This is a genomic window from Microbulbifer regidiadema (SeqCode), assembly GCF_052466995.1.
This window is the reverse complement of record NZ_CP174297.1, coordinates 2,306,252-2,767,624: the sequence shown is the minus strand read 5'-3', so window position 1 is coordinate 2,767,624 and position 461,373 is coordinate 2,306,252. Positions and strand designations below refer to the sequence as shown.

General features: G+C 51.2%; 398 protein-coding genes, 3 tRNA genes and 3 pseudogenes (1 of these 404 running past the window's edge). 232 read left to right on the top strand and 172 right to left on the bottom strand.

Features of this window, described 5'->3' with window-relative positions:
* Window positions 1–3 precede the first annotated feature (3 nt).
* On the bottom strand, window positions 4–3,324 hold the full coding sequence (gene pulA / locus ACJJIK_RS12010) for a pullulanase-type alpha-1,6-glucosidase (RefSeq protein ID WP_444942871.1): 3,321 nt from the start codon (window positions 3,322–3,324) through the stop codon (window positions 4–6).
* A 497-nt stretch (window positions 3,325–3,821) separates the two neighbouring features.
* Here pulA and rsgA point away from each other — a divergent pair, with 497 nt between their 5' ends.
* Window positions 3,822–4,940 carry a ribosome small subunit-dependent GTPase A gene (rsgA, locus tag ACJJIK_RS12005; protein ID WP_444928537.1) on the top strand — a complete coding sequence of 373 codons (1,119 nt, stop codon included), beginning with the start codon at window positions 3,822–3,824 and terminating at the stop codon, window positions 4,938–4,940.
* Window positions 4,941–5,079: 139 nt separating this feature from the next.
* Here the strand turns inward: rsgA and ACJJIK_RS12000 are convergent, their stop codons facing one another.
* The 6 genes from ACJJIK_RS12000 to ACJJIK_RS11975 all read right to left on the bottom strand — a co-directional run bounded on the left by ACJJIK_RS12000 (window position 5,080) and on the right by ACJJIK_RS11975 (window position 13,899).
* Window positions 5,080–5,928 (bottom strand): sugar phosphate isomerase/epimerase family protein, encoded by an 849-nt coding sequence (locus tag ACJJIK_RS12000; protein WP_444942870.1) that lies wholly within the window; start codon window positions 5,926–5,928, stop codon window positions 5,080–5,082.
* Window positions 5,925–7,301: a DUF6005 family protein gene (locus ACJJIK_RS11995; protein ID WP_444942869.1), complete on the bottom strand. Its 1,377-nt coding sequence runs from the start codon at window positions 7,299–7,301 to the stop codon at window positions 5,925–5,927. Before ACJJIK_RS11995 ends, ACJJIK_RS12000 begins: the two co-directional genes overlap by 4 nt.
* A gap of 39 nt (window positions 7,302–7,340) precedes the next feature.
* Window positions 7,341–8,651, bottom strand: coding sequence for an AMP-binding protein (locus ACJJIK_RS11990; protein ID WP_444942868.1), 1,311 nt, complete (start codon window positions 8,649–8,651; stop codon window positions 7,341–7,343).
* Window positions 8,635–10,554, bottom strand: a complete 1,920-nt coding sequence (locus ACJJIK_RS11985; protein ID WP_444942867.1) for an IucA/IucC family protein — start codon at window positions 10,552–10,554, stop codon at window positions 8,635–8,637. Before ACJJIK_RS11985 ends, ACJJIK_RS11990 begins: the two co-directional genes overlap by 17 nt.
* Entirely contained in the window at window positions 10,541–12,391 is a 1,851-nt protein-coding gene (locus tag ACJJIK_RS11980) for an IucA/IucC family protein (protein ID WP_444942866.1), read from the bottom strand. Before ACJJIK_RS11980 ends, ACJJIK_RS11985 begins: the two co-directional genes overlap by 14 nt.
* A 125-nt stretch (window positions 12,392–12,516) precedes the next feature.
* Window positions 12,517–13,899, bottom strand: a complete 1,383-nt coding sequence (locus ACJJIK_RS11975; protein ID WP_444942865.1) for an MATE family efflux transporter — start codon at window positions 13,897–13,899, stop codon at window positions 12,517–12,519.
* Between the two features lie 756 nt (window positions 13,900–14,655).
* Here ACJJIK_RS11975 and ACJJIK_RS11970 point away from each other — a divergent pair.
* Window positions 14,656–16,710 carry a TonB-dependent receptor gene (locus ACJJIK_RS11970; protein ID WP_444942864.1) on the top strand — a complete coding sequence of 685 codons (2,055 nt, stop codon included), beginning with the start codon at window positions 14,656–14,658 and terminating at the stop codon, window positions 16,708–16,710.
* A gap of 85 nt (window positions 16,711–16,795) precedes the next feature.
* On the opposite strand, the gene ACJJIK_RS11965 is transcribed toward ACJJIK_RS11970, so the two are convergent.
* The 5 genes from ACJJIK_RS11965 to ACJJIK_RS11945 all read right to left on the bottom strand — a co-directional run bounded on the left by ACJJIK_RS11965 (window position 16,796) and on the right by ACJJIK_RS11945 (window position 23,510).
* Window positions 16,796–18,646, bottom strand: coding sequence for a DUF885 domain-containing protein (locus ACJJIK_RS11965; protein ID WP_444942863.1), 1,851 nt, complete (start codon window positions 18,644–18,646; stop codon window positions 16,796–16,798).
* A 126-nt stretch (window positions 18,647–18,772) separates the two neighbouring features.
* A complete protein-coding gene (gene dxs, locus ACJJIK_RS11960; RefSeq protein ID WP_444928528.1) occupies window positions 18,773–20,689 on the bottom strand; it encodes a 1-deoxy-D-xylulose-5-phosphate synthase in 1,917 nt (638 codons plus the stop codon).
* Between the two features lie 95 nt (window positions 20,690–20,784).
* The gene (locus ACJJIK_RS11955) at window positions 20,785–21,678 is read right to left on the bottom strand and encodes a polyprenyl synthetase family protein (protein ID WP_444945062.1); all 894 of its coding nucleotides are present in this window, start codon (window positions 21,676–21,678) and stop codon (window positions 20,785–20,787) included.
* Between the two features lie 15 nt (window positions 21,679–21,693).
* Entirely contained in the window at window positions 21,694–21,948 is a 255-nt protein-coding gene (locus ACJJIK_RS11950) for an exodeoxyribonuclease VII small subunit (protein ID WP_444928527.1), read from the bottom strand.
* Between the two features lie 86 nt (window positions 21,949–22,034).
* Window positions 22,035–23,510 carry a PQQ-dependent sugar dehydrogenase gene (locus ACJJIK_RS11945; RefSeq protein ID WP_444942862.1) on the bottom strand — a complete coding sequence of 492 codons (1,476 nt, stop codon included), beginning with the start codon at window positions 23,508–23,510 and terminating at the stop codon, window positions 22,035–22,037.
* A gap of 802 nt (window positions 23,511–24,312) precedes the next feature.
* Here ACJJIK_RS11945 and ACJJIK_RS11940 point away from each other — a divergent pair.
* A complete protein-coding gene (locus ACJJIK_RS11940; RefSeq protein WP_444928525.1) occupies window positions 24,313–24,882 on the top strand; it encodes an HNH endonuclease in 570 nt (189 codons plus the stop codon).
* Window positions 24,883–24,930: 48 nt separating this feature from the next.
* Here the strand turns inward: ACJJIK_RS11940 and ACJJIK_RS11935 are convergent, their stop codons facing one another.
* The 6 genes from ACJJIK_RS11935 to ACJJIK_RS11910 all read right to left on the bottom strand — a co-directional run bounded on the left by ACJJIK_RS11935 (window position 24,931) and on the right by ACJJIK_RS11910 (window position 32,259).
* Window positions 24,931–25,944 carry a D-alanine--D-alanine ligase gene (locus ACJJIK_RS11935; protein WP_444942861.1) on the bottom strand — a complete coding sequence of 338 codons (1,014 nt, stop codon included), beginning with the start codon at window positions 25,942–25,944 and terminating at the stop codon, window positions 24,931–24,933.
* A 4-nt stretch (window positions 25,945–25,948) separates the two neighbouring features.
* On the bottom strand, window positions 25,949–26,890 hold the full coding sequence (mepA, locus tag ACJJIK_RS11930) for a penicillin-insensitive murein endopeptidase (RefSeq protein ID WP_444942860.1): 942 nt from the start codon (window positions 26,888–26,890) through the stop codon (window positions 25,949–25,951).
* Window positions 26,891–26,966: 76 nt separating this feature from the next.
* Window positions 26,967–28,040 (bottom strand): histidinol-phosphate transaminase, encoded by a 1,074-nt coding sequence (hisC, locus tag ACJJIK_RS11925; RefSeq protein ID WP_444942859.1) that lies wholly within the window; start codon window positions 28,038–28,040, stop codon window positions 26,967–26,969.
* The gene (locus ACJJIK_RS11920; protein ID WP_444942858.1) at window positions 28,037–29,077 is read right to left on the bottom strand and encodes an FHA domain-containing protein; all 1,041 of its coding nucleotides are present in this window, start codon (window positions 29,075–29,077) and stop codon (window positions 28,037–28,039) included. The genes hisC and ACJJIK_RS11920 overlap by 4 nt, the downstream gene beginning before the upstream one ends.
* Window positions 29,068–30,366, bottom strand: a complete 1,299-nt coding sequence (locus tag ACJJIK_RS11915) for a S1C family serine protease (protein WP_444942857.1) — start codon at window positions 30,364–30,366, stop codon at window positions 29,068–29,070. Before ACJJIK_RS11915 ends, ACJJIK_RS11920 begins: the two co-directional genes overlap by 10 nt.
* Window positions 30,367–30,477: 111 nt before the next feature.
* Window positions 30,478–32,259, bottom strand: coding sequence for a trans-sulfuration enzyme family protein (locus tag ACJJIK_RS11910; protein WP_444942856.1), 1,782 nt, complete (start codon window positions 32,257–32,259; stop codon window positions 30,478–30,480).
* 538 nt (window positions 32,260–32,797) lie between these two features.
* Here ACJJIK_RS11910 and ACJJIK_RS11905 point away from each other — a divergent pair.
* Window positions 32,798–33,298, top strand: a complete 501-nt coding sequence (locus ACJJIK_RS11905) for a hypothetical protein (protein ID WP_444928518.1) — start codon at window positions 32,798–32,800, stop codon at window positions 33,296–33,298.
* 4 nt (window positions 33,299–33,302) lie between these two features.
* Here ACJJIK_RS11905 and ACJJIK_RS11900 read toward each other — a convergent pair whose 3' ends face one another.
* From ACJJIK_RS11900 to ACJJIK_RS11875, 6 genes are all read right to left on the bottom strand, one after another.
* Entirely contained in the window at window positions 33,303–35,855 is a 2,553-nt protein-coding gene (locus tag ACJJIK_RS11900; RefSeq protein WP_444928517.1) for a protein kinase domain-containing protein, read from the bottom strand.
* Window positions 35,856–35,981: 126 nt separating this feature from the next.
* The gene (locus tag ACJJIK_RS11895; protein WP_444942855.1) at window positions 35,982–38,567 is read right to left on the bottom strand and encodes a protein kinase domain-containing protein; all 2,586 of its coding nucleotides are present in this window, start codon (window positions 38,565–38,567) and stop codon (window positions 35,982–35,984) included.
* 102 nt (window positions 38,568–38,669) lie between these two features.
* Entirely contained in the window at window positions 38,670–39,644 is a 975-nt protein-coding gene (locus tag ACJJIK_RS11890; RefSeq protein ID WP_444928515.1) for an FHA domain-containing protein, read from the bottom strand.
* Window positions 39,645–40,936: 1,292 nt separating this feature from the next.
* Entirely contained in the window at window positions 40,937–41,500 is a 564-nt protein-coding gene (locus ACJJIK_RS11885) for a YceI family protein (RefSeq protein ID WP_444928514.1), read from the bottom strand.
* Between the two features lie 12 nt (window positions 41,501–41,512).
* Window positions 41,513–42,118 (bottom strand): cytochrome b, encoded by a 606-nt coding sequence (locus tag ACJJIK_RS11880; RefSeq protein ID WP_444928513.1) that lies wholly within the window; start codon window positions 42,116–42,118, stop codon window positions 41,513–41,515.
* A 133-nt stretch (window positions 42,119–42,251) separates the two neighbouring features.
* On the bottom strand, window positions 42,252–42,920 hold the full coding sequence (locus ACJJIK_RS11875) for a hypothetical protein (protein ID WP_444928512.1): 669 nt from the start codon (window positions 42,918–42,920) through the stop codon (window positions 42,252–42,254).
* Window positions 42,921–43,082: 162 nt separating this feature from the next.
* Here ACJJIK_RS11875 and ACJJIK_RS11870 point away from each other — a divergent pair, with 162 nt between their 5' ends.
* Both ACJJIK_RS11870 and ACJJIK_RS11865 read left to right on the top strand, forming a co-directional pair.
* Window positions 43,083–44,579 (top strand): dipeptidase, encoded by a 1,497-nt coding sequence (locus ACJJIK_RS11870; RefSeq protein WP_444942854.1) that lies wholly within the window; start codon window positions 43,083–43,085, stop codon window positions 44,577–44,579.
* Between the two features lie 142 nt (window positions 44,580–44,721).
* Window positions 44,722–45,624, top strand: a complete 903-nt coding sequence (locus ACJJIK_RS11865; RefSeq protein ID WP_444942853.1) for an acyltransferase — start codon at window positions 44,722–44,724, stop codon at window positions 45,622–45,624.
* A gap of 57 nt (window positions 45,625–45,681) precedes the next feature.
* Here ACJJIK_RS11865 and ACJJIK_RS11860 read toward each other — a convergent pair whose 3' ends face one another.
* Window positions 45,682–46,119 carry a host attachment protein gene (locus tag ACJJIK_RS11860; RefSeq protein WP_444942852.1) on the bottom strand — a complete coding sequence of 146 codons (438 nt, stop codon included), beginning with the start codon at window positions 46,117–46,119 and terminating at the stop codon, window positions 45,682–45,684.
* A 291-nt stretch (window positions 46,120–46,410) separates the two neighbouring features.
* On the opposite strand from ACJJIK_RS11860, the gene ACJJIK_RS11855 reads away from it, so the two are divergent.
* The 3 genes from ACJJIK_RS11855 (at window position 46,411) to ACJJIK_RS11845 (ending at window position 48,103) form a co-directional block, all read left to right on the top strand.
* Entirely contained in the window at window positions 46,411–46,839 is a 429-nt protein-coding gene (locus ACJJIK_RS11855; protein ID WP_444928508.1) for an Hsp20/alpha crystallin family protein, read from the top strand.
* A gap of 72 nt (window positions 46,840–46,911) precedes the next feature.
* Window positions 46,912–47,328 carry a CBS domain-containing protein gene (locus ACJJIK_RS11850; protein WP_444942851.1) on the top strand — a complete coding sequence of 139 codons (417 nt, stop codon included), beginning with the start codon at window positions 46,912–46,914 and terminating at the stop codon, window positions 47,326–47,328.
* A gap of 199 nt (window positions 47,329–47,527) precedes the next feature.
* Window positions 47,528–48,103: a PhnA domain-containing protein gene (locus tag ACJJIK_RS11845; protein ID WP_444942850.1), complete on the top strand. Its 576-nt coding sequence runs from the start codon at window positions 47,528–47,530 to the stop codon at window positions 48,101–48,103.
* 93 nt (window positions 48,104–48,196) lie between these two features.
* Here the strand turns inward: ACJJIK_RS11845 and ACJJIK_RS11840 are convergent, their stop codons facing one another.
* Window positions 48,197–48,439: a DUF6868 family protein gene (locus tag ACJJIK_RS11840; RefSeq protein ID WP_444942849.1), complete on the bottom strand. Its 243-nt coding sequence runs from the start codon at window positions 48,437–48,439 to the stop codon at window positions 48,197–48,199.
* A 385-nt stretch (window positions 48,440–48,824) separates the two neighbouring features.
* On the opposite strand from ACJJIK_RS11840, the gene ACJJIK_RS11835 reads away from it, so the two are divergent.
* Window positions 48,825–49,958: an S-(hydroxymethyl)glutathione dehydrogenase/class III alcohol dehydrogenase gene (locus ACJJIK_RS11835; protein WP_444928504.1), complete on the top strand. Its 1,134-nt coding sequence runs from the start codon at window positions 48,825–48,827 to the stop codon at window positions 49,956–49,958.
* 14 nt (window positions 49,959–49,972) lie between these two features.
* The gene (gene fghA, locus ACJJIK_RS11830) at window positions 49,973–50,827 is read left to right on the top strand and encodes an S-formylglutathione hydrolase (protein WP_444928503.1); all 855 of its coding nucleotides are present in this window, start codon (window positions 49,973–49,975) and stop codon (window positions 50,825–50,827) included.
* Between the two features lie 124 nt (window positions 50,828–50,951).
* Here fghA and ACJJIK_RS11825 read toward each other — a convergent pair whose 3' ends face one another.
* Window positions 50,952–51,431: a hypothetical protein gene (locus ACJJIK_RS11825; protein WP_444942848.1), complete on the bottom strand. Its 480-nt coding sequence runs from the start codon at window positions 51,429–51,431 to the stop codon at window positions 50,952–50,954.
* Window positions 51,432–51,874: 443 nt separating this feature from the next.
* Here ACJJIK_RS11825 and ACJJIK_RS11820 point away from each other — a divergent pair, with 443 nt between their 5' ends.
* Entirely contained in the window at window positions 51,875–54,082 is a 2,208-nt protein-coding gene (locus tag ACJJIK_RS11820; RefSeq protein WP_444942847.1) for a DPP IV N-terminal domain-containing protein, read from the top strand.
* Window positions 54,083–54,159: 77 nt separating this feature from the next.
* Here the strand turns inward: ACJJIK_RS11820 and katG are convergent, their stop codons facing one another.
* From katG to ACJJIK_RS11765, 11 genes are all read right to left on the bottom strand, one after another.
* Complete coding sequence (katG, locus tag ACJJIK_RS11815) at window positions 54,160–56,433, bottom strand: catalase/peroxidase HPI (protein ID WP_444942846.1); 2,274 nt, start codon at window positions 56,431–56,433, stop codon at window positions 54,160–54,162.
* A 382-nt stretch (window positions 56,434–56,815) separates the two neighbouring features.
* Complete coding sequence (locus ACJJIK_RS11810; RefSeq protein WP_444942845.1) at window positions 56,816–59,164, bottom strand: DNRLRE domain-containing protein; 2,349 nt, start codon at window positions 59,162–59,164, stop codon at window positions 56,816–56,818.
* 86 nt (window positions 59,165–59,250) lie between these two features.
* On the bottom strand, window positions 59,251–59,892 hold the full coding sequence (locus tag ACJJIK_RS11805; protein WP_444942844.1) for an Lcl C-terminal domain-containing protein: 642 nt from the start codon (window positions 59,890–59,892) through the stop codon (window positions 59,251–59,253).
* Window positions 59,892–61,475: an ethylbenzene dehydrogenase-related protein gene (locus ACJJIK_RS11800; RefSeq protein ID WP_444942843.1), complete on the bottom strand. Its 1,584-nt coding sequence runs from the start codon at window positions 61,473–61,475 to the stop codon at window positions 59,892–59,894. Before ACJJIK_RS11800 ends, ACJJIK_RS11805 begins: the two co-directional genes overlap by 1 nt.
* Before the next feature lie 169 nt (window positions 61,476–61,644).
* Window positions 61,645–62,247 (bottom strand): glutathione S-transferase family protein, encoded by a 603-nt coding sequence (locus ACJJIK_RS11795; protein ID WP_444942842.1) that lies wholly within the window; start codon window positions 62,245–62,247, stop codon window positions 61,645–61,647.
* 126 nt (window positions 62,248–62,373) lie between these two features.
* The gene (locus ACJJIK_RS11790) at window positions 62,374–62,625 is read right to left on the bottom strand and encodes a YdcH family protein (protein ID WP_444928495.1); all 252 of its coding nucleotides are present in this window, start codon (window positions 62,623–62,625) and stop codon (window positions 62,374–62,376) included.
* Between the two features lie 313 nt (window positions 62,626–62,938).
* Window positions 62,939–63,631: a TetR/AcrR family transcriptional regulator gene (locus ACJJIK_RS11785; protein ID WP_444928494.1), complete on the bottom strand. Its 693-nt coding sequence runs from the start codon at window positions 63,629–63,631 to the stop codon at window positions 62,939–62,941.
* A 206-nt stretch (window positions 63,632–63,837) separates the two neighbouring features.
* Entirely contained in the window at window positions 63,838–64,857 is a 1,020-nt protein-coding gene (gene cydB / locus ACJJIK_RS11780) for a cytochrome d ubiquinol oxidase subunit II (protein WP_444928493.1), read from the bottom strand.
* Window positions 64,854–66,242: a cytochrome ubiquinol oxidase subunit I gene (locus ACJJIK_RS11775; RefSeq protein ID WP_444928492.1), complete on the bottom strand. Its 1,389-nt coding sequence runs from the start codon at window positions 66,240–66,242 to the stop codon at window positions 64,854–64,856. The genes cydB and ACJJIK_RS11775 overlap by 4 nt, the downstream gene beginning before the upstream one ends.
* A gap of 292 nt (window positions 66,243–66,534) precedes the next feature.
* Window positions 66,535–67,092: a GbsR/MarR family transcriptional regulator gene (locus ACJJIK_RS11770; protein WP_444928491.1), complete on the bottom strand. Its 558-nt coding sequence runs from the start codon at window positions 67,090–67,092 to the stop codon at window positions 66,535–66,537.
* A gap of 135 nt (window positions 67,093–67,227) precedes the next feature.
* Window positions 67,228–68,181, bottom strand: coding sequence for a DUF1853 family protein (locus tag ACJJIK_RS11765; protein ID WP_444942841.1), 954 nt, complete (start codon window positions 68,179–68,181; stop codon window positions 67,228–67,230).
* A gap of 307 nt (window positions 68,182–68,488) precedes the next feature.
* On the opposite strand from ACJJIK_RS11765, the gene ACJJIK_RS11760 reads away from it, so the two are divergent.
* Entirely contained in the window at window positions 68,489–69,391 is a 903-nt protein-coding gene (locus tag ACJJIK_RS11760; protein ID WP_444942840.1) for a bile acid:sodium symporter family protein, read from the top strand.
* A gap of 182 nt (window positions 69,392–69,573) precedes the next feature.
* The gene (locus tag ACJJIK_RS11755; RefSeq protein ID WP_444942839.1) at window positions 69,574–70,491 is read left to right on the top strand and encodes a glycosyltransferase family A protein; all 918 of its coding nucleotides are present in this window, start codon (window positions 69,574–69,576) and stop codon (window positions 70,489–70,491) included.
* A gap of 59 nt (window positions 70,492–70,550) precedes the next feature.
* Here the strand turns inward: ACJJIK_RS11755 and ACJJIK_RS11750 are convergent, their stop codons facing one another.
* From ACJJIK_RS11750 to ACJJIK_RS11740, 3 genes are all read right to left on the bottom strand, one after another.
* Complete coding sequence (locus ACJJIK_RS11750) at window positions 70,551–72,911, bottom strand: autotransporter family protein (RefSeq protein WP_444942838.1); 2,361 nt, start codon at window positions 72,909–72,911, stop codon at window positions 70,551–70,553.
* Between the two features lie 143 nt (window positions 72,912–73,054).
* Complete coding sequence (locus tag ACJJIK_RS11745) at window positions 73,055–73,819, bottom strand: OmpW/AlkL family protein (RefSeq protein WP_444942837.1); 765 nt, start codon at window positions 73,817–73,819, stop codon at window positions 73,055–73,057.
* A 338-nt stretch (window positions 73,820–74,157) separates the two neighbouring features.
* The gene (locus ACJJIK_RS11740) at window positions 74,158–75,087 is read right to left on the bottom strand and encodes a LysR family transcriptional regulator (RefSeq protein WP_444928485.1); all 930 of its coding nucleotides are present in this window, start codon (window positions 75,085–75,087) and stop codon (window positions 74,158–74,160) included.
* Between the two features lie 113 nt (window positions 75,088–75,200).
* On the opposite strand from ACJJIK_RS11740, the gene ACJJIK_RS11735 reads away from it, so the two are divergent.
* Genes ACJJIK_RS11735 through ACJJIK_RS11720 form a run of 4 tightly spaced genes read left to right on the top strand, consistent with a single transcriptional unit; the run spans window position 75,201 to window position 77,959 of the window.
* Window positions 75,201–75,416 (top strand): hypothetical protein, encoded by a 216-nt coding sequence (locus tag ACJJIK_RS11735; RefSeq protein WP_444942836.1) that lies wholly within the window; start codon window positions 75,201–75,203, stop codon window positions 75,414–75,416.
* A gap of 2 nt (window positions 75,417–75,418) precedes the next feature.
* A complete protein-coding gene (locus tag ACJJIK_RS11730; protein ID WP_444928483.1) occupies window positions 75,419–76,348 on the top strand; it encodes a sodium-dependent bicarbonate transport family permease in 930 nt (309 codons plus the stop codon).
* A gap of 6 nt (window positions 76,349–76,354) precedes the next feature.
* The gene (gene purE / locus ACJJIK_RS11725; protein ID WP_444928482.1) at window positions 76,355–76,846 is read left to right on the top strand and encodes a 5-(carboxyamino)imidazole ribonucleotide mutase; all 492 of its coding nucleotides are present in this window, start codon (window positions 76,355–76,357) and stop codon (window positions 76,844–76,846) included.
* 12 nt (window positions 76,847–76,858) lie between these two features.
* A complete protein-coding gene (locus ACJJIK_RS11720) occupies window positions 76,859–77,959 on the top strand; it encodes a 5-(carboxyamino)imidazole ribonucleotide synthase (protein ID WP_444942835.1) in 1,101 nt (366 codons plus the stop codon).
* 3 nt (window positions 77,960–77,962) lie between these two features.
* On the opposite strand, the gene mnhG is transcribed toward ACJJIK_RS11720, so the two are convergent.
* From mnhG to ACJJIK_RS11675, 9 genes are all read right to left on the bottom strand, one after another.
* Complete coding sequence (gene mnhG / locus ACJJIK_RS11715; protein ID WP_444928480.1) at window positions 77,963–78,304, bottom strand: monovalent cation/H(+) antiporter subunit G; 342 nt, start codon at window positions 78,302–78,304, stop codon at window positions 77,963–77,965.
* Window positions 78,288–78,626, bottom strand: coding sequence for a cation:proton antiporter (locus ACJJIK_RS11710; RefSeq protein WP_444928479.1), 339 nt, complete (start codon window positions 78,624–78,626; stop codon window positions 78,288–78,290). Before ACJJIK_RS11710 ends, mnhG begins: the two co-directional genes overlap by 17 nt.
* Window positions 78,626–79,099, bottom strand: a complete 474-nt coding sequence (locus ACJJIK_RS11705; protein ID WP_444928478.1) for a Na+/H+ antiporter subunit E — start codon at window positions 79,097–79,099, stop codon at window positions 78,626–78,628. Before ACJJIK_RS11705 ends, ACJJIK_RS11710 begins: the two co-directional genes overlap by 1 nt.
* A gap of 21 nt (window positions 79,100–79,120) precedes the next feature.
* A complete protein-coding gene (locus ACJJIK_RS11700; protein ID WP_444942834.1) occupies window positions 79,121–80,626 on the bottom strand; it encodes a Na+/H+ antiporter subunit D in 1,506 nt (501 codons plus the stop codon).
* A complete protein-coding gene (locus tag ACJJIK_RS11695; protein WP_444928476.1) occupies window positions 80,623–80,997 on the bottom strand; it encodes a Na+/H+ antiporter subunit C in 375 nt (124 codons plus the stop codon). The genes ACJJIK_RS11700 and ACJJIK_RS11695 overlap by 4 nt, the downstream gene beginning before the upstream one ends.
* A gap of 1 nt (window position 80,998) precedes the next feature.
* Window positions 80,999–81,418, bottom strand: a complete 420-nt coding sequence (locus ACJJIK_RS11690) for a Na+/H+ antiporter subunit B (protein ID WP_444928475.1) — start codon at window positions 81,416–81,418, stop codon at window positions 80,999–81,001.
* Complete coding sequence (mbhE, locus tag ACJJIK_RS11685; RefSeq protein WP_444942833.1) at window positions 81,415–83,700, bottom strand: hydrogen gas-evolving membrane-bound hydrogenase subunit E; 2,286 nt, start codon at window positions 83,698–83,700, stop codon at window positions 81,415–81,417. The genes ACJJIK_RS11690 and mbhE overlap by 4 nt, the downstream gene beginning before the upstream one ends.
* A gap of 219 nt (window positions 83,701–83,919) precedes the next feature.
* Window positions 83,920–84,891, bottom strand: coding sequence for a glutathione S-transferase family protein (locus tag ACJJIK_RS11680; RefSeq protein ID WP_444942832.1), 972 nt, complete (start codon window positions 84,889–84,891; stop codon window positions 83,920–83,922).
* Window positions 84,892–85,239: 348 nt separating this feature from the next.
* Window positions 85,240–85,977 (bottom strand): OmpW/AlkL family protein, encoded by a 738-nt coding sequence (locus ACJJIK_RS11675; RefSeq protein WP_444942831.1) that lies wholly within the window; start codon window positions 85,975–85,977, stop codon window positions 85,240–85,242.
* 1,137 nt (window positions 85,978–87,114) lie between these two features.
* Here ACJJIK_RS11675 and ACJJIK_RS11670 point away from each other — a divergent pair.
* On the top strand, window positions 87,115–89,343 hold the full coding sequence (locus tag ACJJIK_RS11670) for a hypothetical protein (protein ID WP_444942830.1): 2,229 nt from the start codon (window positions 87,115–87,117) through the stop codon (window positions 89,341–89,343).
* A 45-nt stretch (window positions 89,344–89,388) separates the two neighbouring features.
* The gene (locus ACJJIK_RS11665) at window positions 89,389–89,775 is read left to right on the top strand and encodes a hypothetical protein (RefSeq protein ID WP_444942829.1); all 387 of its coding nucleotides are present in this window, start codon (window positions 89,389–89,391) and stop codon (window positions 89,773–89,775) included.
* 594 nt (window positions 89,776–90,369) lie between these two features.
* Here the strand turns inward: ACJJIK_RS11665 and ACJJIK_RS11660 are convergent.
* The 4 genes from ACJJIK_RS11660 to ACJJIK_RS11645 all read right to left on the bottom strand — a co-directional run bounded on the left by ACJJIK_RS11660 (window position 90,370) and on the right by ACJJIK_RS11645 (window position 99,690).
* On the bottom strand, window positions 90,370–91,632 hold the full coding sequence (locus tag ACJJIK_RS11660) for a hypothetical protein (RefSeq protein ID WP_444928467.1): 1,263 nt from the start codon (window positions 91,630–91,632) through the stop codon (window positions 90,370–90,372).
* 37 nt (window positions 91,633–91,669) lie between these two features.
* A complete protein-coding gene (locus ACJJIK_RS11655) occupies window positions 91,670–92,557 on the bottom strand; it encodes a hypothetical protein (protein WP_444928466.1) in 888 nt (295 codons plus the stop codon).
* Between the two features lie 818 nt (window positions 92,558–93,375).
* Window positions 93,376–96,564: a DEAD/DEAH box helicase gene (locus ACJJIK_RS11650; RefSeq protein ID WP_444928465.1), complete on the bottom strand. Its 3,189-nt coding sequence runs from the start codon at window positions 96,562–96,564 to the stop codon at window positions 93,376–93,378.
* Window positions 96,565–96,714: 150 nt separating this feature from the next.
* Window positions 96,715–99,690, bottom strand: coding sequence for a DUF2339 domain-containing protein (locus tag ACJJIK_RS11645; protein WP_444942828.1), 2,976 nt, complete (start codon window positions 99,688–99,690; stop codon window positions 96,715–96,717).
* Window positions 99,691–100,929: 1,239 nt separating this feature from the next.
* Here ACJJIK_RS11645 and ACJJIK_RS11640 point away from each other — a divergent pair.
* The 3 genes from ACJJIK_RS11640 (at window position 100,930) to ACJJIK_RS11630 (ending at window position 103,665) form a co-directional block, all read left to right on the top strand.
* A complete protein-coding gene (locus ACJJIK_RS11640; RefSeq protein WP_444942827.1) occupies window positions 100,930–102,129 on the top strand; it encodes a pyridoxal phosphate-dependent aminotransferase in 1,200 nt (399 codons plus the stop codon).
* A 139-nt stretch (window positions 102,130–102,268) separates the two neighbouring features.
* The gene (locus ACJJIK_RS11635) at window positions 102,269–102,745 is read left to right on the top strand and encodes an Lrp/AsnC family transcriptional regulator (RefSeq protein WP_444928462.1); all 477 of its coding nucleotides are present in this window, start codon (window positions 102,269–102,271) and stop codon (window positions 102,743–102,745) included.
* Window positions 102,746–103,260: 515 nt separating this feature from the next.
* Complete coding sequence (locus ACJJIK_RS11630; protein ID WP_444928461.1) at window positions 103,261–103,665, top strand: DUF4345 family protein; 405 nt, start codon at window positions 103,261–103,263, stop codon at window positions 103,663–103,665.
* Window positions 103,666–103,724: 59 nt separating this feature from the next.
* On the opposite strand, the gene ACJJIK_RS11625 is transcribed toward ACJJIK_RS11630, so the two are convergent.
* The 5 genes from ACJJIK_RS11625 to ACJJIK_RS11605 all read right to left on the bottom strand — a co-directional run bounded on the left by ACJJIK_RS11625 (window position 103,725) and on the right by ACJJIK_RS11605 (window position 108,829).
* Window positions 103,725–104,555 (bottom strand): sterol desaturase family protein, encoded by an 831-nt coding sequence (locus ACJJIK_RS11625; RefSeq protein WP_444942826.1) that lies wholly within the window; start codon window positions 104,553–104,555, stop codon window positions 103,725–103,727.
* 165 nt (window positions 104,556–104,720) lie between these two features.
* Complete coding sequence (locus ACJJIK_RS11620; RefSeq protein ID WP_444928459.1) at window positions 104,721–105,788, bottom strand: helix-turn-helix transcriptional regulator; 1,068 nt, start codon at window positions 105,786–105,788, stop codon at window positions 104,721–104,723.
* A gap of 3 nt (window positions 105,789–105,791) precedes the next feature.
* A complete protein-coding gene (locus tag ACJJIK_RS11615; protein WP_444928458.1) occupies window positions 105,792–106,358 on the bottom strand; it encodes a lytic transglycosylase domain-containing protein in 567 nt (188 codons plus the stop codon).
* 122 nt (window positions 106,359–106,480) lie between these two features.
* Entirely contained in the window at window positions 106,481–108,208 is a 1,728-nt protein-coding gene (locus tag ACJJIK_RS11610) for a proline--tRNA ligase (RefSeq protein ID WP_444942825.1), read from the bottom strand.
* Window positions 108,209–108,430: 222 nt separating this feature from the next.
* A complete protein-coding gene (locus ACJJIK_RS11605; RefSeq protein WP_444928456.1) occupies window positions 108,431–108,829 on the bottom strand; it encodes an HU family DNA-binding protein in 399 nt (132 codons plus the stop codon).
* Window positions 108,830–109,117: 288 nt separating this feature from the next.
* On the opposite strand from ACJJIK_RS11605, the gene ACJJIK_RS11600 reads away from it, so the two are divergent.
* The 17 genes from ACJJIK_RS11600 (at window position 109,118) to ACJJIK_RS11520 (ending at window position 121,473) form a co-directional block, all read left to right on the top strand.
* Window positions 109,118–109,390 (top strand): FmdB family zinc ribbon protein, encoded by a 273-nt coding sequence (locus tag ACJJIK_RS11600; RefSeq protein ID WP_444928455.1) that lies wholly within the window; start codon window positions 109,118–109,120, stop codon window positions 109,388–109,390.
* 77 nt (window positions 109,391–109,467) lie between these two features.
* Window positions 109,468–111,246 (top strand): aspartate--tRNA ligase, encoded by a 1,779-nt coding sequence (gene aspS / locus ACJJIK_RS11595; protein ID WP_444942824.1) that lies wholly within the window; start codon window positions 109,468–109,470, stop codon window positions 111,244–111,246.
* 105 nt (window positions 111,247–111,351) lie between these two features.
* Window positions 111,352–112,095, top strand: coding sequence for a YebC/PmpR family DNA-binding transcriptional regulator (locus ACJJIK_RS11590; protein ID WP_444928453.1), 744 nt, complete (start codon window positions 111,352–111,354; stop codon window positions 112,093–112,095).
* A 152-nt stretch (window positions 112,096–112,247) separates the two neighbouring features.
* Window positions 112,248–112,781 (top strand): crossover junction endodeoxyribonuclease RuvC, encoded by a 534-nt coding sequence (ruvC, locus tag ACJJIK_RS11585; protein WP_444928452.1) that lies wholly within the window; start codon window positions 112,248–112,250, stop codon window positions 112,779–112,781.
* Between the two features lie 50 nt (window positions 112,782–112,831).
* Entirely contained in the window at window positions 112,832–113,443 is a 612-nt protein-coding gene (gene ruvA / locus ACJJIK_RS11580; RefSeq protein WP_444928451.1) for a Holliday junction branch migration protein RuvA, read from the top strand.
* 24 nt (window positions 113,444–113,467) lie between these two features.
* Complete coding sequence (gene ruvB, locus ACJJIK_RS11575; protein ID WP_444928450.1) at window positions 113,468–114,490, top strand: Holliday junction branch migration DNA helicase RuvB; 1,023 nt, start codon at window positions 113,468–113,470, stop codon at window positions 114,488–114,490.
* Window positions 114,491–114,501: 11 nt separating this feature from the next.
* Window positions 114,502–114,906: a tol-pal system-associated acyl-CoA thioesterase gene (gene ybgC / locus ACJJIK_RS11570; RefSeq protein ID WP_444928449.1), complete on the top strand. Its 405-nt coding sequence runs from the start codon at window positions 114,502–114,504 to the stop codon at window positions 114,904–114,906.
* Window positions 114,907–114,910: 4 nt separating this feature from the next.
* On the top strand, window positions 114,911–115,600 hold the full coding sequence (gene tolQ, locus ACJJIK_RS11565) for a protein TolQ (protein ID WP_444928448.1): 690 nt from the start codon (window positions 114,911–114,913) through the stop codon (window positions 115,598–115,600).
* 20 nt (window positions 115,601–115,620) lie between these two features.
* The gene (gene tolR / locus ACJJIK_RS11560) at window positions 115,621–116,052 is read left to right on the top strand and encodes a protein TolR (RefSeq protein WP_444928447.1); all 432 of its coding nucleotides are present in this window, start codon (window positions 115,621–115,623) and stop codon (window positions 116,050–116,052) included.
* A 7-nt stretch (window positions 116,053–116,059) separates the two neighbouring features.
* Window positions 116,060–116,854 (top strand): cell envelope integrity protein TolA, encoded by a 795-nt coding sequence (gene tolA, locus ACJJIK_RS11555; RefSeq protein ID WP_444942823.1) that lies wholly within the window; start codon window positions 116,060–116,062, stop codon window positions 116,852–116,854.
* Window positions 116,851–118,146, top strand: a complete 1,296-nt coding sequence (gene tolB / locus ACJJIK_RS11550) for a Tol-Pal system beta propeller repeat protein TolB (RefSeq protein ID WP_444942822.1) — start codon at window positions 116,851–116,853, stop codon at window positions 118,144–118,146. The genes tolA and tolB overlap by 4 nt, the downstream gene beginning before the upstream one ends.
* A 98-nt stretch (window positions 118,147–118,244) precedes the next feature.
* Window positions 118,245–118,730, top strand: coding sequence for an OmpA family protein (locus tag ACJJIK_RS11545; RefSeq protein ID WP_444942821.1), 486 nt, complete (start codon window positions 118,245–118,247; stop codon window positions 118,728–118,730).
* 18 nt (window positions 118,731–118,748) lie between these two features.
* A complete protein-coding gene (locus tag ACJJIK_RS11540) occupies window positions 118,749–119,600 on the top strand; it encodes a YbgF trimerization domain-containing protein (protein WP_444928443.1) in 852 nt (283 codons plus the stop codon).
* 106 nt (window positions 119,601–119,706) lie between these two features.
* Window positions 119,707–120,366, top strand: coding sequence for a 7-carboxy-7-deazaguanine synthase QueE (gene queE, locus ACJJIK_RS11535; protein WP_444928442.1), 660 nt, complete (start codon window positions 119,707–119,709; stop codon window positions 120,364–120,366).
* Window positions 120,367–120,401: 35 nt separating this feature from the next.
* Window positions 120,402–121,079: a 7-cyano-7-deazaguanine synthase QueC gene (gene queC / locus ACJJIK_RS11530; protein WP_444928441.1), complete on the top strand. Its 678-nt coding sequence runs from the start codon at window positions 120,402–120,404 to the stop codon at window positions 121,077–121,079.
* Window positions 121,080–121,214: 135 nt separating this feature from the next.
* A tRNA-Lys gene (locus tag ACJJIK_RS11525) sits at window positions 121,215–121,290 on the top strand.
* A gap of 107 nt (window positions 121,291–121,397) precedes the next feature.
* Window positions 121,398–121,473, top strand: a tRNA-Lys gene (locus tag ACJJIK_RS11520).
* 256 nt (window positions 121,474–121,729) lie between these two features.
* On the opposite strand, the gene ACJJIK_RS11515 is transcribed toward ACJJIK_RS11520, so the two are convergent.
* The 9 genes from ACJJIK_RS11515 to ACJJIK_RS11475 form a co-directional block, all read right to left on the bottom strand.
* A complete protein-coding gene (locus ACJJIK_RS11515; protein ID WP_444942820.1) occupies window positions 121,730–122,002 on the bottom strand; it encodes a hypothetical protein in 273 nt (90 codons plus the stop codon).
* A 150-nt stretch (window positions 122,003–122,152) separates the two neighbouring features.
* The gene (locus ACJJIK_RS11510) at window positions 122,153–123,355 is read right to left on the bottom strand and encodes an acetyl-CoA C-acyltransferase (RefSeq protein WP_444928439.1); all 1,203 of its coding nucleotides are present in this window, start codon (window positions 123,353–123,355) and stop codon (window positions 122,153–122,155) included.
* Between the two features lie 68 nt (window positions 123,356–123,423).
* Window positions 123,424–124,659, bottom strand: coding sequence for an acetyl-CoA acetyltransferase (locus tag ACJJIK_RS11505; RefSeq protein ID WP_444928438.1), 1,236 nt, complete (start codon window positions 124,657–124,659; stop codon window positions 123,424–123,426).
* Between the two features lie 441 nt (window positions 124,660–125,100).
* Window positions 125,101–127,386 (bottom strand): TonB-dependent receptor, encoded by a 2,286-nt coding sequence (locus tag ACJJIK_RS11500; RefSeq protein ID WP_444928437.1) that lies wholly within the window; start codon window positions 127,384–127,386, stop codon window positions 125,101–125,103.
* Window positions 127,387–127,455: 69 nt separating this feature from the next.
* Window positions 127,456–127,686: a hypothetical protein gene (locus tag ACJJIK_RS11495; RefSeq protein ID WP_444942819.1), complete on the bottom strand. Its 231-nt coding sequence runs from the start codon at window positions 127,684–127,686 to the stop codon at window positions 127,456–127,458.
* A gap of 289 nt (window positions 127,687–127,975) precedes the next feature.
* A complete protein-coding gene (locus tag ACJJIK_RS11490; protein WP_444928435.1) occupies window positions 127,976–129,637 on the bottom strand; it encodes a class I adenylate-forming enzyme family protein in 1,662 nt (553 codons plus the stop codon).
* Between the two features lie 11 nt (window positions 129,638–129,648).
* Window positions 129,649–131,166, bottom strand: a complete 1,518-nt coding sequence (locus ACJJIK_RS11485; RefSeq protein ID WP_444942818.1) for a carotenoid oxygenase family protein — start codon at window positions 131,164–131,166, stop codon at window positions 129,649–129,651.
* A gap of 66 nt (window positions 131,167–131,232) precedes the next feature.
* Entirely contained in the window at window positions 131,233–132,180 is a 948-nt protein-coding gene (locus tag ACJJIK_RS11480; protein ID WP_444942817.1) for an NAD(P)H-dependent flavin oxidoreductase, read from the bottom strand.
* Window positions 132,181–132,414: 234 nt separating this feature from the next.
* Window positions 132,415–132,729 (bottom strand): AMP-binding protein, encoded by a 315-nt coding sequence (locus ACJJIK_RS11475; RefSeq protein ID WP_444942816.1) that lies wholly within the window; start codon window positions 132,727–132,729, stop codon window positions 132,415–132,417.
* 195 nt (window positions 132,730–132,924) lie between these two features.
* On the opposite strand from ACJJIK_RS11475, the gene ACJJIK_RS11470 reads away from it, so the two are divergent.
* Complete coding sequence (locus ACJJIK_RS11470) at window positions 132,925–133,902, top strand: winged helix-turn-helix transcriptional regulator (RefSeq protein WP_444942815.1); 978 nt, start codon at window positions 132,925–132,927, stop codon at window positions 133,900–133,902.
* A 25-nt stretch (window positions 133,903–133,927) separates the two neighbouring features.
* Here ACJJIK_RS11470 and ACJJIK_RS11465 read toward each other — a convergent pair whose 3' ends face one another.
* Window positions 133,928–134,230 carry an amidohydrolase family protein gene (locus tag ACJJIK_RS11465; protein WP_444945061.1) on the bottom strand — a complete coding sequence of 101 codons (303 nt, stop codon included), beginning with the start codon at window positions 134,228–134,230 and terminating at the stop codon, window positions 133,928–133,930.
* A 307-nt stretch (window positions 134,231–134,537) separates the two neighbouring features.
* On the opposite strand from ACJJIK_RS11465, the gene ACJJIK_RS11460 reads away from it, so the two are divergent.
* Window positions 134,538–136,004, top strand: coding sequence for a hypothetical protein (locus tag ACJJIK_RS11460; RefSeq protein ID WP_444942814.1), 1,467 nt, complete (start codon window positions 134,538–134,540; stop codon window positions 136,002–136,004).
* A 178-nt stretch (window positions 136,005–136,182) separates the two neighbouring features.
* Here ACJJIK_RS11460 and ACJJIK_RS11455 read toward each other — a convergent pair whose 3' ends face one another.
* Complete coding sequence (locus ACJJIK_RS11455; RefSeq protein WP_444942813.1) at window positions 136,183–137,280, bottom strand: NAD(P)/FAD-dependent oxidoreductase; 1,098 nt, start codon at window positions 137,278–137,280, stop codon at window positions 136,183–136,185.
* A gap of 120 nt (window positions 137,281–137,400) precedes the next feature.
* Here ACJJIK_RS11455 and nadA point away from each other — a divergent pair, with 120 nt between their 5' ends.
* A complete protein-coding gene (gene nadA / locus ACJJIK_RS11450; RefSeq protein WP_444932293.1) occupies window positions 137,401–138,453 on the top strand; it encodes a quinolinate synthase NadA in 1,053 nt (350 codons plus the stop codon).
* 72 nt (window positions 138,454–138,525) lie between these two features.
* Here the strand turns inward: nadA and ACJJIK_RS11445 are convergent, their stop codons facing one another.
* Window positions 138,526–140,034, bottom strand: coding sequence for a M48 family metalloprotease (locus tag ACJJIK_RS11445; protein ID WP_444942812.1), 1,509 nt, complete (start codon window positions 140,032–140,034; stop codon window positions 138,526–138,528).
* A 150-nt stretch (window positions 140,035–140,184) separates the two neighbouring features.
* Between ACJJIK_RS11445 and ACJJIK_RS11440 the strand changes: the two genes are divergently transcribed.
* The 3 genes from ACJJIK_RS11440 (at window position 140,185) to ACJJIK_RS11430 (ending at window position 142,824) form a co-directional block, all read left to right on the top strand.
* On the top strand, window positions 140,185–140,514 hold the full coding sequence (locus ACJJIK_RS11440; RefSeq protein ID WP_444932291.1) for a sulfurtransferase TusA family protein: 330 nt from the start codon (window positions 140,185–140,187) through the stop codon (window positions 140,512–140,514).
* 23 nt (window positions 140,515–140,537) lie between these two features.
* Complete coding sequence (locus ACJJIK_RS11435) at window positions 140,538–141,623, top strand: AI-2E family transporter (protein WP_444932290.1); 1,086 nt, start codon at window positions 140,538–140,540, stop codon at window positions 141,621–141,623.
* 97 nt (window positions 141,624–141,720) lie between these two features.
* Window positions 141,721–142,824: a phosphoribosylaminoimidazolesuccinocarboxamide synthase gene (locus ACJJIK_RS11430; RefSeq protein WP_444942811.1), complete on the top strand. Its 1,104-nt coding sequence runs from the start codon at window positions 141,721–141,723 to the stop codon at window positions 142,822–142,824.
* A 481-nt stretch (window positions 142,825–143,305) separates the two neighbouring features.
* Here the strand turns inward: ACJJIK_RS11430 and ACJJIK_RS11425 are convergent, their stop codons facing one another.
* Window positions 143,306–144,358 (bottom strand): hypothetical protein, encoded by a 1,053-nt coding sequence (locus ACJJIK_RS11425; RefSeq protein WP_444942810.1) that lies wholly within the window; start codon window positions 144,356–144,358, stop codon window positions 143,306–143,308.
* A 522-nt stretch (window positions 144,359–144,880) separates the two neighbouring features.
* On the opposite strand from ACJJIK_RS11425, the gene ACJJIK_RS11420 reads away from it, so the two are divergent.
* The 7 genes from ACJJIK_RS11420 to ACJJIK_RS11390 all read left to right on the top strand — a co-directional run bounded on the left by ACJJIK_RS11420 (window position 144,881) and on the right by ACJJIK_RS11390 (window position 154,281).
* Window positions 144,881–147,241: a marine proteobacterial sortase target protein gene (locus ACJJIK_RS11420; protein WP_444942809.1), complete on the top strand. Its 2,361-nt coding sequence runs from the start codon at window positions 144,881–144,883 to the stop codon at window positions 147,239–147,241.
* Window positions 147,242–147,243: 2 nt separating this feature from the next.
* Window positions 147,244–147,822: a class GN sortase gene (locus ACJJIK_RS11415; protein WP_444942808.1), complete on the top strand. Its 579-nt coding sequence runs from the start codon at window positions 147,244–147,246 to the stop codon at window positions 147,820–147,822.
* Between the two features lie 448 nt (window positions 147,823–148,270).
* Window positions 148,271–150,940, top strand: coding sequence for a pyruvate dehydrogenase (acetyl-transferring), homodimeric type (gene aceE, locus ACJJIK_RS11410; RefSeq protein WP_444932285.1), 2,670 nt, complete (start codon window positions 148,271–148,273; stop codon window positions 150,938–150,940).
* A 17-nt stretch (window positions 150,941–150,957) separates the two neighbouring features.
* Window positions 150,958–152,577 carry a dihydrolipoyllysine-residue acetyltransferase gene (aceF, locus tag ACJJIK_RS11405; RefSeq protein ID WP_444942807.1) on the top strand — a complete coding sequence of 540 codons (1,620 nt, stop codon included), beginning with the start codon at window positions 150,958–150,960 and terminating at the stop codon, window positions 152,575–152,577.
* A 253-nt stretch (window positions 152,578–152,830) separates the two neighbouring features.
* Entirely contained in the window at window positions 152,831–153,103 is a 273-nt protein-coding gene (locus ACJJIK_RS11400) for a hypothetical protein (protein ID WP_444932283.1), read from the top strand.
* A gap of 360 nt (window positions 153,104–153,463) precedes the next feature.
* Window positions 153,464–153,757, top strand: a complete 294-nt coding sequence (locus ACJJIK_RS11395) for a hypothetical protein (RefSeq protein ID WP_444932281.1) — start codon at window positions 153,464–153,466, stop codon at window positions 153,755–153,757.
* Window positions 153,758–153,885: 128 nt separating this feature from the next.
* Window positions 153,886–154,281, top strand: coding sequence for a hypothetical protein (locus tag ACJJIK_RS11390; RefSeq protein ID WP_444932280.1), 396 nt, complete (start codon window positions 153,886–153,888; stop codon window positions 154,279–154,281).
* Between the two features lie 38 nt (window positions 154,282–154,319).
* Here ACJJIK_RS11390 and ACJJIK_RS11385 read toward each other — a convergent pair whose 3' ends face one another.
* Entirely contained in the window at window positions 154,320–157,511 is a 3,192-nt protein-coding gene (locus tag ACJJIK_RS11385) for an efflux RND transporter permease subunit (protein ID WP_444942806.1), read from the bottom strand.
* Between the two features lie 94 nt (window positions 157,512–157,605).
* A complete protein-coding gene (locus tag ACJJIK_RS11380; protein ID WP_444942805.1) occupies window positions 157,606–158,748 on the bottom strand; it encodes an efflux RND transporter periplasmic adaptor subunit in 1,143 nt (380 codons plus the stop codon).
* A gap of 379 nt (window positions 158,749–159,127) precedes the next feature.
* Here ACJJIK_RS11380 and ACJJIK_RS11375 point away from each other — a divergent pair, with 379 nt between their 5' ends.
* The gene (locus ACJJIK_RS11375; RefSeq protein WP_444932277.1) at window positions 159,128–160,090 is read left to right on the top strand and encodes an AraC family transcriptional regulator; all 963 of its coding nucleotides are present in this window, start codon (window positions 159,128–159,130) and stop codon (window positions 160,088–160,090) included.
* An 89-nt stretch (window positions 160,091–160,179) separates the two neighbouring features.
* Here ACJJIK_RS11375 and ACJJIK_RS11370 read toward each other — a convergent pair whose 3' ends face one another.
* From ACJJIK_RS11370 to ACJJIK_RS11330, 9 genes are all read right to left on the bottom strand, one after another.
* Entirely contained in the window at window positions 160,180–160,374 is a 195-nt protein-coding gene (locus tag ACJJIK_RS11370; RefSeq protein WP_444932276.1) for a hypothetical protein, read from the bottom strand.
* A gap of 52 nt (window positions 160,375–160,426) precedes the next feature.
* Window positions 160,427–162,742: an immune inhibitor A domain-containing protein gene (locus tag ACJJIK_RS11365; protein WP_444942804.1), complete on the bottom strand. Its 2,316-nt coding sequence runs from the start codon at window positions 162,740–162,742 to the stop codon at window positions 160,427–160,429.
* Window positions 162,743–163,021: 279 nt separating this feature from the next.
* Window positions 163,022–164,341 carry a sensor histidine kinase gene (locus ACJJIK_RS11360; protein WP_444942803.1) on the bottom strand — a complete coding sequence of 440 codons (1,320 nt, stop codon included), beginning with the start codon at window positions 164,339–164,341 and terminating at the stop codon, window positions 163,022–163,024.
* Complete coding sequence (locus ACJJIK_RS11355; RefSeq protein WP_444932273.1) at window positions 164,341–165,693, bottom strand: sigma-54-dependent transcriptional regulator; 1,353 nt, start codon at window positions 165,691–165,693, stop codon at window positions 164,341–164,343. The genes ACJJIK_RS11360 and ACJJIK_RS11355 overlap by 1 nt, the downstream gene beginning before the upstream one ends.
* A gap of 91 nt (window positions 165,694–165,784) precedes the next feature.
* Window positions 165,785–166,324 carry a nuclear transport factor 2 family protein gene (locus ACJJIK_RS11350; RefSeq protein ID WP_444942802.1) on the bottom strand — a complete coding sequence of 180 codons (540 nt, stop codon included), beginning with the start codon at window positions 166,322–166,324 and terminating at the stop codon, window positions 165,785–165,787.
* Window positions 166,325–166,446: 122 nt separating this feature from the next.
* Complete coding sequence (locus ACJJIK_RS11345) at window positions 166,447–167,652, bottom strand: ABC transporter permease (RefSeq protein WP_444932271.1); 1,206 nt, start codon at window positions 167,650–167,652, stop codon at window positions 166,447–166,449.
* Window positions 167,653–167,661: 9 nt separating this feature from the next.
* Window positions 167,662–168,975, bottom strand: a complete 1,314-nt coding sequence (locus tag ACJJIK_RS11340) for an ABC transporter permease (protein WP_444932270.1) — start codon at window positions 168,973–168,975, stop codon at window positions 167,662–167,664.
* Between the two features lie 12 nt (window positions 168,976–168,987).
* The gene (locus ACJJIK_RS11335) at window positions 168,988–169,689 is read right to left on the bottom strand and encodes an ABC transporter ATP-binding protein (protein ID WP_444942801.1); all 702 of its coding nucleotides are present in this window, start codon (window positions 169,687–169,689) and stop codon (window positions 168,988–168,990) included.
* 82 nt (window positions 169,690–169,771) lie between these two features.
* Window positions 169,772–171,052: an efflux RND transporter periplasmic adaptor subunit gene (locus ACJJIK_RS11330; protein ID WP_444942800.1), complete on the bottom strand. Its 1,281-nt coding sequence runs from the start codon at window positions 171,050–171,052 to the stop codon at window positions 169,772–169,774.
* A 369-nt stretch (window positions 171,053–171,421) separates the two neighbouring features.
* On the opposite strand from ACJJIK_RS11330, the gene ACJJIK_RS11325 reads away from it, so the two are divergent.
* Together ACJJIK_RS11325 and ACJJIK_RS11320 are read left to right on the top strand one after the other, a co-directional pair.
* On the top strand, window positions 171,422–172,924 hold the full coding sequence (locus tag ACJJIK_RS11325) for a SulP family inorganic anion transporter (RefSeq protein ID WP_444942799.1): 1,503 nt from the start codon (window positions 171,422–171,424) through the stop codon (window positions 172,922–172,924).
* The gene (locus tag ACJJIK_RS11320) at window positions 172,924–173,826 is read left to right on the top strand and encodes a universal stress protein (protein ID WP_444942798.1); all 903 of its coding nucleotides are present in this window, start codon (window positions 172,924–172,926) and stop codon (window positions 173,824–173,826) included. The genes ACJJIK_RS11325 and ACJJIK_RS11320 overlap by 1 nt, the downstream gene beginning before the upstream one ends.
* 26 nt (window positions 173,827–173,852) lie before the next feature.
* Here the strand turns inward: ACJJIK_RS11320 and ACJJIK_RS11315 are convergent, their stop codons facing one another.
* Window positions 173,853–175,526 carry an aminotransferase class V-fold PLP-dependent enzyme gene (locus tag ACJJIK_RS11315; RefSeq protein ID WP_444942797.1) on the bottom strand — a complete coding sequence of 558 codons (1,674 nt, stop codon included), beginning with the start codon at window positions 175,524–175,526 and terminating at the stop codon, window positions 173,853–173,855.
* A gap of 176 nt (window positions 175,527–175,702) precedes the next feature.
* On the opposite strand from ACJJIK_RS11315, the gene ACJJIK_RS11310 reads away from it, so the two are divergent.
* On the top strand, window positions 175,703–176,179 hold the full coding sequence (locus ACJJIK_RS11310) for an Lrp/AsnC family transcriptional regulator (RefSeq protein WP_444942796.1): 477 nt from the start codon (window positions 175,703–175,705) through the stop codon (window positions 176,177–176,179).
* Between the two features lie 4 nt (window positions 176,180–176,183).
* On the opposite strand, the gene ACJJIK_RS11305 is transcribed toward ACJJIK_RS11310, so the two are convergent.
* Window positions 176,184–176,894, bottom strand: coding sequence for a DUF2238 domain-containing protein (locus tag ACJJIK_RS11305; protein ID WP_444942795.1), 711 nt, complete (start codon window positions 176,892–176,894; stop codon window positions 176,184–176,186).
* Between the two features lie 255 nt (window positions 176,895–177,149).
* Window positions 177,150–177,563, bottom strand: coding sequence for an acyl-CoA thioesterase (locus ACJJIK_RS11300; protein ID WP_444932262.1), 414 nt, complete (start codon window positions 177,561–177,563; stop codon window positions 177,150–177,152).
* 476 nt (window positions 177,564–178,039) lie between these two features.
* On the opposite strand from ACJJIK_RS11300, the gene fabV reads away from it, so the two are divergent.
* From fabV to ACJJIK_RS11260, 8 genes are all read left to right on the top strand, one after another.
* Window positions 178,040–179,218 (top strand): enoyl-ACP reductase FabV, encoded by a 1,179-nt coding sequence (fabV, locus tag ACJJIK_RS11295; RefSeq protein WP_444932261.1) that lies wholly within the window; start codon window positions 178,040–178,042, stop codon window positions 179,216–179,218.
* Window positions 179,219–179,402: 184 nt separating this feature from the next.
* The gene (locus ACJJIK_RS11290) at window positions 179,403–180,446 is read left to right on the top strand and encodes an NADP(H)-dependent aldo-keto reductase (protein WP_444942794.1); all 1,044 of its coding nucleotides are present in this window, start codon (window positions 179,403–179,405) and stop codon (window positions 180,444–180,446) included.
* Window positions 180,447–180,521: 75 nt separating this feature from the next.
* On the top strand, window positions 180,522–180,755 hold the full coding sequence (locus ACJJIK_RS11285) for a DUF2789 family protein (RefSeq protein WP_444932259.1): 234 nt from the start codon (window positions 180,522–180,524) through the stop codon (window positions 180,753–180,755).
* A 105-nt stretch (window positions 180,756–180,860) separates the two neighbouring features.
* Window positions 180,861–181,826: an LpxL/LpxP family Kdo(2)-lipid IV(A) lauroyl/palmitoleoyl acyltransferase gene (gene lpxL, locus ACJJIK_RS11280; protein ID WP_444942793.1), complete on the top strand. Its 966-nt coding sequence runs from the start codon at window positions 180,861–180,863 to the stop codon at window positions 181,824–181,826.
* Between the two features lie 90 nt (window positions 181,827–181,916).
* Window positions 181,917–182,792, top strand: a complete 876-nt coding sequence (gene dapA, locus ACJJIK_RS11275; RefSeq protein ID WP_444942792.1) for a 4-hydroxy-tetrahydrodipicolinate synthase — start codon at window positions 181,917–181,919, stop codon at window positions 182,790–182,792.
* 34 nt (window positions 182,793–182,826) lie between these two features.
* On the top strand, window positions 182,827–184,020 hold the full coding sequence (bamC, locus tag ACJJIK_RS11270) for an outer membrane protein assembly factor BamC (RefSeq protein ID WP_444932256.1): 1,194 nt from the start codon (window positions 182,827–182,829) through the stop codon (window positions 184,018–184,020).
* Window positions 184,020–184,793, top strand: a complete 774-nt coding sequence (locus ACJJIK_RS11265; protein WP_444932255.1) for an MBL fold metallo-hydrolase — start codon at window positions 184,020–184,022, stop codon at window positions 184,791–184,793. Before bamC ends, ACJJIK_RS11265 begins: the two co-directional genes overlap by 1 nt.
* A 211-nt stretch (window positions 184,794–185,004) precedes the next feature.
* Window positions 185,005–185,835, top strand: a complete 831-nt coding sequence (locus ACJJIK_RS11260; protein WP_444942791.1) for a sulfite exporter TauE/SafE family protein — start codon at window positions 185,005–185,007, stop codon at window positions 185,833–185,835.
* An 85-nt stretch (window positions 185,836–185,920) separates the two neighbouring features.
* Here ACJJIK_RS11260 and ACJJIK_RS11255 read toward each other — a convergent pair whose 3' ends face one another.
* Window positions 185,921–187,702 carry a peptide MFS transporter gene (locus ACJJIK_RS11255; protein WP_444932253.1) on the bottom strand — a complete coding sequence of 594 codons (1,782 nt, stop codon included), beginning with the start codon at window positions 187,700–187,702 and terminating at the stop codon, window positions 185,921–185,923.
* Between the two features lie 405 nt (window positions 187,703–188,107).
* Between ACJJIK_RS11255 and ACJJIK_RS11250 the strand changes: the two genes are divergently transcribed.
* The 3 genes from ACJJIK_RS11250 (at window position 188,108) to ACJJIK_RS11240 (ending at window position 193,947) form a co-directional block, all read left to right on the top strand.
* Window positions 188,108–188,236 carry a hypothetical protein gene (locus tag ACJJIK_RS11250; RefSeq protein WP_444932252.1) on the top strand — a complete coding sequence of 43 codons (129 nt, stop codon included), beginning with the start codon at window positions 188,108–188,110 and terminating at the stop codon, window positions 188,234–188,236.
* A gap of 989 nt (window positions 188,237–189,225) precedes the next feature.
* Window positions 189,226–192,060, top strand: a complete 2,835-nt coding sequence (locus tag ACJJIK_RS11245) for a TonB-dependent receptor plug domain-containing protein (protein WP_444932251.1) — start codon at window positions 189,226–189,228, stop codon at window positions 192,058–192,060.
* A gap of 750 nt (window positions 192,061–192,810) precedes the next feature.
* On the top strand, window positions 192,811–193,947 hold the full coding sequence (locus tag ACJJIK_RS11240; RefSeq protein WP_444942790.1) for a tetratricopeptide repeat protein: 1,137 nt from the start codon (window positions 192,811–192,813) through the stop codon (window positions 193,945–193,947).
* 89 nt (window positions 193,948–194,036) lie between these two features.
* On the opposite strand, the gene ACJJIK_RS11235 is transcribed toward ACJJIK_RS11240, so the two are convergent.
* Complete coding sequence (locus tag ACJJIK_RS11235; RefSeq protein WP_444942789.1) at window positions 194,037–196,745, bottom strand: TonB-dependent receptor plug domain-containing protein; 2,709 nt, start codon at window positions 196,743–196,745, stop codon at window positions 194,037–194,039.
* Between the two features lie 962 nt (window positions 196,746–197,707).
* Here ACJJIK_RS11235 and ACJJIK_RS11230 point away from each other — a divergent pair.
* Window positions 197,708–198,004, top strand: coding sequence for a hypothetical protein (locus tag ACJJIK_RS11230; protein ID WP_444942788.1), 297 nt, complete (start codon window positions 197,708–197,710; stop codon window positions 198,002–198,004).
* A 119-nt stretch (window positions 198,005–198,123) separates the two neighbouring features.
* Window positions 198,124–199,761: a tetratricopeptide repeat-containing sulfotransferase family protein gene (locus ACJJIK_RS11225; RefSeq protein WP_444932247.1), complete on the top strand. Its 1,638-nt coding sequence runs from the start codon at window positions 198,124–198,126 to the stop codon at window positions 199,759–199,761.
* 307 nt (window positions 199,762–200,068) lie between these two features.
* Here ACJJIK_RS11225 and ACJJIK_RS11220 read toward each other — a convergent pair whose 3' ends face one another.
* The 4 genes from ACJJIK_RS11220 to ACJJIK_RS11205 all read right to left on the bottom strand — a co-directional run bounded on the left by ACJJIK_RS11220 (window position 200,069) and on the right by ACJJIK_RS11205 (window position 208,653).
* Complete coding sequence (locus ACJJIK_RS11220) at window positions 200,069–203,044, bottom strand: TonB-dependent receptor plug domain-containing protein (protein ID WP_444932246.1); 2,976 nt, start codon at window positions 203,042–203,044, stop codon at window positions 200,069–200,071.
* 258 nt (window positions 203,045–203,302) lie between these two features.
* The gene (locus ACJJIK_RS11215; protein ID WP_444942787.1) at window positions 203,303–206,047 is read right to left on the bottom strand and encodes a TonB-dependent receptor; all 2,745 of its coding nucleotides are present in this window, start codon (window positions 206,045–206,047) and stop codon (window positions 203,303–203,305) included.
* A 280-nt stretch (window positions 206,048–206,327) separates the two neighbouring features.
* Entirely contained in the window at window positions 206,328–207,350 is a 1,023-nt protein-coding gene (locus ACJJIK_RS11210) for a FecR family protein (RefSeq protein ID WP_444942786.1), read from the bottom strand.
* A gap of 775 nt (window positions 207,351–208,125) precedes the next feature.
* The gene (locus ACJJIK_RS11205) at window positions 208,126–208,653 is read right to left on the bottom strand and encodes an RNA polymerase sigma factor (protein WP_444932243.1); all 528 of its coding nucleotides are present in this window, start codon (window positions 208,651–208,653) and stop codon (window positions 208,126–208,128) included.
* A gap of 235 nt (window positions 208,654–208,888) precedes the next feature.
* On the opposite strand from ACJJIK_RS11205, the gene dnaX reads away from it, so the two are divergent.
* The 11 genes from dnaX to ACJJIK_RS11150 all read left to right on the top strand — a co-directional run bounded on the left by dnaX (window position 208,889) and on the right by ACJJIK_RS11150 (window position 218,190).
* A complete protein-coding gene (dnaX, locus tag ACJJIK_RS11200; protein WP_444942785.1) occupies window positions 208,889–210,829 on the top strand; it encodes a DNA polymerase III subunit gamma/tau in 1,941 nt (646 codons plus the stop codon).
* Between the two features lie 57 nt (window positions 210,830–210,886).
* Window positions 210,887–211,231 (top strand): YbaB/EbfC family nucleoid-associated protein, encoded by a 345-nt coding sequence (locus ACJJIK_RS11195; protein WP_444932241.1) that lies wholly within the window; start codon window positions 210,887–210,889, stop codon window positions 211,229–211,231.
* 30 nt (window positions 211,232–211,261) lie between these two features.
* The gene (recR, locus tag ACJJIK_RS11190) at window positions 211,262–211,867 is read left to right on the top strand and encodes a recombination mediator RecR (RefSeq protein ID WP_444942784.1); all 606 of its coding nucleotides are present in this window, start codon (window positions 211,262–211,264) and stop codon (window positions 211,865–211,867) included.
* A gap of 9 nt (window positions 211,868–211,876) precedes the next feature.
* Window positions 211,877–213,007: a ribonuclease D gene (rnd, locus tag ACJJIK_RS11185; RefSeq protein WP_444932239.1), complete on the top strand. Its 1,131-nt coding sequence runs from the start codon at window positions 211,877–211,879 to the stop codon at window positions 213,005–213,007.
* Window positions 213,004–213,291 (top strand): YcgL domain-containing protein, encoded by a 288-nt coding sequence (locus tag ACJJIK_RS11180; protein ID WP_444932238.1) that lies wholly within the window; start codon window positions 213,004–213,006, stop codon window positions 213,289–213,291. The genes rnd and ACJJIK_RS11180 overlap by 4 nt, the downstream gene beginning before the upstream one ends.
* 10 nt (window positions 213,292–213,301) lie before the next feature.
* The gene (locus ACJJIK_RS11175) at window positions 213,302–213,751 is read left to right on the top strand and encodes a YcgN family cysteine cluster protein (RefSeq protein WP_444942783.1); all 450 of its coding nucleotides are present in this window, start codon (window positions 213,302–213,304) and stop codon (window positions 213,749–213,751) included.
* 199 nt (window positions 213,752–213,950) lie between these two features.
* Window positions 213,951–214,331 carry a hypothetical protein gene (locus ACJJIK_RS11170; RefSeq protein WP_444942782.1) on the top strand — a complete coding sequence of 127 codons (381 nt, stop codon included), beginning with the start codon at window positions 213,951–213,953 and terminating at the stop codon, window positions 214,329–214,331.
* Between the two features lie 294 nt (window positions 214,332–214,625).
* Window positions 214,626–214,781: a hypothetical protein gene (locus ACJJIK_RS11165; RefSeq protein ID WP_444942781.1), complete on the top strand. Its 156-nt coding sequence runs from the start codon at window positions 214,626–214,628 to the stop codon at window positions 214,779–214,781.
* Window positions 214,782–215,020: 239 nt separating this feature from the next.
* Window positions 215,021–215,905 carry a hypothetical protein gene (locus ACJJIK_RS11160; protein ID WP_444942780.1) on the top strand — a complete coding sequence of 295 codons (885 nt, stop codon included), beginning with the start codon at window positions 215,021–215,023 and terminating at the stop codon, window positions 215,903–215,905.
* A 187-nt stretch (window positions 215,906–216,092) separates the two neighbouring features.
* Window positions 216,093–216,977, top strand: a complete 885-nt coding sequence (locus ACJJIK_RS11155; RefSeq protein WP_444942779.1) for a hypothetical protein — start codon at window positions 216,093–216,095, stop codon at window positions 216,975–216,977.
* Window positions 216,978–217,074: 97 nt separating this feature from the next.
* Complete coding sequence (locus tag ACJJIK_RS11150) at window positions 217,075–218,190, top strand: hypothetical protein (RefSeq protein WP_444942778.1); 1,116 nt, start codon at window positions 217,075–217,077, stop codon at window positions 218,188–218,190.
* A 251-nt stretch (window positions 218,191–218,441) separates the two neighbouring features.
* Here the strand turns inward: ACJJIK_RS11150 and ACJJIK_RS11145 are convergent, their stop codons facing one another.
* Window positions 218,442–218,609, bottom strand: a complete 168-nt coding sequence (locus ACJJIK_RS11145; protein WP_444942777.1) for a hypothetical protein — start codon at window positions 218,607–218,609, stop codon at window positions 218,442–218,444.
* Window positions 218,610–219,587: 978 nt separating this feature from the next.
* On the opposite strand from ACJJIK_RS11145, the gene ACJJIK_RS11140 reads away from it, so the two are divergent.
* From ACJJIK_RS11140 to ACJJIK_RS11130, 3 genes are all read left to right on the top strand, one after another.
* A complete protein-coding gene (locus ACJJIK_RS11140; RefSeq protein ID WP_444932231.1) occupies window positions 219,588–220,268 on the top strand; it encodes a YEATS-associated helix-containing protein in 681 nt (226 codons plus the stop codon).
* A gap of 108 nt (window positions 220,269–220,376) precedes the next feature.
* Window positions 220,377–221,222, top strand: a complete 846-nt coding sequence (locus tag ACJJIK_RS11135) for an AAA family ATPase (protein ID WP_444932230.1) — start codon at window positions 220,377–220,379, stop codon at window positions 221,220–221,222.
* Window positions 221,223–221,318: 96 nt separating this feature from the next.
* Window positions 221,319–222,500 (top strand): vWA domain-containing protein, encoded by a 1,182-nt coding sequence (locus ACJJIK_RS11130; RefSeq protein ID WP_444942776.1) that lies wholly within the window; start codon window positions 221,319–221,321, stop codon window positions 222,498–222,500.
* A 24-nt stretch (window positions 222,501–222,524) separates the two neighbouring features.
* Here ACJJIK_RS11130 and ACJJIK_RS11125 read toward each other — a convergent pair whose 3' ends face one another.
* A complete protein-coding gene (locus ACJJIK_RS11125; RefSeq protein WP_444945060.1) occupies window positions 222,525–223,760 on the bottom strand; it encodes an amidase family protein in 1,236 nt (411 codons plus the stop codon).
* Window positions 223,761–223,781: 21 nt separating this feature from the next.
* Entirely contained in the window at window positions 223,782–225,275 is a 1,494-nt protein-coding gene (locus ACJJIK_RS11120; protein WP_444942775.1) for a peptide MFS transporter, read from the bottom strand.
* Window positions 225,276–225,442: 167 nt separating this feature from the next.
* Here ACJJIK_RS11120 and hrpA point away from each other — a divergent pair, with 167 nt between their 5' ends.
* The 7 genes from hrpA (at window position 225,443) to ACJJIK_RS11085 (ending at window position 234,561) form a co-directional block, all read left to right on the top strand.
* Entirely contained in the window at window positions 225,443–229,357 is a 3,915-nt protein-coding gene (gene hrpA, locus ACJJIK_RS11115; RefSeq protein ID WP_444942774.1) for an ATP-dependent RNA helicase HrpA, read from the top strand.
* 238 nt (window positions 229,358–229,595) lie between these two features.
* A complete protein-coding gene (locus ACJJIK_RS11110) occupies window positions 229,596–229,895 on the top strand; it encodes an HvfA family oxazolone/thioamide-modified RiPP metallophore (protein WP_444932226.1) in 300 nt (99 codons plus the stop codon).
* A gap of 85 nt (window positions 229,896–229,980) precedes the next feature.
* Window positions 229,981–230,826, top strand: coding sequence for an HvfB family MNIO-type RiPP peptide maturase (locus ACJJIK_RS11105; protein ID WP_444945059.1), 846 nt, complete (start codon window positions 229,981–229,983; stop codon window positions 230,824–230,826).
* Window positions 230,807–231,577 carry an HvfC family RiPP maturation protein gene (locus tag ACJJIK_RS11100; RefSeq protein ID WP_444932225.1) on the top strand — a complete coding sequence of 257 codons (771 nt, stop codon included), beginning with the start codon at window positions 230,807–230,809 and terminating at the stop codon, window positions 231,575–231,577. Before ACJJIK_RS11105 ends, ACJJIK_RS11100 begins: the two co-directional genes overlap by 20 nt.
* Before the next feature lie 127 nt (window positions 231,578–231,704).
* Window positions 231,705–232,607 carry an MlaA family lipoprotein gene (locus ACJJIK_RS11095; protein WP_444932224.1) on the top strand — a complete coding sequence of 301 codons (903 nt, stop codon included), beginning with the start codon at window positions 231,705–231,707 and terminating at the stop codon, window positions 232,605–232,607.
* Window positions 232,608–232,643: 36 nt separating this feature from the next.
* On the top strand, window positions 232,644–233,822 hold the full coding sequence (locus ACJJIK_RS11090) for a PP2C family protein-serine/threonine phosphatase (protein WP_444942773.1): 1,179 nt from the start codon (window positions 232,644–232,646) through the stop codon (window positions 233,820–233,822).
* Between the two features lie 220 nt (window positions 233,823–234,042).
* Window positions 234,043–234,561, top strand: a complete 519-nt coding sequence (locus ACJJIK_RS11085) for an STAS domain-containing protein (protein WP_444932222.1) — start codon at window positions 234,043–234,045, stop codon at window positions 234,559–234,561.
* A 36-nt stretch (window positions 234,562–234,597) separates the two neighbouring features.
* On the opposite strand, the gene ACJJIK_RS11080 is transcribed toward ACJJIK_RS11085, so the two are convergent.
* Genes ACJJIK_RS11080 through dusA form a run of 3 tightly spaced genes read right to left on the bottom strand, consistent with a single transcriptional unit; the run spans window position 234,598 to window position 237,056 of the window.
* Window positions 234,598–235,056 (bottom strand): tellurite resistance TerB family protein, encoded by a 459-nt coding sequence (locus tag ACJJIK_RS11080; protein WP_444932221.1) that lies wholly within the window; start codon window positions 235,054–235,056, stop codon window positions 234,598–234,600.
* A complete protein-coding gene (gene tal, locus ACJJIK_RS11075; protein ID WP_444942772.1) occupies window positions 235,028–236,032 on the bottom strand; it encodes a transaldolase in 1,005 nt (334 codons plus the stop codon). Before tal ends, ACJJIK_RS11080 begins: the two co-directional genes overlap by 29 nt.
* Before the next feature lie 46 nt (window positions 236,033–236,078).
* Window positions 236,079–237,056: a tRNA dihydrouridine(20/20a) synthase DusA gene (dusA, locus tag ACJJIK_RS11070; protein ID WP_444932219.1), complete on the bottom strand. Its 978-nt coding sequence runs from the start codon at window positions 237,054–237,056 to the stop codon at window positions 236,079–236,081.
* Between the two features lie 574 nt (window positions 237,057–237,630).
* Here dusA and ACJJIK_RS11065 point away from each other — a divergent pair.
* From ACJJIK_RS11065 to ACJJIK_RS11045, 5 genes are all read left to right on the top strand, one after another.
* Window positions 237,631–237,963: a hypothetical protein gene (locus tag ACJJIK_RS11065; RefSeq protein WP_444932218.1), complete on the top strand. Its 333-nt coding sequence runs from the start codon at window positions 237,631–237,633 to the stop codon at window positions 237,961–237,963.
* A 32-nt stretch (window positions 237,964–237,995) separates the two neighbouring features.
* Window positions 237,996–238,148 carry a hypothetical protein gene (locus tag ACJJIK_RS11060; protein ID WP_444932217.1) on the top strand — a complete coding sequence of 51 codons (153 nt, stop codon included), beginning with the start codon at window positions 237,996–237,998 and terminating at the stop codon, window positions 238,146–238,148.
* Between the two features lie 295 nt (window positions 238,149–238,443).
* A complete protein-coding gene (locus ACJJIK_RS11055; protein WP_444917897.1) occupies window positions 238,444–238,737 on the top strand; it encodes a hypothetical protein in 294 nt (97 codons plus the stop codon).
* Window positions 238,738–238,912: 175 nt separating this feature from the next.
* Window positions 238,913–239,314, top strand: coding sequence for a GFA family protein (locus ACJJIK_RS11050; RefSeq protein WP_444942771.1), 402 nt, complete (start codon window positions 238,913–238,915; stop codon window positions 239,312–239,314).
* Window positions 239,315–239,472: 158 nt separating this feature from the next.
* Window positions 239,473–240,129, top strand: a complete 657-nt coding sequence (locus tag ACJJIK_RS11045) for a hypothetical protein (RefSeq protein WP_444942770.1) — start codon at window positions 239,473–239,475, stop codon at window positions 240,127–240,129.
* A gap of 770 nt (window positions 240,130–240,899) precedes the next feature.
* Here the strand turns inward: ACJJIK_RS11045 and ACJJIK_RS11040 are convergent.
* Window positions 240,900–241,121, bottom strand: a complete 222-nt coding sequence (locus ACJJIK_RS11040; RefSeq protein WP_444942769.1) for a hypothetical protein — start codon at window positions 241,119–241,121, stop codon at window positions 240,900–240,902.
* Window positions 241,122–241,581: 460 nt separating this feature from the next.
* On the opposite strand from ACJJIK_RS11040, the gene ACJJIK_RS11035 reads away from it, so the two are divergent.
* From ACJJIK_RS11035 to ACJJIK_RS11005, 7 genes are all read left to right on the top strand, one after another.
* A complete protein-coding gene (locus ACJJIK_RS11035) occupies window positions 241,582–242,061 on the top strand; it encodes a hypothetical protein (RefSeq protein ID WP_444942768.1) in 480 nt (159 codons plus the stop codon).
* Window positions 242,062–242,455: 394 nt separating this feature from the next.
* Window positions 242,456–242,782 carry a DUF7716 domain-containing protein gene (locus tag ACJJIK_RS11030; RefSeq protein ID WP_444888650.1) on the top strand — a complete coding sequence of 109 codons (327 nt, stop codon included), beginning with the start codon at window positions 242,456–242,458 and terminating at the stop codon, window positions 242,780–242,782.
* A gap of 102 nt (window positions 242,783–242,884) precedes the next feature.
* Window positions 242,885–243,166 carry a hypothetical protein gene (locus tag ACJJIK_RS11025; protein ID WP_444942767.1) on the top strand — a complete coding sequence of 94 codons (282 nt, stop codon included), beginning with the start codon at window positions 242,885–242,887 and terminating at the stop codon, window positions 243,164–243,166.
* A gap of 598 nt (window positions 243,167–243,764) precedes the next feature.
* Window positions 243,765–244,073: a hypothetical protein gene (locus ACJJIK_RS11020; RefSeq protein ID WP_444942766.1), complete on the top strand. Its 309-nt coding sequence runs from the start codon at window positions 243,765–243,767 to the stop codon at window positions 244,071–244,073.
* Window positions 244,074–244,148: 75 nt separating this feature from the next.
* Window positions 244,149–244,631 carry a lysozyme inhibitor LprI family protein gene (locus tag ACJJIK_RS11015; protein ID WP_444942765.1) on the top strand — a complete coding sequence of 161 codons (483 nt, stop codon included), beginning with the start codon at window positions 244,149–244,151 and terminating at the stop codon, window positions 244,629–244,631.
* Between the two features lie 417 nt (window positions 244,632–245,048).
* Complete coding sequence (locus ACJJIK_RS11010; RefSeq protein ID WP_444942764.1) at window positions 245,049–245,489, top strand: hypothetical protein; 441 nt, start codon at window positions 245,049–245,051, stop codon at window positions 245,487–245,489.
* Window positions 245,490–245,515: 26 nt separating this feature from the next.
* Window positions 245,516–246,079 (top strand): hypothetical protein, encoded by a 564-nt coding sequence (locus ACJJIK_RS11005; protein WP_444942763.1) that lies wholly within the window; start codon window positions 245,516–245,518, stop codon window positions 246,077–246,079.
* Window positions 246,080–246,160: 81 nt separating this feature from the next.
* On the opposite strand, the gene ACJJIK_RS11000 is transcribed toward ACJJIK_RS11005, so the two are convergent.
* Window positions 246,161–246,607, bottom strand: a complete 447-nt coding sequence (locus ACJJIK_RS11000; protein ID WP_444945058.1) for a group II intron maturase-specific domain-containing protein — start codon at window positions 246,605–246,607, stop codon at window positions 246,161–246,163.
* Between the two features lie 48 nt (window positions 246,608–246,655).
* A pseudogene (locus tag ACJJIK_RS10995) lies at window positions 246,656–247,419 on the bottom strand (reverse transcriptase domain-containing protein); the annotation flags it as partial.
* A 658-nt stretch (window positions 247,420–248,077) separates the two neighbouring features.
* Between ACJJIK_RS10995 and ACJJIK_RS10990 the strand changes: the two are divergent.
* The 5 genes from ACJJIK_RS10990 to ACJJIK_RS10970 all read left to right on the top strand — a co-directional run bounded on the left by ACJJIK_RS10990 (window position 248,078) and on the right by ACJJIK_RS10970 (window position 251,583).
* Window positions 248,078–248,476 carry a molecular chaperone DnaJ gene (locus ACJJIK_RS10990; RefSeq protein WP_444942762.1) on the top strand — a complete coding sequence of 133 codons (399 nt, stop codon included), beginning with the start codon at window positions 248,078–248,080 and terminating at the stop codon, window positions 248,474–248,476.
* 200 nt (window positions 248,477–248,676) lie between these two features.
* On the top strand, window positions 248,677–249,285 hold the full coding sequence (locus ACJJIK_RS10985; RefSeq protein WP_444932213.1) for a helix-turn-helix transcriptional regulator: 609 nt from the start codon (window positions 248,677–248,679) through the stop codon (window positions 249,283–249,285).
* Window positions 249,286–249,714: 429 nt separating this feature from the next.
* On the top strand, window positions 249,715–250,044 hold the full coding sequence (locus tag ACJJIK_RS10980; protein WP_444942761.1) for a hypothetical protein: 330 nt from the start codon (window positions 249,715–249,717) through the stop codon (window positions 250,042–250,044).
* Window positions 250,045–250,713: 669 nt separating this feature from the next.
* On the top strand, window positions 250,714–251,058 hold the full coding sequence (locus tag ACJJIK_RS10975; RefSeq protein WP_444932210.1) for a hypothetical protein: 345 nt from the start codon (window positions 250,714–250,716) through the stop codon (window positions 251,056–251,058).
* 90 nt (window positions 251,059–251,148) lie between these two features.
* Window positions 251,149–251,583 carry a DUF4274 domain-containing protein gene (locus ACJJIK_RS10970; RefSeq protein ID WP_444942760.1) on the top strand — a complete coding sequence of 145 codons (435 nt, stop codon included), beginning with the start codon at window positions 251,149–251,151 and terminating at the stop codon, window positions 251,581–251,583.
* Window positions 251,584–251,691: 108 nt separating this feature from the next.
* Here the strand turns inward: ACJJIK_RS10970 and ACJJIK_RS10965 are convergent, their stop codons facing one another.
* The gene (locus ACJJIK_RS10965; protein WP_444942759.1) at window positions 251,692–252,051 is read right to left on the bottom strand and encodes a helix-turn-helix domain-containing protein; all 360 of its coding nucleotides are present in this window, start codon (window positions 252,049–252,051) and stop codon (window positions 251,692–251,694) included.
* Between the two features lie 232 nt (window positions 252,052–252,283).
* Between ACJJIK_RS10965 and ACJJIK_RS10960 the strand changes: the two genes are divergently transcribed.
* On the top strand, window positions 252,284–252,481 hold the full coding sequence (locus tag ACJJIK_RS10960; protein WP_444942758.1) for a hypothetical protein: 198 nt from the start codon (window positions 252,284–252,286) through the stop codon (window positions 252,479–252,481).
* Between the two features lie 615 nt (window positions 252,482–253,096).
* Window positions 253,097–253,357 carry a hypothetical protein gene (locus tag ACJJIK_RS10955; protein ID WP_444942757.1) on the top strand — a complete coding sequence of 87 codons (261 nt, stop codon included), beginning with the start codon at window positions 253,097–253,099 and terminating at the stop codon, window positions 253,355–253,357.
* 60 nt (window positions 253,358–253,417) lie between these two features.
* On the opposite strand, the gene ACJJIK_RS10950 is transcribed toward ACJJIK_RS10955, so the two are convergent.
* Together ACJJIK_RS10950 and ACJJIK_RS10945 are read right to left on the bottom strand one after the other, a co-directional pair.
* On the bottom strand, window positions 253,418–254,626 hold the full coding sequence (locus ACJJIK_RS10950; RefSeq protein WP_444942756.1) for an FAD-dependent oxidoreductase: 1,209 nt from the start codon (window positions 254,624–254,626) through the stop codon (window positions 253,418–253,420).
* The gene (locus ACJJIK_RS10945; RefSeq protein ID WP_444932205.1) at window positions 254,610–255,302 is read right to left on the bottom strand and encodes a glycerophosphodiester phosphodiesterase family protein; all 693 of its coding nucleotides are present in this window, start codon (window positions 255,300–255,302) and stop codon (window positions 254,610–254,612) included. The genes ACJJIK_RS10950 and ACJJIK_RS10945 overlap by 17 nt, the downstream gene beginning before the upstream one ends.
* Window positions 255,303–255,964: 662 nt before the next feature.
* On the opposite strand from ACJJIK_RS10945, the gene ACJJIK_RS10940 reads away from it, so the two are divergent.
* Entirely contained in the window at window positions 255,965–256,648 is a 684-nt protein-coding gene (locus ACJJIK_RS10940) for a fimbrial biogenesis chaperone (RefSeq protein ID WP_444942755.1), read from the top strand.
* A gap of 110 nt (window positions 256,649–256,758) precedes the next feature.
* Here ACJJIK_RS10940 and ACJJIK_RS10935 read toward each other — a convergent pair whose 3' ends face one another.
* From ACJJIK_RS10935 to ACJJIK_RS10905, 7 genes are all read right to left on the bottom strand, one after another.
* Window positions 256,759–257,718, bottom strand: coding sequence for a hypothetical protein (locus ACJJIK_RS10935; protein ID WP_444932203.1), 960 nt, complete (start codon window positions 257,716–257,718; stop codon window positions 256,759–256,761).
* Window positions 257,705–260,212, bottom strand: a complete 2,508-nt coding sequence (locus ACJJIK_RS10930; protein ID WP_444942754.1) for a TcfC E-set like domain-containing protein — start codon at window positions 260,210–260,212, stop codon at window positions 257,705–257,707. The genes ACJJIK_RS10935 and ACJJIK_RS10930 overlap by 14 nt, the downstream gene beginning before the upstream one ends.
* Window positions 260,213–260,255: 43 nt before the next feature.
* Window positions 260,256–260,792 (bottom strand): hypothetical protein, encoded by a 537-nt coding sequence (locus ACJJIK_RS10925; RefSeq protein ID WP_444942753.1) that lies wholly within the window; start codon window positions 260,790–260,792, stop codon window positions 260,256–260,258.
* A gap of 341 nt (window positions 260,793–261,133) precedes the next feature.
* Entirely contained in the window at window positions 261,134–261,655 is a 522-nt protein-coding gene (locus ACJJIK_RS10920; RefSeq protein WP_444932200.1) for a hypothetical protein, read from the bottom strand.
* Between the two features lie 352 nt (window positions 261,656–262,007).
* Complete coding sequence (locus ACJJIK_RS10915) at window positions 262,008–262,937, bottom strand: hypothetical protein (RefSeq protein ID WP_444942752.1); 930 nt, start codon at window positions 262,935–262,937, stop codon at window positions 262,008–262,010.
* Window positions 262,930–265,446, bottom strand: a complete 2,517-nt coding sequence (locus ACJJIK_RS10910; protein ID WP_444942751.1) for a TcfC E-set like domain-containing protein — start codon at window positions 265,444–265,446, stop codon at window positions 262,930–262,932. Before ACJJIK_RS10910 ends, ACJJIK_RS10915 begins: the two co-directional genes overlap by 8 nt.
* Window positions 265,447–265,481: 35 nt before the next feature.
* Entirely contained in the window at window positions 265,482–266,003 is a 522-nt protein-coding gene (locus tag ACJJIK_RS10905; protein ID WP_444932197.1) for a hypothetical protein, read from the bottom strand.
* 400 nt (window positions 266,004–266,403) lie between these two features.
* On the opposite strand from ACJJIK_RS10905, the gene ACJJIK_RS10900 reads away from it, so the two are divergent.
* Window positions 266,404–267,084 (top strand): fimbrial biogenesis chaperone, encoded by a 681-nt coding sequence (locus ACJJIK_RS10900; protein WP_444932196.1) that lies wholly within the window; start codon window positions 266,404–266,406, stop codon window positions 267,082–267,084.
* A 56-nt stretch (window positions 267,085–267,140) separates the two neighbouring features.
* Here ACJJIK_RS10900 and ACJJIK_RS10895 read toward each other — a convergent pair whose 3' ends face one another.
* The 3 genes from ACJJIK_RS10895 to ACJJIK_RS10885 are packed head-to-tail and all read right to left on the bottom strand — an operon-like array spanning window position 267,141 to window position 271,181.
* Window positions 267,141–268,094: a hypothetical protein gene (locus tag ACJJIK_RS10895; RefSeq protein ID WP_444932195.1), complete on the bottom strand. Its 954-nt coding sequence runs from the start codon at window positions 268,092–268,094 to the stop codon at window positions 267,141–267,143.
* The gene (locus tag ACJJIK_RS10890) at window positions 268,081–270,606 is read right to left on the bottom strand and encodes a TcfC E-set like domain-containing protein (protein ID WP_444942750.1); all 2,526 of its coding nucleotides are present in this window, start codon (window positions 270,604–270,606) and stop codon (window positions 268,081–268,083) included. The genes ACJJIK_RS10895 and ACJJIK_RS10890 overlap by 14 nt, the downstream gene beginning before the upstream one ends.
* 38 nt (window positions 270,607–270,644) lie before the next feature.
* On the bottom strand, window positions 270,645–271,181 hold the full coding sequence (locus ACJJIK_RS10885) for a hypothetical protein (protein ID WP_444942749.1): 537 nt from the start codon (window positions 271,179–271,181) through the stop codon (window positions 270,645–270,647).
* 277 nt (window positions 271,182–271,458) lie between these two features.
* Between ACJJIK_RS10885 and gltX the strand changes: the two genes are divergently transcribed.
* The 4 genes from gltX (at window position 271,459) to ACJJIK_RS10865 (ending at window position 274,915) form a co-directional block, all read left to right on the top strand.
* Entirely contained in the window at window positions 271,459–272,934 is a 1,476-nt protein-coding gene (gene gltX, locus ACJJIK_RS10880) for a glutamate--tRNA ligase (protein WP_444932192.1), read from the top strand.
* A 163-nt stretch (window positions 272,935–273,097) separates the two neighbouring features.
* A tRNA-Ala gene (locus ACJJIK_RS10875) sits at window positions 273,098–273,173 on the top strand.
* A 453-nt stretch (window positions 273,174–273,626) separates the two neighbouring features.
* The gene (locus ACJJIK_RS10870; protein ID WP_444942748.1) at window positions 273,627–274,490 is read left to right on the top strand and encodes a DUF6731 family protein; all 864 of its coding nucleotides are present in this window, start codon (window positions 273,627–273,629) and stop codon (window positions 274,488–274,490) included.
* Window positions 274,487–274,915 carry a hypothetical protein gene (locus ACJJIK_RS10865; protein WP_444942747.1) on the top strand — a complete coding sequence of 143 codons (429 nt, stop codon included), beginning with the start codon at window positions 274,487–274,489 and terminating at the stop codon, window positions 274,913–274,915. Before ACJJIK_RS10870 ends, ACJJIK_RS10865 begins: the two co-directional genes overlap by 4 nt.
* Before the next feature lie 44 nt (window positions 274,916–274,959).
* Here the strand turns inward: ACJJIK_RS10865 and ACJJIK_RS10860 are convergent, their stop codons facing one another.
* From ACJJIK_RS10860 to ACJJIK_RS10800, 13 genes are all read right to left on the bottom strand, one after another.
* Window positions 274,960–276,162 carry a tyrosine-type recombinase/integrase gene (locus ACJJIK_RS10860; RefSeq protein WP_444942746.1) on the bottom strand — a complete coding sequence of 401 codons (1,203 nt, stop codon included), beginning with the start codon at window positions 276,160–276,162 and terminating at the stop codon, window positions 274,960–274,962.
* A 30-nt stretch (window positions 276,163–276,192) separates the two neighbouring features.
* Complete coding sequence (locus ACJJIK_RS10855) at window positions 276,193–276,438, bottom strand: hypothetical protein (RefSeq protein ID WP_444919080.1); 246 nt, start codon at window positions 276,436–276,438, stop codon at window positions 276,193–276,195.
* A complete protein-coding gene (locus tag ACJJIK_RS10850) occupies window positions 276,431–277,363 on the bottom strand; it encodes a hypothetical protein (RefSeq protein ID WP_444942745.1) in 933 nt (310 codons plus the stop codon). Before ACJJIK_RS10850 ends, ACJJIK_RS10855 begins: the two co-directional genes overlap by 8 nt.
* A complete protein-coding gene (locus ACJJIK_RS10845) occupies window positions 277,360–278,127 on the bottom strand; it encodes a hypothetical protein (RefSeq protein ID WP_444942744.1) in 768 nt (255 codons plus the stop codon). The genes ACJJIK_RS10850 and ACJJIK_RS10845 overlap by 4 nt, the downstream gene beginning before the upstream one ends.
* A gap of 12 nt (window positions 278,128–278,139) precedes the next feature.
* The gene (locus tag ACJJIK_RS10840; protein WP_444942743.1) at window positions 278,140–278,622 is read right to left on the bottom strand and encodes a hypothetical protein; all 483 of its coding nucleotides are present in this window, start codon (window positions 278,620–278,622) and stop codon (window positions 278,140–278,142) included.
* A complete protein-coding gene (locus ACJJIK_RS10835; RefSeq protein WP_444942742.1) occupies window positions 278,619–279,065 on the bottom strand; it encodes a hypothetical protein in 447 nt (148 codons plus the stop codon). The genes ACJJIK_RS10840 and ACJJIK_RS10835 overlap by 4 nt, the downstream gene beginning before the upstream one ends.
* Window positions 279,066–279,138: 73 nt before the next feature.
* A complete protein-coding gene (locus tag ACJJIK_RS10830) occupies window positions 279,139–279,393 on the bottom strand; it encodes a hypothetical protein (protein ID WP_444942741.1) in 255 nt (84 codons plus the stop codon).
* Window positions 279,394–279,484: 91 nt separating this feature from the next.
* A complete protein-coding gene (locus tag ACJJIK_RS10825) occupies window positions 279,485–279,772 on the bottom strand; it encodes a phage antirepressor KilAC domain-containing protein (protein WP_444942740.1) in 288 nt (95 codons plus the stop codon).
* The gene (locus ACJJIK_RS10820; protein WP_444942739.1) at window positions 279,769–279,927 is read right to left on the bottom strand and encodes a hypothetical protein; all 159 of its coding nucleotides are present in this window, start codon (window positions 279,925–279,927) and stop codon (window positions 279,769–279,771) included. The genes ACJJIK_RS10825 and ACJJIK_RS10820 overlap by 4 nt, the downstream gene beginning before the upstream one ends.
* Window positions 279,927–280,235, bottom strand: coding sequence for a DUF6378 domain-containing protein (locus ACJJIK_RS10815; RefSeq protein WP_444942738.1), 309 nt, complete (start codon window positions 280,233–280,235; stop codon window positions 279,927–279,929). The genes ACJJIK_RS10820 and ACJJIK_RS10815 overlap by 1 nt, the downstream gene beginning before the upstream one ends.
* A complete protein-coding gene (locus ACJJIK_RS10810) occupies window positions 280,232–280,558 on the bottom strand; it encodes a hypothetical protein (RefSeq protein WP_444942737.1) in 327 nt (108 codons plus the stop codon). The genes ACJJIK_RS10815 and ACJJIK_RS10810 overlap by 4 nt, the downstream gene beginning before the upstream one ends.
* Window positions 280,555–280,734, bottom strand: a complete 180-nt coding sequence (locus ACJJIK_RS10805; protein ID WP_444942736.1) for a hypothetical protein — start codon at window positions 280,732–280,734, stop codon at window positions 280,555–280,557. The genes ACJJIK_RS10810 and ACJJIK_RS10805 overlap by 4 nt, the downstream gene beginning before the upstream one ends.
* Complete coding sequence (locus ACJJIK_RS10800; protein ID WP_444942735.1) at window positions 280,731–281,072, bottom strand: response regulator transcription factor; 342 nt, start codon at window positions 281,070–281,072, stop codon at window positions 280,731–280,733. The genes ACJJIK_RS10805 and ACJJIK_RS10800 overlap by 4 nt, the downstream gene beginning before the upstream one ends.
* 240 nt (window positions 281,073–281,312) lie before the next feature.
* Here ACJJIK_RS10800 and ACJJIK_RS10795 point away from each other — a divergent pair, with 240 nt between their 5' ends.
* Window positions 281,313–281,708, top strand: coding sequence for an HIRAN domain-containing protein (locus ACJJIK_RS10795; RefSeq protein WP_444933636.1), 396 nt, complete (start codon window positions 281,313–281,315; stop codon window positions 281,706–281,708).
* Between the two features lie 65 nt (window positions 281,709–281,773).
* Here ACJJIK_RS10795 and ACJJIK_RS10790 read toward each other — a convergent pair whose 3' ends face one another.
* Entirely contained in the window at window positions 281,774–282,640 is an 867-nt protein-coding gene (locus ACJJIK_RS10790; RefSeq protein ID WP_444942734.1) for a helix-turn-helix domain-containing protein, read from the bottom strand.
* 111 nt (window positions 282,641–282,751) lie between these two features.
* Between ACJJIK_RS10790 and ACJJIK_RS10785 the strand changes: the two genes are divergently transcribed.
* The 33 genes from ACJJIK_RS10785 to ACJJIK_RS10625 all read left to right on the top strand — a co-directional run bounded on the left by ACJJIK_RS10785 (window position 282,752) and on the right by ACJJIK_RS10625 (window position 305,578).
* Window positions 282,752–283,021 carry a transcriptional regulator gene (locus ACJJIK_RS10785; RefSeq protein WP_444942733.1) on the top strand — a complete coding sequence of 90 codons (270 nt, stop codon included), beginning with the start codon at window positions 282,752–282,754 and terminating at the stop codon, window positions 283,019–283,021.
* 138 nt (window positions 283,022–283,159) lie between these two features.
* Entirely contained in the window at window positions 283,160–283,456 is a 297-nt protein-coding gene (locus ACJJIK_RS10780) for a hypothetical protein (RefSeq protein ID WP_444942732.1), read from the top strand.
* Window positions 283,457–283,683: 227 nt separating this feature from the next.
* Window positions 283,684–284,487 carry a hypothetical protein gene (locus ACJJIK_RS10775; RefSeq protein ID WP_444942731.1) on the top strand — a complete coding sequence of 268 codons (804 nt, stop codon included), beginning with the start codon at window positions 283,684–283,686 and terminating at the stop codon, window positions 284,485–284,487.
* A gap of 25 nt (window positions 284,488–284,512) precedes the next feature.
* Window positions 284,513–284,758, top strand: a complete 246-nt coding sequence (locus ACJJIK_RS10770) for a hypothetical protein (RefSeq protein WP_444942730.1) — start codon at window positions 284,513–284,515, stop codon at window positions 284,756–284,758.
* Window positions 284,759–284,811: 53 nt separating this feature from the next.
* Window positions 284,812–285,477, top strand: a complete 666-nt coding sequence (locus tag ACJJIK_RS10765; protein WP_444942729.1) for a hypothetical protein — start codon at window positions 284,812–284,814, stop codon at window positions 285,475–285,477.
* 157 nt (window positions 285,478–285,634) lie between these two features.
* A complete protein-coding gene (locus tag ACJJIK_RS10760; protein ID WP_444942728.1) occupies window positions 285,635–286,063 on the top strand; it encodes a glycoside hydrolase family protein in 429 nt (142 codons plus the stop codon).
* Window positions 286,063–286,557, top strand: coding sequence for a hypothetical protein (locus ACJJIK_RS10755; protein WP_444942727.1), 495 nt, complete (start codon window positions 286,063–286,065; stop codon window positions 286,555–286,557). The genes ACJJIK_RS10760 and ACJJIK_RS10755 overlap by 1 nt, the downstream gene beginning before the upstream one ends.
* A gap of 38 nt (window positions 286,558–286,595) precedes the next feature.
* The gene (locus ACJJIK_RS10750) at window positions 286,596–286,790 is read left to right on the top strand and encodes a hypothetical protein (protein WP_444942726.1); all 195 of its coding nucleotides are present in this window, start codon (window positions 286,596–286,598) and stop codon (window positions 286,788–286,790) included.
* Window positions 286,774–287,136: an HNH endonuclease gene (locus ACJJIK_RS10745; RefSeq protein ID WP_444942725.1), complete on the top strand. Its 363-nt coding sequence runs from the start codon at window positions 286,774–286,776 to the stop codon at window positions 287,134–287,136. Before ACJJIK_RS10750 ends, ACJJIK_RS10745 begins: the two co-directional genes overlap by 17 nt.
* Before the next feature lie 93 nt (window positions 287,137–287,229).
* The gene (locus ACJJIK_RS10740) at window positions 287,230–287,697 is read left to right on the top strand and encodes a P27 family phage terminase small subunit (RefSeq protein WP_444942724.1); all 468 of its coding nucleotides are present in this window, start codon (window positions 287,230–287,232) and stop codon (window positions 287,695–287,697) included.
* A complete protein-coding gene (locus ACJJIK_RS10735; protein ID WP_444942723.1) occupies window positions 287,694–289,418 on the top strand; it encodes a terminase large subunit in 1,725 nt (574 codons plus the stop codon). Before ACJJIK_RS10740 ends, ACJJIK_RS10735 begins: the two co-directional genes overlap by 4 nt.
* A complete protein-coding gene (locus ACJJIK_RS10730) occupies window positions 289,415–289,624 on the top strand; it encodes a hypothetical protein (protein ID WP_444942722.1) in 210 nt (69 codons plus the stop codon). The genes ACJJIK_RS10735 and ACJJIK_RS10730 overlap by 4 nt, the downstream gene beginning before the upstream one ends.
* A complete protein-coding gene (locus tag ACJJIK_RS10725; RefSeq protein ID WP_444942721.1) occupies window positions 289,614–290,831 on the top strand; it encodes a phage portal protein in 1,218 nt (405 codons plus the stop codon). The genes ACJJIK_RS10730 and ACJJIK_RS10725 overlap by 11 nt, the downstream gene beginning before the upstream one ends.
* Window positions 290,824–291,531: a head maturation protease, ClpP-related gene (locus ACJJIK_RS10720; protein ID WP_444942720.1), complete on the top strand. Its 708-nt coding sequence runs from the start codon at window positions 290,824–290,826 to the stop codon at window positions 291,529–291,531. Before ACJJIK_RS10725 ends, ACJJIK_RS10720 begins: the two co-directional genes overlap by 8 nt.
* A 95-nt stretch (window positions 291,532–291,626) precedes the next feature.
* Window positions 291,627–292,799, top strand: a complete 1,173-nt coding sequence (locus ACJJIK_RS10715) for a phage major capsid protein (RefSeq protein WP_444942719.1) — start codon at window positions 291,627–291,629, stop codon at window positions 292,797–292,799.
* A gap of 85 nt (window positions 292,800–292,884) precedes the next feature.
* Entirely contained in the window at window positions 292,885–293,442 is a 558-nt protein-coding gene (locus tag ACJJIK_RS10710) for a hypothetical protein (protein WP_444942718.1), read from the top strand.
* The gene (locus ACJJIK_RS10705; RefSeq protein WP_444942717.1) at window positions 293,439–293,750 is read left to right on the top strand and encodes a head-tail connector protein; all 312 of its coding nucleotides are present in this window, start codon (window positions 293,439–293,441) and stop codon (window positions 293,748–293,750) included. The genes ACJJIK_RS10710 and ACJJIK_RS10705 overlap by 4 nt, the downstream gene beginning before the upstream one ends.
* A complete protein-coding gene (locus ACJJIK_RS10700) occupies window positions 293,735–294,073 on the top strand; it encodes a phage head closure protein (RefSeq protein WP_444942716.1) in 339 nt (112 codons plus the stop codon). The genes ACJJIK_RS10705 and ACJJIK_RS10700 overlap by 16 nt, the downstream gene beginning before the upstream one ends.
* A 38-nt stretch (window positions 294,074–294,111) precedes the next feature.
* Window positions 294,112–294,564 carry an HK97-gp10 family putative phage morphogenesis protein gene (locus ACJJIK_RS10695; protein ID WP_444942715.1) on the top strand — a complete coding sequence of 151 codons (453 nt, stop codon included), beginning with the start codon at window positions 294,112–294,114 and terminating at the stop codon, window positions 294,562–294,564.
* Between the two features lies 1 nt (window position 294,565).
* Window positions 294,566–294,937: a DUF3168 domain-containing protein gene (locus tag ACJJIK_RS10690; protein ID WP_444942714.1), complete on the top strand. Its 372-nt coding sequence runs from the start codon at window positions 294,566–294,568 to the stop codon at window positions 294,935–294,937.
* A gap of 12 nt (window positions 294,938–294,949) precedes the next feature.
* Window positions 294,950–295,423, top strand: coding sequence for a phage tail tube protein (locus ACJJIK_RS10685; protein ID WP_444942713.1), 474 nt, complete (start codon window positions 294,950–294,952; stop codon window positions 295,421–295,423).
* A 10-nt stretch (window positions 295,424–295,433) separates the two neighbouring features.
* Window positions 295,434–295,793 carry a phage tail assembly chaperone family protein, TAC gene (locus ACJJIK_RS10680; protein WP_444942712.1) on the top strand — a complete coding sequence of 120 codons (360 nt, stop codon included), beginning with the start codon at window positions 295,434–295,436 and terminating at the stop codon, window positions 295,791–295,793.
* 20 nt (window positions 295,794–295,813) lie between these two features.
* Window positions 295,814–296,077: a phage tail assembly protein T gene (locus tag ACJJIK_RS10675; protein ID WP_444942711.1), complete on the top strand. Its 264-nt coding sequence runs from the start codon at window positions 295,814–295,816 to the stop codon at window positions 296,075–296,077.
* A gap of 15 nt (window positions 296,078–296,092) precedes the next feature.
* Window positions 296,093–298,348: a hypothetical protein gene (locus ACJJIK_RS10670; RefSeq protein WP_444942710.1), complete on the top strand. Its 2,256-nt coding sequence runs from the start codon at window positions 296,093–296,095 to the stop codon at window positions 298,346–298,348.
* Window positions 298,348–298,938, top strand: coding sequence for a DUF2460 domain-containing protein (locus ACJJIK_RS10665; RefSeq protein ID WP_444942709.1), 591 nt, complete (start codon window positions 298,348–298,350; stop codon window positions 298,936–298,938). The genes ACJJIK_RS10670 and ACJJIK_RS10665 overlap by 1 nt, the downstream gene beginning before the upstream one ends.
* A complete protein-coding gene (locus tag ACJJIK_RS10660) occupies window positions 298,935–299,870 on the top strand; it encodes a DUF2163 domain-containing protein (protein ID WP_444942708.1) in 936 nt (311 codons plus the stop codon). Before ACJJIK_RS10665 ends, ACJJIK_RS10660 begins: the two co-directional genes overlap by 4 nt.
* A 1-nt stretch (window position 299,871) precedes the next feature.
* The gene (locus ACJJIK_RS10655) at window positions 299,872–300,306 is read left to right on the top strand and encodes an NlpC/P60 family protein (RefSeq protein ID WP_444942707.1); all 435 of its coding nucleotides are present in this window, start codon (window positions 299,872–299,874) and stop codon (window positions 300,304–300,306) included.
* The gene (locus ACJJIK_RS10650; RefSeq protein WP_444942706.1) at window positions 300,294–301,244 is read left to right on the top strand and encodes a hypothetical protein; all 951 of its coding nucleotides are present in this window, start codon (window positions 300,294–300,296) and stop codon (window positions 301,242–301,244) included. Before ACJJIK_RS10655 ends, ACJJIK_RS10650 begins: the two co-directional genes overlap by 13 nt.
* Window positions 301,245–301,257: 13 nt before the next feature.
* Entirely contained in the window at window positions 301,258–302,205 is a 948-nt protein-coding gene (locus ACJJIK_RS10645) for a hypothetical protein (protein WP_444942705.1), read from the top strand.
* A complete protein-coding gene (locus ACJJIK_RS10640; protein WP_444942704.1) occupies window positions 302,205–302,783 on the top strand; it encodes a hypothetical protein in 579 nt (192 codons plus the stop codon). Before ACJJIK_RS10645 ends, ACJJIK_RS10640 begins: the two co-directional genes overlap by 1 nt.
* Window positions 302,784–302,790: 7 nt before the next feature.
* Window positions 302,791–304,359 (top strand): phage tail protein, encoded by a 1,569-nt coding sequence (locus tag ACJJIK_RS10635; protein ID WP_444942703.1) that lies wholly within the window; start codon window positions 302,791–302,793, stop codon window positions 304,357–304,359.
* Window positions 304,360–304,375: 16 nt separating this feature from the next.
* Window positions 304,376–304,816 carry a DUF2793 domain-containing protein gene (locus ACJJIK_RS10630; RefSeq protein ID WP_444942702.1) on the top strand — a complete coding sequence of 147 codons (441 nt, stop codon included), beginning with the start codon at window positions 304,376–304,378 and terminating at the stop codon, window positions 304,814–304,816.
* A 279-nt stretch (window positions 304,817–305,095) separates the two neighbouring features.
* Complete coding sequence (locus ACJJIK_RS10625) at window positions 305,096–305,578, top strand: hypothetical protein (protein WP_444942701.1); 483 nt, start codon at window positions 305,096–305,098, stop codon at window positions 305,576–305,578.
* 235 nt (window positions 305,579–305,813) lie between these two features.
* Here the strand turns inward: ACJJIK_RS10625 and ACJJIK_RS10620 are convergent, their stop codons facing one another.
* From ACJJIK_RS10620 to ACJJIK_RS10610, 3 genes are all read right to left on the bottom strand, one after another.
* A complete protein-coding gene (locus ACJJIK_RS10620; protein ID WP_444942700.1) occupies window positions 305,814–306,119 on the bottom strand; it encodes a helix-turn-helix domain-containing protein in 306 nt (101 codons plus the stop codon).
* 40 nt (window positions 306,120–306,159) lie between these two features.
* The gene (gene radC / locus ACJJIK_RS10615; protein WP_444945024.1) at window positions 306,160–306,609 is read right to left on the bottom strand and encodes a RadC family protein; all 450 of its coding nucleotides are present in this window, start codon (window positions 306,607–306,609) and stop codon (window positions 306,160–306,162) included.
* A gap of 79 nt (window positions 306,610–306,688) precedes the next feature.
* The gene (locus ACJJIK_RS10610) at window positions 306,689–307,081 is read right to left on the bottom strand and encodes a helix-turn-helix domain-containing protein (RefSeq protein ID WP_444945023.1); all 393 of its coding nucleotides are present in this window, start codon (window positions 307,079–307,081) and stop codon (window positions 306,689–306,691) included.
* A gap of 235 nt (window positions 307,082–307,316) precedes the next feature.
* Between ACJJIK_RS10610 and ACJJIK_RS10605 the strand changes: the two genes are divergently transcribed.
* The 4 genes from ACJJIK_RS10605 to ACJJIK_RS10590 all read left to right on the top strand — a co-directional run bounded on the left by ACJJIK_RS10605 (window position 307,317) and on the right by ACJJIK_RS10590 (window position 308,818).
* Window positions 307,317–307,511 (top strand): hypothetical protein, encoded by a 195-nt coding sequence (locus ACJJIK_RS10605; protein ID WP_444945022.1) that lies wholly within the window; start codon window positions 307,317–307,319, stop codon window positions 307,509–307,511.
* Window positions 307,512–308,064: 553 nt separating this feature from the next.
* Window positions 308,065–308,328, top strand: coding sequence for a hypothetical protein (locus ACJJIK_RS10600; protein WP_444945021.1), 264 nt, complete (start codon window positions 308,065–308,067; stop codon window positions 308,326–308,328).
* A 38-nt stretch (window positions 308,329–308,366) separates the two neighbouring features.
* A complete protein-coding gene (locus ACJJIK_RS10595; RefSeq protein ID WP_444945020.1) occupies window positions 308,367–308,528 on the top strand; it encodes a hypothetical protein in 162 nt (53 codons plus the stop codon).
* The gene (locus ACJJIK_RS10590; protein WP_444945019.1) at window positions 308,522–308,818 is read left to right on the top strand and encodes a hypothetical protein; all 297 of its coding nucleotides are present in this window, start codon (window positions 308,522–308,524) and stop codon (window positions 308,816–308,818) included. Before ACJJIK_RS10595 ends, ACJJIK_RS10590 begins: the two co-directional genes overlap by 7 nt.
* Window positions 308,819–308,897: 79 nt before the next feature.
* Here ACJJIK_RS10590 and ACJJIK_RS10585 read toward each other — a convergent pair.
* The 3 genes and pseudogenes from ACJJIK_RS10585 to ACJJIK_RS10575 form a co-directional block, all read right to left on the bottom strand.
* Window positions 308,898–309,092 (bottom strand): annotated as a pseudogene (locus ACJJIK_RS10585) (IS256 family transposase); the annotation flags it as partial.
* Between the two features lie 40 nt (window positions 309,093–309,132).
* Complete coding sequence (locus ACJJIK_RS10580) at window positions 309,133–309,390, bottom strand: hypothetical protein (RefSeq protein WP_444945018.1); 258 nt, start codon at window positions 309,388–309,390, stop codon at window positions 309,133–309,135.
* Entirely contained in the window at window positions 309,383–309,838 is a 456-nt protein-coding gene (locus tag ACJJIK_RS10575; RefSeq protein ID WP_444945017.1) for a hypothetical protein, read from the bottom strand. Before ACJJIK_RS10575 ends, ACJJIK_RS10580 begins: the two co-directional genes overlap by 8 nt.
* A 407-nt stretch (window positions 309,839–310,245) precedes the next feature.
* Here ACJJIK_RS10575 and ACJJIK_RS10570 point away from each other — a divergent pair, with 407 nt between their 5' ends.
* The 22 genes from ACJJIK_RS10570 to ACJJIK_RS10465 all read left to right on the top strand — a co-directional run bounded on the left by ACJJIK_RS10570 (window position 310,246) and on the right by ACJJIK_RS10465 (window position 342,046).
* Window positions 310,246–310,866 (top strand): Type 1 glutamine amidotransferase-like domain-containing protein, encoded by a 621-nt coding sequence (locus tag ACJJIK_RS10570; protein WP_444945016.1) that lies wholly within the window; start codon window positions 310,246–310,248, stop codon window positions 310,864–310,866.
* 1,716 nt (window positions 310,867–312,582) lie between these two features.
* On the top strand, window positions 312,583–313,374 hold the full coding sequence (locus tag ACJJIK_RS10565; RefSeq protein WP_444945015.1) for an ABC transporter permease: 792 nt from the start codon (window positions 312,583–312,585) through the stop codon (window positions 313,372–313,374).
* Complete coding sequence (locus ACJJIK_RS10560; protein ID WP_444945014.1) at window positions 313,371–314,078, top strand: ABC transporter ATP-binding protein; 708 nt, start codon at window positions 313,371–313,373, stop codon at window positions 314,076–314,078. Before ACJJIK_RS10565 ends, ACJJIK_RS10560 begins: the two co-directional genes overlap by 4 nt.
* A 9-nt stretch (window positions 314,079–314,087) precedes the next feature.
* Window positions 314,088–315,272, top strand: coding sequence for a hypothetical protein (locus tag ACJJIK_RS10555; protein WP_444945013.1), 1,185 nt, complete (start codon window positions 314,088–314,090; stop codon window positions 315,270–315,272).
* Between the two features lie 52 nt (window positions 315,273–315,324).
* Window positions 315,325–316,971 (top strand): SLBB domain-containing protein, encoded by a 1,647-nt coding sequence (locus ACJJIK_RS10550; protein ID WP_444945012.1) that lies wholly within the window; start codon window positions 315,325–315,327, stop codon window positions 316,969–316,971.
* A gap of 301 nt (window positions 316,972–317,272) precedes the next feature.
* On the top strand, window positions 317,273–318,244 hold the full coding sequence (rfbA, locus tag ACJJIK_RS10545; protein WP_444945011.1) for a glucose-1-phosphate thymidylyltransferase RfbA: 972 nt from the start codon (window positions 317,273–317,275) through the stop codon (window positions 318,242–318,244).
* Between the two features lie 92 nt (window positions 318,245–318,336).
* On the top strand, window positions 318,337–318,885 hold the full coding sequence (gene rfbC / locus ACJJIK_RS10540) for a dTDP-4-dehydrorhamnose 3,5-epimerase (protein ID WP_444945010.1): 549 nt from the start codon (window positions 318,337–318,339) through the stop codon (window positions 318,883–318,885).
* Between the two features lie 128 nt (window positions 318,886–319,013).
* Window positions 319,014–319,889 carry a dTDP-4-dehydrorhamnose reductase gene (rfbD, locus tag ACJJIK_RS10535; protein ID WP_444945009.1) on the top strand — a complete coding sequence of 292 codons (876 nt, stop codon included), beginning with the start codon at window positions 319,014–319,016 and terminating at the stop codon, window positions 319,887–319,889.
* Window positions 319,890–319,931: 42 nt separating this feature from the next.
* Window positions 319,932–321,065, top strand: a complete 1,134-nt coding sequence (gene rfbB / locus ACJJIK_RS10530) for a dTDP-glucose 4,6-dehydratase (RefSeq protein WP_444945057.1) — start codon at window positions 319,932–319,934, stop codon at window positions 321,063–321,065.
* A 132-nt stretch (window positions 321,066–321,197) separates the two neighbouring features.
* A complete protein-coding gene (locus ACJJIK_RS10525; protein WP_444945008.1) occupies window positions 321,198–322,613 on the top strand; it encodes a hypothetical protein in 1,416 nt (471 codons plus the stop codon).
* 43 nt (window positions 322,614–322,656) lie between these two features.
* A complete protein-coding gene (locus tag ACJJIK_RS10520; RefSeq protein ID WP_444945007.1) occupies window positions 322,657–324,204 on the top strand; it encodes a glycosyltransferase in 1,548 nt (515 codons plus the stop codon).
* 203 nt (window positions 324,205–324,407) lie between these two features.
* Window positions 324,408–325,487, top strand: a complete 1,080-nt coding sequence (locus tag ACJJIK_RS10515; RefSeq protein WP_444945056.1) for a glycosyltransferase — start codon at window positions 324,408–324,410, stop codon at window positions 325,485–325,487.
* Window positions 325,488–325,518: 31 nt separating this feature from the next.
* Window positions 325,519–326,520 carry a hypothetical protein gene (locus tag ACJJIK_RS10510; RefSeq protein WP_444945006.1) on the top strand — a complete coding sequence of 334 codons (1,002 nt, stop codon included), beginning with the start codon at window positions 325,519–325,521 and terminating at the stop codon, window positions 326,518–326,520.
* Between the two features lie 684 nt (window positions 326,521–327,204).
* Window positions 327,205–327,768: a sulfotransferase gene (locus tag ACJJIK_RS10505; protein ID WP_444945005.1), complete on the top strand. Its 564-nt coding sequence runs from the start codon at window positions 327,205–327,207 to the stop codon at window positions 327,766–327,768.
* A gap of 145 nt (window positions 327,769–327,913) precedes the next feature.
* On the top strand, window positions 327,914–329,044 hold the full coding sequence (locus ACJJIK_RS10500; RefSeq protein WP_444945004.1) for a glycosyltransferase family 2 protein: 1,131 nt from the start codon (window positions 327,914–327,916) through the stop codon (window positions 329,042–329,044).
* Window positions 329,045–329,063: 19 nt separating this feature from the next.
* Window positions 329,064–331,403, top strand: coding sequence for a glycosyltransferase family 2 protein (locus ACJJIK_RS10495; protein ID WP_444945003.1), 2,340 nt, complete (start codon window positions 329,064–329,066; stop codon window positions 331,401–331,403).
* 217 nt (window positions 331,404–331,620) lie between these two features.
* Complete coding sequence (locus ACJJIK_RS10490; RefSeq protein ID WP_444932172.1) at window positions 331,621–333,354, top strand: SLC13 family permease; 1,734 nt, start codon at window positions 331,621–331,623, stop codon at window positions 333,352–333,354.
* 5 nt (window positions 333,355–333,359) lie between these two features.
* Window positions 333,360–334,280, top strand: a complete 921-nt coding sequence (locus ACJJIK_RS10485; protein WP_444945002.1) for a glycosyltransferase family 1 protein — start codon at window positions 333,360–333,362, stop codon at window positions 334,278–334,280.
* Window positions 334,271–336,313 (top strand): capsular polysaccharide biosynthesis protein, encoded by a 2,043-nt coding sequence (locus ACJJIK_RS10480; protein WP_444945001.1) that lies wholly within the window; start codon window positions 334,271–334,273, stop codon window positions 336,311–336,313. Before ACJJIK_RS10485 ends, ACJJIK_RS10480 begins: the two co-directional genes overlap by 10 nt.
* Before the next feature lie 241 nt (window positions 336,314–336,554).
* Window positions 336,555–337,613 (top strand): phytanoyl-CoA dioxygenase family protein, encoded by a 1,059-nt coding sequence (locus tag ACJJIK_RS10475; RefSeq protein WP_444945000.1) that lies wholly within the window; start codon window positions 336,555–336,557, stop codon window positions 337,611–337,613.
* A gap of 1,223 nt (window positions 337,614–338,836) precedes the next feature.
* Window positions 338,837–340,078 carry a capsule biosynthesis protein gene (locus ACJJIK_RS10470; protein WP_444932168.1) on the top strand — a complete coding sequence of 414 codons (1,242 nt, stop codon included), beginning with the start codon at window positions 338,837–338,839 and terminating at the stop codon, window positions 340,076–340,078.
* Window positions 340,079–340,279: 201 nt separating this feature from the next.
* Entirely contained in the window at window positions 340,280–342,046 is a 1,767-nt protein-coding gene (locus ACJJIK_RS10465) for a DEAD/DEAH box helicase (protein WP_444944999.1), read from the top strand.
* A gap of 92 nt (window positions 342,047–342,138) precedes the next feature.
* Here ACJJIK_RS10465 and ACJJIK_RS10460 read toward each other — a convergent pair whose 3' ends face one another.
* A complete protein-coding gene (locus ACJJIK_RS10460) occupies window positions 342,139–342,678 on the bottom strand; it encodes a cytochrome b (protein WP_444932166.1) in 540 nt (179 codons plus the stop codon).
* Window positions 342,679–342,862: 184 nt separating this feature from the next.
* On the bottom strand, window positions 342,863–343,810 hold the full coding sequence (locus tag ACJJIK_RS10455; RefSeq protein WP_444944998.1) for a LysR family transcriptional regulator: 948 nt from the start codon (window positions 343,808–343,810) through the stop codon (window positions 342,863–342,865).
* 172 nt (window positions 343,811–343,982) lie between these two features.
* Here ACJJIK_RS10455 and metE point away from each other — a divergent pair, with 172 nt between their 5' ends.
* On the top strand, window positions 343,983–346,217 hold the full coding sequence (gene metE / locus ACJJIK_RS10450; RefSeq protein WP_444944997.1) for a 5-methyltetrahydropteroyltriglutamate--homocysteine S-methyltransferase: 2,235 nt from the start codon (window positions 343,983–343,985) through the stop codon (window positions 346,215–346,217).
* Window positions 346,218–346,284: 67 nt separating this feature from the next.
* Here metE and ACJJIK_RS10445 read toward each other — a convergent pair whose 3' ends face one another.
* Window positions 346,285–348,336, bottom strand: coding sequence for an amidohydrolase family protein (locus ACJJIK_RS10445; RefSeq protein WP_444944996.1), 2,052 nt, complete (start codon window positions 348,334–348,336; stop codon window positions 346,285–346,287).
* A 205-nt stretch (window positions 348,337–348,541) separates the two neighbouring features.
* Window positions 348,542–349,843: a Xaa-Pro dipeptidase gene (pepQ, locus tag ACJJIK_RS10440; protein WP_444944995.1), complete on the bottom strand. Its 1,302-nt coding sequence runs from the start codon at window positions 349,841–349,843 to the stop codon at window positions 348,542–348,544.
* 83 nt (window positions 349,844–349,926) lie between these two features.
* On the opposite strand from pepQ, the gene purU reads away from it, so the two are divergent.
* Window positions 349,927–350,766: a formyltetrahydrofolate deformylase gene (gene purU / locus ACJJIK_RS10435; protein WP_444944994.1), complete on the top strand. Its 840-nt coding sequence runs from the start codon at window positions 349,927–349,929 to the stop codon at window positions 350,764–350,766.
* Between the two features lie 152 nt (window positions 350,767–350,918).
* Window positions 350,919–351,230: a hypothetical protein gene (locus tag ACJJIK_RS10430; protein ID WP_444944993.1), complete on the top strand. Its 312-nt coding sequence runs from the start codon at window positions 350,919–350,921 to the stop codon at window positions 351,228–351,230.
* A 158-nt stretch (window positions 351,231–351,388) separates the two neighbouring features.
* On the opposite strand, the gene ACJJIK_RS10425 is transcribed toward ACJJIK_RS10430, so the two are convergent.
* From ACJJIK_RS10425 to ACJJIK_RS10405, 5 genes are all read right to left on the bottom strand, one after another.
* Window positions 351,389–351,802, bottom strand: a complete 414-nt coding sequence (locus tag ACJJIK_RS10425; RefSeq protein ID WP_444932159.1) for a hypothetical protein — start codon at window positions 351,800–351,802, stop codon at window positions 351,389–351,391.
* Window positions 351,803–351,822: 20 nt separating this feature from the next.
* Window positions 351,823–353,991 carry a DUF4303 domain-containing protein gene (locus ACJJIK_RS10420; protein WP_444944992.1) on the bottom strand — a complete coding sequence of 723 codons (2,169 nt, stop codon included), beginning with the start codon at window positions 353,989–353,991 and terminating at the stop codon, window positions 351,823–351,825.
* Window positions 353,992–354,051: 60 nt separating this feature from the next.
* Entirely contained in the window at window positions 354,052–355,146 is a 1,095-nt protein-coding gene (locus ACJJIK_RS10415) for a hypothetical protein (protein WP_444944991.1), read from the bottom strand.
* Entirely contained in the window at window positions 355,136–355,867 is a 732-nt protein-coding gene (locus tag ACJJIK_RS10410; protein ID WP_444944990.1) for an SIR2 family NAD-dependent protein deacylase, read from the bottom strand. Before ACJJIK_RS10410 ends, ACJJIK_RS10415 begins: the two co-directional genes overlap by 11 nt.
* Before the next feature lie 307 nt (window positions 355,868–356,174).
* Window positions 356,175–357,419: a hypothetical protein gene (locus ACJJIK_RS10405; protein WP_444945055.1), complete on the bottom strand. Its 1,245-nt coding sequence runs from the start codon at window positions 357,417–357,419 to the stop codon at window positions 356,175–356,177.
* Window positions 357,420–357,685: 266 nt separating this feature from the next.
* Here ACJJIK_RS10405 and ACJJIK_RS10400 point away from each other — a divergent pair.
* Window positions 357,686–357,850 (top strand): annotated as a pseudogene (locus ACJJIK_RS10400) (IS30-like element ISVsa7 family transposase); the annotation flags it as partial.
* A gap of 220 nt (window positions 357,851–358,070) precedes the next feature.
* On the opposite strand, the gene ACJJIK_RS10395 reads toward ACJJIK_RS10400, so the two are convergent.
* A complete protein-coding gene (locus ACJJIK_RS10395; protein WP_444932155.1) occupies window positions 358,071–358,382 on the bottom strand; it encodes a hypothetical protein in 312 nt (103 codons plus the stop codon).
* 258 nt (window positions 358,383–358,640) lie between these two features.
* Between ACJJIK_RS10395 and tnpB the strand changes: the two genes are divergently transcribed.
* Entirely contained in the window at window positions 358,641–358,895 is a 255-nt protein-coding gene (gene tnpB / locus ACJJIK_RS10390; protein ID WP_444932154.1) for an IS66 family insertion sequence element accessory protein TnpB, read from the top strand.
* Between the two features lie 25 nt (window positions 358,896–358,920).
* A complete protein-coding gene (gene tnpC, locus ACJJIK_RS10385; RefSeq protein WP_444932153.1) occupies window positions 358,921–360,492 on the top strand; it encodes an IS66 family transposase in 1,572 nt (523 codons plus the stop codon).
* 362 nt (window positions 360,493–360,854) lie between these two features.
* On the opposite strand, the gene gcvP is transcribed toward tnpC, so the two are convergent.
* Window positions 360,855–363,746 carry an aminomethyl-transferring glycine dehydrogenase gene (gene gcvP / locus ACJJIK_RS10380; RefSeq protein WP_444944989.1) on the bottom strand — a complete coding sequence of 964 codons (2,892 nt, stop codon included), beginning with the start codon at window positions 363,744–363,746 and terminating at the stop codon, window positions 360,855–360,857.
* 1,308 nt (window positions 363,747–365,054) lie between these two features.
* On the opposite strand from gcvP, the gene ACJJIK_RS10375 reads away from it, so the two are divergent.
* Complete coding sequence (locus tag ACJJIK_RS10375) at window positions 365,055–365,948, top strand: WcbI family polysaccharide biosynthesis putative acetyltransferase (RefSeq protein ID WP_444944988.1); 894 nt, start codon at window positions 365,055–365,057, stop codon at window positions 365,946–365,948.
* A 683-nt stretch (window positions 365,949–366,631) separates the two neighbouring features.
* Here ACJJIK_RS10375 and ACJJIK_RS10370 read toward each other — a convergent pair.
* The 7 genes from ACJJIK_RS10370 to argS form a co-directional block, all read right to left on the bottom strand.
* Window positions 366,632–367,324, bottom strand: coding sequence for a DUF1266 domain-containing protein (locus tag ACJJIK_RS10370; RefSeq protein ID WP_444944987.1), 693 nt, complete (start codon window positions 367,322–367,324; stop codon window positions 366,632–366,634).
* Window positions 367,311–369,269, bottom strand: a complete 1,959-nt coding sequence (locus ACJJIK_RS10365) for a tetratricopeptide repeat protein (protein WP_444944986.1) — start codon at window positions 369,267–369,269, stop codon at window positions 367,311–367,313. The genes ACJJIK_RS10370 and ACJJIK_RS10365 overlap by 14 nt, the downstream gene beginning before the upstream one ends.
* 445 nt (window positions 369,270–369,714) lie before the next feature.
* Window positions 369,715–371,193, bottom strand: a complete 1,479-nt coding sequence (locus tag ACJJIK_RS10360; protein ID WP_444932148.1) for a nucleoside hydrolase — start codon at window positions 371,191–371,193, stop codon at window positions 369,715–369,717.
* A gap of 179 nt (window positions 371,194–371,372) precedes the next feature.
* A complete protein-coding gene (locus tag ACJJIK_RS10355; RefSeq protein WP_444932147.1) occupies window positions 371,373–372,260 on the bottom strand; it encodes a dTDP-4-dehydrorhamnose reductase family protein in 888 nt (295 codons plus the stop codon).
* 168 nt (window positions 372,261–372,428) lie between these two features.
* Entirely contained in the window at window positions 372,429–373,133 is a 705-nt protein-coding gene (locus ACJJIK_RS10350) for a DUF1266 domain-containing protein (RefSeq protein ID WP_444932146.1), read from the bottom strand.
* Window positions 373,105–375,063, bottom strand: coding sequence for a tetratricopeptide repeat protein (locus tag ACJJIK_RS10345; protein ID WP_444944985.1), 1,959 nt, complete (start codon window positions 375,061–375,063; stop codon window positions 373,105–373,107). The genes ACJJIK_RS10350 and ACJJIK_RS10345 overlap by 29 nt, the downstream gene beginning before the upstream one ends.
* Window positions 375,064–375,849: 786 nt before the next feature.
* Window positions 375,850–377,586 carry an arginine--tRNA ligase gene (gene argS / locus ACJJIK_RS10340; protein ID WP_444932144.1) on the bottom strand — a complete coding sequence of 579 codons (1,737 nt, stop codon included), beginning with the start codon at window positions 377,584–377,586 and terminating at the stop codon, window positions 375,850–375,852.
* Between the two features lie 145 nt (window positions 377,587–377,731).
* Between argS and sbcB the strand changes: the two genes are divergently transcribed.
* From sbcB to ACJJIK_RS10320, 4 genes are all read left to right on the top strand, one after another.
* Window positions 377,732–379,183, top strand: coding sequence for an exodeoxyribonuclease I (gene sbcB, locus ACJJIK_RS10335; RefSeq protein ID WP_444932143.1), 1,452 nt, complete (start codon window positions 377,732–377,734; stop codon window positions 379,181–379,183).
* Between the two features lie 110 nt (window positions 379,184–379,293).
* Window positions 379,294–380,310, top strand: a complete 1,017-nt coding sequence (locus tag ACJJIK_RS10330; protein WP_444932142.1) for an aspartate carbamoyltransferase — start codon at window positions 379,294–379,296, stop codon at window positions 380,308–380,310.
* Between the two features lie 192 nt (window positions 380,311–380,502).
* Window positions 380,503–381,906: an NfeD family protein gene (locus tag ACJJIK_RS10325; protein WP_444932141.1), complete on the top strand. Its 1,404-nt coding sequence runs from the start codon at window positions 380,503–380,505 to the stop codon at window positions 381,904–381,906.
* Between the two features lie 63 nt (window positions 381,907–381,969).
* Complete coding sequence (locus tag ACJJIK_RS10320; RefSeq protein WP_444932140.1) at window positions 381,970–382,734, top strand: slipin family protein; 765 nt, start codon at window positions 381,970–381,972, stop codon at window positions 382,732–382,734.
* Between the two features lie 61 nt (window positions 382,735–382,795).
* Here ACJJIK_RS10320 and pgi read toward each other — a convergent pair whose 3' ends face one another.
* The 4 genes from pgi to nhaC all read right to left on the bottom strand — a co-directional run bounded on the left by pgi (window position 382,796) and on the right by nhaC (window position 388,008).
* Entirely contained in the window at window positions 382,796–384,421 is a 1,626-nt protein-coding gene (gene pgi / locus ACJJIK_RS10315) for a glucose-6-phosphate isomerase (protein WP_444944984.1), read from the bottom strand.
* A 327-nt stretch (window positions 384,422–384,748) separates the two neighbouring features.
* Entirely contained in the window at window positions 384,749–384,943 is a 195-nt protein-coding gene (locus ACJJIK_RS10310) for a hypothetical protein (protein WP_444932138.1), read from the bottom strand.
* 532 nt (window positions 384,944–385,475) lie between these two features.
* A complete protein-coding gene (locus ACJJIK_RS10305; protein WP_444944983.1) occupies window positions 385,476–386,522 on the bottom strand; it encodes a DUF3549 family protein in 1,047 nt (348 codons plus the stop codon).
* A 19-nt stretch (window positions 386,523–386,541) separates the two neighbouring features.
* The gene (nhaC, locus tag ACJJIK_RS10300) at window positions 386,542–388,008 is read right to left on the bottom strand and encodes a Na+/H+ antiporter NhaC (RefSeq protein ID WP_444944982.1); all 1,467 of its coding nucleotides are present in this window, start codon (window positions 388,006–388,008) and stop codon (window positions 386,542–386,544) included.
* A 313-nt stretch (window positions 388,009–388,321) separates the two neighbouring features.
* Here nhaC and ACJJIK_RS10295 point away from each other — a divergent pair, with 313 nt between their 5' ends.
* From ACJJIK_RS10295 to ACJJIK_RS10265, 7 genes are all read left to right on the top strand, one after another.
* Window positions 388,322–389,491, top strand: coding sequence for a 1-acyl-sn-glycerol-3-phosphate acyltransferase (locus ACJJIK_RS10295; RefSeq protein WP_444932136.1), 1,170 nt, complete (start codon window positions 388,322–388,324; stop codon window positions 389,489–389,491).
* Window positions 389,492–389,584: 93 nt separating this feature from the next.
* Window positions 389,585–391,720, top strand: a complete 2,136-nt coding sequence (dinG, locus tag ACJJIK_RS10290) for an ATP-dependent DNA helicase DinG (protein ID WP_444932135.1) — start codon at window positions 389,585–389,587, stop codon at window positions 391,718–391,720.
* Window positions 391,721–391,811: 91 nt separating this feature from the next.
* Window positions 391,812–392,135 carry a YqcC family protein gene (locus ACJJIK_RS10285; RefSeq protein ID WP_444944981.1) on the top strand — a complete coding sequence of 108 codons (324 nt, stop codon included), beginning with the start codon at window positions 391,812–391,814 and terminating at the stop codon, window positions 392,133–392,135.
* Between the two features lie 232 nt (window positions 392,136–392,367).
* A complete protein-coding gene (locus ACJJIK_RS10280) occupies window positions 392,368–393,051 on the top strand; it encodes an ATP-dependent zinc protease family protein (protein ID WP_444944980.1) in 684 nt (227 codons plus the stop codon).
* Between the two features lie 54 nt (window positions 393,052–393,105).
* Window positions 393,106–394,638 carry an inactive transglutaminase family protein gene (locus tag ACJJIK_RS10275; RefSeq protein WP_444944979.1) on the top strand — a complete coding sequence of 511 codons (1,533 nt, stop codon included), beginning with the start codon at window positions 393,106–393,108 and terminating at the stop codon, window positions 394,636–394,638.
* Between the two features lie 8 nt (window positions 394,639–394,646).
* Window positions 394,647–395,642 carry an alpha-L-glutamate ligase-like protein gene (locus tag ACJJIK_RS10270; RefSeq protein WP_444944978.1) on the top strand — a complete coding sequence of 332 codons (996 nt, stop codon included), beginning with the start codon at window positions 394,647–394,649 and terminating at the stop codon, window positions 395,640–395,642.
* 506 nt (window positions 395,643–396,148) lie between these two features.
* Window positions 396,149–398,137: an ATP-binding protein gene (locus ACJJIK_RS10265; protein WP_444932130.1), complete on the top strand. Its 1,989-nt coding sequence runs from the start codon at window positions 396,149–396,151 to the stop codon at window positions 398,135–398,137.
* 53 nt (window positions 398,138–398,190) lie between these two features.
* Here ACJJIK_RS10265 and ACJJIK_RS10260 read toward each other — a convergent pair whose 3' ends face one another.
* A complete protein-coding gene (locus ACJJIK_RS10260) occupies window positions 398,191–398,994 on the bottom strand; it encodes an inositol monophosphatase family protein (RefSeq protein WP_444932129.1) in 804 nt (267 codons plus the stop codon).
* Between the two features lie 135 nt (window positions 398,995–399,129).
* Here ACJJIK_RS10260 and trmJ point away from each other — a divergent pair, with 135 nt between their 5' ends.
* From trmJ to ACJJIK_RS10130, 26 genes are all read left to right on the top strand, one after another.
* On the top strand, window positions 399,130–399,921 hold the full coding sequence (trmJ, locus tag ACJJIK_RS10255; RefSeq protein ID WP_444932128.1) for a tRNA (cytosine(32)/uridine(32)-2'-O)-methyltransferase TrmJ: 792 nt from the start codon (window positions 399,130–399,132) through the stop codon (window positions 399,919–399,921).
* A gap of 106 nt (window positions 399,922–400,027) precedes the next feature.
* Window positions 400,028–400,504 (top strand): Fe-S cluster assembly transcriptional regulator IscR, encoded by a 477-nt coding sequence (gene iscR, locus ACJJIK_RS10250; RefSeq protein ID WP_444944977.1) that lies wholly within the window; start codon window positions 400,028–400,030, stop codon window positions 400,502–400,504.
* A gap of 66 nt (window positions 400,505–400,570) precedes the next feature.
* Window positions 400,571–401,785: an IscS subfamily cysteine desulfurase gene (locus ACJJIK_RS10245; protein WP_444945054.1), complete on the top strand. Its 1,215-nt coding sequence runs from the start codon at window positions 400,571–400,573 to the stop codon at window positions 401,783–401,785.
* 27 nt (window positions 401,786–401,812) lie between these two features.
* Window positions 401,813–402,235, top strand: a complete 423-nt coding sequence (gene iscU / locus ACJJIK_RS10240) for a Fe-S cluster assembly scaffold IscU (protein ID WP_444944976.1) — start codon at window positions 401,813–401,815, stop codon at window positions 402,233–402,235.
* A gap of 32 nt (window positions 402,236–402,267) precedes the next feature.
* Window positions 402,268–402,591, top strand: coding sequence for an iron-sulfur cluster assembly protein IscA (iscA, locus tag ACJJIK_RS10235; protein ID WP_444932125.1), 324 nt, complete (start codon window positions 402,268–402,270; stop codon window positions 402,589–402,591).
* Window positions 402,592–402,734: 143 nt separating this feature from the next.
* Entirely contained in the window at window positions 402,735–403,262 is a 528-nt protein-coding gene (gene hscB, locus ACJJIK_RS10230; protein WP_444944975.1) for a co-chaperone HscB, read from the top strand.
* 35 nt (window positions 403,263–403,297) lie between these two features.
* Complete coding sequence (gene hscA, locus ACJJIK_RS10225; RefSeq protein WP_444944974.1) at window positions 403,298–405,169, top strand: Fe-S protein assembly chaperone HscA; 1,872 nt, start codon at window positions 403,298–403,300, stop codon at window positions 405,167–405,169.
* 90 nt (window positions 405,170–405,259) lie between these two features.
* Window positions 405,260–405,598 carry an ISC system 2Fe-2S type ferredoxin gene (fdx, locus tag ACJJIK_RS10220; RefSeq protein WP_108731989.1) on the top strand — a complete coding sequence of 113 codons (339 nt, stop codon included), beginning with the start codon at window positions 405,260–405,262 and terminating at the stop codon, window positions 405,596–405,598.
* A gap of 24 nt (window positions 405,599–405,622) precedes the next feature.
* Window positions 405,623–405,817 carry a Fe-S cluster assembly protein IscX gene (gene iscX, locus ACJJIK_RS10215; protein ID WP_444932122.1) on the top strand — a complete coding sequence of 65 codons (195 nt, stop codon included), beginning with the start codon at window positions 405,623–405,625 and terminating at the stop codon, window positions 405,815–405,817.
* A gap of 291 nt (window positions 405,818–406,108) precedes the next feature.
* Complete coding sequence (ndk, locus tag ACJJIK_RS10210) at window positions 406,109–406,537, top strand: nucleoside-diphosphate kinase (protein WP_108731991.1); 429 nt, start codon at window positions 406,109–406,111, stop codon at window positions 406,535–406,537.
* Between the two features lie 63 nt (window positions 406,538–406,600).
* Window positions 406,601–407,719 carry a 23S rRNA (adenine(2503)-C(2))-methyltransferase RlmN gene (gene rlmN / locus ACJJIK_RS10205; RefSeq protein ID WP_444932121.1) on the top strand — a complete coding sequence of 373 codons (1,119 nt, stop codon included), beginning with the start codon at window positions 406,601–406,603 and terminating at the stop codon, window positions 407,717–407,719.
* Between the two features lie 491 nt (window positions 407,720–408,210).
* Window positions 408,211–410,145, top strand: coding sequence for a cytochrome c peroxidase (locus tag ACJJIK_RS10200; protein WP_444944973.1), 1,935 nt, complete (start codon window positions 408,211–408,213; stop codon window positions 410,143–410,145).
* Window positions 410,146–410,761: 616 nt separating this feature from the next.
* Window positions 410,762–411,538, top strand: a complete 777-nt coding sequence (pilW, locus tag ACJJIK_RS10195; RefSeq protein ID WP_444932119.1) for a type IV pilus biogenesis/stability protein PilW — start codon at window positions 410,762–410,764, stop codon at window positions 411,536–411,538.
* Complete coding sequence (locus tag ACJJIK_RS10190; RefSeq protein WP_444944972.1) at window positions 411,528–412,499, top strand: RodZ domain-containing protein; 972 nt, start codon at window positions 411,528–411,530, stop codon at window positions 412,497–412,499. Before pilW ends, ACJJIK_RS10190 begins: the two co-directional genes overlap by 11 nt.
* A 99-nt stretch (window positions 412,500–412,598) precedes the next feature.
* A complete protein-coding gene (gene ispG / locus ACJJIK_RS10185) occupies window positions 412,599–413,711 on the top strand; it encodes a flavodoxin-dependent (E)-4-hydroxy-3-methylbut-2-enyl-diphosphate synthase (protein ID WP_444944971.1) in 1,113 nt (370 codons plus the stop codon).
* 57 nt (window positions 413,712–413,768) lie between these two features.
* Window positions 413,769–415,031 (top strand): histidine--tRNA ligase, encoded by a 1,263-nt coding sequence (gene hisS, locus ACJJIK_RS10180; RefSeq protein WP_444932116.1) that lies wholly within the window; start codon window positions 413,769–413,771, stop codon window positions 415,029–415,031.
* Window positions 415,032–415,101: 70 nt separating this feature from the next.
* Window positions 415,102–415,809 (top strand): YfgM family protein, encoded by a 708-nt coding sequence (locus ACJJIK_RS10175; protein WP_444932115.1) that lies wholly within the window; start codon window positions 415,102–415,104, stop codon window positions 415,807–415,809.
* On the top strand, window positions 415,809–416,972 hold the full coding sequence (gene bamB, locus ACJJIK_RS10170; protein ID WP_444932114.1) for an outer membrane protein assembly factor BamB: 1,164 nt from the start codon (window positions 415,809–415,811) through the stop codon (window positions 416,970–416,972). Before ACJJIK_RS10175 ends, bamB begins: the two co-directional genes overlap by 1 nt.
* A 144-nt stretch (window positions 416,973–417,116) precedes the next feature.
* Complete coding sequence (gene der, locus ACJJIK_RS10165; RefSeq protein WP_444932113.1) at window positions 417,117–418,514, top strand: ribosome biogenesis GTPase Der; 1,398 nt, start codon at window positions 417,117–417,119, stop codon at window positions 418,512–418,514.
* Between the two features lie 167 nt (window positions 418,515–418,681).
* Window positions 418,682–420,145, top strand: coding sequence for an NAD-dependent succinate-semialdehyde dehydrogenase (locus tag ACJJIK_RS10160; protein ID WP_444944970.1), 1,464 nt, complete (start codon window positions 418,682–418,684; stop codon window positions 420,143–420,145).
* Window positions 420,146–420,170: 25 nt separating this feature from the next.
* The gene (tsaA, locus tag ACJJIK_RS10155; RefSeq protein ID WP_444944969.1) at window positions 420,171–420,854 is read left to right on the top strand and encodes a tRNA (N6-threonylcarbamoyladenosine(37)-N6)-methyltransferase TrmO; all 684 of its coding nucleotides are present in this window, start codon (window positions 420,171–420,173) and stop codon (window positions 420,852–420,854) included.
* 332 nt (window positions 420,855–421,186) lie between these two features.
* Window positions 421,187–422,446, top strand: a complete 1,260-nt coding sequence (locus ACJJIK_RS10150; RefSeq protein WP_444944968.1) for a hypothetical protein — start codon at window positions 421,187–421,189, stop codon at window positions 422,444–422,446.
* A gap of 11 nt (window positions 422,447–422,457) precedes the next feature.
* Complete coding sequence (locus tag ACJJIK_RS10145) at window positions 422,458–423,528, top strand: hypothetical protein (RefSeq protein ID WP_444932109.1); 1,071 nt, start codon at window positions 422,458–422,460, stop codon at window positions 423,526–423,528.
* A gap of 92 nt (window positions 423,529–423,620) precedes the next feature.
* On the top strand, window positions 423,621–424,691 hold the full coding sequence (locus ACJJIK_RS10140; protein WP_444944967.1) for a hypothetical protein: 1,071 nt from the start codon (window positions 423,621–423,623) through the stop codon (window positions 424,689–424,691).
* Window positions 424,692–424,783: 92 nt separating this feature from the next.
* Window positions 424,784–425,854, top strand: coding sequence for a hypothetical protein (locus tag ACJJIK_RS10135; RefSeq protein WP_444944966.1), 1,071 nt, complete (start codon window positions 424,784–424,786; stop codon window positions 425,852–425,854).
* A gap of 289 nt (window positions 425,855–426,143) precedes the next feature.
* Window positions 426,144–426,965, top strand: a complete 822-nt coding sequence (locus ACJJIK_RS10130; protein WP_444944965.1) for an MBL fold metallo-hydrolase — start codon at window positions 426,144–426,146, stop codon at window positions 426,963–426,965.
* A gap of 59 nt (window positions 426,966–427,024) precedes the next feature.
* On the opposite strand, the gene ACJJIK_RS10125 is transcribed toward ACJJIK_RS10130, so the two are convergent.
* Window positions 427,025–427,813, bottom strand: a complete 789-nt coding sequence (locus ACJJIK_RS10125; RefSeq protein ID WP_444944964.1) for a class I SAM-dependent methyltransferase — start codon at window positions 427,811–427,813, stop codon at window positions 427,025–427,027.
* Window positions 427,814–427,975: 162 nt separating this feature from the next.
* Between ACJJIK_RS10125 and ACJJIK_RS10120 the strand changes: the two genes are divergently transcribed.
* Complete coding sequence (locus tag ACJJIK_RS10120) at window positions 427,976–428,464, top strand: GFA family protein (RefSeq protein WP_444944963.1); 489 nt, start codon at window positions 427,976–427,978, stop codon at window positions 428,462–428,464.
* A 77-nt stretch (window positions 428,465–428,541) separates the two neighbouring features.
* Here the strand turns inward: ACJJIK_RS10120 and ACJJIK_RS10115 are convergent, their stop codons facing one another.
* Window positions 428,542–430,170 (bottom strand): di-heme oxidoredictase family protein, encoded by a 1,629-nt coding sequence (locus ACJJIK_RS10115; protein ID WP_444944962.1) that lies wholly within the window; start codon window positions 430,168–430,170, stop codon window positions 428,542–428,544.
* A gap of 1,371 nt (window positions 430,171–431,541) precedes the next feature.
* Between ACJJIK_RS10115 and ACJJIK_RS10110 the strand changes: the two genes are divergently transcribed.
* From ACJJIK_RS10110 to ACJJIK_RS10060, 11 genes are all read left to right on the top strand, one after another.
* Entirely contained in the window at window positions 431,542–432,699 is a 1,158-nt protein-coding gene (locus tag ACJJIK_RS10110) for an NAD-dependent epimerase/dehydratase family protein (RefSeq protein ID WP_444944961.1), read from the top strand.
* Window positions 432,700–432,789: 90 nt separating this feature from the next.
* Window positions 432,790–433,818, top strand: coding sequence for a glycosyltransferase family 4 protein (locus tag ACJJIK_RS10105; RefSeq protein ID WP_444944960.1), 1,029 nt, complete (start codon window positions 432,790–432,792; stop codon window positions 433,816–433,818).
* Window positions 433,819–433,902: 84 nt separating this feature from the next.
* The gene (locus ACJJIK_RS10100; RefSeq protein ID WP_444944959.1) at window positions 433,903–435,921 is read left to right on the top strand and encodes a protein-disulfide reductase DsbD family protein; all 2,019 of its coding nucleotides are present in this window, start codon (window positions 433,903–433,905) and stop codon (window positions 435,919–435,921) included.
* An 88-nt stretch (window positions 435,922–436,009) separates the two neighbouring features.
* Window positions 436,010–436,636, top strand: coding sequence for a thioredoxin family protein (locus tag ACJJIK_RS10095; protein WP_444944958.1), 627 nt, complete (start codon window positions 436,010–436,012; stop codon window positions 436,634–436,636).
* A gap of 15 nt (window positions 436,637–436,651) precedes the next feature.
* A complete protein-coding gene (locus ACJJIK_RS10090; RefSeq protein ID WP_444944957.1) occupies window positions 436,652–437,155 on the top strand; it encodes a protein disulfide oxidoreductase in 504 nt (167 codons plus the stop codon).
* A gap of 142 nt (window positions 437,156–437,297) precedes the next feature.
* Window positions 437,298–438,119 (top strand): MBL fold metallo-hydrolase, encoded by an 822-nt coding sequence (locus ACJJIK_RS10085; protein WP_444932097.1) that lies wholly within the window; start codon window positions 437,298–437,300, stop codon window positions 438,117–438,119.
* Between the two features lie 106 nt (window positions 438,120–438,225).
* Window positions 438,226–438,525, top strand: a complete 300-nt coding sequence (locus ACJJIK_RS10080) for a hypothetical protein (protein ID WP_444944956.1) — start codon at window positions 438,226–438,228, stop codon at window positions 438,523–438,525.
* A gap of 264 nt (window positions 438,526–438,789) precedes the next feature.
* Entirely contained in the window at window positions 438,790–439,485 is a 696-nt protein-coding gene (locus ACJJIK_RS10075; RefSeq protein ID WP_444944955.1) for an aspartate/glutamate racemase family protein, read from the top strand.
* Window positions 439,486–440,004: 519 nt separating this feature from the next.
* On the top strand, window positions 440,005–440,265 hold the full coding sequence (locus ACJJIK_RS10070) for a hypothetical protein (RefSeq protein ID WP_444944954.1): 261 nt from the start codon (window positions 440,005–440,007) through the stop codon (window positions 440,263–440,265).
* Between the two features lie 21 nt (window positions 440,266–440,286).
* A complete protein-coding gene (locus ACJJIK_RS10065; RefSeq protein WP_444944953.1) occupies window positions 440,287–442,815 on the top strand; it encodes a TonB-dependent receptor plug domain-containing protein in 2,529 nt (842 codons plus the stop codon).
* A gap of 897 nt (window positions 442,816–443,712) precedes the next feature.
* A complete protein-coding gene (locus tag ACJJIK_RS10060) occupies window positions 443,713–446,190 on the top strand; it encodes a TonB-dependent receptor plug domain-containing protein (protein WP_444944952.1) in 2,478 nt (825 codons plus the stop codon).
* A gap of 113 nt (window positions 446,191–446,303) precedes the next feature.
* Here ACJJIK_RS10060 and ACJJIK_RS10055 read toward each other — a convergent pair whose 3' ends face one another.
* The 13 genes from ACJJIK_RS10055 to ACJJIK_RS09995 form a co-directional block, all read right to left on the bottom strand.
* Entirely contained in the window at window positions 446,304–446,762 is a 459-nt protein-coding gene (locus tag ACJJIK_RS10055; protein ID WP_444932091.1) for a hypothetical protein, read from the bottom strand.
* A 73-nt stretch (window positions 446,763–446,835) separates the two neighbouring features.
* Window positions 446,836–448,365 carry an NADH-quinone oxidoreductase subunit N gene (locus ACJJIK_RS10050; RefSeq protein ID WP_444944951.1) on the bottom strand — a complete coding sequence of 510 codons (1,530 nt, stop codon included), beginning with the start codon at window positions 448,363–448,365 and terminating at the stop codon, window positions 446,836–446,838.
* Window positions 448,362–449,960: an NADH-quinone oxidoreductase subunit M gene (gene nuoM / locus ACJJIK_RS10045; protein WP_444932089.1), complete on the bottom strand. Its 1,599-nt coding sequence runs from the start codon at window positions 449,958–449,960 to the stop codon at window positions 448,362–448,364. The genes ACJJIK_RS10050 and nuoM overlap by 4 nt, the downstream gene beginning before the upstream one ends.
* Window positions 449,957–451,795 (bottom strand): NADH-quinone oxidoreductase subunit L, encoded by a 1,839-nt coding sequence (nuoL, locus tag ACJJIK_RS10040; protein ID WP_444944950.1) that lies wholly within the window; start codon window positions 451,793–451,795, stop codon window positions 449,957–449,959. The genes nuoM and nuoL overlap by 4 nt, the downstream gene beginning before the upstream one ends.
* Before the next feature lies 1 nt (window position 451,796).
* Window positions 451,797–452,114, bottom strand: a complete 318-nt coding sequence (gene nuoK / locus ACJJIK_RS10035) for an NADH-quinone oxidoreductase subunit NuoK (RefSeq protein ID WP_444932087.1) — start codon at window positions 452,112–452,114, stop codon at window positions 451,797–451,799.
* A 4-nt stretch (window positions 452,115–452,118) separates the two neighbouring features.
* Entirely contained in the window at window positions 452,119–452,628 is a 510-nt protein-coding gene (gene nuoJ, locus ACJJIK_RS10030; protein WP_444932086.1) for an NADH-quinone oxidoreductase subunit J, read from the bottom strand.
* A 48-nt stretch (window positions 452,629–452,676) separates the two neighbouring features.
* The gene (nuoI, locus tag ACJJIK_RS10025) at window positions 452,677–453,195 is read right to left on the bottom strand and encodes an NADH-quinone oxidoreductase subunit NuoI (RefSeq protein WP_444932085.1); all 519 of its coding nucleotides are present in this window, start codon (window positions 453,193–453,195) and stop codon (window positions 452,677–452,679) included.
* A gap of 31 nt (window positions 453,196–453,226) precedes the next feature.
* Window positions 453,227–454,183 carry an NADH-quinone oxidoreductase subunit NuoH gene (nuoH, locus tag ACJJIK_RS10020; RefSeq protein ID WP_444944949.1) on the bottom strand — a complete coding sequence of 319 codons (957 nt, stop codon included), beginning with the start codon at window positions 454,181–454,183 and terminating at the stop codon, window positions 453,227–453,229.
* 2 nt (window positions 454,184–454,185) lie between these two features.
* Entirely contained in the window at window positions 454,186–457,029 is a 2,844-nt protein-coding gene (gene nuoG / locus ACJJIK_RS10015) for an NADH-quinone oxidoreductase subunit NuoG (protein WP_444944948.1), read from the bottom strand.
* Window positions 457,030–457,084: 55 nt separating this feature from the next.
* Complete coding sequence (gene nuoF / locus ACJJIK_RS10010) at window positions 457,085–458,359, bottom strand: NADH-quinone oxidoreductase subunit NuoF (RefSeq protein WP_444944947.1); 1,275 nt, start codon at window positions 458,357–458,359, stop codon at window positions 457,085–457,087.
* Window positions 458,337–458,903: an NADH-quinone oxidoreductase subunit NuoE gene (nuoE, locus tag ACJJIK_RS10005; RefSeq protein WP_444944946.1), complete on the bottom strand. Its 567-nt coding sequence runs from the start codon at window positions 458,901–458,903 to the stop codon at window positions 458,337–458,339. The genes nuoF and nuoE overlap by 23 nt, the downstream gene beginning before the upstream one ends.
* 147 nt (window positions 458,904–459,050) lie before the next feature.
* Window positions 459,051–460,856, bottom strand: coding sequence for an NADH-quinone oxidoreductase subunit C/D (nuoC, locus tag ACJJIK_RS10000; protein WP_444944945.1), 1,806 nt, complete (start codon window positions 460,854–460,856; stop codon window positions 459,051–459,053).
* Window positions 460,857–460,900: 44 nt separating this feature from the next.
* On the bottom strand, window positions 460,901–461,373 hold the 3' portion of the coding sequence (locus ACJJIK_RS09995; RefSeq protein ID WP_444932079.1) for an NADH-quinone oxidoreductase subunit B. The gene runs 175 nt beyond the window's last position; 473 of the gene's 648 nt are visible here — the last part of the coding sequence; its start codon lies beyond the right edge, outside the window; the stop codon is at window positions 460,901–460,903.

Sequence of the window (461,373 nt, the reverse complement as noted above, 5' to 3'; positions counted from 1 at the left end):
CAATTAATCTCTGCGGCGCGGCTGCACAAATACACTGGTAGTGCGTCCAGGCAGGGTAAAGGTGCCGCTGTCCCGGTCAAATTTTGCCCAGTGCAGGCGCGGGTCTACCGAGCGGCGCTGATGCGGGTGTTTGAACAAGTACTCACCACTGAGGTGCGAACTGCTGAATTCCACCGCTTCGTTATCGCCATTAAACAGCACCACAATACGCGCAAAGCGGGGATCGATACTGCCATCGACATCGGATAACTCCATCACAATCAATCCCGGAACCTGCTCGGGTCCGGTGTTGAGAAAGTTGAGGTGCGTCTCTACCGATGCCGCATCGGGTAGGCGAAACAGGGGGGAGCCATTGCGGATTGCCAGCTGTTCGCGAAACAGTGCGGAACTCCACTGGCGCTGGTGGTGCTCGGGGGCCAGCTCCGGATTTGCCAGTAGCGGTTGCATCAGGAGCCAGTTGTCCTCGTTTTTATCGGCGATCGGCAAGCCCGCCCCCCAGTTATCGGTGGCGAGGCTGAAGTCCAGTGCATTAAACCAGTCACCGGAGTTGTAGCTGTCCCGGTCCATCGATTTTGAGCGCAGGAAATCCTGGCCGGCGTGGATAAACGGCACGCCCTGGGCGAATAGCACCAGAGAGTTGCTGAATGCCTGGATACGCACCCGCTCGCCCAAGTCGGCGCTGGCACTGGCTTTGATCTGCACACCGTCGAACAGGGTCTCGTTATCGTGAGCGGCGATATAGTTGATAGATTCCTGCGGGTCGGCGGTATAGCCGCTGGGCTGGCCGTTATAGATCAGCTCGCTGCCGCTAATGATATTGCCGCTGGCATCTTCAAAAGGGTAGTCCGCCAGGTTGCCGGCCAGGGAAACGCGGACTTTATCGGCCAGGGTTAGCAGTGTGGCGCGCTCATCTTCCCCCTCAAACTTGCCGTTGCTGTCGGTGAACAGACCGGTACCAAAGCCCTGCTCCTCAAAACCGCCGAAGGGATTGCCGCCGCGCACCGAGTCGCGCAGGCGATCGTTAAAGGTGCCCACGCCACTGCCGGCCATATTGCCCTGGCGCGCCTGCACAAAGCGGGCATCGTCAGCCACCTCGCCAAAATTCCAGCCCTCGCCGTACAGGTAGATAGCACTGCCATCAACCCCATCGGCTGCTGGAGTCAGCGATTGCAGTGCCGCCTGGGCCTTGAGGATATTGTCGAGGCTGTGGTGCCCCATCAGATCGAAGCGGAAACTGTCCACCTTGTAGGCCCGGGCCCAGGTGAGCAGAGAGTCGATCATCAGCTTTTCCATCATGGCGTGTTCGCTGGCGGTATTGGCGCAGCAGCTGCTCATCTCCACACCGCCCTCCAGATTGCGGCGGTGGTAATAGCCGGGGACGATTTTGTCGAGTACGGAGTTGTCGTATTGGCCGTAGGAGCTGGTGTGGTTGTACACCACATCCATTACCAGGCGCAGGCCGGTGTGGGACAGTCCCTGCACCATTTGGCGGAATTCGCGAATGCGCGCAGTACCATCGGCAGCGCTGCTGTAGCTGCCCTCGGGTACTGTGTAGTGCAACGGGTCGTAGCCCCAGTTAAAGCCATCGCTATCGCGTACAGCGTCCACCTGGGCCTGCTGCTCGCTGCTATCCGGTGCATAGACAGAGAGGTCCGGGGTTTGCTGCTGCTGCGCTCGATCCTCATTGACCGTGGCAAAGTCAAAGGCCGGCAGCAGGTGGACGTGGGTGAGGCCGGCGCGGGCCAGTTTATGGAGGTGGCGCATGCCGTCGCTGTGCCGGCGGGTGAAAGCCTTGAAAGTGCCGCGCTCTGCCTCGGGTACAGTGCTATCGGCAATACTGAAATCGCGCACATGTAGCTCGTAGATGCTGATATCTTCCGGCTGGGTTAACTTGGGCTTGCGCAGCTGATCCCAGCCGTGCGGTTTCAGGTCGCGGTCATCCAGGTTGACGATCTGGCTCTTGCCGCTGTTGATGGAGAGGCTCAGGGAGTAGGGGTCGGTGACCAAGTTAGTTTCAATCTGGCGGCTAAAGTAGGAGTAGACCTCGACCTCGTACAGATAAAAGCGGCGGTCCCACTGGGTGTCGATATCGGCACGCCAAACGCCGCTAGAGTCGTCGCGCTGCATGGGTACTATTTGGTCGGCGCTATCGCTGCTGGAATCCGCAAACAGGTGCAGTTTTACCGCCCGTGCAGTGGGGGCCCAGAGATCGAACTGAATATTGTCCGCGCCGACCCGGGCGCCGAGTTCACCTGCGTAGTAGAAGTGGTCATCGAGGGCGCCTGCCATCTGCACACCGGTAGCGTCGATTAACTTGCCCTCGGCATCGTAAGCGGCGAGGGCGAGCTGTTGGCTGACCAGGTCGCTAATGGCCGCCGGCTGTGGCAGTTGCCAAGCGCTGAAGCTGGCCAGGTGCGGGAATTTTTGTTGGGCGCTGTCCGGTAGGCTGGTGAGCGCGGTGAGTTCGATGGCGCCACCGGAACGGATATCACCGTCCTCCAGTTTTAGCTCGGCATTGTCGCTGTAGTGCAGTTTAACCGTATCGCCCTCCTGGATATCCCAGGCAAAGCTGCTGGCATCCACCCAGTGGGCTTTATCGCTGCTCAGGTCACCCTTGGCGAAGCCGTCGTTGCTGACAGTGACTTCTTTACTATTCGAATCAAAAGCAAAGTAGATCTCGTCGTAGTCGGCGGTTACGGTAAAGCTGACATTGGCACCATTGTTGCCGTAGCTCTCCTCCCAGCCCTCGTGCAGGGCCACCTTAAATTCGTAGGCAGCGGCCGGCAGCGCTGAGGTGGTAAAGGTGTAGGTGCCGTCACCATCGGTATCCTGCATCCAGCTGCGCAGGCAACCGGGCTGCCAGTCCCCCGGGCAACCCAGCAGGGACTGGAAGTTGCCGGCCACAGTGGCGATCACGCCGTTGTGGTTGTCGCTGATCCAGTGGCTTTCATGGTCGTAGACAAACTTGACCTCGCGGGCTTCATCCAGGCTGAGGGAAATATTGGCGCCGTCGCGCTGGCCGCCCCAGCCATAGTTTTCATCCCAGCTGTTGTTGAGGGCAGCCTTGTATTCCCAGTGGCCGGCCGCTACCCAGAAGCTCCCCTGCCATTTGTCGTCGTCGCTGTCATAGCTGAGCTGAGTGGCGGCACAATCCGGTTGCCAGTCGCCGTCGCAGCCCAGTTGGCTTTGCAGGTTGCCGGGGATATTGACGACTGTGGGGTCGGGGGTATCGGAGGCCCAGCTGGGCGCCTGAATGGAGCAGAAAAGTGCGCCCAGAATCAGGGCCGCCCTTGTGCCGGGCCCGGTGAGTTGCTTAATTGGCATAGTTTTCCCCATTTGTTGTTTTTGCTTTGTGGTATTGGAAATATTTTGTGTGGATTTCTCTGGGGTATTGAAGCGCAGTCCTGTGGAGGTGGCCTCCTACCCCCGGGAGGAGGAGAGGAATGAATTGGGCGACAGTAGTGCTTTATCGAGGTGCGGGGAGCTGCGGACTGAGAGTCGAGAGAGGTGAGCCCCCGCAGTTATCGGCATTAGTCCGACGGTTTCCGGCGCTGCCGTTTCAGGGGCAAGTCTTTGGGCTTGCTCCAATCCCCTGGTAATGCTAATTTGCCACTACCCCGCAGCTAGTGCGGCGGCATCCACAATTCAATGACTGCGGAGGATAATTGATGATTGTTACCACCCTCCGTCGGGTCCAGTAGCAGCCCCGAGCTGCCCGCGCCCGACGACAGTTCCCAAACGTCGGGCTTTCCCTGAGAAAGCTCTGTTGACCGTGTTATCGCGGTCGCTTGGCGCTTTGTTGCGCCCAGAGGGTTTCAATCTTGAGTAAATCACATTTTACCCGTTGGTCTGTTAACAGATTCGGCACTAAATCCGCATCCAGTAAAGTTGAGCGGGAATCTTCTCCGCTACAAAAACTTGGCTGGAAGTCTTTTTTCCAACAACAGTTGACGCTCGAAGAATACGAGCAATGTGTGCCGCTGCGAGTTATGGCGGTACACCGCAGTCGCCTGGAACTGGCCGGCGAGCAGGGAGCTATATCCCTGCCTCTAACTGGAAGTCTTGTGGCTAGTTTGCCGGCGGTCGGAGATTGGTTGTTGTTAGAAAAAGGCAGTGAATATTTCGTGCGCCTGTTGAGCCGTAGCAGCCGATTTGAGCGCATGGCGCCCGGTGCCCAGCAAGTGCAGATGATCGCTGCCAATATCGACAGTGTTTTTATTGTCTCCTCCCTGAATGACGACTTTAACCTCTCCCGTATTGAGCGCTATTTGGCCCTGGCGCGGGAGTCCGGTTGCCGCCCCCACCTGATATTGACTAAGGTCGACCTGTGTGACGACAGCGCCCCTTTCCTTCAGGCATTGCGCCCGTTTGGGGAATTACCGCTAGCCTTGTTAAACAGCCTGGATCGGGAAAGCGTGGTGCAGCTGCGCCAGTGGTGTTTACCTGGGGAAACTATCGCGCTGCTAGGTTCTTCTGGCGTGGGCAAATCCACTTTGTTAAATGCGCTGTCTGGCGAATCCCTGGCTGAGACCGGGACTATTCGTGAAGCTGATAGTAAAGGTCGCCACACTACACGCAAGCGCTCCCTGCACCCATTGAGTTGGGGGGCGCTGATACTCGATAGTCCCGGAATGCGGGAGCTGGGACTGGTAAATGTTGAAGATGGCGTGGCAGAGACCTTTTCCGATATTGAGGCTTTGGCCGGAGAGTGTCGCTTCTCTGATTGCCAGCACCAGTCAGAGCCAGGTTGTGGGGTACAAGAGGCAATAGCGGGCGGCTCGCTGGATGAGCGGCGTCTGCGCAATTGGCAAAAACTGCAACAGGAGATATGTCGTAACGGTCGAACCCTGGCGCAGAAACGCGCAGGGCAGAGAGCGCTATCCCAAATGTATCGATCTGTGCAAAACCAGGCGCGTAAGCGTAAATATTCAGAGGATTGATAGAACTGGCACCCGGGAGGTTTCCCGGGTGCTTCTCAATGAGTGGAAGAGTTTTAAAGTGGCAGCGCCCAAGGCGGGTGGCGTCTCCTATTGGCAAATTGTGTAAGGTTCCCACGCAGCAGCAAACAGGCCCAACTCTTTAAATGGCTAGAGGGTCGCGACACTGCTGAAGTTGCTGAATCAGATATCTATCTCTAGCTAATGTTTTTTTGCAGTCATCACCAAACCACTCCAGTGAAGCTTCAATATTGCGAACGCTCTTGTCCGGGTGTTGGCTAATATGGGTTATAAACTCTTGATAGTTAACAGCACCATCAAATAACGGAACAATACCTTCCCGTGAGCCGGAAGCAGAATAAACATTGGCCGGCGAAAATACACTCAGAAATTCAGCAGAACTTACATTTTTTAAGTGGAGATGATTGATGTCTTGTTTTAAAGCTTCAAACGCTGGAATAATTTCGCTTTTTGACTCCCAGACATGGAGCGCATCAAAGTTGATTTGAAGATTATCGCAGGCGACTCTCTGCAAGAGGCGCGTTGTTGCTGGCACGGAATCCGCGTATGTGTGGGGGTGTGTTTCAATGACCAGGTTGAGGTCATGTCGAGACATCCATTGACAGACTTTGCGCAAAGTTTTTGCTAATCGTGCAAAGCTGTGTTCAGCTGTGTTGGCGCTAGCTTCTGAGCCGGCAAAGGTCCTAATTTTCTTTGCACCCCAATGTTTTGCCAAGTAACATAAATGTTCCACTTGTTTTTGTAGCTTTGCTTCAGTGGCGTTCAGTGCCAAGTAATCACTTAACATCGTGATTTTTAAACCATAGTCCGCCAGCCAATCTTTATTATATTCCGGCTGAGAAGTAAGGTTTTTTGCGTGAACTCCCCATAATTCAATTCCTTGGAAATGATTTTGCTGCGCCCATTTTGCCAGATGCTCAACTGAAACTAATTGGTGGCGAAAAGAGATTGTACAAATAGATAAAATCATATGCACCTCTCAAAGGAAGGTTCTTTTTCAGTAATGGCTGTATGAGTTTGCCACTGTTGATGTAATCTATATAGCTGGTGTTTGATCTTAAATTCCCGCTGATCTTGCTGGTCCAGCAGCTGTATGATTTCTGTTTTGATACCTGCCACTAGCTCGGAAGAGTAGTTTCCCTCAGTAATACAATTTGCTATTTTCATTGAGCGAAATTGAATCTGTTTGTAGGTTGAAACTAGCTCTTCAATAATCTCGCACCATGTTTCAAATTCATCAAAATCCAAGTTTAGTTGCAGCATAAAAAATGCCAGGCCATGTTCGTAGGCATATTTTCGAATGGCCAATACTGGCAGTTGAGTAAGCGCACGGCTTAAGTTGGAGGGGCATAGCTGGCTTTCAGGGGTTAAGTGTGTCTCGATGATTTTTCGTACGGCATCAGTCATCGGATTATTTTCTAAGTTTAAACAGGCGATAAAGTAATCGGAAATTGACTGGTTTGAGCTTGCTTCAATTTGCTCGCTATCAAAAATATAGCCGCCGGCAACAGCGTCCGATTCGATTGCGTGTAACACTTGTTTTCTATTTTGTTCTCCCTCCCAGCGAAAGTCTGGATCCCACATAAATAACATTTCTGGATCTTGGCTGTTTTTCAGCATAACATAGTGAGGAAACGGATTTTGATTAAACTTATTTTCTCGGTCTGGCAACCTGTACATGTCTAGCATTACCATTATGTGCTGGTTGGTGAGCTTATTGTCTAGCAATGTTAGTAATGTATTAATGTTATCGCCTTTGCATAGCTTTGGGTTGTACCAGGATCTGACCTCGACAGCATAAATTTCCTTGAACCAGTGACGAAAGAAGTTGTGGTTCAAGTTCTCAGCATGATAATTGATGCAATAATCATTATCGATAACAACTTCGGCATCCCAAACGCCAAAATAAAATGGTCTATGGTCAACGCGATCATTTGCCTTGATGCATTCGCATAGGCAGCTCACAAAGCAGTGTACTTTGATATCCTCAAATTCTTCTGCCTGCTCCTCAGTTTGTTCTGCCTGAACTATTTTGACGCCTGGTTTATCTTGAGGTTTTGTGTTATTGCGGGAGGTATTCTCCCTGGTCTTGTAATCAATCCGGCCCAATATGAAATCACTAAAGCTATCGACCGTATCAAAATCTTTCAAACTTAAGGCTTCATCAGGTATATCAATCCCCAGTTTTAATTCCAGGCTGATAAGTAGTTGTAGTATCAGTACTGAATCAAGATATAAATCTTCATTTAGCCTGGAGTGAGGCTGAATGTTTTTTGTGTGGGGCAGATTCAGCTCGTTAGTAAGTATGCTCTGAATCGAATCTACTATTTCAGTTTTTTGCATAATCAATATTTTTTTGTTTGCCGGATAGATAGCGTATGCTTACTGGTTGAATCTTTTATCCAGGCTTGCTTTATCAGTTTTATTTGTTTCAGTTTGCATATTTTGTTGGTAGTTTTGTGCGATTTGCTTGCGATTCACTTTGCTGTTAGCCATTCGCATTATTTTGTCAACCGGCTGTAATATTTGCGGCACCTGAAATGGTGCTAAATGTTGATGGCACCATTGACGTAATTCAACGGGGGCTATTGCTGGGGAGGCGACATACTGTAAGCAAGCTCGCTGGCCGGCAAACTGGTCATCTACCTTAAATACCACAGCATCATCAATTTGTGGGTGTTCAAGTACGATGTCTTCTATTTCTGCGGGATATACGTTTAGTCCTGAGACAATAATAGTGTCATCCATTCGTGCCAGAAAATGCAGTCGACCACTATCGCTAAAGTAGCCGATATCCTGTGTTTTAATCGTCTTAGTTCCTGATGTGGTTTGTACATAAGCAACTATTTCTCTATTTTTATTATTGAGATTGCCACAACTAATTTCTATATGGGGTAATGGCTTACCCTGGTCATTAGCCGCAGATAAATCCTGCCCAATGCTGATACAGCCCGCCTCAGAGCACCCATACTGTTGATATAAGTTTTCCACGCGCTCTTGGATCTGCTCAAATACCTGTTGTGACATAGTGGATCCTGAAGTCATCGCGGCAAATAGTTTGCTGTTGACGGGCCACAAACGCAATAAACCCTGTAACATCACTGGGGAAGTGTACAATAGTGGACGCTGACAGCTCTGTAGCTTCTTGATAAGATATTTAGGATTTATATTACTAATGATGAGGGGGGATTGTCCCCGATTCAGAGCAACCATCACACCACAGATTAATCCATAAGAATGGGTAATTGGGCAGGCGATAACCGGCATCATGCTATCTGGCTCGCTGAAGGCTTGGCAATAACTGTTTACTTCAATGTCGATATCTCCCCAGCTGCGCAATATGCATTTGGGCTCGCCGGTGGTACCTGAACTCATCTGAATAATGCCCGCATCAGATTTGTTCAAGTTAGTTGTTGGTATCTCGATTAATTGTGTTAGATCACCATAGATCAGCAGGTCACAGCCAGAGTTTTCTGCCATACGCTTTGCAGTGTCCTGTGGAACACTGGAGTGAATAGGCATGGCAGATATTTTCTTTGATTTTAAGTAATAACATAAAGTTAGCCAGATAAAATTATCTTCCACGCATACCGCAATGGCGTTACTCTCGTTAATAGCGTTTATTAAAGTGTAGATCTGCTGTTGTTCGTTAAAATCTTTTTTGCTGTAAAATTTATCATTTATTGTAAGCATAGGGTTTCTCGGGCGCTGCTGGCGCTGACATTAATGTCTTGGGCGTTTCCTTGTTGGAGTCATGCAGGGCAGCGTCTGCTAGCGAGTTTCTTATTGGGTGGTGAAATTCTGTTTGACGATTCCCACGGATTTTTTTATCCAGTAGTGATTCGGTTTTGATTTCGGGCTGAAATAAATCGACTTGAGCTATACGCTGCTGCGCAGTTAAGCCTGATTGTTGGTATTTTTTAAAGGTCAGATAAGCTGATTTCCAGAAATCAACTTCTGAATATTGATAATAATCTTCAAGCAGTACTGCAAGGTCACATAAATTGAAAACCAATAAGGTGTCTACTAACAGCTCGCGCAAAGCTTCGATGCTCTCCATCCAGTAATATTGGTTGGCGGCGCCAAAGCGATACTCTTCCTCGATATCGGCAAAAATAGGGGCTAGGTCGGGTTGTGCTAAGTAATTGTAAGTGAACTCCATACTTTCATGAAAATCGCGTACTATTACTTTTTCAGGCCAACCGTCTTTATGTTGCAGTAAGATATTTTGCCCGTGTGCCTCAATAGCAATGCCGTGATGAACCAATAGATGCCAGATGGGGATAATTGTCTTTTCGAGCAATTGCTCCAACCAATTATGACAGCCATGTTCAGCAATCCAGGGCTCAATAAAAGGGTTGCCATCTTGTTCTATTAAACTTAGGGCTACAAAAGGTATTACATTTTTATCTTCACAGTATAAGTGCAAACTTTGGCGAAAAATTACACCTAATTGGCTGTCAAGGTCTTCAATCCATGCTTGAGATTTACTCCCGTCGTTTGCGGGTCTTATTCCAGCGTACTCCGCCAGTAAAATCATATTTTTCTTTAGGTAGTTGTCTGAATCCCAAATGCTTGCCAGCCAGTTGGATATAGCCGGTGCAGTACAGATTGTGTGACTTTCTATAGTGCGCAACGAAGAGGTATTAATTATACTCAGAGGTAGTTTTATATTGGCTTTTTCAGGGTGGCTGATATTTAGTAGTGTGCGAATTGAAATGCTAGCTTGGTATTGGTCGCCTGCTTCTCCAAGGTAAAGTACTTGTTCGTCACTAATGGCTGATTCAAGTTTGTCTTGCAGATGTTTCCATTGCCATGGGTGGATGGGTATCAATGAAAAGTCAGTATTATCGGAAGTGATATTGTTAATTTTAGTATTTAATTGCTGGTAACATTGTTCGCCAAGTTCGGCTTCCCAAAATGTTTTTTCATTCGTAGAGTTAAAGCTATGTTTCAAATAGCGGCGTCGAATGGCTAGCCAGTGTAGCTGGAATCTATTGCCAAATTCTGGGCCATATAGTTTGTGGTCTAGCTCGCTAAATCCAGTCCTGGATTTGAAGCATGGATGATAAGAGTGGCCTTCGTCAATTGCAGATTCTAGTTGAGTATAAGTTAATTCGCGGCGGCTTTTATAGCGATTTAAATGTTTGTTGTTCCACTGGCAAAGTTTAACCGTTTGTTCAAGCTCTACTGTCAGTTGTTGTTTTGCTACTGCTGAGACAGGCAAGTCCTCGATAAGGGTTTTTAGTGTTATTGGTTGCCAATCGCTATCTTGATATGATTCGTTTATCTGTAATGTTTGCGGCTTAGTGTCTACATGGTTATTTTTTCTTTGAGCAACAAACATTTCATTTGCATTGATTCTAACTCGGCTAAAGCCAGAAATCCTGCCTAAAGCTCGATAATAGGATTCTCCTAATATAAAATAGAAAAAATTATCGTAATAAGAGTAATCGCAAAGCCGCTCAAACAATAAGGCTTCCAGGAGCTGGCGAATGACTCTGTTCTCTCCAGCTAAGCGGAGGGCCGATTTCTTGGACGGAGAGAACTCCTGGCCTTTTGGGGATGAGTTCTGCGGTGGGTTAGCTGTGAGCAAGAGCCACCTCGTTAGCTTCCTCTGCGTTATTTAAGTATTTTTGGTGTAGGTCAAAAAAAGGATTTCTGATATTGGTGTAAACCGCTAATTCTTTTTCTGCCTCTAGCTCATCAATATCTTCAACACGGGTTAGAAGATTTCCTTTGCAGGGGATGCTGGAGTTGTTGAACAACCTATTTATAAAGTTTATACCAACGCCTTTTAATGCCTCATGTTTTAGCTGCTTAAGTTTATTGTAACTTAATTTTAACAGTTGACCCTCATCAATCAGGTTGTCTTGCCCCAGGCGACCGATAACCGAAAACAATTGATTGATAAATAGGTAGTATCCAACGCGGTCTGTGATCATGTTGTCAGGGTAGAATAAGTCAGGATTGTTGCTTAATTCAGGCACAGCTGTGAGTAACTCACCCTGCATTTTTTCTGACAAATAGAAACCCTGATTATCTCGATAGTAGTATTTAATTGGACAGTTTTCATGAATGGTCAATAAAGAATTTTGTTGATGAGCTTCTAGGCCAATACCTTGACTGTCATAAAGTATAATTGTTGGTTCAATCGCACATTGCCAATAACAATTAAACCATTTTAGTGCCGCTTTTTCGGCGCTAACCCCCTGTTTGGAGGCCAGTTTTAACACTTGCTGTGCTAACTTAGATTGAGTGCCAGGTAAAATAGGATCTTGTACTAATGCTGCGATTGAAAGTGTAGGTGATCCCTGGGTGTCTATATCTTTACTAAATGGATTTTGACGTATAATAGTTTCAAATCCAGTTTCCTGCATATGGGGTAGTTTAACGGTAATAAATGCAGGATCTTCGATTAAAGTAAATTGTGGAAATTTTTCCTTGAAATTGCTTAGTGAAAATAATTTTCCAATATTTAGCCCTGGGTCCAGTTCATGAGTCCTGTTTTTTCGTAGTGAATTGGTGATTTTTACGGGGATCGAGAGCTTGATCATATAATTAAGTTCACTACAGTACAAAGTGCGAACTGATGAGGTGGGTGTAAACATCTTACCCATAAGACCTAAGTCAACGATCAGCCCATCGCGCTGTAAGTGTTGAATGTAATCTTGATGTAATAGCCACTGTGCTTGTAGCGGGTGTACAGGTATTAGTTGTTTGTCGATATCTATATTTATATCTTTACCTTCAGCCCCTAACATTCTGTTAATAATTTGCTCAACACTCTCGTCGAAAAAAGAGTCTTGTTCTAGAAACTCTCTTGAAATAGCAAAAAAGTGTAGTTGAAATTTAGACTTTAATTCCGGTGTATACTTTTCATGCTGCCAGGAGTGAATGCCTTGGCGTGATTTGGGTGTTGGATGGAGCCAGTGTCCAAATAATAGAGACTGTTCAGAGGAGATATAGTCGGAGTTATTGAGACTGGGATCATCTAGCCGCTGAGCCAGATAATTCTGCATAATTTGAAGACTTTCTAAAGTGCGATTTAATAGTTCAATTTTATTGGCGGGGGTATTTGGTTTGTGAGTTTGATCGCTCTCTCTTGTATAAATGTTATCGATTAACAGCATGATTACAGAGGTAAAATCTATGGGTTGCCAATTCCATTGATTGGCTGATTTTCGATAGCTTTTGGTAAATACATGTCGACCAACAATTGAGCGATAAGAGGCTTCTAGGGCAAGTGTAATTCCAGCTCCGTTCAAGTAGAGTTCTAGCGTATAACCATTTTTTTCTTCAAGAGCTACACCTGTTTGCAGTTGCCAATCAGAACTTGTATGCCAAACACCAGGATCTACTTCTCTTATATATGCATTAGCAAATGCCTGAAAAGAAGCCTTTTCCGCCAGCTCTTTTGCGGTGAATAGCATGACGGTATTCTCCTGGGGGTATTAAATAAAAGAACTTGCCTAGATGATAATGATACATATTCTCACCATCAAGCAGGTTTACAATTGTTACTATTATTTTAGAGGTTTATCTCACTTGGTTTTATTTAGGCGGAAGTTTGATTTATTTTTAGCTTTGTGGGTCTGTATTGGTAGCAAAGGTAGACGGCTAATAAAAAGCTGCACCATTCCGCTAGCGGTAGTGCAATAATAAATGATAAATCATTTGTTATTGCTGGTAACAATTTCCAGTTGGGCAATATGTAATAAAAAGCAATTAAAAATACGGCGGGGAGGACTAGACTGCGGTTAATAGCAATTAAAGCTGATGGCTTTGGTTGGTGTACTGCTGTTAAGTAACAGGTTAAAACGATATTGGTGCCATTAATTAAAAATAGAGGAAGCAATAATGGTAGCAATTGCATGCTGACCAGAGATATTTCCTGATCTTGCTCATTGGTAAACCAGCCCAGAAAGATTTCGGGCCAAAAAACAAGTGACGCAACAATAATAATACCCAGGCAGATGGTGCTTAATATCGCAATTGACAAAAAAGACTTTACCCTGCTTAAATTCTGAGCGCCAAAGTTTTGACTAACCACGATATGTAATGCATCAGCCAAGCCGTAACTGAGCATAACACTTAAGAAAATGAAATAATTGACCAGGGTAAAGGCTGCTACACCATCTACACCTAATCGCATAATCATCAAGGTATTTAAAATGAAAAAAATAATGCCAACAGATACCTCGTTTATAAATTCTGATATGCCGTTGTAAGCTGAATGGAAAAGTAACTTCCACTTTGTCTGTTGTAACTCGAACTTAAGTGTTCTTTTTTTGCTAAAGAAATAACGGCTCAATACTAAGAGTTGTATAACTTGCGCTATGGCGGTGGCATAAGCTGCTCCAGCCAATCCGAGCTCCAAATAAACGATAAACCAGGCATCGAGCAGGATGTTGAGTACGGCGCCTATGACTAATGCGCATGTAGCTAATATCGGATGGCCATCAGAGCGGACAAAATAGTACAGCACCATTGTGGTTAGCTGTAAAATGAATACCCAGCGAATTATATCGAAATACTCCCTTGCTAATACCGAAATCTGAGCTGAGATATTGAGTATTTCAAAAAGTAGATCATTAAAAGCCAAGCTGCCCAATGCCAGTAGAGTATTAATAGCTGCAGCGGCAATGATGGATTGGCTGAAAATCGCATGTGCCGTTTTCAGGTCTTTTTCACCGATGGCTTTACCTACACTCACAGCTCCGCCTATTGCTAGCATAATGGCAATAGCTATCAATAAGGTGAAGTACGGGATCATTAGCGTGATTGCAGCGAGAGCATCTGTGCCTATAGTGTTACCGACAAAAAAACCGTCAATCAGGTTGGCGCTCGTTATTGCAACTAAGCCGACTATTGAGGGTAGTACATAGTAAAAAAAAGTTTTGATGATACGACCGGAAAGCGCTGGATTTTGGCTTGACATTAAAGTGTCTCAAATTATGAGAAAAAATAAGTTCTGGGGCGGTATGATATATTCCACTCGCTACAAATAGTAGTGATTGTCATTGGTGTTGATAGGTTTAGCTTGATACATAAAGCTGTACGATAAAGTTTTGATACTCTAAAAGCTAAAAAATTGTATTAGGAATAATACAGTCTGTATTTAATTCTGTGTCGGGGGAAGCCTGATAATGAGGTACATAGCTGTGTTGATATTTGTCTGCGCCAAATATTCAGGTGAGTCATATCTGGCTTGGAGAGCTCCTGTTAAATTAGTATTAGTGGTTAAAAATAGTATCTATATGCTGATGCCTATTGGGTTATCCCATACTAAAGTCGTAGACCTCTGTACATGGTTTGGTTTTGAAAAATGATATTAAGGTGGGCGGTCAGATGAATAGTACTTTGCAGGTTCAAGGGGTTGTTGATAATCCCTGTAGACTACTTCGATATTATTTTAGTTGGTACGTTATTGCCCGCCAATGGTGACTTGCTGCTTTTGTGGGCTGTACGCAGCAGGGATCAAACACCTGTAATTGTTCTCTCTTCAGTTAATGCTGCGAAAGCGGATAGAAACCTTTCGGTAAGGTACAGATGGTTTTATATCAAAGTCAATTGGCTCCGCTGAGGTTACTTAAGGGTAGTAAATATAAATTTCTGTTATTGTCTGATACTAAATAAGATGTTCAGTCTATTAAGGCGTGGGGTTGCAGACTTGGGGATTATAAATAAGGTCGCTGTGAATTACATTGCATTGGCTCTGTTTCCAATCAGCTTTTCACATGGCAGTGAAACTCAGATTGAAACCCTCGTTGTTACGGCGGGTAGATATGAGCAGGATATTTCACAGCGGGTGGAGAGTGTTTCTGTTGTAGAGGGTGATCAGCTTAAGAAAAGTGGTAATACCCATATCCAACAGAGCCTGGTGAGTGTACCTGGAGTAAACCTGGCAAGAGGAAATGGACAGGAATACCTGCCAGCTGTGCGCTCTCCAGTATTGACGGGTGCGGGAGCTTGTGGTGGGCTGTTGACAGCAGAAGATGGGATTCCACTGAGAGCAAATGGTTTTTGTAATATCAATGAGCTGTTTGAATCTTTTAGCGAGGTTGCACAGCGTATTGAGGTTATCCGGGGGCCCGCCGGGACACTATACGGTTCCAACGCACTGCACGGGGTGATCAATGTTATCAGCCGCGCCCCGGATGCGGCTGAGGGTGGATCACTCAATATGGAGGCGGGACCCCACGATTATTACCGGGTGGGTGTGTCAGCGGATCATCGCCTCAATAGGCAGGGGGATGGGATAAGTACAGACCTGTATTTGGCCACTGATGGGGGATATCGAGAGCAGTCGGGTCTGGAACAGCAAAAGGCCAGTTTTCAGTACGTCAGCCATATTGGTGATAGCAGGATTCGGACTCGTCTGGTTGCGACAAACCTGAGTCAGGAGACTGCGGGTTACATTGAGGGGGAGGGCGCTTATCGCGATCGCCACTTGAACCGTACAAATCCCAGCCCAGAGGCATTTCGGGATGCCTACGGGTTAAGATTGTATTCCCTGATTGATATACCCATGGATCGGGGGAATCAATTTCATTTGGCGCCGTATTTGCGCAAAACCCAAATGCGTTTTTTACAGCACTATGTGCCGGGCCAGCCTGTGGAGGAAAATGGCCAGGAAAGTATAGGCGTTAGAAGTAGCTATTATCTGGCGCTGGGTGAAAATCTGAATCTGCTTGCGGGTGTCGACACAGAACTCAGTGAGGGATACCTCTTGGAAATTCAAGCCAGTGCCACCGAGGGTTCGGAGTTTCTTCAGGCGACTATCCCAGAGGGAAAGCACTACGACTATGCGGTGACCGCTTGGAATATCGCCCCCTATACCTCGGCAAGCTGGCAGCTCAGTGATTATTTGGCAATTACTGCTGGAGTGCGGTTTGAGTCCGCCTATTATGATTACAGCAATAAAATGCTCGCTGGGCGCACCGATGAAAATGGCCTGGCTTGTGACTTCGGTGGCTGCCGGTTTAGCCGCCCGGATGATCGAAAAGATCGCTTCAATAATCTCTCCCCCAAGCTGGGTGTGCTGTTACAGTTAAATAATGAACTACAGCTATTTACTCAATTAGCCCAAGGTTATCGCCTGCCCCAGGCGACAGAGTTATATCGATTGCAGCGCGAACAAACTGTTGCAGAGCTGCACCCGGAGGAAATTAATAGCTTTGAAATAGGCCTGAGGAGAGTGGGCGATTCCTTGTCATTTGAGTGGGTGGCCTATGCCATGGAAAAGGCGAATGTAATTTTTCGCGATGCTGATTATTTTAATCAGTCCAATGGCAAGACCCGGCATTGGGGCCTGGAGCTGGCGCTCGACTATGATTTTACGGAAAACCTGCGCTTAGAGGTGAGTAGCAGTTATGCCGAGCACCGTTACGATGATCAGCGGGAGTTGCAGGGCGTGGCGTTGGATGGAAACTTTATCGATTCTGCAGCAAAAACTTTTGGCAGTTATCGCCTGCTCTGGTCGCCGAGTGCGGCTATCTCAGCGGAGTTGGAGTGGCTACACCAGGGCAGTTATTTTACCGACCCACAAAATGCTCACCGCTACCCCGGACACGATCTACTGAATCTCCATCTGGCCTGGCAGTGGGAACAGTATCAAATTTCCGCACGATTACTGAATATCGCCAATAAGGCCTACGCAGAGCGGGCGGATTACAGCAGTTTCAGCGGTAGCCGCTATTTTCCCGGTGAGCCACGCTCAGTTTATATTGGTGTTAATTTCCAGTGGTAAGGTTGGGATTCGGGCTGTTTAGATAGGGTCTCCTTTTGCAATAGATTTGAAGTCTATTGCAAAAGGAAGGGCCGGTAGGCCTGGATTAGCTGGTGGCGGGCTGCTCAATCTGCTGCTCATCGATTTGGACGGACGCAGAGGACTGACTTTTCAGCCAATTGTCCATACGCTGTTCGAGAATATTGAGGGGCAGGGCACCGGCGCCTAACAGAGCGTCGTGGAAACTGCGGATATCGAAATTACCGTTTAGGGTTTCTTCGGCCTCTTTGCGCAATTCTTTAATCTTCAGCTGTCCCAGTTTGTAGGCTAGGGCCTGGCCCGGCCAAATCAGGTAGCGGTCGATCTCGACGGTGACATCGTGGAGCGGCTTGGCGCTGTTCGCCATAAAGTATTCGATCGCCTCCTCGCGGCTCCAGCCCAGCTGATGCATGCCGGTGTCCACGACTAGGCGCACGGCGCGCCACATATCGTAGGTGAGGGCGCCGAACTCGCTGTAGGGGTCTTTATATAAACCCAGGTCATAACCGAGGCTCTCGGAGTAGAGACCCCAGCCCTCAACGAACGCGGTGTAGAAGGTCATGCGGCGCAGGGGGTGAATATCGGTTTGCTCTTGTGCCAGGGCAATTTGCAGGTGGTGGCCCGGCATCGCCTCGTGTACCGTGAGCGCTTCCATCTCCCATTTCGGGCGGCTGGGCAGATTGTAGGTATTGGCAAAGAAGATACCCGCGCGGCCCGCTTCGTTGGAGCCGGGCAGATAATAAGCTGTGGTTTGGGCTTGTTCTGAATAGCTGGGTATCGGTTTCACACCATAGGGCAGACGTGGCAAGGTACCGAACAGGGCGGGCAGCTCGGCGTCAATGCGCTTGGCAATATCGCGGTAATCCCGCAGTAACCCCTCGCGGCTGGTGTGGTAAAAGCGCGGGTCTGTGCGCAGGAATTCGGTAAAGGCTTTGAAGTCTCCCTGGAAGCCGGTCTGCTGGATAATTCTATCCATCTCCCCGCGAATTCGCTTCACTTCCGCAAGCCCAATGCGGTGGATCTCCTCGGGGCTCAGGTCGGTGGTGGTATTCTCTTCCACTTTGTGGGCATACCAGCGCAGGCCGTCGGGGCGGCTGGTTAGAGCCGTATCCACCTGGGCCCCGGGAATATATTTGCGCTCGACAAACTCCGCCATGCCCTGCCAGGCCGGCTGCAACTGTTTGCTGTAAATGGTGTAGGCGCGCTGTTGCAGGCTTTTGCGCTTGCTCGCGGGAATGGTCTCTGGCATCTGCTGAAAAACTGTCAGCAGCGGGCTGTGCTCCGGCGCGGTGGGGACCAGCGCGCGTATTTGACGCGGCAGGTCGCGCAGGGTGATTTGCGGCGGTGTAACCCCTTTGCGCAGCCCCCGGCGCATAAGCCCCTGGGTTTGCTCGATCAGGGCTGGCAACTTCTCCAGGCGGCTGATAATCGTTTCGTAATCCGCCACAGTGCGCTTGGGCATACTGCTGAGGACGCCCGGTACACTGCGCTGAATACCGCTCATATGAGTGATCGGTTGCAGGTGATCGGGGAACTGGAAGCTTTTCACTTCTCTCAACAAGTCCTGATACAGCAGTTGGTAATCCAATTGCTGTTCGGCGGGCAGGTCGCTGTGATCGATATTGCGTGCGGCCCCCAAGAGGATTCTGGTCTGTTTCTGTCTGAGTTCTACCGCCTTGAGAGAATCATCCACCCAGCGATGATTTTGCCCGGGGTAGCCTTCATAAGTTGCCTGGCTGGGGTAACTCTCCATAATCCAGCGATAGCGCAAGTCCTGTAGGGCGCTGAGGCGCTCGGAGGCACTGCTCTCCGGGAGTGACTTGTAAGCTTTGCGGAAGGCGTTCTGGTCCATCGCCGCAGCGTTAAGGCTGGCGATCAGTCCCAGGGATGTAAATAGGGCTTTTTTAATAAACGACATAATCCCCTCAAGTAACAGCGTGTGGCCTCAGCGAGGGCCGAGTATTGTGTAAGAGGCGGCTTGGAACCGCTGCCGGGTATGCGAAGAGCAGCCAGCCGCGACGGCTGGCTGTCGTAGTGGCCCGGATTAGTTGGCCGCCGCAGTGCGACTGCCAAAATCCCGGTGATCGATCAGTTGCAGGCGCCGGCGAATTTGCTCCTCGATACCGGAGGCATTGAGGCCGATGGCAGCGAGCAGATCTTTGTGTTTTCCGTGCTCGATAATCTGGTCCGGTAACCCCAGTTGCAGCACGGGCATTGAGCGGGCGCTGCTGTTGAGGTATTCGAGTACGGCGCTTCCGGCACCGCCGGCAATAGTATTCTCTTCGATAGTCACTAAGAGTTGGTGACTATCGGCAAGTTCATCGATCAGCGCTTCGTCCAGGGGTTTTACCCAACGCATATCGGCGACGGAGGCCCCCAGTTGTTCTGCCGCAGCCATAGCCGGGCCGAGCAGGGTGCCGAAGCTGAGGATGGCCACACCGCTGCCCTGGCGCAACAGGCGCCCCTTGCCGATGGGCAGCTCTGTCATCTCCTTGTTGATAGCGGTGCCCATGCCGGTACCGCGCGGGTAGCGCACAGCGGCGGGCCCCTGGTGTTGATAAGCGGTGTAGAGCAGCTGGCGGCACTCGTTTTCATCGCTGGGCGCGGCGATGGCCAGGTAGGGCAGGCAGCGCATAAATGAGAGATCATAGCTGCCCGCGTGGGTGGGGCCGTCTTCGCCCACTAGGCCAGCGCGGTCGATGGCGAAAGTGACATCCAGGTTCTGGATTGCCACATCGTGCACCATTTGGTCGTAGCCGCGCTGCAAAAAGGTCGAGTAAATAGCTACAACCGGTTTCTGTTCTTCGCAGGCGAGACCCGCAGCGAGCGTGACGGCGTGTTGTTCGGCGATAGCCACATCGTGGAAGCGCTCCGGGAAGCGTTTGGAGAACGCCACCATACCGGAACCCTCGCACATGGCCGGGGTAATAGCGACCAGGCGCTCGTCCTGTTCTGCGGTATCGCACAGCCACTGGCCAAAAATATCCTGGTACTTGGGCAGTTTCTTTTTGCCCGGCACCGCCACTTGCACCTTGGCCTCCGGCTCCAGCTTGTTCAGCGCGTGGTAGCCCACCGGATCCTCTTCTGCGGGGCCAAAGCCCTTGCCCTTGGTGGTGGCGATATGCAGAAGCTGCGGGCCCGGTTGGCTGCGCAGGTTGCGCAGGGTGTGCACCAGGTCGTGCATGTTGTGGCCATCCAGGGGCCCCACGTAGTTAAAGCCCAGCTCTTCGAACAGGGTGCCCGGGGTAATCATGCCCTTGACATGCTCTTCGGTGCGCCGCGCCAATTGCCAGGCTTTGGGGATGGCAGACAGTATCTTACGGCTGCCCTCGCGCATGTTCAGGTAGGTTTTACTGGCCAGGATTTTGGCGAAATAGGTAGCCAGCCCGCCGACATTTTTTGAGATAGACATACTGTTGTCATTGAGAACAACCAACATGTCCCTGCCGGTATGCGAGGCGTGGTTCAGGGCTTCGAAAGCCATTCCCGCCGTCATGGCGCCATCGCCGATCACCGCCACTACCTTGCGGTCGTCGGGGGAGCCCAGGGCCATGCCCAGGGCGGCGCTGATCGAGGTGCTGGAGTGGCCGACGCCAAAGGTATCGTAGGGGCTTTCACTGCGCTTGGGAAAGCCGGATAGGCCTCCCTGCTGGCGCATGGACAACATTTGTTCGCGGCGCCCGGTGAGGATCTTGTGGGGGTAGGTCTGGTGGCCCACATCCCAAACCAGGCGATCCTCCGGCGTATTAAAAATGTAATGCAGGGCGATGGTCAGTTCCACCACGCCGAGACCGGCACCAAAGTGTCCGCCGGTCTGGCCGACGCAGTACAGCAGGTACTCGCGCAATTGGCTGGCGAGTTCTGGTAATTGGCGTTCATCGAGGGCGCGCAGCTGTGCTGGGTCGTCGATCGAGTCGAGAAGCGGTGTCTGCGGGCGTGTGCGTGGAATTTCTTCGAGCATCAAAGGTATCAGTTGCAACAGATGGTGATATTGAGGGGGATTGTATGCCCGTGGCGGGCATATTGCATCCCAAACCCCACGGGCAAAGCTGTGACTCAGTGTCCGCGCTGTACGATATAGTCTGCGAGTTGTTGCAGGAGCTGGGTATCGCCATCGAGACTTTGCAGTGCCTGGGAGGCCTGGGCGTGCAGTTTTGCCAGTTTTTCCCGCGCGCCGTCGACGCCCAGCAGGGAGACATAAGTGGGCTTGTTGCGCAGGGCATCCGCGCCCTGGGTTTTGCCCAAAACGGCGGTCTCTGCGGTGATATCGAGAATATCGTCCTGAACCTGAAACGCCAGGCCAATAGCCCGGGCGTAGCGGCTGATAATCTCCAGTTCGCCGGCACTGGCACCGCCGAGCAGTGCGCCCATACGCGCGCTGGCACAGATCAGGGCGCCGGTCTTGAGGCGGTGCATGGGTTCCAGCTGATTCAGGCTGAGGCTTTGGTCAACGGAGTCCAGGTCGATCGCCTGGCCGGCAACCATGCCCCGGGCTCCCGCCGCAGCGGCAAGCTCGCGCAATAACTGTAGCTGTAGCTGAGGGGCGAATTGCTCCGCCAGGAGCAATTCGAATGCCAGGGTTTGCAGGGCATCGCCGGCGAGAATGGCTGTGGCTTCGCCATAGGCGATATGGCAGGTGGGGCGACCTCGGCGCAGGTCGTCGTCATCCATGGCCGGCAGGTCGTCGTGCACCAGGGAGTAGGCGTGAATGCACTCCAGGGCCGCCGCTGTGCTATCGCAATGGGCCAGATCAAAATCGATACCCCGGAAAACCTGGGCGCAGGCGTAGACGAGGGCGGGGCGCAGGCGTTTACCGGGGCCCAGCGCGGCATAGCCCATCGCTTCGAACAGCTTTTCTGCGCCGTCGACCGGGGTGCTGAGCGCCTGCTGGATTCGGCTTTCGACGCGTGTGGAGGAGGCCTGTAGAAAGGCCTTCAGTTGCTCTGGCAAGTTTGCGGAACTCACTTAAACCGGGTCCCCGCTGTTGTCGTCGGTCTCAAAGGGAAGCTCGCGGATATTGCCGTTCTCTTCGATTAGCAGCTTCACTTTCTGCTCGGCTTTGGCGAGCTTCTGCTGGCACTCCCGGGTGAGTTTCACCCCTTTTTCAAAATCAGCGAGGGCCTCCTCCAAGGGGAGATCGCCGCCTTCGAGCCGCTCAACCAGCTGTTCCAGCGCTTCGAGACTCTCTTCAAAAGTTGCTGTTTTTTTCTTCGCCGCCATAGCATCGCCTCATAATTGCCGGGCAACCTTAGCGGCTGGCGCTGCGGGGGTCAATTCTATGGGGGTACCGGTTGGGGGGACCGCGCCTAGCGGTTTGCCTGCCGGGACAATAAGTAGTGCGCCAGGGCTTTTTTCTGTACCTGCGTAAAGTTGTAGTTTGGCATCGGAGGTGTGGGGGCGTCGAAGTAGTCGGCCAGGCCCTGCGCCGTGTATTTAGTCGATAGATTGCGCAGGGGAAACTGGGCCTGATGACAGTGGGCGCAATCGTGGGCCCGATAGAGTTGTGCACCCAGTTGCACTGTAGCCGCATTAGTGGAGATTGCGGCAGCCGTCGTTATTTTTTGTAGAGGCGCCTGCCGTGCAGCCAGTATCGTTTGGCGAGGGGCTCCCTGGCGGACGCGATAAATCGCACCGGCGTAGTCATCGGAAATATAGATATTCCCCCGATTGTCTTCGGCGATAGCGACAGGGCGTCCGTATACTGCCTGGCGATCCTCGCTGAGAAATCCCCACAGGAAATCCCGCTGCCGAATTTCTCCGTTGTCTCCCCAGTGCAGGGAAACGACTTTGTAGCCGTCTTTCACGCTGCGGTTCCAGGAGCCGTGCAGGGCGACCAGAGCGGCATTGCGGTAGTCTGGGGGCTGCTCTGCACTGCGCAGGAAGCGAATACCGAGCGGGGCATTATGAGCGGGAAATTCGTGTACGGGGGGAATTGAGTCGGCAATTTTTTGCTGGATTTTAGGGCTTGCCTCTGCGCTGAATTCCGGATCGGGAATCCGGTTACCGTAGGCGTAGGGCCACCCGTAAAATTGTCCCTGGCGAATCAGGTTGAGCTCATCCGGCGGCAGTTTGTCGCCGAGCCAGTCGCGGCCATTGTCTGTGGCGTAGAGTCCGCCATCTTTTGGCGACCAATCGAAGCCCACACTGTTGCGCAGACCGGTGGCATATATTTCAAAATTATGTCCGTTTGGTTTCATTCTCATGATACTGGCGCGGCGCGGATCTTTTTCCCTGCAAATATTGCAGCTGGAACCACTGCTGAGAAATAGCCACCCATCTGGACTTATAGCAATGGTCTTGGTCCAGTGTCCGTCGTCCCCAAGGTTTTCGAGAATTCGCTGGTAGCGCCCGGCCAGCCGCCCGTCGGAGTGATCAAATGCTACCCGTCCAATGGCGTCGCTCTCGGCAATATATAACCAGTTATCGTGCAGTAATAAGCCGTGGGGCCGTTGCAATTTATCAAGCAGAACTTTTTGTCCGTCGCTGCGGCCATCGCCATTTCGGTCTTTGAATAAAAGGGAAACTTGGCCCAGTTTGGGCTGTGAGACGATAATATCTCCGCTTCGAGTCACACTGAGCCAGCGCGCGCCGGCAACATTTCCGGCAAATAACTGTACTGAATAGCCGTCCGCTGCGCTTAGTCGACCTGCGACTTCTTTTTCTGTTGTTTTAACGCCACCGAGCAGTTGGCGCCAGGGTACGCTGATACCGGAGTTGCAGGCGGCTAAGGCGGCGGAAAGCACCGTCGCCAGGGCAATAAAAAATATTAGCGTATATTTCAACGTTTTCTTCATGGTATTGATTGAACTTGAAAGCGAGATGTTTATAGTTGCCGCGCTTATCTGTTTATCCCTATAGTTAACGCGGGATTAATTTCCTGCCTTCCCTCCCTTTTGTAACAGCTAACTCAGTTTGTGAGATATCTCTTACACGAAATTCAGCAGATTGCCCCTACTTTTTTCTCTCCTGATGTCCATAATTAACTTGCAGGGACGCAAAAGGGACTGCACTACTGCGGCAATGGATAAATGGACTGCGCCGCTCGCCCTAGGGATATGGGCACCATCCTGTGAGACGCACCGCCCGGGCCGGATTGCCCGGGCGGTGTTTTACATTCTGCTTTAGTCTGTCAGTTGCCAGCGGCAACACTTCCCACAATTTACACCTTCTTGCATAAATTTGCTGATATTCCACCAACGGGCTGTGGCTGTCTGGAATTTGTAATAGTTATCCGCTTTAATGTTGACAGACCGGTCAAATTATCAATGGGCCGGCGGAGGGTAGCGCATTCCGTAATCTACCAGCAGAAGTGCCCGTATCTTCCAAGGCTAATTTGCACTTGTGGGCACCTGTATTTTCGTTGGTTAAAAAACTTTCGGACAAGCTCTTGCTGTCTGTGAGCGATTTTTTGTTGTTGAAAGTGGGCGGTTTTTGCCAAGCTGAGAATCGCGACCCTCTTTTTCATCCAGCCTTTTCGAGCTGTCACTCCAAAGCTTCTTTTGTATTTTCAATAAAAACCTTTGTGATCAAACGGAAGCAGTTCCGGGGCTGCCTTGTTCTATTCGATTGTGGGGAGGCGAGGTTATGCATGCGAGAATTTTGCGTTTAAATCTGGCGGGGCAACCGCTGGAGTGGTTGAGTTGGCAAGAGGCATCCTGCCTGTACGTACGCGAGCTGGTTACCTGGTCTCTGGGGGGGATTGTCCAGCGGGTGCGCGGGGGCTTTAATCGCTACGGCGACCGCTCCAGCCTGGATCTGGCCGCGATTATCGCCTGTGGTGGCGCGCGTATGGCCCGCCCGCGCCGGCGCCCCCCCCTGACAAATCGGGCGCTTTTCTTTCGCGATTCCCACACCTGTCTTTATTGCGGCAATAACTTTAAGAGTGTGGATTTGACGCGGGATCATGTTATCCCAGTGTCTAGAGGTGGGGTGGATTCCTGGGAAAATGTGGTTGCGGCTTGCCGGCGCTGTAACCAGCATAAAGGCAATCAATTATTACAAAATCTCGATATGGAGTTGTTGGCTTTGCCCTTCTGCCCCAATGCCGCCGAATACCTCGCGCTGATTAACAGTGAGCGGATTCGCGGTGATCAAATGGAATTTTTACGCGGTCAGTTTTCGCGGCGGCGCCAACAGGGCTGGTTGCTGCACTAGTCTGTCGAATCTAAATATGCAAAAAGAAAAGGGGCGCGAGGCCCCTTTTTATTCCTTATCTTCGTTAGATGAAGATACCGCAGAGCGGATCAGTCCGGTCAGGTACTCAGTGAAATTATGCCCGCGATTTTCCATCATTTTGGGGAACATGGAGTTGGGGGTCATACCGGGGAAGGTGTTTACTTCGTTGAGGTAGAGCTCACCGCTCTCTGTCAGGAAAAAGTCGATGCGGGATAAATCCTTGAGCTTTAGCGCTTTAAACGTGCGCAGGGAAACTTCGGCAATCCACTGTAGCTGCTCTTCGTGCAGATCTGCCGCTTCGATAAAAGTAACCGCGCGGCTGCCCTCGGCATACTTTTCCTTATAGGTATAAAAAGTATCCGATGGCGCACGCACTTCTCCCGGATGAGTTGCGACGACATCATCATCGTAGTGGTAAACCGCCACTTCCAGCTCCCTGGCTTTCAGCGCTTTTTCTATCAGTACGTAAGGGGAGAGTTTAAAGGCGTCTTCGATCGCAGCCTCCAGCTCCTCTTTGTCACTGACCTTAAAGCAGCCAACGGAAGACCCCTGGTTGGAGGCCTTCACAAATACTTCACCCCAGTTTTCCAGGGCGCTGTGGGCTTTTTGCAGTTCCTCGACTTCAAGGCTGTGTAAAAACTCGTAGGGAGTGTTTTCAATGCCGAGGGCGCTGAGCCACAGTTTAGTTTTTATCTTGTTAAAGCAGATTTTGCTGGATTCAGGCGCAGAGCCGAAATAGGGGATACCGAACATCTCCAATTGCGACTGCAAATCGCCAGTTTCCCCGGGGTAACCGTGAATTGCGGGGATGACATAGTCTACCTCCCAGGCGTTACCCTCTTCATCGCGGATTTTGCGATCGTAAAAGATATGGTAAACCCGGCCCTGACTGTCGGTGAGACAGCCATTGCTATCCATTTCCACTCGCAAGAGGGCGATGTCCTCCGCCGCTGATAATTTATCCTCGATAAAATCAGCGGTTCTCAGGGATACGTCGTGCTCGCTGCCGCCACCGCCGCAGATAAGCAAGGTGTTAATCATAAAATTATTCCGTGGTAGTGCCTGCCGAGGGTGCGATTAAAACCTGCTCGCACAGTTGCGGCATGGTCTTTGGTTTCGGCTTTTTCTTTTGGGGCTTGGGTTTAGTGCCATTGAGCATTGCATAGAAGTCATCGCTAAACCACCAGTCCAAGTCGCTGCCACAGGCCGCAGTGCTCACCGGCGCCTGTGGTTTACAGTTGCTGCTGCCCTCCGGGCAGGCCAGGCGCACATGAAAATGGTAGTTGTGTCCCCACCAGGGGCGCACCTTGCGCAGCCACTCGTTATCCTCGCCGGATATTTCACACAGGTGGCGCTTGATGGTGGGGTGTACAAAAATTCTTTCGACCCGCTGGTCTTCTGCGGCCAGGCGCAGAATTTTGGGTACCCGGTCGTCCCAGTTTTCTGGGATTAAACGGTGTTTGCGTTCATCGGCCAGGGCGACGGCAGAGATATTATCGCGCTCCCAAGAGGTGAGTGGGCGCTCTGCGGCGCGGCGATCCTGGGAATACCAGATATCCACGTCCAGGCCGGTTTGGTGACTGCTATGTCCACCATTGCCGAAAGGGCCGCCCCGAGCCATGGACATATCGCCGATCTGAATTCTGCCCAGATCTTTCTGCGCCACGCTGTGGGAAAATTCTTTCAGGAAAGTAATCGTTTGCGGGTGGGCAAAATGCCGGTCACGGCCGGTTCTCACTAATTGATAGCCCTCCCCCCGGAGTGGCAGGGTCTCCCCGCCACTGAGGCAGCCGTTGGTGTAGGTGCCGATACTGGAGGGCGTCTGCGCACTGGGGCCCTCGACCCTATCCCAGTCGTTGGCGCTGACTGTGCCGCCAACCAGCGCAGAGGTGAGAAGCAGAGTGTGGGTTAAGTGCCGGATAAATCCCGCCCTGGGGCGAGTAGCGGCTTCGCTAGTGGATACTGAATGTTGCGATGTCGGGTGCATGGGTCCCTGGATACCAATAAGTCACAGTTGTCGGGCCACCAGAAGTGGCGCCCGACGAGTATAGACAGACAGAGTACTAGCTCTGTGACGCAAGTATCTCTTTACAGTTCCGTATCAGCTGCTCCATTTCTTCATCGGTGCCGATAGAGATACGCAAGTATTCACTGATGCGCGGTTTGTTGAAATAGCGTACCAGAATATTGCGCTCGCGCAGTGCCAGGTACAGGGCTTCCGCGCCGGGCTCCGGGGGCTTGGCCAGGAGGAAATTGGCCTGTGAGGGAATCACTTCAAATCCCAGGTCTGTAAGCGCCCGCTCACTGCGCTGGCGGGTGGCGATGACCTTGCCGCAATTGTCGCTGTGCCAGGCGGTATCGCGGATCGCCGCCGTGGCGACTCGCTGGGCTATCGCATCAATGGGGTAGGAGTTAAAGGAGTTTTTAGCTCTCAGCAGCCCCTCGATCAGGTGCTTTTGCCCCATGGCAAAGCCCAGGCGCAGCCCCGCCAGGGCATAGGATTTTGACAGTGTGTGGATCACCAGCAAGTTGGGGTAGCGATCGATCAGTGCCGTTGCGCTCTGGCCGCCAAAATCGATATAGGCCTCATCGATAATCACCACTCTTTCGGGCTGTGAGTGCAAAAGCTGCTCAATTTGCTCTAGAGGCAGGTATCGCCCTGTGGGAGCATTGGGATTGGGAATAATGACGCCCGCTGCGGGGGCCGCATAGTCCTCAAGCTGAACCGAGAAATCACTGCGCAGGGGGATAGTGCGGCTTTTGATATTGAAGAGCTGGCAATAGACCGGGTAGAAACTGTAGGTGATATCCGGAAAGAGCAGGGGCTCACTGCGGCGGAAAAAACTGTAAAAACTCAGGGCCAGTACTTCATCGGAGCCATTGCCCACAAAGACCTGCTCGGCAGAGAGGTTGTGCTTGTCGGCAATAGCGCGGCGCAGCTCACAGGACTCCGGATCGGGGTAGCGGCGCAGCGCATCGGCAAAGTCATGCTGCTCCAAGAGCCCCAAAGCCTGGGGAGAGGCGGGGTAGGGGTTCTCATTGGTATTGAGCTTTATCAGGGTGTCACTCTTTGGCTGCTCCCCAGGGGTATAGGGCTCCAGCTGATCGAGCCCGGGGCTCCAATAAATCTTGCTCATAATTCTACCTCTGCGGTACTACTTGGGTTGGCACTGGAGGAGCCCTCAGCGCTCTCTTCCGTTTCTTTTTTCTCAATGGGGATATCAAACAGATCGGCCGAATTCCCAATAAATTCCTGCATGGGAATAGGCTTACGGAACAGCATATTATCGTATTTCAGTGCAGTGGATATCGATGGAACTTCGCTGAATTCGTCCATATTACTAACGCTTTCCGCCAGTCCCAGGGTCAAAAAAGCGAGGGGCAGTGTCAGTGCTACCGTCCAACGCCAGCCCCTGGCCAGGTTGGTGGCCAGGTAGCAGGCGGACCAGAGCATGGACGGCAATATGATAGCGAGTATCAGGAAGTCCATAACCTGGATACCGGTGCCGACGGCAAAATTGTAATTGATCACCCCCCTCAACCACTCCCAAAAGGTGTAAGTGAGTGCGCCTATGACCGCGATAGACAGGTGGGTAAAAAAGTGGGTTTCGTGCCGGACCACTCTGCCGATAAATGCCCAGACCCCGGCGTAAATCACCATGCCAATAATGGCGGTGGCGAGAATGTTGACGGCGATGGTCCATTGATAGCTACGCGCGTAACCGAGATAGCTCATCAGCACGCTGGCGAAGCCGAAGCACAGCAGCAGTAGAATAGCCCCAAGGGGGTGAGACAAGCTGGAAAACAAGTTCTCCAGTGAGTGGAGCGGGGTGGCTTCGGGCACCGGTTCATCCGTATGAAAAATTCGGAAGCGGGACTTGCCACACTGCAACAGATCACCGGAGGAGATTCGGTGTTGAGCAATGCTATCGGGTTTAACTGACTTGTCTTTCAGGTTTCCCAACAGCTGGCAGCCGTTGACCGAATTGAGGTCGCGCAAGACGTACCGGCCATCCTCTTCCCGTTTGATCTCGGCATGGTGGGCATCGGAGTGGATGTCCTCCAGGATTGCATCGTTATCGTAAGCGCGGCCCAGGGTAAATTTATCCCCGTCCATTCGGTAGCGCAGCTGCACCCGGTGGGCGCGATTGAGTTCTTCAATAATCAGGGCCATTGGATCTCGCTTGTGAACTTCTGGGTAAAGGCGTCGGCGGACTCCTGGGTAAAGCCGGACAGGGTAAAGTGACTGACCAGCGCGCGATTTTTCTGATCCACACTGAGGCTCAGAAAGAAAATATCGTAGAGGTCAGGAAAATCTTTGTAGCGCCTGACACAATAGCTGGTGCGTGCAATCAGGGGCTCGCGATTGCGATCTGGCTTGGACAGCGGGGTTTGCCCGCCGCGCTCCTGGGAGGTAAAGCCCTGCTGGCAGCGGAAATTGGTTACGTCCTCCTCGCCGGCGCTGTTACCCGGGTAGAAAGAGTCCATCTGCCCGGCATATTCGGCATAAAAACGTGCAGGCAAAAGGTCCTCGGCTTGCAGCCAGAAAAATTCATACTCGACCCTTCCAGTGTTGAAGTCGTCGGACATAAAAATCACATCCTGTCCGGTGCAGCCTTTATCAATTCGCTTGATCGGGTTGGCTTCGTTATCCAGGGTATTTCCCCAGCATTTAATTGCCGGAATTATTTCACCGACGACCTGAGCTTCACCGAGGGCGCGGCGCTGCCAGTCGGCCCTGAGTATTGAATCGATAATTCTCTGCTGATTATCCAGTAGCTGTTGATAAGTCACCTGCTTTAAATTGAGGGGGCCACCTTCCGCGCGGTAGTGCTTTAACAGTGTCGACAGTTTATCTACTGGTACCAGGAAGCTGACCTGGTTGCCGGCAGTCGCTACATTAATACCGACTACCTGCCCCCGGGTATTGATGGTGGGGCCACCGCTCATGCCGGGGTTGATAGAGCCGGCAAAGTGAATGCGATCGTAGAGGCTGCCGCCGGCGATGCCGTTATAGGTCCCGGGGATCAGAGTCATGCCCAGGTCCAGTGGGTTGCCCAGAGAGACAATGGTCTCCCCTTTTTTGGGGGTGTCCGTCGCTAATTGCAGATATTCATCTCCGGATTTTTCCTGGCGCAGCAACGCCAGATCATTGACCACGTCAATATCCAGCAAGGTCAATTGCCCGCGGGTGCCGTTAACGGCGAGATATTCCAGGGAGTACTCGTCGGGTTCGCTAACCGCCTGGGCCACCACGTGGTAATTGGTGGCGATAAGTCCATCGGAGGAGATTTGAAAGCCCGAGCCCAGGCCGGCTTTTGAATTGGAGGATTTTTCGATCAGTTGAATTTGATAGAGGCTGCCGCGATATTCACTGTAGAGCTTCTCATAGCCTTGCGCCATTGCAGCAGTGGATAAGCAGCACAGAATCCAGGCGAACAGCCACGGGGAAAGTTTCGGCATTTTGTATTGATTAAATTGTGGACAGGAAGGGTGATACTACGGGATCTAAGATAGAGCAACAAGCGCCCATCACCGGCTTCAGCCTAGCGGTGATGGGCTTATTTTAGACAACTAGAGGTAGTCGACGATTTTTGGTTGGTTTTCTATCATTTTTTGATGCGATTCAAGATAGAAGCGGGTGAAGAGTTTGTCGGCTTCTTCTGGGGCGATAAAGCCCTGGCTAAAGCCGGGGCTAACGGGGTCGAGGTGCAGGCGTGCGCAGCTGATTATATGGGCGGCCATCTGTGCCATATTCTCATCGCCGATAGAAATACGAATGGTGGTTGGGAATATACCCGCTGCTTCCATCGCCTCCGGGGAGAGTTCTGAATGCGATGTCAGGGCGGGGCAGAGCACCATGGTATTGGTCTGGCCCAAGCTCACCATCTGCCCGAAAGCGGGCTCTAGCGCGTCAAAGAAACTCTTAAAAGCTTCGGTGGGAATTTGTGCAGCTTCCATATCAATACTGAACAGTGGTGTGGGAAGCTGATAGCGCATCAGTGATTCCCGCAGCCCGGAGTTGGGGTGCGTCTTCACCGCGTGGCTGTTGACGCGAATCTTGCTGTGGCTGGCGAAGAAGTGGCTGAGGCTCAAAGTGTTAATACACTTGGTGAGCATACGCATCTCCAGGGTGCGCATACCGCAGTGGACTTCCCAGGCCTTGTCGGCATCCAGGAAGGCCCCCTTGATGTAATAGACATCCCAGAACATGCACTGATCCCAATTCAGGCCCTTTGCGCGGTCGCCTTTGGGGATAAACATACGGTGGTTCTCGCCGATAACCACACCGGCAGTGGCGGCACCGGTGCCGCCGATATCCTTGGTGTAGGAGTGGACAACAAAATCCGGTCTCTCGGCTCTGTCTTTGCGGCGTAGAGGCTGGTATAGGAAGGGAGTTGCCAGGGTGGCATCCAGGCTTACCAGAATATTTTCCCTGTGTGCGGTTTTACAGATAGCCGGCACATCCAACATGATCCCGTGGGGGTTACATGGCGATTCAATATACACATGTATTTTTGCCCCGGCGTTGATGGCATCGGCATAGGTTTGTTGGGTGTCCGCAAGTAGCTTTTTGAACTCCTCAGCGGTACTGCCATCAAACCAGGCCAGTTTGATCGACAACTTGTCTTTGCGCGCGTAGAAATCCTGTAACAGCTGGTGCGTGCCGCCATAGATATTTCTGGAAACAATCAAGATATCCCCGTGGCGCAGTTGATTTGACAGGAGTGCGTCGATTGCAGCCATACCGGAATTAAAATTCCAGGCCATATATTCACTGGCTTCAGGACCACACTCCAAATCGACAATGGCATTGGCCAGGGAGATGGAGGTGGGGTTGAGTAGGCGTGAATAAATATCGTGGCTCGGCTCCCGGCCGCGGAAGGCATCATCCACCCACTCGGTGCAGGCATAGATATAGGTGGCAGTACGGGCAATTACCGGAGTTGCAGAAAAAATAGCCGGAATATTATCGAACAGGGGGTAACCACCCCGTGTAGTGATATTGAAGTCATCCCCCTGCAAGCTTTGAAAGCTGGCGCGCAATGGGTTTTGTAGCGTATCCAATAATTTTGCCAGCTGAAAACTCATAAAACGCTTGGCATTGAAATAGGCAATCTTATCGGATTTATCCAGGCGCTGGAGGGTGTCGGTTACCTGGCTCCACAGCTGGCTCAAATTTCCCTGCGCCTGGTAAAGTAGGGTGGCGGTTTGCTCTAACAGTTTGCCGTGTTCCGAGGTTCTATCAATACAAAAGTGCTGCAATTGTTCCCGCGCCAACTCTTTTATATTTTTTGCTTCGGTGCTGTTGCGGCGGGGAGAGAGAATTTTTACATCTTCAAGGTTTGCTTCCATGGTGTCCTCACTAGGTGATGTTTTTTGTTATATGGTGACTCTAACAGCCCTATGCGGCGTGTAAAACACTTGGCGCGAAATTGGCTGTAATTACGCGTGATCGACCTGTAATTCCTGAATCGGTAAAGTAGCGTCCAGTTGAGGGGGTACAGGTGATTGTGGAAACAGTGACCTCGCCATGGAAGGGCAGCCCCCGCAACATACTTCGGATAAATTTATGTTCCTTTGTAGTTTTTGGATATGAAGGGGTGAGGGATTCAGCGCAAGCTGAACGGTCGAGCTGGAAGCGGCAGGTGCAGAGTCTTAGCCGATTCTCTTGGATGAGCTTGTCCGGGCATGGATGCCAAATTTTGCTCTTGATAGTGTTGTTGTAACCGTCGATGGTTGGGACCATCATTTCGGGCCGGCAGTCTTATTACTGCCGGCTTTTTTTAGGAATTAAAGCGGATATGATGACGCGGTCACAGACGTATTTTACTCGAGAAAAAACGTCTTTTGGTGACACCATATAACAAATTTTTAGAGGGGGGATGGAAATATGGTCAATTGTGCTGACTTACCTGTACTTGAACTGAAGGTGCCGGAAGAAGGATTAAAGCTGGATTTGGTTCTTCAGCCTAAAGAGCAAGAAGATGGAGAGCCCCAGTATTGGCCTTTGTTTAATGCAGATAACCCGGAAGAGCATTTCGGTAATATGCACTTCAAAATCCACAGGGGCGCAGTATTGACTCTGGAGGTAACTCTGGATCTGTCACAGGTGCCTGGCCGCGAGTTGGAGTTTGTTCGTTATCGCCAGAACCAAAAGCTAGATGGTCTTATTGCCCTGAGCCCGGATTTTCGCCACCAGTTCCGTGCGCGCGCTCAGGCAGTGGACGGTGAATACACTAAGTTGATAATTAAGGTTAAGGATAGAGAAGATATTCCCGATAACTTCTCTTTCCTGTGGATGTGTGTAGATGCGGAAACCGGTGTGCATTTTGTCTCTGGTGATCCTGAAGTGGGAATTGACCCCTATCCAGTTAACCTTGACAATGTGTGATAGATTAGGGCTCTTTACAGATAGTTTGTAATACTTGCTCAGAGGTTTGGGGTTGGGAACAGAGCTTTTTGAATGCCGGTAAAGCAAACCACTCTACTCCCATCCCCTGAGCTATCAGCTCTTCGCTATAATAATTTGCTGACCGCCACTCTTCGGAGAGGGTATAAATCAGTGCGGCAGCATATTTTATATCGGTATCTTCCGGGGTTTCCTTGAGTAAGCGATTTAAGATTGAAATGGCCTCGGCGGGTTGCTTTAAATTGGCTAATGCAATCGCTCGATATCTACGTAGGCTCAAGCTTGTAGTATCAGAGGTGAGCTGTAAAATCTGTTCATATTTTTTTTCTGCCAACTCATGCTTTCCGAGCATTTGCAGGGATTCCGCGCTTTGATAAAGTGCGCGGAAGCTATTTGGTGAAATAGATAGCACTTTTTCCTGTTGCTTCAGTGCCCCAGTATAGTCCCCCTGTAGGAAGTAGATAGCCCCCAGGTTGCTCTCTGTGGTTATACTGCGAAACTTCTCAGGGATTTTAAGGGTAACTTTTTTCGCAAGTTCAAGATTGCCTTGTTCTAGCTCAATTACGGCAAGTATAGAGTAGGCTGACCAGAATTCGGGATTGATCTTAAGAAGCTTATGTATGGTAATACGGGCAGCATCATAATTGTTCAGTCGTACTTGGTTTATGACAACTAGGTACAAGTTTCGTGTCGAGGGGGTTAGGTCCGCAGCTTGTTCAGCATAGAATAGACCTTGCGCATAATCTGCTTGGGTGTAATGAAATCTGGCGTACTCTGCGAGCAAATGTGCTGACGGGTACCCTTTTGCCTGTAGTTTCTTCAGTAAGGCCTCGAACCCCTCTTTATCTGAACTGGTGGACTTTATGTACAGCTGTGCTTCTAAAATAGCTGTCTTATCCGCACCGGAAGCCTCGGCACCAGCCAGAATTCCAAGTGCGGAAGTTAACAAGCTAGCATCGTTTTTTATTAAGTATAGAGTGGTAGCGATGTGTGCATGTAGAGAGTATAGGTTTGAGTTTTTTGGATATTTACCGATCAGGTTCTTAGTTGCTTCTAAATCTGCGATTTCTGGTGATATTTTGATGGACCTATAGGCAATATCAAGATAATGATTGTAATCTTCTGGCGTCATTCGGGTTTCGAGACCAGATTCTTTATGGTATTTGCTTGAAAATAAATCTATTGCGCTATCCCGAATAGAATATTGGGACTCCTGCCTGTGTTGGTAAGGCAGGAAAACAAAAGATATTTGTTTTTTTACTTGCTTATCTGTCGGGTTAATTAGCTGTATCTCAATATTACAGCGCTGCTGTGCACAGTCCAAACGTGCTGCTAGGGCATCAGTAATACCGCTGTCACGCGAAACTCGCAAGTACTCCTCTAAGTTAGTTTGTCTTCTCCAATCTATACTGACTAAAGCACTAGATTTAAGGTGGCTTGCGGAACTCATAAGCGCCTGGCGCACCATCGCCGTTATCAGCGTGTCCTCAACCTGATCAGTTGCCTCCCCTCTAACTTCAACTGGAAGTACAGCTATATACTTGGGGGGGAGTTGAGAGTAAGTTTGCCAGCCCCAAACAGCGGCAGCGCCAATAATAGCGAACCCAGTCATTAATAGAGCAAGGCGGCTGCGTTTCTTGCGCGGCTTGATTAGCAGCTGGGTCACAGTTTCAGAGTACTGTTGAGTGGATGCATCAATACCGTGATGGCGGACTAGGGACAGGGCTTCATAAACGTGTTGGGCTGAATCCGGGCGCTGACTAGGCTGCTTGCTCAGCAACCTGTCCAGTAGAGCTATCAGTGGCTTCGGGATTTCAGGCCACTGGGTTTGTGGTGGTATATGCGCGGTATTACAGATTTGCTGGGCAAAGGCCAGTGCGTTTAGTTCGCCTCGCTCAAAGGGTTTGTTACCGCAGAGTAGTTCATAGGCAATGCAGCCAAAGCTGAAAAGGTCACTGCGGGCATCCAGGGTTGCACCTTGCACTTGCTCTGGGGACATAGCTTGGATGCTTCCCGCAATATGGTCCTCGCGAGTTAATTGCTGGTCGCAATCCAGGGCCTTGGCAATACCGAAGTCGGTAATCTTCGCTACACCATCAGTGGTGACAAGGATATTCTCTAGTTTTAGATCACGGTGAATAATACCAAGAGAGTGGGCCTTGCTAAGTCCCAGACAGATCTGCATCAGTAAGTCGAGTTTCTCTGCCAGAGTTGCGTCATTTTCGCGCAGCCACTCCTTAAGAGTAACACCTTCAACCAGCTCCATTACGAGAGCTATGCCATTCTCTTCCTCAATCACATCGTACAGACGCACAATATTGGGGTGATTCAAGCGGGCCAGTAGTTCAGCTTCACTGCGGAAGCGGGCCTCAGCAGAGTTACCGCTCAAGTCGGAGCGGAGGCGTTTTATGGCAACTTTTCGTCGGAGTTTGATATCCTCGGCCAGGTAAACGACCCCCATCCCACCTGCACCCAGGGTGCGCTCAACCCGATAACGGCCTTGATATTCCTCAGCTTTCTCCAACGCAACTACGTCCATTGTATTCTATTCTTCTCGGATGGATGGGGGATTTTACCTGATAGTACAATTTCGTGAAGGCATCTGTCGCCTTGTAAAGGGAAATGGTTCACGTTATTCCATACTGTTTGAATTGTTTTTGCTCTATTAGGTGTCAAGCCTACTGGAGCATAATAAAGGGTGACTGTAACGTAAGTCACTAAATTCAGGACTCATACAAAGGTCTTCAAAGCCAGTGGTGGTGAACCAGACTGGGTGAAGTCCCAATTTGAGCGCTTTGCGTATATGCGCTTTAGCGGAGAAGGTATCGCCGCTCGCCAGGTAAATCTGTGCCTGGGTAAAATTCACATAGATGTTATCCGGGGCAGATCGCTTGACCTTTAGCAGGCTCTCCATGGCCAGATCGTGGTGTCCCAACTCTGTATGGGCTTTGGCGCGTAGTAGCAATCCACTCCAGTCTGTTTGTTTATCGGTAAGCTTCAGCGCATGTTGCGCAAGCTTTTGTGCTCTTGGGTGGTCATTTTGGGTCCGTGCTATTTCTGCGAGCAGAAGGAATGCATCTGTATCCTGCGGGCTTTCTTCAACTACTTGGTTGAGGCACTCGCTACTATCGGTCAGGAGATGTTCAATATAAAAGGCTAGGCATAAATTGAACGTATCTTGCGTACCTAGGTTTTCGATACCGAGTTTGCCTAACCATTGAATGGTGGCTTTCGGGTTTCCCTGATCTAGCTCATTGGCCGCCAGTAGGGATACGGCATCGGTATAATTTTTATTCAGTGCTATAGCCTGGAGCAAATACGGCTTTGCCCCTTCCATATCGCCAATTTGTGAGAGTATCCGGGCTTTTTGCCGAAGGTATGTGGGGCTGGTGCGCAGTTGCAGGGCGCGATCAATGGCTTGTAGGGCTGGCTGGTACTGTTCCAGGCGTAAGTTGGCACTCGCTCGCAAGTAGTAGTAGTGGGCCTGGTCCGGCAAGCTAAATTGCAGTTTGTTTAATAAATGTTCAATTCTGCTGGCGTCGGCCAGATAGATTGCCAGGCGCATTTGGGCGATAAGAATACTTGGGTCCTCAGAAATTTCACTGGGGACCTTATCCAGAAGCTCTTTAAAGCGGTCTAGCGAGTCTGTGACCCGGTAATGGTATTGCTGGATCATTACCAGATCACAAAGCAGTTCATAGTAAGGTGCAAAGTAGGCATTCTTGCCGAGAAGCCGCTCAACAGTTTGTATATGCTTACTTACATTGGCTTCATTGTGGCGCTGTTCCATAACCTGCAAATAGGCGGCATAGTCCCGCTGGCTAATTTTATTGCGGGAGTGTTGTCCCTTGCTGGGATGTGATGGCATCAGAAAGTTAAGCTGCTGCATAATTCGCGCTCGGCTTTCCAATGGAGAGTTCAGTTCCAGCTGCGTATTCTGACTGGCAATGACGGCAAGTCTCTCTGTATCAATCAACTCCAGTGATGCATCACATAAAAGTTGTTGGCAGGTAAGTGACGCCTTGAGCAGTAGCTGGGCATCTAGCGCGCGGGCCTGTTCTTTGAGTGAGGTATTGCCCAATAGTGCTGATTCGTCTGTGGGCACCAGTAACAAGCCCGCTCTGCGGGACAGGTCCTGTTTTACCGCGCCCATTAAATTGCTGGCCAGTAACTGTTCTTCTTTGCTTTGCAGGCTTGAAAAGTTGGGCTCGATAATGCCGATATATTGACTCTTCTGTTCGGTTGGCGGGGAAAGTGTGAGCCTATGGAAAGCAAAACTAATCGCAGTGAGGGCCACTATGCAGACTGCCAGGGAGGCTCCAACTATGAGGTTGCGGGCTCGGGATTTTCTCTTCTGATATAAGTGCAACTCTTCAGTAGTGACGGTGGTGGCACAGGTTTCAGATGGGAGTTGCTGGGGAGACAGTTGGGCCAGTAAGCACCCCAATTCCTCGCTAACCGCGCTGGCGCTGATCGGCCGTTTTTCTGGCTTTTTAGCCAGGAGCTTGTCCAGTAGCTTACTGATTGCCGCTGGCAGTTCAGGGTTCAGCCGTTTTGCCGGCAGGTGGGGGCTATTGATAATACGGTCGACAATCACGAAAACGCTTTCGTGGCTACCAAAAGGGGGCTGGCCGCACAGTAGGGTGTAGGCGAGCATGCCAAAAGCAAATAAGTCGGAACGATTGTCGAGTGTTTTGCCCTGAGCTTGTTCAGGAGACATGGCGCAGCAACTGCCAGAAATCTGCTCTTCCCTGGTGAGGTCGTGGGGGTCTATCCAGTTTTTAGCGATACCGAAATCTGCGATCTTGGCAATATTGTTGCCATCGACCAAAATATTATCGGCTTTCAGGTCGCGATGGATAATACCGGCTCTATGGGCGCTGGCGAGCCCCGCACTGATTTGCCGCAGCAGCTGGATTTTTTGGTATAGATTGGGATTAAACTCCCGCGACCAAATACCAAGCGAACGCCCTTCGACGTACTCCATTACCAGGGCCATATTGCCCTCGCACTCAACCACATCGTAAACCTGAACAATATTACTGTGATTGAGTTGTGCGAGTAAAAGAGCCTCCTGGCGGATTCTCTGTGAGGTGGAGGCGTTCTTGCTATTGCATAGGAGGCGTTTAATGGCCACAGGGCGGTTAAGTTGCTCGTCCCGTGCCAAAAAGACAATACCCATGCCCCCAGAGCCAAGGTGTCCTATTACCTTGTATCGGCCTATATAAAACGGCAATTGCTCTGAAGTCATGGATTTTGTTGCGTAGCTCTACTTGTGTTCTCCGCCCTCCTTGGCAGCGTTCTCATATACTTGGGGCCTGCGTATCACTGTAGTGATCGCTCCAGTGTGGTATTAGGCCTCTTCGAGTTGGGTTTTAGCTTCCAGCTGGGCGCCTTTGTAAATTTCAAATATGGGGCAACCTAAACGGATCTCCCAGGAGCGGCGCTCAACCAGATTTGAAGTATCTACAGCATCGGGCAGGGATTCCGAGATTTGCTTGCGCGCGCGGAAAATCTGCGTGTTCAGGTGGTTTACGGTGATACCCAGTTCGTGGGTGGCCACCTGAATCGAAACCCAGCCCTGGGAGTCTGGATCTGTGCCCTTTTGCTGGTCCTGTACGCGGGCGCGGGCCAGGTAGAGCAGCAGGTAGTTGTGTATCCTCGCGGGCAGGGATTGCTGCATCCCCTCCCGTTGCAGTTGTAGCTGTACATGTTCCTCGTGGGAGCTCACCGAGAATTTCAGCTCAAAGTCGACAATAGACAGCTGTTGCAGAGACAGCTCTTTCGTTGCGCCTTGGTTATCCGCGAGGAAGAGCTGCCAGCTGTGCAAGCCACAATCGATGCGATCACCATGGTTGATCAGGGTCTTATCACCATCCTCGGCCGAGGGACCGGTGAACTCGTACAGCCATTGCCCGGTCAGGGGGCTGTACTGCAAGCTGGCGAGGGGTTCATTTTCGTCCGGGAGCAGGTGGTATTGCTCTAGCGCTTGGGCTTCCCCTGAGTGAATATCGATCAGCAGGTTCTCTGGCGCGTCGAGGTTCTCAACAATCCAGGCGGGATTGTTCGCCCGTCCAAAAGCGATTTTGTCACCGGTTTGCAGTGGATAACTTTTCGCCGGTACCAGCTGTTGGCCATTTAGCCAGGTGCCATTGCGGCTCAGGTCGCGAAGGTTCCAGTGTGTCCCGGTCCATTGCACAGCGGCATGTATTCCGGATATTTCAGCGCTGGTGATTCGGGTATCCACAGCACCCTGCCGGCGCCCAATGGTATGGTGCGCCATTAAATAAACTGGTTGATCCCTATCCGGATGCTGTAAGCAAGCCATATTCCTACCCTTCTGCCTTGGCCAATCCAATGCTGGCCTGATTGTGACAAACCCTACTCAATTCGGAGTGCTAGTTTACTACCATTCGCGGCGACAGCTTCCCACTGCTTGAGAAACCAGTTACTGGGCGAGCCGATTACCGGGGCGCGGCGTTGCCTTGTTGCCAGTCTCAGAGGGGGCTCCGGTATTGAGCGGTTAAGTCACTAAAAGATTTTTCTTTTGTTACCTTCCCTTTATATCTGTCTCTGCTTATAGAGGGAACGGCATAAATATCGATGATTGTTTCTATTTTCGCTGAAAAGCTATGCCGCCGTCAAAAATCTCGAGCTCCTTTTCTTGCGGTTAGGTGTGAACCGGTTAAGATTTTTATCTTCCCTGTTACCTGCTTGCTGGCTTAATACTGGTGAGAGTGTTTGTCGATTACCCTTTCTTGTGTCAGCGGTGACGCAATATATTTCATTATTATGCACCTTTACTAGGCCGACTTTTACTCCTCCCTTGGCTGGGAGGGGGTTAACTTTTATTGAAAGTCAGCCTCAATTGTAAAAAGAAAGTCCATTATTTATTACCAGGTTGGCACTTTTAACCAGTTGTTTGTCATTGTCCAATAGCTTGAGCTGCTGTATTTGCTTTCACGTACCATTTGCACAATTTATTTAGGTGACATTTTATCGCTAAGGAATCCGCAATTAACGGCGCTTAAGTCTGCTGTGAAAGGTTTGGTGAAAATTTTATTTTTCACCCCATATGGGAGTGTTTGTAGAGCCTTCGCCTGGGTTGCCGTGTAGCTATTTTACTGGTTGCCTTGTGGAATCGATTCGATGAACTGAGCGATAGGTGCGGTATGTCGTTTTCCTCAATGACTGGACTGGTATGAATGGCTGGGGCTAAAGCCTTTGTATGGTTTTACTTTGGTAACGACAGTTTGCAGTGTGACTTATGCGCTACTCTTAACCTTTGGAAGTTAGCGGTTACAAACTTTTAAAGCTTAATTGGTGGATTGTATCTCCCCCGTACAGTTCCCTTTACTACAGGCTCTTGAGTTTCCAAATCTGTCCACTTGATTAGGTACTTTATTTACTCAGCGGCGCTCGGCGTTTATAGCTGTGACTAGAGTCGACAGGTGCTATCTATTTACCTACTGGTTCGGCAGATATTTGCTATGGCTATTGCAGGCAGGGCTACAGGGGGCAGAGTTGTTTTGGTGAGGTATTGAAAGTTTGTCGGATACGGCTGAGGTGTAAGAGAGCCCGGTTGGTGTGCCCGGGCTCAGAAGGGCAGTGCTTTCGCGTTTAGATGCGGATACCTTCGATATCCAGAATCATCTCAACTTTTTGCGAGGCCGGGCCCAGGGACTTGATGCCGAATTCTTTCAGCTCAAACTCGGTAGTGCCGCTGAAGCCCTGGCGGTAACCGCCCCAGGGATCTTTACCGCCACCGATATTGGTCACATCAATGGTGATCGGCTTGGTGATACCGCGCAGAGTCAGCTCGCCATTGAGGCGGGCCTTGCCGTCTTGCAGGGGTTCAAAGCTGGTGCTCTTGAAGGTGGCAGTGGGGAACTTGGCAGTGTCGAGGAAGTCATCGCTGCGCAGGTGCTTATCTCGCTCAGCGTGGTTACTGTTCAAGCTGGTTACATCAATATTGACATTGATGGAGGATTTTTCTGGCTGCTTTTCATCGTAAGAGAAGGAGCCGCTAAAGTCATCGAAGCGACCATACAGCCAGCTGTATCCCAGGTGTTTGATACGGAACTGCACAAAGGCGTGAGCCCCTTTGGTATCGATCTTGTATTCCGCTGCTTGAGCTACAGTCCCCATCAGGGCTGCAATCAGAAATACAGAGAGCTTCTTCATATCGCTTTTTCCTTATTTAGTGGTTGAGAGTGTGCTTTGTAGGTGTGAATGATCGTTTGCTGGGTCTTTTGCACGGATACCCAGGATTCTGCGCAGTGTGGCATCGCGGTCGATAAAGTGGTGTTTGAGGGCCGCCAGGATATGCAGCACTACGAGCCCAATAAGCCCCCAGGCGAGGATTTCGTGAATAGATCCCGCAATGTCTTCCTGATTGGGCAGCCCCTGTAGGGTTGCGGGGATGCTCGCTATACCGAAGACCTCGATCGGGCGGCCATCGGCAGTAGAAATCAGATAGCCGGAAACCATGATTGCCAGCAGTAGTAAATAAATCAACCCATGTGTGGCGCTGGCCGCGAGTTTCTGCCAGCCCGGGGTTTTCGGGCTGGCCGCTGGAGATGGGTTGGCAAAACGCCAAACTAGCCTGAAGGCCAGCAGTGCAAATAGGATAACCCCTACCCCTTTATGGATTTCTGGGGCTTGGCGGTACCAGGGATCGTAGTAGGACAGCTGGCGCATCCACCAGCCGAGAATAAAGGTCCCGATGATCGCAGGGGCCATTATCCAGTGGAGGGTGATGGCTACCCAGCCGTAGCTTGAGGAGCTGTTTTTGGCCTGCACGTCTCTCTCCTATTGGTAATGCGTCGCACTTGGGTTTGCCAGGTGCTGCTAGGGTACAGCCTTTGGGCCCTGGCACCAATGGGGAGTTCCTGAGTATGGGAAAAGAATCAAAGATAGCGGAGGGAGTGGCAGTTTATATTTGATGTCCCGGAGAGCCCTGGCGCTCCGCTGCCTGGAGGATGCGCTCACAAGACAGGCGGTCCAGAGAGGCCGAGCGCTGCGCCAGTTGGTCTGCCAGCCAACCGGTGGAGTGCTGTTCATGCTCAAGGGCCAGCTGCTCCAGCTGCCAGATGACCTTCAGTAAGGTCTCTCGCTCAAACCCCATCTCGCTTCCCTGGCTGGTAAACAGCTGGGGCTCCAGCCGCTCCAGATCGTTGCGCCTGAGCATTAACTCGGCATAGGTAGGGTACCAGCGGCTGCTAAAAGGCTCAGGCCGCTGAGGGTAGTCGAAGGTGATACGCAATCGGTTGCCACCGGCATCCTCAAGCAGGGGGGTATCCTGCTCATAGGCGGGCAGTGCTGGGTTGTTCCGCAAAATATCCACAATAGCGTGCCAGCTACTGGCGCTTTCATAGCAGAGCTTTACGGGTTCGAGCAGCTCCCGGGTTTCCCTGCGGTTTTCCAGGGAGAGTTTTTGTCCGGGGCGGTACCAGTAGAGATCGAGGCGCTGCTCATCGGCGAGGTCTGCGAGATGCGCACTGGTAAGCGGCTCTTCGGACAGGGCGCTCAAGTGGGCAACGGCCTGCTGTACACTGAGCCACTGTTTGCGGTGGAAATGTTGCTTATTACCTGGAATTCCCATTCTGCTCTCCCGGCGCAATTTTACGACCTGGAGTTCCTAGTTTAGCAGGGCTTGCCGCCACCCCCGTCAGTATTGTGCCTTTGCTATGCCGGGGGCAAAAGTTGACAATTCAAGACTGCAAGAGGGGTAGAATGGCACTTTTCCTATCGAAGGCTGCCGAGCATGAGGCTATTTGCTGGTTTTTTGTCACTGTTTTTATCTGTACAGGTGTGTGCTGATATCTCCCCTGTCGCACAGAAAACTGCGGACTACGCGGTCGAAAAATATGAAGGCGCGATGACCGATACACTGGCGCAGCTGGTTCAGTTTGAAACTGTCGCGCGCGAAGGTGTGCCCCTGGCAGATAATCGGGCCTTTACCGAGTTTAAGCGGGCTTTAAAAGCGAAAGCCCGGGAACTCGGGCTGGAATACCAAGACCACGGTTATGTTCTTGTTGTCGCTTTAGGCGAGGGCGATGACAAGGTGGGTATTGTGACTCACGGGGACGTACAGCCGGCCAATCCGCAAAAGTGGCAGATGAGCCCATTCGTACTGGATCGGGAGAGTGAGCCCGGCAAGTTGATCGCCCGGGGCAGCGAGGACGACAAGGGACCCATCGCGACAGCGCTCTATGCGATGAAGGCGATCAAAGACCAGCAGGTGTCAATGAAACGCCGGGTTGAGCTATTGATTTACTTGGCTGAGGAATCAGACTGGACGCCCTTTAAAACCTTCCTAAAGACCTACCCGATACCCGATTACAACATCACCATTGATGCCAGCTATCCGGTGGTCATTGCCGAAAAAGGCTGGAGCGAGATACAGGTGACGGCCAACAGCGAATTGCCGGCATCTTATAGTGGCCCCTACTTGGAGGGCTTTAGTGGCGGCTACTTCCGAAGCCAAGTGCCGGATCATGCTCAGGTCACGCTTGTTAACCCCAAAGAAGCTCAGATAACAGCGATACGCACCCGCGCTGAAAAGCACCGGGAACTCGAATTTGAGTTCGTCGCTGTTGAAAATGGTTATCAAATCACCGCCAAAGGTCGGGCAACTCACAGCTCCGAGCCCGAGCATGGCGTGAATGCGATTGCCTACCTGGCCGATATTTTGAGAGGCCATAACTGGCCACTGAATCAATCTGGAACCCTTGTTCACTACCTGAATGACTTAGTGGGTACCGGCATTTATGCCGAAAGGTTTGGCAATATCGCTTACACCGATGACTTTATGGGGCCGATGACGGCAGCCGTGACTATGGTCAAGGACGGTGAGCAGGGGCTGACCAGCTTTTTGAATTTGCGCCGCCCCACAGGAAAGAGTGCGGATCAGTTGGAGAGGGAAATACACTCGGCACTGGAGCGCTGGCAGGGGCGTCGGGGAGTCGCATTGGGCGAGACCAAAGTTACCCTGGGAACGCCCTATCGAGTTGATAATGCCCCCCATGTGGAGCCATTGTTGGATGTATTTCGTCACTTTAGCGGTATTGAAGAGGCGCAGCCGGTTTCAATTGGCGGTTCAACGAATGCCAAACTGCTACCCAATGCGGTAAGCTTTGGTCCCTCAATGCCAGGTAAACCCTATACCGGGCATTCTGAGCATGAATTTATCAGCGTTGATCAGTTTCGCATGAATTTAAGAATGTATACCGCGATGCTGATTGAGATCGGTAACTTATAGGTCGTATTACAGATATAGTGCGATCGGGGGAGTTTGCTGGATTTCGTATCGGGTAAACTCCTCTATAACACAACAATAAATGGGAGGGCTCAGGTCTGTATTTTGCTCCTGAGTACCCCCCTCTAAACAAATAGAGAGTTCGATGTTCAATTTTCTCCCTTCATTTTTTCTTTTGTTACTATCTTCATTACTGTTGGCTGCAAATACGCTTGTGTGCGGGATTCCCGTATTGCTCTTTGCTTTTTTTCGCTTAATCCTGCCATTTGTTTTCTTGCGAAGGTTTTTTACTGAGTTTTTTATTTTCTGGGCGGAAATGTGGATAACCCTGAATAAAGGCTGGATGTCTCTGACCCAAAGAGCTCAATGGGATATTGAGGGTATCGATAACCTGGATAAAAATGGCTGGTATCTGGTAACTGCCAACCACCAAAGTTGGGCGGATATCTTTGTGATGCAGTCAATTCTTAATCGTAAAATTCCTATGCTTAAGTTTTTTATTAAGCAGGAGCTGATTAAGGTCCCTGTGATAGGGTTGTGTTGGTGGGCGCTGGACTTTCCTTTTATGAAGCGCTACAGCAAAGAATACCTGAAGAAGCACCCGGAAAAACGCGGTCAGGACCTCGAGGCAACCAGAAAGTCTTGTGAAAAATTTAAACTGATGCCCACCAGTATTATGAATTTCCTGGAAGGGACAAGGTTCAGTGAGGAGAAGCATAAGAGGCAGCAATCGCCATTTAAGCACCTGCTGAAACCAAAATCCGGTGGCATAGCCTTTGCTATGCACTGTATGGGAGAGCAGTTAAATCAATTGCTGAACGTCACCATTGTCTATCCGGACGGTGTGCCGAGCTTTACTGATTTTCTCTCCGGAAAATTAAAAAGAGTGGTGGTCCGGGTGGAGCAGATTCAGTTGCCCAGCCGATTTTTTGAAGCGGACTACACCAGCAATCAGGAGTTTCGTGTGGAATTCAATCGTTGGGTCAATAACTTGTGGATAGAAAAAGATGCCTTGATTGATAAGTTGCTGACAAATAGCAAGACCTGAGTTAAGTGCTGAGAGAGGCTTTATAAGCCTCTCCAGGTTGAACAGTGCGTACGGCGACTATAGCCAAATTGGAAGCTGCGCCCGAATTTCTTCGGGCTCACATGCCACCAGATTTTTTCCGGTTTCTCCTGCAATGGTTGCCCGGGTTGGTGTTTTCAGTACATCTCTCAGGCTGCCAACCATATAGGGTTCCGCGACAATATACAGTTTTTCGTATTGACCCTCCTGTCTTCCCCTCTCCAGGGTGTGCGCGATTTCCCTGGCGAAGTTCTCCCCACTGCGACGGTGTAGTGCCGCAGAGTTGCCAACCGAATGCCTTCCCTGTCCATGGCTATCGAAACTGCGTCCGGGAGCGTCACTCTCCACATCTCTACCGGAGAGGCGCGATTCTGGGTGGAGGAGAGCCTGGATTTCATTGAGATTTCCCGCGCGTTTGTTGGCTTCGAAAATTCGCGCTTGGGACTGGTTAGCCACAAGGACCCATGCTAAAGCCATAAGCCTATCCTCGTTTAACTGCCTTCTTTAATCCTAGTCAATGGGGCTATTGGCCACGAACCCGGGTTGGGGAATACCCCCGGATGATAGAGGCGAGGGTGTGTTTTATTTTATAAATAAACGAAATATAAAAAATCCTATCTATTCCTTTTGTAATGGTTTTTATCGGCATTTAATCCATCCGTTTGTCACAGTATTTCCTAGAATTTACTTAAGATGTAACGGGCGCAAGATCGGTTCACTAAATTTTTCTGGTGCCATTTGTGTCTTGAGTAACAAGAGGTTGTGGATATGAGTCTAATCCCCAGAGGTTCCCTATTAGACCTCGACAATATGTTTGAACAGATGCTCTCACCCAGCCGCGCCATCGGTTCTGAGCGCGAGGGGTTCTTTTCTCCGCGTATCGATGTGAGTGAACGCAAGAATATGTATGAGATTAGTGCCGAGCTGCCGGGAGTGGGTAAGGATGATATCAGTGTAACTCTGGAGAGTGGCGTCCTGACGTTGGAGGCCGAGGTGCACCGTGAAGTTAAGGAGGAAAAGGAAGGCCGTGTACTTCGCCAGGAGCGCCGTTACGGCAAATTCTTGCGCAGCTTCAATCTTGGTGAAGATGTTCGAGAAAGTGAGATTGATGCAAATTTCAAAGATGGCATTCTCACTCTAACGGTACCAAAGCATGAGGGGCGCCCGCCACAGAGAAAGCGGATTGAAGTGCACTGATTACTGGCGTAAAGAGTGCAGGGGATGACTTTCACTCTTTGTGACCGCTGGCTAAAGAGGCTTGACTGACCTATGAAAGTTAAACACGCAATGCATGGGGGCGCCACTTGGTGTTCCCCGGATACGCCATTACAGGAATTGGCCAAAATTTTACGGGATGAAGATATTGGCGCTGTGCCCATCGGTGAAAATGACAGACTGGTGGGTATGGTGACCGATAGAGATATTGTCTGTCGCGGTGTGGTTCAGGGAGGCAATCTCGACTCACTGTCTGCCCGGGATGTTATGACCGAGGGCATTGAATGGTGCTGGGAGGAGGATGATCTCCTGTCTGCAGTACACAAAATGGAGCAGCAGCTGTTGCGCAGAATGCCGGTACTCAACAGTGAAAAACGCATGGTAGGTATTCTCAGCTTGGGGGATATCACCAGTGCTATTGCCAGTAAGCAGGGCGGGCAGTTCGCCGCAGCGGTCTCTTCACACCACTGAGCGGGCCATTAATTCACAAGCTCCGCAGTCGCCAATAGTGCGGGCGACTGCGGTCAATATTTGAGCGTTAGTGGGCTTTATTCAGAACTTCCCTAGTGATTGTGTTCATCACCGATCCCGATACTCGGTAAATAACAGCTATTGGAGAGACGTAGAGGAGTAATCAGTCGTATAATCCCCACTTTTTTTGAGGTTACTTATGGCTGTGACTCAGGAGCAGTTGGCGCAACGCAGTGGCAATCAGTGCGAATTGTGTAAAGCAGAAGATGGCCTGGCCGTTTATGACGTACCCCAGTCAGAGGGTTACCCAAATGCGTCTGTATTATTGTGTCAGACCTGTAGGGATCAGCTGGAGAATCCAGCACAACTGGACAGCGCTCACTGGCAGTGCCTGTCAGAGTCTATGTGGAGTACCGAGCCGGCAATTCAGGTGCTGGCGTGGCGTATCCTGAAGCGCTTGTCCGGAGAGACTTGGGCTCAAGATCTCTTTGATATGTTGTATCTGGATGGCGATCTACTGGCCTGGGCGGAGGCCGGGGTGATCCCAGAGGCTGGGGAGTTGGTGATCCACCGGGATAGCCATGGTGTTCAGCTACAAGCTGGAGATAATGTGGTTATTATCAAGGATTTGGATGTAAAGGGCAGCAGCCTGGTGGCAAAGCGGGGGACGGCTGTGCGCGGTATCAGCCTAACCGATAACCCCGAACATATTGAAGGGCGAGTCGAGGGACAGAGAATTGTTATTCTGACAAAGTTTGTCAAAAAGAGCGGCTGATAAGTATCACCAATTTATCTGCATCTGTCTGAAATGTTGAGCATAAGAAAGTTTGCCTTTCTTATGCTCAAAAAATATTTTCGACTTTACTGATTAGCTAATAATTTTTAGCGCAAAGTAGGGCGTAATATTGAAAATGAGAATAGCGATTTTGTACTGGGCCAGATACTGAAAGTATGCCCGGCCCAAATCCTGCTCGTTAAGTGTAAATATTCGTGCGTGCACTCGGGTAATTGGCTTTCTCAGGCAGACAAGCCCGAGAGTGGATAGCAGTAAGATCCCTATATTTATCACCGAAGCCCAACCCAAAAGTAGCGTTAAATTTTCAAGTTCCATAGATGCTTGCCTCTCGTATAAAATCCTTAGGGAGTCTCTGCATACTTCCGTGATGCCACTAGCTTGCAAAAGTTCCCTGGACTTACCTGGGGTCAGGCATTTATCGTCGAATAAATGGTGATCTATCGAGCGGGGACGATTCCGCAAGCCACTCGGCCAGATTATATAATACCGCTATTGTCCACTGTTCCTTTTTTCGCCGAGTGCTAGCACAGGTGAGCGCTGGGTGAGTATCCTTACGGTAGCTTATCAATATTAAAATTTTTGGCGATAGTATTTCATTTTTGCCAATTCTACCCAGTTGCTAGCGTCTCGCTTTGCACCAATAGTGTCGGGGGGCTATGCTGGGCTCCACTGGAGCGAATGACGAAAGGTAGACTTGAAAATGAGTGCAGAAACAATCCGCTGTAAAGCCGCTGTAGCTTGGGGACCCGGAGAGCGTTTGGTTATTGAGGAGGTCGATGTGATGCCTCCGCAACGGGGCGAAGTTCGTGTGAAATTACATGCCACAGGGGTTTGCCATACCGACGCATTTACTCTGTCGGGAGATGATCCTGAAGGGGTGTTTCCGGCAATTCTCGGTCATGAGGGGGCGGGTATTGTTGAGTCTGTTGGAGAGGGGGTGACCAGCGTATCTGTGGGAGATCATGTTATTCCCCTATACACCCCCGAATGTGGCGAGTGCAAGTTTTGTCTTTCGGGAAAAACCAATCTATGTCAGAAGATTAGGGCCACTCAGGGCAAAGGTCTAATGCCCGATGGTTCGACACGATTTTCTGTAGATGGAAAACCGATTTTTCACTATATGGGTTGCTCCACCTTTTCGGAGTACACCGTCCTTCCCGAGATATCGGTAGCTAAAATTAACCCTGAAGCGCCCTCGAATGAAGTGTGTCTACTGGGTTGTGGTGTGACTACTGGCATCGGCGCTGTGACCAATACCGCCAAGGTTGAGGCGGGCTCCTGTGTGGCAATTTTTGGCCTGGGGGGGATTGGTTTATCCGCCATAATTGGTGCCAAGATGGCCGGGGCCTCGCGGATTATTGGTGTCGATATTAATGAGGACAAGTTCCCGCTGGCAAAGCAGCTGGGAGCTACTGAGTGTATCAATCCCAAGGCCTATGATAAGCCGATACAAGAAGTGATTGTCGAACTCACCGATGGCGGTGTGGATTATTCTTTCGAATGTGTGGGTAATGTCAACTTGATGAGGGCTGCGCTGGAGGCCTGTCACAAGGGATGGGGAGAATCCATCATTATTGGTGTGGCTGGCGCTGGGCAGGAAATCAGCACTCGACCATTCCAATTGGTTACCGGGCGCGTTTGGAGAGGGTCTGCCTTCGGTGGTGTAAAGGGCCGCTCTGAGCTGCCCGCTTTCGTCGAGCGTTATCTGGCCGGAGAATTTAAATTGAATGACTTTATTACCCATTCAATGCCTCTGGAGAAAATTAATGATGCCTTTGACTTAATGCACGAAGGTAAGAGTATTCGCAGCGTTATTCATTTCGAGCAAGCTTGATAGGGGCTGTTAAAATGTCGATTGAATTGCTTAGTAGCACCAAGTCATTTGACGGTTTACAGCAGCGTTACCGGCATGAATCCAGTGTGCTCCGCTGCTCAATGGTCTTTTCCATTTTTCTGCCACAGGATGCAGAGGGAAATACACAGCGCAAGTATCCCGTCGTCTACTGGTTATCAGGTTTAACCTGCACGGATGAAAACTTTAGCCAAAAGGCTGGTGCCCAGAGAATCGCTGCGGAGCTGGGAATTATCCTGGTGATACCGGATACCAGCCCCAGGGGAGAGGGTGTGGCGGATGATCAGGGGTACGACTTGGGGCAGGGCGCGGGCTTTTATGTGAATGCAACCCAGGCGCCCTGGAAGCAGCACTATCAAATGTATGACTACATTGTCGATGAACTTCCAGACCTGGTTGAACAGCATTTTCCCACCAGTGGCCGACGCAGTATCTGTGGACACTCTATGGGAGGTCACGGTGCTTTGGTTATCGGCCTGAGAAATCCCCAGCGCTATCAATCGATCTCTGCTTTTAGCCCAATTTGCAACCCGATTGCTTGCCCCTGGGGAGAGAAGGCGCTGGCAACCTACTTGGGGGCAGATGTTCAGAGCTGGGAACAATACGATGCAACTGTGCTAATGGGGCGCGCTATAGAGAAACCCCCGATTTTGGTTTCCCAAGGGGAGCAGGATCAGTTTCTGGAGGAGCAGTTGAGGCCCCACGCCCTGCAAACAGCGGCGGAGACCAGTGGTTATCCACTTCGGATAGAGCGCCATGCTGGCTATGACCACAGCTACTATTTTATTGCTACCTTTATTGAAGAGCACCTCAGATTCCATGCGGATGCTTTATTAAGCGGGCATAGTTGATAGCGGCCCAGGGCAGTGGAGTGAGTCCCTCAGAGAAAATCTGAGGGACTATTTGCCCAAGCGGGGATGTCCTTACTAAAGTAGCATCGGGCAAAGATGTGCGGTTTAGGCTGGATGTATGGGCCTAACGTGTGGCTGCCCGGCACTCGCCAATAATCTCAGCTCTGTTCTGGTCAAAAGTTTGTTCGATCAGGAACCAGCCATTGGGACAGAAACCACTTTCGTTCAGTAGGAGTTCCATTCTCTGTCTTGCAACTCTCTTCACGCTTTTCGGACTATCGCCGCTGGGGCCGCCACCATTATCGGGGCCACCACCACCGGGACCGCCACCACCGGGGCCACCACCACCGGGACCACCGCCACCGGGACCGCCACCACCGGGACCGCCACCACCGGGACCGCCGCCACCGGGGCCACCACCACTCGGAGCACCGCGCCTGCCGCCTTTAGGGCCAGATCCTATGGTGGCCTTATAGGTAAAGCGGCGGTGGCCCAGTTCGGTGATATCTGTAATAAACGACTCAGTAGTGGGGATCTCCGGCGTAGAGCTACAGCCTGCGGCGACGAATACCACAGCGGCAGATGCAAACAGATGGATCTTCACTATTGTTACCCCATGTTTTGATAAAAGCTTAAGTACGACATTAGCTAACCACAAATGTTGGTTAAGCAGAGTAAATATTTGTAAAGGGTGGCTATGGCAGCAGGATTGTTTGCGCTCAACGCTCGGGTGGTGAGGTGCTGCATATCTCAGAGGGTTCCGTTGTAGAATCCCACTACGGTTTGCTATATCCACAATATAGTTGCATTTGCCGGGGGCCTCAGAAATTTGTGATGTCTCTATTGATCAGAGCCATCCACAGTGCGGTGCCACTAGTAGAAAATCTGCATCTTTTAAAAGCGGGGGCATAAGCCGCTGTGCCCGCCCGTTGGGACGGTTCCGAGAGTCGCACTGATAAACGCAATCAGCTAGAGGCCCCTAAGTATTCCCCAGATAGCAACGTGGTAAGTGATTTGCCAACAATATCTAATATAAAGAGTTTCCTCATGAAACAAACACTGCTTACACTACTTGGCTGTACATTTGCAGGAATAGGTTCTGCAGAGCCACTGACCATTGAACGATTATTCTCCGATCCTGCCCTGAGTGGCACCGCTCCCCGGGCTCTGGAGTACTCTCCCGATGGCCAGCGGGTAACTTTCCTCAGGGGGCGAGCGGAAGATTACAACCGCTACGATCTCTGGGAGTACAACCTGAAAGAGGGTCAGTCCCGGGTACTGGTCAACTCCGACAGCCTGCACAGTGGCAGCGAAACGCTTTCGGATGAGGAAAAGGCCAGGCGAGAGCGCCAGCGAATTTACGGCAGTGGCATTATGGAGTACAGCTGGTCAGAGGATGGCCGGGCACTATTATTCCCCCTGGCCGGTGATATCTACTATTACGACCTCAAAGACCGATCTTCGCGCCGGTTGACGGCAACGGAAACCTTTGAAACCGATGTAAAGGTCTCTCCAGAGGGACGCTTTGTTTCATTTATTCGCGATCAGAATATTTTTATTGTCGATTTGCACACCGGTAAGGAAAAGCAGCTGACGAGCGACGGCGATGAACATATTAAAAATGGTATGGCCGAGTTTGTTGCCCAGGAGGAAATGGGCCGGATGAGCGGTTATTGGTGGTCACCGGATGATCGGCATATTGCCTTTCTACAGGTTGATGAGTCTCCCGTTGATCGAGTTACTCGCAGTGAAATTTATGCGGATCACATCGAGATGATACAGCAGCGCTACCCTGCCGCTGGCCGCGCGAATGTGAAAATCCGCCTCGGTCTTATCGATATTGATTCGGGGGATATCCGCTGGATCAACCTGGGAGAGAGCCAGGATATTTATATTCCCCGGGTACAGTGGGCCCGCGACCATCTGTTAACCTTCCAGTGGCAATCCCGCGATCAGCAAAAGCTGGCACTTCGCGCTTATAATCTAGACACAGGGAAAACCCGCACACTGCTGACTGAATCCAGCGACACTTGGGTTAACTTGAGTGACGACCTTTACTTTCTGGAAAACAGTGATGCGTTTATTTGGTCATCGGAGCGGGACGGTTTTAAGCATCTGTATAAATATGATTTAAGTGGTAAATTGCAGGCGCAACTGACTGCCGGAAATTGGGTGGTCGATGAATTGGAGGCGGTTGATGAAAAGAGCAATCGCCTGTATTTCACCGCTCGCAAAGATACTCCCACCGAACGGCACCTCTATGCAGTTTCCCTACACGGAAAGGGGGATATTGAAAAAATCTCACAGCGTAGTGGTATGCACGCTATTGAGTTTTCCGAGGATGCCTCTGGGTATATCGATAAATTTTCCAATGTTAGTACGCCTCCCCAGGTAAGCCTGCACAGCGTCACAGGAGAGAGGGTTACCTGGCTTGAGGAGAACGCAGTCAATCGCGACCATCCCCTTTACCCGTATAAGGATCAATGGATTGCCCCAGAATTTGGCAGCATCGAGGCGCCGCATGGGCAGGCGCTTTATTACCGTTTATATAAACCCGCCGACTTTGATGCGAACAAAAGCTACCCGGTTATGGTGTTTGTCTATGGCGGTCCGCATGTTCAGGTAGTGACCAACAGCTGGGATAAACTGTTTAACCAGTATATGGCGCAACAGGGATATATTGTTTTCTCCCTGGACAACCGTGGTTCCGCCAACCGCGGTACTTCTTTTGAGAATCCGATCTTTAAGAAGATGGGATCTCCTGAGGTAGAAGATCAAATTACCGGTGTTGAATTTTTGCGTACCCTGCCTTATGTCGATCAGAATAATATCGGTATCTACGGCCATAGTTATGGTGGCTATATGACTTTGATGAGTATGTTCAAAGCCGCTGACTATTTTAAGGCGGGGGTATCGGGTGCGCCGGTTACCGACTGGACACTCTATGATACTCACTACACTGAGCGCTATATGGGCAATCCAAATCAGGATGGAGATGCCTACCAGGCCTCTTCGGTATTCCCCTATGCGAAGGACTTGCAGGGTGAATTGCTGATTTATCACGGGATGGCCGATGACAATGTGCTGTTTACCAATACCACCAAACTCGTCAAGCAAATGCAGGATAACGGTCAGCAATTTGAATTAATGACCTATCCCGGCAAGAAACATAGCTTGCGCGGCAAGCAGACTCGTATCCACCAATACAGCATGATTAAGCAATTTTTTGATCGGCATTTAAAGGGGCAGGATTAATGCCCGGCTAACCTGTCAAAGAAAAAACCGAGGCTAGCCTCGGTTTTTTCTTGCTCTGCTATTGGTGTTTACTGTTCTTATAGATGCGGTTGATCAACTCGATCCAGGTTCATCACCTTGCTCCAAGCTTTTACAAAATCTTTAACAAATTTATCTGCGCCGTCACTGGCCGCATAAACTTCTGCTACTGCCCTCAATTCAGAGTTTGCGCCAAAAATAAGATCGACCGGAGTGGCGGTCCATTTCACTTGGCCGCTTTTGCGGTCTTTTCCTTCATAGATTCCCTGTGATTTTGCCGACTTGGACCAGACGGTGGACATATCGAGCAGATTGACAAAGAAATCGTTAGTCAGTGTACCGGGGCGCTGAGTCAATACGCCATTCTGCGAGGCGTGTGTATTCGCATTGAGAGCGCGCATTCCGCCGACAAGCACGGTCATCTCAGGTGCGCTCAGCGTTAACAGGCTGGCTCTATCGACCAATAGCTCTGTGGGTGTCCTTCCGTAACCATCGCCGTAGTAGTTGCGGAATCCGTCGGCCAGAGGCTGTAATACCGCAAAAGAGTTGACATCAGTTTGCTGCTGGGAGGCGTCGCTGCGTCCAGGTGTAAAAGGCACCTCAATTTTGTGCCCGCCCTGGGCGGCGGCTTTTTCAATGGCCGCCGCACCGCCAAGCACAATAATATCTGCCATTGAGACTTTTTTGCCCCCGGGCTGAGCGCGGTTAAACGCCTGTTGGATTTTTCCGAGAGCTGTCAGTACCCGTGACAATTCATTGGGATCATTTACCGGCCAGTCTTTTTGTGGGGCCAGGCGAAGCCGCGCACCATTGGCACCACCGCGAAAATCTGAACCGCGAAAGGTTGAGGCCGAGGCCCAGGCGGTCCTAACCAGATCGGGAACGCTAGGGCCGGCTGCGAGTATTTTTGCTTTGAGGTTATCGATATCCCCACTGTCAATTAGCGGGTGATCCACTTTGGGGATAGGGTCTTGCCAAATTAAATCCTCGGCGGGGACCTCAGTGCCCAAATAGCGCGCGCGAGGGCCCATATCCCGGTGGGTCAACTTAAACCAGGCCCTGGCAAAAGCGCGCTGGAACTCTTCTGGATTTTCATAGAAGCGTTTGGCAATTTTCTTATAGCTGGGGTCGAACTTCAGCGATAAATCGGTGGTAAACATGATGGGCGCGTGACGCTTGTTTTTATCGAAAGCATCGGGCACCAGATTGGCGGCATTGGGATCAGCGGGAACCCACTGAACGGCACCGGCTGGGCTTTTTTCTTTGACCCACTTGAATTTAAACAGGTTGTCCAGATACTGCTGGCTCCAGTTGACCGGAGCCACAGACCAGGCCCCTTCCAGGCCGGATGTCATAGTGTCGCCCGCATTTCCTGTGCCGCACTTATTTTTCCAGCCGAGCCCCTGTTGCTCGGTTGGAGCTGCGGCGGGCTCAGGGCCGAGGCAATCGACTTTCACCGCCCCGTGAGCCTTGCCAAAGGTATGGCCCCCGGCAATCAGGGCTACAGTTTCCTCGTCATTCATAGCCATGCGGGCAAAGGTTTCCCGGATATCCTTGGCGGCAGCCAGCGGATCGGGATTGCCATTGGGGCCCTCGGGATTGACGTAAATAAGGCCCATTTGCACCGCCCCCAGGGGCCTGTCCAGCTCGCGCTCACCGCTGTAGCGCTCATCGGCGAGCATCTTGGTTTCGGGGCCCCAGTAAATCAGATCCGGCTCCCAGTCATCTACCCGGCCTCCGGCAAATCCATAGGTGGGAAAACCCATGGATTCCAGTGCGACATTGCCGGTGAGTACCATAAGGTCGGCCCAGGATAGCTTGCGCCCGTATTTCTGCTTGATAGGCCAGAGCAGGCGGCGGGCTTTATCCAGGTTGGCGTTATCGGGCCAACTGTTAAGGGGGGCGAAACGCTGTTGGCCGCCACGGGCGCCGCCGCGACCGTCGCCAATCCGATAGGTGCCGGCGCTGTGCCAGGCCATGCGGATCATCAGTGGGCCGTAGTGGCCGTAGTCTGCCGGCCACCAGTCCTGGGAGGTTTTGAGTAGTGTTTCGATATCCTGTTTTACCGCTTTGAGGTCTAGGGTTTGGAATTCGGCGGCATAATCGAAGTCGTCACCCATTGGATTGGATCTTGGGGAGTGCTGTCTGAGCGGGCGTAGATCCAGCTGATCTGGCCACCAAAATCGATTGGATTTTGGCTGGCCCTCTACCGCCCCTTCAAGAGTAACCGGGTCAGTAACCACTTCCTCTTGGGTATCTGCGCCATAAACTGGCGCGATAATAAATATTGAGATGATTAATGCGATACCACTACCACTTTTTTTTATGAGCATTGAAAGTATCTCCACAAGACCGCTGATCTATTCCCTGACTCGCTATTTGTTGGATGGTGAAATAGCGGACGTTACTACCTCTGAAGCTATTTTAGATATTTATTCAGTTTTTTACTGGATGGTTAATATAGCTGTCGGATTAATAATATATAAGTTTGCAAATGCTGAGACTAAAAGGAACTTATAAAGTGGATTGATAAAACTAATCAATACGTATTATTTGAAAATATTGGAATTGTCCGAGATGGGAGCGGTTGATGTATCACTGAATTTAGACAGCTTTCGCCAAACCGCTCTCTTTTTTGGCGTAAAATTTGTGCGGGTTATCGAGAGCGACACAAATTGCGATACACGGGCTCCCCTTAGGGGAGCCCTCAAGGTATTAATTACACAGGGTGTGCAGGGTAAGAAGTGGACTCTGTCCGCTTTCTTTAGAGCTGATATCCAGGCCGTTAATGCCGCCCTCTGAGGCGATAACCAGGCCGTAGTTGTTATTGTTTAGCCAGCTGTCAATAATTCCAGAAGCGCCCAAATCAATCTGGTGCCGGCCGCTGGAAGAGGGGGTAAAACTACCCACTTGCAGACCGAGTATTGAGCTACCGCCGACAGAATCCCATGTGGCTGACTCCTCCTGCCAGCTTTGTGTTGCTATGTAGATGCCATAGCTGTTATGGGAAGTGTTGGTGACATTCAACTCCAGGATCGCCTCCTGATATTGGTGACAATGTAACTCGGACAAATCAAAGCGAATAAGGCTGTATAGCGTGCCGTAGATTAAATCACTGCCATCGGCAAGGAGTCCGGCACTGTCACCGTCAAAATTATCATCCTCCTTTCTGGATGAAATAAAGGCATCGTCGGAGGCAACTTGGGATATCTCTTCACCGACACTGCCACTGCAATCGGCCGCAACTCTGAGTGCTGGTGCGAGCCCGGTTTCTTTTGAAGAGAAATCTACACCATTACTGCCATTTAATGAGGCAATAACCAGGCCGGTATTTTCATTATTTAGCCAGCTATCCAGAAGTGTCGAGCTACTCAAGTTTAGGGTTTGTCTGCCGCTAGACGAAGGAGTAAAGCTAGTTGCCAACTGTGAGAGTGCCGCCGATCCGCCGATTGAATTCCAGGTGACAGAATCTTCACTCCAGTCGGATGTAGCCAGATAAATGCCGTACTGATTGCTGGATGTATTGGTAATATTTAATTCCAGTTCAACCGAGCCGATCGCTGAACAATTGGCAAGCTTGGAGAGATCAAATTTAATTAATGAGTAAAGGGTTCCATAAGTACTATCACTACCATCTGCCAGTAGGCCGTCCGCGTCTCCGTCAAAATTACTGGAGGCGTAGCGGGATGAAATAAAGCTATCATCAGTCACCGCTAGTGACAGCTCACCACTGCCTCCGCCATCTTCGACAATGACACTTCTGCCCGCACTATTCTGTGCGAGAGCCATGGCTTCACCAATTCGATTAGCACTCCACCAGTTGATGTTTTCGGGTAGCACAAGGGGATTATCCGCACGCTCTTCGCGTGTCAGGGTGCTGGCGCTGTCATCAAATTGGGCTGTGCGGACCGTCAGCGTATCGACGTCGACTTGGATCACTTTAAATTGCTGAATGCTGGCCATATCAATGGTCCAAAATTTGGCATCATTGGCCGAGCGGGCAGGGGCTCCCCAGCTCCCCTCACCGACATAGACAGTGCCTCCAGAGTCACTCGTGAAAAAATCGCTGTTACCGGGGGCAACCACTTCGGTGAGCTTGGTCAAATGGGTATCTGACTCGACTACCAGATTCATGGCGTAGTCATAAAAGGGCTGCGCCCACCAGTTAAATAGTGTGGGGTTATCGGACTTGCCGCTGTAGTGGGGAAACATCGGTTTGTGATACTGGGCAAAACGCCAGCTGCTATAGGCGCCAGCTGTGGTTAAATCATTTTCCAGCCAGTTATTCATCGCGGTGGCATAGGATGACCAGCCGCTCTCCTGAAATTGGCTGTTGAGTGTATAGACCCGCAATAGGGGGGAGATTTGTACCGCGCCATAGGTATCGCTGGGGTTGCAGTTGCCATCGCTATTAAAGTCGACACCAAACACCTGACAGATGGTGGAGTAGTTGTCATCCTCATGATTGCCATGGGTGGGAATTAAAGGGTAAATACGTTGATAGCTATAACCGTCAATTTCATCATCGGAATAAGTCAGGGTCCAATCCTGTAGAAATTCGTCCATCTCCGAAGCGCTGTTGGCATTGGTAAAGTCACCGCCATGCATAACGGCCAGCGGACGAATTTTGGCGAGTAGTTCATTACCCTCGCGCCGGGTTGTGTGCCCGGTACGGGTGTCACCGCCAGCAACGATTACAAAGGGGGCTTCCTCTGCCGGGGCGGTTTTAAACCAGAATCGATCACCGCAGCCATCCTGGTCACAGACCCGGTAGTATACGGGGGAATCCGCAGGTAAATTTTCCAGCCTAACAAAATAGCTTTTTAAGCTACCGTCGAAGGTGTACTCCGAATCTACCAGTTGTGTATTCCAGCTGTTTTCATTGGTCGAGTAACCAAATTTAAGGTAGGGGTTATTACTGTTGCCATCCGGTGAAAATCCAATAACAGCACTGGTGGAGGCATCGCCATCCCAGGCCAATCGGTGATATTTGCTCGCTGAGTTGGCATCTATTGCCAGGCATAGAGTCGAGATAGCAAAAGCAGTGCTTAAGAATCGTCTCATGGGGGATTCCTGTAAGTAGTGGTTATTATTTGAAAGTGCAGCACACCGAAAGAATAGTTGTGAAAATTGGGTGCGCTGCGCAGGAATTATTGTGGATATTTATTACAGGTCGTTGAATGGCTGGAAACCAGGCGTACAAAAGCGGCGTTTCTATAGGGGATTGTGACGGTTTTTGCACTCATAAAGTTTACCGCCCCCGCACCGGTGTGCAGATACTGGTAGACGCCGTATAAAGGCCTGTCGGCATTGCGGGTCCAGTAATCGCCCCGCTGTGTTTTGGGGAAATACTCGCTTGCTATTTGCGGACTGCCGGATTTGCTTTCCCGCAGGATAATGGAGCGCAGCTCAGTAATATCGGGAAGCCTCCAGCTTTGTGTGGCACAGAGCTTTTGCCGGTTGGTATGGCGAATTAAATCTTCGGTATCACAGCGGCTCTCTTCAAAATAACAGTCTCCATTATTTTCGACACCGTTCTCATATTGATACCAGGAATAGGTCCAGCTTCCATCGTGGATGCCTTCGTCGTCTGTTTTTACTTCCCAGAGAAGTCCGGTATTGGTATCGCAGATACAGGCCCAGGGCCCAGCCCAGGCCCCCATAGCGGCCCCCTGTCTATCTATTTTGACCAGGTGGTACGGTGTCGGCAGAGGCTCTGTTGGGCTGTGCAGGACTGCGGCAGCGATAGCAAATAAAGGTATAAGAAATATGCAAAATATACGCACAATCATTATTGCTCCGCCAGTCTAAGTTTTATCGGTTGGGCATGTCGTGTGTGGGCGATCTGGGAGTGGTCAAATGCGGAAACCCACAGGCAGATACCATCTTTAACCGGTATATCCAGCGTCGACCCCGTATCCAGTTTACGAACCACTTCCATGGACCAGTAACCGTCTTGCCAAATAGCGCGGGCTCTCACATCGGCTCGGTCCCCCTCAAAGCGATTGGAGGTATAGAGAACTGAAGGCATGGTGGTGTTACTGGGGTAAGTATCCTCTTTGCGTTGATAGGGTTGGTACTCAAACCAGGCAATGGTCCAGTCGCTATTTGAATCTGCATGCTGGTATGAGGTTAGGGAGGATGCTTGCTTGGGAAGCCGCTTGGGTGTGACTTTGTTCGGGGAGTACCACTGCCAGTTCATCAGGTAGGCACCGGATTCTTTACCATCCTGAAGGTAGCCTGCGGTATAGCGGCGCGCCCCGGGCCTTACAATATCAGGTTTACCTATGTAGTTATCATCGGCCAAGTGCATTTTATTGGTTCTAACGGCTTTCCAGTGCCAAAGATCGTGAATTTGCTCTGAACTACTGTAGTGATAGCCCTTGCCATGCCAATTTGCCGGTAATTGCGCCAGGGGCTTGCGCCCCAAATGAGAGGTGCTCGAGGCGCCAAATTCACAGGAATTGGACAGCAGCATGGCGAATTTATCTTCGTAATAGCGGGTTTCATTAAAATTTTGAAAACCTTGTTGTTGTATCTCCCAACCGGAGTCCACTTTTTTTAATGGGAGGTGTTTTAGACTTTCAGTGGGGTCTTCCCAGGTGATATGGAAAAATATTTCCTTCTGATTGTATGCTGCTTTCAAGCTGATGGTTGAACTACCATCAATAAAGTTGGCGCCGCCATCGGTATAAATCTCCAGGGGTGAAGCATGGGACCATATGGATTCCTGTGCTAAACCATCAATGGTTATAAAGAAATCCGGATCTATTTTTTTTGCCGTCAGACGGTGGTGGCTGTTATTTGTGATTAGCAGCCAAAGCAGTGCTGTTATCGAGACTATCGATAGATAGCAAATTACAGGTATTCGATAGCCTGTTCTGATTTTGGGTAACAGATAACCCAAAATTTTTAGGCCGTAGGTCGATAGATAAACACCGGCGTGAAGGAAGATATAAAGTAGAACGCCAAGGGCTGCGAGAAAATGTATCTGGCGAGCTGTGGAGATGTAATCGTTACCAACAAATAACATCCAACCACTAGCGACTATGCAGGCAATACAAAGTGTACCGGCGCGAGTGATTGTCCTGTGATACCTGGCGGATGCTTTGCGGTAGGCTCTCTTTTTATGGGGAGATTGAAGCTTGCTTGTTGATTTGTAGAATAAATAACAAAAAAAGATGGCTGAAACCACTACCGCCGAAAAAAAGTGAACACTGTGAACCTGTCCCTGTGGCAGCAGTTCTTCGATATGGCCAATACTGGATTTGCTTAGGGTCGATATCCGCAGCCCGGTTAGCAAGCTGGTGAAAGTTACAACAATGGCCAGGCTGTGCAGGGTGATCCAAAGAGTATTCTTCAGTTGCTTGGCCATGGGGGGCTTCCAAAAGCGCTGAGGCTAGTAGAAAAGTGTGGCATTTATATTAATAAAATAAGATGGCTGCACGGTTAAGCTGATTGCTCTTGTCGGGTGTAAGGCTGTGGCCACTTGCGAAGAGAGAATGGGTGAGCGCTACAATTAGTGCCTGCTGAGATTTTTATAGCTACTCATGTAGCTTGCACTTGGCAAGGCTCGCTCTCTTTTCCAATGCTTCTGACATTGCGGTTAATTTGGGGTGGTCACTTCTCCAGTCAAAATCTTCATGGCGAAAATCAAGATAGGATAGTGCCGAGCACAAATTAATATGCGACAAACTAAAATCGTCAGGCAGTATGGCCAAGTGCTTTTCCAGGTATCCAAGCGACCGCTCTATTGCGCTGAAGTAACGTTGCCACCAAAATTCAGAGCGAAGATTTTCCCGCGCCCGCAACTTTTCCATTTGCAAATGTACTGCTGCGTCCATAAGCCCCGAGCTGACGCTGTGAAACGTGACTAGATTCCAGTTTTTATCCAGTGATGCGGAAAGGTGACCATCGCCCAGGCTTTTATCAAGAAATGCGCAGATAGCCTCACTATCAATGACTGAAGTGCCATTATCCAGTGTCAGGCAGGGCACCTTTCCCAGCGGGTTGCTGGAGATTAGCTCACCTTCATTGTGAAAGGGGTGAGAGAAATGCTCTGTTACCACCGCGTGCAGATTATGCTCTTGCACGACAATACGGGTCTTCCGCGCAAAAGGGGAAGAAAAGGTCAAGTACAGATGCATAGGCCAATCCTGTCCTGTCAGAATTCCCAGCCAGTACCCGCGCAATTTCGCCGCGTGAGGAGCCTCTGAATCACTCAGTGATATTTCTGTGGATTGTGCAGAAGCTCTCTGCTGCTAATACATACCCTAGTGATGGGTAATCGCAGATGTGATGCGGTGAAACAGGTGCTGTTTTAGGTAGGCTCTTTGTTTTTTGAGGCTGGAGTAGTGATCGTCATCGGTGCCGATGCCGCTATCCTGAAGACCTCTTATTTGTTTATCCAGTTTGCTGTAGATATCGTTTTCAAGTTTGAACTGTATGTCATCTTCCATGAGCTGCTTGATTGTGTCTGCATATTCTGGGAAATCCACCGAGAGCTCGTGTGAAGCAATGGGCATAAGAAACCTGCGCAATTGGTATCAGTTGGTTAAAGTGTAGGTTCGGTCTTACCAGTCACAAAAATGCAATTTTAGCGCTGGTCCTATTTGTCAGTATAGGTACAAATTGAAGTTTAGATGCCGTTATATATAACTGTCAGGTATATATAAAAATGGAAGCTATTCCGTTAACCAATAATTGGTATTCAATTTGTTTTGTCTAGTGGTGGCAGTTTGTCAGGTGGGAATAGGGAGTGAGTGCCGGGGCAGGCACAAAAAAGCCCGGTTATAAAACCGGGCTTTTTTATTGTGGCTAGTCGTCTTAAGGCTCCGCTTAGGCGGAGGCCTCCAGAGGGGCGAAGCGCAATTGACGCCGCTGTAAAAGCTCGCCGAGATAGAGCTTTAAGTAGGCGGCAGCAGCTCGCTTGCCTTCTGCTGCGGCGTCTTCGGTTATTTTCCCAAAGCGGGAATAAGACTGGGAGCAGAAAGAGTCGTTGATATTGATGGCACACATAAACCGGTCTCGCCAATCCTGGGAGGGGGGTAACTCGAACTCCCGAGACAGGTTCTTAATAAGAGTATCTGCAAGGCGCCAGCTGTTTTCCATTTGTAGTTGGCGCAAGGCCCAACTGGACTGAGGTCCAAAATGTACTTTCAGTGCTGCGAGATTCTCTTCATAGTAGCTGCGCACAAGGTCGCACAACTGGTTTAGCATGTCTTGCCAGCTTTCCGATGGGGAAAAGTCTGAATGGCCTAAAACCACGTCACCGAAAGACTTGTAGTGACGTTCGGCCAGGGCGGTTAAGCTGGCATCTACACTTGGGAAAAAGTGATAAACAGACGCTGCCGGAACACCTGCAACCTGGCTTAGGTTTGCCAGACTGATATCCGTAGAATCTTGTTCAGTAATTAATACTTCAAGGGCGTCAAGAAGCTTTTCATACTTCTCTCGACCATTCTTGCGTTGTGGTTTGCGCGGACTGGCAGTATCGCGCCGGCTGATAGCTCGTCGATCGATTTGGTTCAAATTACCTCCCCCTTTAGACAAGCGGCACTGGCCATGGGCTAGCATACGCTTTACTTCCATGTAAAAAATTGTCTTTTGGAATTGATTATTATAATCGTACCAAATTCGGACGGGCAAGAAGAACTTGTTTGATTTGTGGGATAGTTCCACATTAATAAATTAAAATCGGCTAATAGGGGGTTCCTACCAGCCGATTGAATAGTGATTTAATGGTAATGTAGCTCTGTTGCCTTTCCGCGAAAGACGTAATAGGAGAAAACGGTATAGGCAAGAATAACGGGAACTACGATAACAGCCCCCACAAGAATAAATTGTAAAGACGCAGTAGCGCTGGCGGCCTGCCAAATATTGAGTTCGCCGGGGACAATATCCGGGAAAAAGCTGAAGGCCAGACCACTAAAGCACAGCAGAAAGATAAAGACCACGGTGAAAAAGGGCAGGGCTTTATGTCTGTCGGCCGGTTTTGGCATGCGGGCGAGCAGGATGTCATTGAAGATAAAGGCAATAAAACACAACGTGGGTACCAACAGTACAAACATAACCAGGGGGTAGGTAAACCAGCGATCAAATACCGTAGGATTTACCAGCGGGTTGATAGTCGATACCGCGATCACCCCGAGCAGAGTGGCTCTGCCGGCGCGACGAGTCCAAATCGCGGCCCGTTTTTGCAGTTGCGCTTCGGTTTTAAGTACCAGCCACGCGCCACCTATATAGGCGTAGGCGGCGGTAACGCCCAGGGCACTCAGCGCTGAAAATAGTTGTGCAGACCAATCGGGCTTAAAGCCGATAACGTATTGTCCCAGCATGTAGCCCTGTGCCAGACTGGTAATAATCGACCCGGCTTTAAAGGTCCTATCCCAAATCAATTTCTTGTCGATGGCAGCTTTGGCACGAAAGTCGAATGCGACTCCCCGCATAATAAGCCCGACCAACATAATCGCTGCGGGAATATACAGATGCATTAATACCAAGTTGTGGGCGATCGGGAATGCGATCAATAGCAACCCGATCGCCAGTACCAACCAGGTTTCATTGGCATCCCAAAACGGGCCGATGGAGGCGATCATGGTATCTCTGCGCGATTCATCGGTTTCCCGCATGGGCAGCAGTATGCCTACCCCCAGATCGTAGCCGTCGAGTATGGCATAGACCAATATCGCCAAGCCCATCAGTGCGACAAAGGCGACCGGCAGCCAGTAAGCTGCGGCAGATGCGCTATCTGTCATTTGCTCTCTCCCCGGGTATTTCCTTCAGTGTCTTTATGCAGGTTGCTCAGGCTGCTACCGGCAGATAGCTCCTGGGTTTCAAACTCTTCAACTTTTACAGATTTCAGGGCCATCACTTTCAGGGTTCTTATGTAGGCAAAGAGCAATATCACATAGACAGCCAAATACAGGGCGAGGGAAAACCCTACGTGTGAGGGCGGAACAGAGGTGACCGCATCGGCGGTTTTCAGCACTCCGGTAACCAGCCAGGGTTGCCGGCCAATCTCTGTGACATACCAACCGGCCAGGGTGGCAACCCAACCGGAAAACGTCATTGCGACCAGGGTTTTTAGCATCCACTGAGGCAGTTCGCCTCTGCGCAGGAGATAAACCCCTGTCCAAGCGGTCAGAAGCATGAGAATGCCCACACCCACCATAATGCGGAAGGCGAAAAAGATCGGTGCAACTGGCGGGTGATTATCGGGAAATTCATTGATCCCCCGGATTTCCCCCTCCCACTCGTGGGTGAGGATCAGGCTGGCCATTTTGGGAATGCCAATCGCCCAGTGGTTGGTTTTTTCCTCCCCGTCGGGGAGCGCAAACAGCAGTAGCGGGGCGCCGCGTTCCGTCTCCCAAACCCCTTCCATCGCCGCGACTTTTTGCGGCTGGTGCGCAAAGGTATTGAGGCCGTGCAGGTCACCGACATAGATTTGAATCGGAATAAAAATGGCGGCGAGGGTCAGTCCGGTCTTCAGGGCGAGCCGGGGGGCGCGCTTGGGGTCTCCCTTGAGGATTCGATAGGCGGAAATTCCCGCGACAAAGAACGATGCCGTCAGGCCCGAAGCGAGCAGCATATGTGTGAGCCGGTAGGGGAAAGAGGCGTTAAAGATAATTTCCAGCCAGCTGGCTGGGTAGGCGACGCCATCGCGTATCTCGAAGCCGGCGGGTGTTTGCATCCAGGAGTTGAGGGCGATAATCCAAAAGGCGGACAGTGTGGTTCCCGTCGCGACAATAAATGCCGACAGGGTATGTATTTTGCTGGGCACCTTATTAATGCCAAACAGCATAATACCGAGGAAGGTCGCTTCGAGAAAAAACGCAGTCAGTACTTCATAGCCCAGCAGTGGGCCGGCGATATTGCCGACCTGGGCCATAAAGCCCGGCCAGTTGGTTCCGAATTGGAAGGACATGGTGATACCGCTGACCACGCCGAGGGCAAATGTCAGGGCAAAGACCTTTACCCAAAAACGATAGGCGCGCATCCACACCGGGTTATTGGTTTGGTCGTAGCGTAATTTAAAAAAGAAAATGATCCATGCGAGCGCAATGGTGATTGTTGGAAAGAGAATATGAAAGCTGATATTGGCGGCAAACTGTATCCTGGATAGGATCAGGGTATCTAACATGGGAGCCTCTGCTGGTCTGAGATCTTTGAACCAGTGAGCCAATTAGCACCTCCTGTGCTAATTGGCACTGCAAGAAAATATAGAGGCAGGTCTGTGTTCCCGCGTATACAGTCTTGCAGGAGCCGATCTTGGATCGACAGCGGCACGGCCTTGTGCCGTTTTGACCCGGTAGCTATCTGCTGCCGGGTCAAAAATATGCCGGGGTTACTGGCCGTAGAATTGGCCCTGTGGATTTCTCCCCGGAACAAGTGTTTTGCAGACTGCGGTATCGCCCGCAGCGGTGTTTTGCGGGCTAACCGGGGGCGCTCTGTCCACCGCTTATCTTACTTTTGAGCTCCAGCAGCTTGACGATACCGGAGCCCAGCTTCATCAATTTAAGCAGGTCCTGGTGTTCTAGCTTGCTGAGGGTGTTGGCAAACTCTTCCAGTAGCTCCAGCAAACTGTACACCTCCTGAATTTTTTCCTGGGCCTGGGCATCCAGTTCATCCTGGGGCTCATTGAGTAGCAGTTGGCGCAGTAGGCTTAGGGTGGGATCGAGCTCCCGTTTGCGGCGCTCTTCAAAGACGGTGCGGGCGAGGTCCCAGATTGACCCTGCGGCGGTGAAATAGTCTTTGCGATCACCCGGTTGGTGGTGCAATTCAATCAGGCGCCAGGCCTGCAATTCCTTGAGCCCCATACTGACATTGCCACGGCTGATTTTGAGAGCCTGGGCCAGTTGCTCGGCGTTCAGAGGTGCGGGGTGAATGGTGAGTAGGGCAAACATCTGCCCCACCGTGCGGTTGAACCCCCAGCGGCTCCCCATTTCCCCAAAGTGCAGTACGAATGCCTGGGCTTGATTCGATAGTTTCATTTACTTCTTAAGTTTCAGAAATTTCTGAAAATTGTAAATGTAAATTGATTTATGTCAATCACCCAGCGTGAAAATAATGCGAGCGCCACCGGGAGGCATCGCGGGCTCGCTCGGAGCGGTTGGGAGTGGTTGACGCTAGGGAGGCAGGCCCGCTTCGGCGCGCCGGTGCCAGTCATTGGGCACGATAAAGCCTCGGCAGGCTTCGCCGCTGGAATCAATAGCCGCGATACACAGGGGTTGGGTAAACTCTGTGGAGCGCAATGTCTCCACCAAGCGCTCTGCACTGATACCCGCGAGATGGCCCTGCGGTGCCAGCCAGGCCCGCTTGGGAAGTGGCAGCCACTCGTGGCTAGCAAAGGGGGGCTGATCCTGGCAGAGCGCGCGGAACTCGGACAAGGGCGCCCACCAGAAGGGGTGGTTGGATAGCTGTTGAAGTGTATTCAGGGGCTTAAAGAGCCTTCCCGGCATCAGCGCCCATTGTCGATCTATCTGCAAGCCGTGATCTCGCAGCAGTGACTGCACTCCCGGTGTGCGAATCAGTGGGAGTTGGTGATCTGCCATCCTCGCCAGTTTGATATCCAGCCGGTCTTTGAGCCCGGGGCCTACCCAGTGATGCCTTGCCACCTGGAGGTAGAACTTCACCGCAATCTCCCAGTGTTCACAACGCCTGCTGGGCAGGTGTTGTACGACAAAGTCGAGCTCGCCCAGTGTTTTGCCATCTTTCCTCAGGGGGAGGTTCTGGTGGCGCAGTTCGTAGTCTGGGTGTTGGCGAAAAGCAAATGACCAGAGTCTCTCAAAATATGTGCCCAGGCGATAATTGGGTTTATTGTGGTTGAGTGTGTGCAGGTAATCTTCCAGCTCCGGGGCGAGCGCCGCTTTTACTCGGTCGCGGCAGAAGTATTCCAACAGCTCAACTCGCCGGGCGGATGGGAGCCAGGGCAGTTTAGTTGCCGCGCCTATCCCTGCAATGGAGGCCTCGCCTGGGGGAATATCAGCGCTGCCCACAGACCAGAGCAGGTTGTTCCAGTGATCTACCCGCCCGTGTAGCGAGGGGGGGATCGTGGTGATGGGTTGCGTTTCCTGAGCCATTAAAGTTCTGTATATTGCCTGAGGTGTCTGTGAAAGTGAGAGCTACAGAGGCACCAAAAATAGAGTGTGGATTGGTGGGGGTTTCTGAGCTTATTGGAGAATACTTCACCAGCTAAAAATAATAATTACACTTTTAACCCTCTACCCGAACGCCCCAATAACCAGCGTCTTAGCGCTGTTGAAATAACGCCTCTGGCAGAGGTGTTTCTGTCTTGCTGTCGCTATCTCTCTCCAGTGCAAACTTTATTGTACTGGCTGCTGGTGTGGCTTGGGTACGGTTGTTCAGTGACTGTTAGCGGAGAAAATCATGGAGTCAGGCCCCCTTATCTCGATCGGTTTGCCTATATCGCTGTTTATTATCATGGTGGGTATAGGGATGACCCTAACCGCCAGGGACTTTCACCAGGTCACGGTCAAACCGGTTGGCCTTATCGTCGGCACCTCTGCGCAAATCCTGCTGATGCCCGCAATCGCGATAGCTCTGTGCTGGGGGTTAAATTTGCCACCGGCCATTGCTGTCGGCCTGGTCATTATTGCGGCCTGCCCGGGAGGTACGACATCAAACCTGTTTACTCTGCTGGCTCGCGGCAATGTGGCGCTCTCCATTGTGTTAACGGTTTCCGCCAGCTTGATTACTATCGCCAGTTTACCGCTTTTCACTAATTATGCGCTTCGCACCTACTTTGGTGCCGAGCAGAGCATCGCCCTGCCTTTTGCCAGCACCGTGGCGATGTTATCCAGTATTGTCCTCTTACCGGTCGTTATTGGAATGTTGTTTCGCGCCTGGAAGCCACACTTGGCTCGCCGGGCAGAGGGGCTTGTGAGTATTTTTGGTGGAGTGGTGCTGCTGGCACTGGTGGTGGGGCTTATCTGGGGGATTCGCGATCGCCTCGCAGACTTGATGATTCAGGCGGGGCCCTCGGTCATTCTATTGAATCTGTGCGGTGTGATACTGGGACTTTTAATCAGTCGAATAGTTGGTCTGTCGAAGCGGGAGGGGGTGGCGATTGCCACGGAACTCGGTATTAAAAACAGCACTATCGGAATGATGGTCACGCTTACCCTGCTGCACTCCAGTGAGATGTCAGTGCCCTCAGCGGTCTACGGTGTATTGATGTTCCCGTCAGGTATTCTGCTGGCGCTATATGGCCGCCGCAGCGCAGAGAGGAAGTCCCCCGCTGAGACCGGGGAGACCGGTGAAATAGGCTAGGAAATGTTGCATTTACTGAAAACTGGGCCATACCTGTACTATTGAGGGTGTGCTCAACCCCGGCAAGCGGCTCCCATAGGCATTGGTGAGCCGCTATCGTTTTAGCGGCTGTTTTAGTGTAGCTATTATTGCCAGGGCCTTGGCATCGAGATGTATCAATCCCAGGGTTTCAATATCAGTATATGTTTAAGGGTTTTGCGCCGAAGCGCAGTAAGAAAAATACCATCAATAACAACTTAAAATTAGATGCTTTATATTGGCGGCGCCTATTGGAGCAGTCGGCTCTGGGGAGTCATACTTCTGGTGTGGGTAATACGGCTAAACACAATATTATTGTGTCGCTAACGAGTTACGGTAAGCGTATTCACGATATTCACTTGTGTATTGAGAGTTTATTTCAGCAATCCCTCAGGGCAGATTTAATTGTCCTCTGGTTATCGGTTAAAGAGTTCCCCGGGCATAGCTTGCCCAGCCTTTTGACGAAACAGTTGCAGCGGGGCTTGCGGGTCGAATTTGTCGATGAAGATCTGGGGCCTTATACAAAGTATTTTTATGCGCTGCAACAGTTTCCCGATAGCCTGATTATCACGGTGGATGACGATATCCTCTATCCGGTGGATACCATCGATATGCTATATCAGTCATATATAAAATCCCCAGAGTATATTTTTTGCCATCGCGCCCACAGAATTGCTGTCGATAAACAGGGCAATATATTGCCTTATCGCCAATGGCGGACAACGCGCGAGAGCTGGCGCTGCGATATGAATGTTAAGCCCTCCTATCGGGTTTTTCCCACCGGAGTTGGAGGTGTTTTATATTACCCCGGTGCACTGCACCCCGACGCCCTGAATAAGGACAAATTTTTAGCGCTGTGTCCCAATGCAGATGATATCTGGCTCAAAGCCATGAGTATGCGGCAGGGGGTCCGCTGCGCAAGAGTCGCGGACGTTCGTTTTTGGCGGGATAGGTTTTTAACCATTCCCGGATGCCAGGCCAGCGGGTTAAAAAAGCAAAATTTAAAGGGGAAAAGTGGCAATGATAGAAAAATACGCAGCGTTTTTTCTGAGTATCAGCTGGCGCGATTGCTGTTAGAGTAAATGCGTTGTAACTCGAAGAGAGTTTGGCTTTTTTACAAAGCTGTCGCTTTAATCTGGTATTACCATTTATAGCGAAAACCCAGTTCCAGCCCCCCAGAAAAGCTATCCCCCCAATTTTCCAGGCTGCTGCTGTAATAAATTTCTGAATAGATGGAGCAGTGGTCCCCGCACTCATCGTAACTGGCGCCCAGGCGCAATTCGCCGTACCAAGTATCTGGTTTTTGCTTGAGGCGGGCCCCGGATACCAGTAGGTCGGTGCTCTGATCGACATTGTAAATTAGGCTCGGCGTTACAAACAGGGAAAACCTTTCCAGGGGGCGGGAGCCATACATATTGCGACTGCTTTTGTGTTGGCTCTTGCGTTTTTCAAAGATACTGCCCAGGCGCAAGAGGAAACCATTGTTGTTGATATCTGTGGTTTGCACCCCGTAGATATCCTGTAAATCATTGGCCTCTTCCGAGGTGTAGATTAATTGGGCGTGGGGTGTCCAGGAGTAGTAGTCCCGCAGCCTAAAGCTCCTGCCTCCCTCGATCGATAGGGCATAACCAAATGCCTCATCGCTATTGTCGAGCTGGCGCAGTGGTTTGGAATCCATTTCAAAATCAAACCAATTCAGCTTTAACTGGCTATCGATAAAAGTGCCCCCTGCGCCATACCAAGTGATAAAAGCGCTGACACCATAGTTACTGGCGTCGATAGAGCCATCACCAAAAAATGAGTTGACCTCGTTTTTGGAGTCACCGTAGTGCAGCGCTGCGCTGCCAATCAGTTGGCTGCCATAGACGGAGACCCCGATAGGCAGGTCAACCCCCACTTGTATCTGGTAATAGCGCTGTTTCCAGTCGGCGCGGGTGCTGGACTCCTTGGGGAAGAGGGTTGTGTGGCGGGCGGAGTTCCTGATCCACAAACCCCGCCGGTCTACAGCCTGCTCTTGGGCGTCGCTGTACTCGCTAGTGACCAGGTCCAAGTAGCTGCTCGCGACCCAGTAGCGGTTGCCCAGGCGGCTGCGCAGTGAGGTGGGGATATTAAGTGTTCTGAGCACTTGCGGGAGGGTTTCGTAGAGCACCGAGGCGGGCTGCCAGCGCGCCATACCGCCGTTGGGAAATACTGAGGAGTTATCCACCGTTGAGCGCAGATACCAGTTGCCATCGGAGTTTTCCGCACTGCCGTGCTGGTGCAGTGTATAGCCATAGGCACCGCCGATAACCGCCGGCTGATTATCTTTGCTGACAAAGTCCCCCGCCAGGATAAACTGGGCATTGGAGTCCCCTGCCACCGAGACCACTTTAATCCCCTCTCCGCCTGTGCGCTGCCCCTTGCCGGCGCGGTTAAATATTACAAGGGTCGTGGTGCCGGTGCTGTCGCCTTCCACGATCAGTTGATCACTGTGCGAGAATTCATCGCCGAGGGCTGCGTCGAGCCACAGGCGCCCGTTGTCGGAGCGGTAATGGCCGTAGTTACCCTGGCTGTCTGTGGCGATTACCAGGGTGTTGAATTGACTGTTGGACAAGTTAATGGTGCCGTTGTTGGAGATATCACCGGACACCACATAGCGCTCACCGTCAAAAGAGGCCTGCCCGCCCCAGCGAATATCGAGACCGAGGGGGTTGCCCTCCGTATCGAGCCCCCCGCCAACTGCGAGGCTGCCGCTAAAGTGCATTTTAGAGCTGCCCCAGACGGAGACTCTCTCCCAATTATGTAGAAGGGTTCCATCGACGGAGTAGTCCAATTTAAAAATTAGACGGTCAATCTCCCCATCGTCTGCACTGAGGTCATCGCCACCATCCAGTAGTACATCGCCATCGAAAGAGTGCGCATCAATCAGCAGAGTGTCTGACCCGGAGCCGCCGCGAACTTCGTTGCTGATCCCCTCATCCCAGTAGATATAATCATCGCCACTACCGGCATCCAGGTAGTTAAAAATAAAACCGCCATCCAGGGTAATGGTATCGTTACCCTCTCCCCCCCAGACGTGAAAGGACAGCCCGTCGAGCAGGGTCAGGGTGTCGTCCCCAGCGCCGCCGTGAATGCCTCCGCCGCCCTGATAGGTGCCCACATCACTGGAGCGTTCATCGAGGATAATTGTATCGTTGCCGGCACCACCGTCGGCTAATTGGGTAATTATTCCCCCGCTAATATAAATTTCATCATTCCCGTCACCGGCAAATACATTATCTGCGGTGCCGCCGCTTAGGCTGATGTGGTCGTTGCCGGCGAAGCTATCTATATCTGCGCCATTGGGATCATTATTCTCATCACAATTAATTTGATCGGCACCGGCTGTTCCGCTGTTGCCGGGATTGCACTGTGCCAGAGATTGGCTGGCGCAAATAACCAGTGGGGGAATGGTCAGAGCGAGCAGGCTCCGCTGCAAGCGCCTGGGGAAATAAGCCCGGTATCCAGTGTTGGTCAGTGACACGGTCATTCCTTTTATCGCGCCAAATTTTTGCCAAAAATAGTGGCCGTGTAACGGCGCAGTAACGACTGGGCCTGAAGGAAAATACACTGCGCGCAACTGAGAGAGATTCGTTGCTGCGCGACCCGCTAAAATAGAGCGGTTAATTAAAATTTAGTGCCAATGCCAAAATTAATAACCCAGGGGTTGTAGTCAAAGTGGGCGTAGAGGCGATCCCTACCCAACTCTGTGGGAAAATCGACGGTAATATTGGTGTCCGCCAGATAATACATTGTGGATAAGTTGAGCAGGATAGGGTATTTCCAGTCGCGGAAATCGAAATTAAAGTCCACCCCCGCCTGTAGCCCCCAGTCCCAGGAGTGCCCCATATTGAGTGATCCCGGCGCGACCGATAGTCCGGAATCTAACAGGTATTCGTCAAACTGGTGGCTAATTTCCACGTTGTGGAAATTGGTGTAGTTAATCCCCGCGCCCGCGTAGGGGCGCATTCGATAGGAGAGGTCCAGGAAATACCAGTTGGCAAAGAGTAGAGTAGAGGCGGTGCTAAAATCGCCGATCTGGATTTGGCTGCGCCCGGGATTGCCGGTGAAGTTATCCAATTTTGCGCCATAGTTGGCGCCATTAATATGCATTAATTCAACACCCCAGCGCTCGTTGGGGCGCCAGACCGCAGATATTTGCCAGGCATGGGCCGAATCGATTTTCCAGCTGCTGTTGTATAAATCCCACTGCTGTAAAACCCGGTATTTAAGCGCAGTGCCCTCATCGTTTGGCTGAACATAAGTCAGGCCGAAACGAACAATAAATTCCCCCCAATCGACATCGCGCCAATTATCTTCAGCTTGAGCGGGGAGTGTTGACAGGATAAAGAGTAGGGTAATTATGCCTTTATTAAAGTCTTTTGCAGTCATCGTGCTATCCATCTTGGCGAGGTCGGACACAGATACAACAGCGAATCTGCCCCAGTTTTTTACTGGGTGAATATTGGCGCTACTTTGGCTGGGGGAGCCCCTGAATAATTTCGCACTACCTCCGCAGTCTTCAGAGACCGCCCCAAGGGGCCTTCAGAATTATTCGGAGACCCCCTAAGTACTGAAAAAAGTAGCAGGGCTGAGCCAGCGCGCAGGGAATTTCTCAAATTTTGAGGACTAAATTGTACCGCCGGCCCGCTGCGGAACTTGCCTACCCCAGATTGGGTTTGGGGCAGGCTCGCAGCACCGGTAGGGGGCTGCTGGGGAGCAAGGTGGAATTATGGGAGTTTGCCCAGGGGCACCTTTTCCAGGTTGCGGGCGTATTCCAGGAACTTCTGTGCCGCCGGTGACAGGGGGCGCGATTTGCGCCGGGCCAAATACCAGTGAGTGACAATGGGAAGCGCCTCGACATTGAGTATGGACAAGCCCGCGCGCCCGCCAAATGCCAGGGTGTGCTCCGATAGAATCGAGACACCCAATCCCGACATCACCGCGTGCTTGATGGCTTCATTACTTTCAATGGTCATGCGCAGCTTGAGGTCTATATTGCGTTTGTGCAGGAATTGCTCGATGGCGTGGCGGGTACCGGAGCCCTCTTCCCGGTGCAGGAATGGACACTCTGCAAACTCGTGCAGGGAGATACGCTTGCGGGAAGCCAGCGGGTGATTTTCCGGGGCGATTGCCAGCAGGCGATTGGGCAGAAATTCGACCAGCTCCAGATCCTGACTTTTGGGTGGGTGGCTGAAAACGTAGAAATCGTCTTCATCCTCACCGGTGTAATCGATAATCTGCTGGCGGTTGCCCACCCTGAAGTGAATATCCAGTCGCGGATAGCGCTGGTAAAACTCGCCGATCAGGTGGGGGATAAAGTATTTGGCGGTGGTCACCACCGCCAGTTGCAAGCTGCCGGTGTCCAGTCCGCGCAGCTGCGACAGCTTCAGGTCCAGGTACTCGTAGCTCTTCAGGATCTCCCGGGCACTCTCCACCAGGGTCAGCCCGGCCTCGGTAAATTGCAGTTGCCGGCCCACCGAGTAGTAGAGGGGGAGGCCCACCGCCTCGGAGAGTTTGGCCAGCTGCATCGACACGCTGGGCTGGGTGAGATGCAGAGCCCTGGCGGCGGCGCTGATATTGCTCTGCTCATACACACAGAGCAGGATTTCCAGCTGGCGGACGGTGCCGATACGGGCGTGCGCTCGGTTGAGGGGCACAACATCACCTATATAGATTTTGAGTTATGGATTGCATAATAAATATCTATTTTTATCTATCAATAGCAATCTTGATAATGCGCCTACTTCAACAATCAATAGGGGCATTATCGATGCAGCGATCACAACTCTTTTTTGGTGTCATTGTCGGCTTAGTCGTGCTCTGTGTAGGCCTGTCAGTCAACCTCGCCGGTATTAACGGGGTTCCGCTGATGGCTGTGGGCTTGGTGGTCGTGCTGGCCAACGCCGCTTACTGGCTGATGGCGCAAACGCCCAAGCGCATACGTATCGCCACGGGTCGCGCCAACCAGCGCCGGGGACAGCCCTAGAGATGCAGTTGGATATCGTTGTCGGCTTTTTCTTACTGGGTGCCTTTGCCCAGTTGGTGCGCAGTGATTTGAGCTTGCCCAAGGGCCTCTACCAGAGCTGTGTGATCTTCCTGCTAATTGCGATCGGCCTAAAAGGCGGCGCCGCCCTGAGTGCCTATTCCGCAGCGACCCTGGTGCCGCAAGCCCTGGCGGTAGTCGCTTTTGGCGCTCTGCTGCCCCTGCTGGCTTTCCCTATCTTGCGCTGGATCGGCAAGTGGTCCCGTGTGGATGCCGCCGCAACTGCGGCTCATTACGGTTCCGTCAGTGTTGCCACCTATGCGGTAGCTGTGGCGCTGTTGCAGTCACAGCAGATCGACTACGAAGCTTACTTCCCGCTGTTTGTCGCCTTGCTTGAGGTACCGGCGATCATTATCGGAATCCTCCTGGCGCGCCAATCCATGGGGAATGGAGGCAAGCGCCGGGTATTTCACGAGGTCACCTGTAACCAGGGAGTGATGTTGCTTCTCGGCGGTATCGCGATTGGCGCCTGGGCCGGTGAGCGCACCGCCTCTGTCATGCCTTTCTTTGGCACCCTGTTTCATGGCATATTGGCGCTTTTCCTGCTGGAGATGGGGCGTGTCGCTGCGGCGCGTCTCGCCGATGTACGCGGGCAGGGAGCTTTCTTACTCAGCTTTGGTATCTTTATGCCGCTCATTGGTGGTGCGGCGGGCGGTGCCTTGGCAAGCTTAATGGGACTGTCTCCCGGTGGTATTTTCCTCCTTGCGGTACTCGGTAGCAGTGCTTCTTATATTGCTGTGCCCGCAGCTATGTCCGTTGCTCTGCCGCAGGCCAATGCCAGTGTGTCGATCACTTTGTCCCTGGCCGTTACTTTTCCTTTCAATGTGCTGGTGGCGATACCCGTCTATCTGGCGCTAGTTCAATACTGGAGTTAATCGCAAGTGAAGCCGATTCCCTTTGAAAAAGTCACCATCGTAATGGGCTCCCGCTCAGATTGGGCCACCATGAGCAACGCGACTAAGCCTTTGGAAGAGCTTGAAGTTCCCTTTGCCACGGCCGTGGTTTCTGCTCACAGGACTCCCCAGCGCATGGTTGAATTTGCCAGCCGCGCCCACGAATCCGGCACTGAAGTGATTATTGCCGGTGCCGGCGGCTCTGCCCACCTACCGGGTATGATCGCTGCTATGACGCCCCTGCCGGTAATCGCGGTGCCGGTTGAGAGCCGCTTTATGACGGGGATGGATAGCTTGTTGTCTATCGTACAAATGCCTCGCGGTGTCGCGGTAGCCACCCAGGCGGTCGGTGCCTCTGGTGCCTACAATGCAGGTTTGATGGCTGCGCAGATGCTGTCTTTGGCCGATGCGGAGTTGCAGAAACGCCTGATCGCTTGGCGCGAGCGCCAGACCGAGCAAGTTCCGATCACGGTTGAGTGATAGGAGATCGTTGTGAGTAAGAGACGAGTCGCCATTATTGGCTGTGGGCAGTTGGCACAGATGATGGCCCAAGAGGGGCAACCCCTCGGCGTGGAGTTTAGTTTCCTGGCCGAGACCGGTGAAAATACTGACTGTGTCAAGGGACTGGGGACTATCGTAGAGATGGAACCCGGACAGGACCCGGAGGCGTTGTATCAGGCCCTCGGGCGCCCGGAAGTGATTACCAGTGAGAGAGAGCAGGTGAGTGTGGACTTGCTGCGCTCTTTGCAGGCCTTCTGTCCGGTATACCCGGACCCGCATATTACCGAGAAGGCCCAGCACCGCCTGCGCGAGAAGCGGGCCCTCACCCAGTCGGGTCTGCCCGTGGCTCCTTTCGCTGCGGCGCGGGGTGAGCAAGAACTGCGGCAAGCCGTCGCTCAACTGGGCTACCCGGCCTTTATCAAGAGCTGTGAAAATGGCTACGACGGCAAAAACCAGTGGTGTGTGAAGAGCGCGGCAGACTTGGATGCTGCGATTCCCCAAGCTGGGGATCAGGAATGTGTGGTCGAGGCCGGGGTGAATTTCGCCTGTGAGGTCTCCATTATCGGCGCCCGCTCCGCATCCGGCGAAATCAAAGCCTATCCGCTGACAGAAAATCGCCACCGCAATGGCACCCTGCTGCTGTCTACCGCACCCTACAATAACCCGGAGCTGCTCCGCGCCGCCGAGGGCTACCTGGAGACTTTGCTGCAAGACTGGGACTACGTGGGGGTCTTGGCCGTTGAGTGCTTTGTTTGTGAGAGCGGCTTGATCGTCAACGAAGTGGCACCGCGAGTTCACAACAGCGGCCACTGGACCTTTGTCGGCCCTGAGGCCAGCCAATTTGCCAATCATATCCGCGCGATACTGGATATGCCCCTGGGGGATACCAGCTGTCCGCAACCGGTTGCGATGGTCAATATGTTGGGGGTTGATGTGGCCCCGCAGCAGGACAACGATGGTGTTTGGCTGTACGGCAAAGCCCTGCGCCCTGGGCGCAAAATGGGTCATGTCATCATACAGGACGCAGATATGGATCATTTGCGCCAGCGCAGCGAAAGTATGATTGAAGAGCTGTACGGCGAGAAGATTTAGTCGCTACTGAATATCGCGCGTCGGACTCTTGAACTTGGAACCGGTACCCCGCCACATGGGGGTGCCGGCCCGGTAAGCTGCCCGGGCAATCATATGTACACCGATTGGCACTGTGAGTAGTAAAAATAAAATAGCCGCGATAGCCCTGGCGGTTACCTGCGCGTCGCTAAAAAGAATTGCCACACCCGCCAACAATAAGCCACAGCACACCGTGGCGCCCTTTCCCGATGTACTCATACGAGTGTAAAAATCCGGCATTCGCAGTAAGCCCAAAGCGGCACTGAAGCCAAAAAAGCTGCCCACCAGAATGATCAGGGCGATAAAAATCTCATCCAATGTCATCATGATCTTTATGCGCGTGAGTTACTGTGCGTGAGCCACTTTTCTCAATAAAGCGGGCAAAGGCCACACTCACCAAGAAGGCCACCAGGGCCAGGGCGATAGCGGCGTCCAGGTAGACCGGCTGCCCCGAGGCGATGGCCAGTAGTGCGCAGTAAGCCACCGCGAGAATATTGAGAACATCCAGAGCCACCACCCTGTCGGCGAGTGTGGGGCCCAGTGCGATACGCAGGAAGCACATCACCAGGGCCAACAGTAGCAGCAAGGAGGCAATATTGATTGCCGCTGCGACCAGGGGGGAGTGAATATCGATAATTGTGAGAAACATCAGGATACCGCCTCCTTCACTCGCCGGGCAAACCCCTCGCTAATTTCCCGGCGGAAGGCATCGGGGTCACTGACAAACATGGTGTGTACGATTAAGGCATCATTATTGGGGGTGACATCCAATACCATAGTGCCCGGTGTCAGGGAAATTAAGTTGGTGAGAATAAAAATCTGGTTTTTATCCAGTTTCTCGATCGGCAGTCGCACGATAAGGGGTTTGCTTTGCAAGCGCGGCGAGAATACCTCGTAGGCAGCGCGCAGGCTGGATAAAACCAGCTCCTCGAGGAAGAAAAAGCACAGCCGGGCCAGGCGTGGCAGGCGGGCAAAATAGCTTTGCGAACCGGGCAGCCTGGGGGAGACCCGCAGGGCCAAAAAACCGATTAGAAAGCCAAAGAAAAAATTTGTCATGGACGCATTGCCAGTGAGGGCGGACCAACTGATCGCGAGCAGTAAATTTAATAAAAAAGCACGCATCTCTATTTACTCCCCCCGTTTTTAGGGCGTGTTGTCGGGCAATACGGCGTTAAGGTAATCATCCGGTTGTAATAGTTCCCCGGCGGCCCCCAGGGAGTACTCAATAAAAGGCTCGGGTAGGAACCCCAGAGCCAAGGTGATCAGTGCGAGGAGTGCGACAGGCAGCAGCCGCTGTAAGCGCTCTGCGCCACTGAGGCTGTACAAATTCTTGCACTGTTCCCGGGGGTGCGCTTTCCAGAAGGCCTCCGCCCATATTTTGCTCATGGAAAATAAGGTCAGCGCCCCGGTAATCAGTGCCACAGCGGCGACGATATAGGCGGCCTGATCCAGACTCGCCTTGACCAGCAGTAGCTTTGCCCAGAACCCAGACAGCGGTGGGAATCCGGCCAGGCTAAATGCAGCAATAAAAAAGAGTGCAGAGAGGAGTGGACTGGCGCGATATAGACCTCCGATTTCATTGAGTTCATAGCTGCCGGTGAGGCGCTGGGCGGTACCACTGATCAGGAATAAATTCGTTTTTGCCACAATATTGTGGATCATATAGAAAACAGAACCAGCCAGCGCCAAAGGGCTGTTGAGTGCCAGCCCTAAAATCAGAAATCCAATCTGACTGATAATATGAAATGCCAGTATCTTGCGAAACTCATACTGTGCCGCCGCGCCCAGCACCCCGGTCAGCATGGTGAGTAATGCTGCTCCCAATAAAATATTCCGGGTAAATTCCAAGTCATTGGGGAAAATTAAAGTAAAGGTGCGAATCAGCGCGTAGACCCCGACTTTGGTTAAGAGGCCGGCAAATACAGCGGTTACCGCCACCGGTGGCGCATGGTATGAGGCCGGCAGCCAAAAGAACAGGGGGAATATTGCCGCCTTGATGCCAAAGGCACAGATAAATATAACCGCCAATGTGGCAATAGCGACGGGGTTTTGTACCTCGGCCAGGGAAATATGCAGCTGCGCCATATTCAGGGTGCCGGTGAGGCCATAGAGCAAGCCGATAGAGGTCAGCATCAACAGTGTGGACACCAGATTTAACGCCACATATTTAATCCCGCCATCCAGCTGTATCTTCTCCCCTCCCAGCACCAGCAGGGCAAAAGAGGCAATCAGCATGACCTCAAACCACACATACAGATTGAAGATATCGCCGGTGATAAAGCTGCCGCAGACACCGGCCAATAACAGCTGAAAAAAACTGTGAAAGCCCAACTTAACCCGCTTCTCATCGATATCTGAAACTGCAAAGAGTGCGACACACAGGCCGACAATAGCGCTGATCAGCAGCATGATCGCACTGAGCCGATCGGCGACCAAGGTGATGCCATAGGGGGCCTGCCAGTCTCCCATCTGCCCGGCCTGGGGACCGTGAAGCTCCACCCAAACCAGGATAACAATACTGGTGCACAGTGCGGCGAGACATCCCAATATGGAAATGGCAGCGCTGAGATAGCGACGGCCGCGAGCGGCAAAGGCGAGTAATGCCGTGGTAATGGGAATTAAAAATGGCAGGGCCAATAACCAGCTCAAGGGGCTTGTTTCCTCTTGGTCGGTACTGGTTCGGCAATGCGCATACTGTCCACATCCAGTGTGCCCAGCTCGCGGTAAGCCTGCGCGATTAGGGCCAGGGCAAAGGCCAGCAGGCCAAAGCCAATCACGATGGCGGTGAGGATCAGGGCCTGGGGCAGGGGATTGGCGACAATAATTTGCGGGGCCTCCTCTCCTTTGGGCACCAGTGGCGGGGAGGCGCGCGTTAAGCGCCCGGCGATAAAAATTGTCAAGTTGGCGGCATTGCTGATCAGCACCAGACCAAATAGATAGTGCAGCAGGTGGCGGGCCAGCATAAGGTATACGCCAGTAGCGAGTAGAATACCGACGACAACGGCGAGGGGCGCTTCCATATCAGCAGGCCTCTTCCAGGGCAAAAATCAGAGTGAGTACGGCTCCGAGTACAGTCAGGTAGACACCAATATCAAAAAATAAAACATTGCTGATAACAATTCCGCCCGTTGTCTTGCTCCCGAACAGGGTAAACCACTGCCCGGAAAAGGGTCCATCCCCATAAAATAATGCCATTAACCCGGAGAGCCCGGCGATAGCCACACCGCAGGCGGCCAGTGTCCCGGGCGCTACGCGCAAAGCGCTCTGCGCCGCTTCCACGCCCCAGGCGATAGCAAATAAGGCAAAGGCAGAGGCGGCAATTAATCCGGCAATAAATCCCCCGCCCGGATAATTGTGTCCGCGCAACAGCATATAAACGGAAAAGAGTAAAATCAGCGCTACCAGCACCCGGGTAGCCGTTTGTAGAATAATAGAATTCACTGCTTGCCCCGTTTTAAATGGTGACCGAGTAAAATCACCGCAGCAATAGCTGCGGTAAATACCACAATGATTTCCCCGAAGGTATCCAGTGCGCGAAAGTCCACCAGAATCACATTGACGATATTGCGGCCATGGGCTTCCGGTACTGCCGCCGCCTTGTAATACTCGCTTACCGGGCTCTCGAAGGGAGTTTGCAGAACCACCAAAATGCTCAGGGTAAATAAAATACCAACGGCGCTACCCAGCAGGGCATCTCTGGGGCGAAAGCCCACTTTTTTATCGGGGCTAAATACCGGCAGGCGCGGGAGTATCGCGGCAATTAACACCAGATACAGGGTTTCCACCAGAATTTGAGTAATCGCCACATCCGGTGCGCCAAAAAACAGGTAAATTAATGCGATACCAACACCTAAAGCACCGAGCGCACAGATAGCAGTCAATGGCCTGCGGGCAATGCCGGCGGCAAAGGTGCCGCCAATAGTGAGTAGTATGGCGGCCCACTCCTTGAGATTTAGGTTCGGCTGGGTAAGCTCCAGGGAGAAGTGTTTTGTATGTATAAAGGCATAAATTAGGGCCAGTGAGAGGGTAATAAAAATAACACTGAGATAGCGCCGCATAATGCCGTGTTGCAATAGGCGTGTTTGCAGTGCGGCAAAAGATTTGAGCAGTGCCAATGATTTATCCCAGAGTAAATCGGCACTGGTGGGGGCATAGCTAAAGTCCCAATCCAACCAGGTGCGAATACGCTTGAGGTTGAGATACATAATGACCCCGAGCACAAAGGTAAGGATGCTCATCAGTAGCGGAATATTAATGCCGTGCCAGAGTTTCAGATCGATAGTTTCCGGCAGCCCGAGTATTGCCGTCAGCGCAGGTTCCACCAGTCCACCACCGAGCAGATCCGGCGCCAAACCAAAGGTCAGGCCAAAGGCGCTCAAGACCAGCGGACTTATCCACAGGCCGGGCGGCGCCCGCTGAATACGGCTGGTATCGCCGGGGGCTGGGCCAAAGAAGGGTTTGATGGCCACCATACCGGCCACGGTCACGGTCACCGCATTGGCAAAGATGGCCGCAGTACCCACCAGAGCCGGCTCTGAAGCCACCGCCAATGCACCCTCATATTTCAATTCTTTGCCGATAAAACCCAGAAACGGTGGAAACCCAGCCATGGACAGTGCGGAGGCCAGAGCTGCAACAAATGTCAAAGGCAGCAGTTTGGCCAGGCCGCGCAGCTGGGTTAAATCCCGGCTACCGGTCTGCCGATCGATAATACCCACCACCATAAACAGCGCGGCTTTGTAGAAAGAGTGCACCAGTAAAAAAGTAATAGCCGCAGCGACGGCCGCTGAAGCATCGGAGCCCAGGAACATGGTAATCGTGCCCAGAGCGATAACCGTGGTGTAGGCGAGGGCCAGTTTTAGATCCGTCTGACGCAGAGCGGCCACGGCCGCCACAGCGGCGGTGGCGATACCGGTGCAGGTTAAAATCCACTCCCAATAGTCGGTGTGTGCCAGTACCGGGTGCAAGCGGGCGAGCAGATAAATACCCGCCTTAACCATGGTGGCAGAGTGCAGGTAGGCACTGACCGGTGTGGGGGCCGCCATGGCATTGGGCAGCCAAAAGTGGAATGGCAACTGTGCCGATTTGGAAAATGCCCCGACAAGCACCAGTAGCAGAATAGGTAGGTACAGTGAGCTGGATTTAACCTGTTGCGCCTTGCTGAGCAGCACCTCCAGGTCATAGCTGCCGACAACCTGCCCCAATAGCAGGAAGGCGGTGAGAAGGCACAGCCCCCCCAGCGCGGTCACCAGAAGAGCCTGCAATGCTGAGCGCCGGGCCACAGCGCTGGTGTGATTGAAGCCGATCAGGAGATAGCTGGCAAGTGTCGTAATCTCCCAAAACACAAATAAAGTGATCAGATCGGATGCCAAGACCAAACCCAGCATGCCGATCATAAAGAGATACAGGTAGAAGAAAAAACGCCGCAACAGGGGATTGCCGCGCAAATACTCCGCTGCATAAATGGTGATAAAAAAGCCGATGCCACTGATTAATAGGGCAAATAAGAAGCTCAGTCCATCGATATAAAAGCGCAAAGATACCCCCAGTTGGGGGACCCAGCTACAGCCAAAGGAAAGTTCTCTGCCGGCGGAAATATCCGGCAGGTGATAGAGCAGTGCCAGGGCAATCATGGCCGGAGGAATCGGCGCAAGCAGAGCAATCACTCTGCCTGGCGTTTCTCCCTCTGTATCGCGACTTTCGTTGTCGCTAGCTGATTCCATTAGGTTATTCCAAATAAAATGGATAGCTTGATTGCAAGCGTTAGCGGCTTAATAGTTTAGGGTAAATTTTCTATCTTAGTGATTGGATAAAATTGCTATATGATTTTTAGTTTTTTTCAGCTGAGTGTTAAGGGGACCTCTGCTTTATCTTGTTGCTGCACTATTGGCAGGCCGAACTACAGTGCAGTCAGGTTGCCCCAGGGCAGAAGATAAGTATTTTTATCCCCGCTTGTGAGGGCTGTTGTAATCAATGGCCGGCCCTACAGGTACTATCTGAGTTGGATTGATGGATTTATGGCTGAAATAGTAGTGGCGTTTGATATGGTGGAAATTGACTGTTTCCGCCACCTGGGGCCACTGGTATAGCTCGCGAACATAATTGCGCAGATGGGGAAAATCCTCCAGGCGTTGCCGGTTGCATTTAAAATGACCGTGATAGACGCAATCAAAGCGGATAAGCGTGGTGAACAGGCGCCAGTCGGCCTCGGTAATCTTGTCGCCTACCAGGTAGCGCTGTTTGCCTAAGCGTGCTTCTACCTTATCCAGAGCGCCAAATAAATCTTGGTAAGCCTCTTCATAAGCGGATTGTGTGGTGGCGAAACCGCTGCGATAGACGCCGTTATTAATGTTTTCATAAACTAACTGATTGATGCTCTCAATTGCCGCTCTTTTCTCTTTGGGGAAAAAGTCTTGTGTGTCGCCGGTAATGGTATTGAACGCGCTATTGAACATACGAATAATTTCGGCGGATTCGTTACTGACGATACAATCTTGTTGCTTGTCCCACAGTACCGGTACAGTGACGCGCCCGGAGTAATCGGTTTTATTGCGGGTATAAACCTGATGCATAAAGTCATAGCCGAAAAGTGCGTCGCCACTGCCGCCCTTACAGGAGTTAAAGCTCCAGCCCTGATCGAGCATATCCGGGCTCACAATAGAGAGGCTGATATGGGCTTCCAGCTTTTTCAATTTGCGAAAAATCAGGGTGCGATGAGCCCAGGGGCAGGCCAGGGATACGTACAAGTGGTAGCGCCCGGGCTCCGCCTTAAAGCCACCGACACCGCTGGGGCCGGCGCTGCCATCGGCAGTTATCCAGTTGCGCAATTGCGCCGCTTCCCGCTTAAATGCGCCACCTGAATCTTTAGTGTCATACCACTGGTCGTGCCACTGGCCATCGATTAACAATCCCATGTCTTACTCCTAAGTAGCGCTTACCTTACGTAAACTTTCCGCTGGATTGAGTGTGTGTTTTTTAGTGTCCGTATTGAAATATCTGGCGCCAAGGGTTAATTGCCGCCAGATTTATAGGGGGTAGAATCTCGGGCGTCGCTGGAGATATTGACAGGTGTGGATAAAGTGGCCGTATTCATTGTGTCGCCTTGTAAACTGGGGATTTATCGCTACTGCCGGACAGCGGCTGTGGATAACAGGCAGTTTACAGAGGCTCGCCAGAATGAAAATTGGTTAAATTTGCTCAAAGCTTTCGAAAAAATCGAATAGTAGAGGTTTAGCCCTGGGCTCTGTGAGATAAGCAGCCCATTAAAAGTGATAGCCGATACCTACGGAGTAAACCCAGGGATCGACATCGACATCGACATTGATACGCGTGTAATCGTTATCTTCGTTGCGGAAGCGGATTTTTGCCTTGGTATCGATACTCAGGTACCAGATTGCCGCATTGAAGAGCCAGCGGCTCTCGCGCCCAAAAGCGACATCCACGCCGACCTCACCGCCCAGGCCCCAAGAGTTACTCAGGCTGAGTTTTGCCTGTGACTCTGCGTTGAGTACGGTGTCGAAATAATTTTGCGCCGTATGGCTGATATCCTCGTCGAAGAAATGGGTGTAGTTAATACCCAGGCCAACATAGGGTTGTACCCAGGACTCGGTGCATACCGGATACCACTGCAGGCTCAGGGTGGGAGGGAGCTGTTTGGTGTCCCCCAGTGAAACCCGCCCCAGGGGCGCGCCGGTATCCGGGTCCGGTAAGCCGCGCACATCCAGGTCGTGGCGGAAAGGTGCCGCTGCCAGCAGCTCCAGCCCCCAGTGATCTGCGAACAGCCAGGTGCCGGTGATACTGACGGAGTAGCCGCTATCCACATAAACCTGGGTGTAGTCTAAAGGAGTGCCATTTAAGCGCAGGCGATTTGAATCATCGTTGGGATCAACCCCTGCGGCACCGACGCGAACGATAAAGTCGCCTTTTTTATAGTCTGCCATGGCTGGATGGGTGAGCAGTAGGGCGGTACAAAAAGCGATTGTCAGATTGATTCCTTTCATGTCCAACATTCCACAGGTGCGATAGAAAAGTAGGGTTGTAAACCGTGAGTGATAGGGATACCGCAATCTACTACCAGTGTAGATGTCTTGAGGCTAGGTGTTTGTAGTGAATAAGCGCTGTGGCGCGATATTTTATTGATAGTGCTTTCAAGGCGTTAGCCGGGAAAAAGTGCCTGGTTTCAAGTGTGGGTAATAGGGTGATTCAGTGGGTTTTCACTTACTGTTTACTTAGAGGAAAGAGCATACACCGCACTTGATACCCAATGTGTGTACTTTTCTGGATAGGTAGAAAATATCACTACTTATAATCCTGAATACTAGGGGCTAGAGAGTCGGTGAATAATAGGCTTAAGATAATACGGCTCACAGGGCGTCTACCCTAGAAATCATCTGTCAATATGACGATGTCTTTATTGTCTCGCCCTAGGGCCGGTGGCGATCCTTATAAACGTAATTCGATTGCCTTAGTTTTCTTAAATATTCTTTGTGGTTTGTCGTAAATTTCTATCGAGCTGAATTTTTGCTTTTGAATTACTCTGTGGGTTTAAGGCTCACCAGCTTTTCCAGTTTTCAACCTATCAGATTCTTTTGTACTATTTTTAATAGTATTTGACGACTTCTAATAGCGCTATCAACTCTTTGTTTGTGGCTGTTTCTATTTCTGTGTCATTTTTCGGGAGGTGGAACATGGGTGCCAATAAATAGGCCTTGGCTGTGGGTGCTTGCGATTGCGATATGGTGGGCGGGGCTGGTGTGGTATGACGAACTAGGTGTAGATGTAAAATAGCTATAGAAATGTCTATTTTTTCAGGTTAAAGGTATTTTTTATCTCTATGTTTATAGATTTTATATAATGACGGTCCATTGAGTAGATTACACCATAAATAGTTTTGCATGCCGGCTAGTTGGTACGGATCGACAAAATGTTCCCATGTTGGCGAAAACCAAGTAACTAAAATTAGTTTGTTATTCCTGTCGCTGAAAAATATTAGTGCAACTGTGTCTGCCTTTGTTGTTTCAAGGCGAAAATAAATAACTTCATATTCAAAAGTTATCTGCAGGATGTGATTTTGTCCATTTTTTATAGATAATGAGGTTGGGCAGGCCTGTTTTAAAATATAAGAGAGGGGTTCTTGGATGAATGTAGAGGGTTCTCAGTTAGCGGCTTATCCAGCAATGAAAGCGCATGGTTTCAGGGCTGTCGGAGATAACTCAGTGGGCTATTGCTTGCTCTCAGACTCTAGAGAGGGCTGCAAGGTTTATATTGTTGCAGCCATCGCCGAGAAGTTTGCCAGTTGGCTTACCAGAAGTGGCTACAAAGGGGCAGTGGTAATGTCTCGCCTTGCGCAGCTGCGCGCCACCACCGGTGGCTTGAAGAGCTGTAACAATACCAGTAATGCCTTTGAGTATATCGATATTATTGAGAATTTGCAGATCGGTTATAAGATTATTCAGACCAGCGTGGATAACCGGCGTAGTGCTGTATATATCACCCGTATTGATTTTATCGATCATGCTGAAGGGGATATAACGCCGGGTTTGTATAATGTTGATTATAAAGCGACCAGGGATGAATGGGTGCTAGATAGGAAAGAACAAGCCCAAATCCGGCGTAGCAATATGGCCATTAATGGGAACTGTCGACATGCTGAAGTCGCAGCCAGAGATATTATGCCGGAGATGGTGAATGAGACCTATAAGGATGTCAGCAGCAGTCAGGGGATTAAAGACGAGGGATTTGGTTTGTTTTATAGTCCGCGTCCGCTCTACAGCGGGGACCAACACGGGAAGACCGCACAACATAACCAGGTTTCTTTTGAAGTGAGTGCCAATAAGTTGGATGGGCTGATGTTGGCGGCGCAAAAGGAAGGAAGAACTACCCAGTGGGTGATTCACGGTGATGGCTGCCATTTATTTCGCCAGACCTCACGGCGTTTGCGAGGGCAGACACTGGACAAGCATACGGTATTCTTTGCTGCCCCCAAGGGCAATTTTCAAACCTTGCTGCCATTGGTGTGGGGCGCGGGCTTAAAGCTTCATGAAGAAGTCTTTAAATACCATCCCCATGACTGTAGTCAACCTCTGAATCGGATTAACCCACGTATTTCTAAAGAGATAAGGAAGTTTGGCCGTGATTATAAGGGAATCGCAATGACGGCCTTAATGAATGCGCAAAGTTCCGTTGAAGCGGTGATAGGATATCTATTATTAGCATCTGCTGCGGCTGTTTTTATGTTTACGGTTGAGTTTGATGGTTGGATTGTGGGCTCTGGCGTCCTTGCTGTTGTTGTTGTCGTTATTGTCGCTATCTTTGCTATCATTACTGCTGCTACCGTTGTTGCCGTTGCAGTAGAAAAATTTCTGGAGTTAAGAAATATACTGGCTAGTTACGCCAATGATCCTATCTTGAATCCCCATATGTCCCCTTTTAAAAGCGCGATCGAGCTGTATGTTCTTGCAAGTTCAGAGAATCGTGCAAGGGGGGGATCATTCCTAGAATTGGTTAAGAGGTTGTGCAGGAAGACTGTACAGAGAGACTGTGCAGTGATAAAAAAACTGCTATTGTGGCCGTCCATTCACAAACGCTTACCGACCGCTTGGCAGGCCAGTAAGCTAAATATTTACGGCCCGGACTTTGAACGGGCGCCTTGGAAGGAACTTAATCTTTCTGGAATAAAGCTTAAGTTTAAAAACCCATCGCAAACCGAGATGTTTCTCAATAATATCAGGGTGCGGCAGATGGCTATCTACAAAAATCAATCCTATAGTCCTCCCTGGGATGGCGGTAGGACTAGGACACTATATAAGAGCGGCTGGGTCTATACTGACGGCCTGTCCGGTGATGGCGTTGTTGGGGGCGGTATCTTACAGATGATTGTTCAGCGGCGGGATTTAAAAAAATATGGTTTACAGAGCTTGTTTATTCCCGAACAGTTGGCAGTGATTTTACTGGATGACTTTGAGAAAGATTACGGAGAACGAAATAGGCAACTGCGCGAAGGCGATTATCTGGAGCCCTACAATCCGGAAGTTGATATTTGGTTGTACCCAAAAACTGTTGAAGAACTGAACCCAACGGAACACCGGGGTCTAACTTGTTATTCTTTTTCAATATGGCAGCCATTCGAAATGAAGAGATATACATGGGTTGCCGCTATTACCGATGAGCATCTCCTCGAGTTTTCCTATATGCCCAGTGCCAGCGGTGTACATCACCTGGCGGATGACAATAATTTTGCAGAGGTGGTGGAAAGAACGGTGCGGGAGTTTACTGAGAATCTTTATATTACCCTGACGCCAGATGCCGAAAGGCAGCGTCAGGCGGCTTTAAGTAAAGCCTCTAAACTGGCACAGCAGCGGGCCTAAACCTGGCCCAAAGTCTGTGCAGAGAAACTGTACGATGCTAAAAAATTGCTACTGTGGCCGCCCATTTACAAGCACCTGCCGGCCGCATGGCAGGCCAGCAAGCTAAATCTTTACGGCCCGGATTTTGAGAAAGCCCCCTGGAATGAAATTGATCTTTCCGGGATCAAGCTCAAGTTTAAAAATCCACCTCAGACGAGAATGTTCCCTAATGATATCTGGGTGGAGCGGATGAATATCTACGACGATAATTCCTATAATCCACCTTGGGATGGTGGTAGGACTAAGACGCTGTATAAAAGTGGCTGGGTCTATAGCGATGGCCTGTTCGGCGACGGGGTTGTGGGGGGCGGCACCCTGCAGATGATTATTCAGCGGCGGGATTTAAAAAATACGACCTGCAGAGCCTGTTTATTCCCGAGCAGCTTGCGATGATTTTACTGGATGATTTGACTAAACGCCATGTGCGATAAATCATTCTTACCAGGCGGGAAGCTAGTATAAAAATAAAAATAAAAATGAGGATTATGGGGATTTTATCAGGATTTGGGCTGTCAATACTGGATAGATATTTATAGTCAAAGATATCTCCTTTGGTAGCCCCTTGGAAAATAAATAAAACAAAATAGATGTAGAAGAAGTGTGTTATTGCCCTTGCTGTATGTTCTTTTGTTGCGGCTGATATGGCTAATTTAAACATTGCTTTTTAATTCCGTGTTCTTCCGAATATCCATATGGTTTGATTTTTAGGTGCATTTAGAGTATCAGGTGATCGAGTGAGGCTCTGTCGGTGTTGGGTAGGGTCGGGAAGAAATACTGGCTTTTTGTGGAGACTGAGCGGCTATATCGGCGGGCCAGAGGTGGCTGTATAGATCTGTGCGCTGGCTGGGCCGGTGAGGATCTCTGGGGGGCAGCCATCGGTGAGATCCTCCAGGGTGGTAATATCCGGTTGGCGCCATCAATTACCCCTGTGGCCCTTGTTATTGGTACTGTGTTTTTCGCCAATCCACTGACAAAATATTAGGCTTTTTACGCAGACATTTGTTCAAGTAGATCTTCATCACTCTCATACCAATACTCATTGCCACGGCCAAAAGTACTGCTTGCAGTCGCCCTGATTGCGCGGAAATTATCTCGCCACTTGGTGAATTGAGTTTTTCCAACGGTAAAGGCAACGAAGGCTGTACCACCGACTTTAAGTGCAGGCCCAAGCTCTGTATTAGCCATAAGCGTGCCGATAGACTCGATCAAGGGTTCGGCTTGCTTTTGTAGTGCGCTAAAGCCACTTTTCTTTAACGCGGTTGGGCCGGCCCCGGCAGCTGTGGCCATTGCTCCGATGGTAGCCACTTCATACCAGGAATTGCGCCACGCAGCCGTTGTTTTGAAGTTTCGGGTGTTGATATTTTTATCTACATAAGTGAGGCCAACGACACCACAGAGCTTTTCAATTTTGTCGGGGCTTGCGCCAACAGGGTTGGATAGAAAAATTTTCTGTCCCGCCATTTTCATACGTAAGCCGCGCACAATCTCTTCATCTTTGGCCGCAAAACGGCTTAAAGAGGGCGCAGTTTGTAAGACTTCCAGTGAACGCTGAAAAGTTTTGGCCCCCTCACCATGTATCAACCAGTTGACCGACTCGCGGGCATCGGCCGCCTGTTGGATCAGGGAGGTCAGCCCATCGATCGAGGATAATTCACCGTGCTCCCCTTTACTAATCCAATAGAGGGAGTAGTGGTTGTCAACTTTGGCAATATCTTTGGGGAGTACTTCTTTTCCACCATAAGCCTTTTCAATATGCTTGATAAGCATTTTGCCCGCTGAATCATTTGAGGCAAATTTTCCACTTACAGCGGCATAGTGTGCGCCATTCCATTTGTGCCCAAGCGTCATTTTTTTCTTGGGTGCTCTATCTGTGGACCACTCATCAGCGACATTTCTGACACCATAGAGGCCTGTTCCCTGGCTTGCTGTATCGGAATGTAAAGCGTTATCGAAATGGAGCTTATTGATCAGCACATCGCCGTTGTCTATATAATACTCTATAGCCATACCGTTGCGGCGCAAATAGCGGATAGTTCCGGCACCATTGGCGCTTTGGCTGCTACCAGTATCGGCGTTGAGGCTAATGAGTGCCCGCATTAGTGTTGAGGAATAGTAATTGGTAGTTGCTTCCAACTTTACCTTTTCATACATTGGGTAGTGAGCATTATTGACATAGACGTCACGGCCTCGCTTTATTCCCATAGGGGCCATCTCAACTATTTTGGTCCAACCTGCTCTAAAGGCGGGCATAATATCTCCTTGTTACTGCGTCATAGGATACTAGAATTTACTGGGGTGTGAAGCTTGGTGGTGGAGTTCCCTTTTTAACGATAACAAAAGGATCTTCTCCATTTTCCTCATCGTTTTCACGGAATTCATGATAAACCCAAGGTTCTGGATTGCGGGTTTCACTAAATTTTGAATCTGGATGCTGTTGCAGAACCTCTCGCCTTCGCTGCTGCATAGCTGGGCTCAACTCTAAACTCAAGGTTGAGTAAATATCGCTCATTAAATGATTCATGGCGCTAATGCTATAGTTAGCTGGAGCATAACCAATGGCATTGAAGTAAATGTCAATAAAGTATTGGTCATCTAGCGGGGCGTATAGTTGTGAGCTATACATGGCTTCATTAAATGGATTTGCCAGGATTTCAGCGTCGCTACACTTTCGGTAGGCTTCACAATATAGCCAGTCAGTGCCATTTATTGTTTTTTCCTGCCAATTTACCGGGGTTAATCTGGGCCATGCATTAATATTTGCCGGACCATATTGGAAATATAGGTTTCTCAATATGACCTGCTCTAAATGGCTCGGATTAAAGCAGGTCATACTTTCCGGTAAATCATCTACCCGATATACCCGTATCGATAGGGTCAAGAGGCCATATTCGGTGGAAATCCAGGGCGGTCCATAAAAACCCCAGTTGCGCTTAATAATGGATTGGCCGGGCATTCTGCCCTCTTGATACCACTTGCCGCGGCTTAAATCGTCATAGGCATCTCGGTTATAGATATCGATGCGAGGGCCATAATACTGGTCATCAATCTCGGGAACACTATTAGGCGGTAATGAGATACTAAGGCGATTACCAGATAAGTTGGCAGAAAGTGTTTCAAGTTTGTCTCGATTGGGTACAAAGGGTTTTTTTCTAGAGGCAAAGAGGCGTTCAAACATAGACTTGGTGGTTCCTATCCACAACGCTAGCGCTTACTGGATTTCGGCTGCGCTATTATAGTGTCGACTATATTGGAAAGTGCAAACTATTTCGCGTTTTTATAGTGAAGAAGTTTTCATTTGAGGTACGTTCGTACAGTAAGCTCTTGACCCGATGGTCAATGGCTGGTTGTAGTGAGTTGTTTCCTTGAGATCTGACAAGTGAGTACCATTTACCCTTTTTTCTTTCATTTTTAATTGCTTGGTGCTGAAATGTAATCCGTGTCTTAGAAGAATAAAAATAAAACATAGATTTGTTTTTCTTTGAGAATAAAGTAGGTATATGTTATTTGTTTTCTAATGGAGCTTGATTGGTGCTGGTGAAAGGGTGGCTCTAGTAGAAGCCAAATAAAGCTAAAATTATATGGCTAATATTTAGGAGGGTATTTTTCAGGTGTTCTATTATTGGCCTTGAGATGGAAAGCTATGATCATGGTTTTACAAACCTCCACTGCGCTGAGTTTATTGGTTTAGTCGTTAAGTTTTCACAGGCGTAATATAGGCTTTAAGGGCTGTTTACTAATCACCAGAGGCTTGCCAATCTGAGTGGTGTAGTCCTTTTAGAGAGGTACGGCCCTCAATTTCGGCAGCGGAGGCTAACTGAACAAAGAGGGCATGGTGTTAGGCAAGAAAACCAAAGCTATCAAACGGGTTGGAGCCTATCGCTAACACATTCGCTCCAATAGCCGGTGCAGTTGGTTCCGCTGGTGTAAAGAGGCCTGGGACCACTTGGCTTCGCGAGGAAGCCAGGGGCTCTATTAGAGCCCCTCTCAAGTGATTTAATCCTGAAACAGTGACAACCACTGCTCCGAATCCAAGGCAGCACTTTTTCCATCTTTACTGTAAATCGCATCTGCCAGTGCCTGCTTGTGCGCCTGCATATCGATGATTTTTTCCTCGACGGTATTTTCGCAGATTAACTTATACACAAACACCGGTTTGTCCTGGCCGATGCGGTATGCGCGGTCGGTTGCCTGGTTTTCTACCGCCGGATTCCACCAGGGGTCGTAGTGAATGACGGTATCAGCGGCGGTGAGGTTTAGGCCGACGCCACCGGCTTTCAGGCTGATCAGAAATACGGGAACTTCACCATTTTGGAAAGCGTCGATCGCTTCCTGGCGCTTGCGCGTGCGCCCGGTCAGTTTGACATAGGGGATTGCGTGCTCATCCAAGGCGCTGGAAATTTTGCCGAGCATCTCGGTAAATTGGGAGAATACCAGTATCTTGCGGCCTTCCTCCACCATCTCTGGGAGCATATCCATCAGTGCTTCCAGTTTGGCCGACTGCTTAACTTTCTTCGCTTTCTCCAGTTTAACCAGCCCGGGATCACAGCAGATTTGCCGTAATTTCAGTAGGGCATCCAAGATTTCGATATGAGAGCGATTGAGTCCCTTCTTTTTCATCAGGTCCCGAACCCGTTTCTCCATCACCGAACGCACGGTTTCATACAGTGCCGCTTGGGAAGAGTCGAGGCTAACCCGCTGAATGATTTCTGTCTTTGGCGGCAGTTCGGTGGCAACTTCCTGTTTAGTGCGGCGCAAAATAAATGGAGTGATTCTCTGGTTTAAAATTTGCTGTTTATTTTCATTGGCCTGTTTTTCAATGGGGGTTCGGTAAAGGCCGTTAAATCTTTTTTGGCTGTGTAAAAAGCCGGGCATCAGGTAGTCAAACAGTGCCCACAGTTCGCCCAGGTGGTTTTCCAGTGGTGTTCCGGTCAGGCATACCTTGTGGGTGGCGCTGAAGGTGCGCAGTAATTGTGCCGCTTTGGATTTGGGGTTTTTAATTACCTGGGCTTCATCGAGAACCAATAGGTGAAAGTTGTAGTCTTGTAATAGCTCACTGTCCCGTACAATCAGTGGGTAGGTGGTTATCACCAGATCTGACTGGGGAATAAGTGGGAAATTCTCATGCCGGTCAGGGCCGTGGAGTAACAGTGATTTTAATGTTGGAGCAAAGCGCTGGGCTTCGCTTAGCCAGTTGCCGACTAAACTGGTGGGCACCACCACCAGGGCGGGGTCGGTTAAGCGCCGGCTCTCCTTCTCTTTAAGAATATGTGCGAGCCCCTGTAGGGTTTTACCGAGGCCCATATCATCGGCGAGAATACCATTCATATTGAGTTTGCGCAGGTGTTGCAGCCACTCAAAGCCCGCCTGCTGATAGGGGCGTAACTGTGCCCTAAGTGCCCTGGGGGGTTTGACGCTTTGTGGTCCCTTTTGCAGGCTTTTCGCCAGCGCTTTTAGGTCTTTATTGCTCTGCCAGGCGGAATCGGCATTCGGTATTTCTGGTACCGCAAACTTGGGCACTTTGAGGTTTTGGGATTCACTGTCGTACCACTCTTCTAAAACCGCACACAGGTTGTGGAATAGTTCTGTGGGTAGACGGATATATTGACCCTCGTCCAGAGGCAGCAGTATTTCTTCGTCGTCGCCAGCGCTGTAGCCCAGCTCCAAATATTGCAACAGTAGCGGGAGCAGGGGAATGGCTTGGCCCTCGATATCAACTGTGGCGCTGAGGGAAAACCAGTCGTTGTCGGCGGGTTCAGTTTGCCAGTCCCAGTCGTCAATTTCGTGGACCGTTAAAGAGAAGTTATCGTCGATCTCAATAAGCCAGCCCGCGTCCTCAAGCTGCGGGATACCCTTGGTTAAAAATGTGTTCCAGCGTTCTATAACACTTTGGCCTGCGCCCTCGTCAGAGAAGTATAGGGTTGGTTCCCCGGCGCCATCGGCCGCCAGGCTCCAGCGCCAATGTAATAACGCATGCAGCTCTTTGGCTTCATCCTCAAGATCCCGCTCGACTTGATATAGTTTGCCCCCCTGCGTGTAGATATTGTTTTCTGCGTAATTCTCCGCCAAAAGCTCTGCGGCACTGATCACGAGTGGGCCATATTGGATATGGAAACTGGCAGTGTATAGGTTGCTATGCTCTTCCGGTACGGGAGTGGATTTAAGGACTAGGCAGGGCTGCAATGGATCGTCAATTATGGTGATCGGAAGTGACTTGGGTGCGGGCAGGTTACTACTAGCATATTGATGGTTGAGGAAAGTTAATGCATCGGCCATTTTATCTTTTGATATGGCTGGCATAGCGCTAAGCTCATTGAGAGCCTCACCATCAACAGGCGTGGTAATCGGGCCGATGCTGTTTGTTTGTGGGGAATAATAGAAAGGTGGATTGGTGGGGATTAAATTCCAACTTTCAGGGAGCTCGGGCGCTTCTAGAGTTAATTTTGAATTGTCTCGGGTCTCATCCCAACTGAGATCTAGGGCGACGGCTTCGCCCCACTGAATAGGGCTTAGCGTGTGGATATTGCTAAAAAAACGCTGGCTGTGCAGCAGGTTGTTCAACAGGAGAGCACCTTCCTCTCCGGAAATAGTTTTTTTGAAGCTGGATTGTGACAGCAGCTGCTGAAGACCAAAGATTTTTTGGTCGATTTTGGAGGTGGCGAGGCCGCTATTGATATGGAAATACTCGCGCTGGGGTTTGCCATAACCGCCATTTTTAAGGCGTCGAGCGGAATATACGCTCACCTTGACGCGCGCCGGGGTATATTCGTCATCCCAATCCAGGGTGTATAGCAGATCCCGGGCTGAGGGGCCGCTGAGAAAAACTTCTTGCGGCCGCTCCACGATGCCTCTTTGCCATTGTTCCCAGCTATCACTTTTCGATGAATTTTGTTGTTCACTAGCGGCCGCCATCAAGACCGCAGCTACATGTTTACAGTTATAACCTACCGGGCAGGAGCACTCGCCATCAATTTCCAATGTCCCCGAAATAGGATTTTCACTGATCTCTATATACTGTTCGTAGTGACTGGCATAGGAGCCTGTTACCCTGCCGCTAATAGTTTCACCATTAGGTGAAACGATAAATTCCTCAACATAGCCATTGCGGAAGTAATTTTTACCTCTGGTTAAACTATTGGTGGGAAGTTGGCTGGATAGGCTGCTAAAACTTATTGGGATGTTCATTTTTTGTTCTATACGATTACTGCTGGCTGGCGATTGAGGCTCGTCGAATACGGCTGGTGCTAATGGTACCCGTTTTTTTAGCTATTTGAGCGGCTAATTTCAACAGAGGCTATCTATACTTATGGCATCGAGAAGCAGGCCGCCGACTATCTAGATAGTCGGCCTATTCCCTGTTAAAAAGCGTTGATACTGAAAGGCTGCACCCAGCATACATAGTCCCACCAGCATACAAACAACTATTTTTTGTATCAGGGAGAAGTCCTGCATATCCCAAAGCACAATCTTTAATGTCGCTACGCCATAGAGAATCAGCGACAGCTTCAGCAGCTGTTGCGTGTCGGGCTTTAAGCTCTGGAATAGCAGTAGGGTTGCATGGGCCACCAGGGCGAAAGATACCGCTGGCAACCACATCGTATCGAGTAGTTGTGCCAGTAGAGCGATATAAATAATCGCAGCGGCAATATGTACCAGCCACAAACTAGTCATCCGCTTGCCGGGCCAAACGGCTTTGCTGGCTAGGGATTTGTAATACACCAGTAGTATCGCAATTCCCAGGGAGAACAGGTTATAGGCCCCAACCCACTGGGCGGTGTGAGATTGGTTAATAACAGCAATGATTTGACCGAAAGTGATCAATCCAAATAGGCACAGTGTCAGTAGATAGATCGGCGTGAGCTGATTGCGCAGTGGTGCCAGCCTGGGCATAAAGAAAAATAAACTGGCAAAGTAGCACTGGGTTAGCAGCAAGGACAGGGCAAAATCACGGCTCAGGGCGTAACCGATAATCAGTAATACCGCTGCGTAATAATAGAAGGCCAGCGGAAATAGCGGTTTCAGGGCCCGGTGGATTGCCTGCTGCCAGTCTCTACCGCTGGGGTGTCGTTTCAGGCCCTGACCGAGGGATAAAAACCCGATAAAACTGCCGATACCCAGCAGCAGTCCCCCCATCGCCATACCTTGCCAGTCGCCGAATTCCCGCAGGAGGCAACCGCCGATAGCGACAAGACTGGCACTGGCAAGCAGAATACGCAGCTCGAGCTTCAGATGTGCCATTCTGAGCTGGGTGTAGAGAAATAGGGCAATAGCGCTTGAGAGCCACAGGGCCATAGTGAAGTAGTCACTGGCTTTATACAGTATGGTGGGCAGGGCAATGACTGGCAGCAAGGCATAGAACAGTTTGCGTAGTTTCAGAGCCAGCTCCCGCCCAGGAGAGCGTATATCCAGGTGGTGGTACAGCTCTGCGATCAGCCAAAGCCCCAGGAATGCTTCGATACTGGCGATTTTACCGTAGGGTATTTGATCGTAGAAATGCAGGTTGCCCACCACCGCTGCACTGGCCAGTAGGGGAATAAATAACAGCAGGTAATGCCAGAGCCCGAACCACTCGCTCAGTCTCGAATTGATGCGCTGGCCGCGCCAGATCAGGAATACCATTGGCAGTGGTGCCAGCAGCCACATGCCTTCCGGCCAGATAATACCTACCGACAGCAAAAAGCTAGCCGATAACAGCAGGGCAAAAGCGTGGTCTGAAACCCGGGTGAAATAGTGCTCTCGGGGCGTGAGCTTTTCAGCGCTATAGCGCAGCAACCGGGTGAGGGCAAAGGCGGCAGCGCAGAGGGTAAGCCAGTTTATCCAGCCGGCGTCGGGCTCTAGGGATAGGAGCACTGGGGCGGGCACCAGGCTTTCCGCCACCCAGGCCAGGGCCTGAAAAAATAAGGTTATCCCCGCAAGTGCAAGAGCGATATAGCCCTCAGAGCGCACGCTGATAAAACCGAAGTGCGCGCCGAGATAAACCAGCATAAGCCCCTCAAGGCACCATACGCCGCCGAGGAACTCCGGGCTGCAAAGGGCCAGAAAAGCCAGGCCCGCCAATAGGCCGCTATGGAGTAATGCCATTGCGAGAACGCTGCGGGCAGAATCACCATTGCTGCGGTAGCCAAATAGCTGGGATGTATAGATTGCGAGTACTGCCCAGGGGATAAGATTGAGCAGCCACAGGATGCCCAGTGCATTGGCACTGGGTGCCAGGGACCAGCTGATATGAATAAATAGCACCAGGTTTGCTACCAGCATCCCGAGGCGCCTCTTATCCAATTCCCTGTCACTCAATCCGGCTAAAATGTAGTGAGCAAATCCATAGAAGAAACCATGCAGTATCAGCAGCAGACTCCAGGGAGAGGCGGCTTCATCGAGTCTGGCAATTGAAAACTCAAGCATCCCCGCGCTGAGTGCCATGGTAACCAGGGCCAACTGCCGCCAGCGGATCAGCTTGGACAAGTGCAGCATGGCGAATGCGAGTACCAATAGGTAGCTGAGATAGATAACTGCGGATGGATCAAAATGGTTGGCAACCAGTGGCATGCAGGCCCCGCCCAGCAGGGTCACCATCGACACAACCCGGGTTTCAAAGAGCAGGGCGAGTAAATAGGATAGCCCTGTAGTGACAACCAGCAGCCCTACACCGATAGGGATGGGGACCAACTGATAGTAAGGCCCGGCAAAATAGCCACACAAGTAGAGCAAAATCACCCCCAGTGCGATCAGCCCGGAGCCATAATCTGCCATATGCGGCATACGCCGTCTGAAGACCACACCACCGACAGTAGTTGCCGCAGCTACCAAAAAGCCCAGGATAACTTTGCCGGTGGGGCCCAGGTAAGTATTGAACGAGAACTGTAGTAGGTAGGTGAAACCAAACACTAGCGCCAGGATACCGGCAGCGGTCATAAAAAAGACCGGGGCCTTACCCTGGCTGTGGTAATGGCGGTAGAAGCTTATCAGGGAGTCCCATACCCGGCTAACCGGTTGCAGAAGCGGGTCTAACAGACTTGGCAGTGCCTGTTCAATCCACGCCCCCAGGCGCAGTGCAGCTGGGGTTCTCTGTGGGTGGGGTGGCGTTATTGTCGGGGGCGTCGTCTGCTCTGTAGCCTGGGAACCGGCTAGCTGGGTCAGCTCATCTTCAGGCTCCTCCGCGACAGGAACTGGGGCTGCGGATTGGCCGGTTGTGTCCTGCTGTATCTGTGCCTCTAGTGCCGATAAGCGCTGTTCGAATATTTCTAGGCGGCGGCGGTTGTCCCGCTCCAGCAGGGCCAGCTCCATACGAAGTGATTGCAGTTCACTTTCCATAACTTGCTCGAAGTATTTTTCTTGAGGCTACCTTGAGCGATCTCTTGGGGCAAGTGCTACCCGGTCAGAAGAAGAGAATTCACGGCATCTGATATAGGCCGTGAATACACCTAGGCGAGCTCGTAAACGGTATTCACACCTTATACGATAGTTCTTTCCCTTTCCTTTTTAGTATTTCTAGTGGCATACTGGGCTATTTTGTCGATTTTATCCCGATATTAATGCCTGCCAAATAAACTCTGACAGCTTTTATCTCTGTACTTGCTCTCAGTATGCTTTGCTATTTATAAATTGGTGGTCAAGTATGGCTGGGGGAAAGTTGGCTGCTTACTTTCTTCTCTACTCAATAGCGTTATTAGTTACTACAGGGTAGAAGGAAAAAATACACAGCGTGCGGTGAATACATCTTCGTACTCATTTAATAGATACCGTATCCCGCTGCCAGGCGCAGGATATCCTTTCTTTTTTTCTAATTTTATTTGATCAAGAGCGAGTAGGTAATTAGTTTTCTGAAAAAGGTAACTGGCAGTAACCTTTTTTCTATGGAATTAATAAGCCCCGGTTTTGTGGCTGGGATATATCAGTGCTGATTTCCGCAAATGAGAAATAGAGTAAAAGCAAAGTCAGTAATTACTTATCTTGTGTGTGATTTTTAATTCGTGATTCAGAAATAATAATTAGCCTGTTTTACGGCAACGCCGGCGGCGGTTACTTTTGAATAGCAAAATCGGCCCAGATGCAGAGATATTACGAAATTATTAAGAAACTCCCTGAGTAAAAGGCTTTTGGATGGCGGCAGCGAAAAGGCGTGTTGTACTGAGGCTCAGTGCCGGTCAGGCGCAGCGTGCACAGAGGGGGCTTGTTGCAGCCGTAATAGATATCCGCGCACAGTTGGCCGTATATTATTTTTAAGTTTGACCTATAGGTCCGCTCAGGTGCTGATTAAGCCTGCTCAATTGCAGGGTTGTGGGGGGAGGCTTTCCGGTACAAGACGTCGCCGCGCTGTACTCGCTGCCCGCGCTCTGCTGGCGCCCAATTTTTAACCTGCCGCTTTCTACTTTTGGAACCAAATGCCTATTTTGAGTCGCGAATCACTTGCACAGCGCTACCCCCGCATTATCTGCGGTAATCCCCGGGAAAACTCCTCACTAATGCGAAATTGACGGTCATATAGCGGTATCGATTACTCCGATGGTTGTTACCTTAGCCCCTATAAATGGCTGCTAAATAGTGAAGAACGTGACAAATTTTACCCCCAGGTTCAGCTTGCAAAGTGAGGCTTTGAATGGCGAGGACGCAAATGTTTGGGCTGTGAGTGATCGCGCGCATGAACTCGCGGATAAAGGGGAGGATGTGATCTTCCTCTGCGTGGGTGATCCCAACTTTGACACCCCCGAACCGATCCTCGACTTTGCCCGCGCCCGCCTGGGGGTGGGACGCACTCATTACTCCCCCGCCGCAGGGGAACCGATGCTGCGCAGGGCCATCGCGGATATCGAGAGCAAGGTTTCCCCGCACCCCTGTAATCCAGACGATGTCGTTGTCTTCCCCGGTGGAACCAATGCTATCTATGCCGTGCTCGCCTGCCTGCTAAATCCCGGTGAAGAGATCGTGATTCCCGAGCCGATGTATATCGGCTATGTCCCCATCTGCGATGCATTGCGGCTGTCGGTAAAGCGGGTGACTTGCCCAGCTGAGACGAACTTTGCTTTTGATGTCGAGGCCATTAAAGCCTCTATCAGTGAGCAGACCAAAGTCGTGATGATCAATACGCCGGTAAACCCCACCGGTGCTATGGCTACGCCGGAGCAGCTGCGCGAATTGGCGGCCTATTGCCGCGAGCGCAATATCTGGCTGGTGTGCGATGAAGTCTACTCAATGATCACCTTTACCCGCCGCCACACCTCCCTGCGCACGGCGGCGGAATCCCTGGACAATATTGTGGTGGTCGATGGCCTATCCAAATCTCACGCTATGAGCGGTTGGCGCCTGGGTTGGGCAGTGGCCCGCGGCCCCCTGGTGGACCGCCTGATCGCTTTTGCTGGGGCGACTATCTTTGGTTGCCCGCAGTTTATTCAGGAGGCGGCGGCCTTTGCCCTGGAGTTTGATAGCTACTTTGTAAAACAGATGCGGGATGCCTACCAGCGGCGCCGTGATCTGATTGTCGAGAGAATCGGGCAAATACCGGGCCTGAGCTGCTACAGCCCGGAAGCGGGGATGTTTGTTATGGTTGATGTCTCCAAAGTCTCCAGCTCCGGCCAAACTTTTGCCGAGGCCCTGTTGGATGCCGAGCGCGTCTCCGTACTGCCCGGCGCCCCATTCGGCAGTAGCTCCGTGAATCATGTCCGCCTGACCTTGGCTGCTAATGAAGCTGAGTTGTCGCGCGCCCTGGATCGCATAGAGCAGTTCGTCACCAGTGGTAACCGCCAGGCCGGTTAGGCCTTTGCTGGGACTCTGGTTGTCGCTCAATTTACTGTTGAGCTGACGACAAGTTTCCCGCGCCGGTGGCTGTAATGTTTATGCCACCGGCGAATACCGCTATCCTTGCCCCCTTTCAGATTCAAAAGAAAACAGCTCCGTGAAAATTGACCGGCATAATTTGCGTATTTTGCAGGCTCTGCAATCGAACGCGCGTACTAGTAACCTGAATTTGAGTGAAAAAATTGGATTATCGGAAAGTGCCTGCCTGGCCCGGGTCAAGCGCCTGACCAGCGAGCGCTATATCCGTGAGTTCTTCGCCGAAATCAACCTGGATAAAGTGCGACATGCAGAGTTTTACGTAAACGTCGCGCTAAAGCGGCAGGACGCCCGTACCAGCGAGAATTTCCGACGCATTATTAGCGATATCCCACAGATCGTTTCCTGCGTAAAGATGTCTGGTGAGTTCGATTATATGCTGCACTTTGTCTGCCCGGATGCGGCAGATTTTAATCGGGTCTCAGAGCAGTTGCTGGCCAATGAAGACGCGGCTATCTCCCGTATGACCTCACATCTGGTGATTGAAAAAACCAAGCCTTTTACCGGCTATCCCCTGGAACTCCTGTTTCAGGACTGATACAAAATTAACCGGTGCCCGCTAGCTCGGGTGCCGGTGAAAGCCTCCGCTTTCAGTCTATCCCCCCTCCGGCCCGCACGGCTGCCCCAATCTGTCACACTTCGGCAAACAATAGTGCCCGCGCTCTCGCTGAAAAACCCGGTTCAGGCCTATTTCGCAGCTGAACAAAAAGTGATTAGCGCCCCCTATGCAATCACTCGATTAGGAGCTGGGTAGCCGACTGGGTGGATTGGTTTGCCCCAGTGCTACTTGGGGCGGAGGCGAGCAGGATACAATATCGCAGTGGCTTTACCGTGATATGGCGCCTAAAAGCACAGTTCTTGGCTGGATGGGCCGGGGCTGCCGATTAATAGTATTTTCGCTAGAGAGATACGAATAAACCCATTATTTTGTACCAAGTTGGTGACTTGTTCCTGAGAGTGGCGGGCTGTGCCTCATATATACTGTGGCAATAGTCGAAAGTGGTGGCGGCCCGCTGGCAAGGGGCCGGGTAACAGCAATAAGAGGGGAATCGTTTGAAATACTTGGGAAGAGTCTACCTGACTCTCAACTTGTTGGTTTTTGCTTCTATTGGTCTCTGGGCCCTGTTTAAGCCGCAGAGCCTTGCAGATGAGGTGAACTTCTCCTTTGTCCGCCCCGATGCGCTGCCCGAGTTTATAGCGACCTATGGCGGATTTATGCTGGCTATAGCGGTGATGCTACTGGTGGCATTAGCTATGCGCCCTCATCGCAGGGTCGCCTACGCTGCGCTGTCTATCGCCTATATCGGTTTCGCTTTAGGGCGCCTCTACGGAATGTTAGTTCTCAGTGGTTTCGACCAGCGCAATTTGGCGCTGCTGGCGGTCGAAGTCGTCGCCATTCTCTGGGGGCTTTACTGTTACCGGGAATCCCGCTGGTTGCCCTTGCGGCACGGTCACTAGTGCGCTTGCTGGAATAATTGAGAGGAAGCCGGGAAAATCCCGGCGCCTCTTTAACTGGGCTAAGCGTGTATTTTTACCCCTTCTGCTCCGTTATTTTCTAGTGTGCCCGCCTCTTCTCCCCCGTGTAACTCACCATCCACCGCTTGCCGGAAGATTTGCTTGTAGTCCTTGAATTCGGTGCCCATCCAGCGATCCCACCAGGTGAAGTAAAAGCCGTAATTGCCCTGGAAGCGCTGGTGGTGCAGATCGTGGTGTGTGGTGGTGGTCAATCGATCCATGGGGCCATCGACCCAGCTGCGGGGGTGGAATTCACGGCCGGTGTGCAGCATGGCATTGCGGAAGATACTGATAAATAGGAATGTGAGCCAAACTGTGGGGTGCAGGGGGAGTATCAGTGCAACGATCGGGGAGAAAATCCCCATCAATACGGCCTCCCCGACAGAAAAACTATAGGCGGTCCAGGGCGTAGGGATACGGGACTGATGGTGCAGGCGGTGAAAATGCTTAAAGATTCTCGGGTGGTGCATGCCCCTGTGGGTCCAGTAAAAGTAGGTATCGTGAATCAGTATCAGTGCGGGCAGGCTGGCCAGATTCCACCAGAGGGGGTAGTCGCTCCACTGCCAATAAAAATGGGTTAAGCCCTGGTCGTGTAACAGGGTGGTAATCACCCCGATCAATGTGAAAATACACACGGTCAGTAGCGAGTAGCTCACCTCCCGGCGAATATCCTTCCACTCGGCGCGGCGCTTTTGAATGCGGCGCCGATTCATCCAGGTGCGAAATAGCCAGCCGGCCAAAATGCTCATTACCGATGCGGCCAGCACATAGCGAAATAAACTCATCTGGAAGTGTTTGGCTGCGTCCTGGGATATATCGACTAAGAAATCCATATGCTCACCATCATTATTCTTTTATTGAGGGGGAGACTCACCGGTATTCAAGCGGGCCCCGGTGAGCCGGGCACTTAGCGGCAGGGTCGCTTTCACCGCGTCTCCAGTCTGGGAGCCTTTCACTTTGGGGGCTTGCGGAAAGTGAAAAAATGCTGACGGATTTCTTCAGGAGGGCAGATTTTCTCGGCGGTACTCGGTGGGGGTCTGGTTGTGGCGGCGTTTAAACGCCGCGTTGAACGGGCTTAACGAGCGGTAGCCGATATCCAGGGCAATGGTGAGCACCGGCAAGTGGGCCTGCTCCGGGGCCGCCAGGCGCCGACTGGCTTCATCGATACGAAACTGATTCAGGTATTCGTTGAAATTGCGATAACCCAGGTGGCGATTAATGAGCACGCGCAATACATGTTCGCGAATATCCAGCTGTTCTGCGAGCTCCCGAATAGTGAGGCCGGTGTGGCGATAGCCGCCGTTATGCATATGTTCCTGTAACTTTTGCAGCTGCGCTTGCTGTTGTTCATCCAGTTCCGGCACTGGGGGCGAGGGCTGCTCCTGCTCTTCAGGCTCGCTCGCTTTCGGGCGCGGCAGGGAGTCCCCCAGAGCGCTGGGGGATAGGGCCAGCAGCCACAGGCAGGCAATCAGTGATAACAGACTGGCAAGTAGTGCGTGCAGTGTCGGTACGCCACTGGGCAGCGGGCGGTAGGCAAAAATGGACTCTGCGCCAATGACCACCAGCATATAGGCGCCGACGGCGATAAGTAGGATTGTGCGCAGATGGCGGCGCTCCGCAACCAGATCCAGGTGGAACTGCCTCTGTAAGGTCAGCAGGCCGAGACTGATCAGGCCGAGCTTGAGCAGCTGCGACAGGGTAAATAGGGGGGATTGCTGCTCTGGCGTCAGTGGCAGTGGTGCGTGGTGGGCCACTATGCCGATAACCAGTGTAATACCAATCGGAATCCAGCCCCACAGGGGGAAAGGCTCTTCTTCGCGGCACAGCAGGTGGGTAAACAACCAAAAGGTTGCGGGGATCAGGGTTATCGGCAGGTTGAGTAAAAGAGCGGTAAATCCACTCAATTGGGGCAGGGTGGGCCACAGTAGATAGCAGATGATCCCGATAAGTAGCGCCAGCAAGTAGCGCCCGGCAACAAGCTGGTAGTGGTGTATCGCTACTTTGGTTGCCGCCAGTAATAGAAGGGCACAGGCGCCGCCGGAGAAAAATAAGTAGCCGGCGGTCATTGCTTATCTCCAGCGCTCGGCCCAGGCATCCAGGACCTTGCTGCTATAGGTATGGCGGCCGTAGCTACCATTGTAATAGGCGAGGGCGTTGGCCAGGTTGCCTTTGGCTTTTTTGATGTAGTGCTTGAGGATGGTACAGCCGTATCTCAAGTTGGTGTCCATATCGATCAGGTTGTCGTCGGGCCGGCCGATTTCATTTTTCCAGAACGGCATTACCTGCATCATACCCAGGGCGCCGACACGGGAGATCGCATAGGGGTCAAAAGCGCTCTCAATTTGGATCACCGCCAGGACGATTTCCGGGCGCAGTCCCGCGCGGGTTGCCTCCCGGTGTACGGCTTTCAGTACATGCATGCGCCGCTTGGGGTCTTTGATATAGCGGGATAGAGGCTGGGATTTGGACATCAGCCACACCTCCGCATCGAAGCGGTCTACAAAGCTGTCGGCTTGGGTGATCGCATCCTGTAGGGCGAGGCGTAATTCCGGGTCTATCTCGTTGCCACTGCTTTGCGCCTGGGCAGTGCAGCAGGTCAGGCAGAGCAGCAAAAGGGCGGTGGCTTTTTTTATCATGGGGTGATTCTACGAAAAGCCCGGCAAAATGGGCAGGGTGTTTTTGTGACGCCGCCGGTAAAAAGCACTTTTGCTGTGGAAGGTGCCCGGCCCGCTCAGGTGCGGGCCGGGACGCTGGCTAATTACTGGTTAAATTTTTCCAGTAACACTTCTTCGAGCTGGGAGACGGCAAATTCCTGGCTTTCCGCATCGCCGCGCCCTTTATATTCCACCACGCCTTTTTCCAGGCCGCGATCGCCGATCACAATGCGGTGGGGAATACCAATCAGTTCTACATCGGCGAGCATAGCACCGAGTCGCGCTTTGGTTTCGTCCATCAACAGCACATCGATACCTTTGCTGCGCAGGGACTCATACAGGTGCTCGCACTTCTCTTTTACCGCATCGCTCTTGTGCATATTGATCGGCACAATGGCCAGCTGGAAGGGCGCAATCGCTGCGGGCCAGATAATGCCGGAGTCATCGTGGTTTTGTTCGATGGCCGCAGCGACAATTCGGGAAACGCCGATGCCATAGCAGCCCATGGACATAACCTGCTCTTTACCGTTTTCATCCAGAACGGTGGCATTCATAGCGCGGCTGTACTTATCGCCCAGCTGGAAGATGTGGCCGACTTCGATGCCGCGCTTGATTTCCAGAGTGCCCTGGCCATCGGGGCTGGCGTCGCCCGCGACTACATTGCGCAGGTCCTCGACGCGACCCAATTCCACATCGCGGCCCCAGTTTGCACCGGTAAAGTGGTAGTCATCGCGGTTGGCACCACAGATAAAATCGGCCAGGTGTGCCGCAGAGCGATCCACAATGATTTCGATTTTCATGCCAACGGGGCCCAGGGAGCCAATATTGCAGCCGAGTTCTGCGGCGATGCGCTCTTCCGGGGCAAACTGGAGCGGGCTGGCGACTCCGGCCAGTTTTTCGGCTTTCAGCTCGTTCAGCTCGTGGTCGCCGCGCAGTACCAGGGCAATTAATGGGGCGGTTTCCCCCTCCTCGCACTCGCCCAAAACAATTAGGGTTTTCACTGAGTGAGCGGGGTCGCGGTTTAGGAATTCACTGACATCGGCGATGGTTTTTTGCTGCGGCGTATGAACTTCCTGCATTTCCTCGCTCGGGGCGGGGCGCTCGCCAGCGGGGGCGACGGCCTCTGCCAATTCGACGTTGGCGGCGTAGCGGGACCCTGTGGCGAAGGCGATATCGTCTTCACCGCTTTGCGCCAGCACGTGGAATTCGTGGGAGCTGGAGCCGCCGATTGAGCCGGTGTCTGCCAGTACCGGGCGGTAGTCCAGGCCGATGCGTTCAAAAATTCGGCAGTAGGCGCCGTGCATAATATCGTAGGTTTCCTGCAAGGAATCCCCGTTTACGTGGAAGGAATAGGCATCCTTCATGGTGAATTCGCGCGCGCGCATTACGCCGAAGCGCGGGCGGATCTCATCGCGGAATTTAGTCTGTACCTGGTAGAAGTTGGCCGGCAGTTGCTTGTAGCTATTGATCTCGTTGCGGATCAGGTCGGTGATAACTTCCTCGTGGGTCGGGCCCAGGCAGAAATCGTTGTTGTGGCGATCCTTGATGCGCAGGAGTTCGGGGCCGTACTGTTGCCAGCGGCCGGACTCTTCCCACAACTCTGCCGGCTGCACGACTGGCATCAGTACTTCGAGGGAGCCCGCGCGGTCCATCTCTTCGCGCACAATGCGCTCGACCTTGCGCAGTACCCGCAGCCCGGTGGGCAGCCAGGTGTAGAGACCTGAAGACAGGCGGCGGATCATACCGGCGCGCAGCATCAGCTGGTGGCTGATTACCACTGCGTCGTTGGGAGTTTCTTTTTGGGTTGCGATGAGATAACGAGATGCGCGCATAGGAATTATATGGATTCTATTACGGGTAAGCTGGCTATTTTACGCTATTCGCCGGGCAATAAATATTGTCTGCGGACGCTATTGCCGCGAAGCGGATTGCCTTTTGCTCTACCGGGGTATCGGTTTAACAGGCGCCTGGGCACCGGCCTGGAATCTGTTCACCTGGGGTGAATAAAAAACCCCGCATAAGCGGGGTTTTTAAGCTGAGGCTTACAGAGTGTATTAGTTCTCTGCCATTTCCTTCAGCTTCTTCAGCGGGCGAACTTTAACCTGGATGCTGGCAGGTTTTGCCTTGAAGGTAGTCTCTTCACCGGTGAACGGGTTGATGCCTTTGCGAGCTTTCTTAGCTGGCTTTTTCACGGTGGTAATTTTCATCAGGCCCGGCAGGGTGAATTCGCCCACGGCGCGCTTCTTGATGTGGCCTTCGATGATATCGTTCAGCTCGTCCAGAACAGATTGAACCTGCTTGCGGGACAGTTCGGTGTTTTCAGCAATCTGATTCAGTACTTGGGTTTTAGTGTACTTTTCCTTGATTGCCTTTACTTTCTTGACCGGTGCAGCTTTGGCCGCAGCTTTCTTGGCCGGGGCTTTTTTGGTAGCAGCTTTCTTAGAGACAGCCATGGATTACTTCCTTCTTTGTTGTTCGGTATGTATCCGGTAAAAGTGTGTTTTTTCTCCCGCTGCGCTGCATCCGTTACGGGTGTCTCAGCGGGTGATGGGGGAAGTATATATAGTTTTTGTTCGGCCGCACGAAGAAATACTAGAAAAACAGTGCTTTTTTTACCTTTTTTAGCCTTACGTCGCCTTTATGGGACGTTTTACCCAGGGAAAAGACTCGTGCAGCTTCTTACCTCTGTAGGCCTCATGTATACTCTCTCCCCCTTTTTTTAAAGCACCAGGTACTGTGTAATGCCGATCTATGAATACCAGTGCAATGCCTGCGGCCACGAAATGGAAGCTTTGCAGCGTATGAGTGATGACCCGCTCAAAGACTGCCCAGCTTGCGAGCAGGCCGAGCTGCGCAAGAAAATCTCAGCGGCTGGGTTTCGCCTGAAGGGCGCCGGCTGGTATGAGACCGATTTTAAAACTGGTAGCAAGAAAAACCTCGCTGGCGGAGACTCTGCCAATAGTGGCAAGGCCAAAAGCGACAAGTCTGGCGCAGCGGCGGCAAAGACGGCCTAGGCGAGCTGTGCGGAGCGGTCCGCGCGGTGTACCCTCTAACTAATCTTTTCACCTATCGATAACGGGAATTTTCATCCATGCGCAGCGATTACTGTGGCGTCCTTCGTTCAGCGGACATTGACCGCGTAGTAACCCTCTGTGGCTGGGTCGACCGCCGCCGCGATCACGGCGGAGTGATTTTTATCGACCTGCGCGACCGCGAGGGAATTGTACAGGTGGTATTCGACCCCGATGCGGCCGAGCACTTCGAAATGGCCGATCGCGTGCGCAGCGAATATGTCCTCAAGGTGACCGGTCGTGTGCGCGCCCGCGCCCCCGAGGCCTTAAACCCCAATATGGTGACCGGTGAAGTTGAGGTTTACGGTACCGAGCTGGAAATCCTGAATACCGCCGAGACAGTGCCCTTCCAGCTGGATGAGCACACCGAGGTGGGTGAAGATATCCGCTTGAAATACCGCTACCTGGATCTGCGCCGCAACGAGATGCAGAACAACCTGTATTTCCGCTCCAAGCTGACGACGGCGATCCGCAATTACCTGGATGAGCACGGTTTCCTCGATATCGAGACCCCAATCCTGACCCGCGCTACGCCAGAGGGCGCGCGGGATTACCTGGTGCCGAGCCGCACCCACGAGGGCAAGTTCTTCGCCCTGCCGCAGTCCCCGCAGCTGTTTAAGCAGTTGCTGATGGTTTCCGGCTTCGACCGCTACTACCAAATCGCCAAGTGTTTCCGCGATGAGGATTTGCGCGCGGATCGTCAGCCTGAATTTACTCAGATCGATATTGAGACCTCGTTCCTCGATGAAGAGGAAATCATGTCGATCACTGAGAACATGGTGCGCAAGCTGTTTAAAGAGTTGAAGGGTGTTGATCTGGGTGAATTCCCGCGCATGACCCACTACCAGGCGATGCTGCGCTACGGTTCCGATAAGCCGGACCTGCGTATTCCGCTGGAGATGGTAGAGATCAAAGACCTGGTAAGTGAAGTAGAGTTTAAGGTGTTCTCCGGTCCTGCCAATGATCCGAAAGGGCGCGTTGCCGCAATCAAGGTGCCCGGCGGTTGTAAGAAATTGACCCGCAAGCAGCTGGATGACTACGGCAAGTTTGTCGGTATTTATGGCGCCAAGGGCCTGGCCTACATCAAGGTCAACGATCGCTCAGATGTAGAGAATGGCCTCCAGTCTCCTATTGTTAAGCACTTGCCCTTAGATACCCGTGCAGCCATTCTCGACCGCCTGCAAGCGGAAGATGGCGATGTGATTTTCTTCGGCTCCGACAAGGCTAAGATTGTCTCCGAAGCCCTGGGCGCACTGCGCTGCAAGCTGGGTGAGGACCTGGATCTGTACACCAGCGAGTGGGCGCCCCTGTGGGTTGTTGCCTTCCCGATGTTCGAAGAGAATGACGACGGCAGCCTGACCGCATTGCACCACCCCTTTACCGCACCTTCCTGCACCCCGGAAGAGCTGGAAAAGAACCCGCTCGAGGCCCTGTCCCGCGCCTACGATATGGTGCTCAACGGCACCGAGTTGGGTGGGGGTTCTGTGCGTATCCACGACCAGCTAATGCAGGAAGCGGTATTCCGCATCCTCGGAATCGATGCCGAAGAGCAGCGCGAGAAGTTCGGCTTCCTGCTGGACGCGCTCAAATACGGCGCGCCGCCCCACGGTGGTCTGGCCTTTGGCCTGGATCGCCTGGTGATGCTGATGACCGGTAGCGATTCTATTCGCGATGTCATCGCGTTCCCGAAAACCCAGAGCGCAGCCTGTGTGATGACAGATGCCCCGGGTGCCGTAGATGCAAAACAGCTGCGTGAGCTGAGCATCCGCCTGCGACAAAAAGAAGAGAAAATTAGCTGATTTTTCCCCGATGGGCCGAGCGAAGCGGGCCCATCCAATCGTAGTGGTGGGCGATCCGCTTCGCTCTTTGGCCCATCCTACGCACTGACTGAAGAGAGACGGAAGATGGCCGGACACAGTAAATGGGCCAATATTAAGCACCGCAAAGCAGCTCAGGATGCCAAGCGGGGCAAGGTCTTTACCAAGATCATTCGCGAACTGACGGTAGCCGCCAAATCGGGCCCCAACCCGGACGATAACCCGGCGCTGCGCGCCACTATCGATAAGGCGCTCGGTGCCAATATGAAGCGCGACACTATCGACAAGGCCATCGCCCGTGGCGCGGGCAATGCCGATGGTGAAAACTACGAAGCCGTGGTTTACGAGGGCTATGGCGTTGGCGGTGTGGCAGTTCTGGTCGAGTGTCTGACCGACAACCGCAACCGCACGGTGGCCGAAGTGCGCCACGCCTTCACCAAGCGCGGTGGCAACCTGGGTACCGACGGCTCTGTGAGCTACCTGTTTACCCGCAAAGGCCAGATGTATTACGAGGCCGGCGTGGATGAAGATGCACTGATGGACGCGGCTCTCGAAGCCGGTGCTGAGGATATCGAATCCAGCGACGACGGCAGCGTTGAAGTCACCACGGAATTCCAGGACTACCTGACGGTTAAAGACGCTCTGGTTGCGGCCGGCTTTACCCCCGACAGCGCCGAAGTTGCGATGATTCCCTCCACCACCATTCCGCTGGATAAAGACGGTGCAGAGAAGGTGCTCGCCCTGATCGAGATGCTCGAAGACCTGGACGATGTACAAAACGTTTACACCAATGCGGATATTTCCGCAGAGGTGATGGAGGCGCTGGGCTGAGGCCCACCCTCTAAGCGGGGCGGACTGTGTTCCGCCTCGGCTTTTTAGCTTTTCAAGTCCCGGTTACTCCCCCCCCCTCTCTTGACGCCTCCCGTCCACCTTGGGACACTCCCACTACTATATAAACATACAGATATTTGGGGAGCTGCCTTTTGACCCGAATCCTGGGTATTGACCCCGGCTCGCGAAAAACGGGCTATGGAATTATTGATGTGGAGCGGGGTAAGGCCCGCTATGTGGCCAGCGGAGTGATTCGCATTCCCGAGGGCCCGCTACCGGAGCGCCTCAAGCTGATTTTTGACGCCGTGAGCCAGATCGCCCAGCAGTATCGGCCCGCACAGATGGCGATCGAGAATGTCTTTATGTCCAAGAGCGCCGGCTCTGCGCTGAAGCTGGGCCAGGCCCGTGGGGCGGCGATTGTGGCCGGGACCAATAGCGGCCTGGAAGTGGCCGAGTATGAGGCTCGCAAGGTCAAACAGGCGGTGGTGGGCAACGGCGGTGCGGATAAATTGCAGGTGCAGCATATGGTGAAAACCCTGTTGTCTCTGCCGGCGTCGCCCCAGGAGGATGCCGCCGATGCACTCGCCGTGGCCCTGTGCCATATGCATACCGAGCAGACCCTGGTATTTACCGCTGGCGGTGCGCGCAGTCGCTTTCGCCGCGGCCGTCTCAGTGTGAGCGGCTGATAGAATGGGCCCGGATAAAGGCCGCAGACAATATAAACCTGGAATAACACATGATTGGAAGATTGAGCGGCACCCTGGCCGCCGTGCAGCCGCCCCTGTTGTTGGTGGATGTGCAGGGGGTGGGCTATGAAGTACTCGCACCCATGACCACAATTTTCGAGCTGCCCGCCCTGGGACAGCCGGTACAGTTGCACACTCATCTGGCGGTCTCCGAAACCGCCCAGCAGCTGTATGGTTTTATTCGCGATGGGGATCGCAAATTGTTCCGCACCTTGATCAAGGTCAGCGGTGTGGGTCCCAAGATGGCCCTGGCAATTTTGTCCGGGCTGGACGGGGCGGCCCTGGCCCGCTGTGTCGCGGAGGACAATGTGGCGGCACTGGTCAAGGTCCCCGGCGTGGGCAAGAAGACCGCCGAGCGCCTGATCGTGGAGCTGCGGGATAAACTGACCCCCGACTTTGGCGACGCCAATGATCTCCCCCTGATGGCCGCCGCAGCCGAGCCCAAGGTGGATCACGCCGGCGAGGCGGAGAGCGCCCTGGCGGCTCTGGGCTACAAGCCTACCGAGGCCAGTAAAATGGTGGCCCGCGCCAGCAAGGCGCAGCCGGATGCGGATAGTGCGACCCTGATTCGCCTGGCCCTTAAGGGAATGGCCCCCGCTTAATCTGAGTGTCCTGGAGTTGTTGCAATGATCGAAGCCGACCGCCTGGTGGCACCGGAGCCCGTTGGCCCCTCGGGCCAGGAAGAGCAGTACGACCGCGCCGTGCGCCCGAAAAGTCTGGATGACTATGTGGGGCAGCCGGTGGTGCGCGAGCAGATGGAAATCTTTATCCAGGCCGCCAAGCTGCGCAAAGAGGCCCTGGATCACACCCTGGTATTCGGCCCGCCGGGGCTGGGCAAAACCACCCTGGCAAATATTATCGCCGCCGAGATGGGGGTGGCTATCAAGACCACCTCGGGCCCGGTACTGGAAAAGGCCGGCGACCTGGCGGCGCTGATGACCAATCTGGAGTCGGGGGATGTACTGTTTATCGATGAGATCCACCGTCTCAGCCCCCATGTGGAAGAGGTACTGTATCCGGCGATGGAAGACTATCAGCTGGATATTATGATTGGCGAGGGGCCAGCGGCGCGTTCGATCAAGCTGGACCTGCCGCCGTTCACCCTGGTGGGGGCCACCACCAGGGCGGGCCTGCTCACCTCGCCACTGCGGGATCGCTTCGGTATTGTGCAGCGGCTTGAATTCTATAGTGTCGAGGATCTCACCAGCATCGTGCGCCGCTCCGCCGGTCTGATGGGCGTGGAGATGGATGAGGGCGGTGCGCTCGAAGTCGCCCGCCGCGCTCGCGGCACCCCGCGTATTGCCAACCGCCTGCTGCGCCGCGTGCGCGACTACGCCGAAGTCAAAGGCGATGGATCTGTGGATTCCGGTATCGCCGACGCCGCTCTGAATATGCTCAATGTGGACTCCCATGGCTTCGACCAGCTGGATCGCCGTATGCTATTGGCGATGATCGAAAAATTCGATGGTGGACCGGTGGGCATAGATAGTCTCGCCGCAGCGGTCAGTGAAGAGCGGGATACCCTGGAAGATGTACTGGAACCCTATCTGATCCAGCAGGGTTATATCACCCGTACGCCACGGGGACGGGTGGTCACTGGCCTCGCCTATGAGCACTTCGGCCTGCCGAAACCCGATAACAAATTGTGAGAGAGACTGGGATGAAGGACGCTTTCAGTATCCCACTGCGCGTTTATATTGAAGATACCGATGCGGGTGGCATCGTCTATTACGTCAATTATTTGAAGTATATGGAGCGCGCGCGCACAGAACTGCTGCGTTCTCTCGGGTATGATAAGCCGGCGATGCCGGAGCAGGGGCTGTTGCTGGTGGTGCACTCCGCCGAGATCCAGTACCGGCGCTCTGCACTTCTCGACGATGCATTGCGCGCTACCGCCTCGATTGGCAAACTGGGTCGAGCTGCGGTGACTTTTGAACAAAAAATCTGGCGCGGCGATGAGCTAATTTGCGAAGGTGTGGTCAAAGTTGCCTGTGTCGCTGACGACAGCCGCAGGCCCTGTGCCCTGCCGGAACCTATTTATTCAGCATTAAAGGCAGTTATTTAAGAAGATGAACGCCGGTGAACAACTTTCTCTTTGGGGGCTAATCCAGAACGCCAGCCTGTTGGTACAGCTAGTTATGTTGCTGTTGTTGCTGGCCTCTGTGGTGTCCTGGGTCATGATTATCCAGCGCGGACTCTACCTGTCCCAGGCCAAGCGCGCCCTGAAAAATTTCGAAACGCGCTTTTGGTCCGGTGCCGACCTGAACAAGCTGTTCCGCGAGGGCAATGAACAGGCGGAAAAGGGCAGGGCCGATGGCGTTGAGTCCCTGTTTCGCGCCGGCTTTGCCGAGTTTACCCGCCTGCGCCAGCAGGGCAGCAGCAGCCCCGAAGCGGTGATGGCGGGGACCGAGCGGGCCATGCGTGTGGCCATGTCGCGGGAACAGGAAAAGGTGGAGATGAACTTGCCGTTTTTGGCATCGGTGGGTTCTGTCAGTCCCTATATCGGCCTGTTTGGCACCGTGTGGGGGATTATGAACTCCTTCCGTGGCCTCGCCACTATGCACCAGGCCACTATTGCCACGGTCGCGCCCGGTATCAGTGAGGCGCTGGTGGCTACCGCTATGGGCTTGTTTGCGGCAATTCCCGCAGTGATGGCTTTTAACCGCTATTCCGCCAAAGCGGAGTCGCTGTTGTCCAGCTACGAAACTTTCGCCGAGGAGTTTTCCTCTATCCTGCACCGCAAAGTGCATTCCGGCTGAGTAGTGAATAGGCGAACCCTATGAGTGTGTTTCGCAAGGGAACCAAGAAAAAGCTGGTCTCCGAGATCAATGTGGTGCCCTACATTGATGTGATGCTGGTACTGCTGATTGTCTTTATGGTCACGGCACCATTGTTGATGCAGGGCGTCAAAGTGGACCTCCCCAATGCGCCCTCGGCGCCGATGGAGGAAACCGATGAGGAACCGCTGATTATTTCTGTGCGCTCCGATGGCACCTATTATCTAAACTTGGGGGCTGACGAAAAGAGTGCCAAGCCACTCGAAGAGATTAAACAAACGGTCGCTAAGGTATTGCGCCAAAAGCCGGGCACGCCGGTTTTGGTATGGGGTGACACCGAGGCCCGCTACGGCCTGATCGTCAATGCCATGACCGAATTGCAGCAGGCGGGAGCGCCCAGCGTCGGTCTGGTGACAGAGCCACCTCAGGGGTAGGGTGCCGGTGAATAAAGGCTTTTATGCATTGGCGATTATCATCAGCCTCGCTCTGCACGGGACGTTGATTATCGCCATGACCTACGGCTGGGAAGCCAGCAGCATGCCCGAGCGCAAACCGATGCCAAAGTTTGTGCAGGCCAAGCTGGTGACCATCGAAGCGGCAACGCCGCAGAAGAAACTGCCAAAAAAGGTCGATAAAATAAAACAGCGCGCTGAGCGCGAGGCGGAGCAAAAGCGCAAAGCCGAGGTCGAACGTAAACGCCGCGCGGCTTTGGAGCAGAAGAAAAAGCGCGAGGCGGAACAGAAACGCAAGGCGAAAGTCGAAGCTGATCGCAAGGCGCAGGCGGATAAGGCCCGTCGCGAGAAAGAGCAGCAAGAGAAGGCGCGCAAAGAAAAAGAGCTAAAGGAGAAATTGGCACAAGAACGCCAGAGCTCCTTTGATGAGGCACTTCAGGATGAAGAGGACCTGCTGGATGCGAATGAGGCCGAGCAGGCGGTGATGTCTGTCGGCCAGGCGATCCAGCAGCAGATTGAAGCGGTATGGAGTCGCCCGCCCAGCGCCCGCAACGGTATGCTTACCAAGGTAAAGATAAACTTTGTCCCCACCGGCCGGGTGGTGGCAGCGAATATTGTCGAGGGCAGTGGCAACGCCGCCCTGGATCGCTCGGTACTGACCGCCATTAAAAAGGTGGAGGTCTTTCCCGAAGTGGCCGAGTTGGCCCGAGAGGAACCGGTGGTATTCGAGCGGGAAGTCCGCACAACTATTTTGAACTTTAAAGTCGAAGATCTACGCCAATGATCAAGAGTTTACTCAAGACAGTCATTATTTTTGCAATCGCCTCGGTGAGTCTGGGGGCTCGGGCCCAGTTGGTGGTGGATATCACCAGCGGTATCGATGACCCCACACCGATCGCCGTATCCCCATTCAGTTGGTCTGGTGGCGGGGTACTGGCAGAGGATATCTCCGGGATTATTTCCTCGGACCTGCGCCGCAGCGGGCTCTTCTCCCCGGTGCCCAAGGAGGACATGCTGTCCTTCCCCAAGGCGCCGGAAGATGTAGTTTTTCGCGATTGGCGTATTCTCGGCACCGAGTACATAGTGACCGGTCGTATTGAGCCTCAGGCCGGCGGCTACCTGCTCACTTTTGATCTGGTCAATGTGTTTGGTCAGCATAAAGTGTTCACCAAGCAGGTGCGCGGCGGCCAGAGCCAACTGCGGGATATCGCTCACCGCGCCGCCGATGAAATCTTTGAAGCTATTACCGGCATTCGCGGCGCCTTCTCTACCGAGATGGTGTATGTGCGGGAAGAGACTCGCGGTGGCAAACCCAGCTACCTGCTGATGCGCGCGGATATCGATGGCGCCCGTGCCAAGCCGGTTCGCCGCTTCAGCGCGCCGGTGATGTCCCCCATGTGGTCGCCCAATGGCCAGGAGCTCGCCTATGTCTCCTTTGAGACCGGGCGCCCGGCTATTTTCCGCGAGAACCTGCGCACCGGTGAGCGCAAGCAGCTGACTAACTTCAAGGGCATCAACAGCTCGCCGACCTGGTCCCCAGATGGAACCAAACTGGCGATGGTGCTCTCCAAGGACGGCAACCCGGAGATCTACGTGCTGGATCTTGTTAGTAATAAGTTGACAAGAATGACAAGGCACTTCTCTATCGATACCGAGCCGAACTGGATGCCAGATGGTAAATCGCTGATTTTCACCTCCGATAGAGGAGGAAAACCACAAATTTACCAATTGACTCTTGCCACTGGTCAAGTCGACCGCTTAACCTTCGATGGCGATTACAATGCGCGGCCCCGTGTTTCTCCTGATGGAAAAACATTGGTTATGGTGCATCGCAGTAGGGGTGTATTTACCATCGCTACGATGGATATCAACTCGGGCAGAATGCGTGTCCTTACGGAGACCACTCTGGACGAGTCCCCCAGTATTGCACCGAACGGGGCCATGTTGATGTACGCTACCAAACGCGGGGATAAAGGTATTCTGGCAGCGGTGTCGCTGGATGCTGGGGTGAAGTACAGCCTTCCCTCTCAAAGAGGGCATGTCCGTGAACCGGCCTGGTCGCCATACTTTGAATAAGGTGGGGCGCCCGACGCATTTATGCGAAGGGTGTAAATAAGAGTAACTAAAACTCTTTTAGAATTTTCGATAACACTATATATAAAGCGGAGTAGCTTATGTTGAAATCAGTAAAAACAGGCCTTGGGTTAGCCTGTGTACTAGCAGTAATGGCTGGTTGTAGTAACACTAACACCAGCGAAGGCAGTCAGGAGACTGTAGATCAGACGGATCAAACAGCGGTTGAAACCACCAATGTTGATACCACTCCTGAGCCTGTAGCACCTCTGGAAAACGTAGTTTACTTCGATTTCGACCAGTCTCTGCTGAAGCCCGCAACCCGTGAGCTGCTGATCCGTCACGCCGACCGCATGCGCGACAGCGCCGGCGCCGTTCGCCTGGAAGGCCACGCTGACGAACTGGGTACTCGCGAGTACAACCTGGCTCTGGGTGAGCGTCGTGCCAATGCCGTTCGCGATTTCCTGGTACTGCAAGGTGTAGACGCAGCCAACCTGGAAGTTATCAGCTACGGTGAAGAGCGTCCGGCTCAAATGGGTTCTAACGAATCTGCCCGTGCGATGAACCGTCGTGTTGTTATTAACTAATCGTCAAAACGGATGCCAATGGCTTTAACGATTAGAAAACTCGCGATCGCTGCAGCCCTTACGGCTGCGGCATCGCCTGTTTTTTCCCAGGCCCCGATTGTTGACCTGTCTTCCAGTAGCCAGGACCAGTCGGCCACCCCCTATACCGATGAAGCGGAAAGCAGTGCCTCGACACAGCTCGCCCGCGCCGGTATGTCACCCCCCCGGGCCCAGGGCAATCCCCAGGCCGAAGCCTACTACCAAATGCAGGTTTTACAGCAGGAAGTGCGGGAGTTGCGTGGCACAGTTGAAGAGTTGCGCCATGAGATCAAGCGTCTCAAACAGCAGCGCACCGAAGATTATATGGATCTGGACCGGCGCATTGCGCGTCTGAGTGGCACAGAGCCTGCGGCTCAGCCGCCGTCTGCCGCCGAGAGTGCGGTCCCGTCCACAGATACCTCGCCCGCACCGGCGATGGGTGGGGCTGCGATGCCGCCCAAGCCCCAGGGGCCGAAGGACGGCAAGAGCGAGCGCGACCGCTACCAGGCCAGCTTTGGACTGGCGCGCAATGGTGATTACAGTGGTGCCAGTGCCGAGTTCAAGAGCCTGTTGCAGGACTTCCCCAATGGCCAGTACGCCCCGAATGCGAACTACTGGCTGGGTGAGATAGCACTGGTTCAAGGCAATCTGGAGGAGGCCCGCGAGTGGTTCGTAGCGCTCCTCGACGGCTACCCCAATTCCGGCAAAGTCTGGGATGGCCGCTATAAACTGGGCACTGTTTACCACCAGCTGGGCGACCAGCAGAAAGCCCGCAACCTGTTGGAGCAGGTGGCGGCCAGTGATGCCAGGGCCTCCAATCTGGCGAAGAAGTATCTCCAGGAGAACTTCTAACCGGCCTCAACTACCGAGTGCCATCGCTGGTTTTTTGAGCAGAAAAAGCCTATGATCCCGCGCCCGGGTGGCATGTGCCACTCGGGCGTTTTTGTGTCGGATGTGTATGACCAGTCTTTCCAAAGAATCACTCAGAATTAGTGAAATTTTCTACTCCCTTCAGGGGGAGGCGCGAGAAAGTGGCCTTCCCACGGTGTTTGTACGCCTGACGGGCTGCCCGTTGCGCTGTACCTACTGTGACTCCGAGTACGCCTTTTACGGCGGTGAGCGCATGACCCTGGAGCAGATTTTGCAGCAGGTGCAGAGCCACCCCGCCCGCCATGTGTGCGTTACCGGCGGTGAGCCCCTGGCCCAACCCAATTGTTTTCCCCTGATGAAGGCGCTGTGCGATGCGGGCTATGCCGTATCCCTTGAGACCAGTGGCGCCATGCCGGTGGAGAAGGTGGATGAGCGGGTCTCGAGAGTCGTCGATTTGAAGACGCCGGCCTCCGGGGAGCAGCACCGCAACCGTATGGAGAATATGCAAGTACTCACTCGCCAGGATCAGGTTAAGTTTGTGATCTGCGATCGCGGGGACTACGACTGGGCTCGATTCACCCTGGATCAGTACCGCCTCCCCGAGCGCGTTGGCGAGGTGCTTTTCTCTCCCAGCTACGAGCAGTTACAGCCGCGCCAATTGGCGGAGTGGATACTGGAGGACGGGCTGCAAGTGCGCATGCAGATGCAAATGCACAAGCTGTTGTGGGGCGATATCCCGGGCGTGTAAAGCGCCGCTGGGCCACATCAAAAAAAGAGGAAAAAATGACAGCAAAGAAAGCGGTAATCCTGCTATCCGGCGGCCTGGACTCGGCCACCGTACTGGCCATGGCTCGCGCCGAGGGCTACGAGTGTTACGCCCTGGGCTTCGATTACGGCCAGCGCCACGAGGCAGAGCTATTGGCGGCGCAAAAGGTAGCGCAGAACCTGGGTGCGGTTGAGCACAAGGTGGTCAAGCTCGATCTGCGCTCGATCGGCGGATCGGCCCTGACCGATGACTCTATCGAGGTGCCGGAGGAGGAAACCACCGGTATTCCGGTGACTTATGTGCCGGCGCGCAACACGGTATTTCTGTCTATTGCCCTGGGCTGGGCAGAGGTGCTGGGCGCTCAGGATATTTTCGTGGGTGTGAACGCTGTGGATTATTCCGGCTACCCGGATTGCCGCCCTGAATATATCGAGGCCTACGAGAAGATGGCCAACCTGGCGACCAGGGCCGGTGTCGAGGGCAGTAAGCTGTCTATCCGTGCGCCGCTGATGGATATGAGCAAGGCGGATATCGTCACCGAAGGGTCCCGTCTCGGGGTGGACTACAGTTTAACGGTATCCTGTTATCAGGCCCTGCCGGATGGTGCTGCCTGTCGTCGCTGCGATAGTTGCCGCCTGCGAGCCGCCGGCTTTGCCGAGGCCGGCCTACAGGACCCGACGGTCTACGTGCCGTAATTGGCCGTTGACGTCAAATTTTGGGGTAAATACCTAACTCCTTAAATTTGTTAGATTTTTTTTCGAGTTAGGTATTGTGTTTTCGAAATAGATCCGTAAGATACGCAGCTCCTCACAACGAGGCATCGAAAGAAAGGGTCGTTAGCTCAGTCGGTAGAGCAGTTGGCTTTTAACCAATTGGTCGCTGGTTCGAATCCAGCACGACCCACCATTTTTTCGATAGGGATGCCCAAGGCAGACCGCAGCGCTTTTACACTTCTGCGCGAAGGTAAAGGCAACCCGAGTTGGACCATTACCAAGTCAGTCCAACCATCCTGGGGGTCGTTAGCTCAGTTGGTAGAGCAGTTGGCTTTTAACCAATTGGTCGCTGGTTCGAATCCAGCACGACCCACCATCTCACAAGTGTTTCAGAGTTGGTCATCACCAACAAACCTCTCAATATGTTACCAGTGTGTGAGCTTTCATATCACACGTCTTAGAACCGCTTTCAGTCGCAGTTTACAGGCTTTGTTAGCCGCCTCAATCAGGTTCAGTTTTTCCGGCCCACTGTAATGGACTGTTATTGAGGTTAAACCTCTGCTTACCGGTTTTTGGTGACGGAAACACCCAATCACGGCCGTTACCGCAGCGCTGATCCACAATGCTATTGTTCACCGGTTCAGGGTAACGGGCTGGTCTTCGGCATTCTTGGCCATCCCTCCCGGGATGATCAAGATGGACACTCCATATCCGACTACCTCATGCCCCCACTCCCGTTTGAGCTGACAGGCCTTTTCATCCCCGAGATCGGTGTTGACTTTGAATTCGCAGGTTTCAGCCGGGTCCTTGCTCGGTAAACTGAATAACTTTGCCTGTTCATCCCAACTGGGCGAGTAGGGCTTTGCCGACGTATCCCCGATCTCTTCCATGGTGATCTTAGGCACTTGAAGGTCCGTAGCTCTTTGACCTTCGGTTAGGTGGTACTTGCTTTTATGGTGCTCTATATAGAAGGCGGTAATACCCATTTGCGCAAGGAATGTGAATAAATGTGAATAGTTGCCCCCCCCGTCTTGGCAGACCGAACTGCCCCGGGTCTATAGGCGCTCAATCATCAGGGCCGTACCGGCCCCGGCGGCACCGCTGGCTGCAACGATACCGCGGGTAAATTGCCTTCTTTCCAGTTCATCGAGCAGGGTACCCGTCATGATGGCGCCGGTTGCCCCGAGGGGATGGCCCAGTGCGATACAGCCGCCGTTGACGTTCAGTTTGCTGTCGTCGATGTCCAAGTCGCGCTGGCACTTTATCATGGTGGCGGCAAAGGCTTCGTGAATCTCGAACAGGTCGATGTCCCGAGCGTTGAGGCCTTCCCGTTTCATTAGCTGCTCTGCGGCTTTGACACAGCCGGAGATAACCGTGCGGTTATCATCATTGACGTTTACCATGGCGCATATTCTGGCTCGCGGCTTAATGGCCAATTTCTCGCCTGCCTGATCCGAGCCGATTAACAGAACCGAGGCGGCATCGGCCATGGCCGGTGAGTTTCCGGCGGTATGCACGTGAACAATCTCCTGAAGCTGGGGAAATCCCGCCCGTAGCGCCTCGTCGACGCCCTTGGCTCCCAGCTCGGCAAAGGCCGGTTCCATGTTCGCCAGGGAGTCCATGGTGGTTTGTGGGCGGATGACTTCGTCTGAGCTGACAGTGATACCCTTAATCGGATTGGTCAAGGGAATGATCGATTTGAAATAACCTTGCTCCCTGGCGTTTGCCGCTTTTTTCTGGCTGGCAAGTGCGATGGCGTCCGCCTGTTGCCGGGTGACTTCATACAGTGAGGCGATAAGGTCTGCACCGCAGCCCATCATAAACATACCCAACTGGGTGGCCAGTTTGGCATCCATAAAGGGGGCGGCTTTATCGGAGAGCATGGGTACGCGGGACATCATCTCGACACCCCCGGCCACAACCAGGTCGTCCAGTCCCGACATCACCTTCATGGCGGCCGTATTGATGGCATCGATTCCCGATGAACAGTAGCGATTAACAGTCATGCCCGGGATGTGAACAGGCCAGCCGGCATAGAGGGTGGAGGTTTTGGCAATATTGGCCGCCTGTTCTCCCGCTTGCGTCACACAGCCCAGGATGACATCACCTATATCAGAGGGATTCAGCCGGGTCCGCTCTTCCAGTGCCCGATAAAGCGTTGCCAGAAGGTCGTATGGCGTGAGTTCGTGAAGGCTGCCGTCGGGGCGCGCTTTTGTGCGCGGAGTGCGAATCGCATCGTATATATAGGCCGATCTCATACTGGCTCCGGTGGTATTGAGAGTGTCAGTTGATTTAAAGACCGAAATAATTTTTCAGGGCACTGAATTTACAATTTGCCGACCACAAAGGTGGCGCAGGTGGTGGCACTGCCGCCCAGGTTGAAGATGCCGACGTTTTCAGCGGCCTCCACTTGGTAGTCGCCGGCCTTAGCGTTGACCTGCTTGTAGGCGTCCAACATCATGCGTACTCCGGTGGCGCCCACCGGGTGCCCGAGGCCAATCAGGCCGCCACTGGGATTGATGGGCAACTTGCCGCCCATTTCAATTGCGCCACTCTCAATCGCTCTCCATGAATCGCCCGGTGGCGTCAGACCGGAGTGATCGATGATCATGTACTCCGTCATGGAAAAACAGTCATGCACCTCCATTGCATCCAGGCTGTGGATATCCGGTAAACGGGCTCTTTTCAGGGCATCGTCGAAAGTACCCTTCACATGAGGGAAAACCAGTGGTTGATCGCGGCCGATTTCCAGTTTTCGGGCCATCAACATGGGCGCGCTGCGGTGTCCCCAACCCTTGATGGCGGGGATGTCGGCCAGGGCAAGGCTGCGGGACTTGGCGTACTGGCGGGCATACTTTTCATTGGCGAGAAAAACCACTGCTGCTCCGTCGGTAATTTGCCCGCAATCATGTTTACGCAGGCTGCCTTCGATCAGTGGATTATCCTTGTCGTCATCACTGAAGCTCTCGGGCGTAAATTTCCAATGCCGCGTTTGCGCATTGGGGTTATTGCGGGCGTTGTCAAAATTGATTTCTGCTATGCGCCTGAGATGGTTGATATCAGTACCGTAACGCCGCTCATATTCTTCGAATAGCTGACTGAACAAGTGCGGCCAGGGGTAGGTGCAATCCTGATCTTCTCTCCCGCGCCAAGCGGCCGCCCCCAGATGATCGGCGCCTGTCTTTCCGTCGACATTTCGCATCAGCTCGATACCCAGAACACAGGCCAGATTGTAGTGCCCCGCCTCCAGGTCTCGCATCGCCGCCAGCAGAGCCATTGAACCCGAAGCACAGGCAGCTTCGTGCCGCGATGTGGCTATGTTGTGCAGAGCGGGGTGAACGTGACCAAAGTAACCACCGAGCAGAGCCTGACCGGTGAAGAGATCGGATACAAAGTTCCCGACATGGGCGACATCGATATCATCGGGATCGATCCGTGTCTCCTGCAGGGCGTTGTTCAGGCAGGTTTCGAACAGGTCGTAGAGGCCTTTGCCCTGGCGTGCCCAGTTGACTGCAAAATCAGTTTGGCTACCGCCGAGAATGTAAACGGGGGCGTGGTTCATAGTGTGTTTCCTGGGCTGGATTCTAAGTGGTTGTGGGCTGATATCTGGCAGGACAGCTGGCTGTTAAATGTTTCCTGGCCTTCTGTATCCAGAGTGACCGGATTAACGCGGCCTGGCAGAAGGTGGTGATCAGGGCGCTGTGCAGGTAAGGATTCACGTTGTGGCAGTGGTTTTCCTTGATCGTCCACGCCGATGTGTTGTGGCCCTCGAACTCCTTGGTCTGTGACGTCGATGTCATAGTGTTGCCTTTCAGCGATTGTTATAACATGTGACTTGCATTGTAAGACTGTAGAGGTGGGTTTAATACCGAAACGGTGTTTTTTGGCTGTCGTGTTTGACTTGTTTCAAGTTGATTTATACGGGCGAGAAAGCGTTCGTTTGAAACAGAACCCCCCGTCTGTAACGAGGATTTTCTCAGCTGCCGGAAACCGCTTTTTGTTTTCAAAAACTTTTTGTGACAGTGACACCATAAGTTTTCGGCGGCATATATTTCTCAGAAGTAATACCGGTCGGGTCCACAATGCGATGGGCAATCTGATCCTTGTCCCCGAGGTTTTTCCCCCAGGCGCCAACACTCAGCAATTCATCGGCACTGTGCCAGGTAACAGTGGCACCAAGTCTGCCGATGGCATCCTGTTTAACCTTGTTGTCGTTGGATGAGGAGGTGTAATACTCGCTTTTCCAGCTGTAATTAACGTTGAAGTCCAGCGTGCTTCCCCCTGACAGGGGCAGGGAATAGTCAGTGTCCAGGGTGGTAGATTCGTCAGAGGCGTTTGGCAGCGTATTGCCCGTAAGATCTGCGCCGGAGGCGGTAATAAACTCTTCGTAGCGGGCTTCTCCGCTGTTAAAGCTGGCATTGATTAGCAGGTTTTCCGTTGGGGCAACGGTAATACTGGCTTCAAAGCCCTTTGACTTTGCTTGAGCATTATTCAACACCAGGAGCAGGGTCGGCGTAAGTTCAAATACCTGCAGGTTGTTGTAATCCATATGGTAGAAGGACAGGTTAAACTGCAGGCGGTTGTCATACCAACTGGATTTCAGGCCCAGTTCAATGTTTTCCACAATTTCCGGGTCCACGGTCTGGGTCGCATTGCTCGCAAGGTTGGTCTGCGAGGGAAAGGCACCGCTTTTAAAACCCTCGGCGTAGGTGAGATAAACCATTGTATTTATGCTGAAATGATAGTTGATTGAGGCCTTGTGCGTCACTTCCGACCAGTCTTCCTCGCCTTTGACCGGCGCGGTAAATTCCGGAAGAATCAGCGGTACGCCAGTCGGGAAGCCGGTGCCCAGCAAGTCCTGCGCATCCTGGGTAATCTCTTTTTCATCCCGGCTCCAGCGAATGCCGTAGGTCAGCGTCCATTGATCGCTCAGTCGCCAGTCCAGCTGGCCATAGGTGGCCAAGCTGGTGGTGGTGTTGTCCTGCACAAAGAGCACGTTGCCTATGGGGGCCAGTCCCAACTCCTGCAGGGGCACACTGAATTGGGTGTAGAATTGCTCGTCGCGCTCCACCTGTTCCTCCATATAGAACACGCCGGCGATCCAGTCGATATTTTCATGGGTGCCGGAAAGACGGAATTCCTGGGAAAACTGTGAGGCTTCTTCATCCACGCCGTCAATGACGTTTTCCGGAACCGTGAGAACGGCGGTCGGTTCGTTCAGTGGGAGGCCGGTCAGATCATCCACCGTGGTGTAATCGCTGGCGCGCCAGGCGCTGATAGAAAGCAGGCTGGCCCACTTGAGGTCGTGCTCAATGCGGGCCATTACCCCCTGGATTTTTCTCTCCTGGCCCGTGTCGAACTGTGATGCGCATTGCCGTTTGTCCGCGTTGTAGGCTTCGGACATGCCCAATGCCCACAGGGCGCCGGTACCCAAGATACCCTGGTCCAGGTTTTCAAGGTGGCGACAGCTGCCGTTACTCTCATCTTGCGAGTAGTCCGCGCTTAACAGCAGGGTGGTATCACTGCTTACATCGAACAATAGCTGGGCGCGTAGACTCTGGTTGTCGATATCGCCCAGCTCATCGCCACTGCCGGCAGCGCCGGCGGAATTACCGATAATAGGACTGTTGGTGAGGCTGGTTTCGTTAATGATTTCGGCGTCGGTGATGACATTCTTGTAAAAGCCGTCGCGCTGTTTGGTGGCAATACTGATTTTGCCGGATACCGAGTCGGTCAGGCCGCCGTTCAGTAACGCCTGGGCGTGAATCAGCCCCTGGTTACCCGCAGTCAGACTGAGCTTTGTGGAAGGCTCCTGGGTGGGACGGCTGGTAATAAAATTGATGGCACCACCGTTGGTGTTTTTGCCGTAAAGGGTGCCCTGGGGACCGCGCAGGATTTCTATACGTTCCAGATCGAACAGATCAAAGCCGCTGCCACCGGTTCGACCGATATAAACCTCATCGATAAAGATGCCTACGGCGGAATCGCTGGCTGCCGAGTCCGAGGTGTTGCCAATGCCGCGAATAAAGATCCGGGGCTCTCCCAAATTGAATTGGTTAAATGAAATACCGGGTGTTGTCATGGCGACATCGTCCATGCCTGTGATCTTACCGATACCCACATCGTCACCACCGATGGCGGCGACGGACATGGGAACATCCTGAATACTTTTGGTGCGTTTTTCCGCTGTGACCACTACTTCCTCGATCTCGTAGGTGGCCGCAGGTGTTGCTGTTATGGCGCAGGCTAAGAGTATTACTGGAACAGTTATAATTGTTTTAGTAGCCATTTTTACTCTCTGTGACTGTTGTACAGTTCTTCAAGTTGATTGGGTACTGTTTGTTATCCCCTGGCGCTGTCAGGGCTCGGTGCACTGATAGCTTCCAGGTTTATCGACATCCTTGCCGGCGATTAAGCTGGCGGTTTTGGGGTGGGCGCAAATAGGGCGCGCTCTAATCAAACGCTTGCTGGCACCGCGTTGCTCTGCCATAAAACTGTCGGGAATTTCACCGGTTTCCACCCGGTTGGCGACGATTTCCGGGGGATCGAATTCCGCCGGTGCATTAATCTTCCCGGCCGTAGAGATCATTGGACAGCAGGTAGCGGTAGCCGGACGAGGCAGCTACGCCTGGGCCGGTTTCCCTTTGCTGCCAAACAGCCAGATGTCGGTGTAGTGCTCGGAACCCGGTGTTAACGTTGGACTGATGACGTTGTCTTTGCCATCTTTGACGCCACCTTAGAGACGGTTGAGCATGGCCGATTCCTTTTCTGTAAAGCTGCCTGTGGTGTTCTGGGAGGCCGTATCCCGAGTTATGCTGTCACACTGCAGTTGCGCGAAGTCGAATTGGCACTGTCGCGGATCATTGATAACGCCGTCTTCAGATCAATTTTTCCAGTTGATGACGTAAAACCTTGCCCAGCGGATTGCGGGGAATGGCTTCGACCATCACCAGCTTCTCCGGCAGTTTGAATGGGGCCAACTTCTGATCTCTCAAATAGCTGACAATGTCTTCAAGTTGCAGTGCCCGGCCGGATCTGCTTACCACGAATGCCGCTACGCGTTCTCCCATCACTTCACAGGGATAGCCGGCGACAGCGGCTTGGGCAACGTCTTGATGGGCGCATATAAGATTGTCCAGCTCTGCCGGGGCGATGTTCATGCCGCCGCGAATAATCACGTCTTTGCAGCGTCCGATAAAGCGGTAGAAGTCAGGTGTGTCTGAATCGATTTCAAACAGGTCACCGGTGCGGAAGTAGCCGTCTATGGTAAAGGATCGGGCGGTTTTCTCCGGGTCTTTGTAGTAGCCATCGAATACGCCGGGGCCCTGGATCTGGAGTTCTCCCTGGTGCCCGGGCTCCTCGATAAGCTCACCATTTTCGGGATTGACCAGTCGGGCCTGCATGATAGTACTATGGCGGGGAAAGAGTCTGGCGCGCTTGGCGGGACTGTCGGTTTCATTGGGTCCACAGAGCAGGCTGACACCTTCATTGGAACCAAAGTGGTTAACCACCTCAATATCGAATCGCTCTTTAAATCCCGCCACCATCCATTCGTCCAACGGTGCAGAACCGGAGCCAATAGCGCGAATACCGCTGAAATTGCAGCTGGCTAGCAATTGATCATTTTTGAGCAGGTTGTTGAGCAGTGCCGGTGGTGCGAGGGTGTAACTGATCTGCTCTTCGACGATCTGTAGTAAAAACACTGGCAGATCCAGTGGATGGTGCAGCACCAGTTTGCCACCGCTGTAGAGCCAGCTGAGGAACAGGCCACCGATGGAGGCCATATTGATAAACGGGAATGGGTTGAGTAGGGCTTCACCATCCTCGATGCGATTGCCTTCGTAGGTGGCCCGCCCTACGGCGAGCCATTGATTGTGGGAGCGGGGAATCCCCTTGGGTGATCCCTCAGTCCCTGATGTCCAGCAGATGGTCAGTATATCGTTGGCGGAAATGTGGGTATTTTCGCAGTAGTGTTTGAGTGTCGATTGATCGACATCTTTTCGCAGGGCGTTGCTCAGATTGACACAGCCCTCGGCCTCTCCCCACAGCAGCAGTTGCGGTGCCTTCGGGAGTGTGGTGACCCGATCTATGGCGGCTTGCAGGTGATCGAGAAACGCGGCGCCTTTGAGTTCGGCAACACCGATCACCGCGCTGGGTTCGAGAATGCGAATAATGTCCGACAGTTCGTGTTCCTGATACTGAACGGCCACCGGGCTGACGATGACTCCCAGGCGCGAAGCCGCCATATACACCAATACCAGCTCGACGATGTTTGGCATCTGCACCAGCAGGATATCGTCTTTGCCAATGCCCTGTTGCAGCAGTACTGTCGCCAGGCGATCGATCTGCCGGGTGAGTTGACGATAAGTGAGATGTTGTGGCTCGCCACCGGTCAGATGCACTTTGTCGGCCGGGTCAACCAGCGCTATTTCCTCGGGTTTTTTCGCCGCAGTTTTGTACAGTAGGTCGTGTAGTCGGCGGCCGTCCCAGCGGCCCTGCTGCTGGTAGAGATCGAGCTTTTCTTGCGGGGTAATAATCATAGCTCCCCCGCCTACTTGTAGATATCTTCTCCGCGAACCCAGTTGGCGTGAAAACCATAGGGCATGCGGTGGGGCATCTTGATTTTGCAAACAGGCCCGGGGGTAATGTCGCGGGCATCGAAAATCAAACAATAGGACGACCAATCATTGGTGTCGGTTACAAAGGTCGTGAGGTAGCCGTCGTCTTCCGGATCGTTGCGGGTGGCACCGCGTTTGGGGCAGTAAGGTGTTTCACTGCCGAACACCCCTCGACCGTAATCGTAACGCTGGATATGACCGCTTTCGAGGTCGTATTTCAGCAGCGCGCCGAAGGCCAGGGTGCCGACAGCGTCGTTCTTTCTGGTCATAATGTACTGGTTAAAACTGAAGCGGCTTTTATAACCCATGTAGAGTGGGTTGGCGCGACAAAATTCGGAATTAGTAGTATCGATATCGCCTTCGATCACTTCCCCAGTTTTCATATTGAACTTCCACACATACATGTTGGCTTCCAGGCGCATGTAGGCCAGCATATGGGACAGGTCACCGTCGCCAGGGTCGGCCTTGGGCATGGGATTGGTGGATCGACAACCCACCTGCACCACCCAGTCGCCTTCCTCCCAGCAATTGACCACATGCAGGATGTAGCAGGGTTCGCATTCGAACCATTTGACTTCGCTGCCTTTGCCGTAGCGAGGTTGCACACCAAAGCGAGTGGGAATATCGCGATGAAACGCCACAACGCGCTTGCGGTTTTGTTTCAGAAGCCCTACATCGTGGAAAAAGGGGCAGTCATGGAGGATGACAAAATTGGGGGTGACTCCGATATCGTGTGGCAGCCGCGGCCCCGGCAATTCGATATTTTCCTGGTGGATGATATTGCCCTTTCTGTCGGCAATGCCGTAGCTCATGTGCGGAAAGTCATCGAAGTAATCAAAGAAAATTAATTCCTCCTTTTCCCAGTCCAGCTTTGAATGGGCAGACAGGGCGCGCTTGAGCTGACCGTTGAGCGTCTCCCGCCCTCTGGTTTCGAGGGTGGTGGGATCGAGCCTGTAGGGAATACCGGCGTTGTACCACAGCGATATAATGTGATCGTTAAAGTACATCACATCGGTGTTGGAGGTGTCTTTGATGGGAAAACCCGGCAGTGTGAAATCGAAAGGCCCCATCACGCCCGGCCAGATACTTTTACTTTCCTCTAATTCCAGTATGAGTGATTCGGTCTGAATCCATCGATTGCGATAGCTGGCTTCGCCGTCTTTAAAAAAGATGCCGTACAGCATGCCGTCGCCATCGAATGGATGATAATTATGCTTGGGCTTGAACACTGGATTGGGGCCGTTGCGAAGATAGGCGCCGTAGAGGTCTGCGGGAATCTCGCCGCTGACAATCTCAAGCTCGGCACTTTCGGTTTCCACCGTGGTAGGGGCGTAGACACCGTGTAAATAGGGATTGTCTATCTCTGCCGTCCAGCCCGGCGCATCGGGAGGCAGGGAGCCGTCCCGGGCGCGGGTTATAGTATTTTTTTCGGTCACTTCCAGGCTTGTCATCTACGCGGCTCCTCAATCCTAATCTGTATTGGCTGTAGCGGTTTTACATTGCCGTGGTGAGGCCGTTCAGAGGCAGGCCATACGGGCTTTGGAGGTTCGGTATTCGTTATCCAGTTCTTCCACGATAGCGGCGATCCGAGCTACGCCGGTGGAAGCGCCCACCCCCTGGCCGGCGGTCCAGATATCCCTCCAGCGCTTGTTGTCGGCGCCGTTGCTGGCAAAGTCGATACTTCCCTGTGCGGGCATATTAGCGGGATCGTAGCCGCCGTTGATCAGCGACTGCCGCATCCAATTGGCTTTGACGCCGGTAATGGCGTCGGAGGTGACGATGTCGTCGGCATTGGAGTCGACCACCATCTCCTTGTAAGCCTGTTGGCACATGCTCTCAGCGGTGGGAATAAAGCGAGTGCCGAGATAGGCGATATCTGCCCCCATGGTCTGTGCGGCATGAATGGCACGGCCGGTGCTGATACCTCCGCCGAGCACCAGTAAGCCATCCCACCATTGGCGGATTTCATTGACAAAGACAAACGGCGATAGGTGGCCGGTGTGACCGCCGGCACCGGCACTGACCAGTACCAGGCCATCCACGCCTGCGGCTGCGGCTTTTTTGGCAAAGCGAGGGCTGATCACATCGGCCAATACAATACCGCCATAGCTGTGGATTTGATCCACTACATACTGCGGGTTACCCAGCGCGGTAACGACGATGGGCGGCTTGTGCTTGAGGATTAGGTCCAGATCGGCATCGCGGCGCGGATAGGAGGGGTGCACGATGATATTGACGGCCCAGGGCACAGCAGGGGTCGCCCCGTCATCGGTGCTTACCACCGCGTTGATTTGCGTCATCCACTCGTCGAGGATCTCAAGAGTGCGGGCGTTGGGTGTGGGGAAGCAGCCGATAATGCCGGCCCGGCAGGCATTGATCACCATCTCCGGTCCGGAAATCAAAAACATGGGGGCCTGCATGGCGGGGATGCGCAGCTGGCTGAAGAAGTCGGCGGCCTGTGTCATACGGGTAACTCCTGGCTTCGCGGGTGCTGATAGCTGTGAGTTCTATATTGCAAGCCTCTCGAGCTTACCCTGTCGGTCTAACAATGCAAGTAAAAAATGAAATTAAGTGGTTGAGAGAGATGAGATATTGGAGGAGGCATGGATCGGGGCGAGCAGCGCCCGGAATTCTGGTGGTTTGAGCATGAGAGTGGGCCGGATGCTTCAGGTGAATATAGAGCGAGGCGCTACAGGGAATCATTCAAGGGGAGGGGTGCCAGGGCGGGCGGCAACAGGGGCGTCGTGGTGAGCCGCGATCAACTCAGCGGCGGTGGGACGATTATTGCCGTTCAGAAACAGCATTCGCTTGTAGGTGGGAGTAATTGAGTGGTCCACGAGAATAGCGAGAAAGGCACTTGGGAGGCCAATGTGGTTCTGGGCACAAAGGGCCACGCGACCGCCGATTGGTAACTGTTGGCGCAAGCCTGCGGCAAGTGCTTCGCTGCGGCGCACCAGTTCTCGATAGCTGATACGCTCGCTGTCGTCCTCTGCGTACCTGCTGGGCGCCGGCATCCAGTGCCTTGTTCAGGGTTGAGCGCTGTTTGTCGAACCAGGCGTCCATAGAATTTTCCACATTTTATCTTTTACAAAAAAAACATAAGTCTTCCAGTAAAAGTAACTTGCCCTATGAAATTATCAGTATGATTGCCCTGTATCAAGAGTTGATACAGGGCTGCCGTTTATTCGGCCGGGGCTTTCCCCTAAAATATGTCTATGCAAGTTACCAATCAAATTCTGTCAAACCCTGTTGCCCGGGGACTGAATATCCTTGGCGATCGCTGGACTATTTTGATATTGCGCGAGGCCTTCCTGGGTCAGCACCGCTTTGAAGCATTTCGCACCCATACCGGCGCTTCTCGCGGAACCTTGTCCAAACGTTTGGAATCCCTGGTGTTCCTTGGAATCCTCTATAAAAATCCATATCAGACCGCACCACTGAGATTTGAGTATCGGCTCACCGACAAGGGGCTTGGGCTTTACCCTTGGGCGCTGCTTATATGGCAATGGGAGCATCAATGGGGGGGGGATGCAAAAGAAGCGGGCGTGCCGTCGCAGCTTTATCATGCGACAGCCTCGGGTCACCTGTTAAAACCGATAAGCGTGTGCAGGCACTGTCGGGAGCCTTTGCATCTCGATGATGTGGAGCGGGTGGTTAACGAGAACGCGGAACCGGCCTCGGCGAAAGATTTAAAAGCGTTTGGCAATCAGCGGCGTATCCGGGTCGGGTCCAGCGGCGATCAGCCTCTGGCGCATATCATCGATATTATCGGTGATCGCTGGACCCTGTTACTTTTGGCTGCGGCCTTTATAGGTTTGCGCCGCTATGATGATTTTCGCCAGCAATTGGGGGTGGCGACCAATATACTGGCTGATCGACTTAAGTTACTGGTGGAGATGGAGGTCTTCAGCCGGCATGAATACCAAAGCAATCCTCCCCGTTTCGAATATCAATTGACGGAAAAAGGCAAGTCGCTCTACCCCCAGACCATGGCCCTGCGCCAGTGGGTACTGGAATGGTTGCCGAAGGTCTCGCACCCCTTCAAGCTGGTGCATCGCACTTGTGGCGTCGAATTGGCCACTGAGGTTATTTGCGAAGCGTGTGATGAACCCGTGTTGGCAAATGAGGTGCGTTTTGCCAAATTGATTTACTCCGATGCCAGGGGAGCGACGGGTTCACGAAGGTAAACCAGCTTGCCATCAAACCAGGTCATTAATACCCGGGTGTCACTGATTTTCTCAGCCTCCCTTTATCCGCCAGTTCAACCAGGTTCTGGTCGATCACTATAAAATCCGCTTTTTTGCCCGCTTCCAGGGTTCCCAGCTCGGCTGCCAGGCTCATCGCCCGTGCACTGTTAATGGTATAGGCCGCGATGATCGAGTGGATATACAACCGCTCATCGATGTTAAGGATATAGGGATTGCCATAGTCGCTGCCGTCCCGTGTCATGGCCATTTCCATATTTTGAAACGGTTGGGGGTCGGCGGCTGTCCACCGGTGCGTCGCTGCCCGCAGTAATCACTCCGCCTAAGGCCTGGATACTGCGGTCGGGCCCAGTTTTGCATTGCAACAGCAGGCACAGCAACAGTCGGCTCTTTGATTTCTGTGCACCTAAGTTGTTATCTTGGTAATACAGAAATTTAATCCCAAACTTTGTTCCTAGCTTTTCCCCACTTCCTTCTTATAGCTGTATTGCCGCTTATCGATAAGGCTTATTTGGTGGCTTGTCGATTTGCATTCCGCTCGGCTCGTATTGACGTCACCTGAGGCGCATTTTGCTAAGTCCCGGCAAAAGTATGGATATTAGGTTAAGGATTGAGTTATGAGGAAGTTAAAGCCTGTTGTTATAGCCATATTAACTGCGATGAGCGGTGCTGTTGTGGCTTCTGATAATGAGACGACTGTCAGTCAGGAGGGAGGTAGCAATACTGCTAACGTCAATCAGGTTGACCCTACAGCTGTGGGCAACTGGATCGATGTCACCCAAATTGGAAATGACAATTTATCGCTAACGACTCAGGCCTCTGATGCGGTCGGTAATCTTATGATCCACATTCAGGAGGGGGACGGTAATAGCGCAGAGTCTTCCCAGGAGACGTCGGCGGAGTCCAGTGGGCTGGAGATCGAGCAGGTCGGAGATAACAACGAAGCCGTTGCACAGCAGCTCGACTCGTTTGGTGGGGTCCTGGCAGTGATCCAGGAAGGAAATATGAACTTTCTGCAGGTAACCCAGGACGGGACTTATGGCTCGACGATTGGGGTTGGGCAAGAGGGTGACTCTAATAGTGCGACCATAACCGGGCAGACCCTGGGGGTTTTGACGAGTACCCTCTATCTGTTCCAAATTGGCGATGACAATATAGCCGAGATTTCCCAGCAGAGCGATGTGGAATTGGCTTCGATATTTGTACAGCAAGACGGGGATCAGAATGTCTTTTGGGGCGAGCAGTCGAACGTGGTGGAAAGCGCTTCAGTTGTCGCCAGTCAAACCGGTGATGGGAACGAGATTGAAATTCTTCAGAGCAATGATGTTAGCGCAAGTTCTGCCACTATTTTCCAGTTGGGGGATGGCAACCTTGGCGGAGCTCTACAGAAATTTGGTGTTGCCGGCAGTTCTGTGTTTGTGCTCCAGGTGGGGGATGGCAACTTTGCTGGGGGGATTCAGGGGGATCTCGTCAGTGCCAGTACTGCGACTGTCACTCAGGCGGGCGTAGGAAATATGGGGATAACCTATCAGTCGGAGGTCTCTTCTGCATCGGCGACACTGACCCAGGTGGGGTCTGCAAATGAAGCATTTATTGAGCAATATTTGTCATTATCGGATCAGGCTACTATAGATCAGGATGGTAGCGGGAATCTCGGGGGAATAGGGCAAGAGGAAACTGAGCTTGTTACTGCGACACTGACTCAGGGGGGAACTGCAAATGAGGCGACGATTGGGCAGCTGTTGTCGGTATCAGATGCAGCTTCAGTGGAGCAGGACGGTGACAGTAATAGCGCGGAAGTACTACAGGAAGAAAATCTCCTCAGCACTGTGACACTCTCTCAATTGGGGGCTTCCAATGAGGCGGTTATTGAGCAGTCTTTAGCGGTATCGGTTACAACCTCTATAGTGCAGGATGGTATCAGTAATAGCGTAGGGGTGTTGCAGGACGGGAATGCGCTGAGTTCGACAACCGTCACCCAGCTGGGAGATATGAATGAATTTACCGCTGAGCAAATGCTGGACGCTCAGACGGCGGTTGCAACACAAATTGGTATCTCAAATATAGGGTTGGTTTACCAGTAGGTTTTGCCGGGCTCCGCATTTTGCTCGGGTGTTTATTGGCCAAAATGTGGAGCCTCTGTCTTTTCCCTGCCTAAGTCACTATTCAGGGGCTCATCACTTTAAGCTTGCGCTGGCTGCGCAATATGAATAAGGGGAGGACGTCTAGTGAATGCATTGGCCTCCCCCCCCCGGCAACTGATTAGTGAATCATCTGCGTGACGAGTTTGCCCAGATATAGGGCTGAGGTGAGGCCGGGAGATTCGATCCCCAGAAATGCCAGTAACTGGGCTTCATTGTTTAGCGTCTGGCGATAAATCTGAAAATCCCCAGCGGGCACTCCCTTTGGCACAATTTGTGGGCGAATACCGGCATAGCCGGGCCGCAGTGTATTTTCCGTGACCCCGGGCCAGTAGCGGCGAATACAGCGATAAAATTTTTCTCGCTTGTCCGGGTCTACCCGGTAGTCGATGCTATCGACCCACTCCGTATCCGGGCCAAAGCGCGCGCCGCCGTGTATATCGAGGGTGAGGTGAATCCCCAGCCCCGCAACTTCGGGTAGCGGGTAGATCAAGTGTGAAAAGGGCACTTTGCCAAAAAAAATAAAGTAGCTGCCTTTTACGAAATAAGTATTGGGAATTGCCTGTCGCACTGTGTCGCTATCAATAGTTTTTAGTAGTGCACTGGTGTGAAGTCCTGTGGCTAAAATCAGGTTGCGGGTTTTCAGCCGGTAGCCGTCCGCCATTATCAGCTGGCAGGTGCCGGTGGAGATTTCAATCCGGACAACTTTATTCGCGAGCACCACCTCTGCCCCCTTTCTCTCCAGGGCGACCTCAAGGGCGAGCATCAGGCTGTGGCTGTCGACAATGCCGCTTGTGGCTGAGTAGAGGGCGCCGACACACTGCAATGCAGGCTCCAAACATCGGGCCTCAGTGGCGCTCAGTAAGCGCAGTCCTCCCGCACCATTGGCATCTCCCTGGGCTTTTAGGCTGCGCAACCGTATTAGCTGCGCTTTATCGGTGGCGACAACCAGTTTGCCGATCCGCCTGTGGGGCACACTGTATTGCCGGCAAAATTGATACAGCAGGGATTTGCCGGCAACACAGGCGCGGGCCTTTAAGCTCCCCGTTGGGTAGTAGAGCCCCGCGTGAATGACCTCACTGTTGCGGGCGCTGGTTTCGGTGCCGATGGCATTGTGCTGTTCCAATACCATCACCTCGCGGCCGCTGCGACTCAATTGATAGGCGCAGGCCAACCCCAAAATACCGGCTCCAACTACGACGCTATCCACGGTGTCCATATCGAGCCCCTGCCGTATATTTTGCCTGTAACGCCAGATTGAAATTACTGTCCAAGGGGTAAGTGGTGGTGTTGTTGCATTGCGCTATAATGCGCGCTTTTCCGCGACTGGAAGTTAGTCATGACTCAGAAGTCCATTGCCGCAGACACTGTAGATTCTCGCTCTTTGGTGCAGGCGCACCTGGCGGAGCCGGTAATGTCACAATATAGCGAAGAAGAGCTGCAAGTATGGCGCGAGCGTATTAAGCGCTTGTTGAAAGAACAGAATGCAGTACTGGTCGCACACTACTATACCGACCCCTTGATCCAGGCCCTGGCGGAGGAAACCGGGGGTTGTGTTTCTGACTCATTGGAAATGGCCCGTTTTGGTGCCAAGCACTCCGCCGACACCTTGGTGGTTGCCGGCGTCAAGTTTATGGGCGAGACCGCCAAGATTCTCACTCCCAATAAGCGGGTATTGATGCCGACTCTGGAGGCCACCTGCTCCCTAGACCTCGGTTGTCCCCCTGAGGAGTTTTCCGATTTCTGTGATCAGCATCCGGACCGCACAGTGGTGGTATACGCGAATACCTCGGCGGCGGTAAAGGCTCGTGCTGACTGGGTGGTAACCTCCAGTATTGCCCTGGATGTGGTGGATCACCTGGATGCCAATGGCGAAAAGATTCTCTGGGCACCGGACAAGCACCTGGGTGGCTATGTCGAGCGCGAAACGGGCGCCGATGTCTTGCTTTGGGACGGCTCCTGTATCGTTCATGAGGAGTTTAAGGCGAAGGGTGTTGAGGACTTAAAGGCCCTCTATCCGGACGCGGTGGTTTTGGTACACCCGGAATCCCCCGCCTCTGTGGTGGCGTTGGCGGATGTGGTGGGGTCTACCTCCCAGATAATCAATGCTGCCAAGACCCGCCCGGAGAAGCGTTTTATTGTGGCTACAGACCAGGGTATCTTCTACAAGATGCAGCAAGAGTGCCCGGATAAGGAGCTGATGGTGGCGCCCACTGCCGGTGCGGGCGCGACTTGCCGCAGCTGTGCAAACTGCCCCTGGATGGCGATGAACTCTCTGGAGAACCTCTGCGGTGTACTGGAGCGTGGCGATAATGAGATCTTTGTCGACCCGGAGCTGGGCAGAAAGGCGATGATCCCGTTACAGCGCATGCTGGATTTTCGCAAGAGCTAGTAGCTGCGAAAACAGCGCAGAGTTAAGCAAAAAGAGCGGCCATTGGCCGCTCTTTTTGCTTTGGGGTAGGTGCTATAGCTCTTCGAGCTTTTCCTGCATTTTCAGCACGTCTTTGAGGCGCTGTTGCAGGATGGCGTGAATCTGATAGTTATCCTTGGACATGCGGATGCCGTGGCGCAGGTGCTGTAGGGCCTTGTCGAATACACCATTGAGGATGTAGTACTCGGCGCGGGCCTCGTGCACGCCGACGATATCCCCGGCCAGGCCGTGGGTTTCCGCAAGCAGATACCAAACTTGTGAGTCATCTTTACGCGTGCGGCTGTACTTAGATAGAAGGCGCTCGGTAGCCAGGTAATTGCCGGCTTTGAAGTGGGCATTGGCGAGCCCCATAATTAAGGCGTGATCGCCGGGGTTGTGGTTGAGGGCTTGCTGGAGGCGCTGGGTGGCGCTTTTGTAATCTTCTCTGGCCAGATCAATATCTGCCCTCGCCAGTATATAGGTGGGCTTGGATGGATTTTTATCCAGCAGTGGCTGCAAGGTATCCAGCGCTGAGTCCGGTTTGCCGGCGGCAACCTGTGCCAGGGCCAGGCCGTAGCGGGCGGCATCCTCGTTGTCATTGACCCCATTCAGCTCTGCGCTAAAGCGCTTTACCGCCTGCTGAGGCGTTGACTCTGTGGCGAGGCGCACCCGCGCGCGCATTAGGTGATAGTCGAGGCTGTTGCTGGGAGGGGCGGCCTCCATACGCTGCGCCCTCAATTTGGCATCGGCAATTCGACTTTCGGTAACGGGGTGAGTGAGGAGGAACTCTGGTGGGCGCTGGTAGTAGCGAGTGGCCTTGAGCATTTGCTCGAACATCTCACCGGCGGCTTTGGGGTCGCGCCCGGATTTGGCCAGAGTTTCAATGCCGACCCTGTCTGCCTCCTGCTCGTTTTTACGGCTGAAGCGCAGCTGGTTATCCAGGGCTGCCGCTTGGGTGGCGCTCATGGCCGCTATCCCCGCTTCCCCGCCAGCCGTGGCGGCCAGGACCAGGGCGCCTAACATACCGGCGATAGTGGGGATTCTGCTGTTGCGCTGCTCTTCCTTGGAGCGGGCATAGTGCCGCTGGCTGAGGTGAGCCAGTTCGTGCGCGATAACCGAGGCAAACTGGTCCTCGCTCTTGGCGAACAGAAACAGCCCGGTGTGAACCCCCATAACTCCGCCGGGCGCAGCAAAGGCATTCATAGTCTTATTGTTGACTACGACAAGGTGAATCTCTTTATCTTCCAGGGGGCTGTACTCTGCCAGTTCACTGATCACCCCCTCGATATACTGTTGGATCAGAGCGTCGTTGGAGGTGCGAACCTGGCTGCGGAACATGCGCAGTATCATCTGCCCCAGTTCTTTCTCCTGGGTGTGGGAGACGATCCCGCTGGTGCTGTCACCGAGCTCAGGAAGGCGGATCTCACCGCTATCCGCTGTGGCGGCAATGGGTAGGGTGCCGAGTAAGGCCCCCATAGCCAGTGCGCGCACTCCCGTGAGAATTCGATGGCGGATAGCGGCTGGGTGTGTCCGGTGAAGCAGATTGTTTTTGGAATCAGTCATCTTGATTACTGCTCAGTCTGTCCATGAAGGATCTATAGTCCAACTCTATACGCTACCCCGTTGGACTGTCGAGGCTTCGACTCAGTGGCCCCTAAAAGGTTCACGCCTGCGCCTGGTGGATCGTTAAAAAGCGTAAAGCAGGTGCGGGTTATGGCGCCAGGTTCGCGCTATAATCCGCAGCAATACCGGTCTGTGACTAAAAAGGCAATGTCAGTAATCTCCTCCAGCAATCAGCCCAATGCCCCGGATTGGGACGCGGCCACCATTGTGGATGCGAGAGATCTGCCCTGCCCACAACCGTTGCTGGCCATGCGCCGGGCGCTGCGGGAGTACCCGGAGGGAACACTGCTTTGCATCCTCGCCACCGATGAAGGGTCCTGGCGGGATTTCCACAGCTTTGCCTCCTTAAGTGGTCGAACCCTGCTGCGCGCCGAGCGATGTAATAATAACTTTCAATATTGGCTGTACGCTGGCAAATGAATAAAGATAAATCCCGAGAGTCTATGTTATCGATTGTAAAAGGCTGGGTGAATCGCTACTTCGGTCAGGAAGAGGTGGTACTTCTGGTCTTGATACTGGCCCTGGCGCTGGTGGTTCTGGCGACGCTGGGAGCTGTGCTGGCCCCGGTACTGACCGCGCTGGTGATCGCCTTTTTGATGCAGGGGATGGTGCAAAAGCTGAAGTCCTGGCGTGTGCCCCACTGGCTGGCCGTCAGCCTGTCCTGCCTGGTGTTGGTGGGCACTATTGTAGCGCTGCTGCTGGTGGTGCTGCCGATTATCTGGCGCCAATTGGTGCGTCTGGGGACGGAGTTGCCGAATATGGTACAGCGTGGCCAGGAGCTGCTGTTGCTGCTGCCGGAGCGCTACCCGCGCCTGATTTCCGCCGGCCAGATCGATGAAATTTTCAATACGCTCGGCAGCGAGCTGGGTGGACTGGGGCAGACGCTGCTGGCCTTCTCCCTGACCAATCTGCCCATTTTTGCCGGGCTGTTGATCTATGTGGTGGTGGTGCCGATCCTGGTATTTTTCTTCCTCAAGGATTCCGATCAGCTGATTCGCTGGTGTACCTCTCTGCTGCCCACCGAGCGCCCCATGCTGCATCAGATTTGGCACGAGATGAACGATCAGGTGGCTAATTATGTGCGCGGTAAGGTGATTGAAATCGGTATTGTTGCCGCAGTCAGTTACGTCGCCTTTTTACTGTTGGGGGTGAACTACGCGCTACTGCTCGCCGTTGCTGTGGGTTTTAGTGTTTTGATTCCCTATATCGGCGCCGCTGTTGTCACTATTCCTGTTGCGGCTATTGGGCTGTTTCAGTGGGGCTGGAGCAATGAATTTTTCTATCTGATGGTGACTTACGGCATTATCCAGCTGCTCGATGGCAATGTACTGGTGCCGCTACTGTTTTCTGAGGCGGTCAATTTACACCCGGTTGCCATTATTCTCGCAGTGCTGTTCTTTGGTGGTATCTGGGGCTTTTGGGGGGTCTTCTTTGCCATCCCGCTGGCGACGTTGCTCAAGGCCATTATGACGGCCTGGCCCACCCACGAACACCAGGCCGAGTGGGAGGCCAGGCGAATAGCGGAGTAGGAGGGCTACTCTGCTATCTTTTTCTGTCTGCGGGTTGCGGCATTTGCTAGAATGCCGCGCTTTCTTTTATTTGGTCCCTTCAAATAGGTGAGAGCCCATGAGCCTGGCTGACAAAGTTCTAGCGGTCAATAATGACCTGCCGATCCGCACCGACAAACCTATCCACAGCGGCAAAGTCCGCTCCGTTTACTGGCTGACCGAGGCCGACAGCCGCCGCCTGATTGAGGAGAAAGGCTACCCGGTAGCCCCGGACACCCCCCTTGCCGTGATGGTGATTTCCGATCGCATTTCCGCATTTGATTGCATCTGGAGCGGTGAAGGCGGTATGCGCGGTGTACCCGGCAAGGGCGCGGCGCTGAACGCCATTTCCAACCACTGGTTCAAGCTGTTTAAAGAGCGGGGTCTGGCGGACAGTCATATCCTGGATATTCCGCATCCGCTGGTGTGGATTGTACAGAAGGCGCGTCCAGTGATGATCGAAGCGATCGCCCGTCAGTACATCACCGGCTCCATGTGGCGCGCCTATGACAAGGGTGAGCGGGAGTTCTGTGGCATTGAAATTGCCGATGGTTTGCACAGAGACCAGAAGCTGGCAGAGCTGCTGATTACCCCCTCCAGTAAAGGTATTCTCAAGGGCATCCCCGGCGTACCGGAAGCGGACGATGTCAATGTTACCCGCAAGAATATCGAAGACAATTTCGAAGCCTTCGGCTTCCGCAATGCAGGCGATATCGACCTGTATGAGAAGTTGCTGAAAGAGGGTTTCGATTTGATTTCCGCAGAGCTGGAAAAGCTCGATCAGGTCTTTGTCGATACCAAGTTTGAATTCGGCTATGTCACCGATGCCAATGGTGAGGAAAAGCTGATTTATATGGATGAGGTGGGCACGCCAGACTCCTCCCGCATTTGGGACGGTGAGCAGTACCGCGCGGGCAAGATTGTGGAAAAATCCAAAGAGGGTTTCCGCCAAGCGCTACTCAGCTATTTCCCCGATGCAGATATTCTGCTGAACAAAGACCGCATGGATGAGCGCTCGGCTTTGGCTCGCGACAATGAGCTGCCGGAATCTATGCTGATGGATCTGTCTAATACTTATATTGGTATTGCTGAGAAGATTGTTGGTACGAAACTTGAGATATCTGATAATCCCAAAGCGGAATTGCTTGACGTGTTGCGTAAGGATTATGGCTTGGTCGATTGATTTCAGTTTGGTTGATAAAAAACCGGCGCTTGTGCCGGTTTTTTTGTGTCTGAAAATTGTTTGGTTAAAATTCTATATGTAGATGAGGTTGTTGTGTTATGCGTGATTTTGTTTCTGAGGATTTTTCACATCAACTAATTTGGGACCTTAAAATATTGCCCTACATTACTCCTCGAAGTTGCAGGTTCCAGGTCATTATCTAGATTGCTCTATGTTCATGAAGGCCCTTAAGTGAGCCTGGAGGGCTAAGTGTGCTCCGAAAAAACAACCTTTATCTTGTGTCAAGCTTTGCGTAACTAAAAATGGATGCCTTAATTTTTTGACTCAAAAAATACTAATTGCCTCGTTCGATAGGGCTTTCCAAAGTGTTCCATGTGAGAGGGGGCATCTTTAGTTTTTATTGGGCTGGTTGATTCGTGAGTCAAGAGTGAGTTTTGTGAGTTTGTAAGATGGCCATGCTTTCAGTGTCAGACTATGGCGCTTAATAATCGGCCCCCAGTTTTCTGGCAAGCACTGGGTCATTTTCTATGGCAATGTCAGGATCTTCAATTTTGCTCCCGTTCTCCCAGGAATGAACTCTATCCAATATTTTTTTAAAAGTATTTAGGTTCATGCTGTTTTCGTATTCCATAGCGATCTCAAATTCATTATCGTTAAAGTTCCCTTTGGTGACATTGTTATAAGCTGTCCAGGGGTGGCTCTCCTGATTTTTTTTCTTGTTTAAATCTTTATTTTTAAATATGCGGTTCAGATCAACCATGCAGTTAGCTGTATCTTCCGCTATAACGAGTTGTGAAAATAAGTCGGCAACACTGTGGAATCTAACTGCCTCGCTAATTAGTAGTATCATAACGCCAAATGCGGTATAAAATGCATCGTTTCCTCCGGAGGGGTTGTTGAATTTTCCGGGTTCATCAATTAAGGAAAGGTGCTCAAATGTCGGTAAAATTTCATACATTCCAATCTTGTCTATTTTTAAGTTGTTTGTAATGTTGCAGGAGTCATAGCTTCCAGAAATTTTCAGGGGTGAAATTTTTTTAATCAGCGACGGGGTCGTCGAAGATTGTTTTTTCCCTTTTACTTCTTGGCCTTTTTGGAAAAAGGCCCATGATTGGCTGGCATGGTCTTTGTCGTTTTCAAGCTTTCTTAGACCATTATTTGAGTTTGTGGGGCTTGTTAAAAAAGCACTATTAAATTCCATGGAGGATGTGCTTTTTCCTTGAGGTATACCCTTTAAAAAATTATTCAAGAAAAATCTTCTTCCCTTTGCGTTATTTGGGTTTGGGTCAAAACCTATCAGCCAAATTCTAATGGCATCAATATAAAAATCAATATATCTTGAGGATGCGTATTCCTTTGTCTTGTCATTGAAAACTTTTGCTGTGGTTCTAACGGTAATGTAATTTGTTAAGATTTTGGCGTTCTTATTGTTCTCAGGGTTTGTGGCGGTTTCTCTGACTTGTTTTATTGCGTTCCTTATTTTCTTGATCCCATCAAGGTAGTTTTCATTGAGGTGTAGGTATACATATCTCATTTAAGTTTTCCGCTTCATTCTTGCCTTTAGATTTTAATTCTATCAAAAAAGAGTTCTTAAGATTGGTTTTGTCGTGTTACAGGGTCTTACAACTTGGGACATTGACGACATCTTTTGCAATCAAAATAATGGGTGTAAAATTCTAAGGCTGTAATGGTTGCCACTTACTTAGGTTCCTTAAGGTGGGTTGGTAGGAGATTTTGGGCAGTTCCTTTAAGTAGCTAAGAGGTTTATTGTCAAAAAATAGCTGGGGTTGTCTTAAGTGGGTGGTTCGGTTTTAGCTAAGTTTGGTCTCGAAAGTTTCCAAAGGATGCCTTCCGAAGAATACGTTTTTTTTGCGATGAGTTGCGCTGGTCGTCACTGGACCCGTATTAAAGATACAGTGCTGTTTCATTGGCTTTTTAAGCCCCCGCCACAATTCGCCATAATTCCTCCAGATTCTCGCCCGATTTCCTGCCACCTTTCGCCCGCTTCCCCCTGTTTAATAGCTTCAGCATCCAATTTAAAAGTGGAGGGAAGTGAGTGAACAGGGTAACGTTATTTAAGCCGCAGTTTCATAAAGATGATCTGATGCTGCCGAGCGAGGAATACTATCGCCGACGCCAAAAGACCGATGGGGCGGGGCGCTGGTGGTGCTTTGTTGTTGTAGTCTTGGCGGTTGTTGTTGCGGCAATCGGCGCCGAGGTCAATGCCCAGGCGCTTCCCGATGCCGGCGATACCCCCCAGTTGGAGCCTGCGGAGACCGTTACCCTAAATGACATAAAAGGCGGGGATTTACTTTTTAGCGGCAGTGAGCCGGGAAAGTATATCCCGGCGCTACACTTGGACAGCCAGGTGAATATCTCTGTGCGGGGACTGGTGGCGGAAGTCGCGCTTCGGCAACAATTTAAAAATACCAGCGACGCCTGGCAGGAGGCGGTTTACGCGCTGCCGCTGCCGGAGCAGGCTGCGGTGGCCGGGCTCGAGATTCAGGTGGGCGAGCGCCGTATCGTCGGCAAAGTCCACGAGCGCAAAGCGGCGGCTAAGATTTATAAGGCCGCCCGCGCCGCAGGTAAACGCGCGGCCCTTCTCGAGCAGCAGCGCCCAAACCTGTTTACCAATAAAGTGGCGAATATTGCTCCCGGCGAGACGGTGCAAATTAATATTCGCTACTTGCAACCGGTCAATTATGACAGCGGTGTTTTTTCCTTGCGTATGCCCACCACACTGACCCCGCGCTATATCCCCGGCAAACCTATATCGCCCCAGGCGCTGAACGGCGATGAGCGGGAATTGGTGGTGGAGCAGAGTGGCTGGGCGCTGCCCACGGATCAGGTGCCGGATGCTGCGGCGATAACCCCGTTTATGCAGCCCGCGCAGGAGTTGCAGGCGCTGGGCAGCCACAATATTGCGATCGAGGTGGATTTACACGGCGGTCTGCCGCTGGCAAAAATCGACAGTCCCTATCACGCCATTGATATCGATAACCGGGGTGAGGGCCGTTACCGGATTCAGTTGCGCGATGGTACTGCGGAGATGGATCGGGATTTTCTGCTGAACTGGCAACCGCGCGCTTCTGCCATGCCGCGCGCGGCGCTGTTTAGCGAGCAAATCGCCGCAGAACAGGGCGAAGGTGCACAGGCGGGCGCCTATTTGCAGGTTATGCTGCTCCCCCCCAGCGCCGGTACCAGCACCCAGCGTCTGCCGCGGGAAGTGATTTACGTTGTGGATACTTCCGGCTCCATGTCGGGTAATTCCATGCGCCAGGCGAAGGAGAGCCTCACCCTGGCACTGTCCCGCCTGCACAGCAGTGACCGCTTTAATGTGATCGAATTTAACAGTACCACTCGCGCATTTTTCCCGCGTCCGATAGCGGCGAGCGCCGACAATATCCGCCGCGCGCGCCGGGAAATTGAAAACCTGAACGCCGAGGGGGGCACCGAAATGGCGCCGGCCCTGCGGATGGCATTTGGACAGCAGATGCAGGATGACACCAGCACGGTTCAGCAGGTGGTCTTTATTACCGATGGTGCGGTAGGCAATGAGCGGGCTCTGTTCGAGTTGATCAGTCAATCCCTGCACAGCGCCCGCCTGTTTACTGTCGGTATCGGCTCGGCTCCCAATAGCCACTTTATGCGCAAGGCCGCCCAGTTCGGGCGCGGTACTTTTGTCACTATCGGTGATATTTCCGAGGTGCGCGAGCGTATGCAGGCCCTGTTTGCCAAGTTGGAAAATCCCATGGCTACCGATTTGCAGCTCAGCTGGCCCCAGGGCGTGGTGGCGGATGCCTATCCCAAGCGCATCCCCGACCTGTATAGCGGTGAGCCTATCCAGTTGGTGGCAAAGGTGCAGGGCCACTTACTACAGGGGGATATCCAGCTGCGCGGGCGTATGGCCGGCAAGCAGTTTGTGCGCAAACTCGCCCTGAAAATAGACAGCGGCAGCGATACGCGGGGTATTGGCAGTGTCTGGGCGCGCAGTAAGATACAGGCGCTGCGGGACCAGCAGCTTGAGTCTGGGGAGCACTCGGATGCCGGCCAGGCTCTGCGTGAGCAGATTTTACAAACCGCCTTGAGTCATCAGCTCGCCAGCCCCTACACCAGCTTTGTCGCCGTCGAAGAGGAGGTGGTGCGCGGCGCTGCGGAAACCTTATCCCGCAGCCCGGTCGCTAATATGACAGCGCAAGGGCAGGTATTGCAGCGCCAGGCCTATCCGCAAACGGCTACCGGCCTCTATGGGCAGTTGTTGGTGGCGGCATTGCTGCTGATATTGGCCGCCAGCCTCCGGCGGGGTCGCGCTCTGCGCGGCCACTGGATGCACACCCTGCGCCGCTTCTTGCGCAGGGTGTTGCCGGACCCCCGCCAGTTGAGCGGTGATGGTGCGCTAGAGCGGGGAGGAGTGTAAGCGTGCTTCGTTCACTGCTCTTTGTATTGTGCCTGGGGGCGGGACTGTGGCAGCTGGGATCTGCCAGCTGGCTCCTGGCCAAGGCGGAGTTGGCCCAGGTGCTGATCGATAGCGCTTGGGAGGAGCAGCTGCTGGGCGGGGCTGCGCAAAAGCCCTGGCCCTGGGCGGATACCTGGCCGGTGGCCAAGCTCAAGCTGGAAGGGCAGTCGCCATTAATAGTTCTCGAAGGGGGCAGTGGACAGGCGCTGGCCTTTGGCCCCGGCCTCCTGTCCGGCTCCGGCAATCCCGGCGATCCCCGCACCACAGTGATCGCCGCCCACCGGGATACTCACTTTGCCGGATTGGAGCGCGTCAGGCGGGGTAGCTCCATCTATTTGCAGGACAAGCGCGGGCGCTGGCATACCTACCGGGTTGCAGAGCTGCGGATTGTGGATAGTGAGAAAGAGCGCTTGCCTATCTTTGCCGAGCGCGGCCTGCTGCTGGTGACCTGTTACCCTTTCAATGCTCTAGCGGCTGGCGGACCGCTGCGCTACTTGGTCTACGCTGAATATCAATCCGGCGGAGACTTAGTTCAGCTGTGACCAGTGTCTTTATTTGGGACTCGATTTTGTAGTTCGTTTTCTCAAAAATTCCACTAAATATTCCGGTAAAGCGGTTAAAAGGCAAATAATTGTTTTGCCCTTTGGTTTTATTTGTTACTAACCGTCCCATCTGGAAAATTTTATGTAGTAATACTACAATCTCCTCCGCTAACAACCGGGGATGGGGTTTTGTCCGCCAGTCTGCGCGGGCCCCGGAACAAATAATCACAGTCAAACTAGGCACTTGCGGCAATAAATTGCGCCGCTTTCCTCTCCGTCATATTCGAGTAAAGATTTACCAACTTTGCATTTACGCCAACAGAGTTGGTGAATTGGCGGAACCAAGAAAAAAAGGAAGCTTTTTTTTGCCCGCGCTGTAGTTTGCCCGCGTACCGATTTTTGAGAAATAGACCGACTCGACGTCGCCTAATTCGCCGAGGAGCACTTGATGCACGAAGATACCGATAACCTCGAAACGCAGGAGTGGCTGGACGCGCTGCAAGCGGTTATCCGCTATAGCGGCAAAGAACGCGCAGCCTTTCTCCTGAAGCAGCTGTCTGACCGCGCTACCGATGTAGGCGTACAGCTGCCCGCAGCAATCACCACTCCCTATCGCAATAGCATTCCGCCCAATGCGGAAAAGCGTATGCCCGGCGACCTGTTTATGGAGCGCCGTATTCGCTCCCTAATTCGCTGGAATGCCCTGGCGATGGTGGTTCGTGCCAACCAGAATAACGATGGCCTCGGCGGCCATATCTCCAGTTTCTCCTCTGCGGCCACCCTCTACGATGTGGGCTTCAACTACTTCTTCCGTGGCAATGAAGGCGAGGAGCGCGGTGACCTGATTTTCTTCCAGGGCCACAGTGCACCGGGTATTTATGCCCGCTCCTACCTGGAAGGGCGCTTCGATGAAGAGCAGCTGGACAACTTCCGTCGCGAAGTAAACGGCAATGGCCTGTCCTCTTACCCGCACCCCTGGTTGATGCCGGAGTACTGGCAGTTCCCCACCGTCTCCATGGGATTGGGGCCGATCCAGGCAATTTACCAGGCGCACATTATGCGCTACCTGTCTGCCCGCGGCCTGTCCCCGCGCGGCGATCGCAAAGTGTGGGCGTTCCTCGGCGACGGCGAGTGTGACGAGCCGGAAACCCTGGGCGCAATCTCCCTGGCCGGCCGCGAGCAACTGGAAAACCTGGTGTTCGTGGTTAACTGTAACTTGCAGCGTCTGGACGGCCCGGTGCGCGGTAACGGCAAGATCGTGCAGGAGCTGGAAGGCGTATTCCGCGGTGCCGGTTGGAACGTGGTCAAAGTACTCTGGGGGCGCCTGTGGGATCCGCTGCTGGAGAAAGATGACAAGGGCCTGCTGCAGAAAGTCATGGACGAAGTGGTCGATGGCGAGATGCAGAACTTCAAGGCCAACGGCGGCGCCTATACCCGCGAGCACTTCTTCGGCAAGTACCCGGAGTTGCTGGAGCTGGTTAAGGATATGTCCGACGATGAGATTATGAAACTCAATCGCGGCGGCCACGACCCCTACAAAGTCTACGCAGCTTACGCGTCGGCGATGGCCCACAAAGGCCAGCCCACCGTGATCCTGGCGCAAACGGTTAAAGGTTACGGCCTGGGCTCCGCCGGTGAAGCGGCGATGGACACCCACTCCGTGAAGAAGCTGGACCTGGATTCCCTCAAGCGTTTCCGCGATCGCTTTGCCATCCCGCTCACCGATAAAGAGCTGGAAGAAGTTCCTTACTACCGCCCATCTCCGGACAGCCCGGAAATGAAATATATGGCGGAGCGCCGCAAGGCCCTGGGCGGCCCGGTTCCCCGTCGCCCGGTTGAGTGCCCGAAACTGGAAGTGCCCGGTCTTGATGCCTTCAGCGCACTGACCAAAGGCTCCGGTGAGCGCGAAATCTCCACCACCATGGCATTTGTGCGCGCTATCGCCGCGTTGGTGAAAGACAAGAATATCGGCAAGAACATCGCGCCGATTGTGCCCGATGAAGCCCGTACTTTCGGTATGGAAGGTCTGTTCCGCCAGCTGGGTATCTACTCCTCCCAGGGGCAGCGTTACACGCCGGTGGATCACGGCCAGATCATGTATTACAAGGAAGATAAGAAAGGCCAGGTGCTGGAAGAGGGCATCAACGAAGCCGGTGCCATGTCCACCTGGATGGCGCTGGCCACGGCCTACAGCAACCACGGCGTGCCGATGGTGCCTTTCTATATCTACTACTCCATGTTCGGTTTCCAGCGTATCGGCGACCTGGCCTGGGCCGCTGGCGATATGCAGGCGCGCGGCTTCCTGATCGGTGCCACCGCCGGGCGTACCACCTTGAACGGTGAAGGTCTGCAGCACCAGGACGGCCACAGTCACGTGCTGTCCTCCACTATCCCCAACTGCCGCAGCTACGACCCGGCTTACGGTTATGAGCTGGCGGTGGTTATGCAGCGCGGCTTGAAAGAGATGTACGAAGAACAGAAGAACCTCTTCTACTACATCACTATCGAGAACGAAAATTACCTGCAGCCGGAAATGCCCCAGGGCGTGGAAGAGGGCATTATTCGCGGTATCTACAAGCTGCAGTCCAACGTCAAGAAAGGCGCCAAGGGCAAAGCGGCGAAGAAACATGTACAGCTGATTGGTGGCGGTACTATTTTGCGCGAAGTGTTGGCAGCGGCGGATATTCTCGCCGACCAGTTCGATGTGACCTCCGATGTCTGGAGCCTCACCTCCGCCGTGGAAGCGGCCCGTGAAGGTCAGGATGTGGCGCGCTGGAATATGCTGCACCCGGAAGCAGAGCCGCGCAAAGCCTGGATCACCGAACAGTTTGATGGCAACACGGCTCCGGTGATTGCCTCCACCGACTACATTCGTTCCTACGTGGAGCCGCTGCGCGAATTTATCGACGGTGAACTCACAACTTTGGGCACCGATGGCTTCGGCCGCAGTGACAGCCGCGAGCAGCTGCGCCGCTTCTTCGAAGTGGACCGCAACTACGTGGTAATCGCCGCGCTGAACGGTTTGGCCAAGCAGGGCGTTATTGATGCGAAAGAGGTTGCGGAAGCAATCGTCAAGCTCAATATCGATGCCGAAAAAGTTAACCCGCGCACTATCTAAGAGAGAGCAGAACACCTATGGCAAAGCAAGTCATTAAAGTGCCTGATCTCGGTGGTGCCGATCAGGTCGATGTCATTGAAATTACCGTTGCCGTCGGCGATACCGTCGCGCAAGAGGATTCACTGATTGTGGTGGAGGGCGATAAGGCCTCCATGGATGTGCCGGCCCCGGTGGCTGGCAAAATCCTCAGCATCAGTATCAAAGAGGGCGATAAGGTCTCCGAAGGCGATGTGATCGGCGAGATCGAAACCGATGCGGTGGCAGCGCCGGCAGAGGAGCCCGCTGCGGCCCCCGCCGAGGAGAAAGCCACGCCGGTTGCCGAGCCCGTAGTCGAGGCCCCAGTGGCGAGCGGCGCGCCGAAAGAGGAAACGATCCAGGTCCCCGATCTGGGCGGCGCCGATGCGGTTGATGTTATCGAGATCAGTGTGCAGCCCGGTGATACGGTCGAAGAGGGCGACTCACTGATTGTGGTGGAAGGCGACAAGGCCTCTATGGATGTGCCTTCCCCCAGCGCCGGTACGGTAGTTTCTATCGCCGTCAAAGAGGGCGATAAGGTATCCACTGGCGATACCCTCGGTGTGTTGAAAGTGGTTGCCGCAGGTGGCGCCGCGCCCGCAGCGCCGGCTCCGGCAGCAGCTGCCGCGAGTGCGCCACAGCAGGTATCGCTACCCGCTGAGCCCTCGGCAGCGCCGGCAAAAGATCACCAGCTGGAGCGCAATCTCACCGCAGCGGCCCAGGTCTACGCCGGCCCCGCCGTGCGCAAGCTGGCCCGCGAGCTGGGTGTCACCCTGGATAAGGTGAAGCCCAGCGGCCCGCGCAATCGGGTGTCCAAGGATGATCTGCACAACTATATCCGCGAGCAGGTGAAGAAGGCCGAGAGCGGTGCGGTGGGCGGTGGTATCGGTATCGCCAAGATGCCGGATATCGACTTCAGCCAGTTTGGCCCGGTGAATGTGGAGCCGATGAGCAAGATCCACAAGATCACTGCGGCCAACATGTCGCGCAATTGGCTCAATGTGCCCCACGTCACCCAGTTTGACGATGCGGATATCACCGAACTGGAGACTTTCCGCAAGTCTATGAAGGCCGAGGCGGAGAAGCGCGGGGTGAAGCTCACTCCAGTGCCTTTCCTGCTGAAAGCGGTAGCCGCAGCCCTGCGTGCAGAGCCCAGCTTTAATGTATCCCTGCACAACGATGGCGAGCACATTGTGCGCAAGGACTATGTGCATGTAGGCATGGCGGTAGATACGCCGAGAGGCCTGATGGTGCCGGTTATCCGCGATGTGGATAAGAAAGGCTTGTACGAGCTGGCGGCCGAGGCCACTGAAATGGCCCTGAAAGCCCGCGATGGCAAGTTGAAGCCCAACGAGATGCAGGGCGCCTGCTTTACCATCTCCAGCCTGGGGGCAATTGGCGGTACAGGGTTTACTCCGATCGTCAACTCCCCGGAAGTTGGTATCCTCGGTGTTTCCAAACTGGCGATGAAGCCGGTGTGGAACGGCAAGGACTTCGAGCCCCGCCAGATGTTGCCGCTGGCGCTGTCTTACGATCACCGCGCGGTTAATGGTGGCGATGCCGGACGCTTTATGACTTATCTGGTCAGCGTGCTGGCGGATGTGCGCCGACTGCTGCTGTAATTGTCAGCCAGTTAATGTCAGTAAAAAAGCGGCCAATCGGCCGCTTTTTTTATTTTCAAAATTAAGGAGCCCCTGAAGAACTCCCTATAACCGGGTTGGCCTTTAACGGGAAAAGAAATCGTTGCCACAAAAAACATCAAAAAGATGATTTTCGCGCAAATCGACATCGGCTTTCTGGCCGCTAATCCTTTGGCAGCTAGACTCACTGAGAGGCTACTATCATCGCAGCACTGAGAATGTGAGGTGTCGGGTTATGGGACCTACAAGGAAATTCGCGTTGCCGCTACTGGCGGTGTGTGCGATGCAGGGTTGCCTTTTTTTACCCGTGGAAGAAGTCGAGGGTGAAGACCCCTTTTTTTATGAGGTAGAAGCTGCCGAACAAGGTGTTCGCTTTGTGGAAGTCGGCAGTCGCCACAGGCAGGACCCACAACCCTTTGCCGCCCAAAAGCCCTGTGAAACGGTGGATTGCATCGATAGTTTGCAGGGACCTATGGCTTGGTTTTTTCCCATACTGCGGGTCTATTAATCGCAGTGGCCGAGCCTGGTATAAGCCGTTAAAAATGCGTGACCCCTGCCCGCGCAGTGCCGATTCGGAGCGCTACCATGCCAAAATACGCGATATTTATTTCTGTCTTGTCGCTGGGCGCTTTTACTGGGGGGTGTGGAGCCCCCGATACGCGCAATCACGTGGTTTATCCCAGTAATCCGCCCATTCCCCGCCACGCGGAGTATAGGGCCTATCCCTCTTCCCACTCTTCTCATATGCCCGATGCGCCGGTATCCCCTTCGAGCTGTCCCGGGGATGCGGAGGAATTGGCGCCGGGCTCTATCTGTCCACCCAGTGCCCGCTGCTTTGATATTTCCGCTGGGAGGCGGTGTATTTCCTATGAAAGGTAGAATCGCTCTTTTTCTTCTCCTGGCGGCGCCATTGCTGGCGGGCTGCGTTGCCGACGGTTTCTTTTGTGACCTAAGAGGTACGGCGGCTTATTACAGCTATAAAACCACACCGGTACCGCCGGATGAGGTGGCGGCATTCCCACACTTTTGCCTGGCGGGCGATCGCTATCTTGGGAGCCTCGCACACTGTGTTGCCGAGGGGGTGCATTGCTATCAATTGGATACTGGCGATTGGTGTGCGGGTGCTTATTCCCCCTTTGTGCTGAGCTACGGCCCCTATTAATTAACGGGTTTTCTTTTGGCGTTATCCCCGCTTGCTGTGATAGCGCGGTGGGGATAATACCTGTGATTTTTATTCTGTGAATATTTTGCGGCGCGGTGGCAGCAGGGGGCCTCTGAGTGGATTTAATAATGCGAGGTACCAATAGAGGTAGGGGTAGAGGCTGGCTGCGAAATGTTCTTATTGCCCTGGATCGACTGGGCAATGCGATTGCCGGTGGCAGTCCCAATGCGACGATATCGGCTCGCTGTGGTTATTTTTCCCGAGTGACAGAGACACCTTTTCGACGTTACTGGAGATTTTTGGAGCGGGTGATTAATTACGCCCTGTTGCCTATAGATGGCCCGGATCACTGCTATCAATCTTACCTGCGCTGTCACGCCGAACAGCACGAAGAGGGCAGCGATTATATGCGGGCTATTTTGGGGGTTATTGTGATTTTATGCTGTGTGCCGCTGGGGCTGTTGCTTCGTTTGCAGGTGAGGCTTTTTCCCGGAACGGGTTGGCGGAAGGATAAGCGCAAATAAAAAGTCCCGGGCGCATACGGCGCCCGGGAAAAGCGGGGTTAAGGATTAATGGTTTGCGCTATAGAGCGGTTGCTTTCCTGATCATCCGTACTTTGGCTGACTGATAATTTGCCGCCGCTAATTTTGCGCAGGGCAACATAAAATACCGGGGTTAGGAACAGGCCAAACAGAGTGACACCGATCATGCCGGTAAATACGGTGATACCCATGGCATTGCGCACCTCAGCGCCAGCGCCACTGGCCAATACCAGTGGAACCACACCGGCAATAAAGGCCACCGAGGTCATAATGATCGGGCGCAGACGCAGACGGCAGGCTTCCAGTGCGGCCTCGACGGTGCCCTTGCCCTCCATTTCCAGTTCGCGGGCAAACTCCACAATTAGAATGGCGTTTTTGCACGCGAGCCCCATCAGTACAACCAGCCCGACCTGAACAAAGACATTGTTATCACCACCCGTTGCCCAGACACCGAACAGTGCAGCCAGTAGACACATGGGCACGATTAAAATAACGGCCAGCGGCATTACCCAGCTCTCATACAGGGCGGCCAGCACCAGGAATACCAGTAGCACCGCCAGCGGGAAGACCACCATCGCGGCACTGCCCTGGTTGACCTGTTGGAAGCTGAGGTCGGTCCACTGGATTTGCATACCCGGTGGCAGGGCTTGGCTGGCAACCTTTTCAACCGCCGCCAGTGCTTCGGAAGAAGACAGCATACTGGGGTCGGACTGACCCATTAGATCGGCGGCCGGATAGCCGTTGTAGCGGATAACAGGGTCGGGGCCGTAGCTCTGGCGCAGGGTTACCATGGTGCTGATGGGCACCATCTCCCCGTTCATATTGCGAGTGTAGAGGTTGTCGATATCCTGCACGTCATCGCGGAAAGGTGCGTCCGCCTGGGCGACTACCTGGTAGGTGCGGCCGAACAGGTTGAAGTCGTTGATATACATGGAGCCGAAGTACAGCTGCAGGGTGCCGAACAAGTCATCCATGCGCACCCCCTGGGCTTTGGCCTGTAGTCGATCCACTTCCGCATCCATCTGCGGCACATTGGCCTGGTAGGAGCTGAAGGGGTAGCTGAGGCCGCTGGCCTGGCTCAGAGCGCCCGCCAGCATATTGGTGGCGTTTTGCAGCTCACCGTAGCCGGCACCGCGACGGTCCTGAACATAGAGGGAGTAGCCGGAGCCGGCACCCAGACCGAAGATGGGTGGCGGCATAAAGGTCATGGCAAAGCCCTCTTTGATCTGTGAGATTTTGCCATTTAGTTCTGCGGCGATTTCCTGGGCACTGCGCTCGCGCTCATCGAAATCGTCGAACAGGATAAATACAGTGCCCACGTTGGGGGTGTTGGTGCGCTGTAGCGCGTTGAAGCCGACAAAGGCGGCCGCGTTGGCCACGCCCTCGGTTTCCAGGGCCAATTCACTCACACGGCGAGCAACTTCCTCAGTGCGGTCCAGAGAGGCACCTTCCGGCAGGCGGATACTGCCCACCAGGTAAGTCTTATCCTGCACCGGAATAAAGCCGCCGGGGACCTGTTGGAACAGGGCGAAAGTACCGCCGAGCAATATCAGGTAAACCCCAAATACGATACCGCGACGCTTGAGGCTGCTATCCACCACCCGCTGGTAGCGCTCGGAGTTGCGCTGGAAGAAGCGGTTGAACGGACGGAATATCCAGCCGAACAAACGCTCAATAATGCGCGCAGGCATATCCGGCTTGGCGCCGTGAGGTTTCAGCAGGGTAGCCGCCAGAGCCGGAGATAGAGTCAGAGAGTTGATCGCGGAGATAATGGTGGCGATAGCAATGGTGGTGGCGAACTGGCGGTAGAACTGGCCGGTGATACCATCCAGGAATGCCATGGGCACAAACACCGCACAGAGCACCAGGCTGATCGCGACAATCGGACCGCTCACCTCGCGCATGGCCTGGTGGGCAGCGGCTAGAGGTGTCAGCCCCTCCTCGATATTCCGCTCGACGTTTTCCACCACCACGATGGCGTCATCCACCACAATACCGATGGCCAATACCATGGCGAATAGGGTCAGGGTGTTGATCGAGAAGCCCAGCATCAGCAGCACCGCAAAGGTACCGACAATAGATACCGGCACGGCCAACAGCGGGATCAATGAGGCGCGCCAGGTTTGCAGGAACAGGATAACCACCAGAACCACAAGCAGGACGGCTTCCAGTAGGGTCTTGATCACAGAGCTGATAGAGGTGCTGACAAAAACCGTGGGGTCGTAAGCGACTTCCCACTTGAGGCCTTCGGGGAACTGGTCATCCAGCTCGGCCATTTTTTCCCGTACTGCGGCAGAGACTTCCAGTGAGTTGGAGCCCGGCGATTGGAAGATAGGAATGGCGACAGCCTGGCGGCCGTTGAGCAGGGCGCGCAGGGAGTCCTGGGAGGAGGCCAGCTCTACACGGGCCACATCTTTCAGGCGGGTGATCTCACCATTGTTGCCGGTCTTGAGTACAACATCGCCAAACTCCTCTTCACTTTCCAGGCGGCCTTTGGCGTTGATGGAAATCAGGAAGTCGGAGCCGTTTGGCATCGGCGAGGCGCCGATCTGGCCGGCGGAAACCTGCACGTTTTGCTCGCGCACGGCGCTGACAATATCGGCGGCAGTAATGCCTACGGCGGCGGCTTTTTGCGGGTCCACCCACAGGCGCATGGCGTAGTCACCGGAACCGAACACGGCGGCGAGGCCCACGCCGGGAATACGGGAGAGCTCATCGCGGATATGCAGTACGGCGTAGTTGCGAATATAGGTGGCGTCGAGGCTGTCGTCCGGTGAAATCAGGTGCACCGCCATCATCAGGTTTGGCGACTGCTTCTGGGTGGTAACCCCCTGTAGGCGCACATCTTCGGGCAGGCGCGGCAGGGCCTGGGATACGCGGTTTTGCACCTGTACCTGGGCTTGGTCCGGGTCTGTGCCCAATTCAAAGGTCACGTCCAGAGTCAGGGTGCCATCACTGCCAGCCACTGACTTCATGTAGATCATATTCTCCACGCCGTTAATCGCTTCCTCTAGCGGCGTGGCGACGGTTTCCGAAATCGTTTTGGGGTTGGCGCCGGGATAGCGAGCGCTCACTTGCACACTGGGCGGCACTACTTCCGGGTATTCGCTGACCGGCAGTGAGGGAATACTGATCAGCCCCACAACGAAAATAATGATCGACAACACAGAGGCAAAAATCGGTCTGTCGACAAAGAAACGGGAAAAATTCATAGATTGCTACTCCGAGAGCGACTCAGTCAGCCGCTCGGATTCCATTGATAGGATTAGCTGAATATGGGGGCTTGCTGGGCCCCTCGCTCTCTGCTCAGTGGCCGGCGACCTGGGTCGCCGTTACCGGCTTCTGCATGGCCACCATTTCCGGCGCGACCGGCATACCCGGGAAGAAAATCTTTTGCAGGCCGTTTACCACAATTTTTTCACCGGGCTCCAGACCGCTGCGGATAACCACGAGATCACCTTGGCGCGGGCCTGTGACCACGGGACGTTTCTCGGTGATATTGCTGTCGTTGACGATATAGACATAGCGGCGGTCCTGATCGGTCATTACCGCTTTGCTATCGATTAAAACGGCCTGTGCCATCTCTTCAATCGGCATTTCCACCCGGGCAAATTGCCCCGGTTTAAAAAAGCCCTCTTTGTTGTTAACCAGGGCGCGGAACTGAATAGTGCCAGTGTGGCTGTTCAGGCGGTTATCAATAAAGTCCAGTTTGCCGCTGTGTGGGTAGCCCTGCTCGCCGGCGAGACCTATGCGCACAGCGGGCTTTTGTTCGCTGTTGAGCAGGTTGCGGCCCTTGGCAAAGGTCTGTTCATCACTTTCGAAGTACACGTACATCGGGTCGACAGAGACCAGCGTCGTCAGCAGGGTGCTGTCGGCATTGGCGAGGTTGCCGCGAGTCACCAGGGCGCGGCTGACCCGGCCACTTATCGGTGCTTTGACCTCGGTGTACTGAAGGTCCAGCTGGGCATTTTCCAGTGCTGCCTCGGCAGCGCTGAGGGCTGCTCGGGCTGAATCCCGCGAGGCGATACGGCGGTCGTACTCCTCGCGGGAAATGGCCTTGCTGTCGAGCAACTGTTGCGCGCGGGCGGCCTGCTTTTCGCTGTAGGAAAGGTCGCTGCGCACTCGGGCCAGATCGGCGCGGGCGGCGCGTTCGCGGGCCTGATAGGGGCGGGGGTCAATGGTAAACAGGATATCGCCCCGCTTGACCAGAGCGCCCTCGACAAAGGATACCTTATCGATATAACCGCTCACCCGCGGGCGTAGCTCGACGGTTTCCGGGGCGGCGACACGGCCGGTAAAGCTACGCCACAAGGTGGTGGCCGCAGAGGAGACCTGGGCAACCTCCACAGCGGCGGGAGGCGGTTGCTGGCCGCTAGGTTCGCCGCTGTTGCAGCCGGCGATGACCAGTGCGGTTACGCCGAATAAAACTGTGGTTAATTTTCTTACCATAACGCGTGTGCTCCCTTTGCTACGGAGGGGGAAGGGCTGTTGGGTACTTCTCCCACTAAGGGCGCCACTCTAGCGGTGCTGGGGGTGGTGGCGATATCCGGGAACTGTTAATTGATTGCCTATTTCTACTTAAGGGGCGTTTTTGCTCTGGAAGGATCACATTCTTATCTATGTGTAAATAACTGTATATATAGCCATGTGCGGGGAGTGGTTGTTAAGATATTACAGGGTCTGTAGCGCTTCTTATCGGTTGTGGTTACCTATTGCTGCACAGTAATTGCCCAATCCTGCAAAACCACATAAAAATTGCCTAAAACTCCGTATACTCTGTCTACTTCGTGTTGAGTCGTGAAATTGGTAGCAGGCACAAGGGGAGCATATGAGCACTGAAAAAAGAGTGGAATCCAACTCTGTCGCTGTGGATATGGAGTCAATACGGCAGAAACTGATTGTCTCCCTGATGCGCCAGGCAGCGGAGCAGGGGTTAAATGACACCGCGCTGGAGGGGCTCTCCCTGATCCGCTGCAACGAGCCGGGCGCCTGCACGGCAGCGGTGTATACCCCCTCTTTGAATTTTATTATTCAGGGGCGCAAGACTCTTGAGTTGGGCGACCGGGAAATTTCCTATATGCCGCTGAGTTATGTGGCAACCTCGGTGCATTTGCCAATTTTGGGGCGTATTGAAGATGCCTCGCAGGAAACGCCATTTCTCGGCGTGAAGATAGTGATTGATCCGCAAGAGGTGGCGGATTTGGTCATAGAATTGGGGGATAAAGCACCGGGTGTGGAGGCGGGCTATGATTGTCCCGAAGTGAGCTGTGGTCTGTGCCTGACCAAAATGGACTACGGTATGCTCGACGCCCTAAACCGACTGGTCTCCCTGCTCGATAGCCCCAGGGATGTCCCGATACTGGCGCCACTGGCCCGGCGTGAGATTATCTATCGCGCCCTAATGGGGGAGATTGGCGCGCGGATGCGTAAATTTGCTATGGTCGACAGCCAGGCGAACCGGGTTTCCCGGGTGATAGAGGTGCTAAAAGATCGCTTCTCAGAGCCGCTGCGTATCAGCGATTTGGCGGACCAGGCCAATATGAGTGAATCGTCTCTGTATCACAGTTTCAAGCAGATCACGCGCATGTCCCCACTGCAATTTCAGAAAAAACTGCGTTTGCACGAGGCGCGGCGCCTGATGTTGAGCGAGGGCCTGGAAGCGGCTTCAGCCAGCTATCGGGTTGGCTATGAGAGCCCCTCTCATTTCAGCCGTGAATACAGCCGTATGTTTGGTCTGCCGCCCCGTGCGGATGTAATTAAGTTGCGCGGTGAGCAGCGGATGCCGGCTTAATTTGAAACTGGGGTACTCTGCTTCAGGACGAGCAAACTACACCAGCCCTCCATAACCAGGTGGGTATTGGGGGCTCAAACAGCCACAGTTCACATATTTTTCCCTGCCTGTGGGGCACCGGGGTAATTTACCTTGTCTTTTTCCTCTTTCATTTGTTCTTGTGCTGGCGGTGCTGCAATAAATATGGCCTGAATGATAAAAGTAGGTTTTTTTGCATTCAGGTTAATTCGGGAGGGGCGCTTTACTCGGATTAAAGGCTTCGCCTTAGCGGGTGATTTTTTCAATTTTTCTAGATTGGAGACGGCGCCATAAAGGCGCCGTCTGTTTTTACTTCTTTTACTTGGTTATGCGTATTTTGGCTACAGATTTATCTCCACTGCGAGAAACTACCCGAACTTTTAAGCCGTAAGGTGTAATAGCGCGGCCGGCATCTGGTATTTCTTCGCTGCTATAGCTCCAGGTATCGTTAAACATGGGATGGCGGCGATTGTAAGTATCACTAAGAGTTACGCCGTAGTCTTCGAGTAAATCCAGAACCATATCGTCAGCTCTGTCGATATTGAAAGTGGCATCGTGAACCTGATAGCGGGTACTGGCAACAGAGTCATCACTCCATTTCAATACATTCTGGTCAGCATCAACAACTCCGAGGAAGCCGTTTCCTGGGTGTACGCCAACCCAGTTATTGTCGTAGCTGGAGTCTACGTACCAAACCAAGAGACCTTCAGTGAAAGTGAGCATCTCGCCGGCTACATTCACATGTGCCAGTCCGGCATCAACGCCGCGATGAGTGCGCCATTCGAGCAGGTAGTAGTGATCGTGCTCAAGATAACCTGGGTTGCGACTAAAGCCTGCCAGACTAAAGTTGCCATCAGTCTCAGCATCATCGAATAGGAATGTTGCATCATCAATTTCGATGGTGATGTCATCGGCAAAAAGACCAGAATTCGCTACGGCGCCATCAGTAATATAGGCAAGCGAAAGGCTAATTTCTTGCCCGCTGTAAGCACTTAAGTCGAAGTCAATATCAATCCAGCCTTCGGAGCTGCCCGTAATACCATGACCAGGATTAGTGCCATTGGGATTGCTGTCTGTAGTTACTGAACCGGGAATGGAAACAAAGCCATCACCTGAATCCACCATAATCGCAGCGTAATCCCAATCCGCCTCAATATCGTACCAGGCTTTGAAAGAGAGGTTTGCCGTTTCCGCATCACTCAGATCAATAGATATTGTCATAGAGTTTTGCAGGTTGTTACCGCTACCACTGAAGTAGGCGTATTCACCGCTGCTGGGCTCGGTAACTACTTCTTGCTTTGCAGGTAGATCAATTCGAATGGCATCGTTATTGCTACCCTTACTAACGGCTTCATCGAGTAATAATTCGATACCACGGCGAGGAATTTCATCTAGCTCGATGGTTTCACCGTAAAGCCAGTTACCGCCATGGTTGTGTTGCAGGTACTCCTTGGCATATGCGGAGAAGCCGGTGGGTTCTGCACCTGGGGTTACGCCAGCCCAGCTGCCACTGGACATAATGGACCAGTAGGAGACAGGTTCTCCACGACCGCTTCCATCGGTGTCGTATTCATCGGGTAGGCCCAGATCATGGCCATATTCATGGCTGACTACCCCCGCAGCGGCATCCGCCGGCTGAATGGTGTAATCATAGGCGGCCATGGCGCCTCCCCAGTAATCTACCTCCGCTGTCGTCCCTTCAAGTGAATAGACTCCGCCAAGATTCCAACGGTGAGACCAAATGGCGTCTTCACCCAGCTGTCCGCCACCAGCTTCTTCACCAACTGACGAGTGGAAGATCATAATATGGTCTACCAAGCCGTCTGCTTCCCAGAAGTCACCATCGCCATCCAGGTCGTAGCGATCTTCAATATCGAAATCTGATAAGTTAATTGTGGGATCGGCAGCGGCGGCTTCCAGAGCCTCGCGAATCAGGGAGCGAGCATCGCCATCGGTATTATTGCCGTAATAAGCTGCTGATTGGCTGGCCATATACCAACCTGCTACAGAGCCTTCAACCGAGTAGCTATTGCCGGACTGCTGCCAGTAAAACTGCTGCATGGATAGCATATTTTCTCCACTGGGGCCGTCAAAGCCGCTTTGGGAGAAAAGCAAATCTGCGTAGTGTTCAGCGGCGTAATCCGCGTAGTACATATCACTTTCCCCTGGCTCAATGCTGTTGTGGGGGAAATCGGGGAACTCCATCAGGATGGCGAGAACCCGGGCTGTGCGCGCTTCGCCATCGTAGTTTTCAAGTTGAATATTTGCAGGGTGGCGGCTGCCATGATTGCGGTGAAGGGAACCTTTCCCCCTTTTAAGTCGAGGGTGTTTATGCCCTCCATGGGCTTCGCGCATCATTGTTACGGTATCGCTGGAGAGATCTTGGGCTCCATTAATACTGTGGGTAGCCCGCTCCTTTAAATAGGTGCGCAAAGTGCGTTCCGCTTCCTCAATCGTTGCCTCTTGGTTGATGCGACCAGAGCGTTTTAGCATATCGATCAACTTGGCTTCGTTGGCAATAACCAGGTCGACTTGGTCTCCCCCTTTTTTGGGTGCGTTGACAGCCTGGGCATTGACTGCCATCAGACTTAAAGCAAGTGTGCCGGCGGACAGCAAACTATTTATTTTTAGCATGATCCCTTCTTGTGCGTTCCGAGAAAAGTAAACAACGATTCTAAAATCCGAATCATAGAAAAAATTCGGATTTCGAGTTATGGCAGCTTAGACTTTTGTTTTTAGCTACAAAAAGATGACGTTTCGAACGGGAGTGGCCGCAATAAAATTATCGCTGCATGGCGCAATTTTAAACTTAAGTGTGATGTTCTTTTATTGGTTAGAGAGTTCCATTTATAGGCTGTGTCTTTTGTTGACTGGTGGATTGTCAGTGATTACTGCGGTATTTTGGGGTGTGAGTTATATTTTTCCCCAAGGCAGCCAGAGGCAGATTTGAAGGCCTCCTCCGGCCCTATTCAAAAGCTGGATCTGCCCATCGTGGGCATCAATGATCTCTCTGCACAGTGCCAGCCCCAAGCCCACGCCCTGCTCCTTGGTTGAAAAGAAGGGTAGCAATGCCTGTTCAAGCACTTTCTCGCTCATACCGCAGCCCCGGTCGGAGAGTACTATTTTCTGGCCAAGGGGATCGGTGCTGACTTCAAGTTCAATATCATCACTATTACTGCCAGCTTCCCGTGAGTTTTTTATTAAATTCAGCAGAGCTTGTTCTATTTGAATGGGGTCAAAGTAGCCGGGTTCCTCCGGTAAAGTGCCCTTTAGGGAGAAGGCTTGAATGGGCATTATTCGGTTGATCAACTCTTGCCAGGTGACGCTTTCACAGCTGGGTGCGGGCAGCTTGGCAAAAGACGCGTAGCCCTGGGTGAACTCTGTCAGGTGTTTACAGCGATCCGCAATAATATCGAAAACCTTTTCCAGAGCCTGCTCTTTGCCGGGTTTGGTGACCAGCATCTTTCCCGAGTGGGCGAGCGATGAAATCGGAGCTAGAGAGTTGTTCAGCTCGTGGCTAATCAGGCGGATAACTTTCTTCCAGACTTCCACTTCTGCACGAGTCAGTTCGCGGGTCATTTCGCGCAAAACAATCAGGCGATGTGTTTGCGTATTGAGTACAAACGTACTATTTCCGATATGGATGGAGTGTGGGCCGTGGCGGTCGGTGTAATTAAATAGGCCGTTTTTCCAGCTGTTAATGGCTCTGGCTATTTCCTTGGGGCTCTCGGAAAGTGCTTGTTGCAGCAGTAGCCCCTGTATTGGTTTCCCGTGATTCAGCAGTTGCTTGGCGCTATTGTTTGAATAAATGATACGATCGTTTTGATCGATCAGTAAGAGAGTCTGTGGAGAGGTTTGGATAACCGTATCCAAAAGGAGTTCCCGCTGATAAATATGTGCGCGCTCTTTGCGCAAGTATTCGCCAACTTCGTTATAGAGTAGCGTTATTTGGCGGAGTTCACTGTCTTTTGGGGGGACAAGGGAAATGGAGAAGTCGCCGTCGCGAAAGTTTAACAGGCCATTTTGCAGGGACTTTAATGTGCTGTTCAGCGGGGTAAGTACATATCGTATTAATCCAATTAATAACGGTAGTGCGAGCAATAGCGCTGTTGCCAGTGAGAGTAATGGGCTAAAGCCGGCTTGAGTGCCGAGCCAGGTGATAACAATAGCGATTATTAACGGTAGGGCCGCTGCGCTGATAAGGCGGCCCTCAAGGGAGAGATATTTCGACATCAATAGGGTATACCGTGTTTTTCCAGGCGGCGGTACAGCGCTTGACGACTCATACCGAGTTCCCGTGCGGCCTGGGCAATAATGCCATTACAATTGGCGAGCGTCTCTTGCAGCAGCTCGCGGCTGGGTTCGAAACTCACCTCCACCTTGTCGCTTGCGCTCTGTTCAGGGAGTGCCAGAACGGCCTCATCGATGGTCTCGCCCTGGCATAGGACGGCTGCCCGCTGCATAACATTTTGCAGCTCCCGCACATTGCCTGGCCACTGATAGCGAGTCAGGGCGTTTAACGCTTGTGGAGAGAGCTTTTTTGAACTGCCATTTTCTGCGAGAAAGCGCATCGCGAGCGCGGGGATATCCTCCGGGCGCTCATGTAATGGCGGGAGGCGCAGCTCTATAACATTGAGCCGATAAAATAAATCCTGGCGAAACTTGCCTTCCGCTATCGCCTTGTGGAGGTCCCTATTGGTAGCGCTGATCACCCGAACTTTAGCTGTGCGGGTTTGGCTGCTACCCAGACGTTGAAACTCTCCAGTTTGTAGAACGCGTAAAAGTTTTACCTGACCACTGGGCGAGAGTTCGCCAATCTCATCGAGAAATAAAGTGCCACCATCGGCAGCCTCAAACCTCCCCTGTCGCGCCCGGTTGCCGGCACCGGTATAGGCACCGGGTTCGGCACCAAACAATTCTGCCTCCATCAGTTCTTCTGGCAGGGCACCAACATTAACTTTGATAAATGGACCTTCTCGCGATAAGGAGTTTGCCTGAATGATCTCTGCAATCTTTTCTTTGCCGGCGCCATTTGGGCCGGTGATTAGAATCGGGACATCAGACTTTGCCACTTGGGTGGCCATCTCCAGCAATTTTTGCATTTTGTCGCTGCGGTAGATGATATCCAGCAGCTGAAAATTTTCGCGCAGTTGACTGCGTGCATTCAGGGCTTGTTGCTGAGTGGCTTGCTGGCGTTTTTGCAGCTCTCCCAATTCCAATAAGTTGTTGATTGTGGATATCAACTTATTGTCATCCCAGGGTTTGCCCAGGTAGTCGGCGGCGCCGGCTCGGACTAGTTCGACGGCCATTTCCAACTGGGTCCAGGCGGTCAGCAGAATGATAGGAAGGTCCGGGTTGATCTCCCGAATAGCGAAGAACAACTCCTTGCCCTCTTCGCCGGAGGTGGTATCCGCAGTGAAGTTCATATCCTGAATAACCAGGCTGATATCGCGGTTCTCCCGCAGGAGTTGGAGTCCGGCCTGGGGGGTAATTGCACAAAGTGGTTGCAGGTCATGTAGGGACAACAGAATCTCCAGGGCGGAGACGATACTACTGTTGTCGTCAATAATAAGTACTTTGTCCATAGTGTCTGAGCGTGCTCTTGATAGTCCCATTATGCAGTGTGTGCTGCTGAGAGGAAATGCCTGCGACATATTTTCCCCTTTACAGGGGGGGCTAGTCGACGCTGTTTGGGTTGGCGGGTTTATGGTCAAAGCTCAATACCCTGGCGAGCCGCCAGGAGCCGTCGACCTGTTTCCAGAGGTGAGTAAATTGAGAACTTTCACGCAAGGTTTCGCTTTTGTCATCATTGATGCCGTAAAAACGATGAATACCGGTTTGAATAGCCCCGTAGTGGTTAACGGGATAGATTTCAATACTATCGATTACTAATTCACGCCGTGCATGAATATCACTGCCATTCTCGCGTTGCTTACACATATTGCTGATGATCCTGACAAATTCCTCACCGGATTTCGCTGTTTGTCCCCACTTATCGTGGTACATTTCAAAGTCTTCGGTAACCAGGTCCTGTGCTTCGCTTAGATCGCAGTGGTTGAATAGCGCATCAAATAAGTGTTGGTCAGCACTTGTAATCTGCTGAGCTAATTCCTCGGATAGCTGGGGGCCGGGAATCACGGGGTGTTGCTCTGCCAGTGACATTGGACTCAGTAGAGCCAGTTCCATGAATATGAAAGCAGAGAGATCCTTTAACATTACCAATATCCTTATTGTTGGCTATATTGGGGCAGTTGGGGCTGCCCCAATATAGGTGGTGGGAGAGGGGATTGAAAATTGCTGGTTTTTTATCGGGGGAGATAAGCCCCCCCGATGATTATTTAAATGCTCCGGGTGGCTGTCGCTGGTGATATGTTTGCTGCTCGCAGTGCTGGGGCCAGTGCGGCGCCAAGGCTGACTAAGAGAACCAACAGCGCGCAAATAGCCAGGGGAGCCAAAGTTAAAACTGGCTGTGAGTAATCTCGAACCATATATTGATTGGCAATCAAGGCTGCCGCACTTCCAACGGCAATGCCCAGACTGGCGATTATCCCGTTTTCTAACAGGAAGTAGCGGCTGATATTGGTGCGGGTAGCCCCTAATGCACGTCTAACACCAATTTGCTTGGCCCTTTGATTAATCCAGAATATGGTTAGGCCTACAATGCCAAGAGCTACAATAAAACTTAACATGGCTGCAACAGTAGACAGGACTTTAACCATTAAATTATCGCGAGCATAACTGCTGGCGACATACTCTGTAAGAACTTTTGTTTTTATCACTCTTTGTGGGTCGCGTTCAGATAACTTCTCCTCTAATACCTTCAATACGTCATTGAGCTTTCCTGGTTCAGCCCGAACTAAATAGTTTATATCTTGTGTGTTTCTAACGACGGGAAAAAAGGCTACATTACCTGCCTTTGACCATCCTACCCAGGCACCCAGGTGCCTCTCGACAACACCAATAATTTCAATTGGATGGTTGTTGCCATCATATAAGGGTTTACCGATTGGGTCCTGGTTAGGGTACAGTTTTTCAGCGAACTGCTTAGTGATAATGGCAACTGACATTTTCCTAATTTCATTAGGGTCAAAATACTGCATTTCCACGTCTGTGAAATTGCGACCCGCAATTAAATTAAGACCTAGAGTATTAATAAAGTTTGGATCTGTATTGTAGCGGTTGGAGACGACCCCACCGATTTCCTGATTTGGTTGCGTGTAAAATACGCCGGCAGACCCTGATTGTGATAAGGGTACTTGCGGTGTAACAGATGCATCCTTGACATGGGGAAGTTCGCGGAGCAATTTTAAATCAGAAGACGCTGCATTGATCATGTCATAATCTTGGGGGATTGCCATAACATTTATAGCAATAATTTCTTCCACGGCAATACCTGTAGGTCGTGCTATCTTGTCAATGCGATCCTTTACAATAACCACAATATTACTGATGATCGCTAGTGTTAATGCTAGTTGTATAGCGATTAGCATTGCTGAGATTTTGTTGCGCCAGAGGGCAGACAACATAGGTTTCAATTCCAACATGATTCGGCCTTACTGGGTTTTCAGATAAATAGAGGGGTTGGTACGGCTGATACGCCAAGCGGGATAGATTCCTGCGAGTAGGCTTGCAATCAAAGCGAGGCCGATGGCTGCAATCATCATTACCCAATCCATCGTGGCTACAGTATCCATTTGCCCCATGGCTAGGTAGCGGATTCCATTAATACCCATAGCCGCAATAAATATTCCGGCGATACCACCGATCACTCCAATGGCAGAACTTTCAATTAAGTGTTGGGTGAAAATAGCGCCTCGGCTCGCTCCTAGGGCGCGACGGACACCAGCTTCGGGTGCTTTACGCAAAAATTTAGCCAGCAGTAAAGCTACTGCATTGATGACGCAAACTAATAAGAAAGCCAGAGATATCCAGCCCAATACACGATTATCATCTCTGAGGACCTCATTGAGAACCAGCCATTCAGAGGGCTTGCTCAGGGCGAATTTTAATGGTCGTGCAAAGCGCCCTTGTGTTTTTTCACCATTAATATATGCAGTCAGGAAATCTTCATATTGAACTTTTTGCTCACTACTATTTATCTCGACCCAATACTGTATCCAAATATCCTCACTCTGTAGGAATCCTTCGTAGCCATGGCCTTCACCATTTTTCCACCCATTGGTGTTTCCCCAGCTGTATATTTCCAGTTTCCTGTGTAGTCCGAAAGGCACAAACAGTTTTTCGGCGCTGCCAAAGACATTGTTGTTAAGGTCATAAACTTTAGGAGCGGGCTCCCAGTGATCAATAACACCAACAACGGTAAAGGGCTCGCCGTTTAGGCTGATAGTTTTTCCTACACTATCTTCGCCAGAAAACAATTTGTCATTCATCGACTTGGATAGAACAACAACTGTTACGTGAGAAGAGTCTGCTTCATTTTCCCAGGTACCACCATAGATAAAAGGCACATCAAAAAGGGAAAAGAAATCGCGCGTAGTGACGCGGGTAGATGCGGTAAAAGGGCGCATTGAGGATTCTTCAAGTTGAACCGTAAACCCGAAGCGATGCATGGCAACCTGACGAGTTGGAATATCTGAGCGCAGTAGCGCTTGTGTATCTCGGTAAGTCAGTTGCCACGGTATCTCATTGGCTGTATCAGCAGCTTCCTTAGGGTTCCAGCCATCCAGTTGCACAGCGAAAAGAACATCATCTTTATGCTTGAGTGCGTTTTGCGACATCATATAGTTGAGGGTGAGTACCGTCATCGAGGCACCCACACCCACAGCAATAGCAGTGATCATCAAACCACTTAAAATTGGAGTACCGCGCAAGCTGCGCAGGGCCAGGGAAATATAGTATCCAAACATGGTGCGGGCTCCTTAAGCAGTCACGGCAGCAGGCTGCTCGGGAACTGCGCGCAAGTCGCATACCTGCCCGTCCACAATCTGGATATTGCGATGGGCGCGGCGAGCGAGCTCTGGGTCGTGGGTGACCATAACGATGGTGGTTCCCCACTCGTTAATAAATTCCAGTAGCTCCATAACTTGGCGGGCCATTAAGGAGTCGAGATTGCCGGTGGGTTCGTCTGCCAGCAGGAAGCGGGGTTCGCCGGCTAAAGCGCGGGCGATCGCGATACGCTGCTGTTGTCCACCGGACAGTTGTGCCGGCAGGTGCTTGGCGCGAGCGGACAGGCCAACCTGCTCTAGCACCTTCTCAATACGCTTGCGGCGCTCTTTTGCATTGAAGCCTCGATAGCGCAGGGGGACATCGATATTGTCGAACAGGGTCAGATCGGGAATCAGGTTAAATCCCTGGAAAATAAAGCCGATTTTCTCATTGCGCAGCTGTGAGCGCTGGCGGTCATTGAGATTGCTGACATTGTCGCCATCGAGCAGGTACTCGCCATTGGTGGGGGTTTCCAGCAGGCCGGCAATATTGAGGAAGGTGGTTTTGCCGGAGCCACTGGGGCCGGTGACGGACACGAATTCGCCCTCTTTTACTTCGAGACTAAAATCCCGCAGCGCGTGAGTTTCGATAGTATCGGTGCGAAAACTTTTGCGGATATTGTTCATTTTCAACATTGCGATATTCCCTTTTTCTTAAACTTCAAATAATTGATTCGTTGACTCAGGGGCTATAGCCGGCCCCAATTTGAATTCGCGCTTAATCGGTTAAGGCAACCAACTGGGCACTCTCAAGCTCTTCAGAAGAGGAGATAATGATTCTGTCCCCCTCCTGTAGGCCGGAGATAATTTCCACCTGTTTTAGGCCGAAGGCGCCTATCTGTATGGATACCCGCTCCGCCTGTTGTTCACTGTTCAGGCGGAATACATAGTTGCCACCGCTTTGATCGAGAAAGCCGCCGCGTTTGACCAGCAGGACGTTATTGCGGTTTTCCAGCAGAATGCGGGCGGTGAGGCGGAGGTTTTGCCTCAGCTTTTGCGGTTGTCCCCCGGTAAAGCGGACCCGCGCAACGACTTGGCCGTTAATGACCTCTGGAGAGATTGCGGTAATTTCCCCCGGCAGTTCTTTTCCAGCGAGATTGATGGCCACCGCCATACTGATGCCCAGGTCGTCGGCATAGTTTTCCGGTACTTTGGCTTCGAGTTCGAAGCTGGTGAGATCGACTACCGTAATAAGAGCTGTATTGGCACCAACGGCGCTGCGCTGCGCCACCGCCAGACTGCCGACAGTGCCGTTGACTGGAGAGACAATATTCAGCTCCCGGACACGGCGCTCGGTCTCCTGTACCTGTAGGCGCTGCTGGGAAACCTGAAGCTCCAGGTTCTGGGTCTCGAAAGTCAGCGACTCCTTCTCCAGCTCGGCATTCTGTACGGCTTGCTCGTACTCCAGCTGTGCGCGGGTCATATCGTCGTTGGTCTTTTCAAAATCCAGCCGCGAGATGATCTGCTTTTCCATCGACAGTTCTGCGCGTCTCAGTTCTCGCTTGGCGGCAGTGAGGTTGACCTTGGCCAAGTCGGCTTTTTGTTGGTTCTCCATATGCTGGCGTTTGGCCTGGATTTTCTGTCGTTGCAGATTCACGCTGAGCTGGTTGAGTTGGGCATTTTCCTGAGCCAGCTGGTTGGACAGTTCCGGACTGTCGAGGGTGGCCAGCAATTGCCCCGCCTCAACGGTATCGCCAGCTTTAACAGCAAACTTGACGATGCCCTGGGCCGGACTGAACAGGGTGGGGCTATTGGCGGCGACCACTTGCCCCTGGACCACCAGGTCCCGCACCAGATCTCCGCGCTGGACCTGGGCGATATTGATTTGAGACAGGGAGAGGGTGCTGTCGACGGAGCCAGTGCGGTGCCAGGCGTTGACACCCCAGGCCAGAAATACCGCCGTCAAACCTGCAAATATCGAGGCTTTGACGACCTTTTTGTTCTTCCAAACCGGCACGGCTTCTATCTTGGTATCTTGTCCGGAAGTATCTCTAATCATTGCGGCTTTCCGTTTTCTTGCTGTTTTGCCCGTCATTGCTATTTGGATGCAGGCTTTTGGAAATTTGGATTCAGCGTTAAAAATCTGCTTTCCAGGAGAGGTTTGGCAAGAAACATGCCAACTTTTAAATCACGTATAACCTACTGAAATAAAAGGATTTTTTGTTTTTTTGTAGATTACTGCTGTTTTACGGGTGTCCGCAGAAAGTGTCCGCTGTCCGCCCTGTCCGGAGGTGGACAGCTGTGGACAGAGGGGCCATTTTCCAGTGGGGAGCTGGGGGAGGGGGCTGCGGCCATGCGGGGCCACCGCCGTTTATGGTAGAGTGCGCGGCCTTTTTTTGATCAATCTCAATTTAATTAGCTGTCTCCTATGTTTCCTTCGCTGCTCTCATCGACCAAAGCCGACTGGTTCGGCAACATACGTCGGGATGTTCTCGCCGGCCTGGTAGTGGCCCTGGCTTTGATCCCCGAAGCTATCGCCTTCTCAATTATCGCGGGTGTTGACCCGAGAGTTGGGCTTTACGCCTCTTTCTGTATCGCTGTTGTTATTGCATTTGTCGGCGGCCGCCCGGGAATGATTTCCGCTGCCACCGGGGCCATGGCGCTGCTGATGGTGACCCTGGTGAAAGAACACGGGTTGCAATATCTACTCGCGGCAACCCTATTGACGGGGGTCTTGCAGATTATTGCCGGTTACTTAAAGCTGGGGAGTTTAATGAGCTTTGTCTCCCGCGCTGTGGTGACTGGGTTCGTCAATGCCCTGGCGATACTGATATTCCTGGCGCAAATGCCCGAGCTGATCGGCGGTACCTGGGAAGTCTACGCAATGACGGCGGCGGGCCTGGGGATTATTTACCTGTTCCCTTATATCCCCGTGATCGGCAAGGCGGTGCCATCGCCACTGGTGTGTATCCTGCTGCTCACCGCAGTGGCGGTAACTATGGGGTTGGATATTCGCACTGTCGGCGATATGGGAGAGTTGCCGGATACCCTGCCGATTTTCCTCTGGCCAGAAGTGCCGTTCAATTTTGAAACCCTGCAAATTATCTTTCCCTACTCCGCAGGTCTGGCGGTGGTGGGTTTGCTGGAGTCTCTGATGACCGCGACGATTGTCGACGACCTGACCGATACTACCAGTGACAAGAACCGCGAGTGTAAGGGCCAGGGTATTGCCAATATTGCTGCGGGCAGCCTCGGCGGTATGGCTGGCTGTGCCATGATCGGCCAGTCCGTAATCAATGTGAAGTCCGGTGGCCGTGGTCGCCTCTCCACCCTGGTGGCCGGTATCGGCCTGCTGACCCTGGTGGTGTTTATCAGTGACTGGGTCGCGGTGATTCCCATGGCGGCGCTGGTGGCGGTCATGATTATGGTTTCCATCGGCACCTTTGACTGGAGCTCCATTCGCAACTTAAAGCACTACCCCCTCTCTACAAATTTGGTCATGATTGCCACTGTGGTTGTGGTAGTGTGGACCCACAACCTGGCCTATGGTGTATTTGTCGGTGTGCTGTTGGCATCGCTGTTCTTTGCCAATAAAGTCAGTCACTTTATGTATGTGAGCAGCTCTCTGGATGAAAAGCAGAGTCGCCGCACTTACAAAGTTATTGGGCAGGTATTTTTCAACTCTGCCGATAAGTTTACCGCTTCATTTGACTTCAAAGAGGTGGTGGATACGGTGGTGATCGATCTCAGCCGCGCGCACTTCTGGGATGTTTCCGGAGTTAATGCGCTGGATAAGGTGGTGCTTAAGCTCCGCCGCGAGGGCGCGCGGATTGAACTGGTGGGGCTAAACAAAGCCAGTGAAACGATCGTCGACCGTTTCGGCGTACACGATAAGCCCGAGGAAATTGAGCGGGTTCTTGGAGGACATTGATGGTCGCAAGCAGCAGCAATAATAACAACGAGAACACAGTCAATGGTGGCAGTGCCGCCCTGGTACTCTCCTGTATTGATGGCTCTCATTACACAGGAGCGGTATGTGATTACTCGGCCTGGCTGGCCAGGAGCTTGCAGGCACCGTTAAAGCTGTTGCACAACATCGAAAGAAGCAATGTCCCTGCGGTGACCGATTTTACCGGCAGCATCGGCCTGGGTAGCCAGGAGGAGTTGCTGGAGGAGTTAACTGCGCTGGAGCAGCAGCGGGCGCAGTTGATGGTGCAGCAGGGCAAGCTGATGTTGCAGGCCGCACGCAGTCGCGCTGAAGAGGCGGGGGTGCAAAATATCCAGGCCTGTCAGCGCCACGATAGTCTGACCGAATCAGTCGTGGAGCTGGAAGACTCCATCCGCGCGCTGGTGCTGGGGATTCGCGGTGAAGAGCACGGTGATTCCGAGCGGGGGCTGGGGGCGCACCTGGAGACGGTGGTGCGCTCGCTGCACAAGCCGATTCTGGTGGTCAACCGGGACTTCAAGGCACCGAGCAGGGTGATGTTGGCCTACGATGGCAGCGAGGCCTCGCGCAAGGCTCTGGCTATGGTTGCGGAGAGCCCGCTGTTTCGCGAACTCTCTTGTCACCTGGTCCATGTCGGGCCCGCTGAAACTGCGGAGAAATTATTGGCCGAGGCCTCGGCAATACTGGACTCCGCCGGATTGGCCAGCACTGCCAGCAACCTCACGGGCAATACGGTTGAGGCTTTGGTGGCCTATCAAACTGAGCACCAGATTGACCTGACCGTGATGGGGGCTTTCAGCCACAACCGCCTGCATGACTTTCTGTTGGGAAGTATCACCGCAAAAATGCTGTTGAAAACCCGCCAGCCTCTGTTACTTCTGCGCTAGGCGCAGCTACTCCTATAACCTTGTCGCTAAAGTGCCAGTGCCGCTTCCCGGGGACTGGCATACCAGCGCAGGGATTCCGCCTCGTCTGGCAATCTTAAATCGTAGAAATGGGCTTCGCGGTTAATTCGGCGAAGTTCTTGTTCTCCCATCTGCAAATAGTCTCTAAGTTCTAAACTGCATGGGTTTTCTGCGACCGGCTCGGCCTCTGTTGCGGAAAATGTCAGTTTGGGGATATCAACGGATGTTTGCATCGTCTTACCCTGATATCGCCAGACACCGGTCAGCGGATCAAAGCGGTAAAAGGGGAGCAGCCTCCAGCCGTATTTGGCCACCAAGGCCACTGCCTCCAGCAGATACTCGAAGACTTCCTCACTGATGAAGTAGTTAAAATTGAGTCTCACCCAGCCGGGCCTCAGCACCTTGTGGCCCTTTAGGATTTGTGTTTCCAGGGATTTACTGTGGGCCATATCGATGCCCAGTAAAGCGTGGCCATAGGGGCCGGCACAGGAGCAGCCTCCGCGCACTTGGATTCCAAATAGATCGTTCAGCAGCGCCACGACAAAGCCGTAATGCAAGTCCTTCTCCTGCCATTTAATACGCAGGGAAATGATCGACAGCCGTGGAGCGTCAGTATTGCCGAGAATTTCTATCGCCTCTTCCCGCGACCAGCGTTGCAGCGCGCGCTGTAAAAATTGGTTTTCGCGCTGGCTGATCTCTTCCGTACCCACGGTTTGTTGGAGCTTAAAAACCATACCGGCCCTAATCGATTCGATAATGGCCGGGGTGCCGCCCTCCTCGCTGCGCTCGGCGTCCTCCAGGTAGCGGTGGTCCTCCGGTGTCACATAGAGGACAGTTCCGCCTCCCGGTGTGGCGGGTACTGAATTTTTCAGCAGGTCTTCGTGTACAACCAGAATACCCGGAGTACCCGGCCCACCGATAAATTTATGGGGGGAGATAAATACCGCATCTTTTTGCCCGAGGCCATCCGCTGTTGCCGGGCCCTGCATATCAATTTGTACATAGGGCGCTGCGGCGGCGTAGTCCCAAAAAGAGAGGGCGCCGTACTTTTTCAGCAGTGCGGTTACCTTATCCACCTCGGTTTTGATACCAGTCACGTTGGAGGCCGCCGAAAAGCTGCCGATTTTGACCGGTCTATCGGCATGGGCGCGCAGGGCTAACTCCAGTGCATGCAGGTCCAGTTTGCCATCGCGGTTCAGTGGAATAGATACCAGATCGGCAATGCTTTCTCGCCAGGGGAGTTCATTGGAGTGGTGTTCATAGGGGCCGATAAAAATAACCGGGCGTTGATGCGCTGGAATCCTATCGAGGAGCTGGTGTTGTTTATCCAGATCTGCGGGTAGGCGCAGATTGAGAATATCGATTAATTTATTGATTGCGGCTGTTGCACCGGAACCGCAAAAAATGACTTTGTGGCTGTCACTGGCGTTGACAGCCCGGCGAATTTCTTCCCGGGCCTGCTCGCGCAGTGCCGTGGTATGGGCGCCGGTATAGGAACTCTCGCTGTGGGTGTTGGCATAGAAGGGCAGCGCCTGCTGGCGGATAGCATCTTCGATAAATGTCAGCGCGCGCCCGGAGGCAGTGTAGTCGGCGTAGACCAGTGGGCGCCTGCCAAACGGCGTCACTATTGGCTGCATATCGCCGATGACCGAATTGCGGATGTATTTGATCAGGTCTGCCATGATTTCTTTCCCCCTGTTATTTGCTGATCACTCTATCCGGATAAGCCCGAAACAATGTCCCTACTTGTATCTGTTATTATTTTCTTTGTGAAATATCGTGCCGATAAAAGGCTATTTATCGTGAATTTGAACCGATTGCTTTTTTTGTGATCAGAAGGGGCGCTGGGGGATTTACTATGACCGTGGGATTAAGCAAGCAGGACAGGGCGATACTCGAGTTGTTACAGGCGGATGCCACTCTGTCAGTGGGGGATATTGCCGAGCGGGTGGGGATGTCCAAATCGGCATGCTGGCGCCGTATACATCGCCTTGAGGAAGATGGGGTGATTGGCGACAGGGTGACCCTGCTCGATCAACAAAAATTAAATCTGCCCCTGACGGTCTATATCTCAATCCGTACCAATCAACACAACGATCAATGGGCTGCCCGTTTTGCTGAATTGGTGCAGGGAGTGGCGGAGATTCTCGAAGTTCACCGTATGAGTGGCGACCTGGATTATTTGATTAAGGCGGTTGTGACCGATATGCCCGGTTACGACCGCCTCTACAAGGAGCTGATCAAGGCCGACCTGTTTGATGTCAGCTCCAGTTTTGTGATGGAGACGATGAAGCAGACCACCCGCCTACCACTGAATCACGCGCTGTCTAAATAGCACTTTAGCCGCGCCGGCTGTTCCACCAGTGGCGCAGGCGGGCCTCGCCCAGGGCTCTGTCACCAGGGGGAGCTTTCAAGCTATTGCGAATCTCACTCCAGGCGTTGGAGTTCAGCCACAGGTTGAGGGCAAAGACCAGCAGCATCGTGGTGATGGAGCCGAGCCCTGCCAGCAGCATATCTTTTTGTGCGTCCCAGATATCTCCCTGGGAGCCGAGGAAGGCGGCCCCCAATTCTGGGGAAACAGCCTTTGCCGCCTGCCACTCGATGATTTCGTAGATGGAGGAAAGCGCAAAAGTGACGTCTACCGGGAAGAAGTAGCCCCAGAAGCCTCGTAGCCGGGCCAGGCGCACTAGAATCTCCCGCACGGGATAGGCTAGCAGCAGGCCAAAGCTGAAGTGTACCAAGCGGTCGTACATATTCCGCTCAGAGCCCAGCCACGCCTGCAATGTGTAGCCAAAGGGTGTTTCGGCATAGGTGTAGTGGGAGCCGATCACATGGAGACACATAAACAGGGTGATCAATGTGTAGGAGATATTCGATAGAGGAAAGGTCCGCGCACTGAGCAAAATTACCGGCAGAGCGGCAAATACTAAATAGTTCTCCAGCAGCCAATCGTCGGGGTGCAGAGGCTCCCAGGCAGACCAGCCCCAGGTCAGGGCAAACAGGGTTAGCAGGGATAGGCGGAACCCGTGTTGGTGAAGGAAGTTCAGCATATATTTGGCGCCTCTACGTCGGGCTATAGCGATTGGCGCCAGGATACACTATCGAAGTGGAATAGGAATTGCGCTGAATTACAGCCGCTATCGAGAACACCCCCACGAGTCTACGCCGTATTTGGATGGGGGGAGGGATTCACTTTCTCCAGTGCAGGCTGATCGGGCAAGGGCTGTTCAAGCAGGGGTGGCGGTTAATGCAAAGGCATCAGTATACCGCCACCGTTTCAGTGGATGGCTGGCTTTGGCACAGAGTCAGCTGGCCATTTTACACTCGCGCAGCGTGGCGAGACGGGCCTGTTCCAGGGACATACCGGCTTTTGTGTGAGGGATTGGCTTGCCATTGGCATCCAGCGCGACAAATACGATTTGATCTACTTGTGCAATCAGTTGTTGCGATTGTTTGTTGCGAACTTCGCAGCGCACCGTCAGAGAGGTCTGGCCGATGCCCACCACTTCAAAACCAAACTCCAGCACATCGCCACAGCAAGCGGAGCTGACAAAGTTAATTTCCGACATCAGCTTGGTGACTAGCATGGGGGTCTCCATTTGGCAGCCGGCAAAGATTGCCGCCTCCTCATCAATCCAGGACAGGAGCTGCCCGCCAAAGAGACGCTGGGCGGGATTCAGGTCCCCGGGTTTTACACAGTAACGCGAATAGTATTTCACTTCTGACCTTCCTAACTGACTGGGGGTTGAACAACGGGTGAGCCATCCATGGCTCGGCTGTATTGCAGCAATCCGCCGCTAGGGAAACCCTGCATACGGTATGCCAGCTCAGAAGAGCCGCCGTTAAGGGGCTTTCTGCATGCAAGATGTCAACCGCCCCTTCAACAGCACCGCTCTGGCGCGCTATTAATTGCAGTGTCCCCATTACTGGGCGGGAAAGTCATAAAAAATCGCTTTCTGGGCGAGGCTCAGCGGGAGCCGGGCCGCTTTGGCCGGGATAGCAGATATTTTGGACGCCATATACAAATTGTGGGAATTGCCGCTATGGGACTCCCCGGCGACAGGGATTAGAATGGTCCGCAAACATGACCCGGGCGTCGCACTTGTGCCCCGGGATGATAGTTTCCAGAGCGCCACCAGCGTATCTGTGATCTGGTAACGACGATTCCCAAAAGACGAAGGGAGAGACTGTAAGGATGATCATCCAGCCGAAAGTACGCGGTTTTATTTGTACCAATGCCCACCCGCAGGGCTGTGCTGCTCATGTCCGCGAGCAGATTGAGTATATTCAGTCCCAGGCAGCGGTTGAAAACGGGCCTAAAAAGGTATTGGTGTTAGGAGCTTCTACAGGTTACGGCTTGGCATCGCGAATCACCGCTGCTTTTGGTTGCGGCGCCAGCACTCTGGGGGTGTTCTTCGAGAAGCCGCCCACCGAGAAGCGCACGGCTTCTGCGGGCTATTACAACTCCGCCGCCTTTGAACAGGAGGCGCACAAAGCGGGTCTTTACGCGAAGAGTATCAATGGCGATGCCTTCTCCGATGAGGTGAAAGCCCAGACTGTAGAGATGATCAAAGAGGACCTGGGGCAGGTCGATCTCGTGGTTTACAGCCTCGCTTCCCCGCGCCGTAAAGACCCTAAGACCGGTGAGCTGTACAGCTCTGTACTCAAACCCATCAATAAGTCCTATACCGCCAAGAATCTGAACACTGACAAGTTGGAGATCTCCGATATCACTCTGGAGCCGGCGAGTGAGGAAGAGATCGAAAATACCGTTAAGGTGATGGGGGGGGAAGATTGGGAATTGTGGATGCAGGCCCTCGGAGAGGCCGGTGTTCTCGCTGATAATTGCAAGACCGTGGCCTACACCTATATCGGTGAAAAGCTCACCTGGCCGATTTATGGTCACGCGACTATCGGCAAGGCCAAAGAAGACCTCGATCGCGCGGCAAAAGCCATTACTGACAGCGGTAAAGCTGCGGCCAGCGTCGCCGTTTTGAAGGCACTGGTGACTCAGTCCAGCTCCGCTATCCCGGTGATGCCACTGTATATCTCCCTCGTCTATAAAGTCATGAAAGAAGAGGGGACTCATGAGGGCTGTATCGAACAGTTATACCGTCTCTACACCGAGGGCCTCTATACCGATAGCCCGCGCCTCGACGATGCGAGTCGCCTGCGTATGGACGAGAAAGAGCTGCGCCCCGAGACTCAGGCAAAGATTGAAAAACTGTGGCCCGAGGTCACCGCTGAGAACCTGTTTGACCTGAGCGACTTCAAGGGTTACCAAGCGGATTTTCTCAAGCTGTTTGGATTTGGTGTAGATGGCGTTGACTACGAGGCGGATACCTCCCCTCTGGTAGAGGCCAACTTCAGCTAATGATGGGCGGGGCTCTGTTGCGGAGTCCCGCTTTCCCCCTTTCTTTCCGTCCTACTACTCTTCCCTGGGAGCCTCTGCATAATTTCGTGATATTTCTGCAAGGTCCGCAGAGAGATTGCGGAATTACTCAGAGTTCTCCTGGCAAAGTTGCATAATCCGCTGTTTGATTTGTGGGGACTATTTAATGGAGTACCGCCAGCTGGGCACCACTGACCTAAAGGTCAGTCAGATTTGCCTGGGCACTATGACCTACGGTGAGCAGAACAGTGAAGCTGAGGCCGCTGAACAGCTCGATTATGCCCTGGCACAGGGGGTCAATTTTATTGACTGCGCGGAAATGTACCCGGTGCCACCTCGCCCGGAAACCCAGGGGCGAACGGAAGAATATATCGGCAATTGGCTGGCCGCGCGCGGCGGCCGGGATCGGATTGTTCTCGCCACCAAGGTCGCCGGCCGCAGTGCCGCCAACTCCGGCGTTGGTCATATTCGTTCGGGCCCCCGTCTGAGTCGCGAGCAGATTTTGCAGGCTTGTGACGACTCCCTAAAACGCCTGCGCACCGACTATATCGATCTCTACCAAATCCACTGGCCGGAAAGGCAGACAAACTTCTTTGGTCGCCTGGATTATATTCACAGCGACGATGACGGTGTCTCCATTGCCGAAACACTGGGGGCGTTGGAGACATTGCTTGAGCAGGGCAAGGTTCGCCATATCGGCATTTCCAATGAAACCCCCTGGGGGCTGTTCGAGTACCTGCAACAGTCGGTGGTGTACGGGAGGCCTCGAATTGCATCAATTCAAAACCCCTACAACCTTTTGAATAGAACTTTTGAAATTGGCTGTGCGGAAATCGCGATTCGCGAGCGGTGTGGCCTGCTGGCGTATTCGCCCCTCGCATTCGGGATGTTATCGGGCAAGTATTTAGACGGGCGAAAGCCGCAGGGCGCTCGGCTCAGTCGTTATGACCGCTTTCAGCGCTATGCCGGTAAGCGCACCCAGGCTGCAACCCAGGCATATGTAGACTTGGCCCGGCAGTTTGGTCTGGACCCGGCGCAGATGGCACTGGCGTTTGTGAATCAGCAGCCATTTGTTAGCGCCAATATTATTGGTGCCACGACCCCGGAGCAATTGCGCTCCAATATTTCCAGTGTTGCAATCCGCTTAGCAGATGAGCAATTGGCTGCGATTGAAGCGATCCACCGAGAGAACCCCAACCCGGCCCCTTAACGGGCTGAGGGGCTCACTATAATGGGGCCAGGTGCCATAAAAATATGGCCGCCTCACTAGTTAGCGGAAATTGCTATGGAAACCACCGGACACCATACTCTGAAGGATTTGTTTTCCCAGCTGGGACTGGCCTCTGAAGAGGCGCAGATCAACACATTCCTGGGTACGCACTTTTTACATCGCCATGAGAAACTCTCTGCGGCCTCGTTTTGGACTGAGGGGCAGCGGGAGTTTTTGGAGAGCGCCATCCGGGATGATTCAGACTGGTGTGTCGCCGTGGATGAATTGGATACACTGCTGCGGCACTGAAGCTCTGTCGCAGGGGCTCGACCCCGGCGCTCTTTTCATAGGGTATACTACGTCGCTTTCAACCGACTTAGTGGGTGCCTTTGCACCTCAGCCTGAATAGACCCGATGGAAAAACCCCGATTTCGCGCGGCGCTGCTGCACCCTCGCTACTGGCTGACCTGGCTGCTTTTTGCTCTCTGGTTTTTACTGGCCCAGTTGCCCTACCGCTGGCAGTTGGCCATAGGGCGTGGGTTTGGGCGCTTGATGCTCAAGGTAGCCACCAGTCGCCGCACTATTGCCGAACGCAATCTCGCGCTGTGCTTCCCCGAATTGGGAGAGCGCGAAAGGGCCGAACTGTTGCTGCGCAACTTTGAGTCCAGCGGTATCGCCTTGATGGAAACCGGTATGGCCTGGTTTCGCTCTGCCCGCTGGTTGCGCAAGCGCTTTACCTTTGAGGGGCTGGAGGCTTTACAGTCTATTCAGACCGAGGGGCAGGGCGTCCTCCTGATGGCTATGCACTTTACCACCCTGGAACTCGGCGCCGCTCTGATGGGGATGAGTATCACCCTCGATGGCATGTACCGGCCGCACAAGAACCCTGTGTATGACTATATGCAGCGCAAGGGGCGTGAACGCCATACGGAAAACGGCAGTGTTTATCAGCGTAAAGATGTGCGCGGAGTACTCAGGGCCCTGCAGCGGGGGCGCGCAGTCTGGTATGCTCCCGATCAGGATTACGGGATCAAACAGGGGATATTTGCTCCGTTCTTTGGTATTCCTGCGGCGACTGTCACGGGAACTTCGCGGTTTGCCCGGGTTGGGAAAGCCAAAGTCGTGCCCTATGTGGTGACCCGCCAGGACAATGGATCGGGCTACCATTTGAAAATTTACGACCCTATTGAGCAGATCCCCTCTGGGGATGAGCGGCAAGATGCCATCTTGGTGAACGAGTTTATCGAAGCCCGTATTCGCGAGGCGCCCGAGCAGTATATGTGGGTGCACCGACGTTTTAAGACCCGCCCTGAGGGGGCAGAAAACGTGTATCACGGGGTACGTAAAAAGAAGAAAAAGCGCAGGAGAGCGGCGAGCTAGTCGCGCTCCTAAGTACCCTGGCCTAAGTAACATACTGATCTGACTCTGGCGGTGCTATTCCGGGTGGAGTGCAAGAAATAAGGAGTGAGGATGTTAACCGGTAGTATGGTGGCCCTGGCCACCCCAATGTATGCAGATGGAAGCCCGGACTGGGACAGTCTGCACAATCTGGTTGAGTGGCATATTGAACAGGGGACCCGGGCACTGGTTGCCGTGGGTACTACTGGTGAATCTGCAACCCTGGACTTCAATGAGCATATTGAGGTTATCCGCCGTGTTGTGGACCAGGTGGCCGGTCGGATACCGGTGATTGCAGGGACGGGTGCCAACTCCACAACTGAAGCGATTGAGCTCACAGAAAATGCCGCTAGGTGCGGTGCAGATGCCTGTTTGCTGGTTACACCTTATTACAACAAGCCCACCCAAGAAGGCCTCTATCAGCACTACCGTGCGATAGCTAAATCGGTCTCTATCCCGCAGATCCTCTACAATGTACCTGGCCGTACGGCAGTCGATATGCTGCCAGAGACGGTCCAGCGGCTGGCGTCGGTGGGCAATATCGTGGGCATCAAGGAAGCCACCGGTGACTTGGAGCGGGCAAAGGTTTTAATAGATACTCTGCCCGAAGGGTTTGCCGTTTACTCCGGCGATGACAGCACCGCTGTTGAGTTAATGCTGCTGGGAGGCCACGGTAATATCAGCGTAACGGCCAATGTGGCCCCCGCTGCGGTGGCCCAAATGTGTGAAGCGGCTCTGGTGGGAGATGCGGTGACCGCGAGGGCAATCGATCAGCGAATACAAATATTGCACGAAGTGTTGTTTTTGGAGTCCAACCCGATACCGGTGAAATGGGCTCTCCGGGAGATGGGACGTGTTGATGGTGGAATCCGCCTGCCACTGACGAGCCTGGCCCCTGAGCACCACGGAACAGTGCGCGAAGCTCTGCGCAGTGCCGGTGTACTCTAAATCCGCGAACTGAGAATTAACCAGGATAGCTTTAATGAAAAAATTGACCGTTGGAGCCGGGCTCTTTATTTCCAGCATTGCGCTGGCGGGGTGCGGTGTGTTCGGCAACGATGGCTATTTCCGCGATCGCAGTAATGACTACCAACACGCCGACAGTCTGCCTCCCCTGAGGATGCCTGAAGGTGTGAATACCAAGCACCAAGAGGAACTCTACGAGATTCCCCAGATTGCAGGAGAGCAGTTGGCCCGGGGGGATTTTCAGGTACCTCGCCCCCAGGCAATCTCGGCTAATGCGGGTCTGGATAGGGTAAAAATCCAGAAGCTCGGCGCTAACCGCTGGGTACTGGTATCCCAGCCCCCGGAGGAGGTGTGGCCCCAGTTGCATCAATTCCTGCGCAGTTCTGGTCTGCGTATAGAGATGTCGGATGCCACTGCGGGGGTTATGGAAACCGCCTGGATGGCCTTTAAAGAGAGCCCCGATACTAAAGATAAGTATCGCCTACAAATTGAGACCGGGGTACAGCCGGATACCACAGAAATTCACGTGCGCCACCTCTCTGTACCTTCTTCGGCGCCTATCGGTGGCAGTGTTAACTGGCCGGAGCGCTCCTCCAGTCCAGAGCGTGAAGGCTGGATGATCGACGAAATGTCCACAGCCCTGGCTTCAGAGACCTCCGGCGCTACCGCCTCTCTGGTGGCGCAGGCAATTGGCAGCAGCTCCCTAAAAGTGCAGTTGAGAGAACCTTCTGGTCACGAGCCCTATATCGCAATGGACCTGGAGATGACACGAGCCTGGGCAACCGTGGCCCACGCGGTCAACTCCGGTGCCTATCGCCTGCATAGCGAAGACTCGGATATTGGCCTTTTCTATGTCACCTATGATGAAGACCGCGAACTTGTATCTGATGAAGACGATGATGGTGGCTGGTTCTCCTGGGGCAGTAAGGACGATGGCGATGAATTGGCGGAGAGTGCCGATCAGGTGAGCTTGCAGCAAATTCTGGCTGGCATTGACCTGTCTAAAGGGGCGGAGCCCGCGCTGTTCGAAGAGATCAACGGTCTGAATATCGGCGCGGGCGAGACAGACGTCTACCCGGGCTATTTGATTGTCGTTCGCGGCAATGATGACGATGAGATCGAAGTCCGCATCCGTGATACTCGCGGGCAGCCACTGTCTAAGAATGAGGCCTCAGAGCTGCTTCTCTCTATTCAGCAGAACCTTATTTAATGGGCCTGCGCTTCGCCTCTCTGGGGAGTGGTAGTAAAGGCAATGGAACCGTGGTCGCCAGTGGCGATCACTGTCTCTTGGTTGACTGCGGTTTTACCATTAAGGAAACCGAGCGGCGCATGGCGCGGCTCGGTATGTCCCCCGCTGACATTTCTGCAATTCTGGTTACCCATGAACACAGCGACCACCTCTCGGGTGTGGGCCCGCTTGCACGCCGGTATGGCCTGCCCGTCTACCTAACCCCCGGCACTTTTAAGGCCCGGGATATCGGCAAGTTACCCGCATTGCATCTAATCGAAGGGCACCAGCCTTTTGTGGTTGCAGATATTGAAGTGACCCCGGTTGCGGTCCCTCACGATGCCCGCGAGGCCGCGCAGTTTGTTTTCCGCAGTCGTGGCAGCAGTTTGGGGTTGCTGACAGACTTGGGGACCATTACCCCCCATGTCGAAGCGCACTTCGGCGATTGTGACGCTCTGGTTTTAGAAGCGAACCACGATCCCCTGATGCTGGCGCAGGGACCTTATCCCCCCTCGCTAAAGCGGCGCGTTGGCGGTGCTTACGGGCACCTGAGTAATCAGCAGGCGGCGGGATTTCTGCACAGAGTTGGCTATGAGCAACTGCAACACTTAGTGGTAGCCCATATCAGTGAGAAAAATAATAGTCTCACCCTGGCCAAGGAGGCCCTGGCGGATGTCGCGGCCAGTGTGGAGAGCTGCATCTTTGCCTGTCAGCAGGAGGGTTTCGATTGGCTTACTGTTGAGAGCCGTCGCTAAGCCAGCTCTTTTCCACAGGGGCCTATGAAATCCTGCGGGCCTTTCGGCGATTCACGTTCAGCAAGGCCTAGGCATTCCTGTGAAGCTGCCCGTGATTGTGAACCACTCTGAAAGCCAGGGGCATCAAAGAATTATTCAGGGGCCTCCTTAGTTCTTATCTGTTTAAATACGATCGCCTTAAATTGATGGTCGTATTTAATCTGAGGGAATTATGGAAACACTGCTGGTTTATTTATTGCTCGGTGCCGCTGCGGGAACCATTGCCGGATTATTCGGTGTGGGCGGCGGGCTGATTATTGTCCCCGCCCTGGTCCTGGTCTTCACTGCCATGGGTACTCCCCCGGAAATTCTCACCCATATGGCTGTGGGTACCTCTCTTGCCACGATTATTGTTACTTCAATAAGCTCGGTGCGCGCCCATCACAAAAAAGGTGCGGTGGACTGGAAGCTCTTTCGGGTTATGGTCCCCGGCATTTTGCTTGGCTCTTGGATTGGAGGCGCAACGGCTGAATTACTGCCCGGAGCCTGGTTGCAGTTGTTGATCGGCATTTTTGCGATTGTGATTGCGGTGCGCATGTGGCTGAGCGGTATTCGCCACGCCCAGGTAGCTGAAGGGGCTGGGAACCTGCCTGGTGCGCCCGTGCTGGTCTCTGCGAGTGGTGTGATCGGTTGGGCATCTGCGATTTTTGGTATTGGCGGCGGTTCATTGACGGTGCCGTTTCTGTCCCGCTGTCGCGTACAGATGCAGCGCGCTGTCGCTACGTCTGCTGCGTGCGGGCTACCCATCGCCATCGCCGGCGCCCTCAGTTTTGTCTACCAGGGGTGGAATAACGAACTGCTGCCTGAGTGGAGCAGTGGCTATATTTACTGGCCGGCCTTTGTCGGTATTGTTATCACCAGTACCCTGTTTGCCCGTTTCGGCGCAAACCTCGCCCACCGGCTTTCAGCGAAAATGCTGAAGCATTGTTTTGCGCTTTTACTGTGTGTGATCGGCCTGCGTTTTATCTGGTTGAATATGGGGCTGCTGCAAGGGCTGATTTAATCGCGCCTATAGCGGCTCAACAGCAGACCAATAAAAAAGGCCACTGCAATGCAGTGGCCTTTTGGGTTTTGCGTTATTGCTGCGATTAGCGGATACCGCACATTCCTTTTTTCAGGAGCGGGGAGATGATAATCATCAAGGCACCCACGCCGAGGCCCCACCACATCAGATACTCATACAAACTGGTATAAGTAGTTAGGGTTGAGGCCAGGTCTGTGGCTTCACCCTGGGGAACAGCAGCCATCTTACCGATTCGCGTTGCAACGGTTTCAGATAGGGCAGTTGCCAGGAACCAGGTACCCATGCTGACGCTGACCACTTTACCAATAGACAACTTGGTTACAGCAGACAGGCCAACAGGGGACAAGCACAGCTCACCGGAGGTGTGCAGCAGATAGGCCAATACCAGCCAGATCATTGCAACCTTGCCCGCCTCTGTGGGGAACTCCGCACCGAGAACCAGGGCGCCAAAGCCGAGGCCAGCCTGGATAATACCGAGACCGAATTTTACCGGGGTGCTGGGTTCCCAGCCGCGCTTGCCGAGCCATACCCACAGGGCGGCAAACGGAATCGCCAGGAGCATGATAAAGCCAGCGTTCAAGGAGCCGAACATGGAAGCGCGAACTTCTCCATCGCCGATAGAGCGATCCAGTACGCGGTCTGCATAGAGAGTCATGGAACCGGCAGACTGTTCGAACAGCGCCCAGAATACGATGGTAGAGGTAATCAGAACCATCAATACCACCGTGCGGGAGAACTCTTCGCTATAGTGGCGAACAAAGCCATAGCCAATAAAGCCTACCAGGGCCAGCAGCATTCCACCGAGCCAGATGTCATTGCCGCTAAACGCCCAAATTAGGCCGAGAACAGCGGTGAGCGCAGCCATACCGATAGCAACAAAGTCTTTGCCTTTATTGTCTTTGTACAGCATGGAGAACAGGATCAGACCGACAATCGCCACGATCAGAAGGCTGTTTTGCGCAAGGTGAACGGCGGGCTCACTTTGTACGAGGTACCAGACCGCTCCCAAAGACAGGATGGCGCCAAGGTATACGGCCCACTCTTTGTTGATGGGGCCGAGGGCCTTCTCTTTGAGCACTTCGGGGCGGCTTGGCTCAGCCAGTCCATCCAGGTACTTTTGTCCCCAGATAAAGGTGATCAGGCCGAATACCATGCCGATACCGGCGAGGCCAAAGCCATAGCCCCAGCCGTAGGTTTCCCCAAGCCAGCCGCACAGCAGGGTGGCGATAAAGGAGCCGACGTTAATACCCATATAGAAAATGGTAAATCCGGCATCGCGACGGGAGTCATTTTTGGGGTATAGCTGGCCGACAATTGTCGAGATGTTTGGCTTCAGGAAGCCCACACCAACGGTGATCAGGGCCAGAGCCATAAAGAAGACTTTGAGTGCAACAACATCCTGAATCACCACTTTTTCTGTCAGGGTGGTGCCCGCAGCGATGACTGTGCCATCATTTAATGTAATTGCCTCACTGAGAACAGTGCCGGCGGCGTAGGAAATCGCCTGATGGCCTTCGACCGCCATCAACAAGTGCCCCAAACAGAGCAAAATACCGCCGAACAGGACAGCCTTTCTCATGCCCAGGTAGCGGTCAGCCAAAAGGCCACCAATCAGGGGGAGGGCATAAACGAGGCCAGCGTAAGCCCCGAGGACATCATAGCCAGCGCTGTCCGTAAAGAGGTGATACTTTGTGAGATAAAGTAGCAGTAAGTACTTCATCCCATAGAAAGAGAAGCGTTCCCACAGTTCTGTCGCAAAACAGATGTAGAGACCCTTGGGGTGCCCAAGCAACTCGCCTGAGCCAGGTGTGGCCGCCGTAGTGACGTCCGCGACATTAGAAGACATAGAGGTTCCTCTGTCTGTAATAGTTATTGGGGAACCTCAGGCAACGCTAGTCATGCAAGGGAGGGGAGCAAGACTTGGCGTCCGGAGTTTCCAGTACAACGGGCAGAGTTTACCAGCTGTCCATTTGACAGGCGAACTGAAGTGGGGGGTTTTGTACAAATGGCAACGAGGTACTGTTATCTTGAGGGTATTCAACACTCAGTGTCAGCCAAGTGGCTTCATAGACTGATATATTTCTCCAAGCGATCAGAGAGGTGTATCACCAACTGTGATAATGTCAGATTCCGGTCTGAATCGGATGCGCTTAGCGCTGAGGGGCTTTCTGTATACCGGCGTAAGGAAGGGTCATAAGTTATTATCATTGGCGAAGTCTCCCTTGGTTTTGGCCAGCTTGCGGAATTGCCTGTGTACGATTTTCAGTGTATTCGTCGTGTAGATCGATGTGCGGACATATTTCGGGTATTAAGAGAGCTGGCCATTTACCGCACCACGATTAACCGCCATCGCCCCCTACTTCGCCTCGACTTCACCTAGAGCATATTTGACGGCATTGAGTGTTGCTGTTTTGGTTGACCATAAGGGCCTTCTGATTTTGTAAGGCCATATACTTCAGAGAGTTGCGGATCTGGTGAATGATACAGGCTGGATTTCAGTTTTGGGCGGATGCTTTCTATCGACTCAGGGAATCCCTGTAAAGCATTCACATAGGTAGGTAGAGCCTCAGGAGCTCTTTCTTGTTTCGATATTGAGGGCAAGGGTACGGGTATAATGGCCACCCTCCTTGATTTTTTAGTGGATAGTATCAAGCCAGATAATGGGGTAGACCGCCTTTAGGTCGCGTCCATGTCAAGCTTAAAGCTCCGATAATGGCTTGATCTTGACAATGTAATTGGGGGGCCCTGTAGCATAGATATTGGCAATATGTGTACGGGGGTTCTGATAACTATTCCCCAAAATGAACAGAGCCATGATCTTCCGGTCTAGCTCGCCGGTAAGTTGAGTTTGATACTTCTTGGCGATTTGGGAGTAAAGGTTTCCGTACGATCCGGTGGAGTCTGAAGTTCGAAGTTACCGGCGGAATTTTGAAGTGGTGCTATTCCTGCGATTGGGCTTAGCTTTGTTGGTGAGGTGTCCTGCCAGCTTTGCTTTCATAGCCGCTTCAGTTCGAACGTAGGGGTGGCTATGGGATATCTCTTCTCTAACGGTAAAGAAATAACACATAACTCTGAGCGCTACCTGATTACGAATAAAGGCTGATAGTTTTTTGAGCGAATTCGATGAAAATTAGATTGTAAAACAGGTTGAATCTTACAGGGGGGCAGAGGTAGCGGTAACAATGTACAAATTGGCAGATTTTCACGGAAAAAGCTTTTTGATATTTGAGTAAAGTTTTATTGAGGGGGGGAGGGATTTATTCGTTTTATCTTTGTTGGGAGCTGAAGCAGCCATGGGGGTGGTTGCTTCATGTATAAACTCAAACGTATCTAGTAGGGAGCGACCCTACCCTAGAGTGAGATAAAACAATGAAAAGGAATATCCTTTCGTCTGCAATCAAGACCGCACTTGGAGTATCTGTAGTCCTCGGAGCAACTGGTCAAGCGTTTGCCCAAGAATCTGAGGATGTAAATGACGCGACACTGGTTGAGGAGGTAATTGTAACCGGTTCACGCATTACCAGATCTAACTTGGAAGCTGCAACACCTATCACAACTGTCAACTCTGAGAATATTGAATTTTCCGGCATGGTAAACAGTGCTGATATTCTGCGGAGTCTGCCGGCAACTGGTGTGTCGGGTATTTCTAGCAGCAACTCTAATTTCTTTACTTCTGGTGCTGGTATCAACACTGTTGAACTTCGCAACCTAGGTGAGGATCGTACCCTTGTTCTAGTTAACGGACGTCGTTATGTTTCTGGCGTTGCGGGTAGCTCAGCTGTTGACTGGAACACTATCCCTACAGAGCTAATCGAGCGGGTAGAAGTAATTACAGGTGGTGCATCAGCAATCTATGGTTCTGATGCTCTTGCTGGTGTAATCAACGTTATCCTTAAGGATGACTTCGAAGGCGTTAGCATTACCTCCTCTCACGGGGAAACTGTAGAGTTTGGTGATGACCAAACTGATCGCTTTAATATCACTGCCGGTGGTAATTTTGATGACGGTAAAGGTAATGCCGTTATCTCTATGACTTATACCGATCAAAAAGGTGTTTTGGCACGCGACCGTGATAATACTGAAGTTGACGATATTGCTACTTGTCGATTGACGTCCGATATCAATGATTGTCAGGATAGTACTGCTCCTTTTTATTCCTCTTACTCGGAACATGGCCGTTTCTTTGTCCCCTCCACTGGTGACTCTTACGTATACGATGGTGGCGAAGTTGTACCTTGGGACCAAGAGCAATATGGGTTTAACCGTCAAAACTTCCGACGTTACACTGTGCCAACTGAACGCTATCTGATTAGTTCTAACTTAAACTATCAGATTACTGACTCTTTGGAAGGCTACATCGAGACCACTTTTGCTCGCACCGAAACACAGAGTGAAATTGAGCCATATCCACACAGTAACGAAGACTTATACATTGACGGGATACATATTGATAATCCCTATGTACCTGATGACCTAAGAGCGGCTGCAATTGCAGCAGGTGATGAGTACCTCGAATATTTCCGCCGTACAACTGAGCTGGAGCAGCGCGGCTCTTTTGCTGAGCGTCAAACTTTCCGCGGATTGATTGGCCTGCGTGGTGAGATCAACGATTGGAATTGGGATGCTCACTTTGGTCAGGGGCAAATGCAGGATAGCCAGCGCGGTACAGGTCAGATAAACATTTCTAACTTCCGCAATGCGTTGAATGCAGTAGAAGATAGTGACGGCAATATTGTATGTGCAGATGCAGCAGCGGCAGCAGAAGGTTGTGTACCAATCAACTTGTTTGGTTATGGTTCCATTTCTGAGGATGCTGCAGAGTATGTAACTGCACCTTCAATTCGTGATCAGCGTACCAAGCAAACCTTTGGTGGCATTAATATTAGCGGTGAGCTGCTTGAATTGCCCTCTGGTCCCTTAAGTTTGGCTGCAGGTGTTGAGTATCGTGATGAATACGCAGCAGACTTCCCTGATGCTTTAACCCGTACCGGCCAGAATGCAGGAAATAAGGAAGAGCCTACTGAAGGTAGCTTCAATGCAACTGAGTTGTATGTTGAGATGGAAGCGCCAATACTTTCGGGCCTTACTGGCATTCAAGAGTTGAGTGTTGGTGCTGCATATCGTTATGCAGATTACAATACTGTTGGTGCTACCGATGCTTACACAGCTCGTTTCTCATGGGTTGTTAATGATGATCTGCGGGTTCGTGGTCAGTACGCGCGAGCTGTACGTGCCCCGAATATCAATGAACTTTTTGCGCCAGGTGGTGAGTCCTTTGGTGCAGTAAGTGATCCCTGTAATGGAGTAACCGCAGAGACTACCGGTACTGTTGCAGAAAACTGCCGTGCTATTCCTGCTGTAGCGGCACGAATTGAAGATCAGGGCGTATTTACATTGTCACAGACTGAAATCCAGGGAACCGGTGGTTTCGTTGGTAAAGGTAATGGCAACTTGGAGCCTGAGACTTCTGACAGTTACACTTTAGGTGCGGTGTTTGACCGTGATTTGGGTGTTGGTACCCTGTCGGTTTCTGTCGATTGGTACAATATTGAAATTGAAAATCTAATCGATACTGTTGGCCGCCAGACCTCCGTAGATTACTGTTACAACACTAGCAGCTACCCAAATAATTTCTGTGATTTCGTTGTTCGCGATACTACAGGATCTGCCTACCAACTGGGTGAAATTACAGAAGTAAATTCTGGCTATATCAATGAAGGCTCCCTTGAGACCGAAGGTGTAGATGTTCAGGTTCAGTGGGGTATGGGACTGGGTAGTGGCCAGCTGGACCTCTCTTTGATCTACGGTCATATAATTGATTACACTCAAACTAAATTTGGTGAGCGTGATGAGCTCGTAGGAGAGGTTGGCCTTTCTGAGAACGAGTGGGTTGCGACAATTAACTACTCTATGGATCGACTGATGGTACAGTGGGAAACCTCTTTCATTGGCGATGCAGTACCTGACTTGAGTTATGATCTGTACAATTTTGAAGTTGGCACTTATGTCACACATGACCTGTACGCATCTTATCAGTTCACTGACAGCATCAGTGCAAACCTTGGCATTAATAACGTTCTGGATGAAGAAGCTCCGGTTATTTTGACTGGTATTCCAGGTAATACAACTGGGCATGATACTGCTGCAGCTGTGTATAACGATATTGGCCGTAGTGCATTTGTAGGCGTTCGTATGGAGTTCTAATTCTCCTTACAGAAATCGCTAAAGCGGGCCTTATGGCCCGCTTTTTTATCCCTTAATTTTTAAGGTTGCTCTTACTGGTTTTGACCTTGAGTTTTAGTTTTTCCCTTCGGTTTTAAAGTGTTATCACACTTGTTCTCTCGGTCATATACTATTTGAACCTTGACTCCACTTATAAATATATTTGTAAGTTTAAACTTGTCCGTTGTGGCCAAGCTTAATCAGGAGCCTCTTTAAGCCCGTTGACTGGTGGCTGTCGAGGTTCTGCAGATAAGGCCTACAAGCAATGGCACGTTTACCATGTTCGCCTATCTATTAAGCTATCACTACGGCACACCACTTGTGAAAGCTACTCTTATTTGCCTGTATTACCTGATAGAGCCTCTTAACTGGAAAGTTGCTTTGCTGCTCTTTGATAAAGTTGTACTTTACTTCATTTCTTTCGTAAGAATGTAGTGATCAAGTATTTTTCCCTATATACAACTGTTTGTTTTCACGTCGCAGATAGTTTGTAATGGTCCCTTGCAGTTTCTATGGCCTTAGATATCGAACACCCTAGCTCAGACTAGGGCTGCGCGCCTTTATTGAATTCTGATTTAAAATACTGGCGTATCCCTTTTGTTGTCATACTTCACCTCGCTTGGTAGTTCTATTATCTTAGCGAAGTATCCGGAAGTATTAGGCCGCTACAGTTGAGCTTGATTAGAGGCTCTCTAAATACCATAAGGCTAAAATATTGAGGGGAAAATGACGATGAAGGCCCCACTGGCCCTTGTTCTGGCCCTTTTTGTTGCTAGTTGTGCTCAAATTCCCCTCGAAAAGCCAGAGGTTATCGATGTCAACACCGCCCTCAGTGGACGGGCGATTCTCGATCGGCCGGTTTTGCCGGGAGAGCTTCCCGATGAGGACCTGCTGGGGCTTGATGCCGATATTTTGTTCTACCTGGGTAGTATCGCCCCAGGAGAGTCTCCCTCCAAGCGGCTCCAATCTCTGGTGAATGCCTATGGGCGGGGTGATTTCCATATCGAGTACGATCCCAACAGCACCCTGCCGGCAAGTAAGACCTACCAGTTGCAGCGGGGCAACTGCCTGGCATTTACCTTAATGATGGTGGCTATGGCCAGAGAGCTGGGTGTGGAGGCTTATTTCAATGAGGTGGATGTGCCTCCGGTTTGGGGGCAGGATGACCCCGAGACCTTTACGGTCTATCGCCATGTCAATATGGTTGCCGAGTATAAAAACAGGCGGCGAGTGATCGACTTTAATCTGGAGGCCTACGATCCGGCGTATCGGCAGTATGCACTGGATGACACTACTGCTTTTGCGCTCTACTACAGTAATCGCGGTATAGAGTTGATGCGCAGCGGCGAGGAACAGTTCGCTTTTTTGTATCTGCGCAAAGCGCTACAGCTGCGTCCACAGAGAAGTGATATCTGGTCAAATCTCGGCGCTGTGTACAGTCGTTTTAACCACCTCTATGCCGCCGAGCAAAGTTACCTCAAGGCCTTGCAAATTGAGCGGGACAATCTGGTTGCCATCAGCAATTTAGAGAGGCTTTACCGCGTTTCCGGCAGGGAAGAACTGGCTGATTGGTATGCCGAGCGTGTGCGCTTCCACCGTGCGCGCAACCCCTATTATCTACATCATCAGGCTCTAGAGGCATACAGTGCGGGGGATTACAAAAAAGCAGAGAAGCTCTTGCGTCGCGCACTGAGAGCTAATGACAGCGATCACCGCTTTCACTTTTTACTGGGGCTTACAAGGTACAGGCTTGGCGATCTGATCGCTTCCAAAGCGAGTTTTAAGCAGGCATTTTCACAGGTCAGCAGCTCACAGACCCGTGGGGTTTATAAGCAGAAGCTCGATTTTTTAATTAATGGCCCAGAATAATTTGGGTGTATGGCGTTAAGCAGAAGCTTGTTCCCACAAAAAAGGGGTGCCCATGGGCACCCCTTTTAGGTTGACTGTAAAAGTCAGACTTAGAACTGGTAGCTTACACCAGCCCAAGCGTAGCGGCCTTGGTAGTCGTAAGTACCGTTCCAGTCACTACCAGATGTAGTAGACGGATCACGATCGGTAACATTGTCGATGCCCGCAGTTAGACGCATAGACTCATTAACATCCCAGCCTGCTTTCAGGTTCAGGTAGGTGTGTGAAGGCATGTCCAGGTAGGGGCTGTGGCCATCGCCGATGTATTGAATATCAGCACCAAAGTCCCAGCTGTCTGCGTACCAGGTTGCACTGGCCAAGCCGCGCCACTTGGTGTACGCCTCGCTACTAGTACCAATGTAGTCTACGTAGTCAGAGGTTTGATCGGTCTGGGAGTTGTACTCTTCATACTCAAGCAGGTGAGTTGCTTGAGCACGCAGAGCCAGTTTACCCGCGTCGTAGTAAAGGTTCTGGACTACGTCGAGATCAATACCGCTGGTATTAATTTCACCGATATTCAACAGGGAGCCTTCCAGGTATTCAATTTGCTCACTGGAACCGCGACTAACCAGTTCACAAGCAGAGCTGATACCTTCACGGTAGCAGTCATCCAGAATCTGCTGGGTATCAGCAGAAGTGATGGCGTCTTTGATTTGGATGTCGAAGTAATCCAGTGTGATGGAGAGGTCTTCGACAAAGCTCGGGGTCCAAACAATACCGGCGGTAAAGCTGGTTGACTCTTCCGGCTGCAGGTCTTCGTTACCACCAATGTTGGTTGGTACCTGGGAGCCTGCCTGGGTGAAGCCTGCGCTTACCATGTCACAGTAGTCGCCTTGGCCATCAGAGTTGTTGCTGCTGGTGTCGCAAGGATCAATTAAGTAGCTGTAGCTTTGTGCTGTACCGCTATAAAGCTCATAGATACCCGGAGCACGGAATGCAGTAGATAGGCTTGTGCGGAAACGGAGGTTTTCGGTTGGCGCATATACCGCACCCAGCTTGTAAGTCGCCTGCCCACCGAATGTGTCGTATTCGGAGTAGCGAACAGCCGCATCTACGGATAGCTCATTTGCGTATTTGATACCGGCCAGGATAGGCAGGTTAAACTCGGCAAATACTTCGGTTACAGCGAAGTCACCAGAGGTTGCATCCTGCTGGTTGCCGAAGGTAGCACCAGACTGAGTTTCTTCACTCGGATTAAACTCACCGGCTTCCTTCCGATACTCAAGGCCAGCAGCAAAACCTAAGGCACCACCTTGGAATTGAACGGGCTCAATATCCCCGGTCAAGCTCGCTCCGATGTTGAGCATATCGTACTCGTTATCTTCGCGATCGGTGTAGCTAATGTAGTCGATGACCTCATCGCTCATACCGCCAAGGAACTGGATGTCCTCATCAGCAATTCCACTTTCTCCATCCAGGATTTCCTGCAGCATCGTTTTGCTGATGGAGTTTCCGGTAGTGTTTTCGCCTTCGTTTTTACCGTAGCTAACGAAAGCATCCCAACCCCAACCATTGGCAAAGTCGCCGCGGAGGCCGCCGAGAACACGATAGGTTTTTGTGGTTTGTTCGTAGTCACGAGTTCCACCAGCAACAGGACGCAGACGGATATCGGACAGGCCGTCTTGCCAGCTATCACCATGAGTTGCTTCTGGGGCAGTAGGTTCGAGATCCTCTGGGCTGCCCTGCGCTTCCCACTCGGCAATGGCGGCATTGTAAGCGGCAAGTTCAATCTGGTAAGAGTCTTCGGCTTCCTGCCACGCTTCAGCTAACTGCTCTTGAACTTCTTCAGAAAGATCGTCCGCTGTGAGATTGAGGCCATTACCCGCGTACATGGGTTGGGCTGCCAGCTGCTGGTTGGTAGTTTTCTGGGTGTAAGAACCCTCACCATAAAACTCTATGTCATCGGTGATGGAGTATGTACCACTACCGGTGAAGCTGGTGCGCTCCATAGAGCCGGAAAGCCACATGTACTGGCCAATGTCATAGCTGGAGTAATCCCCCAGTGTGACACCGTCATCAGCAACGCTAAAGGAGCCGTAGCTGGTAAAGATATTACCGGTGGGAGACATTGAGCTTTGCAGGCCCGCCCAGTCTCGATCGGTATAAGCGATTTCGTCGCGCTGGCTGTGAGTTATATTCGCGATGAACTGGCCTCGGTCTAACTCTTTACCAAAAGTGATAGACAGTTCGCCATTCTCACCGCCACCCGCTTCGGTTGCGCCTGCGCGTGCGTTAATACGCACACCATCGAAAGAGTCTTTCAGAACAACGTTAATTACACCTGCAACGGCATCGGAGCCATATACGGCAGATGCGCCGTCGGTCAGCACTTCAATGCGGTCGATCATATCTACAGGGATATTGTTCATATCAACGGCAGAGCTAACGCCGGAGCTGGAAGATACGAAGCGACGACCGTTAACGAGAACCAGAGTGCGCGCGGACCCCAGGTTGCGAAGGTCTACAAATGAAAGACCAGCACCGCCGTTGTTGTCATTTGCATTGATACCAGTGGTACCCATAGACGGAAGCTGGTTTAGCAGCTCGTCAATAGTGCCGACGCCGGAGCGCTGAATGGCTTCGGAGTCAACCAGGGTAATTGGGCCAGTAGTGGACAGTGGGTCACGAGCAATACGTGAACCGGTCACAATTACTTCTTCTACCTCTGCGCCTACTTCCGTGGACTCCTGGGCAAAGACGCCAGTGCTGGCGAGGGTGCCAAGAGCAGCGATGGCAATGCTCAGTTTGGTCTTGATCATAGTGGAACCTTCTTATACTTAAGGTGCTTATAGTGCTTTATATGCTATGAGTTAAAAGCTGTCGAAGCTGACTTTAATGCATTAAGTGGAAATATGGAACTATTCTGGTGTTTTTATGACCTATTTACCTATCTACGCCAAGTGAGATTGGGTGAAGTTTTTGGGTCTTATTCGATTTTTTTAGGCTAAATGAACCAAAAAACAATTAAAATAAGCTATATTTTTCAGTTTTCTTGGTTGAATTTAGTGGATAATGTTTTTCGCTGGATTGGGCGTCATAAGTTGGGGTTAAGCTAAATGCAGCTAGATTTAGCGGGTAACCCTCCTGTGAGCTGTAGAAAAGTCTGATTTGGCAGGATTTGACTTGGGGCATTAAAGGGGATCTGCTTTTTATTTCGGCAGTCTTGCGGAGTGGGGGCTGAGTATCTCTATTATCTTCTCCTTATCCGTTGTCATTTAAATTCGTCAATTTCTTGTGGTGAAAATTAACCTCGGACTATTTGGAAGTTTTGCTGTTATTAATTAACTATTTCTAACAGGTTGAGCTGGCAAATAGTTTTTTTTGATGGTTGTGCCTTGACGCTTACCATGATTCCTCCTGTTTCTAGGTTGTCGCGATAGTTTGGGTGTTGTAGTGCTCTGGGGGGCGGTGTGTACCACAGGGTGGTCAGATCTAGAGATCTTGATTTATTACAATTTTATTTGTGTAAGTGTTATATGCAGTAGCTTGTAGCCCCCCGGAAAGGGCGTGTTTTAGTTCGTGAAGCTGGTTTAACAACCGCCTTTAGAGGGGGCTTATAACGATAGATTTAAAATTGAATAGCGGTGTACTTCTTGAGCTTCTTATTTGACCACTTTGTCATCGATTTATATTGAAGACTGTACATGCACTGAAGGCTATATCGGTATAGAATCGAAGTTCGAGTCGATACCGTAATGGTTTTTAAACAAGGAGAGAAATAATGGGCTTGAAGGCAGCTTTAGTGGGTATTTGTACGGTTATGCTTATTAGCGCCTGCGCTACTAAACCGGCAGTTGATGAAGCGGATGCGAGAAATGATCTAGCCGCCACTTCAAATGGCAGTACGGACTCATCTGAGAGTCGGTTAGTTTGCAAAGTTCGCTCTATTACAGGTTCTCGTTTTAAAGAGAAGACATGTATGACTGTGGAAGAGTGGAAAGGTGTCGCAGAGGCCTCAAAAAATGTCGTGGATTCCGCTCGCCGCAAGGGCGCGCAGGGAAATCCTGGCGAATATTAACGGTGTTTGCGCGGCCCTTCTTTTGATAGAGGGGTCTACTTTCCTTAATTCTTTTCTTTATTTCTTTCTTTCCAATATTCTATATTTCACTTCACCTAAATATAATATTAGTTGTAAAAATGACAAATCGATCAGACCTCCTAAAGGAATTAAGGCGTGCGCATAAAGCATTTGCGTCATCAAATTTATCTGAGGCAGAAAGTATACTGCTGGCAATGCTTGATTTAGGGGTTGAGCGTGAGTTGATCCTTGTGGAAATTTGTCAGTTTTATATTTCCAGTAAACAGGTAGAAAAGACGGCTCGCTACCTGGAGGAGCTTCTGTCAATTAAGCCATCTAATATGGCATGTGTTCTTAATTTGGCTTCTGGGTGCGTGTCTGCGGGGATGAGTGAGAGCGCGGTGGATATGTACCGATATGCCTTGTCTCTCAATGAAAATCAGCCGAATTGCTTGTTTAACCTAGCTTTGCAATTAAGGAAAATTGGTGAATTTGAGGCATCTGCTGAAGCATATAGAAAAGCAATTGAACTTGAAATTGATGGGCAGGAAGAAGTGTACAATAACCTTGCGTTAGTGTACGTGGATATGAATCGTCCGGATTTGGCTGGCAAGTTTTTTGAGAAATCTCTATCTATAGAACCCAATTATATTCCAGCCCTGTTTAATCTTGCGGGGCTTGCTGAGGAGCGAGGAGATAGAGCTTGCTCAAGAAGATTGTATAGAAAGATACTTTCACTGGATTCAAACTATTACCCCGCCCTCAGCAGGTTAGTATACCAAAGTGATATTGAAAGTGAGGATGATCCAATTATAGGTGAGCTAAAAACTGCTTTGTCATCCGGTATAGATTCCCGATTGGAGCGTGAAGAGCTATTATTTTCTCTCGGGAAGGCTCTCGACGACTGCGCTGAGTATGATGCTGCCTTTGAAGCTTATCATAAGGCTAATGAGGTTGGTCGCTTACGGTTTCGTGCATATCGAAAGGATTTGCAGGAAAAGTATACACAGAATCTTATCTCAATTTTTGACCAAGCGTGGGCTGACAATTTGCCGCAAAGAAGCGGGTTTTCTCCTATATTTATTTGTGGAATGCTGCGTTCTGGCTCGACCTTATTGGAGAGGGTGTTGAGTGGTCACTCCCAGGTGACTGCTGGAGGAGAGCTTGATTTTATTCCGCAACAAGTAAAAAAGTTAGGTGGTGCATATTTCTCGCAATTTAAAAGTGGGGAGTCTGGTTTTTTTGAAGCTACAGCTTTAGCTTATGAAAATCATGTTGCTAAGAAATTTGATGTGAAGGGATTTTTTACCGATAAGCGGCCTGATAATTTCTTACATATAGGTTTTATTAAGAGCCTTTTCCCTCAGGCGAAGATTGTGTGGACGAAAAGAAATTTAATGGATAACTGCCTGTCAGTTTACTTTCAGCAGTTGGGGGCGGGGATGAATTATTCTGTTGATCTTGAATGGATAGGGCATTACTACCGGCAGCAAGAATTGTTGATGGAACACTGGAGGCGCCTGCTCCCCGGGTCTGTGTATTGTGTGGATTACGATAAGTTTGTTTGCTCGCCAAAAGATGAGCTTGAGGAGCTATTGAAGTTTATTGGGCTCGACTGGGAAGATTCTTGTCTTAACTTTTCGGCTAAAAAGGGTGTGGTTAAAACTGCGAGTATTTGGCAGGTTAGGAAGCCTCTTTATAAAGCCTCTTCTGGACGTTATAGAAATTATAAGGACCATCTTTTAGGGCTTCAGTAGGTTGGCTTGGCGAAGGTTTTTCTAATTTTCTGCGCCTTCTTTGTCTTTTTGTTGCTCAAGTTTTTAATTGCTTGCCGATATTTTGGGCAAGGTCGTAGTATCAAGTATTTGTGCTTAAGTAGATTGCCTCAATGGGATATTGATTTTCTATACTCACGTGGTCTGCCTAAGCAATAGGGGGAGGATCGTTGCCCCTTAGCGTTCAGGTGTTCACGGTCTTTCACTTGAGGTGATTGGCTAGATATATAAAAAAGGCGCGACATTTTGTCGCGCCTTTTTAGACTTTCAACTTATAAACAAACAGTGTTTAGAAATCGACAGTCAGGCCCAGGAAGGCGTAGCGACCCAGAGCATCATAGATACCAGGGAATGTATTGCCGTTGCCGTAGATACCAGCGCCGGCATCTGAAGTCAGAGGCGGCTCTTTGTCAAAGACATTGTTGATACCACTGCGGATCGTTACGTTATCAGAGGCCACCCAGGCAGCAGACAGATCAAAATAGTTGATTGCATCAAAGTCTGCATTATTTGAGCCCAGGTCAGTGACGCTACCAATGTGGCGCCAGCTACCATTGATATCCACGTTCCAGGGAGTGGACCAGGTTGCGCGCAAGGTGCTGACAAACTCAGGTGTTGGGGTACCACAGGAGCTGTTCCAGTAACCCGCACACTCTTCGGTCGGCTCACCTTCAAATTCCTGCTGGTCCCACTTGGTGAGGTAGGTGGCGATGAAGTTCATATCTACAGCGCCGTAGCTGCCTACATCAAAGCCGTAGTTGGCATTGATATCAAAGCCTTCGGTTTCGAAGTAGCCGATATTTACGTCAGTAGCGGTAATGGATGCATCGCCAATCCACAGGTTGCCGTTGCTGCCACGGCTGATTGCGCCACAGAACAGCTCTTCACCGGTTTCGATACACTTATCGAGGATAGTTTCTGGCTGGATAGAGGCAATTGCGTCTTCAACAGTAATATTGAAGTAGTCAATGCTGAGGGTCAGTCCGTCAACAAACTCTGGAGAATAAACAAAGCCAAATGAGAGAGTGTCAGAATTTTCTGGGGACAATTCAGGGTTGCCGCCACCAATAAAATTGTACTGGCCGGCAGGTGAATCGATCTCATCGCCGTAAGTTAGCGCAGTAATACCGCTATTCATACACTGTTCTAGGGTGTACTCAGGGCCAATTACAGAGCCATCAGCTGCTGTGCGGGAGCCACATGGGTCGAAGTCCATATCGAACAACTGGATGGATTGTGCGCGATATAGTTCACGGATGTTGGCGTGGCGTACAGCAGACTGGAAGCTGGCACGGACTTTGAGGTCGTCAATGGGCTGCCAGTCAGCGGCAACTTTGTAAGTATTGGTCTGCTCATCAGTTGAGTAGTCGGAGTAGCGATAAGCCAACTCCAGGCCCAGGTATTCAGCACCAGGCATACCGCTGAGAATAGGGACATTCATCTCAGCAAAAATGTCTTTAACGTTGAGAGAGCCATCTACAGGTAGGGTTGGGCCGCCCTGGCCGGCACCTTCACCATTCTGGTAGCCCATGTCCGGTGAATAGTTTAGCTTTTCACGGCGGCTCTCAAGACCCATTACAACGGCAATGCCATTTTCGGCAGTTGGAAGCTTCCAGCCGTAGTCAGTCAGGTCACCAGTTACATAACCAGAAAGAATTTCCTGATCGGTAGTACCACGGGCATACAGAGGAAGAACCAGGTAGTCAATAGCTTCTTGGGTTACGCCATCTGCGGAGAAAATATCCCAAGGCACGCAGTTGGGATCGGATCCATCGATCACAGACTGACAAACAGCGTTGCCATCTTCATCTTCTCGAACATCCAGGGCGCGGCGGATATTGGTTACAGACATATCGTTGTAATAGGTCTGTTCGAGGCTTACCTCGGAGTACTGGTAGTAAACGTCGTAGTTCCAGTTGTCGTTGATATCTCCGCGCAAACCAAATACACCACGGAATGTGGTGTGGCGCATATCATCTTGACGAGGGCCGCCTTCAACATTGCGTCGGCCAATGTAAAGGGCACCTTCGTTTTCGGTGATTGCTCCAGTATCGGTATCGGTATTTACGACGTTTAGGTCACTGATATAGTTATCTTCGGTCAGGCCGTAAACGCCACAGAAAGCTTCAAACTGTTCGTCAGAGAGCAGGGGGTTACCACAGTAAAGATCGCTGGTAACAAAGAAGGCACCGGAGGGGGCAATCTGGGCAACGGTACGGTCATCAGCGTACATCAGTTGGGCATAAGCTTCTGCGTGCTCATTGATTTCATAGTGACCAAAAGCACCCATGGTCCAGCGCTCATCCGGGCGCTGGAAGTAATTCAGCGGGCCGTAGTTATAGGGGCGTGAGTAGTCGACCAGCTCGCCGTTATCCCCGAGGCTGTAATCAAAGCCTTCAGTTGTGTCCCCAGAGTTTGCACCAAAGTCAGTAAAGCGACCCCAGGGCACAGTGGAGGAGCCACCGCAGGAGAAATTGTCAGAGCTGCCGGACAGGCTACAGCCACTGTAATCGCGATCGGACTGAAGAACGGCATCGATTTTACGGTAGTTGGCATAGGCTGTAACGTTACCACGGCCATTGTCCAGGTTTGCACCCATGATCAATGAGAAGTCATTGGTGTCACCGTCGGTTACGCTGCCGTCAGCAACATCGTAGCCGCTGTCTTCTACCAGACGCTGCATGCTGCTATTGTCGTTGTTGTGCTGGTAGACGCTCGTCTGAGTTTCAAAGCGTACACCTTCAAAATCATCCTTCATGATGAAGTTGACAACGCCTGCGATTGCGTCGGAACCGTAGGTCGCAGAAGAGCCGCCAGTCAGTACTTCAACTCGCTCAACGAGTGCACCGGGAATTTGGTTCAGGTCAGCACCGGAGCCGCCAGCAAGGGGAGAGCCAGCAGGCATCCTGCGGCCGTCAATAAGTACCAGGGTGCGCTGAGATCCGAGACCGCGAAGGGAAACAGTTGCGGTACCAGTGGAGCCATTGGCTTGCCCGGCGGTTTGGGTCGCGGCAACTTGTGGCAGGTCGTTGATCAGGTCTTCAACACGAACAACACCGGTTGCTTTAAGGTCTTCAGCGCTAACGGAAGTAACAGGGCTTACACTTATGTCATTAGCGCGCTCGATTCTGGAACCGGTTACTACAACTTCTTCAACCATTTCCGCATCTTGTTGTGCAAAAACAGGAGCAGCAGGAACCATAATTGCGGCAGCGGTGAAGCCTAAGGCCCCTTTTACGGCTGCGGACAGGAGGTTCTTTTTCATTGTCAATCCTCTCTTGATCGTTGGATTTATAGTCTTTTGTCACGTGTGACGATTGCTGAAAGTAGCTACCCCCAAGTGGCTACTTTCCTCCCAACACACTTATTAACGATTGGCGGACAGAACCCCTCAAAAGAATCGTGTTTTTTCTGATACTGCGTAATGACAGGTTTGGTCGATTTGTGCGAATTTACTTTTTGCCCCGATAGCTTTTGTGGTGGATACCCGTGAGGGGGCTGTAGGGTGCAGATTGGAGAGGGGTCAGAGCTTTAGAGAAAAGCTTCCGTAAAAGAATCGGCCGGTGAGGTCGTAGGTCTGATAGTCGTAGTTGTTGCTATCCGCCGTTGAAGCGAAGGGCGGCGAGTGGTTTAGCAGGTTGTTTATGCCAAGTGCGAGGCGAAGTCGACTGCTTGGGGTGAAGGCGAGCCGGACATCATGGGATGACCAGCTGCTGATTTTGCGGTATTGATCGGTACCGTTTTGGTTGATAAAAGTCTCTTTGAGGTCGTCAACGTAATGCACGGTATATGCGGCATTCCATAGCCCCCCTTTTAGGTAGGCCCCGGCATTGGCCTTCCACTTAGGGAGCGAGCCCAGTCCACCGCTGGAAGTGTCGGTAAAGGTTCCAATAAGATCTTCTTCGCTTGATTTGGGTGAGCTCTGGTTGAAATAGCGCAGCATTCTGCTGATATTCAGGGCGAATTGGATCTGCTTATTTTCGTTTATCTGGTAGTTGTAGCGGAAAGCGGTATCGTATCCGCGAATTTTTCTACTGCCCTGATTGGTGCGGGAAGCATAAATTTTAATGATATCCCCGTTTTCATCGCGCACGACCAAGTCAGTATACAGATTGTAGTATGCATTTTGGTCCAGTAAGAATTGGGGGTTGGTGCCGATCACCTGGTCTTCATCGATATCGTAAAGATCAAATTTAGCGGTAAAGTTAGGGGCCTCAATGGGCTCCCATGTTGCTCCGAGCGAGACTGTGCGGGATGTTTCCGGCACTAGGTCCGGATTGCCGCTAAACTCGGTTAAATATTGTATCCGTGAACTATCGGATTGACGCTGGCAGCCGGGAAGGCCGCTGGCATTTGAGCTGGTGCAGGGATCGAATAGGAATTCCTGGGTTTGGTAGCCCTGTTGATTCATATCTGTCAGGGTTGGGGCTCTGAATCCCGTGGTATAGCTGCTTCGCACGAGTAGTGAGGGGGTTGGCTTCCACCTCAGGGCTAGCTTTGGATTGTTAGTATCTCCGAAGTCATCGTAGTGGGAGCTTCTAATCGCGCCATCCAGCCACAGTTTATCTGCAATCAGTGGGATGGATACCTCTGCGAAGGCTTCTTTAATCAGTCGAGCCCCCTCTGTAGAGCCAGGTGCGTGCCCGCCAATAAAGGACAGCCCAGCACAGTCGTTGGAGTGAAGGCTCACTTTCTCCCGTCTGAACTCCATGCCCGCTGCCGCCAGAATATCTCCCGCCGCTATTCTTTTGATGATGCCGTCGGTGATAAATGTGAAAGAGTTCATGCGTGAGTCGCTGGTGGTGATACTTTGACCGCGAATAAACTCCAATTGTTCGGCACTGATACTGCCACTGGGGCCGAGAAGGTTAATTGCTACGCAGGACGTTTCCTTATTGCAGATATCTGGCCCTTTTAGACCTATAGATAACGCAAGGGGGTCTATAACATTGTTGAGAGTTTCCTTCTTATGAGTTTTGTGGAGTGAAGCTCCCAACTCCCATTGCCATTCATCCCAAAAGCCTTTTATGCCGGTATTGAATCGCCAGGTATTTGTGCGGTTGTCTTGTGTCCTTGGGCCAAGCTCAATGATACGCCTGCGCACATCGTAAATTTCCTGGTCAAAGGAATTGTAAATATTGTCGGCTGAGATTGTCAGGTTCCCGTTGTCAAAGCGAGTGAACACGGGGGTGGGGGCGGAAGTTGATTTCCCGCTGGATCGCACTCCCATAAGCTCGGAGTAAGCTTGAGTGCTTTCGCCGATATCCAGATTGCCGGCTATATATATCGAGTCGCTTTGAGTGGGGGTTACTGCCGAGGTGTAGTGGCTGTAATCAAATTTTTCTTCTGGTGACCAGCTTTGGTACATCCCAGGTGAGAGATTAGTTAATACCTTGCTCCCTTCAAGGGCGATAAACCCATCGGGGATGGCCGATGATCGCTGGTCTGTGCCGCCCAGCGCACGACTATCTGCCGACTGCGAGAGATCGCGGTCTCGACTCATCACTTCCCCTTGGCGGTTTTGAGCCAAGTTGAGCATTATATGGGCTCGATCTCCTCTCCAGCCCCAGGTCAAATGGTGGGACTCACTCTGCCGGTCACCTTGCGAGGCCTGCCCGTAGAAACTTTTTAGCGAGAGCCCCTCAAAGTCGGTTTGTAGGATTATGTTTACAACCCCGGCGATAGCATCGGAGCCGTAAACGGCCGAAGCGCCATCCTTTAGTATCTCCACTCTTTCAACCAGGGCTAAGGGAATGGTGTTTAGGTCTGTTGCCTCCCCATTAAACCCATCGCTAATAATTCGTCTCCCGTTGAGGAGAACAAGGGTGCTGTTGGCCGGGAGGCCGCGCAGTGAGACGGTCGCGGTACCATCGCTCTCCTGGCTAACGGAAGTACTGGTGGAGTTGCCTGAGATGGCGGGTAGGAACTTGAGTAAATCGGCGATGGTTTGTGCGCCGGTCATCTCCAGCTGTTCTCGGGAAAGGCGATCAACTGGCAGATACCCACCGGATTGAAAGTGGCGCAAGTGGCTTCCCGTTAGGCTTTGCCCTGTAACGGTTACCTCTTCAGTCTGTGTGATGCCCGCTGTTTCTTGGGGTGGGGTGTCAGATTGAGCTGTTTCAATAACGGCTACAGAGGATGGCCCCACTTTTTTGAAGGATAGCGGTGTGCCTTTGAGTAGCTGCTCCAGCGCGGGCTCAAATTGCCCCTGAGAGGTGCGCAGTCGTTGTTTATCGACTCGAAATCTCGCAGCTGATGAGGCTCTCACTAGCAGTGAGATTTTGCATTGCTGCCCCAAGGATATCAGTGCTTGAGAGAGATTTCCCTTGGGTATTTCGACTCCTGATTCTGGGCACAGGGCAAAGGTAGCGCCAGGGTAGCTGAGCGCTAGCGCAAGGGATAGGGTTATCCAGTGCCTAAGTATCAATGAGGTGCCCATTGTTAGATATGCCGCATATTAAAATGCGGCAACTTAATAGCTTTTCTTAGTTTTGGGGCGGGCTGATTTTGCCTGGCTAGTATGCAACCGCCGTATCGACGGTTATAACCTAGTTGTGTGCGGGAGACAAGATAGTCAGGTTGGAGTCGCTGTGATCCTCGTGTAAATCGAGAGCGGTAGCGATCGCTTTCAAGGTGTTATCTGGGTCGGAGACCTCAAAGGTTCCAGAGACTAATCTGTTCTCGACTTTAGGTGAGGCGGCAGCGGGAACGCTCAAGTAGCGATTTAGCTCGTTTAAAGCATCCTTAAGCGGGGTCTTCTCAAAGACTAGAAGCCCTCGGGTCCAATCGGTAGCTTCCTCTACTGAGGTTTGGCCGATTGGGCTCAGACCCCGGTCGGATACGCTGACTTTTTCATTCTTAACCAGTTGCACTGACTCTGGCTGTAGACCGGGAGCGCTATCGGCCTCACTAACCGAAACTGTACCCTCGGTCACGGACACCTTTGTGCTCTTGGGGTTGAGCTCAACGTTAAACTCGGTACCCAGAACGCGGATGTTGGCGCTGCCTGCCGCAACAGTAAAGGGGCGAGAGGTCTGTCTTGCCACTTCGAAGAAAGCTTCTCCTCGCACTAACTCTGTGCGGCGCTCATTGCGGTTGTAGATTACCCGCAGCTCGCTATTTGAGTTCAGTTTTACTTCTGAGCCGTCGGGTAGGTTTATAGTTTGTACCTGCCCGCGCTCGGTGGCGTACAGCTGAGGATTAAACTTATCGCCAGTGCCCTGATAACCAACCCAGAGGGCAACTATTGCTCCGCAGGCTGCCAGCCCTCCACCCATAAGCCACTGTGGCAGGGCCCATTGCTTTGGGCTCTTCTCCTCTGTGGGGCGGTTTTGTTGGGCCGGGATGCTCTCTGGGAATAAGGTGTCAACCGGTAGGTGGGATAGAGCGCCCAGGTCACCCCAGAGTTCAGTTATCTCAGCAAAGGCTTGCTGGTTTTCCTCTTGGGCAATCCACTGGCTGAACTGGCGGCGGTCACTAGAGCTGATTGAGTCGGAGCGTAAACGAGCAACCCAGGCGCAAGCCTGATCCAGGCTATCTTCGCTTACTGCTTGCTTGGGGTTGGTCTTCATGGTTGCTCTAGCACCTAGGGTTATAAAAATCTTACTTAGTACTGTGACACTAAAAGTGGCATATTACTCAAAACTTCTCGATTTGTGCGACCTTTACTGCATACGCGGCTAAGTAAAAAAATAATTCCAACGCGTTTTTGCTGTATTACAGTAAAAAGTTCTGTCACTTGTAGAGTATTTAGGTTTACTCAACGCGACTCTTGAAAGCTGAGACGGCTGAATAGCTGGCCCCCTCAATTAATTTTCCTGAGAGGTGGGTATGAAAACTGGACTTCCTCTTTATTCTTATTGTTCATTCCCTATCCTGTTTCAGGTTATACCAGCCTGCTGTGGGCTACAGTGGTCTAGTTAGCAGAAATTTATACCTGCTTTTTCTTTTTGGTGGGAATATTGTTGCGAAAAGCCGAGTCTGCAGGTATCCGTTTATGGATCGGTACGATTTATTGGTGGGGGCAGTATTACCCTTGGCTTAGGCTCCACCACCCTAAATCCCCCTTAACTGCGCACTGCTCCGTTCTGCCTGGGAGCTTTTGGGTTATTGCGGTGCGGCCTCACAACCGGCGTCCGAGGATTCCCGATGGACCTCTGGTTCGACTCTGCGGGTGATATCTGCGATCTCGGCTGTCGAGACTTCACTAAAGTCTCTGAGTTTAAACTTGCCCTTTTTATGGCGTTCCCAGCCGTAGCGGGCCCAGCGGATAGCATCTGCAACCCGAGTTGTTACTACTCCAGAGATTGTGGCTTCAATGAGCGGCTCGTTTTTTAAGTTTGTGGATCAGGGGTCTGGATTGACCTTCTTACGGCAGGCTTTCAAAGCCTGCAAAATATATTTTTCCACACTGCTTACTGAAATATTCATCTCCCGGGCAATTTCACTATAGGAGAGACCCCGGGTCCTGTGTAACAGAAAGGCTTGGCGGCACTTGATCGGCAGTTTGTCCATGGTGTCATAGATGGACTGTAGCTGCTGGCGGGCCGCTAGCAGCCTTTCTGGTGACTGGTGGTCTGCGTGATCATCGGTGTAGGGTTCGCCCTCCATGGGAACCTGCTGGCTTACGTACTCCACATGGAGCTTGCCCCGGCGCAGTTGGTCCACGGCCAGGTTATTGGCAATCTGGTAGAGGTAGGCCCGGGGGTTCTCTAGTTCCTTTTCATCGCTGAGCTTTTGCAGGCGCAAATAGGCGTGTTGGGCAATATCCTCGGCATCGTCAGGGCTTTTGACAATGCGGGAGACAAAGCGTACCAAGGCCTGTCCGTGCTCGGTAAACAGCCGTTCGAGAAGCGTCTTCCTGGCCTTATTCATTACTGATCGTGATCCCCATACCCTGCTCGCCGTAGTTATGGACTGATTGTTCTTAGTGCGAGCTGGCGCACAGTTATATCACAAGCACCGGTTTGGCTACGAGAGGGACGATAGAACTTGACTGGTCACGAGCTTCTATTCCCTATGCCTCGCGGTCGATGCCGGTATAATGGCGACCGCGCCACAGGCGCAGCCGATAAGACTTTGTAGAGGTGTGTCGAGCACCGGAGATTGAATGAGTTATCAAGTACTGGCACGGAAGTGGCGACCGAAGCTGTTTCGCGAGATGGTGGGACAGGAGCATGTTCTCCAGGCGTTGATCAACGCGCTGGATAATGGCCGCCTGCATCACGCCTACCTCTTTGCCGGTACCCGTGGCGTGGGTAAGACCACGATCGCGCGAATCCTGGCCAAGTGCTTGAACTGTGAGGAGGGGGTCAGTTCTGAGCCCTGCGGCCAGTGCCATACCTGCAATGAGATTGCCGATGGCCGTTTTGTCGACTTGATCGAAGTGGATGCCGCCTCGCGCACCAAGGTCGAAGACACGCGAGAGCTACTTGAAAATGTGCAGTACGCGCCGACCCGGGGCCGCTTTAAGGTCTACCTGATCGACGAAGTTCATATGCTGTCGAACAGCTCGTTTAACGCGCTGCTAAAAACCCTTGAAGAGCCGCCCCCCCATGTAAAGTTCCTCCTGGCAACCACTGATCCGCAGAAACTGCCGGTAACGGTGTTGTCCCGCTGTCTTCAGTTCAAACTGAAGAATATGAGCCCCGAGCGGGTTGTGGGGCACTTGAAATTTGTATTGGAGCAGGAGCAGGTCCCATTCGAAGAGGGGGCCCTGTGGCATCTCGGCCGCGCCGCAGACGGCAGTATGCGCGACGGGATGAGCCTTACCGACCAGGCCATCGCCTTTGGCGGGGGGCAAATTACTGAAGCGGAAGTGCGCGGCATGCTGGGCAGTATCGACACCGGGCTGGTGTGGAAGTTGCTGCAAGCTCTATCTGAAGAGGATGCCCAGGCTCTATTTGCCACAGTGGCCGAATTGTCCCAGCAGGCTCCAGATTACAGTGCAGCGCTGGCGGAGCTCGCCGATAGCCTGCACCGTATCGCAGTGGCCCAGGTATTGCCGCAGTCTATCGATAACTCCCTCGGTGACGGCGAGCGTTTGAGAGGTTTAGCCGGGCGTATCGCTCCGGAAAACGTGCAGCTGTATTACCAGATGGCTCTGTTGGCCCGCCGCGATTTACCCCTGGCCCCGGACCAGCGCAGTGGCTTTGAAATGGCTCTGCTGCGCATGTTGGCTTTCCGTCCCCAGGGGGTTGCCGATATTCCCCGCTCGCCACTGCCAGCGACGCCCGAATCTGCTCCAGCAGAAGCGGTTCGCGCAGCAGTGCCGCCGCAGGCTCCGGTAGCACCCGCAGTGCCGGAGGCCCGCCCGGTAAAAAAGCCTGAAGCGGCGCAGCCGCCGGTTGTTACAGCGGTTGATGTGGTGCCCCCACAAGTAGAGCGGGGCCTGGGATCACCACAGGATCGGGCTGAGCCGCGCGAGCCGGCGCTGGAGGCCCAGCCAGAGCCAGTGATAAGTTCGCCCCCCGCACAAAAAGTGGTAGAAGCGCCCTCCGAGCGCAAGGACGTTCTGGCCGAACTGCGCCAGCGAGTCGCACAAGTGGAGTCGGCACCGCCACCACAGCACCCAGTGCAACAAAATGGGGCGACGGCCTCGCGAGAGGCGCCGGTAGAAAACCACCGTCGAGAAGTACCGAAAGCGCGCCTGGAAGCTTTAACCCCCGGCAGCTGGCCGGTGATGTATGGGCAGCTGGGTATCACCGGTATTTTGCACTCCATTGCCCAGCACTTGGAGATGGTGGGAAGGCAGGACAATATCCTCTCGTTCACTTTGGACGAATCCTACAGCAGCCTCTATGACGAAGTTCACCAGCGGCGCCTGGGCGACTCCCTGGCTGATTTTTTCCAGCAGCCGGTGGTAGCGCAGATACAAATAGGGCAGGTGCACGGCAGTACCCCCGCCCGCTTGGTCGCCGCTACCCGCCAGGCGCGACTGCAAGCGGCTGAGGATGCGTTGACCAGCGACCCATTGGTTCAAGAATTACAGGCAGAATTGAGTGCGGAATTGGTGCCGGGCTCCGTAGAATCACTAGTAGTTGAAGATTAATGACAAATAGGGCCCGGGCCACTCCCGGGACCACAGGCACAAGATAAGAGGTTACCTATGAAAGGTTTGGGCGATTTAATGCAGCAGGCCCAGAAGATGCAGGCTGATATGCAGGAAAAAATGCAGAAGATGCAGCAAGATCTGACAGAGCTGCGCATCTGCGGTGAGTCCGGTGCGGGCATGGTCAAGGTGACCATGAACGGTCGCCACGATGTCACCTCTGTGGAAATTGACCCCTCCCTGATGAGCGAAGAGAAGGAAATGCTGGAAGATCTGCTGGCCGCCGCAGTCAATGACGCCGTGCGCCGGGTCGAGGAGAAAACACAGGAACTGCAAAAGCAGGGGATGGGAGACCTGACCTCAGGTATCAATTTACCTGAAGGTTTTAAGTTCCCCTTTTAAGAAGTGGCCATCCACTGGTTTTGAGTTTGTATGTTTAGTCCCCTGATTGAAGAGCTGATCCGCGCGCTTCGCTGCCTGCCCAGTGTGGGCCCCAAGTCCGCGCAGCGCATGGCAATGTACCTGTTAGAGAAAGACCGCGAGGCGGCCGCCCTGCTGGCCCAGAGCTTGGCGCGGGCGGTGGAGCAGGTGGGCCGCTGTGGCCAGTGCCGCACCCTGACCGAAGAGGCCGTGTGTGCGCTGTGCAGCAATAGCCGGCGCGAGCAGGACTCGCTCTGCGTGGTGGAGACACCGGCGGATGTCCTGGCTATCGAGCAGGCCGGCAATTACCACGGTCGCTACTTTGTCCTGCATGGACACCTCTCGCCTATCGATGGCATTGGCCCGGGGGACCTGGGAATCGATCTGCTGGAGCGGAGGCTCGCCAGCGAGCCGCTGCGAGAGCTTATTGTCGCCACCAATCCTACGGTAGAGGGCGAGGCCACGGCGCAGTACATTGCCGAGCGAGCCCGCGCCCAGGGCGTGGCAGTGAGCCGGATCGCCCACGGTGTGCCTATCGGCGGAGAGCTGGAATATATCGATGGCGGTACTCTCGCCCACGCCTTTAATAGTCGAACCGCATTTTTCTCCGGCAGTTGAGTGATATCGATGACAGAAATAGATACCACTCCACGCTGGGTCGACAGCTGTGAGCAGCTGGCAGAATTGTGTGCACAGTGGCGCAAGCAAAGTGCGGTGGCCCTGGACACCGAGTTTATGCGTAGCCGTACTTTTTATCCGCAACCGGCCCTGGTTCAAATCGGTGATGGAAGGCACTGCTACCTGATCGACAATTTGGCGATCGAGGATTTACAGCCGCTGCGCGACCTTTTGCTCGATACCGCTGTTACCAAAATTATGCACAGCTGTAGCGAGGACCTGGAAACCCTGGAGCGCTTGCTGGGGGTGATTCCCGAGCCCATTTTCGATACTCAAATTGCCGCAGCGCTCTGCGGTATGGGCGCGGGTTTGGGCTATGCGGCGACCGTAAACCAGCTGCTGCATATTGAATTGCCCAAGGGTGAAACCCGCTCGGACTGGCTACAGAGGCCCCTCAGTGATGCGCAGAAAACCTATGCCGCTCTAGATGTGGCCTGGTTGCCGGTGCTCTACGACGTATTGGTGCAAGACCTCAACGGGAAGGGGCGCCTGGCGTGGTTGCAGGAAGACTGCGAATCACTGGTTGTCTCGGCGCGCAACCCGAATCCGCCCGAGGTTTACTATCAAAAAGTGAAAGGCGCCTGGCGCCTGCGCAGTAAACAGCTGGCGGTGTTGCAGGATGTGTGCGCCTGGCGCGAGAAGCAGGCCAGGGTACTGAATATGCCGCGCAACCACTTGTTGAAAGAAAATATCTGTATGGGCATGGCTCAACAGTTGCCCCGGCATAAAGGTGCACTGAGCCAGCTGGGTATGGAGGGCCGGGCCCTGCGCGAGCACGGTGAGGCACTGCTGAAAATTGTTGCCCAGGCCTGCGACAGAGAGGACCCGCCCGCGCGAATGCAGCAGCCGCTCAACCGGCAGCAGGGGGAGATCCTTAAGCAACTGCGGCTTGAAATGGTGTCTATCGCCGAGCGGGCCGGCTTGCCCGCCGAAATTTTAATCCGCAAGAAAGAGCTGGAAGCCTTGGTCCAGGCCCGCCAACCAGAATTGCAGGGCCGGCTCAGAGGGTGGCGGTCCGATGTGGTTGGTCGCCCCTTGCTCGAGGCCTTGAAACAATTGCGTAAAGAGGAAATGAAGTGAAAGTTTTATGCGATATTTATCGCAGTCCGAATAAAGACGAAATGTATCTGTATGTGGATAAGCGCGAGGGTACAGCGCGGGTCCCGGATAATCTACTGGCGCTGTTCGGCAAGCCACAGCATGTCACTACGATGTTGATGACCCCGGATAAAAAGTTGGCCCGGGCAGAGGCGGACAAATTGCTCAAAGAGGTGCGCACCCGTGGCTATTATTTGCAGATGCCGCCGGTAGCCGACTCAGAAATGAGTGAAATCGCACTAAAAAATAGCAAATTACAGCGCTGAGTTGAGCTAAATGGCACACAGGCCTTTTTGGCGGCGAAAAACGCTGGAACAAATGAACCGGTCCGAGTGGGAGCAGCTGTGCGACGGTTGCGGTCGCTGCTGCCTGCACAGCCTGGAAGATGACGATACGGGCGAGGTCTACCTCACTAATGTCGCCTGCCGGCTGTTGGATACCCACTCCTGCCAGTGCAGTCAGTACAGCCAGCGCAAAGCCCATGTCCCCGGATGTATTCAGTTGCGTATAGAGGATATTCCCGAGTTCGATTGGTTGCCGCTCACCTGCGCATATCGCAGTCTCGCGGAGGGACGCCCCCTTGCGGATTGGCACCCACTGGTATCGGGAGATCCGGAGTCAGTACACCGGGCGGGGATATCGGTGCGTGGACGCGTGGTTAGCGAAGACTCGGTCCACCCGGATGATATGGAAGAGCATATTATTTCGTGGGTTGACCCCGGCTGATCGGAAATGGGAACTGCGGTCTGTGAACGCTTTTGAATATTGCGCATAATCAATAGGATCACTCTTTGTATTGATGGGTAGCTGGTCGTGTTTATTCCCGAAAGGGTATGGGTACGCCAGTGCCGAGGGAGTGACGCGGTAAAAGGCCCAGGTGTATATCCGATTTTGATATCGGAGTGCCAGAAAGTAGAGTGAGAGAATGTCAGAAGATTTCCAATTTGCCTGGATGGTATACGCCGTTTCAACACTGGTTATGTTGTTGGCGGGCTGGTGGTTTATGCGCAATTGGCGCTGGAGCTGGGTGCGTCAGACATTGCTGTTAGTGGTTGCGGCAGTGCTGTTGATACCGGCAAAGACCTCTGTGGCGGAGTCGGTAGCGGTGCCGGTATTGCCGCTGTTTGTTTATCAAACCCTGTTTGAAGACGAGGGCGCAGCGCCAGAAGTAATCACCCATCTGATTTTTGCTTCAGGTGGAGCCCTGGCAATTATGCTGGTTTGGGGGTTTATCAGCTTATTGTTAAAGTTCCGCCGGAAAAGACAGCGCCGCTTTAACGAAGATCCCTATTTCGATGAGCAGTAACTCAAGGTATGGCTGGCGTGCCAGAGAGTAGGGTAGCCGAATTTTATTGGTATTCTCATTTGATGAGTAACTTTTCCAAGGCCGCCTAGCTCTCGGACTCTTAACCCTTCTCTATTGAGGCCTCTGGTTTTATCAATGCCCGTGGCTTCACTCCACTTATTTTACCTTGTGCTATGGATAGGAGTGGGGGTGCTTCACTGTCATATCCGATCTCTCTTAATCTCACTGCGCGCTCAAAGTTCAGAGATTAATATTTTGTGAGCCGCCGCCCAAATTTAACTCAAAGGGCTATCCATGGATGCTGTTGCCCAAATAAATATTCAAGCCGCAATAGGCAATCTGGCGCTGTTTGCCTTTTACAAATTCGTATATCGTTCTTTTGATCACTGGTGGAGTCTGGTCTTTGCAGTCAATTTTGGGGCCTTAATTCCAGCACTTGATGAGTGCTGAGCGAAGCATATGCCCTTCCTGCCTCTGGACTACTCAGTAGGCCCGGAGCCGTTATGGGTATGCCTCAGGAGCCTTACCGATAGTTATCATTATTGGCCGCTATCCCCCATCATTAAATGGATCAATGGCAGTATAGGTGGTGGCTACTGATAATCCGCTGAAATTGATAATCCATAGTCCTCGATATATTCTTTTGCGCGATCGATAAGGATTTCGGTTGCGCAAGGATGGATTTCCCCATGTTATCTCGCTTATTTGCCTCGCATCAGCGGCCCTTTATCCCTCGTCGTCACGAGCGTGAGACTATTGCTATCGATCTCTCCGGTAGCTGCCTGACTTTTAGTTTGCCGCCCAACTTTTGCTATGACAGCTTTGGCGATTCCAGTCAGGAGCCGCCGCAGCGGGTCAATATTTTTGCTAATCGTAATTACGTTGATGACAGTGGCTATGAAGAGTGGAGACGCGAGGGCGTAGCCAGCCAGACACTAATGAAACGCAGCTGGGAGTTGTTTGGCCCTATTTGGCACGTTCGCCCTATTGGTACTATTGATTTTGTGTTGACTCTGAACCGACATGACGCCTTGCCTAAAAATATGAGTTGTTTTAATCCGCAGCACTTTGAGCAGGTCATTATGCGTTACCTATATTACTGGGGGCCCTGCCATCCCGACGACTATGTGCAGAAAGCTCCCCTTAATTGGCAGCTGCGTGAGCTGGATGGGGCAACAGCTATCTTTTTTGAAAAGCATGATGATCACCCTCCCCAACGTCTGGAAGAAAACCCATACTACGGTACCTACTTTTCCAGCCGCTTGTTTATTCCCCTCGGTCAGCATCATTATATAAGACTCAACTTTCGTTATCTGGGCTATGCGCCGGTAAAGCCTTGTCTAGCCGCAATGAATAGCATTCGCGATACGGTATGCGATAGCGTCTCATTGCAGTTTGGTGTTGATGCTCAGTCACAACTATTAAAGGCACGGCAGCAGTGGCCAGAGGCTAGAGCTAGTTATAAGCGTGGAGTTGAAGTCTGGACCTATCCCGAGTGGCAGCGGGGGGGAGAGTTCGGTGGCGATATTATTATCACTAAGCCCGGTAGTCCGCCACCGGCTTGGCAGGAGTAAGCTTTTAAAGGGTACTCAAGTCTAACTTTAATATTGATGCTAGCGAGGAGTCGCTATAGGTGCAGGTAGTATTGCCGATAGGGCTATTTTAGGGGAGGGTGAAAACCTCAATATCAATCACAATGGCTACGTGATACTCTTCTGCATGATCGACAAGGATTTCGATTGAGTAAGGATGGATTTCCCCATGTTATCTCGCTTATTTGCCTCGCGTCAGCGGCCCTTTATCCCTCGTCGTCACGAGCGTGAGACTATTGCTATCGATCTCTCCGGTAGCTGCCTGACTTTTAGTTTGCCGCCTAACTTCTGTCATGACAGTTTTGGCGATTCCAGCCAGGAGCCGCCACAAAGCGTCAACATTTTTGATAACAGCAATTACGTTGATGATAGTAGCTATGAAGAGTGGAGGCGCGAGGGAGTGGCCGGTCAGACGCTAATGAAGCGCAGCTGGGAGCTGTTTGGCCCCATCTGGCGCGAGCGCCCAATTGGCACTATTGATTTTGTGCTGACATTGAACCGCCACGACAAACTGCCCAGTAATATGAGCTGCTTTAATCCGCAGCACTTTGAACAGGTCATTATGCGCTGTCTGTATTACTGGGGGCCCTGTCATCCCGACGATTATGTACAAAAAGCTCCGGTTAATTGGCAACTGCGCGAGCTGGATGGGGCAACTGCGATATTTTTTGAAAAGCATGACGATCATTCCCCCCAACGCTTGAAAGTAAACCCATACTACGACACCTACTTTTCTAGCGAATTTTTTATTCCACTGGATCAGCGTCATTACATTGATCTTCACTTCCGTTATCTGGGCTATGCGCCGGTAAAGCCTTGCCTAGCCGCTATGAATAGCATCCGTGATACGGTCTGCGATAGCGCCTCATTGCAGCTCGGTATTGATGCTCAGTCACAACTATTAAAGGCGCGACAGCAGTGGCCAGAGGCTAGAGCTAGTTATAAGCGCGGAATTGAAGCCTGGACTTATCCCGAGTGGTGCCGGGGAGGGAAGTTTGGTGGCGACATTATTATCACCAAGCCCGGCAGTCCGGCACCGGCTTGGCAGGAGTAAAAGTTTAAAGGGCACTCAATATTTAACAAACACCATTCAATATTGATATTAGCAAGGAGCAGCTATGAGAGCAGGTAGTACCGCCTGGAAAGCCATTGTGGAGCAGGGCGAAAACCTCAATATCAATCGCAGTGTCTATGTGTTTAAGCAGCACTACCCTATCTGGGATCTACTTAAGCGCGAACACATTGGCAACTACTACAAAACCAGTCTGGTGCGGGCTGTTTACAGCTTGGCCGTTACCCCCGGTGGTCGTGACAATAGTGTTCGCGCCCTGAACTTGGATGGCGCGCAGATTAACTACCAGATAGATGGTGATGGTGATGTGCTGATTTACGGCTTGAATATCGATAGCACTATCTCAGCCCCTGAAACAGATCAAGCAACAGGTTTGTATAAGGTAAAGAAAGATAGACGAGAATGGAAAACTGACCGACATCAACAAACTAGCATGGACCATAGCCATAACTGGAACAATGCGCACTACGCAGCTGTCAGTGGTAAATTTGACAGCAAAGAGGAGGCAGGTAGACTGTTAATTACACATATTGCCAATGCCTATAATGGGGCGCTTAATTCCCATGATTTATCTGGCAACAAAAAACATTATTCCCTTTTTTGGCAAAACGGACAATATCAAGCAAAGCATAACACTAGGGCTCTCACTGCACTGATCCAGCAGGCCCAAGCCAACAATGCCCGTATTCACTGGTTAGTGCATGGCGAGGGTGCAGGTACTTTCGTGCAGGCTCTACAAAGCCTGGCTAAGCGGCCCGCTATCAGTGCCTTGGTGGCTGAGGGAAATGAGCTTTCGCATCAGAGTGTATTTTTTTCTAATCCTCGGGGAGGAAATACTCGGGAGGAAGATCTGAAAAAATACTGTGAAGCTGCTGGGATACACTTGGTTGGAGTTAGGACTAATATGTTCGATTTAAGAAATCCCGATGCGTTACAGAATGTGCGAACAGAGGCGATTCTGTTGCTCGGTAAATATGGCGTTGGTGGTGGTGCTACCGCTGCTGGTTGGGACGATTTTCAGCAGGCTCTAGGGCATTGGGAAGCTGCACGAACCACATTGGCAATTATTGGTTTTAGTCTGGCTGGTTATGTTTTGGGGAAAGACGCGCTATCCAAAAATGGTGGTTACGCGCGCAATTTACCAAAAGCAATCAGTAATACTGTGGGCAATGGCAATAAATACTGGGCAGCGTAAGGGTAATTTCCAGAGGAAGACGGAATCCTATAAATAGGAATAACGTGGGTGAAACTATTGATTCCGATTTAAAAATTCCCACTAGTCCTAATTTTTATCTGGATGGACAAGTGGCTACTCAGCACAGCAGTGCCATAGCTGTAACAGTAAGGCTATGGGAAACCCTGGATATAAGTGAAACTAAATGGATTGCTTTTGCACGGACTTTCTGCCGTCGTTAATCCAGGGTGTCTCATGTATTGGCCGCTAGGCTATAAAACCTCAAGATAAGAGTCTATAGCCCCATTATATGTGCCCTCATCCTCGATAAGCCGCAACGCCTCCTTACAGGCCGGGCACTCAAACTCGTCGTTGGCTTCAATGCAACTACTTTGCAGCCAATCTCGACTAATAAATCCATCGTAGGCAGGATATTTCATGCACCTTTAGTCTCCTATTCCCTTAAGTGCTACTACGCAAATGTGCCAGGAAACTCGCGTTTCCCTACCTCAACCAAACTGCTTCTAATCAATCACAGTGCGCAACGGCCAGCAGTTTGGTCGGCTAGACGCCTGGCACGATAGTTATCGCGGTAAATCTCAATAGGCTGCACTGAGAGGTCTTGCCGTTATACAGCCTGATCTTCCTTATTTCTAGCTATGTCGATTGGTAGCTGCTGGGTAACAGCCTTGAGGATAAGAATTGATAACAGGCCAAGGTATTAACCTGATTCCTGGATTTTTTGCCCTGTTTAAATAAGCCCGGTCCACTCAAACCAAGCAATTGCTGACGCTATTCTGTGATCGACCTATCTGGCAACGAGCTAAGGATTCAGCCACTGCTGCTGCAGTGCTGTCTGTCGCCGCCGATCGTATAGTTTGTTAGTAGCCATCGGTGCCACAGCGGCGCATAACATAGCCTGCCTAGCTTTACTTTCTTGTATTGGCCTGCTAAGCAGGACTTCCCCCCAATTGAGACCTTGAAGCGCAGCGGGCAGGCTAGGCTCTCCGGTTGCTGGATGATAGTATCTGGCCCGTTTATTTGTCGTATAAGGCGTTGGAGTTCAGCCTGGTTGGGATTCTATTGACTGCGCCTTAAGCCTCTGACAAGGCCATCACTGGCTCTTCGACGCTTATATCCAGGCCAGCTGGTATCAAAGGCGCCAAACTCCTTAACACAGCCAACCTCAACCAATGACAGCTGCTATATCTATTAAACTAGTTCCCGCTGTGGCGCGATGTAAAACAATGTAAAAGCCGTGTCACTTTCCTGTTAGGTGTCCAGCAAAAAAAGCGACGGCTGCCGATAAATAGACACAACCTCGCACCTATAGGACCTTGCTGGAAAGAGTGAAATATTCAGTTCAACACCCACCTGCACAGATTGGTAGTGAGAGCCGAAATGGCTGAGGAATACTGATGCTCGATCACCTGCTTATATTGACCGCAGTAATGCTGGTTTCGGGCATTTTGGGTGGGTTGGTCAATTACTATCAAATGTTGTTTACCGAAGAGGACCCGGCAGGGTTGGCCCGCTGCCTGATTATGGGCTTGTGTGGCGCGCTGATGGTGCCGATTTTCCTTAAATTCACCCAGAGTGACCTGCTGATAGAGATCCAGGGTGATCCATCGAGGCTGTTGATTTTTACCGGCTACTGCCTGCTCGCCGCTATTGCCTCTCGTATGTTCGTATTTAATGCCGCGAGGCGCCAGTTGCGCGATGCCAGTATTGCCCGCGCCCGTGTCGAAAATATGGAGCAGGAACTGCGCACTATGCAGTTGGAAATGATGCCCCTGCTGGAGCATGAAATCGAAGGCGATCCAGAGCAGGGGCCGATGATCGATTTTAACCAGATCCGCAAACTGGATGACAATGCCTTGCAGGTGCTGCACCTGTTAAATACCGGCGAGTGCGTATTTCGCTCTCTGGTCGGCATGGTGCAGGACAGCGGTATGGAAACCAACTCCATCGCCCGCGCTTTAAACGGCTTACTGGTACTGGAAATGGTCGGTAAAATTCACAGCCACCTGGGTATTCGCTGGTATATCACCGGCAAAGGGCGCCAGGTTGTACACCGCCGCAGCACTCAGACAGCCTAGCTCAGGCTGGTCATCTAATTTGAGCGTTCCCGCCTCGCTCCCCGCCGGTTGATCAATTATCATTCGCTAAAAGAGATAGATAGCCTCGACGGCAGGATTGGAGCAGTTATGAAGTTTACCGGTACCGAAAGCTATGTAGCGACCGAAGACTTGCAGATGGCGGTGAATGCGGCCGCTACCTTGCAGCGCCCACTATTGATCAAGGGTGAGCCTGGCACCGGCAAAACACTGCTCGCCGAGCAGGTAGCGGAGAGCCTCGGCTTAAAGTTGATCCAGTGGCATATTAAATCCACCACCAAAGCCCAGCAGGGCCTGTATGAGTACGATGCGGTATCTCGCCTGCGGGACTCCCAGCTGGGGGTGGATAAGGTCCACGATATCGGTAACTACATTAAGCGCGGCAAGTTGTGGGAGGCTTTTGCCGCAGAAGAGCGCGTGGTGCTGCTGATCGATGAAATCGATAAGGCGGATATCGAATTTCCCAACGACCTGCTGGTTGAGCTGGATCGTATGGAGTTCTTTGTGTATGAGACCGGCGAAACCATCAAGGCCAAGCAGCGCCCCATCGTTATTATCACCTCCAATAATGAAAAAGAGTTGCCGGATGCCTTTTTGCGTCGCTGCTTTTTCCATTACATCAGCTTCCCCGACCGCGACACCATGCGCAAAATTGTCGATGTGCATTACCCGGAGATCAAAGGGCAGCTGGTGGCTGAGGCAATGGATATCTTCTTCCAGCTGCGCGAGGTTCCGGGCCTGAAGAAAAAGCCCTCCACCTCCGAGCTGATCGATTGGCTCAAGTTGTTGATGGCTGATGATATTCCCGAAGAAGTGCTGAAAAACCGTGACAGCAGCAGCGCCATCCCGCCACTCTACGGCGCCCTGCTGAAAAACGAACAGGATGTCCATATGCTGGAGCGCCTGGCGTTTATGGCCCGTCGCGACAATCGCTAAACGGTATTTGCTTATATCACCGGGGCTTGAGGGCCCCGGTAACCCCGGCCCGCTCGATGCGGGTGTTATTTTTCCCTGTGCTGACTGCGAATTATTATGCTGATTGGCTTTTTCCTGAATTTACGCCGCTACAAATTACCGGTAACTATCACCGAGCTGCTGGCCCTGATCGAGGCACTGCAGCAGCGCCTGGTATTTGCCGATCTGGAGGAATTTTACTTCCTCGCCCGTGTCTGCCTAGTCAAGGACGAGAAGCACTTCGATAAATTCGACCGCGCTTTTGCCGCCTATTTTAAGGACTTGGAGACCCTCGACGATATTGTTGAGCAAATGATCCCCGAGGACTGGCTGCGGGCGGAGTTTATGAAGCAACTGAGCGAAGAGGAAAAGGCCCAGGTGCAAAGCCTCGGTGGCTTGGAAAAGCTGCTGGAGGAATTCAAGAAGCGCCTTGAGGAGCAGAAGAAGCGCCACAGCGGTGGCAATCGCTGGATTGGCACCGGCGGCACCAGCCCGTTTGGCAACAGCGGTTATCACCCCGGCGGTATTCGGGTGGGCGGCAAAGGTCGCAATCGCTCGGCGTCGAAAGTGTGGGAGAAGCGCCAGTTTAAAAATCTGGATGACAGCATCGGCCTGGGTACTCGCAATATTCAGGTGGCTCTGCGCAAACTGCGTAAATTTGCCCGCACCGGCGCCGCCGAAGAGCTGGATCTGGATAACACCATTTCCTCCACCGCGCGCAATGCGGGATTACTGGATATTCAAATGGTGCCGGAGCGGCATAACGCGATTAAGGTGCTGATCTTCTTTGATGTGGGGGGCTCTATGGACCCCTATGTGCGCGTGTGTGAAGAGTTGTTCTCCGCTTGCCGCTCCGAGTTCAAGCACCTCGAATATTTCTATTTTCACAACTTTGTCTACGAACATGTGTGGAAAGACAATCAGCGGCGCTACAGTGAAAATACTTCGCTGCTGGAAATACTGCGCACTTACGGCAAGGACTACAAGGTAATTTTTGTCGGCGATGCATCTATGGCACCCTTTGAAATTACCAGTCGCTTCGGCAGTGTCGAGCATATGAATGAAGAGCCCGGCGCGGCCTGGATGGAGCGTGTCACCGATACCTACAGTAACCTGGTCTGGTTAAACCCCGTAGGGGAGGAGTACTGGCAGTATACCCCCAGTATCGGTATGACCCAGCGCCTGGTGGATGGACATATGTATCCGATGACCCTGGAGGGATTGGATCGGGCTATCGCCTATTTGGTCAAAGGGCGTTAAGCGGCCCTTTGCGCGATGATTTGCTCAGGCTGTACCTCGGGTACTGCCTGTGATGTCTTGCCGATATTGGGTTAATTGTTTTATCAGTGTCAGCAGGGAAAGGTCCCTGTTCGGCGCCATGACCAGAGAGAAGCCCGAGGGTTTCTGCACCTCAGTATCCCTGTCACTGTGACCTTCTCGAATAGAGAGCAGTGGCAGGTGGCACTGGGGCGCGCCCCACAGTCCTGCAATAGCGGTTAAGCCCAATAGGCGCTGGCGATGTTTTTGTAGCTTGTCAGCTTCGATAGCGCCGCCTTTCTTCGGTGCGGTCGTAGGCGTCGTTGGTATTAATAGAACGCTGTTATTATCCGGCAGTAATCGCTCCATCCATTGGCACCAGCGCCGCCGCCTGTTAGCGGCCCACAACACTTCATCATCGCCAATGGAGAGCGCTATAGTAATCCTTGCGGCGATATCCTGTGCCAATACCGGTTGGTATTTTCGCAGCCAGGCCCCGTGAGTATTGGCAATGGCGCGGCCCTGTAAAATCCGGAATATATCGGCCAATTCATCCAGTAATTCAGTATCGGGCAAGTGTATGGTTTCGCAGAGAGAAAATTGATCGCCGAGTGTAGGTATCAACTCTTGGATTGCGACTCGAATGGATGGATCTGCCAACTGGTGGATTTCGGGGCAAATAACCAGGCGGGCCGCTCTGTCTGTGGATAAGTACTGCGTTGGGATCAGGATTTTACCGACGTCCAACAGAAGTGATGGTGTTTGGCTGAACCAACCGACAGTATCAAAGCAGGGGGCCAAACCGATAACACCGTCGGTTGGGATAAGTGAGTGGCTGGTTCGAATACCGAATAAACCACAATAGCTCGCGGGGACTCGCACCGATCCGCCGGTGTCGGTACCCAGGGCAATATCGGCCATTCCCGCAGCCACGGCGGCGGCTGAACCCATGGAGGAACCGCCGCAAAAATAACCGGGCAGTCTGGGGTTGTCGGCGCAACCGTAGTGCAAATTACTCCCCTGCATGCTGTAGGCCAGTTCATCAAGGTGAGTAAAGCCTACAAAAGTAGCCCCCGCCTCGAGTAGCTGGCGCAAGCTGGTTGCGGTTTTAGTGGCGGCGGGGTGCGTGTTATACCACTCGGGGTTACCCGCCGTATTTTTCTCGCCTTTTAACTGAAAAAGGTCTTTTACCGCTAGGCGTTTTCCCTTTAGTGGTCCGCTATTGGTTAACTCTAGAAAGCGTGGCCCGTGTTCGCAAAATATGCCCTTTATGGATAGCCCCCTCTATTTGTCATTGCCGCTAAAATGCTTGGGCGGGACACCGTCGTGATCGGCGGTGATGCTCAGCTCCTCCTGGGTGGTTTCGCCCACTTTTACGTGAACCTCCTCCGCTCCGTGCATCCAGTCCACCAGTTTCTCGCGAATAAAGTACAGAATAATTCCTGCAATAATCGCCGCCAGGGCGACCCCGCCGAAGGTGGCGAGGGGGCCGGAGACCCCCACCAGTTTTCCTATTTCAGCGGCGCCTTTATTCGCAATACCAATAAAGGCAAACCACAATCCCATCATCAGGGATAAATAGCGCAGGGGGGACAGCTTGGTCACTACCGAGAGCCCGATCGGCGACAGGCAGAGTTCGCCAATGGTATGGAAAATATAGGCGAATACCAGCCACCAAATACTCGCTTTAACCGTCTCGGAATCGCCGATCTGTAGGGCGGCACCGCACATGGATAAAAAACCCACGCCGAGAAAAATCAGCCCCAAACTGAATTTCGCCGGTGAGCTGGGTTCCCGATCTCCCATACCGACCCAGATACTGGCCATAATCGGTGCGAGAATAATAATAAATAGGGGGTTCACCATCTGTAGCCAACTGGCGGGCACCTCCCATCCCAGTACATTCAGGTCGGTTCGATATTTGGCAAATAAGTTCATTGAGCCGGCGGCCTGCTCAAAGCCGGCCCAGAAAATGACAATAAATACCCCCAGTACCAGAATGACCTTGATGCGGTCCCGCTCTTCCAGGGTGAGCGGGCGGTGCTTATCGATTTCCTCGTCTTTCTTGTCTTTTTGTTCCAGGTGCGCGGAAGGCTCTACACCGATTTCCCCCAGATAGCGCTTGGCCTGGGTCATTTGCAGCAGCAGTCCGGCCAGCATACCGAGACCGGCGACGATAAAGGCCAGCTGATAATCGACCTTTTCCCCAATCCAGCCCACCACCAGGTAGCCGAGGATGGAGCCCAGGTTGATGCCCATATAAAAAATGGTGAAGGCGGTATCCCGGCGGTGGTCGCCCTCTTCATAGAGGTCCCCGACCATGGTGGAGATATTCGGTTTAAAGAAACCGTTGCCGATAATCAGTAGGGCCAGGCCGAGCCATAGCATATAAAGCTGGCTGCCATTGGGCAGCCAGCTGTGGGGAAAGCCCAGGGCGAACTGTCCCAGCATCATCAGGGTGCCGCCAAACATGATACAGCGGCGCTGGCCCCAGCGGTTGTCCGCCATCCAGCCGCCGATAATCGGTGTCAGGTACACCAGCATTGCGTACCAGCCCAGATAGCTGAGGGCCTTGGACTGCAATTCGGTATCGGTGAGCTGCTCCCAGCCGAAGACTGCGGCGGTGGCGGTGGAGGTCAGATAGAAGACAAAAATACCGCGCATGCCGTAGTAGCTGAGGCGCTCCCACATCTCGGTGCCAAACAGCAGGAAGAGTCCCTTGGGGTGGCCAAACAGTTGTCCGGCACTGGTGGGGGGCTTGGGCTTGATCTCTTGCATAGTACCGCTCGCAAGGTATATCCCTGAGATTGTCGCGCCAGCAGTAAAGGCTGCGCTGCTCAGGGGAAGTGCTATTCGCTCCAGTATAGATGAACGCCACAATAAGGTTTGATAGCCCTGCGATGCTCAGGGGGTATAATCCCGCGTTTGCCATTGCTGTACGAATTATGAGTCACACCGAAGCAGAAAAAGTTCTGGGTGCCCTGCAAGCCCGAATCTCCACGGCCATGGGGCGCGATCGCTATGGATTGCGTAGGACGGTCAAAAATGTGCGCCGGCGCCAGAAAGAGGGCAAGCCGGTAGACCGTATGCTGGTTCAGCTGGAGCAGCAGCTCCAAGCGTCTGAGTCCCTGGCGCAAGAGCGCCGGCGCAAATTACCCGAAGTACAGTGGCCGGAGGCGCTGCCGGTGGTGGCGCGGCGGGAGGAAATTGCCGCACAGATCGAGAAAAACCAGGTGGTGGTGATTGCCGGTGAGACCGGTTCGGGTAAAACCACCCAGTTGCCGAAAATCTGTCTGTCCCTGGGGCGGGGTATTTACGGTCAGATCGGCCACACCCAGCCGCGCAGAATTGCCGCGCGCACGGTGGCCAGCCGCATCGCCGAGGAGTTGCAGCAACCCCTGGGGGAATCGGTCGGTTACCAGGTGCGCTTTACCGACCACAGTACCGAGCATACCCATGTCAAACTGATGACAGACGGTATTCTGCTGGCTGAAATTCAGCGCGACCCGCTGTTAAATAAATACGACACGCTGATTATCGATGAGGCCCATGAGCGCAGCCTCAATATTGATTTCCTGCTGGGCTATTTGAAAACCCTCCTGCCCAAGCGCCCGGATCTGAAACTGATTATTACCTCGGCGACTATCGACCTGGAAAAATTTTCCCGGCACTTTGACGATGCGCCGATTATCGAGGTTTCCGGTCGTACCTACCCGGTGGAAGTACACTACCGCCCTGCAGCGGATACGGATGCAGATCTCAACGAGCAGGTTGTCGCCGCCGTGGAGGAGTTGCTGCACGAGGAGAAATCCAGCAGTCGGCGCGGTGGGGATATCCTGGTATTTATGAGCGGCGAGCGGGAGATCCGCGAGTGCGCCAAGGCCCTGCGCGATGCACAGATAGCGCAATTGGAGGTGCTGCCTTTGTATGCGCGCCTGAGCCTGGCGGAGCAGGCCAAAGTTTTTCACGGCCATAAAGGCCGCCGTATTGTCCTCGCCACTAATGTGGCGGAGACCTCTATTACGGTGCCGGGCATTCGCTATGTGATCGACCCGGGCACCGCCCGTGTCAGCCGCTACAGCTACCGCAGCAAAATTCAGCGCCTGCCTATCGAGCCGGTTTCCCAGGCCAGCGCCAACCAGCGCGCCGGCCGCTGTGGTCGTGTCAGCGCCGGTGTCTGCGTGCGCTTGTATGAAGAGCGGGATTTTGCCCAGCGCGCGGAATTTACCGATGCGGAAATCCTGCGCACCAATCTGGCCGCAGTCATTCTGCAAATGTTGCAGCTGCGCATTGGCGATATTCGTGAATTTCCTTTTGTCGATCCACCGGACCCGCGCCTGATCAACGACGGCTATAAGCTGTTGCAGGAGTTACAGGCGGTGGATGAGCAGGGCAGAGTCACCCCATTGGGGCGGGCTCTGTCGAGGCTGCCCCTGGACCCGCGCCTGAGCCGTATGTTGCTGGCGGGGGCGGAGAATGGCAGCGCGCGCGAACTGTTAATTATTGTCGCCGCCCTGGCGGTGCAGGACCCGCGCGAGCGCCCGGCGGAAAAACGCCAGGCCGCCGATGAAAAGCATCGCCAGTGGCAGCATGAGCAATCGGACTTTCTATCCTTTGTTCAGTTGTGGGATGCCTTTGAGGCCCAGCGCCAGGAGCTGAGTCAAAACCAGCTGCGCAAGTGGTGCCAGAAAAACTTCCTGTCCTGGCTGCGTATGCGCGAGTGGCGAGATATCCACCACCAGCTGCGCGTGGCTTGTCGCGATCTCGATGTGAAGGAAAACAAAGAGCCGGCGGAATACCCGGCGATACACCAGGCCATAGTGGTCGGTTTGCTGGGCAATATTGGCGCGCGCGATGAAAACAAAGAGTTTAACGGTTGCCGCAATCGTCGTTTCCATATTTTCCCCGGTTCCGGGCAATTTAAAAAACCTCCCCGCTGGGTGGTGTCCGCCCAGTTGCTGGAGACCAGCCGCCTGTTTGCCCACACGGTCGCCAAGGTGGAGCCCGAGTGGATATTGGCCGCCGCGCAACACCTGGTTAAACGCAATTATTTTGAGCCCCATTTTGATACCCGCTCCGGGCAGGTGATGGCCTTTGAGAAGGTCTCCCTTTACGGCTTGGTGCTGGTGGAAAAACGCCGAATCCCCTACGGCAAACTGGACCCGCAAACTTCGCGGGAAGTGTTTATTCGCCAGGCACTGGTGGAGCAGCGCTATCGCGGCAAGGGGCGCTTTTATAGGCACTACCTCGACCTTTTAAAGTCCCTGGAAGAGCTGGAAGCCAAATCCCGCCGCCGGGATATTCTGGTGGATGACGAAGTGGTATACCGCTTCTTCGATGAGCGTATCCCTGCGGATATCGTCAATCTGGCAGGGTTTGAGCACTGGCGCAAGAAAGCGGAAGCCGGCGATACCCAGCTGCTGTTTATCCCCCGCGATCTATTGATGCAGCAGAGTGCCGATCACGTGGGTGAAGCCCAATTCCCCGATGAATTGGCTGCGGGCGGTATCGTCTATCCGCTCAGTTACCATTTCGAGCCGGGTAGTGTGGATGATGGCGTCAGCATTCAGGTACCGGTGGCGGCATTGCACCAGGTGCCGGCAGCCCGCCTCTCCTGGTTGGTGCCGGGGATTCTGCGGGATAAATGCATTGCCCTGGTAAAAGCCCTGCCGAAACAGTGGCGCAAGTACTTTGTGCCGGTGCCGGCTGCGGTAGATAAGGCTTTGCCGCGACTGCGCGCGGACAACACACCGCTGTGGCAGTCGCTGGCGCTGGAGTTGAAGCGCCAGACGGCACAACAGTTACCCGATGACGTGTGGGAGTCCGCCGAGCGGGCTCTGGAAGATTATTACCGCTTCAATATCCAGGTGATGGATGAGGCCGGCAAACTGCTGGACCAGGACCGCGATCTGGCCCTGTTGCAGGCGCGCTATCGCGACCGGGTGCAGCAGGGACTGGCCAGTGCCGGCGACAGCTTTGAGCGGCAGGGGATCACCCGCTGGGATTTCGGTGATCTTCCGGAAACCCACACCCTCAACCAGGGTGGCCTCAAGGTGCGGGCTTACCCGGCCCTGGTTGAGGAGAAAGACAGTGTCTCTCTGAAGCTACTGGATAACCCCAGCGAGGCCCGCAGGCTCAGTCGAGCCGGTATTTGTCGCCTGGCCCTGCTGCACCTGCCGGAGAAGGTGAAGTACCTGCGCAAAGAGCTGCTGCGCGGCAAGGAGTTGGGGCTTTCCGCCGCCGATCTGGGGCGCCGTGAAGAGGTGGCCGACGATATCCTGATGGCGGCGGTGCGCGAGGTATTCTGGGCTGACGAAGCGTGGCCGCGCACTGAAGCGGAGTTTCTCTCCGCGCTGGAAAATGACGGCGATCTGGTGGGGGTGGCCCAGGAGATTGGCGATCTGCTGGTCAAGGCTCTGGCCCAGCTGGTGCCCCTGCGTAAACAAATCAAGCAGCAGAAAAACCTGGCAGTCGCGATGGCGGTGGGGGATATCCAGCAGCAGCTGGCGGGCCTCTTCTATCGCGGTTGCCTGTTTGACACCCCGCTGGCGTGGTTGCGCCAGTACGGCCGCTACCTGAAGGCGGTTGCACTGCGTTTGGAAAAGGCCGCTCTCGACCCTAACCGCGACCGCAAGTTGCAGGTTGAGTATCAGAAAGCAGCGGAGCCCTATCAGGCGCAAGTGGAGAAATATTCGTTCAGAGAAGTCTCCGCAGAGGCTGAATTGCGCGAATTTCGCTGGATGTTGGAGGAATTCCGTGTTTCCTTATTTGCGCAGACCCTAAAAACCCTGATGCCTGTATCGTCCAAGCGTCTGAGTAAGGCGTGGACAGAAATTGATGGGAAGGGTTTGCTCGGCTGATGCTCGCTATGGAGGCGGGGTCACAAAAAAAATTTGATCGACTGTAAGATTTTAAAGGATAAGCCGACAGAAGTACTGAAAGTAGGCCTGGAGCCCAGAATGACCGCTTGATAGCGGTTATTTTGTGGCGGGCTTTATTTGATGAGGGGTTCTTGCTTCGCAGCATTATACTTCTGCGAAGTCGAAAAGAGTCTCTTGTACTTTTTATTGCTAAGGATACCTAATTAGGAGATTACCCATGAGCAACAAGCACCTTTCCCCTGTGGCCGCTGCGGTTGGCGCGGCATTTATTGCATCGGCGGCGATGAATGTCTCTGCCGCCAACAGTGATGCCAACCCCTTTGCGGCAGAGGACCTGAGTTCCGGCTACAACGTGGCATTGGCCAGTCACGATGGTGATGATAAAGAGAAAGAGGGTAAGTGCGGCGAAGGTAAGTGCGGCGAGGGCAAGGAAAAAGAAGGTAAATGCGGCGAAGGTAAGTGCGGCGAAGGCAAGAAAAAAGAAGGTAAGTGCGGCGAAGGTAAGTGCGGCGGGTAATTTTTACCAGAGCCCAAAAGGGAGGGGCGCATTCGTGTTCCTCCCGGTTATTTATTGACTACTGAGAAAAGTGAGACCTAAAGTGTTGCGCAACTTTTCCGTAGACGGTGCAGGATTTGGGCTGCGCCGTTCAATGATGGGGGAGAATCTCGAAACCGGTGCAGTGGATTTCCTCGAAGTCGCGCCGGAAAACTGGATTGGTGTCGGCGGCCGCTATGGGCGCTGGTTTAGGGAATATACCGAGCGTTTTCCCTTTCTGCTGCACGGTTTATCGCTGTCTATCGGCGCACCGGAACCACTCGATATGGAGCTGGTGGGCGCTATTAAAAAATTTATCCAGCAGCACAATATTCGCGGCTACAGTGAGCATTTGAGTTACTGCTCCGATCACGGCCACCTGTACGATTTGTTGCCAATTCCCTTTACCCAGGAAGCGGTGATGTATGTGTCCGAGCGAATTCGCATGGTGCAGGACGCACTGGGGGAGCGCATCGCGATGGAAAATGTGTCCTACTACGCGGCACCGGGCCAGGAAATGAGTGAGTTGGCCTTTTTGACTGCGGTGCTGCAAGAAGCGGACTGTGATTTGCTGCTGGATGTAAACAATATTTATGTCAATTCCATTAATCACCGCTACGACCCCCTCGAATTTCTCTCCGCACTGCCCACAGAGAGAATCCGCTACGCGCATATTGCCGGGCACTATGATGAGGCGGAGGATTTAAAAGTGGACACGCACGGTGCTGCGGTGATCGATCCGGTGTGGGAGCTACTTGAGCGCGCCTATGAAATTCACGGTGTAGTGCCGACGCTCCTGGAGCGGGATTTTAATATTCCCCCTATTGCCACATTACTCGAAGAAGTCGGGCGTATTAAGACGATTCAGGCCAGCCAGCAGGTGGAAGAAAACTATGCCCTCAATCGCCGATAAGCCGGAAACTTTTAAGCGTGTGCAGCGGGATTTTGCCGCCCACTTGCGCGCGCCCGAGCGGGTTTTGCCACCTGCCGAAATTGAAGATCGGCGTGTCGCTATTTATCGGGATTTGATTTACAACAATATTGAATCCTTTATTGCCAGCGGCTTTCCGGTGTTGCGCAGCCTTTACAGCGATGAAAACTGGCAGCAAATGGTGCGGGATTTTGTCTGCGAGCACACATCCGTCAGCCCCTATTTTTTGCAGATCAGTGAAGAGTTCCTCGCCTATTTGCAAAATGAGCGGGGTGAGCAACCCCAAGACCCGCCGTTTCTGTTGGAGCTTGCGCACTATGAATGGGTGGAACTGGCCCTCGATGTCAGCGATGTGCCGCAGCCGCAGGGACTGCTCACTGAGGGTGATGTTCTGCGGCAGGTTCCCGTTGTCTCCCCGCTGGTATGGAGCCTCAGCTACCGCTACCCGGTGCACCGCTTAGGGCCTGATTTTCAGCCCCAAGAGCCACCGGAGACAGCGACGTTTCTGTTTGTCTACCGGGATCGTGCAGACAGGGTGAATTTTATGGAGGTCAATGCGGTCACTGCCCGCTTGCTGCAGTTGGCTTCGGTGGGCAATTACACCGGCTTACAAATTTTGGAACAAATGGCTCAGGAATTGCCTAATATTAGTCGTGACTCTTTGTTTGGTTTTGGTTCTGATTTATTAGAAAAGCTGCTAAATAAAGGGATTATTGCCGGTTTTCAGGCCTGATCTGTGCTTGCCTGAAACTCCTTTATCTTTGGCAAATCCCAGCTGCTATGCTGCCGAGGGTAGCTTACGAATTACGAGGGCGTTAGAATCCTTGGTCTCACTAGTTTGATAAAAGAGGAGCAGGGTTGTGCTTGGAAGCAAAACTTTATCGCCCTGGTTAATGGCAACTCTGATCGCTGTTACGCCAGTAGGAGCGTTAGCGCAACAAGATCCGTTTGCGGGCGCAGCTCAAGCCCCGGCAGCGGTAGATAGCAGCGCAGCGGAGAGTGCCAATAGCGATAGTGGGGGCCTGTCTCTCGAAGATGAGTACGGCTTTGATCCCGCCGATGAATTTGGTGGTGCCGAGGGGGAGGATTTATCACTTCGCGACCCCTGGGAAGGTTTTAACCGCGCCATATTCTCCTTTAACGATGGCGCCGATCGCTACGTATTGAAGCCCGCCGCTGTCAGCTATCGCCAAATTACCCCGATTTTCATTCAGCACGGTGTCAGTAATTTTTTCGACAACCTGCGTGAAGTCAGCAATACCTTTAACGATGTACTGCAAGGTAAGTGGGGCCAGGCGGGCAATGACGCCGGCCGCTTCCTGGTAAATTCCACCGTGGGCATTGCCGGTGTTCTGGATGTCGCCCAGCATATAGGCCTGGAGCAGGGGGATGGCGAGGACTTCGGTCAGACCCTGGCCGTTTGGGGAGTGCCGTCCGGCCCCTACCTGGTGCTGCCGTTACTCGGGCCATCCACGGTGCGGGATACCCCGGCCAAAGTCGTGGATTACTACACCAACCCCTTGACCTATGTGGATCACGACGCGACCAAGTATGTTTTTAAGGGGACGGATATTATTCAGAGCCGTGCCAGCCTCCTGCAAGCGGAGTCTCTGCTGCACGGGGATCGCTATGTACTTTTGCGGGATGCTTACTTACAGCGCCGCGACTATTTGATTGTCGATGGCGAAATGGACGTGCATACCGAGGAGGAGGCCGCAGAGGCCATTGATCAGGGAGCTGTGGAAGAGGCTTCCGATTACTGAGTTGTCACTTAAGGCAGATAAAGTTTAGAGCCTTCTATGGCCGGCCTCAGTAGCCTGGTGCTAACTGACGATGAGCGCTCCCGCAATTTTTTGCGAGGGGCGCTTTCGCGTTTTGGCTTTCAGGTAAGTGTCGCCAGCAACGGCGAAGACGCTATCAGTCAGTTCGCCCCCGGCGCATACCACATTGTATTAATTGATCGCTACCTGCCGGATATGAGCGGACTGGAGGTGCTGCGCCGTATCAAGCGCATAGCGCCAGAGGTGGCTGCGGTGATTATTGCTCCGGAGGCCGCAGCCGATGACGTACTTCAGGCGATGCGCCTCGGCGCCAAGGATTACCTGGTAAAACCCCTGCAAGAAGCGGCAGCGATTGACCGCATGATCTGCCGAATCAGCGGTGAGGAAAATCTCGCCAAACAGAATCGCGAATATAAAGAGGCGCTTGAGCGTCGCAACAGCGAGCTGCGAGATCATGTGGAATTGTTGCGCCGGGACCAGGAAGCCGGCCGTTTACTGCAGCAACATCTGTTGCCGCGCACGCCCTACCAATACCCCAGCGGTGTAAAAGCGGCCTACCGGCTGGTTCCCTCCCTGTATTTGAGCGGCGACTTTGTCGATTACGGCCTGTTCGGTGAGCGCTTTGTCGCTTTTTATCTGGTCGATGTATCGGGCCACGGCGTGTCTTCGGCCCTGGTAACGGCACTGATAAAGCACAGCATTATGCATCGCTTGCGGGAGCGCCCGCTGTTCGCGCAGCTGGATTCCCTCAGCGATGACCTGCTCGATATTCTCAGCCTGGTGAATAACGAGCTGTTATCCACCAAGCTGGGCAAGCACGCCAGCATGTTTGTAGGCGTTGTGGACAGCGGTGCCAGGCAGTTGCACTATGCGGTTGCCGGGCAGATCCCCATGCCGGCCCTGGTGACTGCTGGCGCAACGGACTGGTTGCCGGGTAAAGGGCGCCCCCTGGGCATTTTTGAGCGGGGCAACTGGCAGGTAATGCGCGCCGAACTCCCCCCCAGCTGGCGTCTGGTTGCCTGTTCCGATGGTGTACTCGAATTACTGCAAGGGGATCTTCTCGATAAAGAGGCCCAGCTTTTGCAGGCTATTTCAGAGAGCGGAGGGGCGCTCGAACCGCTTTGTCAGGCTCTAAAAATAGATACTTTTGGTGCTCTGCCGGACGATATTACGATTCTGACTTTAGGCTGCGAGTAAAGGTTAAAATTGCAGTCGAAAAAACTCGACTGAAAAGTCGAATTTTATGCTTTATCGCACTTGTCAGTCTGCATGGTCAGGAGTAAGCTCCGCCCACTTTATGCACAAAATTGCACGAGGCGCCAAAAACGCTAAACGCGATTGTGTTCTCTACCAGTGAACTTTTGCCATCCGCCTGCACTGATATCAAAAGGTGTACTCGGGTGAGCCAGGGGTTTTTATGCAGTCCGGGCAAATTATGGTTGGGGCCCATCGGGGCATTTATGTCATCAAGTTAGTAGGTGATGTCCGTCTCAACCTCTGTACCTCATTTGATAGCTTTATCGACAATATGTTTGCGCGAGGTGATTTTGCCGGTGTGGCATTTGATCTCGGTGGCGCAGAAGGTGTCGATAGCACGACCCTGGGTCTGATGGCGAAAATCGCTATGCGCGCCCTGGAGCGGGGCTGTGACAAGCCGCTGATCTTTTCGGCGGGCAAAGGTATCCGCCACCTGCTGGATGCGATGGGCTTTGATTCACTGGTTGAAATCAGCGATGCGATTCACGACCTGAGTGTACCCACAACACCGCTGGTGTGTAATAGCCCCGATGAGTGCGCCGCGCGGGAAAAAGTGCTGGAAGCCCACCGGGTGCTGATGAGTATGAACGAGCAAAACGCCGAGACTTTTCGCGATCTGGTGCATACCCTGGAGCGCGAATGCTCCCCGCTCGCCGAGCCTTCAGTGCAGTATCACTAGCGCCTATTCACTCCCAGTGCCCAGTTCTGACAACCGCTAGCGGCACTGCATATCCCTCGCCTCGGCGCGGGCTTTGGTAAAGAGCCCGTGTGGCAGGTAAATTAACTCTGCCACCCTGCGAATCAGGTGCTCTTCAAACGCCTCGATAACGCTATCCGAAAAGGCCACCTGCCACATCTGTAGAATCAGCAGGTACTTGTCCCTCTCGCTGAATTGCTCGTTTACCGTCTGGGTAAACTCGAAGAGGGAGGTGGCTTGGTCCCGCTGGGCAATGGCTTCGGCAACGATCTTGCTCGCGCTGGGGAGATCCAGCGCGTAGTGCTGGCACAGGAGTTGTGTGAGCGTATCCCGCTCACACTTATCGAGTTTTTGATCGACGGTGGCAACCTCGACCAAAAGCGCTGCGCTGATCATCCGCACGTCTTTTTCATCCCGTGCCTCTACATCAGCGCTATTGCCGATTTGTTCAAACAGCTTGCGGATTTGTTGCAGCATGGATGTTCTGCTGTCCCTTTACCCGATCCTGTAACAATAGCTCTAAGCGCTCCTGATCCTTCACAAAATTGCGGATGCCATCGGCGAGCTTTTCCGTGGCCATAGCATCGCTATTTAGCTGGAAGCGGAACTCGGCTTCCGCCAGGTCCTGTGCTGGACGGGACAGGGATGCGGAGACCGGGGGCAGACCGGCGGCGAGAGGCGCTTCACTGTCCTCCAGGGCCTGGAGCAGCTGGGGGCTGATAGTCAGCCGATCGCAGCCCGCCAAAGCCTCGATCTCGCCGGTATTGCGGAAGCTGGCGCCCATCACAATGGTCTTGTAATCCCGCGATTTGTAGTACTCGTAGATATTGCGCACCGAGATTACGCCGGGGTCCTCTTGTGCAGAAAACGCCTCGCGATCGCTGTTGGCAATATGCCAATCGAGGATTCGACCGACGAAGGGCGAGATCAGGGTCACTCCGGCCTCGGCACAGGCAATTGCCTGGGCCTGGTTGAACAGCAGGGTCAGATTGCAGTGAATGCCCTCGCGCTCCAGTACCGAGGCGGCGGCAATGCCCTCCCATGTCGAGGCGATCTTGATCAGCACCCGCTCCTTGGCAATACCGGCGCGCTCGTAAAGGGTGATCAGATGGCGCGCGTAGTCGATAGTGGCGCGGGTATCAAATGAGAGGCGCGCGTCAACTTCAGTGGAGACTACCCCGGGCACCAACTGTAAGATCTCAGTGCCAATATTGACGGCCAGCTTGATGGCGGCCAGGCGCGCAATGTCTTCCGGGTTTGAACCGTTCTGGCGGTCCTCGGCCCACACCAGGGCCTCAGCGATATGATCGTTGTACTGGGGAAGCTGAGCGGCTTTAAATAGCAGGGAGGGGTTGGTCGTTGCATCCTGGGGGCGATAGCGGCGAATCGCTTCAATATCGCCCGTATCGGCCACAACCTGGCTGCGCTGTTTGAGTTGCTCCAACTTATTCATTACTCCTCCCTTAAATACTTTTATCGGTTTGTATAGCCATCGTGTTCTAAGCGGCCCGGGTGATCAGGGCCAGCGCCTGTTCCAGCACTTCGGGACCGGCGCCCGGTTTGTGGGCATTCTCACTCAAGTGGCGGCGAAAGCGCCGTGCCCCGGGCAATCCCTGGAACAAGCCGAGCATATGCCGGGTGATATGGTTCAAGCGCTGTCCACGCTGCATCTCCCCCTCGATATAGGGCAGCATCTGCTCTACCACCTGGATGGCGTCCGGGCCGGCCTCGCCGTCAAATAACTGGCTGTCTACCTGGGCCAGAATCGTCGGGGTTTGGTAGGCCGCGCGCCCCAGCATAACACCATCCACATGGCTTAAATGTTGCTGGCACTCCTCAATTGAGTTGATACCACCATTAATGACAATTTGCAGCTGGGGGTAGTCTTTTTTCAGCTGGTAGACCATATCGTAATTGAGAGGCGGGATCTCACGGTTTTCCTTGGGGCTCAGTCCCTTCAGCCAGGCTTTGCGCGCGTGCACGATAAAGGTGTCCACACCGGCACTGGCCTGGGTCTCTACAAAGCGGGTCAGGCCGGGATAGTCCTCCATATCGTCGATACCGATACGGTGCTTGACCGTAACCGGGATAGATACCGCTTCGCGCATGGCACTGAGCCCTGCGGCAACCACATCCGGCTCTGCCATCAGGCAGGCGCCGAAACGCCCGGACTGGACCCGGTCACTGGGGCAGCCACAGTTGAGGTTGATTTCGGCGTAGCCCCACTCCTCGGCGATGCGGGCGCATTCCGCCAGTTCGCGGGGGTCACTGCCTCCCAGTTGCAGGGCGACAGGTTGCTCTGCGGCATCGAACTGTAAATGGCGCTGGCGGTCCCCGTGGAGTATTGCTCCGGTCGTCACCATTTCTGAATACAGGCGCGCACGCTTACTCAGCAGGCGCCACAAATAGCGGCAGTGCCGGTCACTCCAATCCAGTAGTGGTGCGGTACAGAAACGGTGGGTACTAAATTCGGACATAAATGGTGGCGCAAAATACTAATAAAAACAGAGTAGCCTGCCATTATATGGGATGCCTGTGTCGATGTGCGGCTTTATTGTGAAACTTAGGCCCCTACTCGGTATAGGTGCTGGAGAAGCCGCTGTATGGACTTGGGTAGCGGAGGTTGAGTCTATTCGGTTGCGTCTGTAGCGACTGCTGTAATGCGGATAGATATTCAGGAGCTATAAGCTGGAGCGGGGGTGGTATTGATATCGGCAAGCGCTGGCTTGTGCTTATCGGTTGAAAAGTTGTCGTGATGGAATATCGAATGACTTCGCCTTTATACTCTGGGATAGGCCGATTATCCGGTGGCAGCAGCTTCTTAAGCACTGAGGCTTTGCGTTCTATTGAGTAACGGGGCATTTGCTCCTCTTACCGCCCCCTGTCTTACTTTTTCATTTTAAAGAGGCGACAACTATCCTGACACAGGGGGGGAAGAAGATGGCGTATTGGCGTAAATTTGCATTAGAAATAGTAGTCAAGATAATAGTGGTCATGATGACCACTATATAAATGTTATGTGTTCAGTCGCTCCAATCTAAGAGATTAGTTATGATTCCGTATTTATTTAGGAAAATTGTTTGGAATGGAGGTGGGTATGATTATTACTATTTTTACTTCTCGTCAAGTGGTCATGTATTTTGGGATGTAAGCGACTTGATTGATGAATGTCCACCAATAAATAAAATTGCAAATAACAGAAATCTTCAAGGTGAATATAAATTAGTAAATAATCAAATTGATTTTTCGATAGACTTTTACGGTGAAGAGTCTCGTGTAAAACTATGTCTCTCTTTATACGAGGGAGGCGGCATGGTTGCTGAGGATGAGGTATTAGATGCTGGTGGTTTATTAGCTGGCGAATGGGAGCGATGCGTTAACTGATAAAATATTTATTTTTTGAGGAGGATGATCGTTTGCGGGTGGCGCGCATTGAGTTGAGCCTGCTGGTGAGTGAAGTGGGTACTTACAACTCAGAGGCAGTGATTACGTTGGGTGGTGTCGCCTATACGGTGCGCAAGCGGCTGGCGGATGATGGGGTGGTTTGGCGGGTGTTGGTGGATGGGTAGTCTGAGTGGGGAGGTCAGCACAGGATTTATGGTCACTGTGATTGTTATTTTTTTGAGTTATTCAAACTTACGGGAAAGTGCTTCAAAATCAGTGGGTTGAAAGGGTGGCTGAAATTGGGGATAGTGGTCATGATGATCATTTTTCTAGATGGGTCGGTAGTACTAAGTGATTGCAATCTATTGATTTAGTGGAAGAAGATGGCGTGTTGGCATAAATTTGCATTAGAAATAGTAGTCAAGATAATAGTGGTCATGATGACCATTATATAAATGTTATGCATAGAGTATTTAGCGGATGAGTAATGAGGCTGAAAGGGTATACCTTGAAGAAATCAATAGATCCTTCAATATTTTTCGTAACGATGATAGATTTAAAGAATTTCTTTGTAAATTTAATGTGGAAGAGGGTATCTCGTCTTCCGATGTAACCAGTATCTACAATAATATGGTTAATATTTACAATAGATCTCAAGAAGGAGCGATAATTGATGGGCGAAAGCTCAAAAGAATATGGAACACTCTAGAGTATTTAACGCTAAAAAATATTCAGCTTGAAGAAAAGTTGTCAGTTCTAAAAAAAGACCACTAATGCACGAGATAGCTCCCGGCTTTTGCATGGGAAAATGCATAACAAACAGCGGCAGAGCGACGGCCAACGCTACGCACATTTTGTGTTACTCGCTGGCGCTCAAACATTAACACAAAATGCGCTCCGCGCTGGCTGCGCCTGCGCTGGGCGTTAGGCAACCAGTGGAAAATTCCGAATGACAAACGGTGAATGTAACTGCGGTGAAGTTGCCTACGAAGTTCAGCAAGAGCTATCGGATGTTTACATCTGTCATTGTTCTATCTGTCGCCGCTCAACTGGAAGTGGTGGAATTGCGGTGGCAATAGTGCCAAAAGATAAGTTTCGCTGGACTAAAGGCGAGGCGGATATCAAGTACTGGGCAAAGCCCGGTCATGATTGGCACACAAGTTTTTGTGGTAATTGCGGAACTACCTTGCCAGGAGAGAATGATCCTTCAAATGTTTATGTTCCAGTAGGAACTCTCACTCGTGGGTATGAAAACTTGAAGGTAGTTCACCATATGTGGGTGAGTTCAAAAGGTAGCTGGGAGGAGATCGGTGATTTAGGCAAACGGCATCCCGAGGGTTTTGGTTCGTAGAATTACCTAACAAACAGCGGCAGAGCGACAGCCAACGCTACGCACCTTTTGTGTTACTCGCTGGCGCTCAAACATTAACACAAAAGGTGTTCCGCGCTGGCTGCGCCTGCGCTGGGCGTTATGCCCGTCGAAACCTTGGCATCAATTAAGGACTAATTATGAATAAGAAATTGACTCAAAGGTTTGTCGAATTGGAGAGTCAACTCAATGATATTGAGGCTACGAAGAGAAGCGTCAAAGGGGCTTATGGACTGACTGAGGCTATTGATACCGAATTATTTACTGGCTGGAAAGTTAAAGTAAAGAATCTATTAGTTACTGCATGTGGAGAAGAATCGCAGCATTTTGTGGCTTTTGAAGCAGGTGAAAAGCGTGGAACAATGGAGTCTGACTACTCCATTAAAAAAAGACTTGGTGCTATCTTTCTAGCTGCGAAGGAAGATTTTGATGGGGGATATCTGGCTTCACTAAAATATTTGGTTCAGGCTGAAGTATTTGATAGTGAATTAGAGCAGGCTACAGAGTTACTTAATAATGGTTATAAGCTGGCCGCAGCCGTTATCTCTGGAGTTGTACTTGAGACTGCATTGCGAGACCTTTGCGATAGTAATTCAATTTCTCACGGAAAGCTTGACACAATGAATGCGCAGTTAGCGAAAGCAGGAGTCTATAATAAGCTTCAACAAAAGAGAATCACTGCTATTGCCGACATTCGAAATAGTGCAGCTCATGGTAGGCCGGAAAAATTTCAAGATTCAGATGTTGAAAACATGATTAGAGATGTAGAGAGTTTTCTACTTAGTTATATGGCATAACAAGGCGCTGCTGTCGGACAAATTTTCCGCAGAGTACGGCGCTAAATTTTATACACAAGTGCACCAGTGAAAATTACTACTCCGATAAGCTCTACAAGAGTATTGAGAGTTTCAACTTTATCTACTGTAGGCAAGATCAGATACCTAAGTAGAGAGGGATACTGGAGATTATCTAATCAATATGCGCTCTACTCCAGGGGAAGTACTAGATTTAGCGTAGGACTCAAGCGGTTTTGGTCTTACCAACGGTTAAATTTCATGCATTACAGTCGGGAAATTAGGCTATTTCTCTGTATGAGGCTTTGAATAGGATTCAAATATGTGTATAAAACACAGGCACGACGTTATGCAAGGTAAAGAGTATCATTTCTGAGAAAATAATAATTACTTTAATTGGTGTATCGGGTGCAATAATTGGCACAGTTGCTACGCTTGCAGGAAATTGGCTAAAGCACTGGCTAGAACAGCGCGCTATTTCAAAGAAAGAAGAGCCTGCTCGGGAAATTCTCAAAGAAATGCTCAATCATAAAGAATATACATGGCGTAAACTTTCCACATTGTCTCATGTAATTGGCTCTGACGAGGAAACTACAAAGCGTCTATTGCTAGAGGTCGGAGCTAGAGCATCAGAAGATGGACAGTTACTATGGGCACTAAAGTCACGTGAACCACTAAGGGGTGGTCAATAAAATGCATAAATCGGGTAGCCGGTAGTTTCTAGCTACCGGCCCCCACACCACCCATCGTGCGGGTCCGCAATGGGCGGTTCCCTATCCGTAATGAATCTCTACCCAGCGGTCACGTAAAGAAATCAAGCCCATCTTTTGGAAAAGCCCATTGTTGAGTGCAATATGAATACCTTCGGTCTTTGCATTTCGCCAGTAACTCTTACCGGACGATCCACAAGTGACAGCCAATGATTCACTCACACCCATGCGTAGTAAGTTTCGGACTTTCGTTCTCACTTTACGCCAGTTTTTCCAGTAGCTCATTCTCAATCTTCGTCGTATCCAGCAGTCAAGATCGATACATTTGTTCAATCACCTTGGCCATTACTGGCCGAGGCGCCGCTGTGTTCCACCAATTTTGTTTACCCCCGCGATGGTGGCTAGCGGGCTGGGCCTACTTATGAGTCAGCGGCCACGCTGACAGCTTTACAGCAGCAGGTTGAACAGATCTCCCCAGATAAGAACGTGAACTTTCACTCTCCCCACAAGACCTCACGGCCTTGCAGTTGCCATTTGCTAGTAGTTAGCATTTAATGGAGGCCATTAAACGGTGATCCTCCTACAGGGGACTTTCACCCCATTAGTTCACGCCCATGCTGGGCGTACCAAACGGCTCAAACCGACCTCCACTGCGTTGCTCGCTTTGTGCTTTTTCGCTACGCTCGCACAAAACAACCAACTCCGTTTTGGCGGCTTAGCCGGGCGTTAGAAATCAAAGGTAGTCATGGAGAGTATTGAAGAATTAAAGTTGGGCGTAAGGCCAGAGGCGGCAGTTTCTGGAGCTGTTTTACTGCAATCGGAATACAGTTCTTATCTTACTTTCAATGCACAGAAGGATACCGATAAGCCAAGTCCATACGGTGGCTTCTACACAGCCGATGCTGGTACCGCCATAGTGGAATTTCAAGGTTGTCTAATCAGTAAGTTTGGTTACCCTAATGATGAGGCAGCTATGGGTATCCCAAAGTATAAAGACTTTGGTTACGATATTTGCGTAGTAAAAAATTCGGAATGGGTAAAAGAATTAGAAAATCTCAATAACTATTCGTTTCCAAATACAAGCTATGCTGATTTTAGGCACTTTATCATATTCTTCCATGACAGTACTTTTGAGTGTATCGCTAAAGATTTAGTGTTGAAGCTATCTGATCAGCCGTACAGCGAAATAATAGGTGAGTTGAGTGCAAAGGTTTCGGCGGAGTAAATTTCTAACAAGCGGCTGCTGTCGGACTGGCAAAAGCTCCGGCTTCGCCTCCACTTTTACCAGCCGCAGAGCCGGGTGCTAAGTTTTATACACAAGAGCTCCAGGGAAAATTACTACTCCGATAGGCTCTACAATGGTATCGAGAACTTCAATTCTATCTACTACAAGGAAAATCAGATACTTGAGTCGAGAGCGATTCTGATGATTATCTAATCAATATCTACTCGACTCAGGGCAAGCACTAAATTTACCGTAAAGCTCAAGCGGTTTCAGTCTCACATGCGGTTAAATTTTACACACTCTGGTCGGAAAGTTAGGCTATTTCTCTGCATGAGGCTTTGAACAGGGTTCAAATATGTGTATAAAACACAGGCCGGGCGTTAACTATAAAGTCATGATATTAGAAACCTCACTAATAGAAATATTAAAAAGCTTAGATGAGCTACCTTGGGATCATCAGCTTTACCTCTCTAGCGGCGGCATTAGTTCTTTAGAGTCAATGGCATTGGTGTTAAGTGACGATGATGAGATCGAGAGAGATTCTGAAGATGAGCCTCTGTATGCGACTGAAAGGCAATATCAGTACTATCTTGGCATTCAGGATCTCCAGGGGATTAAAGACAACTTGCAATCACAATCACCTATTGAATCTATAGAGGAGCTGGTTGCTGCAATTAATTTTTACCATGAGAACGATGCATTTATTTGCATCAACAGTTAACAAGTGCCGGCACAATCGTGCACTTCGTGCGCTGGACTCGCAACAATTTGCTCGCCTGTGCGGCAGGCGTTATGTGTTAGTCAGATAGTGAATACTATTAACATGGAATATCTAATAAAAGAAGGGAGGGAATTACTTCAGAACCTTAAAGAGCTCGCAAGCTCTTACCATGTGAAGTCGGATATGCATGAAAAATTAAGCTGGGAGGCTGTCGGAATCGGCGGAATGGTAGGCCAGCTAGTTTCAGGTAGTGAATTAACTTACTCTTTAACTTCAAGTAACTTGGAGAAAGGATGGGGGCGAGAACTTGTAGATTCTCATCCAGGCCTGTTCAAGAGAGTTTATAAGTTCCGTGATGCATACTACCGTGCGAAAAACACATAACAAGCAGCGGCAGAGCGATAGCCAACGCTACGCACTTTTTGTGTTACTCGCTGGCGCTCAAACCTTAACACAAAAAGCGCTCCGCGCTGGCTGCGCCTGCGCTGGGCGTTATACCTGAGAAAGAGTATATGTGCAGATACGGACAATATACATATAAAGAGCGTTACGCTTGCTTTGATTGCAAAAAGTCATTTAAGCAAACAAATTTTTACGAATTACCTCGAGAGTCTCGCCCTGAAAGGCAAGAGGACAGGGTTGTAAAATGCCCGCAATGCGCTAAGCAAATCGTAAATATGGGGCATGACTTTAAACCTCCAAAGCAGAATAACTCTAAACAGTGGTTAAAGGTTAAGGTATTATACGAAAACGGTTTCACATTTCACTCCTGCGGTTGTTGTGGTCCAGGGTTTCGACCAAAAGAACTTAATGATGTACAAGCCTTTTTAGACGATGGCCGAAGTAAATCGGAAGGAGAGTTACTTCTGAAAAAAATAATGGCTACACTTTTCGAAAAAGGTATAACGAAGGCAAGCACTCGGATAAATTAAAACTCCGGCTTTGCCTCCATTTTAATTTGCCGGTGTTATGCACCTTCACTATGAATAAATATACCGACATAGTTGTGATTAGGGGAAATTGGCAAGGTGGCCATCACGGCACCCATCCAAAAGTGTTGTCCGTAAGCCCTGAATCTGATGAGCCATTTGGAGTTTCTGAAGGTTGGGGGCACGGATTAGGCGGAAACAATTTTTCGCTAAAGGAATTAGTAGAGAAAGAATTTATCGAAATATTCAACACCAAGGAGTCAGAGGTTGTGTGTTTGAAAATAAAAGATGCCTATAAAAAAGGTGTTAACCAAAACATTCTGGCAAAACAACTGCTAGGCGAATTGGGCAAAAATGCATAACTAGGCGCTGCACCCGACTCCGGCGCATTCGTGCCTCCGCGGGTGAGCTTGGCGTTAAGGCATAGGGAGAGAGAATTGAGATTTATAATAGCCATACTACTATCTTTACCAACAATTGCGTATTGCCAACAAATAGGTGATGAATGTGAGCGGCACCAGATTGAAGGAAATTTAGTATGTATCGATGGTGTTCTTAAAAATCCGTGTGACTATGCGACAAGACATGAAACTTCGATGTGTCTGAAGATAAAAAGAGATGAAGCTGAGAAACAGCTTCAAGAAGCATATGAAGCGGCTTTATCTTTGATTGAAGATGATAATGGAAAACATAAGCCAAAGAGCAGCTTTGTCGAAGCCCAAATAAAGTGGAAAGAGTTTAGAGAAGCCATGTGTAACTATGAAGGTAATTCACAGCATCTAAGGTTTGGCCAGGGTATAGGGATGAACTGCATCATATCAATGGCTAATTTTCGTACTGATGCGCTTAAAAAACATGCAATATATCTAAAATCATTACAGTGTGGCTCACCAGAATGTCACAAATTTCATAACTGGTAAGTAGCCTTAACAAGCAGCAGCACGGTCGCCTGCGAAAAACGCGGGCTGGACGGCCTACACTGCGCTTCGGCCGCCCGTGTGCTGGGCGCTAAGTTTTATACACAAGTGAACCAGTGAAAATTACTACTCTGATAAGCTCTACAAGAGTATTGAGAGCTTCAACTCTATCTACTACAGGCAAGATCAGATACCTAAGTAGAGAGGGATACTGGTGATTGTTTAATCAATATGCGCTCTACTCCAGGGAAAGCGCTAGATTTAGCGTAAAACTCAAGCGCTTTTGGTCTTATAGACGGTTAAATTTCATCCATTCCAGTCGGGAAATTAGGCTATTTCTCTGTATGAGGCTTTGAATAGGATTCAAATATGTGTATAAAACACAGACGCGGTGCTATGTGCGTAGGAGCCGGAAAGTAAATGAATAATTCCAATTTCCAAAAGCTGGTATGGGTAAGCCTAATTTGGATAGTTGTAGCTATAGCAGCTGCTTTTGTAGCCCCTTCTGATCTAAACCCTATTTTACTCGATCAGCTTGACAGGCAACTAGATGAAGAGTGGACACTGTTTGACTCATTTGGCCTTGGTGTTGTTTTGTTTGGTCTCGTTTGCAATATAGCCCTGCTATTTTATAAGGGGTGGGCTAGGCTTGGTTATCTAGTTTTAATTCCAGTATCAATGGTAATTACATGCATAGATGGCCCCTTCATTCAATCATCAATTGACGCCTTAACTAATGATATTAACTTATTTTTAAGCGGTGTCTTATGGGCGGTTTTGCTATTTACTGAGATTAAATTTAAATTCAAAGCACATAATAATTCAAGCAAGCGGGACGCCGTAACCGGCACCCCTTCTTGAGGTGTTAAATTCTCAAGGAGATACAAGTGAGAAGTTTTATAGTTGTGGCGCTAGCTGTCCTCTTATCGGCTTGTGGCGCAACAATACAAGCATATGAATCATACTCAGAACCAACCGGTGTTGAGAAAACAGCATCGATTGGTAGTGAGCTATACCGAGTTACAAAAACCAGGGATTTACCAAATGCTTTCGGGAAAGCTGACATTTTCGGAGGCAAGGTCAATTCAGGCTTCAGTGAATTGCGCTTTATGGGTATCACTCCTGAAGGAGTAATTATTTTTAGGCTTACGGATATTGATATTGAATCAAATGAAACAACTATGAGTAGGTATGGTAGTAGTTCTACAGCGGTATATTCAAATACTACAGCCAATGCTACCGTTGTTGGCAGTTCCGCATATGGTTCTGCTAATACAAGCACTACAATCCACCACTACGAAAAGCCAAAGTCAACCGTTACGCAGTTACCTCCGAATACTGTGGAGTTTTTATTTAATCCAAATGAAAAATTGCTAAAACTAGATGGTTTAGTAGTTGAAATCACCAAGGTTACAAGTTACTCAATTAGTTATGTGCTCCATGGGCAGTAATGTATTCAAATCGGGTAGCCGGTAGTTTCTAGCTACCGGCCCCCACACCACCCATCGTGCGGGTTCGCAATGAGCGGTTCCCTATCCGTAATGAATCTCTACCCAGCGGTCACATAACGAAATCAAGCCCATCTTTTGGAAAAACTCATTGTTGAGTGCAATATGAATACCTTCGGTCTTTGCATTTCGCCAGTAACTCTTACCGGACGATCCACAAGTGACAGCCAGTGATTCACTCACACCCATGCGTAGTAAGTTTCGGACTTTCGTTCTCACTTTACGCCAGTTTTTCCAGTAGCTCATTCTCAATCTTCGTCGTATCCAGCAGTCAAGATCGATACATTTTTGATAGCCTTGCGCTATACCAAAATAATTGATCCAACCACGGAGGAACACGGTAAGTTCTTTCAGTTTCTTTTCCATAGAAATACCACGGGATCGCCCTGTAATCTGGTGGATGCGGTATTTAAATTGGAGCAGGGACTTATCATGCCAGACGAGCCTTGCACCGCGAAAAGAGAACCCCAAAAACTTACAGCGGTTGACAGGAACTACTTGGCTTTTAGTATCGTTAACTTTGAGCTTAAGCTTGCGCTCAACAAAGCGTTTAATACTCGCCATAACCCGTTCACCCGCGCGCTTAGAAGCAACAACAATCACAAAATCATCCGCATAGCGAACAAAATCATGTCGGCGTTTTTCCAGCTCTTTATCGAGCAGGTCGAGTACAATGTTGGAGAGCAGCGGCGATAAAGGGCCCCCTCATGACAGGCTTTCCAGCATCCATCTTCTACACTTCCTGCACGCAAGTAACTTGCGATCAACTTGAGTGAACGCTTATCGCTGATTCTTTGGCCAAGTAAACTCATGAGGAAGTCATGGTTGATCCGGTCGAAGAACTTAGATAAATCGACATCTACGGCTATTCGCTTCCCGCCTTCGATATACTTCTGTAGCTTTTTCACCGCATGATGCTGTGATCGCTTTGGGCGGAATCCATAACTGAACTCTGAAAAGGTTTTATCGAAACTGGGACCGATGATTTGGGCGATAGCCTGCTGAATAACACGATCAAAGATCGTAGGTATCCCGAGACCACGCTGGCCACCATCTGGCTTGCGAATGTAGACGCGCCTAACGGGAAGCGGCTGGTAATGACCCTGTCGAATAGTCTCGATGAGGTCGTCGCCAACTGCCTTGAAGTGCTGCACAAAATTATCGACAGTAATCCCGTCAATGCCTGCGGCACCTTTGTTACTTCGCACGTGTTTCCATGCAGCATTAAGATTTTCTTTGCTGAGGATAGTTTCAAGCAGATTTTCATTTGAGTTGAGTGTCATGGCAGTGCGCTACGTCAATTTTATATCCGGCTGGCAACACATCGGTAGGCTAGCCCTGTCTTTTAACTCGTGGATTTTGGGTTCAGGCCTTCACCGTATCCAAGGTATTAATCTTGGCATTAGGCTACTATGCCGTCGGCTGACTTCTGTTCAATCACCTTGGCCATTACTGGCCGAGGCGCTGCTGTGTTCCACCAATTTTGTTTACCCCCGCGATGGTGGCTAGCGGGCTGGGCCTACTTATGAGTCAGCGGCCACGCTGACAGCTTTACAGCAGCAGGTTGAACAGATCTCCCCAGATAAGAACGTAAACTTTCACTACACAACTGCATCATTTACTCTACCCGTTAGACCACATGGCTTCGGTATCCTTGGCTACCTCGCCTCCAGGCTAAGCCTTATATGATGTTTCTGTTCGTCAGCTCGTAGCTTTGCTAGCGGCTTCCTCCCCACAAGACCTCACGGTCTTGCAGTTGCCATTTGCTAGTAGTTAGCATTTAATGGAGACCATTAAACGGTGATCCTCCTACAGGGGACTTTCACCCCATTAGTTCACGCCCATGCTGGGCGTACCAAGTAAAGGCACCGGACAACAAAACCGCCGCTTCGCTCTGGTTTTGTCGCCGGTGCTTTAGGCGTTATACATCAGGGAGAATTCATGAGTAAGACTCTTGGTCTTGTGGTATTAGCGCTTATGATAGGAGCGTGTGCAAGCACAACAGAAGAAAGTAACTTAGGTTACGAAGGCTTTAACAAAGCTGGTATCTCTGTCGGTGCAACTCTTACAGAATTAAAATCTGACCCGAAAGTAAGTATCCGAAATAGCAAAGGTTGGACTATAGCAACTTTAGATACAGGTAGAGTTATGTGGAGTTTCACTCCTCAGGGGCATCCCGCTCATCCTTCGTTCGTAAAGCGCGAGGTTATAGAAAAGGACGGTAGTGTCTACATTGATACCACCGCTAGATGTGGTGCAGAGAAAAGCATTTGTGATCAACTTGTAAGAGACTTTATTGAACTCAACAATAAAATAAAGAGCGAAATGTCAGGCGGCTAAATGTATAACAAGTTGCTCAACCACCGTTCCGGCCAAAAAGCGGCCTCCACTGGACAGCCTAAAACGTGCTTCGCACGCGGCTGCCGGTTAGCAAAGCGTTATGCCTGTCGCATGAATTTCGTACTAATGTCGTAAGAATGACGTAACTAATTAAGGCTGATCCGGTGAAAATTTAAGTTCAATTTTCAGAGGACAGAGAAATGGAAGTGCAAGTAGATACAAACAAGATCATCAGCCTGCGAAAGTCGCGAGCCTGGAGTCAGCAGCAGCTGGCTGAAGTGGCATCGGTTAGCTTAAGAACCATACAGCGAATCGAGAAAAGCGGTAAGGCGTCCCAAGAGTCGGTTAAATCAATTTCTTCTGCATTTTCAATTATCCCAGAAGATATTCTTGTAAATGAATCAGAAAAGTTTGCGGTCGTAAAACGAGTCAAGAATTATATTACTGCAATATTGGCACTTGGGGGCGCATCTCTTCTATACGCCTCTTTCTCCACGGCGTCTCCAATTATGCTCAAAGTAGATGCCAGCTCAAATAATGAACAGCTGGCATCTATTCAGCTTCTTAATGAGGAAGGCGCTGAAAGTGAAATGCGTATAGATAACATGCTAAAAATTGAGCTAAACGCCGAACAAACCCCGGAGAACCAAATCCGGTTAAAAACGAAAGTGTACGAATTCAATGAGTCTACTGGATTTGTGCTTGTGGCTAGCCCGGTTTTACTCACAGAATTTCATCAATCTGCGGATATTAAGTTTACAGCTTCAAGCGGGGTTCCATTTGAGGTCCAGGTAACCCCCCAGAATTAGGTATAACGAAGCGCTGCAGGCCGACCCCTTACTTTGTGCGCCTTTTGTGCGGTTGCTGCGCTCCAAATTTTCGCGCAAAAGGCGCACAAAGTAAGCTGCGGCTGAGTGCGGCGCTAAGTTTTATACACAAGTGAACCAGTGAAAATTACTACTCTGATAAGCTCTACAAGAGTATTGAGAACTTCAACTCTATCTACTACAGGCAAGATCAGATACCTAAGTAGAGAGGGATACTGGTGATTATATAATCAATATGCGCTCTACTCCAGGGAGAGCGTTAGATTTAGCGTAAAACTCAAGCGCTTTTGGTCTTACAGACAGTTAAATTTCATCCATTCCAGTCGGGAAGCTAGGCTATTTCTCTGTATGAGGCTTTGAATAGGATTCAAATATGTGTATAAAACACAGGTGCGGCGTTATGAGTCATAAATGAAGCAACTAAAACTACTATCTATTAGCGGCTCGGCATGTGCATTATTTTGCGCAGTCGCTTCACTAGTTTTCTACTTCGGTGATTGGAATCGCTTATTGGTCGTTAGTGCTCTCGGGTTGTTCATTGGTTTTCTGGCAGCTCCTGAAATTGACCCCAAAGCTTTTAAAAAGGCGTGGCTAGTTCAGTTGGTTTGTGGCGCCATTGCAGGTGTGTTAGCTGGCTTAGCTTTTAGCTTAGCGGCCAATGTTCTCATTTATACTGCAATTATCGGTGGCTTCATCGGGTGGTCAGCTAATCTGTGGGTGAAACATGTTACATTGCCATAAAATAACTCATAACAAACTGCTCAATGATCAGCCAAGGAAACCTTGGCTTGGACAGCCACTGCTGCGCAGCGTCTGTCCATTAGCAGGGCGTTAGCGTTTAAGGTCTCAAAGAAATGGCAAAGTCAAAGAATAGGCTCACAGCTGAACAAAAGCGCGAAAAAGCTAATAGAAAAAAGAGATATAATTGGATTTTCATCAATGGAAAACAAGTCAGGGTCAAACGACCGCCTGTTATAGATGGAATGGATGTGAATGAGTATATCGAGAGAAATGCCGACGAGATTTGGCTACATCAGGAAGGTATGTGGGAAGTTCTCCACGGGCGAAAGAATGATGAAGACTATGAGGATATATTCTAAGAGTTAGATGTCTCGTTAGATTTTGAATTTATTCGCATCGGAGTAGCGATTCACGATGTCGGAAAGATAATTCATACGAATGAGATGACTGGGCCTGGTTCAGAGCATGAGCCCGAAGGCGAGCGCATCCTTCTTGAAAAGGGGGCAGATGCGGAGCTAGTATGCAACGCAAGCAGAACGATTCTGCACTACTTGGACAGTAAACTTCAGTGAAAAGGGCTAACAATCGCAGGCACGGCGACGCCTTTTCCATTGTAGCTTCGCCTCCATTCCAAAGCCGCGCGTTCTGCGGGAGTTATATTTACTAGTCATGCGCATATTTCTAATAATTACTGTTTTATTGCTCGTAGGTTGTATTGATCATCACAGTGAATCAAGTATTCAGGCTGATAACTTACGAATTGCAGTGCAATCGCTTTATTCTGAAAACGGTGCAATAGGCAAAGAAAAGTGGCCAACTGAAATTTCGGAGTTAAATCCAGCTTCAGTTAGGGCTTCAGATCAGGGCCTCTATGTAGTCTTACAAGAATTTTTTTCATCTGAGAGTGGTATATTTTTGCCGTTGGATGGCATTGAAGTATCTACGGAAGAAGGTAGAGATCCAAGTTATAAACAAATAGGGAAGGGTATCTATAGCTATGTCATTAAAGGGTAAATATAGCGAGTCACTCAAAGCGGGCTGTCTTCCGCGCGGGCCAGCAAAGCTGCGCTTTTCTGTCCCGTTAGCTCAACGTTATATACAATTATGATTAGCGATATCGAGCAAAAATTAATAGATCAGATTCAAGGCGAAGAGAACCTTCAAGAGCTAGTGCGTGTTGTAAAAGCTTCTAAAAATCCATGCTTTCTACAAAGCTACGCAATCAGTTACAACTGGGGTGATGGATTTGATGTTCCAAATGCGATTGTAATTAACGAAGCCTGCGATCTGGGTACAGCACTAACTCTATTTTGGCTGGCAGAAGGAATATGTTATTTCACCGGCGAAGTGAAAAGAAACGAATATAATAATGATTGGGCAGACTTTTGCGATTTGCTCATAGAAAAATTAACAAGCAATTATTTTGTAATTGGCCCGGTCAGCTTTAAACCCAGTATAAATAGAGTTACTGCGCACAAATACCAAAAATCTGGTGTTCCATCGGTACTTTTTAATGAGGTTCAAGGTGCAGGCATATAACTAGGCGCAGCATGTCGCACCTTCAGTGCTGGACCTCCAAACCGCTACGCGGTTTTCCAGCTCATGTGCGCGGGGTTAGGTCTAAGGACCCCGGACTGTGTTGAGAGGCTAACCCTCCGCCGTAGGGTCTTGCGTTTTCTTCTGTGCTCGGTAGGTACTTTCAATGGCCCGCTGAATATGTAGCTGCCACTCCTTGGGTAGCTGTGTGTAAAGGTGAGCGCTTAAAGGTGGGAAGGGAATCTGCGCAAAGTGGTGCTGGTTCTCGGCCCCATACACCTCCGCCAGGGTGATCCCAATCGCTTCACACCAGGCTGGCAGCAGCTCTGCCACTATCTTCTGGTTTCCTGTTTCCATTTTCGAAATTTGAGATGATACAAGCCCCAGCTGTGTTGCCAGCTGTGCAATCGTCATCCTGTTCCGTTTCTGTGCGTTACGCAGGCGTGAGCCTAGTGTGTCGGCCTCAAACATCGAGCCGCGTTATCAGCCCCCCAATAAAAATCGATAATAGAAACTTTGCCGCATTTTACATTGCTATATTCGAAATATTTCAGCATAAATATTCATATAGCGTGAACTTGCTAGTAGCTTTGGTCGGGCTGTCGTTATATGCCAGCATAAATAACTGGTGTTAAACGGCATGGATACTACTTTAAAGTTTAGAGCGCCATAAGGGATTAGTAGTTTCAAGGAGTTGATTAGCATGCCTGTAAGAATGCAAATGGAGCAATTGCAACGAGTCGCACGCCTGTGTGCAGCCCTGGAGTGGGTCACGACTTGCCCAGACCTGGACACAAAAGACGCAGTATTGCAGCTGATAGGCGAGGAAGTGAGCGCCACTATCCAGGGGGTGATCTATGCGGTTGAGTCAAAAGGAGGTGGCGGCGCCGAGATGGCTTGAGTGCATGAGTGCCTGTGAGGCCCAGGAGTCACGCAGGCACTCATCTCTCATGGAGGATCACTAATACGCTGTAAAATATCAGATTTGTGGTACGAGACTGGTACACAAAAAAATAGAATGAGCTAACCCATTGATTTTGATTGATTTTTTAGTATAGGTCTAATCCAGTAGTGGTGCGGTACAGAAACGGTGGGTACTAAATTCGGACATAAATGGTGGCGCAAAATACTAATAAAAACAGAGTAGCTGCCATTATATAGGATGCCTGTGTCGATGTGCGACTTTATTGTGAAACTTACGCCCCTACTCGGTATAGGTGCCGGAGAAGCCGCTGTATGGACTTGGGTAGCGGAGGTTGAGTCTATTCGGTTGCGTCTGTAACGACTGCTGTAATGCGGATAGATATTCAGGGGCTATAAGCTGGAGCGGGGTGGTATTGATATCGGCAAGCGCTGGCTTGTGCTTATCGGTTGAAAAGTTGTCGTGATGGAATATCGAATGACTTCGCCTTTATACTGAGCCCCTGAGTTGGAAAGTTTCCAGCGCTTTAATTAGTTGCCTATTTTGGCTTTGCAAAGGCGCCTTAACAATACAGACGGATAAAAGGAATTTAGTATGAAGCTTAAGTTAATCGGTATAGGTGCTGTGGTATTGGTTTTGGGGGGCTGTGCTTCACTGATGGAAGAAACTGTTTCCAAGAGGGCTCCCTTTGATTTGAACTGTGATGCGGACTCAATCACCATTCAGCAACTGGGGGGCAGAACCTATGGGGTTTCTGGCTGTGATAAGCGTGTCACTTACCTGTTGCAAGGGCCCTGTAGCGGTCCGGGCAGCCGCTGTTTAGCCGTAATGAATTCCAGTGTGGATGAAGGTTAGTCGCGATCTCTGGGGGCTTTTTTCTTGCCCCCCCAACCTTTCTGGTTTCCGAATAATAATTTAGATATTGCGCTCGCGTTCAGAGGAGCTACTTGCGGTTTTTGAAGCTTGCGTATTGGGTAGAATAGGCGGTTGCGCGCACAGGGTGGGTTCAAGTTTGCTGAGTAATTTACACGCAGTGGCGCGATAGCTTGTTAACTTTCCACCTGCCACCGCCAGAATTCTCGGTTGTTTATTATTATCGCTGCAAATAATCGTTTCCCGGGAGCGTGCAAAAGGACTTTTGGCCATCTCGGGAAGTACCCGCAGCCCGGAATAACTCTCACAAATATCTTCCTCGCTGAGTCGCCGTGCCTGAGAAAAATACTTCTGCACTGTCTGTAGGAGGTAGCTCTCTTCCTCAGGGGTAGGGGTGACATCCCGGGGATCAGCAAAATAGGGGCGCTCAGTAGTGCCAACCAGTGTTTTATCTCGCCATGGCATAATAAAAACGGCGCGGCCGTCATCGGCCTCCACATAATAGATTTTATCGCCGAGAGACAGGGGCAATAAAATATGGGTGCCGGCGACTAAATCGAACGGAGGCAGGGCGAGCGGCGGTGTACAGCGAGCATTGGTGTTGGCCACCCAGGGGCCGCTGCAATTGATCAGCGCCCGGGTGCGCAATGTATTGAGCTTGCCGTTAGCGACATAGTCTACGCGGACCCCATCGCCGGTCACCTCTGCGCCGACCAAGCTACCGGGGCAGATAAGCTGCGCCCCGTGGGTAATCGCTGAGGCAACGACATTCCGGGTTAAGGCGGCATCGTCGGTCTGTGCATCGTTATAGCGGAAAATCTCCATCAGGCCCTCCCTTTGCAAACCTGGCAGGCTATCCCACTGGGAGGGGGGCACTTTGCGAAAGTAAGAGTCGGTATTGCTCAGCCCAGACAGCAGGCTGTACAGGCTCAGCCCCAGGCGGACTACCCAGGCCGACCTTTTACTGTGCTGGTAGACAGGGATATAAAAGGGGACCATGCGCACAAGTTCAGGCTTGTTCTCCAGCAGCCACTTTCTCTCCCGCAAACACTCGTAGACCAGGCGGAACTGGCCGCTCTCCAGGTAGCGCAAGCCGCCGTGAATAAGTTTGGACGAGCGGGAGGAGGTGGCGGCGGCGATACCCAGCTGTTCGAGTATGACCACTGAATAGTGATTTGAGGCCAGGGCTTCGGCGGCGCCGGCTCCCTGTATACCGGCGCCGACCACTAAGACATCAAAATCCGTAGACATCGCTTGCTTCCCGGGAGCGCATCAGCAGCGGTAAATTACCGGTGAGAATGTGGTGGGCGCCGCGCTTGCGCCAGAGAACCGCCTCTTCTGTGGTGTTAATCTCATAGACAACCCACTGCCAGGGCCCAGGAGGTAGTTCGTCACACTCGACATGGCTGTCGCGAATCAATAGATACTCCGGTGCCGAAGTGACGATATCGGCAGACAGGCAGCGGGAGACACTGTTGATCTCCAGGGCAATCCGGTGCCAGCCTATATTGCGTGCAGCCCGGAGGCTGCGGCAGTCCGTGGAGAGCAGTGCGAAAGACTCATTCTCATTGCGCATCAATTCCATCAGCTTTTTTACCGCCGGTATAAAACCCAGCGGGGCAATATTGGCCGGGGAGATGCCGACAAACCAATCCAGGTGGCGGTGACAGCTGGCCCAGTCTACCAGTTCGATAAAGCGGTTGAGTGACTGGTGGTGCAGCTGCGAGTCCAGTAGAGAGTGGAAGACCTGGGGCTGGTCGCTGTCGGAGATAGGCAGACTGTCCTCGTGAAAGCACCAGGGAGTGCCGTCAGCGCTGAAGCGGATGTCGCACTGAATGGCGCAAGCCCCCAGATTATGGGCCGCCTCAAAAGCAGCAATCGTATTCTCCGGTTGGCGGGTCTTATCGCCGCGATGTGCAATTAGCATGAGAGTCTGGTCCGAAAAACGGGTGTTATTGTCGTCTGGAATTTGGCGCAATTTGGCCTTTGCCCCAGAGATGAGCCGGACTTAAGCGGGAGCCGGGTCATACAGGAAAAATAGACGGTGCCGCCGCTGTTGCAAGGTCTGCGGGGGCGAAATATGCCCCTCCCTGTTAGGTTATCGAACTAAAATTAAATCGGATGACCCATTTGTAGTCTGTGCAGAAGTTGTCTCTCTGCGCTGTAAGAGGTAGGGCCCGTCTGTGTGTAGATTAAAGCTGGCTGTAGTATCGCTTGCCTTGATTTGTGCCTCTCTGCTGGTAGAGCCCGTCTCTGCCGCAGGTAGCTCTCAATCTGCGACCGCGCAGATCATGTTAATTTTTCCGCCCAATATCGCCTGGCAGCAGAGAGAGGTAGATAATTCACGGGCACTTTGTTTGCGGAATATGCCGGCTGAACATATTAGTATTTCGCTAACGGCGCCGGGGGTACAGCGCACGATTTCTCTGGACAATAGCCGGTGTCTGTCAGAGCGGCAGCTAAAGGGGTACTCGCGCTTGATAATTAGGGCAGAATAACTATCTTGCTCATGACTACCGGTATCAGATCCCGGTAAAATAGCCCGGCACAGAACCCATGATAAGAACATTTAAGGTCAGCTAGTTTCCAATGAAAAAGCCATTTTTATTACTCGTACTACTACTTGCCCAACCGGTTATGGCTTCGATGTCTGTAGATAAGATTCTCCTGTATTTACAGGATGGTCCCAGCGCGAGGGACGATGTGGTTGTCAGCAACCCAGATGAAGAAACCCTATATGTGCAGACAGAAATATTTCGAGTTGATAACCCCGGTCGGGAGAATGAAAAGAGAGTAAGGGTGATTAACCCCGAAGAGTTTAAACTCCTGGTCAGCCCCGCCAAGGCAGTTTTAGCTCCCGGTGAAAGAAAGCGCTTTCGCGTGATGGCGCTGGATCGTGATCTGGAGGAGGAAAAAGTTTACCGGGTCACTTTTAAGCCGGTCGTTGGCGATATACAGACGGAGCAGACTGCGCTAAAAATCCTCGTGGCCTATCAGGCACTGGTGTTTGTACAGCCTGAAGGCGGGGCCTACCAAGTGGATTTGATTGCAGAGGGGGACTCTTACCGCCTCTCAAATAGCGGCAATATTAATGTAGAAGTTGTTGAAGTACGCCACTGTATTAGCGAGGACGAGTGTGAAAAACTCGACACTGCAGGTCGACTCTATGCGGGTACCAGTATCGATGTTGCAGGTAAGCCGCACAGTGGTGAGCTGGAGGTGCTATTGCGCGGCAAGCGGAGCCAGCGGGTTCGCTTTCCGCTCGATGGATAACTTTACTTAGCTCGGGAAGCCTCCGCATAACTCCCTGATGCCTCTGTTGCACAGAGCATCTAAGCATGTGTAGCTAGTTGCGACGGGTTGTTAATCTCTATTGGCGGGGGCTACTGCCCGGTCACGGTGACGGTGAGCACATCTGTATAGTAGGAACTCTTAGCTCCCTCCCAAACCCCTCCGGGAATAGTAACCATAATCCTGGCGTTGTCTATTGCACAGTGGCCAGACAGGCTTTCTGTGAGAGTACCTAGGGCAATCCCATTACTTAATGTTTTTGCCCCGCTTGTTTGGCTCATATCATCGGTAAATGATACGGCATAGGGGAGGTTTTCAACGGGGCTGCTCAACAGGAACATAGAGGCTCTCTGCGCCGTTCGCGCCAGGCTATTGCGGCTAGATAAACTTACCTGATAGCTGCTAAAGCCAATACCTTGAACGCAGAAATCTTCATACCCAGTTATATCCTGCCCGGGGGGAAAGTTAGAGCCATTGATATAAATATTGCCCAGATTGTTAATGGAAATACTGGGCTCCACCTCCAGCGCAATGGTAAAGTCGACGGTGTGTGAGTCTATTGGCGTTGCATTCATATACTGCACAAGCTCCATTTGAAAGCTGCCACGGTAATTTGTCGATAAAATCTCTGTCGAGGAATTGACGCTAATATTAAGTTTGCTGTTTAGGTCGCTGAGGCTGCCCGAGAGTTGATCGCTTGTTTTATTGGGGAGCAACGGCGTTGAATAATGGTTCCGGTAAGAGAGTGACAGGTCTATATCAAGCGGCTCTCCGCTATCGGAATACAGGCGAAAGTGGCTGCCGGTTGCTGGAGTCACTTTAAGAGTAAAGGGCTGGGCCTGGTTGGCGTTGTTGCTGAGCAAAGTAAAGCTGATATATTTTCTTACGGTTTCATAGCGAATACTGTGCTCGCCATAGAGATTGCAGGTGCGCAGGTTGCTATCACCGGTGCAGCTGGCGTGGGCAAGAGAGGCTGGTAGTATAACTGGTATTGCAATCTGTACTGTCCAAAATAAAAGGTGTAATAGAGAGGCTTTGTTAGGGTTGTTCATCGTGTTTGCTCAGGCTAAAGGCGGGTAGACAGTAGTCGTCGGATTGTTGAAGTGTGCCCAAGTTGATCCAGTTTGCCCCGGAATCCTCCACTTGTAGATTGATAGTGCAAGTGAGCCATTTAACTTCCAGTTGGGTAGAATCCTGAATATCTATCGGGACCTCCAGTTGAAAAACGCCATATTGATCCGTGCTTACCTGGTAATTGTTAATACTGACTAAAGTGTCTGGCAGCCCATTTCCGTAGGAGGTTAATCGGCCCATAATCACGTATAACGGCTGGATATTGTATGAAGCTTCAGCAATATTGCCGGGGTATAGGGTTATAGCGTGGCTTTTTTCCCGGTACTGAAAAAAGCCGTCATCCAGTGGTCGCAGAGAGACATCATAGCTGTTAAAGGCCGGTAGATTGACCACCGATAGGCCGCCACCCTTCGCGTAACCGTGGCGTGAACCGTTGACAAGTACTTCGAAGGTTTTATTGTCGCTGCCATCGATATCGACAATAATGGCACTTTCCAGTGCTCGCTCCCCACCCCATGCAAATTGTTTCCCCGTAGTCATAAGACTGGTGTTAAAACTGCCCAGATAGTTGCTGACGCGCTGGTTATTCTCATCGCTCAGGCTGATAGCGGTATCAATAAATCCCTGGCGGCCGGACAGGCGAGAGTGGCTCTCCAGGCGATAACCGTGTTTATGGGTTTCCGCACCGAAGGATTGCTCCACTTCCATGGCCCATATATCGCGGTCATGCCAGCGGCTATCAAAAGTAATTCTGTGGGGGGCCCCGTCTGGGGTGTTGCCGTATTCAGACTGGAGGCTGGCGGTGTGTTGCCAGTGATTGCTGCGGTGTCTAAATTGAAACTCAATACTTGAGTAGTCTTCGTGATCGGAGCGGTTATAGGAGAAGGTCAGGTTCCCCAGCCAGTTATCCCCCTTGAGAATTGCGCGTTGAAAGGAAAGAGTGCTGAGCTTATTTCTGCTGTCGTCGAAGCTGCTCGCGCCTGGCAAGGTAAATCTATCTCTCTCACTATATCTGAGCGCAAGGCTTCCGCCCCAGAGTTGCGTTTGCAGGCTAAAGTTCCGCTGTGAGAAGCCGTTGTTTAATATTGAATAATTTTCATCACTGTAGACAGGGTCGCTGTTATCCAGTTTGACACTAGAGGCGCTTACAGTGAACCAGGAGGTTTCGAGCAGCGCTTCCAGCCGATAGCCTTTGCGCCCCTTGCCGTCGAGTATAAGGTTGGGGGATAGCTCCAACAGTGAGCTAACCCAGCGCCCGCCAAGTTCAAATACCTGCTCGCTCTCAGAGGCAGACACAGACGAGAATAGAGCGATATTATCGGAAATTCTGCGGCCTAAATAGGCCTGCAGGAAACCTTCGTTATGGTAGTCGGGTAAGCCTCGATAGGGCGTTACCTTGGTGGGCATACCCGCTAAAAAGCCCCAGTGCCACTCCCCGGGTGCGGGCAGGTAATAATCCTTAGCGAAGAATTCGATAAATGTGCCGAGAGGTCTGCCGGACTCATCGAATGTGCGAATCTCGATTTCATAGGCCCCGCTGGGCAGGTTTGAGGTATTAAGGACACGGTTTCCGGCATCCAGTAAATCAGTATAGATCAAGCGATTTTCACGATAGACCTCAATGCGCCCCCGCACCGGCATATTCACCTCAATAAGCGCCCCCTGCCGGTGGGACAGGTCGGTGCGGGTTCTGTGGGAGTTGCGAAATTCGAAGCCAAAGAGGGATTTTGCCGGGGTGAAGTAGCCAAAATTACCGCTGGGTTGAAAGAGACCGGCGGAGTAGGTTTTACCGCGAAAATCCCTGGACCAGTGCAGGTTGCTGACTTGATAGCCCTGTTCATCCAGGTAGTGCCACTGGCTGCGCAGGGCGTGCTCGCCGAAACCGATAATCGTATTTCCGTTTAAGGTGGCACTGTAGTTACTGCCATGAGTTTGCGAGTCGACGCCAGACCAGGTGGCGCTGAGATTTTGTATTAGGGAGGCCCCGCTGCTGGAAGCGGGCAAAAAAGGGCTGGCAATGGCCTGCTGCTGCGGCAGTAGCTCAGGGGCAAAGAAGATATCCAGGCGATACAGATCGCTATCGTAGATAACGGCGAAATCTTCAGGCACTAGATAGCCGCAATCTATTTGCGTTAAGTTTTGGCAGATTCGATGTGCATTTTTATCCTGAGGTTTTTGCAGCAGTTGTGCAATCAGTGTGGGGTTTGTTGATTGGGGCAGTAAATCAAATACAGCCATGGGGCTGTTAAAGGTAATATAGGTTGGGTGTACGGTAATTGGCGTCGTACCAATTTTTTGACCGCCATAGTATAGATCCGCCAAAATGAATTGCGGTTTGCTGAGATCTTCGAAACCCTTGGGGATTCCCGTTTCAATTATCGGGTTGGCTTTTGATTCTGCAATACCCCCTAAAGAAATCACTAACATTGCGCAGAAGGCAAAAACAACCCGGTTGGTTATTTTTGTTGTCATAGGGCGCCTGGTAGGCGACTGGTTTCCAGCCGCCAAATTGAGGTTATTCAGAAGTTACCGTAATTAACAGTGTATCGGCATAGCCGCTACCGCTCTGAGTGGTCGAGTTCTCCCAGTCTACATTGGCAATAGTAATTTCGAAGCGGGCATTGTCGGAAGAGCAGTCTGAGGCTACCCCATTTAGAGTTTGTCCTGTCATAGCGACGCCCTCGGAAGCTGTGGTAAAGGAGCCGACGAGACTGTTATCAAAACCTACAGTATAGTCTACCGTATTAGTGCCGTTGGTAAGTTCAAATACGGTGTCATTGTTAGAGTCATTACTTTCGAAAGTGATCTCGAAAGTGGAAAAGCCGACCCCGGAAATACAAAAAGGTTCAATTGAGGTGGCGTTTGTTCCCGTTGTGGGGTCGGTAATAGTGACATTGCCCACATTCATCACACTAACGGATTCTGTAAAGTTTAGGGTTATATCCGAGCTGCCTGTGTCGGTGACCTGGGCAAGTATTTCCGGGGATATAATAAAGGCGAAACAGCTTATTGCGCCGCCGAGGAGGGCTCGACGGAAACTCTTAGTGCTCATACAAACTTGTCCTTACTTTGAAAAGGCATCGTTATTTTGGCTGCCTTTTGTGAGTCCATTAAACTTATTTGTTGCCGAATTGCTGCTTGGCCACGCAAGGGTAGTTGTTAAATTTTGCTTGCTTGAGGGTTTAAATGCATAGGTTTTTCCGAAGATATCTTGGGTGTCTTTTTATGGGATTATTTGGAGAGTGTATATGCCAGGAGCAAGACTTATAAGAAGTATAAGTATAGGTGAATTTGTGCTGTTTTCTTCTGTGTGCGATACCTGGAGTGCGATTGAGCGACTGATGGCGATAATTTTTACAGTAGATTAATTACAGCAGATAATGCGGTTGATTTTTATTCTGAGGCCACCGTGATTAACAGCGTGTCATAGTAGGGGCCGGCATTGGTGATAGTTGGGTTGTTCCAGACTAGGTTTGGTATTGTGATCGAAAAGCGCGCATTATTGTTGGTGCAGTCTTGTGCATTAATGGAGTTACCACTTAAGGTGACGGTTGATATTACGGGGGTAAAGCTGCCGGTTAAACTGTTGGCAAAGGCTACATCGTAGGGAATGCTGATATTGCCGTCTGTTAACATAAATATAGGGTCAGAATTACCGTCATTGCTTTCGAAAGTAATGCTAAATGTATTGAATCCATCCCCGGAAATACAAAAGGGATCTATGCCCACGGCATCCTGCCCGGGGGTGGGGTCCGCTATAACTAGATTGTCAACCTCACTGAGGTTGATGTTGACGATGGTGCTAAATGTCAGTGTAATCTGGCTATTGGCGCTATCAGTCTCGGCTGTGGCGCTGTTGGCGGCGAGAAGTGTGCTGATAAAGAGGAGTGAGGCGCGAAAAATACAACTATCCATAGTACTTCTTCCATATGCCGCACAATACTAAAACATTGGCGTAGAAACTAAGAGGGCATCACTTCCTGGTGTGGAGCCATTTCTGATCGCTTAAATAAATATTAGAGGTTTGCGCGGTTAATAAAATAGGTATTTTGTTTTGGTTTTTTATGTTGAGATATTTTTCTCAGACAATCCCGGTGAGTATTCCCGCTTGCAGGGGGCAAGGGTGGGGCAAAGGTAGGTTAAATGGGAGTTTAAAACTCCGGGCGATTACCCGTGTATTTATCTCTAAGAATCCCGCGCTATTGTACTGAGGGTATCGCAAGACAGAGAAGCCTGCCTTGCGATAATTGATTACTTGATCGTCGGGTTATTGTGCCGCAACGGTAATCGTCAAAATATCGGTATATTTTGCCTCGCTCGCCGTTCGCCACTCACTGGAAGGCACATTGATGGTGAGGCGCGCGTTATCACTGCCACACTCGGGAGGGGAGGTTAGCTCAAAGTTGGTTGAAATTTTCCCTGAGGTATCTGGAGAACTGCCAGAATAACTTAAAAGATTATCGCTAAATACCACTGAGTAAGCGAGGCTGTCTTCGCTGCCTTTTAAGCGAAAGTCACCACTGCCGCCATTGCTGCTGGATAGACTTATTTGATATTGGCTAAATCCTTTCCCGCCGATACAGAAATCTTCACTGGCAGATAGCGCCTGCTCAGCGGTAGTTCCATCTTTAATAAGCGCTATATCGCCGAGATTTTGGATGGTGATTTCCGGCTCGACCGAGAGAACAATCGAAAATTCAGTGGTGTAAGAAATCCCTGGGCTGGTGCTGGGTTGAATAACGGTTAAACTAAAATTCCCGGTATAGAGACTGGAACTAAAGACCCGATTTGCATCCAGCTCAATAATAAGGTCTGCATCGGTAACATTTCTGGAGCGACTAAATTCGCCAAGGTACTGGTCTGGCTGCAAGCGGTGAATTTCTTCCCCTATTTTAAGCGAGACCTTTATCTCGATCCTCTCGCCCTCACTGGACTGGAGCTGGAAACTCCCCCCTGCATCCGTAGCGAGTCTCACACCAAATGGGCGCGGGCTGCCGCCATAAGTACTTTGAATGGAGAAAGGGATGTTTTGGCTGCTGGCTACAGGGGCAATTGTGTGGCTGCCCTGGAGGTCACAGACATCAATGGCATTCAGATTGATCAAGCAGGCCGCTTTGCTCGCGGCTGAGCATAAACTGAAGACTAGCGCGATCAGTACCAGGGACAAAGTCTGACCGTGATTGAGAGATTTAAGCATCGAGTTCCCCGCTAGATACACGGGTTTGGCAGTGGGCTTGCTCTTGCTCAATAGTGCCGAGATTGAGCCAATCTTCGCTGGAGGGTTTGAGAGCTAATGTCATTAAGCAGTTACCCCATTTGATCTCCAGGTTGCTTTGCGAATTTCGCTCCAGACTGATATCCAGCTGAAAAATGCCATATTCATCCGTTTTGGTTTTGTTGCCAGCAACAGAGAGTGGTGTGTCTTTGATACCGTGGCCATTGTGGATAAGTCTCCCGGTGGTAACGATAACCGGGGTGATGGCGTAATCTGCGATAACAACATTGCCCGGATACAGCGTGTATTGCTGATTCTTCTCGCGAAAATCGTAGAAGCCGGCTCCTAGGGGCTTTAGCGCAATATCGTAGGTGTTGAAAGCGGGCAGGTTGATCAGTGAACTTTCACCGCCGATAGCGTATCCCTGCCGATTACCATTGACCAGAACTGCAAATTTTTCCTCTTCACTGCCTTCGATATCTATAATCACAGCGCTATTGCGCGAGATTTCCCCGCCCCATGAAAATTGATTCTGTGTAAATACAAAGCTGGAGCCAAAGCTGGCGAGATAGTTGAGAGAATTACCCGTCTCTCGATCGCTATAGCTTACCGCGCTATTGAGCTGCCCACTGCTTGCAGAGAAGCGGGTACGACTTTCAAGGTATTGCTCATCAGTACTGGATTCGGCACTGAACTGCTGCTCAAATACCGGTGCCCAGAGGTCCAAGTCATTCCACTTGGTTTGTAGCGCTAGTTGGTGGTTGCGACTGTTCGTTGCGCTGTAGTCGCTGCGCAATGAGGCGTTGCTCTGCCAGCGGTGGTTGCGCAGGTAAAAGCGAAAGCCGAGGCTGGTAAAGCCGACACCGTCAGCCTCACTATGACTGAGGGTGGCGTTGCCCAGCCAGCGCCCGCTGGAAAGAAAAGTGCGCTGATACTCTATGGTTGTAAGGTTGTTGGCGCTCCAGTAGTCATACTCTTCCGCAACCTCACTGTCGCTATCGAGGCTGCTCCAGCGCTTATTGCTGTGTCGTACAGAAAACTGTCCGCCGAGTAACTGGGTTTGTAAATTGATCGTGCGCTGTTGAAATCCCGATCGCAGAAGCTGTAACTCGTCGGTAGTGTCGGCGTCAGATAGCGCATCATCCATATGTGCCAGGGAGGCACTAATCGTAAAGCGCTTGGCTTTTATAAGCGCCTGCCAGCGATAGCCCCGGCGCCCATCGGAGGAGGCGATATAGCTAGGAGTGAATTCCCAATAGCGGCCTACCCAGCGCCCAGCCAGCTCAGTGACCTGTTGATTATTGCTTAACGCAATAGAAGACGTTATGCCAAGGTTTGGGGATATTCTGCGGGTGACACTGCCCTGCGCCATGGGCTCAGAATAGTACTCTGGTATACTGCTATCACTGTAGAGCTCTACAGGCATACCGATTTGCATATCCCACTGCCATTCCTCTGGGGCCGTTAACTGGGAGTCTTTTACAAAGAACTCCACCGATCGGGAAATTTGCCGACCACTTTGGTCTAGTGTCCGTATTTCGATTTCGTAGGCACCGGACGGCAATGTCGTCGTGTTAACGAGTTTATTGCCCGCTTCCATTAATTCGCTGTGCAGTAACCTGCCGGCACGGTAGATTTCAACTCTGCCGCGCAGAGGCATATTGACTTCAACTGGAGAGGCCTGCTGGTAGTCGATATCTGTGCGGGTGCGCTGTGAGCTGCGGTATTCAAAACCGTAGAAACTATTTTGTGGCCGAAAGTAGCTAAAGCCGGTCTGCGGCTGTATAAGACCGGCAGAGACGGCTCTCCCGCGAAAATCCCTGCTCCAGTATAGGGATGAGAGTTTATTGTCGCTGTTATTGGTTAAGTACCAACTTGAATAAATACCATTTTCCCCTGCACTGACTATCGTATTTCCACTTAAAGCCGCGTTATAGCCATTAAGCGCATCACTGTTTTGGCTGCCGGAAAGGGTTCCACTGAAGTTTTGTACAACCGAGAAGCGACTGCTGGATTGGGGCAGGAATTTTTCTACAGATGCCGCTTCAACAGAAAGTAAATCTGGGGAAAAGAATACATCTACCCGGTAATTCTCTTCATCGTAAATAACAGAGATATCTTTGGGGGTTAGAAATCCACAGCCTTCCTCTGAGTTCATACGGCAAATGGAACCTGCATGCCGCACAAAGGGACGCTTTATTCGCTCTGTTACCAGGGCGTCATCCTTTGTGGCCGGTAAAATAGCGAGCACTTCCTCTAAATTGGCAAACTGGATAGTGTTGATATCAGCGTTAATGGTTACGGCACCTATACGGCGGCTGCCATAATACAGGTCTACCAGTACCGCATGGGGTGCGGCGATATCAGCAAACCCGGCGGGTTCTGCGGTTTCAAGAAAAAGGGCGGCAGCACTGGCCTTGGTTTGCGTAATTAACAGGCAGAGAATAAGTGCCAAGGCTGGCGAGGTGGTTGTGCGGGATAACTTTGTCATAGGAAGTGTGGCCGGGAAGCCCGGCCACTATTGAATTACTCGCTGGCAACGGTAATAAGCAGGGTGTCGGTATAGTGGGTGCCGTTGGTTACGGCTTGGTTTTCCCAATCCACATTCGCGATATTGATTTCAAAGCGCGCGTTGTCGTGGTTGTCAGCACAGGTAATAGCGTTGCGGGTATTGCCTGTCAGAGGGGTACCCTCTTCAGCGCCGGTAAAGCTACCCAGCAGGCTGTTATCGAAACCTACGCTGTAAGGTACTTCAACACCCTGGCCATCGTGCAAGGTGAATTTATCGTCGTTGTTACCGTCGTTACTTTCAAAAGTGACACTGTAGGTAGAAAAACCCATGCCGGCGACACAGAAGTTTTCGATACCGCGAAGATCCGCACCCAGTTCTTGATTTTTGATAGCCACATCTTCAACGGATTCAATCTCGATTACAGGCGTGAACTCCAGGCTGATTTTGCTGCTGGCGCTGTCAGTGGCAGCAAAAGAAGTCGCGGATGCTGAAATAATTGCAGCAGAGAGAACCGCTTTGCACAAAACGTTTTTCATTATTTGGTCTCCAATATTGATAGTGACTACGGAGTGCGGAATTGTTTTTTAGGATTGTTGGTCAGTTCCGTAGTGGTGTGGATATTACAAGACGATTTATTTTTTTCACGATGTTTTTTTGCGTATTTGTGCTATTGGCATCTAATGCTAAGCAACTTTTATCTTTCTGACCAAAATATATTTTTTATCTTTTTTATTGTTGGCTTTTGATCCCATTGGTTGCTTTTGTATTAAATATATTGCTTATGCTTATATTTTGGCTGTGAATGTTTTTATATGTTTGGTCTCGTTGTTTGCCTGTGCTTTGTCTTGTGGTGACGGGCAGCTTAATCGTAAGAAAATTTTAGTTAAGCTATTTCTATCGCCCCTGTGGCATGCGTTTTCGAATTGAGATTTTGTAATGAAAAGACTGCTTCTAGGCTTGTTATTTCTCGTGGAGCCGGCATTTGCAGCGATGAGCCTGGATAAAGTTATTGTCTATCTTGATGATAAGCCCAGCTCGCGAGACGATATTGTGGTCGTGAACCCGGATCAACAGAATCTCTATCTCAAGACTGAAGTTTTCCGGGTTGACAACCCGGGTAGAGTGAATGAAAGCCGGGTTCGGGTTCTCAACCCGGATGAGTTCAAGCTTTTGGTCAGCCCAGCAAAAGCCGTGCTTGCGCCGGGGGAAAAGCGTCGTTTCCGTTTGGTTGCCCTGGATAGGGATCTCAAGCAGGAACAAGTTTACCGGGTGACCTTTAAGCCTGTTGTCGGTGAGGTCAAGTCAGACCAGACTGCGTTAAAGATTCTAATTGCCTATCAAGCGCTGGTATTTGTACAGCCGCTCGATGGGCACTACCAGGTAGAACTTATCGAGAAAGAAGGGGTTCACCAGCTGATAAATAGCGGCAATATCAATGTAGAGCTGGTCGAGGTTCAATACTGCCCCACTGAGGGGGAGTGCCAGGCGTTATCACAGGTGGGGCGTCTGTATGCCGGCACCAGTATAAAACTCCCCAAGCGCTACCCCGGGGGCGAACTTAAAGTCTTACTGCGCGGTCAGCAGAGTGAGAGAATACGCCTGCCTATTGACGGCTGATATGGGTATGACTGTCCGCGCGGTGCTATAAAGGCCGTTTATTACGCTTGCCAAAATTATTGGCTGCTGACGGTCACTGTCAGTATATCGGTATAAAAAGGCTCCCCGGCATTCTCCCAGTCAGAGGGGGCAATAGAAATATAAATCCGGGCGTTATCAGAAAGGCAGCTTTCATCTGCGCCCCGACTGAAACTGGCGGGGATATCCCCTAGGCTGTCCGGTGATAGGCCCGACGTCGCGGCCAGGTTGTCAGAGAAGGCAACACTGTAGGGGATTTGCTCGCTGTTTCCCCCCAGGGTATAGGCACTGCTGCCAGCGCCGCCGGTACTGCCATTGGCACTGGATAGGTTGACGGTATAGCCACTAAATCCGATACCGCCAATGCAAAAATCTTCACGGCCCTCAATAGCCTGGCCAAACACTATGCCGCTGTTGCTGAGGTCAATATCGCCGAGGTTGCGGATTGCGATACTGGGCTCCACTTCCAGTACGATATCAAATTGAACCGTTTCGCTGCTGGCGCCCCAGACAAGAAAATAATTATTCAGTGTCATCTCAAAGCTGGCGGAGTAGCGGCTGGAGGAGGGGACCTGGCTGCTGTCGAGCTCGATGATTAAATAGGTATCGGCGTCGTCACTGGTTCCGGCAAAGGTGGTGGACTGAGTGGCTGGGCTGAGTGTTGCGGTACTGCCATTGTTTGCCTGGAAGGCAATATCAATAGCCAGCTGCTCGCCACTGTCTGCAAAAAGAGAAAAAGTAGAACCGGCGAGCGGTGTCACTTCTACATCGTAGCGCAGGCTCCAGCTGCCAAGGCGGCTGCGGGTAGTAAACTGAATTTCTTTCGGCTCTGATTCATAATCTAACGTGTGGGAGGCCTCCAGGCCGCAAACCCGCAAATCGTCATTGCTTGAGCAGTTAACCTGGGCCTGTAACGGCATATTAGTCAGAAGGAGCAGCAGCCCGGCGCCGAGGCCAAAACCGTTGCAGGGGAAATTCTTAATGCTGGACACTGGTTACCTCCGCGCCCTGTTCGACTTGGCAGTTTGCCTCGGACTCTTCTATGGTGCCCAGGTTGAGCCAGCTATCGCCAGAGGACGAGATTTTGGCGGAAGCGGTGCAATTGCCCCAACGGACTTGGGTATGCGCGAAAGCACTTTGCTCACTGCGAAATTCCAACTGGAAAACACCGTAGCGATCGGTTTTGACCGATTGCCCTGCGATCGTAATTTCTGTATCTGCCAGCCCCTGGCCAAAGCTGGTCAGCCGCCCCAGCAGCAGAATTTGCGGCAATATCTGGTAACTGGCGGAGCCCACATTGCCGGGATACAAGGTGATGGTTTCCGAGGTTTCGCGGTAATCGAAAAAGCCCTGCTCCAGCGGTCTTAGGGACAGGTCGTAACTGTGGAAGGCCGGCAGATTAATCACCGATGCGCTGCCGCCCTTGGCGTAACCTCGGCGGCCGCCATTCACCAAAACCTCGAAGTCTTTCCCCTCACTGCCTTCGATATCCACAATTACGGCGCTCTGTAAGCTCTGCTCGCCGCCCCAGGCGAAGGTATTTGGGGTCGCAATCAAGTTGCTGCTGAAACCACCGAGATAGTTGAGCGCACGCCCCTCGCCACTATCGTAAAGCCCCACCGCTGCATTGACATACCCGTAATGCCCGGCCAGGTGTGTGCGGCTTTCCAGGTAGTGGGCTTCTGAGGATTTCTCTATAGACAGTTGCTGTTCAAATTCTGCGGCCCACAGATCGCGGTCGTACCAGTGGCTTTGCAGGGCAAATCGCTCGCCGCCATCGCTAGCGTTTTGCTCACCGCTATCGCTGTAGAGGTGGGCGGTGTGCTGCCAGTGTTTGGAGCGCATGCGGAATTGAATTTCCAGGCGAGTGTATTGCTCGCCATCGGCATCGCTGTGGGATAGCGTAGCGCTGCCGAGCCAGTGCGCACTCTTAAAAATAGGGTGTTGGAACTCCAGGGTTTTTAACCGCTGGGCCCCGTTCAGGGAGCTGCTGCTGTCAATAGCGCCGGGAATCAGGCTCTGGAGTTGGTCCCGCTCGCTGAATCTCAGCGACAGCTGCCCGCCCAACACCGTGGTGCGCAAACTCAAACTGGTTTGTGCATAGCTGCCAGGTAGCAATGAATAGGTATCACCGTTGAAGGGGCTTGTGTCGGCATCCAGCTGGGTTTTAATCCCGCTGAGGGTGGCGTAGGGCATTTTTAGCAGTGCCTGTAATCGGTAGCCGCTGCGCCCATCATCGGAGGTCACCAAGCTTGGGGATATCTCCAGGTGCTCTCCAATCCAGCGCCCTCCCACTTCAAACCACTGTTGCTTTTCGGCGGCGGTAGCGGCAGCAAAAAGGCCGAGTCCCGTGCTTAAGCGGCGTGCGACAGAGGCGCTCACAATCCCTTCGCGATAGTACTCCGGTAGTGCGCTATCGCTAAAGTTGTGGGTGGGTAGACCCGCCTGGAAGCTCCAGAACCACTCTCCGGGGGCGGGTAGTAACGAATCCTTGGCAAAGAACTCGATATGCCGGCTCAGTATCCGCCCCGCCTCATCGTAAGTGCGCACCTCGATATCGTAGGCGCCGTGGGGCAGGGTGGAGGTGTTTAACAGGCGGTTACCGGCCTCCAGCAGTTCGGTGTGGACAAGTCGCTCGTCCCGGTATATTTCAACCCTGCCGCGCACAGGCATATTAATTTCAACCGGCGCGCCCTGTTGGTGGCGGATATCGGTGCGCGTGCGCTGGGAGGTGTGCAGTTCCAGCCCGTAAAAGGCTTCCTGTGGGCGGAAATAGCCAAAGCCGCCCTGGGGCTGCAAGAGTCCAACTGAGTAGGCGCGCCCGCGAAAATCCCGGCTCCAGTACAGATTGTTGATCTGGCTGCGCTGCTCTGTGGCTAGTGACCACTGTGAGTGCAGAGCGCTCTCAGCAAAACTGACAATGGTGTTACCGCTTAGTGCGGCGGTATAGCTATCGGGGCCCCAATCACTTTCAACACCGCTCCAGGAGCCGTTCAGGTTTTGCACTACGGAAAACTGGGAACTCGCTTCGGGCAAATAGGGATCATCGATGGCCACCTGCTGCGGCAACAGGGTTTGCGAAAAAAAAAGATCGAGCCGGTAGTGCTGCTCATCGTAAATAACAGCAAACTCAGAGGGCATTAAATAGCCACAGCCAATTTGCCGGTTCGAGCGGCATACATAGCGACTGTTTTTTTCCAGGGGCCGTTTGAGCGCGGTGAGAATTCGCTCTCTATCCTGAATCTCGGGCAGCAGCTGCAATACTGTAGACGGGGAGTTAAAGCGAATAAAACGCGGGTCTACGGTAACTTGCGCAGCGCCGATTTCCCGGCCGCCGTAGTAGAGATCCACTACGAGCTGCTGGGGTTTGGTGAGATCGTCAAACCCTTCAGGAGCAGCGGTTTCCAGTAGGAAAGTGGCTGCGGTCGCGGCAGAGGCATCAATACTGTGGCCCTGCACTAGACACAAGGCCAGTGCAAGGCGCTTCAGGTAACGTCCTGTCATTGTAAATTATAGTTGGCAGGGACGGTTGCCCTTCCCCCTTATTCGGAGGCGACAGTGATCGTCAGGATATCCGAGTAGCTGGTGCCATTTAGCACGCTTGAGGTTTCCCAGTCGCTGTTGGCCACTGTAATTTGGAAGCGGGCATTATCGCTGGAACCGCAGGAGGCAATATTTCGAGATTGGCCCGTCAGCGCATCCCCTGCCACAACCGTGGTAAAAGTGCCTGAGGTGCTGTTATCAAAACCAACGCTGTAGGGGATATGGTTGGTGCCGTCATCGGTCAGGCTAAACTCAGAATCATTATTAGTGTCGTTACTTTCAAAAGTAATGCTGTAGGTGGAGAAGCCCAGACCGCCCACACAGAAGTCTTCAATGCCGACGGCATCAGTACCCAGAGCGGGATCAGCAATGGCGACGTTGTCGACACGGGTGATTTCGATCGAGGGTGTGAAGGACAGAGTGATCTCACTGCTTTCAGAAGCGGTGACACTTTCGGCGATTGAGCCTGCGGAAATGCTGAAAAGCGTGCCCGCTGCAATAGCGGAAAACAGCGTGCGAACTGCGTTTTTTTGCATGGTATTGCCATCCTGAGCGATCAATTTATCGTTCTTGGGAGAGAGCTGCTGGCAGAAACCCCGACAAAATTCCGGGTAATGCGTTAGTCGAGCTATCTCTTGTTTATGGCGGCAATAATACTTTTTTCGTGACATATGTCACGTAATTAAACGGTAAGATACCGGTTGTGGCGCGCAAATGCTCTTGTTGGAGGGAAAACCCCGCCTGTGCCCGGGGCCCGGCCAGCGCTATAATCCTGCGGTTTAACCAGTCCTTCATTTATCAATCAGGTTTATCATGACCGTAAGAACCCGAATAGCACCGTCTCCAACCGGTGATCCCCACGTTGGTACTGCCTACATTGCCCTCTTCAACCAGTGCTTTGCCCGCGCGCAAGGCGGCCAGTTTGTATTGCGCATTGAAGATACCGACCAGCAGCGCAGTACCCCGGAGTCGGAAAAGGCCATTCTCGACAGCCTGCGCTGGCTCGGACTGGACTGGCAGGAAGGGCCGGATGTCGGAGGCCCCCACGGCCCCTACCGCCAGAGTGAGCGCGGCGATATCTATAAAGCGCACTGCGATGAACTGGTACAAAAAGGACACGCCTTCCACTGCTACCGCACTGCCGAAGAGCTGGACCAGTTGCGTGAAGAGCTGCGCGAAGCCGGGCGCACTTCACTGAAGCCCAGTGACTTGGCGCTGCCGGAAGAGGAAGTCGAGAAGCGCCGCGCTGCCGGAGCGCCCTATGTAGTGCGTATGAACGTGCCCGAGACCGGCACCTGTGTGGTGGAAGACCTGCTGCGCGGCACCATCGAGATTGACTGGGCCCAGGTAGATGCGCAAATTCTGCTCAAGTCTGACGGTATGCCCACCTACCACCTGGCGAATGTGGTGGATGATCACCTGATGGAGATCACCCATGTACTGCGCGGTGAGGAGTGGATCAACTCCGCACCCAAGCACCAGCTGCTGTACGAATACTTCGGCTGGGATATGCCGGTGCTCTGCCACCTGCCGCTGCTGCGCAACCCGGACAAGACCAAGCTGTCCAAGCGCAAAAACCCTACCTCTATCCTCTATTACCAGCGCGCCGGTTTTATGTCGGAAGCCCTGCTGAATTACCTGGGGCGCATGGGTTGGTCTATGCCTGACGAGCGCGAGAAGTTCTCCCTGGAAGAAATGCTGGCGCACTTCGATATCCAGCGCGTTTCTCTCGGCGGCCCGGTATTCGATGTGGAGAAGTTGTCCTGGCTGAACGGCCTGTGGATTCGCGAGCTGGAAAACGAGCAGTTGGCCGACCGTCTCACCGAGTGGATGTTTAATCGCGACAATCTGCTCAAGGTTCTTCCCCAGGCGAAAGAGCGCATGGAGACCTTTGGTGACTTTGCCCCGCTGGTCAGTTTCCTCGCCTCCGGCAAGCTGCCCCTGAGCGAAGAGAGCTTCAGCGGCAACAAGCTGCCCCTGGATGACCAGAAGAAGTTGCTCCAGTTTGCCCTGTGGCGCCTGGAAGCCCTGCGCAGCTGGGATAAGGACAGCATCTTCCAAGCGGTGAAGGCCCTGGCCACAGCGATGGAGATCAAGCTGAAAGACTTCAACGCCCCGCTGTTTGTCGCCATCAGTGGCACCACCGCCTCCTTCTCGGTAATGGAAGCTATGGTACTGCTGGGCCCCGATCTCAGCCGCGCGCGCCTGCGTCAGGCAATCGAGGTACTTGGCGGCGCCGGGAAGAAGGTGCTGAAGCGCTGGGAGAAAGAGTACGCCGGACTCGAATAGGTCCGATTCGCGCATAGAGATTCCCCCCGGAAGTGACGACTTCCGGGGGCTGCAGCCAAGGCAGCTAACTAATTGATTAAAAAGTTATTTTTTCTGTTGACAGGCGTCTGAATCTTGCTAAAATGCGCCCCGCTTTCGACGAAAACGTCAAGCAACAAAATTTGGGGCTATAGCTCAGCTGGGAGAGCGCAACACTGGCAGTGTTGAGGTCAGCGGTTCGATCCCGCTTAGCTCCACCAAATTTCCCTTGTACTTCAAGGGGTTGTAGAGGAAGAGAAATCAACTTCTGCAAAGTGTACACAAACTGCACATAAACCCGTACACAAACTTACGGGTGACAAAAAAGGGCCTTTCAGGCCCTTTTTTTTGCTTAGAGTTTTTTCAGTCTTTTCTAGCTTTAAGGGCTTCCCTTCTGCTTCTGCTTCTGCTTCTGCTTCTAGTTCTATCTACTCCTATTTTTGTGCATCTGTTTCTTGTATTAACAGCTCCTGATGGTTTTGCCAAAACACCAAGAGGTTAATGCACTTGTGATGCTTAAAGGTTTTTTCTTTTCATAAGTAACTAGATATCTGGTATTCCTTTTTAGGCAAATGTAATCTTAGGGTTCTATTGAAGAGCATGGCCTTTGTGGCTTCAGGCGTTTCATAAAAATACTAAATATATCAAGCTGCCGGGTTTAAGAAGGACTGTTAATGAAAGTACACGCGTTCAAGGTAGATAGAAGAAGTGACAGTGCTGAGCTGGAGAGTGTACTAACTCAAGTTGAGGGGGAAGGTAATCTTCGCCATCGAATTCGTACTATAAATTCGATGGAGCTGAGAGCTGAGTCTATAGAAAGGAGAGATGGAATTTGGTTAATGGATTTTGTTCGAATTCGCACTTCTGCTGGTCCAGGTCGAGTTAGCAGAGATTCTGAGGTAGAAGGATTTGAATTTGATGTAGAGGGTGGATTTGGAGAAGAAACAGCTGCTCTTTATGACCCTGAAACAGGTTACATATTAACCCAGTACAATCATCATGGTGTAAGAGCAGGTATTATTTCGCAGTATTTGAGCTGCTATGATGAAGCCAGTGTAAATGTTTTTACATTTCGTCCAAAGTTGGATCTTGATGTTGAGCGTCGTCTTGCGAGGCAATCTTTAACGAAAAAATTTGCATTTACCATTGATGCAACAAAAATGACTGCACAAGATCGTGCGCGAGGAGTTTCTTTATCTGAGGCTCTTAATTTTGGTGCGAATATGGGGGCGGACAAACTCAAGATAGAGGTATCTGTTGGAAGTGGGCAAGATAGAAGTTTATCTGATAGAGCGGGCAGCGTTATTACTGATTTGGTAAACATGTTTGGTGAAAATGTAGATGCTGTTAAGAAGCTTGAGGTATCAGGAAAGGAAGACCATGACTCAAGTATAGAAGTTTTAGATCTACTGGGTCATAGGCTTTGCGTACAATTTAATGATTTGAGTACTGGACCTGATCTGAGGCTTCCGCGTGAACAGCGATGGTCTGCACTAGAGCGAGCCAGAAATGGTTGGCAGAGTTTGCTAACAATATGAAGCTAATTTTTGAATATATATACCCCTATTTGCTTGGAGTCATTGGAAGTGCCTTGTGGTATTTGTTTGCATTGAAATTTCCAGCAGATAAGGGGTTGTTATCCTCAACACTTAGTGTTGCTGGTATTTTTGTTGGATTCTTGGCCACGAGTAAAGCTATTCTTATTAGTATGGATTCCCCCATTATTCAGAGGCTAAGAGAATCAGGATATATTAACGAGTTGGTTTCATATATTAGTCAAGCAGTTTGGTTAAATTTATCTTTTTGTGGGGCCGGAGTTATTGGTTTTTTTATTAAAGAGCCTAATAGCTGGTTTGCTGTAGTTTGGATTGGTGTAGGTGTAGCAGCTTTTTTTGCATTTATTAGAGTTACTGATGTTATGTTAAAAATTTTTAGGGAGAGCCACGGTACGAAAAAATTGTGAATCTTGTTTTATCGAAAGGTCCATTTTTTTACTAGGTATATTTCTCAAAACTCTCTCCCAATTGCCTGCTCATCCAAGTAGATACTAATCTCCTCATAATCGATCCCGTGCCCAGCTTGATACGATTGTGTAACCCGCTCATCGGTGTGCGCCATCAATTGCTGAACTGACTTCACGTCATACCCCATTCTCTTAAATCGATCTGAAGCAAGGCTGCGTACTTCATGGAAGCTGGGTGGAGTTTGGTCTTTAGGTATTCCGATATAGAGCCCAGTAGCGTTGCGGACTTCAGTGAACATATCGCTAAGTCGGTCTGGGCTTACCTGGCAAACATGCTCTTTAGTTTTCCCCGTCCGCCGTTGTTTGGGTGTGTGGCTTAGTACATAGGGGCATCGGTAATTTCTTAAGCTGAGTTCTTTGGATCGGGTAATTAGCTTGCTGAGTTGTTGGTGTGTTTTTAAGTTAAAACTTAAATGGCTGGCGGCGAGGCTATCCCGTTGCGCTTCGGATTTATTAATCGTCTTGCGTAGGTGGTCACCTTGCAGGTGTTTCTCAAAGTTTAATTCACAAATATCAGCGCGGCGCATAGTAGTAAGCATACTGATGCCCATAGCAATCTGTAGTGCTTCATAACCAAGTTCGCCAGCCTTTTCATAGATGGTCCAGTAAGATTCCAGGGTCAGGCGTTGGCGCTTTTTAATAGGTTTACCTTTTTCAAGTAAGCGTGGTCGGTCATCAGCGGTGGTGAATGGATTGCTTTCCAGTTTGCACAAACCTTCAGCCATCAAGAAATTAAAGAACTTATTAAATTCTGCGCGGCGGGCATGTTGCTGGTGATAAGTGAGGGATTCCCACCATTTGCGCAGGTCTGCCAGTTTGGCTTTGTGAATGGGGATCACTTCGAAGTCTTCACCAAACCTCTTCAAGGCGTTACAGCGATTGCGCCAGCTAGCCTTGTTGGGTAAGCGTGGGTCATTTTCAATACGCCAATCTATATAGCGTGTTGCGTGGTAGGCGAAGCTCGCTCTGTCTGGGGCTTTTACAGGTTTGCGCTCAAGCTTAATACCGCGCTGTGTGTTGGCCTGCTCAGCCATACGAATAGCGTCTTCAAGCGTTGCTGAGAAAACTTTATCCGTCAGGTCTGGGCGGCGATAGCGCCAATAGTTTTCCCGTCCGCGAGAATCTGGATAAAGGTTATCGGGTAACAGAGTGTCACCCACCATACGGGGCTTTCTAGGTCTGGCCATTTCCTTGCTCGCCTACTGCTTAATCTGTTCTCAGCCTGCCAACAGGTCTAGCCCGCTTCTGGGCTGGCCGTCGTTGGCGGAGGTGTTTTGTGCTGGGGTTTTGCCGGTGTGGTCGCGTATGGCGAACCTATCGGCATCTACATAGGGCTCCCCGGCGATGATCTGGCCGGGGATATGCTCGGCCTCTATCCACTCCAAGATTTTCTCTTTTCCTGGGCGGGAGCCTTTTTCGAACTGCTCTTTGGCCCATGTGACCCCTTTAACCAGCTTACCCATTGGGCAGCCCTCCCTGGCTCGCGAGGAAGTATCCCCGGCCATTTTTATTGAGTGCGCCCGCCTGTTGCAGGGCGTCGAAAACGGGTTTAACGGTTCCGTGTCGAAGGCGCATATCGTTGATGATGTTGCGCATTACGGGCTTGTGGCCGAACTCTCCGGCACTGATGCGCTGGGCGAGCTGCTGCTGCTCTTCGCTTAAGTGGGTGGTGTGTTTCAGCTGTTTCTCCACTGTTTCAGGCTGTTGCAACGGTGTTGTGGCGCGTTTCGCAACTGTTGCAGCGGCGTTAAACGCGAGCAGTGCGACCAGCCCCACGATGTCGGTGATGACTGCCAGCGCCAGAAAGCCGATATGCTGAACCTTTTCCGGGTCTGCGTTGAGGGCGCCCGCCAAGCTGCTGAAGGCGCTGTTTGTGCTGGGTGCCTGTTCGATTGTGGATAGTTTTTCTATCAGCTGCGCGCGTTGAGCTTCCAATGTGGATAACTGAGCGGCGGTATTGAGGGCGCGCTGGCGATAGCCGTTGTTAGCATCGGTGTTGATCAAGCCGTTTAGGGTGTTGATCTGTTGTTGCAGGCTGTTTAGCTGCTGTTGCAGTGCTTGGTATTCCTGGCTGTTGCGGGTGCTGCGCTGTTGCTGTTCCTCGCTGTGGGTGGCGAGGAATCCGACCGTTGCAACAATGCTGATCACTACCAGCAGGGGCCAGAGGCAGAGCAGGGCATAGCCACTGGCCTGGCCCTGGCTGCGCAACCAAAGCCCGAGCGGGGCGAAGCTGAATTTGCACAGCTCCAGGGCTACCGCAGTAGCCCCGGCCACCACCTGCCCGCCGAGGCCTGCGGGCATAGATATCCACAGCTGCACGGTAAACGCGAGGCTGGTGCCGCAGAAGATTAGGGCAGCGATACCGGTGAGGGATTGCCAGAGTTTCACGCGGCAGCCTCCGCCTGCTGTTCTACTCGACGAAACTCAATAACCCATACCCAGGGGTTTTGATTCCAGTTGTCTTCGCCGTAGACTGATCGCCATAACTCACGAAATCTCTTAATGGGCGTATCACATATCACGCAATCCACTTCTTCCCATCCAAAATGGATTCCCATAGCTGAATGAGCTTGATAACCCTCACACACTCTACACGGCCAAATATTTTCCTTTCCTGCTAAATCTGCATATTCTTCATTTGAGTAGCACCCTTCGGCTTTCGCATCCTCTGCGCTGATATCTTGAATACGCTGGATTCGAATAGCCGCAATTTCTAGGGTGATACGGCTGGCCCAGCGGGGCATGTGGATTGAGGGGCTCCATCCGCCGTCGGCTGGGGTCAAGCGGGGATTGTCCGCCATGTAGGAAATTTGTTCTTCTCGCTTGGTAATTCCCTGGCTTATCTCATCGATAAGATATTGATCTAAATAGCCGCCTGGAATATGAAATGTTTCGCGCACCCACAAGCGGTCACCGGTTTGACCATGGGGGCACACGGAGCCAGCAAAGCCTGCCCAACCGCCCTCATTATTTAGTTGCTCCTCTACATTAACCATTGATTCCACTGTGTCGCAGGCCCACCAGTGGCCACCATAAGGTGAGGGCTCGGGTTGAGGTTTCATTAACCGGCGCGTCTGGGTTTTACGGCCATCCAGAATTGCACGCACCATTTCCGTATTGAAGATGATTGGTTTCTCTTTATTCGGTGTCATCACATCGCTCCCTTATTCCTTAGGTGTTTCGGACAGGTTATCCAAAGCTCTCTCGCATGCTTCTTCGGCCGTATCGCCTTGCCCTGTAGCTAGTGAGGAGGCTGCATTGGGTTTTTCTTTCAGCCAAGCCATCCAGTCGGTAGTTCTAGTTCTGGCAATTTCCACATATAGGAAGGGGTAGTGGTTTTCCAGCTCGTCGGCGGCGCTCAAAAACTTAGTGATATTTCCTGAGGGTGGAGAAGGCTCCAGGGTGCTTCCTGAAGCTCTGCGCTCATGGAGCATCATGCAGACATTGGCTACATCTACCCAGCTGCTAGGGGGTGATTTGCGCAGCTGCTTGCGTAGCTCTGCCAGCAAGTCTTGCTCTGAACATACTTCAGGGTCGTACCAACCTGCGCGGCCTTTCAGTTGAGCTCTAATCAGAGTTTCCTTCATTCTGATGGCAAAGCGATTGACGGCTTCGTTGTTGAGTTTTGTCTCTGCTGTCATATTCATGCTGCTCTCCCTTTTTCCTGTTTACGATTAGGCAAAATCTCTGCCTGCCAGCCGTGGTCTGTGTAGTGGTTGGGGTTGGCTTTGTTTTTGATGGTGTCCAGTTCTGGGCGCACTAATTCGGCTAGGTCATTAAGGCGGACGCCGTAGGCTTCGAACTCGGTCGAGTCTTTATAGAAATCGCCTTCAGGGGTTTTGCACTCAACAAATACCGTTATCATCCAGTGGTGTTGCCAGTTCAATATTTCATGCTGGTAATCAGCGCGGGCGATATCGCCCACGGCGCCGCGTTGGCGGCGGTGGGTGATCTTTAAAATAGGATCGCCATCGGTATCCAGGCCGGTACTGCTGCGCGCGGTGAGGATTAAACCGGGTAGCCAGCGGTTTACTCGGCGGGCGTGCAGGGCGCGTTGGCTCATGGGCTTGCGGGTTTTTCTCTTAGCCATTAGATATTTTTCGCTACTATTTTCTACCCACTTAGCCCGCACTGGGCGGGCTTAGAAAGTTATTGGCTGTGGGTCAGGCGGCGTTTGGTTCTGGGTGAGGGCAATCTGAGGGTTTGTCCTCGGTGATTTTTTCATCTTTGATGCGATAAATTTTTGCAGTATCGGTTTTCTTGTCGAAGATCTGGGCCCAGTGTGTGAAGAGTTCATCTTTGGCAATGCGCTCTACCTCTTGGTAGGCTTCTTCTTCGGTGCTGTAGGAGCGCTTGAAATCTTTGACGCCTCCCATTAGCAAGTTATAAGTGCCGGTAAATAGTGCGTATCTTTCCATGGTTTTCTCCAAGCTTTTTTAAAATTGGGCTCCGTACCGGCAGCCCTAATGGTTACAGCTGACTGATGCGCCTGGGGCGCGGGTAAATTTGTTAACTGGCTTTAGGTGTGGTCTGTGTTTCGACGATATCGCGAATCCAGGCCATACCTTTCGGCGTAACTAGTGCGGTGATGTGCTGGACTTTTACCGGCCCTCTAAAAAACTCACTTGTTTTTTGATGAAGCAATTTCTGCTCTAGGGCCCACTTTGTGGGGGAGTTGCGCATGGGGTCGTGGCTGTATAAAAAGCCGTTTTTGCGCATTAGCTTTAGCAAGTTGTTTCTACCCATTCCTAGCATTCGGGCGGCTTGAGTGACGGTGAAAGTTTTTTGATTGTTCACGCTGCCTCCTGATTTTCTTGTTGTGGGGCTTGGCCTTGGATGGCTTCGGAGAGTGTGGCGGTTTGTTCGCGCATGCTCTCAAGTTGAATTTCTTGCAGCTTTACCTTGGCCAGTAGCTCTTCGTATAGCTCTAAGATTCGGCTGAACTCGTTCATCAGGCTGCTCTGGCCTTTGCGGCGGCTTCGCCGGCTAGGCCGAAATAGGCGGCGCCGTCTTCGTAATCGTCCGCTACAAATACACCACTGCTTGCGCGGGACTGTTTGAGCAGGACCATAAACATCCAGCCTTGCTCTTCGGTGAGGGCGGTTCCGTATAGGGCATTAAATGCTGATACAGTTTTGGTCATTGAGCGCTCGCCGACTTCGCTATCGCGTTGCTCTGCGCGGTCGCGCATGTGTTGGGCGCCTTTTTCAAGAAAGGCGGGGGCGCTGTAATCCGGTGGAGAAAATTCGCTTGTGCTCATGCGGCTTGGCCCCCGTTTATTTGAAATTCCAGATGGTCGACTGATTCGATGTAGGCTTTTGCGCGCTTACGGCTATCAGTGAAGGCGTTTTGTATGGCTTGGTCTCGGGTTATTCCCCAGCCTATAGCTAGGCCTGAATGTGGGATCGGGTCGCTGTGAACATTGAGTACAGCGTTGAACTCGATGCCGCCGCCGATGCGGTGGCTAGTTATTGCTCCTATAGGTTTTCCCTGTAGTTCAACGGTTTCCTTAGAGAGTGCGGGAAGATGGGATTTTGCTTCTCCCTCGCTAACGTCCTGAGTAATAAATTCAAGGTTATTCATGCGGCATCACCTCCAAACGGTGGCCAGTTGTTATTGGCTGGCTTTGTAAAGGTTTTGGGTTGCACTAAGCGGATGTGCGCTTTGTGGGCGGCGTTGGCGATATCGATGCGGCGCTTGAGGCGGTCGATATTGTTTTTACTCATCGCCGTGGGGTGTACAAACACGGTGGCGGTCATGCGATTCCCTCCCGGTTATTGCGTATGCGGATAGTTTGTGAGGTAAGACGGCGTCCGAATCGGGTGCGCAACTGTTCTTGTTCTGCGCCAATTCCGCTGACAATCGTGGCGATCAGGACGAATTGAATTAATCCATGTTTTATGGCTTTGGCCACGGCGTCGGTGCTGTTACGGGCGTGCAGTTTGTAGAAGCACTCCGCCAGCAGGTTGCTCACGTTGGTAACGGAGCACTGCATAGCCTGGGCGGTCTCCCGGTTTGAGAGCCCTCGGGCGCGATGGGTTAGCGCTTCCGCTTGGCGTGGTGCCAGGGGTCTGAGGTGGCTTGTGGCGGTGTCCATGTTGGGTGCCCTGTCCGTGGTGTTTTCTGCAAGTATTAGTTAACTCATATTTTCTGTCAATAAAAAAAGATGCAAACTGATTTGCCTCGGATGCATAGCGTGCCGTAGAGGGGGTTTGATATGCTTGGGACGTGATAATCAATGGAAGATAAAAATGAAAAGAATGGGTTGCGATGCGGTAGGGATGGCTTTGGTTGAAGTGGTGCAGCTCATGCCGTCATTTGGTCACAGGGGGCTGGTATGAGTTCGAGACACTTTAAGAGTCCAATTCCCAAGGGATATCGGATTTTCTTCGGGGCGATGAGCGTGGCTGGTGTTGGGTTTCGTAAGTCAGAAGTGGCAAAGGCTTTTGATGAAGCTGAAGTTTCTCTAAAGCTGGAGCCCGACCCGCAGAATGCACATGATCCAAATGCTCTAAAGGTTGTTGCCCTTAAAGAGGGGATATTTAGAACCAGGAAGTTGCATATAGGTTATGTTCCCAAGGAGATTGCCAAGACAATTGCCGAAAAGAATATAGAGCAAGAACTTCTTCTTCGGGCCCAGAGTGTGTGGGTTGGGGATAAGGGTGGTATGGATGTTGTGATTGATATCTTAGGCCCCAAGAGTGAGCACCATAAGCTGAAAGATGCTGAGTAACCTGGGGTTGCTTTTGGAAGTGTCTTTAGGTGAAGAAGGCCCGCCGGTGAGCGGGCTTTTTTGTGTTAGCCAGGGCTGAAAGAGCCCAGAATCACACCGCAAATCGAAACATTCTTGTCGGTGATATCCATTGCAGGATAGCTGGGGTTGATTGGTCGCAGGTAAATTCGGCCCATATCTTCCGCATAGGTTTTGAATGTTGCTTCGCCGTCTAGCTTTGCGATTACGCGGCAGCCGTTGGTGATGGATGCTTCGGGGTCCACGTAGATAATGGTTCCCTCTGGGTAGGACTTATGGCCGGGGTATGGGCTGGTCATGCTATCGCCCTTTACTTGTAGGGCGTAAGTGCGATCAGAGTGTTTAACCGGGCAGGGCATCCAGTTTTCTGCGTCACCTGGCTCGAATATATCAATCGACTCGCAGAACGCACCCGCTTGAACCCAGCTAATCAGCGGCACTTGGCCCTGTATGCGGGGGCCTGGGCTTACATTGCTACCAAAGTTACCAGCTTCTTTTGCTGTTGCGTCGTAGTCCAGTGATCCTAGGGGGAGTTCCAGTCCGGCCTCAATCTTCCTGGCAACTCGGCTGTTGATGGGGCGCTTTTCATTGAAGATGAGGTGGATGTGGCTTTCCAAGTCGGGAAGCTTTTCCTTTAGGCCCTCCACTCCATATTTATCAAGTAGTGGATCTAAATTTTTTCGACGGACCTCCTCTATTGTGGGGTCGCGCATGACGCCTTTGCCGTTGGCCAGCCAGAAGGGGTTTACACCGAGATACTCGGCTATTTGGGTGATGAAGCGAGAGCCATAGGCACTGCCACGCTCCAGGTTTGAGTAAGCTGATTGCGTCATACCTACAGCTTCGGCTGTCTCTTTCTGCGTTTTGCCAGCAGCTGTTCGGGCCTCTTTGAGTCGGTCCTTTAGGTCGGTCACGGGGGGGGGTTCCGTCGAAATTTACTGTGAGCTGTATGTTATAAGTCTATTCATATTAGCCATAATTAGTTTTCTGTTGACCGAATAGAAGTAAACTAATATTCTCCAGCCATGAACAAGCTAAATCAGGTCAAACAGGCCGCCGAGAAACTCATCGAGCACTTCGGGGGGCAGCAGGCTACTGCCAAAGCACTTGGCGTCAGTCAGCCCACAATCAGTAACTTACTGAATGGAAAACATGGTGCGTCAGCTGTATTGGCTCTGCGCGCGGAGCAGGTGGCAGGCGGTGTGGTTCGGGCTGTGGATCTTTGCCCGAAACTGGCTGAGCTGTTTGAGGCTGCTGATCGGCAAGCCATGCCAGAAGTTCGGCAGGCAAGTTAAGGCCGTGCGGGTTCGTTTCAGAAACCAGAATAAGGATCATTTTCAATTCCCCATTTTATTGTCCTGCCATTCTGCGGTTTTTGATGATCGGGATTAATTCATTGCGGTATATGGGGATTTATACAGGGAAGCAAAGTGATGAAGCCGGTTAAAGAATTTCAGGAGATAGCCTGGGTGGAGATGACCCCGGATGTTTACGACGGGCCGAATTGCGATCAGATCAAGCCTCAATGGACGGGTGCCTTTAAGGACGATATGGATAGTGAGAATGGCTTGGGGTCCATTTCGTTTGATGCCAAGCATTTTCCACCGGGAGCAAAGATAGTCGTTTCTGTGCCGTGTTGTCCTGAATGTGGTGCGGAGCCTGAACTTTGCCAGTCTGATGACTCTTGTGATTTTGACTGGGATTTTTGGGCAAGAGATACCTACCAATAATCACACTTAAAGGTTTATTGAACAACCACAGGATGGGCCGGTGCGTTACCTAAGCTGGCCCAATTAGAAGACGGCGGGAAAGACCGCTGACAGCCGGGAAAGACCGGCACTCATTTCTCTGCGCTTTGGGCGTCTCTGTAGGGTGTAGTTCGCCGTGCGCGAATAGTGAAATCAAGGATAGGTAAAAACAATATGACCCATTCATTATTTTTCTGGGGGGCTGCTGCATGATTCGTCGAAGTGCTCGGCCGTCTTCAAATTACTTGGTGGTTTCAAATTCCGTTGTGTGTGATCGCCGTATTTCATTCGCTGCTGGGGGCTTGCTACTGCACTTGCTGTCAAAGCCTGATCATTGGGAGGTCTCCCCCTCGGCACTGGCCAAAGAGGCTCAGGAGGGCAGGGACAAGATCTACAAGCTGCTGGGTGAGTTAATCGATGCTGGTTATTGCAAGCGAATTACTCGGCGTGGTGAGCGTGGGAAAATAGTCGGTACGGACTATGAAATCTCGGATACTCCACGAGATACTGATCCACTTCCTGAAAACCCGGATACGGATTTACCGGATACGGATTTACCGGATACGGATTTACCGGATACGGATTTACCAGATACGGGTTTACCGTATCCGGATTTGCCGACACAAGAAAGTAAAGATACTAAGAAAGTAACCACTCTAGAAAATAACCAGAGAGAGAGCGGTCAGGGGGGTGCCCTTGCTGTCCGTCAGGAATCCGCGCCGCCATCGAAGCGTGGAACCCGCCTTCCCGATGATTGGCAGTTAACCCGAGAATTTTACGATGAGGCGGCCAAGACGCGGCCAGAGGTGATGCACCAGATCTACGACATTGCGGCGAGCTTTGGTGATTACTGGAAATCTCAGTCGGGCAAGCAGGGGGTGCGGCGTGATTGGTTGGCGGTGTGGCGCAATTGGGTGAGGCGGGAAAGGTTTATTCCTCAGCAGCGTGCTGTGCCCCAGCAGCGGACACGGGACAGGCCAATCGGTGAAATGCTGACAGATACTGGCTGGTAAACACAGATTTTCAAGGAGCGATGCTATGACCGTTGTGACTCTGACAGAAGCCCAGGCGCGAATTATGACAACCGCTGCAAGTAGACCCTTGGCGGTGTTTCGCACGGATAACCCGCGCCGAGTGGATTTGGTGTTTGCCCATACGGTGGTTACCCAGAATAAAATTCGACAGGTGCATGAGGATTACCTGGGGACTTTCCACCGGGATAATCTGCATGTGGCGAGAAAGGTTTTTAAGGAAAATGCCGAAAGTTTACGGGCGGCTGCGTGATAGGGTCTTGAGGTGAGCTTGGGGTTTTCGTTTGGTGTCTTGGGGGGCGTGATATGAGATTCGATACTGCGAGACAGGCTTGGCATGATGCGTTCGATGGGTCGGCAGCGGCGTTTGATTATGAGGCTATGGGCGGTAGGAGTGCGGCCACTCTAGGATCGCGCCGGGGCCGGAAGGTGGTGATTCGTGGTGAGGTGCAAGGCAAGGCGGATCAGGTTATTTGTCGAATTGATGCGCCGCGAGTGAGTGGTATGGAGACGGTTGTGGGGAAGGGGAGCGGTAGCCGGGTTATGGATGCCTGCGAGAAGGGATTGATCCAGAGTGTGGTTGCCAGGTTGCGGGATAGTGATCCGTTGGCTTACTGCTGGGGCATGGCTGCCTACGCTCCCCCTGCAAAAAGATTCAAGGAGCGGGCGGCGCTGTTGCAGTACCTAATGTCTGAATTCGATAAGTGGGGCGAGCCGCACCCGAGGGAGAAAGTTAGCCAGCTGGCGCTGTTTTGTATTGGTGCGTGTGCGTTGCGGGATGTGAATGGGCGATCAATCGATCTTGCCCAGGCGCGTAGTATTTTGGGGTGTGATAAGAAGCGGTGGGATAGGGAGTGGAAAAGTTTATGGCAAAGATTACAGCGCCGATTGGATGCACTTCCTGCCCGCGCTCTGGGCCCAGTTGCTGAGGTCGTAGAGGTTTATAAAGAAAAAATGCTGAAGGTGGGTTGACAGTGTTTGTGCCAGGATGGTACTTTTTTTCTAGCTTGCGGTTTTTCCGCTTGCAACAGAAACCCGGCTCCCCCAGCCGGGTTTTTTCGTTTTGAATCACTCATTTTTCATCCTTGTTAATGTTCTTAATGGCGCTCTTTTAGGGCGCCTTTTTTTTATGAAAAAAATAGCTCGATTAATTGCGCTCCATGAGGGATTCCGCGAGAAGCCCTACCGTTGCACGGCGGGGAAACTGACAGTCGCATTTGGCCGCAACTTGGATGATGTGGGGTTGTCGAGAGAAGAGGGGGAGATTTTATTGGCTAATGATATCGAGGTGTCATTGGCTATTTTGCAAGATCGTGTAGATGGCTTTGATTGTCTGTCACAGGTTCGGCAAGCCGTATTGGTTGATATGTGTTTTAACCTGGGTTGGCCTCGCTTGTCTGGTTTTAAGCGATTCCTGGCAGCTGTTGAGGATGGCGATTATTCCGAGGCGGCCAAGGAAATGCTGGATTCTAAGTGGGCTCGCCAAGTAGGCCGGCGTGCCCGGAGGCTGGCAGATATGATGCTGAGTAACGTATGGGCCCGGGAGGTGCAAACGTAATGGGTATTTGGTCTGGAGTTAAATCACTGTTCAGCAGTAACGCTAAACCGGTAGACGATATCCTCGATAGGGATAATGGGTTGCTGGTGCGCGCTGGCGGTTGGATTAATGGTTTGTCCTATACCGAGCAGGAAAGCGTGGAGGATGCAAAGGATATCATTCTGCATGCGCAGGAAGCTCGAAAGCAGATTATCGATACTGTGGTGGCTCATGTTGAGAGCACGGCAAGTGAGAACTCTCAGCGGAGTTTAACCAGGCGCTTTGCGGCCCTGGCCATTATTCGTATCGAGATGTTTTTAGTTATGGCTTCTGTAGTGGTGTGGCCATGGGATTCTGAGTACGCGAAGTTTATTTGGACTGTGGCTGGCTCGACGTTGATGTTTGGTGCGTTCTCGGCGGTGATTGTCTTTTTCTTTGGTTCGTATGGCATTGGTCAGCACATCATGAAACCGTTGGCCGCTCTGAAACGTGCGGCAAAGGGGGTGGCGCAATGAGTCCAACTGATGCAGCACATACTGCAATGGAGCGGCTAATGATATGGATTGCGGGAGTGGGTAGCGTGACAGCTCAGGTTGCATCGGCGTTTGAGCAGTATGTAATTACCTACGGTGCATTCACCACCGGTCTGCTTTCCATCGCTGTCTTCGCTTATTACCGACATCAGGATATTAAGCTCAAGCGTGAGCAGATGAAGCGGGGTGAGGTAAGCGATGCCGATAAAGGCTAAACGGTACTGTGCTCGCTGCAAAGTGGCCCATGCCGGGAAGTGTCCTAATGCGGTTAATGGTTGGGAGCGGATGCAGCGGCAAAAGGGCACCAGTGCTCAGCGTGGGTACGGCCCCGCGTGGAGAAGGTTGCGAAAACCAGTGATAGCACGGGACAAGGGATTGTGTCAGATATGCCTGTTAACAGGTGTGGCGACGATAGGTACGCACGTTGATCACATTACACCGAAGTCCCAAGGTGGCACTGATGAATTGAGCAACTTGCAACTGTTATGCAAGCCATGCCACCAACGTAAAACCGCGCAGGAAGGTGGCGGCGCAAGAGGGAGGGGCGGGTCAAATCCCTAGAGCCCTCAAGCACGGTGACCGCCGCCCTAAGTCAATTTTTATGCGCGCTGAATTGAATCGAAAAAACCCACTTGGGTATTTTAGGTGATTGGTATGGCAGGAAGATATCCGCAGGGTGGGAATGTTGTTAGCCATCCAGCAGCTGAACAGAATGAACAGGCTTCAGCTGAGAAAGAGGCCGAATTAAAAGAACTGGTTAAGGAATTACGCCCGCGCGGAATTACGAAAGAAGAGCGAAGGGTTTGGGATCGTGTAGCCTTGGAACTGGCTAAGGTTAATCGGTTAAAACCGCTCTTTGTTGATTATGTTTACGAATATTGCCGCACAAAAGTTGAAATGGATGAGCTGCGGCAATTTATCGTTGATAACGGGCGGACCTATACCGTTATTGGCCGAAATGGTAAGCAGATAAAGAATCACCCAGAGGTGGGCCAGCTGCGTGAGGTTGGCCGGTTCTGGAATAGTATGGTTGCTCAACTGGGAATGTCCCCAGCAACTGAGCTGCGTTTCAATGACAAGCAGGGCAGCTTGTTTTGTGAAGATGATTTCGACCGCTTATGACTTGGGACGTTGACCACCTGGCAGACATTAATGCGTACTGCAATGATGTTCTGACGGGAGTAAAGCCCGCCTGTCGCTGGGAAATACTGTCTGTTCAGCGCCATATTGATGATTTGCAAAAGGATGAAGAATTCCCCTATATCTTCGATGAGAGTAAAGCGTTAAAGATAATCCGTTTTGTTGAACTCCTGCCACACGTAAAAGGCAAGTGGGCAGCGGGGAGGGGCACTTCAAAACGCATTCGTCTTGAGCTCTGGCAAAAATTTGTTCTGGGTGCTCTGTTCGGGTGGGTACATAAAGATACTGGGCTGCGTCGTTTTCGAGTCGCTTATATCTGCGTACCACGGAAAAATGGCAAATCAATTATTGCCGCCGGTATTGGTCTGTATATGCTCACCGAAGATGGCGAGTATGGTGCAGAAGTTTATTGTGGCGCTACTTCTGAAAAGCAGGCCTGGGAAGTTTTCCGCCCCGCGCAGAAAATGGCAGAGCGCACCCCAGCATTTCGCCGCGCTTATGGTGTGACCTCCCATGCGCGACGGCTGGAATGTGATAAGCGAGGCACTAAACGCCTACCGGATAACAGCCGCTTTGAGCCGGTTATTGGTAAGCCCGGTGACGGCGCCAGCCCCAGCTGCGCCATTCTGGATGAGGTCCACGAGCATACCGATGATGTGCTCTACGAAACCATGATTACCGGCATGGGCGCTCGGGATCAGCCAATGCTATTACTGATAACCACAGCGGGTAACCATGTGGCAGGCCCATGCTATTCGATACAACAGGATCTGCAATCGGTATTAGAGGGCAGTATTCAGAATGACGAACTATTCGGCATTGTCTACAGCATTGATAAGGATGATGACTGGACCAGTGAACAATCACTGATTAAGGCCAACCCAAACTTTGGTATCTCGGTTGGCAGTGATTATCTGAAAGCACGGCTTCGTGATGCCGTGCAAAGCCCGCGCCAGCAGAATTCATTTAAAACGAAACATTTGAATGTCTGGGTTACCGCCAAGAGTGCCTGGCTAAATATGGTGGAGTGGAATCGCCAAGCTGATACTTCCTTACAGTTGGAAGATTTCGTGAATGATCCTTGCTACAAGGGGTTGGACCTCTCTAGTAAGTTGGATATCACATCAAATATCTGTGTATTTGAACGGATGCTGGAGGGGCAGCGGCACTTCTACATTTTTGGCCGTCACTACTTACCCGAAGAACGAATTCAAGAAGACAACAACAAGCACTATCAAACCTGGGAGCATCAGGGTGCATTGATCCCGACCGATGGTGAAACTATCGACTATGACCTGATTCAGTCAGATATAGAAAATGATGTGCGTGATTTGGGTGTAAGGGCCCTCGGATTTGACCCCTGGGGAGCAACACAACTTGCACAAAATATTCAGGGGCAACAACCGGATCTGGACGTAATCGAAGTGCCCCAGAATTATTCCATGTCTGATGCCATGAAAGAATTTGAAGCCCTGCTCAAAGATGGCCGTATACACCATGACGGAAACCCGGCATTAACCTGGATGATGGGCAACGTAGTCGCCAAGGAAGTGGATGACGGTAAAAAGATCAGGCCAGTTAAAGGGGACCGGGAAGCGAAAATCGATGGCGCCGTTGCAACCCTGATTGCCTTCACCATTGCTCTCACTGGTAAAGAGCCTACAACCAGCATCTACGAAACCCGAGACATCAGATTCCTATGAAGAAACTAACCCCCGACCTGATCGCCATTATCGGCCTCGGGCTGCTCGCCTGTGGTCTATGGAAAATCAATCACTCTGTGGCGCTCTGTGTTGTGGGTAGCCTATTGATGGTCTTCGGTTTTCTAGTTGCTTGGCGCAATGCTCGCTCCGCTTCAGTGGAGGAATTTTTAAAAGCCCGTGCGGAGAAGGTAAGCAATGCTCGATAATCTTTTCAGAGCTGAGACCAGCACCCTGCAGGACCCCAGTGACGAACTATGGGATGCACTGTGCGGGCCTGAATCTGCTGCTGGAAAGGTAGTCACCGCAGACACTGCCATGCGCGTGGCTGCGGTTTATGCCTGTGTGCGCATCCTCTCGGAAACTGTCGCCGCTCTACCGTTTAACCTCTATCAAAAAACAGAAAAGAATAATCGCGAGGTAGCCAGTAAGCACCCTCTACAAATGCTGCTGCACGATTTACCCAATGAGGAAATGACCTCAATGGATTTCCGCACCCAGCTGATGGCCGCATTGCAATTGCGTGGTAATGCGTTTAGCGAAGTGGAGCGGGACCGCGCTGGGCGTGTTCATGGCGTCTGGCCGATTAACCCGGATAAGGTGTGGGTGGGGCGCTCAGAGAAAACCAAGCGTTTGTCTTTTGAAATCCATGATGGTGACGTTCGCACACTCACGCCTCAGCGCATGTGGCGGGTTGCCGGTTTATCTACCAACGGCATTATTGGGCTCTCTCCAATCACTCAAGCCCGCGAAGGTATCGGCCTGTCTTTGGCTTTAGAGGAGCATGGAGCGCGACTGTTTTCCAACGGCGCTAAACCCGGCGGCGTATTAGAGGTCGAGGGTGGTTTATCTGACAAAGCTTATGATCGTCTGCGCACCAGCTGGAACAATCGTCATCAAGGCGGAGCTAATGCACATCGTGTGGCTATCTTGGAAGAAAAAACCAAGTGGAAGCAAATTAGCATGACCGCTGAGGATGCCCAGTTCCTGGAATCCCGAAAATACCAGCGTAGTGAAATTGCCTCTATTTTCGGTGTGCCGCCGCACATGATCGCCGACCTGGAAAAAGCCACGTTTTCCAATATCGAGCATCAGTCAATTCAGTTCGTGGTGTATAGCTTGCTGCCTTGGCTGAAGCGCATAGAGCAGAGTATTTTCCGTGATTTACTTTCCCCGTCCGAGAGGCGCGAGTACTACGCAGAGCACAGTGTGGAAGGGCTATTGCGCGGTGACTCTAAATCGCGATCAGAGTTTTACAAAAACCTGTTTAATGCTGGGGCGATCAGTATTAACGATATGCGTCGCCTGGAAAATATGAACAGTATCGAAGGTGGTGATGAACACTGGTTGCAGCTGGCGATGGCTCCAATCACCCAATCCCGAGAATCAAGCAGCTCAGGAAGCAGCAATGACTAAATGGTTTGAAATCAAAGCGCAGACCGACAGCGCCCCGGCTGAAGTTTATATTTATGATTACATTGGCTATTACGGTGTAGAAGCGAAAGCATTTATCGATGAGTTAAATGCGCTGGATGCCGATGAAATAGATCTGCGTCTCAATACCCCCGGCGGCAGCGTATTCGAAGGCAACGCTATCTATAACGCCCTCAAGCGCCATAAAGCCAAAATCACAACCTATATCGACGGCCTTGCTGCTTCTATGGGATCAATCATTGCTCTGGCTGGTGACCGGGTAATTATGGCTGATAACGCGATGTATATGATTCACAACCCTTGGACTAGCGCCTACGGCGATGCACGAGAGCTACGTAAAACGGCGGACACGTTGGACAAGCTGCGGGAATCCATGCTCAACGACTACCATCAGAAAACGGGCATACCGGAAGATGAGTTGATTACCATGCTTGATGAAGAGACCTGGCTTACCGCCAGCGAATGCGTTGAGAAAGGTTTTGCTGATGAAACCGTCGAAGGATTGGAAGTGGCTGCCAGCTGTTTCACGGTAGATAAATTTCAAGGTTGCCGAAAGGTACCCATGCAGTTGATCACGGCGGCAGCATCACCACCGCCGACTAAACCCAAGCCTAAAGATGAACCCTACAACCACAGAACCCCGCTCTATGCGCGCTTAACTGAGATCGCCGCCAGAGCCTAACCCTATTGCGAGCAGGAGCGCGCCGCGCTTCTCGCAACCACAACCGGCCACTGAAAACAGTGAGCCGGTTTTTTTATGCCTAACTGGAGAGCACCATGAGTAAATTACTCGACCTACAACAGAAGCGCGGCAAGCTGGCTGCCCAGATGCGAACCCTGGTCGACAATGTTGATGAAGTGAAGGGGATGACCACTGAGCAGGAAGATCAGTGGAAGACTATGGATAGCGATTTAAATGCGCTAGATAAGCAAATCGAAAATCTGGAAAAGATGGAGGAGATTGAAGCGCGTTTGGGTGAGGTGCCTGATCCGGCAAAACGTCCCGAGCCCAATGCTAATACGAATAAAAAGCCCTTTGCGACGGCTGAGTATCTGAATGGCTTTGAGCAGTACGTACGAGGTGGGGTAACTACAGATGTGAAAGCGGCATTGACTGTTGGCACTGACTCAGAAGGTGGCTATACCGTGCCGGACTCCTGGGAAAAAGAGCTGGTGGCAGTGCTGGAAGATGAAGTGGTAATGCGTGAACTGGCCACAGTTGTTACATCGACAAATGATAAGAAGATACCTATTACAGTTGATAACGGAACGGCGGGCTGGATTGATGAGGGTGGTTCTTACCCAGAGAGTGATATTGTATTTGGTATCGGAGCATTTGAGGCATGGAAGTTGGGACGAATGCTAAAAGTTTCAGAGGAGCTTTTGCAGGATTCTGGATTCAATATTCAGGGTGAAATCACACGTATATTTGGTGAAACATTCGGCCCGGCAGAAGAATTCGGCTTCGTTGTGGGTGATGGTGTTAAAAAGCCTACCGGTGTTACGGTGATGGCAGATGTAGGTAAGACCGCAGCTAGCTCTACGGCAATTACTTATGATGATGTTGTGGACTTGATCCATTCTGTACGTTCCGTATATCGCAAACGCGCTTCATTCTTGGCTAAAGATTCTACTGTCGGGATGATGCGTAAATTGAAGAGCACTGATGGCATTCCTTTGTGGCAGCCCAGTCTTCAGGCTGGAACTCCAGATAGCTTCTTGGGATACAAGTTCCGCACCACTGAAGCAATGCAGGAGGTGGCATCGGGCAATAAGTCATTGGCATTTGGTGACTTTAAGAAGTATCGAATTGTTGATCGAAGTGGCGTCTTTATGCAGCGGTTAAATGAAAAATATGCAGATACTGGCCAAATAGGTTTCCGCACTCGTAAACGTACGGAAGGTAAGCTTCTTATTTCTGAGGCTATCAAAACACTTCGGCAAGCCTAAAACTTCTAACCCTAGAATTTAAAAACCCGGTCAAGTGCCGGGTTTTTTCGTTTATCCCAGCGCAGAGCGTGCAGCGGAGAATCCTATGCCTGCAAAATTTAAATTGATCCTGCTCACCAGCATGGTCACAGTCTCCGAAAGTTTCGCCCCCGGTGATGAAATTGAGGTGAGTAATGATGAGGCTTGGCAATTACTCAATGAAGGGTTGGCCGAACCTAAAAAGAAAAATCAGAAGGTGCCACAAAAACCTCAAAGAGTGGTGGAAGCTGAAGCGCGCGAGGAGGAGAAAAGGCAGCGCCAAGTAGAAATAAAGCTTTCCACCATTCATCCTGAAGGTGAAGAGTTAAATGAAGCTCTGGCCAAGCTTGCTGAGCGGGACAGACAGTTGGCACAGCAAGCCGACTATGTTGCCGAATTGGAAGGCAAGCTCACAGCTGTTGAAGAACAGAATAGCCAGTTGGTAGAGCAGCTGGATGTTCTTGGCCAAGAGGTGAAAACAACCATTGATCTTAACGAACAGCTGGAAAGTAAAGTTGCTGCCTTGGAAGAGGTTTTGGTTGAGATTGATGAGCAGGAAGATGTAGTGCCTCAAGCGCAGCAGCCGCAATTCCTAGAAGATCCAGCCCCGGAGAGCTCCCAGTGATCTTTTCCCTGGACTTTATAAAGCAGCAGCTGCGCGATCCACCGGAAGAGGAAGACACTTATCTTCAGACTCTAGGTATTGCCGCCGAGCAGACATTCAATAATTACACCGGGCGCATCCTGTACGCTGCTGATGCTGATCTTACAGAAGCTGAGGAGAATGCCATTGCAGTCACTGAGGAAATTGAACTCGGTGCAGCTGTGCTGGTGGCTTGGCTTTATGTCAACCGCGAGGGGGAGGACAGTGGTGATCAGTTGCCGCTTCCTACGCGCTTGCTTTGGAATCCTCACCGATGGTTAAACGTATAAAAAAATTGGGTCGCCTGCGCTACCGGGTGACTTTGCAAAAGCCCGTACAGGTGCGGAATAGCGAATCTGGTGAAATTGAAGAAAGTTGGACTGATATCGATACTGTTTGGGCCAGCTTTGAAGCGTTGAGTGCGGGTGAATTTATCCGCTCCAGTGCAGAGTCTTCTGAGCTGGTTGGGAAAATGGAAATCCTTAAACGCTCCGACATCGATACCGGTTGCCGCGTTTTATGGGATGGCAGTATTTACGATATTAGTGGAATTCTACCGAATCTTGAGCAAGGCCGGTTGCTGTTGATGGTCAATACTGGCGTGCGCGGATAGAGGGCAATGCTATGGATGTGAGATTTGATCTCCAGGGAATGGATGAGGTTATTGCCGATTTGCAAGCGCTGCAAAAAGACGTGAAGAAAAAGGCCGCACGGTTTGCTTTACGCAAAGCGGCAATGCTGGTTTTAGACGACGCTGTGACCAATGCTAAGAAAGTAGATGACCCCGCCAGCGTATCGGTGATTAGTGAAAATATCGCCCTTAGATTTGATAACAAACACTTTAAAGCAACTGGTGAATTAAAGTTTCGCGTAGGTGTTTTGGGTGGCGCGAAAACCAAGAACAAGAAATTTAGTGAAAACTTGCCTGGGCATGGTACCCAACACTGGCGCCTGCTGGAATTTGGTACTGAGCATATGCCGGCACAGCCTATTATGCGCCCAGCACTCACAAGCAATATCGACAATGCAACCACAGAGTTTGCTCGCGAATTAGATAAGTGGTTACAGCGTTACGCTCGTCGTATGGCTAGAAGGAGTCTGTAGCATGTTGGATCTGCCTGTCTTTCGTCTTGCAGCGGCTAGTAGTGACGTCACAGATGTCCTGGGTGCGGGTGATGACTGCCGTGTCTATCCGTTCGGTGAAGCGCCTGATGATGTAGCTCATCCCTATGCAGTTTTTCAATTGATTGAGGGGCAGCCTCAAAATTATTTAGGTGAATCACCTGATGCGGACAGCACACAAGTACAAATCGATGTTTATGGCAGTAGTCCTTCAGCAGTGCGCACAGCGGTAAAAGCGCTTGCACAGGCTGTGGAGGGCGGTGGCTATATCACCCGCTGGGGCGCAAGAAGTCGCGATCCCAGAACCCGGAATTATCGCATCAGCTTTGATGTGGAATTTATTGTAAAACGCTAATGGAGAAATCCAATGTCCCAACTTTCTCAAGGTACACATCTTTATTTTATTGATCCTGCGGATGATTCTATGAATCAGGTGACCGGTGTCACTTCTTTTAATCCAGGCGGCAGCCCTGCCGACCAGTTGGATGATACCTGTCTGGAGGATGATGATAAGAAGTTTAAGCGTGGTATGCGCACACCGGGCCAAGCATCTGTGGGCTTGAAAATAGACTCACAAAAGGCGGTCCATAAGCGCCTACATGAGCTGTCTCAGGATGATACTGTAGACAATATAAAGTGGGCGGTGGGTTGGAGTGATGGCACCGAACCCCCCACAGTTACCGGCAGTGATTTTGTGCTGCCGGATAGCCGTACATGGTTCACCTTCGAGGGTTATGTTGCCGACTTTCCTTTTGACTTCCAGTTGAATTCTCTGGTGTCTGGGGAGATGTCGATCCAGCGCAGCGGTGGCTCTGCCTGGACTCCGAAAGTTATAACCTAAGGGGTAAGTTATGGAATTATCTATTGCGTCCCTGCAAGAGCAGGGCAGCTTTTCCGGGGCGCCGGTTAAGCGTTCCATTACCTGGAAGCAGGATAAAGAGGAGTTTACGGCAACCGTCTACATTCGCCGCCTGTCCTACTTTAGTGCGGTCAATGATGTGGCCGCGATGCGCGGTGAGGGCAATCTTATTGCCGGGCGGATTGCCGCCTGTGTTGTCGATGCTGGAGGTAAGCCGATATTTACCCCGGCAGATATCACTGGCGATGCAGACCCGGAGCGCGGTCCGCTCAATGACGGCCTGACCCAGGCACTGTTGCTGGAGATCAGTGTGGTCAATAACCTGGGAAAGATGCAAAGCTCAGTGAACTAGACGAGCTCTGGCATGAGCTGGTGCTGAATGGCATTGGTGGATGCACCATCGCCGAGGCCCAGTGCCGGCTCAGCTATGAGGAGGTCCAGCGCTGGGCACTCTACCGCAAGAAGCGCGGCTCCCTACACCCGGGGATGCGAATAGAGCGATCCACGGCATTGCTCGCCACCCTCTACGCCAATGCCCATCGCGGTAAAGGCGGCCCCGTAAAAATTACTGACTTTATGCCCCACGAGGAAGAGCCGGAGTTGTCGCTGGAACAGGCGATGAAATCCTGGTTTTAGGGTAACAGGAATGCTATGTCTAATCGAAACCTGGGCACATTAACACTCGACTTAATCGCTAGGATTGGTGGTTTTCAGGATGGGCTCAGCCGCGCTGAGCGGGGTACAGAGGAATGGCGACGGCGTGTAAGCCGAAATGCTGAGGCGGTAGGAAAGGCGTTTGCGGCTGTATCTGTTGCGGCGGCGGGCAGCTTGGTGTTGATGACCAGCCGCGTGGTGGATCAAGCGGCTGAGATTGAGATCCTCTCTGCTGTAGCCAATACCAGCACCGAAGAATTCCAGCGCATGGCCTATGGCGCTCAGCGCTATGGTGTTGAGCAGGATAAGGTTGCCGATATCCTCAAGGATACCTCGGATAAAGTCGGGGATTTTTTACAAAATGGCGCCGGCCCACTAAAGGACTTTTTCGACAAGATTGCCCCGCAGGTGGGGGTTACTGCCGAGGAGTTTCGCGACCTCTCGGGCCGTGAGGCCCTTGGGCTTTATGTCAGTAGCCTGGAAAAAGCCAATTTATCCCAGAACGAAATGACCTTCTATATGGAGGCCATCGCCAGTGATGCAACGTTGTTGCTGCCTCTGTTGCGCAACAACGGCAAAGAGCTTGGCCGGCTGGGGGATGAGGCCGAAGATGTGGGCGCGGTGCTGTCGGATCTGGATCTTCAGCAGCTGGGAGAGGTGCGCGAGAACCTGGATAAATTGAAAGGCGCGTTTGATGGGTTCGAAAAAGAAATCGTCACCGGCGCGCTTCCGGCGATTAAGGATCTGACTGGTTTATTGCAAGATCCCGACACCATAGAGGGGGCGACTGCCCTCGCGAACGGCGTAATAAAAGGTTTTTCTGCGGTTACGAAAGTGGCGACCGGAACCGCTAACGTTATCAAGTTCCTGGCGGAGGAAACGGCTGCATTTTTTAGTGGTCCCCATGCCGACGATATTGTGCGGCTGGAGGATACCGCACAGCGCATGCGCGATATTTTGGATGGCAATAACTTTGGCGATCGTATTAGGCTCTTCGGCCCTACAGGGCTGGTGGAATATTGGGACGATGAAGAGTTAAAGGCAGAGTTGGCGTATCTGGAATCCATGATCGATGCCTATTACAACCCGGCCACAAAAACCAGTGCCAAAACCCCAGCAGAGATCACCATTGAAGGTGAACTACTCGGCGATGATTTTCAGCAGGCTATTGCTGAGGCAGAGAGTGAGTTAAAGCAGTTGGCGGCTATGGGCGACCCCTGGGAAATTTTCTCGGATACCTTGGGGGAGCTCGAAGGGGAGTTGGAGGTTGAGGCAGAGCAGCGCGAGCGAATGCTGCGTGCGCAGCAGGCTTTCAATTCGCTGGTTGCAGACCTGCAAACCGATGAAGAGCGCAACCTCGCTCTGCTGCGCGAGCGTCTGCATATCCTCGAAGCGGTAAAAGATATCACCGATGAGCAGCGCCAGCAGACGCTCGGCCGTATCGTCGACGCGGCTGTCGATGATTCCCCGGCCCTCGGCGGCCTCGATAGTGGCGAGGATATCGAATCTGCGCGCACCGAGCTGGAAGACTGGTATTCCACTCAGCTCGATATGCTGGAGCAATTCCGCAGCGAGCGCGCCGACCTGAATGCCGCTTGGGATGATGAGGAGCTGGCCATTCGCCAGCAGTATGAAGAAAAGCTCACCGAAATTAGCCAGGCCAACGAAGACCTGCGCCGCCAGCAGCAGCTGGAGGGGTACAGCACTTTGATGTCGGTGGCCTCGGAATACTATTCCGGTATGGAAAGCCAAGAGGCGGCCTATATGCGCGCGGCGCTTACGCTTGGGCAAACCCTGCTGGATGAGAAAAAGCGCAATGCCCTGGAGAGCATTATTGCCAATACCCAAGATGCCGCCATGGGTGCCTACAGTGCTTTGTCTTCCATCTACATCGTAGGCCCTGCACTGGGTGCAGCGGCAGCTGGTTCCATATATGTAGCTGGCGGCCTGGCTGCGGCAAAACTTACCGGTATGGCCCACCACGGTATCGACGCGGTACCGGAAGACGGCACCTGGCTGCTGCAAAAAGGCGAGCGGGTTACCACCTCGGAAACCAGTGCAAAACTGGATCGCACCCTGGCGATGATTCAAGCGGATATGCACGGCGCTGGTCGCGGTGGTAGCTCGGCTGGGGCGGCACCATTCACCCAGAATATTAGCGTTACCGGTAAGTTGGATAATCGCACCGCGAGTCAAATAGCTCGCGAGGGTACCCGCCAGCAACGTATTAACCGCAGGAGGCTCGGCTCTTAATGTTTAATGAAAGTCGATTGCTGGAGCGCGTGGCCTATGGTTCCGAATACGGCCACCGCTATAAAACGGATATTCGCGAATTGCGCAACGGGGTAGAGCGGCGCAATGCGGAGTGGGAGCGCCCGCTGGGGCAATATTCGGTGATATTTAAAAACCTGGATTATGACGATCATCAGATAGTTGTCGCCGCACACCATGCCTGCGCCGGCGCCCTGGTGGGGTTTCGCTTTAAAGATGCCAGTGATTTTTTTGCCGACGGTGAGGTGATTGGTTACGGCAGCGGCAGTACAGAAACTTACCAGCTGATAAAAAGCTATGTGTTTGGCTCGCTGTCTTATCAGCGCGAGATTTATAAACCGGTGACTGGAACGGTACAGATTCTTGTCGATGGTCAGGCCGTGTCTGCCGCGATCGACTACACCAGCGGCCTGGTAGAGCTCAGCGCGACGGCCGGTGCAGAAATTACCTGGAGTGGCGAATTCGATGTGCCGGTGCGCTTTGAAGATGATGTCAGCTTCAGCATTGACAATCGCCATAGAGGCCAGCCGGTGTGTAATGGAAGTGTTGAGCTGATGGAGATTCGCCTGTGAGATATATTCCAGCAGCCCTGCAAGCCCACTATGACAGCGGCGTCACCACCGTTTGCCGCCTGTTAAAGATTACGCTCACGGATGGCCGCGAGTTCGGTGCCACCACCCTGGACCGCAATGTCGAATACAACGGAATTACCTACTACGCCCAGAACGGCTTTGACCCCAGCATCATTGCCAGCGATACCTCCTTCGATGTGGACAACGCCGAAGGTTATTCCCTGTACTCCACCGACGTGCCCGGCATTACGGTTGAGATGGCCGAGCGCGGCGAGCTGGACGGCGCTGAGTGGGCCATGTACCTGGTCAATTACCGCGATTTATCCATGGGAGCGATCGAGATCGACGGCGGTGATATTGGCGAGATCAAGACCGTTCGCAATACGGTATTTATTCCCGAACTGCTGAGTTACATGATGCGCTTGCGCCAATCGATCGGCCATGTGGATTCCGTCACCTGCCGGGCCATATTCGGCACCGAGGCCAATTCGCAAACCGGCTGCGGCGTCAATGCCGATGCGCTGTGGCAAACCGCCACCGTCACCGCTGTCGATAGCGATGAGCCCAAAGTCACCTATCGGGTCGATGATATTGCCACCTTGCCCACCACTGCCAACCGCTGGCGAGTGCGTTGGACCAAGGGCGATAACGTCAGTTCGCGCTTGTATCAGATCGAAGCGGTGGACCCTGCCACCGGCCAAATTACTCAAATAGAACCACTGCCGTTTGCGGTACAACCCGACGATGAATTGGAGATCCGCGAGGACTGCGACGGGCAATTTTCCACCTGTAAATACCACGGCAACGAACTGGATTTTAAGGGCGAAAACTTAATTCCCATTGGCCAGGCCTCTGATACCCCCGGGGCCGGTGTTTCCGGCACGACTGGCGGCGGCAGCGCCTGGCCGGGCATCAACAGCCAGCAGGTTTAATATGGATCGACAAAGACAAGCGACACTGGCCTTTGCCCGGGGCCTGGTGGCTAATGGCGTGCGCTGGCGCCACCGGGGCCGCACGCCCTGGGCGGTGGATTGCGTCGGCATGATTGTGCTGAGCCTGCGTGCCGCCGGCCTCGATGTCGAAGATGAAAAGCACTACGGCCGCGAGCCCTGGAAAGACGGCCTGCGGCAAAAAATGCAGCGGCGTTTTGGTGACCCCATAGCGGAAGACTTGTGGCAAGCGGGAGATATCGCGGTATTTAAATCGCCGCAAAAATCCGACCCGAGCCACGTGGGCTTTCTGGGAGATTATAAGCACGGTGGTTTCTCTCTAATCCACGCCCACGCGGATCAGGATTGCCGCGAGCATATTCTGGATAAGCGCTGGCGCCGCCTATTGGTGGAGGTGTATTCGCCATGGGTAACTTAATTTTTGGTACCACCACCATCGAGGGGCGCACCTTTGACGATATTAAAATCCAGACCTCCAAGGCCGGGGTGCCGCGCCCGATTGTGTTCGGCAAGGTTTTTCCCATTGTCGGCAACGTTATCGCCACCACCGCGCCGAAAATAGTTAAGAAAAAAGAAAAGCAGGATTCGGGCAAGGGTGGCGGCTCCACCGAAGTCGTCAATGAAGAGGTCTACCGCACCTATGCGATAAGGATTTGCGAGGGGCCGATAACGGGTATTTCCCGGGTTTGGCGCAACAATGAATTGGTTTACGAGCGCGATAGCAGCGACAGCACGCAAATCGAAAACAACCGTGCCTTTGTGCAACTTGCCGAGTTTTTCCTGGGCGATTGGGAGCAGATGCCCAGCTCGGTGATGCAAGCCGCTTTTGGCGTGAGTGAGGTGCATGCGTATCGCGGCACCTGCTATATGGTGATCGACAACGAAAACCTCACCAGCACCGGCGGCGCCATTCCGCAATTTGCGTTTGAGGTGGAGCGGGCTGAGGGGAGGGTATTGACCAGCCGGCTTTATCCGCTGGAGGTAAATGAAACCCTGGCGGTATCTGCTGCGGTCACTGATACAGCGGCGTGGCAGACGCCGCTGGAGACTCTATCTGCCAGCGCCGCAATCGGTGCAATCCGCTCTGCGGTCGTCGTCTCCTATAGCCAACACCATCAGCCTGTAGAGGATTTTGTCGCTGTGGGCGCTTCAATCGGCGCAATTAAATCTGAGGTCACAGTGGGGTATGTCCGTTACGACCAGCCCGCAGGGGACTTTGTTGCGGTGGGCGCCTCAATCGGCGCAATTAAATCTGAGGTCACGGTGGGGTATGTCAGTTACGACCAGCCCGCAGAAGACTTTGTTGCGGTGGGCGCCTCGATCAACTCCATTAAGTCGACAGTAGTCGGCAGCTAATTTCGGAAAGACTATGACTAACGCATTAAATAGCGCGATAAAAATTCACACCCGGATAGGCGGGCGCTTTCGGCTCCAGATCAGTTTGGCCCCCGATGCGCAAATCACCCGGGATACCGGATGGTTTGACAATCATATTACCGATAATGGCCTCAATATTTGTCATACCGATGCACTCTACGGTGGTAATTACGCTGGCGGAACGGTTCCAACCTGGGTGCAGGCGATTTGTGTCGGGGCTGGCTCATCAGAACCGGCAGATAGCGACACTCAATTGGAAAGCTTGGTTGCCACCGCGTCGCTGTTCAATGAGTATCCGGTGGCCTCAATTAATTCATCTGAGCGCTACCTGAGCTTGATTTGGACCAAGCAGTTTGGGCTGGGAGAGGCGGCGGGAAACCTGACCGAGATTGGCATCGGGGGAACTGAAACCAGCCTGCTTGCGCGCTCACTGATCAAGGATGGAAACGGCGACCCCACGGCACTGGTAGTCACGTCTGATGAGTACTTAACCGTCAGCTACGAGTTGCGTATCTTCCAGCCTACCGAAGATTTTACCGGGACTATTGATGGTTACAGTGTGACGGGGCGGATCTCCCACGCGGATAATATTGATTATTGGTGCTACGGCGGTTTCGGCGTGACAACTGCCCCGCAAAATTTCCCACAGGAGGCGGTTCTAACCGACGGCGCTATCGGAGATATTGAGGACGCCCCAAGCGGCAATGAAATGAAGGGTTTTGGGGTTAATCGCTCGACCTATGTTAGCGGCTCGTTCAAGCACACTGGAACCTACACCCTCGGCACCAGTGCGGGAAACCTGGCTGGAGGTCTGATTAAGGCAATCGATGTGCCGTTGGGCGTGGGGTGGTGGCAATTCGAATTTAGCCCAGGTATCCCCAAAGACAATACACGAGAGGTGGAAATTGAGGTCACCCTATCCTGGGGGCGTGCCAGTTAATGTTGCCGGAAAATACTTTGTCATCGGAGCCTATATCCAGTGCCTTTCTTGGTGGTGCCGCACTCCCGGTGCGGGATATTACCGACTACGAAACCGGCGGTATCGCGATTCAGGATACCAGCGAGGGCTTACAGTACCAGATCTGGCGGGCGCGCATTTTAAATGACGGCACCGATATTGTGCTGGATGCGGATCAGGTGGACGAATTCACCATTATTTCGGCCACTGAGATTACCGAGGTCAGTCTCTCTTTTGACCAGAATATGAACCCGGTGATTGCCTACGTTGAAGGCGGCACCGCCAAGCTGTACTGGTACGACACCAGTGTAGCGGAGCAGGTCACCACCGAATGGCCCGGCATTATCACACCGCGCGTCACCCTGGACGATAAGCGCCAATTGCAGTCCGCTATCAGTGATGTGATTTTCGCCTATCTCAAAGATGGTCACCTCTACTACCGCCAACAGCGCGACCGCTTCGAAGCTGAATACCTGTTGCAGGCTGATGTGGATAGCGACGGCCTGATCAAAATTGGCATGAATCGACAGCATCGCCTGCAATTTCTATTAAAACCATAGGTTTTCTATGTCTTCCGCATCTTCTGCCTACCCGCTCTACGCGGTCATCGCCGAGATCTGCGCGCGCGCCGGCCTGCCCTACGACAAATTCAACACCACTCTGCTGGAAGGCTATGTGCAGGGCATGCAGATCACCAATGAATCGGCGGCCTTCGAACATATCCAAACCCTGGCGCAAGCCTATTTTTTTGACCCGGTTAATCGGGGCGGCGCGGTTACCTTTGTGCCGCGCGGCGCCGAACCGGTAATGGAGATCGACGAGGACGATTTAATCGGCGATAGCGACGACGAGAAAACCCGCCGCTCCCCCGAGGAAATCGTGCAGGTATTGAACCTGAATTACTACGACTCCGCCGGCGGCATCGACACCTGCAAACAGACCTCTGATCGCAGCATCGATACGCGCTCCGAGGGTGAAAAGAATATCGAAACCCCGCTGGTGCTGGAGACCGACCAAGCCGCCCAGGCCGTAGTGATCATGCACAAAGTCATGATCGAAGAGCAGCGCGGCGAGGTTGAAATCACTTTGCCCTCAAGCTACCTAAGCCTCACCGCCGGCGATGTCGTGTTGTATCAAAGCGATCGCTACCGCATCGATGAGGTTAATATCGACAGCGGCGAGCAGAAGTACAAGCTGCTCCACGACCGCAAAAGCGCCTATCAAAGCCAGGCACTGGGTGTAGCCCCCGTGGCCGCACCGGACCCGGTGCCGCTGGTGGCCGGCTCGACCTATATCGAGTTTATCGACGCACCGATACTCTCCAGTGGCGACGATACCCAGCTGGGCTATTACATCGCCATTGCCGGCAGCAACAGCGCCTGGAGCGGCGCCACGGTGGCGCTGTCCCTGGACGGCGGCGAGAACTATAGCGACTCCGATACCACCGATGTCGAGGCCGTTATGGGCGAGCTGACTACCACCCTCGGCACGCACAAGCGCGAGATCCCCGACACCCACAACCGCGTGCAGGTCCAGCTGTACGACGCCGGCGACGCGCTCGAGTATCGCACCCTGGCGCAGCTGCTCAACCGCCAGAATAGGGCGCTGATTGGCAATGAGATTGTGAGCTTTGCCGAAGCCGACGAAATCAGCCCCGGGGTATGGGAGATTGGCTATTTGCTGCGCGGGCGCCTGAATACTGAGATTAGCGAGCACGCTGTGGGCACTCGCTTTGTCCTGCTGGAGCGCAACACGCTGCACTATATCCCCACCGAGCGCTACAACCTCGACCAGACCTTAACCTTCCGCGCCACCAGTTCCGGCAGTGCCGTGGAGACCACTACTGACGGTACTTTCACCGGTGCCAGCCACACCGAGCCCGCACCCACCAGCCTCACCGCCTACCGCAGCGGCGGCCAGCTGACGATCGAGTGGGTAGGGGTAGGGTACTTGGGCGGCCGCGCCGCCTACGATCAAAGCCAGTTCTTTAGCGGCTACCGGGTAACGGTGAACGGCGACAGCACCGACACCAGCGCCACCACACTAACCATCGCCGACCCCGGCCCCGCCACTATTCAGGTGGCGCAAATCAACAGCATCACCGGCGCAGGGCCGGCCGCAGAGATCACGATCTAAGCAGGATAAAAGCACCATGAGCAACACACCCAACAACGCCATACCTTACGCCGCCGAAGGCACCCTGGACCCCGCCACCAGCCTTAACCAGGCACTGGACACCATTGACGCGCTGCTACAGATTGAAGTGCAGGGCATTCAAGACGATCCCCCGGCCAGTGCCAGCGACGGCGACCGCTACATAGTTGCCACCGGCAGTGGCGACTGGGCCGGCAAAGACGGCCAGCTAGCCCGCTATGTTGCAGACCCCGGCTACTGGCAATTCTTCCCCGTAAAAGTCGCGCTGAATCAGGTGGACGGGCTGTTATATCTCAACGGCAACAGCGGCTGGCAGGTAGCCAACCGCCCGGCCACACTACCGCAGATTACTGGGGATACAGGCACCGACCTGGCCGGGGTGGTGGGGCAGATGCTGGGGGCTTTGGATGGGGTGTTTTGGGATAGTCAGGTCACTTAATGTGCTTGCTGGTCAAGGATCACAAGCAGCTTCATCTATCCACCCGCAGAAAAGCACTAATCCTTTGACTTTTAAGGGGTTCCCAAGATGATAAATAGCAGAGAAAATGCTGGAATATAAGGCGGTTGCAATATATCCACTTGCGTACGATGGTGCTAACTGCGGGTAACTCGCTGTTTCCGGGAGCCTTTTTTAAAATCGAGGCTGAGAGCGGTCTGGGGATATGTTGCAGCTGCTTTTGAATACACTGTTAGTACTCATGGAGAGAATGCGCCAAAGATGAATAATATTGATATCTTCAAAGCAATATCTGCCTTGGCATTGGCACACTGTTACGACAGTTTTCCTTTAAAAATAAAGCTATCGCCGGGAGAACTGGCATTATCATTGGGCGATGAGTTCTGGGATGAATCACAAAAACCGATTTCAGAAAATGTTAGCGAATATGTAAGAAATCGAAGTCCCGCAGGAATTGCGAGGCCTACCATCGAATGGATGGCTTCTTCTGGTTTAATCACATATGAATCCTATCGTGATAGTCAGTTCATAGGGGTTTGTCTCACCGCAAAAGGCTTAGAGGCAATTGAGTCCGATCAAGAGCGAGGTGGCAACTTAATTCAAGCTGCTAAAGAGCTAGCTCAAGAAGAACTCAAAGATCAGGCTCGCACAAAACTTAAAGGGTTTTTTTCGGATGTCCTCACTTGGAGTATCGAGAAATCACCAACAGTTTTTCAGGCGGTCACGAATTATGTGTCGCAGTAAAGTACTAACGAGTCAATGCAGCCGACCGCTGGAGCGGCCGGCTGATTGAGGCGTTAGGCCGCTGAATGAGCAATAAAGCTAAAGCTTTCGAAGGTATCAGAAAGGCATCTGGTACAGGACAGGGCGGATACAGTGCCAAAAGAACCAATCGCCCAGCCCGTTAACGGCCGTCAGCAGTAATGGTTATATCCGTTTGGCGCTGGCGGCCTTTTAAAAATAGGGATTTTTGTTAGTTTTAGGCTTTCGGCTCCCGCGCTTCCGGCCTATAAGTGACTTTCGTATCCGCCACAATACTACCGCTATAAATACACAGCAGTCGCCACATTGCATAGGAGATATTTTTCTCGCCGCTGGTCAACTTGCGCACCTGGCGGCTGGACTTATAGCCGAGTAGGGCCGCCGCCTGGGCGCCGGTCAATCCCGCACGGGCAATCTCCGCTTTAATCTCCGCCCCGCTGGGGGGCTCAAAACCCGCATCGTAGCGCTTGTAAATCGTGGGCCTAGCTGGTCCCTGGTCGTAGATAGGATAGTGTTCGCTCATGGTCAATCCGGTGGCGGGCATTGCCCGCCGGTTGTGTATTTTAGATCAGCCCCCGCTGGGCAAAGCTGACGTGAGACTCACCACCGATAACGAAGTGATCCAGCACCTGCACACCAATCAGGCCCAGCGCTTGGGTTAGTGTTTCAGTGATGGTGATATCTGCCTGACTGGGCTCGGCCAAACCGCTGGGGTGGTTGTGGGTCAAGATTACTGCGCCCGCATTGAAGGTCAGGGCGCGTTTCACGATTTCGCGGGGGTAGACATTGGCCGCAGCCAGTGTGCCCTGAAACTCTTCGCGGTAGGCGATCGCGCGGAGCTGGCTGTCCAGGTAGATCACCGCAAACACTTCGCGCTCCAGAGCGGCCAGGTGCAGCTTCAGGTAATCCGTCACAGCGGGCACGCTGGTTAAGGCGTTACCAGGCTGGCGCAATTTAGAGAAGAGTATCTTCTTGGCGGAATCGATAACTTTCTGTTCGTTAGGGCTAAACATCTTATAGGGTTCCTTTCGGATTTTGGGGCCGCGTTGTGCTTCCCACTGGCGTCCATATTAGGCCCCTGGGGGCCTTGCGTCAATCTTTTTTAGGCCCTTTGGGGCCTATTTTTTTAACAGCCTCTAATTCCTTTGCATTAAAGTTGGCAAGTTGGTACGTGCTCTCAACTACCTGGTGAATATGCTTGCGAAAATTCTCTGGTAGTTGCGAATAGAGCCGCGCAATAAAAGGCGGAAAAGGAATCTGCACAAAGTGGTGCAGGTTCTCCACGCCATACACTTTCGCCAAAGTAATCCCCACCGCCTCACACCAAGCCGGCAGCAGGTCCGCTGGTATCTTTTGCACGCCCGTTTCCATTTTCGAAATTTGAGATGACACAAGCCCCAGCTGTCTTGCCAGCTGTGCAACCGTCATCCTCTCCCGTTTCCGTGCGTTGCGCAGGCGTTCGCCTAGTGTTCCGGCCTCAAACATCGAGCCGCGTTATCAGCCCTCCCAAATGAAAATTCGGCAATAGAAACTTTGCCGCATTTTACATTGCGAAAATCGAAATATTTCAGCATGAATGTTCACACACTATGAATTCGGTAGTAGCTTTTACTGGGTTGTCGCCAAATGCCAGTGCAGATAACTGGGCTTAGGTGGCATGGGTGCTACTTTAAAGTTTAGAGCGCCATAAGGGATTAGTAGTTTCAAGGAGTTGATGAGCATGCCTGTAAGAATGCAAATGGAGCAATTGCAACGAGTCGCCAGTCTGTGTACGGCCTTGGAGTGGGTCACAAGTTGCCCTGATGTTTCTGCCAGAGATGCAGTTTTGCGCCTGATAGGTGAGGAAGTGAGCGCCACTATCCAGGGAGTGATCTACTCTATCGAGTCAGAAAGGGGAGCTAGCGAGGCGGCTTGATGTTGTTAAGACTGTCTGGTCATGACTTTTTTGCCGTGGGGTGCATAGAAAAAAGCCCTAGTCGCTAGTCTTCCGAGACTAACACTCTCAAAATGGCAGTTTTCCTATATAAATCAATGAGTTATGTTTTTGTGTGCGGAAGACTGGCAGTGTTGAGGTCAGCGGTTCGATCCCGCTTAGCTCCACCAAATTTCCCTTGTTTTTCAAGGGGTTGCGAGAAGAGGTTCATGTCCTCTTATCCGGTGAACAAAAACTGGACAAAAACTCGCAAGAAAGAAAAAAGGGCCTTCGGGCCCTTTTTTTTCGCCTGAAATTTCTCTTCCCCTCTTCTTAGATTCTTCTATTGTTCGCCCCCTATGATTTGTCGGTTTTGCCTCGATGTAATGCTGGTGTGTCGATGAGCTTAGGTGGCGGTGGTGAGTAGGGGTAGCAAGCGCATCATTAACAAACTCCAAGCGCCCTCGATAGAATGATGTGGCAAAATACGTGTCATCAATAAGCCATAAATTGAAGGATCACTTTATGGCTGGACACCCCGACTTGCCCCAGACAGATGAGCGTACTGCTTTACGGCGGTAGAAAATACAACATAAAACTCAGCTTTCACCAAGTCAAAAGTATGAAAGGGCATGCTGTTGGACTGAAGTTTGAAGATTCCACTGGCAGCATGGATTCAGCCAAAACCGGCGTTTCGGTCTCTGGTCGAGGGCTTGCAAGAGCAATAGGCCTTAGAGCGGTAGAGATGCTGGGCGATTTACGCGGTGTTGATTTTTTGGCTTTTATCTTCTCACGGACGGGCTTGATGAGAGACAAATAAGGCTAAAGGATGCTCTTTATAGCATTTAAGCAAAGGAGATGCACAAAGCCGTTAAAGATATCTTGCCACACGGCATCAAGATTGATGTCGAGGGCGGTATAGGTTGGGGAATGAGCCGCTATGAACCTCAAACACTGCCGCAGATGCAGCTCTTTCTCAAAGAGTTGGGCAAAACGATTAGGGAGTCAGCACTATGTTAGTACGATTTTATGAAGACAGAATAGATGAACTTCCCGATGATGTTGCCAAATTTTATCTGTCTCGAATGGGCATAGAGTTTCTCGCTGAAATGACGGTGCAAGAGATTAACACGCTTATAAGCGGCTCAATGACAGGGAATACGTTAGAGGAGGCCATAGAAGAAGCTAGGCGTGAGATGGTCGAGTTGAGCGATGAAGAAGACCGTTTAACGGATGAGGCTTTAAAGCGTTATGCAAAAGAAATGACGATTGAGAATATCGGCATGGTTAAGTTCAAAGACATGTTTTGAGCGGATATACCGAATTTGTCGCCAGGTAGGGTGGAGAAAATAATATATTTTGACCGCTTCCATCACTGGTCACCGTGGTTAGGCTGATGTATTTCTCCAGGCGATCTGGAAAGTGGATCGCTAGCTGTGACAGTGTCAGATTCTAATTTTGAGTCGGGTGTATCCAACGTTCAGAGGCTTTTAGTATACCGGCGTAAAGCAGCTTCAGTAAGCTATTCTCATTGCCGAAGCTACCCCTGGTCTTGGTCAGCTTGCGGAACTGTCCGTGTATCGCCCCACATGTGTACCTTTCTAGGTCTGGCCTCGCCTACTGCTTAATCTGTTTTCAGCCTGCCAACAGGTCTAGCCCGCTTCTGGGCTGGCCGTCGTTGGCGGAGGTGTTTTGTGCGGGGGGGGTTGCCGGTGTGATCGCGTATGGCGAACCTGTCGGCATCTACATAGGGCTCCCCGGCGATGATCTGGCTGGGGATATGCTCGGCTTCTATCCACTCCAAGATTTTCTCTTTACCTGGGCGGGAGCCGATTTCGAATTGCTCTTTGGCCCAGGTGCCCCCTTTAACCAGCTTACCCATTGGGCAACCCTCTCTGACTCGCGAGGAAGTATCCCCGGCCATTTTTATTGAGTGTGCCTGCCTGTTGCAGGGCATCGAAAACGGGTTTAACGGTTCCGTGTCGAAGGCGCATATCGTTGATAATGTTGCGCATTACGGGCTTGTGGCCGAACTCTCCGGCGCTGATGCGCTGGGCGAGTTGCTGCTGCTCTTCGCTTAAGTGGGTGGTGTGTTTCAGCTGTTTCTCCACTGTTTCAGGCTGTTGCAACGGTGTTGTGGCGCGTTTCGCAACTGTTGCAGCAGCGTTAAACGCGAGCAGTGCGACCAGCCCCACGATGTCGGTGATGACTGCCAGCGCCAGAAAGCCGATATGCTGAACCTTTTCCGGGTCTGCGTTGAGGGCGCCCGCCAAGCTGCTGAAGGCGCTGTTTGTGCTGGGTGCCTGTTCGATAAATCTTTTTGTAATCAATGCCGTAGCAATATAGCTAAGGAAGGGCGTTGACCTTGCAGGGTTGAGGTACCCTCACTATCCGAGAGGTGGCTCAGGCCTGTGGTACATACCAGTCGCCTACGTGCTTAGCTAAGCTCTATATCTACAGTACTGTCCCGAGTCTTATAAGCTTGTAAAGACAGATGAAGCTTTGTATTGATTTTGCGTTAGTTCCATACGCCCCAATCTATCGAAAACTGAGCTATGCACGGTAGGCTTGGCTTTTTTATGGCACGATTTAAGAGTGAGACCAGATGCCAGTAAATACTGGATGGTTTGAGATACTCTGGTTTGTACAGTGGTATCGAATAAAGCCTAACGGCTTTGAATAAATTATTTCGATATTGGGCTATCAGTCAGGTTGATACTTTAAAGGATTAGAATGTATGAGCAAACTGTTTCTAACCTCATATTTTGCTGAGGTTGCCGAGTTAATCGGGGATTGTGGGGTCGAGCTTAAAGGTAGGAGAGTGGTATTTATTCCCACTGCAAGCCTTCATGAAGAAGTTAATTTCTATGTGGAGGATGCAAAACAGGCATTTGAGCGGTTGGGCGTTGTTGTTGATGAACTGGAGGTTTCTACTGCTTCAGCAAATGAAATTAAGGATAAATTGCAAGCTAGTGATTATATTTATGTAACTGGTGGCAATACGTTTTTCCTACTTCAGGAGCTGAAGCGCAGCGGGGCAGATAAATTCCTGCTGGAACAAATTAAGCTGGGAAAAACTTATATTGGCGAGTCGGCAGGCTCAATAATTCTGTCAGCGGATATTGCCTATATTCAGGAGATGGATACTACAGACCCGGCCAAAGACCTGAAGTCCTATAAGGGATTAAATCTTGTGGACTTCTACCCTTTGCCTCACTACGGTAATCAGCCCTTTAAAGAGACTGCCGAACGCACTATTTCCAGGTTTGAAAATGAGATAAACCTCCGCCCCTTCAGTAATAACCAGGTTATCTGTGTAACCGATGGAAGAGTGAAAATTTTGACCTTGGAAGCTTAGCGCTTTGCTGTAATCCATTCTGCCCTTTGGGACTCCTATGTGGCCACCCGACTTTATGGGGCTGGCCTTTCATGGAGGGGGTATAAATTGAGAAATCTCTGATTATGAGTATATGGATGACGCTATCTAGATAAAGCCATTGAGCGATTTCTCCCTTCTCTCTTTGGTGATCCACTCAACTTTGTAGACATTTCCGCTCCATCCTTGCTCAGTTATTGATATTTTCTGTTAGGGTTTTACTCAGAGTTATCCTTTCTCTATTAAAAGCCTGTTCCAGGAGGTGTCAACTGAGCTACTTCAGGGGATGAATTCTATAAATTGTAGCCGCTTTCATTTATACAGGTCCTGAACTCTTATGTTTCCTCCCTGTTTTTAAAATAGTCTTCTTACTTTAATGATGTTTGTTATTGCGGTGTGCTTTTATATTTATCAGTGAAAATAATTGTCAAACTTCTGTCTGTGCATTCGATGAATTATTGGGCTGGTCAAGTAAATATTCCTCTAAAGCAGGCAAGTATGAGGGTGTTGGTGTCAATCAAAAGTTGAGTGTCGACAGGATGAGTGTGCGATATCTTCAGGTGTGCAGCCCCTCGCTGGAAAATCTTGAATAAATATAGAAGCTTGGACCTATTTATATATCAGCACAAATTAGTTCATCGGTACCAGGTTTGCTGAGATAAAGGTCAAATAATATCCATTAAATAACTGTGAACGCTATTTTTTCTTTCACAGTTTTTCAATAACTTTAAATTATTGATTCTGAAGGCGTATTATGACTCTTTCAAAGTTAGACCGTGCCGTAGTAATTTTAAAAGGAACGTTCGAGACCGGGTGGAGATGGCTGTCAGGTTTGATGGTGCGCCAAACTTATTTGGTTGGGTCAAGAGTAATCTATCATCACATATTGACTCACTAGAAGGTAGATTCGTAAGTCTACAGGGGGGGAGAAGAGAGTGGAGCCTAGAACCCATTGACTTTGATCACTGAGAGTGTGCAATTCGAAGACTTAACTGTATATAAGTGGTTGAAAAAAATATCTTTTTATAAGGGGCGTCAGGTGGGTGGCATTTTATTGTCGGGCAAAATAGATGCCGGGAAAATAAAGTTTGGCAGAAAATGACGTTATTGCAGTTGTTGCTATTAAGTCTAGCCAAGAGGTACTCTGGCGTATATAAAGCTTGCTTGTGGGATGAACTACTGATTAGAATTCAACAGGTTGTACTTTTGTTCTAGGACTTCGGATTCGTTGTGATGGGCCTGTAATTTTTAATGACCCGTACCAATTGTATGGTTGGGGTGAAAACTTTTACTCTAATCAATAAGTTTTGTTTTTAAATGTGAGTGTAAGGCATGGAATGCTAACGGTACTTTTAGGGGGTATAGCTATCAATTTAAAATTATTGGACAATTTTTAATTGTTTAGTGTGATCTCCAAGTCTACTTTGAAGCGATAAGGAGTTTAATTATCTTCAGATTGATGTAATGGCACGTGATTGATTTGACCAAGGAGTTCGATAAGATGCCGCGCTTGTTGTTGCAATAGGCGCCACGTGAAATCATCTGAGAGGGTAGTAAACGAAATTTGGTCTAACAGAGTTGTGTGCGAGATGTCGTTATTTTTCTGTGAATAATTTAAAAATTCCCTAGTTTAAATCCCCAAAATTCCTCTCTGGTCTGAAGTTGATTATTTCACATGTGATAGAAGAGTAGATAGTTATGGAATCCTCTACCCAAAGATCTGTCTGGAAAATTCAGAGAGATGTAATTCATGCGCTATTGATGCGTGAAATGAAAACTCGGTTTGGCAAGTGGCGGCTAGGCTATGCTTGGATGCTGCTGGAGCCCGCACTCCATATTATTGTACTTGTAATGGTTTTTAGCTTTGTAAAAAATGAGTTCTACCCGGGTGTGCCTACCGCCCTATTTATGCTTGGTGGGATTGCTCCTTTTCTTTTCTTTCTCCATTGTACGCAAAAAGGACTAGCGGCAGTGGCTTCAAATCGGGGGCTATTCAATTACCGTCAATTAAGACCATTTGATGCAGTCCTGTGTCGAGTATTGTTAGAGTTTTTTATTTACCTGGCAACAATCGTTGTTCTTTTGGCGCTATTTGCATGGTTTGGTATTAGAACCCCCTTTAATAATTTTTTACTTTTCGTGACAACTAATCTACTTTTCTTGTTTTTTTGTTTGGGGATTAGCCTGGCCCTGTGTGTTTTGGGTGAGCGCTTTCCAGAAATTGCCAAGTTAGTACCATCTATTATTCGGCCTTTGTATTTTATGTCAGGTGTATTCTTTTCACTTGATCAGATTCCTAAGGACTACCATGTCTACTTAGTATGGAATCCGTTATTACATGTGATTGAGCTGAATCGAGAGGCACTATTTAGTAATTTTGATGGATATTCTGGCAATCTGACCTATCTTGGATTTACATCTGTGTCAATGCTTTTTTTCGGTTTGCTCTGCTACCGATCCAATTGGCGTGATTTGGTGAGGACCCAGTGATTAGATTAGAGAAGTTAACCAAATCATACCGAACCCCCCAAGGACGAAAAGTACTTTTTCAGAATGTCACTGAAAGTTTTCCAGAAGGGAAAAATATAGGAATTCTAGGGCGAAATGGAGTAGGTAAATCGACACTCCTCCGTATTATGGGAGGGATTGACTATCCTGACTCAGGAAAAGTGGTTACCAACCAGAAGATTTCCTGGCCATTGGGATTGGCTGGCGGCTTCCAGGGAAGTATGACTGGACGAGAAAATGTTGCCTTTGTTTGTGGTATTCATGGAGTTTGGGGGGATACACGGCGTAAGATAATTAATAACGTGCAAGATTTTGCTGAGATAGGGGACTATTTTGATGTACCTGTAAATAGTTACTCCTCAGGTATGCGCTCACGCCTTGGGTTCGGTTTAAGTATTTCTTTTGATTTTGATGTTTATTTGGTTGATGAGGTGATGTCAGTCGGTGACGCTCAGTTTAAAAGGAAGTGTGAGGAAATTATTAACGAAAAGAGAAAGAATTCTTCTTTTATCATTGTGGCACACTCGATGGCACTTCTTAGAAAAAACTGTGATGTGGGTATCTATTTAGATACAGGTGAACTGAGAGTATTTGCTACTATTGATGAAGCTATTGACCTGTATCAGGGGAAGGGGCCAAATACACAGTCACAAAAGGTAGCCGCTTCTACTGTCATAAATACATAAGAGTTAACTATGGATGTTAATAATCAAATAAGTGAAGAGAAATCTCAAGGCCAGACAAATAAAATCGACTTTATTCAAAGAGGACGTTTGATTTTTAATCGTATTGTAAGCTTTAAAGATGGAACTCTGTTCGTAATTCTGCCGCTGCTACTTTTGGTTGTCTACTATCTATTTTGGGTTTCTGAGCGCTATGTGAGTACAACGCAGCTTATTGTAAAGGATAGTGGATCTTCTCAATCAGCCTCTCCGGCTTTGGGTTTGTTAATTCCTGGTATTGGGGCAGATAATCAAGACGCCTTTTTGGTAGTAAATTATATACAATCATTAGATATGGCTTTGTATTTGAATGAAAAGTTAAATCTTGCAGAATACTATAAAAGTGTCCAGCACGATTATTTTTCACGTCTGGGTCAGAATGCCACTCAAGAAAGTTACTTAAAATATTACCGGAATCATATCAGTGTTGTGCATGATGAAGCAACAGGGATTATTACTATAGAAATGCAGGCTTTTGATCCGGCTTTTGCGAAGCTGCTTAGCGAAACCGTGGTTCAAAAATCTGAAGATTTTGTCAATGCAATCAGTAATCAGCTGGCAGACAAGCAGGTGTCATTTGTAAATGGTGCTGTTGATGTGGCGCAAGCCAATTTGCGAACTACCAAGCAAGAAATTCTTGATTTTCAGAATAGCTATAAAGTTGTGAGCCCTGAAGAATTAACTAAGGGAATTAGTACTATTATTCAAGGATTGGAGTCTCGCCTGGCAGAGCAGAAGGCTCAGCTTACTGCAGCAAAAACGTATCTTAATGCTGAATCTTCACAGATTGTTTCTATGCAAGCAGACATCGGCGCTCTTGAAAATCAAATTGAGATGGAAAGGATTCGCTTAGTGGGAATCGGAGATAATGAAGGAGAGAAAAAGCTTAACTCTCTAGGAGCAGATTTCCAAAATTTAGAACTTGACTTGCAATTTGCAACCGATGCATATGCAGCCTCCCTAAAGGCCTTGGAAGCCGCTCGTATGGAAGCTTCTGGCAGGCTTAAACATTTACTGGTGGTAACAGAGCCATCACTAGCAGAAGAAGCTGAGTATCCACACAAGCTTTACAATCTGGTAAGCCTAGCTATTATTTTACTGATGTTGTACGGGATAGGGAAGATGCTGGTTATGACTATTCGTGATCATCGGATATAAAGCATAAAGTGACTATTTTGGAATCCCACCTATTTCATCGAGGATTTTATTCGTGAGAAGATTGGCACAAATGATCACAAAGAAAATGAAAAATATTGGGCTTGGGCTAGTTGTCTCATTGTCCTGTGTACAAGCTCTAGCTTTAGAAACTCAAATAATTAATGAGACTGAATCTGCGGAGATAAGTCAAAGTAAAATACCAGTTTTTGGCGAGGCTTTATTTCGAGGCGCTTTTAAAGATCAGCCATTTAGTGGGTTTAATCCGGACTACCGAATTACCATCGGGGATCAAATCAATCTACAGCTTTGGGGAGCCTATAGCTTTAGTGCCTCTATACCGGTAGACCCTAAAGGAAATATCTTTGTTCCAGAGGTTGGCCCCGTTCATGTGGCGGGCGTGAAGAATGGCGAGCTCAATGACTTTGTGTTGCGCCATGTAAAGCGTGTTTTTAAAAATAATGTGCAAGCTTACGCCAATCTTGAGGCAAGTCAGCCAGTTAAAGTTTTTGTTACTGGTTATGTGAAAAAACCAGGGCTTTATAACGGATTTAGTTCAGATTCAATTTTGTACTATCTGGATAGTGCTGGTGGTATCGATGAAGAAAGTGGTAGCTTTGTTGATATTAAAGTCATGCGTCAGGGGGATAAATTACAGTCAGTAAATTTATATCATTTTTTGGTTGAAGGAGTTATGCCAGCTCTTCAGTTACGGAATGGGGATGTTGTTGTAGTAGGCGCCAGAAAGGGCTCGGTAACTGTAGAGGGGGATGTACAACAAGCAGCGCAAATGGAATTTCTTGGGCCCTATACACAGCTTGCAGAAATATTACTGATAAGCAAGCCAGACCCGCAAGCGAATTTTGCTCGAATAACGCAGGCTATAAATGGTATTCAAGAAGCTAATTATTTACCTCTTGATAAAGCTTTAAAAGAGCGATTATATCCCGGTGCTCAGATCGAATTGGTTAGAGATAATGACGTAAAATCAATTTCTGTCAAAGTTTCAGGCGAACTTAACGGCCCGGCAACCTATATTTTACCCTATGGTTCAACCTTAGATGAGTTATTAGTTCAATTGAGCTTTCGAGATAATGCAGATCAGGAGTCTATCCAGCTGTACAGAAAGAGTGTTGCAGACAAGCAGCGTGCAGCGCTGGAGCGATCACTCGATGCTTTACAAATGGAGGTTTTGACTAGGCAGCCCAATACTGATCTAGAGAAAGCTGCGCAAAAAGATAATGCGATGATGATACAGAATTTTATTGCGCAGGCGCGTAAAGCTGAGCCAAGAGGGCAGGTGGTAATCGCTAATAATTCAAATGCGCCATCAATGTTACTAGAAGATGGCGATGAATTGGTTGTGCCATTGAAATCTTCTACGGTATCTATAGTGGGGGAGGTTATTTTTCCTACATCATTGGTTTACAGCAAGAGGCGTACTCTTGAAGAGTATATTGAATTGGCTGGCGGTTTTGCCAACAACGCCAATCAGAAAGAATTAGTCATCTTACATCTCGATGGAACTATTAATCGTATTGATGGTAGTGATTTTGATAATCATTTGGGTGAGCGTCTAAGGCCCGGTGATGAAATTATGGTAATGCCAAAAATTAGCTCTAGTGAGCTTCAAGTAACAAAAGATATTACAGAAATACTGTATCGCATCGCTGTTGGAACGGCAGCTGTGTTGTCATTCTGAATTCATAGGAGGATGGATCACACCAGATTGGCTTTCTTTTTGCAGAGTTTTAAAGTAGATGTTTATAGCATTTGATACTTGAAGGTAGTTTTTAGTCGTGAAGTGCTGTAAGGCGTGCGTAATATCAATTTTTAAATATGTATGTAATTATTCGCGCCGAAAATTACGTAATGGATGTGTTGAGGGTTCTATTAGTAGAGTAGAGTGAGCGTCTACAGATAACTCAGGTATCAATAAAGTTCAGACGAAATTGTGAAATGAAGCTAGTCAATCAAGGATTATAGAGTAGGGGGAAGGAACGATGGTTATAAAAGGATCTTCTAATCGAAAAGGGATTGTATTGGCTGGTGGGTCTGGCACGCGTTTGTACCCCTTAACTCGAGGGGTGAGCAAGCAGTTAATGGCTGTGTATGATAAGCCGATGATTTACTATCCCCTGACAACCTTAATGCTGGCTGGAATTAGAGACATTTTAATTATAACAACACCTGAGGAGCAGTCTTTGTATCAACGACTGCTTGAAGATGGGGCACAATGGGGGATTAATATCTCCTATGCGGTGCAACCTTCTCCAGATGGTTTAGCGCAAGCTTTTTTGATTGGTCGGGAGCATGTGGGAAATAATAATAGCGCCCTTGTATTAGGCGATAATATTTTTTATTCACATAATTTTAGTCAAATTTTACAGCAAGCTAATGCGAGAGAGAACGGTGCCACTGTATTTGGTTACCATATAGCGGATCCTAGAGCATATGGTGTTGTAGAATTTGATGCTGCTGGCAAAGCAATTAGCTTAGAGGAGAAACCGGAAAATCCTAAATCTAATTATGCTGTGACAGGACTTTATTTTTATGATAAGCAGGTTTGTGATATTGCCCGAGGAGTCAAGCCTAGCCCACGGGGTGAATTAGAAATTACCGATATTAATAAAGTATATTTGGCTCAAGAACAATTGGATGTTGAACATCTTGGGCGTGGAAGTGCCTGGCTGGATACAGGAACACACGACAACCTTCTTGATGCTGCACATTTTGTCCAAACTATTGAGCGCCGCCAAGGATTAAAAATAGCTTGTCCCGAAGAAGTGGCTTATAGGAAGGGGTTTATTAGCGCAGAAGAGCTAGAAGCTCAAATACAGCCGCTTATGAAAAGTGGATATGGTAAATATCTGATGCAATTACTAGTGGAGAATGGCGAGCTCTCATCACTAGTTGAGCGTAGGTTTGGAACTTTAACAAATTCTAAGTATGCTTCTGATGCTCTGGCTCTTTAAATTTTAAATAGAGAGTCGTTTAAGGGTAAATAGCCTACTCTATTCCGAGCAATAGCTATTTATCTTGATAGCTGTAGGGGGGACAAATCCGCATGAAAGTTATTGAAACAGAAATTCCTGATGTAAAAATCATCGAACCCAGAGTCTTTGGCGATGAGCGAGGATTTTTCTTTGAGTCATTCCGGGATGATTTTTTTGTAGATAAATGTGTGAATAAATTCTTTGTGCAGGATAATCACAGCAGGTCGTCCCAGGGTATTTTACGGGGGCTGCACTATCAAACAGAACAAACGCAAGGAAAGCTTGTAAGAGTTATACAAGGAGAGGTTTTTGATGTTGCCGTAGATCTCAGAAAGAGTTCACCAACTTTTGGGAAGTGGGTCGGTGCTTATCTATCAGCAGAAAATAAACGGCAATTATGGATTCCTGAGGGATTTGCACACGGATTCTACGTGACTAGCGAGTCGGCCGAGTTTGTATACAAATGCACAGATTATTATGCGCCGAACTATGAACAGTCTATTTTGTGGAATGATCCGGACTTGAATATCACATGGCCAATCAGTGAGGGACAAGAGCCTCAACTTTCACCAAAGGATTGTGATGGTAGGCGTTTTCGGGATGCAATATTTTTCACCTAAATATAAAGTAATAGTAAGAATTTAAAATTATATATTAGCCTTTGTTAGGCTTTTCCAAACTATTATCGAATAATAATATCATTTATACACTGTGCATCATTATCTATGGGCAGCTGCCTGGGGAATCTATGAAAATTTTGGTTACAGGTAAGAATGGACAGCTTGGTCGAGAACTTCAAAATCTATGTCCTATAGAACATGAACTAATTAGTCTATCTCGTGAGGAATTAGATATCTCAGATAGGCAGATGGTTGAGACAGTAATACAACAACATTGTCCTGAAGTGATCATTAATGCAGCGGCCTATACCGCCGTAGATAAAGCAGAAAAAGAACAAAATTTAGTCTTTTCTGTCAATTTAGATGGGGCATTAAATCTTGCTAAATTCTGTAAGCAATTTGGTATACGCTTTATTCATATATCCACTGACTTTGTTTTTGATGGACAAAAATCATCACCTTATAGTGAGTTAGACGAAATAGCTCCATTAGGAGTTTATGGGGCTAGTAAAGCTGAAGCGGAAATTGCTATTCAAAAAATATTCCCAGAATCAGTAATTATTCGCACAGCTTGGGTTTATTCAGTTTATGGAAATAATTTTGTTAATACTATGCTTAGACTAATGTCTGACAAAGAGCAGTTAGGTGTAGTTGCTGATCAAGTTGGTACGCCAACCTGGACAGGTACTCTTGCTAAAGTGTTATTTGCTTTAGTGAAGAAAGAGAGCGCAAAAGGTATATATCATTGTACCGATCTCGGAGTTGCTAGTTGGTATGATTTTGCAGTGGCTATTTTTGAAGAAGGGAAAATATATGGCCTTATTCCCAGAGATAAAAAATTAACTATTAATGCAATTACTACGGAGGATTATCCAACACCGGCTAAGAGGCCATCATACAGTGTGCTGGATAAAAGCCGATTAACAAAAGAGCTGGATGTTGAGTTGCAAAATTGGCGTAATATTTTACAGCAAGCATTATCTATTAAGGCTCAGAAGCTTTAAGATCATTTGAATAACTTAACTGTGATTGATATTGATATGAAGATGAAACACTTGCTGGTAACCGGTGGTGCAGGCTTTATTGGAGCTAACTTTGTTCACTACTGGATGAAAAATTACCCGCAAGATACTGTGGTGGTTCTGGATGCACTGACTTATGCGGGAAATCTTACAAATTTGAATCCAGTGAATGATTTGCAAAATTTTATATTTTGTCAGGGGGATATTTGTGATACTGCACTGGTTGAAAATATACTTAGAGAGCATAAAGTTGACACGATTGTACATTTTGCTGCTGAAAGCCATGTAGATCGTTCAATCACTGGCCCAGATGCATTTATTCAGACAAATATTATAGGTACTCATAGTTTACTTAAGGCGGCAAAAAAAATATGGCTAGACGAAGGTTTGAATAGGGGTAAGCATCGCTTTCACCATGTATCTACCGATGAAGTATATGGCTCCCTTGGAGCAGAAGACCCAGCTTTTTCTGAGACTACACCCTATGCACCTAATAGTCCATATTCTGCAAGTAAAGCAGCGTCTGATCACTTAGTACGAGCTTACCATCACACCTACGGCTTGAAAGTAACAACCAGTAATTGTTCTAACAATTATGGTCCATATCACTTTCCTGAAAAGTTAATCCCTCTTGTAATCATAAATATCTTAAAGAACCAGCCACTGCCCGTATATGGAGATGGAAAACAGATACGCGATTGGCTCTATGTGGAAGATCATGCGCGAGGTATTGATTTAGTGATACGTAAAGGGCAGTTAGGAGAGTGTTATAACATAGGGGGGAGCAATGAGTGGACAAATATTGATATTGTTAAGCTTATTTGTGAACTGGTTGATAAGTCCTTTATCAATAAACCTGAATTAGCAGCAATGTTTCCCGATGCAGCCAGTGCAATAAATGGCTCTTCTCATAGACTTATAGCTTATGTTAATGATCGACCCGGTCATGATCGTAGATACTCAATTGATCCTAGTAAATCATTTTCTGAACTTGGCTATAAACCTTCTGAAAGCTTTATAACTGGAATTAAAAAAACACTTGATTGGTATCTCAATAATGAAAATTGGTGGAGGATGGTATTAAACGGTAGTTATCGAGAGTGGATTGACTCCCAATATGGTCGGGCAGATAAAAATAAAATAGTAGAACATACTTAAATGGTTTGGCTGATTTATCTTGTGTGAATCTAGGGTGCATTGATTTTTATTTCTGCGCTAAATTTTACTTTTTATCGGCTGTTAATTTTAAACATAAGGATTTGTGAGGGATTTCACGTGTTGGCGAGTGTTTTGAAACGTAGCTCTTCTTTAAAGGTTGAAAAAATATTAAATGAAGATTTCTATCGCTCAGCCTATGGCGGAGAGATAGGTCGAGGAGACCCTAAAAAACATTTCTTAAAAAATTTTAATAGTCTTGACTATGACCCCTGTGCAGAAATTTCTCTAAGTCGGCTAAGTAAAAAATACAAAAAACTTTCAGTAGAAGAAATATTGAATAGGCTCTGTTCTGATGAGAAGTTTTTCAAGAGTAGCAGAAGCATTAGTTGTGCTGTCTTTAGGCATTTCAAGATTGAAGAGAGTAAATATATAGTTCGCTCATGCGAATTAATACTGGAGGCCTTTGATGAGGAGTATTACTTAGATCTCAATCAGGATGTTGCTAAATCATGGCTCCCTGCACACATCCATTATGTTTTATTTGGAGCTTATGAGGGGCGGGCACCCGTTAGCTGGTTTGATTCTAAGTTTTATCTGGATGAAAATGAAGATGTTTTAAATCTAAGCCTTAATCCGTTAGCACATTATCTAGAATTTGGTCAAAATGAAGGGCGTTTCACGAACGCAGAGGAAAAAAGGACTGAGCTTGTCAAGCAAAATAAAAATAGAGTTGTGGACGAGCGAACTTCTGTCGATAAAGACTTCTATCTTGAAGTAAATAAAGATGTAAGGGATCTTAATTTAGACCCCGTTGCTCACTATTACGAGTTTGGTGAGCGTGAAGGCCGTATGCCAAATCAATATTTTGACCCCCATTTTTATCTGTCTGAATATAGTGATGTAAAAAGTTCTGGCATGCCTGCGCTTGATCACTACAGAGAAATTGGGAGGGCGCAAAATCGTAAAGCCCTGTGTGAAAATAGAGATTACAGTGAAATACTCAACAACTTCACCTCTAAAGGGCACACTGAAAAAACAGAAGAAAAGCCTCTGCCGATTACTTTCGATAAAGACTTTTACTTAGAAAATAACCCAGATGTTAAGGCTGCCGGGGTTGAGCCATATAGTCACTATGTTTGTAATGGTGAGTCTGAAGGGCGAGCTCCTAATGAGTATTTTGATCCTGATTTTTATAAGGCTATTAATGCAGATGTAAGAGCGCATAAAATTTCACCATTTGAGCACTTTTGTAAGTTTGGATATAGTGAAGGAAGATTGGGCTGTGTTCCTGATAGGTCAAAACGCTCTGCTAGAAGTAGTCCACTATTATTTGTAGGTCATGATGGTATTCAAGCGGGATCTGAAATTGTTCTTCTTGAGGTGATTAAATGGTTTTATCTGCATACTGACCGAAAGATAAAAGTATTATTGTTAAGTCCAGGCCCCGTAGCAAATCAATATGCGATGTATGCCGACATATTCGTTCTTCCCAACTATGAGGTTGATAGCAAAGAGGATTTTCGAGAATTTCTTAAAAGAAGAGTTTGAGTTTATATACGCCAATACGGTTGTTACTGGGTGTTTTTTCAAGTTGCTTAAGGAGTGCAATATTTCAGTTTCAGGGGATGTTGTTGCACACATCCATGAAATGGAAAAAGTTATCGAGGAAAATATTGACAACTTCTATCAGCTTAAGCCCCGGGTGAAACACTGGATATCGGCATCACCGGCTACAACATCGACTCTAAATAAAAAGTATGAAGTTGATCGCAAATCAATTACCACTGTACCTGCATTTATTAATCCTATATCTGACAGTAAACTTTCTAGTAAGAATATAAAAAAACGCATTCGATCTGAGTTAAAAATGTCCCCAACAGCGGTTGTGGTGGCAGGGTGCGGCACTGTTTACTGGAGAAAAGGGCCTGATATTTTTTTAAATGTTGCTAGAAAGTTGCTTAATATTTCAGGGTTGGAGTGTCAATTTCTTTGGGTGGGTGATGGGCCTGACTTTGAAGAGATTAATAGCTCGCTGTCAGAAGATGAGCGTAAAAATATTAGATTTATTGGCTCTAGAGAAGATGCCAGTCAGGTTCTTGCCGCAGCGGATATATTTTTTCTTTCTTCTAGAGAGGACCCATTCCCTCTTGTTGTAATGGAGGCTGCTCAGCACTCAATACCTACAGTCTGTTTTGCAGAGGCCACAGGTATTGTTGAATTCGTAAAGAGTGACGCGGGTATTTGCGTAAGTAAAGTCGATATTAATAAAGCTAGCTCTGCAATTAAAGTTTTAATAAATGATAGTGATTTGCGAAAAAAATTAGGTTCGAAAGCTAAAGAAAGGGTGTTTAGTGAATATACAGCAGAGAAGCAGTGTCTAAATATATATTCTGCGATTAGAAATAATACTACCTATCTACCTTCAGTTAGTGTAGTGGTGCCATTCTATAATCATGAAAAATTTGTAGTTGAACGAGTTGAGTCAATTATCAATCAATCCGTAAAGGATATTGATATAATTTTTATGGATGATTGCTCAAGCGATAACACAATAAAAGTAGTTGAGAGCTATGCTTCTGATCCGAGAGTTAAAGTACATCAAAATAATATAAATTCAGGATCACCTTTTAAGCAGTGGAAAAAGGGCATGTCATTAGCTTGTAGTGAGCTAATATGGATTGCTGAAGGGGATGACTCTTCTAGTAATAATTTTCTTGAGGTGTTGCTTCCATACTTTGATGATCCAATGATGTGTATTGCTAGTGCGAAGACACAAATAATTAATGAAGCTGGTGATGTTGTCGAAGGAGCTTTAGATCCATATTTAAATAGTGCATACCCTGAAAAGTTTAATCAAAGCTATATTAGTGATGGGTTTAAAGAGGTAAATGAGTCTCTGGGGGCCATGTGTACTTTGGTAAATGCCAGTGGTCTACTTATACGTAAAGCTTCAATTACTGAGCCTATGCTTAATGAAGCTGGTCAGTTTAAAATGTGTGGTGATTGGTATGTTTACCTAAGCACCTTAAAGAGGGGAAGATATCTTATGATGTTCGTGCTGAAAATTATTTTAGAAGACATTCTTCCTCGGCTGTCCATAAGATTGAGGGCTCAAAGATATACTTTGATGAGCGAATAAAAATAGCGAAATATGTTTTTGAAAACTATAACGTTAGTGTAAATCTCGCAAGAAAGGCTATAAAAACAATTGATGGCGAGTGGAATAGGTTTAAGGGGCGGCATAAAGGAAAAAATAAATCTGATATTTTTGATGTAAATGATCTGCTTAAATATTTCAGGTCGCCTAGTAAAAGTCTACACGTGGCATTTTACGTTCACGGGATGTTGTTCTCAAAGGGGGGGATTGAGAAGCTTGCTGCTGATATTTCTAATAGGCTTGTGCAGGATGGTTACAAGGTAACTATTTATTGCAGAACTTGGGATAATGCTAAGCCAGTGTATCCCCTCTTTGAGTCTGTAGAGGTCAAGGGTATTTTTGATGAAACTCAGCAGGACGATACTATACCCCTAATGAGGAAAGATTTATTGAGCTCTGGGGTTGATGTTTTTATCCCTATGCTGTCAGAGTGGATTTTTGAGCCCGTCATTGCTGCCGCAGAAAGCACAGGAATTCCTGTTATCGCATCAGAGCATAATGATCCGGATAAAATTGTGGAGTTGTGGTGGGATAAAAATAAAAGGATTGAAACTTTTTCTAAGGTTGAACGTATACATTTGATATTGGATCAGTTTTCTAGCTCTATCCCTGACTCGTTAAAACATAAAGTGGAGATTATCCCTAATTTTGTTAAGCCCTTAGGGGATAACTTGGAAAAACCTCAGCGAGAGAAGATTATTATTGCAGTTGGACGGTTGACGAAACAAAAAAGAATTGATCGGTTAGTAGATGCATTTTCGCTTATAGGGAGTAAGTATCCAGATTGGCAGGTTCATGTTTATGGTGAAGGTGAATTGAGAGGGGAGCTTCAAGCTAGAATTTTAAATAAAAAAATTGAGGATCAATTCTTTCTGAAGGGGAGTACTGACAAGATAGATGAAAAATATCTATCAGCCTCAATTTTTGTAATCCCTTCAGAGTTTGAGGCTTTTGGTATTGTTGTAGCTGAAGCTCAGCAGTGCGGCTTGCCATGTATTGGCTACGCAAGCTGCAATGGCCCTAATATGTTAATAGAGCACGGAGTAAACGGATTTATTTCTAATGATAGTTATAAATTAACACAAGTAAAAAATCTATCTCAAGATATAGAACGTTTAATTATTGACTCATCACTAAGGGATGCTTTTGGGCAGAAGGCGAGAGAAAGTGTTGTTAAATATGAGATTGAGAATGTGATAGTGCGATGGAAAGATATTATTAACTCAGTTTCGAGTTCTAAATCATTGGGTCATTCTAGTAATTAATAGTAACGATAAGTTATCGGCGGAATTATATATGAAAGAGTTAATTGTTCATGCAGGCATGCCTAAAAACGGCTCTAGTGCTATACAAGTGATGTTTGCCAAGAATCGTGACAGGTTACTGGAGCTGTCCCTTGATTACTTTGATATAGGTGAGTTCGAGTCAGGAAAATCCGGAGCAATAACTTCGGGTAATGGCGCACTTATTTCCCGGTCGCTTTTAGGTTCTAATCATGAAGCCTATTATGCCGATCCAGATAAAAAAATATTTTCAGAGTTAAAGAAAAAAATAGTTGATAGCCCTGCTAAAATTGGCATTCTTTCATCTGAATTTTTTACAAATATTCCAGAAAAATCACTCGTCATCCTGAAGAAGTTTTGTGATGAATTAGGGGTAAAGCTAAAGTACTTTTATTACGTAAGGCGGCAGGATCAATTTCTAATGTCCGGTTATATGCAGAGAGTTAAACGTCACGGGAGTGTGGATTTCCCGGAAGAATTTATCAGGTCAACTTATAAAGGGGTAGGTTTCTTAAACTATTTTTCCTTCACGGCAAGGATTGAGGATGTCTTGGGTGAAGGTAACGTGATAGTCAGAAACTTTAATGTTGGCAGAAAGCATGCTAAAGGGCTTGCTGGTGATTTTATTGAGGCGGTTATAGGTAAGGGAGATCATATTGAATTTCGCAATGAGGTTATAAATGTAAGTCCTAGTCCTAAAGAAATTAAAGCTTTAATTTTACTTAATAAGTTTTCGCCATCCTATAAGTTTACAGATGAGTTGGTGCGTAATAGTGCAAAATATAGTCGGGCCTCAGTTGGAGGAGTCCACACTATTTTAAATCCAGATACATGCAAAGAAGTTTTGGATTATTTTTCAGATCAAAATGATCTTTTCGCAGATAAATATTTTCCTGAAGGCCATGAGTTTGATCAAGATATAGCAAAGGATTATGTTGATTTGCGGGATATAAAAATTGAGGTAGAGGATGTATTGGAGATACTGGGCGCATTGTTAGTAAAGCTATATAAGTAGGGCCGCTGGGCAATCATTAAAAAGTATCATATTTAATGATTGTCCAGAAAGAAAATACTTCCGCTCGATCTTTTAGGGTGACATTTAGTGCAAAAACTTAGAGAGATTACGTAGCAATATTTATATGGCCCATATTGGGTTTGATACAGCTAGGTGAGAGGGCGCTAATCTGCTGACTGTTTCACGATTTAATTATATTTTTAACGTTTAGCACAGTCGGGAGCCTAAATAATACCTGTTGGAGTTTCATGTTGTTGAAGTTGCTGGTGTTGAGGTTCTCTTTTAACTAAAGCTGAAAAAGTGTCGACTGGGAAAGTGGCTTTTAACATTTAAGCTTGCTTTGTCTCACAATAAATTTAAGTGTGAAATATTTCTATTTTTTGATGAGGGTGTTCTTGGTTTAATTTTGAGAGAGCTTAACAAGTAGAAAGGCGGTTGGTTTTGTCAAAAAGATAGGTGGTTTCTGAGAGGGTTTTTCAGTGTTTTGTTGTAGAAATTACCCTTCCGAAGGGGAATCTATTAAAAAGTAATATAAAAGTTTTATTTTTATTTTGAGGCGAGGTCGCTATTGTATGAATCAGGGTCTTGTGCCATATTGTGGTATTTGGCTTGGGGACTTGGTGTTCTCAAATTAATCTTTTCCCTTGCTATACTAGGATTGGGCTAGCAATAATTTTAAGTGGTATGAAAGTATTTCAAATTGGATTTAATAAATGTGGTACAACGAGCTTGAGTCACTTCTTCTTAAGGAATGGCTATAAGTCAGTTCATTGGGACTATGGCAAGTTGGCCCTTAAAATCGAAGAGAATTTTAAGGCTGGGCGACTCTTACTGGAAGGTTATGAGCAGTATAATTTTTATGGTGACATGGAGGTGGTCTCCAATAGATACCTCTATGCATTTGAGAGATATTATAAGCTGCTTGACCATCAATACCCCGGCTCATTTTTTATATTGAATAATCGCCCTATTGAGAGATGGGTGGAGAGCCGTAAACGGCACGGTGATGGGACGTACCTTGAGCGGTTCAAAAAAATTTATCGATGCAATGAAGAAGAAGTTGTTCGGCGCTGGGAGTACGAATGGTATCGGCATCATTCGAACGTTTTAAAATACTTTTATGGTCGAGATAATTTTCTATTATTTAACATTGAGACGGATAGCGGGGAGAAGTTGATAGATTTTATTGGTGAGCCTAGTCTAAAGGCTTCATATTACCGTCATACAAACAAAACTGAAAATCAATGATGGCAGCATGAAATCTTGTGTTTTTGTTTTTAGTGGGCTTTGAAGTGCATGTTGGATTTTAGGTTGTAGGTATTTGGGGCTTTTTGCCCTTGTAATTTTTTGCACCTTTTGTGCTGTGTTTTGTGCTGTGTTTTGTGGGGTCTGAATGAAGCTTGGTATTGCCGCTATATTTAAAAATGAGCTGGACTATGTCCTTGAGTGGATTGCTTACCATAGATTAATTGGGGTAAATGATTTTTTTGTTGCTGATAATGTTAGTGATGATGGAACTTCCGAACTGTTAGAATCCTTGGATCAGCTTAAAGTGATTAAGAGGATATATTTTCCCCGATGTGGGGATGATGGCCCCCAGATGCCGGCCTATAACCATATCTTAAAAAGATATGGTGGATCTGTTGATTTGCTATGCTATATCGATGCCGATGAATTTATTGTAAATACAAATGGACTTACTTTGAAGGATAATCTATCTGAGTTTAAAAAAAATAAAGATGCGGGCGCCATGGCATTAAACTGGAGGAATTTCGGTTCTTCAGGAAATAAGTTTAAGGAAGAGGGTTTGGTGATAGAGAGATTTACACAGGCCTCTTTACTGGATCATGACTTCAATCGTCATATAAAAACAATCTTGAAGCCATCTATGGTTGAGAGGATGCATGTTCATGAGTGTATACTTCGAAGTGGAAATTACTATTCTTCGAATATGAAACCTTCGATTTTTGAGAATGGTTTGGCGTTTGAGCCAAAGACTAAAAATGTTTTATTTGACCGGATTCGAATCAATCACTATGTGGTTAAGTCGCGCCAGGAGCATATGGTGAACAAGGAGCGAAAAGGGTCGGGAGCTGGGAGTTTAAAGCGGAGCAAAGGGGCTTCGTATTTTAAAGCTCATGACTTAAATGATGAATTTGATGGGTTATTGATCCCATTTGTGGATGATGTAAAAAGGGGGGTGGATGTCTTAAAAGCTAGCTTGGTTTCTGAAACCCCATATCTAAGCTATGGGCGCTCTCATGTAGATGTCTCATCTGGAAATATTTCTGGGTGGGCCGTTTCTGAGTTTGATGGTCCATTAAAAGTACGACTATTAATTAATGACAAGGAGTTTCTTGTGGATGTAAATCGAAGGCGAGAAGACGTTGTACGCAAAGGTATTTCCCGCCATTTAAAATGTGGTTTTAGTTTTGCACCACCGAGCCCTTTATCAGAGCAAGATAAAGTGGAGGTTTTTATCTATGGTACCAACGTGAAAGCGAGTCTTAATTTTAAGTGGTGAGTTGGTTTGTATTTGTTAATTGATTGTTCGCGGTAAAGAATATTTTTTTGATGTTTTTGGTTTGTGCCAAAGGGGCGGCAATTTTAGTGGGTTATTTACATTGAAATTTATTAAAGGCTTTTTCCAAAATGATATTTTGCCAAAGCTTAAGCCTGAATTCGAATCTGACTCGATAAGGTTGTCAGAGGGTGTTTTCGAATGGTGTTCTAAAAGTGGGAATTCTGAATTTTCAATTATTAATCCGGCTGTTAGTGCTGGTTGGTACATGTTGGAAGTAGACTTGCTTCATGATCAGTCTTGTGTGGATGCAAAGATTGATTTTGATTTTGGTCACGGTTTCAAAGATTATGAAAGTATCTTTATCCCTATAAAGGCGGGCCGGATCTCTAAAAGGTTAATTTGTGTTCCTAGTCGTGTATCTTTAATGCGCTTTAGACTTATTAATTCTAATGGAAATTTTTCTATTCGCAGATTTTTTTTGATTAGGCTTCTTCCTCAATTTGCTTACGATCGGCTAGCCCAGCGTTTGGCCAATATGCACTTCAAATTTCGCAATAAAAGAAAAGCAAGTGTACTCCGGGAGATTCGAGATGAAGCTCGAGAGAAAGGTTGTTCTTGGCGGGAGCTGGCATTAGAGTATTATGCCAATACCTTTATAAAGAAAAGACAGTCGCGTGATTATTTGTCCTGGATTCACATAGTAGAAGCGAAGAAAAAAGATTGTAAGTTTGTTCAGTTAGAAAAATCTGTGAACAAGCCTTTTATCTCTATTGTTGTTCCAACGTATAATACTGATGTTAAATTGCTACGCTCTTGTATTGATTCTGTACTTGCACAGAATTATATTAATTGGGAGTTATGTATAGCGGATGATTTTTCTTCTAACCTAGAGGTTAGGGCCTGCTTACAAGAATACCGAGATAAGGATTCTCGTATTCAAGTGGTGTTTCGGGAGGAGAACGGTCATATATCAGCTGCAAGTAATTCGGCTCTGTTATTGGCTAAAGGCGAATATATAGCATTTCTGGATCATGATGATACTCTGGCGTCACATGCACTTCAACGAATAGCCCTTGCTATTTTAGAAAACCCACAAGCGCAGCTTCTCTATAGCGATGAAGACAAAATCAATGAGCAGGGTGAGCGCTTCGATCCACACTTTAAGCCTGATTGGAATCCAGATCTTCTGTTATCGCAAAATTACATCTGTCATTTAACGGTGTTAAGTAATTCTCTTATTAAAAAAGTTGGAGGTTTTCGCCTTGGGTTAGAGGGAAGCCAGGATCACGATCTATTGTTACGCTGCTTACCGTATTTAGATGCAACTAAAGTGGTGCATATTCCCGAGATACTTTATCATTGGCGGGCCATTGATGGTTCGACAGCGCAAGAAAGCGCAGCCAAAAATTATGCCGCTGTAGCAGGTCTTAGGGCTGTAGGTGATTATATCCAAAGTGAGGAATTGAAAGCTAAAATCTTACCTGGAATAGCTCCAAATAGCTATCGGGTATGTTGGGATGTACCTGAGCCGGCACCTTTGGTGAGTTTACTAATTCCTACCCGCGACGGTTTCGATGTTCTTAAACCCTGTGTAGAAGCTATTCTCGCTAGAACAAGTTATCCAAATTTTGAATTGTTGATTTTGGATAATCAAAGTCGCTGTGAAGAGACATTACGTTTTCTAGACGAAGTGAAAGCCTCTGATTCTCGTGTCTCCGTACATCGTTGGGATCACCCTTTTAACTATTCTGCAATCAATAACTTTGGAGCTGGGTTAGCTAGGGGTGACATAATTGGTTTGATTAACAATGATATCGAGCCTATTAATGAAGATTGGCTGACGGAGATGGTTGGTCAGGTTCAACGGCCGCAAATTGGTTGCGTTGGAGCAAAGCTTTATTATCCAAACGATACTATTCAGCACGGTGGCGTGATTTTGGGAATTGGTGGTGTTGCAGGCCATTCACATAAGTATTTTAGCCGTCATGAATATGGGTATTTTTCACGTTTGCACCTGATACAGAATCTCTCAGCAGTAACAGCAGCCTGCCTGCTAATAAGAAAGGAGGTTTTTGAAGAGGTTGCAGGTCTCGATGCGGAAAATCTTGCCATTGCCTTCAACGATGTTGATTTATGTCTTAGAGTGCGTGAAGCGGGTTATCGTAACATTTGGACCCCGTATGCGGAGCTTTATCATCATGAGTCTGTGTCCCGGGGAGCTGATGATACACTGGCCAAGCGTCGACGAGCGCAGCGGGAAGCCGAGTATATGCGAAGTCGTTGGGGGGAGTTGTTAGACTCTGATCCAGCTTATAATCCCAACTTGACCTTGATTCATGAGGATTTCTCGCTGGCATAGGGAGGGGGCTAGGTAGCTCAAGAGCTACCGGTATAGCTTGTCTACATCAGGTTTTCAGGGCGGCGATCCACTTGGCAAGGTAACCATCCAGTAGTCGCAGTAGTTTGTGCGAGTTTTACGGCATAATTATGTCATATTTGGCATAATCTAGACTTATTACAGGTGCGTATACAAAGATTAGCACCAGGATCGGTAACTTAAGCGGCCCCTCAACCTTATGATTTTTCCCCAACTACTTATTTCCGGTATCTTTGCACTGGTTATCGGATGCCTGATTTTTACTCGCTTCCGCCCATCTCTGGTGTTCGCTTCAGCAGCAGGAGTTTGTTTCCTGGCGGGGCTTGTACCGATGGAATTGGCTTTACAAAAGGGTACCAATCCGGGCTTGGTTACTTTGGTGGTACTTATGCTGGTGTCAGTGGGGTTAGAGAAGGCGCGTTGGCTGCGCTCCATTTCAGAGGGGTTAATTAAAGGCTCCTTGAAAGGTAGCCTTCTGCGTCTAACTTCAGCAACCGCGCTGAGCTCGGCTTTCCTCAATAATACCGCAGTGGTAGCAGCTCTATCATCAAGTATCAAAGGACAGAGACGTTTACCCGCAGCTAAGTTGCTGATGCCTCTTTCCTATGCGGCTATCCTCGGTGGTACTTTAACCTTGATTGGTACCTCTACAAATCTGATTGTCAATAGCTTTGTTTTAGATCGGGGGCTGCCCGGGTTGGAGTTTTTTGCGTTTGTTCCAGTGGGATTAGCTGTGACTTTGGTCGGGTTAGTTGTACTACTTCTGTGTAATCGCCTACTGCCGGAGGGAGAAGTCGCTGAAGAGCCGGTAGCTGAGTATTTGCTTGAGGCAGAAGTGGTGGCAGGCTCGCCTTTACATGGCAATACTGTTGAGCAGAATAGCCTGCGTCAATTGGAGACTTTCTACCTTATTGAGATCGTGCGGGATAATCAAGTGATCAGCCCAGTAGGGCCCTCGGAGGTTATTCGCTGTGGGGATAAACTGATATTTAGTGGTGATGTACGTGATCTTGGGCGTTTACAGGATATTGAAGGGCTGCGTTTATTTGCGCTGGAAGATGAGGAACTGGATCTTAATCTTACCGAAGTGGTGATCACACCTAGCTCTAGTATCCTTGGTCAAACTTTGAAAGGCTGTAGCTTCCGAACGCGCTTTGATGCAGCGGTAGTTGCCATGCGCCGAGGTGGCGATAGACTTTCGGGAAAGCTGGGAGAAATTGAATTGCGTGCGGGAGATGCTTTGCTGCTGGCGGTAGGGCCGGATTTCCGACACCATTTGAATATCGATAAGAATTTCTATGTAATCAGCGGAACAGAAGTTCGGCGTGATCTTTCCCGGCGCGACAACTGGCTACTAGGTTTAGGCTTCTCTGTCGTCGTAGCTGGAGCTGCACTGGGTGCCTTCTCTTTACTGAAAGGCCTGGTGGTATTGCTCGGTGGCATGATTGCTCTGGGGATTGTATCAACTACTGAATTACAGCGACGCTTCCCCTTCCAGATATGGCTAATTATTACCAGTGCATTAATACTAGCAGAAGCTTTTGCTGGTACTGGCTTAGCAGACCTAGTGGCTCAGGGGCTTAGGGGGCTACTGGCCGATTGGGGACCTCTGGCTGGCTTAGTTGGTATCTTTTTACTCACTTTGGCGTTAACAGAACTGATGACCAACAATGCCGCAGCAGCCTTGACCTTTCCTCTTGCCTGGAGCCTGGCTGAGAGTTTTGGGGTAAGCTGGATGCCGTTTGTGATGGCGGTTGCCTATGGCGCTAGTGCAAGCTTTTTAACTCCTTTCGGGTATCAGACTAACCTTATCGTACAAAACCTTGGGGGGTATCATCTGAGAGACTTCCTGAGAGCTGGGTTGCCATTGACTATAGCCTATTCGCTTACTGTCATAGCATTACTGCCTATTGTATTCCCCTTTGAGGCTTGATAGCTTTGGGTCCCGTTGATCGTTGGCTAATCATTGAGGAGGGAAGGAACCCTTCTACAGATTATTTTATTTTACCATTTCTTCAAAAGCTAGGAGTAAGTTGGGAGCGGGCGGGGTTTAATGATTATCCACTGTACGAAAATATAAAGAATACTAAATTTATATTTGTACGTTATATCCCCAGGAAATGGCAGTCGCTTATTGATAAAAATGGTGCGAAAATTCCCGAGGTCTATTTTTTTATAGATGATGACTTGTTTGATTGGCAGGCTTTTTTAACTATGCCAATTAGATATCAAACGAAGATTATAAGGTATAGCTGGTCAAAACAGAGTTGGTTGAAATCAATTGGCGCAAAACTTTTAGTATCAACCCCTTATTTGCAGGGAAAATATACTGATTGGAATCCTGAGTTATTACATGCAAAATCATTAAAAATAGAGCGGGATAATAGTCTCAGTATTTTTTACCATGGCTCGGCCTCACACCTTGATGATATTCGTTGGCTTAAACCTATTGTATCGGAAGTTCTAAAGCAGAATTCAAGGTTAACCTTTGAAGTGATAGGCGGATCGGGCGTAAATCGCCTTTTTAATGATATTCCCAGGGTGCAGGTATTACACCCTATGAAATGGCCTACCTATATATCTCTATTAAAGAAACCCGGTCGTTCAATAGGTTTGGCACCATTGTTGGACAAACCATTTAATCGAGCAAGATCTCATACTAAATTCTTTGATATAACACAGAGTGGCGCTGTAGGTATTTACGCTGCCGGTGATATATATGGGCGAATAGTTCGTCACCTTGAGAATGGTTTGTTACTGCCGATGAAACCCTCTTTATGGATCGATGGAATTTTGCAATTGGCTGAAGATGAAGTGTTACGGGAGAATTTATTGGTCGAGGCGAAAAAATGTCTGTAGCTGGACACTGTTCTTTAGGGTTGCGTCAATTTAACTTTCTTGAGGTTTTTCTTGGAAGTCGTTGTCAGTATGTGATGTTTCGCCCCTCTAGGCAGATAAAATTTATGTTCGGCTGGGGGCTCAAGCCGACAGCGATAAAAGCAAAAAAAATAGCGGCTAAAGCTGGTGTGCCCTTTGTTTGTATAGAAGATGGTTTTTTGCGATCTTTGGGGTTGGGGGTCAATGGAGCCGTTTCTCACAGCTTGGTGATTGATCGGACAGGAATCTATTATGATGCCTCCAAGTCTAGCGATCTGGAGAATTTAATCATAAAGTCTGATTTTGTCGCAGAGGAATTAGATAGAGCGGAAAAAGGGATTGAGTTGTTGCGGAGTAACCAACTTTGCAAGTATAACCAATCTTTAAAGCGACCTTTAAATTGGTCGAAAAAATCCCCTAAGGTATTAGTTGTTGATCAGACCTTTGGCGATGTTTCTATACGGGCGGGATTAGCTTCGCCAGCACACTTTCAGGATATGCTAGAAAGCGCTATTAAGGAAAATCCAGAAGCTGAAATTTATGTCAAAATTCACCCAGATGTTATAGCTGGCAAGAAATTAGGGTATTTACACGAGCTGGCTTTAAAGCTTAGGTGTAATATTGTCTCTGAAGATATTTCGCCCTGGTCAATTTTTGAAAGTGTAGATAAAGTTTATGTTGTAACTAGCCAGCTGGGGTTTGATGCTTTAATTGCAGGTAAAGAGGTGCACTGTTTTGGCTTGCCATTTTATGCGGGTTGGGGGTTGACCCGAGATAGGCAGAGCTTGGCGCGTAGAAATGTGAGTCGCTCCCTTGCTCAGGTATTTTGCGCAGCCTATTTGCGCTATTGTCAGTATATAAATCCTTATACCGGTCAAAAATGTAAGTTCGAAGATACGGTTGACTTAATTGTAGAGCAAAGGAGGCAGTGGCTTAGGTTTCAGGGGGCGTGGCTTGGAATCGGTTTTTCTCTTTGGAAGAAAAAGTTTATTCCTAATTTTTTAGGTGGGTCAGCAGGGTTAACCTTTGCCGGTAGTGAAGATGCTATTGCTCGCTATCCCCGGGAAACTAATGTTTTTGTCTGGGCAAGTAGAGTTACTGAGAGCTTGTGTAGAACGGTTGAACAGGGGCGAAAAAGACTTTGGAAGGTTGAGGATGGATTCTTGCGCTCCGCTGGTTTGGGGGTAGATCTGGTTGCTCCCAGCTCATTGGTTTTTGATTCTAGAGGTATTTATTTTGATGCCAGCTCTCCGAGTGACCTGGAATATATTTTAAGGGAAACACAATTTAGTAGTGCAATACTAAGGAGGGCTGAAAAATTACATTCAATTTTACTTAAAAAGAGAGTAACTAAATACAATATAGCGGGTCCTATTACTTTGGATATACCTTCTAATAAAAAGGTAATACTGGTTCCGGGACAAGTTGAAAGCGATGCATCAATTAAATTTGGCTCCCCCGTTATAAAAAGTAACTTGTCCCTTTTGCAGCAGGTTCGGGCTGAGAATCCTAATGCGTATATCATCTATAAACCTCATCCAGATGTGGTGGCTGGAGCGCGCTTAGGGAAATTGCCTATTCACGCGCAGCTGACTTATGATTCGCTGCTCCAAGAGGGCGATATCTCATCTGTCTTGGAGCAGGTTGACGAAGTGCACACTATAAGCTCACTTGCCGGTTTTGAGGCTTTGTTGAGAGGCGTGAGAGTCGTGACTTATGGTCTACCTTTTTATGCTGGTTGGGGGTTGACCCACGATATATTGATTGCCAATAGAAAATTGGCAATCAATGATTTCAGTGACTTCAAGAGGCGTAGGGCTCGCACCTTGACTTTGCCTCAATTGATAGCGGGTACCTTATTACTCTATCCGAATTACTCTGACTGTAAAACGGGCGATTTTATTGATGCAGAAACTACGGTTGAATTGTTGGAGCGAAGGCGTGCTGAGCAGGAGAAGAAAGGGGTTTTATTTTCGGTGTTTTGTTGGTATCGAAGAGCATTTCTCCGCTATTAGATTTTAGATTGGCTTTATTGATGTTAAGGGAGGTTGAGATTTTTCTGGCGGCCTTTAATGTTAAGTATACTTTTCAATCCGTATTTGAAGTGTAGTTTGACGAAGTTTTAAAAGAACTGAAGTATAGAGTATAAAGGCTCTGTAACTCGGTATAGGATTTGAGGAATTATTCGGAGGTTTTTGTTTGTTTACGTTGCCAATGTGGGTGATGTAAGCATTTTTATTTGTTAAGGAGGCGTTAATGCTTCGCTCTATCTTAAGCTTGACCTGGAAAACCCCCAAGTGGATATTTGAGCTGCTTAGCTGGGGAAAAAGCTTTAAAAATAATCCGATTATAGGTAATTACTGGCTTAATCTTTGTGGGTTACATGTGATTCGTGTGATTGTGGCGCATGCACTATTCCGGTTTCGCTTGTTCCTGCTTTCGCCCCTGGTGTCTCAGAGATATCGAAGAGAGTTTATTGAGAAAGGTTATATCCTTAAAGAAAATTTTTTGCCAAAAGAGAAGTTTGTTCGCTTACTTAATGAATTAAATCAATTTGAAGGGGCGGTTAGGGAGGTGATAGAGGGGACAACTATCACACAAAGAATTTTCATGGATCATCGCGAAAGAAGAAGGGCTCCAGAATTCGATGATTTAGTTAAAAATAATTTGTTAGACCGCTTAATGCGATTTTGCTCCTCAAAGAATAGACCGCCATTATTTTATATAGAAAACCTATGCAACCACGAGAATGTAGATCCCCGGCCAGATCCGCAGCGAGATCTTCATATGGATACCTTTCATCCATGTGTTAAAGGCTGGCTGTACATGGATGAGACCAGTGATGTTAATGGCGCTTATGTCTATGTTCCTCATTCTCATAGGTTAACGGTGCAGCGATTGAAGTGGGAATACAGGGAGAGTCTGGAGGCTTGTAAAAGAGGCGAGCTTAGATCCCCGGGACGCTATTGGGATGGTTCTTTTCGTGTGCGTGAAGAGGACCTAAAAAAAATGGGGTACCAGCTTAAGAAGTTATCCGTGCCGGCTAATACCCTGGTGATTGGCAACGTATATGGCTTTCATTGTCGTGGAGAAGCTCAGAAAAAGTCTAATCGTATGACGGTATGGATGCAGGCTCGCGACAACCCTTTTAACCCGTTGTTTACCCCCTTTCCAAGAGTGACTGCTAGAATATTTGAAAAGGTATGGAGGCAGGCATTAATACGACTTGATGCTCGAAAATTGAAAAGTGGAGAGCAGAGAGGTTACTACGGCCGCCTGTCGAGGGGTAATCAAGGAAATGGTGTAGATTATTAAAAAATACTTAGGGGCTAAAAAGTGGGGAGGTGGGTTGGCAGTGTATCTCCAGGGTTTCGTTTAGCCTCTTTGTTGATATATCTTTGCTACGAGCTTTTGGTGCTGTCAGTCAAATTGGATCAGTATTTGCTAGAGATATGATATTGATACTATTGTTCCAAAGCTGTGGGGTTTCCATCTTCATAATGCCCACTCATTTTCACTTAAAAATCGATTAGCTCAGATGTTGGCCTTTGCTGGCAGGCTTTATATTTTCTACGGTGAAATCTCTGAGAAAGAATTTCTCGCCTTCTTTTGACCTGAAGGCTTGAGAATCGTACTTGAGGGAGCCCCTGAATCGCTCTGAAGCCTCTGCAAGACGAGGGTTGTTAAGGATTGTAGCTGCTCACGGCGGACTGCGCCTAATCTTATAACGTTCAAGGTCTGCAGATATATTACAGAATTATTCAGAAATATTCTGGTTTATAGTGATTTTCTAATTGGCTTATTTTTGGGGGTAGACCAATCAAATATTTCCCCTTTGGGCGTGAGTAGTAGATTTTGCTATAACCTCTAAGGTTGTAAGGACTAAACGTATATTTTATATTGGGATATTTTTTGATTGTTAACTTGAATTAGTGGGGAGCTTGAGTTTATTTGGAATGCTCACTTGATACGTTCGCCTTATTATTTTAACGCTTCTTGATAAAGGGAACCTCCAAAGTGTGACGGACTCTATAGATATAGATTAGCTTTCCTGAAGTCTCAAAGAATATTTGATGCAGCTTTAGGTGCAATAATGGCTGAATATGATGGCGATCTTTCTAGTTGGCGGTGCTGACATGGTTTTTCTCTTCCTATAAGATAGCGGGCCTAATTTATTGGCGGAGTTTAGAGCCGTAGTAAGACTGAAAAGATCTTATACTCTCCACCATGTCGGTAAAAGTTTAGATAAAAATTACCACTTAAGCCTTGCTCGAAAGTTGTTGTGGTTTGTGTGGATAAAATAAATGGCCGCTAAAGCTGGCTATAGTAGCTGAGGTTTATTCTTGCTGGCACATTTGTATCGTTTAATTGCGATGATTGTTTTAGGTGTTTCTGAGAGGTGGGAAATGATATGTGGCACTATATCAGTGGGTCTGGGACACTATAGTGTATTGGAATAGTTGTCATTTATTGTCCAAATTGTATGCATCTGTAATAGCTGAGCACCAAATAACTGATACTCAGGAGCAGGGCAGATAATGTCTGTGGCTGTCTTTTTACAGGGCCCTCATGGTCCATTCTTTGCAAAACTAGCGAGGAGGCTCTCACAGCAGGGCATAGTTACGCATAAAATTAATTTTAATGGCGGTGATCGTCACTTTTCCTGGGCTAATTTTCAGGTTGATTTTTCTGAAAGTGAAAATGATTGGGCGGATTTTTTCAAAGCGTACCTTGTTGAGCATGCAGTCAAGGTGGTATTTGTTTATGGTGATTGTCGCAGTTATCACTCAAAGGCTCGGGATGTTTGTAAATCTTTAGGAGTTGCCTTTGGTGTTTTTGAAGAGGGGTATTTACGGCCAGACTTTATAACCCTTGAGTGGGGAGGCGTTAATGCTTATTCGAATGTGGACTGGTCTAGGGAAGCAATTGATGAATATCAATCCTGTCGTCGTAAGCTGGCCCCCCCGGTAGGGCAAACTTTTTGGCATCGTGCCATTTACGCTACGCGCTATTACGTGGCTATGCGTTTATGTCGCTCACGGTTTCCATCGTACCATCATCATAGAAATCGGGATTGGAAAGCGGAGACGGGGTGTTGGTTGCTAAGCTTTGTCCGCAAAGGCCTCTATCGGCTAACCGAATGTCACCTTATGCAAAAACTGACAAGTCAATATAGGCGCCGTTTTTTCTTATTTCCTTTGCAGACTCGCGATGACTTTCAGCTGCGCGAGCATTCAGACTTGCTATCAATTGAGAATTCAATTGATAGGGTGCTGAAGTCTTTTGCCAAGAATGCTCCCGCTGACACGGTGATGGTAATAAAACACCACCCAATGGATCGTGGGTTTTGTCACTATCAGCAACTGATTGATAGTTTAGAGGCCCGCTATGGTATTCAAGGTAGAGTTATCTACTGTCACGATCTGCATTTGCCAACCTTGCTTCAGCATGCACTTGGGGTGGTGACTATTAATAGCACCGTCGGTATTTCCGCGCTGTTGCACGAGGTGCCCACGAAATTACTTGGCCGCGCGCTGTATGATATGCCAGGCCTAACCCACCAGGGGCCTCTGGCAAGCTTTTGGTCTAATCCTGAAAAAGTCGACATTTCACTATTTACGCGCTTCCACACTTATCTATATGAACAGACCCAGCTGGATGGAAGTTTCGCTCGGGCGACAAAATCAATGATTGAGGCTGTGGTAAGTCGCATGACAGAAGTTTCCGCTGACACCCCTAGCCCCGGGCTACCCTGGGTAGAGAGAAGGGGCGCTATCTAGCGGTCTTTTGGTGCCACCTTTGAGCATATTCCTGCTTATTGCCCTACTTTGGAGAAGGGCAATTCTTTCATATTGCATCGGGTGGCCACTCTTTGTTTAAAAAATAGGCTGATCTGGATCGTCTAACCTGTTAGACTGCGCGGCCTTTTACCCACCGCTCCGGTCCCGAGATAGGGACTTTGGCTTCAAGTGAATTCCGAAATGACCGATACCCCTAAAGCGGCCGGCTTCGACCAGTTGGGTCTGCCGTCTGAAATCCTCAGTGCCATCGAAAAGCTCGGCTACGAGACTCCCTCCCCGATCCAGGCACAAACTATTCCGTCCCTGCTGGAGGGGCGGGATGTGCTAGGCCAGGCCCAAACCGGCACTGGCAAGACCGCAGCCTTTGCGCTGCCACTACTCTCCCAGTTGGACTTGAACGATCGCCGTCCCCAGGCACTGGTGTTGGCACCGACCCGTGAACTGGCTATTCAGGTAGCTGAAGCCTGTCAGTCTTACGCAGCCAAGTTGAAAGGTTTCCACGTTGCCCCTATCTACGGTGGCGCTGATTACCGTGGTCAGATACAGCAGTTAAAGCGCGGTGTGCAGCTGGTGGTTGGCACCCCCGGGCGGGTGATGGACCATATGCGTCGCGGCTCCCTGGACCTGTCCAATCTGCGCACCCTAGTGCTGGATGAGGCGGATGAAATGCTGCGCATGGGCTTTATCGATGATGTGCAGTGGGTACTGGAGCAGATTCCTGAAGAGCGCCAGATTGCGCTGTTCTCCGCCACTATGCCAAAAGAGATTGCCCGCATCGCCCGCGAGCATCTGCACGAGCCGGTTGAAGTAAAAATCCGGGTTAAGACTGAGACTGCGGAAACCATTCGCCAGCGCTACTGGCCGGTTGGCGGCCTGCACAAACTGGATGCACTGACCCGTATTCTTGAAGCGGAGCCGGTGGACGCCACGATTATCTTCGTGCGCACCAAAAACAGCACTGTGGAACTGGCAGATAAGCTGGCCGCCAGAGGCTTTGCCAGTGCCGCCCTGAACGGCGATATGGCGCAGAACCTGCGTGAAGCCGTGATCGACAAGCTGAAAAACGGCAAGCTCGATATTGTTGTAGCCACCGATGTTGCGGCTCGTGGGCTGGACGTGAAGCGTATCAGCCACGTGATCAACTACGACATTCCCTACGATACCGAAGCTTATATTCACCGTATCGGTCGTACCGGCCGTGCCGGTCGCGAAGGCGATGCGATCCTGTTTGTGGCGCCTCGCGAGCGCCGTATGTTGCGAGTTATTGAAAAAGCGACCAAGAAGCCGATCGAAAAACTGGATTTGCCCAGCGCAGATGCAGTTAACAGCGCCCGTATGCAGCGCTTCCGCGAGCGCATCACCGCGACCCTGGAAGGCCAAACGGATCTGGCGCCCTATCGCCAGCTGGTTGAGGAATTCCTGGCGCAGAATGAAGTTGACCCTCTGGATGTTGCCGCCGCACTGGCTGCAATGGCCCAGGGTGATCAGCCTCTGCTGATTCAGGAGAAAGAGCAGAAGCCGCGCAAAGAACGTCGCGAGCGCGACGATGACTTTGACGGCGGTCGCCGCCGCAAAAAGGAGGGCTTCGAGAAAGATCGCAAGCTGCCGCCGCCCGATGAGGGACTGGAGCGCTTCCGTATCGAGATCGGTCGCGAACAGGGCGTGCGCCCTGGCAGCATTGTTGGCGCTATTGCCAATGAAGTGGATCTGGACAGCTCCTATATCGGCCGCATTGAAATCTACAATGATTTCACCACGGTAGATCTGCCTCAGGGGATGCCGAAAGAGGTGTTCCAGCACCTGAAAAAGGTGCGTGTTTCCGGTAAGCCGATGAAGATCACCCGCTTTGATGAAGCGGCGGTCAAGTCGAAAGGGAAGCCCAAGGGTAAGCCTAAGTTCAAGCCCAAAGGTAAGCCCAAAGCCAAACGCGGCAATAGTGACGAGTAAGCCGCAGCTGTTGTAGCGGGTTTATTCCGGGAGAGCGCAGCCCTGCGCTCTCCCATTCAATTTCTCTTCTTTTATTTCTTCCCAGTCTTAAATTAGCGTTGTGGCAGCATACGAGTGAGTGTGTTATCGCGAGCGATAAAGTGGTGCCACAGGGCCGCAGCAATATGCAGTCCAACCAGTACGAGTAGGGCGGGCCACAGTACGTCTTTGTGCAAGAAGGCGATCTGCTTACCCAGGTCTGGATTTTTAGCGAACAGATTGGGTACGGCAAACAGACCAAAGAACTCGGTATCGCGCCCAAACAGCTGGCGCATCACAATACCCGATACCGGCATAGCCAGAATCAGCAGATACAGACCGCCATGGGTCAGGCCGGATAGTGCTTTTTGCCACTTGTTGCCCTCAAGTTGCGGGCGCTTGTGACGCGCGCGCCAGTAGAGGCGCAGGGCCAGAAGCATCAGGACACCGACACCTAGAGAGAAGTGCAGTTGCATAAACCAGCCGCGCATGGGATCGCCGCGCTCGTAAAACTCGTGCAGCTCAACCGCCCCCCATACAGAGAGCAGTAGGATTACAAAAAGCCAGTGCAGTCCTTTACTCACTGAGTTCCAACGTTCAACCGGGTTTGACATAGAGGGTCTCCTACAAAGTCCGGGCTTTTGACCGGGTACAGGCCAATGCCGTATCTATTTATGGGGGCGCGATTTTACCGGTGTCTCCGGCCAGTCCAAACTATTGATTGCTTCACCGTTTACCTGTCCGGATTGATCAATAAATGCACGGGTTATTATTTCCATGCAGGCCTTATCTGCCCAGTTAACTTTTGTAAGGGGCTGTCGCCGCTCTTAGCCCCTGTAAATTGGCAAAGCTGGTCTCTTTCGCGGTTTTAAGGAAGTCTGTGAGATAGGCTTGTTCGAGCATATCTTCCCTGACTGCTGCGTATAGAGTGCTCCAAAGTCCCTCTTTACCCAGCTTGAGCTGGGAGACAAATCCCTTTTGCTGGTACTCGTGCAGCGCCCAGTTGGGCAGAGCGCAAACTCCGCGACCACTGGCTACTAGCTGAACCATCATCATGGTGAGTTCTGCGGTTCGAATACCCGCAGGCTCTATACCGGCGGGGTCGAGGAAGTGCTGGAAGATATCCAGCCGTGCGCGTTCAACCGGATAGGTGATCTGGACCTCGCCGGCCAGTTCTTGCGCTTCCACCCAGCGCCGTTTGCTCTCCTGCAGCAGTGGGTGCTTGCGGCTGATGGCGAGACACACCTCAAAGCTGAACAGAGGTTCGTAGTGCAGACCTTTGAGATCCGGGTCTGGATTGGAGGTGACAACCAAGTCCAGATCCCCGCGCACCAGTGCGGGCAGGGGGGCGAAGTGGAAGCCGCTGCACAGGTCCAGTTCCACTTCGGGCCAGTCGTCCCGGTAGGCATTTAGTGCGGGCATCAGCCACTGATAACAGCTGTGGCACTCGATAGCGATATTGAGCCTACCCGCTTGCCCCGATGCCAGTCGGGACAGGTCCCGCTGCGCTATAGCTACCTGGGGCAGTATGTCGTCGCCCAATTGCAGCAGTCTCAAGCCGGCACTGGTAAATCGCAGCGGCCGGGATTTGCGCACAAAAAGTTCCTGCCCGAGCCGGTCCTCCATCTCGCGAAATAAGTGCGATAGAGCTGACTGGGTCAGGTGAAGGCGCTCCGCAGCGCGTACCAGGCTGCCGGTCTCTCGCAAAAGGCTCAGCGCACGCAAATGGCGCAATTCAATCAACATTAAAATTATTCATGTTGCTTGCAAAAAATATGAAATTGATTGGATAACAGTGTAGGCACACAATCAAGTCAGGACTCTCGCCAATGCGACCGTTACCGAAATCGCAGCTGCGGGATATTTCTCAATGGGGCAACTTTGTTCCCCTCATAGGAAAGAGCTTAGGAAGGCGGCCATGGTGCAAACACATATCCTCGGCTATCCGCGTATCGGAGCCAATCGTGAACTAAAGAAAGCGCAGGAAGCCTATTGGCGCGGTGATATATCCCAGCAACAATTGCTGCAAGTGGGCGCAGAGATACGCTGTGGTAATTGGCAGCTCCAGAGTGAGGCCGGGTTGAATTGTGTGACTGTGGGGGATTTCGCCTGGTACGACCAGGTATTGAACCACTCCCTGCTGTTTGGTGTGGTCGGTCAACGCTTTAAAGAAAGAGCGGCGGACAACAAGCTGGACCAGTATTTCCGCTTGGCCCGTGGCCGCGCGCCATCGGGACAGCCGGTGGCGGCCAGTGCCATGACCAAGTGGTTTGATACCAACTATCACTATCTGGTGCCTGAGTTTTCCAAAGATCAGGCCTTTCCCCTGGATAGTGAGTGGTTACTTGCCGAGGTGCGGGAAGCCCAATCCCTGGGCTACAAAGCCAAACCGGTCGTTATCGGGCCGCTCACTTACTTGTGGCTGGGGCGAGGCGTGGATCGCCCTCTGGAGTTACTGCCAAAACTCCTGCCCTGCTATGGGGAGTTGCTGTCTCAGCTCGCCGGCCTCGGGGTTGATTGGGTACAGTTGGATGAGCCCATACTGGGCCTCGATCTGTCGGGCGAGTGGCGCAGAGCCTTTGATAGCGCCTACCAGCAGATTGCGGCGGCAGCCCCTGAGCTGAATACCCTGTTGGCCACCTACTTCTCCCCTCTGCGCGAGAATCTGGAGCTGGCATTCTCCCTGCCTGTATCCGGTGTTCATATCGACTGTGTGCGCGCACCGGAGGAGCTTAAAGCTGCGGCTCAATTGGCCGGTGAAAATAAGGTCTTGTCTGCAGGGGTGATTAATGGGCGCAATGTGTGGCGGGCGGACCTGGATCGCTGGCAGGTTACTTTACAGCCTCTGGCGAAGCGGTTGCGGCAGCGCTTGTGGCTGTCTGCCAGTTGCTCCCTGTTACACAGCCCTGTGGACCTGGAAACAGAGGTTGAGCTGCCCAGCGAGCAAAAACAGAGACTCGCTTACAGTCGCCAGAAACTTCGTGAGTTGGCCCAATTGCAGCAGCGACTCAATACGGATATGCAAATCTCTGCCGCTGGCAGAGAAAGTTGCGAGATTGGGGGCTCCATTGCCGATCAATTGCAGGATACCTGGCGCCAGCAGCGCTTTCGGGATCGCGCTTTGGTACAGGCTGAGCGCTGGCAATTGCCGCTACTACCCACCACTACAATAGGCTCATTCCCACAGACGGACCTTCTGCGCAGTGTGCGCCGCCAGTATCGCAGCAGTGAGATTTCCGCAGTGGATTATTTAGCGCACCTGCGCGCTGAAATTGCCGAAGCCATCCGTCGCCAGGAAATTCTCGGCTTAGATGTACTGGTACACGGTGAGGCCGAGCGCAACGATATGGTGGAGTATTTTGGGGAGCAATTGGATGGCTTTGTACACACCGGCAACGGTTGGGTGCAGAGTTATGGCTCCCGCTGTGTGAAGCCGCCCATTATTTTTGCCGATATTTCCCGCCCTAACGCTATGACGGTAGAGTGGAGCCGCTATGCCCAGAGCCTTACCTGCAAGCCGGTAAAAGGCATGCTCACAGGCCCAGTCACCATTCTCAACTGGTCCTTCCCGAGGGAAGATATCCACCGCAGTGAGAGCTGCCTGCAAATTGCCAAGGCGCTGCGGGAGGAGGTACTGGATCTTGAGGCGGCCGGTATCGGCATTATCCAGATTGATGAGCCGGCCCTGCGCGAGGGGGTTCCCCTGCGGGAGTCTGAGCGCGGGGATTATTTTGCCTGGGCCGTGGGGTGTTTCCGCTACACCTGTAGCACTGTGAAAGCGGAAACTCAGATCCACACCCATATGTGTTACAGCAATTTTAATGCAATTATGGATGCCATTGTCTCTCTCGATGCAGATGTGATTACTATTGAATCGGCCCGTTCCGACTTGCGCCTACTCAGTGCGTTTGCCGATAAGAGCGGTGGTTACCCCAATGAAATTGGACCGGGTGTTTACGATATTCACTCACCCAATGTGCCAGAGAAGGGCGAATTGGTGGCGCGACTGAAGAAGATTGCCGAGGTGGTGCCGGTTGAGCGACTCTGGGTAAACCCGGACTGCGGCCTTAAAACCCGTAGCTGGGCCGAAGTGGGTTCATCCTTGTTGAATATGGTGGAAGCGGCGCGCACTGTGCGCACTGAATTGCGCTAATTGCTTAACCAATAAAAAGCCGGCAATCATTTTGTTTGCCGGCTTTTTTTGTGTCGGTTATACGGATTTATTCGGATTTGGCCGCTATCGTGCTAGTGCCGTTTAATTCAAATGGCGCCGAAGGGTGGAAAGGTTTGATTCCCAGAGCTGTGTACAGCTCATCCGGGCGATACATATTTTGCCCTTCGAGCACCAGCGCGGTGCGACGCAGTGCGCTGATATCCTCTAGAGGATTTCCCTCCAGTAAAACCAGGTCTGCATTTTTTCCTACCGCGATACTGCCGGTGTACTCGTCGACCCCCATAACCTGTGCCGGTACCAGAGTGGCGGTGCGCAGCACATCAATATTGGGAATACCGGCTTTGACATAGAGCTCCAGCTCGCGCAATAGAGTGAATCCGGGGATACCATCGGAGCCCGCCACCATAGTGACCTTGTGCTCGTGCAGTTTGCGCATCATCGCCAGCAGGGCATCCGCCGAAAGGTCGTAGTCATCCCGATGCTCCGGTTTTACATCCAGCTCGGCGCCGACAAAAGTGCGCTGGATATTGACTGGAAGGTGGTCGGTAATATCGGCAAATTCAGGATCTACCTTGCCTGGCTGGCGCAGTAACATGGAGCTGAATACGGTGGTAGTTGCGTCTACGACGGTGCCTTTTTCGGCCAGTTTATCCAGGAAAGCGGCGACTTCTTTGCTCTCCAGGTCCAGTTCATGGGCGTGTTCCCCGATTTCTGTAAAGCGCAGTTTTTTACGGGTATCTAGCTTGCCCATAAAATTCAGAAATAGCATATTAATATGCTGAATTTCATCAAAGCCCGCATCTACCGCTTCTTCGGCGGTCATAAATGCAGGAATATGGCCGGATAAACGCATACCATTATCGTGGATATGTTTGGCTAAGGGCGCGATCCACTCGGGTTCCATCGAGCTGTAGGTTTTAATTTGCTGGTAGCCGCGCTCCGCATACCACTCGACAATTTCCTTGGCTTCCTCCAGGCTATCTGCGGTCTTGCCCATGCGCATGGCATTTTCACTTTCCCGGTCCATAAACCCTGCACGGAAAAGGTCGCCGCCGATAATTTGCTCGGACTCATACATCCCGGCAATGCGTGAGATGTTTTCATGCGTGTTGCCGATATCGCGCACATTGATAATACCTGCGGCCATATTCAGCACACCATCGGTAGGGGACAGGTGGGCGTGCATATCCCAGAGGCCGGGAATCAGTGTATGGTTGCGGGCATCGATAGTAGTTGCCCCTGTGGTTTTGATCGGCGTTTTACTGATTTTAGCGATCTTCCCCTGTTTAATCAGAACATGCTGTTTTTTCACGAGTTTGCCCGACACCATATCAACCAGATTGACGTTACTGATCAGGATGGGTTGGGTTGATGTGTGGGTATATTTCTTGGCAATGTTTTGCAGGTACTGGTCTGCGGCTGCGACTTGTCGAGTTTTGAGTAGCTCCAAGTGCGATTTATCCCAACCTTTGCGCAGGATGGCGAACCAGCTGCCCTCATCGGAGGCAAATAAATCCCCGTTGTCATCATACCAGGCGAGATCTGGGGTAAAGCCCAGGCCGCTTACGCCGTAAAGGTGGACGGTTTTCTTTTGCTCGCCTTGTTGCAGGGTCACTTTATCAAGCTTATGCAGGCGTGCTTGTCCTTGCGGCAGTAAATCAATATTTTGATCTGCATCGGCAATCAGTGCTTTTACCAATTGCGCCTGTACTGCAAGGGTGCTGTTCTTGGGAATATAAAATTGGACTGCGGAAGTTTTTGCGCTGCCATGTTCATCGGAACCTTTCCAGCGAGCGACACCCTTTTCCAGGGAAAACTCTTCACTGACTGGAGCACCAAACGGGCTGATCCCTTCAATGGATAGTTGCTCGGGCATTGCCGCCTCACCGATAGTGAAGCTCTCCTTGAGGTTCAGGCGGCGGTTATTCCAGCCGAGCTTTAATTCACCAGATACCTTTGTTCCATCCTGGTGAATAATTTCAGAGCCGGCAATGCCCTCTTTATCGTAAAAAATATACTCGATTGATTTTGCATAAGCGCTATTGGCTGCGGCTAGAACTGTGGCTGCGATAAGCGTTGCCAGTGTTTTTTTTCTCATGAATTGTCCCTTTTCTTGTTGTAATACCGGTGATGGACTTTGGCTTCTTTTCGGTGAGGGGGCAAGCAGCTTAGGGGCGCAAGCGGCGAGAGGAAAAGCGGGAGCGGTAGGGCGTTCTTTAATGTTTTAACTTTCGGAGTAAGGTAAAGGTATTGCGAGAGCGCTTACTTGTAAGCACTCTCACAATATTGCTTTAGTCTATGAACTAAGGAGTGCGAGAAAGGTTTTCGTTGCCGGTTGCGTGTACGACAATATTGTCTTCAATACGCACGCCGCCGTAGGGGCGGAAGCTGTCGACCTTATCCCAGTTAACCTCGGCAGCGAGTTTTGAGTCTTTCAGCTCTCCCAGTAGGCTATCGATAAAGTAGAGCCCCGGCTCGATGGTAAATACCTGGTTCTCCTCGATAGTTCGGCTGGTACGCAAGAACGGATACTCGGCCGGTGGGGGTGTGGTGCCGCCATCGGGGCCGCTCTGGTGACCGCCCACATCGTGTACCTGGAGGCCGAGGAAGTGACCCAGGCCGTGTGGCAGGAATGGGCGGGTTAAGCCGGATTCCACGGCATTCTCGGCAGAGGTTTTGATTATGCCAAATTGGGCCAACAGCTCTCCCACGTTTAAGTGGCACTGGCGATGCAGTTCCGGGTAAGGCAGGCCAGGTTTGAGGCCGTCTACCAGCTGCAACTGCTTTTCATCCATAGCCGTTACCAGCTCTGCGAACTCGTTATCGGCATAGACGTAGGTGCGAGTGATATCAGAGCAGTAGCCATTGCAGTCAGCCCCCGCATCGATCAGGAAGCTTTTCAGCTGCGGCTCGGGCAGGCGCTCAGTGGATAGGTGGGTGTAGTGCAGGATTGCGGCGTGTTCATTCAGGGCAACAATATTACCGTAGGGCATACGGTTCTCGCCCTGGCCGGTAGCACCGAGGTAGGCCTGGTTGATTTCAAATTCACTGGCACCACTGCGAAAGGCCTGCTCGGCAGCGCGGTGCCCATTGACCGCGATACGGTTTGCCTCACGCAGGCAGGCGATTTCATAGGGGGTTTTGTACGCGCGGGCCCAGTGCAAGCGGTTGATCAGTAGCTCCGGGTTATTCTCACCCAGCGACCAGCCCTGTAGCCTGTCGCTCTCGCCGATAAAAGCGGCATTCTCTGCTCTCAGGAACGCCTGGGCATCGGCGGGCTTGCTCAGTAGCTCGATATCGTAGAAATCACTCCAGAAAGTCTGCGGTGCCGGAGGTACATAGTGCCAAAAGTCTACAGGGCGGTAGAACAACAGTTTCGGCTTTTGTCCGCGCTGGTAGATTACCCAGCTGTGGGGATTGTCGGTAATGGGGACCAGCGCCTTAAAGTGGGGATTCACCTTAAACGGGTAGTAGTTATCGTCCAGAAACTGCACCCTGGGGGCGCCACTGAAGACGTTGAGGGTCTCAAACCCGCTCTGCTCGAGGATTTCGTCGTAGCGGCGGCACAGGGTGGCCATATGATCGGCGTAAAGGTTTTTATCCATGTTCTCCCCGGAATGGATCGCTGAATCGTAAAGTCGGCATAGTGTATAGTCTGGACTCTGGATATTTGGCCTGAAATTTGACCATGGAAAAGAAGATACTGCTGACCGATTGCCCCGATGATAAGGGCCTGATCGCCAAGATTACCAATATTTGCTACAAGCACCAGCTGAACATCATCAAGAACGATGAGTTTGTGGACCGGGCGGAGGGGCGTTTCTTTATGCGCACGGCCCTGGAGGGCATCTTTAACGATACGACTCTTCTGGAAGACCTGGATATGGCACTGCCCCGGGGGGCAGAGCGGCGCCTGGTATCCATTGAGCGCAAGAAGCGCCTGGTACTGATGGTTACCCGCGAGCCTCACTGCCTGGGGGATATCTTGATGAAGTGCTATTCCGGTGCGATGGATGTAGAGATTACTGCCGTTATTGGCAACCACCCGGACTTGGAGGGGCTGGTTCAGAAGTTCGATATTCCCTTTCACTGGGTGTCAGCGGAAGGATTGGAGCGTGGTATTCACGAGCAGCAGGTGGCTGCCCTGGTGGATGAGTACAACCCGGATTATCTCGTGCTAGCCAAGTATATGAGGGTGCTGACCCCTGATTTTGTCGCCCGCTATAGTGGTCGTATCATTAATATCCACCATTCCTTCCTACCGGCATTTATCGGAGCCAAACCCTATCAACAGGCTTACGAACGCGGGGTGAAGATAATAGGGGCGACTGCTCATTTTGTTACCGATGACCTGGATGAGGGGCCGATTATTGAACAGGATGTGATTCATGTGGATCACGCCTACTCGGCAGAAACCATGGCAGATGCGGGCCGGGATGTGGAGAAGTCGGTTTTAACCCGGGCCCTGCAATTGGTATTACAGGAACGGGTATTTATTCACGGAAATAAAACGGTCGTGTTTAAGTAGTGTCTGGAACCATATTCAAAGTTTATTTGAGTTGGGGGATTGTTTGGGTGGATTATAAAAAATTTAATTATCTTCGGTGGGTAAAGGGGAGTGTGGGGCTGTGTTTGGCGGCCCTTCTGCTTGCCTGCTCTAGCAATAAGCCAATTCCAGGGATGAAGGAATCCTTTATCACTCAAATCGCGCCGAATGGCGCTAAGCGCTTTACCTTTACCCTGGAAAGAGAACATCAGGGTATAGCGCCGCCTGTATCGGGGTTGCCCAGCTCTCAGCGCAGTATGGGGCAGGGCGCCACTGGTATTCGAGGCATTTCAAGTAGTCGTGTAGAAGGCTATCTAAACTGGGCTTTGCCGCAGAAAATATTGGAAACGGGTTTTTGTAAGCGCGGTTATTTTGAAATTGAAAGAGTGGTTTCTAAGTATGGGGCCGAGGTGCGCGGTGAGTGCCGCGAAGGGGCTGGGGAGTAGGGGCGTGACTCTGCTGGTTAGAGGCACTAAATAATTTGCCAAAATCATTTCTGAGCAGAAGGCCCCTCAGCAAGGGGCCTTCTGGAATTTATCCACGATATTACAGCTTTAGAGGCGTATAACATTCACACTGCTGTTGCGAAAGTATTGTGGATAGCCTAATAATCGAAGCCATAATCTCTTACATCGATAGACTGGCCGATAAACTTCTCCAGGGTTTTCTTGTTGTCAAGAAACCACTTCAGGCCAATTTCTGTATATTCAGTGGTTTCGAGAATGACATATCTTCGATTTGCTCTAATAAGTTTCGCCTCAAGTGTTATCCAGCCGCTACCTTTAGCTCGAGTCATATAGCAGATAGTGGCTTCAGATATAGCGGGAAAAGCAAAGCTCATTTCTTCCTTGTTTAGGTAGAAAGTTACCGAAGAATCATCAATTATAGCGATCAGATGGTTTGGTGGAGCTGAACTTAATTGTTTCTCCTCTTTCTCTGATAGGGATAAAGTCCATGATTGTTTTTCAGCAAAAGAAATTTTAGCACCCTTGGGCAGAGGAAGAGTTTCTATTCTCATATATTATTGTCCTGCCTAAATCACGATACTAAATTTTTAATTAGGTAATCAGGTGTTATTTCCAGCATGCGCCAGTATTGAACATGTTCATGGTACTTGTGCATATCGTAAGTAGTTAGTCCTTGACTTGGGCTGACTTTAGCTGCCTCAGGGTAGTGAACGCAGTCAAAATCCAGGTGTGCCTTGTTGTAGCTTTCATTGAGGTGCTCCAATAGTGCCTCTTTTGCATGGTGATAAGCCTGGTCATAGTCACTACCCTCGCAAATCACATTGTGCTCAGACAGGGATTTGTTGGTTAGTAGCTTGTTTGACACAATCCCAAACACCTGGGCATAAGCTTTCCCTTCACTGGCAAATACACCCACAGGAAATTTTACACTGGCTGGTTTGCTGCCAATAAGCCAGACCTCTTTTACTCCCTCTTTTGTTTGTGCGCTTTTAAATCCAGGCATAAACCCATCGTGCCGATTTTGGAAAAACTCAATTCTCGAAAGTGAGTTTCTGCTAACCTCCATATGTATGATGAAACTCTTTTGGGGGAACTCTTGTTGTAGTATATCCCCAAGTTTTAGAGCGAAGCGGCGGCCAATAGAGGGAAGGAAATCATCTTTTTTAAACTCTGCACCAATGAAATGGCCGTAAAGCTTGTCAATCTCTTCATAGAAGGGTGATTCTTTCAGCAGTGACATCAGGTTAAGTCTGTTTTGGGCGGCCTCAGATTCTGAGCTACCGTTGCGAAAGAAATCTTGCTCCGTGTGCTGCTTAAGATAGATGCCTCCGTCCTCGTCAAAAAAGGAAGGGTTAAATTTTTCAAGAAGAGCATCAAAGTCTGACAGACAAAAAGAAGGTGGTGTTGGGGATTCCTTCTCCTGTTCAGCGTGTTGGGTTTGTAATTCATGGTCAATGGAGGATAGTCGATAACCCTCTTCCATTTCTTGCTGTATCTTGTCTGCAACAGATCTGTTATGGATCTTTGCAATATCTTCTATTGGATCGTGGGAAGTATCACCGGCAGTTATCCAGATAACACAGCCTGTTCTTTTAATATACTCAGAAATCTCAGGAAGTAGGGTGATTTCTTTTAACTGTTGTATAAGTGCCTGGTGTATTTTTTCTGAAACCTCCCTGTGGAGGTCGTAAAATTTATCTGAGCAAGGATCAATATTAAGGTACTTGGCGGCGTGCTCCCCAGCCCTGTCTATAGTATTTGATAGCTTCTGCAGGAGCGTTTCTGTCTGTTTAAGCGCAGTCTCACTCTCCGTATGGTAGGGCGAGTCACATGGGCTCCAGCGCAGCTGAGTTCGATTATCCTCCAAGCTTAGCTGTGAGTGCTTGTAGTATGCCTGTGCAACATAATCGAGCCCTTTCTCGGAGGTAAGGCTGGGGAACAGGTACGAGGTGCAGTCGCCATTATGATATAAGTAAAGAGAGTAAATATTGTGCTCACCATAATCAGTAATAAATCGTTTAAAGGCATCTCCAGTTTCCTTTTTGGCGATTTTGGCTAATTCTTCCAGTAGGGTGCTGAGGGTAGTTTGAGTTTTTGTGTCTAGCGAAGAAAAGATGCTGCCATCACCAAGTTGGTAGTACCACTGGGAGACCGCCTCCCCCGAAATCCTCGACATGTATTCAAAATTTTTAATTCGATCTTTATTTACATTGCAATAGGAAATGCCGATGGGCCATGCAGATGTATCGTTGCTGTCTGTGAATAAACTGTGATACTGCTCGAAAAGGTTGTTGATATATATTTGTTTTATTTTGTGGCTGACTTCTTTTTGTAATCTATAAAGTTCGCGAGTTTTTTTACGATTTCTTTTGTCCCTTGCTGTGCTCCATATGCGGCTGGAGATTTTTTGGGCGATAGAGGAGGATTTTTTTAAGTTGAGTTGCTTATCATGCTGGAATTCTTCTATGCTCCAGCGCAGTAAATTTTCAAGTTGTATTTGGCTGGCTTCACAGGTTTGCGCGCGTTTTAGCGCGGCTTCGGAAAGTCCGCTTCTTGTTTGAAAGCGAAGTTTCAAACAGCCTAAACTATCATCCAGCACTACACCATAAAGATCTTCGTCTCTGTATTTTTTCTGGAGTAGCTTGAGATTTGTAGATAATTCCTCTTGCACTGTTTCGTTAAGCTCGGCAAGTGCCCAGTCGTAATTCTCTATTGTTTCTTGGTCTTTAGCTTCAGGCATGATGTCTAATTTCTAGTGGGGGTGTATTTTGTTAATGTTGTGGGCGGCTATTTGGCTTACTTATAGGCTCCACCGATTGATTGTGATTTTTCCCTGCTCTCCAAAGGCAATTAAGGCTCTTTCTTCAGGGATATATAGATCGGCAAAAATCCCTTCTTTTTTACAGAGAAGTGCTCCATCTTCAAGGCTCCATATTGTTAGCCCTATGGGTTTTTGTTCTTTGTTGTGTAATCCAGAGAATAGATAAGTGTCACAAAAGAAGATATCGTCGGTGGGACCAGAAATAGACAGTAATAACTCTTCGGATTCTGCATCAAAGATAGCGGCTTTGTTCGCTGGTTCATCAGTAGACTCTCCATCTCCCGCGCCCCATATACAGAGCTTTTGCTCATCAATCCAGAAAAATGGTGAGTCCCAGAAATAATCCCAAATGGCGTAGCTGCGCATATTGGGGCTTTTATCAGTCTCCCAGAGACTGCCATTTAGCCATGCCTTGAGATCATAACTTAAGGCAACACCTACGGGATGCCATATCCAGCCAATCGTTGCGAGACGTGTTTGATTGGGGGATGGCTTGAGAACACCTGACCACTCTTTGAAGACCCAGTCGTCATCTTCATCGCACTCTTCAAGATCTTCATCAAGATCTCTCTGGGTAATGATTTCCCCAGTTTCAAGATCTGTAATGTCGAGGCGATTCCAGTCGGTAGCGTGCACGAGCAGGGTTTTATTCTGGTGCTTTAGGAAGCACACCGGCAGTGGTGTTTGCTCGGTATGATAGTCACCAGCTGATAGGGTCAGTATATTGTTGCCATTTTCTGCATCGATGACAGTGCCTTTACATATCGCGGCTTGTTCATAAGATCTGCACTGTCTCCAGGTGACAGCGAAGTATCTAGCACTGTCATTACAGTAGAGGTGAAATTCTGCACTTAAGGGTAGATCTAGATTGAGCAGGTTTGCAATGATGTTTGATTCACTTGTATTTATATTGATGCGAATTAATTCGGATTTATCGGTTAGAATAAAGATAGATTGGCTGTCCTCGGGACAGTTTGTGCTGGCTAAAATTCTCGTTTCTTCTAGTTGTGGGGTGTAGAGTTGCTGCTCTTCGAATTTAAACTTCTCTATGCCCGTTTTGTTATTACTTTTCATTCTCTATACTTTCATTTTGTTTTTTAATACGCCATTGTTGGCAAATATTTGGGACCAATTTGCTTGCATGTCCCCTAATAAGTTTGAAGCCAAAAGGTATTCTCTCAATATCCATAGTGACAATAATTTTTTTGGCGTGGTAGCGTGCTTTTTTCAGTAGGGCGGCAGCAGGTTGGACGGTTAATGAGCTTCCTACAACGAGTACATGGCCGGCTTCGCTCAGGTGTTTCTTGGCGCTATCGATATGAAAAGGCACCTCGTTGAACCAAACGATATGTGGCCGCAATTGGCTGCCCAGTTCACAGAGGTCCCCCAGATGAATGTCTCTCTCTGCAATATCATATATATGATTGGCGTCAGCGGTACTGCGCGCTTTGTTGAGTTCTCCGTGGAGGTGAATAACTTGAGAGGAGCCTGCACGCTCGTGCAGGTTGTCAACATTCTGGGTAATTACCACAACCTCAAAGTCGCGTTCTAATTCAGCAATGGCGAGATGGGCGGCATTTGGTTCGGCTAGTGCGGCATTCTTTTTGAGTTGGTTATAGAAGGAGAGTACAAATTGAGGATCGTGTTGCCAGCCACTGGGGCTGGCAACAAGTTCGATCGGAGTTTTTTCCCAAAGCCCATCTGCATCTCGGAAAGTCTTTAAGCCACTTTCAGCACTAATGCCTGCGCCAGTAAAAACAACCACTTTGTTCTGGTTTATCGGCTTTTTTCCCATAAGTTACTAATCGTCCTGATTCTCATGGTAGATAAGTAGAGGGGTAGTCTGGCCACAGTGTATGCAGCGAGAGCGTCGCTATTTTTTCATTGAAATTTAATCATGGAAAGGGGTGGGATACGACAACTTTTTCCTGTTAAATCGCCTATTAATTGAGACTTTTGTTCTTGTTCTTGTTCTTGTTCTTTGTTGTTAATTTTTGGCGCAGCGGGCGCTGGGCGCAAGGCGTTGCCCTAACAGGGGATTGTTAAAAATAAAAAAGCGGGCATAAAGCCCGCTTTCATCCTTCCTGTGAGAGTGTCTAATTTTACTCAGCGTAGCTCTCGATCGGAGGACAGGAGCAGATCAGGTTGCGGTCGCCGTATACGTTGTCGATACGGTTGGCGGCCGGCCACACTTTGTGCTCTTTTAACCACGCCGCCGGGCGCGCAGCGATATCGCGGGAGTAGCTGTGAGTCCACTCGCCGCTCATCACGTCCTCAAGGGTGTGAGGGGCGTTGTGCAGTGGGTTGTCTTCAGGGCTGTACTTACCGCTGGTTACATCCTCTACTTCCTGGCGAATTGTGGCCATCGCTTCGATAAAGCGATCCAGCTCACCCTTGGATTCACTCTCGGTGGGCTCGATCATCAGGGTGCCGGCTACTGGGAAAGACATGGTGGGAGAGTGGAAGCCGAAGTCCATCAGGCGCTTGGCGATATCCTCTTCAGTGATGCCGCTGGCCTCCTTGAGGGGGCGCAGATCAATGAGGCACTCGTGGGCGACAAAGCCATTGGTGCCGGTGTAGAGCAGGGAGTAGTGCTCGCCGAGTTTTTTCGCTACGTAGTTGGCGTTCAGAATTGCCATTTCAGTCGCCTGTTTCATACCCTGCTTACCCATCATGCGGATATACATCCAGCTGATTGGCAGGATACTGGCGGAGCCCCAGGGTGCGGCAGAGATGGTGCCGTTATCCAGGTTGGTTTCCGGTACTTCAGTCACCGGGTGGGCCGCCAGGTAGGGCTTCAGGTGTTCGCCAACTGCGATCGGACCCATACCGGGGCCGCCACCACCGTGAGGAATGCAGAAAGTTTTGTGCAGGTTCAGGTGGGAGACGTCACCGCCAAACTGGCCCGGAGCTGCGACACCAATCAGGGCGTTCATGTTGGCACCGTCGATATAAACCTGGCCACCTGCCTGGTGTACCAGATCGCAGACTTCGCGGATACCTTCCTCGAATACCCCGTGGGTGGATGGGTAGGTCACCATCAGCGCAGCAACGCGGTCGCCGTGCTCTTCGATTTTGGCTTTCAGGTCTTCGATATCCACATTGCCTTTATCATCACAGGCAGCCACAACCACTTTCATACTCACCATCATGGCGGAAGCCGGGTTAGTGCCGTGGGCAGAGGCGGGGATCAGGCAGATATCGCGTTGGGTCTCGCCCTTCGCTTCGGAGTATCTCTTGATGGATTTTAGGTCTTCGGGTCTGTTGTAAATTGTATAGAAAGCGTTCATTACCGCCAGAAGTACCTGGGGCGTAGAGATATTGGAGTTGGTCTTCTCGTGGCGAATATGCTATTGCGTGCCTGTATCGCCATGCGCAGGGCGTGCTCTCCAAAAGATGCAGCAACGACGGTACGGTACGAGTAACTACGCCAAGTTCAATTGCGCTATGAAAGTGCAGATTGGCCACCAGCTAAAAAAAGCAAGCTCCGAACAAGCTGCCGGACGTATGTGGCTTGAGAAGAATGATAAAACATTCAGCTGTTCAACCATAACCGTCGGGTAAGACGGTTATGGTTGAACAGCTGGCGGCCGTGCCTGCCGAAAAAAGAAACCCTTATCAAGCATTGTGTAAAACTATAACCTTCGACAACGGCTGTGAATGCGCGGGCCATCAGTCGATCGAGTGAAAACTAGATTGCAAGATATATTTTGCTAAGCTCTATCACTCGTGGGAGGGTGGATTGACCGAAAAGGTTAATGGGCTACTGAGGCGTTTCGTATTATTGACCGGTCAAGAAAAAATTGAATTATTGGTGCCTGCTTTAATTTCTAGCAGGTAGGTGTGTGTCGCCCATGTTGGCAATCTAACTTTTGTTATGTTTTGCAGGTAGAGCTGTGCCAGTTCAACATGAGGGAAAGCCCCCAGATTTGTACTTGTATGTTTCTGGAGGCTTATGATTTAGACTTCCTTTTCGAAAATAGATTCTAAAAGAAAGATTATGGGGTGATAGTGCTTATTCCGCAATTCTCATCACCGTTTTCATCGATGAAGGTATAGAGATCTATGTTTAGGTTTGTGCCATTATTTGCAGCATTATTGAAAATTTTATATGAGGCTTGAAAGCTTGCACTTATGCCGTCGTCTAATTTTTTTTTACAGTCTTCAGATATTTCCGAGGTTGTGGAGAATGAGAAGCTAACACTATCTCCCTTCACAGACTTTATAGTTGGGATAGCTTGAATGCTAATTGTTTCAGCTCCCAAATTAGCGCTAGTTAGTACAAGTGTGGCAAGTAATAATTTTTTCATGTTTGGTCCATTTGATGTTTGTCAGTCTATATATACTACTTTGCGGAATTAAGAATTTAAAGCCGTTTCCAAGTTGAACTACCGAAGGTGATTATTTAAAGAGATGTATGGACAATACTTCGGAAACTTTCATGCTATAATTGCCCATAATCATTGTTATGGTCGGTATCTGTCAACATAGTTGCACGATAAATCAGGAATTCTGTCCAACCATCCGGTCGGGATTGAGCGCCACGCTCTTTTCGTGGCGCCAGTCCCGTGTATCCCCACTCCAGCGGTCGGGTCTTGCCGCCTTGGCTTGCTCATACACCCGCTCCCGCTCGGCTGTATTGGGAGCGCAACGGCTTTATCGTATGGTATAAGCGATTGGAGAAACAGAGATTTCAATGGCATTGGAGTGAGCTTTCAAAATACCACAAACGCAATGGCAAAGAGTTAAACCAACTCCTTGATGGCCTCAATATTTGGGAGCAAAAACCTCATCAAGAATTGTACTTTGAGGCTGCTATATAAGTAGAATTGCGCTAAAATAGCCGCTATGAAAAACATTGCGGCTACATCGTTACCTACTGATCCAGAAGCGTTAAGTGCACTTCTGCTTGAGAAAGACCTTCAGCTCGAAAAAAGCCGAAAACACATTCGCTTTCTGGAAGAGCAAATAGCCCTATTGCGCAATAAGCGCTTCGGAAAGAGCAGTGAGAAAAGCTCCCCCGATCAAATGGGGCTATTTAACGAAGCCGAAACTGAGGTAGCGGATAGCCCAGATGAAGAGACAGCTGATGAAGCGGCCACAGAAATCGTTAGCTACAGCCGCAAGAAACCATCCGGACGTAAACCCCTGCCAGCTGACCTGCCCCGCGTACGTATAGAACACGACCTCCCCGAAGAGGAGAAAGTCTGTGGCTGTGGTTGCGCACTCAAAGTTATTGGCGAAGAGGTTAGTGAGCAGCTGGATATTATTCCAGCAAAGATCCAGGTTCTTCAGCATGCCCGCAAAAAATATGCCTGCGGCAACTGTGAAACAGGTATAAAGACTGCGACACTGCCCGCCCAGCCTATCCCCAAAAGCAATGCCAGTCCAAACTTGCTGGCGCACATCGCCATAGCCAAGTATCAAGATGCCATGCCTTTGGCGCACCAACAAAAGAGCTTTCAACGCATCCATGTCGAGCTGCCCAGAAGCACCCTGGCTAACTGGATGATCCGTTGCAGTCATTTGGTGCAGCCTTTGCTCAACCTATTTAACGACAAGCTCTGTGAAGGGCCAGTTATTCAGTGCGATGAAACCCCGCTGCAGGTTCTCAATGAACCGGACAAGCCTGCACACAGTAAGTCTTACATGTGGGTGCAACGCGGCGGCCTGCCAGATCAAAAAGTAATTCTGTTCGACTATTCACCTAGTCGCAGTGGTGAGGTGGCCGGCAGTTTGCTGTCTGGCTTCAGTGGCTATCTACAAACCGACGACTACGCCGGCTATTATGCGCTGGGCCGTGAAAAAGCCATTACCCATCTTGGCTGTTGGGCGCATGCGCGACGAAAATTTGTCGAAGCGCAAAAAGTTGCCAGCGGCAGTAAGAAGAAAGCTAAAGGCTCCAGTAAGCAGAAAATCCCCAGCAAAGCGGATATCGCTCTTAACTACATCGGCCACCTCTACGGTATAGAGCGAAAAGCCCAAGGCTGCACGGCCGACGAGCGCTATCGGCTGCGGCAGACGCAGAGTTTGGAGGTACTGGAAAAGCTACGCAGCTGGCTCGACAAAATCCAGCCGAAGGTACTGCCGAAAAGTATCCTCGGTAAGGCGCTGTCCTATCTCGACAAGAACTGGCAGAAGCTGTGCAGCTACACCGAAGACGGCTGCTTATCCATTGACAATAACGCAGCGGAAAATGCCATCCGCCCCTTCGTAATCGGCAGGAAAAACTGGCTCTTTAGTGCAACGCCTAAAGGCGCCAAGGCCAGTGCCACCCTCTACAGCCTTATCGAAACAGCGAAAGCCAATGGCCTTGAGCCGTACAGCTACCTCGCAAAAGTCTTTGCTGAGCTGCCAAAAGCCCAATCTCTCGAAGAGATTGAAGCGCTACTTCCGTGGAATATTGCACCCGCAGATTAATGAGGGGCTATCAAAGGCCCCTTGGGGTGGCTAGGTGGGGTTTATTGAGCGCTTACGTACATGCGGAGTTAATGACTTGATGAAAATTGACCTCCAGCCTTCCGCCGGGCAAAACACCTACGCTTTAGAAGCTTCATAGCTAGGCATCTCGACACTTGCCGATACTATTGATGAAAAAAAGTTTATAGAAAGAATAGTCCCGTGGGGATTTTTCTATTTGGAGGCTTAGGTGAACTAAGTTACTTGCAAACTATAAAAGGTCAATTTGGGGTAAAGGTAATATCAGTCAATTGAATAATAAGCTAGGTGAAAAAAGCGGGCATAAAGCCCGCTTTTAAATCCACCTGTGAGAGTGTTGGATTTTACTCAGCGTAGCTCTCGATCGGAGGACAGGAGCAGATCAGGTTGCGATCGCCGTATACGTTGTCGATACGGTTGGCGGCCGGCCACACTTTGTGCTCTTTTAACCACGCCGCCGGGCGCGCAGCGATATCGCGGGAGTAGCTGTGAGTCCACTCGCCGCTCATCACGTCCTCAAGGGTGTGAGGGGCGTTGTGCAGTGGGTTGTCCTCTGGGGTGTACTTACCGCTGGTTACGTCTTCCACTTCCTGGCGAATTGTTGCCATAGCCTCGATAAAGCGATCCAGCTCATCTTTGGATTCACTTTCGGTAGGCTCGATCATCAGGGTGCCGGCTACCGGGAAGGACATGGTGGGGGAGTGGAAGCCAAAGTCCATCAGGCGCTTGGCGATATCCTCTTCAGTGATGCCGCTGGCTTCCTTGAGTGGGCGCAGGTCAACCAGGCACTCGTGGGCAACAAAGCCATTGGTGCCGGTGTAGAGCAGGGAGTAGTGCTCACCCAGCTTCTTGGCTACGTAGTTGGCGTTCAGGATCGCCATCTCGGTAGCCTGCTTCATACCCTGCTTACCCATCATGCGGATATACATCCAGCTGATCGGCAGGATACTGGCGGAGCCCCAGGGAGCGGCGGAGATGGTGCCGTTATCCAGGTTGGTTTCCGGTACTTCAGTCACCGGGTGGGCCGCCAGGTAGGGCTTCAGGTGTTCGCCAACTGCGATCGGACCCATACCGGGGCCGCCACCACCGTGAGGAATGCAGAAAGTTTTGTGCAGGTTCAGGTGGGAGACGTCACCGCCAAACTGGCCCGGAGCTGCGACACCAATCAGGGCGTTCATGTTGGCACCGTCGATATAAACCTGGCCACCTGCCTGGTGTACCAGATCGCAGACTTCGCGGATACCTTCCTCGAATACCCCGTGGGTGGATGGGTAGGTCACCATCAGCGCAGCAACGCGGTCGCCGTGCTCTTCGATTTTGGCTTTCAGGTCTTCGATATCCACATTGCCTTTATCATCACAGGCAACCACAACCACTTTCATACTCACCATCATGGCGGAAGCCGGGTTAGTGCCGTGGGCAGAGGCGGGGATCAGGCAGATATCGCGTTGGGTCTCACCCTTCGCTTCGAAGTACTTCTTGATAGCAACCAGGCCAGCGTACTCGCCCTGGGAGCCGGCGTTGGGCTGTAGACTCACGGCATCGTAACCGGTACAGGCGGCCAGCATCTGTTGCAGCTGGCGGAACATTTCCGCGTAGCCTTCCGCTTGCTCTACCGGTGCGAAGGGGTGCAGTTTGCCGAATTCGGGCCAGGTAACCGGGATCATCTCGGCGGTGGCATTCAGCTTCATGGTGCAGGAGCCCAGGGGAATCATGGAGTGATTCAGGGCGATATCCTTGGCCTCCAGAGACTTGAGGTAGCGCAGCATCTCGGTCTCGGAGTGGTAGGTGTTGAACACTGGGTGAGTCAGGAATTCAGTATCACGCACCAGAGAGGTGGGGATACCCAGGGCGCCCTTACTGGCAATTTCGCTGTCCAGGGCGTGCAGGTCGATGCTGTGCTCGGTGCCGGTAAAGGCATTGATCAGATCGGATACATCTTGCAGCGTAGCGGTTTCGCTAAGGCTCACGCCAAGGGCGTCCTCGCCCACTTTGCGCAGGTTGATCTCGGTGGCCAGGGCGCGCTGGTAGATCTCTTCCTGCTTGGCGCCAACGGTGACGGTCAGGGTATCGAACCAGCTGTCGTGGGCCAGGCTGAAGCCTTCCTGTTGCAGAGCGGAAGCGAGGATGTCTGCCAGGCGCTGGATGCGGGCGGCGATGGTTTTCAGGCCTTCGGGGCCGTGGTAAATCGCATAGAACGCGCTCATCACCGCCAGCAGTACCTGGGAGGTACAGATATTGGAGTTGGCTTTCTCGCGGCGAATATGCTGCTCGCGGGTCTGCATGGCCATACGCAGCGCGCGCTTGCCTTTGCTGTCCACTGACACACCGATAATACGGCCCGGTGCGGAGCGCTTGTAAGCTTCGCGGAAGGCGAAGAAGCCCGCGTGGGGGCCACCGTAACCCATGGGGATGCCGAAGCGCTGGTTACAGCCGACGACTACGTCCGCACCCATATCACCCGGTGCCCGCAGGGCTACCAGGCTCATCAGGTCGGCGGCCACAGTGACCAGGGCGTTGGCTTCGTGGACCTTGGCAATAATATCGCTCAGGTCGCGTACGCGACCGGTGCTGCCGGGGTACTGCAGCAGTGCGCCGAACAGCTCGGTGGGGATATCTTTTTCCACATCGCCGACAACGATTTCGAAGCCGAAGTGTTCGGCGCGGGTCTTAACTACGGCGATGGTTTGCGGATGGCAGTCCTGGTCCACAAAGTAGACGTTGGACTTGTTGCGCTTGACCTGGCGCTTACACATGGCCATGGCTTCTGCGGCAGCGGTGCCTTCATCCAGCATGGAGGCGTTGGCCAGTTCCATGCCGGTGAGGTCCATAATCATCTGCTGGAAGTTCAGCAGACCTTCCAGGCGGCCCTGGGCGATTTCCGGCTGGTAGGGGGTGTAGGCGGTGTACCAACCCGGGTTTTCCAGCACGTTGCGCAGGATAACATTGGGGGTAATGGTGTCGTGATAGCCCATACCAATAAAGGTGCGGTAGATCTTGTTACGCGCCGCGATATCTTTTAGCTCCGCGAGGGCCTCGACTTCATTGATCGCATCGGCCAGGTCCAGCTCATCGGTCTTGCGGATGGCTTCGGGTACGGTTTTCTCGATCAGCTCGTCGAGGCTGGCAACTCCGAGGGTTTTCAGCATGGCCTCTACCTGCTTGGCATCGGGGCCAATATGGCGGTGGATAAAGGCGTCGTGTTGTTCCAGCTGCTGCAGCGATGGTTGGGTCATAAACTTCGTTCCTGTAGTCGCAGGGGGTCGTCGCGGTGCGCTCGCGGTTAAAAATAGCACCTGGCCTCGATACCGCTTTTCCTGTGGAAAGCCTCGGGCCTCCGCGTGGCGGATAGGTGAGGGTAACGCTAGGGAAAATCGGTGCTGGCAGCCCCATAGTTGCAATGCGGAATCTGAGGGGGAGCCGGGCCATAGCGGCAGGCGCGCATCTTAGCAATAGGGACGATTAGGGGCAATCGGCGGGTTTTGAGCGAGGAAACTGCTAAATTCTGGCGTAAAAAGTGAGTTAAATCCTGTGAAATGGGAGTTGAGGCGATTTTGTTCTATATAGGGCTGAGCCGGGTTGGGCGGGCAGGGTGAGCTTTGGGGGGGGAGGGCAGCCCCGGTGAGGCGACCAAGTGGTTCTTAATAGTTTCACTCTACCCCTAAAAGGCTTGGGAAACTTTGTGGGTTTAGTGTTGGGGTAGTTTCACTTGGCATCTATCGTTAATTTAAGTTTGGTTGATCCCCTTCAGCAGCCTGGCATGGCTGATATAGGCAATTAAATCCATGCTCGTTGTAACTTAATGGAGTGAGGCTATTTTAAATTGGAGTGAAAGTCTTTAAAAGAGTGTGCAATATCTGATTTATTTTGGTTAACAAATATTTAAAGTTGAACTATTGCTCTTAAAATGAAATGTACTGTAATCTTTACCCGGTGCAATTATTTTTCGAAGTGTGTTGTTGTTTTAAAGGCTTTTATAGGGGTGCCAGATTAAATTAGGTTAGTGTCTAATGGGAAGAAGTGGATTGTTGTTTGCAGTCAATGAAAAATACAGGATAGATGCTGAAAAGGCGCAGGAGCTTGATATGAGCAAGCTAACATCTTTATAGATCAAATGAAGAAATTAAAGGAAATTCCTCTGGTTGCCTTAGAGAGGGAGAGCGCAGGGTTATAGCAAGGTTGCGGCGCGTTAAAGTGATTCAAGACTTGACTAAGTTAAGACCTGCTCCAGGTAGCCCTCTACCCCTGAAATTTCCTATTACATAGTTACTGAGCAGCCAAGTGCTTGTAACCACCCTAAAACCTTATATTATGAAATTCGACATGCCTTCGAAGATATGCAGTGGAGCTGTACAGGATATCCCCATGACATGAAGGATGATTAATAAGGAGTAATAACGTCTAATTCGGAGGTAAGGATAATTATAAATAGCTAACAATATTTGAATAATAAAAACAAGCCTACATATTATATGGCCACCTTTCGGGTCGCCACCCTCAATAGAACAAAAATGCCAATTGAATTCATTGTATAGGAGATAAACTTGAAGAGCTTTACTGTGTATGGAAACTGCCAAGCCCAACCCCTGGCAAACATATTGCAGGAAAATAAATCATTTTCTGAGGTTTATAGGTACATCCCTATGAAACCGGCGCACACTCTCGGTAGGGATGACTATAAATCTATATTGCCAAAAATAGAGAGTATTGACCTGTTTATTCATCAGCCTGTCGCAGCAGCCGGCAACAGGCCCGAAGAACTATCGAGTGATCACTTGCTGAAAAAATTAAAGCCAAATGCATTGAGCGTTTCTTTCCCCTCGATTTACTTTGATGGCTATTTTCCGCATCTTCAGACCTTTAAAGGCCTGGTGTCTGAATTGAATTTAGTTCATGATTATTTTATAGCTTATCTATTTTCCAAGGGGTATAGTGAAAAGCACACTTTCGAAATAATCAATGATGGTGATTTATATGCGCCAGACAATTCCAATAAGTTAGCCTCGGACTCCCTTGAAAATCTCACTGTTCGAGAAGTATCTAAGGGGCTCGATATAAGGATCTCAGAATATGTAGAAGAAAACTTTAGAAAGCAAAAGCTATTCAATCAATTCAATCACCCTAGAAGACCAGTCTTTAAATATGTTGCTGAGGGAATATTAAATAAAATTGAGATGCAGGATACCTGTATTCCTGAGGTGGGGGTGGCAACTCTCGATAGGATTATTACTCCAATATATCAAAGCACCTATAATAATTTAAAGCTTGAATTTCCCGAGGACTTCCAATATTACAGATCAAGAAATCACGAACGCATCCACCAGTATGACATAATTTCAAGCTTGTTTAGCTTTTATAGGACGTTAGATGCTAAAATGATCGAGGAGCACGTTAAAAAAGCAAAACCCTTTATTCCTGAAGTAATTGATGGACTTTAAAGTCACATATAAGAAACTCATCTTGAAGCCCAAAATCAATACTTCGGGTAGTTTTGGGGGTGCAGTGGTGGAATCCATGGGTGGAGGCTGAAAGAATAAGGTTTTTCACATCTAATCTAACGCAGCGGCCGCCCATGGAATATGCAATGTAACCACTCACCCCTTGACGATTTAAACCTAACCCGAAAGGGGCATCTGAAAAGCAAGCAAAGGGTTGTGGCCTTGTTAGCGATGCCCGGCAAGTAAGCCCGCTATATTAGAAGTGGTCCAAGAATTGGCTAAGTTGGGATTTTCTTCTGGTAGCTCTATTCCTGAATTTGCCTATTACATGGTTGTAGGGCAGCCGAGTGCTTATTATTACCCAGAAATGTTGTATTATGGAATTCGTCACACTTTTGAAGATGTGAGATGGCGCTATGCCGGGTGCCCCCACGACATGCAGGATGATTGACTTGAAGTAATTATGTCGAATTGGAAGATGTATTGCCTGTTGTGACAGTATTTGATTTCGATTTTAAATTGGGTGCATCCAATAGTTGAAGATTCTTAGTATACCTACGCAAAGATGTTTCAGTAAGTAATTCTTATTGGTGGTTTGTGCTTGATCTGACAGGGTACACTGCCAGGCGGAGATATCTGTCAGACCAGCTTTAAATAACTATGGTTTATAGTCTAGATTTGACTTAGGGTGTTTTTGATAAATCTAAATTCCAATCTAGTAAATTCCAGGGGCTGTTAGACTTGCCAGTGAGCCCTCGAATCATTTTCATTGCATCTTTTGCGAAGAACTCGGAAGTATCTTTACGCCAGTACTGCCGACCAGCGATATAGCTTAATCCAAAACTATACCAGCTGTCATAGGAACTCTGAACCCGTAAGGCGACTTGGTGTATTTTTTCCCAGGATTCCTCTTCCGTGAGTACACCCGTAGTAGCACCCCAGCGACAAATAGAGACGTATCGACCATCATCCCAGGCCCCAATTCCACCGACCCTTAAAGTGTGGCGGTAGTTTCTAACTATTTTAAAGTTACTCTGCTGGTCGGTATTGTGGGAGTATGCCTTGATTAAGGCATCAATCGACTTTTCCGATAGGGTGTTAAAATGATCCTGGATCTGCATATAGGAATGGTTGTGCCCTTCATTGGCTAGCCACTCCAGCATGTCAAGGTACTCTTCGCGGGATTCTATCCCCCAGTCTCGTTGCATCATATGTTTAAGATTGCTGACTACCTTTTCAGTTCTGACGCCTGCCTGATATAGGGTGTCATGCCGCTGGCCGTTCATTTCGGTAAGGATTGAGCTTACCCCTAGGCCCCAGAGTTGAGCGTCTGATAAGTTGTCAGGGTTGTAAGTATGGGCTCTATTGTTGTTCATATTCGCTGCTCTTTGTGTTTTTCATGCTCTCAATGCTGCTGGTATATTCAGCGATTTCTTCTGGGCTTCCATCGGCATTGAGGAATGCTTTTATCGCTAGCTCAGCGCTTTCTATATTTTTGATTTTACAGGCAGTTTCAATCCATTCTAGCGCAGCACTTTTGAGCTTGGTGTCATAGGATAGCGCCTGCTCATATGAATCCATTGCCTCATCATAAATGCCCTGCTTGTTTTGGCAGATCCCTAGGCGATGCCAGGCTAGGGCAAAATTAGGTTTCGATCGCAGTACGACCTTGAGATCTTTAGCTGCGGCGCTATAGTCTTTTGTAGACATTAATAATAATGAGCGAATGGAGTAGCTGTGCCATTCATTACTATCAAGCTTTATAGCGCGGTTAATATTTTCTATTGCTTCATCAATAAGTTGTAAGCAGCGCTGAGCGTTTGCGAGTAACTCAAATGCTTTTGCCGAGTCGGGGTTGTACTTTGTGGCTTTTTTGAGGAGAGTTAAGGCCTTTTCATGCTGGTCTTGGTTAATATAAATTTCGCCTAATTTTAGGAGAGCGTAATAACCATTTCCTCCATTTTCTTCTAAAATCTCAAGGGCCTTGGTGAAGTGGTTCTGAGCTTCTGTAGCTTTGTTGGTGGCCTCATAGGAAAGTCCTAGCAGGTGATGCAGCTCACCGATATGCCCGCTCTCATAGATGCTTTTGTTAATAATTGATAGTATGAATTGAATTGCTTCACTGTATGCCCCAATCTCAATGTAGCTCTCGGCGATTTCAATTTGAGCTTTAGGGTCTTCGGGGCTGTCCGATAATTTTGTTAGGTTTTCTTTGATCAGTAGCTGATTGATTCGAACCAGCTGGATACGAGCTTCCAAGTCGAAGGGGGTTTGAATCGATACTTGCTCATACAGGCATTTTGCTGAAAATAAGTCACCAAACTCCAGGTAGCATGCGGCCAGGCCCTTTAGGGCGATATCATGATCTTCATCTATAGATAATGCTGCTTCATAGCTCTCAAGTGCCTTTTTGAAATCCCTCTGTTTGTAGTGGATGGCGGCTTTGGTTAGATGGCCCTCTATTAGTTTGGGGTACTGTTGTGCTAGTTTATCGCTCTGCTCGCGAGCAGAGAGTAATTCTTGTTGGCTTAAAAAAAGTGATGACAATAGGCGGTATAGTTCTGGGTCTTGAATATCTTTTTTGCTGATTTCAGCAAGTAGTTCGTCGCGCTCTTCGTCTTGTTTGTTGGTGATAATATATTCCAGGTGTTCCCGTTGTGCTAAATAGGTTTCAATTGTGTTTGGATCGGTTGACTCTGGAACATAGATGCCCTTATAGCTTAGCCCCCACTGGGACGTTATCATTCTGTTGAATACGTAGTCGATGAATTTTTCACTGAATGTTTGGCTTAGCCAGGTGTAATTTTCATGCCAGTAAAAAATGCTTTCCAGGTATTCGATGATTTCCTGTGGGATAAATCTATTTTGTCCTATAAAGCTGAATAGCCAGAGAGACATGTGCTGCTTTGTTTCTATATTCCACAGGTCCTCGTGCTCATAGATATTTTGCCATAGGGGTAGCTGTATCCGTTCATTAAAGTTTGAGTAAAGCTTGGCTGTGGCGGCTTGTAGCTTCTCAATAGATTCTTTAATTTGCTCGGTGTCAAATTCTCGGGGCGTATTGGATAGGTTGGGCTGTTTTTTCGCTTGGTGAGGGTTTTTGCTGTTTGTGGTCGCTGTGTCTTTTATTGTGTCAGAGGTGGTGTTCTCAGGTTGGTAGTATTTTGCATCTTTTAATGCTTTCTCAAAAGCGGCCCTTAAGGTTTGAAAACCTTCGGGATCTTCATCGGGCCGATGAACTTTTAATTTTTTGGCGTAGGCGCGTTTGATTGATCTTGTGTCAACTGTTGGGGGTATGCCTATGATTTCCCAGCAATTCATTACCTGCTTCCTTGGATGATTGAAGTTGAATAGTGTAGGACTATGGTTTAGCCGTAGTTTGCGTGAATGAAACCTGTTGCATTTGCCTGTTTGGATGGAACTTCTAAATTGTCGTTGAGAATTCCTATTGAATTCTCTTGTGTCCTTTTTGTTGGGCGGAAATGATGGGGGGTAAGAGTGCCAGAGCCGGGGGTTAAATTAAAGTGATTGAAACACTTCTGAATATGGCGCGAGAGAAAAAGGTTAACTAATTCCCAATCTTATAGTCTGTCTCTGCTTTTCAACTGCATGCAGGGGCGGGTGGGTTATTAGTATATGCTTTATATTTGATGAACTATCGTGCTAAATAGATAGGTGGTTTGCTAATTGATGGAGGGGCTTTTAAAGCGGTTACATAAATTGTAAAAAGCGTTTAAAAGACCCTCTGGCACTAATGCACCAACTGTTAAGGTTGCTTAGCTCGGCACCTAGGTCCCTTCTGCGCGGCATTAAAACGATCGCGCAGACGCTCAATCATCGTTGTACGCGCGGCATCTTGGTTGATCCCCATAACCACATTTATTGCTAAGCCCTCACCATTTTCGGCAAAAGTTGTTTTACCCACAGTGGGGTCGAAGGTGATGGGGTCGTAGGGGGTTGTACTGTCGGCAAGGCCGGCGTTTAACTGGTCGACGGCGATATAGCCCGGTACCAATTCCATCTCCAGAGCCTCAGCTTCCAACAGTACCAGTGCAGCAATAATATCCCACAGGCGAATCACCGCATCCATGGCGAAGTCACCATTGCCCTGGAAATCGCCACCCTCAAATTCACGAATGGCGCTTAAGAGTTGAGAGGTATAGCAGGCTTCCGGGGTTGCGCGGCGCTCTGCCAAAGCTTCGATAGTGCTGCCCTGTACTTTGGCCATATCGGTGGAGTTGTTGGGTACCAAATAGGTTTCGATATTATTTTCGCTCAGAGCGTCAAAGGCCCACTGCGCACTCAGGGGATCAAGCAGGATATTAAATTCCTGGTGAGTGCTGAAGTCACTATCGCAACTAAAACCGGGGTGGGAGAAAATATTTCCGCCCAGATTTCTAGATTTATCGCCAAAGCAGGCCGCTTCATGATTTTCGGTAAACGGCTCATAATTCTCAAAGCCGCCACCCATCATAATAACGCGATCAATTTTTGCCAGTTGCTCTTCACTGGCTTTGCCAAGTAGCCGGGCCAGGGTAGTGAGTTTACCGGTGTTGAAAACCACCGGACGTTTTTCCAGCTTATCCAGAGTTTCCAGGATAATGTCTTCGGCCAGCTCAAAATTAAAGGACACACCATTGTTACCTTGGTAGCGATAGTGGCTCTGCTTTGCGCGCGGGATTAGGTGGTCAGTGCCGTATAAAGTGGAGCCGTTGTCGCGCCAGGGGCCGGGTACGTACTGGCCGTAGAGGTTGATACCCATGGCGTTGCGGCGTTCTAGATTCCAGGTGCCGGTGGAGAAATCAGAGGAATTGGGCAGTTGGTAGTCGTCTCTGCCGACAACTGCCTTAGCGTCATTTACCGGGGAGGCTGAAGCCTTGCCGTTTGCGCCGTAGGCGACTTCTTCCGTGGCAAAATAGGCTCCGCGAATAACCTGGGTATCGTTATTGCCCAGCCACTCGAGAATGTTGTAGACGGTATTGGCACCGTGGGCGACTGTATTAAAAGAGTCCTCAACCACAGCCAATTCTAAAGTGTAACCTGGGTCTTTGGCGATCAGCATCAGTGCGACGGCATCATCAAAGTTATTGAAGTCACCAATCCAGATAATAGGTTGGGCTGCTTCAGTTTTGATAGCCTGGTGTGCTTTCTTGCTGTGGGGGGCGCTATCGGCATGGCAAGAAGCCAGTGTGGTAAGGCCGCCCAGTGCCAGGGCCCCCACAGAGAACCAGTGTTTTAATCTCATTTATCCTTCCCTAAATATTCGAGTGGTTTTCCTCGGCAATCTAATAGTTCCTCCCTGATCTACTCGATTGCCACCCTGTAATATCGTTTTTTTATCGGTTAACGGAATTACACGGGTGATGCCGGAGTTTGGCCGGCGGCGCTACTTCCCTGTAGCGCTCTGTCTGAAAGCGATTCAACTCAGCTTTCAATAAAGGGCTTTAAGTTTCGTAATAGTTGTTGCTCCAGGGGTTCTCGGCCGCTAATGCCCAAATCTGTCAGCTTTGATTTATCCAGCTGGCAATTGTAAGGACGCGGCACAGCAAAGTTGGGTTCGCTATCGGCGCTCAGGTGCTCGGCACTCAGATTGCAGACTTTGGCGATAATATGTGCGAGTTCGTAGCGTGTGCAGGGAGTATCGCCACTCCATTGATAAATGCCTTCAAAATTTATGCCACTACGAACTTTTAACAGGCACTGTTCCAGCACTTCTGCCACTTCTTCCACACTGGTGGGAAAACGAATTGCCCAGTGATCCAGTGTGACCGGTTTTTGTTTACGCAGGGTATCCAGTAGGGCGGTAATGCCGGACTCTTCCAGGTAGGCGACGGGCCCGAACAGCCAGGGCAATCTCAACACCCAGTGATTGCCGTTCTTCAGTACCGCTTCTTCTCCAGCCAATTTACTGCGGCCATAGAAATTAATTGGATTGGGTTTGTCATCAGCCCTGTAGGGCGGGGCGCTGCCATCAAAAACATAGTCGGTGCTGATATACACCAATTGTGTGTCGTTTTCGTTACAGTGCTTCGCTAGAAACTCTGTGCTGCCGACATTGAGTTGCCAGGCGCTATCGGGGTTGTCGGCACAGCGGTCCGGCCAGCGTTCGGCGGCACAGTGGATAACGATATCGGGTTTGACCTGCTGTAAGCAGGTTTTTAGTGCTGCGCTATCGGACAAGTCCAGGCGAATAAGGTTTTCTCCCGCGCGGGAAAAGGCGGTACCGGTTACGGAGAAAGTCGGGTTGCTGCAAAGCTGTTTAAATACGCTGCGGCCCAATAGGCCGGAGGCGCCGGTAATTAGAACTTTCATGAGATATCCTCCTCTCATAGGACCGAGGGCAGAAGTATGCCATTCTCTAGAAATTAATGTCGCCGGATGGCGAGGAAGTCGGCAGGGAAAGCCTGCCGACCTATTTGCTGGAGCGGGTGTCGGATGGGAGCACTCTATTTCTGCTGCATCACTTTACCCTCGAGTAAATCAAGATGCACTCAGGTCTAAATCCCAGGGCAGTGAGTTCCAAGGGCTGTGGGGGCTGCCGGTTAAGCGCTTGATCACTTCGATCGACTCTTTAGCAAAACTCTCAGAGACAGATTTACGCCAGTACTGGCGTCCGGCAATATAGCTCAGGGCAAAGCTATACCAGCTATCGAAAGACTTTTGTGCCCTCTGCGCGATACGATGGATCTTCTCCCAGGCTTCCTCTTCACTGAGCATCCCCAACGAGCAACACCAGCGGCAGACAGAAATACAACGCATATCGTCCCAGCCGCTAATGCCACCGATTTGTAAAGTATGGCGATAGGTTTTTACCAGTATTAAACAGTTCTGGTAATCGGGATCGTGGTTATGGGCTTCAATATAGGCGTCGATTGCTCGCTCAGACAGGCCATCAAAGTGTTTCTGGATCTGCATATAGCTGTGGTTGTGCCCCTCGCTGGTCAGCCACTCTATCATGCTCAAGCAATCTTCACGGGACTCAATTCCCCAGTCGCGCTTCATCATATGAGCGATTAGCTCGCGATCCTTTTCATCGGTACCTAAGTTATGAAAGACATCATGGCGCAGTTCGTTCAGCTCGGCAATCTGGGCATTGAGGCCTAGTCCCCACAACTGGGCTTGCGATAAATTATCCGGATTTAAATGGTATTCTTGATCAGGTGCTAAATTCGTTAACCACTTCACTGCTCATTCTCTCAATAGCTTCTCTGAATGTATTTACTTGCGCGGGATCGGCATCGGCCCTTTCTAAGGCTTCTAAGGCCTGGGTTGCTCTTTCGCGGTTTTTTGTCTTGCAGGCGATTTGCAGCCACAAAATGGCTGAGTCCTCTCTGGCAGTGTTATAGGCGGTGGAATTCTCAAAAGAGTCCATGGCCTCGTCCAGTAAGCCTAACTGTTGTTGACAGTTACCCAGCTTGTGCCAGTTTTTGCAATCGGTGGGAGAGGCTTTAAGCACCCGCTTTAAGTCCGCCGCTGCCTCAGCGTAATTTTCCGCACCTATAAATAATTCGGCGCGTACTGTATAGCAGAGCGTTTCCTCACTATTGAGGGCGATTGCTTGATTAATAGTTTCTAGGGCCTCGTCGGCTTGCTCCAGGCAGCGCTGTGCATCGGCCAGCAGTAGCAGGACTCTTGCAGGTCTGGGATTGTAGCGCACGGCTTTCTTGAGCAGCTTGACGGACCAGTCAAACTTCTTGTTACACAGGGCTTGTTCGCCAAGCTTCACCAGCGCTTCATAACCATTTCCGCCACTTTTCACCGAACGGTTATGGGAGAGATTGAATGCATTCTCTGCTGCGTCCACTTCCCCGATAGCTTCGTAGGCAAGTCCAAGCAGGTAGTGAAATTCTCCATCCCGATCGGTTCTGGAGAAAAAACCCTTTGCTGTAAGGGGGAGAAGAAACTGGATTGCTTCATGGTAGGCGCCTATCTCCAAGTAACTTTCGGCGACACGGCGTTGCTCTTGACGGTCCTTTGGGTTTTTGTCAAGGTGCTCGAGGCCCCGCTGGACAATTTGCTGGTTGATACGCACAAGTTGGATACGGGCTTCCATATCAAAAGGGGTTTGCACCAATACCTGGTCGTAGAGATGTTTGCTCGCCAATAAGTCGTGAATTTGTAAGTAGCAGGCGGCGAGGCCCTTGAGGGCGAGAGGGTGATCCTCATCAATAGCTAAGGCTGATTCGTAGGCGTTAAACGCCGCGCTAAAGTGACTCTGCTGATAATAAAGGGCCGCGCTTCGCAGGTGCCCATCAATATTTTCATTAAAGGCGTTATTTAGCTGTTGGCTGTATTGAAGTGCGAGGGATTGGTCCCCTTCATTGAGATGTAAAGTTGAGAGCAGCCGGTAGCGCTCGGGGTCGTCTATGGCTTGCTCCTGTAATGCTGCTAGTACGGTGCCGCGATCACTGTCTTCCGGGTTGTCGAGCAGATTTTCTAGATGCTCGCGCTGGTCTAGGTAGGTCTCAATTGTCTGGATATCGGTGTTTTCTGGAAAGCGAATACCCTCATAGGAAAGACCCCAGCGACAAGTGATGGTACGGTTAAGGATATAGCGCAGAAAGTCTTCTTTGAAGACTCGCTGTAGCCAGGCAAAGTTGTCGTGCCAGGCAAATTTATTGTCCAGGTAATCGATAATCTCACAGGGAATAAAGCGATACTGAGCAATAAATTGCAATAGCCACGGCGTCATATGCTGCCGGACTTCCATGCTCCAGGATTCGTAACTGTCAAAAATAGCCTGCCAATTAGCAAGTTGAATGCGCGCATTGAAATCTGAATAGAGTTCGAAAACCGCTTGCTCCAGCTTGGCGACAGCCTCTTCGCTGTTGCCGCAGTTGAGACCACCTGCGCCCCCCTGAGAGTGGGTGTCAGGCTGTGTTTGGGGGGTGACTTCATCTGAGTTGTACTCAGAGGCTGCCTGGGGCGCGGTGATGTCCTGCTCAGGTTGGTAGTACTTGGCTTCTTCCAAGGCCTCTTCGTAGGCTATTCGGAGCTGCTTAAAACCCTCGGGATCTTCATCTGGGCGGTGTTTTTTTAACTTGGAGGCATAGGCGTGCTTAATAGCTCTCTTATCTACGGTTGGGGATATGCCGATAATTTCCCAGCAAGTCATTCTGTTCCCTCGAATTGGGGTAGGTTTTCAAGTTTGTCGTTTTTTTGACTGAAGTGAGTTTTCTGTAGTTGGCGCTGTGAAAATATTTTATTTATTTGCATTGACCTCCATAAAGTGTGCGGGACAACCCTGGATTTTATTGCTATCTGAGATAAGAAATAGCTGCCCTTGTAGTAATTGGGGAACATTTACTGGCGTCTTATAAAGATTGCGGCTTGCATATGAGTGGGAGAGACTTTATTGCATCCAGTGTGACGGGCTCCTGCTCGTGCAGTGTGTCCAGTAAGGCACTGATGCCGGATTTCCCAAAGTAGGCGATGGGTCCAAATAGCCAGAACACCTTAATACTCAATGGTTCCCGCTTTTGAATACTGCTTCTTCCCCTGCAGGTTTGCTGAGGCCATTAAAATTAATTGGGCGAGGGGTGTTATCGGCGGCACAGTGAATCACAATGCCTGGCCTCACTGTCTGTAAGCAGGCTTTTACGGCTTTGCTGTAGGACAAGCTCATGTCAGTGACATTTTCTTCCGTGCGGGAAAAGGCGGTACCGGTAACTGAAATCTGGATTGTTGGAGAGCTGCTTAAATAGGCTAGGCCCCAACTGGCCGGAGGCGTGGGTAATCAGTATTTTCACGGGTTACTTTCCTTTCTTCAGACTGGAGGAAAACGTGTGGCCTGAATAGGGCAAGAAATGGTGCAGGATGGTTGGGCAGGCCACAACTGAAAGCAGCCTGCCCGGATACAGCCCGTGAAATGTTACAGAGGGCGGCACCGGTCTGGAGCTATTTACATCTGCTCCATCACTTCAATGCCGAGCAGATCGAGGCCAGTTGCGATAGTGCTGGCTACAAGGTTACACAATTGCAGGCGACTATGCTTCTGTTGTTCGCTTACACCCTCTTTCAGTACCGGGCAGGCTTCGTAGAAGCTCATATAGGCGCTGGCCAGCTCGTACAAGTAGGTACAGAGTACGTGCGGGAAGGTGTCCTTGGCCACCTGATCCAGTACTTCGCCAAATTGGCTTAGTTTAATTGCCAGGGCGCGCTCTTGGGGGCTTTCCAGCTGGATATCGCCTTTGAGTTCAGTGGGCTCAATACCCGCTTTGCGGAAAATACTGCGCACGCGGGTGTAGGCGTATTGCAGGTAGGGCGCGGTGTTGCCTTCGAAGCTGAGCATGGATTCCCAGCTGAAGATGTAATCGTTGGTGCGGGTTTTGCTCAGGTCCGCATATTTCACCGCACCGATGCCCACCTTGCGGGCGATTTCCGCACAGGTTTTCTCATCTAGCTCCGGGTTCTTCTCGGCCACCAGCTTCTTGGCCCGCTCCACCGCCTCATCCAGCAGGGCGGCCAGTTTTACCGTGCCGCCGCTGCGGGTCTTAAATGGTTTACCGTCGTCGCCCATCATGGTGCCAAAAGCGCAATGCTCAAGAGAAACCGACTCTGGCAGGAAGCCCGCTTTGCGCGAGGCGACAAAGGCCTGTTGTAGGTGCAGGGATTGGCGAGCATCAACAACATAGAGGATACGGTCGGCACTGAGTTGGTTGGCGCGGTAGCGGATAGCGGCCAGGTCGGTGGTGGCATACAGGTAGCCGCCGCCTTTCTTCTGGATAATCATCGGGCTGGGGTTGCCCTCTTTATCGGCCATCTCTTCCAGAAAGACCACGATTGCCCCCTGGTCCTCCACGGCGATGCCACTATCCAGCAGCTCTTTAACCAGTACCGGCAGATCGTTGTTGTATTGGCTTTCGGCGTAAACGTCTTCCTGCTTAAGGGTGACATTCAGTTTGGAATAGATCTCTTCACAGTGGCTGATGGAGATATCGATAAACTGTTTCCACAGTTTCAGGCACTGCTCGTCGCCACCCTGCAATTTGACAACGTAGCCGCGAGCGCGGTCGGCGAAGCCTTCCTCGTCGTCGAAGCGCACCTTGGCCTCGCGGTAGAACACTTCCAGGTCGGCCAGCGCCACCTCTGCATCGCTGTCTGCCAGTTTATCGGACAGGTGTGCCAGCAACATGCCGAATTGGGTGCCCCAGTCGCCCATATGGTTTTGACGAACGACCTTGTGGCCCTGGAACTCCAGCAGGCGCGCCAGGGCATCGCCGATAATGGTGGTGCGCAGGTGGCCCACGTGCATTTCTTTGGCCAGATTGGGGTGGGAATAGTCGATGACTACGGTCTTCGGCGCTTCGGTGGCAGCAATATTTAGGCGCTTGTCGCCCTGGGCGGCCAATAGCTGCTGGCTCAGCCACTGTTTACTTAAGTGGATATTCAGGAAACCGGGGCCGGCGATCTCGACTTTCTCGATCATCTCGCCCTTGTCCAGCTGCTCCAGAATCTTGCCGGCCAGCTCGCGCGGGTTAGTGCCCAGCCGCTTGGCGGCACCCATAGCGCCGTTGGCCTGGTAGTCGCCAAACCCGGCTTTCTTCGCAGGTGCCACAATGGGGCCGCATTCTTCGGGGATACCGGCGGCGAGCATGGCGGCCTGGAATTTGTCGGAGAGGAGTTGGCGAATATTCATAGGGTGAAGTGCTGTCTTAAATTCGTGGAAACGCCGAATTTTAATGGGCGGTGGCGGCTTTGCAACCAGCGCTGACAAAGGAGTTGCTTCGGAGTGCCCCAAATCTCGACTTAAGTGTCCAGACGGCGGGGTGCTCGGTGGTATCATGCCGGCAAATTATGGAGGTACCGTGAGTTCTAGCACACTTTATTGGCACGATTATGAAACCTGGGGCACAGACCCGGGGGCCGACAAGCCGGCGCAGTTTGCCGGTATCAGAACCGACGAAGAACTGAATGTCGTCGGCGAGCCATTGATGATTTACTGCCGCCCTTCGATGGACTGCCTGCCGCAGCCGATGGCGAGCCTGGTGACGGGCATCAGTCCGCAAAAAGCCCTGGCCAACGGTGTGCCGGAAATAGAGTTTATCCAGCGTATCCTCGCCGAACTGGGCGCACCGGGCACCTGTGGGGTGGGCTATAACAGTTTGCGTTTTGACGACGAGGTAACCCGCTACACCCTGTATCGCAACCTGCTCGATCCCTATGAGCGCGAGTGGCGCTCCGGCAACAGCCGCTGGGATATTATCGATATGGTGCGACTCACCTATGCCCTGCGCCCCGAGGGTATCCAGTGGCCCACTCGTGAGGACGGTGCGCCATCCTTCCGTTTGGAAGAACTCACAGCCGCCAACGGCATCGCCCACGAGGGCGCCCACGATGCGCTGTCGGATGTACACGCCACCATTGATATGGCCAGACTGATCCGCAAACAGCAGCCCAAACTATACGATTACGTGTTTCGCCTGCGCCGCAAGCAGGAGGCGGCCAAGATGATCGATATGCGCGAGCGCCGCCCGCTGTTGCATATTTCCGGTAAGGTCTCCTCGAATCATGGCCACTTAACTTATGTGATGCCGCTGGCCAGCCACCCGGTTAACCGCAATGCGGTTATTGTTGCCAATCTGGCGATGGATCCCGAGCCGCTGCTCAACTTGGATGCGGATACCCTGCGCGAGCGCCTCTACACTTCCCGCGACAAGCTCGGTGAGGGCGAATTGCCGGTGGGCCTGAAGCTGGTGCACTTGAACAAGTGCCCGGTGTTGGCGCCGGCCAATATGCTCGATGGCAAGCGTGCCGCTGAGTTGGGTATCGACCGCGCGGCCTGTGAGGCCAACTGGCGCAAGCTTAAAGATATCGACTTGACCGAGAAACTGCACAACGTATTCCTGGATCGGGAGTTCCCCGCCAGAGACGTAGAGGCCGACCTTTACGGTGGCTTCCTCAGCGATGCTGATCGGGATATCTGCCGCGAGCTGCATCGCAGCCTGGCGGCCCGGGGCCCTGAAGCCCTGGCGGGTGAAGTACCTTTCAGTGACAAGCGTCTGCCCGAACTGCTGTTCCGTATGCGGGCGCGCAATTTCCCCGAGACCCTGTCTGAGGAAGAGCAGCAGCGCTGGCAGATCTGGTGCTTCCAGCGCTTAACCGATGCCGGTGCCGGCGCTTCAATCACCTTGGAAGACTACTTCCGCCAGCTGTCTGAGTTGCGGGTGCAGCACCCGGAGCGCATCTCCTTGATCACCGAACTGGAAAACTGGGGCGATAGCTTACTCGCCTAATATACCCAATCACGCAGCGGCAATTCTTCCGCTGGGCTCTATCGCAGTGCCCGAGTAGAATGCCGCTCGCGAATACCCGGCGCCCATAAGGCGCAACCACTGGAGTAACCATGGACTTTATCGGAGCCAATATTCTGTCCGTCAGCCAATTTGAACGCGCCGACATAGAGCGTGTTTTCGATGTGGCCGACGCCATGACCCCCTATGCGCAGCGCGAAAAGGTAACGCGTGTACTGGAGGGGGCGATTCTCGGCAATATGTTTATGGAGCCGAGCACCCGCACTCGCCTGAGTTTTGGGGCCGCCTTTAACCTGCTGGGCGGCACCGTACGTGAAACGGTAGGTATTACTGCCAGTGCTATGGCCAAGGGGGAATCCCTCTACGACACCGCGCGAGTACTGTCTGGCTATAGCGATGTGATTTGTATGCGCCACCCGAAAGAGGGGTCGGTGGCTGAATTTGCCGAGGCGAGCCGCGTACCGGTAGTTAACGGCGGTGACGGCGCCAATGAGCACCCCACCCAGGCACTGCTGGACCTCTATACCATTCGCAAGGAGCTGGCTGCCCACGGCCGCAGCCTGGATGATTTCCGCATCGCCATGATCGGCGACCTCAAACACGGCCGCACCGTACACTCCCTGTGCAAGCTGCTGTGCTTGTTCGGCAAGGTGCAGATTACCCTGGTCTCCCCGCCAGAGCTGGCGATGCCGGAAGCGATAGTGGAGATGTTGCGCGGAGCGGGTCACGCGGTGACCGTCACCGACCAGCTGGAGTCCTCGATCTCCCATGTGGATATCGTTTACTCCACCCGTATTCAGGAGGAGCGTTTTGCCTCTCAGGAAGAGGCCAACCGCTACCGCGGGCGCTTCCGCCTGAACAAGGCCATTTTTACCCGCCATGCAGAGCCGAATACGGTGATTATGCACCCCTTGCCACGGGATTCCCGCGCGGAGGCCAATGAACTGGATATCGACCTGAATGAACACCCGAGCCTGGCGATTTTCCGCCAGACCGACAATGGTTTATTGGTGCGTATGGCCCTGTTTGCCATGTTGCTCGGTGTTGAAAACCAGGTGGATCAATATTCCCGCGATGTGAACTGGTACAGCCGGCGCAACCGGGTATAAATCCGCTCAACTGGGCGTAAACCCCAGCGGAAATAAACAAACCCCCGACTAATTCTGTTAACCTGATGGAATTAGCCGGGGGTTTTTGTTCCGGTATTTAGGCGGAGCGCCAAAGCAAATCCTTACTGCTCGCGGTGGTGCTCAATACCCAATTATTGGCGTCGCGCCAGATATCGCATCAAGGATAGATGCATGTCGCAGCAGAATTCGCCCGTCCTGTTCTTTCGCAGCCTGGTTGTGCTGGTGCTGCTGTTTAGCTTTTTGGCGTGTAAAGGTGCCGCCCAGGAAGGCGCGTCCCCCCATGTAGCCATACTCAAAATTAATGGCGCTATAGGCCCCGCGACTACGGATTATTTCCAGCGGGCCACGGGGGAGGCGGTGGCGCGGGGAGCGCAGTTGGTGATTCTACACCTGGATACCCCCGGGGGATTGGATGCGGCCTCCCGGGATATTATTCAGCATATTCTCGCCTCCCCCATACCTATTGCCACTTACGTTTACCCTTCCGGTGCCCGCGCTGCCAGTGCGGGAACTTATATTCTCTACGCCAGCCAGATTGCGGCGATGGCGCCTGCTACCACTTTGGGGGCGGCTACGCCGGTGCAGATTGGCGGGCCTCAGGGCACCCCTATGCCGGCAGGCGAGGGGGAGGATAAGCAGGAAAAAGAAGATAGGAGCGACGAGGAGGAGAGGGAAAAGCCTCTTGCCGGCACGGCGATGGAGCGCAAGGTTGTCAATGACTCTGTCGCCTTTATTCGCGGCTTGGCACAGCGCTACGGACGCAATGTGGACTGGGCGGAAAAAGCCGTGCGCGAGGCGGCGACCCTGACCGCCCCGGAAGCATTAAAGATGAATGTGATCGATATTGTTGCCGATAACGATGCCGATCTCTTGCGCCAGCTTGCCGGGCGAAAAGTGTTGCTCGATGCTGGCGATTTTACCATTCCGGAAAATATCGCTGAATTGCCAACTAAAAATTACGAGCCGGATTGGCGTAATGAATTATTGGCCCTGATTACCAATCCCCAGGTGGCCTATATTCTGTTGTTGGTGGGGATTTACGGGCTTATTTTTGAGGGCTATAGCCCCGGTGCTTTTGTGCCTGGGACTGTTGGTGTTATCTGTCTTTTATTGGCGTTTTATGCCCTGCAAGTATTGCCGGTCAATTACGCCGGTCTTGCATTAATCGTAGTTGGCGCACTGCTGATTGTGGCCGAAGCTTTTATGCCGAGTTTCGGTGCCCTGGGAATTGGGGGAATTATTGCACTGGTAATTGGCTCGGTGATGCTTATTGATAGTGATGTGCCGGGAATGCAGGTCTCCAGGCAGCTGATTGGTGCTATTGCCGGTGTGAGCGGTGTCTTTTTACTGCTGCTGTTGACCGCTGTTGGGCGCAGTTTGCGCCAACCAAAAGTTGCCGCCGACCAGACTCTGGTCGGACGCTTCGCGCTGGTGAGTGAGGTTAAGGGCACAGAGATCTTGGTGCATCTCAATGGGGAAATCTGGCAGGCGTCCTGCAAGCAGCCGTTAAAGGTGGGGCAGAGAGTTCGGGTGGTGGCCCAGCGCGGTATGGTATTGCAGGTCGAAGTAGAGTAGGTGCAGCAATAAAGTGGATTGATAGCAGGACTCAATAATTAAGGTGGGAATAGGGAGAGTTTTATGATGCTCAGTTATTTTTTAGGGCTGTTAGTCGTCGCGCTGGTACTGCTGCTGTTGTATGCCGTTCGTATTTTGCGTGAGTACGAGCGCGCCGTTGTATTTTTCCTGGGGCGCTTTCAGACAGTGAAGGGTCCCGGGCTGATTATTATCATTCCCATTATCCAAACTATGGAGCGAGTGGATTTGCGCACTGTGGTTATGGATGTGCCTACTCAGGATGTTATCAGTCGGGACAATGTCTCGGTTAAAGTCAATGCTGTGGTTTACTACCGGGTAATTAATCCCCAGTCCGCGATTATTAATGTGGAGTTTTATCACGAGGCGGTAAGTCAGCTGGCCCAGACTACTTTGCGCTCGGTATTGGGTAAGCATGAACTGGATGAGATGTTATGTGAGCGGGATAAGCTCAATGTGGATATCCAAAAAATTCTCGATGAGCAGACCGATGCCTGGGGCGTGAAAGTGACCAACGTTGAGATTAAACATATCGATCTGGATGAAAGTATGGTGCGGGCTATAGCGCAGCAGGCCGAAGCGGAGCGCGCGCGGCGGGCGAAAGTGATTCATGCAGAGGGGGAGGCGCAGGCAGCTTTAAAACTCACCGAGGCCGCTAACCAGCTATCGAAAAATGCCAACGCAATTACGTTGCGCTACATGCAAACTATGATTGATATTGCCGGTGCAAATAACAGTTCCACCATTGTATTTCCGTTGCCCCTGGATTTGATCGAGCCGATGCTGAAACGGGGCTCTGTATCCAATTAACGATATTTCAGGCAGCAATAACAAAGGCCGCACCCATTGATACGGCCTTTTTTAATTGGATTTAGAGCAGCTTTTTTATCAGGCTGCGGGTTGAGCTGTCCCAGTCATCTTGGGGTACTTTGCCCTCGGCAGCCCCATGGATTTTCGCACTCAGCTGCTTGCCAAGCTCGACGCCCCACTGATCGAAGGGGTTGATGCCCAAAAGACAGCCGCCGACGAAGACCTTGTGCTCGTACAGCGCCAATAGGGAGCCCAGGTGGAAGGGGTCCAACCTTTCCAGAATCAGGGTGTTACTGGAGCGGTTGCCGGGAATGACCTTGTGTGGGGCCAGAGCGTGGGCCTCGCGATGGGTGTGGCCGGCCTCTTCTAGCTCCTGGCGGGCCTCGTGCAAACTCTTGCCCTGTAGCAAAGCCTGGCTCTGGCTAATACAGCAGGCTTGCAGCCAGCGGTGTTGTTCGAGTAATTCGGAGGTCGGCTCCTTGACGGCGATAAAGTCTGCCGGAATCAGGTCTGTTCCCTGGTGTAACAATTGGAGGAAGGAGTGCTGGCCGTTGGTGCCCTCGCTGCCCCAGATAGCACTGCCGCTGGGGTAGCCCAGAGCCTGTCCGTCTTTGTCAACGCCCTTGCCCAGGCTCTCCATATCCAGCTGCTGTAACCAGGCCGGGAATCGGCTCAGGCGTTGAGCGTAGGGCAATATCGCCTGGCTGCTGGTGTTCCAACACTGGCGATACCAGAACTGGGTGAGGGCCATCAATACGGGAAGATTGGCGCTGAATGGTGCCTGAGAAAAATGTTGGTCCATGGCATTGGCGCCTTGCAGCAGCTGTGCAAAAGCATCGTAGCCACAGGCGAGTGCAATCGGTAAGCCGATCGCAGACCAAAGTGAATAGCGGCCGCCGATCCAATCCCACATTGGGAAAATATTCTCAGGGGCAATACCAAAATCCTGGGCAGCGGTAATATTGCTGCTTACGGCGACAAAGTGTTTGGCCAGCTGCGACTCCTCACAGCCGGCAGACAACACCCAGCGGCGTGCGGATAGCGCATTTTCGCGGGTCTCTAAGGTGGAAAAGGACTTGGAGGCAATAACGAACAGGGTTTCTTCCGCATCGATGCCGGCGAGTGTATCACTGAGGTCTGCACCATCGATATTTGCGACAAAGTGCACATTAATAGAGTTTTTATGCCACGGTTTCAGTGCCTCCACCGCCATGCGCGGACCCAGGTCAGAGCCGCCGATCCCAATATTGACGATGTGGCGGATCGGTTTATCGGAGAAGCCGCGCCAGCTGTGGCTGTGCACTGATTCGGTGAACTGTTTCATTTGCTTGCGGCAATCTTTTACCGCGCGCTCCTGCTCAGTCTGTGGCTGCCCCTGGAACCGCAACGCGGTATGCAGGGCGGGGCGGTGCTCGGTGTTGTTAACACGGGCCCCGCTCAGCAGAGCGCTTATCTGGCGGTTCAGGTCTTGCTCTTCAGCATACTCCAGCAGCAGCTCCAGAGTATCTTCACGCAGGTGATTTTTGCTGTAATCCAAGTGGATACCAGCTGCGCCTGTGCTGAATTTTTCTGCTCGCCGGGGATCTGTGGCAAACAGTTCACGCAGGGACCACTTGTGTTGGTCGAAATGGGACTTTAACCGTGATATGGCCGCTACACGGCTTAAAGCCAGGGTTTCACTAGTCATGGTTTTCGTATTGTTCTCTTCTGAGTATTTTTTAACGCTTGGCTAAGGCGTATACAAATCGAGCTTTCTTTACTTCTAAAAAAGGATCAATGCTAGCGGGGTTCTATTTATTGGACTAGCTCTGCGAGCATAACATTCTATTACCGATTACAGGAGAGGTTTACAGGGGGAAGGGGCTATAGAAGAACAAGTAGGTGCCACTTGTTGAGGCAATATTTTGTGGTGACCCATACTAAATAAAGTTTTGAATAAACGGGTATTTGTCAGCAGTAGTTTGCTCAAAAATTTATTTAGTATGGATCACCACGGGGTTGCCCAAAAAAGATTTTACTTAACCACTTTCATGCAGCGCACTCTGTCGGAAGGCATCCAGCAGTCGGCGTCTGCGGGACAAGCCATGGATAGAGGAATCTGTTCCGCACCGGGAGGGCAGTAGGCTGGAGGCGCCGGAGGGCTACAGCAACCTGCGAGCACCAGTGCACCGATAATTCCAATTAAGTACTTGGCTGGAGTGAAATTCATCCCCTAACTCCTTTCCGTTGATGTTAGCCATTAGCATAGCCAATAAAACGTCACCTGTTGGTCGGCTTTGTAAAATCTGTTCTACAAAGATACCGTCTATTTGAGTGTAATCGGCGTTAGGTTTAAGCGCCCGCCAGTTGCCAAGTTGGGAAAAAAGGTACGCCAATTTGTTGGGGGGATTTTTTTCCTGGCGACTGTTTAAGTAGCGCGGTATCTGGCTTGATTTGTGGGGTAGGGGCTCTTTTTACTTTACCCGCAGGTTAAAAGTGGATGTGGGTTTTCAATTTTTGATGGTTTTATTGAGGCGGTCAATATTGATGATGGCTGCGGGAATTAAGTGATCTGTGTGCGAGATAAATCGGCTGCACGGTTAAAAATTTCCCCGGGAAAAGTTATTCGCGGTGAAACCTGGGTGCCGTTGAATAATTTCACAGTCCCGCTGTGGCCTCAATAGCCCAGTTTGTGGGACTGTCAAAGGTTCCCCGATTTTTAGTGGTGATAAGGCAGCGGTAGGGTTACCGCTGCCGGGGGGTTAGTGAGTCGCTTTGGGACCGTGTAAAAAATTGCCAAAGGCCACTGCGAGACTTTCTTTCCGTTCGGGGTCACGGAGAGCGCTCAGCAAAGCGATTCGCACCTGTGGAATGAACATTAAGTCAGAGAGCAGTAAGTTAAAAGTCTGCTGGTCAGCGCTATCGGCCAGTTTGCCAACCCACAGTGCGGCCAATTCCGGTTTTACCAAATCTTGATGACAGCGACTGCCAATTGCGGCCAACACTTCTTTATTCTGGCTGCTGTCACTTTCCGCCAAAAGTGACTGGATAAATGCTTGCCGCAACCCGGTGGCTGGAGAGTGAGAGAGGGCCCTGACCGCTGCGGCAACAACCGATATATCCGCTGTGTCTGTTGTCAGTTCTCGCTCGGCGCGCTCAATAATGGCTGAGGCAAGGCGGTAATCGAGCGGTTGGTTTTCCAGGCAGTGGCACAGACTAATAAATACCGGAGCGGCTATCTTGCCAACTTGGCGCAACAGCAGGGCGCTTTCTTTTTCCCAGCGGGCGGCCAAGTCGGCAATCCCCTGGAGGGCAAGATTATCCCAGCGGTGATTTTCCGGGTCGCCAAAGTAGCGCAACACCGACTCGTAATGTTCGCTGGCTTGGCGGCCCAGTAGAACAGCGGTTTGAGAGTGGAATGCCGCCTGCCGCTCCGTTGAGGGGGTAAATAGTAAGCCGCTTTGTTGCAGCAGCTGGTCCAGCTGTGCGGCAGATTCAGACGCGGGGCCCTGCTTGAGTTCCTGTGCCAGGGCGCGCAACAACCCATCGCGGGCTTGCAGTTGCAGTTTGCCCTGCTCGTCCAGGGGGAAGCGCAGGAACCACACGATGGGCTCACCGCCCTCGTTGGGTTGGAGTAGCAGGCCAGTCCAGGCCTGGCGCAAGTAGGGGTGTGGCCAGGAAGCCTGGCCCGCTTCGAATGCCGCCGCAGTGGATTTTGAAACCGACTGCAAGCGCCGGCCCAGATCGAACCAGCGCAATTTAAAGTCAGCCTGCTCGATCAGGGCGCTTAGGGTACCGCTTTCACTCATAGGGGTTTTGTCTATTTCCTTAAGATGCCGTAGCCGCTACAGAAATGGGCTTCTGTTTAAAGTGCAACCAGCCATAGGCGATCGCCAACAGAGGGCAGATAATATTGAATAGGGCAAAAGGCAAATACTCCCAGGTAGCAATACCCAGCGTTGCCGCCATAAAGGCACCACAAGTATTCCAGGGAATCAGCACAGAGGTGATGGTACCGGAATCTTCGAGGGTGCGAGACAAGTTAAGCCCGTGTAGGCCCTTTTCCTTGAAGGCTTCGCGGAACATACGGCCCGGAATAATAATCGCCATGTACTGATCGCCTGCGGCCAGGTTCATTCCAAAGCAGGTGAATACGGTGGCAGTTACCAGGCCGCCCACTGTTTTAACCAGTGACAAAACCCCCTGGACGATGACCTGTAGGAATCCGGCCCGCTCCATAGCGCCGCCGAAGGCCATGGCGGAGGTGATCAGCCATACGGTGTTAAGCATGCTGCTCATGCCGCCTTTGGACAGCAATGCAGCCACGTTCTCGTTGGTGGAAGTGGACTTATAGCCGTCAAACAGGCTGTGCCAGGCTCCCTTCAGGGGGGCCAGTGCACCTTCACCGCCACCGAGGCGACGGGCGGCTTCCGGTTCGAAAATCAGTGCGATGGCACAGCCAACCAGGGAGCCAATGATCAATGTTGGGAAAGCGGGGACTTTGCGCCAAGCCATTGCCAGCAACAAGATCAAAGGCAGCAGGCTAACCAGGGAAATTTTGAACTCACTGCTAAGAGCGGTGAGCAGTGATTCGATATCAGTTGCGGAGGCAGAACTGGCTTCAGAGGTAAAACCCAGGAAAGCGAAAACTGCCAGGGCGATCGCGAAGGCAGGAATCGCCGTGGACATCATATGGCGAATATGCTGAAACAGATCGTTGGACGTTACCGCTGCGGCCACGTTGGTGGTGTCGGAGAGCGGAGACATCTTATCGCCGAAGTAGGCACCGGAAATTACCGCCCCGGCGGTGACTTCAAGGGACAACCCCAGAGCGCCGGCGATACCCATCAGGGCCACACCCAGAGTGCCCGCAGTGGTCCAGCTGGAGCCAATGCTCAGCCCCACTACCGCGCAGATAATACAGCTGGCGGCGTAGAACCACTGTGGCGACAGAATCTGCACGCCGTAATAGATCATGGAAGGCACTGTGCCGGCCAGAATCCAGCTACCGATAAGTGCACCTACAGACAGTAGGATCAGGACAGCGCCAAATACCAGGCCAATGCCATGGAGCATCCCACCTTCCATATCGTTCCAGCTGTGGCCGTTCTTCATGCCCATCAGGGCAACCACACAGGCACACAGCAGCAGTGCTATCTGGTTGGGGCCGTAAGACGAGTCGGCACCGTAGAAATAGACGGAGAGTGACAGTAGGGCGACGAGAATCCCGAGGGGGATCAGCGCGTCCGTTAAGCTGGGAGCGCGAAGCTCTGAGCTGGGGGTGGATTGGGACAAGGTGAACTCCTGCTTGACTGGGTGGCTAGCGCCGTATTCGTTATCGTTGTTTTGCCGTCGGCGGCGGTTAATCGCCTTATTCTCATGGCTTGGGGCAGCGAAGTCCACTTTGTATCATCGCACCGCCGGCCTATTTTAACCTTGACCCGGTCGTCGAAACTGAATTTATCACTGGGGTCAAGCATCTGGTCGGGTCCGGTGCTGGCAGTTGGGCGGCGCTTCCGGTATGTTCTGCGCCCAGTAATCTCGGCTGACCCAGCCGCAAAATAAATAAGTGCGGGCCGCCAAGGGCAGGTCCGACAGGTAGTATTTCATGAGAGCAAGTGAGTTAGACCCCTCTCAATTCGAGGATATGCGCCCCTATCGCGACGATGAAGTGCGCGAGGTTATCAAGCGATTAATTGCCGACCCGGAAATGTCCCACGCGGCAGCACACTTTCTGGTCCCCAAGTTGGCACAGCTGGAGGGCGTCGTCGCCTGGCTGGTGCGGCAATTTCTGCGCTTTGAGCTCCGCAATGTGCACAACGTGCGGGACTTCCAGGAGGTTGTCTCCAAATATATGGAGAAGGTGATTAAGCGCACCACCTCCCGCCTGACCATTTCCGGCCTGGATACCCTGCCCAGAGATCGCGCCTGCCTGTTTGTCAGCAATCACCGCGATATTGCCATGGACCCGGCACTGATGATCCAGGCCATGTTCTGCGAGGGGCACGAGACTTCCCGTATCGCAATCGGTGACAACCTGCTCAGCAAGCAGTTTGCCAGTGACCTGATGAAACTGAACAAGTGCTTCACGGTGGTTCGCAGCTCCGGCAGTCGCCGGGAGAAGCTCGAAGCAGCGACAAAGCTCTCCAATTACATCTATCACTCCATCGTCAATGACAACGAGCATGTGTGGATTGCGCAGCGCTCCGGGCGCGCCAAAGACGGCTTGGATCGCACTAATCCGGCGCTCTGCGCCATGTTCGCTATGACCAAGGACCGGGGTGCCGACTTTGCCGACTTTTGGCGCAAGTTGCATATAGTGCCGGTGTCTATCTCCTACGAATGGGACCCCTGCGATGCGCAGAAGGCCAAGGAGATTTACATTACCGAGCACAAGGATGAATACAAAAAGGGGAAAAACGAAGACCTGGCCTCGATCGGCAAGGGCATTATTGGCTACAAGGGGCGGGTACACACCGCCTATGGCACGCCGATCGAAGCTGATTTTCACGATGTGAACAGTTTGGCTGAGGAGATAGATCGCCAGGTAATCGGCAACTACTCCCTGCACCCCTCGAATATGATTGCCTATGAGATGGTCTACGGGGACACCCCGCAGTTGCCGGTCGGCTTCCCGGCCAAGACCTGGGACCCGGCGGCACACGCGGAGGAGCGGGAGAAGTTTGAAGCGCGCATGGCTCGCGTCGACGAGCGCTGGCGCGACAAGGCGATCCAGGCTTACGCCAATCCGGTGGTATCCCGTCTCGCCTATGAGTGAGTGTCGCTGAACCCTAGCGCTGGTGGGGAGGGGCCGCTTAGTGGATAATAGCGCCCCCTGCGCCAGCCATTTAGCGAATAGATTTCACTCCCCGTGCTCAACGAAAAACACAAAAGCGCCATACAGGGCGCCTACAGCCAATTCCTGTCCGGCCGAGGCCTGAAAGCCCGCTATGGACAGAAACTGATGGTGGCCGCCATCGCCCGCTCCCTGGGCTCTGTCGCCCAAAATAGTAGTGGGGAGCGCGATATCGGCAAGACCGATGGCGAGCATATCTGTGTGGTTGAGGCGGGCACCGGCACTGGAAAAACCGTTGCCTATCTTCTCGCCACTATTCCCCTGGCCCAAGCCCAAGATAAAACTCTGGTGATCTCCACCGCTACGGTGGCCTTGCAGGAACAAATTATCCACAAGGATCTGCCGGAGGTTGCCCGGCACAGCGGGCTCAACTTCGACTTTTCCCTGGCGAAGGGGCGCGGTCGCTACCTGTGCCTGTCCAAACTGGATCAACTGCTGTCCAGTTTTTCCGCCACGGGCACTGGCCTCACCCTCGGCCTCTACGAAGATGAGTTGCCTCAGGTGGCGGCGGAGAGTGTCGCCCTCTACCAGAAAATGACAGATGACCTGACATCGGGCACCTGGGACGGTGATCGGGATAACTGGCCGGATACGATTGAGGCGGAGGATTGGAGTCGGGTGACCACCGACCACCGCCAGTGTAGTGGCCGCCGCTGTCCCCATGTCACCAATTGCAGCTTTTTCCGCGCGCGCGAGCGCCTGGGCAAAACCCAGGTGATCGTGGCGAACCACGACCTGCTGCTGGCGGATTTGGCCCTGGGAGGCGGTGCGATCCTGCCCCCTCCGGAAGAGACGATCTATGTCCTCGACGAGGCCCACCACCTGCCGGATAAGGCCCTCAATCACTTCTCCCACCACAGTCGTGTCGGCGCCTCTACCGGCTGGTTGGACCAGGCCAATAAAGCCCTGGGGCAAATGCTGGGCGAGATTGGCGATGGCGCCGAGCTCGATCGCTGCGGTGAGCAATTACCGGCGGTGCTCACCTCTGCCAAGCAGGGTTTGGAACAGATGTGGCCGCTGATTGAGGGGCTGTGTGAGTTTGAGGATGAGCGGGGTAATACTATTCGTCACCGCTTTGAGGATGGGGTGGTTCCCGAGTCCATGTCGCAGCTGGCGGAAAAGTTGCGCGAAGACTTTGACGAGCTGGAAGGCCTGCTCGGCAAGATGTTGCAGACGGCCCAGCGCCTGATGGAGGACGGCCATTCGCCGGTGCCGCTGGCGGATCTGGAGCGCTGGTATCCCCAGTTGGGCAGTTGGTATGGGCGCGCCGAGGCCAACCTTTTGCTGTGGGCGAACTACGCCCGCGCCGATGCCGACGGCGCACTGCCCCAGGCCCGCTGGGTCACTCTGGTGGACTGGGGCGGCTCCACCGACTTCGAAGTGTGCAGTTCGCCGATACTGGCGGGCAAAACCCTGGAGTACAGCCTGTGGCAACGCTGCTATGGGGCGGTACTCACTTCCGCCACACTCACCGCTCTGGGAAAATTTGACCGCCTGAAAATGCGCGCGGGCACACCGGATAATGCCAGCTATCAGGTGGTACCCAGTCCTTTCGATTTCTCCCGCGCAACACTCCAGGTACCCCCGGAGGCGGTGGACGCGGGCAATGCCGAGCAGCATACGGACGCCATTATCGATGCGCTGCCCAATCTGCTCAAAGGCGAGGGCGGCGCCCTGGTACTGTTTTCCTCGCGGCGCCAGATGGAGACAGTTTACGAGGCCCTTCCCGGTACCTGGCGCAAACGGATACTGATGCAGGGACAGCAGTCCCGCCAGCACTTGCTGGACAGCCACCGGGAGATCATCGATGGTGGCGGCAGCAGTGTCCTGTTTGGCCTGGCAAGCTTTGCCGAGGGCCTGGACCTGCCGGGAGACTACTGCCGCCACGTCATTATTGCCAAGCTGCCCTTCGCGGTGCCCGATGATCCGATTGAGGCGGCGCTGGCGGAGTGGATTGAAGCCAAAGGCGGCAATCCGTTTATGCAAATTACAGTGCCAGATGCGGCCGTGAAGCTAGTGCAGGCCTGTGGGCGTCTACTGCGGGCTGAAGGGGATAGCGGCACCGTTACCCTGTTGGACCGCCGGGTGATCACGCGTCGCTATGGCCAGGCAATACTCAACTCGCTGCCCCCTTTTAATCGAAAAATTTAGAGATTCTTTGCTCGTATTTGTGCTGTTGCGCAGATCGAGCGAGGGGCTATTGCGTATTATCGGGGCTATAAACGTGAAGGTTTTATAACTTATGCAACCTATTTACTCTGAAATTGCTGATCAGCTCCTGTTTCTCGAGTCCGAACTGCGCAGCCTGCAGGTGTGGCAGGATAACGCACCGCCGGCAGAGGCCCTGGCCAGCACCGAGCCGTTTTGTGTGGATACCCTGACTTTGCCCCAGTGGCTTCAATTTATCTTTCTGCCCCGTATGCAGATCTTGATCGAGAGTGAAATGCCCCTGCCGGGTCAGTGTGGTATCGCGCCGGTTGCCGAGGAGTTCTTCAAGGGGCGGGAGGATGCGGCAGCACTGCTGGCGATTCTTGAAACTATCGACCAGCGTTTGCAGCGGGGATAGCCCGCTCCCGGGCCCAGGGAGCCCGCATTCTTTTTCACTCTGGGCGGCCTGTCACATTGTTGGTGTCGAATCTGACGACTCGGCGGACATCGCTGTGCAGTGGCTGCGCTCATGGGCTAATATCGACCTTTTGCCTGAGGTGGGGACCAGTTTCTCCGTCGAATAAGCGAACGCCGCGCGTTTGTCGCGGTCCGAATGGCATGGCGAATGGGGCTTGAGGTAATTGGTCGGTATGCAGAGATTTTCCCTTCTGTGGTTCATGTTGACACTGTCGGTGCTCGCCGGTTGCGAGTCACTGATGTATCCGGGACGCGACCGGGTCGCCCAACCGGCGGAAGTTGCACCCGTAGCAGAGCCGGCGCGGGCCGCTGTGCAGTGCCCGGAGCCGGTGGAAGTGATTTGTGCGGAACCGGAAGTGAAGGTTGTAGAGCGGGTTATCGAACGAAGGGTTGAAAAAATAGTCGAAGTGCCCGTTGCCAGAGATAAGCTGGTTTTGGGGACCGTAGAAAAAGTGGCGATCGAGCCGCCTGGCCTGGTTCTGGAATCTGTGGTCGATACCGGTTCGCCAACCTCTACACTGCAAGTCGGGAAGCTGACGCCTTTTGAACGGGATGGCAAAGATTGGATTCGCTTCCAGATAGCGCAGCCAGGTGCGGAGGCGCCGGTCTCGGTAGAGCTGCCGATCAGCCGCAATGTACGCATCGAGCGTCTCGGTTTTGAGTCCCAGCGCAGACCGGTGGTGGAGCTCAATCTGACCGTCGGGCAGGCAACCCATATGGTCGAGGTTAACCTGGCAGAGGCGGGGGATTTTGATTTGCCGATGCTGCTGGGGCGCAACTTCCTCAAAGACGCCGCTGTTGTCGATGTGAGCCGGCGCAATGTTCAGGGCCTGCCCAAGATAGATGGGGTCAAATAGGCCAGTTATCCAATTGGGTTCTGATCGGAACCTCAGATTTATGGGGAATGGCGAATGTCGCCGCGTGTCCAAGTTTATGTAATTGCGGCATTACTCGCACTGCTGGGAGCAGGCCTGACCGTTTATAAAAATCTCGAGTTGGGCTTTCCGCTACTGCCGGGGGAATACCGCACGGTGTGGACCATTGAGGCCAAAGTGGGCTTCAATGCCGATGGCGGCCCGGTAAAAGCCGCGCTAACTCTCCCGCGCGAGCAGCGCAATATGGAAATACTGGGGGAGACCTTCAGCTCCTCCGGATTTGGTTTCTATATCGCCCGTGAGGACGATACATACCGGGCAATTTGGTCGCGGCGCGCGGCTCAGGGCCCCCAATCTCTCTTTTATCAACTGGACGTTTACCAGAGACGCGGTGCTGCGTTGGCGCAGCCCTTGGACCTGAGCACCGAGATACAGAAGCCGTTTCTCGGTGCGCGGGAGCAGGAGGCGGTGCGCCTGGCGATTTACTCCCTGGTGGAGCAGGCCCGCGAGCGCTCGTCCGATGTCGAATCCCTGACGACCCAGCTGCTGTTCGAATTGAATGATGAGGAAAACCAGGATCGCAACTTGGTTTTCCGCTATTACGCCGATCGCTCTTTCGTCGATGTCGCTTTGCTTGTGTTGGCGATGGCGGATATTCCCGCGCACCGTATTCGCGGGCTCTATCTGGAGGACGATCGCCGCCGCCTGTCACCGGAAGACCTGCTCGAGGTGTACGACGGCAAGCACTGGATCGTTTTCGAGCCCAATAGTGGTCAGCCCGGCGTGCCGGAAAACTTCTTTATCTGGCAGCGCGGCGGCAAGAGCTTGCTGGACCTTGAGGGCGGACGCAATTCCCAGGTGACTTTTTCGGTGATTGCCAATGATGTCCCCGCCCGCGACGTCTCCATACGCAGCCCTAAAGACGAGAAAGATGCGCTGGTGGATTTCTCGATTTACAGTTTGCCGATCGAACAGCAAAGTATTTTTAAGCTGATTTTGCTGGTGCCGGTGGGAGCCTTGGTGGTGGTATTGTTGCGGGTTTTTGTGGGCCTGCGCACTTCCGGTACCTTTATGCCGGTACTGTTGGCGATCGCCTTTATCGAGACCCAGCTGATTACCGGCCTGGCTATTTTTACTCTGATTTTAACGCTGGGCCTCTGGGTGAGGTTTTATCTCAGCCGGCTCAATTTGCTCTTGGTGTCGAGGATTGCCGCCGTTGTGGTGACGGTGGTGCTACTGATGGGGGCAATCAGTGTGGTCAGCTATAAGCTGGGTATTGAGCAGGCGCTCACGGTAACCTTCTTCCCGATGATTATCCTCGCCTGGACGATCGAGCGCATGTCGATCGTGTGGGAGGAGGATGGCCCCTATGAGGTGATTGTCCAGTCCGGGGGCAGTTTACTGGTGGCGATACTGGCTTGGTGGGTGATGACCAACCACTATATCGAGCACTGGACGTTTAATTTCCCCGAGTTACTGTTGGTGTTACTGGCCTTTATTTTGGTGGTGGGCAACTACACCGGCTATCGGCTCAGTGAGCTGATGCGCTTCCGCCCCCTGGTTCGCTAGGGGACACCATGCTGCAATTTTCGCTTAAACATATTTTTAATAAAGTGCGCGGCGGCATTGTTTCGCCGCTAACCCTGCGCCGTATGGGGGTGCTGGGAATGAATGCGCGCAATATCGACTATATTGCGCGCTACAACGACCGCAAAAAATTCCCCATCGTCGATGACAAGCTCAACACCAAGCGCGCGGCCAAAAAAGCGGCTATTCCCGTGCCCGAATTGATCGAGGCCTTTGAGAGCCCGGCGAGCCGCAGGCGCGTTATGGAAGTGATTGAACCCCTGTGGCAGTTCGTGATCAAGCCGGCGCGGGGCTCCGGTGGCAAGGGTATCCTGGTGATTGCCGGCCGCAACGGGGATAAGTATAAAAAAATATCCGGGGCTGAAATTGATGCGCTGGATATTTTGCGCCACGTGAACAATATTCACAGCGGCCTCTACAGTCTCGGCGGCAAACCGGACCGGGTTATGGTTGAGGCGCTGGTAGACTTTGATCCGGTCTTCGATCGCTACTCCGTTGAAGGGGTGCCGGATGTGCGGGTTATCGTATTTCGCGGTTATCCGGTAATGGCGATGTTGCGCTGCTCCACTCACGCCTCAGACGGCAAGGCCAACTTGCACCAGGGCGCTGTGGGGGTGGGCATTGATCTGGCCACGGGCAAGAGCTGCCACGCGGTAATGCGCGGTCTCAGAGTCGATCGGCACCCGGATACCGAGGTGCCCTTTGATGCGTTAAAGGTTCCCGGGTGGTATGAACTGGTGCGCCTGGCGGCCAGTTGCTATGAGATGACCGGACTGGGTTATCTGGGCTGCGATATTGTTCTGGATCGCGAGCGCGGCCCCCTTTTGCTGGAGGCCAACGCGCGCCCGGGGCTGGCAATTCAGATTGCCAATGGCGTCGGGTTGCGCAAGCGGCTGGGGTTTATCGAGCGCTTCGACGAAGAGATGTTTCAGAAAGATGTCGATGAGCGCGTGGCCTTTTCCATGCGCAAATTTGCCGCAAGTTAATGGGCCCTAGGGTTTAGCCAAAATAGTTGGCGCGGGCACCTCTTTTTAAGTCAGCCCCAGTTCCAGTTTCCTCTCAGTACAGCAGTATCCAGTGTGGATGCATCGTTTTGGTGCATCCGATCGATATTGCGGTTCGCTATGGTTCGTACTTTTATCAAAATTCTTAGATATAAAGGGAAAGGCAATAGAAAATGCCACTGCAAAAGTTGGCATAGCGGTTGCATTAGTATATGTGTGGGGCAAAGGCCCTGCATTTCGGGGGGGTGCTTGGGGTTATGGCAAATCATTAACACTGAGTGACTTCCCGTTTTCTCTCATCATCGCTGATTACGGCCCCGCCTTGCGGGGTCTTTTTTTGCCCGCACTTTGCGCAACGCTCATAATGCTTTAGTTTAGGGTCTCCTGTGGTACTCCTGGGTTTGGGAGCTGTGGGGGCGAGGCTCTCTTTCATGACAAGGATGCATGAGCCAGGTAAATAATACGCAAAGTCCAAAGATGAGCCCTGTGTGTCTGAGTTACTAATTCCCGATCTATCCAGTGCAGTTTTCCAGCTGGCCACCAAAGACGAGCTCCCTTCTCTAGAGGCGCCGGGCCTGGCTCGCCACGCGGATTATTTGCAGGGATTGCTGTCGGGGGCAGATTGCGGTTTGTGGGAGTGGCACCCGGATAGCGGTGTTCAGCGAGCCCAGGGGGAAGTCTGGTTTTTGTTTGCGGAAACGGCTGAACAGGCTTTAAGCGCCCTGTGGACTGGCGATGAGCTGCGCTCGGTACACTCCGATGAGCGCGATCGAATTGTCACTGTGCGGCACCGCCTCGAAAAAAAAGGCGGGCATTTCGAAACCATTTTCCGAGCTTACGATAGTGTCGGCCAGTTGCGCTGGTTGCGACTGTGGGGGCGTGTATTCCCCGCAGATAACGGCGGCGTTGTCGCGCTAGGCGGCTGTACTGACTTCAGTGAAATTGTGGCCCAGCGCTACTTATCCCACCTGCCTGGTGAGCGCCCTCTGCAAACACTGTCCGGGGTCGGGGATGGTTTGTGGGAATGGGATTTGCGCGCGGATGAGATGGTATTGGACGATGCCTGCTGGGGCATTCTCGGTTACGAAGTGAGCCCGATCCGCAGTATTGGCATCTCGGCGGCGGAGCAGTGGAAGGCCCGTATTTTAGTGGAGGACTTTCCCCGGGTTGAGCAGGCCATGCGCGACCACGTGCGCGAGGGGATGCCCCTGGATGTGGAGTTTCGCATCTGGCGTTCGGACAGCAGTGTGGTCTGGGTTCGCTGTCGCGGTAAAGCCCAATTGGATAGTCGCGGTCAGCCCGTACGAGTGCTGGGGGTCTTGCAGGATGTGAGTCGCAGCCGCGAGAGGCTTGCGCAAATGGAGCGGGAGCTGGAGCTACAGCGAGAGGAGAATGCACATCGGGCCGACTTGCTGTTCAGTTTGAGTCACGAATTGCGTACACCGCTCAATGCAATCCTGGGGTACAGCCAAATTGTCGAGCTGGATCAGAGTCTCGATACGGGTCAGCGTCAGCGCCTGGCAGAGATTCGACGCGCCGGGCAGCACTTACTGCACCTGGTTGGCGATGTACTGGAGTTGGCCCGTATCGACAGCCGGCGTTTGGGCCCGTCGATGGAGCTAATTCGGCCAGCCGAACTGGTTGCCGAGTGTAAGCGCCTGCTGGAGCCCCTGGCGGAAACTCGCCGCATCAGTTTGGTTTTTGAGCCCCTCGGTTGGGAGTCCGCCTATATTTGTGCCGATCCGGTGCGCTATAAGCAGGTCGTGTTGAACCTGGCGGGCAATGCGGTGAAATACAACCGCGAAAATGGCCGCGTCATTATGAATTTTACCCCCCAGGCCGATGGTTGGTTGAGACTGAATATTTTGGATACCGGCAAGGGGATTGCGCCGGAGAAGCGCAAGGAGGTCTTTGAGCCTTTTAATCGCCTGGGGGAGGAGAAGGGCTATATCGAGGGCACCGGTGTTGGCCTCGCCATTGCCAAGCGCCTGGCGGAAGCGATGGGTGGGCGGATCGATTTTGACAGTCAGGAGGGGCAGGGCTCGGTATTTTGGGTGGAGTTCCCCATGATTGATACGGCGGAGTCCTACCTGTCTTTTGCGGGTGCCGCAGATACGCCGTCAAAGTTACCGGACTGCCATTTGTTGTTAGTGGATAGCCGCCCGGAAGAGGTGGCTCGGGTGGAGAAGCTGTTGCAGGGATCGCCGCAGGTGCAGCTTTCTGTGGCTGCGGATGTTGTCGAAGCCATATTTATGGTGCGCACCCAGATGCCGGATATGGTGCTGTTTCACACTGCGCTGCCGGGGATGTCGGTGGGAGACCTGGTGAAGATCCTCCAGCAGGATCGAGTGGCAGGGGAAATCCATTTAGTGGTTATTGGCGAGGAGGGGGCTGCGGGGGTGAAAACCGCCTTGCCGGATAGGTTTGACCTGCCTCAACTTGCGCGGGTTTTAGTGGAGTGCCTGACGGGGCGTTGAGTGGGGCTTGCCAAGAGCACCCCGGAGTGAATTGCCGGGGTGCCGCTCAGGTCTTAGCGAATGTGACCCATATGTTTGCCCACGATTTGCACCAGGGGCTTAAATACTTTGGGGGTGGCGCAGACCAGGTGGCCGGAGTCCAGGTAGTCTTCACCGCCGCGGAAGTCGCTGATCAGGCCGCCGGCTTCTTTAACCAGCAGTGAGCCCGCAGCGATATCCCAGGTGTTCAGGTACATTTCCCAGAAGCCGTCGAAGCGACCGGCAGCCACGTAGGCCAGATCCAGTGCCGCAGCGCCGGGGCGACGGATTCCCGCAGTTTGCCCGGCGATATCTTTCAGGGCGGCCAGGTAGGCATCGATGTTATCCAGCGGCAGGCCGTTGAAGGGAATGCCGGTACCGATCAGGGCGCCGCGCATACCCTGGCGGGGGGAAACGCGGATGCGGCGGCCGTTCAGAGCGGCTCCGCGGCCGCGGCTCGCAGTAAATTCTTCGCGTTTAATCGGGTCCAGCACAACTGCGTGCTCGATGCGGCCGCGATAGCGACAGGCGATAGACACGGCGAACTGGGGCACACCGTGGATAAAGTTGGTGGTGCCGTCGAGGGGGTCGATAATCCACTCGTAATCGGGCTCGGCGCCCTCTTGCAGGCCGCTCTCTTCAGCGCGGATGCTGTGCTTGGGGTAGGCCTTGCGCAGGTGATAGATAATCTCCTGTTCGCTGGCCTTATCCACTTCGGTAACGAAATCGTTGCGCGCCTTTTCTTCAAATTTCATCAGGTCGCCGCGCTCCCAGGCCCGTTCGATCAATTCTCCGGCCTTGCGCGCCGCGCGCAGGGCAATATTTAGCATGGGTTCCATAACTATTCCGCACTAAGTGGTTAAAGGGGTTAAAAAGCAGACCGCAGGTTAACTGCGACGGACGCGATTGTAGGGATTCCGATTGGTTTTTGCTACACTCGCGCGCCCCCATGACACCGAATTATAACTTTCAGTATGGCCAAGTCCCCTTTAGACACGACTCCCCTCGCCGCGCTCGACAATGTGCGCGTGGTTTTGGTTAACAGCGCACACCCCGGAAACATTGGTGGTGCGGCGCGCGCGCTCAAGAATATGGGCCTGAGTCAGCTGTATCTGGTCGCGCCCCGAGAGTTTCCCGCAGCCAACGCCGTTTGGCGTGCAGCGGGGGCGGCGGAGCTGCTCGACAGCGCCGTTGTGGTGGATACCCTGGAAGAGGCGGTAGCCGACTGCGGTCTTGTCGTGGCCACCAGCGCCCGCGAGCGCCGTATCCCCTGGCCCCTGCTGACCCCGCGCCAGTGCGGTGAGCGCGCAGTGGCCGAAGCGGTATCGCACCCGGTCGCGCTGGTATTTGGCCGCGAGGACCGAGGTCTTACCAATGAGGAGTTGCAGGCCTGCAACTACCACGTACATATCCCGGCCAACCCGGAGTACAGCTCCCTGAACCTGGCTACGGCGGTGCAGGTGCTCGCCTACGAAGTGCGTATGGCGGCGCTGGAAGCGGAAAAAGGCGAGCCGGTGAATTACACCGACTGGGACCGACCACCGGCCAAGGCCGGCGATATGGAGCTGTACTTTGACCACTTGCAGCAGGCACTGGGCGAGCTGGGCTTTATCGACCCGGACAACCCCCGCCAGACTATGACCCGCTTGCGTCGCCTGTACAGTCGCGTGCGCCCAGACGATATGGAGCTGGGTATCCTGCGCGGTATGTTGACCTCGATCCAGAACTATATTCACCGCTCTGGTGGTAAAGGGCGTCCCGACTAGCTGAGTACCCGACTACCCCGCTAGGTTATATACTTGACTACAGTAGTGGGTTATTCCATACTCGCGCCCCGATCGGAAAAGGGCTGTACATCAGTTGGGAGCTGATATGCGTTTGACAACCAAAGGTCGCTATGCGGTGACTGCCATGCTGGACTTGGCGTTACATGCTGATCGTGGACCGATCAGCCTGGCGGACATATCCAAACGCCAGGGTATATCGCTGTCCTATCTGGAACAGTTGTTCTCCCGGCTGCGACAATCTGGACTGGTTTCCAGTGTGCGCGGCCCCGGCGGCGGTTACCGCCTGGCGCGGGACGGTGAAGAAATTTATGTGGCGCAGATCATTGATGCGGTCAATGAATCTGTAGACGCCACCAGCTGCGGCGGCAATGCGGATTGCGCCAACGGCGAACAGTGTCTGACCCACTACCTCTGGTCAGATTTGAGCGATCAGATTCATAGCTTCCTCAGCAGTATCAGCCTGGCCAATCTGGTTTCCCGGGCTGAGGTGCAGGAAGTTGCGCGCCGACAAGATATGCGCGAGGCGCCGGAAGAGAGGGTCGCCGTACTCGGCGGCCTGTGATTGGGGCCCGGGAAAGCGGGCCAGCAGACAGATATTAGAGATTTATTAAGCGGAAACGGTATGACTATGAAGCTTCCCATCTATCTGGACTATTCGGCTACCTGTCCGGTTGACCCCCGCGTCGCTAAAAAAATGGCAGAGCAGCTGACGATGGAAGGCAATTTCGGTAACCCGGCTTCCCGCTCCCACCTGTTTGGCTGGAAAGCGGAAGAAGCGGTGGAAAATGCCCGTCGCCAAGTGGCGGAATTGATCAACGCCGATCCGCGCGAAATTGTCTGGACCAGCGGTGCCACCGAGTCCGACAACCTGGGAATCAAGGGCGCGGCCCATTTCTATCAGGGTCGCGGCAAGCACATCATTACCTCCAAAATTGAGCACAAAGCGGTTTTGGATACCTGCCGCCAGCTGGAGCGCGAGGGCTTTGAGGTGACCTACCTGAACCCCCGCGAAGACGGCATCGTCTACCCGGAGCAGGTTGAGGAAGCCATGCGCGAGGACACCATCCTGGTGAGCCTGATGCATGTGAACAACGAAATCGGGGTGATCAACGATATCGCTGCGATCGGCGAGCTGTGTCGCTCGCGCAAAGTAATTTTCCACGTAGACGCGGCTCAGAGCGCCGGCAAGTTGCCGATCGATCTTCAGGAGATGAAAGTCGACCTGATGTCCTTCTCCGGCCACAAGATTTACGGCCCCAAAGGTATCGGTGCCCTCTACGTGCGCCGCAAGCCCCGCGTGCGCCTGGAAGCCCAGATGCACGGTGGCGGCCACGAGCGCGGCATGCGCTCCGGCACCCTGCCGACTCACCAGATCGTCGGTATGGGCGAAGCCTTCGGTATCGCCAAAGAGGAAATGGCTCAGGAAGCCGAGCGCCTGCGCTCACTGCGCGACCGTTTCTGGGGCCAGATCAAAGATATGGAAGAAGTCCATATCAACGGTTCCGCCGAGAAGCGAATTCCGGGCAACCTGAACGTGAGCTTTGCCTTTGTCGAAGGCGAGAGCCTGATCATGTCCCTGCGCGATCTGGCGATTTCCTCCGGTTCCGCCTGTACCTCTGCGAGCCTGGAGCCCAGCTACGTGCTGCGCGCCCTGGGGGTTAACGACGAGCTGGCACACAGCTCACTGCGCTTTAGCTTCGGTCGCTTTACCAGCGAGAGCGATGTAGATACCGCCGCAGCAGAAGTGCGCAAAGCCGTGGAAAAACTGCGTGAACTGTCACCGCTTTGGGATATGTACAAAGACGGCGTAGACCTGAACAAGATTGAATGGGCCGCTCACTAAGCGCGCGCAAGAGTTAGGAGAAAAGTCATGGCCTATAGCGATAAAGTAATTGACCACTACGAACACCCCCGAAATGTCGGACGTATGGACGACAAGGCGGACAATGTTGGCACCGGCATGGTGGGTGCACCCGCCTGTGGTGACGTGATGCGCCTGCAGATTCAGGTCAGTAACGAAGGTGTTATCGAAGACGCCAAGTTCAAAACCTACGGCTGTGGCTCTGCCATTGCCTCCAGCTCCCTCCTGACCGAGTGGGTAAAAGGCAAGACCATCGACGAGGCGGAGCAAATCAAGAACACCGCTATCGCAGAGGAGCTGGCGCTGCCGCCGGTAAAAATCCACTGCTCGGTGCTCGCCGAAGATGCGATTAAAGCCGCAGTGCGCGATATCCGCGAAAAGCGCGGTGAGTCCGCTGACGCTGTAGAGGCCAAGGAATCTGCGGCGGGTTAAACTTCCCGCCCAAACATAGCGAAGGTGTTGTTTTGGCTATTAGCATGAGCGAGGCCGCTGAGGCCCACATTCAAGGTCAATTGGCCAAGCGAGGCAAGGGAATCGGCATTCGTGTCGGTGTCAAAACCGCCGGCTGTTCCGGTCTCGCCTACGTGCTGGAGTTTGTCGATTCGTTCGAAGCCGAAGATACGGTATTTGAGCAAAACGGCGTTAAGTTGGTGGTGGACCCCAAGAGTCTGGTTTACCTCGACGGCACCCAGCTGGACTTTGTCAAGGAAGGTCTAAACGAGGGCTTTACCTTCTCAAATCCCAACGTAAAAAATGAGTGTGGCTGCGGCGAGAGCTTTCACGTCTGATTGGCTCTCGCCCCACAAGGCCGGGTGCGCTGCGCATACCGGCCTTTTTATTGGCTCCTCGGGCAGTACCCCTCGCTGTAAGGGCCCAGCGGCGCTCAGCGGCAACGCCCCCGTCGCAGCTGTGTCCCAGTAGGTAAATTCAGATGGCAACCAACCTAAACCACTTCGAAGTTTTTGGTCTGCAACCCGCATTTGCAGTCGATCGCAGTGCCCTGGCAACCCGCTACCGGGAGTTGCAGCGGGAATTCCACCCGGATAAATACGCGTCCCACTCCGAGGGCGAGCAATTACTGGCTATCAAAATGGCTGCGCAGATCAATGAAGCGCACACGGTTTTGCGCGACCCGGTACAGCGCGCCGCCTATTTGCTCAAGCTGGCGGGGGTAGATGTGCCACCCGAGCAGACCAGCAAAGATACCGAATTCCTGATGCAGCAGATGCTGTTGCGCGAGCGCCTGGAAGAAGTGCGGGAGCAGCCCGACCCAGAGGCTGCGCTGGATGAACTCAATGCCGAGACACGGGCGCTGATTGCCAGTGCAGAGCAGCGCTTTACCGAGGCCTACGGCGAGGGTGATCTGGGTGCGGCAGAGGACGCCCTGCGCAAGCTCCAGTTTCTGGCCAAGCTCGACAAGCAAATTGACGAGCTGGAAGAAGACCTTTTCAACGACTAGCTGCTATCGCGCCCCGACTAAAGAAGAGATAACGAATGGCATTACTGCAGATTTCTGAACCGGGCCAGAGCCCAGCTCCCCACCAGCGCAAACATGCGGTGGGTATCGACTTGGGGACCACTAACTCCCTGGTGGCAACTGTGCGCAGTGGATCGGCAGAGGCCATTGCCGATGAGCGCGGGGAAGTGATCCTGCCCTCAGCGGTGCACTACGGGGTCGAGGCGATTACTGTGGGTGCCGAAGCCCGCGCCCGCGCCGCCGAAGATCCCTACAATACCATGATTTCTATCAAGCGCCTGATGGGGCGCGGTGTTGCGGATATCAAGAGTTTTGGCGAGCAGTTGCCCTATCGCCTGGCGGAAAGCAGTGGCGGTATGCCGTCGATTGAAACAGCAGCCGGAGCGGTAAACCCGGTACAGGTATCGGCGGAAATCCTGAAAAAGCTGGCCGCGCGCGGCCGCGAGGCGCTCTACGGCAAAGCGGGTGGTGAGCTGGATGGTGCCGTAATCACCGTGCCGGCCTACTTCGATGATGCCCAGCGCCAAGCCACCAAAGATGCCGCTCAGCTGGCGGGCCTGAAAGTCCTGCGCCTGCTCAATGAGCCCACTGCGGCGGCTGTTGCCTACGGCCTGGATAAAGGCGAAGAGGGTGTGATCGCGGTCTATGACCTCGGTGGCGGCACTTTCGATATCTCTATTCTGCGTCTGTCCCGGGGTGTGTTTGAAGTCATGTCTACCGGCGGTGATACCGCTCTCGGTGGCGACGATTTCGATCGTACTATCGCCTCCTGGATCGCCGAGCAAGTGGGATTGGGTACCGATCTCGACGCCGCGACCCAGCGAGTTCTGTTAGACCGCGCCTGTGCTGCGAAAGAATCCCTGTCCAGTGCCGAGCAGGTGGAAGTGCAATACGGCGACTGGTCCGGTGTGCTCGATCGCGACACCATGGCTTCACTGCTGGACCCCCTGATCGATAAAACCCTACGCGCCTGTAAGCGCGCCCTGCGCGATGCCGCTATCGGTGCCGATGAGGTGCAGGAAGTGGTGTTGGTGGGCGGCTCCACCCGTACTCTGCGCGTGCGCGAGCGCGTTGAGGGTTATTTTGGCCGTCCCCCCCATGCGGAAATTGACCCCGACCAAGTAGTGGCAATCGGTGCGGCGATTCAGGCCGATGTGCTGGTGGGCAATAAGTCCAGCGAAGAGTTGTTGCTGTTGGATGTTATTCCCCTGTCCCTCGGGATTGAAACCATGGGTGGCCTCGCGGAAAAACTGATCGATCGCAACACCACCATTCCCGTGTCCAAAGCCCAGGAGTTCACTACGTTTAAAGATGGCCAGACTGCCATGGCGATCCATGTCGTGCAGGGCGAGCGGGAACTGGTGAGTGACTGCCGCTCACTGGCGCGCTTTGAATTGCGCGGTATACCGCCGATGGTGGCCGGTGCCGCCCATATTCGCGTGACCTTCCAGGTAGATGCCGATGGCCTGCTGTCGGTGACCGCGATGGAAAAGAGCAGTGGTGTCAGCGCCGATATTACGGTTAAACCCTCCTACGGCCTGGAGGACAAGGATATTGCACGCATGTTGCAGGAATCCTATACCCACGCTGCCGAGGATATCGCCCTGCGCGCTTTGCGCGAGGCCCAGGTAGAGGCGGAGAGAACCCTGGAAAGTATGCTGGTGGCTCTGCGTGAGAACGGCGCCCAGCTGCTGGATGAAGGTGAGTTGAATGAGCTTGAGCACGCGATGGAAGCTTTGCGCCTGGCCCATAACGGCGGTGATGCAGAGGAAATTCGTCGACGTATCGAAGCCTTAAATAAGTTGTCTGAGCCCTTTGCTGCCAAGCGTATGGATGCCTCCATCAAGCGCGCTATGCAGGGGCACAGCTTGGACGAATTTGATAAATAACCATGACCAGGCGCAGACTCTGCGCTGCCGGCGGCCGGGGAGTCGTTACTTTCTCCCCGTCGGATTGAGACCACAGAGGTTCAGTACCCCATGCCGAAGATAGTATTTTTACCCCATCCGGAAATGTGCCCCGAGGGCAAAGTGGTGGAAGCAGAGAGCGGTGTCAGCGTGATCGATGCGGCCCTGGCCAACGATATCGAGATAGAGCACGCCTGTGAAAAGGCCTGTGCCTGCACCACCTGCCACGTCATTGTGCGCGAGGGTTTCGACTCCCTGGAAGAGCCGGACGAGCTTGAAGAGGATCTGCTGGATAAAGCCTGGGGCCTGGAGCCCGAGTCCCGCCTGTCCTGCCAGGCGATTGTCGAGGATGAAGACCTGGTGGTCGAGATTCCCAAGTACACCATCAATCAGGTGTCGGAAAAGCACTGATCTGCACGCTGAGGAAGCCGAATCATGAAGTGGACTGATATTCACGATATTGCCATAGAGTTGAGCGAAGCTCACGAGGATGTGGACCCGCTGACGGTCAACTTCGTCGATCTGCGCAACTGGGTGATGGCACTGCCCGGATTCGATGACGCCCCCGATCGCTGTGGCGAGAAAATCCTCGAAGCGATCCAGGCCGCCTGGATCGAAGAGCAGGAGTAGCGGGTCTCGGGGGCAGTATTGGCAAGAGAGTACAAAAGTCGATCAATACCCCGTATAATCCGCCGGCCGCGAAATGCGGTGATCAAAAATTGAGTACCCCCGGTGGGTATGAAAGGAATATCAGGGAAGAGCAACTGAGTAGGTTGCTCTTTCTTTATGTAGGGAGCCTCTGAACAACTCCGCAACAATCCCGCAACACCTCTGCGAGCCTTTAAGGCCCGCCCTGCGGGACTTAAAGAGTTGTTTAGAGGTTCCTAAGTTAAGTTACAAAAAATCAATTTGGAGATAACCATGGCCCTGGAGCGTACCCTTTCTATCATCAAACCGGACGCAGTAGCCAAGAATGTAATCGGTGAAATCGAGAGCCGTTTTGAGAAAGCTGGCCTGAGCATTGTTGCCATGAAGATGGTTCAACTGTCCCGCGAAAAAGCTGAAGGTTTCTACGCTGAGCACAAAGAGCGTCCTTTCTTCAAAGACCTGGTTGACTTCATGACTTCCGGTCCGGTTGTAGTACAGGTTCTGGAAGGCGAGAACGCTATCCTGGCAAACCGCGACCTGATGGGTGCTACCAACCCGAAAGAAGCGGCTGCTGGCACCATCCGTGCTGACTTCGCTGACAGCATCGACGCCAACGCTGTACACGGTTCCGACTCCGCAGAGTCCGCTGCCCGCGAAGTAAGCTACTTCTTCGCTGACGACGAAATCTGCGCGCGCGCTTAATTCGCGACTCAAATCGCACCGGTCTGTCCGGACCGGTGCAACTCTTCCCCCGAGGTGAAATGAATGACCACAGAAAAAACCAACCTGCTCGGCCTTTCGGTAGAAAAGCTGGCCGCCTTTTTTGAATCATTGGGCGAGAAGCGCTTTCGCGCTGTTCAGGTTTTAAAGTGGATTCACCAAAACGGGGTCGATGATTTCGCTGAGATGACCAATGTCAGCAAGGCCCTGCGCCAAAAACTGGCGGAAGTGGCCGAAGTCCGTGCCCCGGAAGTTTTGAATCAGTGGGATTCCGCCGACGGCACACGCAAATGGCTTATTAAAGTCTCCGGTGGCAACGCTATCGAGACGGTGTATATCCCCGATGGCGATCGCGGCACCCTGTGTGTCTCCTCCCAGGTGGGCTGTTCCCTGGATTGCAGTTTCTGTGCAACCGGCAAGCAGGGTTTTAACCGCGATTTAACTGCGGCAGAAATTATTGGACAGGTGTGGATTGCCTGTAAATCTTTCGGCCAATTGGACCCGAAAGGCCCGCGCAAGGTTACCAACGTGGTGATGATGGGCATGGGTGAGCCATTGCTCAATTTCGACAATGTGGTCGATTCCATGAACCTGATGATGGAAGACAACGCCTACGGTATTTCCAAGCGCCGTGTCACTTTATCGACTTCCGGTGTAGTACCGGCACTGGACCGCCTCGCCGATGTGACCGATGTCAGCCTGGCGATTTCCCTGCACGCGCCCAACGATGAATTGCGCAACGAGTTGGTGCCGATCAATAAAAAATACCCTATTGCGGTGCTGCTGGATTCTGCCAAGCGCTATATTGAGCGCATGCCGGATACGCACCGTAAAATGACTATTGAATACACGCTGATGCGCGAGGTTAATGATCGCCCGGAGCACGCCGAGCAACTGGCTGAGCTGCTGAAAGATATCCCGGTGAAAATTAACCTGATTCCCTTTAACCCGTTTGAGTTATCTGACTATCAACGAGTGAGCAATAATGCACTGCGCCGCTTCCAGCAAATTTTGCTCGATAAGGGTTATACCGTAACCGTGCGCACCACCCGTGGCGATGATATTGATGCGGCCTGTGGCCAATTGGCCGGCAGCGTTAACGACCGCACCCGCCGCTCCGAGCGCTACCGCAATGCAGAGCGCCCCGTTCGTATTGTTAACTAGTCGTCATTGAATAGTTGAAGGGGTTGTCAGATTTGCTGACAACCCTGCAAATTCGACTCCTGCCCCCTTTTTAGTGTCAACGAAATTACTTTATCTAACGTTCTAGCCATCGAGGGAAATTTACCCGGGAAGGGAGTGTTGGATATATGTGTACCGTCCAGTTAAAACCAGTTTGTGCTTTAAGCCTGCATTTTGCCTGCAAGATTTCACCTATAAGTGCAGTGGATATCCGCTTGTGCGACACTTTCAACAGATATTGTGACCCGAGAGCGCTAAAGTAGTCGCGCTTGCAATTCCCCGCTGTTAATCAAAGCGCCGTACTATCCAGTCATTTTTTATTTGATCTGGAGTTGTTGTAGCGGGCTGAGGTTCAGGGGTAATAATAGAAAAAACTGTGAGTGCGCCCGGGTTTATAAATGGGGTAATCATTACTTTATTATTTGCCCTGGGTTGGGGATAAGAAAAATCACTGATGGGACAGTTCAGTAATTATGAACGTTGAAAAAAACCAATTAATGCTATCGCCGGGCAGACTGATCAAGCTGCTGGTTATCGCTTTATTTCTTTTTATGGCGGGCTGTGGGGGCGGTGGCTCCTCCGATAGCGATGACGACTCATCGACGACCACTGAAAGCGGTGGTGGTTCCGGCTCAGATGGTGATTCAGATGATGATTCAGATGATGACTCAGATGATGATTCAGATGATGATTCAGATGATGGTGACTCGGATGTGGCGGGTATTGTCGTTGATGAGCTGATCGCAAACCCCTTTTCGGGCACCAGTATAGGGCTCTCCTGGGAGGACTCCGAAGAGACGTATCGTATTTATCGCGATGGTGAATTGGTCGCGGAAATTACAGATAACTATTATGTGGATGAAGGCCTCTCAGTAAATACCGAATATAGCTATTGGGTCGGTGTTGGGGGCAGTGATAGTGACGCGGACAGTGTTACCGCAAAAACCCTGGTTAATAACAGCAATGATGGTCTCCGCAACGGTACTGATGCGGTAGCGACGGACAAGCGAATTGTTGATTTTGACGAGTGTCAAAATGCCCGTTCAGCGGGAGATGTTGCCGACGACAGTCTCGATAGTTGCTTGCAGGCAGTGCTGGATGAAGTGGGCATGGCTGAGCAGCTCGAAGATATGCGCGCTTTCGTTGCCCGCGTTAGGAGCGAGCAGGACCCGGCAATGGTTGAGCTGGGCATGCGCCTGTTCCACAGCAAGAGCCTCAGTGCCAACGGCGACACATCCTGTTCTTCCTGCCACCACCCGACAATAGGTTGCGCCGGCGATGACCTCTCCATGTCTGTCGGTGTAAATGCCATCGATCCCGATTTGCTGGGCCCCGGTCGCTCCGATGGTGAGAACGAGGTGCCGTTGGTAGCGCGCAATGCTCAGCCTATCTGTAATATGGCGCTCTGGGACAACGGGTTGTTCTGGGATAACCGGGTTCTGTTTACCGAGGATGGTGGTCTCAAAACGGACTCCAGGGATGTAACCAACAATACTGAGGCGGCGGTAGGAACCGGCACCCTGGCGCTGATGATGGCCCAGGCACACTTTCCGGTGACTGACTCTGCTGAGATGGGGGATATCACCGAGTTTGGCTACGATGATACTAGCGATGGTGACGTGACCGATTACCGCGAGGATTATCTTGTTGCAAAACTCAATCAGGAATTCTGGGGGCCCTTATTTACTGACGCTTATGGCGACTCCAGCATCGACTTCAGTAGAATCGCACAGGCGATTGCGGCCTATGAGGCGGTGTATATCTTTATCGATAACCCCTTCTTTGACTATGTCGATGGCGACCTCAGCGCAATCGGTAGCGATGCAAAGCGCGGCGCAATTACCTATCTTACTCCGGGCTCTGGCTGCACCGCTTGCCACACGGGCGCTTTCTTTACCAATCAGGGGCTGAGGGTTGTTAACTACCCACAAATTGGCAAGGGTAAAGAGGACGATGGCGCCGATTGGGGTGGAGCTGTTCTTGGCGGCTTCCGCGTGCCGACGCTGCTCAATGTGGGGATTACTGGTCCCTGGGGGCACGCCGGACAATTTGGTACTTTAGAGAGAAATATCGAACACTACGCCGGTCAAGCGGATTCGGTGTCCAAATACTTTGCCAATAGTGAGATGTGCGATCTGGATCAGTTTGCCGAGGTGGACGATTGCGCGGCGAAAGTTGCGCCCAACGGTTTGGAGTTGACCGAGGCAATACTGGAACTCGATGGCGATGCAGCGCTTCCTATCGATGACGATGAAGTGGAACAGCTGGCCGCATTTCTCGAATCACTCACGGACCCGGATGCGGCCAATGCGAACTCAAATGCAGTCCAGTCCCTGATCCCACCCCGCGATGGCGGCCCCGACGGCATGCAGCTGGATGCGAGAGACCAGGATGGCAACGAGCTGTAAGGTCTTTCGATAATCTCCTCAACCATTTCATCGGTATTCAGAGCCGGTGAAATGGTTATCTCTAGATACTGCCGCTGCTCTAGTGGCAGTCTGTCAAACCGACTAACTTTCGCCACAGCGCCGGATACCCCGCGCGCGAGCCTGCCTGAATCTTATCCCCATAGCCCTGTGATGATTTGCCTGACTTCCAGCGTCATTCATATAGGCTCGATATAGGGCGTGCAAGCCCGTTTGCTATCGGGATGATAAAGGGGGTGATGCGCTCTCCATGGCGGCTGTCCTCTTTTGCTTATTTATGCGGTACTTTGGTGTTAGAGGGTTCGGCGGTAGCGGAAAAAGTCGCTAGTAAATGGATTTGATTGGGTTTTAGGGCTGCAACTGACAGGGCTTTCCGGCAGTATAGAGATTGGGGGCGCGAGCTGGAATGGGAGCAAATTTCCCGTAGAAAATACCGATAGGAACTTACCGCTATCGATAGAGGTCAGTGGTCGGTGCCGGATTTTATTGTGGTCTGCAGATTTGTTTTACCCGGGGCATCGGCACTGATTGGTGTATTACCGGTGCCCGCACAAGCTCGCTGGGCCAATAAGTGAAAAATAAAGATACAGGTGGTGTTGTGTCCGCAAAATTTAAGCGTCTGTCGCTCGTACTGCTGCTCGGTACTCTGCTGGGAGGCTGCGTAACCTCTGGGGGAGTGGAGCGCAAGGAAGTTGATCTGGATAAAGCGTTGGAGACCCATGTGCAACTGGGGCTGCGCTATTTGCGGGACTCGGACAATCGAGAGCAGTCCCGTCGACACTTGAATCGCGCTTTGGAACTGGGCAAAAAGAACCCACTGGCACACCACGGCTTGGCCCTGCTTTACCAGGTGGATGGCGAGCTGGATATTGCCGAGTCCCATTTCAAAAAAGCCCTGCGCTATAGCGATGGCTTTTCTATGGCGCATACGAATTACGGTGTTTTTCTCTATAAGCAAGAGCGCTATAAAGAAGCGCTCAAGCAGTTTGAGTACGCCTCCGAAGACCTCACCTACAACCGCCGCTCTTTCGCCCTGGTTAACTATGGCCGTACGGCCGCGCGCCTGGGGTTTGGGGAAAAGGCAGAGGGAGCCTTTTCCAGGGCTCTGGCGCTGAACCCCAGTTTGCCGCTGGCACTAATCGAGTTGGCCGAGCTGAAATATAACGCCGGCGATTATGCAACATCCAAGGTTTACCTGGATAAATTCAGCGAAAAGAATCGTCAGACCCCTCAGTCACTATGGCTGGGGATTCGCATTGAAAAAGTGTTTGGCAATCGTGACAAGGAGCGCAGTTATGCGCTTGCGTTGAAGAATTTGTACCCGTACTCTGCGGAGACACTGAAATATCAGGAGCTGAGTGGTAATGACGGATAGTAGTCCCGAGTACGGCGATGGCGGTGAGGCCGCATTCAATACGCAAACTTCTAGCGCTTCTGCCGGCAGTCTGTTGCTGGCTGCGCGGGAATCGGCAGGGCTGTCCCGTGCGGAATTGTCGCAGCGCCTCTGTATTATCGATAATACGGTCGAGTGGATTGAAACTGACGATTATGCGCGACAGCCGGAAGCGGTCTACACGCGGGGCTATATCCGCAATATTTGTCGCGAGTTGAATATCCCTACCGAGCCGGTTTTGGCCGCCTACGACAGGGATCGGCCGCAGCCGGTGCAGCGCAATGAATCCCGTCGAGTTATCAAGGCTGAAGCATTCCGGCCCGAGCGCAAACGGGGCTACGGAGCTCTGGCCCTGCTTCCCCTGCTGCTTGCTGGCGGTGTCTTCTGGTGGATGTATGGTGTCCCGGTCAATATGTCCGGTATGCCTCTGAGCGGGGATAGTGCTGAGTTGGTCGCCGCAGCGTCCACTGCTAGCGAAGCCGCCGGCAGCCCGGTTGCCGAGGTCGAGCAACAAGAGATCACCGTGGCACAGCTGAGTTCGGAGCCATTGACGCCGGCAGCCAGTGTGACGACTGAGGTTGACCCCGAGGCTGTCAGCACTGAAGAGGTCAGTACTGAGGCGCCGGTGGCTGAAACTGTCGCCACCGCTGTCGCGGAGATTGAGCCCGCAGCTACCGAGACGCCCCAATTGGATCAGCCCCAGCAAGGCGCTCTGCGCCTGCGTTTTGATGAGGACGCCTGGGTTGAAGTGAAAGATGCCGCAGGTGTGGTTTTGCTGGCAGGGGTACAAGCCGCCGGCAGCACCAAGACTCTGGATGGGCCGGCGCCATTTGATCTGATGCTGGGGAACGCCCGTGCAACTCACGTGGTCTATCGCGATGAAATCATCGACACCCAGCCCCTTGGCGACCGCCGTACCCGCCGCCTGACAGTCGGCGACTGAGGTGATCTGCCTCGTTTGGGCGCGAACTCTGTAGGTTTGCGCCCAATCTCTCTATAATCTGCCCCTCGATTTTTATCAGTAATATCACCAGGTCAGCCTATGCAATTTGAATCTCCCATTGTCCGCCGCAAGTCGCGCCAGATCATGGTGGGTGATGTACCGGTCGGAGGGGATGCCCCGATCTCGGTGCAGAGTATGACCAACACCGAAACCTGCGATGTAGAGGCCACTGTCGGCCAGATCCAGCGTCTGGAACAGGCCGGTGCCGATATAGTGCGGGTCTCTGTGCCCAGCATGGATGCCGCAGAGGCGTTTGGGAAAATTAAAAAACAGGTGAATGTCCCGTTGGTCGCAGACATTCACTTCGACTATCGCATCGCCCTGCGGGTCGCAGACCTGGGGGTGGACTGCCTGCGCATCAACCCCGGCAATATCGGCCGTGAGAAGCGGATTCGCGCGGTGGTGGACAAAGCTCGCGATATGAATATCCCGATTCGTATCGGTGTCAATGCGGGCTCCTTGGAAAAAGACCTGCAAAAAAAATACGGTGAACCCACACCGGACGCCCTGGTAGAGTCGGCCCTGCGCCACGTATCGATACTCGACAGCCTGGACTTCCAGGACTTTAAGGTCAGCGTAAAGGCATCGGATATTTTTATGGCCACCGCCGCCTACCGCAAGCTGGCCCAGCAGATTGAGCAGCCGCTGCACCTGGGGATTACCGAAGCTGGTGGCTTGCGCGCCGGTACGGTGAAATCGGCTATCGGCCTCGGCGCTCTATTGCTCGATGGTATCGGTGATACCCTGCGGGTTTCCCTGGCCGCAGACCCGGTGGAAGAGATCAAGGTGGGCTGGGACCTGCTCAAGAGTCTGCGCCTGCGCAACAAAGGGATTAATTTTATCGCCTGTCCCAGCTGCTCGCGCCAGAATTTCGATGTGGTGAAAACCATGAACGAGCTGGAAACGCGCCTGGAAGATGTAACCACACCGCTGGATGTGGCTGTGATTGGATGCATCGTCAACGGCCCTGGCGAGGCGAAAGAAGCCGATATTGGCCTGACCGGCGGTACCCCAAGCCACGCTATTTATGTGGATGGCCAGCCGGACCGCAAATTTAAGAATGAAAACCTGGTCGATGATTTAGAGCGTTTGATTCGCGAGAAGGCCGCCGCCAAGGCCGAGCGCGAAGCCGATATCATCGCCAGGGCATAGCGGGCTCCGGCCCTCTGTGCACCCCCTATTAATTGAGTGAAAAATTAAGGAACAGCGTTGAAACAGCTTCGCGCAATTCGCGGCATGAACGACCTGCTGCCGGAACAGTCCCCGGTCTGGCAGTACGTGGAAGCCACACTGAGTGAACTCTCCAGCCGCTACGGCTATACCGAAATTCGCACGCCCTATCTGGAGGCGACCCAGTTATTTTGCCGCGCGGTGGGCGAGGCTACCGATATTGTCGAAAAGGAGATGTACACCTTCGACGACAAGAGCGGCGACAGCGTAACCCTGCGCCCCGAAGGCACAGCCGGTACCGTGCGCGCGGCTATTCAGAACAACCTGCTGATCCAGCCGCAGCGCCTGTGGTATTTCGGCCCCATGTTCCGCTACGAGCGCCCGCAGAAGGGCCGCCTGCGCCAATTTCACCAGTTTGGTGTCGAGGTGTTTGGTCTCGAAGGGCCGGATATTGATGCGGAAATCCTGATTATGACTGCGCGCCTGTGGCGCCAGCTGGGCATCAGCGAACATGTGACCCTGCAAATTAACTCTCTGGGCAACGCCGAGAGCCGCAGGGAATATCGCGATGCTCTGGTCGCTTATTTGAGTGAGCGCCGCGATCAGCTGGATGAGGACAGCCAGCGCCGCCTGGAGCGCAATCCGCTGCGCATTCTCGACAGCAAAAATGCGCAAACTCAGGAACTGCTGGCCGGTGCGCCCTGTCTACTGGACTTCCTCGATGAGGAATCCGCCGCTCACTTCAACCAATTGAAGGCACTATTGGACGCGGCGGGCGTGAAGTATGAGATCAATTCCAAGTTGGTGCGCGGTCTCGATTACTACGGAAAAACGGTATTTGAGTGGGTGACCGACAGCCTCGGTGCCCAGGGCACCGTGTGTGCCGGTGGCCGCTACGACGGACTGATAGAGCAGATGGGCGGCAAGGCCACCCCGGGCGTCGGTTTTGGCCTGGGTGTTGAGCGCCTGGTATTGATGCTGGAAACCCTGCAAGCGCTGCCGGAGTCCCTGTCGCAACAGGTCGATGCCTACCTGGTTGCCGTGGGTGATGTACAATTAGCCGCCATGACAGCCGCCGAGCAGCTGCGCGACGAGTTGCCCTGGTTGCGCCTACAGCTGCACTGTGGTGGTGGAAGCTTTAAGAGCCAGATGAAAAAAGCGGATAAGAGCGGTGCCGATTACGCACTGATTATCGGCGAAGATGAGGCGGCCAATGGTCAGGTAACCGTGAAGTACCTTCGCGCTGACCAGCCGCAGCAAACGCTGGCACCGAAAGAGCTGGCAGCACTGCTGCAAGGCTGAATTAAATACTGAGGGAGGCGGAGGCCCCCGCCGGGAAAGTTAGTAATCTACAGGAAAGGCAAATTACCCAATGGCTGAGCATCTTACCGAACAAGAACAAATAGAAACGCTGAAGCGCTGGTGGGCGGAAAACGGCAAGGGAATTATGACTGGCGTGGTGCTGGCCCTGGCCGGTTACTTCGGCTATCAGTGGTGGCAGGGGGATCAGCGCACCAAGGCTGAAGCGGCTTCTGACCTGTACCAGACTTTCGTTGAAGCGGTCTCCGCCAACAACAACCAACCGGACAGCAAGCAGATCACGACGGCCAAGAATGTGGCCGAGCAGCTGAAAAATGACTTTGGCAAGCGTATCTACGCCAGCCAAGCCGCACTGCGCCTCGCCGCCATCTCAGCGGAAAGCAATGACCTGGAAGCGGCTCAACAGCAGTTGCAGTGGGTATTGGACAACACCGCTGAAGCCAGCCTGGAGCTGCTGGCCAAACGCCGTCTGGCTGCGGTTTTGGCAGCCCGGGGTGAGCCGGATCAAGGCCTCAAACTGCTTGAGGGCACTGTACCTCCCGCATTTGCGGCGCTTTATTCTGAGACCCGTGGTGATATCCTGAAGCAAAAGGGTGACAATGCCGGTGCGCGTGCCGCGTACGAGCAAGCGCTGACAGAGCTTCTGCCAGAGCAAGCGGGCAGCACCCAGCTTCTGCGCCTAAAGGCGGATAGCCTGGCGGCAACCGAGAGCAGTGACGCTCAGAACCAAACCGAGCCTGTATCTGAGGGAGGCGAGTAATGGGATTTCTGAATCGCGCTGCGGGTCGCACCGCAGCGGTGGCGCTAGCGGTGGCTCTTGCCGCCTGCGCCTCTAATGACGAGAAGGAAGCTGTCGACCCCGTCGAACTGGTGGATATTAACTCTACCGTTGCCCTGCAAGAGGTCTGGTCTGCCGATATCGGTGGCATCGACCAAAAGCGCTACGCAATGTTGCAGCCGAGCCTGATTGATGGCCGTCTGATCGCCGCCAGTAGTGACGGTGAAGTGACAGCCTTTGATCGCAGCTCGGGGGACAAGCTCTGGGAAACAGAGCTGGATGTGGAGCTGAGCGGTGGTGTGGGTACCGGCCTGGGCATGGCGGTGGTCTCTGACTATCGCGGCCGCGCTGTGGCCCTGGACCTCGATAGCGGCGCAGAGCTGTGGACCTACCAGGTTTCCGGTGAAGTCGTCTCCGCCCCGGCCATCGGTGCCGGCGTGGTGGTTCTGCAAACCGTAGATGGCAAGCTGGTCGGTCTCGACGCCAGCAGCGGCGAAGAGCTGTGGAGCCACAATACCAGCCTGCCGGTGCTGACCCTGCGCGGTACAGCAGCTCCGGTTATCAGCGGCGGTATGGTGATTGCCGGCCTGGATAACGGCAAACTGCTGGCTCTGGACGCCCGCGACGGCATTCAGCGCTGGGAGCAGCGCGTTGCGATTCCCCAGGGCTCTGCGGAGCTGGAGCGGGTAGTGGATATCGACGGCGCCCCGGTTGTGCGCGGTGACCTGGTGTTTGCGGCCAGTTATCAGGGCCGTGTTGTGGCCCTGTCCAAAGAGAATGGTCGCGGCCTCTGGGCTCGCGATGCCTCCACCCACCACGAAGTGGCGGTGGGCGGTGGCCATGTCTACCTCAGTGATGCCTCTGGCAGTGTCTACGCCTACAATGTGGGCAGCGGCCAGATCGAGTGGAGCAACAACGAGCTGTTGCGCCGTGAATTGAGCGGACCGGCCTTTTTCCAGAACGCCGTCGTTGTCGGAGACCTGGAGGGTTACCTGCATGTGCTGGACCCCAATACCGGACAATTTATTGGCCGCGAGCAGGTGGATGGCGATGCGATTCGTATCCCCATTCTGGTGGATGGCGACCTGATGTTTGTCCTGTCGGATGACGGCAAACTGTCAGCCCTGCGCCTCGCCGGTTCCTGATAACCGCACCCCATTGTTAAGGTGGACAGGCTGTTCGCCTAAGGGCCTTGGGCCCACAAATGGAGCCTGCTTGGCAGGCAAGTTGAAATCGCCCGCCTCGCGCGGGCTTTTGTATTTTTTTATTCGGCTAAAACCAGAATTTGTATGCTGCCAGTAATTGCCCTGGTCGGGCGCCCCAATGTGGGCAAATCCACACTTTTTAATCGGTTGACCAAGACTCGTGACGCCTTGGTGGCCAACTATGCCGGGCTCACCCGCGACCGCAAATACGGCGAGGCGGAGATCGACGGGCGCAAGCTGTTACTGGTCGACACCGGCGGTATTTCCGGTGGCGAAGAGGGCATTGATGCGGCGATGGCCGAGCAATCTATGCAGGCTATCGAAGAGGCGGACTTCGTCCTGTTTCTGGTGGATAGCCGCGCAGGCCTGACACCGGCGGACGAGATGATCGCCGAGCGCCTGCGCACCCGCTCCAAGCCCACCTTTCTGGTGGCCAACAAGGTCGACGGGGTTAACCCGGATATCGCTCTGGCGCCGTTTTACGAGCTGGGTATTGGTGAGCTTTTCCCGACGACCGCCACCCACGGGCGCGGCGTTCGCACCTTGATGCAGCGGGTGATCGAAGATCTGCCCGAGCAGCCGCTTGAAGAGGAAGTCGAAGAGGCGACCGGGATTAAGATCGCCATTGTGGGGCGCCCCAACGTGGGTAAGTCCACTCTGGTAAACCGCCTGCTGGGCGAAGATCGGGTCGTTGTCTACGATCAGCCCGGCACCACCCGCGATAGCGTTTATATCAACTATGAACGCGATGAGAAGCCCTACACCCTGATCGATACTGCCGGTATTCGCCGCCGCAAAAATATTAAGGAGTCGGTGGAGAAGTTCTCTATCGTCAAAACCTTGCAGGCGGTAGAAGACGCTAATGTCGTAGTGCTGGTGATCGATGCCCGCGAGGGTCTGGTGGACCAGGATATGCACCTGATGGGCAGCGTGGTGCAGGCCGGGCGCGCACTGGTCGTAGCCCTGAACAAATGGGATGGTCTGGAAGTCGATCATCGCGACTATGTGAAAGCCGAGCTGGAGCGCCGTCTGCGCTTTGTAGACTTTGCCGATGTGCACTTTATTTCTGCGCTGCACGGCACCGGTGTTGGCCACCTGTACGAGTCTATTGAAGGGGCCTACCAGAGTGCCACCGACAAGTTGTCCACCAATCACCTGACCCGCATCCTGCAATGGGCGGTCACTGAGCACCAACCACCGCTGGTGCACGGGCACCGTATCAAGTTGCGCTACGCCCACGCCGGTGGACAAAACCCGCCGGTAATTGTGATTCACGGCAACCAGACCGAACAGGTCCCGGCACACTATGTGCGCTACCTGGAAAAGACTTTCCGCAAGGCGCTGGATCTGCACGGCACCCCGGTAAAAATTGAATTCCGCACCAGTGCCAACCCCTATGCGGACAAGAAGAACAAGCTGAGTGATCGGCAGAAGGCTAAAAAGCGCCGCCTGATGAAGTTTGTTAAGAAGAAGAAAAAATAAGCGGCGGTAACCGACGTTACCCGCAAGCCGGCAAGGGATACTGCCGGCTTGCCAATCACTTCAGCTTCCGAATTCTAAAGCCGCACCCAAAGGGAGCGGTGGGCATTCAATCGTACCAGTGATCCCGCTATCGGCGGGGCCAGGGAAGAAACCACAAGGAGAATACGATGTTGAAGCTGAAGAATTCTGCGTTGTTGCGCAGCCAATCCTATATTAATGGTCAGTGGATTGACGCCGATTCTGGCGCAACCTTCGATGTGTTGGACCCGGCAACTGGCCAGGTCGTAGCCAGTATCGCCAACCTGGGGGCGGATGAGACCCACCGCGCGATTGAAGCGGCGAATCAAGCCTGGCCCGCCTGGCGGGATACGCCGGTAAAGGAGCGGGCCAAAATTCTCAGTCGCTGGTACGATCTGATTCTCGCCAATATTGACGACCTCGCTATCATTTTGACCGCAGAACAGGGCAAGCCCCTGGCTGAGGCCCGCACTGAAATTATCTACGGCGCTAATTATATCGAGTGGTTTGCGGAGGAGGCCAAGCGGGTTTACGGCGATGTTATCAGCCCCCCCTCCGGCGATAAGCGCCTCCTGGTGATCAAGCAGTCAGTGGGAGTAACTTGCTCGGTAACACCGTGGAATTTCCCCAGCGCCATGATTGCGCGCAAAATGGCCCCGGCCATTGCCGCCGGTTGTCCATTTATCGCCAAGCCCGCCTCGGAAACCCCCCTATCTGCACTGGCGCTGGCCGCTCTCGCTGAGGAAGCGGGAATTCCCCCGGGTGTTTTTAATATTGTCGCCGGGGAAAAAGCAGCGGAAATTGGCGCAGAGATGACATCCAACCCCCTGGTGCGAAAATTTACTTTTACCGGTTCCACTGCGGTTGGGAAATTGTTGCAGGCCCAATGTGCAGAGACCATGAAGAAAACCTCAATGGAGCTGGGGGGCAATGCAGCATTTATTGTTTTTGATGATGCGGATATTGATGAAGCGGTAAAGGGGGCAATTGTTTGCAAATACCGCAACGCCGGACAAACCTGTGTATGTGCCAATCGTATTTTTGTCCAGGCAGGGGTTTACGATGAATTTGCGCAAAAGTTTTCCGCTGCGGTAGAGCAGCTTGCTATGGGCAGTGGTTTTGATAGCACTATCGATATGGGACCAATGATTACTGCCAAAGCAGTGAAGAAAACTGAATCCCTGGTGGAGGATGCACTACAAAAAGGCGCGCAAACTCTGGTTGCTGGAGGCCCCAGCAGTTTGGGGGATTGTTTTTATTCCCCGGTGGTTTTAGGGGGGGTGACCGATAAAATGAATCTGTTTAAAGAGGAAATTTTTGGCCCGGTGGCGCCGCTGTATCAGTTTTCCACGGAAGAGGAAGTAATTCAGATGGCCAACGATACGGAATTCGGCTTGGCTTCCTATTTTTATTCCCGGGATATTGGCCGTATCTGGCGCGTCGCCGAGGGCCTTGAATACGGCATGCTGGGGATTAATGAGGGAATTATTTCCAATGAAATGGCCCCTTTTGGTGGTATTAAAGAATCCGGACAGGGGCGCGAGGGTTCCAAGTACGGAATCGAAGATTATCTGGAAATAAAATACCTGTGTATCGGCGGTATCAATAAATAGTTTGTACAGAGTGTTTGGATTGTAAATGGTTGTAGAACCTATAGCGCGGGTGCATTCCTGCTTTGGAGAAAAGTTCGGGGTGCCCCGTCAGCCACTTTTGGCCGATGCCAGTCGCGCCAGCATAGAGTTACTGGCGCCACTGAATAGCGCCGATGCGGTTGCCGGCCTGGAACAGCACAGTCATATTTGGGTGGTGTTCCAGTTTCACCAGGCCGCCGGCCAGTGGTCCGCAAAGGTGCGCCCCCCCCGTTTGGGTGGTAATAAAAAGCTGGGGGTATTGGCCACCCGTTCACCTTTTCGCCCCAATAATATTGGCCTTTCAGTGGTTCGCCTATTGGAGGTGCGCACCTCCCCTAAAGTCGAGCTGATAGTTGCCGGGGCAGACCTAGTTGACGGCACCCCGGTGTTGGATATCAAGCCCTATATTCCCTATGCAGATGCATTGACGGACGCGCAAAGCGAATTTGCCGATGCGGCTCCGGTAGCGATGCCCGTCACTATCCCCGAGCGGCTGCTCAGTCAGGCGGAAGCTTACCGCGATGACTGGGGTACCGATCTCCCCCGTTTAATTGAACAGGTGCTCTCCCAGGACCCCAGGCCGGCCTATCAGAAAACAGACCCACAGCGAATTTATGGAATGCAGCTGTGTGACTTTAATTTGCGTTGGCGTTATACCGAGGGGGGTATCGAGGTGGTGGCGCTAGAATAATATTTGTGGATAGAATTAATTGCATGGTCAAAATGTGGAAATTTTTTCAGGTTTAGAGGCAATTAAAGTTCATATTTTTTTGTGAATATGTTTTTTTAGTCATTTTTTCTTTTCTTTAGTGAGGCCGCTTTGGCATCATTTTTCCAGGTCTTTGCGTTTCTGAAAGATGGTTATTTAGTCAGGAAAATATAAGAAAGTTATCTGGATATAACCCTATTGTTACGAGTGTACAGGTTCTAATTCGGCTGGTAGATTAAGCGCCAAATCATCGTTCTGATGCCTCCTATAGCTGGGCCTACAGGAGATATATGTCAACTGATCAGGGCTAGCCAATGAGAATCCCTCCTACTATCAGGTCAGATATACTGGAGCACTTTGAGTGTAATATTGGAGCAAAGCTATTTGCGCAACCGGAGTGCGGCCGTAGAATATTTGCGAGTAATAAATTAGCAGGGATGCTTGAAGGACTTCAGAAAATAAGCCGAATACCCAGTAATGAAGGGTATCACGCACTGACTGTTATTTCGGCTGTGAATAGTTTGAGAGGTAGTGCGGCCCCTTTGCACTCTTTCCTCAAGAATGGCAGTGCTACCCGTCGCTGTATCGCGGGCGCGGGGTTTGAGATCGAGTATGAGCTGCATCGTGTTTATGATGGGAGGGCACCTCAGACAGATGTTGGCATTGTTGATATTCGTTTCACTCAGGATGAGGCTGACGAAGCTGACAGGGCGGCGCTATGGGATATAGAATGGGTTAGCTTGGAAGGAGATCGTGGGGAGTGGAAGCCAAATGATGAACCTAGTTTATTTTTAAAGACGGGTGGCGAGGTGAGAGGTGATGAAGGCTCACCACTAAAAATAGGTATCAATGGGTATAGTGCGAGATTAGAACATGCTGCAAGCATACTGCCCTCTCATATTGCTCGCGGTGATCAAGTAGCCTTGAAGAAATTAAAAAGTAGAGGTTATACGCTTTTTTATGTACCACAAGGGAAGGGTGCTGTTAAAGCGGGATGGCGGTGTACCAAAAACCTGGGCCGTGCAGCTACAGAGGAAGATATTTTGGCTGCAAGGATACTCGCGGGGCATATGAAAGAAGCCCATGATAAAGGCTTATATGTTGAGTGGATCAGCCATAGAGGTGGTTCCAAAGTCCTGACCAAGGCGATGGAGCAGCTGGAGCTCTGGCATATTAATTTGCAAGGAAAGCAAAAGATATTTCTCAGCGATGCTACTTCCAGCCAATATTTGGCAGACGAGATCCGCAGAAGAATTGGTATGAACACGAGTGATACCAAATGGTTTAACTCCACGCCAGGTGTAGCCCAGTTGATTGGTGGATCGAATTTGGGCTTAACGGATGTTGCTATATCATTGAATGTGCTTGTCAATCATGCGGAACAAGAAGGGCGAAATGATGCTGTTGTCGATGTGGTTCGTCATGCTGCTGGTGTTGTTAAGAAAATTCCCAGTGGCTCCAGTGCACTATTGACAATGCTTTTTGCCAGTATCCCCAGTTTGACAGAAACTTATAATACGGACAATAGTGTGCCTTTTAAGCAGCTGTTAAAGAAGCTGCCTTTCAGCCGCTAGGGGATAATATTATGAATTTTCTACGCGGTATCTTTCCCCGGCCCCCTAGCTTTCGTCGCTCAAGAAAGTTAGAGAAAGAGTTTTCTGGCTGTGATTTGTATTTTGAAGCCCCTCCGTATTCTGATCCCTTTTCCGACATTCAGGATTGGGAAACCGAGCCGGACTCATTTGATATATTTTCTCCCGATGGTTATCGCCCTATCAAGTATTATGATTTTCATGATACAAATAAATTAATAGAGTTTCCTTTCATTCAGGCTTTGCCCCTGTTTTCGAGTCGTTGGGCATTTAAGGGGGTTCCGATTATTCAAGGTTATGGAGGCTATGTAGGGTTGGGGGTTATCATTAATGCAATAGAGGATTTGCCGGTTAATGAAAGTATGTTTCACGATAAGGTTTTTGTTCGTGAGGTTTATCGGAAATATAATTTAACTAATTTGCAGGATTTAAATAAGGGTTTAAAGAGTGATCCCTTTGATCTTACCCAGTACCGATGGTCGAACTATTTTGGCCCTTTAAACTGTCAGTGGCTTGAGCTGAGTGGAGTGGATTGGCTTTATTTTGAAAGTCAACCACTAGTTAGTGGTATGGATCGTATAAGTTTACATACCGCAATAACAGATAAGCACATCCTTGGTTGTCATTTTTCTTTAGATCGTGCTGGCCTTAATGCGGGCAACGCATTCCGACAAAACCAGCGCACTCCCTGGGATAACTATATCAATTTTATCCAGCGCATAATGGATTCGATCAGGCTAGAGTTGTCACCTGAACTATCTATTCGCCGAGCGGAAGTGCAATCTCAGCCGGAAGCTAATAGCAAACCAATTTTTGGTTGTACTCCCCAGCAGGTTGAGGAAGCTAAACATGTTATGCAAATGTGGAGTGGCAGGGGATATAAAGACAGCCGTAGAGACAAAAATGAAAGCCATCGAGCAACGCCAGAGGAAGTGTCTGCCTTTATCGATAAGCGTATTCAGCCCCGGCCACTGCATAATAGCTATCCTCTGGGGGAGAAGATAGAGGTGGTTCCAAGGTTGCCCCCAGAATTGCTCAAGCGTCCCTTGATGGGGTTGAAATAGATGGTTGCTTAGAGGGTAGGCTATAAAAATGCTAGCTTTCTATTTAAGTCGTTTTTGAATTGGTGATTCTTTAGCGGTCTGAGGGTGATCTTATGAATATTCTTCGCGGTATCTTTCCACGGGCCCCCAGCTTTCGCCGCTCCAGAAAGGTAGAGAAAATATTCTCTGGTTGTAAACTATATTTTGAAGCGCCACCATATTCTGACCCCTTTTCCGATATCCAGGATTGGGAAACCGAGCCGGATTCATTTGATATGTTTTCTCCAGATGGTTATCACCCCATCAAATATTATGATTTTTATGACGCAAATAAATTAATAGAATTTCCTTCCATTCAGGCTTTGCCCCTGTTCTCGAGTCGCTGGGCATTTAAGGGGGTTCCGATTATTCAAGGTTATGGAGGTTATGTAGGGTTAGGGATTACCATTAATACAATAGAGGATTTGTCGATTAATGAAAGTATGTTTCACGATAAAGTTTTTGTTCGTGAGGTTTATCGGAAATATGATTTAACTAATTTGCAGGATTTCAATAAGGGTTTAAAGAGCGACCCCTTTGATCTTACCCAGTACCGCTGGTCGAACTATTTTGGCCCTTTAAACTGCCAGTGGATTGAGCAGGGAGGGGCGAGCTGGCTTTATTTCGAAAGTCAACCACTAGTTAGTGGTGTGGATCGTATAAGTTTACACACGGCAATAACTGATAAGCACATTCTTGGTTGTCATTTTCTCTTGGTTCGTTCAGGTGTTAATGCGGGCAATGCCTACCGAAAAAATCAGCGTACTCCCTGGGATAACTATATCAATTTTATCCAGCGCATAATGGACTCGATCAGGTTAGAGTTGTCACCTGAATTGTCTATTCGCCGGGCGGAAGTACAATCTCAGCCGGAAGCTAATAATAAGCCGGTTGTCGGTTGCAGCCCTCAGCAGATTGAAGAGGCTAAACACGTTATGCAAATGTGGAGTGACCGAGAGTATAGGGATAGTCGTAAAGGTGAAGATGAAAGCCATCTTGCAACGCCAGAGGAGGTGTCTGCCTTTATCGATAAGCGTATTCAGCCCCGGCCACTGCATAATAGCTATCCTCTGGGGGAGAAGATAGAGGTGGTTCCAAGGTTGCCCCCAGAGTTGCTCAAGCGTCCCTTGATGGGGTTGAAATAGATGGTTGCTTAGAGGGTCGGCTATAAAAATGCTAGCTTTCTATTTAAGTCATTTTTGAATTGGTGGTTCTTTAGCGGTCTGAGGGTGATCTTATGAATATTCTTCACGGTATCTTTCCACGGCCCCCCAGCTTTCGCCGCTCCAGAAAGTTAGAAAAGACACTTTCTGGCTGTAAGTTGTATTTTGAAGCCCCTCCGTATTCGGACCTTTTTTCCAGTATTCAGGATTGGGAAACCGAGCCAGATTCATTTGATATATTTTCTCCATTCGGCTATCAACCTATTAAATACCGTGATTTCCACGATGTGGATGAAATAATCGATTTTCCTTCTATTCAATCTTTGGGTGTATTTTCAAGTCGTTGGGCATTTAAAGGGATTCCGATTGTTCAAGGTTATGGAGGCTACGTAGGCTTAGGGATCACAGTTGATGTAATAGAGGATTTGCCAATTAATGAAAGCTTGTTTCACAATGTAACTTTTCTTAAGGAAAGTTGTAGAATAAATGATTTGGCCAATTTGCAGGACTTTAATGAGGGGTTGAAGGGCAATCCTTTTGATCTTACTCAGTATCGATGGCCAAACTATCTTGGCCCTCTCAACTGTCAGTGGATTGAGCAAGGTGGGGCCGACTGGATTTATCTTGAAAATCAGCCACTAGTTAATGGAAGAGAGGATGTAATTTTACAGGTGGCTATAGGGGATAAACATATTCTTAGTTGTAATTTTTTCTTGATGCGTTCTGGTGCTAATGCAGGTAATGCCTACCGAAAAAATCAGCGCACTCCCTGGGATAACTATATCAATTTTATCCAGCGCATAATGGATTCGCTCAGGCTAGAGCTGTCACCTGAATTATCTATTCGCCGAGCGGAAGTGCAATCTCAGCCGGGAGCTAATAGCAAACCAATTTTTGGTTGCACTCCCCAGCAGGTTGAAGAGGCTAAACACGTTATGCAAATGTGGAGTGGCAGGGGGTATAAAGACAGCCGTAGAGACAAAAATGAAAGCCATCGAGCAACGCCAGAGGAGGTGTCTGCCTTTATCGATAAGCGTATTCAGCCCCGGCCACTGCATAATAGCTATCCTCTGGGAGAGAAGATAGACGTCGTGTCAAGATTGCCGTCAGAGTTGCGTAAACGTCCCCTGATGGGGTTGGAATAGATGGTTGTTTGGGGCTCTTTGGGGGAAATTACTCAGTGCCCGACCGATCAGTCATGCTTGGTCGTTTTTTTGAGGGCGCTCCTATTCTGACTTTGCTCATTGAAGAGCTATATAGCTTATATAACGTTTGCGAATAGCCGAGCTGTTGCTCCGGTGAATACTGAATTCAGGACCTCCACTAAGATATTTCGTATCGGAACGGATATGTCACTCATTTTCATGGGAAATACAATTCCCCAAGATATGGTAATTGCCTAAAAATAGCCCCTGTCTTTCTAAGGGCGCAACTATGCCAGTACGTGAGTCTTTTAATTATCAGGGTCTGGATGCTATTCGCGTCGGTCGAATCGACATGGGGGTTAATACCACCTTTGTTGTTTACCGACTCAATGGAACCTTGATTGACACCGGCCCCAGTAATCAGTGGAAGTATGTAAAGCCATTCGTGCAAAATACGCCGCTAAAGCAATTATTACTTACCCACCACCACGAGGACCACAGCGGTAATGCCGGCGCTATCCAAAGGTTGACCGGAGTGCAGGCGCTGGCGCCTGACCTGACCATTGGCATACTAAAGAAAGGTTTCCGTATTCCCCCTATGCAAAGGTTGTTCTGGGGCGCGGCGGGAAAGGCTGAGGTGGCACCGCTGCCGGCAGAAATTTATATTGGTGATGAAAAAGTGGTGCCAGTATTTAGCCCGGGGCATGCAAAAGATATGACTTGCTATTTGCTGCCTGAGCGCGGTTGGCTATTCAGTGCTGATCTATTTATTGCCAACTATCTAAAGTTCTTACGTATTGATGAGGATGTTCCCACCTTACTAAAAAGTATAAAAGGGGTTTTAGATCATTCCTTTGACGTTATCCTCTGCCCCCATCGGGGGGTGGTAGAGAATGGTTGGCAGGAGCTGAATAAGAAATATGAGTATCTACTGAACCTCTCTACAGAGGCGCAGGAGTTACATCGACAAGGTCTATCCCTAGAGGAAATCACCCTGCGCTTGCTGGGTAAAGAGGGGGTGTTCGGTGTCTTGACGGGATATAATTTTTGTAAGAGAAATTTAATTGCCTCTTGTTTGGAGGTTGATCTGGATGAGATGCCCCGTTTTTGATCCGTCATTGTAGCTTGGGGTTGATTTTGGTTGCGGGAATGTTGACATCTGCTCCCTGACTATTTCTCGGCCTCAATAATAAAGCGTTTAATCCTCACCCCGGCACGTTTTTGCATCAGGGGATGAACTTTCTTGTAGTATTTTTGCATGACTTGATCGGCAAACTGTTCCCGTTCGGGGTGAGATAGATGGCGGAACTGGGGAACCCATGATAGAAAAAATTCTGTAAGTTTTTCCCAGGTTTTAAAGTTCTCTACGTGGTAAATCTCATCGATTCTCGGTAAATAAAATCCGGCTTCTTCGGCATATTTTTGCATTTCTTCCAATGTATAGTGATTGTAGGGGTCGTGAAAATCATCAAAATAGGGTTTCCATACGGCTGTATTTTGCTCTTTATAGACGGTGTCCCATAAATTTTCATGGTCAACCTGAAAGCCGCAGATGACTTTTCCATCGTCCTTTAGGTGTTTGTAAAAGCTATTCCAGACCGTTTCCTGGTCCGCTGCCCAGTGTAAACAGCTAAAAGAAAAAATAATGTCGAATTTAAAATTAAACTGGATTTCGTCAGCACTCATTTGTTCGAAGGATAGGTTGGGTATACTGGCGTAGTTGTTGCTGGCGTAGCGAACCATATCTTCGGTTAGATCGATTCCGATAATTCTGCCATTCGTCATGCGCTCGGCTAAATAGCGGGTTATTTTTCCGTCGCCACAGCCCACATCGAGAATAGTAGTTGCCTGTTGATAATTACAGCGATGTATCGCTTCCATGGCATGGCGCCACTGCATATCCGAGGCATTTACATACTCCTGAGCCTGCCATTTATCGTGTCTGACGGTTTTATCCATTGGTGTGGCGCTCTAGATCTGATTTGCAGAGAGAGAATCAGTTTAGCCGGATACACTTATGATCTCGCGAGCAATCTCAGTTGCGGATAAATATGGCACGGAAATTGGTGTCGTACCCTGCTTATTCGCAGTTGCATGACGGATCAAACTTGGGGAACTACTGTGAAGCTACAAGGATCTTGCCACTGCCTGTCGGTGAAATTTAGCCTGAATTCCGACCAGCCCTACCCGTTTAACCGGTGTTACTGCTCAATATGCCGAAAAACAGCAGGAGGTGGGGGTTTTGCCATTAATCTGGGGGCAGATTTCCATACCCTGAAAGTGCAGGGGGAGGAGTTCTTGAGTTTCTATCAGGCTGAAATTGGGGTGTCGAGCGGGGCTAGGGGAAGTCAGAGTCCCGCACGGCGACATTTTTGTGCAAAGTGCGGCAGTGCCTTGTGGCTCTGGGATCCTCGCTGGCCAGAGTTAGTACATCCCTTTGCTTCTGCGATTGATACCGAGCTGCCAGTACCACCGGTGCGCAGTCATATGATGCTGGATTGTGCGCCGAGTTGGGTGCAGCCAGAGATACGGGAGGGGGATGAAACATTTGCAGGCTACCCGGAGGAGTCCCTGGCCCAGTGGCATCGGCGCAATATTCCCAGGGCTTAGTATTTTCGCTGGGGATAAAGACCGGCGGGGCGAGCCTGGGATCGCCCCGCTTCAGGTCTATGGTACGGACTTTGCGTTTACTCTTCCGCGAGATAGAGTACCAGGTTATCCAGGAAGTTGAGCAGATCCGCCTTTTCAGAATTGCTCAGGGTATCAAACTGTTCTTTGCTGAATTCAGCCTCACCACCGTGATAGAGAATCGCCTCGGCCATGGTAGTCGCGCGCCCATCGTGTAGGTAAGGCGGTGTTGAGCCTGCGCCCCAGAGGTTTTCAGTCAGAAATACTGAGGCGCCCACATTGCCCTCATCAATTTCCTCGGCCATAGCTGCCCCCATATCGTGACGCTTGAGGTCGCCGTACAGGCGGACTATGGCCCCACCATTTTCCGACTCCTCAAACTGGCCCAGTGTCTGGCCGGATGGCAGCTCTTGGGGGTTATCCATAATCTCGGTGAGCAAGTTGAACTGTAGAGATTTAGTGGGTAGGCCGGCTATATCGCCTGCGGGGTAGGTCTCGTCCCGGTAGCTGGCGTGCAGTGAGGGCTCATAGAATACCGGTGATGCAACTTCCATTTCGGGGGAGTGGCAAGAGGCACAGCCAATGGAGCTGAATAGCGCCTCGCCATTCTCAATACTGGCAATCTCCGCAGCGCTTAGTGGTAAGCCGTAAGTCTCCTGCTCCTCTTCTGTCAGTGAGTCGATTACGCTGTTGAGTTCGATTTTACTGACAGGGCGGGGCTGCGCTGCGTTATAGATGGTTAACGCGGTAATGTCACCGACACTGAGCTCATTGGTGATCGAATCAAAATCGCTATCTACATCACCGACCAACTCAGTGGCTTGCATGCCCAGTTCCTGATGTGCGGCGCCGCGTACAAATGCGCGTACAAATCCAGTTAGGCCTTTCCACTCAAAGGGCCTTACTACCAGGTCGGTATCGAGCCCCTCGACGTTATCGTAATTGACCGCCTCACAGGATACGCTGATCTCACCAAAGCTAATCCCCTTGGCTGTCAGTGCCACAGTCGTATTTGTCTCGGAGGCACAGCTCTCACTGATGGCATTATCTCGCAGGCTGTGCAGTTCGGTGGTCATCTCTTCCGCTACCAGCTGCACCGCGCCCATGCCGAACAGGTGCGGTGATTGGCGTTCGATAAAGCCTTTTTGCTTGCGTTCAGGATCTATACGAATCACATTGTCGTTAACACCACCACCGCCATCGGCCACAGGTACGTTGTGACAACTGATGCAGGAATCACCGTTGGGGCCCGTCGTGCGGTGGGGCAGGACCTTAGCCCATGCATTTGCTCCTCTTAGATCGGGTCGTGGAAAGCTGGTAAATCTTTTGCCGTTGCCCACGTTTACACCGACCCCATCGAGGGCGTTGTAATTCATTTCAAATAGTTCATCGCCCTCTTCAAAAGCGTGAATATAGGCTCCCAGGGTATCCATGGATTCGAGATCGGATTGTTCTAAATGTCCACCCAGATGAATTTCTACTGCGCCAGCATGGAGTATCTGCACGGTATCGAAGACCTCGCTAAAGTCGAAAGGTATGGTTTTCTGCTGTCGGTGGTGTTTTCGCGCGTGCTTGGGTACACGGTTTTTATCGTGTTTAGAACCAAAATCGGCAAGTGCCGGTGTGGCATTAAATGTTAAAGCTGATATTGCCATAGTCACAGGCAACAGGTGTTTTTTAAATATCATCAGCGATATCTCCAGGTACTGACATTGTGCGAACGTAAGATGGATTTTTCTAGGAAAGCGCACTCTATGTGGAGATACTCAGCAATGCTTCTTGTAAGCACAGTTCCCCAAAAAACTGATAGTCAGTTGTGCTACAGTCAAACATTGACAGTGTTTTTGTTGGTAACATTTTTATCTCGCAAAGTGCATCCAGTAAGGTTCAAAAGCATCCTTGCAAGTTTCTTATAGGTAGAACTGTGCCTGTTCTGCCACTTATGGCAGGCGTCAAGACTACGGGAGATACGGTGCTGCGATAGGAGGTTTTAAAGCCCAAGTTGCCCGCTCTAAAAACACCTAAGAATGGTCCCGATTGTGTCGATTTTGCCCATAACCTACCGCGCAGGTGTGCGGTACTATTTTTGTTTTCTGGCTGTTTTAGTGCCACTTGTAAATGGGAAGTTCCTCTGAAAATAAAAGTATTTTTGTTTTTGCCTAGAGATGACAGCTTTTCCAGTACCAAGGTAACCTGCCTGTCCCCGCTGCTTGTGACACAGCTTTGAATAAAAAGTGCTATTTTTACCGGAGATTTAAATGTTGGCATGGGGAGTAAAACTCATTGATCCCCATGGTATTTTTCGAATGTGATTTTTGCTTGTCTTTTGGTGACGCCAGGACGAGAGTTGTGAGCTGTTGTGCTCACTGTTGATTTTAGGGGGGTATTCTCTTTGCTTTTCCGTGCAAGCCAAGGGACTGCACCTGTCTTTAGTGGCAGCCTTGGGGTTAGCATTTGGCGACTTTTTCTGACGATTTTTTAGCGCCAGGGAAACGCTGAGGCAGAGTAAAGGATAGGCGGGCTGTTCACAGATAAGTACTTCCCTATGTGAGATTTATCTATTGTTCGTATGCTGGCCAAAAACATTAAAAAGTAGTCAAGGTCGTGTTGGCGCAATTTTCCCTCTGTCGCGCAAGGTTGAAAACTGTTTAAGGGGGGAGATTTCAAACGATCGCCATCGATTGGCTGGCTAAAAGGAAAATTGTCGCATTATTCATTTGAATGGCGTGCTAGAGATCTTTGACGCCATATATTTCAATATGAAGCTAATAAAATAGTTCTAATATTGCGCCTGTAGATAAGGATATTCACAGGTAAGTGGCAACTATAAATTGCGGAAAGGTAGTGGTTGCGAGCTATGGGTGTGTTTGCCTGTAGGGAGTCAATACTTTCAGTGCGATTGCCGGCGTCATAGTTTTTCCATATAAAATCGAATAAATTTTATTATATGTTCCACCGAATGATAGCTAGTAATTTTAGATTTTAATTCAAATTAAAATCAGTTGATTCTTGAATTTACTCAAGGTGGAGCATTGCTTGAAAATAGTATAGGGGGCAGGGTGAGAAAAATATTGGTTTTAGGGGGGGATGGTTTTTGTGGTTGGCCAACTTCTCTCCACCTTTCCGAGGCGGGCTATGAAGTTGTAATTGTGGATAACTTTTCCCGGCGGAAAATCGATATTGAGCTTGAAGTTGATTCATTGACGCCAATTAAGCCTTTGTCAGAGCGGCTTCGGGTGTGGCGCGAAATCTCCGGAAAATCCATCAGGTATATATCCATTAATATTGGACGGGAATTTGAGCGGTTACTGGAGCTGTTCAAGCAGGAAAAACCGGATGTGGTTATACACTTTGCAGAACAGCGCGCTGCGCCTTATTCGATGAAGTCTGCCGGACATCGGCGCTATACCCTCGATAATAATTTAAATGCCACCCATGATATCTTAGCGGCGATAGTTGAGAGTAAACGGGATATACATTTGGTTCATCTGGGTACCATGGGAGTATATGGCTATGGTACAGCAGGTCTTGCCCTCCCTGAAGGCTATTTAAAAATTCAGGTAGAGAATGCTGGAAAGCTCTCTGAGCAAGAGATACTTTACCCCAGCAATCCAGGTTCTATCTATCATATGACAAAGGCCCAGGATCAGTTGTTATTTGCCTTCTATAACAAAAATGATCAGGTCCGCGTTACTGACTTACATCAAGGCATTGTCTGGGGCACCCAGACCGAGCAAACACAGAGAGATGAATATCTGATCAATCGGTTTGATTACGATGGCGATTACGGCACAGTGCTCAATCGATTCCTGATGCAGGCAGCGATTAATTATCCTCTCACTGTATATGGGACGGGTGGTCAGAAGCGGGCGTTTATTCATATTCAGGATACCTGTCGCTGTATTCAGTTGGCGATTGAAAATCCTCCAGAGTCTGGTGAAAGAGTCAAAATCCTGAATCAGATGACAGAGACGCACAAGGTTGGGGATTTGGCCAAATTAATTGCTAAAAAAACCGGGGTCGGTATTGCCTATCTGGATAATCCCAGGAAAGAATCCGCAGAAAACGATTTACTGGTAAATAATGATCAGCTGCTTGAGATGGGCTTGAGGCCAATAACCCTCAATCACAGCCTTCTCAGCGAAGTTGAGGATATTGCCAAAAAATATTCCTATCGCTGTGATCAAAGTAAAATCCCCTGTATATCTAAGTGGTGATAGGTCTGTAACTAGAGGAACTGATTTTCGGTGTGGTCTAGATTACCTCTAGAAGAGCGTTTTTATACCCATAGCTGAAGAGTGCGAAACATGAAAATTTTGATTGCTACGGATACCTATCCGAAGCAACTAAACGGTGTGTCCAGGGTGCTGGACAAAACTGAGAGTGAACTCTCGGCGCGGGGACATGAGGTGAAAATTGTTTCCGCTGATGATTTCACTAATTTTCCCTGGCCGGGTTATAAGGAGATCAAAATTGCCGTATTTCCCGCTAGAAAGGCCGCGCGGATTATTGAACAGTTCTCGCCGGATGCTATTCATATTATGAGTGAGGGCCCCGTGGGTTGGGCGGTGCGGGGATACTGCATAAGAAATAATTTACGCTTTACTACTTCGTGGCTATCCCGTCTCTCTGAGTATGTTTCAATCCGCTACAAAATACCACTGAAGTGGTTGCATGGTCTGTTGCGGCGTTTCCACAATGCTGCGGCACAAACGATGGTGACCACAGCGGGGATGACGGCAGAAGCTCGGGCTCTGGGTATTGCTCGTGTTACCCGCTGGCGCAGGGGGGTCGAGCTGGATAAATTTCGTCCAGTTGAAACGACACTTTTTCAGGGATTAACCCGCCCAATTATGTTAAATGTTGGACGCGTTGCAGTAGAGAAATCGTTGGAAAAATTTTTATCCCTAGAGCTGGCGGGAACAAAAGTCATCGTGGGAGATGGCCCTCAGCTCAAAGCGCTAAAAAGAAAGTTTCCCGAGGTGCTATATCTGGGAGTTAAGGAGGGGGAGGAGTTGACCGAGTGCTATAGTGCTGCGGATGTTTTTGTTTTTCCCTCTTTAACTGATACTTTTGGCTTGGTGAACCTCGAATCCCTGGCCTGTGGTTTACCGGTGGCAGCTTACCCGGTAACCGGTCCCAAAGATATTATTGGCGATGCGCCGGTTGGGGCACTGGATAGCAATCTTCAAGTAGCTATTGAAAAAGCACTATTGTTAGATCGGGCGGATTGTGTCGCCCATGCCAGAACCTATTCTTGGGATCTCGCGACTGAAGATTTTATCTCCAATTTAGTGCCGGTCAGTGTTGTGGAGGCTTTACCTGTTGATGGCTAACGGTGGGGCCCTATAACCTTCACTGGAGTGGATATGAGGGGTAAAGGGTAACTGAGCGCCAGAGATGATGGAGATGGTATCGCAGTGCAAATAAAGACAATTCTGCTCAATATCTGCTGTGTACTGCTGTTGTTGATCAGCGGACTGTCGCTGGCACAGGAGACGGCATCTGGCGATCATGTCAGGGTGCGCTGGCTGGCACCAGAAACTTTTCGTGAAGGTGCGGAGGAGAGGATCGGTTTCTACTTTGAAGTAGATCCTGGTTGGCATGTGTATTGGCGCAATGCGGGAGATTCCGGTGCGGCTCCCCGATTTGATCTATCTGCCCAGGGTGCGGTGCTCGGTCCCATTGAGTGGCCATTCCCAATACGCTTGCGGGTGGAGCATCTTACCAATCTGGGTTACTCCGCAGATACTGCTTACCTGTTCCAGGTTTACCCGGAAAATAAGGCGCAAGAGATAGCCATACACGCTGACCTTGAGTGGCTGGTTTGCAAGGTAGATTGTATACCGGGTTTTGCCACCATGAGCCTGACTCGTCCGCTTGCCCAGCAGCTGGCTTGGTCTGCTACAGATCTGGCACTGCGAGATTATTTTGCTAGCCGGCTCCCGCAGGCGGGAGTTGAGAGTCCGTGGCAAGCGCTGTCTGTTTCACCTCAGGGAAGTGATTATCTTAGTTTGCAGCTGAGAGCGAATAGTAGCGGCACAAGCCCTGCTGTTTTTCCTATAAATGGAGAACTGTTCTCTGCATCTGAACCAGAAATTCAACACCAGGGCGAAACTTTACTCTACAGGTTCAAGCGTTTGCCCGGTGCCGAGCTTGGCGAAAGCAGTGAGTTTGTTGTTGTAGGCTCCAATCAGTCCTGGAAAATCAGTGCCCCCTTGTTACCTCAAGTGGCGGGCAAGGAAAGCGCAGCCCCGGTATGGCTGCTGTTGCTAGCTGCATTTATTGGTGGTGTGCTGCTAAATCTGATGCCCTGTGTATTCCCTGTGCTTTCAATCAAGCTATTTGGCTTGATCAATGGTGGAAATAGTCCCGCCGAGCGTTTGCGTGAATCCTTATTGTATAGCGCCGGAATTATGTTGACCTTCCTTTCCCTGGGCTTGGGGTTACTGGTGTTGCGCTGGGGAGGGCTGGCTGTTGGTTGGGGGTTTCAATTGCAATCTCCCGCTGTGGTTTTGGGGCTAATACTACTTTTTTGGTTAATGGCATTGTCTTTTAGTGGTTTTTTTGAATTTGGACACCGATTAATGGGGCTGGCCAGTTCGAATAGCCGCAGCGCCTTTATCACCGGTGTATTAGCTGTCTTTGTCGCCGCTCCCTGTACCGGTCCATTTATGGGGGTATCCCTCGGTGCAGCAATGGTGATTCCAGCGTTTCAGGCTGTGTTAATCTTCTTGTGTCTCGGTTTAGGGCTCGCGGCACCTTTTATCCTGGTATGCGCTAGCCCAGTTCTGCTGCGACGCCTGCCGGCTCCGGGTTTATGGATGGAGAAGCTGCGCCAGTTGCTTGCATTCCCGCTGTATGCCACGGTGATCTGGCTGCTGTGGGTTTTGGGGCGCTTGGCTGGAGACTTTGGTTGGCTTGTAGGCTTAAGTCTGCTGCTTACTGCCACACTGGCAATCTGGCTTGGTAAGAACTTCGCCAGTAAGGGGACTGCTGTAGGGTTAACTTGTGTAGTTGCTGCTTTGCTGATTTCTATGCCGGTAATTCGTGTGGAGGATCGTGAGCGAATGGAAAAACCGGTGGACAGCTGGCACAGCTATGACAAAGTGCTGTTAGCGGAAGCGCTGCAAAGCGGGCGCGCGGTATTTATTGACTATACAGCAGCCTGGTGTGTTACCTGTCAGGTTAATAAAACGCTGGTGCTCGATACGCCGGCTGTACAGGCGTTATTTAAGGAAAATAAAGTACTGTTAGTTCGCGCTGACTGGACCCGCTATGACCCCGAGATCAGCCAGGCACTACAGGAGCTGGGAAGAAACTCGGTCCCGGTGTATGCCTGGTATCCGGCCGGGGCGCAAACACCGGAGTTACTCCCACCACTGTTGCAAGCGTCTTTAATTGCAGCACTGTTTGAGGAGCCCCCGAAGGTACCGTAAGCTGAGTTCTGCTGGCCACAGAGAGCTGCGGGGGTATTTTCAGGAGTTTGTATAGTCACTTAACGACCAACAGTGAGGAAGATAAATCATGCAAATGTTTTTCAAGTTAAATCGCACCGTATTGAGAAAGACACTGGTTTTACTTTTATTATTGCCGAGTGTTGTTTGGGCGGCGGCTGTGCCAGGGCAAAAAGCGCCGCCGTTTTCTGCCGTGGATGCGCGAGGGAATACCCATAAGCTTGCCGATTACGCTGGTCAATGGCTGGTTATTGAGTGGTTTAATAAAGATTGCCCCTATGTTAAAAAACATTATGCTAGCGGTAATATGCAGTCCCTACAAAAAAAGTATACCGAACAGAAAGTTAATTGGCTTACAGTAATTTCTTCCGCTAAAGGGAAGCAGGGGTATTTAGAGCCCGCTCAGGCTATTGCTGTTGCGGAGGACCATAACCTCGGTGCCAGTGTGCCACTTTTATTAGATATCCATGGGGTTATGGGCCGTGCCTATGGAGCAAAGACGACACCACATATGTTTATTGTTAATCCCCAGGGGGAGGTCGTATATGCCGGAGCCATTGACGACAATGACTCAGCGAATCCCGCTGTGATTGCAAGCTCATATAACTATGTTTCAGCGGCACTCGATGCTTCATTAAAAGGATTGGCGGTACCTAAGGCCTCGTCCCGTGCCTATGGCTGTAGTGTGAAGTACTAAGAGAGGACATTTGGAGTGGGAACCGTTCTCTATAGATACCTCATTAAAACGCTGATATTTATCCTATTGGCGGTAATGATGGTTACTGCCGTAGGTTATTTCCAGCAGAGGGAGGTTCCCAGGGATCAGGTGCCCCTATTGGAGGGGCACTCCCTTAATGGGGAGCTTATTGATCTAAAACAAATGTACCCTAAAGGCCCTGTGCTGATTTATTTCTGGGCAACCTGGTGCCCTTACTGTCGTATCGTTTCTCCGGCAGTGACGGAGTTATCCTGGGATCATCAGGTTATTGGAGTTGCGATGCAGTCTGGGGGGGAGGCATCGGTTGCCGCATATATGCGGGATCATGACATCAACTTTCCTTCAATAAATGATCCACAGGGAATTTTGAGTGCACAGTGGGGTGTGAAAGTGACGCCAACCTTACTAATAGTCGGTACCGATGGGCAAGTTGCCTGGGTAACTAGCGGTGCTACCTCGAAGTTGGGTTTACAGTTGCGTTTAAAGATGACGAAGTAGCCTGCCAAATTTAAGATTTTTTGTCGTGACACTGTTTTCCTAGCCCAGAGACACTGGAATTATCTTGCGCAGACAGAAGCTATCCCAGCGGATAAGCATTCTATAATGTTTTAAGGCTCTGTCTCTTGCGCGGGAGAATGGCGTGTCGGTTATTGATTCTTTTGATTATCAAGATCTGGATGCGCAACGAGTAGGGCGTTTTGACTTTGGTATTAATACCACTTTTATTATTTATCGCTTGGGCGACACTATAGTTGATACTGGACCCAGTAACCAGTGGAGGTATGTAAAGTGGTTTGTGAAGAACAAGCCATTTAAGCAGCTGGTGCTTACCCATCACCATGAAGATCACAGTGGTAATGCCGGAGCGATTTATAAATTGACTGGCATCCAGCCCCGAGCGCCCAAGGCAACGATTGAAATCCTGAAGAGAGGATTTCGCATACCGCCTATCCAGATGCTTATCTGGGGAAAAGCGGGGCGGGCCGAGGCGGCCCCTCTGCCCAAAGAGTTGAAGTTTGCCGGTGAAAAAGTCACCGCAATCCCCACGCCTGGGCATGCAAAGGATATGACTTGTTATTTGCTTAATGATAGAGGCTGGGTATTTACCGCTGACTTATATGTCGCTAGCCATTTAAAATTGCTGCGCAAGGATGAAAGTATTCCAACCTTAATGGAAAGTATCAGCAAATTACTTTGTTATGATTTTGATACCATGCTATGCCCTCACCGGGGAGTTGTCGAGAATGGCAAGGCCCGATTGCAGGCTAAGTATGATTATTTGATGAATTTGGCCGTTAAAGCGCGGGAGCTTGAGCGTCAGGGATTGCCACTGAATGAAATTACTTATCGTTTGCTAGGTAGAGAAACTCTGATGAGTTTACTATCGGGATATAATTTCAGTAAGAAAAATCTAATTGCCTCCTGTATGCGTTTTGATCCCTCTCAAACCCCAGGATCTTAAATTCTGGTGAGAGTATTATTTTACTTGGTATTTATGATTTGTTTGGGTGATATCTAATTTCAATTTTTTATGCTGGGGATATCTGGGTAATAGGAGGACTTGGTTTATGGCTAAGGAAAAAGCGTTTATACCGGAAGATGTGCTGCCTGATAGTGAGGATTTTGCTGTTATCGATGGTATTCAGGTGCGTAAGGGCTCTATCTTTGCTGCACTCAAAAATATCGACATGTTGGAAAAGGGTACCAATAAGCAGCAGGAATTAGCACTTGAGCAGCTGGAAAAGTTGGCTCCTGCTCTTATCGCGTTAGGGCTTCATAAGCACTTCCAGTGTCGCAATAAGACAGTTGAAACACTTCTCTTGCAAGCGGGACAGAATTTGGAGGGCGCTAAAGGGCGTTCTGACTAGTTCCGCCATAGATGATAGGGTATTAAAAATAGTAGTGCCGCAATTGTGGGCTGTAAGGTCCAGTCTTGTGACAGAGAGGCTCATACTTTGCGCTGTAACTTCATAAGCGGACAAGATATTTCCACACAACCGCTTTCTGAGTGTCGCCGTTGTTGATGGGGAGCGGTCTTATGGTGCTACTCCAGGGTCCTTGCAGTGCGGCTTACTTATGTTTAAGAATAGTTTTCTAATTTTTGGTAAAAATAAGCAAATGAGCTCTAGTTTATGAGGAAGGTTGGTCTGCTCGGCGGGATGAGCTGGGAAAGTACGGCAATTTATTATCGGCTTATTAATGAGGGGGTGGCACGGAAGTTGGGGGGGCTGCACTCTGCGGAAATTTTACTGCACAGCGTCGATTTTGAAAAAATTGCTAAATTACAAATGGAAGGGGCCTGGCAACAGGCGGGCAAGTTACTGGTTGAGGCGGCAACGGGTCTAGAGAAGGCCGGTGCTGAGGGCCTGTTACTGTGCACCAATACGATGCACAAGGTTGCTGGGGATATCGTTGATTCAATCGGTGTGCCCTTTTTACATATTGGCGATGCTACCGCTGAGGTGCTTATTGAGCGGGGAATAAAAAGGGTCGGCTTATTGGCGACAGCTTTTACCATGGAGCAAGACTTCTATCGTGGCTATATGCAGGAGAAATACGGTATTGAGGTTTTGATTCCAGAGCCCCGAGATAGGGAGATTGTTCACCGGGTCATCTATGAGGAGCTGTGCCGGGGGGAGGTTCTAAATCCCTCAAAAAAGGAGTTTATACGTATCGCTGATACGCTATCTAAGCGGGGGGCTGAGGGAGTCATTCTTGGGTGTACAGAGATCTGTATGTTGCTTTCACAGGAGGATACCGCTATCCCCCTGATGAACTCGACCGAGATTCATGCGCAGGCGGCGGTTAAGTTTGCGCTCAATTATTGAACAGGTGGGCGGATTTCCCCCCGGGACTCTTCGGATCAATCGGTTGTGTGATTAGCTGCTCATTACAGGTGCTATAAAATTGATTGGTTCGTTTCTGGGGGTATCGGTGGCGCGACTCTACGGCTATTCGGCCGGAAGAACCTCTGTATCACTGCACAATATCTATACAGGCGCCCTGTAGGGCTTTCTGGGGCGATCTAACACCGCTGCTATTGATAGGAGGAGGATCAGTTTTGGCGAAATCTGCCTAACAATTGCTGATGAGGGCGTTTGCAATAGGGGGATACCTCTACATCTTTCTCTATAAGAATGATATTTATATCGATTTTAGGCGAACTTAATACTTTTGTATTATTTGAAATCCTTAAATAGGTTTTATTTATCCTCACTTAAAGTTATTATTTGTAATATCTTATCTATAAAAATTCTCCATTATTTTTTTGCCTCGGTAATTGAATTTTATTTAATCGCTTAATTGGATGCTATCCATAATTGGCACTATTGTCAGTATGTGGATTTATGTCCATTTCTAATTCTTCATATTCTTTTTTTCTTGTTGCAAATTACTGTTTTTCTGGCATTTTCCCTGCTTGTCATACTTCTTGCAGTGAATGTATTGGTGGTAATCTTCCCCTGCGTGAACAAGCTTTTAAGTGCGTAAAAAAGTTTTTGTTGATCTCCAGAGGTATTGCCTTACATCGCCAACTTATTTTTGCTGTGTCACTTGAGTTGGCTCAAGTGAAGGTTGGTTGGTTCCGCTTGGAAGATAAGAAGAGATAACTAAAACAGGGTATTTTTCCTATGACTGAAAAAAAGAAGCGCTGGCTAGCTGCCTGTAGCGCCCCCTCTCTGTTGGCAGTGACGATTGCCGCAGCAAGTAGTCCCACTATCGCTGAAGATGCACTTCTCGAAGAAGTTATCACTATCGGTACTCGAGTCGAAGGGCGCTCCGCTACAGACTCCTCCGCTCCCATCGATATTGTGACTGGTGAGGAGTTTGTGAATCAGGGAGACGGAGATCTCAATAATTTGCTCCGAAACGTTGTTCCATCCTACAACGTTAATGCAAAACCCATTTCTGATGCGGCTTCAATTGTGCGCCCGGCCAACCTGCGTGGACTGCCACCCGATAGCACACTGGTTCTGGTTAACGGCAAGCGCCGCCACCGCGCTGCCGTTATTTCTTTCCTCGGCAGCGGTGTGTCCGATGGCGCTCAGGGACCAGATATTTCTGCTATTCCGGCAATTGCACTTAAACAGGTCGAGGTCCTGCGCGATGGTGCCGCAGCCCAATATGGCTCCGATGCGATTGCCGGCGTTATCAACTTTCAGTTAAAGGATGCAGCTGAGGGCGGCACGGTTGAAGCCAAGTATGCATCTACCGCTGAAGGTGATGGTGATCAGAGTACGATAGCGGCGAATTTCGGCCTGCCTCTGACAGACTCTGGTTTTGTGAATGTCAGTCTTGAGTATCGTCAACAGGACTCTACCAGCCGCAGTGTGCAGCGCGATGATGCCGCCCAGTTGATCGCCGATGGCAATACCTATGTTGCCAATCCTGCGCAGATCTGGGGCCAGCCAGAAGTTAATGATGACACTAAGTTCTTTGTCAACAGTGCTATAGAGCTAAATGATACCGCTGAGCTGTATGCCTTTGGTAACTACGCGAGTCGTTCTACTGAAGGAGGGTTCTATTTCCGAAATCCCGAGAACCGATCTGGGATTTTTACATATGAGGAAAAGATAGACGTAAACGGGAATGGCATTATAGATGACGACGAAGTATTCATCTACCCTCTAATTGGTGACTTAAATCCCAGTAACGGTATTGATGATTGCCAGAACGTGAGTGTGTCAGAAGCCCATGATCTCGAAGAGTGCTTTTCTTATACAGAAATGTTTCCAGGAGGGTTTACGCCAAGATTCGGTGGAGATCTTGAGGATTACTCTATGGTCTTCGGCATACGGGGAGAATTTGCCGATGGGATTGGCTACGACGTAAGTGCCAGTAGAGGCCATAACGAAGTAGATTTCAATATTTATAATACGATAAACGCTACTTTGGGCCCAGATACACCGACTGAGTTCAGTCCTGGTGGTTATGCTCAAACTGAAACCAATTTCAATATTGATTTAACCAAAAGTATTGAAATGTCTGGCATGCCGCTGTTTATGGCCGCAGGCTTTGAGTGGCGTGAAGAAGAGTTTGAAGTAAAAGAAGGCGATGCTGCATCCTGGCAGGAGGGTGACCTGACAGAGCAGGGATTCCTGATCGGCTCAAACGGGTTCTCTGGCTTTGGCCCCGAAGTGGTAGGTACTTTTGATCGGGATAATATTGCGCTTTACTCCGATTTTGAACTCGAAGTGAGCGATGCTCTGCGCCTGGGTACAGCTCTGCGCTGGGAAGACTTCTCTGACTTCGGCGATACTTCCAATTTCAAGTTATCAGCCCACTACAGCATCAATGACGCTATTGCCCTGCGCTCCACCGTGAGCACCGGCTTCCGCGCACCGACCCCGGGCCAGTCCAATATTACCAATGTCACTACGGTCTATACCAAGGGTGCACTGGCTAACCGGGGCACAATTCCTGCCACCAACCCGATTGCGGTACTGAAAGGCGGCAAGCAGTTGCAGCCGGAGGAGTCCAAGAGCTTTACGGTTGGCGCCATTATCGCAGCGGGTGATTGGGATATTACTCTGGACTACTTCCAGATCGCGGTAACCGATCGGATCACCCAGTCTGCCAGCCAGTTGCTGAGCGATGAAGAGCGCGCTCAGTTGGTCGCTGACGGTATCAGTGGTGCTGATTCTCTGGAGTACTTCCGTTTTTACACCAATGACTTCGACACCAAGACCCGAGGTGTCGATCTGGTAGCCACTTACCCGCTGGGTGAGGCAACAGACTTCAATCTGGCCATGAACTGGACCGAAACTGAGGTTACCGACTACAGCACAGATACCGTGGATGACATGCGTATCCAACAGCTGGAAGACGGTTTGCCTGAAGTGCGCGGCAATGCCTCTATCACCCATACGGGGGATAGCTGGCGCGGCCTAGTGCGACTCAACTACTACGGTAGCTACTGGGAAGCACACCTGGATGATTACAGCTTGCCCATTGATGCCGGTGATGAGTGGACCGTGGATATTGAGGCCGCCTACGACTTCAACGACTCCATGACCTTAATCGCCGGTGCGGAAAACGTGTTCAACAACTACCCAGATAAGAACCCCTGGTCTGGAGTTGCTGGTGCTGAGTATCCAGAAACGGCCCCAATGGGATTCAATGGTGCTCTATATTACGTAAGAGCGCAGTATGAATTCTAATAACTGCTAGATGGGCTTCTGAAGTTATAATTGGCTAACCCGATTTTTATTCCGGATTAGTCGATTATAGCGTTGCCTGACGATAAATCCCGCTGGAGACAGCGGGATTTTTACTTATCCCAATAGCGAGTTGCTAGACTTTGATAAACTAATGGGCTCCTTGTCCTGTATTTGCTTTAAGTCCTCGAAAACTTCCTTCACCTCCATAGACTCGATGGCACCATATACCGCCTGATAGAACTTTGAGAATTGGCTTTCAACCTGTACTCGCTATTTTTCCGTGTCCTCATAAAATATAGGGGAGCGGTTTTCGAAAGCTTTGCTTGGGTACCTATATTGCGTAGCTTATTGATTAAGAGTGTGCCCACCGTTAGTGGGCGGGAGCACTCGCCTGTCTTATCTATAAGAGTGATGTCTATAGTGCTTTTAGCTGGAATTAATACATTTGTTCTATATATAATGTTCAAATATATTTCATTTTCTTGTTTGAGAGTAATACTTAAAATATTTCCACTATAAGGGTGAGTAGTAGGTGTTTTGTACAGGTTATTAAATTTTACTTAAGCACCTAATGGGATTTAAAAGCCCATTGGCACTATTGTCAGTATGTGAACTTGTGTCTTGCTCTAGTTCTCAATATTTATTTTTTCTTGTTGTAAATCACACTTTTCTAGCATTTTCTTTGGTTGTCACACTTCTTGCCATGAATGTATTAGTGGTAACCTGCCCCTGCGTGAACAAGCTTTTAAATACGTAAAAACTTTTTTTAATCTCCAGGGGTGCACCTCAAATAGCCGATTTATTTTTACTTTATTTCCCAGGTTAGGGTAAGTGAAGTTTGGCTAGTCTCGCCCGGAGGAAGATAAGAAGAGATAACTAAAACAGGATGTTTTTTCTATGTATGAAAAAAAGAAGCGCTGGCTAGCTGCCAGTAGCGCCCCCTCTCTGCTGGCAGTGACGATTGCCGCAGCAAGTAGTCCCGCTATCGCTCAAGACGCAATTCTCGAAGAAGTTATCACTATCGGTACTCGAGTCGAAGGGCGCTCTGCTACAGACTCTTCCGCTCCCATTGATATCATGACAGGCGAAGAGTTCATGAATCAGGGAGATGGAGATCTCAGTAATTTGCTCCGAAACGTTGTTCCATCCTACAACGTTAATACGCAGGCCATTGCCGATGCGGCTGCAATTGTACGCCCCGCCAACCTGCGTGGACTGCCGTCCGATAGCACACTGGTTCTGGTCAATGGCAAGCGCCGTCACCGCGCTGCCGTTATCTCTTTCCTTGGTGCCGGTGTTTCCGATGGGGCCCAAGGACCGGATATTTCTGCCATTCCGTCGATTGCACTTAAACAGGTCGAGGTCCTGCGCGATGGTGCCGCAGCTCAATACGGCTCTGATGCGATTGCGGGGGTTATCAACTTCCAGCTAAAGGATGATGCGGGAGGTGGCACTGTTGAAGTTAAGCATGCAACCACTGCTGAAGGCGATGGGGATCAGAGCACGGTTGCCACCAATTTTGGTTTGCCGTTAACTGACTCCGGCTTTGTGAATGTAAGTCTTGAGTATCGTCAGCAGGACTCTACCAGCCGCAGTGTGCAGCGCGATGATGCTGCCCAGTTAATTGCCGATGGCAATACTTATGTCGCCGATCCCGCGCAGATCTGGGGTCAGCCAGAAGTTAATGACGATACCAAATTCTTTATCAATAGTGCTATAGAGTTGAGTGATAGTGCGGAGCTCTATGCCTTTGGTAATTATGCCAGCCGCGAAACGGATGGGGGCTTTTTCTTCCGAAATCCGGAAACTCGCACCGGTATTTACGCGCTCGGTGGCGAGCCCTTGATTGGCGACCTCGATGCCAGCAACGGCATTGATGATTGTGTGGGGATGACCCATGAGGCCGCACAGTCCAGCGATGAGTGTTTCTCTTTCACTGAAGTGTTCCCCGGTGGATTCACTCCCCGTTTTGGTGGCGAGCTTGAGGATTACTCTGCGGTATTCGGCATTCGTGGTGAACTTGCCAACGGTATTGGCTACGATGTGAGCGCCAGTAACGGGCACAACGAAGTGGACTTCGTTATTTACAACACCATTAATGCCACGCTTGGCCCTGATAGCCCCACCCGTTTTAACCCAGGGGGCTACGTTCAGGATGAAACCAATTTCAATATTGATTTAACCAAAAGTATTGAATTGTCTGGCATGCCGCTGTTTATGGCTGCAGGCTTTGAGTGGCGTGAAGAAGAGTTTGAAGTCAAACAGGGTGATACTGCCTCCTGGCAAGTTGGCGATCTGGCAGAACAGGGTTTCCTGATTGGTTCGAATGGATTCTCTGGTTTTGGTCCTGAGGTTGTAGGCACATTTGACCGGGATAATATTGCGCTTTACTCCGATTTTGAACTCGAAGTGAGCGATGCCTTGCGCTTGGGTACAGCTCTGCGCTGGGAGGACTTCTCTGACTTCGGCGATACTTCCAATTTCAAGTTGTCAGCCCACTACAGCATCAATGACGCTATTGCCCTGCGCTCCACCGTGAGCACCGGCTTCCGCGCACCGACCCCGGGTCAGTCCAATGTTACCAATGTCACTACGGTCTATACCGAAGGTGCACTGGCTAACCGGGGCACAATTCCTGCCACCAACCCGATTGCGGTACTGAAAGGCGGCAAGCAGTTGCAGCCGGAGGAATCCAAGAGCTTTACGGTTGGTGCCATTATCGCTGCGGGTGATTGGGATATTACTCTGGACTACTTCCAGATCGCGGTAACCGATCGGATCACCCAGTCTGCCAGTCAGTTGCTGAGCGATGAAGAGCGCGCTCAGTTGGTTGCTGATGGTATCAGTGGTGCTGATTCTCTGGAGTACTTCCGTTTCTACACCAATGACTTCGATACCAAGACCCGAGGTGTCGATCTGGTAGCCACTTACCCGCTGGGTGAGGCAACAGACTTCAATCTGGCCATGAACTGGACCAAAACTGAGGTTACCGACTACAGCACAGATACCGTGGATGACATGCGTATCCAACAGCTGGAAGACGGTTTGCCTGAAGTGCGCGGTAATGCCTCTATCACCCACGCGGCAGATAACTGGCGCGGTCTGGTGCGACTCAACTACTACGGTAGCTACTGGGAAGCACACCTGGATGATTACAGTCTGCCCATTGATGCCGGTGATGAGTGGACCGTGGATATTGAGGTTGCCTACGACTTGAGTGGCTCTATCAGCTTGATAGCGGGTGCGGAAAACGTCTTCAACAACTATCCAGATAAAAACCCCTGGTCTGGTGTTTCTGGCGCTGAGTATCCTGAAACAGCCCCAATGGGCTACAACGGCGCTCTATACTACGTAAGAGGGCAGTATGAGTTCTAACAACTGCTAGCTAGCGTTGTGAATTTATAGTTGGCTAACCCGGGTAGTTTTATCCTGGATTAGCCGATTATAGAGTTGCCTGAGGATAAATCCCGCTGGAGACAGCGGGATTTTCACATATCCCACAGTGAATTGGTGGCCATTGATAAGGTAATGCGCTCCTTGTCCTGTATTTGCTTTAAGTCCTCGAAAACTTCCTTCACCTCCATAGACTCGATGGCACCATATACCGCCTGATAGAGCTCTGAGAAATAGCGGTCGACTTCCCGGCCCATATTATTGATCTCGCGGATTGTGGGGGGATCGCTCAATTTGAGGCGCCGAACAAAGTCATTGGCGCTTTCTTCATGGGTGTATTGCAACCATGTCTTCATAACTTTATTTTGAGCGACATCGCTGTAGTTTTGCAGGTTTTTTGCCATTCTCTGCTCATGCTCAAGCATATGCTTTAGGAGTAACTGGGTTCGGTAGTCCTCTGATTTTTCTAATAAGGTCTCGTAGGCAGTTGCCATTTCCAGATGGAATCTCTCAGCATCCTGAATGACTTCAAATGCTTGTTTAAAAGTCTTCATATACATACCCTCTGATGGCCAGGTTATCTCCTGGGCCTTAAAATAATTTTTACATCAGCGTTCAGTCTTTACTTTATAGAGCATTTATCCAGTTAATAAGAATTTGTGGGAAAATTCCGAACAAAACCAGTGCAACGGAAAGGCTTGCGATTAAAACTTGTCCCGAAGTCGTAATTTGTAAGGTTTCAGTGTGGTTGTTGACGTCAGCGGCATCTCTTTGCACCATCGTAAGGAGCAGGCGGAGGTAGTAGAAAAGCCCCAAAGCACTGCCAATAACAACACCGGCTAGCAGGGGCCACATTTTGCCCTCAACGCCGGCGCTAAATACATAGAACTTTCCAATAAACCCAATGGTTAGCGGAATGCCGGCGAGGGATAAAAGCATCAGGGCGAAACAGCTAGCCAACCAGGGGCTGCGCCAGAGTAGACCTCGATAAAAATCCCGGTGGTAAGTCTCATCGGCGTTACGGGTTTTACCATTGCCCAATTGAGCGGCCTCGGCAGAGTCGGCAATCAGGCCAATAATGGCAAAAGCGCCAAGTGTGGTAATAACGTAGGCGACCATATAATAAATTACCGCCTCAGTGCCAAATGAGCTGTTGCCAATAATAAATGCCACTATGAGGTAGCCGATATGGCCGATTGATGAGTAGGCCAGCAGCCGTTTGACGTCGCTTTGCATTAACGCCAATAAATTCCCGATCAGCATACTGGCGATAGCCGCGATTGATAGTAAGTCAATCAGGATAGGGCTTTGATAGAGGTTTAAGACATTAAAGAATCGCAATAAAAAGGCAATGACTGCTGTTTTTCCCACGGTGGCGATCAATGCGGTTACTGGGGTAGGCGCGCCCTGGAAGACATCGGGTGTCCAGATATGGAATGGAACCAGTGATAGTTTAAAAGCGACAGAAATGACCAGCAGAGTCGTGCCGGTGGCAAAAAGCGCAGACGTTTGGGAAAGATCCTGCATGCGTGTCGCGATGCTGCCAAAATCCACTGCCCCAGATGCGGCGTAAATGAGTGCGATACCAAATAAGCCGAGAGCTGTGGATAGCGCCGATAAAATTAAGTATTTAAAGGCAGATTCCAGGGAATTTAGCTGGTCTTTCTTTGAGGATAGGTTGCCATTCACTATAAAACCCAGTAAGGGATACAGTGCAAGACTGACTAACTCGATACTGAGAAAAAAACTGGCAAAGTGGTTGGAAAATACCAGAGTGGTTGCCCCTAAAATGGACAACAACAGCAGAATGTAAAACTCTTCGGGATAACTATCCGGATTGCGATTGAGGTCGCAGCGAAGTTTTAAGTAGTTGTAGCCCAAAATACTGACCGCGATTGCTGTAACCAGTATCAATAGACAAAAGAAAAGTGCATTGTAGTCGATAGATAAAAGAGCGGTGACCTGAATGGAACCATTATTGGCCGGCAGGCTAGCGCCAACCCAGAAACAGGAAATAATAGTTGCCGTCAAAGTGATGAGGGTTGTGATTAATGCACCTGTGTGATGCCTCCAGAAAGATACTTGGAGGAGTAAAAATACGATGCCGGCACTAATTAGCAACAGCGGCAGTATAGAAAATAGTTCTTGGGCACTCATAGAGATGTACCTGTAGTTGCACCTTTCACCGCAGGAGAGGGTTGCTTGGCTGAAGCCTCCGGGTTTGCTTTCTGAACCACGCTGTTTTCTTGCTTGGAGACCTGGAGTCTTTGTATGGATTGGGCAATAGCGGGCTCGGCGATATCAAAAATGGGCTGGGGCCTAAGCCCAAAGATAACGAGTAATACCGCCAGGGAAAGCAGCGCAGAAACCTCCCTGAGACTCAAATCACTGACAGTTTTCCCCTCAGTAACAGGCTTTAATTTCTCATTGATGCCACCAAAGAAGACACGCTGCATCATCAGGAGCGCATAGAGTGCGGCGCCTATAAGCCCGATGGCTGCGATCACCGTTATCCAGTGATTGGCTTTGAAGCTGCCAACGAGTACCAGGAACTCGGCAATAAAGTTACCCAGCCCAGGCAGCCCCAAAGAGGCGACGGCAAAGAAGAGCGCAATAGCGGATAGTTTTGGTAGTAGAGGCCAGATGCCACCGAGCTGGCTCATATCCCGGGTATGCAGCCGGTGCTGCAATGCCCCTACCAGAGCAAAAAGTGCGGCAGTACTCAGGCCGTGGGCAATCATTTGCATCACAGCACCCTGTAGGGCGATGCTATTTAGTGCGTAGAGCCCCAGAAGAACAAAGCCCATATGGCTCACACTGGAGTAGGCGACCAGCCGCTTCATATCCTTTTGTGCGAAGGCCAGCGATGCACCGTAGACCACACTGATGGCCCCGAGGGTCATTGCCACTGGTGCAAACGCTTGCGAACTCTCCGGGAACAGGGGCAGAGTAAATCGCAGCAAACCATAGGCGCCGGTTTTTAGCAGAATAGCTGCCAGTAGAATACTGCCGGCGGTAGGTGCCTGGGTATGGGCATCGGGCAGCCAGGTGTGGAAGGGCAGTGCTGGTAGTTTGACGATAAAGGCAATAAAAAACCCGAGCATCAACCAGTAAGCTGCGCTCGCAGACAATTGCGCGCCGAGCAACTCAGTGTAGTTGAAGGTCAATTGTCCGCTATTACGGTAGTGAATAAAGGCCAGGGCAACGATAGCAATCAGCATTAACAAGCTGCTTGCCTGAGTAAAAATAAAGAACTTGATCGCGGCGTAGATTCTTCCCTCATAACCCCAAACTGCGATCAGCAGCAGCATGGGAATCAGCATCACCTCCCAGAAGAAAAAGAACAAAAAGAGGTCGATCGCGGTAAAGACACCGACAATACCGGCCAGGGTCCACAGGTAGTTGAAATAAAAAAATCCCCGCCGGAAATTGATATCATTCCAGGTCATTATTAACCCGAAGATACCCATTCCCATAGTCAGTAACAGCATCAAAAAGCTGAGCCCATCAATGGCTAGGTGAAAGCTGATACCGAAGCGGGGTATCCAGGCTAGCATAAGGCTATCCCACCACAGGTTGTCCGCCGCAACAGTGCTGCTGTCTACCTGGGGGAAGTAGCGGACTAACAAGAGGGATGCAATAATCAGGGAAATCAGGCTGATCCAGCGCCCGCCCTCATAGAGATATCTCTCCGCCAGCCAAGCTAATATTCCCCCTGCAAATAGAATAATAATTATTGCCAGTAATGTCATAGAGCCACCAGAAGGGCTAGGAATAAAATTGATCCGGCTACAAAGGTGGCTAAATACCAGCGTATCTGCCCGTTCTGTGATGAACTGAGCGCATTATTTAATTGTGCGCTCAATGAGGCCGTCCCTTTGTAGATACTATCGATAATGTCTTTGCGGTTGAGGGCGGTGATGACCTTGAAGGGTTTTACCAAAACGCGATCGTAGAGCGCATCAAAATGCCATCCACTCAACCAAAATTTCATTATCGGAGAGTGTTGTTCCCCCATTTTTTTCTCGTACAGGAACATTCTCCAGGCGATAAATAGGCCTATTAGTGGCATGGCTATCGCAATAGCCTCAATAAACCAGGAGTGAGGTTTATCGCCCGCAGCGCCAAAGACTCCCTGTAGGGGGGGATATAGCATTCCGCCGAAGAGTGCGAGTACAGCGAGTATCCCCAAGGGGAGAGTCATCGCGGTGTTGTTGGCGTCCTTACAGTGAGAGGAGGCGCTGCCCTCACTGCCGAAGAAGGTGAGAAATAAGACCCGAAAGCTATAAATCCCAGTGACCAGTGCCCCCAGTAGGCCGGCAAGCCAGAGCAGGTTCCCCCCTTGGTGGTACTCATAGGCACTGAGCAAAATAGAGTCTTTGCTGTAGAAACCGGAGGTAAAGGGCAGTGCTGCCAGACAGGCGCAACCGATGGCAAAGCAAATAAAAGTAAAGGGAATTTTGCGGTAGAGCCCTCCCATGGCAAAGATATTTTGCTCGTGATGGACGCTCAGGATGACCGACCCGGCAGATAGAAACAGTAAAGCCTTAAAGAACGCATGGGTCATCAGGTGGAAGACGGCCCCGGACCAGGCGCCGACGCCGAGAGCCAGGAACATATAACCGATCTGGCTGATGGTCGAATAGGCCAGGACCCGCTTGATATCGCTTTGGGCAATCGCGCTGAAACCGGATATCAACAGGGTTAGGGCGCCGACAATCGCCACCGCCAGCATAGCGGTTTCTGACAGCTGGTAGAGCGGGTGCATACGGGCGATTAAATAGACTCCGGCCGTTACCATGGTGGCTGCGTGGATAAGGGCGCTGACCGGGGTGGGGCCCGCCATCGCATCGGGCAGCCAGGTCTGGAGTGGAATCTGGGCTGATTTACCCACCGCGCCACCCAGCAGTAGCAGCATCGCGATGGTCACCGTTTGAGTATTAACCCCGGGATTTTCCGTTGCGGCAATCAGTTGTGGAATATTCAGCGTTGAGAATTCAAAGAACAGCAGGAATAGGCCGATTGCCATGGCCGTATCGCCGATGCGAGTAACAATAAATGCTTTCTGTGCTGCGGCACCATTTGCGGCATCCTTATACCAAAATCCGATCAGTAAATAACTACACAGGCCCACGCCTTCCCAACCGAGATAGAGGAGTACCAAATTGTCTGCCATCACCAGAATTAACATGGCGCAGACAAATAAATTCAGGTAGGAAAAGTAGCGGCGGAAATCTGGGTCCTCGCGCATATATCCGGCGGAGTATAAGTGGATCAGGAATCCAACTCCGGTAATGATCATAAGCATTACCAGGGTCAGCCAGTCCACATAAAAAGTGAAGCCGAGCTGAAGCTCAGAGACTCGCACCCACTCCCAGGCGGATAGGGTGAGCACCGTGTTTGGATTTCCCAGAAAGGTGGAAAAAGTGAGGCTAAAAACCAAAACGGCTGAGAGTCCTACACTGCCGACGCCAATCCGGCTGACTAATTTTTGTGACGGCTCCCTCTGTGTCAACAGAGGCAGGCTGGTTAAGATCAGAAAGCCGAGTAGGGGAAGCAGTGGTATCCAGGCTAGAAATCCATTCATATTAACCTCTCAATCCATTGAGTTGGTCAATATCGACCGTATGTTTTCGGTAGTAAAATTGCAATACCAGCGCCAGGGCGATTGCGATTTCCGCAGCGGCCAGGGTGACTACAAAAATAAACATCACTTGTCCATCGGCATTGCCCCAGTGTGACCCCGCAACGACAAATAGCAGTGCTGCGGCATTGGTACAGATTTCTATGCACATCAGCATAAAAATAACATTTCGTCGGATCAGTAATCCGGTTAATCCCAGGCAAAACAGGATGGAGGCCAATAGCACACCCGCTTCCAAACCCGGTGCAGATTCGATAGGCATAGTGTCACTCCGGATGAATGGTTTTTCTGTGCCGGGCCAGATGAAAGGCTCCGACAAGCCCTGCCAGAAGCAGCATTGAGGCGAGTTCGACGGCGAGGACGTAATGGCTAAAAAGAGCAATACCAACCTGTTTGGGGCCGATATAGTGGTAGGTTTGAGCGGAGGAAATTTGCCCGCTGCTAATCAGTAGAAGCAACTGGATAAGCAGTATGGCCGAGAGCAGCGCCGGCCCTATCCAGGTGTGGGGCTGCAACCAAGCTTGTTCCTGTGCAACCGCCGCATCCCCCTGATTGAGCATCATGATGACAAAAATAACCAGTACCATGATCGCGCCGGCATAAATAATAACTTCGAGGGCAGCTGCCAGGGGCGCGCCAAACTGGTAGAAGATAACGGCAACAGATAGAAGCGAGGTGACAAGATAAAGTAGTGCGTGAACGGCGTTTTTGTGAAAGATAACCATGGCTGTGGAGACAATGGCAACCGCAGCAGTCAGATAGAAAGTGTAATGCACCGGGACAGCCTCTTTTTTTAGTGATTAGTCAGCGCCTTGGCTAAAGAGTTATAGATTTAAGCTCTTTACATTAATGGGTTCGGCCTCGTTCTGTGCCTCCCCTTTGTCTTTCCCCGCGATAGCCTTGCCGGCGACCTGGTAAAAGCTGTAGTCGTGATATTTACCGGGACCACTGATCAGGAGATCTTCCTTTTCATACACCATATTCTGCCGATCGTACTCGCACATCTCGAAGTCCGGTGTCAGCTGAATGGCATAGGTTGGACAGGCATCTTCACAGAGACCACACATAATGCAGCGGGAGAAGTTGATACGAAAATATTCGGGGCGCCAGCGCCCGTCGGTATCTTCTGTTTTCTGTAGGGAGATGCAATCTGGGGGGCAGGCTACAGCGCAGAGGTTGCAGGCAACGCAGCGCTCATCCCCATTGGGGTCGCGGGTGAGAACAATCCGGCCGCGATATCTCGGCGCCAGGTAGGGTTTCTCATCGGGATACTGCACGGTGACATTTTTGCGAAACAGGTGTTTAAATACCAACCACATGCTGCGAATTTGGCTTGAAATCATTCCTTTGGCCTCGCACGCTTAGGGTAATTTTCTAGGCTTTCCACAGCAGTACGGCTGCGGTCGCCAAGAGGTTAATCAGGGCTAGGGGCAACATCACCTTCCAGCCGAATTTCATTAACTGGTCATAGCGGGGGCGCGGAATGGCCGCCCTCAGAAGAATAAATAAAGCGACCAAAATAGTGGTTTTCAGGAAGAACCATATAAGCGGAGGGAGTAGGGGACCGTGCCAGCCGCCGAGAAATAGTGTGGTGATCAGGGCGGAAATCAGGATTACCGCCAAGTATTCCCCAACAAAAAACATACCAAACTTCATACCGGAATACTCGGTATGAAATCCGGCGGTCAGCTCATGTTCGGCCTCTGGCAGGTCAAATGGAGTTCTGCGGCTCTCGGCGATACCGGCGATAAAGAAGACAAAAAAGCCGAGGAGCTGTGGGATAATAAACCAGCCATCCGCCTGGGCATTGACTATTTCGCGCAGGTTAAAGCTCCCGGACAGCATCACTACGCCCATCAGACTCAAGCCCATAAAGACTTCGTAAGATACTGTTTGTGCGGCCGCTCGCAGCCCACCGAGCAGGGCATATTTATTATTTGAGGCATAGCCTCCAAGGATGACGCTGTAGACGGCGATAGAACTCATAGCCAGTACAAACAGCAAGCCGATATTGAGATCGGTAACCCCGATACTGGGCGACATGGGGACGACTGCAAAGGCGATCAGCATAGTTGCCATCACCACGGTGGGGGCCAGTATAAAGACCGGGATATCGGCAAATTTGGGAGTGAAGTCCTCTTTAAAAAAGAGTTTGATCATATCTGCAACCACTTGCAGGGAGCCAAACTTGCCCACCCGGTTAGGGCCTGGGCGATCCTGCCAGAATCCCAGTAAGCGCCGTTCACCCCATGTCAAAATTGCCGCGAGCAAGACGGTGACTACCAGTACACCGAATATATTGAGCAGTATGATCCAGACATTCGCATTCATGATTAACCCTCCTGCCTGATACTGGAGCTCTCTACCACCGGCAATAGATTGGCACCGCCGGGCAATATGGGGGTGAGGACCTCAAGTCCGGGCAGGCCTGCGGGCACACCCAAGCTGCCCGCAGGCTGGGTATCAGAAATAACCACCTTGCCACGGAAAACCCCGCTGCTGGTATCCAGTGCCACTGTATCGCCCTGCTTGAGTTTGGCACTTTCGGCATCGTCGCGGTTTAAGGTGAAAAAGGGTTTATCGATAATGGTGGAGATTCCCATGGAGCGATTGCTGAGTTCTTCCGAACCAAACAGGCGGTAGATCGGCACTGTCTTCAGGCTGTGCTTGCCCTGGTCTGAATCGCGCTCCGGCACTGTGGCTGGGGACCACTCCGATAGGGGCCGCGCTGGCCGCTGGATAGAGCGGCCACTGGCGCCTCCGCGACGCTCGCCGCCCACCGCTTGCTGAAACTTGAAGATTGACTGATTGGAATTCCACCCCGGAGACCAGATATTGGCTTGTAGCGGCGAGCGGTTCGGATTGTGAACCCCCTCCATACTAAAGCTCATGGGCGCATCGGGGTCCTGGGGTGGGGGAGTTTCAGAGACATGCTCCTCGGCGTGAATAGCCGTGCGGCCACTGTAGCGGGCGGTCTGTCTGGCGACTTTCAGCCCTTCAATACGATAGTTTTCATCCGGTCCCAGCGCCTTGATCACCCCGAGGGAGGGAATGCTGTCCGCCAGGGATTCGGTGATATCCGGGCAGTGGTTCCAGCTGGCGATAGCGTCAATGTTTTCTGAGTGCTCCGTGCAAAAACCGGCGGCATCAGCCAGCCAGCGCCAACTCTCTTGAATAAACCCCGTGCCCTCATAGACGGCGTAGAAGCGCTGCGCCAGCCCGGTGGTATTGACATAGGTGCCCTGGGATTCTGCCGTGGCCGCTGCCGGAAAGATTAAGTCGGCGTGTTTGGCGGTTTTATTCAGTAGGGTATCGAGTAGAACGATATCCTCGACACTGGCAAAAAGGCTATCTAACTCTCGACTCGCGATTCTCAGAGAGAGATCGTTTTCCAAAATCACCAGGGTTTTATTGATGTGGGTTTTATCTTTTTTGAGTTCATTGAGCAGCTGCTCAAGGGAACCGGTTTCCGGCTCAAATAGTTGGGTTATTCCCAAGCTATTGACCTCTTCGCAGCACAGGTAGAGCGCGCTGGATTTGCCATTCTTTTCGGCCAGGGCTGCAGCGATTTGTGCGGCGCTGTGCAGAAGCTGGCTGTCTTTGCTGCTGGTGCCGGAGATAATCACGGGATTTTTAGCCGCAGTGAGTATTGCCGCAATATCTTCTGAGGCCTTCAGGTGTTCCGCACTCAGAGATATCTCTCTGTTGTTCACAGCGAGAATACACTGGGCCACTGCCCGGCCGATCTGGGCGGTGTTCTCGGGTAGGGTATAGATCGCCCTGTCGGTGATATCTGTGATTTGGCTGAGTTCCGCACCGATAAACATAATCGGGCTGGGTTCACCGCCCAGTTGGCGAACGGAGGCATCTTGCCACAGCGGTATTTTGAGTGACTGGGCTTGTTCTTTTTGGCGGCTTCGCGCCGCTTGGCGAACTGCCAGGGAAACCCTTGGCGCGGTGTTGTAGATATTCTCTCCCAGTATCAGGACTGCGTCGGCACACTCTATCTCTGGGAGGGTTGGGCTGTGAATGTTGCTGTCGCTCTGGATGCGGTTTATCAGCTGTAGCAAGCGCATATCCCGCTGATTGAGCCCAGAGAAGAAATTTTGTCGGCCTACAAATTTTAGTAGGGCAAAGTTGTTTTCCAGCGATGCCCTGGGCGAGCCTATACCGATCAGGCGATGCTCGCCCCGGTGCGCCGCCGCGAGTTTTTCCGAGAGTGTAAAAACCCCTTCCTGAGGGGGAATTTCTTTGTGCAGGCGTTCGTCGGCGTCGGCCGTCGAGCTGATGACGGTATCTTCACGGGCGCTGAGTACCTGGGTAATACGGCTCTTGCTATTGACGTATTCATAGCCAAAGCGTCCCCGGTCACAGAGAAAGTAGCCGTTGATATCGTGGTGGTATAAGTTGACTACGCGGCGGAGCAGCGGGTCGCGGTTGTTGCCGGATTCTCTAGCTCCGGGGGCGGTGTTACAGCCCACGGCGCAGTGCTCACACACCGAGGCCGCCGTTTGTAAGTCCCATTTGCGCACAAAATGTTGGCTGAAGGTTCTATCGGTAAATACACCGGTAGGGCACACCTCCACCAGGTTGCCACTAAACCCATTTTCCAGTTTGCCTTCAGTATTTCTGCCAAAAAAGACCTGATGATTGCGCCCTTGGGCCTGCAAGTCTTCACCGCCGGCATAATCGTGATAGAACCTGACACAGCGGTAACAGGTAATACAGCGATTCATTTCGTGATTGATAAAGGGGCCGAGATATTGGTTTCTGTGGGTGCGCTTGCTACCTTGATAGCGGCGCAGGGTATGAGCGGACATCTCGGTCATGTCCTGCAAGTGGCACTCGCCGCCCTCCTCACACACCGGGCAGTCGTGTGGGTGATTGGTCATAAGGTCTTCTATGACGGCACCGCGAAAATCTTTTGCCGCAGCGGTATTGATACTGTAAATGCCGCCATCCTTAATCGGCGTCATACAGCTCATAATCAAGCGACCCCGTTGATCTTCGCTGTCCCTGTACTCGATGAGCGCACATTGACGACAAGCACCGACTGAGCCCATGGCGGGATGCCAGCAGAAATAGGGCACATTCAAGCCCAGGGACAGGCAGGCAGTGAGCAGGTTTTGCTCTCCATCAACCTGGTATTGGCTACCGTCTATTGTGATGGTTGGCATTTGCAATCCATTTTCTTGTTATAGGGACTGTTAGGATCGGGGCCGCTGTATTAATTTAGGTGTAGGGGCAACAGCCGCCCTCAATATGGTCTATAAAATCTTGTTCAAATAGCGTTAAGGCACTCTGTATCGGTTCGGCGGCACCGGGGGCCAGGGCGCAAAAGGTATTCCCCGGGCCAATGCGCTCACACTGCTCTTTGAGGAGTGCCAGGTCTTCCCGGGTCCCCTGTCCAGATTCGATCTTCTCCAGCAATTTAACCGCCCAGGGCAAGCCATCCCGGCAGGGGGTACACCAGCCACAGGACTCCCGCGCAAAAAATCGGGTTAAGTTCAGTACCAGGCCTACCGGGCAGGTTTTATCGTCGAGTACCGTAATCGTACCGGTGCCCATACGGCTGCCGGCTTTGCCGATAACGTCGTAATCCATGGGGAGGTCTAGGTGGTCGGGGCCGAGGAAATCGGTCGATCCACCCCCGGGCAGAATGCCTTTTAATTGCAGGCCATCTTTCATCCCGCCGGCATGTTGCTCAATAATTTCGCGAATGGGGGTGCCCATGGGCAGTTCCCAGGCACCGGGATTTTTGACCTTGCCGCTAACACCAAAGATTTTGCTACCGGCATCGTCGCCACGGCCAAGATTTTTATACCACTGCGCGCCGTGGCTAATTAAATGGGGGAGGTTGCACAGGGTCTCAACGTTGTTAACGACGGTGGGTTTGCCCCAAAGCCCGCTCACTTGCGGGAAGGGGGGTTTAGCGCGGGGGATCGCTCGCTTGCCTTCGAGGGCATTGAGGAGTGCGGTCTCCTCACCACAGATATAATTGCCGGCACTGCGGTGCAGGCAAATTTCTAAGCTAAAGCCGCTGTCAAAGATATTCTCCCCGAGCATACGCTGCTGTTTGGCCTCGGCGATTGCCTGCTCCAGCCGGCTGGCGGCCAAATGGTATTCCCCGCGAATAAAAATATAGGCGTGAGAGGCACCAATGGCATAGGCGGTTATGGCCATGCCCTCAAGGAGGAGGTGGGGGTCCCGCTCCATCAACAGGCGGTCTTTAAAGGCGCCGGGCTCCATCTCGTCGGCATTGCAAACCACATATTTCTGCTGTGGAGCGTCATCCCCACGGGGCACAAAGCTCCACTTGAGCCCGGTGTTAAAACCGGCGCCACCGCGCCCGCGCAGGCCGGCATCTTTTACTAAATTGATAATATCGTTCGGCGCCATAGCCACGGCTTTGCGCCATCCCTGATAGCCGTCGTTTTCTACATACTGCTCAATACTGGCGGCAATATTTTCACTGGAAATATTTTTAGTCAGTGGATTTGTCAGCATGGTATTTTTTCTTTTTATCGATTAACTCATCAATACTGTTTTCATCCAGGTGCCGATGCATTTCCTCTCCCAGCATAAGGACCGGTGCCTTGTCGCAGTCACCCAGGCAGGGGGTTTCCAACAAAGTGAAAATGCCATCATCACTGGTTTCACCGGGCTGGATATTCAGACGTGCTAATATTCTTTTTTGTAACTGCTCACAGCCCATAATCCAGCAGCTGGAACTCTTACAGAGGTAAATTACCTCCTTGCCCACGGGCTGGCGGAAGATCAGCTGAAAATAGGTGGCAACGCTTTCAAGCTCGGCGGCGGGGATATCCAGGTAGTTGGAAATTGCCAGAAGACTGTTGTCGGACACCCAGCCTCGATGTTTTTGCACAATGCGCAACGCCTCTAGCCCCACCGAAGTTTTCTCGTGGTAGTGGCTGGCTTCCCGATCAATCTCCTGTTTTTCTTGAGTTGTTAAGGTTGCCTGATTGTCTTCTGAGTCCCTATTGCCTTGCGCCATTACTTCAATCAGTTCCGGTTCTAATAAGCTGGACATAGTTGCCCCCGAGGTAGAGCTTGCGGAGGTGCCGGTGAGGCGCTGCCACTACCGGCTAGTGGGGTAGCTGCAACGCCGCATTGGTTTCCGTGCACTTTTTACTCCGCTGTTGTACGGCCCTGTGCGCGCCGCAATATTTTTTTATAACTATCTATCCACATCCGCCATAACAAAGTCGATGCTGGCAATAATGGCGATCAGGTCAGCAATCAACAGGCCGTTCGACATCAACGGAATCATTTGCAGATGGGGAAATGAGGGGGTGCGAATTCTGGTCCTGTATGAAGTGGTCCCCCCGTCGCTGACTATTTGGTAGCTATTGATTCCCTTGGTGGCCTCAATGGGATAACAGACTTCTCCGGCGGGCATAACCGGCCCCCAGCTGTTGTTGACAAAATGCTGTATTAAAGTCTCGATATCCTCCATGGTGCGCCCCTTGCGCGGGGGTGTCGTCAATGGGTGGTCGGACTTGTAGGGCCCCGAGGGCATATTCTCCAAACACTGGCGGATAATTCGCAGGCTCTGCCAGATCTCATCGACCCTAACCCGGCAGCGATCAAAGCAGTCTCCACCATCGTAGCTGGGAATCTCGAACTCGAACTGTTCATAGCCGCTGTAAGGGCGCTTTTTGCGCAAATCCCAGTCCAGGCCGGTGGCGCGAAGTCCGGGCCCCGTGACCCCCCACTCGAAAGCTTCTGCGGTGTTGTACACACCAATGCCCCGGGTGCGGCGCTGTAGCAGTTTGTTCTTGATTACCATCCCGTCGTAGTCGGCTAAGCGTGCGGGCATATAGTCGAGGAACTCCCGCACCATCTTGTCCCACCCCTGGGGCAGATCCTGCGCCACACCGCCGATGCGGAACCATGCCGGGTGCATCCTGCCGCCGGTAATGGCTTCGACAATGCCGAACAGTTTTTCCCGGTCGATAAACATATAGAACACCGGGGACATCTGCCCCACGTCCTGGGCAAAGGTGCCAAAAAATACCAGGTGGCTGGAGATGCGGAAGAGCTCGCACATCATCACTCGTATCATCTGTGCGCGCTCGGGAACTTTAATACCGGCGAGCTGCTCCAGTGCCATCACATAGGGCAGGTTGTTCATAACACCGCCGAGGTAATCGATACGGTCGGTGTAGGGAACATAGGTATGCCACGCCTGGCGCTCAGCCATTTTTTCTGCGCCGCGATGGTGATAGCCGATATCCGGCACTGCATCGATAACCTGCTCACCGTCGAGCTGTAGGGCTACGCGGAAGACCCCGTGCACACTGGGGTGGTTGGGGCCAAGGTTGAGAAACATAAACTCCGAGTTTTCACTGCCCCTTGCCATGCCCCAATCTTCCGGCCGGAACAACAGGGCCTCCTGCTCTTTGCGTTCCTTCTCTTCCGACAAACTAAAGGGATCGACTTCGGTAGCGCGGGCGTGGTGATCTTTGCGCAGCGGGTGTCCCTTCCAGGTCAGGGGCATTATGATTCGCTGTAGATGGGGGTGGCCGGGAAAGTCGATGCCAAATAGATCCCAGACCTCCCGCTCATACCAATTGGCATTCTCCCAAACACCAGTCACCGTCGGCGCACTCAGATCGCTCTCTGCCAGGGCCACCTTAATGCGAATAAACAAATTGCGGGTGAATGACAGTAATTGATACATCAGGGTGAAATCACTGGCGGGCTGCTTTTCTGCCCCCTCGCCCCGGTTGATCCGCAGCCGCTCATCAATAGCGCTCAGGTCATACAGCATTTCAAAGGGTTGGGGAATCTCTTGCTTGAGATAGCGCAGCAGGGGGATTAAGGCATGCTTCTCAATCCACAGGGTGGGGATATCATCACAGTGTGGCTGCCACCAGAAAGTGTGGAGCTTGTAGCCGCTATCGAGATCTCGAATAAATGACTCCGCCGCTTTCCTGTAGGACGTTTCCCCGTGGATAGTTTTTGCGATGACAGCGCTCATTGACCATTCCGTTGTTATTTTTTATTCCGTGAGGCTTAAAGAGCCTAAACGCTATCGGGTGTGCGCAACGTGTTCGCCTTCATCCGCTCCTCCCTGTGGAGATCCCGTTGGCTGGGCTTGGCAACCTTGTGAGCGCCCTGCTCATCCACAACCCAGCTAAAGGCCCGCCGCTCCGCAGCCACAGACTTTTGCAATAGGGTTAATCCCTGCAATAGGGCCTCCGGGCGCGGAGGACAGCCGGGCACATAAACGTCGACGGGAAGAAACTTGTCCACGCCTTGAACCACACTGTAGATATCGTACATACCGCCGGAATTTGCGCAGGAGCCCATAGAGATGACCCAGCGGGGCTCAATCATTTGTTCGTACAGCCGTTGTACCACCGGTGCCATTTTAAGAAATACGGTCCCAGAAATAACAATCAGGTCTGCTTGCCTCGGAGTGGCGCGGATTACTTCGGCGCCAAAGCGGGAGATATCGTGGCGACTGGTAAAGGCGGTGGCCATTTCTACATAGC

Coding starts and splice junctions, on each gene's coding strand:
- pulA (WP_444942871.1), bottom strand. CDS start 3,324: ATGCCAATTAAGCAACTCACCGGGCCCGGCACAAGGGCGGCCCTGATT.
- ACJJIK_RS12000 (WP_444942870.1), bottom strand. CDS start 5,928: ATGATTTTATCTATTTGTACAATCTCTTTTCGCCACCAATTAGTTTCA.
- ACJJIK_RS11995 (WP_444942869.1), bottom strand. CDS start 7,301: ATGCAAAAAACTGAAATAGTAGATTCGATTCAGAGCATACTTACTAAC.
- ACJJIK_RS11990 (WP_444942868.1), bottom strand. CDS start 8,651: ATGCTTACAATAAATGATAAATTTTACAGCAAAAAAGATTTTAACGAA.
- ACJJIK_RS11980 (WP_444942866.1), bottom strand. CDS start 12,391: ATGCTATTCACCGCAAAAGAGCTGGCGGAAAAGGCTTCTTTTCAGGCA.
- ACJJIK_RS11975 (WP_444942865.1), bottom strand. CDS start 13,899: ATGTCAAGCCAAAATCCAGCGCTTTCCGGTCGTATCATCAAAACTTTT.
- ACJJIK_RS11965 (WP_444942863.1), bottom strand. CDS start 18,646: ATGTCGTTTATTAAAAAAGCCCTATTTACATCCCTGGGACTGATCGCC.
- dxs (WP_444928528.1), bottom strand. CDS start 20,689: ATGCTCGAAGAAATTCCACGCACACGCCCGCAGACACCGCTTCTCGAC.
- ACJJIK_RS11950 (WP_444928527.1), bottom strand. CDS start 21,948: ATGGCGGCGAAGAAAAAAACAGCAACTTTTGAAGAGAGTCTCGAAGCG.
- ACJJIK_RS11940 (WP_444928525.1), top strand. CDS start 24,313: ATGCATGCGAGAATTTTGCGTTTAAATCTGGCGGGGCAACCGCTGGAG.
- ACJJIK_RS11935 (WP_444942861.1), bottom strand. CDS start 25,944: ATGATTAACACCTTGCTTATCTGCGGCGGTGGCGGCAGCGAGCACGAC.
- mepA (WP_444942860.1), bottom strand. CDS start 26,890: ATGCACCCGACATCGCAACATTCAGTATCCACTAGCGAAGCCGCTACT.
- hisC (WP_444942859.1), bottom strand. CDS start 28,040: ATGAGCAAGATTTATTGGAGCCCCGGGCTCGATCAGCTGGAGCCCTAT.
- ACJJIK_RS11920 (WP_444942858.1), bottom strand. CDS start 29,077: ATGGCCCTGATTATTGAAGAACTCAATCGCGCCCACCGGGTGCAGCTG.
- ACJJIK_RS11915 (WP_444942857.1), bottom strand. CDS start 30,366: ATGCCGAAACTTTCCCCGTGGCTGTTCGCCTGGATTCTGTGCTGCTTA.
- ACJJIK_RS11910 (WP_444942856.1), bottom strand. CDS start 32,259: ATGGAAGCAAACCTTGAAGATGTAAAAATTCTCTCTCCCCGCCGCAAC.
- ACJJIK_RS11905 (WP_444928518.1), top strand. CDS start 32,798: ATGGTCAATTGTGCTGACTTACCTGTACTTGAACTGAAGGTGCCGGAA.
- ACJJIK_RS11900 (WP_444928517.1), bottom strand. CDS start 35,855: ATGGACGTAGTTGCGTTGGAGAAAGCTGAGGAATATCAAGGCCGTTAT.
- ACJJIK_RS11895 (WP_444942855.1), bottom strand. CDS start 38,567: ATGACTTCAGAGCAATTGCCGTTTTATATAGGCCGATACAAGGTAATA.
- ACJJIK_RS11890 (WP_444928515.1), bottom strand. CDS start 39,644: ATGGCTTGCTTACAGCATCCGGATAGGGATCAACCAGTTTATTTAATG.
- ACJJIK_RS11885 (WP_444928514.1), bottom strand. CDS start 41,500: ATGAAGAAGCTCTCTGTATTTCTGATTGCAGCCCTGATGGGGACTGTA.
- ACJJIK_RS11875 (WP_444928512.1), bottom strand. CDS start 42,920: ATGGGAATTCCAGGTAATAAGCAACATTTCCACCGCAAACAGTGGCTC.
- ACJJIK_RS11870 (WP_444942854.1), top strand. CDS start 43,083: ATGAGGCTATTTGCTGGTTTTTTGTCACTGTTTTTATCTGTACAGGTG.
- ACJJIK_RS11865 (WP_444942853.1), top strand. CDS start 44,722: ATGTTCAATTTTCTCCCTTCATTTTTTCTTTTGTTACTATCTTCATTA.
- ACJJIK_RS11860 (WP_444942852.1), bottom strand. CDS start 46,119: ATGGCTTTAGCATGGGTCCTTGTGGCTAACCAGTCCCAAGCGCGAATT.
- ACJJIK_RS11855 (WP_444928508.1), top strand. CDS start 46,411: ATGAGTCTAATCCCCAGAGGTTCCCTATTAGACCTCGACAATATGTTT.
- ACJJIK_RS11850 (WP_444942851.1), top strand. CDS start 46,912: ATGAAAGTTAAACACGCAATGCATGGGGGCGCCACTTGGTGTTCCCCG.
- ACJJIK_RS11845 (WP_444942850.1), top strand. CDS start 47,528: ATGGCTGTGACTCAGGAGCAGTTGGCGCAACGCAGTGGCAATCAGTGC.
- ACJJIK_RS11840 (WP_444942849.1), bottom strand. CDS start 48,439: ATGGAACTTGAAAATTTAACGCTACTTTTGGGTTGGGCTTCGGTGATA.
- ACJJIK_RS11835 (WP_444928504.1), top strand. CDS start 48,825: ATGAGTGCAGAAACAATCCGCTGTAAAGCCGCTGTAGCTTGGGGACCC.
- fghA (WP_444928503.1), top strand. CDS start 49,973: ATGTCGATTGAATTGCTTAGTAGCACCAAGTCATTTGACGGTTTACAG.
- ACJJIK_RS11820 (WP_444942847.1), top strand. CDS start 51,875: ATGAAACAAACACTGCTTACACTACTTGGCTGTACATTTGCAGGAATA.
- katG (WP_444942846.1), bottom strand. CDS start 56,433: ATGCTCATAAAAAAAAGTGGTAGTGGTATCGCATTAATCATCTCAATA.
- ACJJIK_RS11810 (WP_444942845.1), bottom strand. CDS start 59,164: ATGAGACGATTCTTAAGCACTGCTTTTGCTATCTCGACTCTATGCCTG.
- ACJJIK_RS11805 (WP_444942844.1), bottom strand. CDS start 59,892: ATGATTGTGCGTATATTTTGCATATTTCTTATACCTTTATTTGCTATC.
- ACJJIK_RS11800 (WP_444942843.1), bottom strand. CDS start 61,475: ATGGCCAAGCAACTGAAGAATACTCTTTGGATCACCCTGCACAGCCTG.
- ACJJIK_RS11795 (WP_444942842.1), bottom strand. CDS start 62,247: ATGCATCTGTACTTGACCTTTTCTTCCCCTTTTGCGCGGAAGACCCGT.
- ACJJIK_RS11790 (WP_444928495.1), bottom strand. CDS start 62,625: ATGCCCATTGCTTCACACGAGCTCTCGGTGGATTTCCCAGAATATGCA.
- cydB (WP_444928493.1), bottom strand. CDS start 64,857: ATGACAGATAGCGCATCTGCCGCAGCTTACTGGCTGCCGGTCGCCTTT.
- ACJJIK_RS11775 (WP_444928492.1), bottom strand. CDS start 66,242: ATGTTAGATACCCTGATCCTATCCAGGATACAGTTTGCCGCCAATATC.
- ACJJIK_RS11770 (WP_444928491.1), bottom strand. CDS start 67,092: ATGAAACTATCGAATCAAGCCCAGGCATTCGTACTGCACTTTGGGGAA.
- ACJJIK_RS11765 (WP_444942841.1), bottom strand. CDS start 68,181: ATGGCTCAGGAAACGCAACCCATCACCACGATCCCCCCCTCGCTACAC.
- ACJJIK_RS11760 (WP_444942840.1), top strand. CDS start 68,489: ATGGAGTCAGGCCCCCTTATCTCGATCGGTTTGCCTATATCGCTGTTT.
- ACJJIK_RS11755 (WP_444942839.1), top strand. CDS start 69,574: ATGTTTAAGGGTTTTGCGCCGAAGCGCAGTAAGAAAAATACCATCAAT.
- ACJJIK_RS11745 (WP_444942837.1), bottom strand. CDS start 73,819: ATGACTGCAAAAGACTTTAATAAAGGCATAATTACCCTACTCTTTATC.
- ACJJIK_RS11735 (WP_444942836.1), top strand. CDS start 75,201: ATGCAGCGATCACAACTCTTTTTTGGTGTCATTGTCGGCTTAGTCGTG.
- ACJJIK_RS11730 (WP_444928483.1), top strand. CDS start 75,419: ATGCAGTTGGATATCGTTGTCGGCTTTTTCTTACTGGGTGCCTTTGCC.
- mnhG (WP_444928480.1), bottom strand. CDS start 78,304: ATGATGACATTGGATGAGATTTTTATCGCCCTGATCATTCTGGTGGGC.
- ACJJIK_RS11710 (WP_444928479.1), bottom strand. CDS start 78,626: ATGTTTCTCACAATTATCGATATTCACTCCCCCCTGGTCGCAGCGGCA.
- ACJJIK_RS11705 (WP_444928478.1), bottom strand. CDS start 79,099: ATGCGTGCTTTTTTATTAAATTTACTGCTCGCGATCAGTTGGTCCGCC.
- ACJJIK_RS11695 (WP_444928476.1), bottom strand. CDS start 80,997: ATGGAAGCGCCCCTCGCCGTTGTCGTCGGTATTCTACTCGCTACTGGC.
- mbhE (WP_444942833.1), bottom strand. CDS start 83,700: ATGGAATCAGCTAGCGACAACGAAAGTCGCGATACAGAGGGAGAAACG.
- ACJJIK_RS11680 (WP_444942832.1), bottom strand. CDS start 84,891: ATGGGATTGTTAATCGATGGCCAGTGGCACGACCAGTGGTATGACACT.
- ACJJIK_RS11675 (WP_444942831.1), bottom strand. CDS start 85,977: ATGAAAGGAATCAATCTGACAATCGCTTTTTGTACCGCCCTACTGCTC.
- ACJJIK_RS11670 (WP_444942830.1), top strand. CDS start 87,115: ATGAATGTAGAGGGTTCTCAGTTAGCGGCTTATCCAGCAATGAAAGCG.
- ACJJIK_RS11660 (WP_444928467.1), bottom strand. CDS start 91,632: ATGCCCGCCTTTAGAGCAGGTTGGACCAAAATAGTTGAGATGGCCCCT.
- ACJJIK_RS11655 (WP_444928466.1), bottom strand. CDS start 92,557: ATGTTTGAACGCCTCTTTGCCTCTAGAAAAAAACCCTTTGTACCCAAT.
- ACJJIK_RS11650 (WP_444928465.1), bottom strand. CDS start 96,564: ATGAACATCCCAATAAGTTTTAGCAGCCTATCCAGCCAACTTCCCACC.
- ACJJIK_RS11645 (WP_444942828.1), bottom strand. CDS start 99,690: ATGGAAAGTGAACTGCAATCACTTCGTATGGAGCTGGCCCTGCTGGAG.
- ACJJIK_RS11625 (WP_444942826.1), bottom strand. CDS start 104,555: ATGGATTTCTTAGTCGATATATCCCAGGACGCAGCCAAACACTTCCAG.
- ACJJIK_RS11620 (WP_444928459.1), bottom strand. CDS start 105,788: ATGACCGCCGGCTACTTATTTTTCTCCGGCGGCGCCTGTGCCCTTCTA.
- ACJJIK_RS11615 (WP_444928458.1), bottom strand. CDS start 106,358: ATGATAAAAAAAGCCACCGCCCTTTTGCTGCTCTGCCTGACCTGCTGC.
- ACJJIK_RS11610 (WP_444942825.1), bottom strand. CDS start 108,208: ATGCGCGCATCTCGTTATCTCATCGCAACCCAAAAAGAAACTCCCAAC.
- ACJJIK_RS11605 (WP_444928456.1), bottom strand. CDS start 108,829: ATGGCTGTCTCTAAGAAAGCTGCTACCAAAAAAGCCCCGGCCAAGAAA.
- ACJJIK_RS11600 (WP_444928455.1), top strand. CDS start 109,118: ATGCCGATCTATGAATACCAGTGCAATGCCTGCGGCCACGAAATGGAA.
- aspS (WP_444942824.1), top strand. CDS start 109,468: ATGCGCAGCGATTACTGTGGCGTCCTTCGTTCAGCGGACATTGACCGC.
- ACJJIK_RS11590 (WP_444928453.1), top strand. CDS start 111,352: ATGGCCGGACACAGTAAATGGGCCAATATTAAGCACCGCAAAGCAGCT.
- ruvA (WP_444928451.1), top strand. CDS start 112,832: ATGATTGGAAGATTGAGCGGCACCCTGGCCGCCGTGCAGCCGCCCCTG.
- ruvB (WP_444928450.1), top strand. CDS start 113,468: ATGATCGAAGCCGACCGCCTGGTGGCACCGGAGCCCGTTGGCCCCTCG.
- ybgC (WP_444928449.1), top strand. CDS start 114,502: ATGAAGGACGCTTTCAGTATCCCACTGCGCGTTTATATTGAAGATACC.
- tolQ (WP_444928448.1), top strand. CDS start 114,911: ATGAACGCCGGTGAACAACTTTCTCTTTGGGGGCTAATCCAGAACGCC.
- tolR (WP_444928447.1), top strand. CDS start 115,621: ATGAGTGTGTTTCGCAAGGGAACCAAGAAAAAGCTGGTCTCCGAGATC.
- tolB (WP_444942822.1), top strand. CDS start 116,851: ATGATCAAGAGTTTACTCAAGACAGTCATTATTTTTGCAATCGCCTCG.
- ACJJIK_RS11545 (WP_444942821.1), top strand. CDS start 118,245: ATGTTGAAATCAGTAAAAACAGGCCTTGGGTTAGCCTGTGTACTAGCA.
- ACJJIK_RS11540 (WP_444928443.1), top strand. CDS start 118,749: ATGGCTTTAACGATTAGAAAACTCGCGATCGCTGCAGCCCTTACGGCT.
- queE (WP_444928442.1), top strand. CDS start 119,707: ATGACCAGTCTTTCCAAAGAATCACTCAGAATTAGTGAAATTTTCTAC.
- queC (WP_444928441.1), top strand. CDS start 120,402: ATGACAGCAAAGAAAGCGGTAATCCTGCTATCCGGCGGCCTGGACTCG.
- ACJJIK_RS11510 (WP_444928439.1), bottom strand. CDS start 123,355: ATGAGATCGGCCTATATATACGATGCGATTCGCACTCCGCGCACAAAA.
- ACJJIK_RS11505 (WP_444928438.1), bottom strand. CDS start 124,659: ATGAACCACGCCCCCGTTTACATTCTCGGCGGTAGCCAAACTGATTTT.
- ACJJIK_RS11500 (WP_444928437.1), bottom strand. CDS start 127,386: ATGGCTACTAAAACAATTATAACTGTTCCAGTAATACTCTTAGCCTGC.
- ACJJIK_RS11495 (WP_444942819.1), bottom strand. CDS start 127,686: ATGATCTCTACGGCCGGGAAGATTAATGCACCGGCGGAATTCGATCCC.
- ACJJIK_RS11490 (WP_444928435.1), bottom strand. CDS start 129,637: ATGATTATTACCCCGCAAGAAAAGCTCGATCTCTACCAGCAGCAGGGC.
- ACJJIK_RS11485 (WP_444942818.1), bottom strand. CDS start 131,166: ATGACAAGCCTGGAAGTGACCGAAAAAAATACTATAACCCGCGCCCGG.
- ACJJIK_RS11480 (WP_444942817.1), bottom strand. CDS start 132,180: ATGACACAGGCCGCCGACTTCTTCAGCCAGCTGCGCATCCCCGCCATG.
- ACJJIK_RS11475 (WP_444942816.1), bottom strand. CDS start 132,729: ATGCCGGCGCCCAGCAGGTACGCAGAGGACGACAGCGAGCGTATCAGC.
- ACJJIK_RS11470 (WP_444942815.1), top strand. CDS start 132,925: ATGTCTATGCAAGTTACCAATCAAATTCTGTCAAACCCTGTTGCCCGG.
- ACJJIK_RS11460 (WP_444942814.1), top strand. CDS start 134,538: ATGAGGAAGTTAAAGCCTGTTGTTATAGCCATATTAACTGCGATGAGC.
- ACJJIK_RS11455 (WP_444942813.1), bottom strand. CDS start 137,280: ATGGACACCGTGGATAGCGTCGTAGTTGGAGCCGGTATTTTGGGGTTG.
- nadA (WP_444932293.1), top strand. CDS start 137,401: ATGACTCAGAAGTCCATTGCCGCAGACACTGTAGATTCTCGCTCTTTG.
- ACJJIK_RS11445 (WP_444942812.1), bottom strand. CDS start 140,034: ATGACTGATTCCAAAAACAATCTGCTTCACCGGACACACCCAGCCGCT.
- ACJJIK_RS11440 (WP_444932291.1), top strand. CDS start 140,185: ATGGCGCCAGGTTCGCGCTATAATCCGCAGCAATACCGGTCTGTGACT.
- ACJJIK_RS11435 (WP_444932290.1), top strand. CDS start 140,538: ATGTTATCGATTGTAAAAGGCTGGGTGAATCGCTACTTCGGTCAGGAA.
- ACJJIK_RS11430 (WP_444942811.1), top strand. CDS start 141,721: ATGAGCCTGGCTGACAAAGTTCTAGCGGTCAATAATGACCTGCCGATC.
- ACJJIK_RS11425 (WP_444942810.1), bottom strand. CDS start 144,358: ATGAGATATGTATACCTACACCTCAATGAAAACTACCTTGATGGGATC.
- aceE (WP_444932285.1), top strand. CDS start 148,271: ATGCACGAAGATACCGATAACCTCGAAACGCAGGAGTGGCTGGACGCG.
- aceF (WP_444942807.1), top strand. CDS start 150,958: ATGGCAAAGCAAGTCATTAAAGTGCCTGATCTCGGTGGTGCCGATCAG.
- ACJJIK_RS11400 (WP_444932283.1), top strand. CDS start 152,831: ATGGGACCTACAAGGAAATTCGCGTTGCCGCTACTGGCGGTGTGTGCG.
- ACJJIK_RS11395 (WP_444932281.1), top strand. CDS start 153,464: ATGAAAGGTAGAATCGCTCTTTTTCTTCTCCTGGCGGCGCCATTGCTG.
- ACJJIK_RS11390 (WP_444932280.1), top strand. CDS start 153,886: ATGCGAGGTACCAATAGAGGTAGGGGTAGAGGCTGGCTGCGAAATGTT.
- ACJJIK_RS11385 (WP_444942806.1), bottom strand. CDS start 157,511: ATGAATTTTTCCCGTTTCTTTGTCGACAGACCGATTTTTGCCTCTGTG.
- ACJJIK_RS11380 (WP_444942805.1), bottom strand. CDS start 158,748: ATGGTAAGAAAATTAACCACAGTTTTATTCGGCGTAACCGCACTGGTC.
- ACJJIK_RS11375 (WP_444932277.1), top strand. CDS start 159,128: ATGAGCACTGAAAAAAGAGTGGAATCCAACTCTGTCGCTGTGGATATG.
- ACJJIK_RS11365 (WP_444942804.1), bottom strand. CDS start 162,742: ATGCTAAAAATAAATAGTTTGCTGTCCGCCGGCACACTTGCTTTAAGT.
- ACJJIK_RS11360 (WP_444942803.1), bottom strand. CDS start 164,341: ATGTCGAAATATCTCTCCCTTGAGGGCCGCCTTATCAGCGCAGCGGCC.
- ACJJIK_RS11355 (WP_444932273.1), bottom strand. CDS start 165,693: ATGGACAAAGTACTTATTATTGACGACAACAGTAGTATCGTCTCCGCC.
- ACJJIK_RS11350 (WP_444942802.1), bottom strand. CDS start 166,324: ATGTTAAAGGATCTCTCTGCTTTCATATTCATGGAACTGGCTCTACTG.
- ACJJIK_RS11345 (WP_444932271.1), bottom strand. CDS start 167,652: ATGTTGGAATTGAAACCTATGTTGTCTGCCCTCTGGCGCAACAAAATC.
- ACJJIK_RS11340 (WP_444932270.1), bottom strand. CDS start 168,975: ATGTTTGGATACTATATTTCCCTGGCCCTGCGCAGCTTGCGCGGTACT.
- ACJJIK_RS11335 (WP_444942801.1), bottom strand. CDS start 169,689: ATGTTGAAAATGAACAATATCCGCAAAAGTTTTCGCACCGATACTATC.
- ACJJIK_RS11330 (WP_444942800.1), bottom strand. CDS start 171,052: ATGATTAGAGATACTTCCGGACAAGATACCAAGATAGAAGCCGTGCCG.
- ACJJIK_RS11325 (WP_444942799.1), top strand. CDS start 171,422: ATGTTTCCTTCGCTGCTCTCATCGACCAAAGCCGACTGGTTCGGCAAC.
- ACJJIK_RS11320 (WP_444942798.1), top strand. CDS start 172,924: ATGGTCGCAAGCAGCAGCAATAATAACAACGAGAACACAGTCAATGGT.
- ACJJIK_RS11315 (WP_444942797.1), bottom strand. CDS start 175,526: ATGGCAGACCTGATCAAATACATCCGCAATTCGGTCATCGGCGATATG.
- ACJJIK_RS11310 (WP_444942796.1), top strand. CDS start 175,703: ATGACCGTGGGATTAAGCAAGCAGGACAGGGCGATACTCGAGTTGTTA.
- ACJJIK_RS11305 (WP_444942795.1), bottom strand. CDS start 176,894: ATGCTGAACTTCCTTCACCAACACGGGTTCCGCCTATCCCTGCTAACC.
- fabV (WP_444932261.1), top strand. CDS start 178,040: ATGATCATCCAGCCGAAAGTACGCGGTTTTATTTGTACCAATGCCCAC.
- ACJJIK_RS11290 (WP_444942794.1), top strand. CDS start 179,403: ATGGAGTACCGCCAGCTGGGCACCACTGACCTAAAGGTCAGTCAGATT.
- ACJJIK_RS11285 (WP_444932259.1), top strand. CDS start 180,522: ATGGAAACCACCGGACACCATACTCTGAAGGATTTGTTTTCCCAGCTG.
- lpxL (WP_444942793.1), top strand. CDS start 180,861: ATGGAAAAACCCCGATTTCGCGCGGCGCTGCTGCACCCTCGCTACTGG.
- dapA (WP_444942792.1), top strand. CDS start 181,917: ATGTTAACCGGTAGTATGGTGGCCCTGGCCACCCCAATGTATGCAGAT.
- bamC (WP_444932256.1), top strand. CDS start 182,827: ATGAAAAAATTGACCGTTGGAGCCGGGCTCTTTATTTCCAGCATTGCG.
- ACJJIK_RS11265 (WP_444932255.1), top strand. CDS start 184,020: ATGGGCCTGCGCTTCGCCTCTCTGGGGAGTGGTAGTAAAGGCAATGGA.
- ACJJIK_RS11260 (WP_444942791.1), top strand. CDS start 185,005: ATGGAAACACTGCTGGTTTATTTATTGCTCGGTGCCGCTGCGGGAACC.
- ACJJIK_RS11255 (WP_444932253.1), bottom strand. CDS start 187,702: ATGTCTTCTAATGTCGCGGACGTCACTACGGCGGCCACACCTGGCTCA.
- ACJJIK_RS11245 (WP_444932251.1), top strand. CDS start 189,226: ATGAAAAGGAATATCCTTTCGTCTGCAATCAAGACCGCACTTGGAGTA.
- ACJJIK_RS11240 (WP_444942790.1), top strand. CDS start 192,811: ATGAAGGCCCCACTGGCCCTTGTTCTGGCCCTTTTTGTTGCTAGTTGT.
- ACJJIK_RS11235 (WP_444942789.1), bottom strand. CDS start 196,745: ATGATCAAGACCAAACTGAGCATTGCCATCGCTGCTCTTGGCACCCTC.
- ACJJIK_RS11230 (WP_444942788.1), top strand. CDS start 197,708: ATGGGCTTGAAGGCAGCTTTAGTGGGTATTTGTACGGTTATGCTTATT.
- ACJJIK_RS11225 (WP_444932247.1), top strand. CDS start 198,124: ATGACAAATCGATCAGACCTCCTAAAGGAATTAAGGCGTGCGCATAAA.
- ACJJIK_RS11220 (WP_444932246.1), bottom strand. CDS start 203,044: ATGAAAAAGAACCTCCTGTCCGCAGCCGTAAAAGGGGCCTTAGGCTTC.
- ACJJIK_RS11210 (WP_444942786.1), bottom strand. CDS start 207,350: ATGAAGACCAACCCCAAGCAAGCAGTAAGCGAAGATAGCCTGGATCAG.
- ACJJIK_RS11205 (WP_444932243.1), bottom strand. CDS start 208,653: ATGAATAAGGCCAGGAAGACGCTTCTCGAACGGCTGTTTACCGAGCAC.
- dnaX (WP_444942785.1), top strand. CDS start 208,889: ATGAGTTATCAAGTACTGGCACGGAAGTGGCGACCGAAGCTGTTTCGC.
- ACJJIK_RS11195 (WP_444932241.1), top strand. CDS start 210,887: ATGAAAGGTTTGGGCGATTTAATGCAGCAGGCCCAGAAGATGCAGGCT.
- recR (WP_444942784.1), top strand. CDS start 211,262: ATGTTTAGTCCCCTGATTGAAGAGCTGATCCGCGCGCTTCGCTGCCTG.
- rnd (WP_444932239.1), top strand. CDS start 211,877: ATGACAGAAATAGATACCACTCCACGCTGGGTCGACAGCTGTGAGCAG.
- ACJJIK_RS11175 (WP_444942783.1), top strand. CDS start 213,302: ATGGCACACAGGCCTTTTTGGCGGCGAAAAACGCTGGAACAAATGAAC.
- ACJJIK_RS11170 (WP_444942782.1), top strand. CDS start 213,951: ATGTCAGAAGATTTCCAATTTGCCTGGATGGTATACGCCGTTTCAACA.
- ACJJIK_RS11165 (WP_444942781.1), top strand. CDS start 214,626: ATGGATGCTGTTGCCCAAATAAATATTCAAGCCGCAATAGGCAATCTG.
- ACJJIK_RS11160 (WP_444942780.1), top strand. CDS start 215,021: ATGTTATCTCGCTTATTTGCCTCGCATCAGCGGCCCTTTATCCCTCGT.
- ACJJIK_RS11155 (WP_444942779.1), top strand. CDS start 216,093: ATGTTATCTCGCTTATTTGCCTCGCGTCAGCGGCCCTTTATCCCTCGT.
- ACJJIK_RS11145 (WP_444942777.1), bottom strand. CDS start 218,609: ATGAAATATCCTGCCTACGATGGATTTATTAGTCGAGATTGGCTGCAA.
- ACJJIK_RS11140 (WP_444932231.1), top strand. CDS start 219,588: ATGCTCGATCACCTGCTTATATTGACCGCAGTAATGCTGGTTTCGGGC.
- ACJJIK_RS11135 (WP_444932230.1), top strand. CDS start 220,377: ATGAAGTTTACCGGTACCGAAAGCTATGTAGCGACCGAAGACTTGCAG.
- ACJJIK_RS11130 (WP_444942776.1), top strand. CDS start 221,319: ATGCTGATTGGCTTTTTCCTGAATTTACGCCGCTACAAATTACCGGTA.
- ACJJIK_RS11120 (WP_444942775.1), bottom strand. CDS start 225,275: ATGCAAGAGATCAAGCCCAAGCCCCCCACCAGTGCCGGACAACTGTTT.
- hrpA (WP_444942774.1), top strand. CDS start 225,443: ATGAGTCACACCGAAGCAGAAAAAGTTCTGGGTGCCCTGCAAGCCCGA.
- ACJJIK_RS11110 (WP_444932226.1), top strand. CDS start 229,596: ATGAGCAACAAGCACCTTTCCCCTGTGGCCGCTGCGGTTGGCGCGGCA.
- ACJJIK_RS11100 (WP_444932225.1), top strand. CDS start 230,807: ATGCCCTCAATCGCCGATAAGCCGGAAACTTTTAAGCGTGTGCAGCGG.
- ACJJIK_RS11090 (WP_444942773.1), top strand. CDS start 232,644: ATGGCCGGCCTCAGTAGCCTGGTGCTAACTGACGATGAGCGCTCCCGC.
- ACJJIK_RS11085 (WP_444932222.1), top strand. CDS start 234,043: ATGCAGTCCGGGCAAATTATGGTTGGGGCCCATCGGGGCATTTATGTC.
- ACJJIK_RS11080 (WP_444932221.1), bottom strand. CDS start 235,056: ATGCTGCAACAAATCCGCAAGCTGTTTGAACAAATCGGCAATAGCGCT.
- tal (WP_444942772.1), bottom strand. CDS start 236,032: ATGAATAAGTTGGAGCAACTCAAACAGCGCAGCCAGGTTGTGGCCGAT.
- dusA (WP_444932219.1), bottom strand. CDS start 237,056: ATGTCCGAATTTAGTACCCACCGTTTCTGTACCGCACCACTACTGGAT.
- ACJJIK_RS11065 (WP_444932218.1), top strand. CDS start 237,631: ATGATTCCGTATTTATTTAGGAAAATTGTTTGGAATGGAGGTGGGTAT.
- ACJJIK_RS11055 (WP_444917897.1), top strand. CDS start 238,444: ATGAGTAATGAGGCTGAAAGGGTATACCTTGAAGAAATCAATAGATCC.
- ACJJIK_RS11050 (WP_444942771.1), top strand. CDS start 238,913: ATGACAAACGGTGAATGTAACTGCGGTGAAGTTGCCTACGAAGTTCAG.
- ACJJIK_RS11045 (WP_444942770.1), top strand. CDS start 239,473: ATGAATAAGAAATTGACTCAAAGGTTTGTCGAATTGGAGAGTCAACTC.
- ACJJIK_RS11040 (WP_444942769.1), bottom strand. CDS start 241,121: ATGAGCTACTGGAAAAACTGGCGTAAAGTGAGAACGAAAGTCCGAAAC.
- ACJJIK_RS11035 (WP_444942768.1), top strand. CDS start 241,582: ATGGAGAGTATTGAAGAATTAAAGTTGGGCGTAAGGCCAGAGGCGGCA.
- ACJJIK_RS11030 (WP_444888650.1), top strand. CDS start 242,456: ATGATATTAGAAACCTCACTAATAGAAATATTAAAAAGCTTAGATGAG.
- ACJJIK_RS11025 (WP_444942767.1), top strand. CDS start 242,885: ATGGAATATCTAATAAAAGAAGGGAGGGAATTACTTCAGAACCTTAAA.
- ACJJIK_RS11020 (WP_444942766.1), top strand. CDS start 243,765: ATGAATAAATATACCGACATAGTTGTGATTAGGGGAAATTGGCAAGGT.
- ACJJIK_RS11010 (WP_444942764.1), top strand. CDS start 245,049: ATGAATAATTCCAATTTCCAAAAGCTGGTATGGGTAAGCCTAATTTGG.
- ACJJIK_RS10990 (WP_444942762.1), top strand. CDS start 248,078: ATGAGTAAGACTCTTGGTCTTGTGGTATTAGCGCTTATGATAGGAGCG.
- ACJJIK_RS10985 (WP_444932213.1), top strand. CDS start 248,677: ATGGAAGTGCAAGTAGATACAAACAAGATCATCAGCCTGCGAAAGTCG.
- ACJJIK_RS10980 (WP_444942761.1), top strand. CDS start 249,715: ATGAAGCAACTAAAACTACTATCTATTAGCGGCTCGGCATGTGCATTA.
- ACJJIK_RS10975 (WP_444932210.1), top strand. CDS start 250,714: ATGCGCATATTTCTAATAATTACTGTTTTATTGCTCGTAGGTTGTATT.
- ACJJIK_RS10970 (WP_444942760.1), top strand. CDS start 251,149: ATGATTAGCGATATCGAGCAAAAATTAATAGATCAGATTCAAGGCGAA.
- ACJJIK_RS10965 (WP_444942759.1), bottom strand. CDS start 252,051: ATGTTTGAGGCCGACACACTAGGCTCACGCCTGCGTAACGCACAGAAA.
- ACJJIK_RS10960 (WP_444942758.1), top strand. CDS start 252,284: ATGCCTGTAAGAATGCAAATGGAGCAATTGCAACGAGTCGCACGCCTG.
- ACJJIK_RS10955 (WP_444942757.1), top strand. CDS start 253,097: ATGAAGCTTAAGTTAATCGGTATAGGTGCTGTGGTATTGGTTTTGGGG.
- ACJJIK_RS10950 (WP_444942756.1), bottom strand. CDS start 254,626: ATGTCTACGGATTTTGATGTCTTAGTGGTCGGCGCCGGTATACAGGGA.
- ACJJIK_RS10945 (WP_444932205.1), bottom strand. CDS start 255,302: ATGCTAATTGCACATCGCGGCGATAAGACCCGCCAACCGGAGAATACG.
- ACJJIK_RS10940 (WP_444942755.1), top strand. CDS start 255,965: ATGAAAAAGCCATTTTTATTACTCGTACTACTACTTGCCCAACCGGTT.
- ACJJIK_RS10935 (WP_444932203.1), bottom strand. CDS start 257,718: ATGAACAACCCTAACAAAGCCTCTCTATTACACCTTTTATTTTGGACA.
- ACJJIK_RS10930 (WP_444942754.1), bottom strand. CDS start 260,212: ATGACAACAAAAATAACCAACCGGGTTGTTTTTGCCTTCTGCGCAATG.
- ACJJIK_RS10925 (WP_444942753.1), bottom strand. CDS start 260,792: ATGAGCACTAAGAGTTTCCGTCGAGCCCTCCTCGGCGGCGCAATAAGC.
- ACJJIK_RS10920 (WP_444932200.1), bottom strand. CDS start 261,655: ATGGATAGTTGTATTTTTCGCGCCTCACTCCTCTTTATCAGCACACTT.
- ACJJIK_RS10915 (WP_444942752.1), bottom strand. CDS start 262,937: ATGCTTAAATCTCTCAATCACGGTCAGACTTTGTCCCTGGTACTGATC.
- ACJJIK_RS10910 (WP_444942751.1), bottom strand. CDS start 265,446: ATGACAAAGTTATCCCGCACAACCACCTCGCCAGCCTTGGCACTTATT.
- ACJJIK_RS10905 (WP_444932197.1), bottom strand. CDS start 266,003: ATGAAAAACGTTTTGTGCAAAGCGGTTCTCTCTGCTGCAATTATTTCA.
- ACJJIK_RS10900 (WP_444932196.1), top strand. CDS start 266,404: ATGAAAAGACTGCTTCTAGGCTTGTTATTTCTCGTGGAGCCGGCATTT.
- ACJJIK_RS10890 (WP_444942750.1), bottom strand. CDS start 270,606: ATGACAGGACGTTACCTGAAGCGCCTTGCACTGGCCTTGTGTCTAGTG.
- ACJJIK_RS10885 (WP_444942749.1), bottom strand. CDS start 271,181: ATGCAAAAAAACGCAGTTCGCACGCTGTTTTCCGCTATTGCAGCGGGC.
- gltX (WP_444932192.1), top strand. CDS start 271,459: ATGACCGTAAGAACCCGAATAGCACCGTCTCCAACCGGTGATCCCCAC.
- ACJJIK_RS10870 (WP_444942748.1), top strand. CDS start 273,627: ATGAAAGTACACGCGTTCAAGGTAGATAGAAGAAGTGACAGTGCTGAG.
- ACJJIK_RS10865 (WP_444942747.1), top strand. CDS start 274,487: ATGAAGCTAATTTTTGAATATATATACCCCTATTTGCTTGGAGTCATT.
- ACJJIK_RS10860 (WP_444942746.1), bottom strand. CDS start 276,162: ATGGCCAGACCTAGAAAGCCCCGTATGGTGGGTGACACTCTGTTACCC.
- ACJJIK_RS10855 (WP_444919080.1), bottom strand. CDS start 276,438: ATGGGTAAGCTGGTTAAAGGGGTCACATGGGCCAAAGAGCAGTTCGAA.
- ACJJIK_RS10845 (WP_444942744.1), bottom strand. CDS start 278,127: ATGACACCGAATAAAGAGAAACCAATCATCTTCAATACGGAAATGGTG.
- ACJJIK_RS10840 (WP_444942743.1), bottom strand. CDS start 278,622: ATGAATATGACAGCAGAGACAAAACTCAACAACGAAGCCGTCAATCGC.
- ACJJIK_RS10835 (WP_444942742.1), bottom strand. CDS start 279,065: ATGGCTAAGAGAAAAACCCGCAAGCCCATGAGCCAACGCGCCCTGCAC.
- ACJJIK_RS10830 (WP_444942741.1), bottom strand. CDS start 279,393: ATGGAAAGATACGCACTATTTACCGGCACTTATAACTTGCTAATGGGA.
- ACJJIK_RS10820 (WP_444942739.1), bottom strand. CDS start 279,927: ATGAACGAGTTCAGCCGAATCTTAGAGCTATACGAAGAGCTACTGGCC.
- ACJJIK_RS10815 (WP_444942738.1), bottom strand. CDS start 280,235: ATGAGCACAAGCGAATTTTCTCCACCGGATTACAGCGCCCCCGCCTTT.
- ACJJIK_RS10810 (WP_444942737.1), bottom strand. CDS start 280,558: ATGAATAACCTTGAATTTATTACTCAGGACGTTAGCGAGGGAGAAGCA.
- ACJJIK_RS10805 (WP_444942736.1), bottom strand. CDS start 280,734: ATGACCGCCACCGTGTTTGTACACCCCACGGCGATGAGTAAAAACAAT.
- ACJJIK_RS10800 (WP_444942735.1), bottom strand. CDS start 281,072: ATGGACACCGCCACAAGCCACCTCAGACCCCTGGCACCACGCCAAGCG.
- ACJJIK_RS10795 (WP_444933636.1), top strand. CDS start 281,313: ATGAGTTCGAGACACTTTAAGAGTCCAATTCCCAAGGGATATCGGATT.
- ACJJIK_RS10785 (WP_444942733.1), top strand. CDS start 282,752: ATGAACAAGCTAAATCAGGTCAAACAGGCCGCCGAGAAACTCATCGAG.
- ACJJIK_RS10780 (WP_444942732.1), top strand. CDS start 283,160: ATGAAGCCGGTTAAAGAATTTCAGGAGATAGCCTGGGTGGAGATGACC.
- ACJJIK_RS10775 (WP_444942731.1), top strand. CDS start 283,684: ATGATTCGTCGAAGTGCTCGGCCGTCTTCAAATTACTTGGTGGTTTCA.
- ACJJIK_RS10770 (WP_444942730.1), top strand. CDS start 284,513: ATGACCGTTGTGACTCTGACAGAAGCCCAGGCGCGAATTATGACAACC.
- ACJJIK_RS10765 (WP_444942729.1), top strand. CDS start 284,812: ATGAGATTCGATACTGCGAGACAGGCTTGGCATGATGCGTTCGATGGG.
- ACJJIK_RS10760 (WP_444942728.1), top strand. CDS start 285,635: ATGAAAAAAATAGCTCGATTAATTGCGCTCCATGAGGGATTCCGCGAG.
- ACJJIK_RS10755 (WP_444942727.1), top strand. CDS start 286,063: ATGGGTATTTGGTCTGGAGTTAAATCACTGTTCAGCAGTAACGCTAAA.
- ACJJIK_RS10750 (WP_444942726.1), top strand. CDS start 286,596: ATGATATGGATTGCGGGAGTGGGTAGCGTGACAGCTCAGGTTGCATCG.
- ACJJIK_RS10745 (WP_444942725.1), top strand. CDS start 286,774: ATGCCGATAAAGGCTAAACGGTACTGTGCTCGCTGCAAAGTGGCCCAT.
- ACJJIK_RS10740 (WP_444942724.1), top strand. CDS start 287,230: ATGGCAGGAAGATATCCGCAGGGTGGGAATGTTGTTAGCCATCCAGCA.
- ACJJIK_RS10735 (WP_444942723.1), top strand. CDS start 287,694: ATGACTTGGGACGTTGACCACCTGGCAGACATTAATGCGTACTGCAAT.
- ACJJIK_RS10730 (WP_444942722.1), top strand. CDS start 289,415: ATGAAGAAACTAACCCCCGACCTGATCGCCATTATCGGCCTCGGGCTG.
- ACJJIK_RS10725 (WP_444942721.1), top strand. CDS start 289,614: ATGCTCGATAATCTTTTCAGAGCTGAGACCAGCACCCTGCAGGACCCC.
- ACJJIK_RS10720 (WP_444942720.1), top strand. CDS start 290,824: ATGACTAAATGGTTTGAAATCAAAGCGCAGACCGACAGCGCCCCGGCT.
- ACJJIK_RS10715 (WP_444942719.1), top strand. CDS start 291,627: ATGAGTAAATTACTCGACCTACAACAGAAGCGCGGCAAGCTGGCTGCC.
- ACJJIK_RS10710 (WP_444942718.1), top strand. CDS start 292,885: ATGCCTGCAAAATTTAAATTGATCCTGCTCACCAGCATGGTCACAGTC.
- ACJJIK_RS10700 (WP_444942716.1), top strand. CDS start 293,735: ATGGTTAAACGTATAAAAAAATTGGGTCGCCTGCGCTACCGGGTGACT.
- ACJJIK_RS10695 (WP_444942715.1), top strand. CDS start 294,112: ATGGATGAGGTTATTGCCGATTTGCAAGCGCTGCAAAAAGACGTGAAG.
- ACJJIK_RS10690 (WP_444942714.1), top strand. CDS start 294,566: ATGTTGGATCTGCCTGTCTTTCGTCTTGCAGCGGCTAGTAGTGACGTC.
- ACJJIK_RS10685 (WP_444942713.1), top strand. CDS start 294,950: ATGTCCCAACTTTCTCAAGGTACACATCTTTATTTTATTGATCCTGCG.
- ACJJIK_RS10680 (WP_444942712.1), top strand. CDS start 295,434: ATGGAATTATCTATTGCGTCCCTGCAAGAGCAGGGCAGCTTTTCCGGG.
- ACJJIK_RS10670 (WP_444942710.1), top strand. CDS start 296,093: ATGTCTAATCGAAACCTGGGCACATTAACACTCGACTTAATCGCTAGG.
- ACJJIK_RS10665 (WP_444942709.1), top strand. CDS start 298,348: ATGTTTAATGAAAGTCGATTGCTGGAGCGCGTGGCCTATGGTTCCGAA.
- ACJJIK_RS10655 (WP_444942707.1), top strand. CDS start 299,872: ATGGATCGACAAAGACAAGCGACACTGGCCTTTGCCCGGGGCCTGGTG.
- ACJJIK_RS10650 (WP_444942706.1), top strand. CDS start 300,294: ATGGGTAACTTAATTTTTGGTACCACCACCATCGAGGGGCGCACCTTT.
- ACJJIK_RS10645 (WP_444942705.1), top strand. CDS start 301,258: ATGACTAACGCATTAAATAGCGCGATAAAAATTCACACCCGGATAGGC.
- ACJJIK_RS10640 (WP_444942704.1), top strand. CDS start 302,205: ATGTTGCCGGAAAATACTTTGTCATCGGAGCCTATATCCAGTGCCTTT.
- ACJJIK_RS10635 (WP_444942703.1), top strand. CDS start 302,791: ATGTCTTCCGCATCTTCTGCCTACCCGCTCTACGCGGTCATCGCCGAG.
- ACJJIK_RS10630 (WP_444942702.1), top strand. CDS start 304,376: ATGAGCAACACACCCAACAACGCCATACCTTACGCCGCCGAAGGCACC.
- ACJJIK_RS10625 (WP_444942701.1), top strand. CDS start 305,096: ATGAATAATATTGATATCTTCAAAGCAATATCTGCCTTGGCATTGGCA.
- ACJJIK_RS10620 (WP_444942700.1), bottom strand. CDS start 306,119: ATGAGCGAACACTATCCTATCTACGACCAGGGACCAGCTAGGCCCACG.
- radC (WP_444945024.1), bottom strand. CDS start 306,609: ATGTTTAGCCCTAACGAACAGAAAGTTATCGATTCCGCCAAGAAGATA.
- ACJJIK_RS10610 (WP_444945023.1), bottom strand. CDS start 307,081: ATGTTTGAGGCCGGAACACTAGGCGAACGCCTGCGCAACGCACGGAAA.
- ACJJIK_RS10605 (WP_444945022.1), top strand. CDS start 307,317: ATGCCTGTAAGAATGCAAATGGAGCAATTGCAACGAGTCGCCAGTCTG.
- ACJJIK_RS10600 (WP_444945021.1), top strand. CDS start 308,065: ATGAGCGTACTGCTTTACGGCGGTAGAAAATACAACATAAAACTCAGC.
- ACJJIK_RS10595 (WP_444945020.1), top strand. CDS start 308,367: ATGCACAAAGCCGTTAAAGATATCTTGCCACACGGCATCAAGATTGAT.
- ACJJIK_RS10590 (WP_444945019.1), top strand. CDS start 308,522: ATGTTAGTACGATTTTATGAAGACAGAATAGATGAACTTCCCGATGAT.
- ACJJIK_RS10580 (WP_444945018.1), bottom strand. CDS start 309,390: ATGGGTAAGCTGGTTAAAGGGGGCACCTGGGCCAAAGAGCAATTCGAA.
- ACJJIK_RS10570 (WP_444945016.1), top strand. CDS start 310,246: ATGAGCAAACTGTTTCTAACCTCATATTTTGCTGAGGTTGCCGAGTTA.
- ACJJIK_RS10565 (WP_444945015.1), top strand. CDS start 312,583: ATGGAATCCTCTACCCAAAGATCTGTCTGGAAAATTCAGAGAGATGTA.
- ACJJIK_RS10555 (WP_444945013.1), top strand. CDS start 314,088: ATGGATGTTAATAATCAAATAAGTGAAGAGAAATCTCAAGGCCAGACA.
- rfbA (WP_444945011.1), top strand. CDS start 317,273: ATGGTTATAAAAGGATCTTCTAATCGAAAAGGGATTGTATTGGCTGGT.
- rfbC (WP_444945010.1), top strand. CDS start 318,337: ATGAAAGTTATTGAAACAGAAATTCCTGATGTAAAAATCATCGAACCC.
- rfbD (WP_444945009.1), top strand. CDS start 319,014: ATGAAAATTTTGGTTACAGGTAAGAATGGACAGCTTGGTCGAGAACTT.
- rfbB (WP_444945057.1), top strand. CDS start 319,932: ATGAAACACTTGCTGGTAACCGGTGGTGCAGGCTTTATTGGAGCTAAC.
- ACJJIK_RS10515 (WP_444945056.1), top strand. CDS start 324,408: ATGTTGTTCTCAAAGGGGGGGATTGAGAAGCTTGCTGCTGATATTTCT.
- ACJJIK_RS10510 (WP_444945006.1), top strand. CDS start 325,519: ATGAAAGAGTTAATTGTTCATGCAGGCATGCCTAAAAACGGCTCTAGT.
- ACJJIK_RS10505 (WP_444945005.1), top strand. CDS start 327,205: ATGAAAGTATTTCAAATTGGATTTAATAAATGTGGTACAACGAGCTTG.
- ACJJIK_RS10500 (WP_444945004.1), top strand. CDS start 327,914: ATGAAGCTTGGTATTGCCGCTATATTTAAAAATGAGCTGGACTATGTC.
- ACJJIK_RS10490 (WP_444932172.1), top strand. CDS start 331,621: ATGATTTTTCCCCAACTACTTATTTCCGGTATCTTTGCACTGGTTATC.
- ACJJIK_RS10480 (WP_444945001.1), top strand. CDS start 334,271: ATGTCTGTAGCTGGACACTGTTCTTTAGGGTTGCGTCAATTTAACTTT.
- ACJJIK_RS10475 (WP_444945000.1), top strand. CDS start 336,555: ATGCTTCGCTCTATCTTAAGCTTGACCTGGAAAACCCCCAAGTGGATA.
- ACJJIK_RS10470 (WP_444932168.1), top strand. CDS start 338,837: ATGTCTGTGGCTGTCTTTTTACAGGGCCCTCATGGTCCATTCTTTGCA.
- ACJJIK_RS10465 (WP_444944999.1), top strand. CDS start 340,280: ATGACCGATACCCCTAAAGCGGCCGGCTTCGACCAGTTGGGTCTGCCG.
- ACJJIK_RS10460 (WP_444932166.1), bottom strand. CDS start 342,678: ATGTCAAACCCGGTTGAACGTTGGAACTCAGTGAGTAAAGGACTGCAC.
- ACJJIK_RS10455 (WP_444944998.1), bottom strand. CDS start 343,810: ATGTTGATTGAATTGCGCCATTTGCGTGCGCTGAGCCTTTTGCGAGAG.
- metE (WP_444944997.1), top strand. CDS start 343,983: ATGGTGCAAACACATATCCTCGGCTATCCGCGTATCGGAGCCAATCGT.
- ACJJIK_RS10445 (WP_444944996.1), bottom strand. CDS start 348,336: ATGAGAAAAAAAACACTGGCAACGCTTATCGCAGCCACAGTTCTAGCC.
- pepQ (WP_444944995.1), bottom strand. CDS start 349,843: ATGGATAAAAACCTTTACGCCGATCATATGGCCACCCTGTGCCGCCGC.
- purU (WP_444944994.1), top strand. CDS start 349,927: ATGGAAAAGAAGATACTGCTGACCGATTGCCCCGATGATAAGGGCCTG.
- ACJJIK_RS10430 (WP_444944993.1), top strand. CDS start 350,919: ATGAAGGAATCCTTTATCACTCAAATCGCGCCGAATGGCGCTAAGCGC.
- ACJJIK_RS10425 (WP_444932159.1), bottom strand. CDS start 351,802: ATGAGAATAGAAACTCTTCCTCTGCCCAAGGGTGCTAAAATTTCTTTT.
- ACJJIK_RS10420 (WP_444944992.1), bottom strand. CDS start 353,991: ATGCCTGAAGCTAAAGACCAAGAAACAATAGAGAATTACGACTGGGCA.
- ACJJIK_RS10415 (WP_444944991.1), bottom strand. CDS start 355,146: ATGAAAAGTAATAACAAAACGGGCATAGAGAAGTTTAAATTCGAAGAG.
- ACJJIK_RS10410 (WP_444944990.1), bottom strand. CDS start 355,867: ATGGGAAAAAAGCCGATAAACCAGAACAAAGTGGTTGTTTTTACTGGC.
- ACJJIK_RS10395 (WP_444932155.1), bottom strand. CDS start 358,382: ATGAAAAAATTATTACTTGCCACACTTGTACTAACTAGCGCTAATTTG.
- tnpC (WP_444932153.1), top strand. CDS start 358,921: ATGAAAAACATTGCGGCTACATCGTTACCTACTGATCCAGAAGCGTTA.
- gcvP (WP_444944989.1), bottom strand. CDS start 363,746: ATGACCCAACCATCGCTGCAGCAGCTGGAACAACACGACGCCTTTATC.
- ACJJIK_RS10370 (WP_444944987.1), bottom strand. CDS start 367,324: ATGAACAACAATAGAGCCCATACTTACAACCCTGACAACTTATCAGAC.
- ACJJIK_RS10365 (WP_444944986.1), bottom strand. CDS start 369,269: ATGAATTGCTGGGAAATCATAGGCATACCCCCAACAGTTGACACAAGA.
- ACJJIK_RS10360 (WP_444932148.1), bottom strand. CDS start 371,193: ATGAGATTAAAACACTGGTTCTCTGTGGGGGCCCTGGCACTGGGCGGC.
- ACJJIK_RS10355 (WP_444932147.1), bottom strand. CDS start 372,260: ATGAAAGTTCTAATTACCGGCGCCTCCGGCCTATTGGGCCGCAGCGTA.
- ACJJIK_RS10345 (WP_444944985.1), bottom strand. CDS start 375,063: ATGACTTGCTGGGAAATTATCGGCATATCCCCAACCGTAGATAAGAGA.
- argS (WP_444932144.1), bottom strand. CDS start 377,586: ATGAATATTCGCCAACTCCTCTCCGACAAATTCCAGGCCGCCATGCTC.
- sbcB (WP_444932143.1), top strand. CDS start 377,732: ATGCCGGCAAATTATGGAGGTACCGTGAGTTCTAGCACACTTTATTGG.
- ACJJIK_RS10330 (WP_444932142.1), top strand. CDS start 379,294: ATGGACTTTATCGGAGCCAATATTCTGTCCGTCAGCCAATTTGAACGC.
- ACJJIK_RS10325 (WP_444932141.1), top strand. CDS start 380,503: ATGTCGCAGCAGAATTCGCCCGTCCTGTTCTTTCGCAGCCTGGTTGTG.
- ACJJIK_RS10320 (WP_444932140.1), top strand. CDS start 381,970: ATGATGCTCAGTTATTTTTTAGGGCTGTTAGTCGTCGCGCTGGTACTG.
- pgi (WP_444944984.1), bottom strand. CDS start 384,421: ATGACTAGTGAAACCCTGGCTTTAAGCCGTGTAGCGGCCATATCACGG.
- ACJJIK_RS10310 (WP_444932138.1), bottom strand. CDS start 384,943: ATGAATTTCACTCCAGCCAAGTACTTAATTGGAATTATCGGTGCACTG.
- ACJJIK_RS10305 (WP_444944983.1), bottom strand. CDS start 386,522: ATGAGTGAAAGCGGTACCCTAAGCGCCCTGATCGAGCAGGCTGACTTT.
- ACJJIK_RS10295 (WP_444932136.1), top strand. CDS start 388,322: ATGAGAGCAAGTGAGTTAGACCCCTCTCAATTCGAGGATATGCGCCCC.
- ACJJIK_RS10285 (WP_444944981.1), top strand. CDS start 391,812: ATGCAACCTATTTACTCTGAAATTGCTGATCAGCTCCTGTTTCTCGAG.
- ACJJIK_RS10280 (WP_444944980.1), top strand. CDS start 392,368: ATGCAGAGATTTTCCCTTCTGTGGTTCATGTTGACACTGTCGGTGCTC.
- ACJJIK_RS10275 (WP_444944979.1), top strand. CDS start 393,106: ATGTCGCCGCGTGTCCAAGTTTATGTAATTGCGGCATTACTCGCACTG.
- ACJJIK_RS10270 (WP_444944978.1), top strand. CDS start 394,647: ATGCTGCAATTTTCGCTTAAACATATTTTTAATAAAGTGCGCGGCGGC.
- ACJJIK_RS10260 (WP_444932129.1), bottom strand. CDS start 398,994: ATGGAACCCATGCTAAATATTGCCCTGCGCGCGGCGCGCAAGGCCGGA.
- trmJ (WP_444932128.1), top strand. CDS start 399,130: ATGGCCAAGTCCCCTTTAGACACGACTCCCCTCGCCGCGCTCGACAAT.
- iscR (WP_444944977.1), top strand. CDS start 400,028: ATGCGTTTGACAACCAAAGGTCGCTATGCGGTGACTGCCATGCTGGAC.
- ACJJIK_RS10245 (WP_444945054.1), top strand. CDS start 400,571: ATGAAGCTTCCCATCTATCTGGACTATTCGGCTACCTGTCCGGTTGAC.
- iscU (WP_444944976.1), top strand. CDS start 401,813: ATGGCCTATAGCGATAAAGTAATTGACCACTACGAACACCCCCGAAAT.
- hscB (WP_444944975.1), top strand. CDS start 402,735: ATGGCAACCAACCTAAACCACTTCGAAGTTTTTGGTCTGCAACCCGCA.
- hscA (WP_444944974.1), top strand. CDS start 403,298: ATGGCATTACTGCAGATTTCTGAACCGGGCCAGAGCCCAGCTCCCCAC.
- fdx (WP_108731989.1), top strand. CDS start 405,260: ATGCCGAAGATAGTATTTTTACCCCATCCGGAAATGTGCCCCGAGGGC.
- iscX (WP_444932122.1), top strand. CDS start 405,623: ATGAAGTGGACTGATATTCACGATATTGCCATAGAGTTGAGCGAAGCT.
- ndk (WP_108731991.1), top strand. CDS start 406,109: ATGGCCCTGGAGCGTACCCTTTCTATCATCAAACCGGACGCAGTAGCC.
- rlmN (WP_444932121.1), top strand. CDS start 406,601: ATGACCACAGAAAAAACCAACCTGCTCGGCCTTTCGGTAGAAAAGCTG.
- ACJJIK_RS10200 (WP_444944973.1), top strand. CDS start 408,211: ATGAACGTTGAAAAAAACCAATTAATGCTATCGCCGGGCAGACTGATC.
- ACJJIK_RS10190 (WP_444944972.1), top strand. CDS start 411,528: ATGACGGATAGTAGTCCCGAGTACGGCGATGGCGGTGAGGCCGCATTC.
- ispG (WP_444944971.1), top strand. CDS start 412,599: ATGCAATTTGAATCTCCCATTGTCCGCCGCAAGTCGCGCCAGATCATG.
- ACJJIK_RS10175 (WP_444932115.1), top strand. CDS start 415,102: ATGGCTGAGCATCTTACCGAACAAGAACAAATAGAAACGCTGAAGCGC.
- bamB (WP_444932114.1), top strand. CDS start 415,809: ATGGGATTTCTGAATCGCGCTGCGGGTCGCACCGCAGCGGTGGCGCTA.
- der (WP_444932113.1), top strand. CDS start 417,117: ATGCTGCCAGTAATTGCCCTGGTCGGGCGCCCCAATGTGGGCAAATCC.
- ACJJIK_RS10160 (WP_444944970.1), top strand. CDS start 418,682: ATGTTGAAGCTGAAGAATTCTGCGTTGTTGCGCAGCCAATCCTATATT.
- tsaA (WP_444944969.1), top strand. CDS start 420,171: ATGGTTGTAGAACCTATAGCGCGGGTGCATTCCTGCTTTGGAGAAAAG.
- ACJJIK_RS10150 (WP_444944968.1), top strand. CDS start 421,187: ATGAGAATCCCTCCTACTATCAGGTCAGATATACTGGAGCACTTTGAG.
- ACJJIK_RS10145 (WP_444932109.1), top strand. CDS start 422,458: ATGAATTTTCTACGCGGTATCTTTCCCCGGCCCCCTAGCTTTCGTCGC.
- ACJJIK_RS10140 (WP_444944967.1), top strand. CDS start 423,621: ATGAATATTCTTCGCGGTATCTTTCCACGGGCCCCCAGCTTTCGCCGC.
- ACJJIK_RS10135 (WP_444944966.1), top strand. CDS start 424,784: ATGAATATTCTTCACGGTATCTTTCCACGGCCCCCCAGCTTTCGCCGC.
- ACJJIK_RS10130 (WP_444944965.1), top strand. CDS start 426,144: ATGCCAGTACGTGAGTCTTTTAATTATCAGGGTCTGGATGCTATTCGC.
- ACJJIK_RS10125 (WP_444944964.1), bottom strand. CDS start 427,813: ATGGATAAAACCGTCAGACACGATAAATGGCAGGCTCAGGAGTATGTA.
- ACJJIK_RS10115 (WP_444944962.1), bottom strand. CDS start 430,170: ATGATATTTAAAAAACACCTGTTGCCTGTGACTATGGCAATATCAGCT.
- ACJJIK_RS10105 (WP_444944960.1), top strand. CDS start 432,790: ATGAAAATTTTGATTGCTACGGATACCTATCCGAAGCAACTAAACGGT.
- ACJJIK_RS10095 (WP_444944958.1), top strand. CDS start 436,010: ATGCAAATGTTTTTCAAGTTAAATCGCACCGTATTGAGAAAGACACTG.
- ACJJIK_RS10080 (WP_444944956.1), top strand. CDS start 438,226: ATGGCTAAGGAAAAAGCGTTTATACCGGAAGATGTGCTGCCTGATAGT.
- ACJJIK_RS10075 (WP_444944955.1), top strand. CDS start 438,790: ATGAGGAAGGTTGGTCTGCTCGGCGGGATGAGCTGGGAAAGTACGGCA.
- ACJJIK_RS10070 (WP_444944954.1), top strand. CDS start 440,005: ATGTCCATTTCTAATTCTTCATATTCTTTTTTTCTTGTTGCAAATTAC.
- ACJJIK_RS10065 (WP_444944953.1), top strand. CDS start 440,287: ATGACTGAAAAAAAGAAGCGCTGGCTAGCTGCCTGTAGCGCCCCCTCT.
- ACJJIK_RS10060 (WP_444944952.1), top strand. CDS start 443,713: ATGTATGAAAAAAAGAAGCGCTGGCTAGCTGCCAGTAGCGCCCCCTCT.
- ACJJIK_RS10055 (WP_444932091.1), bottom strand. CDS start 446,762: ATGAAGACTTTTAAACAAGCATTTGAAGTCATTCAGGATGCTGAGAGA.
- ACJJIK_RS10050 (WP_444944951.1), bottom strand. CDS start 448,365: ATGAGTGCCCAAGAACTATTTTCTATACTGCCGCTGTTGCTAATTAGT.
- nuoM (WP_444932089.1), bottom strand. CDS start 449,960: ATGACATTACTGGCAATAATTATTATTCTATTTGCAGGGGGAATATTA.
- nuoL (WP_444944950.1), bottom strand. CDS start 451,795: ATGAATGGATTTCTAGCCTGGATACCACTGCTTCCCCTACTCGGCTTT.
- nuoK (WP_444932087.1), bottom strand. CDS start 452,114: ATGCCTATCGAATCTGCACCGGGTTTGGAAGCGGGTGTGCTATTGGCC.
- nuoI (WP_444932085.1), bottom strand. CDS start 453,195: ATGATTTCAAGCCAAATTCGCAGCATGTGGTTGGTATTTAAACACCTG.
- nuoH (WP_444944949.1), bottom strand. CDS start 454,183: ATGAATGCGAATGTCTGGATCATACTGCTCAATATATTCGGTGTACTG.
- nuoG (WP_444944948.1), bottom strand. CDS start 457,029: ATGCCAACCATCACAATAGACGGTAGCCAATACCAGGTTGATGGAGAG.
- nuoF (WP_444944947.1), bottom strand. CDS start 458,359: ATGCTGACAAATCCACTGACTAAAAATATTTCCAGTGAAAATATTGCC.
- nuoE (WP_444944946.1), bottom strand. CDS start 458,903: ATGTCCAGCTTATTAGAACCGGAACTGATTGAAGTAATGGCGCAAGGC.
- nuoC (WP_444944945.1), bottom strand. CDS start 460,856: ATGAGCGCTGTCATCGCAAAAACTATCCACGGGGAAACGTCCTACAGG.